Source organism: Polynucleobacter sp. 86C-FISCH (assembly GCF_018882415.1).
In the GTDB taxonomy this organism is placed as follows: Bacteria; Pseudomonadota; Gammaproteobacteria; order Burkholderiales; family Burkholderiaceae; genus Polynucleobacter.
In genome coordinates this window covers 453371-910135 of record NZ_JACVOL010000001.1, presented here as the reverse complement: position 1 = coordinate 910135, position 456765 = coordinate 453371, and the positions used below count along the sequence as shown (strand labels likewise).

The 456765-nt window shown below is 45.9% G+C and carries 457 protein-coding genes, 3 tRNA genes, 2 other RNA genes, 2 pseudogenes and 2 riboswitches (2 of these 466 only partly in view); of the genes and pseudogenes, 272 read left to right on the top strand and 192 right to left on the bottom strand.

Features of this window, described 5'->3' with window-relative positions; all coding sequences use genetic code 11:
• Positions 1–765, top strand: the 3' portion of a protein-coding gene (dcm, locus tag ICN10_RS04460) for a DNA (cytosine-5-)-methyltransferase (protein WP_216213131.1). It extends 474 nt beyond the left edge of the window; 765 of the gene's 1239 nt are visible here — the last part of the coding sequence; its start codon lies beyond the left edge, outside the window; its stop codon occupies positions 763–765.
• Here dcm and ICN10_RS04455 read toward each other — a convergent pair.
• Positions 704–1450, bottom strand: coding sequence for an Eco47II family restriction endonuclease (locus tag ICN10_RS04455; RefSeq protein WP_216213127.1), 747 nt, complete (start codon positions 1448–1450; stop codon positions 704–706). The two genes, dcm and ICN10_RS04455, sit on opposite strands and share 62 nt — an antisense overlap.
• Positions 1451–1563: 113 nt before the next feature.
• Between ICN10_RS04455 and ICN10_RS04450 the strand changes: the two genes are divergently transcribed.
• Entirely contained in the window at positions 1564–6303 is a 4740-nt protein-coding gene (locus ICN10_RS04450) for a DUF3320 domain-containing protein (protein ID WP_216213125.1), read from the top strand.
• Between the two features lie 76 nt (positions 6304–6379).
• Complete coding sequence (locus ICN10_RS04445; protein ID WP_216213123.1) at positions 6380–7654, top strand: tyrosine-type recombinase/integrase; 1275 nt, start codon at positions 6380–6382, stop codon at positions 7652–7654.
• A 7-nt stretch (positions 7655–7661) separates the two neighbouring features.
• Here the strand turns inward: ICN10_RS04445 and ICN10_RS04440 are convergent, their stop codons facing one another.
• Together ICN10_RS04440 and ICN10_RS04435 are read right to left on the bottom strand one after the other, a co-directional pair.
• A complete protein-coding gene (locus ICN10_RS04440; RefSeq protein ID WP_216213121.1) occupies positions 7662–8342 on the bottom strand; it encodes an AAA family ATPase in 681 nt (226 codons plus the stop codon).
• A 50-nt stretch (positions 8343–8392) separates the two neighbouring features.
• Positions 8393–9160 (bottom strand): hypothetical protein, encoded by a 768-nt coding sequence (locus ICN10_RS04435; RefSeq protein WP_216213118.1) that lies wholly within the window; start codon positions 9158–9160, stop codon positions 8393–8395.
• 140 nt (positions 9161–9300) lie between these two features.
• On the opposite strand from ICN10_RS04435, the gene ICN10_RS04430 reads away from it, so the two are divergent.
• The gene (locus ICN10_RS04430; RefSeq protein ID WP_216213116.1) at positions 9301–10191 is read left to right on the top strand and encodes a hypothetical protein; all 891 of its coding nucleotides are present in this window, start codon (positions 9301–9303) and stop codon (positions 10189–10191) included.
• Here the strand turns inward: ICN10_RS04430 and ICN10_RS04425 are convergent.
• Together ICN10_RS04425 and ICN10_RS04420 are read right to left on the bottom strand one after the other, a co-directional pair.
• Positions 10184–10750, bottom strand: a complete 567-nt coding sequence (locus ICN10_RS04425; RefSeq protein ID WP_216213112.1) for a site-specific integrase — start codon at positions 10748–10750, stop codon at positions 10184–10186. The two genes, ICN10_RS04430 and ICN10_RS04425, sit on opposite strands and share 8 nt — an antisense overlap.
• A 260-nt stretch (positions 10751–11010) precedes the next feature.
• Entirely contained in the window at positions 11011–11400 is a 390-nt protein-coding gene (locus ICN10_RS04420; RefSeq protein ID WP_216213109.1) for a hypothetical protein, read from the bottom strand.
• 697 nt (positions 11401–12097) lie between these two features.
• Here ICN10_RS04420 and ICN10_RS04415 point away from each other — a divergent pair.
• The 6 genes from ICN10_RS04415 to ICN10_RS04390 all read left to right on the top strand — a co-directional run bounded on the left by ICN10_RS04415 (position 12098) and on the right by ICN10_RS04390 (position 15846).
• Positions 12098–12565 carry a DUF6641 family protein gene (locus ICN10_RS04415; protein WP_370626193.1) on the top strand — a complete coding sequence of 156 codons (468 nt, stop codon included), beginning with the start codon at positions 12098–12100 and terminating at the stop codon, positions 12563–12565.
• 82 nt (positions 12566–12647) lie between these two features.
• Complete coding sequence (locus ICN10_RS04410) at positions 12648–12905, top strand: hypothetical protein (RefSeq protein ID WP_216213102.1); 258 nt, start codon at positions 12648–12650, stop codon at positions 12903–12905.
• 525 nt (positions 12906–13430) lie between these two features.
• On the top strand, positions 13431–13985 hold the full coding sequence (locus ICN10_RS04405) for a peroxiredoxin (protein ID WP_216213100.1): 555 nt from the start codon (positions 13431–13433) through the stop codon (positions 13983–13985).
• A gap of 143 nt (positions 13986–14128) precedes the next feature.
• A complete protein-coding gene (locus ICN10_RS04400; protein WP_216213097.1) occupies positions 14129–14812 on the top strand; it encodes a haloacid dehalogenase type II in 684 nt (227 codons plus the stop codon).
• A gap of 10 nt (positions 14813–14822) precedes the next feature.
• Complete coding sequence (locus ICN10_RS04395; protein ID WP_216213094.1) at positions 14823–15233, top strand: MAPEG family protein; 411 nt, start codon at positions 14823–14825, stop codon at positions 15231–15233.
• Positions 15234–15377: 144 nt separating this feature from the next.
• A riboswitch (glycine riboswitch) is annotated at positions 15378–15481 on the top strand.
• Positions 15482–15654: 173 nt separating this feature from the next.
• A complete protein-coding gene (locus ICN10_RS04390) occupies positions 15655–15846 on the top strand; it encodes a hypothetical protein (RefSeq protein WP_068319924.1) in 192 nt (63 codons plus the stop codon).
• 63 nt (positions 15847–15909) lie between these two features.
• Here ICN10_RS04390 and ICN10_RS04385 read toward each other — a convergent pair whose 3' ends face one another.
• The 3 genes from ICN10_RS04385 to ICN10_RS04375 are packed head-to-tail and all read right to left on the bottom strand — an operon-like array spanning position 15910 to position 17470.
• Positions 15910–16554 carry a histidine phosphatase family protein gene (locus ICN10_RS04385; RefSeq protein WP_216213089.1) on the bottom strand — a complete coding sequence of 215 codons (645 nt, stop codon included), beginning with the start codon at positions 16552–16554 and terminating at the stop codon, positions 15910–15912.
• 17 nt (positions 16555–16571) lie between these two features.
• Positions 16572–16970 carry a GNAT family N-acetyltransferase gene (locus tag ICN10_RS04380; RefSeq protein ID WP_216213087.1) on the bottom strand — a complete coding sequence of 133 codons (399 nt, stop codon included), beginning with the start codon at positions 16968–16970 and terminating at the stop codon, positions 16572–16574.
• Positions 16967–17470 carry an MOSC domain-containing protein gene (locus ICN10_RS04375; protein ID WP_255536805.1) on the bottom strand — a complete coding sequence of 168 codons (504 nt, stop codon included), beginning with the start codon at positions 17468–17470 and terminating at the stop codon, positions 16967–16969. Before ICN10_RS04375 ends, ICN10_RS04380 begins: the two co-directional genes overlap by 4 nt.
• Positions 17471–17544: 74 nt before the next feature.
• Between ICN10_RS04375 and ICN10_RS04370 the strand changes: the two genes are divergently transcribed.
• The 3 genes from ICN10_RS04370 to ICN10_RS04360 all read left to right on the top strand — a co-directional run bounded on the left by ICN10_RS04370 (position 17545) and on the right by ICN10_RS04360 (position 19271).
• Positions 17545–18420 (top strand): DMT family transporter, encoded by an 876-nt coding sequence (locus ICN10_RS04370; protein ID WP_216213084.1) that lies wholly within the window; start codon positions 17545–17547, stop codon positions 18418–18420.
• Positions 18421–18794: 374 nt separating this feature from the next.
• On the top strand, positions 18795–19025 hold the full coding sequence (locus ICN10_RS04365) for a DUF2798 domain-containing protein (RefSeq protein WP_216213081.1): 231 nt from the start codon (positions 18795–18797) through the stop codon (positions 19023–19025).
• A complete protein-coding gene (locus ICN10_RS04360) occupies positions 19026–19271 on the top strand; it encodes a hypothetical protein (protein ID WP_216213079.1) in 246 nt (81 codons plus the stop codon).
• Positions 19272–19293: 22 nt separating this feature from the next.
• On the opposite strand, the pseudogene ICN10_RS04355 reads toward ICN10_RS04360, so the two are convergent.
• The 6 genes and pseudogenes from ICN10_RS04355 to can form a co-directional block, all read right to left on the bottom strand.
• Positions 19294–20922: pseudogene (locus tag ICN10_RS04355) on the bottom strand (peptide chain release factor 3).
• Between the two features lie 57 nt (positions 20923–20979).
• Positions 20980–21717 carry a pseudouridine synthase gene (locus ICN10_RS04350; protein WP_215348117.1) on the bottom strand — a complete coding sequence of 246 codons (738 nt, stop codon included), beginning with the start codon at positions 21715–21717 and terminating at the stop codon, positions 20980–20982.
• 50 nt (positions 21718–21767) lie between these two features.
• Positions 21768–23186, bottom strand: a complete 1419-nt coding sequence (locus ICN10_RS04345) for a protein kinase (protein ID WP_216213076.1) — start codon at positions 23184–23186, stop codon at positions 21768–21770.
• A gap of 5 nt (positions 23187–23191) precedes the next feature.
• Positions 23192–23944, bottom strand: coding sequence for a metallophosphoesterase (locus tag ICN10_RS04340; protein ID WP_216213073.1), 753 nt, complete (start codon positions 23942–23944; stop codon positions 23192–23194).
• A 25-nt stretch (positions 23945–23969) separates the two neighbouring features.
• Entirely contained in the window at positions 23970–24869 is a 900-nt protein-coding gene (locus ICN10_RS04335) for a lipid A biosynthesis acyltransferase (protein WP_216213070.1), read from the bottom strand.
• Between the two features lies 1 nt (position 24870).
• On the bottom strand, positions 24871–25542 hold the full coding sequence (gene can, locus ICN10_RS04330) for a carbonate dehydratase (protein ID WP_068319872.1): 672 nt from the start codon (positions 25540–25542) through the stop codon (positions 24871–24873).
• A 22-nt stretch (positions 25543–25564) separates the two neighbouring features.
• Between can and ICN10_RS04325 the strand changes: the two genes are divergently transcribed.
• Positions 25565–25861, top strand: a complete 297-nt coding sequence (locus tag ICN10_RS04325; RefSeq protein WP_068319869.1) for a DUF167 domain-containing protein — start codon at positions 25565–25567, stop codon at positions 25859–25861.
• A 14-nt stretch (positions 25862–25875) separates the two neighbouring features.
• Here the strand turns inward: ICN10_RS04325 and ICN10_RS04320 are convergent, their stop codons facing one another.
• Positions 25876–26772 (bottom strand): aspartyl/asparaginyl beta-hydroxylase domain-containing protein, encoded by an 897-nt coding sequence (locus ICN10_RS04320; RefSeq protein WP_216215161.1) that lies wholly within the window; start codon positions 26770–26772, stop codon positions 25876–25878.
• A 157-nt stretch (positions 26773–26929) separates the two neighbouring features.
• On the opposite strand from ICN10_RS04320, the gene ICN10_RS04315 reads away from it, so the two are divergent.
• Both ICN10_RS04315 and ICN10_RS04310 read left to right on the top strand, forming a co-directional pair.
• Entirely contained in the window at positions 26930–27295 is a 366-nt protein-coding gene (locus ICN10_RS04315; protein WP_216213068.1) for a hypothetical protein, read from the top strand.
• Positions 27296–27372: 77 nt separating this feature from the next.
• Positions 27373–27693: an HU family DNA-binding protein gene (locus tag ICN10_RS04310; protein WP_011903860.1), complete on the top strand. Its 321-nt coding sequence runs from the start codon at positions 27373–27375 to the stop codon at positions 27691–27693.
• An 83-nt stretch (positions 27694–27776) separates the two neighbouring features.
• Here the strand turns inward: ICN10_RS04310 and rodA are convergent, their stop codons facing one another.
• Genes rodA through ICN10_RS04285 form a run of 5 tightly spaced genes read right to left on the bottom strand, consistent with a single transcriptional unit; the run spans position 27777 to position 33341 of the window.
• Positions 27777–28928 carry a rod shape-determining protein RodA gene (rodA, locus tag ICN10_RS04305; RefSeq protein WP_216213065.1) on the bottom strand — a complete coding sequence of 384 codons (1152 nt, stop codon included), beginning with the start codon at positions 28926–28928 and terminating at the stop codon, positions 27777–27779.
• A complete protein-coding gene (gene mrdA, locus ICN10_RS04300; protein ID WP_216213062.1) occupies positions 28910–30817 on the bottom strand; it encodes a penicillin-binding protein 2 in 1908 nt (635 codons plus the stop codon). Before mrdA ends, rodA begins: the two co-directional genes overlap by 19 nt.
• 8 nt (positions 30818–30825) lie before the next feature.
• Positions 30826–31350 (bottom strand): rod shape-determining protein MreD, encoded by a 525-nt coding sequence (gene mreD / locus ICN10_RS04295; protein ID WP_216213059.1) that lies wholly within the window; start codon positions 31348–31350, stop codon positions 30826–30828.
• Positions 31347–32273, bottom strand: coding sequence for a rod shape-determining protein MreC (gene mreC / locus ICN10_RS04290; protein ID WP_216213056.1), 927 nt, complete (start codon positions 32271–32273; stop codon positions 31347–31349). Before mreC ends, mreD begins: the two co-directional genes overlap by 4 nt.
• A gap of 24 nt (positions 32274–32297) precedes the next feature.
• Positions 32298–33341, bottom strand: coding sequence for a rod shape-determining protein (locus tag ICN10_RS04285; RefSeq protein ID WP_068319852.1), 1044 nt, complete (start codon positions 33339–33341; stop codon positions 32298–32300).
• A gap of 61 nt (positions 33342–33402) precedes the next feature.
• Between ICN10_RS04285 and gatC the strand changes: the two genes are divergently transcribed.
• The 13 genes from gatC to ICN10_RS04225 all read left to right on the top strand — a co-directional run bounded on the left by gatC (position 33403) and on the right by ICN10_RS04225 (position 44741).
• On the top strand, positions 33403–33696 hold the full coding sequence (gatC, locus tag ICN10_RS04280) for an Asp-tRNA(Asn)/Glu-tRNA(Gln) amidotransferase subunit GatC (protein ID WP_068319845.1): 294 nt from the start codon (positions 33403–33405) through the stop codon (positions 33694–33696).
• Positions 33693–35210 carry an Asp-tRNA(Asn)/Glu-tRNA(Gln) amidotransferase subunit GatA gene (gene gatA, locus ICN10_RS04275; RefSeq protein WP_216213053.1) on the top strand — a complete coding sequence of 506 codons (1518 nt, stop codon included), beginning with the start codon at positions 33693–33695 and terminating at the stop codon, positions 35208–35210. Before gatC ends, gatA begins: the two co-directional genes overlap by 4 nt.
• Positions 35207–36682, top strand: coding sequence for an Asp-tRNA(Asn)/Glu-tRNA(Gln) amidotransferase subunit GatB (gene gatB, locus ICN10_RS04270; RefSeq protein WP_216213051.1), 1476 nt, complete (start codon positions 35207–35209; stop codon positions 36680–36682). Before gatA ends, gatB begins: the two co-directional genes overlap by 4 nt.
• A gap of 24 nt (positions 36683–36706) precedes the next feature.
• Entirely contained in the window at positions 36707–37057 is a 351-nt protein-coding gene (locus ICN10_RS10130; protein WP_255536804.1) for a DUF484 family protein, read from the top strand.
• Positions 37058–37063: 6 nt separating this feature from the next.
• On the top strand, positions 37064–37381 hold the full coding sequence (locus tag ICN10_RS10125) for a DUF484 family protein (RefSeq protein WP_255536803.1): 318 nt from the start codon (positions 37064–37066) through the stop codon (positions 37379–37381).
• Entirely contained in the window at positions 37362–38363 is a 1002-nt protein-coding gene (locus tag ICN10_RS04260) for a tyrosine recombinase XerC (protein WP_216213049.1), read from the top strand. The genes ICN10_RS10125 and ICN10_RS04260 overlap by 20 nt, the downstream gene beginning before the upstream one ends.
• 69 nt (positions 38364–38432) lie before the next feature.
• Positions 38433–39494, top strand: coding sequence for a GTP-binding protein (locus ICN10_RS04255; protein ID WP_216213045.1), 1062 nt, complete (start codon positions 38433–38435; stop codon positions 39492–39494).
• A 120-nt stretch (positions 39495–39614) separates the two neighbouring features.
• On the top strand, positions 39615–40103 hold the full coding sequence (gene dksA, locus ICN10_RS04250; protein WP_216213042.1) for an RNA polymerase-binding protein DksA: 489 nt from the start codon (positions 39615–39617) through the stop codon (positions 40101–40103).
• Positions 40104–40116: 13 nt separating this feature from the next.
• Complete coding sequence (gene argB, locus ICN10_RS04245) at positions 40117–41019, top strand: acetylglutamate kinase (protein ID WP_216185208.1); 903 nt, start codon at positions 40117–40119, stop codon at positions 41017–41019.
• Between the two features lie 10 nt (positions 41020–41029).
• Positions 41030–41680, top strand: a complete 651-nt coding sequence (gene slmA, locus ICN10_RS04240; protein ID WP_216213039.1) for a nucleoid occlusion factor SlmA — start codon at positions 41030–41032, stop codon at positions 41678–41680.
• Positions 41677–42816, top strand: a complete 1140-nt coding sequence (locus ICN10_RS04235) for a homoserine O-acetyltransferase (RefSeq protein WP_216213036.1) — start codon at positions 41677–41679, stop codon at positions 42814–42816. The genes slmA and ICN10_RS04235 overlap by 4 nt, the downstream gene beginning before the upstream one ends.
• Entirely contained in the window at positions 42813–43406 is a 594-nt protein-coding gene (gene metW, locus ICN10_RS04230; RefSeq protein WP_216213033.1) for a methionine biosynthesis protein MetW, read from the top strand. The genes ICN10_RS04235 and metW overlap by 4 nt, the downstream gene beginning before the upstream one ends.
• A 15-nt stretch (positions 43407–43421) precedes the next feature.
• Positions 43422–44741: an MFS transporter gene (locus ICN10_RS04225; protein WP_370626192.1), complete on the top strand. Its 1320-nt coding sequence runs from the start codon at positions 43422–43424 to the stop codon at positions 44739–44741.
• Between the two features lie 37 nt (positions 44742–44778).
• Here the strand turns inward: ICN10_RS04225 and ICN10_RS04220 are convergent, their stop codons facing one another.
• Entirely contained in the window at positions 44779–45561 is a 783-nt protein-coding gene (locus ICN10_RS04220) for an exodeoxyribonuclease III (RefSeq protein WP_216213031.1), read from the bottom strand.
• Between the two features lie 8 nt (positions 45562–45569).
• Here ICN10_RS04220 and pyrE point away from each other — a divergent pair, with 8 nt between their 5' ends.
• Positions 45570–46238, top strand: a complete 669-nt coding sequence (pyrE, locus tag ICN10_RS04215; RefSeq protein ID WP_216213028.1) for an orotate phosphoribosyltransferase — start codon at positions 45570–45572, stop codon at positions 46236–46238.
• A gap of 12 nt (positions 46239–46250) precedes the next feature.
• On the opposite strand, the gene dapF is transcribed toward pyrE, so the two are convergent.
• The 3 genes from dapF to ICN10_RS04200 are packed head-to-tail and all read right to left on the bottom strand — an operon-like array spanning position 46251 to position 48948.
• Positions 46251–47105 (bottom strand): diaminopimelate epimerase, encoded by an 855-nt coding sequence (gene dapF, locus ICN10_RS04210; RefSeq protein WP_216215156.1) that lies wholly within the window; start codon positions 47103–47105, stop codon positions 46251–46253.
• 59 nt (positions 47106–47164) lie between these two features.
• Complete coding sequence (locus ICN10_RS04205; RefSeq protein WP_216213025.1) at positions 47165–48064, bottom strand: lipid A biosynthesis acyltransferase; 900 nt, start codon at positions 48062–48064, stop codon at positions 47165–47167.
• Positions 48065–48087: 23 nt separating this feature from the next.
• Positions 48088–48948: a lysophospholipid acyltransferase family protein gene (locus ICN10_RS04200; protein ID WP_216213022.1), complete on the bottom strand. Its 861-nt coding sequence runs from the start codon at positions 48946–48948 to the stop codon at positions 48088–48090.
• Positions 48949–49151: 203 nt separating this feature from the next.
• On the opposite strand from ICN10_RS04200, the gene metK reads away from it, so the two are divergent.
• From metK to metF, 3 genes are all read left to right on the top strand, one after another.
• Positions 49152–50318: a methionine adenosyltransferase gene (gene metK / locus ICN10_RS04195; protein ID WP_068319810.1), complete on the top strand. Its 1167-nt coding sequence runs from the start codon at positions 49152–49154 to the stop codon at positions 50316–50318.
• 67 nt (positions 50319–50385) lie between these two features.
• Positions 50386–50491, top strand: a riboswitch (S-adenosyl-L-homocysteine riboswitch).
• A 61-nt stretch (positions 50492–50552) separates the two neighbouring features.
• Complete coding sequence (gene ahcY, locus ICN10_RS04190) at positions 50553–51998, top strand: adenosylhomocysteinase (RefSeq protein ID WP_216215155.1); 1446 nt, start codon at positions 50553–50555, stop codon at positions 51996–51998.
• Between the two features lie 37 nt (positions 51999–52035).
• Positions 52036–52866: a methylenetetrahydrofolate reductase [NAD(P)H] gene (gene metF, locus ICN10_RS04185; RefSeq protein WP_068319806.1), complete on the top strand. Its 831-nt coding sequence runs from the start codon at positions 52036–52038 to the stop codon at positions 52864–52866.
• Here metF and ICN10_RS04180 read toward each other — a convergent pair.
• Complete coding sequence (locus ICN10_RS04180; protein ID WP_216213018.1) at positions 52855–53481, bottom strand: 5-formyltetrahydrofolate cyclo-ligase; 627 nt, start codon at positions 53479–53481, stop codon at positions 52855–52857. The genes metF and ICN10_RS04180 overlap by 12 nt on opposite strands.
• Positions 53482–53565: 84 nt before the next feature.
• Between ICN10_RS04180 and ICN10_RS04175 the strand changes: the two genes are divergently transcribed.
• The 3 genes from ICN10_RS04175 to ICN10_RS04165 are packed head-to-tail and all read left to right on the top strand — an operon-like array spanning position 53566 to position 57599.
• The gene (locus ICN10_RS04175; RefSeq protein WP_216215153.1) at positions 53566–55524 is read left to right on the top strand and encodes a lytic transglycosylase domain-containing protein; all 1959 of its coding nucleotides are present in this window, start codon (positions 53566–53568) and stop codon (positions 55522–55524) included.
• A 36-nt stretch (positions 55525–55560) separates the two neighbouring features.
• Positions 55561–56469: a complex I NDUFA9 subunit family protein gene (locus ICN10_RS04170; protein WP_216213013.1), complete on the top strand. Its 909-nt coding sequence runs from the start codon at positions 55561–55563 to the stop codon at positions 56467–56469.
• Positions 56469–57599, top strand: a complete 1131-nt coding sequence (locus tag ICN10_RS04165; RefSeq protein ID WP_216213011.1) for a polynucleotide adenylyltransferase — start codon at positions 56469–56471, stop codon at positions 57597–57599. Before ICN10_RS04170 ends, ICN10_RS04165 begins: the two co-directional genes overlap by 1 nt.
• A gap of 9 nt (positions 57600–57608) precedes the next feature.
• On the opposite strand, the gene ICN10_RS04160 is transcribed toward ICN10_RS04165, so the two are convergent.
• Positions 57609–58796, bottom strand: coding sequence for a class I SAM-dependent methyltransferase (locus ICN10_RS04160; protein ID WP_216213008.1), 1188 nt, complete (start codon positions 58794–58796; stop codon positions 57609–57611).
• 25 nt (positions 58797–58821) lie between these two features.
• Here ICN10_RS04160 and ICN10_RS04155 point away from each other — a divergent pair, with 25 nt between their 5' ends.
• From ICN10_RS04155 to ICN10_RS04115, 9 genes are all read left to right on the top strand, one after another.
• A complete protein-coding gene (locus ICN10_RS04155) occupies positions 58822–59631 on the top strand; it encodes an SDR family oxidoreductase (RefSeq protein ID WP_216213004.1) in 810 nt (269 codons plus the stop codon).
• Positions 59632–59654: 23 nt separating this feature from the next.
• Positions 59655–60050 carry a dihydroneopterin aldolase gene (locus ICN10_RS04150; protein ID WP_216213001.1) on the top strand — a complete coding sequence of 132 codons (396 nt, stop codon included), beginning with the start codon at positions 59655–59657 and terminating at the stop codon, positions 60048–60050.
• A gap of 30 nt (positions 60051–60080) precedes the next feature.
• Positions 60081–60989, top strand: coding sequence for a tRNA 2-thiocytidine(32) synthetase TtcA (gene ttcA / locus ICN10_RS04145; protein WP_216212998.1), 909 nt, complete (start codon positions 60081–60083; stop codon positions 60987–60989).
• Positions 60986–62524 carry a bifunctional UDP-N-acetylglucosamine diphosphorylase/glucosamine-1-phosphate N-acetyltransferase GlmU gene (gene glmU / locus ICN10_RS04140; RefSeq protein WP_216212992.1) on the top strand — a complete coding sequence of 513 codons (1539 nt, stop codon included), beginning with the start codon at positions 60986–60988 and terminating at the stop codon, positions 62522–62524. Before ttcA ends, glmU begins: the two co-directional genes overlap by 4 nt.
• A complete protein-coding gene (gene glmS, locus ICN10_RS04135) occupies positions 62524–64356 on the top strand; it encodes a glutamine--fructose-6-phosphate transaminase (isomerizing) (protein ID WP_216212989.1) in 1833 nt (610 codons plus the stop codon). Before glmU ends, glmS begins: the two co-directional genes overlap by 1 nt.
• Positions 64357–64465: 109 nt before the next feature.
• On the top strand, positions 64466–65332 hold the full coding sequence (locus ICN10_RS04130; protein WP_216212985.1) for a hypothetical protein: 867 nt from the start codon (positions 64466–64468) through the stop codon (positions 65330–65332).
• A 352-nt stretch (positions 65333–65684) separates the two neighbouring features.
• Positions 65685–67169, top strand: coding sequence for an efflux transporter outer membrane subunit (locus tag ICN10_RS04125; protein ID WP_370626191.1), 1485 nt, complete (start codon positions 65685–65687; stop codon positions 67167–67169).
• Positions 67147–68478 (top strand): efflux RND transporter periplasmic adaptor subunit, encoded by a 1332-nt coding sequence (locus ICN10_RS04120; protein WP_255536801.1) that lies wholly within the window; start codon positions 67147–67149, stop codon positions 68476–68478. Before ICN10_RS04125 ends, ICN10_RS04120 begins: the two co-directional genes overlap by 23 nt.
• A gap of 7 nt (positions 68479–68485) precedes the next feature.
• Entirely contained in the window at positions 68486–71521 is a 3036-nt protein-coding gene (locus ICN10_RS04115; RefSeq protein WP_216212980.1) for an efflux RND transporter permease subunit, read from the top strand.
• An 18-nt stretch (positions 71522–71539) separates the two neighbouring features.
• Here ICN10_RS04115 and ICN10_RS04110 read toward each other — a convergent pair whose 3' ends face one another.
• From ICN10_RS04110 to ICN10_RS04100, 3 genes are read right to left on the bottom strand one after another with little or no spacing between them, the layout of a single operon-like run.
• Entirely contained in the window at positions 71540–72202 is a 663-nt protein-coding gene (locus tag ICN10_RS04110; RefSeq protein WP_216212977.1) for a glutathione S-transferase family protein, read from the bottom strand.
• A 27-nt stretch (positions 72203–72229) separates the two neighbouring features.
• Positions 72230–72730 (bottom strand): flavin reductase family protein, encoded by a 501-nt coding sequence (locus ICN10_RS04105; protein WP_216212974.1) that lies wholly within the window; start codon positions 72728–72730, stop codon positions 72230–72232.
• A gap of 9 nt (positions 72731–72739) precedes the next feature.
• The gene (locus ICN10_RS04100) at positions 72740–73036 is read right to left on the bottom strand and encodes a hypothetical protein (protein ID WP_216212971.1); all 297 of its coding nucleotides are present in this window, start codon (positions 73034–73036) and stop codon (positions 72740–72742) included.
• 87 nt (positions 73037–73123) lie between these two features.
• On the opposite strand from ICN10_RS04100, the gene ICN10_RS04095 reads away from it, so the two are divergent.
• Complete coding sequence (locus tag ICN10_RS04095) at positions 73124–74107, top strand: MDR family oxidoreductase (protein WP_216212968.1); 984 nt, start codon at positions 73124–73126, stop codon at positions 74105–74107.
• Positions 74108–74136: 29 nt separating this feature from the next.
• On the opposite strand, the gene ICN10_RS04090 is transcribed toward ICN10_RS04095, so the two are convergent.
• Positions 74137–74313, bottom strand: coding sequence for a DUF1289 domain-containing protein (locus ICN10_RS04090; protein WP_082786336.1), 177 nt, complete (start codon positions 74311–74313; stop codon positions 74137–74139).
• Positions 74314–74355: 42 nt separating this feature from the next.
• Here ICN10_RS04090 and ICN10_RS04085 point away from each other — a divergent pair, with 42 nt between their 5' ends.
• The gene (locus ICN10_RS04085; RefSeq protein WP_216212965.1) at positions 74356–75441 is read left to right on the top strand and encodes an MBL fold metallo-hydrolase; all 1086 of its coding nucleotides are present in this window, start codon (positions 74356–74358) and stop codon (positions 75439–75441) included.
• On the opposite strand, the gene ICN10_RS04080 is transcribed toward ICN10_RS04085, so the two are convergent.
• On the bottom strand, positions 75353–75802 hold the full coding sequence (locus ICN10_RS04080) for a PhaM family polyhydroxyalkanoate granule multifunctional regulatory protein (RefSeq protein ID WP_216212962.1): 450 nt from the start codon (positions 75800–75802) through the stop codon (positions 75353–75355). The genes ICN10_RS04085 and ICN10_RS04080 overlap by 89 nt on opposite strands.
• A 75-nt stretch (positions 75803–75877) precedes the next feature.
• Here ICN10_RS04080 and ICN10_RS04075 point away from each other — a divergent pair, with 75 nt between their 5' ends.
• Positions 75878–76942: a homocysteine S-methyltransferase family protein gene (locus ICN10_RS04075; protein WP_216212958.1), complete on the top strand. Its 1065-nt coding sequence runs from the start codon at positions 75878–75880 to the stop codon at positions 76940–76942.
• Positions 76939–79689, top strand: coding sequence for a methionine synthase (gene metH / locus ICN10_RS04070; protein ID WP_216212953.1), 2751 nt, complete (start codon positions 76939–76941; stop codon positions 79687–79689). The genes ICN10_RS04075 and metH overlap by 4 nt, the downstream gene beginning before the upstream one ends.
• On the opposite strand, the gene ICN10_RS04065 is transcribed toward metH, so the two are convergent.
• The gene (locus ICN10_RS04065) at positions 79686–80003 is read right to left on the bottom strand and encodes a DUF1840 domain-containing protein (protein WP_216212950.1); all 318 of its coding nucleotides are present in this window, start codon (positions 80001–80003) and stop codon (positions 79686–79688) included. The two genes, metH and ICN10_RS04065, sit on opposite strands and share 4 nt — an antisense overlap.
• A 35-nt stretch (positions 80004–80038) precedes the next feature.
• On the opposite strand from ICN10_RS04065, the gene argS reads away from it, so the two are divergent.
• The 3 genes from argS to ICN10_RS04050 are packed head-to-tail and all read left to right on the top strand — an operon-like array spanning position 80039 to position 83063.
• Positions 80039–81766 carry an arginine--tRNA ligase gene (argS, locus tag ICN10_RS04060; RefSeq protein ID WP_216212947.1) on the top strand — a complete coding sequence of 576 codons (1728 nt, stop codon included), beginning with the start codon at positions 80039–80041 and terminating at the stop codon, positions 81764–81766.
• A gap of 35 nt (positions 81767–81801) precedes the next feature.
• On the top strand, positions 81802–82419 hold the full coding sequence (locus tag ICN10_RS04055) for an SPOR domain-containing protein (RefSeq protein WP_216212944.1): 618 nt from the start codon (positions 81802–81804) through the stop codon (positions 82417–82419).
• Positions 82416–83063 (top strand): thiol:disulfide interchange protein DsbA/DsbL, encoded by a 648-nt coding sequence (locus ICN10_RS04050; protein ID WP_216212941.1) that lies wholly within the window; start codon positions 82416–82418, stop codon positions 83061–83063. Before ICN10_RS04055 ends, ICN10_RS04050 begins: the two co-directional genes overlap by 4 nt.
• Before the next feature lie 28 nt (positions 83064–83091).
• On the opposite strand, the gene ICN10_RS04045 is transcribed toward ICN10_RS04050, so the two are convergent.
• The 5 genes from ICN10_RS04045 to ICN10_RS04025 all read right to left on the bottom strand — a co-directional run bounded on the left by ICN10_RS04045 (position 83092) and on the right by ICN10_RS04025 (position 87869).
• On the bottom strand, positions 83092–83868 hold the full coding sequence (locus ICN10_RS04045) for an SDR family oxidoreductase (RefSeq protein ID WP_216212938.1): 777 nt from the start codon (positions 83866–83868) through the stop codon (positions 83092–83094).
• Entirely contained in the window at positions 83865–85049 is a 1185-nt protein-coding gene (locus tag ICN10_RS04040; RefSeq protein WP_255536800.1) for a cyclopropane-fatty-acyl-phospholipid synthase family protein, read from the bottom strand. The genes ICN10_RS04045 and ICN10_RS04040 overlap by 4 nt, the downstream gene beginning before the upstream one ends.
• Before the next feature lie 107 nt (positions 85050–85156).
• Complete coding sequence (locus tag ICN10_RS04035) at positions 85157–85942, bottom strand: DUF1365 domain-containing protein (protein ID WP_216212933.1); 786 nt, start codon at positions 85940–85942, stop codon at positions 85157–85159.
• Positions 85942–87318 carry an FAD-dependent oxidoreductase gene (locus ICN10_RS04030; RefSeq protein WP_216212930.1) on the bottom strand — a complete coding sequence of 459 codons (1377 nt, stop codon included), beginning with the start codon at positions 87316–87318 and terminating at the stop codon, positions 85942–85944. The genes ICN10_RS04035 and ICN10_RS04030 overlap by 1 nt, the downstream gene beginning before the upstream one ends.
• Entirely contained in the window at positions 87315–87869 is a 555-nt protein-coding gene (locus ICN10_RS04025; protein WP_255536868.1) for a glutathione peroxidase, read from the bottom strand. Before ICN10_RS04025 ends, ICN10_RS04030 begins: the two co-directional genes overlap by 4 nt.
• A 107-nt stretch (positions 87870–87976) precedes the next feature.
• Between ICN10_RS04025 and rfaE2 the strand changes: the two genes are divergently transcribed.
• Positions 87977–88465 (top strand): D-glycero-beta-D-manno-heptose 1-phosphate adenylyltransferase, encoded by a 489-nt coding sequence (gene rfaE2 / locus ICN10_RS04020; protein WP_216212924.1) that lies wholly within the window; start codon positions 87977–87979, stop codon positions 88463–88465.
• On the opposite strand, the gene ICN10_RS04015 is transcribed toward rfaE2, so the two are convergent.
• Complete coding sequence (locus ICN10_RS04015) at positions 88462–89271, bottom strand: type III pantothenate kinase (protein WP_216212921.1); 810 nt, start codon at positions 89269–89271, stop codon at positions 88462–88464. The two genes, rfaE2 and ICN10_RS04015, sit on opposite strands and share 4 nt — an antisense overlap.
• Positions 89268–90053 (bottom strand): biotin--[acetyl-CoA-carboxylase] ligase, encoded by a 786-nt coding sequence (locus ICN10_RS04010; RefSeq protein ID WP_216212918.1) that lies wholly within the window; start codon positions 90051–90053, stop codon positions 89268–89270. The genes ICN10_RS04015 and ICN10_RS04010 overlap by 4 nt, the downstream gene beginning before the upstream one ends.
• A 37-nt stretch (positions 90054–90090) precedes the next feature.
• On the opposite strand from ICN10_RS04010, the gene ICN10_RS04005 reads away from it, so the two are divergent.
• The 7 genes from ICN10_RS04005 to ICN10_RS03975 are packed head-to-tail and all read left to right on the top strand — an operon-like array spanning position 90091 to position 94785.
• The gene (locus ICN10_RS04005; protein ID WP_216212915.1) at positions 90091–91185 is read left to right on the top strand and encodes a VanZ family protein; all 1095 of its coding nucleotides are present in this window, start codon (positions 90091–90093) and stop codon (positions 91183–91185) included.
• A gap of 16 nt (positions 91186–91201) precedes the next feature.
• Positions 91202–91510: a ferredoxin gene (locus tag ICN10_RS04000; RefSeq protein WP_216212912.1), complete on the top strand. Its 309-nt coding sequence runs from the start codon at positions 91202–91204 to the stop codon at positions 91508–91510.
• A gap of 25 nt (positions 91511–91535) precedes the next feature.
• Entirely contained in the window at positions 91536–92249 is a 714-nt protein-coding gene (locus ICN10_RS03995; RefSeq protein WP_216212910.1) for an alpha/beta hydrolase, read from the top strand.
• Positions 92250–92282: 33 nt separating this feature from the next.
• Positions 92283–92549 (top strand): DUF493 family protein, encoded by a 267-nt coding sequence (locus ICN10_RS03990; protein ID WP_216212907.1) that lies wholly within the window; start codon positions 92283–92285, stop codon positions 92547–92549.
• A gap of 7 nt (positions 92550–92556) precedes the next feature.
• Positions 92557–93201 (top strand): lipoyl(octanoyl) transferase LipB, encoded by a 645-nt coding sequence (lipB, locus tag ICN10_RS03985; RefSeq protein WP_216212904.1) that lies wholly within the window; start codon positions 92557–92559, stop codon positions 93199–93201.
• Positions 93198–94208, top strand: coding sequence for a lipoyl synthase (gene lipA, locus ICN10_RS03980; protein ID WP_216212902.1), 1011 nt, complete (start codon positions 93198–93200; stop codon positions 94206–94208). Before lipB ends, lipA begins: the two co-directional genes overlap by 4 nt.
• Entirely contained in the window at positions 94189–94785 is a 597-nt protein-coding gene (locus tag ICN10_RS03975) for a hypothetical protein (RefSeq protein ID WP_216212899.1), read from the top strand. Before lipA ends, ICN10_RS03975 begins: the two co-directional genes overlap by 20 nt.
• A 41-nt stretch (positions 94786–94826) precedes the next feature.
• Here ICN10_RS03975 and ICN10_RS03970 read toward each other — a convergent pair whose 3' ends face one another.
• Positions 94827–95081, bottom strand: coding sequence for an accessory factor UbiK family protein (locus tag ICN10_RS03970; RefSeq protein ID WP_216212895.1), 255 nt, complete (start codon positions 95079–95081; stop codon positions 94827–94829).
• Positions 95082–95341: 260 nt separating this feature from the next.
• Here ICN10_RS03970 and ICN10_RS03965 point away from each other — a divergent pair, with 260 nt between their 5' ends.
• The 8 genes from ICN10_RS03965 to ptsP all read left to right on the top strand — a co-directional run bounded on the left by ICN10_RS03965 (position 95342) and on the right by ptsP (position 102895).
• Positions 95342–96193, top strand: coding sequence for a TorF family putative porin (locus ICN10_RS03965; protein ID WP_216212892.1), 852 nt, complete (start codon positions 95342–95344; stop codon positions 96191–96193).
• 24 nt (positions 96194–96217) lie between these two features.
• Positions 96218–96556 (top strand): P-II family nitrogen regulator, encoded by a 339-nt coding sequence (locus tag ICN10_RS03960; protein WP_011903792.1) that lies wholly within the window; start codon positions 96218–96220, stop codon positions 96554–96556.
• A 13-nt stretch (positions 96557–96569) separates the two neighbouring features.
• Positions 96570–98054, top strand: coding sequence for an ammonium transporter (locus tag ICN10_RS03955; RefSeq protein ID WP_216212889.1), 1485 nt, complete (start codon positions 96570–96572; stop codon positions 98052–98054).
• Between the two features lie 103 nt (positions 98055–98157).
• Entirely contained in the window at positions 98158–99456 is a 1299-nt protein-coding gene (gene gshA / locus ICN10_RS03950; RefSeq protein WP_216185360.1) for a glutamate--cysteine ligase, read from the top strand.
• A gap of 28 nt (positions 99457–99484) precedes the next feature.
• Positions 99485–100426, top strand: a complete 942-nt coding sequence (gshB, locus tag ICN10_RS03945; RefSeq protein WP_216212886.1) for a glutathione synthase — start codon at positions 99485–99487, stop codon at positions 100424–100426.
• Between the two features lie 2 nt (positions 100427–100428).
• Positions 100429–100851 carry a PTS sugar transporter subunit IIA gene (locus ICN10_RS03940; protein WP_216212883.1) on the top strand — a complete coding sequence of 141 codons (423 nt, stop codon included), beginning with the start codon at positions 100429–100431 and terminating at the stop codon, positions 100849–100851.
• A 17-nt stretch (positions 100852–100868) separates the two neighbouring features.
• Positions 100869–101138, top strand: a complete 270-nt coding sequence (locus ICN10_RS03935) for an HPr family phosphocarrier protein (protein ID WP_216212880.1) — start codon at positions 100869–100871, stop codon at positions 101136–101138.
• Between the two features lie 5 nt (positions 101139–101143).
• Positions 101144–102895 carry a phosphoenolpyruvate--protein phosphotransferase gene (gene ptsP, locus ICN10_RS03930; protein ID WP_216212877.1) on the top strand — a complete coding sequence of 584 codons (1752 nt, stop codon included), beginning with the start codon at positions 101144–101146 and terminating at the stop codon, positions 102893–102895.
• A gap of 4 nt (positions 102896–102899) precedes the next feature.
• Here ptsP and ICN10_RS03925 read toward each other — a convergent pair whose 3' ends face one another.
• The 3 genes from ICN10_RS03925 to gpmA are packed head-to-tail and all read right to left on the bottom strand — an operon-like array spanning position 102900 to position 105809.
• Complete coding sequence (locus ICN10_RS03925) at positions 102900–103652, bottom strand: HesA/MoeB/ThiF family protein (protein WP_216212874.1); 753 nt, start codon at positions 103650–103652, stop codon at positions 102900–102902.
• Positions 103653–103673: 21 nt separating this feature from the next.
• Positions 103674–105107, bottom strand: a complete 1434-nt coding sequence (locus tag ICN10_RS03920; RefSeq protein WP_216212872.1) for a S41 family peptidase — start codon at positions 105105–105107, stop codon at positions 103674–103676.
• A gap of 12 nt (positions 105108–105119) precedes the next feature.
• A complete protein-coding gene (gene gpmA, locus ICN10_RS03915; protein WP_216212868.1) occupies positions 105120–105809 on the bottom strand; it encodes a 2,3-diphosphoglycerate-dependent phosphoglycerate mutase in 690 nt (229 codons plus the stop codon).
• A gap of 22 nt (positions 105810–105831) precedes the next feature.
• On the opposite strand from gpmA, the gene ICN10_RS03910 reads away from it, so the two are divergent.
• The 4 genes from ICN10_RS03910 to ICN10_RS03895 are packed head-to-tail and all read left to right on the top strand — an operon-like array spanning position 105832 to position 108097.
• On the top strand, positions 105832–106245 hold the full coding sequence (locus ICN10_RS03910; RefSeq protein WP_216212852.1) for a rhodanese-like domain-containing protein: 414 nt from the start codon (positions 105832–105834) through the stop codon (positions 106243–106245).
• 9 nt (positions 106246–106254) lie between these two features.
• Entirely contained in the window at positions 106255–106509 is a 255-nt protein-coding gene (gene grxC, locus ICN10_RS03905; RefSeq protein ID WP_068319680.1) for a glutaredoxin 3, read from the top strand.
• 29 nt (positions 106510–106538) lie between these two features.
• Entirely contained in the window at positions 106539–107051 is a 513-nt protein-coding gene (secB, locus tag ICN10_RS03900) for a protein-export chaperone SecB (protein WP_216212849.1), read from the top strand.
• Positions 107052–107074: 23 nt separating this feature from the next.
• Positions 107075–108097 (top strand): NAD(P)H-dependent glycerol-3-phosphate dehydrogenase, encoded by a 1023-nt coding sequence (locus ICN10_RS03895; protein WP_216215148.1) that lies wholly within the window; start codon positions 107075–107077, stop codon positions 108095–108097.
• 22 nt (positions 108098–108119) lie between these two features.
• Here the strand turns inward: ICN10_RS03895 and trmL are convergent, their stop codons facing one another.
• Together trmL and ICN10_RS03885 are read right to left on the bottom strand one after the other, a co-directional pair.
• Positions 108120–108590, bottom strand: a complete 471-nt coding sequence (trmL, locus tag ICN10_RS03890; RefSeq protein ID WP_216212847.1) for a tRNA (uridine(34)/cytosine(34)/5-carboxymethylaminomethyluridine(34)-2'-O)-methyltransferase TrmL — start codon at positions 108588–108590, stop codon at positions 108120–108122.
• Positions 108583–109344 (bottom strand): ComF family protein, encoded by a 762-nt coding sequence (locus ICN10_RS03885; protein WP_216212844.1) that lies wholly within the window; start codon positions 109342–109344, stop codon positions 108583–108585. Before ICN10_RS03885 ends, trmL begins: the two co-directional genes overlap by 8 nt.
• 23 nt (positions 109345–109367) lie before the next feature.
• Between ICN10_RS03885 and ICN10_RS03880 the strand changes: the two genes are divergently transcribed.
• From ICN10_RS03880 to ICN10_RS03850, 7 genes are all read left to right on the top strand, one after another.
• Positions 109368–110165, top strand: coding sequence for a methyltransferase domain-containing protein (locus tag ICN10_RS03880; protein ID WP_255536799.1), 798 nt, complete (start codon positions 109368–109370; stop codon positions 110163–110165).
• A 263-nt stretch (positions 110166–110428) separates the two neighbouring features.
• Positions 110429–111499, top strand: coding sequence for a cytochrome c oxidase subunit II (gene coxB, locus ICN10_RS03875; RefSeq protein ID WP_370626216.1), 1071 nt, complete (start codon positions 110429–110431; stop codon positions 111497–111499).
• A 43-nt stretch (positions 111500–111542) separates the two neighbouring features.
• Entirely contained in the window at positions 111543–113162 is a 1620-nt protein-coding gene (gene ctaD / locus ICN10_RS03870; protein ID WP_216212836.1) for a cytochrome c oxidase subunit I, read from the top strand.
• Positions 113062–113277, top strand: a complete 216-nt coding sequence (locus ICN10_RS03865; protein WP_216212833.1) for a cytochrome oxidase small assembly protein — start codon at positions 113062–113064, stop codon at positions 113275–113277. Before ctaD ends, ICN10_RS03865 begins: the two co-directional genes overlap by 101 nt.
• A gap of 14 nt (positions 113278–113291) precedes the next feature.
• Positions 113292–113876 (top strand): cytochrome c oxidase assembly protein, encoded by a 585-nt coding sequence (locus ICN10_RS03860; protein ID WP_068319666.1) that lies wholly within the window; start codon positions 113292–113294, stop codon positions 113874–113876.
• Positions 113873–114067, top strand: a complete 195-nt coding sequence (locus ICN10_RS03855) for a DUF2970 domain-containing protein (protein WP_068319664.1) — start codon at positions 113873–113875, stop codon at positions 114065–114067. The genes ICN10_RS03860 and ICN10_RS03855 overlap by 4 nt, the downstream gene beginning before the upstream one ends.
• 29 nt (positions 114068–114096) lie before the next feature.
• The gene (locus ICN10_RS03850; protein WP_216212830.1) at positions 114097–114951 is read left to right on the top strand and encodes a cytochrome c oxidase subunit 3; all 855 of its coding nucleotides are present in this window, start codon (positions 114097–114099) and stop codon (positions 114949–114951) included.
• Between the two features lie 61 nt (positions 114952–115012).
• Here the strand turns inward: ICN10_RS03850 and ICN10_RS03845 are convergent, their stop codons facing one another.
• Complete coding sequence (locus tag ICN10_RS03845) at positions 115013–115225, bottom strand: twin transmembrane helix small protein (RefSeq protein ID WP_215348025.1); 213 nt, start codon at positions 115223–115225, stop codon at positions 115013–115015.
• 24 nt (positions 115226–115249) lie between these two features.
• Between ICN10_RS03845 and ICN10_RS03840 the strand changes: the two genes are divergently transcribed.
• From ICN10_RS03840 to ICN10_RS03820, 5 genes are read left to right on the top strand one after another with little or no spacing between them, the layout of a single operon-like run.
• Positions 115250–116047, top strand: coding sequence for an SURF1 family protein (locus ICN10_RS03840; protein WP_255536798.1), 798 nt, complete (start codon positions 115250–115252; stop codon positions 116045–116047).
• Positions 116044–116700 (top strand): hypothetical protein, encoded by a 657-nt coding sequence (locus ICN10_RS03835; protein ID WP_216212827.1) that lies wholly within the window; start codon positions 116044–116046, stop codon positions 116698–116700. Before ICN10_RS03840 ends, ICN10_RS03835 begins: the two co-directional genes overlap by 4 nt.
• The gene (locus tag ICN10_RS03830; RefSeq protein ID WP_216212824.1) at positions 116700–117821 is read left to right on the top strand and encodes a heme A synthase; all 1122 of its coding nucleotides are present in this window, start codon (positions 116700–116702) and stop codon (positions 117819–117821) included. Before ICN10_RS03835 ends, ICN10_RS03830 begins: the two co-directional genes overlap by 1 nt.
• 2 nt (positions 117822–117823) lie before the next feature.
• Entirely contained in the window at positions 117824–118717 is an 894-nt protein-coding gene (gene cyoE / locus ICN10_RS03825) for a heme o synthase (RefSeq protein WP_216212821.1), read from the top strand.
• Positions 118718–118724: 7 nt separating this feature from the next.
• The gene (locus tag ICN10_RS03820) at positions 118725–119309 is read left to right on the top strand and encodes an SCO family protein (protein WP_216212818.1); all 585 of its coding nucleotides are present in this window, start codon (positions 118725–118727) and stop codon (positions 119307–119309) included.
• A gap of 35 nt (positions 119310–119344) precedes the next feature.
• On the opposite strand, the gene rpoH is transcribed toward ICN10_RS03820, so the two are convergent.
• Positions 119345–120268: an RNA polymerase sigma factor RpoH gene (gene rpoH / locus ICN10_RS03815; protein ID WP_216212816.1), complete on the bottom strand. Its 924-nt coding sequence runs from the start codon at positions 120266–120268 to the stop codon at positions 119345–119347.
• Positions 120269–120361: 93 nt separating this feature from the next.
• Entirely contained in the window at positions 120362–121252 is an 891-nt protein-coding gene (ftsY, locus tag ICN10_RS03810; protein ID WP_216212813.1) for a signal recognition particle-docking protein FtsY, read from the bottom strand.
• A gap of 63 nt (positions 121253–121315) precedes the next feature.
• Between ftsY and ICN10_RS03805 the strand changes: the two genes are divergently transcribed.
• Genes ICN10_RS03805 through ICN10_RS03785 form a run of 5 tightly spaced genes read left to right on the top strand, consistent with a single transcriptional unit; the run spans position 121316 to position 125462 of the window.
• Entirely contained in the window at positions 121316–122680 is a 1365-nt protein-coding gene (locus ICN10_RS03805; RefSeq protein WP_216212810.1) for a pitrilysin family protein, read from the top strand.
• Positions 122680–124017, top strand: a complete 1338-nt coding sequence (locus ICN10_RS03800; RefSeq protein ID WP_216212808.1) for a pitrilysin family protein — start codon at positions 122680–122682, stop codon at positions 124015–124017. The genes ICN10_RS03805 and ICN10_RS03800 overlap by 1 nt, the downstream gene beginning before the upstream one ends.
• Entirely contained in the window at positions 123992–124636 is a 645-nt protein-coding gene (gene rsmD, locus ICN10_RS03795) for a 16S rRNA (guanine(966)-N(2))-methyltransferase RsmD (protein ID WP_255536797.1), read from the top strand. The genes ICN10_RS03800 and rsmD overlap by 26 nt, the downstream gene beginning before the upstream one ends.
• A 36-nt stretch (positions 124637–124672) precedes the next feature.
• Complete coding sequence (gene coaD / locus ICN10_RS03790) at positions 124673–125170, top strand: pantetheine-phosphate adenylyltransferase (protein ID WP_216212804.1); 498 nt, start codon at positions 124673–124675, stop codon at positions 125168–125170.
• A 25-nt stretch (positions 125171–125195) separates the two neighbouring features.
• Positions 125196–125462: a YfhL family 4Fe-4S dicluster ferredoxin gene (locus ICN10_RS03785; protein WP_216212800.1), complete on the top strand. Its 267-nt coding sequence runs from the start codon at positions 125196–125198 to the stop codon at positions 125460–125462.
• Between the two features lie 17 nt (positions 125463–125479).
• On the opposite strand, the gene pth is transcribed toward ICN10_RS03785, so the two are convergent.
• The 6 genes from pth to ICN10_RS03755 all read right to left on the bottom strand — a co-directional run bounded on the left by pth (position 125480) and on the right by ICN10_RS03755 (position 130442).
• A complete protein-coding gene (gene pth / locus ICN10_RS03780; protein WP_216212798.1) occupies positions 125480–126070 on the bottom strand; it encodes an aminoacyl-tRNA hydrolase in 591 nt (196 codons plus the stop codon).
• A 111-nt stretch (positions 126071–126181) separates the two neighbouring features.
• Positions 126182–126826: a 50S ribosomal protein L25/general stress protein Ctc gene (locus ICN10_RS03775; protein WP_216212795.1), complete on the bottom strand. Its 645-nt coding sequence runs from the start codon at positions 126824–126826 to the stop codon at positions 126182–126184.
• 136 nt (positions 126827–126962) lie between these two features.
• A complete protein-coding gene (locus ICN10_RS03770) occupies positions 126963–127928 on the bottom strand; it encodes a ribose-phosphate pyrophosphokinase (RefSeq protein ID WP_216861051.1) in 966 nt (321 codons plus the stop codon).
• A 54-nt stretch (positions 127929–127982) separates the two neighbouring features.
• Positions 127983–128059 (bottom strand) — tRNA-Gln (locus ICN10_RS03765).
• Positions 128060–128064: 5 nt separating this feature from the next.
• Positions 128065–128943, bottom strand: a complete 879-nt coding sequence (gene ispE / locus ICN10_RS03760; RefSeq protein WP_216861050.1) for a 4-(cytidine 5'-diphospho)-2-C-methyl-D-erythritol kinase — start codon at positions 128941–128943, stop codon at positions 128065–128067.
• A gap of 11 nt (positions 128944–128954) precedes the next feature.
• Positions 128955–130442, bottom strand: a complete 1488-nt coding sequence (locus tag ICN10_RS03755) for a lipoprotein insertase outer membrane protein LolB (protein WP_216212792.1) — start codon at positions 130440–130442, stop codon at positions 128955–128957.
• 35 nt (positions 130443–130477) lie between these two features.
• On the opposite strand from ICN10_RS03755, the gene mutM reads away from it, so the two are divergent.
• Entirely contained in the window at positions 130478–131314 is an 837-nt protein-coding gene (gene mutM / locus ICN10_RS03750) for a bifunctional DNA-formamidopyrimidine glycosylase/DNA-(apurinic or apyrimidinic site) lyase (protein WP_216212789.1), read from the top strand.
• Complete coding sequence (gene mutY, locus ICN10_RS03745; protein WP_255536796.1) at positions 131314–132444, top strand: A/G-specific adenine glycosylase; 1131 nt, start codon at positions 131314–131316, stop codon at positions 132442–132444. The genes mutM and mutY overlap by 1 nt, the downstream gene beginning before the upstream one ends.
• On the opposite strand, the gene rapZ is transcribed toward mutY, so the two are convergent.
• From rapZ to ICN10_RS03700, 9 genes are all read right to left on the bottom strand, one after another.
• Entirely contained in the window at positions 132389–133279 is an 891-nt protein-coding gene (rapZ, locus tag ICN10_RS03740; protein ID WP_216212782.1) for an RNase adapter RapZ, read from the bottom strand. The genes mutY and rapZ overlap by 56 nt on opposite strands.
• Before the next feature lie 3 nt (positions 133280–133282).
• On the bottom strand, positions 133283–134269 hold the full coding sequence (gene hprK / locus ICN10_RS03735) for an HPr(Ser) kinase/phosphatase (RefSeq protein WP_068319631.1): 987 nt from the start codon (positions 134267–134269) through the stop codon (positions 133283–133285).
• Entirely contained in the window at positions 134266–134727 is a 462-nt protein-coding gene (locus ICN10_RS03730) for a PTS sugar transporter subunit IIA (protein ID WP_216212780.1), read from the bottom strand. The genes hprK and ICN10_RS03730 overlap by 4 nt, the downstream gene beginning before the upstream one ends.
• A gap of 33 nt (positions 134728–134760) precedes the next feature.
• Positions 134761–135084 (bottom strand): ribosome hibernation-promoting factor, HPF/YfiA family, encoded by a 324-nt coding sequence (hpf, locus tag ICN10_RS03725; protein ID WP_216185460.1) that lies wholly within the window; start codon positions 135082–135084, stop codon positions 134761–134763.
• A 193-nt stretch (positions 135085–135277) separates the two neighbouring features.
• A complete protein-coding gene (lptB, locus tag ICN10_RS03720) occupies positions 135278–136045 on the bottom strand; it encodes an LPS export ABC transporter ATP-binding protein (protein WP_216212777.1) in 768 nt (255 codons plus the stop codon).
• The gene (gene lptA / locus ICN10_RS03715) at positions 136042–136611 is read right to left on the bottom strand and encodes a lipopolysaccharide transport periplasmic protein LptA (RefSeq protein WP_216212774.1); all 570 of its coding nucleotides are present in this window, start codon (positions 136609–136611) and stop codon (positions 136042–136044) included. The genes lptB and lptA overlap by 4 nt, the downstream gene beginning before the upstream one ends.
• Positions 136611–137252 (bottom strand): LPS export ABC transporter periplasmic protein LptC, encoded by a 642-nt coding sequence (gene lptC, locus ICN10_RS03710; RefSeq protein ID WP_216212770.1) that lies wholly within the window; start codon positions 137250–137252, stop codon positions 136611–136613. Before lptC ends, lptA begins: the two co-directional genes overlap by 1 nt.
• Positions 137253–137255: 3 nt before the next feature.
• Positions 137256–137828, bottom strand: a complete 573-nt coding sequence (locus ICN10_RS03705) for an HAD family hydrolase (protein ID WP_216212768.1) — start codon at positions 137826–137828, stop codon at positions 137256–137258.
• A 23-nt stretch (positions 137829–137851) separates the two neighbouring features.
• A complete protein-coding gene (locus tag ICN10_RS03700) occupies positions 137852–138844 on the bottom strand; it encodes an SIS domain-containing protein (RefSeq protein ID WP_216212765.1) in 993 nt (330 codons plus the stop codon).
• An 11-nt stretch (positions 138845–138855) separates the two neighbouring features.
• On the opposite strand from ICN10_RS03700, the gene ICN10_RS03695 reads away from it, so the two are divergent.
• Positions 138856–140838: a monovalent cation:proton antiporter family protein gene (locus ICN10_RS03695; RefSeq protein ID WP_216212762.1), complete on the top strand. Its 1983-nt coding sequence runs from the start codon at positions 138856–138858 to the stop codon at positions 140836–140838.
• A gap of 14 nt (positions 140839–140852) precedes the next feature.
• Here the strand turns inward: ICN10_RS03695 and uvrA are convergent, their stop codons facing one another.
• Positions 140853–143750 (bottom strand): excinuclease ABC subunit UvrA, encoded by a 2898-nt coding sequence (gene uvrA, locus ICN10_RS03690; protein ID WP_216212759.1) that lies wholly within the window; start codon positions 143748–143750, stop codon positions 140853–140855.
• 37 nt (positions 143751–143787) lie between these two features.
• Here uvrA and ICN10_RS03685 point away from each other — a divergent pair, with 37 nt between their 5' ends.
• Both ICN10_RS03685 and ssb read left to right on the top strand, forming a co-directional pair.
• On the top strand, positions 143788–144972 hold the full coding sequence (locus tag ICN10_RS03685; RefSeq protein ID WP_216212756.1) for an MFS transporter: 1185 nt from the start codon (positions 143788–143790) through the stop codon (positions 144970–144972).
• A gap of 81 nt (positions 144973–145053) precedes the next feature.
• Positions 145054–145509, top strand: a complete 456-nt coding sequence (ssb, locus tag ICN10_RS03680; protein WP_068319607.1) for a single-stranded DNA-binding protein — start codon at positions 145054–145056, stop codon at positions 145507–145509.
• A gap of 78 nt (positions 145510–145587) precedes the next feature.
• On the opposite strand, the gene queF is transcribed toward ssb, so the two are convergent.
• The 3 genes from queF to ilvA are packed head-to-tail and all read right to left on the bottom strand — an operon-like array spanning position 145588 to position 148852.
• Positions 145588–146415 carry an NADPH-dependent 7-cyano-7-deazaguanine reductase QueF gene (gene queF / locus ICN10_RS03675; RefSeq protein WP_216212753.1) on the bottom strand — a complete coding sequence of 276 codons (828 nt, stop codon included), beginning with the start codon at positions 146413–146415 and terminating at the stop codon, positions 145588–145590.
• An 8-nt stretch (positions 146416–146423) separates the two neighbouring features.
• Positions 146424–147332: a 5'-nucleotidase gene (locus ICN10_RS03670; protein WP_068319603.1), complete on the bottom strand. Its 909-nt coding sequence runs from the start codon at positions 147330–147332 to the stop codon at positions 146424–146426.
• A complete protein-coding gene (gene ilvA / locus ICN10_RS03665; protein WP_216212750.1) occupies positions 147332–148852 on the bottom strand; it encodes a threonine ammonia-lyase, biosynthetic in 1521 nt (506 codons plus the stop codon). Before ilvA ends, ICN10_RS03670 begins: the two co-directional genes overlap by 1 nt.
• Before the next feature lie 134 nt (positions 148853–148986).
• On the opposite strand from ilvA, the gene ICN10_RS03660 reads away from it, so the two are divergent.
• From ICN10_RS03660 to rnpB, 13 genes are all read left to right on the top strand, one after another.
• On the top strand, positions 148987–152826 hold the full coding sequence (locus ICN10_RS03660) for an FAD/FMN-binding oxidoreductase (RefSeq protein ID WP_216212747.1): 3840 nt from the start codon (positions 148987–148989) through the stop codon (positions 152824–152826).
• Complete coding sequence (locus ICN10_RS03655; RefSeq protein WP_216212744.1) at positions 152826–153224, top strand: gamma-butyrobetaine hydroxylase-like domain-containing protein; 399 nt, start codon at positions 152826–152828, stop codon at positions 153222–153224. Before ICN10_RS03660 ends, ICN10_RS03655 begins: the two co-directional genes overlap by 1 nt.
• Positions 153224–153967, top strand: coding sequence for a bifunctional demethylmenaquinone methyltransferase/2-methoxy-6-polyprenyl-1,4-benzoquinol methylase UbiE (gene ubiE, locus ICN10_RS03650; RefSeq protein ID WP_216212741.1), 744 nt, complete (start codon positions 153224–153226; stop codon positions 153965–153967). The genes ICN10_RS03655 and ubiE overlap by 1 nt, the downstream gene beginning before the upstream one ends.
• 68 nt (positions 153968–154035) lie before the next feature.
• Positions 154036–154947, top strand: coding sequence for a Tim44 domain-containing protein (locus tag ICN10_RS03645; protein ID WP_216212738.1), 912 nt, complete (start codon positions 154036–154038; stop codon positions 154945–154947).
• A gap of 53 nt (positions 154948–155000) precedes the next feature.
• Positions 155001–155621 carry an SCP2 domain-containing protein gene (locus ICN10_RS03640; protein WP_216212734.1) on the top strand — a complete coding sequence of 207 codons (621 nt, stop codon included), beginning with the start codon at positions 155001–155003 and terminating at the stop codon, positions 155619–155621.
• Between the two features lie 2 nt (positions 155622–155623).
• Positions 155624–157210 carry a ubiquinone biosynthesis regulatory protein kinase UbiB gene (gene ubiB, locus ICN10_RS03635; protein WP_216212731.1) on the top strand — a complete coding sequence of 529 codons (1587 nt, stop codon included), beginning with the start codon at positions 155624–155626 and terminating at the stop codon, positions 157208–157210.
• Between the two features lie 52 nt (positions 157211–157262).
• Positions 157263–157916, top strand: coding sequence for a DUF502 domain-containing protein (locus tag ICN10_RS03630; RefSeq protein WP_216212726.1), 654 nt, complete (start codon positions 157263–157265; stop codon positions 157914–157916).
• A gap of 16 nt (positions 157917–157932) precedes the next feature.
• Positions 157933–159732, top strand: a complete 1800-nt coding sequence (gene aspS, locus ICN10_RS03625) for an aspartate--tRNA ligase (protein ID WP_216212724.1) — start codon at positions 157933–157935, stop codon at positions 159730–159732.
• A 29-nt stretch (positions 159733–159761) separates the two neighbouring features.
• Positions 159762–160220 carry a dihydroneopterin triphosphate diphosphatase gene (gene nudB / locus ICN10_RS03620; RefSeq protein WP_216212721.1) on the top strand — a complete coding sequence of 153 codons (459 nt, stop codon included), beginning with the start codon at positions 159762–159764 and terminating at the stop codon, positions 160218–160220.
• Between the two features lie 16 nt (positions 160221–160236).
• The gene (locus ICN10_RS03615; protein ID WP_216212719.1) at positions 160237–162060 is read left to right on the top strand and encodes an ABC transporter ATP-binding protein/permease; all 1824 of its coding nucleotides are present in this window, start codon (positions 160237–160239) and stop codon (positions 162058–162060) included.
• Between the two features lie 9 nt (positions 162061–162069).
• A complete protein-coding gene (locus ICN10_RS03610; protein WP_216212716.1) occupies positions 162070–163422 on the top strand; it encodes a glycerate kinase in 1353 nt (450 codons plus the stop codon).
• Between the two features lies 1 nt (position 163423).
• Entirely contained in the window at positions 163424–164482 is a 1059-nt protein-coding gene (gene pyrC / locus ICN10_RS03605; protein WP_216212713.1) for a dihydroorotase, read from the top strand.
• A gap of 59 nt (positions 164483–164541) precedes the next feature.
• Positions 164542–164848: RNase P RNA component class A (rnpB, locus tag ICN10_RS03600), an RNA gene on the top strand.
• Between the two features lie 3 nt (positions 164849–164851).
• Here the strand turns inward: rnpB and ICN10_RS03595 are convergent.
• Positions 164852–165274 (bottom strand): OsmC family protein, encoded by a 423-nt coding sequence (locus tag ICN10_RS03595; RefSeq protein ID WP_216212709.1) that lies wholly within the window; start codon positions 165272–165274, stop codon positions 164852–164854.
• A 420-nt stretch (positions 165275–165694) separates the two neighbouring features.
• Here ICN10_RS03595 and rplM point away from each other — a divergent pair, with 420 nt between their 5' ends.
• From rplM to erpA, 4 genes are all read left to right on the top strand, one after another.
• A complete protein-coding gene (gene rplM, locus ICN10_RS03590) occupies positions 165695–166123 on the top strand; it encodes a 50S ribosomal protein L13 (protein ID WP_011903721.1) in 429 nt (142 codons plus the stop codon).
• Positions 166124–166132: 9 nt separating this feature from the next.
• Positions 166133–166534 carry a 30S ribosomal protein S9 gene (gene rpsI, locus ICN10_RS03585; RefSeq protein ID WP_011903720.1) on the top strand — a complete coding sequence of 134 codons (402 nt, stop codon included), beginning with the start codon at positions 166133–166135 and terminating at the stop codon, positions 166532–166534.
• Positions 166535–166646: 112 nt separating this feature from the next.
• Positions 166647–167705 (top strand): N-acetyl-gamma-glutamyl-phosphate reductase, encoded by a 1059-nt coding sequence (gene argC / locus ICN10_RS03580; protein WP_216212706.1) that lies wholly within the window; start codon positions 166647–166649, stop codon positions 167703–167705.
• 68 nt (positions 167706–167773) lie between these two features.
• A complete protein-coding gene (gene erpA / locus ICN10_RS03575; RefSeq protein WP_088526457.1) occupies positions 167774–168148 on the top strand; it encodes an iron-sulfur cluster insertion protein ErpA in 375 nt (124 codons plus the stop codon).
• A gap of 17 nt (positions 168149–168165) precedes the next feature.
• On the opposite strand, the gene ICN10_RS03570 is transcribed toward erpA, so the two are convergent.
• On the bottom strand, positions 168166–169293 hold the full coding sequence (locus tag ICN10_RS03570; RefSeq protein WP_216212703.1) for an anhydro-N-acetylmuramic acid kinase: 1128 nt from the start codon (positions 169291–169293) through the stop codon (positions 168166–168168).
• A 76-nt stretch (positions 169294–169369) separates the two neighbouring features.
• Here ICN10_RS03570 and tyrS point away from each other — a divergent pair, with 76 nt between their 5' ends.
• Positions 169370–170602 (top strand): tyrosine--tRNA ligase, encoded by a 1233-nt coding sequence (gene tyrS / locus ICN10_RS03565; RefSeq protein ID WP_216212700.1) that lies wholly within the window; start codon positions 169370–169372, stop codon positions 170600–170602.
• Here the strand turns inward: tyrS and ruvB are convergent.
• From ruvB to ICN10_RS03515, 10 genes are all read right to left on the bottom strand, one after another.
• Positions 170599–171669: a Holliday junction branch migration DNA helicase RuvB gene (gene ruvB, locus ICN10_RS03560; protein ID WP_216212697.1), complete on the bottom strand. Its 1071-nt coding sequence runs from the start codon at positions 171667–171669 to the stop codon at positions 170599–170601. The genes tyrS and ruvB overlap by 4 nt on opposite strands.
• 25 nt (positions 171670–171694) lie before the next feature.
• Positions 171695–172276 carry a Holliday junction branch migration protein RuvA gene (gene ruvA / locus ICN10_RS03555; RefSeq protein ID WP_216212683.1) on the bottom strand — a complete coding sequence of 194 codons (582 nt, stop codon included), beginning with the start codon at positions 172274–172276 and terminating at the stop codon, positions 171695–171697.
• Between the two features lie 29 nt (positions 172277–172305).
• Entirely contained in the window at positions 172306–172833 is a 528-nt protein-coding gene (gene ruvC / locus ICN10_RS03550) for a crossover junction endodeoxyribonuclease RuvC (RefSeq protein WP_216212680.1), read from the bottom strand.
• A 26-nt stretch (positions 172834–172859) separates the two neighbouring features.
• Positions 172860–174440 (bottom strand): bifunctional phosphoribosylaminoimidazolecarboxamide formyltransferase/IMP cyclohydrolase, encoded by a 1581-nt coding sequence (purH, locus tag ICN10_RS03545; protein ID WP_216212678.1) that lies wholly within the window; start codon positions 174438–174440, stop codon positions 172860–172862.
• Positions 174441–174486: 46 nt separating this feature from the next.
• A complete protein-coding gene (locus ICN10_RS03540) occupies positions 174487–174726 on the bottom strand; it encodes a helix-turn-helix domain-containing protein (protein WP_068319558.1) in 240 nt (79 codons plus the stop codon).
• A gap of 60 nt (positions 174727–174786) precedes the next feature.
• Entirely contained in the window at positions 174787–175803 is a 1017-nt protein-coding gene (dusB, locus tag ICN10_RS03535; protein WP_216212675.1) for a tRNA dihydrouridine synthase DusB, read from the bottom strand.
• Between the two features lie 129 nt (positions 175804–175932).
• A complete protein-coding gene (locus ICN10_RS03530; RefSeq protein ID WP_216212671.1) occupies positions 175933–177090 on the bottom strand; it encodes an FAD-dependent monooxygenase in 1158 nt (385 codons plus the stop codon).
• Between the two features lie 16 nt (positions 177091–177106).
• Positions 177107–178474: an aminopeptidase P N-terminal domain-containing protein gene (locus ICN10_RS03525; RefSeq protein ID WP_255536795.1), complete on the bottom strand. Its 1368-nt coding sequence runs from the start codon at positions 178472–178474 to the stop codon at positions 177107–177109.
• Positions 178467–179183, bottom strand: a complete 717-nt coding sequence (murU, locus tag ICN10_RS03520) for an N-acetylmuramate alpha-1-phosphate uridylyltransferase MurU (protein ID WP_216215138.1) — start codon at positions 179181–179183, stop codon at positions 178467–178469. The genes ICN10_RS03525 and murU overlap by 8 nt, the downstream gene beginning before the upstream one ends.
• A gap of 13 nt (positions 179184–179196) precedes the next feature.
• Positions 179197–180198, bottom strand: a complete 1002-nt coding sequence (locus ICN10_RS03515) for an aminoglycoside phosphotransferase family protein (RefSeq protein ID WP_216212665.1) — start codon at positions 180196–180198, stop codon at positions 179197–179199.
• 32 nt (positions 180199–180230) lie between these two features.
• Between ICN10_RS03515 and ICN10_RS03510 the strand changes: the two genes are divergently transcribed.
• The 4 genes from ICN10_RS03510 to rsmA are packed head-to-tail and all read left to right on the top strand — an operon-like array spanning position 180231 to position 185966.
• Positions 180231–182750 carry an LPS-assembly protein LptD gene (locus ICN10_RS03510; RefSeq protein ID WP_216212662.1) on the top strand — a complete coding sequence of 840 codons (2520 nt, stop codon included), beginning with the start codon at positions 180231–180233 and terminating at the stop codon, positions 182748–182750.
• 8 nt (positions 182751–182758) lie between these two features.
• Positions 182759–184204: a peptidylprolyl isomerase gene (locus ICN10_RS03505; protein ID WP_255536794.1), complete on the top strand. Its 1446-nt coding sequence runs from the start codon at positions 182759–182761 to the stop codon at positions 184202–184204.
• A complete protein-coding gene (pdxA, locus tag ICN10_RS03500) occupies positions 184179–185186 on the top strand; it encodes a 4-hydroxythreonine-4-phosphate dehydrogenase PdxA (protein ID WP_216215136.1) in 1008 nt (335 codons plus the stop codon). The genes ICN10_RS03505 and pdxA overlap by 26 nt, the downstream gene beginning before the upstream one ends.
• Before the next feature lie 3 nt (positions 185187–185189).
• Entirely contained in the window at positions 185190–185966 is a 777-nt protein-coding gene (gene rsmA, locus ICN10_RS03495; RefSeq protein WP_216212656.1) for a 16S rRNA (adenine(1518)-N(6)/adenine(1519)-N(6))-dimethyltransferase RsmA, read from the top strand.
• A gap of 45 nt (positions 185967–186011) precedes the next feature.
• Here the strand turns inward: rsmA and ICN10_RS03490 are convergent, their stop codons facing one another.
• The 9 genes from ICN10_RS03490 to ICN10_RS03450 form a co-directional block, all read right to left on the bottom strand.
• Positions 186012–186746, bottom strand: a complete 735-nt coding sequence (locus ICN10_RS03490; RefSeq protein ID WP_216212653.1) for a 1-acyl-sn-glycerol-3-phosphate acyltransferase — start codon at positions 186744–186746, stop codon at positions 186012–186014.
• 7 nt (positions 186747–186753) lie between these two features.
• On the bottom strand, positions 186754–187326 hold the full coding sequence (gene gmhB, locus ICN10_RS03485) for a D-glycero-beta-D-manno-heptose 1,7-bisphosphate 7-phosphatase (protein ID WP_216212650.1): 573 nt from the start codon (positions 187324–187326) through the stop codon (positions 186754–186756).
• On the bottom strand, positions 187323–189461 hold the full coding sequence (gene glyS, locus ICN10_RS03480; RefSeq protein WP_216212648.1) for a glycine--tRNA ligase subunit beta: 2139 nt from the start codon (positions 189459–189461) through the stop codon (positions 187323–187325). The genes gmhB and glyS overlap by 4 nt, the downstream gene beginning before the upstream one ends.
• Positions 189462–189488: 27 nt before the next feature.
• Entirely contained in the window at positions 189489–190379 is an 891-nt protein-coding gene (gene glyQ / locus ICN10_RS03475; RefSeq protein WP_068319536.1) for a glycine--tRNA ligase subunit alpha, read from the bottom strand.
• A 60-nt stretch (positions 190380–190439) separates the two neighbouring features.
• Positions 190440–191972, bottom strand: coding sequence for an apolipoprotein N-acyltransferase (gene lnt, locus ICN10_RS03470; protein WP_216212645.1), 1533 nt, complete (start codon positions 191970–191972; stop codon positions 190440–190442).
• 8 nt (positions 191973–191980) lie between these two features.
• Entirely contained in the window at positions 191981–192820 is an 840-nt protein-coding gene (locus ICN10_RS03465) for an HlyC/CorC family transporter (protein WP_216212642.1), read from the bottom strand.
• A 30-nt stretch (positions 192821–192850) separates the two neighbouring features.
• Positions 192851–193324 carry an rRNA maturation RNase YbeY gene (gene ybeY / locus ICN10_RS03460; protein ID WP_216212640.1) on the bottom strand — a complete coding sequence of 158 codons (474 nt, stop codon included), beginning with the start codon at positions 193322–193324 and terminating at the stop codon, positions 192851–192853.
• Entirely contained in the window at positions 193314–194660 is a 1347-nt protein-coding gene (miaB, locus tag ICN10_RS03455) for a tRNA (N6-isopentenyl adenosine(37)-C2)-methylthiotransferase MiaB (protein ID WP_216212636.1), read from the bottom strand. Before miaB ends, ybeY begins: the two co-directional genes overlap by 11 nt.
• A gap of 66 nt (positions 194661–194726) precedes the next feature.
• Positions 194727–195989 (bottom strand): putative Na+/H+ antiporter, encoded by a 1263-nt coding sequence (locus tag ICN10_RS03450; RefSeq protein ID WP_216212634.1) that lies wholly within the window; start codon positions 195987–195989, stop codon positions 194727–194729.
• 58 nt (positions 195990–196047) lie between these two features.
• On the opposite strand from ICN10_RS03450, the gene ICN10_RS03445 reads away from it, so the two are divergent.
• Positions 196048–196458 carry a rhodanese-like domain-containing protein gene (locus ICN10_RS03445; protein ID WP_216212632.1) on the top strand — a complete coding sequence of 137 codons (411 nt, stop codon included), beginning with the start codon at positions 196048–196050 and terminating at the stop codon, positions 196456–196458.
• Positions 196459–196506: 48 nt separating this feature from the next.
• Positions 196507–196896, top strand: a complete 390-nt coding sequence (locus ICN10_RS03440) for an OsmC family protein (RefSeq protein ID WP_216212629.1) — start codon at positions 196507–196509, stop codon at positions 196894–196896.
• Between the two features lie 67 nt (positions 196897–196963).
• Here ICN10_RS03440 and ICN10_RS03435 read toward each other — a convergent pair whose 3' ends face one another.
• Positions 196964–197251, bottom strand: coding sequence for a glycine zipper domain-containing protein (locus ICN10_RS03435; protein ID WP_216212626.1), 288 nt, complete (start codon positions 197249–197251; stop codon positions 196964–196966).
• Positions 197252–197298: 47 nt separating this feature from the next.
• Positions 197299–197661 carry a Rap1a/Tai family immunity protein gene (locus ICN10_RS03430; RefSeq protein ID WP_215347957.1) on the bottom strand — a complete coding sequence of 121 codons (363 nt, stop codon included), beginning with the start codon at positions 197659–197661 and terminating at the stop codon, positions 197299–197301.
• A gap of 136 nt (positions 197662–197797) precedes the next feature.
• On the opposite strand from ICN10_RS03430, the gene ICN10_RS03425 reads away from it, so the two are divergent.
• Genes ICN10_RS03425 through ICN10_RS03415 form a run of 3 tightly spaced genes read left to right on the top strand, consistent with a single transcriptional unit; the run spans position 197798 to position 200526 of the window.
• Complete coding sequence (locus ICN10_RS03425) at positions 197798–199000, top strand: ammonium transporter (RefSeq protein WP_216212616.1); 1203 nt, start codon at positions 197798–197800, stop codon at positions 198998–199000.
• Positions 199001–199056: 56 nt separating this feature from the next.
• Positions 199057–199581 carry a gamma carbonic anhydrase family protein gene (locus ICN10_RS03420; RefSeq protein ID WP_216212613.1) on the top strand — a complete coding sequence of 175 codons (525 nt, stop codon included), beginning with the start codon at positions 199057–199059 and terminating at the stop codon, positions 199579–199581.
• A gap of 15 nt (positions 199582–199596) precedes the next feature.
• Positions 199597–200526: an AEC family transporter gene (locus tag ICN10_RS03415; protein WP_216212609.1), complete on the top strand. Its 930-nt coding sequence runs from the start codon at positions 199597–199599 to the stop codon at positions 200524–200526.
• Here the strand turns inward: ICN10_RS03415 and maiA are convergent.
• Complete coding sequence (gene maiA / locus ICN10_RS03410) at positions 200497–201177, bottom strand: maleylacetoacetate isomerase (protein ID WP_216212607.1); 681 nt, start codon at positions 201175–201177, stop codon at positions 200497–200499. The genes ICN10_RS03415 and maiA overlap by 30 nt on opposite strands.
• A gap of 21 nt (positions 201178–201198) precedes the next feature.
• Here maiA and ICN10_RS03405 point away from each other — a divergent pair, with 21 nt between their 5' ends.
• Complete coding sequence (locus ICN10_RS03405; protein WP_255536793.1) at positions 201199–201897, top strand: trimeric intracellular cation channel family protein; 699 nt, start codon at positions 201199–201201, stop codon at positions 201895–201897.
• Here ICN10_RS03405 and ggt read toward each other — a convergent pair.
• Positions 201884–203482, bottom strand: coding sequence for a gamma-glutamyltransferase (gene ggt / locus ICN10_RS03400; RefSeq protein WP_216212604.1), 1599 nt, complete (start codon positions 203480–203482; stop codon positions 201884–201886). The two genes, ICN10_RS03405 and ggt, sit on opposite strands and share 14 nt — an antisense overlap.
• 212 nt (positions 203483–203694) lie before the next feature.
• On the opposite strand from ggt, the gene ICN10_RS03395 reads away from it, so the two are divergent.
• Positions 203695–205365, top strand: coding sequence for an MFS transporter (locus ICN10_RS03395; protein WP_216212601.1), 1671 nt, complete (start codon positions 203695–203697; stop codon positions 205363–205365).
• Positions 205366–205418: 53 nt separating this feature from the next.
• Here ICN10_RS03395 and ICN10_RS03390 read toward each other — a convergent pair whose 3' ends face one another.
• A complete protein-coding gene (locus ICN10_RS03390; protein ID WP_216212598.1) occupies positions 205419–206030 on the bottom strand; it encodes an MOSC domain-containing protein in 612 nt (203 codons plus the stop codon).
• A gap of 46 nt (positions 206031–206076) precedes the next feature.
• Between ICN10_RS03390 and ICN10_RS03385 the strand changes: the two genes are divergently transcribed.
• From ICN10_RS03385 to ICN10_RS03335, 11 genes are all read left to right on the top strand, one after another.
• On the top strand, positions 206077–206487 hold the full coding sequence (locus tag ICN10_RS03385; protein ID WP_216212595.1) for a hypothetical protein: 411 nt from the start codon (positions 206077–206079) through the stop codon (positions 206485–206487).
• Positions 206488–206572: 85 nt separating this feature from the next.
• Positions 206573–207385 carry a fumarylacetoacetate hydrolase family protein gene (locus tag ICN10_RS03380; RefSeq protein WP_216212593.1) on the top strand — a complete coding sequence of 271 codons (813 nt, stop codon included), beginning with the start codon at positions 206573–206575 and terminating at the stop codon, positions 207383–207385.
• A 70-nt stretch (positions 207386–207455) separates the two neighbouring features.
• Positions 207456–207532 (top strand) — tRNA-Met (locus ICN10_RS03375).
• 52 nt (positions 207533–207584) lie between these two features.
• On the top strand, positions 207585–208127 hold the full coding sequence (locus ICN10_RS03370) for a DUF2878 domain-containing protein (RefSeq protein ID WP_216212589.1): 543 nt from the start codon (positions 207585–207587) through the stop codon (positions 208125–208127).
• 113 nt (positions 208128–208240) lie between these two features.
• Positions 208241–209326, top strand: coding sequence for a recombinase RecA (gene recA, locus ICN10_RS03365; protein WP_370626215.1), 1086 nt, complete (start codon positions 208241–208243; stop codon positions 209324–209326).
• Positions 209327–209343: 17 nt separating this feature from the next.
• Positions 209344–209865: a recombination regulator RecX gene (gene recX, locus ICN10_RS03360; RefSeq protein WP_216212582.1), complete on the top strand. Its 522-nt coding sequence runs from the start codon at positions 209344–209346 to the stop codon at positions 209863–209865.
• A 189-nt stretch (positions 209866–210054) separates the two neighbouring features.
• Positions 210055–211224: an ADP-forming succinate--CoA ligase subunit beta gene (gene sucC / locus ICN10_RS03355; protein WP_011903667.1), complete on the top strand. Its 1170-nt coding sequence runs from the start codon at positions 210055–210057 to the stop codon at positions 211222–211224.
• 15 nt (positions 211225–211239) lie between these two features.
• Positions 211240–212133 (top strand): succinate--CoA ligase subunit alpha, encoded by an 894-nt coding sequence (gene sucD, locus ICN10_RS03350; protein ID WP_072582760.1) that lies wholly within the window; start codon positions 211240–211242, stop codon positions 212131–212133.
• Between the two features lie 99 nt (positions 212134–212232).
• On the top strand, positions 212233–212937 hold the full coding sequence (locus ICN10_RS03345) for a TerC family protein (protein ID WP_216212579.1): 705 nt from the start codon (positions 212233–212235) through the stop codon (positions 212935–212937).
• Between the two features lie 120 nt (positions 212938–213057).
• Positions 213058–213591: a pilin gene (locus tag ICN10_RS03340; RefSeq protein WP_216212576.1), complete on the top strand. Its 534-nt coding sequence runs from the start codon at positions 213058–213060 to the stop codon at positions 213589–213591.
• 43 nt (positions 213592–213634) lie between these two features.
• Positions 213635–214531, top strand: a complete 897-nt coding sequence (locus ICN10_RS03335) for an alpha/beta fold hydrolase (RefSeq protein ID WP_216212572.1) — start codon at positions 213635–213637, stop codon at positions 214529–214531.
• 3 nt (positions 214532–214534) lie between these two features.
• Here ICN10_RS03335 and moaC read toward each other — a convergent pair whose 3' ends face one another.
• Positions 214535–215020 carry a cyclic pyranopterin monophosphate synthase MoaC gene (moaC, locus tag ICN10_RS03330; RefSeq protein WP_216212569.1) on the bottom strand — a complete coding sequence of 162 codons (486 nt, stop codon included), beginning with the start codon at positions 215018–215020 and terminating at the stop codon, positions 214535–214537.
• A gap of 23 nt (positions 215021–215043) precedes the next feature.
• Between moaC and ICN10_RS03325 the strand changes: the two genes are divergently transcribed.
• The gene (locus tag ICN10_RS03325; protein ID WP_216212566.1) at positions 215044–216744 is read left to right on the top strand and encodes a M48 family metalloprotease; all 1701 of its coding nucleotides are present in this window, start codon (positions 215044–215046) and stop codon (positions 216742–216744) included.
• Here the strand turns inward: ICN10_RS03325 and ICN10_RS03320 are convergent.
• From ICN10_RS03320 to ICN10_RS03300, 5 genes are read right to left on the bottom strand one after another with little or no spacing between them, the layout of a single operon-like run.
• The gene (locus ICN10_RS03320; RefSeq protein ID WP_216212563.1) at positions 216741–217367 is read right to left on the bottom strand and encodes a DUF2946 family protein; all 627 of its coding nucleotides are present in this window, start codon (positions 217365–217367) and stop codon (positions 216741–216743) included. The genes ICN10_RS03325 and ICN10_RS03320 overlap by 4 nt on opposite strands.
• A 5-nt stretch (positions 217368–217372) precedes the next feature.
• On the bottom strand, positions 217373–217807 hold the full coding sequence (locus ICN10_RS03315; RefSeq protein ID WP_068319445.1) for a nuclear transport factor 2 family protein: 435 nt from the start codon (positions 217805–217807) through the stop codon (positions 217373–217375).
• 17 nt (positions 217808–217824) lie between these two features.
• Positions 217825–218865, bottom strand: a complete 1041-nt coding sequence (gene waaF / locus ICN10_RS03310) for a lipopolysaccharide heptosyltransferase II (RefSeq protein ID WP_216212560.1) — start codon at positions 218863–218865, stop codon at positions 217825–217827.
• A 45-nt stretch (positions 218866–218910) separates the two neighbouring features.
• The gene (locus ICN10_RS03305; protein ID WP_216212558.1) at positions 218911–219099 is read right to left on the bottom strand and encodes a zinc-finger domain-containing protein; all 189 of its coding nucleotides are present in this window, start codon (positions 219097–219099) and stop codon (positions 218911–218913) included.
• Between the two features lie 22 nt (positions 219100–219121).
• Positions 219122–220045, bottom strand: a complete 924-nt coding sequence (locus ICN10_RS03300; RefSeq protein WP_216212556.1) for a branched-chain amino acid transaminase — start codon at positions 220043–220045, stop codon at positions 219122–219124.
• 208 nt (positions 220046–220253) lie between these two features.
• On the opposite strand from ICN10_RS03300, the gene ICN10_RS03295 reads away from it, so the two are divergent.
• From ICN10_RS03295 to ICN10_RS03265, 7 genes are all read left to right on the top strand, one after another.
• Complete coding sequence (locus tag ICN10_RS03295; protein ID WP_068319438.1) at positions 220254–221465, top strand: phosphoglycerate kinase; 1212 nt, start codon at positions 220254–220256, stop codon at positions 221463–221465.
• A gap of 2 nt (positions 221466–221467) precedes the next feature.
• Positions 221468–222904: a pyruvate kinase gene (gene pyk, locus ICN10_RS03290; protein WP_216212553.1), complete on the top strand. Its 1437-nt coding sequence runs from the start codon at positions 221468–221470 to the stop codon at positions 222902–222904.
• A gap of 61 nt (positions 222905–222965) precedes the next feature.
• Positions 222966–224030: a class II fructose-bisphosphate aldolase gene (fba, locus tag ICN10_RS03285; protein ID WP_215347708.1), complete on the top strand. Its 1065-nt coding sequence runs from the start codon at positions 222966–222968 to the stop codon at positions 224028–224030.
• A 7-nt stretch (positions 224031–224037) separates the two neighbouring features.
• Positions 224038–224937 (top strand): phosphoribosylaminoimidazolesuccinocarboxamide synthase, encoded by a 900-nt coding sequence (locus ICN10_RS03280; RefSeq protein WP_216212548.1) that lies wholly within the window; start codon positions 224038–224040, stop codon positions 224935–224937.
• Between the two features lie 51 nt (positions 224938–224988).
• Positions 224989–225483 carry a 5-(carboxyamino)imidazole ribonucleotide mutase gene (gene purE / locus ICN10_RS03275; protein WP_215391599.1) on the top strand — a complete coding sequence of 165 codons (495 nt, stop codon included), beginning with the start codon at positions 224989–224991 and terminating at the stop codon, positions 225481–225483.
• Positions 225484–225487: 4 nt separating this feature from the next.
• Positions 225488–226672 (top strand): 5-(carboxyamino)imidazole ribonucleotide synthase, encoded by a 1185-nt coding sequence (locus ICN10_RS03270; protein ID WP_216212542.1) that lies wholly within the window; start codon positions 225488–225490, stop codon positions 226670–226672.
• Between the two features lie 2 nt (positions 226673–226674).
• Positions 226675–227766: an L-threonylcarbamoyladenylate synthase gene (locus tag ICN10_RS03265; RefSeq protein WP_216212539.1), complete on the top strand. Its 1092-nt coding sequence runs from the start codon at positions 226675–226677 to the stop codon at positions 227764–227766.
• Here ICN10_RS03265 and dacB read toward each other — a convergent pair.
• Complete coding sequence (gene dacB, locus ICN10_RS03260) at positions 227712–229160, bottom strand: D-alanyl-D-alanine carboxypeptidase/D-alanyl-D-alanine-endopeptidase (protein ID WP_255536792.1); 1449 nt, start codon at positions 229158–229160, stop codon at positions 227712–227714. The genes ICN10_RS03265 and dacB overlap by 55 nt on opposite strands.
• 301 nt (positions 229161–229461) lie before the next feature.
• On the opposite strand from dacB, the gene ICN10_RS03255 reads away from it, so the two are divergent.
• A complete protein-coding gene (locus ICN10_RS03255; RefSeq protein WP_216212534.1) occupies positions 229462–231060 on the top strand; it encodes an autotransporter outer membrane beta-barrel domain-containing protein in 1599 nt (532 codons plus the stop codon).
• 61 nt (positions 231061–231121) lie between these two features.
• Here the strand turns inward: ICN10_RS03255 and ICN10_RS03250 are convergent, their stop codons facing one another.
• The 3 genes from ICN10_RS03250 to ICN10_RS03240 are packed head-to-tail and all read right to left on the bottom strand — an operon-like array spanning position 231122 to position 235023.
• Positions 231122–233551 (bottom strand): ATP-binding protein, encoded by a 2430-nt coding sequence (locus ICN10_RS03250; protein WP_216212532.1) that lies wholly within the window; start codon positions 233549–233551, stop codon positions 231122–231124.
• A gap of 6 nt (positions 233552–233557) precedes the next feature.
• Complete coding sequence (locus tag ICN10_RS03245) at positions 233558–234181, bottom strand: response regulator transcription factor (RefSeq protein ID WP_215347694.1); 624 nt, start codon at positions 234179–234181, stop codon at positions 233558–233560.
• Complete coding sequence (locus ICN10_RS03240; protein WP_216212529.1) at positions 234181–235023, bottom strand: diguanylate phosphodiesterase; 843 nt, start codon at positions 235021–235023, stop codon at positions 234181–234183. The genes ICN10_RS03245 and ICN10_RS03240 overlap by 1 nt, the downstream gene beginning before the upstream one ends.
• Positions 235024–235339: 316 nt before the next feature.
• Here ICN10_RS03240 and ICN10_RS03235 point away from each other — a divergent pair, with 316 nt between their 5' ends.
• The 3 genes from ICN10_RS03235 (at position 235340) to ICN10_RS03225 (ending at position 238112) form a co-directional block, all read left to right on the top strand.
• Positions 235340–235630 carry a co-chaperone GroES gene (locus ICN10_RS03235; RefSeq protein ID WP_068320934.1) on the top strand — a complete coding sequence of 97 codons (291 nt, stop codon included), beginning with the start codon at positions 235340–235342 and terminating at the stop codon, positions 235628–235630.
• 28 nt (positions 235631–235658) lie between these two features.
• Positions 235659–237311 (top strand): chaperonin GroEL, encoded by a 1653-nt coding sequence (gene groL / locus ICN10_RS03230; RefSeq protein WP_216212525.1) that lies wholly within the window; start codon positions 235659–235661, stop codon positions 237309–237311.
• Between the two features lie 87 nt (positions 237312–237398).
• Complete coding sequence (locus ICN10_RS03225; RefSeq protein ID WP_216212522.1) at positions 237399–238112, top strand: hypothetical protein; 714 nt, start codon at positions 237399–237401, stop codon at positions 238110–238112.
• Positions 238113–238136: 24 nt separating this feature from the next.
• On the opposite strand, the gene ICN10_RS03220 is transcribed toward ICN10_RS03225, so the two are convergent.
• From ICN10_RS03220 to ICN10_RS03205, 4 genes are all read right to left on the bottom strand, one after another.
• Positions 238137–238916 carry a hypothetical protein gene (locus ICN10_RS03220; RefSeq protein ID WP_216212520.1) on the bottom strand — a complete coding sequence of 260 codons (780 nt, stop codon included), beginning with the start codon at positions 238914–238916 and terminating at the stop codon, positions 238137–238139.
• Between the two features lie 111 nt (positions 238917–239027).
• Positions 239028–240395: an NAD(P)(+) transhydrogenase (Re/Si-specific) subunit beta gene (locus ICN10_RS03215; protein ID WP_215347686.1), complete on the bottom strand. Its 1368-nt coding sequence runs from the start codon at positions 240393–240395 to the stop codon at positions 239028–239030.
• A gap of 34 nt (positions 240396–240429) precedes the next feature.
• Positions 240430–240768: a proton-translocating transhydrogenase family protein gene (locus ICN10_RS03210; protein WP_011903634.1), complete on the bottom strand. Its 339-nt coding sequence runs from the start codon at positions 240766–240768 to the stop codon at positions 240430–240432.
• Between the two features lie 25 nt (positions 240769–240793).
• A complete protein-coding gene (locus tag ICN10_RS03205; protein ID WP_216212517.1) occupies positions 240794–241924 on the bottom strand; it encodes a Re/Si-specific NAD(P)(+) transhydrogenase subunit alpha in 1131 nt (376 codons plus the stop codon).
• 177 nt (positions 241925–242101) lie between these two features.
• Between ICN10_RS03205 and mnmA the strand changes: the two genes are divergently transcribed.
• Positions 242102–243214, top strand: coding sequence for a tRNA 2-thiouridine(34) synthase MnmA (mnmA, locus tag ICN10_RS03200; RefSeq protein WP_216212514.1), 1113 nt, complete (start codon positions 242102–242104; stop codon positions 243212–243214).
• A 66-nt stretch (positions 243215–243280) separates the two neighbouring features.
• Here the strand turns inward: mnmA and ICN10_RS03195 are convergent, their stop codons facing one another.
• Complete coding sequence (locus ICN10_RS03195) at positions 243281–243895, bottom strand: glutathione S-transferase N-terminal domain-containing protein (protein ID WP_216212511.1); 615 nt, start codon at positions 243893–243895, stop codon at positions 243281–243283.
• 95 nt (positions 243896–243990) lie between these two features.
• Here ICN10_RS03195 and purB point away from each other — a divergent pair, with 95 nt between their 5' ends.
• Together purB and ICN10_RS03185 are read left to right on the top strand one after the other, a co-directional pair.
• Entirely contained in the window at positions 243991–245370 is a 1380-nt protein-coding gene (purB, locus tag ICN10_RS03190) for an adenylosuccinate lyase (RefSeq protein ID WP_216212508.1), read from the top strand.
• A complete protein-coding gene (locus tag ICN10_RS03185) occupies positions 245367–246716 on the top strand; it encodes a 3-deoxy-D-manno-octulosonic acid transferase (RefSeq protein WP_370626190.1) in 1350 nt (449 codons plus the stop codon). The genes purB and ICN10_RS03185 overlap by 4 nt, the downstream gene beginning before the upstream one ends.
• Positions 246717–246725: 9 nt before the next feature.
• Here ICN10_RS03185 and secF read toward each other — a convergent pair whose 3' ends face one another.
• From secF to queA, 5 genes are all read right to left on the bottom strand, one after another.
• Positions 246726–247700: a protein translocase subunit SecF gene (gene secF, locus ICN10_RS03180; RefSeq protein ID WP_216212505.1), complete on the bottom strand. Its 975-nt coding sequence runs from the start codon at positions 247698–247700 to the stop codon at positions 246726–246728.
• A 3-nt stretch (positions 247701–247703) separates the two neighbouring features.
• Positions 247704–249563 carry a protein translocase subunit SecD gene (secD, locus tag ICN10_RS03175; protein ID WP_216212502.1) on the bottom strand — a complete coding sequence of 620 codons (1860 nt, stop codon included), beginning with the start codon at positions 249561–249563 and terminating at the stop codon, positions 247704–247706.
• Positions 249564–249601: 38 nt separating this feature from the next.
• The gene (yajC, locus tag ICN10_RS03170; protein WP_068320905.1) at positions 249602–249928 is read right to left on the bottom strand and encodes a preprotein translocase subunit YajC; all 327 of its coding nucleotides are present in this window, start codon (positions 249926–249928) and stop codon (positions 249602–249604) included.
• A 134-nt stretch (positions 249929–250062) separates the two neighbouring features.
• Positions 250063–251220, bottom strand: coding sequence for a tRNA guanosine(34) transglycosylase Tgt (tgt, locus tag ICN10_RS03165; protein WP_216212498.1), 1158 nt, complete (start codon positions 251218–251220; stop codon positions 250063–250065).
• Complete coding sequence (queA, locus tag ICN10_RS03160) at positions 251217–252263, bottom strand: tRNA preQ1(34) S-adenosylmethionine ribosyltransferase-isomerase QueA (protein WP_216212495.1); 1047 nt, start codon at positions 252261–252263, stop codon at positions 251217–251219. The genes tgt and queA overlap by 4 nt, the downstream gene beginning before the upstream one ends.
• A gap of 30 nt (positions 252264–252293) precedes the next feature.
• On the opposite strand from queA, the gene recG reads away from it, so the two are divergent.
• Both recG and ubiA read left to right on the top strand, forming a co-directional pair.
• The gene (gene recG, locus ICN10_RS03155) at positions 252294–254381 is read left to right on the top strand and encodes an ATP-dependent DNA helicase RecG (RefSeq protein WP_216212491.1); all 2088 of its coding nucleotides are present in this window, start codon (positions 252294–252296) and stop codon (positions 254379–254381) included.
• A gap of 10 nt (positions 254382–254391) precedes the next feature.
• Complete coding sequence (gene ubiA, locus ICN10_RS03150) at positions 254392–255255, top strand: 4-hydroxybenzoate octaprenyltransferase (protein WP_216212487.1); 864 nt, start codon at positions 254392–254394, stop codon at positions 255253–255255.
• Here ubiA and proC read toward each other — a convergent pair.
• From proC to ICN10_RS03125, 5 genes are read right to left on the bottom strand one after another with little or no spacing between them, the layout of a single operon-like run.
• Complete coding sequence (proC, locus tag ICN10_RS03145) at positions 255252–256121, bottom strand: pyrroline-5-carboxylate reductase (RefSeq protein ID WP_216212486.1); 870 nt, start codon at positions 256119–256121, stop codon at positions 255252–255254. The genes ubiA and proC overlap by 4 nt on opposite strands.
• The gene (locus ICN10_RS03140) at positions 256118–256843 is read right to left on the bottom strand and encodes a YggS family pyridoxal phosphate-dependent enzyme (RefSeq protein WP_216212483.1); all 726 of its coding nucleotides are present in this window, start codon (positions 256841–256843) and stop codon (positions 256118–256120) included. Before ICN10_RS03140 ends, proC begins: the two co-directional genes overlap by 4 nt.
• On the bottom strand, positions 256840–258117 hold the full coding sequence (glcF, locus tag ICN10_RS03135; RefSeq protein ID WP_216212482.1) for a glycolate oxidase subunit GlcF: 1278 nt from the start codon (positions 258115–258117) through the stop codon (positions 256840–256842). The genes ICN10_RS03140 and glcF overlap by 4 nt, the downstream gene beginning before the upstream one ends.
• A gap of 8 nt (positions 258118–258125) precedes the next feature.
• On the bottom strand, positions 258126–259271 hold the full coding sequence (gene glcE, locus ICN10_RS03130) for a glycolate oxidase subunit GlcE (RefSeq protein WP_216212478.1): 1146 nt from the start codon (positions 259269–259271) through the stop codon (positions 258126–258128).
• Positions 259271–260761, bottom strand: coding sequence for an FAD-linked oxidase C-terminal domain-containing protein (locus ICN10_RS03125; protein ID WP_068320957.1), 1491 nt, complete (start codon positions 260759–260761; stop codon positions 259271–259273). The genes glcE and ICN10_RS03125 overlap by 1 nt, the downstream gene beginning before the upstream one ends.
• A gap of 42 nt (positions 260762–260803) precedes the next feature.
• Here ICN10_RS03125 and ICN10_RS03120 point away from each other — a divergent pair, with 42 nt between their 5' ends.
• The gene (locus ICN10_RS03120) at positions 260804–261373 is read left to right on the top strand and encodes a cob(I)yrinic acid a,c-diamide adenosyltransferase (RefSeq protein ID WP_068320888.1); all 570 of its coding nucleotides are present in this window, start codon (positions 260804–260806) and stop codon (positions 261371–261373) included.
• A gap of 42 nt (positions 261374–261415) precedes the next feature.
• Here ICN10_RS03120 and ICN10_RS03115 read toward each other — a convergent pair whose 3' ends face one another.
• From ICN10_RS03115 to ICN10_RS03100, 4 genes are read right to left on the bottom strand one after another with little or no spacing between them, the layout of a single operon-like run.
• Positions 261416–262540, bottom strand: a complete 1125-nt coding sequence (locus tag ICN10_RS03115; protein ID WP_215347654.1) for a 3-deoxy-7-phosphoheptulonate synthase — start codon at positions 262538–262540, stop codon at positions 261416–261418.
• A 30-nt stretch (positions 262541–262570) separates the two neighbouring features.
• Entirely contained in the window at positions 262571–264061 is a 1491-nt protein-coding gene (gene tldD / locus ICN10_RS03110; protein WP_255536791.1) for a metalloprotease TldD, read from the bottom strand.
• Between the two features lie 20 nt (positions 264062–264081).
• A complete protein-coding gene (locus ICN10_RS03105) occupies positions 264082–264915 on the bottom strand; it encodes a carbon-nitrogen hydrolase family protein (RefSeq protein ID WP_216212476.1) in 834 nt (277 codons plus the stop codon).
• A 6-nt stretch (positions 264916–264921) separates the two neighbouring features.
• Positions 264922–269076, bottom strand: coding sequence for a YhdP family protein (locus tag ICN10_RS03100; protein WP_216861047.1), 4155 nt, complete (start codon positions 269074–269076; stop codon positions 264922–264924).
• 78 nt (positions 269077–269154) lie between these two features.
• On the opposite strand from ICN10_RS03100, the gene glnE reads away from it, so the two are divergent.
• Positions 269155–271968 (top strand): bifunctional [glutamate--ammonia ligase]-adenylyl-L-tyrosine phosphorylase/[glutamate--ammonia-ligase] adenylyltransferase, encoded by a 2814-nt coding sequence (gene glnE, locus ICN10_RS03095; RefSeq protein WP_216212472.1) that lies wholly within the window; start codon positions 269155–269157, stop codon positions 271966–271968.
• A gap of 27 nt (positions 271969–271995) precedes the next feature.
• Here glnE and recN read toward each other — a convergent pair whose 3' ends face one another.
• Both recN and ICN10_RS03085 read right to left on the bottom strand, forming a co-directional pair.
• Positions 271996–273666, bottom strand: a complete 1671-nt coding sequence (gene recN, locus ICN10_RS03090) for a DNA repair protein RecN (protein WP_216212467.1) — start codon at positions 273664–273666, stop codon at positions 271996–271998.
• A 26-nt stretch (positions 273667–273692) separates the two neighbouring features.
• Positions 273693–274598: an NAD kinase gene (locus ICN10_RS03085; RefSeq protein WP_216212464.1), complete on the bottom strand. Its 906-nt coding sequence runs from the start codon at positions 274596–274598 to the stop codon at positions 273693–273695.
• A gap of 37 nt (positions 274599–274635) precedes the next feature.
• On the opposite strand from ICN10_RS03085, the gene hrcA reads away from it, so the two are divergent.
• The 5 genes from hrcA to dnaJ all read left to right on the top strand — a co-directional run bounded on the left by hrcA (position 274636) and on the right by dnaJ (position 280728).
• Entirely contained in the window at positions 274636–275646 is a 1011-nt protein-coding gene (gene hrcA / locus ICN10_RS03080) for a heat-inducible transcriptional repressor HrcA (RefSeq protein ID WP_216212461.1), read from the top strand.
• Between the two features lie 41 nt (positions 275647–275687).
• Positions 275688–276782, top strand: a complete 1095-nt coding sequence (hemH, locus tag ICN10_RS03075; RefSeq protein ID WP_216212458.1) for a ferrochelatase — start codon at positions 275688–275690, stop codon at positions 276780–276782.
• A gap of 66 nt (positions 276783–276848) precedes the next feature.
• Complete coding sequence (grpE, locus tag ICN10_RS03070; RefSeq protein ID WP_068320874.1) at positions 276849–277397, top strand: nucleotide exchange factor GrpE; 549 nt, start codon at positions 276849–276851, stop codon at positions 277395–277397.
• 156 nt (positions 277398–277553) lie between these two features.
• A complete protein-coding gene (gene dnaK, locus ICN10_RS03065; RefSeq protein ID WP_216212455.1) occupies positions 277554–279491 on the top strand; it encodes a molecular chaperone DnaK in 1938 nt (645 codons plus the stop codon).
• Between the two features lie 100 nt (positions 279492–279591).
• On the top strand, positions 279592–280728 hold the full coding sequence (gene dnaJ, locus ICN10_RS03060) for a molecular chaperone DnaJ (protein WP_216212451.1): 1137 nt from the start codon (positions 279592–279594) through the stop codon (positions 280726–280728).
• Between the two features lie 26 nt (positions 280729–280754).
• Here the strand turns inward: dnaJ and panB are convergent, their stop codons facing one another.
• From panB to ICN10_RS03030, 6 genes are read right to left on the bottom strand one after another with little or no spacing between them, the layout of a single operon-like run.
• Positions 280755–281573: a 3-methyl-2-oxobutanoate hydroxymethyltransferase gene (panB, locus tag ICN10_RS03055; RefSeq protein ID WP_216212448.1), complete on the bottom strand. Its 819-nt coding sequence runs from the start codon at positions 281571–281573 to the stop codon at positions 280755–280757.
• Between the two features lie 17 nt (positions 281574–281590).
• Positions 281591–282118 carry a 2-amino-4-hydroxy-6-hydroxymethyldihydropteridine diphosphokinase gene (gene folK / locus ICN10_RS03050; RefSeq protein ID WP_068320865.1) on the bottom strand — a complete coding sequence of 176 codons (528 nt, stop codon included), beginning with the start codon at positions 282116–282118 and terminating at the stop codon, positions 281591–281593.
• Between the two features lie 52 nt (positions 282119–282170).
• Complete coding sequence (gene pcnB, locus ICN10_RS03045) at positions 282171–283571, bottom strand: polynucleotide adenylyltransferase PcnB (protein ID WP_216212444.1); 1401 nt, start codon at positions 283569–283571, stop codon at positions 282171–282173.
• Positions 283568–284248 (bottom strand): HAD-IB family hydrolase, encoded by a 681-nt coding sequence (locus ICN10_RS03040; RefSeq protein WP_216212441.1) that lies wholly within the window; start codon positions 284246–284248, stop codon positions 283568–283570. Before ICN10_RS03040 ends, pcnB begins: the two co-directional genes overlap by 4 nt.
• Positions 284249–284266: 18 nt before the next feature.
• On the bottom strand, positions 284267–285022 hold the full coding sequence (gene hda, locus ICN10_RS03035) for a DnaA regulatory inactivator Hda (RefSeq protein WP_216212438.1): 756 nt from the start codon (positions 285020–285022) through the stop codon (positions 284267–284269).
• An 11-nt stretch (positions 285023–285033) separates the two neighbouring features.
• Positions 285034–286023 (bottom strand): AI-2E family transporter, encoded by a 990-nt coding sequence (locus ICN10_RS03030; RefSeq protein WP_216212435.1) that lies wholly within the window; start codon positions 286021–286023, stop codon positions 285034–285036.
• Between the two features lie 73 nt (positions 286024–286096).
• Here ICN10_RS03030 and purM point away from each other — a divergent pair, with 73 nt between their 5' ends.
• A complete protein-coding gene (purM, locus tag ICN10_RS03025; RefSeq protein WP_216212432.1) occupies positions 286097–287149 on the top strand; it encodes a phosphoribosylformylglycinamidine cyclo-ligase in 1053 nt (350 codons plus the stop codon).
• 16 nt (positions 287150–287165) lie between these two features.
• Here purM and miaA read toward each other — a convergent pair whose 3' ends face one another.
• Positions 287166–288170 (bottom strand): tRNA (adenosine(37)-N6)-dimethylallyltransferase MiaA, encoded by a 1005-nt coding sequence (gene miaA / locus ICN10_RS03020; protein WP_216212428.1) that lies wholly within the window; start codon positions 288168–288170, stop codon positions 287166–287168.
• 58 nt (positions 288171–288228) lie between these two features.
• On the opposite strand from miaA, the gene ICN10_RS03015 reads away from it, so the two are divergent.
• The gene (locus tag ICN10_RS03015) at positions 288229–288873 is read left to right on the top strand and encodes a DedA family protein (protein ID WP_216212425.1); all 645 of its coding nucleotides are present in this window, start codon (positions 288229–288231) and stop codon (positions 288871–288873) included.
• 8 nt (positions 288874–288881) lie between these two features.
• On the opposite strand, the gene ICN10_RS03010 is transcribed toward ICN10_RS03015, so the two are convergent.
• Together ICN10_RS03010 and murJ are read right to left on the bottom strand one after the other, a co-directional pair.
• The gene (locus ICN10_RS03010; protein ID WP_068320847.1) at positions 288882–289724 is read right to left on the bottom strand and encodes a SirB1 family protein; all 843 of its coding nucleotides are present in this window, start codon (positions 289722–289724) and stop codon (positions 288882–288884) included.
• 5 nt (positions 289725–289729) lie between these two features.
• Positions 289730–291283: a murein biosynthesis integral membrane protein MurJ gene (gene murJ, locus ICN10_RS03005; RefSeq protein WP_216212421.1), complete on the bottom strand. Its 1554-nt coding sequence runs from the start codon at positions 291281–291283 to the stop codon at positions 289730–289732.
• A 151-nt stretch (positions 291284–291434) separates the two neighbouring features.
• Between murJ and rpsT the strand changes: the two genes are divergently transcribed.
• On the top strand, positions 291435–291701 hold the full coding sequence (gene rpsT / locus ICN10_RS03000; protein ID WP_068320845.1) for a 30S ribosomal protein S20: 267 nt from the start codon (positions 291435–291437) through the stop codon (positions 291699–291701).
• 73 nt (positions 291702–291774) lie between these two features.
• Here the strand turns inward: rpsT and ICN10_RS02995 are convergent, their stop codons facing one another.
• Positions 291775–292089 (bottom strand): DUF3579 domain-containing protein, encoded by a 315-nt coding sequence (locus tag ICN10_RS02995; RefSeq protein ID WP_068320842.1) that lies wholly within the window; start codon positions 292087–292089, stop codon positions 291775–291777.
• 152 nt (positions 292090–292241) lie between these two features.
• Here ICN10_RS02995 and argF point away from each other — a divergent pair, with 152 nt between their 5' ends.
• From argF to ICN10_RS02980, 3 genes are read left to right on the top strand one after another with little or no spacing between them, the layout of a single operon-like run.
• Positions 292242–293189, top strand: coding sequence for an ornithine carbamoyltransferase (gene argF, locus ICN10_RS02990; protein WP_216215126.1), 948 nt, complete (start codon positions 292242–292244; stop codon positions 293187–293189).
• A gap of 55 nt (positions 293190–293244) precedes the next feature.
• Positions 293245–294477, top strand: coding sequence for an argininosuccinate synthase (locus tag ICN10_RS02985; RefSeq protein WP_068320838.1), 1233 nt, complete (start codon positions 293245–293247; stop codon positions 294475–294477).
• Between the two features lie 54 nt (positions 294478–294531).
• Positions 294532–294837 (top strand): pyrimidine/purine nucleoside phosphorylase, encoded by a 306-nt coding sequence (locus ICN10_RS02980; RefSeq protein ID WP_216212417.1) that lies wholly within the window; start codon positions 294532–294534, stop codon positions 294835–294837.
• A 64-nt stretch (positions 294838–294901) separates the two neighbouring features.
• On the opposite strand, the gene ICN10_RS02975 is transcribed toward ICN10_RS02980, so the two are convergent.
• Positions 294902–295354: a DUF192 domain-containing protein gene (locus ICN10_RS02975; RefSeq protein WP_216212414.1), complete on the bottom strand. Its 453-nt coding sequence runs from the start codon at positions 295352–295354 to the stop codon at positions 294902–294904.
• A gap of 84 nt (positions 295355–295438) precedes the next feature.
• Entirely contained in the window at positions 295439–295642 is a 204-nt protein-coding gene (locus ICN10_RS02970) for a cold-shock protein (protein WP_011903586.1), read from the bottom strand.
• A gap of 276 nt (positions 295643–295918) precedes the next feature.
• On the opposite strand from ICN10_RS02970, the gene clpS reads away from it, so the two are divergent.
• The 3 genes from clpS to ICN10_RS02955 are packed head-to-tail and all read left to right on the top strand — an operon-like array spanning position 295919 to position 298855.
• Positions 295919–296275 (top strand): ATP-dependent Clp protease adapter ClpS, encoded by a 357-nt coding sequence (gene clpS / locus ICN10_RS02965; RefSeq protein ID WP_068320835.1) that lies wholly within the window; start codon positions 295919–295921, stop codon positions 296273–296275.
• On the top strand, positions 296272–298578 hold the full coding sequence (gene clpA / locus ICN10_RS02960) for an ATP-dependent Clp protease ATP-binding subunit ClpA (protein ID WP_216212412.1): 2307 nt from the start codon (positions 296272–296274) through the stop codon (positions 298576–298578). The genes clpS and clpA overlap by 4 nt, the downstream gene beginning before the upstream one ends.
• A 43-nt stretch (positions 298579–298621) precedes the next feature.
• Entirely contained in the window at positions 298622–298855 is a 234-nt protein-coding gene (locus ICN10_RS02955) for a hypothetical protein (protein WP_068320954.1), read from the top strand.
• Positions 298856–298934: 79 nt separating this feature from the next.
• Here ICN10_RS02955 and dut read toward each other — a convergent pair whose 3' ends face one another.
• From dut to ICN10_RS02930, 5 genes are read right to left on the bottom strand one after another with little or no spacing between them, the layout of a single operon-like run.
• Complete coding sequence (gene dut, locus ICN10_RS02950) at positions 298935–299384, bottom strand: dUTP diphosphatase (protein ID WP_216212409.1); 450 nt, start codon at positions 299382–299384, stop codon at positions 298935–298937.
• Between the two features lie 41 nt (positions 299385–299425).
• A complete protein-coding gene (gene coaBC, locus ICN10_RS02945) occupies positions 299426–300637 on the bottom strand; it encodes a bifunctional phosphopantothenoylcysteine decarboxylase/phosphopantothenate--cysteine ligase CoaBC (RefSeq protein ID WP_216212406.1) in 1212 nt (403 codons plus the stop codon).
• A 9-nt stretch (positions 300638–300646) separates the two neighbouring features.
• Positions 300647–301138, bottom strand: coding sequence for a signal peptidase II (gene lspA, locus ICN10_RS02940; RefSeq protein WP_068320828.1), 492 nt, complete (start codon positions 301136–301138; stop codon positions 300647–300649).
• 11 nt (positions 301139–301149) lie between these two features.
• A complete protein-coding gene (gene ileS / locus ICN10_RS02935; protein WP_370626214.1) occupies positions 301150–304029 on the bottom strand; it encodes an isoleucine--tRNA ligase in 2880 nt (959 codons plus the stop codon).
• Positions 304004–304954: a bifunctional riboflavin kinase/FAD synthetase gene (locus ICN10_RS02930; protein WP_216212400.1), complete on the bottom strand. Its 951-nt coding sequence runs from the start codon at positions 304952–304954 to the stop codon at positions 304004–304006. The genes ileS and ICN10_RS02930 overlap by 26 nt, the downstream gene beginning before the upstream one ends.
• Positions 304955–304993: 39 nt before the next feature.
• On the opposite strand from ICN10_RS02930, the gene purN reads away from it, so the two are divergent.
• Genes purN through ICN10_RS02915 form a run of 3 tightly spaced genes read left to right on the top strand, consistent with a single transcriptional unit; the run spans position 304994 to position 308401 of the window.
• Entirely contained in the window at positions 304994–305623 is a 630-nt protein-coding gene (gene purN, locus ICN10_RS02925; RefSeq protein ID WP_216212397.1) for a phosphoribosylglycinamide formyltransferase, read from the top strand.
• On the top strand, positions 305620–307179 hold the full coding sequence (locus ICN10_RS02920; protein ID WP_216212394.1) for an RsmB/NOP family class I SAM-dependent RNA methyltransferase: 1560 nt from the start codon (positions 305620–305622) through the stop codon (positions 307177–307179). The genes purN and ICN10_RS02920 overlap by 4 nt, the downstream gene beginning before the upstream one ends.
• A 28-nt stretch (positions 307180–307207) precedes the next feature.
• Positions 307208–308401, top strand: a complete 1194-nt coding sequence (locus ICN10_RS02915; RefSeq protein ID WP_216212391.1) for an acyl-CoA desaturase — start codon at positions 307208–307210, stop codon at positions 308399–308401.
• 64 nt (positions 308402–308465) lie between these two features.
• Here the strand turns inward: ICN10_RS02915 and rpmG are convergent, their stop codons facing one another.
• From rpmG to radC, 3 genes are all read right to left on the bottom strand, one after another.
• Positions 308466–308633 carry a 50S ribosomal protein L33 gene (rpmG, locus tag ICN10_RS02910; protein ID WP_015421876.1) on the bottom strand — a complete coding sequence of 56 codons (168 nt, stop codon included), beginning with the start codon at positions 308631–308633 and terminating at the stop codon, positions 308466–308468.
• Between the two features lie 11 nt (positions 308634–308644).
• Positions 308645–308878, bottom strand: a complete 234-nt coding sequence (gene rpmB, locus ICN10_RS02905) for a 50S ribosomal protein L28 (protein WP_011903570.1) — start codon at positions 308876–308878, stop codon at positions 308645–308647.
• A gap of 147 nt (positions 308879–309025) precedes the next feature.
• The gene (gene radC / locus ICN10_RS02900) at positions 309026–309745 is read right to left on the bottom strand and encodes a DNA repair protein RadC (RefSeq protein ID WP_216212388.1); all 720 of its coding nucleotides are present in this window, start codon (positions 309743–309745) and stop codon (positions 309026–309028) included.
• 3 nt (positions 309746–309748) lie between these two features.
• Between radC and ICN10_RS02895 the strand changes: the two genes are divergently transcribed.
• The 7 genes from ICN10_RS02895 to ICN10_RS02865 all read left to right on the top strand — a co-directional run bounded on the left by ICN10_RS02895 (position 309749) and on the right by ICN10_RS02865 (position 315926).
• Positions 309749–310195 (top strand): peptidylprolyl isomerase, encoded by a 447-nt coding sequence (locus ICN10_RS02895; protein WP_216212386.1) that lies wholly within the window; start codon positions 309749–309751, stop codon positions 310193–310195.
• A gap of 3 nt (positions 310196–310198) precedes the next feature.
• On the top strand, positions 310199–311140 hold the full coding sequence (gene ispH, locus ICN10_RS02890) for a 4-hydroxy-3-methylbut-2-enyl diphosphate reductase (protein WP_216212384.1): 942 nt from the start codon (positions 310199–310201) through the stop codon (positions 311138–311140).
• A 29-nt stretch (positions 311141–311169) separates the two neighbouring features.
• On the top strand, positions 311170–312342 hold the full coding sequence (locus ICN10_RS02885) for a branched-chain amino acid ABC transporter substrate-binding protein (RefSeq protein ID WP_216212382.1): 1173 nt from the start codon (positions 311170–311172) through the stop codon (positions 312340–312342).
• Positions 312343–312417: 75 nt separating this feature from the next.
• Positions 312418–313353, top strand: coding sequence for a branched-chain amino acid ABC transporter permease (locus tag ICN10_RS02880; RefSeq protein WP_068320808.1), 936 nt, complete (start codon positions 312418–312420; stop codon positions 313351–313353).
• Positions 313346–314434, top strand: a complete 1089-nt coding sequence (locus ICN10_RS02875; protein WP_216212380.1) for an ABC transporter ATP-binding protein — start codon at positions 313346–313348, stop codon at positions 314432–314434. Before ICN10_RS02880 ends, ICN10_RS02875 begins: the two co-directional genes overlap by 8 nt.
• Positions 314434–315213 (top strand): ABC transporter ATP-binding protein, encoded by a 780-nt coding sequence (locus ICN10_RS02870; protein WP_216212378.1) that lies wholly within the window; start codon positions 314434–314436, stop codon positions 315211–315213. Before ICN10_RS02875 ends, ICN10_RS02870 begins: the two co-directional genes overlap by 1 nt.
• Positions 315210–315926 carry an ABC transporter ATP-binding protein gene (locus tag ICN10_RS02865; protein ID WP_216212375.1) on the top strand — a complete coding sequence of 239 codons (717 nt, stop codon included), beginning with the start codon at positions 315210–315212 and terminating at the stop codon, positions 315924–315926. Before ICN10_RS02870 ends, ICN10_RS02865 begins: the two co-directional genes overlap by 4 nt.
• 24 nt (positions 315927–315950) lie before the next feature.
• Here the strand turns inward: ICN10_RS02865 and ICN10_RS02860 are convergent, their stop codons facing one another.
• Positions 315951–317144 (bottom strand): acetylornithine transaminase, encoded by a 1194-nt coding sequence (locus ICN10_RS02860; protein WP_216212371.1) that lies wholly within the window; start codon positions 317142–317144, stop codon positions 315951–315953.
• A gap of 69 nt (positions 317145–317213) precedes the next feature.
• A complete protein-coding gene (locus ICN10_RS02855) occupies positions 317214–318257 on the bottom strand; it encodes a 2Fe-2S iron-sulfur cluster-binding protein (RefSeq protein WP_216212369.1) in 1044 nt (347 codons plus the stop codon).
• A gap of 27 nt (positions 318258–318284) precedes the next feature.
• Between ICN10_RS02855 and ICN10_RS02850 the strand changes: the two genes are divergently transcribed.
• On the top strand, positions 318285–319181 hold the full coding sequence (locus ICN10_RS02850; protein WP_255536790.1) for an SDR family oxidoreductase: 897 nt from the start codon (positions 318285–318287) through the stop codon (positions 319179–319181).
• Here ICN10_RS02850 and ICN10_RS02845 read toward each other — a convergent pair.
• The 3 genes from ICN10_RS02845 to ICN10_RS02835 form a co-directional block, all read right to left on the bottom strand.
• Positions 319162–320934 carry a glutamine--tRNA ligase/YqeY domain fusion protein gene (locus ICN10_RS02845; protein WP_216212366.1) on the bottom strand — a complete coding sequence of 591 codons (1773 nt, stop codon included), beginning with the start codon at positions 320932–320934 and terminating at the stop codon, positions 319162–319164. The genes ICN10_RS02850 and ICN10_RS02845 overlap by 20 nt on opposite strands.
• An 84-nt stretch (positions 320935–321018) precedes the next feature.
• Positions 321019–322521 carry a tripartite tricarboxylate transporter permease gene (locus tag ICN10_RS02840; protein WP_216212362.1) on the bottom strand — a complete coding sequence of 501 codons (1503 nt, stop codon included), beginning with the start codon at positions 322519–322521 and terminating at the stop codon, positions 321019–321021.
• A 19-nt stretch (positions 322522–322540) separates the two neighbouring features.
• Entirely contained in the window at positions 322541–323002 is a 462-nt protein-coding gene (locus ICN10_RS02835; RefSeq protein WP_216212359.1) for a tripartite tricarboxylate transporter TctB family protein, read from the bottom strand.
• Between the two features lie 122 nt (positions 323003–323124).
• On the opposite strand from ICN10_RS02835, the gene alaS reads away from it, so the two are divergent.
• Positions 323125–325749, top strand: coding sequence for an alanine--tRNA ligase (gene alaS, locus ICN10_RS02830; protein ID WP_216212356.1), 2625 nt, complete (start codon positions 323125–323127; stop codon positions 325747–325749).
• Positions 325746–325991: a sulfurtransferase TusA family protein gene (locus ICN10_RS02825; RefSeq protein ID WP_216861045.1), complete on the top strand. Its 246-nt coding sequence runs from the start codon at positions 325746–325748 to the stop codon at positions 325989–325991. The genes alaS and ICN10_RS02825 overlap by 4 nt, the downstream gene beginning before the upstream one ends.
• A 65-nt stretch (positions 325992–326056) precedes the next feature.
• On the opposite strand, the gene galU is transcribed toward ICN10_RS02825, so the two are convergent.
• Both galU and ICN10_RS02815 read right to left on the bottom strand, forming a co-directional pair.
• The gene (gene galU / locus ICN10_RS02820; RefSeq protein WP_216212353.1) at positions 326057–326941 is read right to left on the bottom strand and encodes a UTP--glucose-1-phosphate uridylyltransferase GalU; all 885 of its coding nucleotides are present in this window, start codon (positions 326939–326941) and stop codon (positions 326057–326059) included.
• Positions 326942–326972: 31 nt separating this feature from the next.
• Entirely contained in the window at positions 326973–329864 is a 2892-nt protein-coding gene (locus ICN10_RS02815) for a valine--tRNA ligase (protein WP_216212350.1), read from the bottom strand.
• A gap of 24 nt (positions 329865–329888) precedes the next feature.
• Here ICN10_RS02815 and ICN10_RS02810 point away from each other — a divergent pair, with 24 nt between their 5' ends.
• Positions 329889–332255 (top strand): UvrD-helicase domain-containing protein, encoded by a 2367-nt coding sequence (locus tag ICN10_RS02810; RefSeq protein ID WP_216212347.1) that lies wholly within the window; start codon positions 329889–329891, stop codon positions 332253–332255.
• A gap of 9 nt (positions 332256–332264) precedes the next feature.
• Here the strand turns inward: ICN10_RS02810 and ICN10_RS02805 are convergent, their stop codons facing one another.
• The 3 genes from ICN10_RS02805 to ICN10_RS02795 are packed head-to-tail and all read right to left on the bottom strand — an operon-like array spanning position 332265 to position 334422.
• Positions 332265–333044, bottom strand: coding sequence for a BPSS1780 family membrane protein (locus ICN10_RS02805; RefSeq protein WP_216212344.1), 780 nt, complete (start codon positions 333042–333044; stop codon positions 332265–332267).
• Positions 333041–334015: a homoserine kinase gene (locus tag ICN10_RS02800; RefSeq protein WP_216212342.1), complete on the bottom strand. Its 975-nt coding sequence runs from the start codon at positions 334013–334015 to the stop codon at positions 333041–333043. The genes ICN10_RS02805 and ICN10_RS02800 overlap by 4 nt, the downstream gene beginning before the upstream one ends.
• Before the next feature lie 32 nt (positions 334016–334047).
• Positions 334048–334422, bottom strand: a complete 375-nt coding sequence (locus ICN10_RS02795) for a hypothetical protein (RefSeq protein ID WP_255536789.1) — start codon at positions 334420–334422, stop codon at positions 334048–334050.
• Positions 334423–334538: 116 nt separating this feature from the next.
• Between ICN10_RS02795 and polA the strand changes: the two genes are divergently transcribed.
• From polA to ICN10_RS02780, 3 genes are read left to right on the top strand one after another with little or no spacing between them, the layout of a single operon-like run.
• Positions 334539–337364 (top strand): DNA polymerase I, encoded by a 2826-nt coding sequence (polA, locus tag ICN10_RS02790; protein WP_216212337.1) that lies wholly within the window; start codon positions 334539–334541, stop codon positions 337362–337364.
• Between the two features lie 36 nt (positions 337365–337400).
• On the top strand, positions 337401–338276 hold the full coding sequence (locus tag ICN10_RS02785) for a dienelactone hydrolase family protein (RefSeq protein WP_216212336.1): 876 nt from the start codon (positions 337401–337403) through the stop codon (positions 338274–338276).
• Positions 338277–338281: 5 nt separating this feature from the next.
• On the top strand, positions 338282–339055 hold the full coding sequence (locus tag ICN10_RS02780; RefSeq protein ID WP_068320774.1) for a ZIP family metal transporter: 774 nt from the start codon (positions 338282–338284) through the stop codon (positions 339053–339055).
• 13 nt (positions 339056–339068) lie between these two features.
• Here ICN10_RS02780 and ICN10_RS02775 read toward each other — a convergent pair whose 3' ends face one another.
• Positions 339069–339899 (bottom strand): sulfurtransferase, encoded by an 831-nt coding sequence (locus ICN10_RS02775; protein ID WP_216212333.1) that lies wholly within the window; start codon positions 339897–339899, stop codon positions 339069–339071.
• Positions 339900–339956: 57 nt separating this feature from the next.
• Positions 339957–341063, bottom strand: a complete 1107-nt coding sequence (locus ICN10_RS02770; RefSeq protein WP_216212330.1) for an SRPBCC family protein — start codon at positions 341061–341063, stop codon at positions 339957–339959.
• A gap of 162 nt (positions 341064–341225) precedes the next feature.
• Here ICN10_RS02770 and xseB point away from each other — a divergent pair, with 162 nt between their 5' ends.
• The 4 genes from xseB to folE2 are packed head-to-tail and all read left to right on the top strand — an operon-like array spanning position 341226 to position 345160.
• Positions 341226–341459: an exodeoxyribonuclease VII small subunit gene (xseB, locus tag ICN10_RS02765; RefSeq protein ID WP_216212327.1), complete on the top strand. Its 234-nt coding sequence runs from the start codon at positions 341226–341228 to the stop codon at positions 341457–341459.
• Complete coding sequence (locus tag ICN10_RS02760) at positions 341459–342361, top strand: polyprenyl synthetase family protein (protein ID WP_216212324.1); 903 nt, start codon at positions 341459–341461, stop codon at positions 342359–342361. The genes xseB and ICN10_RS02760 overlap by 1 nt, the downstream gene beginning before the upstream one ends.
• Before the next feature lie 44 nt (positions 342362–342405).
• Positions 342406–344307 (top strand): 1-deoxy-D-xylulose-5-phosphate synthase, encoded by a 1902-nt coding sequence (gene dxs, locus ICN10_RS02755; RefSeq protein ID WP_216212320.1) that lies wholly within the window; start codon positions 342406–342408, stop codon positions 344305–344307.
• Positions 344308–344332: 25 nt separating this feature from the next.
• On the top strand, positions 344333–345160 hold the full coding sequence (gene folE2, locus ICN10_RS02750; RefSeq protein ID WP_068320757.1) for a GTP cyclohydrolase FolE2: 828 nt from the start codon (positions 344333–344335) through the stop codon (positions 345158–345160).
• Between the two features lie 37 nt (positions 345161–345197).
• Here folE2 and tsaD read toward each other — a convergent pair whose 3' ends face one another.
• The gene (gene tsaD, locus ICN10_RS02745; RefSeq protein WP_216212318.1) at positions 345198–346271 is read right to left on the bottom strand and encodes a tRNA (adenosine(37)-N6)-threonylcarbamoyltransferase complex transferase subunit TsaD; all 1074 of its coding nucleotides are present in this window, start codon (positions 346269–346271) and stop codon (positions 345198–345200) included.
• A gap of 77 nt (positions 346272–346348) precedes the next feature.
• Here tsaD and rpsU point away from each other — a divergent pair, with 77 nt between their 5' ends.
• From rpsU to ICN10_RS02715, 5 genes are all read left to right on the top strand, one after another.
• Complete coding sequence (gene rpsU / locus ICN10_RS02740; RefSeq protein WP_011903537.1) at positions 346349–346561, top strand: 30S ribosomal protein S21; 213 nt, start codon at positions 346349–346351, stop codon at positions 346559–346561.
• A gap of 110 nt (positions 346562–346671) precedes the next feature.
• Positions 346672–347118, top strand: a complete 447-nt coding sequence (locus ICN10_RS02735) for a GatB/YqeY domain-containing protein (protein ID WP_216212315.1) — start codon at positions 346672–346674, stop codon at positions 347116–347118.
• Between the two features lie 36 nt (positions 347119–347154).
• Complete coding sequence (dnaG, locus tag ICN10_RS02730; protein WP_255536788.1) at positions 347155–349122, top strand: DNA primase; 1968 nt, start codon at positions 347155–347157, stop codon at positions 349120–349122.
• Between the two features lie 233 nt (positions 349123–349355).
• On the top strand, positions 349356–351935 hold the full coding sequence (gene rpoD, locus ICN10_RS02720; protein ID WP_216212308.1) for an RNA polymerase sigma factor RpoD: 2580 nt from the start codon (positions 349356–349358) through the stop codon (positions 351933–351935).
• Positions 351936–351947: 12 nt separating this feature from the next.
• Positions 351948–352024 (top strand) — tRNA-Ile (locus ICN10_RS02715).
• A 52-nt stretch (positions 352025–352076) separates the two neighbouring features.
• On the opposite strand, the gene ICN10_RS02710 is transcribed toward ICN10_RS02715, so the two are convergent.
• Positions 352077–352649: a histidine phosphatase family protein gene (locus ICN10_RS02710; protein ID WP_216212306.1), complete on the bottom strand. Its 573-nt coding sequence runs from the start codon at positions 352647–352649 to the stop codon at positions 352077–352079.
• Positions 352650–352752: 103 nt separating this feature from the next.
• Positions 352753–353154 (bottom strand): dihydroneopterin aldolase, encoded by a 402-nt coding sequence (locus ICN10_RS02705; RefSeq protein WP_216861044.1) that lies wholly within the window; start codon positions 353152–353154, stop codon positions 352753–352755.
• Positions 353155–353207: 53 nt separating this feature from the next.
• On the opposite strand from ICN10_RS02705, the gene ICN10_RS02700 reads away from it, so the two are divergent.
• The gene (locus ICN10_RS02700) at positions 353208–353381 is read left to right on the top strand and encodes a hypothetical protein (RefSeq protein ID WP_216212301.1); all 174 of its coding nucleotides are present in this window, start codon (positions 353208–353210) and stop codon (positions 353379–353381) included.
• Between the two features lie 33 nt (positions 353382–353414).
• Here ICN10_RS02700 and ICN10_RS02695 read toward each other — a convergent pair whose 3' ends face one another.
• Positions 353415–354275 (bottom strand): oxygenase MpaB family protein, encoded by an 861-nt coding sequence (locus ICN10_RS02695; protein WP_216212300.1) that lies wholly within the window; start codon positions 354273–354275, stop codon positions 353415–353417.
• Positions 354276–354279: 4 nt separating this feature from the next.
• A complete protein-coding gene (locus tag ICN10_RS02690; RefSeq protein ID WP_216212297.1) occupies positions 354280–354924 on the bottom strand; it encodes an LON peptidase substrate-binding domain-containing protein in 645 nt (214 codons plus the stop codon).
• 135 nt (positions 354925–355059) lie between these two features.
• Here ICN10_RS02690 and ICN10_RS02685 point away from each other — a divergent pair, with 135 nt between their 5' ends.
• The 5 genes from ICN10_RS02685 to ICN10_RS02665 all read left to right on the top strand — a co-directional run bounded on the left by ICN10_RS02685 (position 355060) and on the right by ICN10_RS02665 (position 359518).
• Positions 355060–355206, top strand: a complete 147-nt coding sequence (locus tag ICN10_RS02685; protein ID WP_161484718.1) for a hypothetical protein — start codon at positions 355060–355062, stop codon at positions 355204–355206.
• Between the two features lie 25 nt (positions 355207–355231).
• Positions 355232–355660 (top strand): DUF2244 domain-containing protein, encoded by a 429-nt coding sequence (locus ICN10_RS02680; protein ID WP_216212295.1) that lies wholly within the window; start codon positions 355232–355234, stop codon positions 355658–355660.
• A 572-nt stretch (positions 355661–356232) separates the two neighbouring features.
• On the top strand, positions 356233–356802 hold the full coding sequence (locus ICN10_RS02675; RefSeq protein WP_216212292.1) for an Rrf2 family transcriptional regulator: 570 nt from the start codon (positions 356233–356235) through the stop codon (positions 356800–356802).
• 53 nt (positions 356803–356855) lie between these two features.
• Entirely contained in the window at positions 356856–358250 is a 1395-nt protein-coding gene (locus ICN10_RS02670) for a 3'-5' exonuclease family protein (protein ID WP_216212288.1), read from the top strand.
• A gap of 8 nt (positions 358251–358258) precedes the next feature.
• Positions 358259–359518: a DASH family cryptochrome gene (locus tag ICN10_RS02665; RefSeq protein ID WP_216212285.1), complete on the top strand. Its 1260-nt coding sequence runs from the start codon at positions 358259–358261 to the stop codon at positions 359516–359518.
• 27 nt (positions 359519–359545) lie between these two features.
• Here ICN10_RS02665 and ICN10_RS02660 read toward each other — a convergent pair whose 3' ends face one another.
• The gene (locus ICN10_RS02660; RefSeq protein WP_216212283.1) at positions 359546–360241 is read right to left on the bottom strand and encodes an SDR family NAD(P)-dependent oxidoreductase; all 696 of its coding nucleotides are present in this window, start codon (positions 360239–360241) and stop codon (positions 359546–359548) included.
• 151 nt (positions 360242–360392) lie between these two features.
• Between ICN10_RS02660 and ICN10_RS02655 the strand changes: the two genes are divergently transcribed.
• The 4 genes from ICN10_RS02655 to ICN10_RS02640 all read left to right on the top strand — a co-directional run bounded on the left by ICN10_RS02655 (position 360393) and on the right by ICN10_RS02640 (position 364873).
• Positions 360393–361046 (top strand): cupin domain-containing protein, encoded by a 654-nt coding sequence (locus tag ICN10_RS02655; protein WP_216212280.1) that lies wholly within the window; start codon positions 360393–360395, stop codon positions 361044–361046.
• A gap of 93 nt (positions 361047–361139) precedes the next feature.
• Positions 361140–363335, top strand: coding sequence for an OsmC domain/YcaO domain-containing protein (locus ICN10_RS02650; RefSeq protein ID WP_216212277.1), 2196 nt, complete (start codon positions 361140–361142; stop codon positions 363333–363335).
• A gap of 33 nt (positions 363336–363368) precedes the next feature.
• Complete coding sequence (locus tag ICN10_RS02645; RefSeq protein ID WP_216215123.1) at positions 363369–364064, top strand: nitroreductase; 696 nt, start codon at positions 363369–363371, stop codon at positions 364062–364064.
• 233 nt (positions 364065–364297) lie between these two features.
• Positions 364298–364873, top strand: a complete 576-nt coding sequence (locus tag ICN10_RS02640; protein WP_216212273.1) for a phasin family protein — start codon at positions 364298–364300, stop codon at positions 364871–364873.
• 72 nt (positions 364874–364945) lie between these two features.
• Here the strand turns inward: ICN10_RS02640 and ICN10_RS02635 are convergent, their stop codons facing one another.
• The 3 genes from ICN10_RS02635 to ahpC form a co-directional block, all read right to left on the bottom strand.
• Entirely contained in the window at positions 364946–365581 is a 636-nt protein-coding gene (locus ICN10_RS02635; protein WP_216212271.1) for an NAD(P)H-dependent oxidoreductase, read from the bottom strand.
• Positions 365582–365723: 142 nt separating this feature from the next.
• Complete coding sequence (ahpF, locus tag ICN10_RS02630) at positions 365724–367301, bottom strand: alkyl hydroperoxide reductase subunit F (RefSeq protein WP_216212266.1); 1578 nt, start codon at positions 367299–367301, stop codon at positions 365724–365726.
• 101 nt (positions 367302–367402) lie between these two features.
• The gene (ahpC, locus tag ICN10_RS02625) at positions 367403–367966 is read right to left on the bottom strand and encodes an alkyl hydroperoxide reductase subunit C (protein ID WP_215347302.1); all 564 of its coding nucleotides are present in this window, start codon (positions 367964–367966) and stop codon (positions 367403–367405) included.
• 266 nt (positions 367967–368232) lie between these two features.
• Here ahpC and ICN10_RS02620 point away from each other — a divergent pair, with 266 nt between their 5' ends.
• The 3 genes from ICN10_RS02620 (at position 368233) to ICN10_RS02610 (ending at position 371722) form a co-directional block, all read left to right on the top strand.
• Positions 368233–369036, top strand: coding sequence for a hypothetical protein (locus tag ICN10_RS02620; RefSeq protein WP_255536787.1), 804 nt, complete (start codon positions 368233–368235; stop codon positions 369034–369036).
• Positions 369037–369136: 100 nt separating this feature from the next.
• A complete protein-coding gene (locus tag ICN10_RS02615) occupies positions 369137–369964 on the top strand; it encodes a hypothetical protein (protein ID WP_216212263.1) in 828 nt (275 codons plus the stop codon).
• A gap of 51 nt (positions 369965–370015) precedes the next feature.
• On the top strand, positions 370016–371722 hold the full coding sequence (locus ICN10_RS02610; RefSeq protein ID WP_216212259.1) for an amidohydrolase: 1707 nt from the start codon (positions 370016–370018) through the stop codon (positions 371720–371722).
• Positions 371723–371814: 92 nt separating this feature from the next.
• Here the strand turns inward: ICN10_RS02610 and ICN10_RS02605 are convergent, their stop codons facing one another.
• Complete coding sequence (locus tag ICN10_RS02605; protein WP_216212256.1) at positions 371815–372492, bottom strand: DUF1345 domain-containing protein; 678 nt, start codon at positions 372490–372492, stop codon at positions 371815–371817.
• Between the two features lie 391 nt (positions 372493–372883).
• Between ICN10_RS02605 and ICN10_RS02600 the strand changes: the two genes are divergently transcribed.
• Positions 372884–373435 carry a phasin family protein gene (locus ICN10_RS02600; protein ID WP_255536786.1) on the top strand — a complete coding sequence of 184 codons (552 nt, stop codon included), beginning with the start codon at positions 372884–372886 and terminating at the stop codon, positions 373433–373435.
• Between the two features lie 17 nt (positions 373436–373452).
• Here ICN10_RS02600 and ICN10_RS02595 read toward each other — a convergent pair whose 3' ends face one another.
• Positions 373453–374352: a histone deacetylase gene (locus tag ICN10_RS02595; RefSeq protein ID WP_216212253.1), complete on the bottom strand. Its 900-nt coding sequence runs from the start codon at positions 374350–374352 to the stop codon at positions 373453–373455.
• Positions 374349–374723: a DUF2237 family protein gene (locus ICN10_RS02590; protein ID WP_068324675.1), complete on the bottom strand. Its 375-nt coding sequence runs from the start codon at positions 374721–374723 to the stop codon at positions 374349–374351. Before ICN10_RS02590 ends, ICN10_RS02595 begins: the two co-directional genes overlap by 4 nt.
• A gap of 61 nt (positions 374724–374784) precedes the next feature.
• Between ICN10_RS02590 and ICN10_RS02585 the strand changes: the two genes are divergently transcribed.
• The 18 genes from ICN10_RS02585 (at position 374785) to ccmI (ending at position 386874) form a co-directional block, all read left to right on the top strand.
• On the top strand, positions 374785–375195 hold the full coding sequence (locus ICN10_RS02585; RefSeq protein WP_216212250.1) for a thiol-disulfide oxidoreductase DCC family protein: 411 nt from the start codon (positions 374785–374787) through the stop codon (positions 375193–375195).
• Positions 375192–375740, top strand: a complete 549-nt coding sequence (locus ICN10_RS02580; RefSeq protein ID WP_216212247.1) for a chalcone isomerase family protein — start codon at positions 375192–375194, stop codon at positions 375738–375740. The genes ICN10_RS02585 and ICN10_RS02580 overlap by 4 nt, the downstream gene beginning before the upstream one ends.
• Before the next feature lie 3 nt (positions 375741–375743).
• Positions 375744–376292 carry a DUF3833 domain-containing protein gene (locus tag ICN10_RS02575; RefSeq protein WP_216212244.1) on the top strand — a complete coding sequence of 183 codons (549 nt, stop codon included), beginning with the start codon at positions 375744–375746 and terminating at the stop codon, positions 376290–376292.
• 70 nt (positions 376293–376362) lie between these two features.
• Entirely contained in the window at positions 376363–376797 is a 435-nt protein-coding gene (locus tag ICN10_RS02570) for a DUF2452 domain-containing protein (RefSeq protein WP_216212241.1), read from the top strand.
• Positions 376798–376831: 34 nt separating this feature from the next.
• Positions 376832–377812 (top strand): quinone oxidoreductase, encoded by a 981-nt coding sequence (locus ICN10_RS02565; RefSeq protein ID WP_370626189.1) that lies wholly within the window; start codon positions 376832–376834, stop codon positions 377810–377812.
• A gap of 75 nt (positions 377813–377887) precedes the next feature.
• Positions 377888–378301, top strand: a complete 414-nt coding sequence (locus ICN10_RS02560; protein ID WP_216212238.1) for a carboxypeptidase regulatory-like domain-containing protein — start codon at positions 377888–377890, stop codon at positions 378299–378301.
• Between the two features lie 112 nt (positions 378302–378413).
• Complete coding sequence (locus tag ICN10_RS02555; RefSeq protein WP_216212235.1) at positions 378414–378833, top strand: MarR family winged helix-turn-helix transcriptional regulator; 420 nt, start codon at positions 378414–378416, stop codon at positions 378831–378833.
• A gap of 22 nt (positions 378834–378855) precedes the next feature.
• Positions 378856–379266: a DoxX family protein gene (locus ICN10_RS02550; protein WP_216212232.1), complete on the top strand. Its 411-nt coding sequence runs from the start codon at positions 378856–378858 to the stop codon at positions 379264–379266.
• Positions 379267–379320: 54 nt separating this feature from the next.
• The gene (locus tag ICN10_RS02545; RefSeq protein WP_216212229.1) at positions 379321–379872 is read left to right on the top strand and encodes a flavodoxin family protein; all 552 of its coding nucleotides are present in this window, start codon (positions 379321–379323) and stop codon (positions 379870–379872) included.
• A 242-nt stretch (positions 379873–380114) separates the two neighbouring features.
• On the top strand, positions 380115–380720 hold the full coding sequence (gene ccmA / locus ICN10_RS02540; RefSeq protein WP_216212226.1) for a cytochrome c biogenesis heme-transporting ATPase CcmA: 606 nt from the start codon (positions 380115–380117) through the stop codon (positions 380718–380720).
• Positions 380717–381382, top strand: coding sequence for a heme exporter protein CcmB (ccmB, locus tag ICN10_RS02535; protein WP_216212223.1), 666 nt, complete (start codon positions 380717–380719; stop codon positions 381380–381382). The genes ccmA and ccmB overlap by 4 nt, the downstream gene beginning before the upstream one ends.
• On the top strand, positions 381379–382149 hold the full coding sequence (locus tag ICN10_RS02530; RefSeq protein WP_216212220.1) for a heme ABC transporter permease: 771 nt from the start codon (positions 381379–381381) through the stop codon (positions 382147–382149). Before ccmB ends, ICN10_RS02530 begins: the two co-directional genes overlap by 4 nt.
• Positions 382149–382337, top strand: a complete 189-nt coding sequence (ccmD, locus tag ICN10_RS02525) for a heme exporter protein CcmD (RefSeq protein WP_216212217.1) — start codon at positions 382149–382151, stop codon at positions 382335–382337. Before ICN10_RS02530 ends, ccmD begins: the two co-directional genes overlap by 1 nt.
• Positions 382334–382768, top strand: a complete 435-nt coding sequence (ccmE, locus tag ICN10_RS02520; RefSeq protein ID WP_068324485.1) for a cytochrome c maturation protein CcmE — start codon at positions 382334–382336, stop codon at positions 382766–382768. The genes ccmD and ccmE overlap by 4 nt, the downstream gene beginning before the upstream one ends.
• Positions 382765–384684: a heme lyase CcmF/NrfE family subunit gene (locus ICN10_RS02515; RefSeq protein ID WP_216212213.1), complete on the top strand. Its 1920-nt coding sequence runs from the start codon at positions 382765–382767 to the stop codon at positions 384682–384684. Before ccmE ends, ICN10_RS02515 begins: the two co-directional genes overlap by 4 nt.
• Complete coding sequence (locus ICN10_RS02510) at positions 384681–385208, top strand: DsbE family thiol:disulfide interchange protein (RefSeq protein ID WP_216212210.1); 528 nt, start codon at positions 384681–384683, stop codon at positions 385206–385208. The genes ICN10_RS02515 and ICN10_RS02510 overlap by 4 nt, the downstream gene beginning before the upstream one ends.
• Positions 385205–385678 (top strand): cytochrome c-type biogenesis protein, encoded by a 474-nt coding sequence (locus tag ICN10_RS02505; RefSeq protein ID WP_216212208.1) that lies wholly within the window; start codon positions 385205–385207, stop codon positions 385676–385678. The genes ICN10_RS02510 and ICN10_RS02505 overlap by 4 nt, the downstream gene beginning before the upstream one ends.
• Complete coding sequence (gene ccmI / locus ICN10_RS02500; protein ID WP_216212205.1) at positions 385675–386874, top strand: c-type cytochrome biogenesis protein CcmI; 1200 nt, start codon at positions 385675–385677, stop codon at positions 386872–386874. The genes ICN10_RS02505 and ccmI overlap by 4 nt, the downstream gene beginning before the upstream one ends.
• 14 nt (positions 386875–386888) lie before the next feature.
• Here ccmI and ICN10_RS02495 read toward each other — a convergent pair whose 3' ends face one another.
• Positions 386889–387650, bottom strand: a complete 762-nt coding sequence (locus ICN10_RS02495; RefSeq protein ID WP_216212203.1) for an SDR family oxidoreductase — start codon at positions 387648–387650, stop codon at positions 386889–386891.
• 116 nt (positions 387651–387766) lie between these two features.
• On the opposite strand from ICN10_RS02495, the gene ICN10_RS02490 reads away from it, so the two are divergent.
• Together ICN10_RS02490 and ICN10_RS02485 are read left to right on the top strand one after the other, a co-directional pair.
• Entirely contained in the window at positions 387767–389068 is a 1302-nt protein-coding gene (locus ICN10_RS02490) for a TAXI family TRAP transporter solute-binding subunit (RefSeq protein ID WP_216212202.1), read from the top strand.
• A 58-nt stretch (positions 389069–389126) separates the two neighbouring features.
• A complete protein-coding gene (locus ICN10_RS02485; RefSeq protein WP_216212200.1) occupies positions 389127–389882 on the top strand; it encodes a 2OG-Fe dioxygenase family protein in 756 nt (251 codons plus the stop codon).
• Between the two features lie 10 nt (positions 389883–389892).
• Here the strand turns inward: ICN10_RS02485 and ICN10_RS02480 are convergent, their stop codons facing one another.
• Positions 389893–390876: a tripartite tricarboxylate transporter substrate binding protein gene (locus ICN10_RS02480; protein ID WP_216212198.1), complete on the bottom strand. Its 984-nt coding sequence runs from the start codon at positions 390874–390876 to the stop codon at positions 389893–389895.
• 86 nt (positions 390877–390962) lie between these two features.
• On the opposite strand from ICN10_RS02480, the gene ICN10_RS02475 reads away from it, so the two are divergent.
• The 9 genes from ICN10_RS02475 to ICN10_RS02430 all read left to right on the top strand — a co-directional run bounded on the left by ICN10_RS02475 (position 390963) and on the right by ICN10_RS02430 (position 400159).
• Positions 390963–392198 (top strand): MFS transporter, encoded by a 1236-nt coding sequence (locus ICN10_RS02475; RefSeq protein ID WP_216212196.1) that lies wholly within the window; start codon positions 390963–390965, stop codon positions 392196–392198.
• A gap of 8 nt (positions 392199–392206) precedes the next feature.
• Positions 392207–394639, top strand: coding sequence for a heavy metal translocating P-type ATPase (locus tag ICN10_RS02470; RefSeq protein WP_216212192.1), 2433 nt, complete (start codon positions 392207–392209; stop codon positions 394637–394639).
• A 9-nt stretch (positions 394640–394648) separates the two neighbouring features.
• Positions 394649–394828 (top strand): cbb3-type cytochrome oxidase assembly protein CcoS, encoded by a 180-nt coding sequence (gene ccoS, locus ICN10_RS02465; protein WP_216212188.1) that lies wholly within the window; start codon positions 394649–394651, stop codon positions 394826–394828.
• A 165-nt stretch (positions 394829–394993) separates the two neighbouring features.
• Positions 394994–396436, top strand: a complete 1443-nt coding sequence (gene ccoN, locus ICN10_RS02460) for a cytochrome-c oxidase, cbb3-type subunit I (RefSeq protein WP_216212187.1) — start codon at positions 394994–394996, stop codon at positions 396434–396436.
• A gap of 10 nt (positions 396437–396446) precedes the next feature.
• On the top strand, positions 396447–397094 hold the full coding sequence (gene ccoO / locus ICN10_RS02455; protein WP_216212183.1) for a cytochrome-c oxidase, cbb3-type subunit II: 648 nt from the start codon (positions 396447–396449) through the stop codon (positions 397092–397094).
• Positions 397095–397276: 182 nt separating this feature from the next.
• Positions 397277–398203, top strand: a complete 927-nt coding sequence (ccoP, locus tag ICN10_RS02445; RefSeq protein WP_216212180.1) for a cytochrome-c oxidase, cbb3-type subunit III — start codon at positions 397277–397279, stop codon at positions 398201–398203.
• Between the two features lie 12 nt (positions 398204–398215).
• Complete coding sequence (gene ccoG / locus ICN10_RS02440; protein ID WP_216212178.1) at positions 398216–399673, top strand: cytochrome c oxidase accessory protein CcoG; 1458 nt, start codon at positions 398216–398218, stop codon at positions 399671–399673.
• 25 nt (positions 399674–399698) lie between these two features.
• The gene (locus ICN10_RS02435) at positions 399699–399902 is read left to right on the top strand and encodes a FixH family protein (protein ID WP_216212175.1); all 204 of its coding nucleotides are present in this window, start codon (positions 399699–399701) and stop codon (positions 399900–399902) included.
• Positions 399899–400159, top strand: a complete 261-nt coding sequence (locus tag ICN10_RS02430; RefSeq protein WP_215383890.1) for a hypothetical protein — start codon at positions 399899–399901, stop codon at positions 400157–400159. The genes ICN10_RS02435 and ICN10_RS02430 overlap by 4 nt, the downstream gene beginning before the upstream one ends.
• Here the strand turns inward: ICN10_RS02430 and fnr are convergent.
• Positions 400156–400926 carry a fumarate/nitrate reduction transcriptional regulator Fnr gene (gene fnr, locus ICN10_RS02425; RefSeq protein ID WP_216212172.1) on the bottom strand — a complete coding sequence of 257 codons (771 nt, stop codon included), beginning with the start codon at positions 400924–400926 and terminating at the stop codon, positions 400156–400158. The genes ICN10_RS02430 and fnr overlap by 4 nt on opposite strands.
• Positions 400927–401002: 76 nt before the next feature.
• Here fnr and ICN10_RS02420 point away from each other — a divergent pair, with 76 nt between their 5' ends.
• Entirely contained in the window at positions 401003–401722 is a 720-nt protein-coding gene (locus ICN10_RS02420) for a sulfite exporter TauE/SafE family protein (protein WP_216212169.1), read from the top strand.
• Positions 401723–401729: 7 nt separating this feature from the next.
• Here the strand turns inward: ICN10_RS02420 and ICN10_RS02415 are convergent, their stop codons facing one another.
• Complete coding sequence (locus ICN10_RS02415) at positions 401730–403355, bottom strand: SulP family inorganic anion transporter (RefSeq protein ID WP_216212166.1); 1626 nt, start codon at positions 403353–403355, stop codon at positions 401730–401732.
• Between the two features lie 19 nt (positions 403356–403374).
• Positions 403375–403776 (bottom strand): DUF2177 family protein, encoded by a 402-nt coding sequence (locus ICN10_RS02410; protein ID WP_216212162.1) that lies wholly within the window; start codon positions 403774–403776, stop codon positions 403375–403377.
• Between the two features lie 87 nt (positions 403777–403863).
• On the opposite strand from ICN10_RS02410, the gene ICN10_RS02405 reads away from it, so the two are divergent.
• Entirely contained in the window at positions 403864–404304 is a 441-nt protein-coding gene (locus tag ICN10_RS02405; protein ID WP_216212159.1) for a universal stress protein, read from the top strand.
• Positions 404305–404400: 96 nt separating this feature from the next.
• Here ICN10_RS02405 and ICN10_RS02400 read toward each other — a convergent pair whose 3' ends face one another.
• Together ICN10_RS02400 and ICN10_RS02395 are read right to left on the bottom strand one after the other, a co-directional pair.
• On the bottom strand, positions 404401–405855 hold the full coding sequence (locus tag ICN10_RS02400) for a M23 family metallopeptidase (protein WP_370626188.1): 1455 nt from the start codon (positions 405853–405855) through the stop codon (positions 404401–404403).
• Between the two features lie 65 nt (positions 405856–405920).
• On the bottom strand, positions 405921–406862 hold the full coding sequence (locus tag ICN10_RS02395) for a 3-hydroxyacyl-CoA dehydrogenase NAD-binding domain-containing protein (RefSeq protein WP_370626213.1): 942 nt from the start codon (positions 406860–406862) through the stop codon (positions 405921–405923).
• Positions 406863–406952: 90 nt separating this feature from the next.
• On the opposite strand from ICN10_RS02395, the gene ICN10_RS02390 reads away from it, so the two are divergent.
• Entirely contained in the window at positions 406953–408086 is a 1134-nt protein-coding gene (locus ICN10_RS02390) for a mandelate racemase/muconate lactonizing enzyme family protein (protein WP_216212154.1), read from the top strand.
• A gap of 71 nt (positions 408087–408157) precedes the next feature.
• Here ICN10_RS02390 and ICN10_RS02385 read toward each other — a convergent pair whose 3' ends face one another.
• The 4 genes from ICN10_RS02385 to ICN10_RS02370 form a co-directional block, all read right to left on the bottom strand.
• Entirely contained in the window at positions 408158–410170 is a 2013-nt protein-coding gene (locus tag ICN10_RS02385; protein ID WP_216212151.1) for a TRAP transporter fused permease subunit, read from the bottom strand.
• Positions 410171–410255: 85 nt separating this feature from the next.
• Complete coding sequence (locus ICN10_RS02380) at positions 410256–411206, bottom strand: TAXI family TRAP transporter solute-binding subunit (RefSeq protein ID WP_216212149.1); 951 nt, start codon at positions 411204–411206, stop codon at positions 410256–410258.
• Between the two features lie 32 nt (positions 411207–411238).
• Positions 411239–412165: a dihydrodipicolinate synthase family protein gene (locus ICN10_RS02375; protein WP_216212146.1), complete on the bottom strand. Its 927-nt coding sequence runs from the start codon at positions 412163–412165 to the stop codon at positions 411239–411241.
• 15 nt (positions 412166–412180) lie between these two features.
• Complete coding sequence (locus ICN10_RS02370) at positions 412181–413110, bottom strand: 2-hydroxyacid dehydrogenase (RefSeq protein WP_216212143.1); 930 nt, start codon at positions 413108–413110, stop codon at positions 412181–412183.
• 84 nt (positions 413111–413194) lie between these two features.
• On the opposite strand from ICN10_RS02370, the gene ICN10_RS02365 reads away from it, so the two are divergent.
• Complete coding sequence (locus ICN10_RS02365; RefSeq protein WP_216212140.1) at positions 413195–414136, top strand: 3-hydroxyacyl-CoA dehydrogenase family protein; 942 nt, start codon at positions 413195–413197, stop codon at positions 414134–414136.
• Between the two features lie 36 nt (positions 414137–414172).
• Here the strand turns inward: ICN10_RS02365 and ICN10_RS02360 are convergent, their stop codons facing one another.
• Complete coding sequence (locus ICN10_RS02360) at positions 414173–415378, bottom strand: MFS transporter (protein ID WP_216212137.1); 1206 nt, start codon at positions 415376–415378, stop codon at positions 414173–414175.
• A 43-nt stretch (positions 415379–415421) separates the two neighbouring features.
• Between ICN10_RS02360 and ICN10_RS02355 the strand changes: the two genes are divergently transcribed.
• Positions 415422–416102 (top strand): cytochrome b/b6 domain-containing protein, encoded by a 681-nt coding sequence (locus tag ICN10_RS02355; protein ID WP_216212134.1) that lies wholly within the window; start codon positions 415422–415424, stop codon positions 416100–416102.
• Positions 416103–416119: 17 nt separating this feature from the next.
• Here the strand turns inward: ICN10_RS02355 and ICN10_RS02350 are convergent, their stop codons facing one another.
• Together ICN10_RS02350 and ICN10_RS02345 are read right to left on the bottom strand one after the other, a co-directional pair.
• Entirely contained in the window at positions 416120–416572 is a 453-nt protein-coding gene (locus ICN10_RS02350; RefSeq protein ID WP_216212132.1) for a cytochrome c, read from the bottom strand.
• A 68-nt stretch (positions 416573–416640) separates the two neighbouring features.
• The gene (locus ICN10_RS02345) at positions 416641–417303 is read right to left on the bottom strand and encodes a site-2 protease family protein (RefSeq protein WP_216212129.1); all 663 of its coding nucleotides are present in this window, start codon (positions 417301–417303) and stop codon (positions 416641–416643) included.
• A gap of 28 nt (positions 417304–417331) precedes the next feature.
• Between ICN10_RS02345 and ICN10_RS02340 the strand changes: the two genes are divergently transcribed.
• From ICN10_RS02340 to crcB, 4 genes are read left to right on the top strand one after another with little or no spacing between them, the layout of a single operon-like run.
• A complete protein-coding gene (locus tag ICN10_RS02340) occupies positions 417332–417499 on the top strand; it encodes a hypothetical protein (protein ID WP_216212126.1) in 168 nt (55 codons plus the stop codon).
• Between the two features lie 44 nt (positions 417500–417543).
• Positions 417544–417681 carry a hypothetical protein gene (locus tag ICN10_RS02335; RefSeq protein WP_012358215.1) on the top strand — a complete coding sequence of 46 codons (138 nt, stop codon included), beginning with the start codon at positions 417544–417546 and terminating at the stop codon, positions 417679–417681.
• A 9-nt stretch (positions 417682–417690) separates the two neighbouring features.
• Positions 417691–418470 carry a 4,5-DOPA dioxygenase extradiol gene (gene ygiD, locus ICN10_RS02330; protein ID WP_216212122.1) on the top strand — a complete coding sequence of 260 codons (780 nt, stop codon included), beginning with the start codon at positions 417691–417693 and terminating at the stop codon, positions 418468–418470.
• A 10-nt stretch (positions 418471–418480) separates the two neighbouring features.
• Complete coding sequence (crcB, locus tag ICN10_RS02325) at positions 418481–418858, top strand: fluoride efflux transporter CrcB (protein ID WP_216212119.1); 378 nt, start codon at positions 418481–418483, stop codon at positions 418856–418858.
• 42 nt (positions 418859–418900) lie between these two features.
• On the opposite strand, the gene ICN10_RS02320 is transcribed toward crcB, so the two are convergent.
• From ICN10_RS02320 to ICN10_RS02300, 5 genes are read right to left on the bottom strand one after another with little or no spacing between them, the layout of a single operon-like run.
• Entirely contained in the window at positions 418901–419878 is a 978-nt protein-coding gene (locus ICN10_RS02320) for a tripartite tricarboxylate transporter substrate binding protein (RefSeq protein WP_216212116.1), read from the bottom strand.
• Positions 419879–419896: 18 nt separating this feature from the next.
• Positions 419897–420421, bottom strand: coding sequence for a chromate transporter (locus ICN10_RS02315; RefSeq protein ID WP_255536785.1), 525 nt, complete (start codon positions 420419–420421; stop codon positions 419897–419899).
• Positions 420418–420960, bottom strand: coding sequence for a chromate transporter (locus tag ICN10_RS02310; protein WP_216212114.1), 543 nt, complete (start codon positions 420958–420960; stop codon positions 420418–420420). The genes ICN10_RS02315 and ICN10_RS02310 overlap by 4 nt, the downstream gene beginning before the upstream one ends.
• A gap of 19 nt (positions 420961–420979) precedes the next feature.
• The gene (locus tag ICN10_RS02305; protein ID WP_216212112.1) at positions 420980–421957 is read right to left on the bottom strand and encodes a D-2-hydroxyacid dehydrogenase family protein; all 978 of its coding nucleotides are present in this window, start codon (positions 421955–421957) and stop codon (positions 420980–420982) included.
• Between the two features lie 23 nt (positions 421958–421980).
• The gene (locus tag ICN10_RS02300; RefSeq protein ID WP_216212109.1) at positions 421981–422763 is read right to left on the bottom strand and encodes a sulfurtransferase; all 783 of its coding nucleotides are present in this window, start codon (positions 422761–422763) and stop codon (positions 421981–421983) included.
• Positions 422764–422851: 88 nt separating this feature from the next.
• On the opposite strand from ICN10_RS02300, the gene ICN10_RS02295 reads away from it, so the two are divergent.
• The 7 genes from ICN10_RS02295 to ICN10_RS02265 all read left to right on the top strand — a co-directional run bounded on the left by ICN10_RS02295 (position 422852) and on the right by ICN10_RS02265 (position 429555).
• Positions 422852–423865 carry a tripartite tricarboxylate transporter substrate binding protein gene (locus ICN10_RS02295; RefSeq protein ID WP_216212106.1) on the top strand — a complete coding sequence of 338 codons (1014 nt, stop codon included), beginning with the start codon at positions 422852–422854 and terminating at the stop codon, positions 423863–423865.
• 22 nt (positions 423866–423887) lie between these two features.
• The gene (locus ICN10_RS02290; protein WP_216212105.1) at positions 423888–424439 is read left to right on the top strand and encodes a carboxymuconolactone decarboxylase family protein; all 552 of its coding nucleotides are present in this window, start codon (positions 423888–423890) and stop codon (positions 424437–424439) included.
• Positions 424440–424460: 21 nt separating this feature from the next.
• The gene (locus ICN10_RS02285) at positions 424461–425315 is read left to right on the top strand and encodes a pirin family protein (protein WP_216212102.1); all 855 of its coding nucleotides are present in this window, start codon (positions 424461–424463) and stop codon (positions 425313–425315) included.
• Complete coding sequence (locus ICN10_RS02280; RefSeq protein ID WP_216212099.1) at positions 425316–426488, top strand: methyltransferase; 1173 nt, start codon at positions 425316–425318, stop codon at positions 426486–426488.
• A 286-nt stretch (positions 426489–426774) separates the two neighbouring features.
• Complete coding sequence (locus ICN10_RS10200; RefSeq protein WP_370626187.1) at positions 426775–427209, top strand: energy transducer TonB; 435 nt, start codon at positions 426775–426777, stop codon at positions 427207–427209.
• A gap of 3 nt (positions 427210–427212) precedes the next feature.
• On the top strand, positions 427213–427392 hold the full coding sequence (gene hemP, locus ICN10_RS02270) for a hemin uptake protein HemP (protein WP_216212094.1): 180 nt from the start codon (positions 427213–427215) through the stop codon (positions 427390–427392).
• An 84-nt stretch (positions 427393–427476) separates the two neighbouring features.
• Positions 427477–429555, top strand: a complete 2079-nt coding sequence (locus ICN10_RS02265) for a TonB-dependent receptor domain-containing protein (protein WP_216212092.1) — start codon at positions 427477–427479, stop codon at positions 429553–429555.
• Between the two features lie 77 nt (positions 429556–429632).
• On the opposite strand, the gene ssrA is transcribed toward ICN10_RS02265, so the two are convergent.
• The 4 genes from ssrA to ompA all read right to left on the bottom strand — a co-directional run bounded on the left by ssrA (position 429633) and on the right by ompA (position 432093).
• Positions 429633–429991: a transfer-messenger RNA gene (ssrA, locus tag ICN10_RS02260) on the bottom strand.
• 60 nt (positions 429992–430051) lie between these two features.
• The gene (locus tag ICN10_RS02255) at positions 430052–430732 is read right to left on the bottom strand and encodes an HAD family hydrolase (RefSeq protein WP_216212089.1); all 681 of its coding nucleotides are present in this window, start codon (positions 430730–430732) and stop codon (positions 430052–430054) included.
• A gap of 8 nt (positions 430733–430740) precedes the next feature.
• Positions 430741–431430 carry a bifunctional 2-polyprenyl-6-hydroxyphenol methylase/3-demethylubiquinol 3-O-methyltransferase UbiG gene (gene ubiG, locus ICN10_RS02250; protein ID WP_216212088.1) on the bottom strand — a complete coding sequence of 230 codons (690 nt, stop codon included), beginning with the start codon at positions 431428–431430 and terminating at the stop codon, positions 430741–430743.
• 96 nt (positions 431431–431526) lie between these two features.
• The gene (ompA, locus tag ICN10_RS02245) at positions 431527–432093 is read right to left on the bottom strand and encodes an outer membrane protein OmpA (protein WP_216212084.1); all 567 of its coding nucleotides are present in this window, start codon (positions 432091–432093) and stop codon (positions 431527–431529) included.
• Positions 432094–432252: 159 nt separating this feature from the next.
• Between ompA and gyrA the strand changes: the two genes are divergently transcribed.
• The 19 genes and pseudogenes from gyrA to cysM all read left to right on the top strand — a co-directional run bounded on the left by gyrA (position 432253) and on the right by cysM (position 454878).
• On the top strand, positions 432253–434961 hold the full coding sequence (gyrA, locus tag ICN10_RS02240; RefSeq protein ID WP_216212083.1) for a DNA gyrase subunit A: 2709 nt from the start codon (positions 432253–432255) through the stop codon (positions 434959–434961).
• Between the two features lie 26 nt (positions 434962–434987).
• Positions 434988–436085, top strand: a complete 1098-nt coding sequence (gene serC, locus ICN10_RS02235) for a 3-phosphoserine/phosphohydroxythreonine transaminase (protein ID WP_216212080.1) — start codon at positions 434988–434990, stop codon at positions 436083–436085.
• Positions 436085–437164: a prephenate dehydratase gene (gene pheA / locus ICN10_RS02230; RefSeq protein ID WP_216212077.1), complete on the top strand. Its 1080-nt coding sequence runs from the start codon at positions 436085–436087 to the stop codon at positions 437162–437164. Before serC ends, pheA begins: the two co-directional genes overlap by 1 nt.
• A gap of 53 nt (positions 437165–437217) precedes the next feature.
• Positions 437218–438336: a histidinol-phosphate transaminase gene (gene hisC / locus ICN10_RS02225; RefSeq protein ID WP_216212074.1), complete on the top strand. Its 1119-nt coding sequence runs from the start codon at positions 437218–437220 to the stop codon at positions 438334–438336.
• Positions 438337–438351: 15 nt separating this feature from the next.
• Positions 438352–439233: a prephenate dehydrogenase/arogenate dehydrogenase family protein gene (locus ICN10_RS02220; protein ID WP_216212071.1), complete on the top strand. Its 882-nt coding sequence runs from the start codon at positions 438352–438354 to the stop codon at positions 439231–439233.
• 8 nt (positions 439234–439241) lie between these two features.
• Positions 439242–440561 carry a 3-phosphoshikimate 1-carboxyvinyltransferase gene (gene aroA / locus ICN10_RS02215; protein ID WP_216215111.1) on the top strand — a complete coding sequence of 440 codons (1320 nt, stop codon included), beginning with the start codon at positions 439242–439244 and terminating at the stop codon, positions 440559–440561.
• 14 nt (positions 440562–440575) lie between these two features.
• On the top strand, positions 440576–441238 hold the full coding sequence (gene cmk, locus ICN10_RS02210; RefSeq protein WP_216212069.1) for a (d)CMP kinase: 663 nt from the start codon (positions 440576–440578) through the stop codon (positions 441236–441238).
• A 143-nt stretch (positions 441239–441381) separates the two neighbouring features.
• Positions 441382–443055, top strand: a complete 1674-nt coding sequence (rpsA, locus tag ICN10_RS02205) for a 30S ribosomal protein S1 (RefSeq protein WP_068324328.1) — start codon at positions 441382–441384, stop codon at positions 443053–443055.
• Positions 443056–443107: 52 nt separating this feature from the next.
• Positions 443108–443446: pseudogene (locus ICN10_RS02200) on the top strand (integration host factor subunit beta); the annotation flags it as partial.
• Positions 443447–443512: 66 nt separating this feature from the next.
• Positions 443513–444724: a lipopolysaccharide assembly protein LapB gene (gene lapB / locus ICN10_RS02195; RefSeq protein ID WP_216212067.1), complete on the top strand. Its 1212-nt coding sequence runs from the start codon at positions 443513–443515 to the stop codon at positions 444722–444724.
• Positions 444725–444741: 17 nt separating this feature from the next.
• Positions 444742–446106 carry a UDP-glucose/GDP-mannose dehydrogenase family protein gene (locus ICN10_RS02190; protein ID WP_216212064.1) on the top strand — a complete coding sequence of 455 codons (1365 nt, stop codon included), beginning with the start codon at positions 444742–444744 and terminating at the stop codon, positions 446104–446106.
• Positions 446107–446147: 41 nt separating this feature from the next.
• Positions 446148–447077: a D-glycero-beta-D-manno-heptose-7-phosphate kinase gene (gene rfaE1 / locus ICN10_RS02185; protein WP_216212061.1), complete on the top strand. Its 930-nt coding sequence runs from the start codon at positions 446148–446150 to the stop codon at positions 447075–447077.
• The gene (rfaD, locus tag ICN10_RS02180) at positions 447074–448093 is read left to right on the top strand and encodes an ADP-glyceromanno-heptose 6-epimerase (protein ID WP_216212058.1); all 1020 of its coding nucleotides are present in this window, start codon (positions 447074–447076) and stop codon (positions 448091–448093) included. The genes rfaE1 and rfaD overlap by 4 nt, the downstream gene beginning before the upstream one ends.
• 113 nt (positions 448094–448206) lie before the next feature.
• Positions 448207–451359, top strand: a complete 3153-nt coding sequence (locus ICN10_RS10195) for a CHAT domain-containing tetratricopeptide repeat protein (protein WP_216212055.1) — start codon at positions 448207–448209, stop codon at positions 451357–451359.
• Between the two features lie 44 nt (positions 451360–451403).
• The gene (locus tag ICN10_RS02170) at positions 451404–451841 is read left to right on the top strand and encodes a hypothetical protein (RefSeq protein WP_216212051.1); all 438 of its coding nucleotides are present in this window, start codon (positions 451404–451406) and stop codon (positions 451839–451841) included.
• Complete coding sequence (locus ICN10_RS02165) at positions 451841–452629, top strand: hypothetical protein (RefSeq protein WP_216212050.1); 789 nt, start codon at positions 451841–451843, stop codon at positions 452627–452629. The genes ICN10_RS02170 and ICN10_RS02165 overlap by 1 nt, the downstream gene beginning before the upstream one ends.
• On the top strand, positions 452619–453362 hold the full coding sequence (locus ICN10_RS02160) for an alpha/beta hydrolase (protein WP_216212047.1): 744 nt from the start codon (positions 452619–452621) through the stop codon (positions 453360–453362). The genes ICN10_RS02165 and ICN10_RS02160 overlap by 11 nt, the downstream gene beginning before the upstream one ends.
• A 134-nt stretch (positions 453363–453496) precedes the next feature.
• Positions 453497–453925 carry a helix-hairpin-helix domain-containing protein gene (locus tag ICN10_RS02155; RefSeq protein ID WP_216212044.1) on the top strand — a complete coding sequence of 143 codons (429 nt, stop codon included), beginning with the start codon at positions 453497–453499 and terminating at the stop codon, positions 453923–453925.
• 41 nt (positions 453926–453966) lie between these two features.
• The gene (gene cysM / locus ICN10_RS02150) at positions 453967–454878 is read left to right on the top strand and encodes a cysteine synthase CysM (protein ID WP_216186269.1); all 912 of its coding nucleotides are present in this window, start codon (positions 453967–453969) and stop codon (positions 454876–454878) included.
• Here cysM and ICN10_RS02145 read toward each other — a convergent pair.
• Entirely contained in the window at positions 454875–456128 is a 1254-nt protein-coding gene (locus tag ICN10_RS02145) for a lytic transglycosylase domain-containing protein (protein WP_216212040.1), read from the bottom strand. The genes cysM and ICN10_RS02145 overlap by 4 nt on opposite strands.
• 83 nt (positions 456129–456211) lie before the next feature.
• On the opposite strand from ICN10_RS02145, the gene ICN10_RS02140 reads away from it, so the two are divergent.
• Positions 456212–456765, top strand: partial view of a histone deacetylase family protein gene (locus tag ICN10_RS02140; protein ID WP_216212037.1) — the 5' portion only. 367 nt of this gene lie beyond the right edge of the window; the window shows 554 of its 921 coding nt (coding positions 1–554); the start codon lies at positions 456212–456214; the stop codon falls past the right edge of the window.

Below are 456765 nucleotides of genomic sequence, written 5' to 3'. Positions count from 1 at the left end.
TTTGAGGATACAAGAGGCACTCTATTCTTTGAATATGCTCGAGCAGTAAAGGAAATAAAACCAAAAATAATTCTTGGTGAAAATGTTAAGGGTCTGGAAAAGCACGATAACGGACGAACATTAAAAACAATGTTAGAAGTCCTTGACGAGCTTGGCTATGACGTTGCTTATAGAATTTTAAGAGCCCAGTATTTTGACGTTGCTCAAAAAAGAGAGCGACTAGTAATATTTGGAATTAGAAAAGACTTAAAACGACAAATTGCTTTTCCAAGAGAGCAGAATTACACAGTGAGCATAAGAGAGGCTCTTCGTGATGCGCCAATGGCGGACGGGCAAAAATATACCGCTGACAAGAAGAAAATAATGGAATTAATTCCGCAGGGCGGGTACTGGCGTGATTTGCCAATTAATCTTCAAAAGAAATATATGGGCGCAAGCTTTCATCTCGGAGGGGGAAAGACTGGCATGGCTAGAAGGTTATCCTGGGATGAGCCTTCTTTAACGCTCACTTGTAACCCGGCACAAAAACAAACTGAACGCTGTCACCCAGAAGAAACTAGGCCATTAAATGTAAGAGAGTACGCTCGTATTCAGTCATTTCCAGATGAGTGGCAGTTTTCAGGGTCTACAGCTTCCCAGTACAAACAAATTGGAAATGCTGTGCCAGTCAATCTTGGATATCACATAGGCAAAGCAATAATAGCTATGCTTTCTGGGTTGTACGACGAGAAGTCCTTGGTGGTTTTGGAACGTAAGCCGACTTAAAGAATTGAACAGCTTCTTCAATGCCACTCATTGAGGCTGATTTTCTACAGTCTTTGATAACAGTTGGTAAGGCGTTGAAAACTTGTTCTAGCGCATCGTCTTGCCCTGTAACGAGTTTGTAAAATCTAAGCCCATCTATTTGAATAATATTTGGATTGGGCTCACATTGAGTGCCCGTTTTCTTATCGGATGGAGTAAAGGGTTTTTCATAGCCCTTTGCTGTGCTGGGAATAATTTCAACATAGTAGGCCTTGAAGTCTTTATAAATGCTTGTTTTGGGCATTATTAAGCTCTCAAGCTCCTTATAGGTGCCTACTTTATCGGAGCCTTTTACTGTGTTGTGCTTATTTTTAACCTCAGCAATAATTTGTAGGTCGGTATTAACTAAGTCGACAACATTGCCGGTTTTTAAGTCTTTCCAGCCATTAACAGAGCCAAGAATTTTTTGATGGAGAAGCCCAATATCATTAGAGAGTGACTTTTGGACTTGCCGACTTTTCTCGCTTTTAACCCAGTCTTCAAAATCCATATCGAAGCTAGCCATCTCCATTAGCATTGAAAATGGATCTATAACATTTCTATCAAATTCATCGGTAGCCTTAATTTTTGCCGCATCACCAATCGCAAGCAATTCATTCACAATTTCTTTAAATCTTTCATCTGTGATAAATGAGACATAAGGCATAAATTCTCCAGAATTAATAATTTCTATAAGAATACTAACTCAAGGCATTAATTGGTCGTAAATAACAGCAATAGATGCTATTATTTTTTGTAAGTTATTAATTAATAAAGTGAATGTCTGAACAAGTAAATTCCTCTAATGGACAAATAGACAATCAGCCTAATGAAGAAAGTAAATCTCATTTACCTCCTACATTGGTGGATAAACTATTGGCGCGATTATCAATAGCAAGAGATAGACTTGTTGATAGAAATTTAAGAAATAGATTAATTAGTACAAATCTAAATTCAAGTAGGACTAAAAATATACGCTTCACAAATGTGAACGGCGAATCAATTTTCATTTCGCTTCACAAAAATAAGAGTGACATGGGATTCAATGCCCTTGGTGAAGTTCAAGAAAGCCAATTAATTGAAGCTGAGGAAGCGCCAGAAGAGCTTGTAATTGAAGCAAATCAGCTCTATACGAGACTAGAAAAAGAAAGCCTTCAAAGGAAACTTAAATCTTTGTATTTTGAAGCTCAAGAATATGAAGAAGAACAGGGTGTAAATATCCTATTTGTCGCTCTTGGCTTTGTTAAATGGTACGAGGACGATACATCTGACATTGAAAGATACGCACCATTGGTACTGCTTCCTGTTGAGCTAGTCCGAGATGGAGCTAAAGATAAGTTCAGATTGAAGCCGCGTGATGAAGATTTATTTACGAATATCTCATTGAAGCTATGGCTAAAAGAGCAAAACTCAATTGAGCTACCTGATATTCCTGAAGATGATGATTGGTCTGTTAATGATTATTGTGAGCAAGTGCGGCAGGCAATTTCTAAAGAGAATCGGTGGGAAGTTCTAGTTAATGAGGCGGTAATTGGCTTTTTCTCATTTAACAAGTTTTTGTTGTGGCGAGACTTAGATCCTGAAAATTGGCCTCAAGGCAAAAGTTTGCTTGAACATCCAATTGTTCAGAGATTGTTAATGCCGCCAAATGGTAATGATGAACCTGATGCGCCAATAGTTCCGCCTGATGAATTAATTGATGATTACTTCACGCCAAAAGATTTGGTTTATGTTGTAGATGCTGACAGTTCGCAAACTGAGGCAATTCAAATGGTGCTGTCGGGCAAGGACATGGTTATTCAGGGTCCGCCGGGTACGGGTAAATCTCAAACAATCACCAATATCATTGCGGCCGCAGTGGCGCAAGGCAAGAAGGTTCTGTTTATTGCCGAAAAAATGGCAGCACTTAATGTTGTACACGAAAGATTGGCGAAAGTTGGTTTGGGCGTTACCTGCCTTGAGCTACATAGTAGGAAGGCGACAAAGAGTGGCGTTCTCAAGCAAATAAGAGATTCAGTTGAGTTGCCTGATCAATTACAAGTTTCAGGCAAAGCGTTTGAGGCATTAACAGAAAGTCAAAATTTTCTGAATAATCATGCCAAACGAGTAAATGATCGTAAAGAGCCTTGGGGGTTCACTCCTTATGAGGTACTTGGTGAAATTTCTAAACTTCATCGTTTGGGATTAAATGTTTTCTTCTTTGAAATTCCAAATGCCATAGGCTACACAAAAGATAAGCTGGATGATTTAACTAATCGTTTAAGTGATTTAAGTGAGCGATTAAAAAAATCAGGCATTCCTGAAAATCATCCTTGGCGAATGTCTACATCTAATTCATTAACCCCAATGGATATCGAGAGATTGGAAGGTGAATTTGAGAAATTAAGTTTATTAAATAATTCAGCTCAAACGCTATTCAATGGAGTGATTGCTGCCATTCAGTTGGAATTGAGTGATGTTGAAAAATTTACATTAGAAGATTTGAATTGGTTGTTTGAAATAACAGCAACAATCAAAGATGCGCCTGCGGTTTCATACGAAATACTTCTTTCAGAAAAGATTAAAGAAAATGCGAGCCAATTATCTGAGTTGGCTTTGAAAATTGAGGGATATCAAAAAGCTAAAAAGACTGTTGAAGAGAAGTTCATTGATGGATGGGAGTCTTACCCGATAGGTGAATTAAGGGTGAAGCTAGCGGGTAGTGGCGGTTCAATTTTTTCAATATTTAATGGTGTATATAGAAGCTCAATAGCAAGCCTAAAGGGTTTATTAAAAAGCGATTTACCTAAAGGGTTTAAAAATCGGCTCGCTCTTTTGGATGAGGCGCTGACACTTAAAAAGAATAGAGAAGATATTAAGGTCGCTGATGTTAAGTTGGTGAGCGCATTAGAAGAGCTTTGGAAGCAAGAGCAAAGTGATTATGAGCTTTTATTGAAAGTTGCTAACTGGCATTTGATATTTGCTGGTCTAGATGGCATTAGATTGCGCATTGCTAAAAATTTAGTTGGCAAACAAAGTGCTTGGGATTTGGTTGACGATCTTAAAAAAGCAAATAAAGAGTTTGAGGACAAGTTAACAACTTCTTGTCAGTCAGCAAAAATAAACATTGAGTTTTTAAAACCATTGCCATATTTGGATTTAGATAAACAAGTAAAGCAGTGGAGTGAAAATTTAGATAGATTTAACGAATGGCCGACAGTTCGCAACCATCTAAGTAATTTATTTGATGAGATTGGGTCGGAGTGTCACGACAAAATATTTAAGGGTCAAATTCAGGCTGATCATATTGAAGCTGTAATTCGCGTTTCAATCCTAGAAAAGATATGGCAGGCTATGGTTATTTCTGACACTTATTTGTCAGATATTGATGCGTTTAAATTAGATCGTGAATTGGACAAGTTCCGCAAGTCAGATAAAGACAGATTGAAAATAGCAGCCAAGGAAGTTTTAGGCAATTATTCAAAAAATTGTCCTCGGGGAACTAATGGCGAGATGGCAATTATTCGTCAAGAAATGTCCAAAAAGAGAAATAATTTCCCTGTAAGGAAACTGCTTTCCAAGGCAGGGCGAGCCATTCATGAGCTTAAGCCTGTATTTTTGATGAGCCCTATGTCAATAGCCCAGTTTGTGGCTCCAGGGTCAATGACATTTGATTTGATATTAATTGACGAGGCCAGTCAGGTTAAGCCGGAAGATGCTTTGGGAGCAATTGCGAGAGCTAAACAGGTTGTAGTTGTGGGTGATGCCAAGCAACTCCCGCCTACAAATTTCTTTAATAGACTCACTGATGATGTAGATCAAGAAGAGATGCTTGATGATGATGGCGCTTATTTCTTTAGTGATGTTGAAAGTATTTTAGGGTTGTGTGATGGAGTATTTCAAAATAATGCGATGCTCAGATGGCATTACCGAAGTCAACATCCCGGTTTAATTGCTGTATCCAATAGAAATTTTTATGACGATAAGCTTCTGCTTCCACCTTCTGTATTAAGAAGTAACTATGCTGATGGCTTAGGAGTTTCTTTTATTAAGTCTCCGCAGAATGGTTATAAAAGAGGTGGTTCTGATGGCGGTAGAAATCTTTTGGAGGCTGAGTTAATAGCCAAAGAAGTAATTGCGTTTGCTAAGGCTAATCCAAATAAATCTTTGGGTGTTGCGGCATTTTCGGTAACGCAACGGGATGCTATTCGTGATTTGGTTGATGAGCACAGAAGAAAAAATCCTGATACAGAAGCATTTTTCTCTGATGCGAAAAATGAACACTTCTTTGTTAAAAATCTAGAGTCTATTCAGGGCGACGAGAGAGATGTAATCTTCATTTCTGTTGGTTATGGAAGAAGCGAGGATGGCCGCTTAACTCAGACCTTCGGGCCCTTAGCGGCAGAAGGTGGAGAAAGAAGGCTGAATGTATTAATTTCTCGCGCCAAGGAAAGGTGTACCGTCTTTTCTTCCATAACGGCAGAAGATGTTAAGTCTGCTCCTGGGAAATTGGGTGTTAACGCATTTAAAGAATTTCTTCAGTTTGCTGAAAAAGGATACTTTGATGTTCCTATCAATACTAAAAAAGGGTTTGATAGTGATTTTGAAGAATCCGTTGCTATGTTTCTTGCTAAACATGGATATAAAGTTCAGCCTCAAGTTGGTATGGCAGGATTCTTTATCGACATAGGGGTAATTGATCCAAGCAATGAAAACAAGTTTTATTGCGGTATTGAGTGTGATGGCGCAACTTATCACTCTTCTAGATCTGCGCGGGATAGAGATAGACTTAGACAAGAGATTTTAGAGAGTCGTGGCTGGAAGATTTACAGAATATGGAGCACTGATTGGTTCCATAGGCGCCAAGACCAAGAAGCAAAATTATTGGACTATTTGGCTTCTCTACAGAACCCTAGCGAGATAGAAGAAGTTAACCCAGAGGTGGTTGAGCCAAGCGTCGATATTTTTGAGCCCCAAGCAATTGTGGATGAGCCAAGAGATGTAGTCGTTCCTTATGTTGAATCTAATGAGAAATTTTTCTCAAGAAACAAGGCTCCCCACGAAGTTTCTGTTTATGAGAGGTCAAAGCTAGTCAAAAAGATTGTTGAGATTGAGGCTCCAATTCATCAAGATGAAGTGGCAAGAAGGGTTGCCAAGGCATTTGACTTAGAGAAGGCTGGAGCAAGGATTGTTGCGGCTACGGTTGAGGGCTTAAGGCTAGCAAATGGACTTACAAATGAAGGTGGCTTTTGGTCTGTTGCTGGAGAGGTTAACAAAGTTGTGCGGAATAGATCATCTGTTGTTAATAAGAATCTTGAAAAGGCTGAATACATTCCTCCTGCTGAGATAGCTGTTGCGTTAGAGCATTTAGTTAAAAGTAGTGTACAAATAGAAGATGCTGAACTTGTACAGCAAGTATCTAGATTGTTTGGTTTCCAGAGATGCGGACCCGATTTAAAAATCGTTATTCAAAAGGTATTAGACAGGGAGGTGGGTAAATTGTTTCAGCGCAATGGAGCATACATCTCCCTGAATAAATAGCCTTATCGTAGGTTGCCCAATCCTAATCTCTGAAAATAAACTTGCTGTATGAGTTCAAAATTTTTACAGCAAGTCCATGCCTAAGGGCGTAGTAACTAAACTTATAAATCTAGAAGTTATACCCTCACCACCTCAGCATCACCAACCCACAACACTTAGCCAACTTAAATACGCAGAGCCCGCAGAGCTTTATCTGCGTGATGGTGAGGTTGTTATCTTCCGTAGACCAAATAGCCCTCTCTGGCAATGTCGTTTTAAACGACAAAACGGCACATGGGAGCGTGTTTCAACTAAGCAAGCTTCAATTGAGCATGCTGTCAGAGTGGCCTGTGACTTATACGATGAAGCCAGATTTCGCCAGCGTTTGGGGCTTGCGCAAAAAGCTCCTACGTTCGCAGAAATAGCGCACACCACTCTGTACGAAATGCGACGTGATTTGGATGAAGGCATTGGTAAGGTGGTTTACCTAAGTTACATCACTTGTATTGAGAAATACTTCTTGCCTTACTTTCAGGATAAGCGACTAGAAGAAATAACCTACACAGACGTTCATGAGTTTGAGATTTGGCGAAACAGACAAATGCGACTAGTGCCCAAAGCCAGCACCCTAATGAACTTTTCTAGTGCTTGGACAAAGTTACAGCAGACGGCTGTTAATAAGGGGTGGATTAGTGAGCGTGTGGCAATCCCTAAGTTAACTTCCCGAGGGCACAAGGGCAAAACTCGCCCAGCATTTAGCCGCGAAGAGATTACCAAGTTATTTGACTATATGGAGAGGTGGGCTAAAGAAGGTCGTCTAGAGATTGAGCGTGAGATTCGTCCATTAGTGCGAGATTACGTAGAGATGCTGTTATTGACTGGAATGCGGCATGGCACTGAGGCACTTAATATCTGTTGGAATAACATTGAGTGGCACACAAATGATGGCAAGAAGTACTTGCGTATATGGGTGGATGGCAAAACTGGTGGGCGTTGGTTAATTGCTAAACATAGGGCTATTGATGTTCTTAGACGATTACATAGTCGTCAAAAAGCCGTATATGACATTCCATTTGATAGATTATTTGAATCTCGTGCCCCGCAAAAGATATTTGTAATGGCAGACGGACATCAGCCTTTGCGTATAGATGGGACATTTAAGAAACTCATGCGTGATAGTGGATTGGGTAAGAGTCAAGATGGGCAAATGCGTACTTTGTATTCATTGCGTCATACATATGCGACTTTAGAGCTACTGGAGAATAAGACTGATATTCACACGCTGGCTAAGCAAATGGGAAATAGTGCCGCGATGATTGAGCGGCACTATTCCAAACTAACTCCTACTATGGCGGCAGAGCAATTGGCATAGACTCTTGTTAAAAGATGATGTTAGAAGGTATGTTTTGACGTTGTATTAACCGTCGTACATTGTGAGAAATATTCCTAAGCGAACCATTGGCCGCCCTAATTGTTGGCAATAATTCAGCATCAGAAATATCAACCCCAATATCTTTTAATAATTGATGAGCTATCGGTAATAGCTGGGCATCATTAGCCGCATTCATTTCTACCAAGACACATCTATCAAGCATGCCCCTGTCAAGTAATGAAATATTGTTTGTGGTTAAAACAAATATGCATCTTTGACAGTTAAGTGCGGATTTAAGGCTAGCTTGCGCCTGCTTAGTTAAGTTATCCACTTCATCAATAATGATGTAGTGAAGTCCACTAGTGTTGAATGAATTAGTTGATGTTATCTTTCCAATTAAATCCATCACTTGCGGACCATTAAGTCCTTGTTGGCAACCAATAAAGTCAGCAGGCATGTTTACTTCTAAACCTGTTTTACCTTTTTCGAGTGCGTCAGGCAGCATTTTTGCCATGGTTGTTTTGCCTGTGCCATAGACTCCATAGAGAAGAATGGCTGATTTGCCGCTTGAAGGTAATGGCTCGGCACCTGTGACAATGTCATAAATTCGCAATTTACTTTCGGGGTTACCGAAAATAATGTCATTAAGAGTTTGCGGTTCATAAACACCCCCTTGTTTGATTAACATTTTTATATCCTTTCTGAATGGGGAATGCTCATAACATTCCCGTTAATTGATTAAGCTTGTTTAGCAATATTGCCGACAGCATCATTAGCCGCTTCAACTTCTTTTTTGGCAGCTTCCATAACTTTGTTTTGGTGACCATAAAGAGCCACGTAAGCCGCATTCACAACTGAAGTAGAGCGAACAACAGCTTTAATATCAAAACTGCCATCGGCCATCTGCTCTGCTAGCAACACACAAGATGTGCCCATAAACTCGGCATCAGCTACATGTGATAGCAATTCAGATTTGGCATTGCCAAGGATTACTTTTCCATCAAAGTATTGTTTGCCAATTTGAGCTTTTGCTTTTGGGCTTACATAGGTTGCGCTATGACCAAGTTTGATTTCTTGAACGCCACCTTTATCTTCAATCCATGTTGGCAGATCAAGTGCTGTAACGCCCTCTTTAACTGCTTGTCGCAGGACTAAGGAATAGGTGCTAATACGTCGTCTATCAACGTTACCAAATACAGCCTTAACAACGCGAGTAACAAGAGGCATATCTGCGCTATGTTTATACCCGCGAGTCTTAAAGAACTCTTCTAATGCTTCAGCTCTCGCCCTCGCTTGTTTCGTACTTAAGGTGATTGATGCATACCCAAGACATTCGGCAAGAATTCCATACAACTCTTGGTTGCTGGTGCGATATGCTCCTTGCTCCCAATAGATGCGTTTAGCCTCTAAGTTAAGTAATGGCTTACTTGCATCAAAGTTGATGGTTGCTGTGTCGTTTGAAACGACGTTGTTTGCTACTGTTACTTCGTTAACTAATGTGTTCATGATTTACTACCTTTCTATGTGTGTTTAAAAGTATGGTTTGTGAATTAATTTGTTCTCACTTGCCATGTATTCACTGTAAAGATATTGACACTTTAAAAAAATGACTGTTAATAGTCACTCTTAAGTGTTAATATCTTTGTGTGCCTATTAAGAAAAAATCAGCCAACTTATTGCCTACAAAGGCCATGAAAGAGTGGTCTACGGTTGGAATTAAGGGCTACGTAATGCTGATGTTGGAATTTATGAAGTTAAGCCCAACATACGAGCTGGCTAGAAAGGCCAATAACGAAGGGTTAAGCAGGGCGGAGAAAAAGTCTTTGCCAAAAGACTTTGATCAAGTTCTATCCACCTACGAAGAATTTGGAGATCTTTCTACTATTACATTTAATGAGTGGTGGAAAGAGCGCGGCATTTATATCTACGGAACTGATTTTGAAAAGCCCAAAGTCAGACTTATTGCCAATGTTGAAAAAGGGGAGAAGGTTGATTCTGCCTTTCATCGTGCTTTAGATCATTACTTTAAAACGTCCCGGATGCAGGAGGGTGAAGTCCCATCGCTAATCCTTTCAGTGCCGCTGGGGATGAATAAGCGATATGTATTGAGTCAAGTAACTAAGTTAATTGATCAAGCAGGGGTGTCTGTACCGGTAAAGGCGCAGAAAGCTAAAAAATCGTTAGCGGCAAAAAGATTGAGATCTGCGCCCCTATTCACCATGATTCATTTATTGAGAAACAAGGCTGCCAATCCTAATTTAGAGCTATGGCGATTAGGTGTAATTGCAAACGTGAGCCCAGCCAATATGGAGGGACTAGATGCCAAGGCGGTAAAGGTAACCTCAAAAACTACTGATCAAAGAATCAACATGCAAATATTGACCAGTAGATTCTTACTAAAGGCTAAGCGAACTGTAGAGCATGCGGCGAGGGGCAATTTCCCATGCTCTACGCCAATTGACTTGCCTGACTTTAACTACGAAGAAATATATCAACGATATAAAAAGTCGCAATCAGCAAAGAAGGCTTCTAAATAAGTTCTACGGCCGCTTTTAGTTGGGTTGGGCTGGAGTATAGGTACGAAGCAGTAGTTGCGATGTTTCTGTGACCTGCTAGGCTTTTCAAAATATGTATGGCCGTACCCTTATTAGCTAGCCCCGTTAAAAAGCTACGGCGTCCACTATGGCTACTTGCCCCATCAACACCCGCCCTTCTGTAGAGAAAGAAAAAATACTGAGTCAAAGTGTTTGCTGAAAAGCCATCCCTCTTTTGTGTGTAGAACAGAGGTTTCTCTATATCTCTAATTTTCAAGCTTTTGATGTACTGAGCCAGCTCTTTTTGCATGCGGGCATTGATATAAACGGTGCGAGCGTGTTTCCCCTTAGTTTGGTCTGGCATGAGACGTATTTCTTCTTTAATTGTGCCGCTGTCGTTCAAAACGTCGCTAATTCGCAAACTAGACACCTCGCCAACACGCATTCCTGCATAGTGGGTAAGTAGCAGGGCGCAACGATTACGAGCAGAATGCTTGCGTGTGGATACGTGATCAAGCACGCGGCGTAGTTCAACGGGGTTTAAGATTTTTGCTTGTGACATAAGTAGCTCCTAAATGTAATAAATAAGCGTCTACAGTATGTTTTCTTTGGTTTGGTTTGAGCAACCGAAATATGCCTTCAGTATTTCCTTATTAATATCAAGTGGTTAGCTAGAAAATGTAATAGAACAGCAGTTCTATTACATTTTTAATGGGATTAAATTCAGAAAAATTCCAAGACTTTGCTAGAAGCCCTACAAGCAATTATTTATTAACATTGCATATACGCGTATTTGAAATGAAAAATTTAAGCGTATTGGGTTTATTTGAGCGTCAAATAAGAAGGAAGAGGGCATTGATAAAACTCTATCCATTCCTTGAGAGCCAGAATGCTATCAACATCATTTGATGAGATATAGTTTTCCCAGTTTATAGCGTAAGAAAGATCTTTCAATTCGAAATAGACAAATTGACTTGCTCTGGAGTGATTTTCTAAAAAATCAGAGCCTTCATTGGAGAGAAGCCAGTTATACATTTGCATCAATTTATTATTTTGGTCTGCAAAATTGAGAAGATGTGAAAGTGCACCTCTTGCTAATATGTATTCTTTTGAGGTACCCATTAAGTCATTATCGATCTCGTATATGTCGATAGACTCAAACCACTTGCCTAGTAAGTTATCTGGTGAATTTGGATTGATTTTCTTCGGCATATATTTCCTGTTTCATATAGAGAACGAGATTAATTATGACATTAATAAATGTATTAGAGCGAACTGGTTCGCTCGTTCTTCGCTTATCGCTCATCACACTTTTTTTCTTAAGACTACTGAGTATTGCTGTTGGGCATTTGCTAGATTCAACCTACACTGAGCCTTAAGCAACGGGCACAGTGTAGAAGTAGACTTTTGCTGAGTTCTTTTACTACACCACTTAGGGCACAACCACATTGGGTAAGGGCGGTTTCGCTTTCTCCTTTTATGTGCGGCTTTAAAACGCAACAATGACAAAAGCATAAGTGGCTACCTTTGTCTTGTTTGAAAGTTGCTGTGTAAGCAGGGCTTTCTCGTGTCACTGTAGCTTTAAAAGCTACTGACTTTATGCTGTACAAATATTCTCGTATCAATTAGCTAGCAATGCTAATGGCGTCCTGTAAAGGATGGTGATAACAAGTCTCTGCTACTGCTCAGAATTTCCATCCCTACGAACACGGTTGACTAGGTTTAGGGTGACATAACAACTGAGTGCCACTTCTCATTTCAGTAGTAATTGTTGACGAATAAAGCTTTCCTCTGCTTTATTAGTCATAGATATTTAGCTAAACCAAATAAAAGGATTAAGAAGCTGAGTTGAAATATTAGATTTGACATGATTTCGGTTGCTCTTCTTGGAAAACTGACATTAACTTAAGTGTGCCCATTAACTAATAGGAGAAATGAAATGAGCACATTAAATGGATTAAAACTTGTGAATGCCAAAAAACCAACAGCTATTCCACCAATCTTGCAACGAAGAAATAAGTTATCCACCAAAGTCTGGGAGCAGATTCAGTTAGCAAAGGCGCACAAGGAGGGCGGGACTTTTACTGTAAAAAGATTTAGAACAGTAAAAGATGTTGATGGATCTAGAAAATCGATTGAATTAGAAAAGCGTGTGCGACAGTGGTGGTTTGTTTCGGCGGATGGAAAAGTGTGCTTAAACGTGCGCTATGGTGCCAAATTAATCGAGTTAGCAAAAGGTAAAACAGCAGTTGAAGTTGCCTCAGGTGAAGAATTGATTAAAACATTAGAGATTATTAAGAGTGCTGTTGAAGCTGGAGAGCTTGATGCACAGATTGAGCAAGCCAGCGGAGCTGTACGTGCGGGATTTGGTAAGTAAAGTCGTTTATAGCGACAAATGGATGGGGTGCTTAGGCGCCCCATTTTTATGAGCCAGCTAAATATAAGAAAAGGAGTTGCTTATGTTGGTGGCAGAAATGATTAGTGACCAAGAAAGGGTTGAATTGTTGCAACTAATTAATCAATTTCTAATTAGTAAACAAGAGCAATCCCCAGCTCAACCTACTATTCAAGATAAATTGGAGCAAGCCCAGAAAAGTAAGATCGGTAAATTGGCAAAAAATTACTATGCTTCAGATATTGAAGCTAAATCACAGGTTACCGATGACGATAAGGTGATGGCAAGGCGAGCTTACCTTTCAGCAAAAAATGGCGACTAATCACCTATCACGTCAAAACCGCCATTTAGATGGGGTATTCAAGTTGAAATAATTAAATGCTGGTTGACAAATTGCATGGCTGACGGACATAGCAAAAATGAATTGTCGTTTAAAACGACATGACACGTAGCTGTGGCGTGTGGCTTCCGCAGGATTTCGAAAAAAGCTTGGTGGCACTGCTGAGATTCGATCCAAAGTTCGGCGCTACGAGTAGGGGCCGAACTAATTTTTGACTGACACATAAATGTTTTGAGCTTGTGCACAGTTTATGCACGCTATCGTAACTTTCTGATTACGCTCGAAATTTTGACCGACGCATTATGTAAATTTTGCGCACGAAATGTCTGGGGTGGCGTAACCAATTGATTTCATAGACGAAGCGGTCTATCGGAGGATATTTGAAAATCCTTGTGTCGGTGGTTCGATTCCGCCCCGGGCCACCAAGAAATACTAAAACCACCTCCGGGTGGTTTTTTATTTTGCCCTCGTCCTATGTGGGGCTTTTGTTTTGTATAGTATTTAAATATGACAAACCTAAATCAGCTTCCTACAGATCTACCTATTCCTCAAGATGATGGCTCAACCAACCATTTGAAGGGAATGAGGCTGCCCAATGTTTCTTTACATGCCACCAATGGTAAGTCCGTAAATTTTGGCGATATCAAAGGCAAGCTAGTTATTTACTGTTATCCAATGACGGGGCAACCTAATGTTGCTTTGCCTGATGGTTGGGATCAAATTCCTGGGGCAAGAGGCTGCACCCCTCAGAGTTGTTCATTTAGAGATCACTATCAAGAACTTCAAGCATTGGGCGCCGAGGTTGTAGGTTTGAGTGTTCAAACTACCGAATATCAAAAAGAGATGGCTGACAGACTTCATCTCCCATTCCCGGTGGTTAGTGATGTGAACCATCAATTTCAGAAGGCATTGAATATGCCAACTTTTGTTGCGGCCGGAATGACTTTATTAAAACGAGTCACACTCATTGCGAATAATGGCGTAATCGAAGCGGTTCACTATCCTATTTTCCCAAGTGATAGTGATCCGGCGTGGGTAATTGACTATTTGAAGAGTCATTAGGGCGCCATCATTGGCCTTGATTGGTTGCCCATAAGCTGCATGTAGTTGTACAACCACCTTCGGGTGGTTTTTCTTTTGCCCGAGATATTTGAAGATGGCTTTTAAGCGACAATAGAAACGCACAATAAAAAGTAGGAGACAGCATGTATAAGCTCATAGCCTTTGATGCCTATGGAACATTATTTGATGTGTATTCGATGGGCCAGTTGGCGGAAGAGTTATTTCCGGGCCATGGAGAGGCTTTTGCTTTAATGTGGCGCGATCGTCAAATTGAATATACCAGCCTAGTTACGATGAGCGATCCTAATCCGGGTGGAAGCAAACACTATCTGCCATTCTGGGAATTAACAATTCGTTCGCTTCGCTATGTTTGTAAGCGCATGGAACTAAATCTCACAGCAGAATATGAGAAGCAACTCATGGATCAGTATGCCAAGCTCACTGGCTTTAACGACAGCTTAAGCGTTCTTAAAACGATTAAGGATATGGGAATTTCCACCGCAATTTTGTCTAACGGTAGTAGAGAGATGTTGGCAACAGTGGTCGAAAGTAATGGCCTAGCGCCATACCTGGATAAGGTTGTCACGATAGAGGATGTGCGATTGTTTAAAACAGCGCCACAGGCCTACGAACTTTTATTAAAAGCTTTTCCAGTAAAGAAAGAAGAGACCTTGTTTGTCTCAAGCAATGCCTGGGATGCGCTAGCAGCGAAATGGTATGGATTTGATGTGTTTTGGGTCAATCGCCTTGGCCATCCATTTGAAGAGATTGGTGAAAAACCAAACTATGAAGGAATTTCTTTAAGCAAAGTTTTAGAAGTTATTTAAGGAGAAATGCATGTTGCTGATGACTTCAATTATTGCCGCAATCTTGACTATTATTTTCGTAAAGCTTTCTTTTGCAGTAATTGGACTTAGAAGAAAAAATAAGGTTGGTCTAGGAAGCGGAGGATATGACGATCTAGAAAGAGCTATTCGTGCTCAAGGTAACTTTGCTGAGTATGTGCCAATTGGACTCATTTTGATTGCTTGTCTTGAGTTAAATGGCGCCCCTTGGTGGCTCGTTATTCTTCCCGGCATCGCTTTAATCATTGGGCGCTTAATTCATGCCAAAGGCATTAATGAGCCGCCGCCCAATTTTAGTAGTCGTGTTTTAGGGATGAAATTTACTTTCGGGACACTCATTACTTTGGCGGCACTCAACCTGGGTTGGGCTCTCTGGGTCTGGGTTCTGGCGATGTCTTTTTAGTGCGTATTGGTACAAATCACTAGTTTGATAAAACTATCATTCGGTTATAATTTTCATAAGCAGGAGAGTGAGGGGTCTCCCTCCACCGAAGGCGCAAACTCCCATGAACGCTCAGGTATCCACCAGGAAGGTACTGCTTATCCTAAATAGCCGTCTGGAGAGCCACCATTTTTATGGTGCACCGAAGGAGCAAGCCCTAAGCTACGCTTAGGGTGAATCTCTCAGGTATCAAGGACAGGGGGAGCGGCATCCGTCAGCGCGGCAATAGTCCGTGAGCGATGGTCCGCTTTGGGAGAGTCTCTATGCACATTCTGATCGAATAGTTCGCCAATTATTTTGTGCCGCAAATGCGGTATTTAAATCATCGATATTTCCCAAAATCAATTTTTATTTTTGGGCGCTAACTTATTAAGGTAAATGTATGACAAACAAATTTGTTGAAGAGGCTCCATATCACCCTGGCTACGAAGATGCTGGCTTTAAAGGCGTTGCTTCGCCACTGGCTGCAGAAATCGATCGCTTCAGAAAAAGCAATTCTCGTTACTTAAGCTTTGCAGATGTAATCGTTGATTTTTGTGTATCAGATCAAAATAAATTACAGCACGCCAAGTAAGCGCAAAATTAATAAGCCACCCCAGGGTGGCTTATTAATTAAAAGGACCAGATTTTTTAGTCTTTATAGATCTAAATTGTCTAGTGCTAAATTTTCTAGATGGCTAGTATCGGCCCAGCCATCTACTTTCCATGAATACCCATCATGGCTGATCCAGTTGAGAGAGGCATTAGGTACGGCAACAGCTTTTTCAGCATCTAAGGCTTGATTACTTGCAATTCTGTACATCATGTCTAATGCGCCGCCATGGCTTACTAATAAAACTGTTTTTCCAAGATATTGTTCGCGGATTTTCTCGAGAGTAGTGTTGATGCGATCTGCAAATTGCTGAATGCTTTCTCCGCCGCGCAGTTCCTCAGTAACATTTCTGCTCAGGTGAGATCTCCAAAGTTCCGGTTCAAGCTGAGGCGCTTCATCGGTAGTAAGCCCCTGTAGCGCTCCAAGGTGTCGCTCCCTAAGCCCTGCGTTGGCAACGGCGGATGTAGCAAATAACTCTTCAATTGCTTTTGCAGTCTTGGCGGCCCGCTGGAGATCGCTTGTATATAAAACATCAAATGCAAGATTAATTCTTTTGATGGCGCGTGCCATTTGCTCAGCTTGCGCCAAGCCCCGAGCATTCAGATCTATATCTGTATGGCCTTGAAGGCGGCGCTCGGCATTCCAGTCTGTCTCGCCGTGGCGAACTAAACAAAATCGAGTAATGGTCATGCCGCAATGATAAAGACTTAATTGTTTTTTAGAGTCCAGGCGCGCGGATTATGTTCAAAGCCAATGTGCTCGTAGTATTCGTTTGCCTTGGGTGCAGCTAACAGAACAATCATGCATTCAGGGCCAAGTCGAGATTTGGTTTCTTCAATCAATTGCTTGCCAATTCCTGAGCGTTGATATTCTTGATCCACCGCTAAGTCTGCAAGGTATGCCACGTAAGCAAAGTCAGTTAAGGACCTAGAAATGCCTACTAAAGTTTCGCCATCCCATGCGGTAACTGTAAGGTTGGCATTTTTGAGCATGGCCTCAAAGGTTTGTACGTTGTGAATGGGGCGACGCTCTCCAAGAGTTGAGCGTTTGTAAAGATCTATCGCTTGCTCAGCAGTAACAGTAGCGTTGTCGCGGTATTCAATCATTTTTCTTTCTCTGTGGATAGCTGATCACCTATAGTTAAGATTCCAGAGCTCAAAACCTCAGCACGAATCCCTCCGCGTCCTTCAAATGCATCCATGAAGCTTGGTCTGCTGAGTAGTTGAGCGGGTCTTTCGCACGGAGTGCAAAGTTCAGTACCCAGCATTTGAATGCTCCCCAACTGAAATCGCTTTCCAACTAGGTTATTGAGCTCAGCTGCAGTGATGTCCTCAAGTGCGATATTTCGGCGTGTTTCTGCAGCATCAAAAGTGGGCTCATCGCCAGCTTTTAGCCACTCATTTGCTGTTTCAATGCCTGATAGGCTAATTAAGCTGATGTGGCGTACCTTAGCAGGCTCCGTTGCAGAATATGCGCCAGTACCCATGGCATAGCGGTCTCCTTCAATACCCATGCCGGCATTGAGTTTGGCGGAGTGAGCAGATTGCATCTTTACTCCAGCGGAGTTCGCAAGATAAATAGCTTGTATACGGGCGTTGAATTTCATAGGCAGTAGTTGAATATTACAGCCCACCTGCGGTCGATTGTTAATACAATTAATTCAATACAAGAAAAAGGGTGATGGTGAACAAAGAAACCAAAGGAATGTTGATTGGCTTTATTGGCATTCTGATTTTTAGCTTAACGCTGCCAGTTAGCAAAATTGCAGTTTTAAGCTTCAACCCTTATTTCATAGCCTTTGGTAGGGCGAGTTTGGCAGGGCTCGTCGCGCTCGCCTATCTTTCCTATAAAAAAGAGGAAATGCCTTCCAAGGTCGATTTTGTAAAGTTTGTAGTAATAGCTTTAGGAGTTGTATTTGGATTTCCCATATTTACTACTGTTGCAATGACCCAAGGCTCCTCCTCTCATGGCGCCGTTATTTTAGGAATGATGCCGCTTGCTACAACGGTGATTGGGGTTCTGCGTTTTAAGGAGAGACCCTCATTGGGTTTTTGGCTGGTGTCTCTGTTGGGGGCTGGCTTGGTTGTTTTATATGTCTTGCTCAAGAGTTCGGGAAGCTTTACCTATATTGATGGACTGTTAGTCTTGGGTGGCATCAGTGCATGCATTGGCTATGTAGAGGGCGGCGAGTTATCAAGAAAGATGAACCCACGCGCAGTAATTTCATGGGCATTGGTAATTTCATTGCCGCTAAATCTGGTGATGACATGGCTGACATATAACCCAGAATATATATACGCAGGCACAGTGGCTTGGACCAGCTTTGTTTATCTCAGCCTATTTCCCATGTTTCTTGGGTTCTTCTTTTGGTATGAAGGTCTTGCAATTGGCGGCATTGCAAGGGTCAGCCAAGTGCAGCTAATTCAACCGTTTTGTACTTTAGTGGCAGCCAGTATTTTGCTTGGAGATTCGCTCACAGTCATGAATTTAATCTTTGCAGTTTTGGTGGTCTCTACAGTCATACTGGGAAAGAGGATGTTGGTGAGAAGGGCGTAATGAATTTTGCGTTTAATTTTTAGATGATGATGAAATTAAAAAGCCCCGATTAGCGGGGCTTTTTAATTACGCAACTACAACTTTATGTTTGCTAAGAGCTCGCAATATTTTGCTTTTCTCTTTTGGTTTTGTGCTTGTTTCTAATAACTTAGTAAGCTGTGTTGAGTTAAGGGGCCCTAAGCGCGCTTTACCAGTTTTGGTAAGCATAGAGTCGTTTTTTCTGGTTCTTTGATTTTGGCCTACAGCCATAAATTTCCTAGAGTAATGGAATGATGAATCTCAAGGCTTGCTTCAGAGATTCCCCTATCTAGGGCGCACAATAGTGATCACAGTCCAGAATAACAGTTAACACCTGCAGAAGCTATGATGTATCCATGATGAATTTACCCAGTTTAGTTTTCGCCCTTGTAATGGGCTTCTTAATGTCTCTGAGCATTACGCTTGCCACTACTTTTGTGCGAGTTGGCCCAGCAGAAAATTTCTTTTGGCTATGGCTTGAGGTTTGGGTGGTGGCCTATCCGGTAGCGATTGTCTGTATTTTGATTTATAGACCAGCTGCCAGCAAAATTACTGGAAAGATTCTACAAAAGCTGAGCGAACTCTAAATGAACACATTACTAAAAAATTTCATCGTTGGCGTAAGCTGCATATTTATATTGAGCGCTTGTGCCGCGGTGTGTACCGATGCTTCTGACTCCAATCACGTTACTTTCTTAAATAGTAGCGGAGAATCGATTGAGCAGTTAACAAAAAAGGCAAATGCGTATTGTGCCCAATACGGCAAGACGGCTTCATTCAGAAGCAGTGATACTCAGTTGGTTGCTGTGTTTGATTGCAAGGCGCCGCGTTAATTTATTGAAGCGGTTGACTGGTTTAGCCTGCTAAATCTGATTGATAAATTAGACCGGCATGCTCTCTCAGTGCGTGGAATTGAATTGATTCCCAGCGTTGTTGAGCAACGTCTAATTCCGATTTATGCGATGCCAGGAAAACGGATGCACCTACAACATCTTCGGCCATACGATGAATGTTTTCTTGGGTAAATTTCTTTAGCGCAACAGGGTCGTCTGAGCTTACCCACCGCGCCAGGCTGTAGCGAGCTGGTAATAGACGCACCTATGCGCCATATTCAGTTTGGAGTCGGTGACTAACCACTTCAAACTGGAGCTGGCCAAATGCACCCAGCAGCATCGTGCCACCGGCCATTGGTCTAAAGACTTGAATAGCACCTTCTTCGCCTAATTGCATCAGTCCAGTTCGCAATTGTTTTGAACGCAGTGGATCTGCAGACTCAACCATGCGGAAAATTTCAGGCGCAAAAAATGGCAGGCCGGTGAACTGAAGCTGTTCGCCTTCGGTTAATGTGTCACCAAGACGAAGCAAGCCATGATTAGGTAAGCCAATAATGTCGCCAGGAAAAGCTTCATCCAAAATATCGCGTCGTTGTGACAAGAAGGAAAGCGCATTATTGGTACGCACCTCTTTGCCATTACGACATATCTTGAGCTTCATGCCGCGCTGAAAATGACCAGAGCAGATTCTTAAAAATGCCACTCGGTCGCGATGTGCCGGATCCATGTTGGCCTGAATCTTAAAGACCACTGCTGAGAATTTGTTTTCTGCGGGACTCACTTCGCGCTGCAATGCTTTGCGTGAACCTGGCGAAGGCGCTAATTCAACTAGTGTGTTCAGAATCTCGCGCACGCCGAAGTTATTGATTGCGGATCCAAAGAAGACTGGAGACTGACGCCCTGCCAAAAAGGCTTCCAAATCAAATGCAGGCATCGCTTCTTTAATAAGCGCGACTTCAGCCAAAGCATTCTCTAGATCAGCACCTAGGCGCTCTTTAAGGGCCGGATCATTCACATCAACCACCGCATGGGAGTCTTCGGTAACGCGATCTTCGCCCGCTTTGAACATGCGCATCCGCATATTGGCAATGTCAATCACACCAGCAAAAGATTTACCCATGCCAACTGGCCAAGTAAATGGAACCACTTCAATGCCGAGAGCAGTTTCGATCTCGTCCATGAGTTCCATTGGTGGTTTTACCTCACGGTCCATCTTGTTGATGAAGGTGACAATAGGCGTATTGCGTGCGCGGCATACTTCCAGCAAGCGTAATGTTTGTGATTCAACGCCATTAGCGGCATCAATCACCATGAGAGCAGAGTCAACTGCAGTTAATACTCGGTAAGTGTCTTCTGAGAAATCTTGGTGACCTGGAGTATCTAACAAGTTAATGATGCAATCACGATATTCCATCTGCATCACAGAACTTGCTACGGAAATACCCCGTTGCTTTTCAATCTCCATCCAGTCGGAGGTTGCATGTCGACTTGCTTTACGGGCTTTAACGCTGCCAGCAATTTGAATGGCACCCGCATAGAGCAGCAATTTTTCAGTAAGCGTAGTTTTACCCGCATCTGGGTGAGAGATGATGGCAAAGCTGCGGCGTCTAAGTACTTCTGCGCCTGGCGTGCTGGTGGTGGAGGTTTCGATGGTAATTTTGCGCCAGTTAATCTAAGTTTGGTCGCAATTATAAGCGGGCGCGGGGCTTTAGAATTGCTCTTCAGGCCTTACGTAGCGCCATTGGCCTGGAGGTAGGGGGCCTAACGAGATACGACCCATTCTGACGCGCTTAAGGCCTAACACCTTAAGACCTACCATCTCACACATCCTACGAATTTGGCGTTTACGACCTTCGCGCAAAACAAAGCGAAGCTGATCTTCGTTTTGCCAACTTACTTGTGCTGGCTTGAGCTCTACGCCATCTAGCGAGAGGCCATGTCTTAGGCGGTCTAAATCTTCGAAAGAAAGAAGGCCCTCAACACGCACTAAATATTCTTTTTCGATCGGGCTATTTTCACCGATCAATAATTTGGCAATGCGGCCATCTTGAGTCAAAACCAGCATGCCAGTAGAGTCAATATCCAATCTTCCGGCAGGCGCTAGCCCCTTTGTATTGAAGCGCGGACTTCTACCCTTGTCTAGCGGACTAGCAAAGTAATTTTCGGGAGTGATTAAAGAGGCTGCGGGTTGATATTCCTGTTCATCGTCGTAATGAGAGATATATCCAACAGGCTTATTTAAAATCACGGTGATGCGAGAGGCTTGTTGTGCCTTTGCACCAGATTGCAACTCAATTTTTTGATGGCGAAAAGCGCGAACCCCTAACTCATTAACCACTTCCCCATCTACCGTTACTAGACCTTGTTCAATATATGAGTCTGCTTCACGACGTGAGCATAGACCTAGCTCGGAGAGTAATTTTGAGACGCGTACTTTTTCTTCCATGCCTGCATTATCCGTCAATTACTGCCTACGGGGAGGCAATACAAATCATCTTAAGTTCTGACAATATGAACGCTGCAGGGAGCCTCTTCGACAATCTTGGTCATCGAGGTTCTCCAAGGCGTTACCTTGTTGGGTAGCTTATGTGATGCGCCAATCAGAATGAGCGATGCATCATTATCTTTAGCAAACTCAACAATCCGTGAGGCGGGATCAAGAGCTTCTAGCACGTGATAAGAGATTCTCTCTGGCGGTAGCTTCAGTGGTTTGGCCCAATCCATGAGTTGCACTAAATGGCCGCGCACAATTCCGCTGGCGGTTTCATTTTCTTGGTTGCCCTCAAATGTGGGGGTGCTACTAATGGTGCTCAAGCAAACTAATCGACTTTCGGGATAGGCATGCAGTAAGTTTTTTGCGGTAATTTGCATGCGCTCTCTTAAGTCTTCGTCTGATTGGCGTGTATCTATCGCAGCAATCATCAGAGGCGCATCAAAGTTGCCCATACTGGGGCGCGGACTGGGAGAGGGTTCATAGCCGGCGGCTTTGAACATGCCCTTGAGGTTTTGCCAAAAACTAGGCGGCTCAACGCGATCTGCCCGTTCGGTAAGTGTTACGCCCTCGGGGTCACGCAATACTTGTCGTAAGCGAGCAGCGCTCTGGTAGCGATCGGCTGCGCGAGGCTCTAGGCATCTCAACACTACCTCTTGAAGCCAGCGCGGAATCTCTCTACGAATTGCGCGTGGCGGAAACGGTTCAGCCCACATTCGTCTGCGTAGGCCGCTCATCGATTGCGGATTACCAAATGGCAGTTCGCCAGTCAGCAATTCATACATGATTGCGCCAATAGAAAAAATATCGCTACGCGAATCCGAACGAATTCCGGCTACTTGCTCAGGAGAGATATAAGGCGCGGATCCAACGCCTTTACGCATTTCTTCTGCAAGCAAATCTGGATAGCGAGCATGATGCGATAAGCCAAAATCTATGAGGGTTAGTTTCCCCTTATCATCAACCAAAATATTTTCAGGCTTGATGTCTAGATGTATTGCATCCTGAGAATGAAGTGATTGAACCGCTTGCGCAAGATCCGCTCCGATACGAACAACTTCATCGATTGTAAAAACTTTACCTTCTTTGATGTAGTCCTCGAGGGGTCGTCCCTCAACCCTCTCCATTGCGATATAAGGGCGTGTGGCCATATTGCCGGAGCCCAAATATTTAGGAACATAGGGGCTTTTAAGCGAACGCAGAATGGTCAGTTCGGTTTCAAAGCCGATCAAGCTCTCAACCGGCTGGTCTCTACCAACGCGCGGAATCTTTAGCAGAATGGGTACATCAACACCTTCTTTAGTTGCTGAAAAAAGGCTGGCCATTCCGCCGCGATGAACCTCTTTGCCCAGAGTAAATCCATCAACTACTTTGCCTTCTTGAAATATATCGTCTACTGCTTCAATGTCAGTATTAATTGCCATGAGATTTACTTGCCTGTAATGAGGCGATTAGCCAAATCTTCTGGCAGTCCAGCGCGACGCACTTTGTCGGCAGCAGTAAAGTGATCGTAGGGGGTGCGATGAAAGGTGAGCATTTCAGATTCGGGTTCAAAAACTGCAAAGCATGCCTCTGGATTGCCATCTCTGGGTTGACCGAGTGAGCCCACAACCCCAACCCACTGACGATGGTGCAGCACTGGAATTTCATCGCCAGGATGCGGCGCAAAACGTATGAGTTTGCCAACGGCGCTTTGATAAAACAAAGCTTGTTCGTGCGCATGACCAACAAAGGTGTAATTTTTCCCAGAGTTTTGTACGCAGCGCCAAGCGCTCATGCTATCGGTAATGTAATTCCAGTCAGCAGGATTATGTGCGGAGGCGTGGACAAAACAAATCTGATCTTCTTGAACCATGAGCGGAAGATTTTTAAGAAACTCTACATGGCCAGAATTAAGCTGAGACTTAGTCCATTCAATAGCAGCATTTGCGCTGGAGTTCATTTGACTGCGGCTGTCCTTAAATACAGCTTCATCATGATTGCCGAGAATGGCAATCGCTTTTTTGTTGTCTACGAGATCGGCAATGCGATCAACGAGCGCGACAGGGTCTGCGTTATAGCCCACTAGGTCGCCCAAGAAAACCATCCGGGTTACCCCAAGCCCTTCGGCGCGAGCCATACAAGCATCAAAAGCCTCTAAATTACTGTGGAGGTCGGCAAATAGCCCAATACGTTCAGTCATCCCTTAATGATAGGACAAAAGGCCTCTAGATAGAAGGGTTATAGGGGCTTGGACTGTTGTCGGGGCGGTTTTTGAAGCGCTTGTGAACCCAATAGTATTCCGCTGGGCGCAGTCGAATTTCATCTTCAAAGTATTGGTTAAGGCGGGCAGTATCTGATTTTGGATCTTCCCCGGGAAAATTCTCTAATGGTTTTCCAATTTCACATAGATATCCAGATTCATCTGCTTTCAAGGTGGTTGTCATTAGACACACGTCGGCGCCAGTAATTTTGGCTAAGCGAGAAATCGTGGTGATCGTATTAGTTTGAATGCCAAAAAATGGTACGAACTCAGAATCTTTGAGACCTAAATCAATATCCGGCGCAATGATGATGAAGTCACCGTTACGAATTTCTCGAATGATGGCTTTAACATTTCCCTGCCGATCAATAGAGTTGCCGCCAAAACGATTGCGCCATTCCACAATTTTTTTATTAAAAAATGGATTCTTCATTCTCTGAAAAAATCCGGAAGTACGTGGCCAGTGCTTTTCTTTGCTAAGCGCACTCAAAATAATGCTACCTTCAATTCCGGTGAAGTGCATATTCACTAAGATGCGAGGTTTTTTGCTGGAAAGATCTACGGCCGATTTCACTTCGATCATATTGCTCAATTGTTTTGAGCTACCGCACCAAATAATGCTTTTTTCTATAAGACTACGGCCGAGTAAGCGCCAATGTTGTTTGCTTAAGCTATCAATTTCAGCTGAGCTTAGTTTCGGAAAGCATAGTCGCAGATTGGTTTTTACAACCCGATTTCTATCGCCGGGAATGCGAGCGGCTATAAAGCCAAGCCCATAACCAATGGCAACTAATAATCTATAAGGTAGCAGCGCAAGAAGCTTGAGTAGTGCAACGACTACATGGTTAGAAAAAGATTTGAGCAAATTAATTTTGCGCTAGTTCGTAACGCTTTACTGACTTTGCATAACGCTCAGTCATTTCTTCGATAGAGCTGCTTGACATACCTAAATCATTAACAAGGCCAGTCTCAAGTCGATAAGCCCAACCATGAACCGTTAGATCTTGTCCACGCGCCCATGCATCTTGCACGATAGTAGTTTCGCAAACGTTCACTACTTGCTCAATGACGTTGAGCTCGCATAATCGATCTTGACGTTTTGGAGTTGGGATCATGTCACCCAGATAGCGCTCATGTTTTTGATGCACATCTTTAACGTGCCGTAACCAGTTATCGGCAAGACCAACGCGCTTATCAGTTAATGCTGCATGTACACCAGAGCAGCCGTAATGACCTACCACCAGTATGTGCTTTACCTTAAGTAAGTCGATGGCAAATTGAATAACCGATAAACAATTCAAATCAGTATGGACAACTACGTTTGCAACATTTCGATGAACAAATAATTCACCGGGCAATAAATTGACAATGTCATTTGCCGGCACTCGACTATCAGAGCAGCCAATCCAAAGATACTCCGGAGCTTGTTGAGAAACCAGGCGCTTAAAGAAGTTGGCATCCTTAGCCACCATACTTTCGGCCCAGGCGCGATTGTTTGAAAATAGTTGCTCTAAAGCTTGGGAATTCTTCATCGTCATGGTTTCAGTTTAAAGTACTTTGATGACACCTATTTGGTTAAAACAAACCCCCACTGGAATCATCCTAAATTTGCACTGCCAGCCAGGCGCAAAACAAACCAAGGTAGTTGGTCTGCATGATGGCTGTTTAAAAATTTCTCTACAGGCGCCTGCCCTTGAAAACAAGGCAAATGAACTTCTATTGGCCTGGCTTTCTAAGCAATTAAGAGTGCCTCAGAAGCAAATTCAATTTGTTTCTGGTCAAAATAGCCGCAAGAAAAGAGTGGAAATTTGGGGGCCCATTAGTCCAGAGCAAATTGCTCAGCTGTTGAGTCCCTAAGACCATGTTTCAGCCTACCAAAAAATAGCCCACAAAATTCCCAGAATGAGCACCCACTTGCCTACGTAATAAACAGTGCGATGTTTTGCTTTTAGCTTTTTGGCTTGCGCGCGAAGTTGGTAAAAATAGGTAAATAGAACATTAACAAACCCAACTTTTTCACCTTCTACGTTTTGAGAGGAGGCTGCACTCATTACGTATCGCCCAAACCAGCGATTGAATAATTCAACAACTTTGGTGTAAACAGGTCGCTCAACATCGCAAAACAAAATGATCCTCTGCTGATCGGTTTCATTGGCGGCAAAGTGAATGTAGGTTTCATCAAACATCACCGCTTCACCATCTTTCCAGTAATAGCGTTCGCCATCAACATCAATAAAGCACTTGGGGTTGTTCGGTGTAGATAAGCCAATGTGATAGCGCAAGGAGCCTGCATAGGGGTCTCGGTGCCGCACCAAAGTTGCTCCAGGTGGTAGCGACGCGAACATGGCCGCTTTGACGGAGGGGATTGATTTCAGTAGGGCGACTGTTTTCGGGCATTTAGCTTGGGCCGACGGCACCTCTTTTCCGTACCAGCAAAGGTGAAAACGCTTCCAGCCGGTGCGAAAGAATGAATTAAACCCAATGTCGTTATAACCGGTAGCCGCTGCAATTGACCCACCTTCCTGCAGAGAAAGCGCTTCCTGGCGAATGGTTTCCCAGTTTTCTTGAATGGGCTTCATCTCAGGAAATTGGCTAACTGGAATAAAGGCGCTGGCCTTCACTTTTGAAAAGAGATACAGCAGGGTATTTACCGGCGCTAGAAGCACCTGGTAGTCCGTAAGAGACCTTACTACGCCAAAACGCACCTTTCCCCTGAAATAGACATAAATAGCTGACGCTACAAAAATAAAAAAGATGACGTGGCGGATTTCCATATGTTTTGTCTATTTAAGGTAGTAATGGATATTTTAATTTGGATGCTGGCCTCAAATAGACTATTTCTCGCATCTAGATGCTCATATACTTCCTATAGAAGATATAAGTACCCGCTTAGGGTTTATGTGGTGATTTACCAAGGAAATTCTGATGAATAGCTTTATAAAGTGGCTCTTAAGCCTTGTTTTAATTGGGTTAGTGGGTATTTCGGCCTATACATGGGGGATGCTCACTTGGAGCTACGGAAGCGGTGAGCGCGCTGGATATGTGCAGAAATTCTCTAATCGCGGCTATGTATGCAAAACCTGGGAAGGTGAGTTGGCTATGGTTTCTATGCCAGGCACTATGTCAGAAAAATTCCTCTTTACGGTGCGTGAAGATGCTGTGGCGCAAAAAATAAATGCTAATTTAGGAAAAAAGGTTGCCCTAAAGTATGAGCAACACATCGGTTTGCCGACAACCTGTTTTGGCGATACGGAGTATTTTGTTTCTGATATCGTAGTTTTGGATGAGTAGTTTGTAGTCGTATTAAAAAATTGCTGTAACGCAACTTTATTTTTGTAATTTTTTGTGGTTAAAATCATGTAAGCGTAATGTGCGCTGACATCAATATCTATAAGGAGCTTCACTTGAACAAAGCCGAACTAATCGCAGCGATTGCTGACGACGCGGAGATTTCTAAAGCCAAAGCTGAATTCGCATTGAATTCTGCAATCGACACAATCATCAAAGCTGTTACTAAAGGTGACTCAGTACAACTGATCGGCTTTGGTACTTTTGCTTCTGGCAAGCGTGCTGCACGTATGGGTCGCAACCCAAAAACTGGCGAGCCACTCAAAATCGCTGCTGCAAAAACTGTTAAGTTTTCTGCTGGTAAAGCATTTAAAGATTCTGTTAACAAGCGTAAGAAGTAATTCTTTCTTTGTTGATAAAAAAGCCCGGCATGCCGGGCTTTTTTATTTCCTCAAGAATTGCGGACTTTTAAAACAATTTGTATTTAGCTTTGCACTAAGCGGCGATGGCGATGAATGCTCATCAATATGCCCGCACCAAATCCTAAGGTAACGAGCGCAGTACCACCGTAGCTAATAAATGGTAACGGTACCCCAACAACTGGCAATAGACCGCTCACCATGCCGATATTCACAAACGCATAGGTAAAGAAGATCAAAGTTACAGCAGCGCCCAGAAGTCTTGTAAATAAATTGGGTGCACTTGCAGAGATGGCGAGTCCTCTTTTAATCAGAGCGAAGAAAAGTGCAAGCAATACTAGGTTGCCTAATAGGCCAAACTCTTCGGAGAAAACGGCAAACACAAAGTCGGTATGTTTTTCTGGAATGAATTCCAAATGTGCCTGAGTTCCCTGAAACCAACCCTTACCAAAGAATCCACCTGAGCCAATCGCAATCATGGATTGAATGGTGTGAAAGCCTTTGCCTAATGGATCGCTAGTTGGATCTAGCAAAGTGCAAACACGATGCTTTTGATAATTATGTACAAGCGGCCAAACTACATCATGTGCGCAGATGGTGCTGCCGAAAATAATAATTAGCAGAATGCCAATAACGCCTAGAGCAACAAAAGGCAAAATCCATTTCCAGGGCAGGCCCGCCAAAATAATGACGTAAAGTCCCGCAGCAAAAACCAAGAGAGCGGTTCCTAGATCGGGCTGACGTGCAATTAAAAAAACAGGGATCGCTAAAATAATGGCGGCAACTGCATAGTCCCAGTTTTTTTGAATGCCCTCGCGCCTTTGAAAATACCAAGCAAGCATGAGTGGCATTGCAATTTTCATAATTTCAGATGGTTGAATCACAACTCCAATATTGAGCCAGCGACGCGCACCTTTTTTGATTAATCCAAATGCAGCTACTGCAATTAAAAGAGCAACACCAAACCCATAAATCCAAACTGCACCCATCTCTAACCATTTTGGCGGTATGCGTGAAACGATCCACATCACCACAAAGGAGAGCGCAAGATTGCGCAACTCTTCTGCAATTTGTACGGGAGTATTTTGACTTGCTGATAAAAAAGTAAAAAAGCCAATAGCCGCTAAGCCAAGCAGAATAAGGCCTAGCTGGCGGTCTAATCCAGCAAAGATGCTAAAGAAAAATCCTTGAACTTTAGTTAAGGGGCTCTTTTCCATTCAGGAATCTCCTTAGGCCACTTGCCCTCAATGTAAAAGTCCAACGCCTTGCGTGCAATCGGCGCTGCATGCTGTGCACCGAAGCCGGCATTCTCCACAACCATCGCAATTACGATAGTTGGCTTGTCTACGGGAGCAAATGCTATGTATAGAGCATGGTCACGTAAGAATTCTGCAGTAGCACTATGTTTATATTCTTTGGAATTCAAACTAAAGACTTGTGCAGTTCCTGTTTTTCCACCAACTTGATATCCGGTGCCTTTAAATGCAGCGGCAGAGGTGCCTGAAATGTTTACCTCAAGCATCGCTTTCTTAATGACTTCAATATTTTCTGCATTGAGATCGATGCGATAACTTTCTTTGGGCGTTGTGAGCACTCTGTTTCTCGTGAATGGATCTTCAATTGCTTTCACTAAGTGTGGCTTCATCACAATGCCGTTATTAGCCACGTTCGCCATGGCATGAGCTAACTGCAAAATAGTAAACGCGTTATAGCCCTGTCCGATGCCGAGAGAAATGGTTTCACCTTCGTACCATTTTTGCTGCTCTGGTTTTTTGAAAGTATTTTTCTTCCACTCAGTAGATGGTAGAACGCCTCTTGCTTCACCTTGCAAATCAATACCAGTAATTTGGCCAAAGCCAAGTGGCTTCATAAAGTCATGCATCATGTTGACGCCCATATCGCGGGCAAGCAAGTAGTAATAGGTGTCGCAAGATTCAACAATCGACTTTTGCATATCCACAATGCCATGGCCACCTTTTTTGTCATCACGGAAAGTGTGATTACCAAAGTCAAAGTAACCAGGATCGGAGATGGATTGGGATGGCGTGCGCTTTTTATTTTCTAGTGCCGCTAGTGCCATGAAAGGTTTATAAGTTGAACCTGGTGGGTAGATGCCTTTCAGCGGACGGTTATAGAGCGGCTTTTGAGGCGAGTCGTTTAGCTCTTTCCACGTTACTGAATCAATGCCCTCAACAAAGTCATTTGGATTGAAGTTGGGCTTAGAAACAAATGCCAAGACATCTCCAGTCTCGGGTTCAATCGCGACAAACGCGCCACGGAAATTTCCATAAAGCTGCTCAACCAAATATTGCAGTTTGATATCAACCGAAAGAACCACATTCTTTCCGGGAACTGAAGGTGAGCTAGAAAGTGTGCGCACGGGTTTTCCGCCGGCAGTAATTTCTACTTGGTCGTATCCAGGCACTCCACGCAAAACAGTTTCATAGCTTTGCTCTAAACCAATCTTTCCAACGTACTGAATACCCGGCAAGAAAGATGCCTGTAAAGCGTCTGGATCATCAGCCTTGGCGCCCTCGATTTCGGCCTGCATGCGCTCCTTATCTTTCTGCGAAACGCGGCCAATATAGCCAATTAAATGGGAGGCTAATTCGTTGTATGGGTACTCCCGGAAGCTCCTAGCCCGGATTTCTACCCCAGGAAAACGGTAGCGATTTGCCATAAAACGGGCAGTTTCAGTCTCGTTGAGCATAGAACGCAGGGGAAAAGTGCCCATATTCCGTGAATCTTCGAGGGATCGCTTGAAATTACGCTTATCTCTGGGTGAAATATCAATAATTTCGGAAAGATCGCTAATCAGTTGGTCTACGTTGCCTTTTACCTCTTCAGCATTCACATCCAGGGTGAGGGCGGAATAATTCCTGCCGATCACAATGCCATTGCGGTCAATTAGTAGGCCTCGGTTTGCAGGAGCAGGAACGAGAGCAATACGATTGCTTTCTGCCAATAGAGCATATTTTCCATGGCTGACTAGTTGTAGCCATACAAGACGAGTGACGAGCAGAAAAAAACAAACGGTGACAAACAGAGTCGCAATATGAATGCGCTCTTGAAATGAGTCTAGGTCAGGCTTTTTAAAAGAAACCATCTTGTTTCTTAGAGAGGTCGATTGTGATCAACATCTATAGGACGACGCTGTGGCGCAAGTAGGATGCGCGTCGCTATTGGCCAGAGCATTGCCTCTATCAGCGCTTGAATAGCACCTGTGAGAGCCCACCAATAAAGTTCGCCGCTTAGCAACCAATGTGCCAGCACGGGAAAGAGTGATACCAATAAGAAAATCGGGAGTAGATGCAGTGCTTGTGAAAGCACGGTGAGAGCCACGATGCGCCTGTGCCAGGAGATGGCAACGTAAGCAACAAGCGAGTAACTAAAGGCATGCAAGCCAAGTAGATCGGAGTTGTGAACATCCATCATCAAGCCCAGAATGAAGGCGGTGATCACGCTCACATAGCGATGCTGATGAATATTCCAAAACACGATGCACAGAATTAACCAATCTGGCACCCAACCATAATTACCAATCGGCAGCAGATTTAATAGCAGCGCACAAAATAAGCTGAAGTAAATAAAGACCGGATTTACCGGGCGCAGAATGTAGCCGCTTTGGAAATCAATCATTGCATTCCCCGCGCACGAGTTTGTCGACGTCCCGGTGTATTGGTTACACCAGTGGCTGACTTATTATTTGTTGGTGCTTTAGCATCAAATTGCGGATCATATAAAAGCGCGAGTGCTTGACGATAGCGATTGACTGCTGCAACTGGTACACAAAAAACGTTGGATGAATTCTTGTCAACATTGCGCTCAATTTTGCTAATGACAGCCACTGCAAAACCCGGGGGATAAACACCGTCAATCCCTGAGGTCAGCAAAATATCGCCGACTTCTAAATCACTGGCTACAGGTAAATATCGAAGTTCTAGGGGATTGCCGCGCCCAGCGCCAAAGACCGCTGCACGAAGGCCATTCCGTGCCACCTGTACTGGAACCGCAAAATCGCGGTCTTCCAGCAAGGAAACCTCTGCAGAGCGTTCATAGAGGCGGACTACCTGGCCCAAAATGCCAGAATCATTGGCGATGGGGTTGCCAAGCTTCAGACCATCATTACTGCCGCGATTGATCACAATGCGCTGAGAAATCGGATTAGGAGGATTAAATAGAATTTCGACCGGCAATGTTTTGAATGGAACCTGTTTTTGCAAAGCCATTAGCTCGCGCAGGTTTTGGTTTTCCACCATCAAGAATTCAGATTGATTTGCCAGTAGAGAAAGTTCTGCTTGGCGAACTTTCATGACTTGGTTTTCTTGATCAAGAGTTGATCTTGTTGTGAAATATTCTGATGTTGCTTCGAGCGCATTGCGCGGCATCATCATCACATATTCAAGTGGACGCAAAATCCAATTGACGTTGTTGCGGATGGGATCGAGTGCTTTGAAACGAAAATCGATCAGCATCAAAGCGATGCTGATCGACAGACAGACAATCAGTTTAAGTAAGGCCGGAATGCCCTGTCTGAAAAGTGGTGGAGCGCTATGTTGCAATTCCCTGATCGACGTGTATGTCGCTTACTCGTGCGAGAACACTCCGCCTAACTTATCCATGCGCTCAAGTGCGATACCGCAACCACGAGCCACGCAAGTTAAAGGATCTTCTGCAACATGAATTGGCAAGCCAGTCTCTTCAAGCAAGAGACGATCAAGGTCACGCAATAAAGCGCCGCCGCCTGTGAGCATCATGCCGCGCTCAGCAATATCGGACGCCAACTCAGGTGGAATCTGCTCTAGAGCAGCTTTTACCGCAGTCACGATTTGATTCAATGGATCAGTTAATGCTTCCAAAATTTCATTACTGGTAACCGTGAAGCTACGTGGAATGCCTTCGGAAAGATTGCGACCCTTTACTTCCATCTCGCGCACTTCAGCGCCAGGGAAAGCAGAACCAATTGTTTTCTTAATCAACTCAGCAGTTTGTTCACCGATCAACATGCCGTAGTTACGACGGATGTAATTTGTAATGGCTTCATCAAATTTGTCGCCACCAACACGAACGGAGCCTTTGTAAACCATACCGCCTAATGACATCACACCAACTTCAGTTGTACCGCCGCCGATGTCGACAACCATCGAGCCAGCTGCTTCAGAAACTGGCAAGCCAGAACCAATTGCTGCAGCCATTGGTTCTTCAATTAAAAATACTTGTGATGCACCAGCGCCCAATGCGGATTCACGAATCGCACGACGTTCAACTTGAGTAGATCCACAAGGAACGCAAATGATGATGCGTGGGCTTGGCTTTAATAATTTGCTCTCGTGCACAAGCTTGATAAATTGCTTGAGCATTTGTTCAGTAATTGTGAAGTCAGCGATAACGCCGTCTTTCATTGGGCGAATTGCCTCAATATTCCCCGGAACACGTCCCAACATCGCTTTTGCCTCTTTGCCGACGGCCAAAATGGTCTTTTTGCCGTTTGGACCACCTTCTTGGCGAATTGCCACAACAGAAGGTTCATCGAGGACAATACCCCGCTCACGCATATAAATTAAGGTGTTGGCGGTTCCTAGGTCGATGGCTAGGTCATTGGAAAAGTAGCTGCGGAAAAAACCAAACATGATGTAGTGGGAAAATAGAAAGTGTTAATGAAAATATATAGGAATGATACTCTAGCGCCCCATGAAACTTGATGATGTCCAGCGCATTGCGCACCTTTCTAGGCTTGAGTTAAATCAGGCAGAAGCCGAGGCAGTTTTGCCTCAATTGCAGGCTATTTTTTCCTTGGTTGAGGAAATGCAAGCAGTTGACACAACTGGTCTTGAGCCTTTGGCTCATCCAATCCTCTTTTTACGTGATTTGGCTCAGCCTATGCGTGCTGACCAGGTTACTGAGTCAGACCACCGCGCTGAAAACATGCAATCAGCCCCTGCACAGCAGGATGGCTACTTCTTGGTGCCAAAGGTGATCGAATGAGTTGGCACAACACCCCGATTGCCTTAATGGCAAAAGCACTGGCTGCAAAAGAGGTCTCCAGCACTGAGCTAACCCAGTACTTTTTGGACCGTATTGAGGCTGGAAAACAGTGGAATGCTTACCTTGATGTGAATGCTCACTTAAGCTTAGAGCAAGCAAATAAAGCAGATCAGCTAATTTCATCTGGCAAAGCTGGCAAGTTAACCGGCATCCCTGTTGCCCACAAAGATGTCTTCGTAACGCGTGGCTGGAAGTCGACCGCAGCATCCAAAATCTTGGCTGGATATCAGAGTCCCTTTGATGCCACGGTAGTTGCTAATCTGGGAATCCCAGACGAAAACAATCCCCATGGCGCTGGCATGGTTTGCTTGGGCAAGACCAATATGGATGAGTTCGCGATGGGCTCCTCCAACGAAAACTCTGCCTTTGGACCGGTTTTAAATCCTTGGAATGCCGCACACGTAGCCGGCGGCTCATCTGGCGGCTCTGCTGCAGCGGTTGCTGCTGGCTTGGCGCCGATTGCTACCGGCACCGATACTGGCGGCTCCATTCGTCAGCCAGCCGCCTTCTGTGGCCTAACCGGAATTAAGCCAAGTTATGGGCGCGTATCTCGTTACGGCATGATCGCCTACGCATCTTCACTCGATCAAGCGGGCCCGATGGGCAAGACCGCAGAAGATTGCGCTTTGCTGCTTTCAGCAATGTCTTCGCATGATCCGCGTGACTCCACTTCTTTAGCAGACTCTGGAGAAGATTACGGCCGTTACCTCAATCAAAATTGGAAAGAGGGAAACAACAATTCAGCAAAACCACTAGAAGGTTTGCGTGTTGGTTTGCCAAAAGAATTTTTTGCCGAAGGTTTGGCAAGCGATGTTGCTAAATCCGTTAATGAAGCCTCCAAGCTTTTGGAAAGCTTAGGCGCGACATTAGTTGAAGTTAGTTTGCCTAAAACCAAATTATCAATTCCTGTGTATTACGTTTTGGCACCAGCAGAAGCATCGAGTAATTTGAGTCGCTTCGATGGCGTACGTTATGGTTATCGTGCAAATGAATATCGTGACCTTGGTGACATGTATGCCAAGTCTCGTACTGAAGGTTTTGGTTCGGAAGTAAAGCGCCGCATCATGATTGGAACCTACGTTCTTTGTCATGGTTACTACGATGCCTACTATCTGCAGGCACAAAAAATTCGTCGCATTATTGCGGCCGATTTCCAAGCGGCTTTTAATCAATGTGATGTCATCTTGGGTCCCGTAGCCCCTGATGTAGCCTGGCGCTTAGGTGAAAAGTCAAAAGACCCTGTGCAAATGTACTTAGAAGATATTTATACGCTCTCAACGAACTTAGCGGGCCTGCCCGCAATGAGTGTCCCATGTGGATTTAATGCCAATAACTTGCCTATTGGTATGCAGCTCATTGGCAACTATTTTTCAGAAGCGCGCTTATTGCAAGTGGCTCATCAATATCAGCAAGCCAGTGATTGGCATTTGCGTCAAGCAAGTGAGGTGGCATGATGCAATGGGAAGTCGTTATTGGTCTAGAGACCCACGCACAATTACAAACACAGTCGAAGATTTTTAGTGGTGCGAGCACGCGCTTTGGTGCGCAGCCAAATACACAAGCATGTGCAGTTGATCTTGCATTGCCCGGTGTCTTGCCTGTCCTCAATCGTCAAGCCGTAGAGCATGCGATTCGTTTTGGTTTGGCAGTGAATGCAAAGATTTCACCGGCAAGCATTTTTGCTCGTAAAAACTATTTCTATCCCGACTTACCAAAGGGCTATCAAATTAGCCAGATGGAAATTCCAGTGGTAGTTGGTGGAAAAGTTGAAATTCTGGTTGGTGATGAGGTGAAGGTAGTTGAGCTCACCCGCGCCCACATGGAAGAGGACGCGGGTAAATCAGTCCATGAAGAGGGCTTTACTGGCCCCCATGGCGAAGCTTCTAGCGGCATTGATTTAAACCGTGCAGGGACGCCTTTATTGGAAATCGTGACCGAACCTGTGATGCGCAGCGCTGCTGAAGCGGTTGCCTATGCCAAAGCCCTACATGGACTGGTGGTTTGGCTTGGCGTTTGTGACGGCAATATGCAAGAAGGTTCGTTCCGTTGCGATGCGAACGTATCTGTTCGTCCTATGGGGCAAGCTGAGTTTGGTACCCGTTGCGAAATTAAGAATCTGAACTCCTTTCGCTTCTTGGAAGAGGCAATTCAATACGAAGTGCGTCGTCAAATTGAGTTAATTGAAGATGGCGGTACCGTTGTTCAAGAAACCCGTTTGTACGATCCTGATCGCGGCGAAACACGCAGCATGCGTAGTAAAGAAGATGCGAACGACTATCGCTATTTCCCAGATCCTGATTTATTGCCAGTAGTCATTGATGATGCATGGATTGCAGATGTGCGTAGCAAGATGCCTGCACTTCCTGCGCAGTTGCGTGATCAGTGGCAAAGCGAATTTGGTTTAAGTGCCTACGATGCGCAGTTGCTCACGCAAGATCGCGATACTGCAAAAGTATTTGAAGATCTATTGGCAATCGTTGGTAAGCCATTGGCAAAAGCGGCAGCTAATTTAATTGCTGGCGAACTTGCATCGTCATTAAATCGTGCTGGTATTGCAGCAGCAGAAGCGCCATTAAAGGCAGAGCATTTGGCGCCATTGCTGACTCGCGTAGCGGATGGCACCATCTCCAACAAAATTGCTAAAGACATCTTTGCGATTCTGTGGGAAGAGGCTATTGCAGGCAAAGCCATTAGCACTGTGGATCAAGTGATTGATGCCAAGGGCTTAAAGCAAATTAGCGACAGTGGCGCAATTGAAGCCATCATTGATCAAGTATTGGCAGCTAATCAGAAGTCCGTGGAAGAGTTCCGCTCAGGCAAAGAGAAGGCGTTTAATGCATTAGTGGGCCAGATCATGAAGGCCTCGCAAGGCAAGGCCAATCCTGGCCAGGTAAACGAACTCTTGCGTAAGAAGCTGGGTTCATAAAAGAACATATTTAGAAAGCAATTGATGAGCGCAATAGATCCAAAACAAGCCGAGCAAGAAGAGTTGGTTGCTGAGTGGTTGCGAGTAACCCCGGGCTTTTTTGAGCGCTACGCCGATCTCTTTAATGAGATCCGAATTAAGCATCCTCATGAAGACCGTGCGATTTCTTTGCAAGAGCGCCAGATGACGGTGTTGCGTACACAGAATCAAGAGCTCAATCGACGCTTAAGTGAGATGTTGCACTTTGGTAGTCGTAACGATAAAACTCAGCAAAGCTTAGTTGCTTGGTTGTTGCGTTTAATGAAAGCAAACAATAAAGCCGATGTAGAGGCTGCGATTACTTCTGGTTTGGCAGAAGTATTTGAAGTGGAATAGGCGCAATTGCTTTCACCAAATTCTGCTTTTGGTCCTTGGGTTGATACGCCCTTGTGTGGCTCGGCAAAAGAACTAGCAGCAGCCAGCGTTGACTTACTCGCCAGCCAAACGACTATCGATCCTGAGTGGCAAAGCATGGTCGCTATCGGCTTGCCGCTTGGTAAAAGCATTGGCGCCAGTCAATCCCCTGCAGTGTTATTGCTGGCAAGTAAAGACGAGTCACGCTTTACGGCTGATATGGGCGCGTTCTATTTACGTCAGATTGCTGAATTAACTGCTGCAGCTTTGGATCGCATCCAAGCTTATGAAATTAAAGGCGACTGACCTTCATCCCCTCATGCAAGAGTATTTGCATGAGTTGCATGTGTTGCGCCAACTCTCGCCACATACGCTCAAAGCGTATGGCATGGATTTGAGTGACCTCCAAAACTTTGCTCTTGAAGACAATATTGAATTATTGAAGGTAAGCAATGGCCATGTGCGTCGTTGGGCTGGCCGTTTGCATTCCAAAGGTAAATCTTCAAGAAGTATTGCGAGAGCCCTATCTGCATGGCGTGGTTGGTACGACTGGCTCAGCGAAAAGGATGCGCGACGTGATGTACGCGCAGGCAAGGTAACAAGCACGCTCGTTGCTAATCCCGTCGATGATGTCAAGGCACCAAAGCGCCTAAAGTCTTTACCTAAAGCCTTATCTGTTGAGCAGGCGCTTGCCTTGGTAAATCAAGCGGTCAAAGAGGCGGAAGAGAAAAAGGATTTGGAATCGATTCGGGATGCGGCAATTATTGATTTGCTCTATTCCTCCGGCTTGCGTCTTTCAGAGCTCCTCGGTATTGATGTGATGCAAAGTAAAGATCGTCAACATGAATCTGCGGGCTGGTTAGATTGGGACGCTGCGGAGGTAACGGTTTTGGGCAAGGGCGGCAAACGACGCTCTGTTCCGGTTGGTGTGCCCGCCATGAAATCTCTTGCGACATGGCGAGAGTTACGCGATGCTGGGGATTACTCAGAAGAGTCAATCGCACTATTTTTATCTGCCACAGGCAAGCGTTTATCGCCACGCACTGTGCAGGCGCGCTTACGAACTTTGGCTATGCGTGCAGGCTTACCAACGCATGTGCATCCCCATATGATGCGACATAGTTTTGCAAGTCATGTGCTGCAATCATCCCAAGATTTACGGGCTGTTCAGGAGATGTTGGGGCATGCCAGCATCGCCAGCACCCAGATTTACACCTCGCTAGATTTTCAACACCTTGCTCAGGCATACGATAAAGCGCATCCACGCGCAAAGGCTGGCAAAGGTTGAGGAACTCGGTAAGATAGAAGGTTTCCCGCTTTGGGAAACTTTGGCCTCTAGATTTTGATTGGATCATCCATGGCATTAATTCCAGTAACCATTTTAACTGGCTTCTTAGGAAGCGGCAAAACAACTTTGCTCAAACATATTCTCATTGAAGAGCATGGCAAAAAAATTGCTGTGATCGAGAATGAGTTCGGCGAAGAAAATATTGATAACGATATCTTGGTGCAAGACAACCAAGAGAATATTGTGCAAATGAGTAATGGTTGCATTTGCTGCACCATTCGTGGTGACCTCGTTGACGCACTAAATGAGCTTTGGGAACAGCGTAAGGACAAGAAGATTAGTTTTGATCGCGTTGTGATTGAAACCACGGGCGTTGCTAATCCCGGTCCTGTAGCCCAGACTTTCTTTATGGATGACGATGTTGCTGATCACTATGTCTTAGATGCTGTGGTTACCCTAGTGGATGCTAAGCACGGTCAGCAGCAACTCAATGAGCATGAAGAGGCGCAGCGCCAGGTTGGCTTTGCCGATCAAATCTTTATTACCAAGACGGATTTAGTTACTCCTGCAGAAGTAGATGCTTTACGCAATCGTCTGATGCATATGAACCCAAGAGCGCCTATTTCTGGCATTTCTAAGGGTGTGGTGCCGTTGAATGCTGTTTTGGATCTCAAGGGCTTTAATTTGAATGCCAAGCTAGATATTGATCCTCACTTCCTGGAGCAGGATGACCACGATCATGAGCATTGCGGCCATGACCATAGTCACGATCATGATCACAGCACCTGCGGCCATGATCATAGCCATGACCACCATCATGGTCATGCGGGCCATACAGACCGCATTCAATCCTTTGTTTTTCGTAGTGATAAACCCTTTGATCACAAAAAGTTGGAAGACTTCCTTGGCGGCATCTTGGAGGTCTTTGGAGAGAAGATGCTGCGCTATAAAGGTGTCCTCTACGTGAAGGGAAGTGCCCGAAAAGTGGTGTTCCAGGGGGTTCATCAGATGATGGGCAGCGATTTAGCCGGTCCTTGGGGTACAGAGCCTAAGCAAACCCGCATGGTGTTTATTGGCATCGACCTGCCTAAAGACACCCTACTGGCTGGGCTTGAGGGATGTTTGGCCTAGGAAGATTCGGGTACAATCCGCCGCCACGGTCAATATTATGAATATTGAGAAATAATGATTCGACGGTAATAAAAGTTTGGCAGAATGAGGCAATAATGCTTCAAACCAGGGAAGAATGAGATGACGGTAAAAACAGCAACAAAACCAGCAACTGCTGCAAAAGCAAGCAGTAAAGCTGCGAGCACAAAAGCTCCAAAAGGCGCGCCTTTAACGGAAGCTGAATTGCTCAAGATGTCCGAGAAGGACTACATGAGTGCTGCCCAGTTAGATTTTTTCCGTCAAAAATTACTTACTCTCAAAGATGACATTCTGAAGAATGCCTCCGAGACAACAGAACACCTGCGCGAAAATATTTTGGTTCCAGATCCTGCCGATCGCGCTACGATTGAAGAAGAGCATGCATTGGAATTGCGCACTCGTGATCGCGAACGTAAGCTCCTCAAAAAAGTAGAGCAAGCATTAGCGCGTATTGAATCTGGCGACTATGGTTGGTGTGAAGAAACTGGTGAGCCAATCGGCTTGAACCGTTTAATCGCAAGGCCTACAGCCAATTTATCTCTTGAGGCTCAAGAGCGTCGTGAACTCCGTCAAAAATTATTTGGCGAATAAATTTTAAGTAGCAATGACTAAGCATTTACCAACTATTAGCGATATCTCTCCTTTGTTGAAGGCGGAGATTCTGGCTGAGGCTTTGCCTTACATCCGTTCGTATCACGGCAAGACAATTGTGATCAAGTACGGCGGAAACGCTATGGTTGAAGAGCGCCTCAAAGAGAGTTTTGCGCGCGATGTTATTTTGCTCAAACTCGTTGGCATGAATCCTGTAGTGGTTCATGGCGGCGGACCACAAATTGATGAAGCCCTCAAGAAAATTGGAAAGACCGGTACCTTTATTCAAGGTATGCGCGTGACCGATGAAGAAACCATGGAAGTGGTGGAGTGGGTTTTGGGTGGTGAAGTGCAGCAAGATATTGTGATGTTGATTAACCACTTTGGTGGCCAAGCTGTAGGCTTGACTGGTAAAGACGGCGGACTCATCCGCGCCAAAAAAATGTTGGTTGCCGATGAAAAGAACGCTGGCGGAACAATTGATTTGGGATTTGTTGGTGAAATTGAGGCTATTAATCCTGCAGTTGTAAAAGCCTTACAAGACGATGCTTTTATCCCGGTGATTTCTCCGATTGGATTTAGCGAAGAAGGTCAGGCCTACAACATCAATGCAGACTTAGTTGCTGGCAAGATGGCTGAAATTTTGCACGCAGAGAAGTTGGTCATGATGACGAACATTCCAGGCGTGATGGATAAGAACGGCACTCTCTTAACTGACCTCACTGCCCGTGAAATCGATGGCTTGTTTGCTGACGGCACGATTTCTGGCGGCATGTTGCCCAAGATTTCTTCTGCATTAGACGCAGCAAAGAGCGGTGTTAATTCAGTGCACATTATTGATGGTCGTATTGAACATTCTTTATTGTTAGAAATTCTGACCGAGCAAGCGTTCGGTACGATGATCCGTTCTAGGTAAGTAAATAAGCATGCGCGAATCTTTAGAGCCGGCAGATATTAACGACAGCAGTGCTGATGCTGGTAAGTCGCGCAAGCGCCCCAAGCCGGGTGAGCGCCGCCTGCAGATCCTGCAGGTCCTCGCAGAAATGTTGCAAAACCCGAAGGGTGAGCGCGTTACTACTGCTGCCTTAGCAGCCAAAATTCAAGTTTCAGAAGCGGCCTTGTATCGCCATTTCGCAAGTAAAGCCCAGATGTTCGAGGGCCTCATTTCGTTTATTGAGCAAACGGTCTTTGGTTTGATTAATCAGATCAACCAAAAAGAAGAGTCTGGCCTTGCTCAAGCACGCGGTATTTTGCAAATGCTTTTGTTCTTTGCAGAAAAGAATCCTGGTATGACTCGCGTTTTATTGGGCGATGCTTTGTTACAGGAAGACGATCGTCTGCAAGAGCGTATCACTCAGGTCCTAGATCGCGTTGAAGCATCTCTTAAGCAGGCTTTGCGCATTGCCCAAACTCAAGGCGGCAATTGGGCGCAGCTTGGTCAAGAAGAAGTCAGCATTCGCGCTGCTATGTTGATGAGTTTTGTTTTGGGCCGTTGGCATCGCTTTGCCCGTAGCGGATTTAAGAAGTTGCCCACAGAAGCGTCCGATGTTAGTTTGCGCCTTCTCCTGTCAGAATGAGCGAGCTAAACCTCTCTAGAAATACTATTCATTTTGCCGAGCCCCTGCCTTTGCAGAGTGGCGCTGTGTTGTCTGGCTACGATTTAGTCATTGAAACCTACGGCAAGCTCAATGCAGATAAAAGTAATGCTGTTCTAGTTTGTCATGCACTCAATGCTTCCCATCATGTAGCTGGTCCAAGCCCAGAAGACCCAACAGATATCGGTTGGTGGGACAACATGATTGGCCCAGGCAAACCTGTTGATACCAATCACTTCTTCGTCATCGGTGTAAATAATTTAGGTTCATGCTTTGGTTCAACTGGGCCTATGAGCATTAATCCTGCAACTGGCAAGCCCTATGGCGCTGAGTTTCCAGTGATCACTGTTGAGGACTGGGTGAACACGCAGGCGCGCTTGGCTGATAAGTTGGGTATTCGTAAGTTCGCTGCTGTGATGGGCGGTAGCTTGGGCGGTATGCAGGCAATGGCTTGGGCTATTCAGTTCCCCAAGCGAATAGAGCATTGCGTTGTAGTCGCATCCACTCCAAAACTGAGTGCACAGAACATTGCATTTAATGAAGTGGCGCGCAATGCCATTTTGTCTGACCCCGACTTTCATGGCGGTAACTATTACGAGCATGGTGTAGTGCCTAAGCGCGGCTTACGTTTAGCCCGCATGGTTGGGCACATTACCTATTTGTCTGATGATGATATGGCCGAAAAATTTGGGCGCGAATTACAGCGCCCTAATGGCGAATCCAATGACTACCGCTTTAGTTTTGATGTTGAATTTGAAGTTGAAAGTTATCTCCGCCATCAAGGTGATAAGTTCTCAACCTATTTTGATGCCAACACTTACTTGCTAATTACCCGTGCGCTCGATTATTTTGATCCTGCACGTCGTTACGATGGCAGTCTTAATCGCGCCCTAGCTGAAGTGCAAGCCAAGTTTTTGGTGGTGAGCTTTTCAACAGACTGGCGCTTCCCACCGAATCGTAGTCGCGAAATTGTGGAATCTTTGCTGAGCAATAAGAGCGAAGTGACTTATGCGGAGATTGATGCGCCTCATGGGCATGATGCTTTCTTATTAGATGATGCTCGATATCACAATTTGGTACGAGCCTACTTCAAGCAAATGCGCGAGACCCAATCATGAGTAATCTCAATAAACGCGCCGACTTTGCCGCTATTTCCAATTGGATAGCGCCGAACGCTCAAGTGCTAGACCTTGGTTGTGGCGATGGTAGTTTCTTAGAGTTTCTACAGAAGCAAAAGCCAGTTCATTCCTATGGTGTTGAGATTGATGATTCACGTGTGCTGTCATGTGTGCAAAAAGGCTTGAATGTCATCCAGCAGGACTTAGAAGGTGGCCTGGCACTTTTTGAAGACAATAGTTTTGATACGGTTGTTCTGTCACAAACTTTGCAAACCATTCATCAAACTGAAAAGATTTTGCGTGAAGTTGTGCGTGTAGGAAAAGAATCGGTAATTTCGTTTCCTAACTTTGGTCATTGGTCGCACCGCCTTGCTGTGGGTTTGGGCCGTATGCCGGTCTCAAAGAGCCTGCCTTATCAGTGGTACAACACGCCAAACGTGCGCGTACTCACTGTTACTGACTTTGAGAAGCTAGCCTCCAATCTTGGGCTCAAGATTCTCGATCAATGTATCTTGCATGAAGGTCGCCAAGTCACTTTGATGCCGAACCTTTTTGGCAGTCTTGCCTTATTCCGCATTCGTCGCGCCTAGGATAAAAATACAAAGGTGTTAACTGCAGTCCAATCTTGGATAAAAGATTTTCGGGTTTATCTCGAATGGCCTTGCCTGCGCATGCTATTTCTGGGCTTCTCCGCAGGCCTACCTTTGCTCCTCATTTTGGGAACCCTTAGTTTTTGGTTGCGTGAAGCCGGCATTGATCGCAGCACTATTGGCTACTTAACCTGGGTCGGCTTGATCTATGCCTTTAAGTGGATGTGGGCACCTCTCGTAGATCGTTTGCAAATTCCCTTGCTAACGAGATTGTTTGGGCGCCGCCGCAGTTGGTTGCTTTTTGCGCAGGCACTCATCATTTTGGGTCTGGTTGGCATGTCGACTTTAGATCCGAAGCTCGCACTCAATTCGATTGTCTGGTGCGCCTTGTTGGTGGCCTTTGGTTCTGCTACTCAAGACATTGCTTTAGATGCATTTCGGATTGAATCTGCCAATAGTGATCATCAGGCAGCTTTAGCTGCAACCTATCAAACCGGATATCGACTGGCCTTGATTTGGGCTGGTGCTGGTGTTCTTTGGCTTGCTGCTCGTGCTGAAACGGGTAGTGGATACGATGCGAGTGCATGGCAATTTGCTTATCTCTGTATGGCTGCTTCCATTGGCGTTGGTGTGATTACAACCTTGCTAAGCAAAGAGCCAGTCAAGTATGAGTTGGCAAAAGTGCGTACCGCCAAAGCATGGCTATATCAAACGCTTGTTGAGCCTTTTGCAGAATTCATCACCCGCTATCGTTGGCATGCAGTATTGATTTTGTCTTTGATTGCCGTATATCGCATTAGTGATGTTGTGATGGGCATTATGGCCAATCCATTCTATGTGGATATGGGCTACACCAAAGATGAAGTTGCCGCCGTCAGCAAAGTATTTGGAGTGGTTATGACTTTAGTGGGCGCATTTCTTGGCGGCGTACTCACCTTGCGCTTTGGTGTTTTGAGAATCTTATTTGTAGGCGCTGTACTCTCTGCAGTCAGCAACTTATTGTTTGCCTGGTTGGCAACACAAGGCCATGACTTGCATGGCTTGATTTGGGTAATTTCTGCAGACAACCTTAGCTCAGGTATTGCGAGTGCAGCCTTTATAGCTTTTTTATCTTCGCTGACGAACATCCGCTATTCCGCTACTCAATACGCTTTGTTTAGCTCGATGATGTTGCTGCTACCTAAATGGTTGGCGGGTTTCTCAGGGGTGTTTGTTGATAATTTTGGTTACCAGACATTCTTCTTTGGTACCGCCATTATTGGGGCTCCGGTGCTGCTCTTAATTTGGGCCACGATTCATTTCAAGATCGTGCAGATCAAAAAAGAAGGGGAGTAATCTCCCCCGCCGTTTTTTTGCTGCAATTTACTACCGCTTAAATCTTCCAGTCGTAATCCACAGTGAGTGGTGCGTGGTCTGAAAATTTTTCATCTTTATATACGGCGGTTTTCTTAGCGCTTTGCGCAATACCTGGTGTGCTGATGTGATAGTCAATGCGCCACCCCACGTTTTTTGCATAAGCCTGTCCGCGATTACTCCACCAGGTGTAACAAGCCTCAGTCGCCTCAGGCTCGAGCTGACGAAAGACGTCGACGTAACCTACTTTACTAAATAGATTGGTTAGCCATGCGCGCTCTTCAGGTAAAAACCCAGAATTTTTGAGATTACCTTTCCAGTTCTTCAGGTCGATTTCTTGATGGGCAATGTTGACGTCTCCACAAAGCACAATCTCTCGACCTGATTTTTTGAGGGCTACGAGATGTGGCAAAAAGCTATCAAGATAGCGGTATTTAGCCTCTTGTCGCTCAGGCGAGCTGGAGCCAGAGGGCATGTAAACCGAAATAACAGAAAGCCCTTTAAAGCGCGCTTCTACATAACGCCCCTCAGCATCGAACTCTTCATTGCCGTACCCGTACAAGACCTCATCAGGCTTATGAGGGGTATAAATTCCGCAACCGCTATAGCCTTTCTTCTCGGCATGATGGAAATAGGCATGCATACCATCGGGATTGAGAATGGCGTCTTCCAAATCATCGCGCTGGGCTTTGAGCTCCTGCATGCAAATGAAGTCGGCCTTTTGCTTTACGGCCCATGGCAGAAAGCCTTTTTTGACTGCGGAACGGATACCGTTGAGGTTCGCGGAAATGATGCGTAACATGTAGGCCTATGAGCTCAAATAATTCAAATCAAGATAACTTTATACGTTTTGCCTTAGAGGCAAAGGTTTTGTCCTTTGGGGAGTTTAAAACCAAAGCCGGCAGACTCTCGCCTTATTTCTTTAATGCTGGCGAATTCAACGACGGCGCTCGTCTGAGTGCTCTAGGCCGCTACTATTCCAAAGCATTACAAGAGTCGAGGCTGCAATTCGACATGCTTTATGGCCCAGCCTATAAAGGAATCACGCTAGCAGCTGCTACAGCAATCGCTTTGGCTGATGACGGCATCAACGTTCCTTACGCCTATAACCGCAAAGAAGCAAAAGATCATGGCGAAGGCGGAGTCTTGGTGGGGGCTCCTGTTAAGGGGCGAGTAGTGATTATTGATGACGTGATTTCTGCTGGGACCTCTGTGAGAGAGTCGGTGGATCTGATTCGCAAGGCGGGCGCAGAGCCTGCTGCAGTATTGATTGCTTTGGATCGTATGGAGCGTTCAGGTAACGCTGTGGATATTGGCGATAAATCTGCTGTGCAAGCAGTGGAGCAAGAGTTTGGTTTGCCGGTGATTTCGATTGCGAACCTGACTGGCTTGATGTCATTCTTAACTGCATCAAGCGATACCCAGCTAACCAATTATTTGCCTGCAGTAAAAGCGTATCGTGAGAAGTACGGCATCTAAGAGCACTCGCTTTTAGATTTCTGTTTCACCTTCAAATACCGTGACTGCTGGACCCGTCATGATGACTGATTGAGTAACGCCATCAACAGTTCCGGCCCAAGCAATTTGTAGATCGCCGCCGCGTGTATGCACCTTTACAGGCGAATCTAATAAACCTCTGCGAATGCCAGAAACAACTGCCGCACATGCGCCGGTGCCGCAGGCCAATGTTTCACCTGCGCCACGCTCAAACACGCGCAATTTAATTTCATTGCGATTGATAACTTGTAGATAGCCTGCATTTACTTTTTTGGGGAACGCTGCAAACTCTTCAATCTCAGGGCCTTCTTCAAGCACAGGCGCGCTATCAACATCGCCAACCACTTGAACTGCATGTGGATTACCCATAGATAAAACACCAACCAAGCTGTCGTGTGTAGCTGGGTAGTTCAGCGGAAGTGCATATAGCGTCTCTTGAAACTCTTGCACGCTAGCTAAACCAGTTGCATTAAATGGAATGTGGCTATGTTCAAAAATAGGCGCACCCATATCCACCTCTACTTGCCCATCGGGATGAGATTTGAGGGTAAGCACGGTGTGCGCTACTTCAACGCGCAAGGGATTCTTATTGGAAAGGCCTTGATCCAATACAAAACGTACAAAGCAACGAGAGCCATTGCCACATTGCTCCACTTCACCGCCATCAGAATTAAAAATGCGATATCGAAAATCGGCATCTGCGCGCGTCGCTTTTTCAACCAGCAGAATTTGATCTGCGCCAATACCAAATTGGCGGTGTGCCAATGCTTGCCACTGTTCACGCGTAATGCCGCTAAGGTCTTGATTGATGCCATTGAGCACAATGAAATCATTGCCAGCACCATGCATTTTGGTGAAGCGTAACTTGCGCACTGGATTGTTTGTATTGGTGCTCAAAATATTTCCATTTAATCGTAAAGACTCGGCTCGCCTGGCGGCCGATGTTTAAAGCGTTTATGTACCCAATAGTACTCCGCTGGTCTTTCACGAACAAGCTCTTCAATATATTGGTTGAGGCGCGCAGTATCTTGTTCCACATCATCGCTTGGAAAGTTAGGCAAGGGCGCACTGATGTGGCAGGTATAGCCCTTGCGATCTTTGTTTAACGTCGTTGTCATGAGACAAACTTCAGCCCCGCTGAGCCTTGCTAGGCGGGATACAGAGGTAATGGTATTGGTTTGGATGCCGAAGAAGGGAACAAAGACTGAATCCCGCGGCCCTAAATCAATATCTGGCGCAATAAAAATAAAATTACCCGTTTGAATTTCGCGAATGAGATCCCGTAAGCGACTTTGTCTTTCAATCGACTTGCCACCAAAACGATTTCTCCATTCAATCATTTTTTGATTGAAGAAAGGATTCTTCATGTTTTGATAAAGACCAGCACCTCGTGGCCAGTCGTGTTGATTGGCCAATACGGAAAGTGCCATAAAGCCACCTTCAAGGCCAACAAAGTGTGGATTAATGAGAAGTCGTGGTTTGCGATCTCCTAAGGTGATCGCTGATTCAATGGTGACGATATCGGTAATTTGTTTGCCGCTACCAAGCCAGATGCGACTTCTCTCTAGTACGCTGCGACCAAATAATTTCCAGTGCTCAATTGCAAGCTTGTCTATTTCTTCTTCGCTCAGATTCGGAAAGCACAAGCGCAAATTGGTTTTGACTACCTTGCTACGCCCATTCGGAATATGGGCCGCAAGCCAACCCAGGCCATAGCCCACATGAACAGTAATCGTATAGGGTAAAAAAGCAAAGAGGCGCAGAAGGCTGAGCGCCAAGAAATTGAGAAGGTTTTGTAACCAGGTCATTCCAGAAATGATAACGAATTAATTTAATTGCTTGGAGGCAATTCTGCACCAGCGGGATGCTTGTAGCGGTTGTAAGACCAAATAAATTGTTCAGGTGCGACAAGAACTGCATTTTCAATGGCAATGTTTAGTTCTGCGGCGGCAGTGTTGGCATCTTCGGACAAAGGCGCAAGGCGAGTTGCTTGCATTAGCCAGCCTTGGCCGGTACCTTTTCGCTTGGCGGTAAACATCACTACTGGTGTGTTATTTCGATTGGCGAGACGAGCCGGTAATGGCGTTGTGTAGGCTGGGCGTCCAAAGAATGGAACCCACACACCTTCACCACCGCTAGGCACTTGATCTGGAAGAATGCCAATGGCCTCGCCTCTAGTGAGTGCTCTAGTCATTTGACGCACGCCATTAAGGTTGGTTGGAACAAAATGCATATTGGGGTAGGCGCGACCTTCTTCCACCACTTCATTAAGCCATTCTTGGCGCGAGGGTCGATACAGAATGGTTGCGGGGAAATGTTGCGCCAAGACGCGGGGAATGATTTCAAAGCCGCCTAGATGGGGTGTAAGCATAACCAGACCATGCCCTTCGCCAATCGCCGCCTCAACGACATCCCAGTTTTCCACTTCAACTAATTTCAGTGCTTTTTGTGGGTTGCGCCAAATCCACAGGCTGTCTGAAAAAAGCATGCCAGATGCTCTGATGGCCTCCCAAAGCTGCAATGGCAATTTGCGAGCTTGGACTACGGCTTCATATTGAGGTCGAAAGAGTGAGCGGTATTGCTTTGAGCCAACATAAGCGAGCATGCCTAAAGAAGCCCCAATTGCCTGAACTAAGGCAAGAGGAAGCACGGCAATCGTATTGAGACAGAGCTTAAGCAGGATTTTTCGCACCCCCTAATGATATTCAATGCCGCTCTTACTGTGTGGATTTCGGCCCGCCTTGCCCAATTAGCGGCTTTTCGGATAAAATTCTGTCATCGCTGAGTTAAGGCAACTTGCAGGGCGATTCATAAATTCTGCTAAAGCGTCGCCGTTGTAGTTCCTGGCACGTCGAGTTGTCCCAATGATCGTGTTAATTACTAAAGGAATATGCAATGGCAAACGATTACTTCTTTACCTCAGAATCTGTTTCTGAAGGTCACCCCGATAAAGTAGCAGACCAAATTTCTGATTCGATTCTCGATGCCATCTTGGCTCAAGACCCAACTGCACGCGTTGCAGCAGAAACATTGTGCAACACCGGCTTAGTAGTTTTGGCTGGTGAAATCACTACTAATGCAAACGTTGATTACATCCAGGTTGCTCGCAATACATTGCGTGAAATTGGTTACGACAATACTGATTACGGTATCGACTACAAAGGCTGTGCAGTATTGGTTGCCTATGACAAGCAAAGTCCTGATATCGCTCAAGGCGTTGATAAAGCTCATGATGATGGCTTAGATCAAGGTGCTGGTGACCAAGGTTTGATGTTTGGTTACGCTTGTGATGAGACTGCAGAGCTCATGCCTTTGCCAATTCACTTGTCACATCGTTTAGTTGAGCGTCAATCCCAATTGCGCCGTGATGGCCGTTTGAACTGGTTGCGCCCTGATGCAAAGTCACAAGTGACATTGCGTTATGTGGATGGCAAGCCTGACTCTATCGATACAGTTGTGTTGTCTACTCAGCATGATGAAGATATTTCTCTCGAAAAATTGCGCGAAGCGGTAATCGAAGAAATCATCAAACCAGTATTGCCTAAGCATTTGATCAAAGGTGCGATTAACTTCTTGGTTAACCCAACAGGTCGTTTTGTTATCGGCGGTCCACAAGGCGATTGCGGTTTAACTGGTCGCAAAATTATTGTGGATACCTACGGTGGCGCAGCTCCTCACGGCGGTGGCGCTTTCTCTGGTAAAGATCCGTCTAAGGTTGACCGCTCTGCCGCGTACGCTGGTCGTTATGTTGCGAAGAACGTAGTTGCTGCTGGTTTGGCAAGCAAGTGCTTGATTCAGATTTCTTACGCGATTGGTGTTGCTAAACCAACTTCAGTGATGGTGAGCACATTTGGCACAGGCAAGATTTCCGATGAGAAGATTGCTCAATTAGTTTCCGAGCATTTTGACTTGCGTCCAAAGGGCATCGTGAAGATGCTCAACCTCTTGCGCCCAATTTATAAGAAGACTGCTGCTTATGGCCACTTTGGTCGTGAGGAGCCAGAATTTACTTGGGAGCAAACAGACAAGGCGGCTGCATTACGTGCCGCAGCAGGTCTATAAGTAGAAAATACGCAGTTTGTAGGTGTATTGAGGTGAAATATGCCGTAATTGTTTACAATTACGGCATACCTTCAAGGAGCGTTGCAAGGAATACTGAGACCCAGTACTTCCCCAGGCTTGAAGGGAGTGGATTCCTAAACGGAGTTTGCTAATTGCAACCGCGCTCGCTAACCCATGATTCAATGGCTAGCGAGTTTCTACTCCAGCATTGGATCGTATTTAGCTGGAGCATTAATGAATACCGTTTCTGATTTAAATAACTTTGTTGCAACTCGTTGCGCGATTGCTGATATCACTTTGGCTGACTTTGGTCGCAAAGAAATCGCGATTGCTGAAACTGAGATGCCTGGCTTGATCGCTATTCGCGACGAGTTTGCTGCACAACAGCCATTACGCGGTGCACGCATCACTGGTTCATTACATATGACCATTCAAACTGCAGTATTGATCGAGACACTCGAGGCACTTGGTGCTGAAGTGCAATGGGCATCTTGCAATATTTTCTCTACACAAGATCATGCTGCTGCGGCAATCGCTGCTAATGGCACTCCTGTATTTGCGATTAAGGGCGAGACCCTCGAGCAATACTGGGACTTTACCCATCGTATTTTTGAGTGGGCTGACGGCGGCTACACAAACATGATTTTGGATGACGGTGGCGACGCTACTTTGTTGTTGCACCTTGGTGCACGCGCTGAAAAAGATCAAGCTTGCTTGAATCACCCAACTAGCGAAGAAGAAACCATTTTGTTCGCAGCCATTAAGAAGAAATTGGCGCAAGACCCGACTTGGTATTCAACACGCTTGGAAAAAGTAAAAGGCGTTACAGAAGAAACCACTACAGGCGTACATCGCTTGTATCAAATGTTTGCCAAGGGCGATTTGAAGTTCCCAGCAATCAACGTAAACGACTCCGTTACTAAGAGCAAGTTCGACAACCTCTACGGTTGCCGCGAATCTTTAGTTGATGCGATTAAGCGCGCTACTGACGTGATGGTTGCCGGTAAGGTTGCAGTAGTTTGCGGCTACGGCGACGTGGGCAAAGGTTCTGCACAAGCATTGCGTGCTTTGTCTGCTCAAGTATGGGTTACTGAAGTAGACCCAATTTGCGCATTGCAAGCTGCGATGGAAGGTTACCGTGTTGTAACTATGGATTACGCTGCTGACAAAGCAGACATCTTTGTTTCTGCAACAGGAAACTACCATGTGATTACGCATGACCATATGGCTAAGATGAAGAATCAAGCCATCGTTTGTAACATCGGCCACTTTGATAATGAGATCGATGTTGCTGGTATTGAAAAATACAAGTGGGAAGAAATTAAGCCACAAGTTGATCATGTGATTTTCCCAGCAGCCAATGGCAAGCCTGAGAAGCGCATCATCATTTTGGCTAAAGGCCGTTTGGTTAACCTCGGTTGCGGTACAGGACATCCTTCTTACGTAATGAGCTCTTCATTTGCAAATCAAGTGATTGCGCAAATTGAATTGTGGAATGCAGTAGGTACAGATAAATACCCAGTCGGTGTTTACACATTGCCTAAGCATTTGGATGAGAAGGTTGCTCGTTTACAGCTCAAGACTCTCAATGCAGAGTTGACTGTGTTGTCAGATCAGCAAGCTTCTTACATTGGCGTAACAAAGGAAGGCCCATATAAGGCTGACCACTACCGTTATTAATCCAATCACTGTTCAATAGATATCTAGGCCCAAAATCATGGAATTAAGCGTCGAATTCTTTCCTCCAAAAACACCTGAAGGTGAGAGTAAGTTGCATCTTGTGCGTGAGCGTTTTTCTGAAACGCTTAAGCCTACGTTTTATTCCGTGACCTTTGGTGCCGGTGGTTCTACTCAGTCTGGCACATTAAAAGTAGTGAGCGATATTCATGCTGCCGGTGCAGCAGTTGCTCCCCACTTATCTTGTGTTGGTAGCTCACGTGAAAGCGTGCGCGAGATGCTCAAGCAATATCAAGCGTTAGGCGTAAAGCGTATTGTGGCCTTGCGCGGTGACTTACCATCTGGCATGGGCCAGTATGGCGAGTTTCATCATGCCAATGAATTAGTTGAATTTATTCGCGCAGAAACAGGCGATTGGTTTCATATCGATGTAGCTGCATATCCAGAGACGCATCCACAGGCAAAGTCCCCTGCGAGTGATGTGGATTTCTTTGTGCAAAAAATGAAAGCGGGCGCGAACTCTGCGGTCACCCAGTATTTTTATAACAGTGACGCCTACTTCCGTTTTGTTGATGAGGCATATGACCAGGGCGTAACTCAGCCGATCATCGCGGGCATTATGCCGATCACCAATAGCAGCCAGTTATTGCGATTCTCAGATGCATGCGGCGCAGAAATTCCGCGCTGGATTCGTTTGCGTCTTCAATCTTATGGCGATGACATTGCCTCTATTCGTGCATTTGGCGAAGAGGTGGTGACTGACTTGTGTGACCAGTTATTGACGGCTGGCGCACCTGGAATTCATTTCTACTCGCTCAATCAGGCTGATGCAGTTTTGGCTATTGCAGATAACTTAGATTTAACGAAGTAATCCAGACTCCGTCAGGAGCATATCCAATGGCTCATCGTGCGTTTGAGCAGCCCATTGAGAATCATCTAATTTTTGCCAATTAAACCCAATCCCCATGCAAATGAGGTTTGGGTTATTTTTTCGTAGCTGTGCCAGAGTGCGATCGAAGTATCCGCCACCGTAACCTAGGCGCCAGTAATGTGTTTTGCCGTTAACTACAGAGCAAGACCAGCCAACACAGGGGATGAGGATGCAGTCAGGCGTCAGTTGCGGGCGTGCAGGATTTTCTGGGTTGGGCTCTGGTACGCCATGCTTGCTTTGAATTAATTGATCCCCTTGGCGCCATTCATAAAAATCCAGATGTTTATCGGGGCGCGCAAATGGCAGTGAAAGAGTCCTATTGGGGGCTTTTTTAGCCCAAGCCACCAAGGCAGAGCGCAAATCGATCTCATCCTGAATAGGCCAATATAGAGCGATAGATTGCCAGGAATCGCCTTGTTCCGATAGCAGTTCATTTAAGTGATCGATGAGGCGCGCTTGAATTTGAGCGTAATCGTGCTCGGCAGCAAACATAGTCCGCTGGTTCAATAAATTTTGACGAAGAGTTTTTGCTGAATTACCGTGCATATCGATCATTATCAGGCGAAAATTAAAGGATATAGTAATCAAGTTGTTGCCTGGCCACAGTCAGGTAAATAGATATAGGGTTAGATGGCAAGAATGAAGTCCGCAATTTTCAGTAGCAAGCACCTTTTGATGGCTAAGATTTTGATCTTGGGCCTAGCGCTTGGCACGTCTAGTAGCTTTGCAGAAAAAGCCAAAAAGCCAAGCCTACCTAAGTCATATGAGAGCAAAGCTGCTCCCGCAGAAATTACCGATACCGATCGGATGTTTATTGATCTGCGTGAGGCTGCAAAAAAGAACGATGTATTTCGGACTCAGCAACTCTCTTCAAATTTAGCCAACTATCCATTTGATGATTACGTAACTTATTTCCGCATCAAGCCACAGTTGTTTGATAGCGCTGGAGGTGCACGTAATGACTATGGCGCGGATGCTCAAGTCGTTGCGTTCTTAAATCAATATCAAGGCACAGCCCTGGCAGATCGTATGCGCAATGATTGGCTTTTGGTTTTGGGTAAGCGCAGAGATTGGGCGCGCTTTGATGCTGAGTACGCTAAATTTGTATTGGATGACGATACGCAAGTGAAGTGCTACTCCTTGCTATCTAAGCTATCTCAGGGCGAGAACCCAACTAAGCTAGCAATTGATTCGCGCTCAGTCTTATTGGACCCGGGTTACTTTGGGCAGGCTTGCCAAGAGTTAGTGCCCTCACTAGTTGCTGCTGGCGGCATGTCTCCTAGCGAAGCAAAGGCGATTGGCCGCGCTGCCAGTGAAAGGGGTTATGACACCATGGCGCGCCGCCTTGGTGGCGAAGATCCGATAGGAGATATTGTGAAATCTGCTAAGGCAGATCCAGCAAAAGCGTATCGTGACTTTTCTCAAAATGCATCGCGCTACAGTAAAGAGAACCAAGCAGTTGCATGGGGTGTGATCGGGCAGTTTTTGGCTAAGAAGTTGGATCCCAATGCGGATGATGCTTATCGTTTACAGCAGGAGCTTGGCTACAACGAGCTGCTTTCAGTTGAATCTCAAGAGTGGAAAGTGCGAGCTGGATTACGTGCCAAAGACTGGTCCCTAGTAAAGAACGCGATTGATGGCATGAATCCAGCGGTGCGCGCTAAAGATCCCGCATGGACTTATTGGTATGGTCGCGCATTAAAAGCGGAAGGCCAGGACGCTAAAGCCAAAGACAGTTTTGAGTTGATTGCTGATCAATACAACTTTTACGGTCAACTGGCGCGTGAAGAGTTAGGTAAATCAAATCATGCGCCCGCTAAGACTAAGGTGACTGAGCAAGAGATTGATGCAATGGCAAGTCGTAAAGGCTTTATTCGTGGTGAGCGCTTATACGCCATGAACTTGCGCTTTGAGGGTAATCGCGAGTGGAACTGGGAATTGCGCAACATGACTGATAAGCAGTTATTGGCTGCCGCTGAGTATGCGAAGCGTATTCATCTATATGACCGTGTTGTGAATACCGCTGATCGTACAAAGCAAGAACATGACTTTAGTTTGCGTTACCCAACACCATTTAAAGAAGAGCTATCCCCCATTGCGCGCCAAATCGATTTGAATCTTGCTTGGGCATATGGTTTGATTCGTCAGGAGTCGCGCTTCATCATGAATGCCTCCTCTTCTGTTGGTGCTTCCGGGTTAATGCAAGTGATGCCCAATACTGCTAAGTACGTAGCCAAAAAAATTGGCATGACGAATTACACCAATGACAAGCTGAGCGACACTAATACCAACCTGACATTGGGTAGTAATTATTTAAATATGGTTCTCGTGGATCTGGATGGTTCTTGGGTTTTGGCTTCAGCAGCCTATAACGCAGGGCCTTCTCGATCAAAAGCTTGGCGTGAAAAATTATCAGGCCCAACCGAAGGCGCTATCTTTGCAGAAACCATTCCATTCACTGAGACACGTGTGTATGTGAAGAATGTTCTCTCCAATGCGAATTACTATTCATCTGTAATGAATGGCCAAACACAATCTTTAAAGCAACGATTGGGTGTAATTGCGCCGAAGGCTGCAACTCAATCTGAACTTCCTTAAACAATTAATTGCCCCTCCAGGCAAAGAGAGCCTCATATGAAATACGACATCCTTCTGATTGGCGGCAATGGATTTGTAGGGCGAGTGATTGCGGCGCAACTCCAGCTTGCAGGCTATTCTGTATTGATCCCAACAGGCCACTTGGCTGCCGCACGTGAATTACGAATGCTGCCTAAGGTCCACGTTGAAGATGCTGATATTCATGATTTTGATGAACTGCAAAGTCTTTGTGGGCGTATTGATAAAAATGGAGCAGTGATCAATTTGGTAGGTGTCTTGCATGACAAGCCAGCTCAGCCTTATGGAAAAGTATTTAAGGCGGCTCACGTAGATTTGCCAAAAAATATTATTACTGCGATGCAGTTACATGGCTTAAAGCGCTATTTGCACATGAGTGCACTGGGCGCAGATTCTAATGGCCCTTCTATGTATCAGCGCAGCAAAGGCGATGGTGAGGCTGCAGTCAAGGCAAGTAATTTAGATTGGACCATCTTTAGACCATCAGTCATCTTTGGCTCACAAGATCAATTTATTAATTTATTTTCTAAATTGACCAAGCTATTCCCTGCTATGCCTTTAGCTAACCATCAGGCTAAGTTTCAGCCGGTGAGTGTGGATGATGTTGCATCTGCTTTTGTGAAATCCTTATCAATGCCACAAACAATTCATCAATCTTATGATTTGGTGGGCCCAACGATTTATACGATGAAAGAAATCGTTGAATTTGCCGCTCGTAGAGCAAAAACAAGTTGCGCCATTATTCCGGTACCCGCTTTTGTGGGTTATTTGCAGGCGCTCGCATTTGAGTTCTTGCCCGGACCCACTTTAATGTCTCGCGACAATATTGCCTCTATGCAGTTGCCCAATACCTTGCCCGCAAACGGTGTCGATGCACTGACGGCAGTATTCAAAATGAGTCGTCGTAGCCTAGAGGGCATGCAGTAATGAAAGTCTATGCAGTAGGCGGCGCTATCAGGGACACCCTGATGGGTTTGCCTGTGCACGACATTGATTATGTTGTGGTGGGTTCCAGCGTAGAAGAAATGATTGCGAAGGGCTACCGCCCTGTAGGAAAAGATTTCCCAGTCTTCTTGCATCCAGAGACCCAGGCTGAATACGCACTTGCGCGCACTGAGCGCAAGACGGGCCAAGGCTATAAAGGCTTTCATTTCTATGCCGATCCTTCCGTTACCTTGGAGCAAGATTTAGAGCGTCGTGATTTAACAATTAATGCAATGGCGCAAGAGGTAGGCGCAGACGGAAAACAGTTTGGACCAATTATTGATCCTTATAACGGTCAAGAAGATTTAGCCGCCAAAATATTTCGGCATGTGTCCGATGCATTTGCAGAAGATCCACTACGTCTATTGCGTATCGCTCGATTCTCTGCGCGTTTCCCAGAGTTTAGGATTGCCGATGAAACGCTCATAGCGTTAAAGGCAATTGTTCAGTCGGGTGAGTTAAAGACTTTGTCGGCCGAGCGTATTTGGCAGGAGCTAGCTAGGGGCTTGGTTGCTGCGAAGCCCATGCATTTGTTTCAGGTCCTATTAAATACGGGCGCTGCTAGTACGTTATTACCGACGACATTGGTTGCCAAGTTATCTGAAGAGTCTTTTCGCGAGGCGTTAATTACGCACTTCTCATGCGCCAGCAATGGCTTGGATGAGCGTTGCGCAATTACCCTGATGGATTTGCCTGCTGGTGAAATTCGCTCTTGGGCTGATTGTGTTCGTATGCCAATCGAAGTGCGTGATTACTCTGAAATCTTTAGCGACCTAAGAGTTTTAGTGAATAAATACCTCAATCATCCTTATCAAGCTACAGATATTTTGGCTTGGTTTAATCGTGCAGATCTGTGGCGCAAGCCAGATCGCGCTCAAGCGACTTTGAATCTTGCTGATAAGTTGGGGATGAATGCATTGCCTATAGCAGATGCAATGAAGAACGCCCAAGCAATCAATACCGCAGAAATTATTGCAAGCATTGCAGCAGAGGACCGATCTAATGGTGAGCGTATTGGCAGCGCTTTTGAGTCCGCAAGATTAGCTGCAATTACTGCAGCGCTAAATTCTTAAAACAAGTTACTAGAGCCTATTTCTGCCGCGTAGACCAGGCAGATCTTCAAGGACATGGCCGGGCAACAAACTTTCTAAGTTCTTAGAAAATGCAAAGGCCTTAAAGAGTTCACCCATCTCCGCCTCGGACAATAGTTTTTGTAGAGAGTTCGAGATAGGAAGAAATGTTTCTGGGTCACTAGGATCGCCAATCTCAAGTGCGATATCGCCAATGCCTGCATCTAGCAGGTATGCAGCCTGATTAGTGAGATACACATCATCTACATTTTCTGTCAATGCACTACGTGCAATCTGTGACCAATCAACGTGCGTTGTTAGGTCACAAAGACCTGGGAGATAAAAGGGGTCTTGAATCGCATGATGACGATGATGAGCCATCAGCGTACCCTCAAGTCTTTGAGGGTGATAGTACTCACTCTCTGGAAAGCCATAATCGAATGTCAGAAACAAGCCAACTTCTAAATGCTTTGCGACTTGCTGCATCCAAGCGTTTGCCGGTGTGTGTAGTTCAGTGACATAACCCTCAGAGAAGTTGCCGCTTAATAAACTCTCGGGAAGCAACTTTTGTTCAATGGGTGAACCCGCTTTCCAAGTGAGGGCCTCATTCTCGAGAGCAACTCCATGCCAATACCAAAAGCCATCTTTAAAAATGATGGCATCACACGGAATGGCATCGATCACTTCATTAGCAAGAATGATGCCTTTGAAATTTTTAGGTAATTCACTCAGCCAATGACATTGCGTTGTTAGACTAAGTTGTTTAACCGTTGCATTAATTCTTTCCTGTTGACGCTGCGCTAAATCTGGCGAAATTTCAATAATGTCGTAACGGTCTAATTGAAATCCAAGGTCATTTAGCCGTGTGAGTATGGATGTGGTTAGCTTTCCAGTGCCTGCGCCAAACTCTAAAATTTGTGTGGGCAAACCTTTGTCTTTTAGGCCCTCAAGTACCGGTAGGAGGGTTGAGCAAATAGCCGCGCCAAATAAGGGGCTCAACTCAGGGGCGGTAGTGAAATCACCCCCAGCACCTAGCTTATGGGCCCCCGCGCTGTAATAGCCCATACCGGGCTCATATAAGGCCATCTCCATGTAGCGAGAAAAGGGTAGCCAGCCGCCCTGGGAGGCGATTTGAGAGGATATTTTGGCCTTTAGAAGAGCACTATGCTCCGTTTCAAGGCTGGTCAAGGTAATATCCATAGCTCGCTAGTCTAAGAGAATTTAATTGAACCCTAGTTCAACATCCCCATCCCAGCAACCAAAGGCAGTTTTAGTGACTGGCGCCGCAAAGCGTCTCGGTCGAGAAATTGCCTTGCAGTTTGCCCGTCAGGGCTGGGATGTTGCTGTTCATTATGGGCGATCAGGCCAAGAGGCTGTCCAAACCGTTGAAGAAATTCAGGGATTCGGAGTTAAAGCACAGGCTTTTCAGGCAGATTTAGCTGATGAAGTCTCAACGACCAATCTTTTTAAAGCAGTCAGCAATGCTTTTCCGCATCTGAGCTGCTTAGTCAATAGTGCCTCTATTTTTGAATATGATCGCGCCAGTTCAGATACTCCTTTAAGCGGAAAAAGCTTACAAGAGCATATGCAGGTTAATTTGACGGCACCAATTTTGTTATCTCAACTGATGTTTGAATGTCAAAAAAGCAAGTCAAACAGATCAGAGGTTGTTCCATCGGTAATTCAATTGCTAGATCAAAAACTCATTAATCTCAATCCAGATTATTTATCTTATACGCTATCAAAAGCTGCGCTACTTTCTTCAGTTGAATTATTGGCAATGGATTTTGCGCCGCATCTACGAGTGGTTGGATTGGCGCCTGGAATCTCGCTCCCATCTGGCGATCAAACGAATGATGGTTTTTCTAAGGCGCATCAAATGACGCCATTAGGAAAATCTTCAACACCTGCGGATATTGCAAAAGCAGCAGTATTTTTAGCGGAATCCAACGCTATTACTGGGACCACTTTATATGTAGATGGTGGACAGCATTTATTGCCCTCTACTCGCGATGTGATGTTCAAAACCAATTAAGTATTTTTATAAAGCAAATATTCATGCACGCTATTCTTTCTCATCCTGCTCTTGTTGACTGCCGTCGCTTATTTTTGCGTGACTATGAAATCTATATCAACATCGGCGTTCATGACTTTGAGAAAAAAGCAGAGCAACGCGTTATCTTGAATGTAGACCTCTACATTCCTCTCGGAATGAATACGCCAACGAACGATCAACTGGATGAAGTGGTGGACTACGACTTTATGCGTGAAACCATTAAGGCTAGGGCCTCTCAGGGGCATATCCACTTGCAGGAAACCTTCTGTGATGACATCGTGACAGCCATGCTGTTACACCCTAAGGTATTGGCTGCACGAGTGAGCACGGCTAAGCCTGATGTGTATCCAGATTGCCACTCAGTGGGTGTTGAAGTATTTCGTATTAAAACGTCTTAGAGCAACAGTGTAGAAAAGAACGTAATAGTTATGGGCGATATTCGTAAAGCTGTCTTCGAAGAAAACAAGTTAGAGAAAAAACTCTGTCGCTTGGTTGGCCAAGCCATTGGCGACTTTGGCATGATTGAAGATGGCGATAAGGTGATGGTGTGCGTATCTGGCGGTAAAGATAGTTACGCCATGCTCGATATTTTGATGAAGTTGCGTGAGCGTGCGCCAATCAATTTAGAAATCGTCGCGGTGAATTTAGATCAAAAGCAACCCAACTTCCCTGCAGAAATATTGCCTAATTACTTAAAGGGTTTGGGCGTTCAATATCACATTGAAGAGCAAGATACTTACAGCATTGTGAAGCGTGTGATCCCTGAAGGCAAAACTACTTGTGGATTGTGCTCACGTTTGCGTCGTGGAATTTTGTATCGCGTGGCAGATGAATTGGGTGCAACAAAGATTGCATTAGGACATCATCGTGATGACATCCTAGAAACCTTGATGCTCAATATGTTTTATGCAGGCAAGCTCAAGGGTATGCCACCAAAACTAAGGTCTGATGATGGCAAGCACATTGTGATTCGCCCATTGGCTTATGTCCCGGAGAAGTTGCTAGAGCGTTATGCGACAGATATGAACTTCCCAATCATTCCATGTGATCTCTGTGGCAGCCAGCCCAATCTGCAGCGCCAAGTGATGAAAGAAATGCTGCGCGACTGGGAGAAAAAGCACCCAGGTCGAGTCGAGAACTTATTTCGCTCCATGCACCATATCGTCCCATCCCATTTGATGGATGGGGAGGCTTTTGATTTCAAAAACCTGGAGATTTCTACCGAACTCACTGGAATTGCCGCTAGATCTGCTGGCGACAAGGCGATTGATGAGGCGGAATTAGACGAATTAGCCTGTGGAACCATGATTCCGGGGACTTATAATCCCCCTTTATGAATATCGTCATTTTGGCTGCTGGGCAAGGAAAGCGGATGAAATCCGCTCTGCCCAAGGTCCTGCAAAATCTAGCAGGCAAACCCCTCCTTCAGCATGTTCTCAGTACCGCACTTTCGCTGCAGGATAAGAAGGCAAAAACAGGCCCCGTTGTCGTTGTTGGGCATGGAGCGGCAGACGTTAAATCATTTCTATTAAATTCCAGCAAAGAAAATCCAAGCTTTAGCAAAGTGGTGACTGCACTTCAGGCCGAGCAAAAGGGTACCGGTCACGCTTTATTACAAGCGTTACCAAAATTAGATGTTCAAGAGCCCACACTAGTTTTGTACGGTGACGTTCCACTGACAACAAAAAAGACTCTCGCTAAATTAGCAAAATTAGCGGATGGCGTGCGAGGTCAAGATAGTGCGCTTGCACTCCTGACGCAAAACTTAAGCAATCCCACTGGTTATGGCCGTATCGTGCGCGATGCCGATGGCTCAGTAAAAGAGATTGTTGAAGAGAAAGATGCAACTCCAGCGCAAAAACAGATTCAAGAAATCAACACCGGCATCATGGTGCTGCCAACGAACTCATTAAAAAAATGGTTAAAGGCTTTGCGTGCAAGCAATGCACAGGGCGAATATTACTTAACCGATGTGATCGCCATGGCAGTCAAAGATGGCGTGCCAATTCGGACAACACAGGCCGATGATGAGTTTGAGACTGTTGGCGTTAATAGTCGCGATCAACTGGCTACACTTGAGCGCGTTCACCAACTTAATATCGCCAATCAATTAATGGATGCAGGCGTATCTCTTGCTGATCCGGCGCGCATTGATGTGCGCGGTACTTTGGAGTGCGGTACAGACGTAGCAATTGACGTGGGATGTGTATTTGAAGGCTGCGTTACTTTAGATGCTGGTACAAAGATTGGTCCTTACTGTGTGATTCGCAATAGCGTTATTGGTAAGGGCGTAGTGATTCATGCATACAGCCATGTAGATGGTGCAAAAGTTGGCAATCAATCTCTGATTGGCCCATATGCTCGCTTACGCCCAGGCGCAGATTTAGCAAACGATGTTCATATTGGTAACTTTGTTGAAGTGAAGAACAGCAAAATTGCTGCCAATAGCAAGGCTAACCATTTGGCTTATGTTGGCGACTCTATTGTTGGTTCACGCGTCAATATTGGTGCCGGTACGATTACTTGCAACTACGATGGCGTTAACAAGCATCAAACGATTATTGAAGATGATGTTTTTATTGGCTCAGATACGCAACTCGTTGCGCCAGTGCGTGTAGGCCGTGGCGCCACATTGGGTGCCGGTACGACACTCACCAAAGATGCGCCAGCAAATCAGTTGACTGTATCGAGAGCAAAGCAAATTTCATTGCAGTGGCAGCGCCCTGTAAAGCAAGAAAAAAAGAGCACTATTAAAAAGCCGGCCGCAAAAAAAGTGGTAGCTAAAAAGGCAGTAATAAAAAAATCAGCAAAGAAGACCACGAATAAAGTGGTTAAAAAAGTAGTTAAGAAAACTATAAAAGGTAAAAAATAATGTGCGGTATTGTTGGCGCAGCCTCCCATAAAAATATTGTTGATGTTTTGGTTGAGGGCTTACGCCGCTTAGAGTACCGCGGTTACGACTCTTGTGGTTTTGCGGTCATCAATGGCAATGATGCTAAACACCCAATTGAACGGGCGCGTACTACGGCACGCGTTTCGGAGTTAGCTGAGCAAGGCAAGGATTTTATTGGCACCCTCGGTATTGCGCATACACGCTGGGCAACTCACGGCAAGCCAGACACACAAAATGCTCACCCACATATTTCCAATGGATTAATCGCGGTTGTTCATAACGGCATTATTGAGAACTACGAATCACTTCGCGCAGAATTAAAAGCTGCTGGATATGTGTTTACTTCTGAAACTGATACTGAAGTGATCGCGCATTTAGTTCATCAGCAATATGTTGCTAGCGGACAAAAAGATATTGCACAGTCGGTTAGAGCAGTGCTCCCAAAATTGCATGGCGCCTATGCTATCGGCGTAATTGCCCAAGACAACCCAAGCACCCTGGTGGGCGCACGCGTCGGATCACCTCTAGTGGTTGCAATAGGGGACCATGAGCACTTCTTAGCGTCTGATGCCCTAGCTTTGGCTGGCCGTGCTCATTCCATGCTGTATTTGGAAGAGGGTGATGTTGCAGTTCTCAAGGCAGATAGTGTTGAGGTGATTGATCAAGCGGGCAAGCCTGCCCAAAGAGAGTTGAAGCCTATGCCGGCGCAAGCCGACTCGGTTGATTTGGGGCCGTATCAGCACTACATGCAAAAAGAAATTTTTGAGCAACCTCGTGCGATTGGCGATACGCTTGCCAACATTGCTGAATTTGGTCCCGGATTATTTAATGCAAGTCCTGAAGACTGGAAAGCCTTCGATCAAATTTTGATTTTGGCTTGTGGTACTAGCTACTACTCCGCTTGTGTTGCTAAGTATTGGTTAGAGGACATCGCTGGTATTCCGACGCAAGTAGAAATTGCGAGTGAGTACCGCTATCGGACTACCGTCCCCAATCCAAAAACGTTGATTGTTGTTGTTTCGCAATCTGGCGAGACAGCTGATACCTTGGCTGCTTTACGTCATGCCAAAAGCTTGGGACATAAATTCACTTTAGCAATTTGCAATGTGGCTAGTAGTGCCATGGTTCGTGAAACGGATTGGCATTTTTTAACTAAGGCTGGCGCTGAAATTGGTGTTGCTTCAACGAAAGCATTTACTACGCAACTCTTGGCCTTGTATCTCTTGGCAGTTTCATTAGCGAAACGTGCCGGCAGAATCTCTGCTGAAAAAGAAAAAGAATTACTTCGCGAATTACGTCACCTTCCTAAAGCCTTGCATGCAGTGTTGGCTCTTGAGCCGCAAATTATTGCGTGGAGCGACGCATTTGCTAAGTGTGAAAATGCGCTCTTCTTAGGTCGCGGCCTGCATTACCCAATCGCACTAGAGGGCGCCTTAAAGCTGAAAGAAATTTCTTATATCCATGCAGAGGCATATCCTGCTGGGGAGTTAAAGCATGGACCGCTTGCGTTGGTGACAGATAAGATGCCAGTTGTGACAGTTGCTCCAAAAGATGAGTTGCTAGAAAAACTCAAATCCAATATGCAAGAAGTGAAAGCGCGTGGCGGCAAACTCTATGTTTTTGCTGATCATGACACCGAGATTGTTAATAGTGATGGCATTAATGTCATCCGCTTGCCAGAGCACTATGGCAATCTTTCACCTATCCTGCACGTAGTACCTCTACAGCTGTTGGCATATCACACAGCCTGTGCACGCGGTACTGATGTGGATAAGCCTAGAAATTTGGCTAAGAGCGTTACTGTCGAATAGACTGCCTTCACTGATTTTGTGAAAGAATGAACCTTTTCAAAAATCTAAAACAATTTACAAATTTTTGCATTACTATTTCATCCATAACTTTATTTATTAGGGATCTGTCATGAAGATGAAGCGTATTGCTGTTTATTTAGTTGGCTTATTTACTGGGGCTGGTATTGCTGTGGGAGTTGTAAGCCATGCAACAGATAGCGCTATTCCGTATACATTTCAGGATGGGCAAGTTATTTCAGCTGACACTATGAACGACTTGTTTTCTCGATTACAAAATGTGGTGGTGGGCTTCAGTAGCGAGTCAGAGTTAAATGGGGCATGGACCTGTACTACCTATGATGCAGATTCAACTGCAGTGGGAACAATTTCCAATTCTGCTGTTGGTTCTGGGGCGCGAAGTTTTGTATTGGATAGCGCAACTGGCCTTTATAAGCTAGTTCAAACATGGACCTTCACAAATAGCGGCACCAGCCTTAACACTACAACTAATGCGAGGTTTGGCGGTACAAGCCAGAATCATACCGGCGGATGTTCTGGAACTACGAGCATAAATTACTCGGCCAAGGTTATTCAGTCAACCCTTTTGCTTACTGGCGTTGGTGGATGTACGGGCGGAAATGGTCAAGCTCTTCAGTTAATTAAAAATTCTCCTTATGAATTTCATACCGTGTCTGGTCAGACATTCATTTCTTGTATTGCTGTTAATCAACCGCCAAATATTCCAACAGGTTTAACAGCAACTGCAGGTAGTGGTGGAGTTGCTCTGAGTTGGAGGGATGTATCAAATGGATCGGCTACAGGATTCACTGTTCTAAAGAAAGTGAGTGGAGCTTACACAAGTATCGGAACTGTTAGCTCAGGCACAACATCATTCACAGACAGTTCTGGCGCAGTTGGAGCAATGTATCGGGTACAAGCCAATAATTCTTCTAATGGTTTGAACAGTATTCCATCTATGGCGGCAATGGCGCAATAAGATGAAGACACTTATTACTATCCTGGCGAGCGTTGCATTGCTTGCTGCTTGTGGAGGAGGTGGAGGCAGCAGTTCTAGCTCCAGTGGTGGCAATTCTGCCGCCGCCGCTTCCTGCAATCAAACCCCAACTCTCGGTTCAACGACATTCGGAAATGGTTGTTTCAAGTAGGCGTTTCGAAATTTGACATTGACCTAAAGTTGTGAACAAAATTCAGTAGATAAATCAGGGCTTTACGGAGCCCTGATTGCATTTTTGTGTTCAAATAACTCTTGTAAAAGAGGATATTTGTTGCAACTCATGTTTTCGTTGATAAGCCCAAGCCCAAGTTTGAAGTTAATCCCACTAATTTGTGTGGCGGTTCTCTCTGCGTGCGCGGTTGGCCCAGACTTTAAGCAACCTGAGGCGCCGAAGACCTCTTCATATACTGAAACCCCTCTTACTAAAAAACTCACACCTGCTCCTGGTGTACCTGGTGGTAGTGATCAAGAGTTTGTTGAGGGGGCTGATATTGAAGCGCAATGGTGGGAGCTTTATAAATCTCCTGAGCTTGATGCCCTTATTAAAAAAGCGCTTGAGCAAAATCCAAATTTGGGTGCAGCTGATGCGGCACTCCGCGCAGCCCAAGAAAACGTCAATGCACAAATTGGCGGACAGTACTTCCCGGCAATTGGTGTTGGTGCAAATGCTTTAAGACAGAAGCAGCCATCAGCTGTTTACGGTTTGAACTATGGCACCGATACTTATAACCTTTACAACACCTCAGTCAATGTGACCTATAAGTTAGATGTCTTTGGTGGCGCTCGTAGAGCGGTTGAGGGTGCGCGTGCACAAGCAGAAGTGGCGCAGTTTCAGTTAGAAGGCGCCTATCTTTCTTTAACAGCCAATGTGGTAACTAGTGCCGTGAGGGAAGCAGCTCTTCGCGCACAGATGCAGGCCACAGAAGAAATTTTGAAAGCTCAAACTAATCTTGCTGAAGTAACCGAGAAGCAATTAGTGATTGGTACGGTTTCAAAAGTTGACGTCACATCCCAGCGCACATTGGTTTCAAGCTCTCAAGTAGATCTGTTCAACTACGAAAGAAATCTAGCATTTGCACGCAACCAGTTGGCTGTGTTGGTGGGTGAGATTCCAAGCAATGCAAATATTGCTAAATTTGATTTGGCAAATTTAAAATTACCAGAGAAGTTACCTCTCTCTGTGCCCTCCAGTCTGGTGCGCCAGCGCCCTGATGTGCGTGCTGCAGAGGCACAACTAAAAGCACAGAACGCTTTTGTGGGTGTTGCAACAGCCAACCTATTGCCGCAATTTAATATCACCGGATCGATTGGCGCTGCAGCGCTGACATCAAGTAGTTTATTTGGGCCCAACTCATCTTTATGGACTCTCGGCGGCGGTATCTTGCAGCCGCTTTTCCAGGGTGGCCAGTTATTGGCGCAACGTCGAGGCGCAATTGCTAATTACGAGCAAGCTGCTTTTCAATACCAGGCAACTGTCTTAAATGCATTTCAAGAAGTGGCTAATGCACTGCGAGCTCTAGAGACTGGTGCTCAGGCGCTCAAGGCAGCATCAGACGCAGAGCGTTATGCCTATGAAACTTTAGATTTAGTACAGCAGCAATACAAGTTAGGCACAGCAAGTTATTTAGCAGTGCTCTATTACCAAAATCAGTATCAACAAGCAAAAGTGAAATCTGTTTCTGCACAAGCAACTCGTTTCTCAGATACAGCAGCATTATTTGCAGCGCTGGGTGGTGGCTGGTGGAATCGTGAAGGCCCCGCTTTTAAACCAAAAGACATAGCGAACAAAGATCAAAATGAAACTTCTGGAAAAAATTAAGAACAAGCTCATTGCTTTAGTTCTTGCCTTATGGGCATGGACAAAACACAAGGCAATTGAGTGGAAATTGCGCGAGAGAGCCATTGCTCTTTGGGAAAAAGCAAAGGCATTTTGGGCTCGCATGGGGCAAAAATGGCGCGGTACTAAAGCACATGAAAAATTAATGGCTATGGAGCCACTACCTCGCCGTATGACCATCATGCTTTGTGGCGTGTTTCTGTTGCTAGGTTTAATTTTTGCTTTTAATCAGTTAAAGACTTTTTTAATTAAGAATTTCATTGCTGGTATGGGCTTACCTCCAGCAACGGTATCCACCATGGTGATTGAGTCTGCTGAGTGGCAACCTAAATTAACGAGCGTGGGTAATGTGCGTGCATTTAGGGGCGTTGAGCTCAGCACTGAATTGGGCGGCCTTGTGCAAACGGTACCTATTAAGTCTGGGCAGGATGTCAAAGAGGGTGATTTACTGATTAAGTTAAATGACACTTCTGATGTCGCACAGTTAAATTCATTAAAGGCCATGGCAGATTTGGCCAAGGTGATTAATGAGCGCGATAGGCAGCAGTTGGCAATTCAGGCAATTAGCAAAAACGTATTTGATACGAGTGCTGCAGATGCTAAATCGAAGCAAGCTCAGGTTGAGCAGCAGACTGCATTAGTTGCCAAGAAGAATCTGAAAGCGCCATTTAGTGGGCGCATCGGTATTGTCGCTATCAATCCAGGTCAGTATGTGAACCCTGGAGATAAGTTGCTAACACTACAAACTTTGGATCCAATTTTTGTAGATTTCAATTTGCCGCAAAATAATGCTGAGCAAATTCAGGTTGGCCAAGAGGTGGTGGTGACAACTGATGCATTTAAAGATGCGAGCTTCACAGGCAAGATCACGGCCGTTAGTCCAAAAGTGGACACTAATACCCGCAATATTCAGGTTGAAGCTCAACTAGCCAATCCAGATAAGAAAATTCTGCCGGGCATGTTTGCTAACGTCAACATCAAGCTTGGCGATCAGGTGAAGTACTTAACGCTTCCTCAAACAGCAGTTACTTATAACCCTTATGGTTCGACAGTCTTTATTGCCAAACCAACTGGCAAGAAGGATAAGAAAGGCAATCCTGCTCTTGAGGCGCAACAAGTATTTGTCACAACTGGATTAACGCGTGGCGATCAAGTGGCTATTCTCAAAGGCGTTGATGAGGGAGCAACCGTTGTTACCAGTGGGCAGCTGAAGTTAAAGAATGGCACACCACTAATTATTAACAATAAGGTGCTGCCAGCGAACTCACCAGATCCAAAGCCACAGGAATAATTAGCAGATGAATTGGACTGATATATTCATCCGTAGGCCGGTGCTCTCCATGGTGGTGAGCGCGCTGGTATTGATATTTGGCTTGAAAGCAATTGGCTCTTTGCCAGTAAATCAATATCCGCAAACACAAAACGCGATTGTGACCATTACCACCGCTTACTATGGAGCGGATCCTGAGACTATCGCAGGCTTTATTACACAGCCGCTAGAAGCCTCAATAGCGCAGGCACAAGGTATTGATTACCTGTCTTCAGCCAGTGTGAGTGGTGTCTCCACCATTATTGCCACTTTAAAGTTGAATTACGATTCAAACGCAGCATTAACGCAAATACAAACACAAATTAGTGCGGTTAAGAATCAGCTGCCACCCCAAGCACAGCAGCCAATTTTGACAGTGCAGGTTGGTCAATCTACCGCTGCAATGTACATGGGTTTCTATAGCGATGAAATCCCCAATAATGCAATTACCGATTACTTATTGCGTGTTGTAAAGCCAAAGTTGGATTCTGTTGAGGGTGTTCAAAACGCAGAAATTACTGGCGGTCGTAAGTTCGCCTTACGTGCTTGGCTTGATCGTGAAAAGATGGCTGGCTTGGGTGTTGGCGCGGATGATGTCTATAGCGCCTTGTCAGCAAATAACTACTTATCAGCCGTGGGCAGCACTAAAGGCGATATGGTGGCAGTTGATTTAGTTGCTGGTACTGATTTACATACGCTCGACGAGTTTCGTAGACTGGTTATCAAAAAAGACGGCGTCAATATCGTTTATTTGGAGCAGGTGGCCACTGTTACATTGGGTTCTGAGGATTACAACACTAACGTAGCCTTTAGCGGAAAGCGCTCAGTCTTTATTGCGATTAAGGTAGCGCCACAAGCCAACCTATTGGATGTAGCACAACGAGTCCGAGATGTAGTTCCTGATATTCAGAAGCAACTGCCAATTGGTATGACTGGCAAGATTGTTTACGACTCAACCAAATTTATTACTAGCTCTATTGATGAAGTGGTCTCCACTTTGTTGGAGGCTTTGGTCATTGTGACCGTAGTGATTTACCTCTTCTTGGGTAGTGCACGTGCTGTTGCAGTGCCAGTCATTGCAATGCCTTTGTCTCTTATTGGTACATTCTTCTTAATGCAGGTGTTGGGTTATTCCATTAACTTGCTCACTCTCTTGGCCTTAGTGCTGGCAATTGGGCTTGTGGTTGATGACGCCATCATCGTGGTGGAAAACGTTGACCGTCATATGAAAGAAGGTAAGTCGCCCTTAGAGGCTTCATTAATTGCTGCGCGCGAATTAGGCGGCCCTATTTTGGCGATGACGGTCGTGCTGATTGCGGTGTACATCCCAATTGGCTTCCAGGGCGGCTTAACCGGCGCCTTGTTTACGGAATTTGCGTTTACTTTGGCTAGCGCAGTGGCGGTTTCGGGATTGATTGCGTTAACGCTATCGCCGATGATGTGCTCTCGTATTTTCACTGAAGAACAAGAGGCCTCATCATTTGTGCAAAAGATTGATCGCATCTTTGATAAGGTGCATCACAGCTATCAAAGCACTTTGCGTGAATTATTGAGCACTTGGCAAGTCATCATTGTGATGGGCGTCATTTTGCTAGGTGGTGTTGCCTATCTGTATGCAACTGCACGTGCTGAATTAGCGCCAACAGAAGACCAAGGCATTGTTTTGATGCAAGCGTCCGGACCGCCCAATAGTACGGTTAATCAAATGCAGACTTATGCGGATCAAATTTACGCAATTGCTGCTGAAGAACCAGAGTATGAGCAGGCCTTTCAGATCACAAGTCCAACTTCTAGCTTTGGCGGTATTTTGCTCAAGGACTGGGGTGAGCGTAAGCGCAATGCCACTAAGTTTCAAGAAGATATGCAACAGAAGTGGAATACGATTGCAGGCGCACGTGTAGCAGCTTTCCAGTTTCCAGCATTGCCTGGTGCGCAGGGCTTGCCAGTTCAGGTGGTGATCAACACTACAGAATCGTATGCACAGCTGAATGAAGTGTCGCAAGCGGTTCTAGATAAGGCGCGTCGAAGCGGTAACTTCTTCTTCGTCGATTCAGATTTAAAGATTGATAAACCGCAGGATGTCTTGGAAATTGATCGAGAAAAAGTGGCGGCTTTGGGGATGACTCAACAGCAAGTCGGCGCATCACTCTCCGCCGCTTTAGGTGGTGGCTTTGTGAATTACTTTTCGGTAGCCGGACGCTCTTATCGAGTAATTCCACAAGTGAAGCAAGTTGATCGCTTAAATCCAGATCAAATCTTGGATTACTACATCCGTACTCCAAGTGGCGCTATGGTTCAGGCGCGCACGATTGCAACCATTAAGCAAAGAGTAGTGCCTCAATCAATTAATCACTTCCAACAGTTGAACTCTGCAACGATTTCAGGCGTAAGCACACCATTTATCTCACAGGCGGATTTGCTAGAGTTCATGCGTCAGACTTTGAAAGAAGTTGCGCCTAATGGTTACAGCATGGACTACGCTGGCCCATCACGTCAATTTATGGCTGAGTCTGGTGGCTTCTTAGTCACCATGTTCTTTGCAATCTTGATTGTGTTCTTAGTGCTTGCGGCTCAGTTTGAAAGCTTCCGTGATCCGATTGTGATTTTGGTTTCTGTGCCGTTAGCTTTATTTGGTGCCTTGATCTTTATTAATCTAGGATTCACCACCTTAAACGTGTATACCCAGGTGGGCTTAGTCACACTGATGGGCTTGATTAGTAAGCACGGTATCTTGATTGTGGAATTTGCTAATGAATTACAAGAAGCTGGACGCAGTAAGCTTGATGCCATCGTAGAGGCTAGTAGTGTTCGATTGCGCCCTATTTTGATGACAACTGCTGCGATGGTCTTGGGTGTGTTGCCATTGGTGATCGCCTCAGGTGCTGGCGCTGCTGGTCGACAGTCTATGGGTATTGTGATCTTTACCGGCTTATCGATTGGCACATTGTTCACACTCTTTGTAGTGCCAGCAATGTATCTATTTATTGGTGCCGATCACCACGCTAAGAAATTTAAGCAGCAGTAAAAATACAGATCAAAAAAACTACTTAACGATATTGAGTTCTTTCTCAGCAATATCGTTAAGGCAAGTTTCTTCTTCGAGGCGTTTTAGCCATACATCAATATTCTTGAGATCTGCACGCTCTCCAGTTTGCTGTGGGAAGGTTTTGTTTAACAGAATCCAGCGGCTGACACAAAGGGCGAGAACGATATCGCCGATCTGAAATTGATTGCCTGAGCAGTAATTTTGTTTGGCTAGCACTTGATCGAGCATGCCTAGTAGTCGATTGGTTTCTTGGTAGCCCTTCAGAATAGCTTGGTGATTACGTTCAGCTTCTGGGGTTCTGGTTAGCCCCAAAAATGCAATACGTAGCGCTGGCCACATCGTACCCAATTGCCAATCCATCCATTTCTCGGATTCATATTGGGTTTTGATATCTGCAGTAAAGCGTCCAGCTTTGTCATGTTGACGTGCCAAGTAACGCATGATGGTATTGGACTCCCAGAGCACAACATCACCATCTTCGAGTGTTGGTACCAGACCATTTGGATTGAGTTTTAAAAACTCAGGCGTGTTGTTGACCCCAAAGTGCAGGCCAGCATCAATACGCTCAAAATCTTTGCCTTCTTTAAGACCCAACTCTGCAAGACACCACAATACTTTTTGTACGTTAATAGAACTTTTACGACCCCATAAACGCATCATGGTATTTCCTTGCGAAGGTAGCTGTTATTAGCTAGATTTGATTTCTGTGAAATCGAGACCAACAAATTTACTGCGCGCAAAGATGAGAGGCTCTCGTTCCGGATGATTTTTTAAGTTAATGACTTTGGCAACGATGATGTTGTGATCACCGCCAATATGAACGCAAACAGTTTCGCATTCGTAATAGGCTACGCAATGATCAATTTGAGTAAGCCCGCTAGCTGCTAGCTTATGGTCAATACCATTAAATTGATCCACTTTCACTGTAGCAAAATGCATTGCTAGGCTTTCCTGAGAGCGTTCCAGAACGTGAATCAGGTGCTTTTTGCCAAGCTCAACCCAAGGCATGAGGCGTGAATGTTTTTTCAGACTCCAGAGAATGAGTGGTGGCTCGAGCGAGACCGTATTAAATGAGCTAATGGTGATGCCGTGGGAATTATTTTCTTCATCCAGGCAGGTGATGACAGTGACCCCAGTTGCAAATGATGAAAAACCTTTGCGCAGCTCTTGTGAGGTAAATGGGGTCATTAGTCTTGTTTACTTTGCTTCAGTTTTTGCAGCAGCTGCAATGGTTGTGCCGGGAATAGGAATCAAGATTTCGTTTTCTTCAGCTTTTACGCACTTAAAGCGATACTCTTTACCCGCTTTAGATAAAAAGCTGGCGCCTTCATAGAAATCACTTCTACAGGTCTTGGTCGCGAAATCCATGACATCCTGTGGCGCTGCGCTAGAGCTAATGAGGCGCATGTTGCCCATCGACATGTTGACCTGGGTTGAATAGCACCCAGACAGCAACAAGCCAGAAATCGTAGTTAATAGTAGAATTTTTTTCATGGAAACCTCCATAATCAGCAATGCTCGTTAGGATAAACCTATTAAGCAATTGCTGCGGGGAAATACCTCGCTCTAAAAGGATGAGACATGTTTAAAGCAATATTGGTAAATAAAGACGATCAAGGCTATCGCGCAGAATTGGCCCAGGTAGATGAGGCTAGCCTCCCAGAAGGCGATGTTCGTGTAAAGGTGCTGTATTCCACGCTGAACTATAAGGATGGCCTAGCCATTACCGGCAAAGGTCCAGTAGTGCGTAGCTTTCCGATGGTGCCTGGGATTGATTTTGCGGGTGAGGTGATAGAAAGCACTAGCCCCGACTTTAAGGCTGGCGATATGGTGCTTCTCAATGGCTGGGGAGTGGGCGAAGGACATTGGGGCGGCCTGGGGCAGCAGGCTCGTGTGAAGGCTGATTGGTTGATTCCGTTACCAAAAGGATTTACCGCCAAACAGGCATTGGCAATTGGTACGGCTGGCTATACCGCGATGCTCTGTGTCATGGCACTACAAAAGCATGGACTTAAGCCAAGTGATGGTGAAGTGTTGGTAACAGGAGCTGCTGGAGGCGTCGGCAGCTTTGCAATTACGCTACTCAGTAAGTTGGGTTTCACTGTTGTAGCTAGTACTGGTCGCATGGCTGAAGCGGACTACCTTAAAAAATTAGGTGCAGCCGAAGTAATTGATCGTGCCGCTCTATCTGCACCCGGTAAGCCGCTGGCAAAAGAGCGTTGGGCTGCTGTTGTCGATAGCGTCGGTAGTCATACTTTGGCAAATGCTTGTGCACAAACCAAGAGTGATGGTGCCGTAGCAGCCTGTGGATTAGCGCAAGGCATGGATTTTCCATCTACTGTTGCGCCATTTATTTTGCGAGGCGTTACTCTTTACGGCATCAATAGCGTGACCGTGCCACGTGCAAAAAGAATTGCTGCCTATGAGCAACTAAGCAAGTTAGTAGATTTGAAAACTTTGGATGAAATCTCACATGAAATTTCGCTTGAAGAATCCATTAAATATGCGCAAGAATTAATGGCAGGCAATGTACGTGGACGCTTGATTGTCGACGTTAATAAATAAAGAAAGAAGTAGAGTTATATAAAGAAGTTTTACTGCGGTGCTTGGGGTTTGCGAATAGATAGTTGCGCCCAAACCTCAAGCTTCTCGGGATTGGTCATATCCGACCAATCGGCAATCTCATTCAGGGTACGATAGCAGCCACGACAGTAACCATTTTCAGGATTAATGTCACACCAATTAATGCAAGGCGATGGAACTGTTGTCAAAGCAAACCTAGAAGTAAAAGAAAAAAGAAATTACGTTAAATCATGAACACTCAAAACAAAGCAAGTGCTGAAGCTGAGATCCATTATCCATTAGGAGATGCACTTCCGGAAGTGGGTAGCAGTATTGAGGTCGCGCCAGGTGTTCGTTGGATTCGTATGCGCCTACCTTTTGCCTTAGACCATATCAATCTATGGCTACTGCGCGATGAAATCGACGGCGTTTCAGGCTGGACGATGGTGGATTGCGGTATTGCCAATGATGAGACAAAAGCCTCATGGGAGAAGGTCTTTGCTACCCAGCTTGAAGGCTTGCCAGTCTTGCGTGTCATCGTGACTCATATGCATCCCGATCATGTGGGCTTATCGCAATGGCTATGTGAAAAATGGAATGTGCCTTTGTGGATCTCCATGACCGATTACTTAACTGCTCAATGGTTAAGTTGCAAAGAGGGTGGCGCTGCAGTGGGCGCGCGTGCTGGTAGCGGAGGTTCTGCAGATCATTTCCAAAGACATGGATTAACGACACCAGAGGATTTAGAAAAAATTCGAGCGCGCTCTAATTACTACAGCAATATGGTTCCTGGAGTACCACGTCAATATCGTCGGATTATTGATGGTGAGAGTATTTTAATTGGCGAACATTCTTGGCAAGTCATGATGGGTTATGGGCACGCACCTGAACATGCTTCTCTGTTTTGCAAAGAGCTTGGTGTGCTCATCTCTGGAGATATGCTGTTACCTCGCATCTCCACCAACGTCAGTGTTTATGACGCCGATCCAGATGCCGATCCTCTGGGGCTGTATTTAGACTCTATTGAAAAATACTTAGCCTTGCCAGAAGATACTTTGGTGTTGCCTTCTCATGGAAAGCCATTTACAGGAATCAGACCGCGTATTGCGCAACTAAAAGCTCATCATGATGATCGCTTAGCTGATGCCTTAAGCGCATGTAAAAAACCGTCACATGCTCGAGAGATTGTGCCGGTCTTGTTTAAGCGTGAATTAGATATTCATCAGCTTACTTTTGCGATGGGTGAGGCTATTGCTCATCTGAATTACCTACTTCGTCGAGGTAAGTTGCGTCGCCAGCTTTGCGACGACGGCGTGTTGCGGTTTTCCGTGGTTTAGCGCTAGTCGTTTTTGTCTCTGACTCTTCTTTAGGGGCTGTTGCAGCAGCTCCTGCAGCAGATACGGCATCACCAAAGGATTTGAGCGCCATCATGGTGGCGTGCTGAACTTCTAAGCCTTGGATGGTCGACTTGAGGATATTGAGGTTCAAATTGAGCCAGTTTTCAACACTTTTAAGGTCCTTAATACGCTTTTCTAGCTCATCCACATCTAGGCCAGGGAAAGCGGCTCCAAAGCCGCCAGCGGCCTTAGACGCATCTGCTGTGAAGGGGAATTGCCCGGCCTGAGCTGCCGCACCTTGTCCCCACATGGTTTTAAACATATCTAGGCTTTGATTAAATTCTGGAATGGTTCCAAACATAGTGGGCTCCGGGGTAAATGAAAAGTGGCTTTTCCAATAGAATAAGGGATTCTAGAGATTAATCCCGGTTTAACAATGCAATCTAATGGTTTGTCCCAGCCTTATACCCGCGGTCAAAAGCTTCCTGAGCTTTTAAAGCAGCGCATCCTCATTTTGGATGGTGCTATGGGCACCATGATTCAGCAATACAAGTTAACTGAGGCTGATTACCGTGGCTTGCCAGGTAATACCCGTTTCGCCGATCATCCTGGCGACATTAAAGGTAATAACGAGTTGCTCGTACTGACTCAGCCAGAAATTATCAGCAAGATTCATGAGCAGTATTTAGATGCGGGCGCAGACATTATTGAGACCAACACTTTTGGTGCAACTTCAGTTGCGCAAGAGGACTACAAAATGGCTGGCCTGGCACGTGAGATGAATGAAGTCTCTGCCAGATTGGCGCGCGCTGCTTGTGAAAAATACAGCACCCCCGATAAGCCACGATTTGCTGCGGGCGCGATTGGGCCAACACCAAAGACTGCAAGTATTTCACCTGACGTGAATGATCCAGGCGCACGCAATGTGACTTTTGATGCTTTGCGCGCCTCCTACCGTGAACAGATTGAAGGTTTATTTGCTGGTGGCGTGGATTTATTTTTAGTCGAAACTATTTTCGATACGCTCAACGCTAAGGCTGCACTCTTTGCGCTTGATGAATTTTTTGAAGAGACTGGCGAGCGTTTGCCAGTGATGATTTCGGGTACGGTGACTGATGCGTCTGGACGTATTTTGTCAGGGCAAACCGTTGAAGCATTTTGGAACAGCTTGCGTCACATTAAGCCACTGACGTTTGGTTTGAACTGTGCGCTAGGTGCCGCCTTGATGCGTCCTTACATTGCAGAGTTAGCTCGTATATGTGATGCTGCGGTGTCTTGCTACCCCAATGCTGGCTTGCCTAACCCAATGAGCGACACTGGCTTTGATGAGACGCCTGAAATTACATCTAGCTTGGTTGATGGTTTTGCAAAAGATGGTTTAGTCAATTTGGTTGGGGGTTGTTGCGGCACTACACCTGATCACATTCGTGCCATTGCTAATGCAGTTGCGAAACGTAAGCCCCGTGCTTTCTATAAAGAGAATACGGAGACGGCAGCATGAGCAAAATTGAGAAAAAAGTAATGCCAGCAATGAAGCTTTCTGGTCTTGAGCCATTTAACGTTACAGCCGATGTTGGTTTTGTGAACATTGGTGAGCGTACCAATGTCACTGGTTCAAAAGCATTTTCTCGGATGATTTTGAATAACCAATTTGATGAAGCGCTCGTAGTAGCCCGTCAGCAGGTTGAGAATGGCGCCCAAGTTATTGACATCAATATGGATGAGGCGATGCTGGATTCTGAAGCGGCAATGACTCGCTTCTTAAACCTCATCGCATCTGAGCCTGATATTGCCCGCGTACCAATCATGATCGACTCCTCTAAGTGGAGTGTGATTGAAGCCGGTTTGAAGTGCATTCAAGGCAAGCCAATTGTGAATTCGATTTCCTTGAAAGAGGGCGAGGAGCCATTTAGAAAACAAGCGCGCTTAATTCGTCGTTATGGCGCCGCTTCAGTGGTGATGGCTTTTGATGAGGTAGGTCAAGCCGATACATTTAAGCGCAAGACTGAAATTTGTCAGCGTTGCTATGAGATCTTAGTAAATGAAATCGGCTTTCCAGCTGAAGACATTATTTTTGATCCAAATATTTTTGCAATTGCTACTGGTATTGAAGAGCATGACAACTATGCCGTTGACTTTATTAACGCTACCCGTTGGATTAAAGAAAATCTGCCTGGTGCCAAGGTAAGCGGTGGCGTTTCTAATGTGAGCTTCTCCTTCCGCGGTAATGACCGTGTGCGTGAGGCAATTCATACGGTGTTCCTGTACCACGCCATTCAGGCGGGTATGGATATGGGCATTGTGAATGCTGGTCAACTGGGCGTATACGCCGACCTGGATCCTGAGTTGCGTGAGCGCGTAGAAGATGTTGTTCTCAATCGCTTTAAAGAGAAAGATGGCAAAACTCCAACAGAGCGATTACTTGATATTGCCGATCAATTTAAAGGTGGTGGCGCAAAGCAAGTTGAAAACTTGGTGTGGCGCGAAGCCCCAGTTCGTGAGCGCTTAACGCACGCCTTAGTGCATGGCATTACGACATTTATTGAAGAAGATACAGAAGAACTGCGCGCAGAAATTATGGGCGCTGGTGGTAGGCCTATTGAAGTGATTGAAGGCCCACTCATGGATGGTATGAATGTCGTCGGTGACCTATTTGGTGCCGGCAAGATGTTCTTGCCACAAGTAGTGAAGAGTGCCCGCGTGATGAAGCAAGCCGTTGCTATTTTGATTCCGTATATCGAAGAAGAGAAGCGTCAACATATTGCGGCTGGTGGCGAAGCCAAAGCTAAAGGCAAGATTGTGATGGCGACTGTGAAGGGTGACGTACACGATATTGGTAAAAATATTGTGACCGTTGTCCTGCAATGTAATAACTTTGAAGTTGCCAATATGGGCGTGATGGTTCCTTGCGCTGAAATTCTGAAGCGCGCCAAGGAAGAGAATGCCGATATCGTTGGTTTATCTGGCTTGATTACCCCATCGCTCGAAGAGATGACTTATGTTGCACAAGAGATGCAGCGTGATGATTATTTCCGTGAGCGTCAAATTCCACTCATGATTGGTGGCGCTACGACTTCTCGCGTACATACTGCGGTGAAGATTGCTCCGCATTACGATGGTCCAGTGGTCTATGTGCCTGATGCATCCCGCTCGGTATCTGTGGCTTCTAGCTTGTTGTCCGATGAAAGCGCCAAGAAATTCATCCAAGATTTGCGTGATGACTATGTGCGTATTCGTGAGCAACATGCCAATAAGAAAGCTGCGCCAACAATTTCTCTAGAGGCAGCTCGCAAGAATCGCGAGATGATTGATTGGGCTTCATACACTCCAGAGAAGCCTAAATTTATCGGCCGCCGTGTATTTAAAAACTTTGCACTAAGCGACATTGCAAAATACATTGACTGGACACCGTTCTTTCAGACTTGGGACTTAGCAGGTAAGTTCCCCGCCATTCTCGATGACGAAGTTGTAGGAGTTGAGGCTCGCAAGGTGTTTGCTGATGCCCAGGCTTTGCTCGATAAACTCATTAAAGGTCAGTGGCTACAAGCTGATGCTGTAGTTGCCTTCTATCCTGCCAATACGGTTGGTGATGACATTGTTCTCTATAGCGATGAAGCACGCGAGCACCCATTGTTTGTTTGGCATAACTTACGTCAACAATCTGAACGTCCGGTTGTAGATGGCGTGCGTAGACCGAATCGTTGTTTGGCTGATTACGTTGCACCAAAAGATTCTGGTGTTGCGGATTACCTCGGTTGTTTTGCAGTCACAACTGGTCATGGTGTTGAAAAGAAAGTAGCCGAGTTTCAAGCAAAGCATGATGACTACAGCGCCATTATGTTGAAGGCCTTGGCAGATCGTCTCGCAGAAGCATTTGCTGAGTTAATGCACCATCGTGTACGCACTGATCTTTGGGGTTATGCAACCGATGAGATTTTGACTAACGATCAAATGATTAATGAAGAGTACCGCGGTATTCGTCCGGCACCTGGTTACCCAGCCTGTCCTGCCCATGAGGTCAAAGAAGATTTATTGCGAGTTATTGGTTCAGAAGATATTGGCATGACCCTGACTGAGTCTATGGCGATGAATCCTGCTTCTAGTGTGAGTGGTTTTTATCTAGCTCACCCAGATGCGCGCTACTTTAATGTGGGCAAACTTTCTGATGATCAGGTTGAGGATTTGGCAAAACGTCGTGGCCAGAGTGTTGAAGATACCCGCCGCCAGCTAGCAAGCTTGTTGGACTAAACGCCCCACATGACGGGTTCGTCTTTGGACCTTGCTTGCTTCATCAGTTCTAGAAATGGATAGGCTCGTTGCCCAAGGCGATCAGCCAGCTTAGGCTTCTCGGCACCATTTTCAGAGTCTTCATTCACTTTTGCTCGTTCCTCAAGATCTTTAAGAATGGCGGTTTCTAGCGCGGTGATCAGATCAGGGAGCTGCTCAACCGTCAGGATCCCGCGAGGATCCAGGGGGCGCCCCAAAATATCAAAAATTCGTTTGGTCAGATCCGCCAGCATGATGACGTCTGGACCAGCTTTTGAGCGAAATTGATAGATCATTTCGATAGCTTACCACCTGATAAACTCACTTATCTATGTTGTCTACTAATAAAAATCGCTTAATTGAAATGCTGAGTACTGCACTGGCAGGCTTGGCTCAGGAACGCGGCCTAGAGGCGCCTCCTACACCCCGTTTAGAGCGCCCTAAGGCCGTTGATCATGGTGATGTCGCATGCAATATCGCCCTCCAGCTCTCGAAGGCTTGGAAGCTCAATCCGCGTGAACTCGCTCAAGCCTTGGTTGAGCGTTTACAGCAACAGAATGGCTTTAATGAGCTGATTGCATCTTGCGAAATCGCTGGCCCGGGTTTTATTAATTTCCGTCTGAGCAATGCCGCTAAAACTGCCGTAGTGCAGGAGATACTCTCCTCCGGTACCCATTTTGGTGAGTCCCCCTTAGAAGGTGGGTCTGCTCCAAGCGCCATGATTGAGTTTGTCTCTGCCAATCCAACTGGTCCCTTGCATGTTGGCCACGGACGTCAAGCAGCCCTTGGTGACGCCTTAGCGAATTTATTGGCAACCCAGGGCATTAAAGTTCACCGGGAGTTTTATTACAACGATGCCGGTGTGCAGATTGCGAATTTAGCGCTATCAGTTCAGGCTCGTTTACAAGGTTTAAAGCCAGGTGATGCAAAGTGGCCCGAGCAAGCTTATAACGGCGAATATATTGCAGAGATTGCAACTGCTTTTAAAGCTTCACCAGAATATAAAGATGATATTGAAGCGATCCGTCAGTTTGCAGTTGCATATCTTCGCAATGAACAAGACATTGATTTAAAAACCTTCGGCGTTAAATTTGATTGTTACTACCTCGAATCTTCTTTGTACACCGATGGAAGTGTTGCTCAAATCGTTGGCGATCTACAAAACATAGGTAAGACCTATGAGGCTGAAGGCGCGCTGTGGTTAAAGACTACAGATGATGGTGATGATAAAGATCGTGTGATGCGTAAGTCAGACGGTAGCTTTACCTATTTTGTGCCAGATGTCGCGTACCACACCAGCAAGTGGAATCGTGGTTTTCAGAAGGTGATTAATGTGCAGGGTAGCGATCATCATGGAACGATTGCTCGTGTACGTTCAGGCTTGCAGGGTGTAGCGCAGAAGCGCGGTTGGGATATCCCTAAAACCTACCCAGATTATGTCTTGCATAAGATGGTGACTGTGATGCGTCATGGCGAAGAAGTCAAAATTTCTAAGCGTGCTGGCTCTTACGTAACAGTTAGAGATTTGGTTGAGTGGTCTGGTGGCGTCAATCCAGAGATGGCGCCTGAAGAAAGAGAATTGGCATTGCAGCGTGGTCGTGATGCTGTGCGATTTTTCTTGATCTCGCGTAAAGCGGATACCGAATTTGTTTTTGATATTGATTTAGCCTTGCAGCAAAATGATGAGAATCCAGTGTTCTATGTTCAGTATGCACATGCGCGCATCAGTTCAATCTTGCAGCAATGGGGCGGACAAACAGCGGATTTAGCTGGAGCAGATCTATCGCTATTGCAAAGCAAGGCATCGGATCATTTACTGCGTCGCTTGGCGGAGTATCCAGAAGTGCTGACAACTGCTGCGGAAGAATTAGCTCCTCATGCATTGGCTTTTTATCTACGTGATTTGGCAGGCGATTTCCATACTTTCTACAATGCCGATCGCGTATTGGTGGATGATCAGAATTTAAAGTTAGCACGTCTTGCGCTGTTGTCTGCAACACGTCAGGTGTTACAAAATGGCTTAAAAGTACTCGGAGTATCCGCGCCAGCAAAGATGTAATGGCGAGGTACGGGGTGTGGATGTAAGATGGGGAAATGATGAAAACACCGAATCAGAAAACTGGCTTCATAAAGCGCATTGATAGCAAAAACACCCAATATGGCGGCACCATCCTTGGCTTTATTTTGGGTTTGGGCGCCGGCCTTGGAATTGCGTTTGTCATTGCCTTTTATCTTTCTAAAAATACCCCTCAAGAAAGACCGGGCATGCGTGCCCCCAGCCTTCCATTAACTATCAAGCCTTCTCCTGCGCCTGCTGAAGGCGAGACAGCTACTCCTGCTGAGCCTGTAGATCTAAATAAGCCGCTTCAAGGTAAATCGCCTGCGCCCACATCAGCCGATCCGATTGGCGATTTGGTGAACGGCAAGAAATCTGCTGACAAGCCTGCCGACGTAGCTCCGGCAGCAAAATCAGACTCGATTTATTTCTTGCAAGTAGGCGCATTTAATAAGCGCGCAGATGCAGATGCGCAAAAAGCCAATTTAGCTATTCAGGGAATTCAGGCGCAGTTAAGTGAGGTAACGGCTGATGGTAATACTCTCTGGCGTGTTCGTGTAGGTCCATATAACAGCGTTGAAGACAGTAATCCTGTTCGCGATAAATTGAATGGCATGGGCATTAAACCAACCTTAATCAAATCCAGTAAATCATGATTTCATTTAGCAAAAGATTCATTACAGTATTTGCACTTCTTTCTTTGAGTGGCCTTGCTGCTGCTCAAGGACAAAAAATTGAAGAAGGTTTTGATTACCGCATATTGCCTATTGCTCAGCCGGTAGAGACCAAAGGGAAGGTGGAGGTCATCGAATTCTTTTGGTATGGTTGTCCACATTGTTACGACTTTGAGCCTGAGCTAAGCAGCTGGGTAAAGCGTCAGCCTAAGGATGTTGTTTTCAAAAGAGTTCCCGTAGCTTTCCGTGATGACTTCATGCCGCACAGCCAATTGTTTTATGCCCTTGAGGCGATGGGCAAAGGTGATGCTCTCAATGAAAAAGTCATGTACGCAATGCATAAAGAAAATAAGCGTCTTTTAACTGAGCCAGAGATTGCTGATTGGGTTGCATCCCAGGGAATAGACCGTAATACGTTCTTAGCTACTTACCGTTCATTTGCGGTGATTTCTAAAGCGCGTGCTGCAAAGCAAATGGCAGAAGCCTATCGAATTGATGGCGTACCTACTATTGTGATGCAGGGCAAGTATGTGACATCACCATCCATTGCCGGCACTAAAGCTAAGGCAATCTTGGTTATGGATTACTTGGAAGAAAAAATTCGTAAGAATAAGTACAAGCAATAACTTTGAGAAAGTAATGCTCTGGCGTTGCTTAGATTTTTACGAAGCGACGCACAATCCAAAAGTAGATTGGATACGGCAAGATTCTGAGAAACTTTAAAAATCTTGAGAATCGTTTTGGGAAGTGAATGTCAAATTCCCCTTTATGAATGCCATCCAAAATTTCTTTTGCTGCCTCTTCGGCGCTAATTAAAGCTGGCATTTCAAAGTCATTTTGTGCTGTTGCTTCTGTAGCAACGAAGCCTGGTGAAATCATATGTACGCTGACACCCGTAGGCAGTAAGTCGTAATATAAATTCTCGCAAAAATTGATGATCGCAGCTTTACTAGGACCATAGGCTAATGCTTTTGGCAGGCCGCTGTATCCTGCCACGCTGCCAACGATGGCAATGTGCCCTGAGTGGGCTTTTAGCATGTCGGGGGCGACCAATGCAACGGCCCTCATTGGTCCTAAAAGGTTGGCATCAATTGTCTTCTCAGCAATCTGGATATCAAAGTTATCTGCACGAAGGGGTACATACATGCCAGATACGAAAAGTAGAAGATCAACGCCACCCCAGGCATTGAGGATAGCTTTATATCCTTCCTGTAGCTGTTCATCATTCGTAACATCTAGTTGAATAACGAGCGTTTGATTTGCATCCCCATTGAGAGCAATTTGATTTAAGCGCTCTACTCTGCGGCTGGAGAGTGCAACCTTGGCACCTTGAAGTAGCAAAGCCTTCGCACAGGCTTCGCCGATACCGCTGGATGCGCCAATGACCCAGACCCTTTTTCCTGAGAAATGATCTATGCCGGATTGTTTCATGCGTTTAGCGCATCGGTGGATGCTGTTGATGGTTGGTGGCTAAGGGTAAATTGCACTACATCAATGTTGCGCTCTGTAAAGCCAGCTGCACAGTACATTAAGTAGAAGTTCCAGAGACGAATAAAGGCTTCGTCAAATCCCAGTTGGCGCACTTCCTGAAGTTTGTGATTAAAACTGTCTCTCCATAAGCAAAGTGTTTTTGCATAGTCAGAGCCAAAAGCAAATTCTTGCTCGATTCGTAAGCCGGCCTTTGCAGCGCTCGCCTTAAAGCTTTCCCGAGATGGCAACATTCCACCTGGAAAGACATATTGCTGAATGAAATCAGTATTGCGTCGATACCGCTCAAAAAGATCTTCAGCAATAACGATAGTTTGAATACAAGCTTTGCCACCAGCCTTTAAGCATTGGGCAATAGTTTCAAAGTATTCTGGCCAATGCTTTTCACCGACTGCTTCAAACATTTCTACTGAAGCAATACCATCAAATTTTTCTTGGCAATCCCGATAGTCTTGTAGTCGCACCTCAAATGAAGGTGCGCTTGCCATTTCATTTTGTACTGCTAGAAGACGATTTTCAGCAAAAGCTTTTTGTTCTGTAGATAAGGTGAGGCCAGTAATTGCCCTGTTAGTGCGCAGTGATTCTTCCATCACCCCACCCCAGCCACAACCAATCTCTAAGACATGATCTCCGGGTTTAGTTTGAAGGGATTCCAGAATGCGTCTAATTTTTGCGCGTTGAGCATCGGCCAATCCTTGCTTGTCTCCCTCGGAGAACCAGGCGCTGGAGTAGCTCATTGTTGGGTCGAGCCATAGGGTATAGAAGGCATTACCTAGATCATAGTGAGCATGAATGTTTTTACGACTACCTGTTTTGCTGTTATCCCTTAACCAATGCTTAAGGCGGTAGAAAATAGATCCATACCAATTGCCATAGATAGCTTTTTCTAATATTGTTCGATTGCGAATGGCTAGCTCAAGTAATGCCTTGAGATCAGGAGTATTCCATTTGCCCTGAATATAGCTCTCTGCAAAACCAATGTCTCCATGGGACATGATTTCTTTAAATACCGACCATTCCTGAATATGAATTTCAGCATGCAGTTGATCGTTGCGATTGCCAAATTCTTTTTTGTCCCCATCCGGTAGGATCAACTTCAAGTAGCCGCTACTAAGTTGGGTCAAGAGCGTTAAAAGTGCCTTCGCGCTAATTTGATGCTTATGTGAAGAGCAAGCTCGCTCTTGGGGGCGAGAAAAATTGAGTCTCGAGAGAAGGGATTGTCCTGGGCGATTCATCTGCTAACTTCAAGTTCTGGTGGTTTGGGCTTTGAATGAAAGGGTACACCTTTTATCCATAATTTCAATGCTTGCCAATGAATGCGGAAAATGACACCTAAACTCATCAAAGGGTAACGGAGCATTGCCGCAATGATATTAGCTCGACTAAGTGGGCGGCTAGTGCCGCTAATGCTGGTATTGATGAGGGGTAGGCCGTCCTCATGGAGTTCAATGCGATAAACACTGTTTTTCCTGCTACTGCTATCCTGAGGAAACAAGAAGCGGAAATGGTATTCACCCCTTACCTCGCAAAATGGAGAAACATGAAATACTTTCTTGCTAGTAAGCGTTTCGCCTGAGTGCAACTCCTCGCCTGAATCTTTGTGCAGTAAGTAGCAATGACGTTCGCCAAAAGTATTATTTACTTCTGCAAGTACCGCTTGTACTTTGCCATCGGCTCGAGTGCAGATCCAGAAACTCACTGGATTGAAGACATACCCCAAGACCCTTGGAAAGGTTTGCAACCAGATTTCACCGTTTATATGTGGGACTTGGTTATCAGCAAGAATTTTTTCGATCCAGGCAAGGCTATCCGCCTCTCCTAGGCCATGGTCTTTATCAAAAAATGCACATAACCCCCAGCGGTTATCGCTAAGGCCGCCATCTTCGAGTAAATTTGGATTGGCCTTACGAGCGCGCATTGGAATAGATACAGTGAACACTCCATAGCCAAACGCATTTCTAGCTGGCCGCATGCGCTGGTGCTTAACTACCCCAAAGTTGATCTTTGCTTTCGACATTAACTATCTTGTTTGACCTTAATAGGCTGACGAACACTTTCAATGAGAGCCTCTGCAACTAGTTCACCGGAGCGCAAGCCATCCTCATGAAAACCAAAGCCCGTCCAAGCACCGCAATACCAAATGGATGATGAGCCTTGAATCAAAGGGAGCTCCTTCTGAGCTTGGATTGCACTCATATCAAAGACAGGATGCGAATAGTGAATCTCTTGATGCACTAGTTTCGGATCCGGCTCTTCGGAAGGATTTAGGCTGACAATAATTTGTACATCTTTGAGTTGGTCTGGAAGCGGTTGCAAGCGATTAATTAAATAATTTACGCTGACGTGTTGCCTTGCATTTGGCTGATCACCAGATTTAGCGGTGTAGTTCCAGGCAGCCCAACAACGTTTTGCCTCTGGCAAGAAGTGGGTGTCTGTATGTAAGATGGCGCGATTTTTTTGATAGGGAATAGCTGCCAAAATATTTCTGGCTTGCTGATCAATGCCATGAACTAGGTCTAGCGTTTGATCGCTGTGACAAGCCATGATGACTTCATCAAAGTAGGCTGAGCCGGCCTGAGTGATAACTTCCACTTGACCACTATCATGACCTGCATTAACTCGCAGAACACATTCGCGCTTGATGATTGCGCCATGTTTTTCTATCGCAGCAACAATTCGTTTTACGTACTCGCGCGAACCGCCCTTGATGGTTAGCCATTGTGGGCGATTTTGAATTTGCAAAAGACCATGGTTATGACAAAAACGCACCATGGTTTGAATGGGGAATTCAAGCATCTGCTCGACTGAGCATGACCAGATTGCGCCAATCATCGGCAGGAAATAATTTTCTTTAAAGCTTTGACTGAAACGGTGACGTTTTAAAAAATCTGCAATTTTTTCATCTGGTTCTTTGTACTGGTGGCCGGCATCAATTTGCTCTTGGGCTAGCTGAGTTGCTAAACGGTTAAAGCGCAAGATGTCATAAGCCATGTGCCAAAAAGAGGGGGACAGAAGGTTGGAGCGCTGACCAAAAAAAGAATTGATGTCGTTGCCTGCCCACTCAATCTTTTTATTTGAGCCTGACTTTAAAGAGGCATCAATTGAAACAGAAAAAGACATCTCTGAAGGGGCTACAGGGGCTTTAATTTCCTCGAATAGTCGAACTAGGCGGGGATATGTTTTGCGATTGAAAACTAGAAAGCCAGTATCCACACCGTGGGTTACTTTGTCCCCATTGATGTTGTAAGTGAAATCTACTGTATTGCTATGACCGCCAATATGATCACCCGATTCATATAGGGTAATTTCAAATTCAGGATGTTGTCTTAAAGCGTATGCACAACCCAGTCCAGAGATACCTGCGCCAATGATGGCAATTCGTTTTTGACTCACTGGGCCTTTTCTCCTAAAAGCTTTTCAATTTGATTGGTGATACTACTGCTAGTTGGCTTGGTCATGCTGCCGTAAGAGTCAATCACATTACCATTGCGATCTATCAAGTACTTATAAAAGTTCCATTTAGGTGTTGTACCAGTTTTGGCAATCAACATCTTAAATAAAGGATTTGGGTTGCTGCCTGAGACTGCGCTTTTAGAAAACATTGGGAACTTCACGTCATAGGTGTTTTTACAAAAATCGGCAATGTCTTTATTGCTACCCGGCTCTTGTTGTCCAAAATCATTAGAAGGAAAGCCAAGCACTACAAAACCTTGGTCTTTATATTTGGCGTAAATCTTCTCAAGACCCTCGTATTGACTTGTAAACCCGCAGAAGCTGGCTGTATTTACTACCAGAATGACTTTGCCTTGGTATTGGCAAAGGTTTTGTGGTGCCTCATCCTGTAAACGGGGGAAGGTATGAGAGAGGAGTGGGCTGCAGCTGCTTGCGGCATTGGCAATTTGCAGGCCGGATAGGAGGGCGCATAAGCCAAAGAGCCAATTCATTAGATTGCGGTGCATATTGCGCCTTTAAATTTCACTAGGTAGAGGCCAAGTCTAAGACATTCTGGCTAATATCGCTGGCATTACAAAATTGCCATTAATATTGAGTTATGAGCCAGTTACTGCCACCCTCTTTCGAAGCCAAAGTTTGTCCACCGGATGAGCTTGCGGTTCGCTTAGCAAGTCTACCAAGGCCACTAGTATTTACTAATGGAGTCTTTGATATTTTGCATCGCGGACATGCCAGTTATTTAGCTCAGGCACGTGCTTTGGGTGCTAGTTTGGTAGTGGGCGTAAATTCAGATGCTTCGGTCAAGATGCTGGGCAAAGGAGATGACAGGCCTATTAATACAGAGGCCGATCGTCAGGCTTTGTTGGCAGCGCTGGAAAGTGTGGATATGGCTGTGTTGTTTACCGAACAAACTCCAGTCAACTTAATTGAAAAAATTCGTCCTGATATTTATGTCAAGGGCGGAGATTATGAAATCGATACCTTAGCAGAGACTCATCTAGTAAAAAGCTGGGGCGGTAAGGCGGTTGCCATACCGTTTTTGTATGAGCGCTCCACCACAAGTCTATTGGGTAAGATTCGCTCTTAAATATTTTGCAGTAGCCACGCCCAAACGCCGCGAAGTACTAAGCCCTCAGTTTGTTCAATCGGCCAACTCTGCAAGTCAGATTTTTTTATTTGAGCAAGAAGAACTTTTGCATTGCCACCATCAAGCCAAATTCTTTCAACTGGATGATTTAATTTTTTTGCCTGTAACAACGCGTAGTGAATGGCGCCAATCTGAGCTGCATCACATCCACCAATAATGGCTTCATTAGTTGTAGTTCCAAATTCTTGCTGAGATTCTTCACGAATTGCTAAAGGAAGTTGTGCGGTTTTGCTTTGCAGGCTTTCTTGCATTAGCCCAAGGCCAGGCAAAATCCACCCGCCGTAATGCACGCCATTAGATCCAAGCAAGTCAATCGTAGTCGCGGTACCGGCATTCACAACCAGGGTGTTATTAGTGGATAAGGCACGGGCGCCAATGAGGGCTGCCCAGCGATCGGCACCGAGCTTACTAGTATCTTGATAAAGGCTACGCATCCCCGAGAATGTGCCGTCACCTTTTAATTGCTGCCAATTCAAATCACTCCATTGCGGAAATAATGACTTGAGATTGCTGATAGCCTCTTCCCCTGCTACACAGCTAAAGCCAATAGCATCCGGCTTTGGAAGCGTCTTCGCAATATAGTCGGCTAATTCATTTCGATGCTCTGCTGATTGCAAAGACTTACTACTAATAGAGCCCGAGTAAGCCCACAACTTCTTTTGTTGAGCGTTTGGATTTTGATTGGATTCCACAGCCGCCCATTTGAGGCGTGTATTGCCAACATCAAAGAATAAATAAAGGCTCATGATTGAATCCGTAATGAGACATCACCCGCATGAATGGCGATCGTTTTGTTTTCTTGTTGCAATAGTAATGCTCCGGATTCATCAATACCTTTTGTGATGCCGTATATAGCATCTTTACCAGCGCCTGAAATGCAAACAGCTTGATCTCGATATGCATCCCACTTCATCCATGACTCCATGTATGGTTTAAATCCATATAGATCGAATTCAATGAGATGTTGCTCAAGCGAGGCTATTAATTTCAACCAAAGGTATTCGATATCCGGTAGCGAGTCTGTAATCTGGCTAAGAGAGCTCGCTCTGAATCCACCATCTAGACTAGCCTCAATTTTTTCTGCATTACGTAAGTTGATACCAACCCCAATAATCATCCAGGTTGAATCACCAGCTTTTGCTTGGCCACCTTCAATCAGAACGCCAGCGAGTTTGGCGTTATTGAGCAATAAATCATTTGGCCACTTTAGGCGAAGACCTAATTCGTGAAGTTTTGATTCGCTGAGGTCGCATGCTTGTGCAATCCCGGAGATGACAGCTAGGCCAACTAGCAAACTCAAACCGCTCAGCTCTGCAGGGGTTCTTTTAAAAGGAAACGCTAAAGAAAAGCAAAGGGAGTCTTCAGGATTGGCTAGCCATGATCGACCGGCCCTTCCTTTGCCTGCTGTTTGTTTGTGGGCAATGCGCGCCACTGGATCGATTAACTCTCCGGCGCGCCAACGCTCCAAAAGATCATCATTGGTCGATCTGGTCTCGATAACGCGCTCAAGTATGCAATTTGCAGTCATTCCGCCATTGTAGAAAGGTCTGACCTAGAATTGTGGGATGGATCAAAAAGATCAACGACCGCGGAAGTTGGTATGGCCTTTACAGGCTATGCCATTAGCTAGGGCTATGAGCCTAAGTTACGCGCTCCTGATTGTCTATGTGAGTCTTAATCCCTTTGATTTTGATTTCCGCAACGGTATATCTGCCTGGGCATGGTTGGATGCCCCTTTGCCTCGTTTTATTACTTTGTTTGATGTGGCAGTCAATATCCTTGCTTATATCCCCTTTGGGTTTTTGGTGATGTTTGCTGCCTACCCACGTTGGCGTAACTTTGTAGCCCTGGCTATCGCTCTTGGCTTGAGTGCTGCGCTTGCCCTAGGTGTAGAGACCCTGCAATCTTGGTTGCCTACACGCATCCCCAGTCAGATGGATTGGTGGGCGAATGTCTTGGGGGGTTTATTGGGTGGCTTATTGGCCATTCCATTAGGTCCGCAGTGGCTCTCTGGTAGCGCTATTCGCCGTCGTTTTGACCAATGGTTTGGCTTGAATTGGGCAGCGTGCGCATTATTTTTATTGTTTCCATGGTCGCAAATTTATCCTCAAAGCTCTTGGCTCGGAACAGGCGTTTGGGGGCATGCCATATTTGGCTCAGTAGATTGGGGTACTTGGGTGATTAATCATGTAGCTCAGGAGGCGGTGATTACTTCGCTATGTTGGCTCGGCGTTGCTTTGTTGCTGTCGCTCGGGTTGCGGGCTAAGGCGCCTCAGTGGCGCATCCTCAATGGGCTATTGGGTTTGACGGTGCTCATCAAGATTTTGTTTACAGCACTTCAGTTTGGCGCTGAATTTAGTTTGAATTGGTTAACTGCAGGGGCCCTATGGGGAATGGTGCTGGGTAGTATCTTATTAAGGTGGGCACTAAAGTTGGAGCCAGAGCTTAAATTTTGGCTAGCTTTGACCTGTTTAGTGGGCACTACATTAGCGGTCAACATATTGCCTGACAATCCCTACTTCATTCTGACGCTAAGACATTGGTATCAGGGGCGCTTATTGCACTTTAATGAGCTCATGCAGTGGGTTTCAGTAGTATGGTTACCTCTAGCGCTAATTTGGATGCTTCGCAGTGCTAGGGAATTTAAATCGAAACATTGATGAATATAATTTTTCTATGAGTTTTTCACACCACCTATTTTTTTGCTTAAATCAACGCAGTAATGGCGAAGACTGCTGTGATCAGCACAATGCTTTTGCGCTATTTGATTACGCTAAAAAAAGAGTTAAAGAGCTTGGACTTGCAGGCCCAGGAAAGATTCGCGTTAACAAGGCTGGGTGCTTAGATCGCTGTGCTGATGGTCCTGTCATGGTCGTTTATCCACAGGGTGTTTGGTACACCATGGTTGACGTAGATGATGTTGAAGAAATTATCCAATCACATTTAATTGCAGGTCGCCCGGTTGAGCGCTTGCAGTTGGCTTAGTGATTTAAATGATTGAAAGTGTTTTATGAATAGCCGTACAAAAGTAATTCATATTGAAGGTATTGTTGGATCAATGGAGATGTCGATTGATCTTCCTGATGAATTAAAAAATGATCCTAACTTTGCAGTCCGTGGCCTAGCGATCGTTGCTCATCCACACCCTCTAATGGGTGGAACGATGGATAACAAGGTTGCACAAACCATGGCGCGTGCATTTAACCAATTGGGTTATGTTAGCGTGCGTCCAAACTTTCGTGGTGTGGGCGGAACTCAAGGTGTGCATGACGATGGCGTTGGCGAGCTAGAAGATTTACTACACGTGACTGACTGGATGCGTACTCCATCAAGCTGGGGCGAATTTGAGGCGACTGCAAATCAAGCTTGGGCAGCGAGCGCGAATACTTTGCCATTGGTTGTTTCTGGTTTTTCTTTTGGAAGTTTTGTTGGCAGTCATTTAGTACAAAGGCTTTCAGAGCTGGGGCGCCCGGCTGAACGGCTTGTGATGGTAGGTAGCGCTGCTGGCAAGTGGACGCTGTCTCAAGTTCCTGCGGATACGATATTGATTCACGGCGAACTAGATGAAACGATCCCACTGATTGACGTCTTGGATTGGGCGCGCCCACAAGAATTAACAGTGCAGGTAGTTCCTGGCGCTGATCATTTTTTCCACCGTCGCTTACATTGCATTCGCAACATCATTACAGGTGCTTGGCTGGGCATGCCAGATCACCGCAAATAATTACAAATCAAATTAGATATAGAGAGTCAAAGCATGGCTGAAGAAAAGTCTTTAATTGAGTACCCCTCAATGTTTCCAATCAAGGTGATGGGTAAAGCAAACCCTGAATATCTCCCTGCGATCATTCATATTGCCAAGCAATTTGATCCTACGTTTGATGAAAGCAAGGTAGAGCAACGTCCATCTAAAGATGGAAATTACTTGGGAATTACTTTGCCAATTACTGCGACTAGTCGTGAGCAGTTGGATGAGCTCTATAGAACTTTATCTACCCATCCATTAGTTAGCGTCGTTCTCTAATTTATTGATGACGGCTTTGGTAAAACAACTTGGATTGGCGGATTACGCATCGACGTATGAGGCAATGCAAGCATTTACAAAGGCGCGTACTGGCGACACGCCGGATGAGATTTGGGTCTTAGAGCATTCCCCCGTGTTTACTTTAGGCTTAGCTGGTGATGCGGGGAATTTGCATTCGCCGAGTAATCAAATTCCTCTGGTGCAGGTTGATCGCGGTGGCGAGATTACTTATCACGGGCCAGGCCAAATTGTTGTTTATCTTCTGCTGGATCTCAGGCGCCTTGGAATTTTCGTCAAGGAGCTGGTCTCTCGAATAGAACAAGCGGTGATTGATACCCTGGCCGATTTCGGCATTCAGGCTGAAAGACATCCAGGTGCCCCAGGAATTTACGTCTCTGAGCAGCCAGGAGTGCCCCCGGAGTGGATTGGCGCCAAGATCGCTGCATTGGGTCTCAAGGTCTCCAAAAGCTGCTCCTATCATGGTCTTGCCTTGAATGTGGCAACCGATTTGGAAGCTTTCAAGCGTATCCACCCTTGTGGTTATGAGGGTTTAAAGACGGTTGATATGCAAACCCTTGGGATCAAGGACAATATAGACACTATTAGCCAAAGGCTTTTGCAGCATTTACAAAAGCAACTCATGCCATCATGACAACGAATAAGCCTGACACCAACACTCCAATTGAGGGTCGCCAAGATCTCAATTACGACGCATCACGTAAGCAAAAATCAAGCGAGAAGACTGCGCGTATTCCAATCAAGATTGTTCCGCTAGAACAGGTGCTCAAAAAGCCAGATTGGATCAGGGTTAAGGCCGCGTCTAATAATTCACGCTTTTCTGAAATTAAAAAGATTTTGCGCGAGAACGAGTTGGTCACCGTTTGTGAAGAAGCGAGCTGCCCAAATATAGGTGAATGCTTTGGTAAAGGCACAGCAACTTTCATGATCATGGGTGATAAGTGCACGCGTCGTTGTCCATTTTGCGACGTAGGTCATGGAAGGCCGGATCCTCTCGATGTGAAAGAGCCTGCTAATTTGGCCCGCACTGTTGCCGCGCTAAAGTTGAACTACGTCGTTATCACTAGCGTTGATCGTGATGATCTTCGTGATGGTGGTGCAATGCATTATGTGGATTGCATTTCTCAATCGCGTGCTCTTTCGCCCAATACCCGCATTGAAGTATTGGTGCCAGATTTTCGCGGTCGCCTTGATAAGGCCTTAGATATTTTTGCTGAGCACGCTCCAAGTGGTTTACCGGACGTGATGAATCACAATCTAGAAACAGTACCTCGTTTGTATAAGCAAGCTAGACCTGGTGCTGATTACCTCCACTCTTTAAAGCTTCTGAAAGACTTCAAAGAGCGTTTCCCGCACGTACCAACCAAGAGTGGTTTGATGGTGGGTCTAGGCGAAACGGATGATGAGATTTTGGAGGTCATGCGCGATATGCGTGAGCACAATATCGATATGCTCACGATTGGTCAGTACCTCGCTCCTTCCGGACATCATTTGCCGGTGACGCGTTATGTTCACCCCGACGTCTTTAAGATGTTTGAGGAAAAGGCTTATGAAATGGGCTTCTCCCATGCGGCAGTAGGCGCTATGGTGCGCTCAAGCTATCACGCAGATCAACAGGCGCATGGAGCTGGGGTTGTTTAGAGGGATTACAAAAGCCGCTACTTTATTGGCGGCTTTAGTTTTTCTTATTGCATGCAGTCCAAAGTTAGATTGGCGAACAGTCCAGTCTCCACAAGAGCGATATACCGCTTTATTCCCTGGTAAGCCGGATAAATTAGACCGACGCATTCCCTATCTTGATCAAGAGTTTTTGCAGGTTCTTGAAGCGGTAAAAATTGATGATGATATTTATTCGGTTAGTACTATTCAGTTACCAGCAAATCAAAGTGCATCACTAAGTAAGCTTCTTTCGCAATTGCAGGCAAATTTAATTGATAGGGCAAAAGCATCCGGCGGAGATGTCGCTGTTGAAGATGCATTTTATAAAACTGCTGATAAACAGCGTTTATCAACCAAAGATTATTTTATTGATTTGAAATCCAACGGAAAATCACAGCAACTCATGCGTGTTCGTTGGATTAATCGAGTTGCACCAAATGGAGATAGTTGGATTTATCAGATCTCAGTGCTGCATACGAGTGCAGCGACAGAAAATGCAAAAACATTTTTTGCCAAAGAAGAGTATGAAAATTTCTTTACTGACTTCGTGCCAGAATAATCCGAAGACTTTAAGATTGAATCTACTGCAGCAACTTACTATTACTGTTTTTCTAGTGCCGCTACCTTAGCTTCTAGTACTTCTAATTTCTCACGTGTCTTAGCAAGTACCTTGCTTTGTAGTTCAAACTCTTCGCGCGTGACCAAGTCCATTTTCTGAAATCCTTGATTCATCATGGCGCGTACATTCTTTTCAATCTCTTGAGCTGGTGAATTGCGGATCGCATCGCCAACTTTATTCTGCATATCGCTAGCGATACGTTGGATTTGTTCGAGGATTTCGCCTGGTTTTTGCATTATGGGGATTCGCAGTTCTATTGAGAGTTGCAGAAAAGATACACATTGGTATTTTAAGTTGTATGGGTAAAAATGCCTAAAAAGGGGTTAAAACCTGAAAAATGACCCGAATTCACCTATAGGGTGCAGTCTGAAGCACCAAAAAAGTGCATAAGCATTAAATAGGGGAATTGGGCCAAAGTCAAAAAAGCCCATCCCTTCATGATCACTCCATGCAATAAGCATTTATCCCTTTTTTCATGACCACTTAGGAGTTTTAAATGAAAACAATTCAAAAGACAGCCATTGCTCTAGCAGCATCTGGTTTATTTGCAACCGCAGCATTTGCACAAACAGCCCCAGCGGCTGCTGAAGCTCCTGAAGCTAGTCCAGTTACAGCAAACGTTACGATTACTAATGATTATCGCTATCGTGGTATCACCCAAACAAATTACCAACCAGCGATTCAAGGTGGCTTTGACTACGCTCATGAGAGCGGTCTCTATATTGGTAACTGGAACAGCACAATTAACTGGGTTTCCAATACCACTAACAACGGTATCAAAGCACCAATTGAAATGGATTTCTATGGCGGCTTCAAGAAAGAGTTAATTGCTGAAGGTTTTGCCTCCGACTTTGGTGTGTTGCAGTACTACTATCCACAAACTGGTGGTAACTACAACAATCTTTTGCTTAACCCAAATACAACTGAACTTTATGTTGCTCAAAATTTCACATTTGGTCCGGTAACTGGTTTTGGTAAGGTTAACTATGGCCTCACCAATATCTTTGGTATTCCTAACAGTACAGGGTCATATTATTTAGATTTAACTTCAAATTTGGACACAGGAATTTGGGGTCTTAGTTTGAATGGCCATATTGGTTACCAACATGTTGCTGGGCAGCCAGGCGTATCTAATGGTGTTAGCACTGCTGGTTTAGGAACTCTGAGCTACACCGATTGGAAATTGGGTGTTACTAAAGATTTTGGCGCAGGATTATCTGCTTCTGCGTCATACGTCAGCACCAATGCAAATCCGTACTGGTGGAATACATGGACAGCTCCTAATGCCGGCTTTCAAAGTTCTGCCGGTCGTGGCGGTGCTGTAGTAGCCCTCACAAAAACTTTCTAATTTCCACTCTGAACGGAGAAACGTATGAAATTAATTACCGCAATCATCAAGCCATTCAAGCTTGACGAAGTGCGCGAAGCTCTCTCGGAAGTGGGAGTTTCGGGCATTACCGTCACTGAAGTCAAAGGCTTTGGTCGTCAAAAAGGTCACACTGAGTTGTATCGCGGTGCTGAGTATGTTGTCGACTTCTTGCCTAAAGTAAAAATTGAAGCTGCTGTTGAAGATGGCATCTTGGAGCGTGCGATTGAAGCAATTGAAAAATCTGCACGTACAGGCAAGATTGGTGATGGCAAGATTTTTGTCTCACCAGTTGAGCACGTCATTCGTATTCGTACCGGTGAAACCGGCGCGTCAGCACTTTAAAGAGAGGTTCAAAATGTTAACTTGGATGAAACGACTCGTTGCTGGTGGTGCTATGGCCTTGGCCATTGGTACTACTGGTGTAATGGTTACTTCACCAGCGCATGCTGATGAAGTTAAGAAGCCAGCTGTAACAGCGCCTGCTGCGACTCCTGCTGCTGCAGAGCCTGCTCCAGTTCTTTGCTCTGAAAAGTGCAATAAGGCTGATACAGCTTGGTTGCTAGTATGTACCGCATTAGTAATCCTAATGACTTTGCCTGGTTTGGCTTTGTTCTACGGTGGCTTAACAAGAAGTAAGAACATTCTTTCTGTACTCGTACAGTGCATGTTTATCTTTTCATTGGTAACGGTCTTGTGGTCACTATATGGCTATAGCTTTGCATTTAGCGAAGGCGGGGCATTTATTGGTGGATTGGATCGCTTGTTCTTGCAAGGCATGAACCCAGATTCAGTAGCGGCTACCTTTAGTAAAGGTGTTGTTATTCCTGAGTTTGTATTTATGGCTTTCCAAGCTGCGTTTGCAACGATTACTTGCTGCTTGATCGTTGGTGCGTTTGCAGAGCGTGCAAAGTTCTCCGCGATCATTTTGTTTGTGATTCTCTGGTTTACTTTCAGCTACTTACCAATCGCTCACATGGTTTGGTTCTGGCCAGGTCCTGATGACATCAAAGATGCAGCTTCACTTGAAGCAATTACAGCACGTGCTGGTTGGTTGTGGCAGAAGGGTGTTCTCGACTTTGCTGGCGGTACCGTTGTTCATATCAATGCTGCGATCGCAGGTTTGGTTGGCTCATACGTAGTTGGTAAGCGTTTGGGTTACGGCAAAGAAGCTATGAAGCCACACAACTTGGTGTTCGTCATGATTGGCGCTTCACTCTTGTGGTTTGGTTGGTTTGGTTTCAATGCTGGTTCAGCCCTCGAAGCAAACGGCAGTGCAGTACTAGCTTTCGTAAATACATTATTGGCAACGGCTGCTGCAGTATTGGGCTGGTCATTTGCTGAGTGGATTACAAAAGGCAAGCCATCCATGTTGGGTGCTGCTTCTGGATGCGTAGCTGGTTTGGTTGCTGTTACTCCTGCCGCTGGCTTTGTTGGTCCAATGGGTGCGCTCGCTATCGGTGCTGCTGCTGGCGTAGTTTGCTTGTGGGGTGTTTCTGGTCTCAAGAAGATTTTGGGTTCAGACGACAGCTTGGACGTATTCGGCGTGCATGGCGTTGGCGGTATCTTAGGTGCATTGTTGACAGGCGTATTTGCTGATCCAGCACTCGGCGGAACAGGTATCTGGGACTATGTAGCAAATGCTGTTGCCCCTGATTACTCTATCGTTAGTCAGCTTTGGATCCAAAGCCAAGGCGTGATTGTGACTTTAATTTGGTCTGGCGTGGTTTCTTTCATTGCCTTCAAATTGGTCGATATCGTGATTGGTTTGCGTGTCAAGGAAGATCAAGAGCGCGAAGGCCTCGATATCAGCTCACATGGTGAGTCTGCCTACGAGTCTTAATCTGTAATTTACCCCTCACTGGGCGGCTGTGGTTAGCTGCCTAGTTTTAAGCGCGGGATCCTCGGATCCCGCGTCTTTCTTTTAATAATCTTACAATGGTGGAATGGTTCCACATCTCATTACTGCACTCAGCGGCCCTTTGCTCGAATTAGAGTCAAAGGTTCTAGAAGCGACCCCAACCATTGAGCGTTGGTTCAGGTTGGAATGGCAAGAGCACACACCGCCTTTTTATTGTTCAGTTGATCTGCGCAATTCTGGGTTTAAGTTGGCGCCAGTAGATACCAATCTATTTCCTGGTGGGTTTAATAATCTATCTCCGCAGATGTTGCCTTTAGCTGTGCAAGCTGCAATGGCTGCTATTGAGAAGATTTGTCCGGAAGCAAAAAACTTATTGTTAATTCCGGAGCGTCACACTCGAAATACTTTTTATTTACAAAATATTGCCCGCTTGTCTTCGATTTTGCGTCAAGCAGGTTTGAATGTTCGCCTCGGAACTTTCTCCGAAGAAATTAAGAAGCCAACTTGGATTGAATTGCCTGATGGCAATCGCCTGTTGATGGAGCCTCTTTCCCGGCTTGGGCTAAAGAAGCAACGTTTAGGTTTAAAAGATTTTGATCCCTGCTCGATCTTGTTGAATAACGATTTATCTGCAGGCATTCCTCCGATTCTGGAAAATATTTACGAACAATATCTATTGCCAGGCCTGCATGCTGGCTGGCACGTTCGTCGGAAATCGAATCACTTTGCCGCTTATGAAGAGGTCGCAAAGAAATTTGCCAAAGTGGTTGATATCGATCCTTGGATGATTAACCCCTATTTTTCAAGTTGCTCAAATATTAATTTTCATGAGCGTAAGGGTGAAGATGAGCTGCAGACTGCAGTTGAACAAGTGCTGAAGAAGACTGCCAAAAAATATCGTGAATACGGTATTAAAGAGAAGCCATATGTCGTTGTGAAAGCGGATGCAGGAACCTATGGCATGGGCATCATGGTGGTAAACGATCCCGCACAGCTAAAGGGTTTGAACCGCAAAGATCGCAATAAGATGAGTGTGGTTAAAGAGGGTCTTGAGGTCAGTGACGTGCTGATTCAGGAGGGTGTCTATACCTTCGAAAAGGTTAACGAGGCAGTTGCTGAGCCAGTGGTGTACATGATTGACCGCTACGTCATTGGCGGCTTCTATCGCGTTCATACTGATCGTGGTCCAGATGAAAATCTCAATGCACCTGGCATGCACTTTGTGCCGCTGGCATTTGAGCAAAACTCTATGCCTGATTTAGGCGCTAAGCCAGGTAGTGCGGCACCTAATCGCTTCTATTTATATGGCGTGGTTGCCCGTTTAGCCCTTCTTGCTGCATCATTGGAGCTAGAGCGCACCGATCCCAACGCCGAAGCTGCATAAATGAAACGCTAATCTCTCAATAGAAAAAATGGACTTTCTTTTTATTGCAGACCCTCTTGAGTCTTTCAAGATTCACAAAGATTCCACGCTGGCAATGATGCGCGTTGCGCAAGAAGCTGGACATCGTTTATGGTTTTGTCAAAGTAGAAATGTTTTATGGCGAGATGATTTTGTTGTTGCTGATTGCCATGCCTTAGCAATTAAACCAAGCTCTACGAATTGGTATGAGTTGGGTGATATAGAGTCGCGATCACTTAAATCTTTTTCTGCTGTTCTCATGCGCACAGATCCACCATTTGATATTGAGTATCTCAATACAACTTGGTTGTTATCGGCTGCAGTTCGTCAAGGCGCAAAAGTATTTAATGAGCCGAGCGCGGTGCGTGATCACTCTGAAAAACTGTCTATTACTGAATTTCCTGAGCTTATTCCGCCTACCTTGGTAACGCGTGAATTGGATGCTGTAGAGCGCTTTCACCAAACTCACCGAGATATTGTGATTAAGCCCTTGGATGGTATGGGGGGCATGGGCGTATTTAGGGTTGGTGCCGACGGTCTTAATCTCGCTAGCATTGTCGAAACGCTTGGGGAAAATGGTGCTAGGACGCTCATGGTTCAGCGCTTTCTTCCAGAGATTGCCCAGGGCGATAAGCGAGTGCTATTAATTGGTGGCAAGGTAGTGCCGTTTGCATTGGCACGTATTCCACAGGGCAATGAAATTCGCGGCAATTTAGCGGCTGGTGGTAAAGGGGTTGCCATGCCTTTAACTGAGGGTGAAAAAAGGGTTGCCGAAAAATTGGCCCCAATACTCAATCGGCGTGGATTATTCTTAGTTGGACTGGATTTAATTGGAGGCTATCTCACTGAAATTAATGTGACTAGCCCCACTTGTTTTGTTGAAATTACCGACCAAAGTGATTTTAATGTCCCGCAATTTTGGTTGGCAACACTAGAGAAAGCATTGGCATAAATATGGCTGGAATTGTCATCGTTGCTCATACACCTGTTGCGAGCGCAATGTTGGGCTTTGCAGAGCATGCTTTTGGCGTAGTGCCAGAACGCGTGCGGGCGGTTGATATTCCTCCCTATGAAGATACCAAGGTGAGCTTCGATCGCGTGCTGAAAGCGGCTTATGGCGTAAATACCGGTAACGGCGTCCTTATCTTGACTGATGTCATGGGCGCCACTCCTGCGAATGTCGCATCTAAGCTTGAGGCGCTGGGCCCCTTATCGGGATTAAATGCGCCCGTGGTTGTGTTGGCCGGACTTAATCTCCCTATGTTGATGCGTTGCATCTCTCACCGTGGTGAGGGTTTAGAAGAGCTCGCGCAAAAAGCGCTTGCTGGTGGGCAGCATGGAATTTTGCGCCTCGGTTCAAAAGTAAATCAAGAGTAAAGAGGGCTCATCTCACAATGCCTACCGCAGAAATTGAAATCATTAATAAGTTGGGTTTGCACGCACGCGCTTCTGCAAAGCTTTCTCAATTAGCCGCACAGTTTCCCTGTGAAATACTCTTGTCACGTAACGGGCGTCAAATTAATGCCAAGAGCATTATGGGTGTCATGATGTTGGCAGCTGGAATTGGTAGCACCATCACTCTTGAGACTGTAGGCGAGAAAGAAGATGAAGCCATGCAGGCTCTGACAGCTTTGATTAATGATCGCTTTGGCGAAGGTGAGTAATTAGCATGACATTTGCTTTGCACGGAATTCCAGTATCAAAGGGCATTGCTATAGGCAAGGCCGTACTGATATCTCGTGCAGCATTAGAAGTGAGTCATCATCTGGTTGAGGCCGGTAAAGAAGAGGCTGAAGCTCAAAAGTTGTTGGATGCGTTTGATCAGGTACGTTTAGAGCTCGAGCAATTACGTCAAGGCTTACCTAAAGATGCACCTCAAGAGATGGCGGCATTCTTAGATGTGCACGGCATGATATTGGCTGACCCTGCGTTGGCTGAGAAGCCGATTAAGTTAATTCGTACCCAGAGATTGAATGCAGCTTGGGCTTTAACAACTGAGCTCAATGATCTATTGGAGCAATTTGCAGATATTGAGGATGCATATCTAAAAGAGCGCGCAAATGATATTCGGCAGGTTGCTGAGCGCGTGATTAAGGCATTAAATGCCCAGAAAAAAGATTCCTTAAATGATTCAGATTTCTTGCCTGGAAGTGATATTGGGGTTGAATCGATCATTGTTGCCCATGATATTGCTCCGCACGACATGTTGCGTTTTAAAGAGCATGCTTTTACAGGTTTTGTAACGGACCTTGGTGGTAAGACCTCCCATACCGCTATTGTGGCTCGAAGCATGGAGATTCCTGCGGTAGTCGGCGTGCGTCATGCGAGTGAAATGATTCGTCACGGCGACTGGCTCGTATTGGATGGCGAGCGAGGTGTTGTGGTTGTCGCTCCTGATGAGCAACTGCTAGCCGAATATCGAAAATTACAAACTCAGGTTTTAAAAGAAGCTCGCAAGCTCCAGCAGTTAAAACATGCCAAAACTGAAACGGCTGATCGCGTTCAGATTGAGTTGTTCGCTAATATTGAGTTGCCAGAAGATGCTATTCAAGCGGTGAAGTTGGGTGCAGTAGGTGTTGGCTTGTTCCGCTCCGAATTTTTATTCATGGATCGCAAACAGGCTTTGCCAGACGAAGAGCAGCAATATCAAGAATACCGCCGAGTAGTAGATTTGATGCATGGCTTGCCGGTGAATATTAGAACGATTGATGTGGGTGCTGATAAGGCTTTAGGCGGCGGCGGAGACGTTTCGCAGACAGGCACTTCACCACTAGGTTTGCGGGCGATTCGCTGGTCTTTAACAGAGCCTGAAATTTTCTTAACGCAGTTAAGGGCAATCTTGCGTGCGTCGGCGCATGGTCAAGCGCGCATCATGATTCCAATGTTGGCGCACGCTAAAGAAATTGATGAAACATTTAGGTTGATTGAAAAAGCAAAGCAGCAATTGCATCAGCGTGGCAAAGCATTTAATCCGAATATTCAAGTCGGCGCCATGATTGAGATTCCGGCTGCCGCTTTAGTGCTACCTTTGTTTATTAATCGCTTTGATTTCCTATCTATTGGTACTAACGATTTAATTCAGTACACCTTGGCGATTGATCGGGCAGACCATTCAGTTGCACATCTATATGATCCACTGCATCCGGCCATATTGAACCTATTGGCAAATATCATTGAGCAAGCTAAACGCGCAAATGTGCCTGTGGCTGTTTGTGGTGAGATGGCTGGTGATCCTGCATTAACCAGGTTATTACTGGCGCTGGGCCTGACCGATTTTTCAATGCACTTTAGTCAGTTGCTATTGGTAAAGCGTGAGATCCTACAGGCTAATGTAGGCTTATTAAAGGCTCGTGTAGCAAGAGTATTAAGGGCTTATGAGCCCGAAGAACAAGCGAAAGCTTTGGAGCGCTTACTTTCTTAGTGTCTTAGTGCGCTGAGCCGCACACTGAACACTCACCATTGCGGCTAATGCGGATTTCATCAATCTGAGTTGTCCGCCCATTCCAAAGCAGCATACGCCCCACTAAGGTTTCACCAAAACCAATTAAAACTTGTAGAGCCTGTGCTGCCTGCATGGCGCCAATAATTCCCACCAAGGGCGAGAAGATACCCATGCTAGAGCAGCTGACTTCTTCAAATTGCTCATCTGGAGAAAAGATGCAGGCATAGCATGGGGACTTTGAGTTGCGTGGATCAAAAACGCTGACTTGACCATCAAATTTGAGGGCCGATCCAGACACCAGTGGAGTTTTGTTTTTAACGCAGGCAGCATTAATCAGATGCCTGGTTGAGAAATTATCTGTGCAATCTAAAACTACATCCACGCTCGGCAATAACTCATCCAGCAGTGAGTTAGTTGCTTTAGCTTGAATGGTTTCGATTTGTATCGAGGAATTAAGTCGCTCTAGAAATTCTTTTCCGGAGGCAACTTTGCTTTTACCAATACTGCTTTCAGCATGCATGATTTGGCGCTGTAAATTTGTCAGCTCTACTGCATCATGATCCATCAGGGTGATGTGACCTACTCCTGCTGCTGCCAAGTAAGGCGCGGCCGCACTGCCCAGGCCGCCAGCTCCAATTACTAATACGTGTGCATTAAGCAGTTTTTCTTGGCCAACAACATCAATTTCTTCCAGCAATAAATGCCTAGAGTAGCGAAGTAACTGCTCGTCATTCATTTGCTGGCCGTAAGCTAAAAATTATTCAAGCTTAGATGATGAGCGCTTCACAGGCTGGCCATTAATAAAGGCCACTGCTTGAGAAAGCATGAAATCATCTGCGCTGCCAAGCTCTGGAGGCTTCTTATTTTTATCTTTCTCTTTTTCCTCAGGAGTTTTCTTCGCATTTTTTTCTTCAATGCGTTGCAACTCTTCGAGGCGACGTTGCTCACGATCCTTAATGAGCTTGTCTTCAGCAGATTGTTTGTTGCGCAGATGCTTCTCGCTATCAATCTCGCGAGTGATCAAAACATCATCAGGATCACCATCTTTATTTTGGTCTACTGGAATGTCTGGTTTAACGCCAAAAGCCTGAATCGATTTACCGCTAGGGGTGTAGTAGTAAGCGGTAGTAATTTTGAGCGCTGAATCATTGGTCAGAGGGCGAACGGTTTGTACGGAGCCCTTACCAAAGGTCGTTTTGCCGATAATGGTTGCGCGTTTGTAATCCTGAAGTGCGCCAGCCACAATCTCAGAGGCTGAGGCGGAATAAGCATTTACCAACACCACCATAGGCAACTTCTTGAAGATGGCTGGTACGCCCGCTAGTGGGTCGCCAGACTCATTCAAGCGGTACATGGCCGGAGTGGCATTGAATACTTGCTTCGAATCTGGGGATTGGCCTTTGGTGGAGACAATAATGGCATCTGATGGCAAGAATGCGGCCGCAACCCCTACAGCGCCTTGCAATAAACCGCCGCCATTGTTACGAAGGTCAAGAATGATGCCTTTAAGTTTTGGGTCTTGGTTGGCAATATCAGTTAATTTTTTAGCAAGATCAGGAACGGTGCGCTCCTGAAAGCTAGTGATACGTACCCAAGCAATATCGTTGTCAAGAATTTTAGTTTTGACTGATTGAACTTTAATTTCTGCACGAGTGATTGTTACTGGAAAGCTACGCTCTTCACTCTTACGAAATACTGTCAAAGTAATTTTGGTGCCCGGTGTGCCACGCATAGTGCGGACAGCTTTGTCGAGAGACATACCGCGTACTGGCTTGTCGTCTAAACGTGTAATTAAATCTCCTGCCTGCAGACCTGCACGGGCAGCTGGGCTATCTTCAATTGGATTTAATACCTTCACCACACCATCTTCAGATGTAATTTCAATACCGAGACCAGCAAATTTTCCAGACGTTTGTTCCTGCATTTCTGAAAAATCTTTTTTGTCCAAGAAGGTGGAATGCGGATCAAGACTGCTTACCATTCCTTTGACAGCATCTGTCAATAATTGTTTATCTTCAATCGGCTCCACATACTCGCGTTTAATCTGTGCAAAGACATTGGACAGTGTGCGCAGTTCATCCAGTGGGAGCTGGGCGCCTTGCTGGGCGGTCGCGGAGAGCTGGATCGTAGCTGCAACTCCAGCAATAAGACCAACTGCGATCAGTGCAAAATTCTTCAGAAATTGGCGCATAGCTCTTTTGTTTTAATCCAAATAAAAGTGTTGAATAGGCTTAAGGTCATCGTCTAATTCGTAAACCAGTGGGATGCCATTTGGAACGTTGACTTCCATAATGTCTTCATCAGACATTTGATCTAAATACTTAATGAGAGAGCGAATGCTATTGCCGTGAGCAACTAATAAAACGCGCTTACCAGCTTTGAGTGCTGGAGCAATCGATTCATTCCACAATGGCAAGACACGCTCAACGTTATCTTTCAGACACTCGCCCAATGGAATATCAGTTGTATTGAGTTTGGAGTAGCGCGGATCATTTTTGGGGTTGCGCTCATCTTCATTTTCTAGCAATGGTGGACGCACATCATATGAGCGTCGCCAAATATGGACTTGCTCGTCCCCATATTTTTGAGCAGTCTCTGCTTTGTTGAGTCCGGTGAGGGCGCCATAGTGACGCTCATTCAGTCGCCAGCTATGAACAACCGGCAACCACATGAGGTCCATGGTGTCTTGAACATTCCAGAGGGTGCGAATAGCGCGCCTTAAAACAGAGGTATAGGCAATATCGAATTCATAGCCTGCTTTTTTGAGGTTTGCACCTGCTGCTAGGGCCTGCTCTGCGCCTTTTGGGGTTAAGTCAACGTCCGCCCAGCCAGTGAAGCGGTTTTCAAGGTTCCAGGCGGATTCGCCATGACGAATAAGGACAAGTTGTTTCATAGAGCCATTCTATAATCCGGTGATGAACTTTCTCACGCAAATTGATAATTTAGCGCTAATCGCCCTCCTACTGGTTTCGGGCGCAGCGCTTTTCCTACCGACATTATCTACGCTTATTGGCGGAAAAGGCTTGTCGCCTACAGAGGCAACAATTTGGATTAATCGTCGCAAAGCGTATGTGCTTGATCTGCGTTCCGAGGAGGAGTACAAAACTGGGCACCTCCCTGGCGCTAAATTTGCCAATTCTTCCGCCTTGACCGCCGCAATTGAAAAGCTGAAGTTAGACCGTAAGCTGCCTGTTGTCCTAGTTTGTGACACTGGCAATCAATCCCGCAAACTACTTGCTGAAGCTCAAAAGTTGGGTTTTGTAGAGGTGGGTGTACTGGATGGTGGTGTACAGGCTTGGAAAGCAGCAGCCCTTCCTTTGGTGAAGTAAGGAGAAATAATGCCTCCAGTAACGATGTACAGCACCCAGGTTTGCCCATATTGCGTCATGGCAGAAAAGCTATTGCACAAAAAAGGCGTCGCGAACTTAGAGAAGATTTTGATTGATCGTGATCCATCTCAGCGAGAGATCATGATGACCCGCACTGGTCGCCGCACAGTCCCGCAAATTTATATTGGCGACACCCATGTAGGTGGCTATGACGACTTAGTTGCATTGGATCGCGCCGGCAAGCTCGATCCTTTGTTGGCTTAATAGATTAAACATACAAAAGAAAGTTAGTAATGACTGAACAATCCTCAGCACCCCAAGAGAGCATCGAACAATCTAAAGAGCCTGGATTTCGTATTCAGCGTATTTATCTAAAAGATTTATCGCTTGAGCAGCCAAATGCACCACAGATTTTGTTGGTTGCATCTGAGCCACAAGTGCAAGTAGAGATTGATATTTCCGTTGCTCCTTTAAGCGAAGGAATCTTTGAGGTGGCTTTGAGCTCTACTGTGACTGCTAAGGTGGATACGAAAGTATTGTTCTTGGTTGAAGCTAAACAAGCAGGTATTTTTGAGTTCAGCAACATCCCTGTTGAACAAATTGATCCAATGCTCGGCATTGCTTGCCCAACTATTTTGTATCCATACTTGCGTTCAAATATCGCTGACATTATTAGTCGCGCAGGTTTCCAGCCAATTCATTTGAATGAAATTAACTTCCATGGCATGTATGAGCATCGTTTGATGCAGGCTCAACAAGAAGCCGCCACAAAAGATGGCGCAGCAACTGAAAGCAAGCCTCACTAAGTTTTTAAGTGAGCCCACAGATCATGAAAGTGACACTGCTTGGTGCTGGCGCTTGGGGAACGGCGATGGCCGCACAGGCTACTCGCCATCTCAATGAAGGTGATGTCTGTTTGTGGTCTCGTAGCCAGCAGCAATTACAAGATATTCAAAAGAGCGGTGAAAACCGAGCCTATCTTTCAGGTATTCAATTACCCGAGGGATTAAAACTCGAGAGCGATTTTGCTGCTGCGATTAAAAGACTTTCGAGCGATGATCTTTTAGTCATTGCTACGCCAATGTCTGGGCTTTCTGAAACGATTGCTCAAGTCTTAAAAGTTGCCGAACACCCCCTCAATATTATTTGGTTATGCAAAGGCTTAGAGCCTGATACTGCTTTGTTGCCGCATCAAGTGGTAGAGCGTGAAAGCAAAATTCACTCACATGGCATAACGCATTCGTATGGCGCCTTGTCTGGCCCTAGCTTTGCACGTGAGGTTGGCGCGGGCATGCCTTGTGCCTTAACTGTCGCAAGTAAATCTGCAAAACTTTGCGAAGTTGTTCAAGCCGCCTTCCATCACGGCAATATGCGCGTTTACTCAAGTGATGATTTGATCGGCGTTGAATTGGGTGGCGCTATTAAGAACGTCTTGGCTATCGCCGCAGGTATTGGTGATGGTTTAGATTTAGGTCTGAATGCCCGCGCCGCAGTCTTGACACGTGGTTTGGCAGAAATGATGCGCCTAGTAAAGGCTGCTGGTGGCAAGTCTGAAACTTGTATGGGTCTAACTGGAGTCGGCGATTTAATTTTGACCGCAACAGGAGATCTATCTCGTAATCGTCGCGTTGGTCTTGAGCTTGCCGCTGGAAAATCATTGTCCGAAATACTTGCTAGTCTTGGTCACGTTGCTGAGGGCGTACTGTGCGCTCAAGCTGTTGGAGACTTAGCCAAACGTCTTGGTGTAGAGATGCCTATTACCGCCATGATGGGCGAAGTACTATCTGGAAAATTAAAGCCACATGATGCCGTTAAGAAGCTCATGGGGCGCGATCCCAAAATCGAATCCTAAGCGCAGTTCTCAGGTCAGCTTGTTATTGACCACCAGCAAGGCCATTTTGGCGCCATGCTTCATACACAACGATTGCCACTGTATTGGATAGATTTAAGCTGCGACTACTATCTTGCATTGCAAGACGCATGCGATTAGTAGCTGGGATGGAATCTCTTACTTCATCTGTAATGCCTTTGGTTTCAGAACCAAATACAAAGTAATCATTAGGCGAATATTTGCCCTCATGAAATTTTCCTGACCCCTTGGTGGTTAATGCAAAAAGATGTTCAGGGTCGGGATTTTCATCTTTTAAAAACTGCGCCCAATTTTGATGAACTTTTACTCTTGCAAATTCGTGATAGTCCAAGCCAGCTCTGCGAAGCTTTGCATCCTCCATCGGGAATCCAAGAGGCTCTATTAGATGTAATTTGGCACCAGTGTTTGCACAGAGGCGAATGATGTTCCCGGTATTGGGGGGAATTTCTGGTTCGAATAAGACGATATTAAACATGTTGCACTCTTTCGATTGGTCGCGCAGCCCTGAGAAGTACCCAATTGACTACGCGAGATACGCCATTGTCCTTCAGAACGCGGGCAATTTCATTTAGGGTTGCTCCGCTAGTCATGACATCATCAAATACGATGACCGTTTTATCTTGAATTTGCTCGATGTATTTTGCTTCAATATAGAACATTCCTTTAATGGATAGATGTCGGTCTTCAAGATTGCTTCCAGCCTGGTGTTCTGAATAATGGTGACGCTTCAGTATGTAGGGTGATTTCTGAATATGCCGCCCACATTGAATTCGTTTAGTAATTTCCCAGCTTTGATTAAAGCCACGTTGCGCCAACTTTTGGATGCTTAATGGAACAGGTAGCAAATAACTTGAGTCAATGTGTTCAAGTTGCGAAGAGATAAGTATGTTCCAGGCGCTGCTGAGTGCATGGCCATAAGCAATGCGTTTTTGGTATTTAAACTCATGCAATGCTGATTGAAGAATGCCTGTGTAACGATCTAAGCAATAGGTTTCATCAAAGTAGAGTTCAGATATTTGGCAGAGTGCGCAATATTGCTGGGCAATTTCTTCGGCCTGAAGTGTGATGCCACATTGATAACAGCACTGATAGTTAAACAAGCCTTCATCTCGCAAAGCGTCTAAACAGTTATTGCAAATAGAGCGCTGCTGAAACTGCTGACAAGCAATACAAGCCGTTGGTAAAAGCCGGTCACAAATCGCTTCAAAAATGTTCTCTGGAAATTGCATGGGGCGCTGAGTATACTGAGCCAATGACCCAGCCCATCAGATGGTTACAAGACGAAATTGCAGATCGCATGCTGCAAAAGTTAGACATCGTTAAGCTCGATGTAAAAGATATTTTGATAGTGCCGGACTTTCCCGGAAAGCATTTGAATACATTTGCTAAGCGCTACCCAAGGGCGCGCCTAATTAGCCTCGTAGATGAGAGTGTTTCAGGTTTTGCAATGTGGCGCGCTAAAGCAGTCACACATTGGCGTTCACTATTTGGGGCTCGCACTAGTTCTTTAGCCAGTTACACATCGTCGGGAAAATTTGATCTTTCTGATAATTCTGTTGATTTGATTTTTAGTGATCTTCTATTGCACGATCTGGCAGAGCCTAAGCAATTTCTACACGAGTGCTGGCGCGTCCTGCGTGAGGGTGGATTAATTGCGTTTAGCTATCTGGGCCCCGATACCGGGAAAGAGTTGCGTTCAATATCCCTTGTAGAGTTAAAGCTGAAAAATCTATTAAGCCCTTGGGACATGCACGATATGGGTGATGCATTGCTTGCAGAGCGATTTTCGGATCCGGTAATGGACATGGAGTACCTAACCTTAGACTATGAAAACAGTGCCTTATTGTTGGTGGATATCAACGCCCTCAAATTGATCCATTCCACCCCCTTAGAAGCTTCAGAATTGAGTGTTTTGCCGCAAAAACTCACTTTAGAGGTGGTTTATGGGCATGCCTGGGCGATTGGAAAACATCTGGCGAAGGCCAAAGACAGCGTGGCCTATATTGATCTAAATCAAATTGGACGCAAGACTAGGCCAGATTCTGCTTAAGTGTAAGTACTCACTATCATTTTAACCTTCGTCAAGATTGGATCAGGCTGGGTTATCCCTGTTTGTTGTTACGCCTAATTAACCCTATAATCACGGCAGGATGTATTGGCTTGAGACCGTTTTTTGGGCAATTCGCGGCATTTTTGTCGCTTTGCTCACGACAATAAACAGAGAATAAGATGAATTTATTTGGAAAAGTCACTAGGGCTTCGCTCTATTTCGTAGCTGCTTTTGGCGCTGCATTTGCACATGCAGCAGAGAACATGCCTGGTGGCCCAGCTGTTAATCAGCTGAATTTCACAGCTCCTGCTACCAAAATCATGCAAGAGATCCATTGGTTGCATTGGATGATGTTGGTAATTTGCGCTTTAATTTTTATTGGTGTTTTTGGAGTGATGTTCTATTCCATTTTGAAGCACCGCAAATCATTGGGTCACAAATCAGCGTCTTTCCACGAGAGCACCACTGTTGAAATTATTTGGACAGTCATTCCATTGCTCATCGTGATCGGTATGGCGTTGCCTGCAACAAAAACAGTTGTAGCAATGAAAGACACTACTAACTCTGACATCACTATTAAAACTACTGGTTATCAGTGGAAGTGGGGTTACGACTACATCAAAGGTGAAGGTGAAGGCATTAGCTTCCTATCCACTTTGTCTACTTCACGCGAAGCAATTAATAACTTGGCACCAAAATCAAATACCTACTTGATGGAAGTAGATAATGAAATGGTTGTGCCAGTTGGCAAAAAGATTCGTTTGATCACTACAGCAAATGACGTTATTCACGCTTGGACAATCCCAGCCTTTGGCGTAAAGCAAGATGCGATTCCAGGCTTCGTTCGTGATACCTGGTTCAGGGCTGAAACTATCGGCACTTTCCGCGGTCAGTGCTCTGAGCTTTGCGGTGCTGAGCATGCATTTATGCCTATCGTTGTGCGTGTAGTTTCACAAGATGACTACACCGCTTGGGTTGCTCAGAAGAAAAAAGAAATGGGCGCTGCTGGCGATGATCCATCAAAGGTTTACACCTTGGATGAGCAAAAAGAGCGTGGTGCAAAAGTTTACGCAGCAAACTGCGCAGCTTGTCATCAGCCTAACGGTAAAGGTGCAGGCGCTTTCCCTGCATTGGATGGTAGCAAGATGGTATTGGGCCCTAAAGCTGCTCAGTACAACATCTTGATTAACGGTAAAGGCGCAATGCCGAAATGGGCTGGCGTGATCTCTGATGGCGATATCGCTGCAGTGATGACTTATACACGTAACGCATGGGGTAATAAGACGGGTGAAGTGATTCAGACCCAAGACATTATTACTGCGCGCGGCAATTAATTCAGATTAACAAATACAGATAAAAACGAAACCGGAGTAATTCATGAGCACAGTCTCTACTACCCACGATCACGCACACGACCACGCGCACGACGATCACACGCCACATGGTTGGCGTCGTTGGTTGTTCGCAACCAACCACAAAGACATCGGCACGATGTATTTGATCTTCTCATTCGTTAGCTTGCTAGCTGGCGGTGTGATGGCTTTGGGAATTCGTTTGGAATTGTTCCAACCTGGTTTGCAGTTCCTGCGTCCAGAGTTCTTTAATCAACTGACAACCATGCACGGTTTGGTGATGGTGTTCGGCGCGATTATGCCGGCCTTCGTTGGCTTTGCTAACTGGATGGTGCCTTTGCAAATCGGTGCATCTGATATGGCATTTGCCCGTATGAACAACTTTAGCTTCTGGATTCTTCCAGTGGCAGCAACATTGTTGTTGAGCTCATTCTTGGTTCCTGGTGGCGCTCCATCAGGTGGCTGGACTATCTATGCTCCATTGACTTCACAAATGGGCCCTGGCATGGACATGGCGATTTTTGCACTTCACTTGTTGGGTGCTTCATCGATCATGGGTTCGATCAACATCATCGTAACTATTTTGAACATGCGCGCTCCTGGCATGACATTAATGAAGATGCCAATGTTCTGCTGGACATGGTTGATCACTGCTTACTTGTTGATCGCTGTGATGCCTGTATTGGCTGGCGCAATTACGATGGTTCTGACTGACCGTCATTTCGGTACTTCATTCTTCTCCGCAGTTGGCGGTGGCGACCCAATCATGTTCCAGCATATTTTCTGGTTCTTCGGTCATCCAGAGGTTTACATCATGATTCTTCCAGCATTCGGAATCGTGAGTGAAATCGTTCCTGCTTTCTCCAGAAAGACATTGTTTGGTTACAGCTCAATGGTTTATGCAACTGCATCGATCGCGATCTTGTCTTTCATCGTTTGGGCTCACCACATGTTTGCAACTGGTATGCCAGTAACTGGTCAGTTGTTCTTTATGTACGCAACCATGTTGATTGCAGTTCCAACTGGTGTGAAGATTTTCAACTGGGTAGCAACAATGTGGAAAGGTTCAATGACCTTTGAAACTCCAATGTTGTGGGCTATTGGCTTTATCTTCGTTTTCACCATGGGTGGCTTTACTGGTTTGATCTTGGCAATGGCGCCAATTGATATCGGCGTACAAGATACTTACTACGTTGTTGCTCACTTCCACTATGTTTTGGTTGCAGGTTCATTGTTCGCAATGTTTGCTGGCTTCTACTACTGGTGTCCAAAGTGGACTGGCTACATGGCTAATGAAACTCGCGGCAAGATCCATTTTTGGGCTTCCATGATTTTCTTCAACATCACCTTCTTCCCAATGCACTTCTTGGGCTTGGCAGGTATGCCACGTCGCTATGCTGACTATCCAACTCAGTTTGCTGACTTCAATGCGATTGCATCGATCGGTGCATTGGGCTTTGGTTTAGCGCAGGTTTATTTCTTGCTCTTCGTTGTAATGCCAGCGTATCGTGGCCAAGGCGAAAAAGCTCCAATGAAGCCATGGGATGGCGCTAAGGGTCTTGAGTGGACAGTACCGTCACCAGCACCACATCACACTTTTGAAACTCCGCCTAGCGCAGAGCAGATGCGTGAAGCAGGAATTTAATTCATCAGGTAAGCAAGCCCTTGCTGCGAATAATCGCAGGATGGGCTTCATTCTGTTGAGCGTAGTAGCAGTTTTTTTTATTGGCATTGTGATTAAACGGAGCTTGTTGGGTTAAGCCCGCTGATGACGATGGTTATAGATCAAGCACTCAACCGCCAAATTTTGTTGAAGCTCTTAATTGCAGCTGTGATGATGTTTGGTTTTGGCTATGCCTTAGTTCCGATGTACAAGGCCTTGTGTGAGGTCACCGGAATTAACGTAGTAACAAGCAAGAATGATTATGGTGTCAGAGCCTTCAGCCCTAATAAGGTTGGCAATACCCAAGTTAACTATGCTCGTACAGTAACTATTGAGTTTGATTCAAATAGCCGCGGCCCGTTTACCTTCAAACCAGTAAAGAACTTTTTAGAAGTACACCCTGGTGAAATGACAGAGATTGTTTATGAAGTGACTAACAATCAAAATCGCCCAGTGCGTGCTCAAGCAATACCGAGTTATGCGCCTAAAAGTGCAACGGAGTTTTTTACTAAATTAGAGTGCTTTTGCTTTCAGGAGCAAACGCTAGCAGCAAAAGAAACAAAAAAGATGCCGGTAGTCTTTGTGATCGATGCAGGTTTACCGGATGATGTAAAAACAATTACTTTGTCATATACCTTCTTTGAGTTGGGTTTAGGCGGTACGCCGCCAGCCCCTAAATCAAGGTTGGCTTCATGAAAAAGAAAAGTAGTTTTATGCAGTCTATGAAAGCCGTGATGTGGGGCTTTTTGGGGGTGCGTAAGAAGTCTGGTTTGCAGGAAGATGTTGCTTCATTGAGTTTTGTGCACATTATCATTGCAGGTGTTATTGGCGCCTTGATTTTTATGGGCGTCCTCCTGTTGATAGTGAAAGTAGTTGTGTCCCATTGATTATTTTTTGATTGAATAGAGAGAATAAGATGTCATCCAATTCAACCCCATACTATTTCGTCCCTGGACTATCTAGACATCCAGCAATGGCCGCTTTTGGCTTAATTGCTTTTGGCTTTGGTATTTCTGGATGGGTAAATCATGCCTCTTGGGGCGGACCTTTGACCCTCGCGGGCGTTGCGTTTGTTCTCTACGTTCTCTATAACTGGTTCGGTGACACGATTGCAGAATCTAATGCTGGCAAGAACGGTGTCAACGTTGACATCTCCTATCGCTGGTCGATGGCTTGGTTCATCTTCTCTGAAATCATGTTCTTCGGCGCATTCTTTGCAGCTTTGTTCTATGCGCGCAATATTGCGATGCCTTGGATGGGCGATGTAGAAAGCAAATTGCTTTGGCCTAATTTCCAAGCTGTTTGGCCAAATGATGGTCCTGCTGGTTTGGTTGAGAAATTCACCACCATGGGTCCTTGGCCAATTCCAACAATCAACACATTGTTGCTCTTGAGCTCTGGTGTAACGATCACTATCGCTCACCATGCGTTAGTAGAGAACCATATGAAGAAAGCAATCATTGGCTTGGCTGCAACGGTTGGTTTGGGTATTGTTTTCTTGGGCTTCCAGGTTTATGAGTACTACCATGCATATCATGAGCTGAACTTGAAGCTGACTTCAGGCATTTATGGCTCTACATTCTTCATGTTGACTGGTTTCCACGGCTTCCACGTTTTCCTTGGCGGCACAATGTTAGCGATTGTCTTGCGTCGTATGATTCGTGGCGACTTCACTTCTCAGCATCATTTTGCATTTGAAGGGGCTGCTTGGTACTGGCACTTCGTTGACGTAGTCTGGCTCGGCCTGTACATCGCTGTTTACTGGATGTAATCTAATAAAAATCGGGGCCTAAAGCCCCGATTTGTTTTTAAGCCTTCAAGAAAGGCACCGTTTAATTGGTGCCTACTTTAATTCCAGTGGCCTCAATGAGTCCAAAGTAGTGGGCCAGTAGAATTCCGGCAAACAGTGCGATAGAGAGTCCGATACGCAGCATGAGTGAGTGGACCATGCGTGAGCTATTGCCCCTATCTTTCATCATGTAATACAAAGCCGATCCTAAGCTAAAAACAATCATTAGTAGGACAATTGGAATAATCCACTTCATCACAAATCCTTATTAATAAATCTCTTGAATAGTCTTTTTACCGCTCTCATTACAAAGCGCATAGTTGCTACTGTATCAGCCTTGATCGTGATTGCGATTGGCTGTGGAGCAGGTATTTGGCAGCTGAGTAGGGCGGATACCAAAATTGCCTTGGCTGCTAATTTGTTGGTCCGCCAACAAATGCCTATCTTGAGTGCGAATGCCGGTCCCTGGTCTTTAGAGGAGGCTCGTGAGCGCCGCATGATTGCAAGGGGGCAATACCTTCCCGAAGCGGCCATTTGGCTGGATAACCGGCCTAGACCCATTCCGCCTGCCGGCAGCACTACTTCGCAATCGGGTTTCTATCTGATGATGCCTTTAAGGCTAGAGGGCAAGGATGAGGTTCTTTGGGTTAATAGGGGTTGGGCGCCACGCAACAATGAAAATCGTGAGACCTTGCCGCCAGTACAAACGCCAAATCGGATGGTCAATGTAGAAGGCATCGTTTTTGCGCAGCCTGGTAAGGTTTATGAGTTGGGTAGCGGCAAGAATGCCATTGATCCTAGTAAGCCTAGGATTGAGCAAAATTTTGACTTGGTGTCTGAAGGTAGGTTGCATAGCTGGACGCAAGCTCCATTTATTTTGCGTGAGATTGAGGTCGGTTCGGATGATGGTTTGCTACGTGAGTGGCCGCCTCTGACAAGTGGAGTCGATCGCCATTATGCTTATGCATTCCAGTGGTTTGCTTTAGCTTTTGCTGGTTTCGTATTTTGGTTGGCTACAGGTTTGCGGCAATATAAACGTCAGGGTTTTGGTCATGGGCATCGAGGGGATCAAGGGTGAGTGATAAAGAGTTATTAATTCCGGCATCACAGGTAGATTCAGCTGCTATTAATGCGCGTACCCGTCGTGGTCGCATTCAGATGCTGTTGTTACTGTTGGCTTGCGCCTCTCCAGTGATCGCGTCCTATTTTACGTATTACGTAATTAAGCCTACAGGGGGTAAAACCAATTTAGGTACCCTTGTTTATCCAGCTCAAGATTTCAATACGGCATGGCTTGATACGCCCACAAAAGGTAAATGGAGTCTTTTAATTGCTCGCCCTGCTGGTGAATGCAAGGTTAAGGATGAGAAATGTATTGAAGCTTTATTTTTGATGCGTCAAGTAAAGGTTGCCATGGGAAGAGAGGGTGGCCGACTGCAACTTTTATGGATCAATACAGATGGTCAGCCTGTTGATTCAGAAGTCATCAAAGCGTATGACGAAAAGGCTGCGGGCTTCAAAATTGTTTCCCTTCCGTCAGATCCTAAACTTCGTTCTGACTTTGAGGCATGGCTAAATAAAGAGGGTGCGGGTCAGCAGATTCAATTAGTAGACCCGAGTCCCGCAAAGATGATGTACTTCCCGGTGACAAACTCTCCTAAGGAGTTCGCTGGTATGAAGAAAGATCTAGAAAAGCTCTTAAAGTTAAATCACAAGGGCGAGAACTTGTAATGCCAAGTTTGATTTTGTTTCTGGAGTTGGCGGCTATTGCAATCATTTTTGCCGGCTTGCCGCTAATGTATCTTTGGAGAAAGCCGGGCTATAGCTTTTTCCAAAAACTCAATTGGGTATTAGTCTTTATGACTTTTGATCTCATTGTGTTTGGAGCATTTACACGCCTCACCGACTCAGGCTTAGGTTGTCCTGACTGGCCTGGGTGCTATGGCACTTCGAACCCCTTTCATGCACTCAATGAAATTCAGCAGGCTGAGAGCGCCATGCCTACTGGGCCTGTTACGGTTATCAAAGCTTGGATCGAGATGATTCATCGCTATTTGGCGATGACTGTAGGCGCGCTCATTTTGGTGCAAGTAGGAATCGCTTTTAGTAAGCTCAAGTCTTTAGGAAAAAATCCCTTATTGGGTAGCCTCGGTTTACTTGTATTAGTTTGTGTGCAAGGCGCCTTTGGTGCTTGGACTGTGACCCTCAAGTTACAGCCCATTATTGTTACCATTCATTTGATGTTGGCCTTGGTTTTATTGTCCTGCTTAACTTTGTATGCGCAACAATCTTGGGAGCAAAAGCTTTCTGCAGTTCGCGCTCTTCGTATTCGACCTCTTTCAGCGCAGCTTCTCACCCTTTCTTTTGTGGTTCTATTTATCCAGGTTTTCTTGGGTGCTTGGGTGAGTACGAATTACGCCGTCCTAGCGTGCCCAGATTTCCCGACCTGTATGGGCAGCGTATGGCCAGAAACCAATTGGAGCGAAGGCTTTACCCTTTGGCGCCAATTGGGTTTAAATGCCCAAGGTGAATTTATCTCTCCCGTAGCCTTGCAAACCATTCATTGGGCGCATCGCCTCTTTGCGATATTGGTGTTAGTGGTGTTGGGCGCATTGGGCTTTAAAGCACTTCAGTTGGCAACCCCCGTCTTATCTGGTCTGTGTTTAGTGGCTAAGCTGTTGCTGGCTGTACTTCTGCTGCAGATCGTGACTGGTATCTCGAATGTGATATTTCAGTGGCCTTTATTAGCCGCTCTATTACATACCGCTGGCTCGGCTGCTTTGGTATTCTGTTTAGTCAGAATGAGTTATTGGGCCTCTTGGAAGCCTTTCATTCAAAAGAAGATGGCATAAATATGACTGACTCTAAAACAAGCGCGCCAGTGGTAATGCCACGTTGGCGTCAATATTGGGTTTTAACCAAACCCAGAGTGACTCAGCTCGCCGTATTTTGCGCTGTGATTGGTATGTTCTTGGCGACGCCTGGTATGGTTCCTTACCCAGTGCTCTTTGGCGGCATTGTGGGCATTTGGCTTTTGGCCGGCGCAGCGTTTGCGGTGAATTGTTTAATTGAGCAAGCTGTTGATGCCAAGATGAAGCGTACTTCTTGGCGTCCATCTGCCACGGGTGAAGTAACACCATTTCACATCATTATTTTTTCCATCATTTTGGGCTCGCTCGGAATGGTTATTTTGTGGACCTTCTGCAACCCTTTAACAATGTGGCTAACGCTTGCCACGTTCGTTGGATATGCAGTGATCTATACCTGGCTGCTGAAGCCCGCTACACCGCAAAATATTGTGATTGGGGGCTTGTCCGGTGCAATGCCGCCAGCATTGGGCTGGGCGGCGGTAACCAATACCCTTTCAGCAGAAGCGTGGCTCCTAGTTCTGATTATCTTTGTATGGACGCCCCCACATTTCTGGGCTTTGGCTTTGTATCGCCGTGATGACTATGTGCAGTCAGGCTTGCCAATGCTGCCGGTGACTCATGGTGAGCGCTTTACGCTTTTGAATATCGTTCTCTATACCTTGATTCTGATTGCCGCCACGATGTTGCCTTATATCTATGGCATGAGCGGTATGGTGTATTTGATATCAGCCATTATTCTCGGTTTATTGTTCTTGGCTTATGTAGTTGCGCTATTTATTTCTTATAGCGATGCTTTGGCTAAGAAAACATTCCGTTTTTCCATTACCTATCTATCGCTACTCTTTGCAGCGCTTTTAATAGACCACTATTTCCTTTGAGATCCCTATGAATTTTCTACGTGTTTGCTTTCTGGCAATACTGTGTTTTGTATTAACTGCTTGTAGTCCAAAGCCAGAGTTCAAAAACATTGATATCACCGGCAGCACAGCCTTTGGGAAAGACTTTAGTTTGTTGGATCCAGATGGGAAGGTGAGAACCTTGGCTGACTTTAAGGGCAAAGTAGTTGTGATGTTCTTTGGTTATACCCAGTGTCCTGATGTCTGCCCAACGACCTTGACCGAGATGCAGCAAGTCATGACTCTGCTGGGACCCCAGTCAGATAAGGTTCAAGTGCTTTTTGTGACGGTGGATCCTGAGCGAGATACGGCGGAGATTTTGAAGCAGTACGTGCCTGCATTTGATCCGCGTTTCTTAGGCTTGCGTCCAGCGGATGAGGCTGCATTAGAGAAGGTCACCAAAGACTTTAAGATTTATTACAAGAAGGTGCCAGGCACCAAGCCAGGCTCCTACACCATGGATCACACAGCAGGTAGCTATGCATTTGATCCAGAGGGTCGCTTACGTTTATATATCAAACACGCACAAGGCCCCGAGACCTTGGCGCATGATTTGAAAGAACTGCTGAAGTAAAAATGAAAAGGGTTCTTAATCGAACCCTTTTTTATTTAGGCTGCCTGGAGTAATCCACGCATCTTTTTGAGCGCTGCAGTTTCGATTTGGCGCACGCGTTCAGCAGAGATGCCGTACTCATCAGCAAGATCATGCAATGTCTTGGTGCCATTGCCTTCAGCATCCATCGCTAACCAACGAGATTGCACAATATTGCGACTACGCTCATCTAAAGCCATCAATGCTTGATCTAATTTAGGGCCCTGCAAGGCATCCGCTTCAGCGCTGGCAATGCGAGCGGTAGGCTCTTGCGAGCTATCTGCCAGCCACTGAATAGGTGCATATGCAGACTCATCATCACTGTCATCGCCCTCAAGCGCAACATCTCCGCCAGCAAGACGCATTTCCATTTCTTTGACGTCAGAACCTTTGACATCAAGCGCTTTAGCCAAAGCATCCACTTCACTTGGAGTCAGAGCGCTTAAGGTAGGTTTATTGCTGCGCAAATTAAAGAATAATTTACGTTGTGCTTTAGTGGTCGCAGTTTTAACCAGGCGCCAGTTCTTGAGAATGTACTCATGAATTTCTGCTTTGATCCAATGAATCGCGTAAGACACTAAGCGAGCACCATTGTTTGGGTCGTAGCGTTTTACTGCTTTCATCAAGCCGATATTGCCTTCTTGGATTAAGTCTGCGTGTGGAATGCCATAGCCAAGATATTGGCGAGCAACAGAAACCACTAAACGCAAATGTGACAGCACTAAAGTTTTAGCGGCATCGACATTTTCTGTGCGACGAAATTCCTGCGCAAGATGCAATTCTTCCGCAGCGCTGAGCATCGGTACGCGATTAACGTACGCAATGTATGAATCGAGAGTGCCAACCCCAAGAGTTGGCAGCATTGGAAATGCAGACGCCGCCGCAGTCTGCGCGACTGGCAGCGCTTGCAAATTCGGTTTGTCAGATTTCTTTTGAACCATTTTTTCTTATAAATATGAGGTGTTAATAGAGTTCTATTTTAGCACTCTTGTCAAGAGAGTGCTAATCGTTTTTAACCGCTATAAGTTGCTGATTTAATTGAATAATTCGGAAGAATATTGCCCTGCTGTAAAGGGGGCTAAATCATCAATTCCCTCGCCTTTGCCTAGGGCTAGAACAGCGGGTTTTGGACCATCTTGTAGGGTGTGGGCAAGGGCGCATATCACGCCACCTTTGGCGGTGCCATCAAGCTTGGTCACAATGATTCCAGTCAGTCCCAAGGCGGCATGAAATGCCTTTACCTGGCTTAGACCGTTCTGCCCGGTATTACCGTCCAAAACAAGAAGTGTGTGGTGAGGTGCTCCAGGGAGTGCCTTGCCAATGACACGTTTCACCTTCTTGAGTTCTTCCATCAGATTGTCCTGGGTTGCCAGACGACCTGCGGTATCAATAATAAGGATGTCATTCTTGCGTGAGATGGCAGCATGAATTGCGTCATGCGCAACGGCGGCAGCGTCACCACCTTCCTGAGTGATGACATCCACTTGATTGCGTCCACCCCACTCTTGAAGCTGGTTACGTGCGGCGGCTCTGAAGGTGTCTCCAGCAGCCAGGAGAACTGATTTACCTTGAGACTGAAAGAGTCTGCAGAGTTTGCCAATAGTTGTAGTCTTGCCAGCACCGTTTACCCCTACAACTAACCATACCTCTGGAGTGTTAGGCTTATCACTAGTAAAGAGTGGGTTTGGTGAAGGCTCAATAGCAGTGAGTAATGAGCTGACTTCTTGAATAAGTAGCGCTTGTAACTCTTCGGGGCTGGAGGCTTTCTCTGATTTTGCTGCTTTACGTAGTTTGCTGATGAGTTGTTCGGTCGTAGGAAGGCCCACATCACTTTGTATTAGCGATTCTTCCAAAGTATCAAACCAAGATTCATCAATCTTGCTTGATTTGAAAAGGGATCCGAGGGTTTTACGTAAGCCGAACATAATCGATACAATTTAAAACATGCATCTTATCAATTTAATTCTTAAGGTATGATGATTTAGCAGATGCTTTCTAATTTACTTCGAATTTCCTTTGTATTCATCCTATTTACTCAAATTAGTTGGGCTGCTGGTGCTCAACCTGCTGATACGCATGAATATCAACTAAGCAATGGCCTGAAATTGATTGTCAGAGAAGATCATCGCGCGCCAACAGTCGCGCATATGGTCTGGTATCGAGCTGGCTCTATGGATGAGGTCAACGGCAAGACTGGTGTTGCCCACGTGCTTGAACACATGATGTTTAAAGGCACTCATAAGGTGAAGTCTGGAGAGTTTTCACGTTTAGTGGCGGCTGTTGGTGGGCGCGAAAATGCATTTACATCACGTGACTACACCGCATACTTTCAGCAAGTTGAAAAATCAAAGTTAGAGAATGTGATCAAGCTTGAGGCTGATCGTATGTCCAATCTCAATTTTGACGACGCAGAGTTTTTAAAAGAAATTCAAGTTGTCATGGAAGAGCGCCGCTTACGTACTGAAGATAATCCAAGTAGTTTGCTCAATGAATCTCTGATGGCAACTGCTTACATGAGCTCTCCCTATCGTCATCCTGTGATTGGCTGGATGAATGATTTGCAAAATATGAAGCCAGTGGATGCACGAGATTGGTATCGGAGTTGGTACGCGCCAAATAATGCAACCGTGGTAGTAGCTGGAGATGTGGACGCAAAACAAGTTCTAGCCATGGTGGAAAAATATTACGGCGCAGCTGCTGCTCACGAACTGCCAGTTCGTAAACCTCAAATTGAGCCGCCACAAAAAGGGATTAAGCAGGTTCAGGTAAAAGCACCGGCAGATAATGCTCAGTTAGCTATGGCCTGGAAGGCGCCCCGCCTTGAGCCTGGGAAGCTTGATGATGTTGAGCCATATGCATTAGAGCTGCTGACAGCTGTTCTGGATGGTTATGACAATGCTCGCCTAAACCGCACTCTAGTTAAGCAACAAAAAGTAGTGAATGATGTTGGCGTGGGTTACGACATGATCTCTCGCGGACCAGAGTTATTTTTAATTGGCGCAACGATGGCCAAGGGTAAGACGGTAGAGCAGGCTCAGGCAAGCATTCGGAAGGCGCTTGAAGAAGTAAAGAAAAAAGGAATATTAGAGTCTGAGCTCAAAAGAATTAAGGTGCGAATTTTGTCTGACCAAATTTATAAGCGTGATTCCATCTTTGGTCAGGCAATGGAAATCGGCTCTACCGAGATGGCGGGTTTTTCTTGGAAAGACATCAACTATATGTTGGAGAAAATGCAGACCATTACTCCAGAACAAGTCCAAGCAGTTGCAAAAAAATATTTGGTTGATGAGGGTTTGACGATTGCTATTTTGGATCCGCAGACTCGTAAATCTGCTGACAAGGAGGTTAAATAATGAATGCCTTCTTAAGAATAATTTCAGCTTGTCTATTAGGTTTGGGTGTGCTGGGTAATGCTTACGCAATCTTGCCGATTGAGAAATTGGATTCCTTTAAGGGTGCCCAAGCCTATTTAGTGCAGACCAAGGCATTGCCCATGGTCGATATTGAGGTCAGTATTGATGCAGGTGACCGCTATGACCCTTCTGGCAAAAGCGGTGTGGCTGATATGGTTGCAGGCCTTATGAATTATGGCGCTAGAGGCGACAAGGGCTTACTAACAGAAGCTCAAATAGCTGATGAAATTGCTGATTTAGGTGCCAATATTGGTTTATCGGTGGGTGGCGAGAGAGCAATTCTGCGTATTCGCAGTCTCAGCAGAAAAGATTTGCGCGACAGGGCGGTGCAATTGGCTGCAGCCATGTTGAGTGCGCCAAGTTATGATCCGAAAATAGTTGAGCGTGAGAAGCAAAGAACAATCACGAGTTTGCGTGAAGCCGAAACAAAGCCAGAATTTGTTTTAGAGCGACGTTTTAAAAAATCAGTTTATGGAAACTATCCTTTAGCAGACTCACCATCGGTGCAGTCAGTTGGTTCTGTAAACGTGAATGACCTCAAGCAATTTCATAAGCAGTTTTATCGCGGTGATCGGATGATTGTGAGCATTGTGGGAGACGTGGATCGTTCTCAAGCTGCCGAAATCGTACAGACTTTGTTAAAGCAGATTCCTCAATCTGGCCAAGCTATTGCGAAGTTGCCCGATCTGCAGCGTTCCCCAGTAGAGGCCTTGGCTCAACGAGAGATTCAAATTCCGTTTGATTCCCAGCAAGCCCATATAGCCATGGGAATGACTGCTGTAGCGCGTAACAATCCTGATTATTTCCCGTTGCTCGTCGGTAACTACATTTTGGGCGGCGGCGGTTTTGTATCTCGTCTAATGTCTGAGGTGCGTGAGAAGCGTGGCTTGGCATATAGCGTGTTTAGCTACTTTGCCCCTGGAAAAGAAAACGGTATTTTTCAAGCGGGTCTACAAACCAAGAATGATCAAGCTGCTCTTGCTTTGGATGTGATGAGCACAACGATTGCTCAATTTATTGCCGATGGCCCCACCCCATCAGAACTCGAAGCAGCTAAATCAAACTTAATCAATGGCTATCCACTACGGATTGATAACAACCGTAAATTATTGGATAACGTTTCTTCCATTGCCTGGAATGATTTACCTCTCGACACTATGGATGTTTGGACCAAGCAAGTTGAGGCAGTGACATTAGAGCAAGTTAAAGCTTCGTTCCAAAAATATCTGGCAATGGATCGTATGAAGATCGTTGTATTGGGAGCAAAAAATAAATAAGCTCAATAAAGCGAATAAGCCTCTGAATACTGAACCCCCCAAGAAGGTTCGGATTATTGGGGGTAACTGGAGGAGTCGTTTGCTAACGGTTTTAGATTTGCCGGGTCTTCGTCCCACAACTGACCGAATCCGAGAGACGCTATTTAATTGGTTGGGGCAGGATTTATCAGGCTTACGCTGCTTAGATCTTTTTGCCGGTACTGGCGCCCTAGGTTTTGAGGCAGCTTCGAGAGGGGCGCAATTAGTGATCTTGCTGGAGAAGGATAAGAAGGCTCACGCAAACTTAAACACTAACTTTGCTTTATTGCAGTCATCTCCCGCTGATGGGGTTGTAGAAATATTGCAACGAGATAGCTTAGAGTTTTTGAAGCAACAAGCAGATCGCTCCAGTAACTTAATTTTTATTGATCCCCCATTTCAGGATTCGAGCCTATTAGACCGAGCCGTCATTGAGGCGGGAAGAGTGTGTGATGACGCTTCTGGAGGTGGTATTTATGTCGAATTCCCATCTACCCGTCCTCGCGAAGAGATAGAGGCCCTACTGCCGGACTGGCATTGTGGAAAATACTTAGAGGCAGGACAGGTAAAAGCTTGTCTATTTCGGGGTGGAAGAGGCTAAACTCTTGCCTGTAGCTGATAAAGCCTTAGGAATATTATGACTGTTGCTGTATACCCTGGAACATTTGATCCATTTACTCGTGGTCACGAGGACTTGGTGCGTCGTGCATCTAGCATTTTCACAGAGCTAATTGTGGGTGTCGCCGATAGCCGTAGCAAGCGCCCATTCTTTACATTGCAAGAGCGTATTGATATCGCCAAGGAAGTGCTGGGACATTATCCCAATGTCAAAGTTGTGGGCTTTACTGGTCTGTTAAAAGATTTTGCGCGTGAGCATAATGCGCGCGTGATTGTGCGTGGTTTACGAGCCGTCTCTGACTTCGAATACGAGTTCCAAATGGCAGGTATGAATCGCTATTTATTGCCTGATGTTGAAACACTGTTTTTAACTCCATCAGATCAATATCAATTCATCTCCGGAACCTTCGTGCGTGAAATTGCATCGATGGGTGGTGATGTGAGCAAGTTTGTTTTCCCATCAGTGGAAAAATGGCTTGTTCAAAAAATTGCTTCTGGTGCTCAAAACAAAGAATAATCAAATGAAATTTGGCGACTAAATCATGGCTTTAATGATTACGGACGAATGCATCAACTGTGATGTGTGCGAGCCAGAATGTCCGAATGATGCGATTTATATGGGTCTTGAGATTTATGAAATCGATCCCAATAAATGCACGGAATGTGTGGGGCATTACGATGCACCTCAGTGCCGCCAAGTTTGCCCCGTAGACTGTATTCCGTTTAATCCTGAGGTTGTTGAATCTCAAGAGCAGTTGATGGTGAAGTTCAAGCTATTAACTGCCAATAAGAAAGCCAACCCAGCCTAACTAGGCGGCTTATTGGGTCAGCCCTTCGAGTGCAGCTCCATCATGGCGGTTTGGGTATCGCCCTTCAAAAAGAGTGACAAAATTTGTAAGCCATTTTCAATGCTGGCATCGATAAGTTTTTGCTCGGCTAATTGCGGTCTGCGCAATACATAATCTGCAACGTCCATAGGGCGGCCATCGCCTGCTACATCTCTGGGGTGACCAATGCCTAGGCGCAAGCGCCAATACTCTGGGGTACTTAAATGCGCCTGAATATCTTTTAAGCCGTTGTGACCACCTGTGCCCCCACCTAGTTTCAGTCGTGCAGTTCCCGGCTTGAGATCCAGTTCGTCTTGCACCACCAAAATATCTGCAGGTGTCATTTTATGAAAACGACATAGCGCGCCAACAGACTGACCACTCAGATTCATGTAAGTGCTCGGCTTTAGTAGAAAGAGATCTTCACCTTCCCATTTTGCTTTTGCCACTTTTCCATGAAAGCGTTTCTCTGATTCAAAACGAACGCCCAATTGTTTTGCTAAGGCATCGACAAACCAGAAGCCAGCGTTATGCCGATCTTCTTCATGTTCATCTCCAGGGTTGCCTAAGCCAACAATTAATTTAGTCATGTTGAGAGTTTAAAGATATAAAAGTATTTCGCCAAAAAAGAATGAAAACTTGGGGCAATAAAAAAGGCCCGCTTGCGCAGGCCTTCTAGTGCAAGTGATTTAGCTAATGAATTAAGCTTTATCCTTTGCCGCATCGGCAGCCGGAGCTGCTGCAGCTGGTGCTGCAGGCGCATCGGTAGGCTCAGCAGCTTTAACTGCTGGGATACGTGCGTTAGCAAGCACTGGGTTCTCTTGCTCAACATGCAATACCAAGGTAACGCCTTTTGGCAATGCGATGTCTTTAGCATGAATACCGTGACCAACTTCAATCTTAGCCAAGTCCACTTCGATGAATTCTGGCAAGTCTGCTGGTAAGCAAGAAACTTCAAGCTCAGTCATGATGTGGCTGATAACAGCGCCTTGCAATTTCACGGCAGCTGAAGTGTCAGCATTTGTGAAGTGCAATGGAACGCGCATATGAACTTTCTCAGTCGCGGATACGCGCTGGAAGTCAATGTGCAATACCAATGGCTTAAATGGATGCATTTGGTAATCGCGCAACAACACTTTTTGTGTCTTGCCACCAATTTCCAAATCCAAAATGGATGAGTGAAATGCTTCTTTACGGAGAGCATGGAACAACGCGTTGTGGTCTAACTCAATGACCAAGGCTGGATCTTTACTACCGTAAACGATTCCCGGAGTTTTTCCGGAATTGCGCAGACGGCGGCTCGCACCCGTTCCCTGTACGCTTCTTTCAAAGGCTACAACTTTCATATTAAATTCCCTAGTTAAGGTTAATTTCCGTTCGCGACCAAACAGAAAAGCATTCGATTATATCGTGGGAAAGGACGTTTTTGTCTACAAAAGGCTTAAAACTGCCAAAAACCGGGGTAAAACAGTGATTTTTGGCTTATTCGGCAAACATCGACATCACTGAATCACCTTTACTAATGCGGGAAAGGGTTTCAGCGAGGATGGGGGCAACGCTTAATTGGCGAATTTTTGCTACTTTCATGGCCTCAGGAGTGAGGGGAATGGTGTCAGTAACAACCAATTCATCTAGTTCAGAAGCTGCAATACGGGCCACAGCACCGCCTGAGAGCACGGCGTGAGTACAGTAGGCGGTAACGCCCTTAGCACCACGCTCTTTAAGCGCCTCAGCGGCTTTACAGAGGGTTCCACCGGTATCAATGATGTCGTCCATGATTACGCAGTGGCGGCCTTCTACTTCGCCGATTAGGTGAATTACTTCAGATACGTTCGCTTTAGGACGGCGTTTATCAATAATCGCCAAATCAGTGCCTAATTGCTTAGCCATCGCGCGGGCGCGAACTACGCCGCCAATGTCTGGAGACACAATGATGAGATCTTTTTTGGTTTTCTGCGCTTCTAAGTCGGCTAAAAGGACTGGAGAGGCGTAGATGTTATCTACTGGGATATCAAAAAAGCCTTGAATCTGGTCGGCATGCAAGTCCATTGTCAAAACGCGCTCAATGCCAGCAACAGACTGGAGCATGTTAGCCACGATGCGTGCAGAGATCGCAACACGCGCTGAACGGGGGCGGCGGTCCTGACGGGCATAGCCGAAGTAAGGAATCACTGCGGTTATACGGCTTGCAGATGCTCGCTTCAGGGCATCAATCATGATCATGAGCTCCATCAAGCTGTCGTTTGTAGGAGCACAGGTTGATTGGATCACTACGACATTTTTGCCGCGAACGTTTTCTTGAATTTCTACTTGGATCTCGCCGTCGGAGAATCGGCCAACAAAGGCTTTCCCCATCGGGAGATTGAGTTCTTTGGCTACAGCCTCAGCCAAAACGGGATTTGCGTTGCCTGTGAAAAGAGTCAATAAATCTGCGTTTATGGAGGACATAGTCTTAAGGGTTTTGTGGGGTCAAAAGGTTTTCTTTGTCGTTTCTACAGTCTTTGGCAGGGGAAGAAGGATTCGAACCTTCGCATGCTGGAATCAAAATCCAGTGCCTTAACCAGCTTGGCGATTCCCCTACAGGTCAATCTGAAGAAATCAAATTGTAAGCGGGATTTTTATTTAGCCCCCGAACAACCCGACCTACCCACCCTTTAGGAAGATTTTGAAGTAGATTTTCTAGTTTTGCGACGTCAGTCTTAGGGTCTAAGACTGCAAAAACGCTACTTCCAGATCCGGACATACGGGGCTGAGAGCCCGGTACTGCCTGGGTAATCCAATCCAAAGCTTGCTTCACTTCTGGGCAAATCCGCATCGCTACCGCCTGACAATCATTTGATTGAAACAGCAATGGCGATGCAAGAAAGCCATCAATTGTAATCTGAGCGTGATCTCGGGTCAATTCCGGGTCTTGAAAAATGCTAGCGGTTGCAATTGCCTGATTGGGGAAGATGACCAAAAAATGAGGGGTATCCAGGGAAATTTCTTGAATTTTCTCCCCGATACCTTCAACAAAGGCATTTTTGCCAAAAATAAAGAATGGGACATCAGCCCCTAGCTTTAAGCCCAAGTCACAAAGAGTTTCATTGGGTAGATTGAGATTCCAAAGATTGTTGAGGCCAATCAATGTGCTTGCCGCATCAGACGATCCGCCACCCATTCCTGCGCCCATCGGAATTTCTTTTTGCAGATCAATCTCAACCCCAGCCTCAAGCTTGCAAAAATCTTTCAACAAGTTTGCAGCGCGTACTACTAAATCTTGTTCAGGTGCAACTCCAGGAATAGGGTTTACTCGGCGTACTTCATTTTCAGGAATGCGTTTTAAGTGGAGCGTGTCACACCAGTCGATGAGTTGAAAAACGGATTGAAGTAGGTGATAACCATCTTCTCTGCGCCCAACAATATGCAAAAAAAGATTGAGCTTAGCTGGCGAGCGAAGAGATAAAGAATCGAGACTCACCATATTCTTCTTGCTTAATCATTCGGTCTATCAAACACAAGACGAATATCAATTGAGCCAATATTCGAACTGCGTGTCATAGTGAGTTTCTCTAGACGACCGGTATTACTCCACGTATAGAGTAGATCCCAACCATCTTGACTAATTTTGTTCACCTGGCCATTAGCATTTCTATCAACGCTCGCTTCACTGCCGGCACGAACCTCGCCTCTTAACCAGTTAGAAAGACCTCTTGCTGGCAGAGGTAGCCCTAAAGCGTTTTGTACTAAGGTGTCAGCATCTACTGCTGTCACTACTTTGCCATCGCTCTCCAAGGTTGCTTCACCCGGCATGATGGTAATTTTTGCAATTGATCCGCCCATGGGATTACGTATCTCTAGTACATCTTTTAACGATTCTTGCGTTAAGGTAAATCCGCCTGAGCCACCTTGATTTTGTGTTTCAGTTAAGCCAATAACTTTGACTGCGAAACGACCATCCCATGAGCCTTTAGCTGTTTGATCATCTCTAGTCCAGTCAGGCTTAAAGCGTTTGAGTGTTTCCTTAAGAGTCGGGTTATTGGCATCCAACTTCTGGCCTTGGCGCCAGATATTTTCTGCTTCGCTCTGACGATTCATGACCCACAAAACCTCTCCAACATGCGCAGCGATATCTGCTTCTGGTTTCATAGCAAATGCTTGTTGCAGTTGCTCTAAGGCGAGAGCATTTTTTCCTAAACGAAAATTCACCCAACCCAAGCTATCCAATATGAAACTGTCTTTTGGTGATAGTTGATGCGCTTTGGTGATTAGTGCAAATGCTTCTGGTAGCTGTACATTTCGATCGGCCAGGGAGTAGCCGAGAGCATTTAAAGAATTCACATCATTTGGGTATTTGCGCAAAATATCGCGCAAGGTTTTTTCCATGACATCGATGCGGCCGACTTTTTCAGCAGACATTGCATAGGTGTAGAGCAAGCCAGGATCTTTGGGTGCAATTTTGACGGTCGACGCGATTTCGTAAAACGCACGCAGTGCATCCGATTCATCTTTTGCTTTGGCAAGCAGTGCTTGTAATTGCAAAAGAGTGTTTTCTTGTTGTGCCGGAGTTTGTTGTCGCAGCAAGGCGATGGCTGGCTTAATTGCATCAGACCAGCGATTGCTCAGAATCAACAGGGTCACTAAGACTTCTTTCGGCTTTGAATCTGAGGCTGGAGATAGTTCATCCCAAGTCTTGGCGGCTTGCATGGCTAGGTCTGGTGAGCCGCCCGCAATCGCTATTTCCATCGCTCTTTGGGCCAACCTAGGATCTTTGTATTGACGCGCCATCTCCAGGTAGGTGTTGTAGGCCAAGCCAGCCTCGCCACGTTGGAGTGCGATTTCGGAGGCAAGCACCTCAAAGATGGCTTCGCCGGTTTGCAATCCATTTGCCTGTGGCTGTGCTTGGGCGTGTGAAATGACTCCACCAGCCAAGGTCACTAGGAATAAAGCCTGTATTAGAGGTTTTAGTGCGAATTTACTCATAAGCACATTCTAATCCGCGAATCTACAATCCATTTATGCCAGAACTTCCAGAAGTAGAGGTCACACGATTAGGAATTGCGCCCCACCTTGTGGGACGCAAAGTCACCGCCTTCAAGATCATTGATGGGCGCTTGCGTTGGCCTGTCCCCGCGAGTCTGAGTAAATCCTTGCCTGGGCAAAAGGTCGGCACGATAGAGCGTCGCGGCAAGTACCTCTTATTGGAAATGGATACGGGTTATTTGCTCATTCATTTAGGGATGACGGGAACCTTGCGGGTATTGCCAAGTTCTGATCCGCTGAAGACCCATGATCGAGTAACGCTGGAATTTGGGAAGTTGAGTTTGCGTTTGCACGACCCCAGAAAATTTGGCGCCGTTTTGTGGCACCCTAAATCTAAGGGCCCCGTGGAAAAATTTACACTTTTGCAAAAACTGGGAGTAGAGCCATTCTCTCCAGAGTTTTCGGGAGAATTAGGTGCAGAGGTTTTGTATCAATCTTCGCGCAAGCGTAGTGTTGCAGTTAAGCAATTTCTTTTGGCGGGCCAAGCAGTTGTCGGTGTTGGCAATATTTATTGTTCTGAAAGCTTATTTGAGGCCGGCATTCATCCTGCTAAGGCAGCCGGAAAGTTAACTCGACCACAATGTTCGCGCCTTGCACAAGCTGTCAGGTTGATACTGAAAAAAGCAATTGATGCTGGTGGTAGCTCGCTAAAAGATTTTGTGAATAGTGATGGCGATCCTGGGCATTTCATGGTTCAAACTAAGGTCTATGATCGCAAGGGCTTGCCATGCAAAGTATGTAAAACGCCCATCAGCCAGATAGTGCAGGGTCAGCGCTCCACCTACTTTTGTTCACAATGTCAAAAGCGCTGATGAACACCTTTGCGCCAAAGTTAATTGCTTGGCATGGCGTCAGCGGGCGATCTGGCTTGCCCTGGCAAGGCAATCGAGATCCTTACGCGGTGTGGGTGTCTGAAATCATGCTGCAACAAACTCAGGTTGCTACAGTGCTTGAGCGCTACCCACGTTTTATGAAACGCTTTCCAACGGTTAAAAAATTAGCCGCTGCAGATATTGATGAAGTATTGGCAGAGTGGGCTGGCTTGGGCTACTACTCTCGCGCCAGAAATTTGCATTCATGTGCCAAGCAGGTAATGACAGAATTTGCGGGGAAGTTTCCAAGTGATCCCGTTTTGCTAGAGCAATTAAAAGGTATTGGTCGCTCTACTGCGGGTGCAGTCGCTGCCTTTGCATTTCATGAGCGTGCACCCATTTTGGATGCTAATGTGAAGCGCATCTTGGCGCGTTTATTTGCGGTTGAGGGTAGCATTCAAGACAAGGCTGTGAATGATCAACTTTGGAATCTGGCAACAGATTTGCTGCCCAAAAAATCGGTTGATATGCCGGTTTATACGCAAGCCTTGATGGACTTTGGTGCAACCTGGTGCACATCACGCAAGCCAGTTTGTTTGGGTTCTGAAAAAAAGTGCCCCTTTGCAAAAGACTGCCAGGCTAATTTGAGCGATCAAGTACTCCTGCTGCCGCAAAAAACTAAGAAAACGAAATCTCCTGAATTCGACTGCAATATGTTGTTGATTCGTTCAGGCAATTCTGTTCTGCTGCAAAAGCGCCCCAGCAAGGCGATTTGGGGTGGCCTCTGGTCTTTGCCTGAATCAGTCTGGAAGCCTAGGGTACCAGGCTCTAAAGAAGCTGATTTGAGCCCACAGGAATTGTTTGAAGCTGCGATGCCACAAGAAAAGACGTTAGCCCTTGCAAAGGCTTGTAAGTCCTTCCAGAAGGCAAATGAAATTAAGCATGTCTTTACTCATAGACGTCTATGGATGCATATATGGCAAGCAAATTGCTCAAAGGAGTTGACGCTTGCAAACCCGGATTTAAAGTGGGTGCCCTTGAATCAGTTGGGGCGCTACGGCCTACCGCAACCGATTAAGATTTTGCTGCAGGGATTGAGTCTAGTTCGCGGTGACGATCTAAAAAATTAAGCTGTAAGTTGCTGAAGTCTTTTTGGCCGCGAAAGTATTCACTTAAGCGATTGACTAAATAAACCGAGCGATGTTGACCTCCGGTGCAGCCGATAGCCACCGTCAGATAACTACGTCCATCGGCAATGTAATGCGGCAGCCAGCGATGAATGAATTGCGTAATATCCGCCTCCATATTCACTACCTCTGGAATTTTTTCCAAGAACTCTTTGACGGGTTTGTCGTTGCCGGTAAGCGGTCTTAGGACTTTGTCGTAGTGAGGGTTGGGTAGACAGCGCACATCAAAAACGAGATCTGCTTCGCTGGGCACACCTTTTTTAAAGCCAAACGATTCAAACACCACAGTCAAGCCAACGGGCTTGTCTTTGAGGAGATCCTGAATCCAGGAGCGCAGCGCATGAGCAGGAATGTTGCTGGTATCAATGCTGTGTGCTTGGGCGCGTAAGGGCTCTAGCAGGTTACGTTCTTTATCAATAGCCTCAATGAGCGTTGCTGATTGGGACTGCTTGGCATTAGTAGATAAGGGGTGGCGACGACGTGTTTCTGAAAAGCGTTGCACCAAAGTATTGGTATCGGCATTTAAGAATACAACTCGGACCTGATGATTTTTGCGTAAGTTCTCAAGAATAGATGGCAGCTCTGCAATAGATTGTCCTCGACGAGCATCTATGGCAACCGCAACTCGCTCGCACTGCTCTTGTTCTAGAGTGGAGATGAGATTTTCTAAAAGAGAAACAGGAAGGTTATCGACGCAGTCATAGCCTGCATCTTCAAAAGCCCTCAGGGCTACTGATTTACCTGAGCCTGAGATTCCGGTAATCAGATTAATTTGCATAACTTAAAGTAAGCGACCCTGTGACTTAATGGAGTCTGCCTCTGCATTCATCTGCAGACGTTGGCGCTCAATGAACTCCTTCAGCGTATCAATGCCACGCAATTGCAAAATCGTATTACGGACGGCTGCCTCTACCAGAACGGCTAAGTTGCGACCTGCAGCAACCTGAATTTTGACCGTACGGATTGGAATGCCCAATACATCAATGTGCTGCGCTTCAAGCGGCAAGCGCTCAAATTCACCATCAGTTCTGCGTACAAGCTGAACAATCAGGCGCAGTTTTAATTTGCGACGAACAGCTGTTTCACCGAAGATCGTACGGATATCCAATAAACCCAATCCACGAACTTCGAGTAAGTTACGCAAGATAACAGGGCAGCGACCCTCAATGTAATCGGGTCCAAGTCGCGCAAAGTCCACTGCATCATCCGCAACCAGGCCGTGGCCACGTGAGATTAATTCAAGACCCAATTCACTCTTGCCAAGACCAGATTCGCCAGTCAGCAGGACGCCCAGACCCAAGATGTCCATAAAGACACCATGCATTGTGATTTGAGGCGCACCAATTTTGGTTAGGTAGGTGCGTAAATGATCAATTACCTCTGCAGCAGAAATCGCAGTAGTAAATAAAGGTGTTGAAGAACGTTGGCAGAAAAGTTGTAAATCAGGGTCTGCGCTCTTGCCGTCGGCCACGATCACGCATGGTGGAGTTTTAGAAATTAAACTCGCAATTTGTTCTTGTTTTTGTTTTGGCTCTAGAGCAGCGTGATAGTCGACCTCTTGCTCGCCAAAGATCTGTATACGGCTCGGGTGGATGAGATTTAAGTGCCCCACCAAGTCAGAGCTGGCGGCAGCCGCTTTTACAGCCTCAGGTGGAAAAGTGCGATCAGCGCCTTCGAGGCCACCAATCCAAGAAAGCTTTAACTCTGAAACATTGTCATCAAAAATCTGCTGAGCAGTTACTCCATCTAGGAGTAATGGCTGAGTCATTTTGCTGTACCCCAGCGTTGTAGGAGGTCGCAAACTTTTGAGGAGTCTGTAGATGAGAGCAAAGTTTGGCGCGCATCAGCGTCTGATAGCAGTTGCGCAATTGAAGAGAGGATTTCTAAATGCTGTTGTGTAGCTTTTTCAGGTACCAATAAGAAAATCAGAATTGATACCGGTTCACCGTCGGGGGCCGCAAACTCAATAGGACTCTGAAGTCGCATAAAGGCAGCGCTTGGCTGCTTCAAGCCTTTAACTCGGCCGTGAGGAATAGCTACCCCAGCACCAAGGGCGGTAGAGCCTAAATCTTCGCGTGCATTAAGGAACTCGACTACAGAATTTTTGTCGATCCCAGTTTGTTTGGCAAACAGCTCTCCAGCGGCTGCAAATGCATCGGCCCTACTTTTGGCAGGTACGTCCAATGCAATGCAGTCGGGAGTAAAAAGATGGGTCAGGGCATTCATGTGAATTGATTATAGGTGTCCTGACGCAAGAGATCACTCAAAATGCTTTTCGTGATGATGATCTTGGACCTTTTCTTTGTGTTTGACAACTTGACGCTCTAGTTTATCCACTACCGCATCCATCGCATGATAGAGATCGGCGTTATGTGCTTCAGCGAACAAATCCTTCCCCTTAAGGTGAATAGTGATCTCAGCGCTTTGGCGAAGATCCTTTTCCTTGGCCTTATCAACTATCAGGAAGGCGGACGCATCAATCACGTGGTCAAAGTGCTTACGAATTTTGGCTAGCCCAGCCTCAAGGTGTGAACGCATTGCGGGCGTAACTTCTACATGACGGCTATTAATTTTTAAATTCATTAGCAACTCCTTGTATAGATACTATTGATGCGTGCGCATAGTGATGCCTGGGGTGCGCAGCAGGCCCCTGAAATTTTTTGAGCTGTTTTTTTTGGAAAATAAACCATGAGCCTCCAGCGTATCAGCGAATTTGCTGAAAACCAAGAGGGTGAAGCGATTTTTATTGCTAAAAAGGTCGGAAGCCTTGCTGGGCTTACATCCGGAAGTTTTCACCCAGATAGACTCTTCTAACAGCATCGTTTTGAATAATCTGATCTGGTTTCCCTTCAGCTAATACGCTGCCTTCGCTGATGATGTAAGCGTGGTCGCAGATACCCAGGGTTTCGCGGACATTGTGGTCGGTAATGAGAACCCCAATTTGACGGTCTCGCAAAAAGCGCACGATCCGCTGAATTTCCCCAACGGCAATAGGGTCAACACCTGCAAAGGGTTCGTCAAGCAGAATAAATTTAGGTTGGGAAGCGAGGGCCCTCGCAATCTCAACGCGTCTACGCTCACCGCCAGATAAGGAGAGGGCTGGATTGTTGCGCAGGTGGCTAATCTGGAGTTCGCCCAAGAGCTCATCTAAGCGATTGGCAATCTCAGCCTTGCTGAGAGGTTTGCCACCCTGAACTTGGAGCTCAAGTACGGCTTGGATGTTTTCAGCTACGTTGAGCTTTCGGAATACAGATGCTTCTTGCGGCAAATAAGAAAGACCCATGCGAGCTCTCTCGTGAATTGGCAAATGCGTAATATCTGCGCCGTCTAAAACAATGTTTCCACCATCGAGAGGAACGAGGCCAACAATCATGTAGAAGGAGGTTGTTTTACCCGCTCCATTGGGGCCCAACAAACCCACTACCTCTCCACATCGCACTTGAACGGATACGTCACGAACCACAGTTCTTGAGCCATAACGTTTTTGTAGGTGATGGGCGCTGAGTGTGGGCGCATCGCTGGCTTGAGTTAAATCCGCTGTCATTTCTCTAATGTTGCTTTTCGTCTTGGTGAAAGGATGGCTCTTGCTAATGGTGGATCTTCTGGCTTTGCATCTTTTGGAGGGATGACACGATAGTACTGCTTTACATCATCGTACTCAATTTTCCAGCCCTTTAATTGATCGAGCATTTGCATATTGAGCAAGCGTTTCAGGCTGGCGTCGCCAGTGATTGTTAGAAACTCTGTTTTGGCATCATAAGTAACCTGTGCGCCACGCCCTTGCATAAATTCATCTGCCGGTCCTTCGCGACGTTGTCTGAAGCTGGCTACCTCATTGGGGTTGCCGATGACATCAACAAATTCATAGCCTTGAGGATCGACTGTAATGTGTCCATCTTCGCCGGTAACAATAATGCTGCCTTTGATGAGAAGGACTTGGCCGTTGAGGTCATAAATTTGTTTAACGTCGTTTACGGAAACTTTCTCTGCTTCCAAAATAACGGGCTTATCTTGATCTGCTTTTTCAGCGCGCGCTGGACTCGCTATAGAGAGCCCTAATACAAAGAAGCCAAGAAGGATGCGAGCCTGCTGCCAATGAATGATGGTCATTATGGATTTCTCCGGGGAGCACGTTCAATGCGTCCCTTGACTTGACCACTGAGCACCATACTTTGTTCAACATTATTAAATATCCCACCATCTGTGGAGTTCATGATCGACATTCCCTGTTCGAGGGTAATAGGTCGATTCGTTTCAATAATGTCGTCATTAATTAAAACTTTGAAATAACTAGAACTAGCTAACATTCTTAAAGTGGCTGGCTGGGTTGCTGTGGCTTCTTGAGCAGGTCGGAAAATGCTGGCGTTATCGTATAAATCCAAAATGGTGAGATCACCATCGAGATGTCCGGTATCGGACTTAACTGTTACCGGTGCCTTATCAGCTTGGAACAAGCGCATGCGGGGTGTCAGAATATCGATGGATGCGTCATCATCATAGTGAGTTACCTTCACACCCAGAATTCGATATTTAGTGTTTCCTAATTCATTTAATGCGGATAGCGCACCATCTTTGATGGTGTAATCGGGCTCATGAAGGCGTACTCGCTCTAGGGGGGATTTTTCCGGCGGAGTATTTTTTTGCACTAACCAAAAAGTGGATAAAGTCAGGATGCCCATCAAAATCAATGGCATGAGGCGCAACAGCGTGCGACCAATACCAAGCTTAATTTGTTGGGGATTCAACTGCATTGCTTAGCTACGAGCCTTAGCCAGTAATTCTTCATAGCGATTCTGCGCTTTGAGAATGAGATCACACACTTCGCGTACAGCACTATTGCCGCCATTACGGGTGGTAACTAGGTGAGCAAATTCTTTAACAGCTTCATGACCTTGTGCTGGACAAATTCTTAAACCTGCCTGTTTCATCATTTGCATGTCTGGCCAGTCGTCACCCATAACAGCACAATCTGCTGAAGTAAGTCCTAATGATTTGATAACTTCTGCCAATGCAATAGCTTTGTTTTCAACACCCATGTGGACATGTTTAATTCCAAGCTCTTCACAGCGTGCCAAAACCATTTTGGAATTTCTGCCAGTGATGATTGCAGTAGGAATGCCACATTGTTCTAATAACTTGATTCCCAGACCGTCTTGAATATCAAAAGCTTTTAAAGATTCTTTACCATCGGCACCAATCCACACTTGACCATTCGTTAAGACGCCATCTACGTCTAGAACTAAGAGCTTTACCTTGCCTGCGCGCTCCCAGGCTTGGGGATATTGGGCTAATGGGTTGGTGTTATGAGTGCTAAAGGCGCTAGGCATGAATAGATCGATTACTAAGGAAATTAAATAACTTTGGCTGCAAATAAATCATGCAGATTTAGGGCGCCTAACAAGTGGCCTTTGTCATCAGTCACCACTAGATGATTGATGCGATGCTTCTCCATCATCTCAATTGCTTCTTCAGCTAGTAGTTCTGCCGGGATGGTGCGAGGATCAGCAGTAGTTGCACTCCCGAGTTTGATGCCATCTAGGTTAGTGGTTTTTTCTAGAAGGCGACGTAAGTCACCATCGGTCAATATGCCAAAAACTTTTTTGTTGGCATCCAGAATTACCACCATACCCATACGTTTTGATGTCATCTCTAATAAGGCGTCTTGTAGAGATGCATCGATCGAGATCTTTGGGGTGTCTGCAAAACTGCGCATCACTTCGCTGACGTGCATGAGTTGCTTGCGACCTAGTCTGCCACCGGGATGAGACCGAATAAAGTCTTCAGCTTTAAATCCTCTGGCGTCAAGTAATGCAACAGCCAAGGCATCACCCATTGCTAATGCAGCAGTAGTGCTGGTGGTGGGTGCGAGATTTAATGGACAAGCTTCTTTTTCTACGCTGGTATCCAGATGGGCATCTGCCAATTGGGCAAGAGAAGAATTTGGTGCGCCAGTGAGTGCAATAAGTTTGGCGCCAGTGCGCTTCACAATAGGTACGATGGTCAAAAGCTCGTCTGTTTCACCGGAATTAGATAGCGCAACAAAAACATCATCTCTAGTAACCATGCCTAAATCACCATGGCTAGCCTCAGCAGGGTGAACAAAAAAGGCGGGGGAGCCGGTAGAAGCAAAGGTGGCGGCAATTTTGCGAGCAATATGGCCAGACTTGCCTATTCCGGAAACCACGATGCGGCCTTTGCAGCCATGCAGAAGTTCAACCGCCAGCACAAGGGCGTCAGCATTGACGCCTTCTAGGCGATCACGCATTGTTTGCAGTGCAGCAGCCTCAATAGTGAGGGTGTCGCGCGCAAGCTTTAGGGTACGTTCACGAGTCTTAGCTATCATCGAGTAAGTATATGCCGTCAGTCCTTCAATTAACCCTCATTCTCCTGGCCTCGGGTGTGGCCGGAGTAGTTATTTTCCGCTATTTTGGCTTGCCCCCTATTTTGGGCTATTTGGCCATCGGCGTGCTGATTGGCCCCCATGCCTTGGGTTTGGCCAATGACTCAGCCACGGTTAAGTATTTAGCTGAATTTGGCGTAGTTTTCTTGATGTTCTCGATCGGTCTGGAATTTAACCTCCACAAGCTGCGGGCAATGCGATCTATCGTATTTGGCCTGGGCGGTAGTCAAGTCATTCTGACAATGCTCTTGGCGATTCCCGCTAGCTTATTAATGAATTGGATTTACCCCATCTCATGGCATGCCGCCATTGCTTTAGGTGGCGCATTGGCAATGTCATCTACGGCAATTGTGACGAAATTGATTTCGGATCGTGCTGAATTAGAAACCGAACATGGTCGTAACGTTGTGGGTATTTTGTTATTCCAGGATTTGGCAGTTGTATTCCTTTTGATCTTATTGCCATCTCTCGGAAAAAATCCTTCTGACTTATTTGTTGCATTGACTGCAGCATCAATCAAAATCACGATTGCCTTGGTATTGATTTTCTTTATTGGCCAAAGCTTGATGAGTCATTGGTTTAGGTTGGTTGCTAAGTTGCGCTCACAAGAGTTGTTCATGCTGAACCTTTTGTTGATTGTGCTCGGCATGGCGGGGCTAACAGAGCATTTTGGTTTGTCGCTAGCACTTGGTGCTTTCTTGGCCGGTATGTTGATTTCTGAAACCCCTTATCGCCATCAGGTGGAAGAAGACGTCAAACCATTCCGCGATGTCTTGCTGGGCCTCTTCTTTATTACGATTGGCATGTTGCTTGATTTCAATGTCATTCGCGAGCAGTGGGTGCTTGTTCTAGCGTTGTTAATCGGGCCACTTGTCTTTAAGTTTGGCCTTATCGCTTTGTTGTCTAGAGTCTTTGGCTCAAGCCCCGGCATCTCCATTAGAACGGGCTTGTGTCTGGCTCAGGCAGGCGAATTCGGCTTTGTATTGCTCAATCAGATTGATGGTTTAGATTTGATTGATCCCACTTTGAGTCAAGCGGTATTAGCAGCCATGTTGATCTCCATGTTCTGCGCACCATTCCTAATTGAATATAGCGATCGTATTGCAATGCGTTTCTCAAGCAATGAATGGCTATTGCAATCTCTTGCATTGACACGTGTTGCTGCCAAGAGTGTGCGCAATGAAAACCATGTCGTCATTTGTGGCTTTGGTCGTTCAGGCCAAAGTTTGGCACGCATGCTGGATCAAGAAAAAATTCCGTACATTGCCTTGGATTTAGATCCAGATCGCGTCAAAGAAGCTGCGGCTGCAGGTGACCATGTGGTTTATGGCGATGCAAGTCGTGAAAACTATTTAGTTGCTGCCGGCCTCTCTAGGGCAAAGGCGGTAGTAATTACCTATGCTGATACCGCTGCAAGCATGCGTGTTCTCCGTCAAGTTGAGCATTTGCGTCCAGGCATGACTGTATTAGTTCGCACCAGAGATGATGCGGATATTGCGAAGTTACAGGCTGCGGGTGCTACCGAGGTTGTCCCTGAGCTAATCGAAGGCAGTTTGATGATTGCCTCACACGTTTTGTTAATTATGGGCGTGCCGATGCGCAAGGTGGTCCGCCGCATTACTACTGCACGGGAAGAGCGCTATAGCTTGTTGAGGGGTTACTTCCGCGGATCTGCGGATGATGACTTTGGCTCCAATGAATCTTGGCGCTTGCATGCCATCACGCTTTTACCTAATTCACAGGCAATTGGTAAAACGCTAGCTGAGCTTGACCTAGAGAAAGAGGGCGTCAACGTTCAGGCGGTTCGTCGTAAGGGTCGTAACGCTGATTATGTGAAGTTGGACCCCACTCCAGACCTGCAGCTAGAAGCTAACGATATTTTGGTGATCTCAGGCAATTCAGAAGCAACCGATTTGGCTGAAGCTAAATTACTCTGAGATCTGAGAGCGTCTTACTTTTTCTTTTTGCTCGCTACAGGGGTCGGCGCTTTGCGAGTTAGTAATGGCGCTAAGTAGTGACCTGTAAAACTCACTTCATTCTTAGCTACATCTTCTGGTGTACCGGTTGCAATGATTTGACCGCCACCAGCACCGCCTTTAGGGCCTAGATCAATAATCCAATCCGCTGTCTTAATGACATCGAGATTGTGCTCAATGATGACAATCGTGTTGCCTTGCTTCTTGAGTGTCTGAATGACTGTCAGCAACAACTGAATGTCATGGAAATGTAAGCCAGTAGTGGGTTCATCGAGGATGTATAAGGTTCTGCCGGTGTCGCGCTTGGAAAGTTCTAAGGAGAGTTTTACGCGTTGCGCTTCGCCGCCAGATAAAGTGGTTGCGCTTTGTCCAAGCTTCACATAACCCAAGCCAACATCAAGCAGTGTTTTGAGTTTGCGCTTTACTACAGGAACTGCTTCAAAGAATTCATGGGCTTGTTCGATGGTCATCGATAGCACTTCATGAATATTCTTACCTTTGTAACGAATATCTAAAGTCTCGCGGTTATAGCGTTTACCGTGACAAACATCGCAAGGAACATAGACGTCTGGCAAGAAATGCATTTCTACCTTGAGAACGCCGTCGCCTTCACAAGAATCGCAGCGACCGCCTTTAACGTTAAAGGAGAAGCGACCCGCCTCATAGCCACGTTCGCGTGAAGCAGGAACACCTGCAAAGAGTTCTCTGATTGGAGTAAAGAGCCCTGTATAAGTAGCTGGGTTGGAGCGTGGTGTTCTGCCAATCGGTGACTGGTCAACACTAATGACTTTGTCAAAATGCTCTAAACCTTTAATTGCATCATGTGCTGCGGGTTCTGCATTAGAGCCATATAAATGCTGGGCTACAGCATGATGCAGGGTATCGTTAATTAGGGTCGATTTACCGGAGCCTGATACGCCAGTAACGCAGGTTAACAATCCAACTGGAATCTTGGCATGCACTGATTGCAAATTATTGCCGCGTGCACCAATGATTTCTAAGAAACGATCGTTTACTGGAATGCGATTTTCTGGAACAGCGATCGCCTCGCGTCCAGCAAGGTAAGCGCCAGTTAAAGAGTTCGGATTGGCTTCTACTTCTGCTGGGGTGCCTTGAGCAACCACCTCACCACCATGCACGCCTGCTCCAGGGCCAATATCAATCACCCAGTCAGAGGCGCGAATCATATCTTCATCATGCTCAACGACTAAAACGCTATTACCCAAATCACGTAAGTGTTTTAGCGTGCCAATGAGCCGATCGTTATCGCGCTGATGTAGACCAATTGAGGGTTCATCAAGAACGTACATAACGCCCGTTAAACCAGAGCCAATCTGGCTTGCCAGGCGGATGCGCTGTGCTTCACCACCTGAAAGAGTGTCTGCACTACGCTCGAGAGAAAGGTAATCAAGGCCTACGTCATTTAAAAAGCGTAGACGTGCACCAATCTCTTTGACGATCTTGTCGGCGATTTCTCGTTTAGCCCCTTTGAGCTCAAGCGTTTCAAAATATTCTTTTGCCTCTTTTAGAGGTAGGGCACTGATTTCATAAATAGCGCGCGATTGTTTTTTCTCACCCACTTTGACAAAGCGAGCTTCTTTACGTAAACGACTGCCGTTGCATTCAGGACATGTTTGTACGTTTTGATAACGCGACAATTCTTCACGCACTGTCATTGAGTCAGTTTCGCGATAGCGTCTTTCAAAGTTTGCAACAATGCCTTCAAAAGCATGCTCACGAATACTATTCTTGCCACGCTCGTTGATGTACTCAAACGGAATAGTGACATCGCCAGAGCCCAATAGAATCAGATCCTGCTGTTTCTTATTGAGCGTTTCAAAGGGCTTTTCCACATCAAAACCGCCATGCTTAGCCAACGTCTGCAGTAACTTGAAATAGAACTGATTACGACGATCCCAACCTTTAATAGCTCCTGATGCCAGCGATAAATCTGGATGAGCAACAATTCGTTTTGGATCAAAGAAGGACTGGTGGCCTAGACCATCACAGGATGGGCAAGCGCCCATTGGATTATTGAAGGAGAAGAGACGAGGCTCTAATTCTTGTAAGGAGTATGAGCACACTGGGAAAGCAAACTTGCTTGAGAAGATCATCTCTTTGCCAGTATCCATATCCACGATCATGGCTTTGCCATCAGCGAGGCGCAAAGCAGTCTCAAAAGATTCTGCTAAACGTTGCTGAATATCAGGTCGAACTTTAATGCGATCGACAACCACTTCGATCGAGTGCTTATCGTTTTTCTTTAGTGTTGGTAGTTGATCAACTTCAAAGATCTCCGCCTTAGCAGCATTAGCTGTGCCGCCGCCAGAGCGTACCCGGAAGCGCACAAAGCCTTGTGCCTGCAGGTCTTGGAAGAGGTCAACGAATTCGCCTTTACGCTCGCTTACAACAGGAGCCAAAATCATCAACTTCGTATCTTCGGGCATCGACAAGACGGTGTCGACCATTTGAGAAACGCTTTGCGCCTCTAATGGAAGATCGTGATCTGGACAATGCGGCGTTCCGGCACGTGCAAATAGCAAACGCAAGTAATCATGAATTTCAGTAACGGTACCAACGGTAGAACGTGGATTATGGCTAGTTGCTTTTTGCTCAATCGAAATCGCTGGCGATAACCCTTCAATCGTGTCAACGTCTGGCTTTTCCATGAGTTGTAAAAACTGACGTGCGTATGCAGAGAGGGACTCAACATATCGGCGTTGGCCTTCTGCATAGAGGGTGTCGAAAGCCAATGAGCTTTTGCCTGAACCGGATAAACCAGTGAGGACGACTAATTTCTCTCTAGGGATGTCTAGATTGATGTTTTTGAGGTTGTGGGTGCGGGCACCGCGGATCTTGATTTCGTTATTCATGATTTTTTAGCGTAACTTGTTAATATAGCTCTTTCCCATGAATTCTTCTGAACTTCGCTCCACTCTGGCCTTAGCAGGCATCTTTGGCCTCCGCATGTTGGGCTTATTTCTGCTATTGCCCATCTTCAGCATTCATGCACGAGGCTTGCCGGGTGGTGAGCATGCCCTTTGGGTGGGTTTGACGCTTGGGATATTCAATATTGTTCAGGCCTGTTTTTATATCCCTTTAGGTCGTTTATCGGATCGAATTGGGCGTAAACCAGTCGTTTTATGGGGGCTGTCCTTATTTGTTGCTGGTGCGCTAATTTGTGCCGCCAAAGATGATTTGTTGTGGATTGCGATTGGCCGCGGAATTATGGGTGCCGGAGCGGTTTCAGCTGCTATTTCAGCCTGGGTGGCTGATTTAACTCGTGAGCAAGTTCGCACCCGAGCTATGGCCTTGGTTGGCGGCAGTATTGCCCTCTCATTTGCCCTTTCTTTGGTGATCGCTGCTCCGATTTATCGCGCGATTAGCCTCAGCGGAATTTTTATTGTTCTGGCGGTGTTGGGTGTCATTGCGATGTTTGTCACTTACTACATCTTGCCAACAAGTAAACCAGAAGCAAAAGTTCAACAAGCTTCATTGAAAGAAGTTTTCTTTCGCCCGGAGTTGATGCGTTTGAACCTCGGCGTATTTGTATTGCATGCAACTCAAGTAGCCATGTTCTTGGTGGTACCCCGTTTACTAGTGCAGGCAGGGTTGCCACTTTCTTCGCATTGGGAAATTTATCTTCCTGTAGTGCTGCTCTCATTTGTCTTCATGGCGCCTGCAATTATTTATGGCGAGAAGAAGCAGAAATTAAGAACGGTATTGTTAGTAGCGATTGTTTTGTTATTGATTGCTGAAACAGTATTCACCCAAGCTAATTCAGTCACGTCTATCGCGACTGCGCTACTAATTTATTTTATTGGCTTTAATTTGCTGGAGGCTTTACAGCCATCCTTAGTGTCACGTTTTGCAAAAGAATCTAAGGGCACTGCCCTGGGTGTTTACAACACTACGCAATCGATCGGCCTGTTCTCTGGAGCTGTAATTGGGGGTTATTTAATGGATAGCCATGGCGATTTATCGGTCTTTGCCATGGGGGCTGCGCTCTTGGTTTGCTGGCTTATAATTGCTTGGTCGATGGGTGAAATGCCAACGAGAGCAACAGAATCAAAGGATGTAGCCACAAAGACATAACCGCAGCTTCATAAATTAAATTAAAGCGAGCAGTTTATTTTTTAGCAGTAATAACAGTAGTATTTTTCTTCGGGAGACAACATGGCTTCGGTAAATAAGGTCATCATCGTAGGTAACGTAGGACGCGATCCAGAAACTCGTTACATGCCAAGCGGCGACGCCGTTACAAACATTTCAGTAGCAACATCTGATCGCTACAAAGACAAACAAACTGGCGAAATGAAAGAAACCACAGAATGGCACCGTGTTGCATTCTTCGGTAAGCTTGCAGAAATCGCTGGTCAGTACCTCAAAAAAGGTTCACAGGTTTATGTTGAAGGTCGTTTGCGTACTCGCAAGTGGACTGACGCAAGTGGACAAGAAAAGTATTCCACAGAGATCGTTGCAGAAACAATGCAAATGCTCGGTGGCAAGCCAGTTGGTGGCAGTGGTGATGGTGGCGAAAGCTACAGCCGCTCAAAGCCGGCTGAGCAGTCTGCTCCAGCAGCTTCAAATGCTGCATCATTAGGCGCAATGGACGACGATATTCCGTTTTAAGCAACATCAACTAATGCGGTGAATGCCGCAATAGCAAAAAACCCCTTCTAGGATTTCCTACAAGGGGTTTTTATTTATCTACTGTCTTGCGTGACGAATATTTTCAGGCCACGGAGAGTTGTGGTCGGTGCGGAAAGGATTGATATCTAAGCCGCCGCGTCGTGTGTAACGCGCATACACAGACAACTTCTCTGGTTTACATTGGCGCTTGATATCCGTAAAGATAGTTTCTACGCAATGCTCATGGAACTCACCCAATTGCCTAAAGCCAATGAGATAGCGTAATAAACCTTCTTCCAGAATTGGTCTGCCTTGATAGCGAATTTGTACGCTTGCCCAATCTGGTTGACCCGTCACGGGGCAGTTAGATTTGAGTAAATGGGAAACTAGACACTGCTCAATTGGGCCAAAGGACTCATTCACGCCCAGCAGGCATGGGTCTGCGGGTAGATTTGGATCAATTTCAATATCGAGGCGATCCATCAAGATGCCACCCATTTCTTGCATCCCTTTTTTAGAGATAGCTTCCGTAGGGTTGATGCGCGTAGTAATTTTGCTGCCAGCAACTGCTGATAGGTCGGTAATCAATCTGTCTTTAACTTCACTCTCATCTTCAAAGCGTGCGCTGTTGAGGCTGTTGAGATACAACTTAAAGGATTTGGACTCAATCATGTTGGGTGAATCAGCCGGAATTTGAAACTCCGCCAAGGCAATTTGCGGCTTTCCTTTTTTGTTGAGCCAGCTCAGCTCAAAGGCATTCCAAATATCCACCCCAACAAACGGCAGCGCCTGATTTTCTTTGATGCCAAGTTTCTTGCGATTTTCTATTCTTGGAATGGGAAATAACAAGCTTGGATCGTATTGATCTGGATATTGCGTGGATTGTCCGAGTGGAAGTGTTGCCATGAATTGTTTTATTTCTTAGGCTTGTTAGATACGCCTGATACTACATGCCCTGTTGGCGCAACAGATGCAGCGGATTGGCAGTGACCAGTTTGATCGTCAAAGAAGAAGTCCGGCTCAAACTCTCTTAAGAACTCACTCTTCGAGAGGCCACCTAAGAACATTGCTTCATCAACATCAATGCCCCATGCCATCAAAGTGCGAATGGCACGCTCGTGTGCAGGCGCAGAACGCGCTGTCACTAGTGCGGTACGAATACGCATACCATTTTCACTAGTGGAACGCTGTAGTCTGTGGAGCGCTTCGAGCAAGGGCTTAAATGGGCCTGGAGGCAAGGGAATATCCACCTTTTTGCTCTCATGATCAACAAAGGCCTCAAGCCCTTTTTTCTGAAACACTTGTTCAGCTTCATCTGAAAAGAGGACCGCGTCACCGTCAAAGGCAATGCGGATTTCATTCGGGTGAGACTCCGCTGTTTTGCTAGATTCCGGAAAGACACGCGCCGCAGGAAATCCAGCATCAATCGTTGCACGTACATCATCTTCATTTGCAGATAAGAAGAGGTTGGCATGCAGTGAGCGTAGGTAATGGTACGGTGGGCGACCTCTTGTGAATACGCCACGCTCAAGATGCAAGCCGTGATGCTCTGCAGAGCGGAAGACTCGCAGGCCGCTTACCGGATCGTTGCGAGAAAGAATTACCACTTCAACGCGCTGCTCACCCTCTTCATTAAAGGCGAGTAGTTTCTTGACCAATGGAAAGGCCACCCCTTTTTGCGCTGCTTCACTCAAACGTTCAAGCTGCAATTTCATATACGCACTGTCATCGGTTGATTCGAAGATGCGGTTTTCTTCTTCGAAATCAAACAGGGCGCGCGAGGAGATCGCGACGACGAGTTTTCCGGTGAGCGTGTATGACATTATTTAAGAAACAAGCGATAAGCAGGGTTATTGCTCTCGTCCCAGTGTGGGTAGCCTAAGCCAGCCAAAAAGCTTTGGAATTTCTTCTGCTCATTCTTGGGGACCTGTAAGCCTACCAAAATACGTCCATAGTCAGCGCCATGATTGCGATAGTGGAACAAGCTGATGTTCCAGTTTGGCGCCATGCTGGTGAGAAACTTCATCAGAGCGCCTGGACGTTCTGGAAATTCAAAGCGATAGAGCAATTCATCTTTAGCGAGAGCAGAATGTCCGCCTACCATGTGGCGTAAATGTGATTTCGCTAATTCATCGTGAGTGAGGTCAATCGTTGCAAATTTGGCTTTGCGGAAATGCTTTGCAATAGCTTCGCTATCCCCCGATTTTTGTGTGCTGATGCCTACAAAAATATGGGCTTCGCTTTGATCACCAATGCGATAGTTAAATTCAGTTACATTGCGTTTGCCAAGCAATTCGCAGAAGCGTTTGAAGGAGCCGCGCTCCTCAGGAATTGTCACTGCAAATACTGCTTCGCGGAACTCGCCAACATCTGCGCGTTCAGCTACAAAGCGCAGGCGGCTAAAGTTCATATTAGCCCCGCAAGCCACAGCCACTAAGGTTTTTTTCTTGATCCGCTTTTTCTCGACGTACTTCTTCATCCCAGCAATGGCAAGTGCGCCAGCGGGCTCAAGAATGCTGCGAGTATCAGTGAAGACATCATTAATCGCTGCACAGATTTCATCTGTATCGACGGTGATAATTTCGTCGACTACTTTTTTGCAAATGCGGAATGTTTCTTTGCCGACGAGTTTCACAGCAGTGCCGTCTGAGAACAAGCCAACATCTTTCATCTCAATGCGCTTATTCGCCTTGAGTGATTGATTCATGGCATCTGAGTCTGACGCTTGAACGCCAATTACTTTTGTCTTTGGACTAACTGCTTTGATGTATTCGCCAATACCTGCAATTAGGCCACCGCCACCAATAGCTACAAATACTGCATCGATTGGTTTTTCATATTGGGTAAAAATTTCATGGGCGATAGTTCCCTGGCCTGCAATGACATCCGGATCGTCGAATGGATGAACAAAAGTGAGGCCCCGTTTTTTGCCTAAAACTTCAGAATGCTTGAAGGCATCACTATAGGATTCGCCATGAAGGATGATTTCGACCCAAGATCCGCCTCGAGCCTTAACTGCATCAATTTTGACGCTAGGAGTGGTTACCGGCATCACGATTACGGCTTTGCACTTCATTTTGGCTGCCGATAGGGCAACGCCTTGGGCATGATTGCCGGCGGAGGCTGCAATAACCCCGCGTTTTAAGGCTTCCGGGGGTAAATGGGCCATTTTGTTATAGGCGCCACGCAGTTTGAAGGAGAAAACCGGCTGGTTATCTTCCCTTTTTAGGAGAACCTGGTTGCCCAAACGCTTTGTCAGCTCGGGGGCGGGCTGAAGCTCGGTTTCCCTGGCTACGTCATAGACGCGAGCCGATAAAATTTTCTTTAAATAGTTCGTTGCCATCCGATGAGCGTACCACGGATGGCTCCTAAGCCCTTAGATTTGCAAGGGTTTATCTATTTTGGGAGCAGCTTTCTCGGAATACTGCCAGTATCAAGATTGCTCTATTAAAATGCTTATTTATCAAATATGTCGCTATGAACGCCCCACTAGCTTTGAACCAGTTGTTGGACGCTGAGGCGGGTTCCCCCCGTCTGCGTGAAATTCCCTACAACTACACCTCCTTTTCCGATCGAGAGATTGTTATTCGCCTATTGGGTGAGGAGTCATGGCGCGTTTTAAATAACTTACGTGGCGTTCGCCGTACTGGCCGTTCTGCGCGGATGTTGTTTGAGATTCTCGGTGATATCTGGGTTGTTCAGCGTAACCCATTCTTGCAAGATGACTTGCTCGATAGTCCAAATCGTCGCAAGCAATTAATCGATGCTCTCTGGCATCGCTTGGGCGAAGTCAAGAAGCGTAATAGCGGCGACTCTGCAGATCAAGTCGAAATTTTATTAAGCGCTGCCTATCGCGCAATTGAAAATTTTGAAAATGGATTTAAAGAAGTTGAAGTCATTCGTAAGCGCGCCAAAAAAGAGTTGGGCCGTCATACCGCTTCTGACAATATTTGTTTTGATGGTGTGTCTCGTGCTGCGCACGTTACTGATGCAACAGACTGGCGTGTTGAGTTTCCACTCGTCGTTCTCAAGCCTGACTATGAATCTGAGATTCCGGGTTTAGTTAAAGCTTGTGTTGAATTAGGTTTGACCATTATTCCTCGTGGAGGCGGTACTGGTTATACCGGTGGTGCAATTCCGCTCTATGCAATGTCTGCAGTTATTAACACTGAGAAGTTGCAAGATATTGGTGGTGTTAAAGCTAAAAAACTTCCTGGCCTGGACCGCGAAGTGTCAACTATCTTCACGGGCGCCGGTGTTGTGACTCGCTGCGTATCAGATGCTGCGGAGCATGCTGGACTTGTGTTTGCAGTTGATCCGACCTCTGCTGATGCCAGCTGTATTGGCGGCAATATTGCGATGAATGCAGGTGGTAAAAAAGCGGTTCTTTGGGGAACAGCTTTAGACAACCTCGCTAGCTGGCGCATGGTTGATCCAGAAGGTAATTGGTTGGATGTTGAACGTCTTGATCACAACATGGGCAAGATTCATGATGTGGCAATGGTACGTTTTCAGTTAACTTGGTCTGATGGAAATAGTGAACCTGGTCAGCGCATTCTCAAAACAGAATTATTAGAAGTCGAAGGCAAGCGTTTCCGTAAAGAAGGTTTAGGAAAAGACGTTACTGATAAGTTTTTATCGGGATTACCTGGTGTGCAAAAAGAAGGTTGCGATGGTTTGATTACCAGTGCAACTTGGGTTTTGCATCGGATGCCTAAATTCATGCGCACAGTTTGTTTGGAGTTTTTTGGTCAAGCACGCGAAGCTATTCCGAGCATTGTAGAAATCAAGGCTTACCTAGACGGATTAAGTAAGCAAGGCGGCCCAATCTTGGCAGGCCTTGAGCATTTAGATGATCGTTACTTAAGAGCGGTTGGTTACTCAACAAAATCTAAGCGCAATAGCTTGCCTAAGATGGTGTTGATTGGCGATATTGCAGGTGATGATGAAGAGGCCGTTGCCGCTGCAACTAGTGAAGTAGTGCGTATGGCCAACTTACGGGTTGGCGAAGGTTTTGTTGCCGTTAGCGCGGAAGCGCGTAAGAAGTTTTGGCTAGATCGCGCTCGTACAGCTGCGATTGCCCGTCATACCAACGCATTTAAGATCAATGAAGACGTCGTAATTCCTTTGCCACGTATGGGCGAGTACACCGATGGCATTGATCGTATCAATATTGAGCTTTCTCTCAAAAATAAGCTGCAAGTGCTCGATGGTCTAGAAGCTTTCTTGAAGAAGAGTGCTTTACCGCTTGGTAAGAGTGATGCTGAGTATGAGATTCCAACAGCAGAAATCTTGGGCGATCGTGTTCAGCAAGCGCTAGATTTAATTGCTAAGGTTCGCGGAAAGTGGGCTGAGTGGCTTACTGAGATGGACTCTTATTTCCCCCGTCTGCAGGATTACAGCTTGCGCGCTTCCTGGAAAGAGGAAGTACGTTCAGAGTTGCGCATCATCTTTGGTGGTCTAGCGTTTGAGCCTATTCTCACTGAGTTGGAAGCCATTCATAAAAATATTTTGCGTAAGCGTGTGTTCGTGGCTTTGCATATGCATGCGGGTGACGGTAACGTTCACACTAATATCCCTGTCAACTCTGATGACTATGAGATGTTGCAAGATGCCCATCGTGCCGTAGATCGCATCATGAAGTTAGCGCGCTCATTAGACGGAGTAATCTCTGGTGAGCATGGTATTGGCATCACCAAGTTAGAGTATTTAACTGAAGCCGAGTTAAAAGACTTCCGTAGTTATAAGAATCGCGTTGATCCAGAAGGCCGCTTTAACAAAGGCAAATTAATGCCGCATGCAGATCTGAGTATGGCTTACACACCAAGCTTTGGCTTGATGGGTCATGAGTCAATCATCATGCAGCAAAGTGATATTGGCGCGATTGCTGATAGCGTGAAAGATTGCTTGCGTTGCGGTAAATGTAAGCCAGTGTGTTCTACACACGTGCCACGTGCAAACTTGCTTTACAGCCCACGCGATAAGATTCTGGCAACCTCATTATTGATTGAAGCCTTCTTGTACGAAGAGCAGACACGTCGTGGCGTTTCGATTCGTCATTGGGAAATGTTTGACGATGTAGCCGCACATTGCACCGTATGTCACAAGTGTTTGACGCCTTGTCCTGTCAAGATCGACTTTGGTGACGTCACTATGAACATGCGTAATTTATTGCGTAAGATGGGTCAGCAACGTTTTAATCCTGGTACTGCTGCGTCAATGTTCTTCCTTAATGCGACTAGCCCAGAAAGCATCCATCTTGCCCGCAAGACGATGATTGGTTGGGGTTACAAGCTACAGCGCTTGGGTAATGATGTTCTGCGCAAGTTTGCCAAACAACAAACAGCCCACCCTCCTGCAACTGTGGGTAAGCCGAGCGTTAAAGAGCAGGTGATCTTCTTTGTTAACAAGAAGATGCCAGGCAATTTACCTAAGAAAACCGCTCGCGCTTTATTGGATATTGAAGACGCTAACTATGTACCAATTATTCGGGACCCTAAAACGACTTCTGCTGATACTGAAGCAGTGTTTTATTTCCCGGGCTGTGGCTCTGAGCGTTTGTTCTCACAGGTAGGCTTAGCTACTCAGGCTATGTTGTGGAATGTAGGTGTGCAAACGGTATTACCTCCAGGCTACCTTTGCTGTGGCTATCCACAGCGCGGTAATGGCGACTTTGATAAAGCTGAGAAGATGATCACGGATAACCGTGTCTTATTCCACCGTGTTGCCAATACTCTGAATTACTTGGATATCAAGACCGTCGTAGTTTCATGTGGCACTTGTTATGACCAGTTGGCCGGCTATCAGTTTGAGCAGATTTTCCCTGGTTGCCGAATTATTGATATTCATGAGTTCTTGGCTGAAAAGGGTGTGAAGCTCTCTGGCGTCACTGGCGTGAAATATATGTATCACGATCCTTGTCACTCACCAATGAAGTTGCAGGATCCCTTGAAGACGGTCAATGAGTTAATTCAACTCGAAGATGGCAAAGCCATTACTAAAAATGATCGTTGTTGTGGCGAGTCTGGAACTCTGGCTGTAACTCGTCCTGATATCTCTACGCAAGTTCGTTTCCGTAAGCAGATTGAAATGGAAAAAGCTGCCAATGAATTGCGTCAAGGTGATTTCACTGGCGATGTCAAAGTGCTGACTAGCTGCCCATCCTGCTTACAGGGTCTGACACGTTTTGATGCTGATAGCGATACGACAGCGGATTACATTGTGGTGGAGATGGCGCAGAAGTTGTTAGGCAAAGACTGGATGCAGGACTACGTTGCTAAAGCAAACCAAGGCGGTATTGAGAGGGTTCTCGTTTAATGATTCCAAGCAACATCGTTGTGCATCAACAGTCCAAGGTTCTAGAGCTCTCATACGAGAATGGCCAGACTTATAAATTGCCCTTTGAGTTTTTAAGAGTTCTATCTCCCTCTGCGGAAGTTCAAGGTCATGGACCTGGACAAGAAACATTGCAAACTGGTAAGCGCGATGTCTTGATCGCAAACATTGAGCCTGTTGGCCACTATGCCCTCAAGCCAAGTTTTTCTGATGGACACGATTCAGGTTTGTACTCTTGGGATTTTTTATATTTCTTGTGCGAAAACCAAGAGCAGTTATGGAAAGAGCATTTAGATAAATTGGCTGCTGCTGGTCTTGATCGTGATGCGCCTATGGCGCAGCCAGGACAGTCGGGCGGTCATTCTTGTGGAAGTCACTAATGAGTAAAACGCACTTTGGTTATCAAAGCGTTGATGAGGCCGAGAAGGCCGGTAAGGTTGCTGAAGTATTTCACTCGGTAGCTAGTAAATATGACGTGATGAATGACCTTATGTCATTTGGTTTACACCGTGTTTGGAAAAAAATTACGATTGCGCGCGCAAATGTTCGCCCAGGTCAAAAGGTTTTAGATATTGCCGGTGGAACTGGCGACTTAGCTGCAGCATTTGCAAAAGCAGCCGACTGGGGTCGCAACCCCGACGCTCAAGTTTGGCTAAGCGACATTAATGCCTCTATGCTGGGAGTTGGTCGTGATCGACTCTTAGATCGCGGAATGGCTTTGCCTTGTGTGCAGTTTGATGCAGAAAAGATTCCATTTCCTAATAATCATTTTGACGTAGTTACGGTTGCCTTTGGTTTGCGCAATATGACGCACAAAGAGCTAGCTTTAGGTGAAATGCGTCGGGTAATAAAGCCGGGTGGCCGTGTATTGGTATTGGAGTTTTCGAAGCCAGATGCCTTTTTGCAGCCGGTATATGACACCTATTCTTTTAAGGTTTTGCCATGGTTGGGTGAGAAGATTGCTCAAGATTCAGAGAGCTATCGCTATTTGGCGGAATCCATTCGTATGCATCCAGATGCACAAACCCTCAAAGAAATGATGTTAGGAGTGGGTTTTGATGAAGTGGAAACCCATAGGATGACTGGGGGTATCGTTGCCCTACATATTGGTATTAAATACTGATAGTTGTATAGTTTTTAAAGTCTTAAAAACTAAAGAAATTGAGCAGTTATAAGAAGGGGTACAGGTTTATGAATAAACATTTTTTTAAAGCAACACTCTTGAGTCTTACTTTAATTTTTGCAACAGTGGGTCATGTTGATGCCGCTCGTTTAGGTGGTGGTAAGAGCGTAGGCAGAGCCCCAAGTGCGCCAATTCAAAAGCAAGCTGCGCCAGTACAAAAACCTGCACAGCAAGCACAGCCTGCTGCACCTGCTCCAGCTCCACAAGCTCCTGCGCCTAGTCGTTTTGGCGGCATGGGTGGCATTTTGGGTGGCTTAGCTGCAGGCTTGGGTATTGGTTACCTCTTGTCCCATTTTGGTTTGGGTGAGGCAGCCTCTTCTTTGATCACTGGTTTGTTGATTGCTGTTTTGGCAGGCTTTGCGATTATGTTTGTAATGCGCAAGCTCATGCCAAAAATGTCTAGTGCAGGTCAAAGCCCTAATCTTTCCTCAAATGGAATGCAGCGCACTGGCTTGGATCAGACACCAAGACAGGAGCCGGCTTTTACTCCTGCTGCAAACGCATTTGGCGGAGTCAGTGCAGAGCCTGAGCCATTTCAATCAACCTTGCCTCCTGGTTTTGATCAGCAGACATTCCTTGAGAATGCAAAACAATATTTTGCAACCTTGCAAAAAGCATGGGATCAGGGTGATCTTGCTTCTTTGCGAGAATTTACAACTCCAGAAATGTTTGCCACAATCCAACAGGATCTAGCCGGTCGTACTGATGCAAGCAATCAAACCGATGTTGTCACTATCAATGCTCAACTCTTGGGAATTGAGACGGCTGATGGTCATTATTTCTGTAGCGTTCAGTTCAGCGGCATGATTCGTGAGCAACAGGGCGCACCAGCGAGCGACTTCTCAGAAATTTGGAATCTAAGTAAGCCAGTAGAGGGCCCTGGCGGCTGGGTACTGGCGGGTATCACCCAGTTGGTTTAAGCTTTAGGTACTTGCCGTCGGAAAACCCGCACTTGTGCGGGTTTTTTACACTTATGAACACACATTTCTCAACCACCCATACGATTGCCTCCAGCGCTGCCTGCCGGGGGATCAACCATGTTTTAGCTAGTGAGCCATGGGCATGTACTGAGTTGGCTCGCCATGCTAATAAAACCATTTTGTTACAGCTTCCGCTGGGCGACCTGTGCTTTGAGATAAAGCCCGATGGTTTATTGGCTAGCCTAAAAGAGATCGAGGCTCCTGCACTTACTTTAGAGGTTTCTTCAAAAGCGCTAAGTGATTTGGCTGGCAGCACTGGTTCATTGCGCGAGCAAGCCTTCAAGGCGGTAAAAATTACTGGTGATGCAGATTTGGCTCAACTATTGGGTCGTCTTGCTGGACAGCTGCGTTGGGAGTACGAGGAAGATTTAGCACGTTTAGTGGGTGATGCACCAGCAAACTTTGCGGTAAGACAAGGGAAAAAGTTTGTCTCCGCCACTCGCTCTGCTGCTGGTGATTTGCTGGACAATGTAGTGGAGTATGTCAGCGAAGAGAGAAAAGTGCTTTTAAATAAACGAGATTTTATGATTCGTAAATCTGAATTAAGCGAATTGCGCGAATCGGTAGATCGCATGGAAAAGCGCATTCAACTTCTAGAGCAAAAGGCTAAATAATCGTGCGTCGCATTGCTCGTCTTTACTTCATCTTTTTTACTGCTTGGCGTTATGGCTTATTGCCTTTGCTTCGCGATCTTTTAAGACCAGGCATTCGCCGTGGTTTCTTAACGATGCTTTGTTGGGTTTCTCCTGGCACACATTTGCCTAGAGGTGAACGCATTCGATTAACACTAGAAGCGCTAGGCCCGATATTTGTAAAGTTTGGACAGGTTCTTTCTACCCGTCGCGACTTATTGCCAGAAGACATCGCCAATGAGTTGGCTAAGCTGCAGGATCAAGTACCACCATTCTCAAATGAAGAATCTCGTCGCTTAATTGAGAAAGATCTAGGGCAACCAATTGAGGAAGTGTTTATTAGCTTTGATGCAACTCCAGTTGCTAGCGCCTCAGTGGCGCAGGTGCACTTTGGTGTATTGCGTGGAACAGATAAACGTCCTGAGTGGGAAGGTCGTGCAGTAGCTATCAAAGTTCTACGCCCCGGTATTTTGCCGGTGATTAATGGTGATCTGGCATTGATGTATGACCTTGCCAAGGTGATTGAAAAAAGTTCCGAAGATGGTCGACGTTTAAAGCCGCGTGAGAACGTAGCAGAGTTTGATACGTATTTGCATGATGAGTTGGATCTCATGCGCGAGGCTGCTAATGCAAGCCAATTACGTAGGCAGTTTGCGGACTCCGAGAAACTCATGATTCCGGAAATGTATTGGGATCTTTGTCATACCAATGTGATTGTGATGGAGAGAATGTATGGCATCTCAATTGGAAAAACTGATGCACTACGAGAGGCTGGAGTTGACTTTAAAAAGCTGGCTGCTGATGGCGTAGAGATATTCTTTACTCAAGTATTTGAGTATGGGTTCTTCCATGCAGATATGCATCCTGGCAACATCATGATTAGCTTAGAGCCAGAAACATTTGGCCGCTTCATTTCGCTTGATTTTGGAATCGTTGGCGCATTAAGTGAGACTGATAAAAACTATTTAGCACTGAATTTCTTGGCATTCTTTAATCGTGATTACCGACGCGTTGCTGAGTTGCATATCGAGTCAGGCTGGGTGCCTGCCAATACTCGTGTTGAAGAATTGGAGGGTGCAGTACGCTCTGTTTGTGAACCCTACTTTGATCGCCCGCTAAAAGAAATTTCTCTGGGTATCGTGTTGATGCGTTTATTCCAGACATCACGCCGCTTTAAAGTAGAAATTCAGCCACAACTGACCTTATTGCAAAAAACTCTCTTGAATGTAGAGGGTCTGGCCCGTCAACTTGATCCCGATCTGGATCTTTGGAAAACAGCCAAGCCGATTTTGGAGAGATGGGTAAGTAAGCAATTAGGATGGCGTGGATTATTAGATGGCTTAAAGGAAGAGGCGCCTACTTGGGCCAAGATTCTGCCCACATTGCCTCGTTTGATAGCGGATAGCTTGGCTAAAGGCAGAAATCCCGTAAAAGACCAAAACGGCGAAATTGAGGTCCTAAAGGCCCTTTTGCTCGAAGAAAGACGTACTCACCGCCTACTGGCCGGCGCTTTGCTCTTTGCAGGCGGGTTTTTGGCGGGAATTTTGATCATCAGCCTGGGCTTTTATTAGTCTCTCCCTGATTGGCTGCTAACCCGCTAAAATAGCGGGTTAGGCAGAACACATGAAAAAATACTTTATCGCTGGCATCCTCGTATGGGCACCATTGTCGATCACCATCTGGGTGATTGCCTGGGGCTTGGGTCTGCTCGATGGCGTATTCGGTTCTGTAATGCACGCCATCATTACAGTCTTCCCACGTCAATTTGCCGGAGATTTGCAGCATTTCCGTGAATTGCCTGGCGTTGGCATTTTGATTGTGATCGGCGTGATCATGGCCACTGGTTTGTTAGCAATCAGTTTTGCTGGTCAGTGGTGGATCCGGATGTGGAATAAGCAGATCAATCGTATTCCAATCGTTCGCTCTATTTATTCAAGTGTTCAGCAGGTTTCTTCCACTTTATTTTCCGGAAGTGGCCAAGCCTTTAGTAAGGCGCTCTTAATTCGTTATCCCCATGCTGACTCATGGGTGATTGCATTTCAAACAGGCACCCCTGCAAAAGAAGTGACTGCCAAATTAGGTGAAGATTACGTTAACGTATTTTTACCAACAACCCCAAACCCTACCTCTGGTTTTTTCATGATTGTGCCCCGTGCACAAACGATTGAATTAGAGATGAGTGTGGAAGAGGCTTTGAAACATATTGTTTCCATGGGTTCTGTTCCTCCCAATAGTTCTAGTGGCATAACTGCAACGCAGTTACCACACCATTTTTGATTTATAGGAAATTGTTATGTCGATGCGAAGCCATACCTGCGGCCAGGTAACCGATTCACTGATTGGTCAAGAAGTCACTCTTTCTGGTTGGGTGAATCGTCGCCGTGACCACGGAGGCGTTATCTTTATTGACTTGCGTGACCGCGAAGGTTTCGTGCAAGTAGTTTGCGATCCAGATCGCCCAGAGATGTTCGCCCTTGCTGAGCAAGTGCGTAGTGAGTTCTGCATACAGATTAAAGGTCTCGTGCGTGCGCGTCCTGCTGGTACTGAGAATGTAGATTTAGTTAGTGGAAAAGTAGAAATTCTTTGCCATAGCTTGGTGATCTTGAATGCATCTGTAACACCACCATTCCAAATCGACGATGAGAATTTATCCGAGACTACTCGTTTGACTCATCGCGTATTAGATTTGCGTCGTCCACAAATGCAAAAGAATTTGCGCTTGCGTTACAACGTTGCGATGGAGTGCCGTCGTTATTTGGATGACGCAGGATTTATCGATATCGAAACACCAATGCTCACTAAGAGCACACCAGAAGGCGCGCGTGATTATTTAGTTCCATCACGTGTACATGATGGTCAGTTCTTTGCATTGCCACAGTCTCCTCAATTGTTTAAGCAGTTGTTAATGGTGGCTGGCTTTGATCGTTACTATCAAATTACAAAGTGCTTCCGTGATGAAGACTTACGCGCAGATCGTCAGCCTGAATTTACGCAGATCGACTGTGAAACTGCTTTCTTGAGCGAGTTGGAAATTCGTGATTTATTTGAAAACATGATTCGTCATATTTTCAAGAAAACTATGAATGTGGAGTTGCCAAACCCATTCCCAACAATGCCTTACTCAGAAGGTATGGCGCGTTTTGGCTCTGATAAGCCAGATTTGCGTGTGAACTTTGAGTTCACTGAATTGACGGATTTGATGAAAGACGTTGATTTCAAAGTGTTCTCAGGCGCAGCGAACCAGGTTGGCGGCCGCGTAGTGGGCTTGTGTGTGCCTGGTGGTGCTGAAATTAGCCGTAGCGAAATCGATGACTACACCCAGTTCGTGAGCATCTATGGCGCTAAAGGTTTGGCGTGGATTAAGGTCAACTCTGTGGCTGAAGGCCGCAATGGTTTGCAGTCACCAATCGTGAAGAATTTGCATGACGCTGCGATTGAAGGCATCTTGAAGCGCACTGGCGCAAAAGATGGCGACATCATTTTCTTTGGTGCTGATAAAGAAAAAGTAGTGAACGACGCAATCGGAAATTTACGTCTGCGTATTGGTCAGTCTGCTTGGGGTAAAGAGCATGGACTGTTTACAGAAGGCTGGAAGCCATTGTGGGTAGTTGACTTCCCAATGTTTGATTACGATGAAGGTGAAGCGCGCTGGGTTGCTTGCCATCATCCGTTCACCAGCCCTAAAGATGAGCATATGAAGTACTTGGAGTCTGATCCAGGCAAGTGTTTAGCTAAGGCTTATGACATGGTGTTGAACGGCAGTGAAATTGGTGGTGGTTCTGTACGTATTCACCAAGAAGCAGTTCAAAGCCAAGTATTCCGTGCATTGAAGATTGATGCGGAAGAGGCGCAAGCCAAGTTTGGATTCTTGTTAGATGCACTCCAATATGGCGCGCCTCCACACGGTGGTATTGCGTTTGGTTTGGATCGTATCGTGACGATGATGACTGGTGCTGAGTCAATCCGTGACGTTATTGCCTTCCCTAAAACACAACGTGCACAGTGCTTATTAACTCAGGCTCCTAGTCCGGTTGATGAGCGTCAGTTGCGTGAGTTACACATTCGTTTGCGTCAAGCTGCACCTGCTGCTTAAAACAACTTAAGTAGCGTTTTAGATCCACCTTGAAAATCCCTATTTCGGTTTTAGTAGTTATCTATAAATCGAATAGGGATGTTTTATTGATAGAGCGTGCAGATCGCGCGAGCTTTTGGCAGTCCGTCACTGGTAGCCTTGATGCTATTGATGAGGATCTTGCTTTAGCAGCAGCCCGTGAAGTATTTGAAGAGACGGGTATTGCGGTAGAGGGGTTGCCAAAAGATGCCTTGCAAAATATGCACCACCAGATCGAATATGAAATCTATCCTGAATGGCGTTCTCGTTATGCGCCTGGCGTCACTCGCAATACTGAGCACTGGTTCTCATTAGAAGTTCCCAATAACACCCCTATTACGCTAGCGCCTAGGGAGCATGTGGCCTATGAATGGCTCCCATACCAAGAGGCCGCTAAAAAATGTTTTTCTCCTAGCAATGGAGAGGCCATCCTCAAATTATTTTCAGCAGCCCAAAGCCATCCTGAATAAGGAATAAGATAGAGCGATGAGACATTCATCGGGACATCATCACGGTAGCGCAGATTCAAAAACAGCGGGGCGCGGTGACTGGCGCGTTATTCGCGACCTACTCCCTTATCTTTTGGAGTATCGCTTTAGGGTCTTGATTGCCCTTAGCTGTTTGATTGCCGCCAAGGTTACCAATCTTGGTATACCAATTGTGTTGAAAGACTTAATTGATTCTTTAAATATCAATGTCAATTCACCGCAAGCACTTTTGGTCGTTCCCTTGGGAATTATTGTTGCCTATGGCCTTTTAAGAATTTGTGCATCCGTATTTACAGAACTTCGCGAAGCATTGTTTGCTAAGGTCACCCAGAACGCAGTTCGTAAAGTAGCACTTCAAGTTTTTGAGCACTTGCACTCCTTAGCGCTGAGCTTTCATCTTGCCCGTCAGACTGGCGGCGTAAGTCGAGATATTGAGCGCGGCACACGTGGCATACAGTCACTGATTTCTTATTCTCTCTATAGCATTCTGCCCACACTGATCGAATTTTGTTTGGTCTTAGGCTACCTTGCTTACTCCTACGATATTTGGTTTGCTGCGATCACTTTAGTTGCCTTAGTTCTTTACATCGTTTTCACAGTCGTAGTTACTGAGTGGCGCACGCATTTCCGCCGTACCATGAATGATATGGATTCGAAAGCCAATCAAAAGGCGATTGATTCCTTATTAAATTTCGAGACAGTGAAGTACTTTGGTAACGAGGCCTTTGAAGCCAGTCGTTACGATGAGAATCTTCTGCGCTATCAATCGGCTGCGGTGAAGTCACAAAAGACTTTGGCCGTATTGAATCTAGGTCAGCAAATCATTATTGCAGTTGGCTTAATGCTGATTCTTTGGCGCGCTACGGTTGGCGTGGTCAATGGCACCATGACTTTGGGCGATTTGGTCTTGGTTAATACCTTAATGATTCAGCTCTATATTCCCTTGAATTTCTTGGGTGTGATTTATCGAGAGATTAAGCAATCATTGACTGACATGGATCGCATGTTTTCTTTACTCAATACTGATAAAGAGATAGCGGATTCACCGGATGCTAAGACACTCCAAATTGAAAATCATGATCGTGGCCCAGACGTGCGGTTTGAGCACGTATCGTTTCACTATGATGCTAAGCGTGAAATTCTCCGCGATGTGAGCTTCAATATTCCTGCTGGGACGATTACAGCGGTGGTTGGTCAAAGTGGCGCTGGTAAAAGTACCCTCGCAAGATTGTTGTTCCGTTTTTATGATGTTCAATCAGGAAAGATTTTGATTGATGGTCAAAATATTCAGGATGTCACTCAGGCTAGTTTGCGCAAAGCTATTGGTATCGTGCCGCAAGATACAGTCTTATTTAATGACACGATTGGATACAACATAGCCTATGGCAATCCCTCTGCAACTATAGAAGAGGTGCAAGAGGCGGCCAGAGCTGCGCAAATTGATGGCTTTATTAAGCGTTTGCCCGAGGGTTATGACACTCAAGTTGGCGAGCGGGGTCTCAAGTTATCGGGGGGTGAGAAGCAAAGGGTTGCTATTGCTAGAACACTCCTTAAGAAACCTGCCATGCTCATATTTGATGAAGCTACTTCAGCGCTTGACTCTAAAACCGAACGTGCGTTTCAAGAAGAGCTTCTCAGCTTAGCCAAGAACCGAACAACACTCATCATTGCCCATCGCCTTTCAACCATCATTCATGCAGATCAAATTTTGGTAATGGATCATGGACAAATTGTGGAGTATGGCACCCATGAGGAGTTGCTTGCAGTAAAAGGTAAATATGCTGAGATGTGGCAGATGCAAGAGCGCGCCACTCTTGATTAGAATAGCTTTATGACTCAAAACAAATCTTCGACACCAATCGCCAAAAGCACCGAAGCAGTCTTAAAAAATGCATTTGCTGCTGCTGTGGCAGTGGCTGATCCACAAGTGATTGTTCCGCAGTATTTAGCGCAGATATTTCCAAAGGGTCAAGAACCTAAAGGGCGCTGTTTAGTTGTGGGTGCCGGTAAGGCTAGTGCATCTATGGCTAGCGCATTTGAAGCTTACGCAAAAGCGAATTGGCCGCAGGCGAAATTAGAAGGCGTTGTGCTGACGCGTTATGGGCATAACTCACCAACAAGCCATATTAAGATTATTGAGGCTGGGCATCCGGTACCTGACCAAGCTGGCATGGATGGGGCCAAGGAAGTATTGGCATTAGCAAAGCAATTGGAGCAAGGTGATGTATTGATCGCTTTGGTATCTGGTGGAGGCTCAAGCCTTCTGACTTTGCCTCAAGAAGGCATTTCTATTGATGACATGCGCAAGACCACAGAAGCGCTATTGCGAAGTGGCGCCCCCATTGAAGAAATGAATGTGGTGCGCAAACACCTATCTGCAATTTTGGGTGGTAACTTAGCCAGAGTTGCGATTGCACGTTGTGCAAGAGTGGAAGCTTTATTGATTTCTGACGTCACAGGTGACTCACCTGCAGATATTGCTAGTGGTCCTTGTGCCGCTGATTACTCTACGTATTTAGATGCGCTCAATATTTTGCAAAAATACGATTTAGTTACACCTGCTGTTCCGGCATCTGTTCTTGATCATCTCAAGCGAGGTTTAGCAGGAGAGATCCCTGAGACCTTAAAAGATATTGATTTGGTTGATAGCCAAGTTTCGAATCATGTCATTGCAACTGCCTATAAAAGCCTGGAAGCTGCTGCTGAGTATGTTCGTCACCAAGGCTATGAGCCAATTATTTTGGGTGACACAATTACCGGCGAGGCACAGGTGGTTGGTTTAGAGCAGGCCGCTTTAGTACGCGACTATGTGTCCAAGGGGTTTGATAAACCAATGGCTCTTATTTCTGGCGGTGAATGCACTGTGACTATCCCAGCTGGAGTCAAAGGCCGTGGTGGTCGTTGCAGCGAGTATTTGCTCTCACTCTTTGCGGCATCAAGCGATTTACCTCAATTGGCTGCCTTGGCTGCTGATACTGATGGGATTGATGGTAGCGAGAAGAATGCTGGAGCATGGTTTGATGCCGGCATTCGTCAAACTAGCCTGATCTCAAGCCTTGCGCCAGAAAAGTTCTTAGCTGCACATGATTGCTACGGCTTCTTTGCAGAAATGGATGCTTTAGTGGAAACTGGCCCTACACTTACGAATGTGAATGACTTCCGCATCATCTTGCTTAATAAATAATATGTCCAATAGCCCTACAAAAATTGAATTAACTCAGCCGGACGATTGGCATTTGCATATTCGCGATGGCGAAGTAATGAAAGATGTATTGGCAGATACTGCGCGTCAATTTGCACGTGCCATTATCATGCCGAACTTAAAGCCACCAGTCACCACTGTGGATTTGGCAAAAGCTTATCAGTCACGTATTGAATCGAATTTGAAATTACTGGGCGTCACTGAATTTACGCCTTTGATGACCCTTTATCTTACTGATAACACTTCTGCAGATGAAGTTCGCAAGGCTAAGGATGCAGGTATTGCTGCATTCAAGTTGTATCCCGCAGGAGCAACCACCAATAGCGACGCTGGTGTGAGTGACCTTAAACATTGCCATGCTGCTTTAGAGGCAATGCAGGCTGTTGGCATGCCCTTGCTTGTGCACGGCGAAGTAACGCATGCAGATATTGATATCTTTGATCGTGAGGCGGTATTTATTGATACGGTATTAGAGCCTTTACGCAAAAAATTACCTGAGCTCAAGATTGTGTTTGAACACATCACTACCAAGCAAGCCGCTCACTATGTTCGTGATGCAGTGACTGGTGGAAAAAATACGATTGCAGCAACCATTACCCCTCAGCATTTGCTTATGAATCGTAATGCGATTTTTGCCGGTGGGATTCGTCCACACAATTATTGCTTGCCGGTTCTGAAGCGTGAAGAGCATCGAGTTGCGCTTTTGGAGGCTGCTACAAGTGGTAACTCTCGCTTCTTCTTGGGAACTGATAGTGCGCCGCATGCCAAGGGTGCTAAGGAGGCGGCCTGTGGTTGTGCGGGATGCTACAGCACATTTAACGCACTAGGTTTATATGCCGAAGCATTTGAGAGTGTTGGTAAGCTGGATAAATTAGAAGGCTTTGCTAGTTTCTTTGGCCCTGATTTTTATTCTTTGCCGCGCAATAGTAAAAAAATTACCTTGGCAAAACAAGCGCAAAGTATTCCTATGGAATTGCCTTTGGGTGATGCCACCATCGTTCCGCTGCGCGCCGGCGAAACGATTGCTTGGTCACTCGTTTAAAAAACTCAAATCATTAGTTTCTTAGCCAAATTGCTCTGACTGCGTTAGACTGCAGGCGCAGAGTCAATTGGGCAATCGCCGCCTCTTTATTGAGGGGGAGGAAAGTCCGGACTCCATAGGGAAGGGTGATGGCTAACGGCCATCCACGGCGACGTGAGGAATAGGGCCACAGAGACGAGCGTATTTAGTTACGGTGAAACGCGGTAACCTCCACCTGGAGCAATCCCAAGTAAGCAGGCGATGAGGCGTCCCGCTGAGTCTGCGGGTAGGGAGCTTGAGCCGTTAGGTAACTAACGGCCTAGAGGAATGATTGCCCCTAGATGCGAATCTAGGCGACAGAATCCGGCTTATCGATTGACTCTGCACTTATTATTCTGAAACGATTTCCACGCTGTAAGTTAGTTCTGCAGTTTTAGCCAACATGGTGGTTGCAGAGCAGTACTTCTCGTGAGAAAGTTTTACGGCGCGTTCCACTTTAGCCTGATCCAGATCTTTTCCTTTGACCGTAAAGTGCAGGTTGATCTTGGTAAAGACTTTGGGGTCTTCTGTGGCGCGTTCTGCTTGGAGGTTCACTTCACAGCCACTAATGGCCTGACGGGCCCTTTGTAGGATTAAAACCACATCAAATGCAGAGCAGCCGCCCGCACCAGCCAAAAGGAGCTCCATTGGCCTTGGGGCTAGGTTTCTGCCGCCTGCTTCAGGGGCTCCATCCATGTTGACGAGGTGGCCACTGCCAGTTTCGGCTGAAAAAGCCATACCGCCATTACCCAACCAAGATACTCGACAATCCATCGTAGTGACCCCTAACTTACTAAATTAATCAATATTATCAATAGTTTACCAATTTTTAAGGCATGCTGTTTTCCAGCGAAAATAGCCAAAAACCATCAAAAACTTGATTTTGGTCAATATTCTTGCATTGCACCATATTGTTTGTGTAGAATAACCATATTGGTAGTCAGTCTTGTATAAGACTGCGACTTACCTCCCAGTGTCTCCTCCACCCAAACATAGGTGGATTCCAACCCAGGACTCGTTCCTGGGTTTTTTTTAGGTTACAATTCAAGGCTTTACTGAATTACCGAGCCGGTCAGCGGTAATTTGTTGTACCAGTTAAATTGCAGAATCTGCGAGCTTGCAAACATAAGCAGGGCCAAGGTGGACGTAGTTTGGTTGGGGTAATTTTTTTTGACCATAACAATTTGAGAAATCATGAAAACTTTTTCTGCAAAATCCCATGAGGTAGTGCATGAATGGTTCGTGATTGACGCTACGGACAAAGTCCTCGGTCGTGTCGCCAGTGAAGTGGCACTCCGTCTACGCGGCAAGCACAAGCCTGAATACACCCCACACGTTGATACTGGCGACTTTATTGTCGTTATCAATTCTTCTAAGCTCCGTGTCACAGGCACAAAAGGCTTGAACAAAATTTATTACCGTCACAGCGGATACCCAGGTGGTATTAGCTCGACTAACTTCGACAAGATGCAAGACCGTTTCCCAGGTCGCGCTTTGGAGAAGGCTGTGAAGGGTATGTTGCCAAAAGGCCCACTAGGCTATGCCATGATCAAGAAATTAAAAGTCTACGGCGACGCCAATCATCCGCATGCGGCTCAACAGCCAAAAGCGTTAGAGATTTAAGGAAACCAAATGGCTATTAATTACGGAAATTGGAATTACGGTACTGGTCGCCGCAAGAGTTCTGTTGCGCGCGTATTCATTAAATCTGGCAAAGGCGACATCATTGTTAATGGTAAGCCTATCGATGCATATTTTGCTCGTGAAACATCACGCATGATCGCTCGTCAGCCTTTGGCTCTCACAGCTCACTTAACGACCTTTGATATCAAAGTAAACGTTTCTGGTGGCGGTGAAACTGGCCAAGCTGGTGCAGTTCGTCACGGTGTTACTCGTGCATTGATCGACTACGACAACGCTTTGAAGCCAACTCTGTCTAAAGCAGGTTTGGTAACTCGCGATGCTCGTGAAGTTGAGCGTAAAAAAGTTGGTCTGCACGGCGCGCGTCGTCGTAAGCAGTTCAGCAAGCGCTAATTCTTTCAGTCGCTCAAGTTTTATCGAAAGGGTCGCGCAAGCGGCCCTTTTTGTTTCTACAATCTAGGTATTAAAGAAATAAAATTCATCAGTCGGTATTTTGGAGAATGGCATGATTAAAGTTGGCATCGTAGGTGGCACTGGTTATACCGGAGTGGAGTTGTTGCGTTTATTGGCGCAGCATCCTGAGGTACAACTTACTGCAATTACTTCTCGTACAGAAGCGGGCATGCCTGTATCTGAGATGTTCCCATCTTTACGTGGCCGTGTTGATCTGAAATTCACAACACCTGATGAAGCTAAATTAAACGAATGCGATGCAGTGTTCTTTGCAACTCCACATGGTGTTGCGATGGCACAGGCAAAAGAATTACTTGCCAACAATGTCAAGGTTTTGGATCTTGCTGCAGACTTCCGTTTAAAGGACGTTAAAGAATTTTCTAAGTGGTACGGCATGGAGCATGGCTGCCCAGAAATTTTGGCAGAGGCTGTTTATGGTTTGCCAGAGATTAATCGCGAAGCAATTAAAAAAGCGCGCGTAGTGGGTTTGGCAGGTTGCTACCCAACATCTGTCCAGCTTGGCCTTGCGCCTCTCCTGTCACCAAAATCGACTGGCGGTAAGCACTTGATCGATGGTACGCACATCATCTCGGATTCCAAGTCAGGCACCTCTGGCGCTGGCCGTAAAGCAGAGATCGGCACTTTATTGTCTGAGGCAAGCGATAACTTTAAGGCGTATAGCGTTAAAGGGCATCGTCATTTGCCGGAAATTGAGCAAGGCTTAAAAGCGATTGCTGGTCACGATCAAATTGGTCTGACCTTTGTGCCACATTTAACCCCGATGATTAGAGGTATTCATTCAACGCTATATGTACGTTTGACTGATGCTGGTAAAGATGTCGATTATCAAAAACTGTATGAGACTTTCTATAAAGACGAGCCATTTGTTGATGTGATGCCTGCAGGAAGTCATCCAGAAACACGTTCGGTACGTGGCAGCAATGGCATTCGGATTGCAATCCATCGTCCAGGCGGCGGTGATACTTTGGTCATTTTGGTGGTTGAGGACAATTTAGTAAAAGGGGCCTCAGGACAAGGGGTTCAGTGTTTAAACCTCATGTTTGGCTTGCCAGAGACTACGGGGCTCACCCAGATAGCTGTATCCCCGTAATGACCCTTCAGCAAGCTGGGCATTAAAAGCCTAAAATAGGACATACCCTTTTGAATTAGGAGTGAATCATGACCGAATTAGCTACGCAAACTGCACAAGATTTAGCTGAACCACCAACCCCTTTGGTGTTCACGGATAGCGCCGCTGCAAAAGTGGCTGACTTGATTGCAGAAGAAGGCAATCCAGAGCTGAAGCTCCGCGTATTCGTACAAGGTGGTGGTTGCTCAGGCTTTCAGTATGGCTTCACATTTGATGATGCTGTGAACGAAGACGACACACTCTTTGAAAAGAATGGCGTTACTTTGTTGGTGGATTCAATGAGCTTCCAATATTTGGTTGGTGCTGAGATCGACTACAAAGAAGACATCAACGGATCACAGTTTGTGATTAAGAATCCAAATGCGCAAACAACTTGTGGCTGCGGATCTTCTTTCTCTGCTTAAGAAAAAAGTTTAATTATTTAAGCAGGGTAGCAAGCACCTAGAATTCTAGGACCCTTCGCTCCCGTAACGGCTGGCAAATTTGCTGGCCGTTTTTCTTTATAGGCCCAGGCGAGCCATGCAAATGCAAGACCTTCAACTAGTTGCGGATCGATTCCGGCAGAATCGCTAGTTGTAATCTCTAAGGGTTGTTTAAAGAAATGTTGCGACTTCACTTTGAATAAATTCATCAGCGCATGATTTCTGGCGCCACCTCCGCAGATAATCAGCTTCTGGGTCTGCGGGGCATAACGCGCTAGAGCCTCTAGGGCTGAGTGAGCTGTTAGATGAAGCAAGGTTGCTTGCACGTCTTCGCAAAGAAAATTTTCACCATCCAATTTTTCTTGTAACCAATCGAGATGAAAGTCATCTCTGCCTGTACTCTTAGGCGGCGCTTTTGTAAAAAATGGATCTACCAACATCTTTGCAAGCAATGCTTCATTAACCTTGCCTTGCAGTGCCCAGTTGCCATTCTCATCAAATGCATTGCCTTGATGTTCATGTATCCAGGCATCCATCAACATATTTCCTGGACCGCAATCAAAACCGGTCACTTGCCCATCCTTAGGAAGTAGCGTGAAGTTAGCAATGCCGCCAATATTGAGGATTGCTAAATTTTTATCTTCTACAAATTGCTGCGCATGAAACGCAGGGACTAAAGGGGCGCCATGCCCACCAGCAGCTAAATCTCGGCTTCTAAAATCAGCAATGACATCGATGCCTGTTTTTTCTGCCAAGAGGGCAGGATTGAGTGTTTGGTGGGTATATGCCATATCGCCAAGATGCGGTTGGTGACGAATGGTCTGCCCATGAGAGCCAATAGCAGTGATATCTGAGGCCTGCAAATTTGTCTTTTGAAGCAATTGATTCACTGCTTCTGCGTAAGCTAAGGCCAGGGCATTTCCAGCCTGTTTCTCCCGGTGCAGCTCATTAGGCCCAGGGCTTTGAAGCTCAAATAGGGCTTTGCGTAGTTCAGGGCTAAAGGAGGTGCTCACCGCATCTAGGGCACTTGCTTCCCCGTTGGACCCAATCTTTGCCAGGACGGCATCTATCCCATCCAGGCTGGTGCCAGACATTAGTCCGATATAGAGGGAATGGGGTTTGTTCATAGTGCTCTCAGGAATGCGACAATTATGCTTTAGCAATTTAACTACTAATTTAACTGAATCAGCAATCCGAATCAGCATGACGGCTAAACCAGAACAAAAATACCCTTTGACTCCTGAAGTCTTCGCAGCACTCGAAGTCACTAAGCGTGGCTGTGATGAGTTATTGGTTGAGGCTGATTGGGTTCAGAAGCTGGCGCGCAGTCAGGCTACCAAGACTCCGCTCAGAATCAAATTAGGCTTAGATCCAACGGCGCCTGATATTCATTTGGGGCATACGGTTGTTTTAAACAAATTACGTCAACTGCAAGACCTGGGCCATACCGTTATTTTCTTGATTGGTGACTTCACCAGCATGATTGGTGACCCATCTGGACGTAACGCCACTCGTCCACCATTAACCGCAGAAGAAATTGCGGTTAATGCCGAGACTTACTATCGTCAAGCGAGCATGGTGCTCGATCCAGCTAAAACTGAAGTACGTTACAACAGCGAATGGTGTGATCCATTGGGTGCGCGTGGCATGATTCAGTTAGCAGCGCGATATACCGTTGCACAGATGTTAGAGCGCGATGACTTTACAAAGCGCTACCGTAGTGGCGTACCTATCTCTGTACATGAGTTCCTGTATCCATTGATGCAAGGCTACGACTCTGTTGCCTTGAAGAGCGACTTAGAGCTCGGTGGTACAGATCAGAAATTTAATCTCCTGGTTGGGCGCGAGCTTCAACGTGAGTATGGCCAAGAGCCACAATGTATTTTGACAATGCCACTCCTGGTTGGTTTGGATGGCGCGGACAAGATGAGTAAGTCCAAAGGCAATTACATCGGCATTAGCGAGCCTGCGGGCGAGATGTTTGGCAAGCTGTTGAGCATCTCCGATGAATTGATGTGGGATTACTTCACATTGCTTTCTTTCCGCCCAATGGCTGAAATTGATTTGATGAAGCAAGAAGTTGCTGCCGGTCGAAATCCGAAAGACTGCAAAGTGCTGCTAGCACAAGAAATCGTTGCACGTTTTCATTCGCAAGCCGCTGCAGAAAAAGCGCTAGAAGACTTTAATCACCGCGCTAAAGGTGGTGTACCGGATGACATTCCAGAGGTCAATCTCTCTGGCGCCCCAATGCAAATCGCCAATCTGTTGAAGGCTGCTGGTTTAGCCCCATCAACATCAGAGGCCAATCGCAATATCGAGCAAAACGGTGTGAAGATTGATGGCGCAACGATTGCTGATAAGCAGCTAAAAGTTGAAGCGGGAACTTATGTTGTGCAAGTAGGCAAACGTAAATTTGCGAAAGTGACGCTAGCTTAAATATCTAGACTAGCGCTGCCGCTAGGCGGCGTTAATCCAAAGTGCTCATAGGCCTGGCGCGTTGCTACTCGGCCACGTGAGGTTCTCTGTAAGTAACCTTGCTGAATCAAATATGGCTCAAGCACATCTTCAATCGTGTCGCGTTCTTCGCCAATAGCTGCTGCCAAGTTATCAATACCCACTGGGCCACCATCAAACTTGTGCAAAATGGCTTCTAGTAATTTTCTATCCATTACATCAAAGCCACTCGGATCAACATCAAGCATCTTGAGCGCTGCATCGGCCATAGCTTTAGTAATCGTGCCTGTGCCTTTGACTTCTGCGTAGTCACGTACACGACGTAGCAATCGGTTTGCAATACGTGGAGTGCCGCGTGCACGCTTAGCAATTTCTACCGATCCTTCTGGATCTATGTCAGCCTTGAGCAGACTGGCTGAGCGATTAATAATTTTGGTCAGTTCTTCGGTGGTGTAGAACTCAAGTCTTGCCACAATGCCAAAGCGATCACGTAATGGATTGGTCAGCATGCCGGCACGGGTAGTTGCACCAATCAATGTGAATGGCTTGAGATCAATCTTCACACTGCGTGCTGCAGGACCTTCACCAATCATGATGTCAAGACTGTAATCTTCTAGTGCTGGGTACAGGATTTCTTCAACCACAGGAGAGAGGCGATGAATCTCATCAATAAAGAGAACATCGTTTTCTTCTAGATTGGTTAGTAGGGCAGCAAGATCACCGGGCCTATCTAGTACGGGGCCGCTGGTTTGGCGCAAGTTAACGCCAAGCTCCCTGGCAATGATGTGGGCCAATGTGGTTTTACCAAGGCCAGGAGGTCCGAATAAGAGGACGTGATCTAAAGCTTCTTGACGTGCTCTTGTGGCGCTGATGAAAATCTCTAATTGGGCGCGTGCTTTAGTTTGACCAACATACTCATCGAGTTGTTTTGGGCGTAGCGCTCTCTCAAAGACGGCTTCAGCATTGCCGGCTGAGCCGCTGACAATGCGGTCATTTCCTTCCGGTAAATCTTCGGGAATTGAGCTGAGGTCGTCTGTATGAATTGCCATGTTTAGAGTTTAGTTCCGTTTGGCACTAGGCTTTGGATAAATACTTCAAGCCCATACGGATGCCATCTGAAACATTTGTCTCTGGTGGGATTTGCTTGAGCGCTAAAAGTGCTTCTTTTTCTGAGTAGCCTAATGCCAAGAGTGCTTGCAAGACTTCGCTGCTAGCTTCAATCGCCTGTGGTTTGCCGCCTGTAATACCCAGGTCTGGGGCTAACTTTCCTTTGAGTTCTAGGCAAAGACGTTCGGCAGTTTTCTTGCCAATGCCTGGTACTTGAGTGAGGCGTCCGGCTTCTTGAAGAGCAATTGCTTGGGCTAACTCATTGACACTCATGCCAGAGAGAACTGCTAGTGCGGTACGGGAGCCAACGCCACTAATCTTAATCAGCTGTCTAAATGCTTCACGCTCTGTCTCAGTGGCAAAGCCAAAAAGTTGCTGCGCATCTTCTCGAACTTGAAAGTGCGTAAGAAGCGTAATTTTTTGACCTGCCTGGGGAAGCTGATACAGGGTGCTCATAGGTACATCAACCTCATAACCAATGCCTTGGCAATCTACCAAGAGGCGGGGTGGATGAACTGAAACGAGAGTACCTTGAATGCGACCAATCATGTAGAGATCTTAACCTGTGATGTGTATTTTTACTTGCTACGTTTCTTAGGCGCTAATGCGGCGGTAGCTGCAGTTATGGCTTTTGGTATTTGCGCATGATGAGCGGCGCAGATAGCAACACCCAATGCATCAGATGCGTCAGTACCTGGGGCACGATTTAGTCTTAAAAGGCGCTTAACCATCTCCTGCACTTGCGGCTTGGCTGCACGACCCGTGCCAACAATAGCTTGCTTCACGCGTAGAGCGCTGTACTCAGCTACAGGAAGCTTTTCAGATACGAGGGCAGCGATCACGGCACCCCTTGCTTGACCTAGCATCAGCGTTGAACGAGGATTCACATTTAAGAAAACCTCTTCAATCGCAGCAGACTCAGGTTGGTAGGTTTCTAAAACTTCTTTAAGACCCGCATAGAGAGCGCCCAGCCGTTCCGGCAAGCCTTTGGCTGGATCACCACTTTCGATCGTCCCAGAGGCTACGTAGGTCAGTTTTTGGCCGTCGACATCAATGACACCAAAACCGGTAGTCCGTAAACCTGGGTCAATTCCTATCCAGCGCATAAGTTAGTTTCGTGCTTCCTATTTTCTTAATGACGGAAGTGACGTGTGCCAGTAAAGATCATGGCAATACCATGTTCATTTGCAGCTGCAATGATTTCATCGTCACGCATACTGCCACCCGGCTGAATGGCGCAACTTGCACCGCCATTGACGACTACATCCAAGCCATCACGGAACGGGAAGAAGGCATCGCTTGCAACAGCAGAACCTTTAAGGCTTAAGCCAGCGTTCTCAGCTTTAATGCTGGCCATACGTGCAGAGTCAACACGACTCATTTGGCCTGCACCAATACCGAGAGTCATACCATTTGCGCAATAGACGATGGCATTGGACTTCACAAATTTAGCAACGCGCCATGCAAACATCATGTCGTGCATTTCGCTTGGAGTTGGCAGACGTTTGCTAACAACACGCATTTCATTTTCGAGAACGTTTTTGGCATCAGGCGATTGCACGAGCAAGCCACCACCAACGCGTTTGAAATCAAACGTATTAAATGCAGTGCCCAATGGAATCTCTAAAAGACGCACATTTTGTTTTGCAGCAAAGATTGCCTTTGCTTCATCGCTAAAGCTAGGGGCAATTAATACTTCTACGAATTGCTTGGAGATCGCTTCTGCCGCTGCACCATCACAAGGAACGTTAAAAGCAATGATGCCGCCAAAGGCTGAGCTTGGATCGGTCTTAAATGCTTTTTGATAGGCTTCAAGAGCGCTAGCTCCAACAGCTACGCCACAAGGATTGGCGTGTTTGATAATGACGCAAGCAGCCGCGCCACCAGCGTTGCCGGTAAAGCTCTTCACGCATTCCCAGGCAGAGTCAGCATCCGCAATGTTGTTGTACGAAAGCTCTTTGCCTTGAAGTTGTTTGTAATTGGCTAGCGCGCCATCAACAGGGTAAATATCTTTATAAAAGGCGGCAGATTGGTGTGGGTTCTCACCGTAACGCATCTCTTGTACTTTTTCAAAAGCAAGATGCAAAGTTTCTGGGTAAGCAGAACGCGCTTTGTGATCCAAGTCATCGCCCAAAGCAGAGAGGTAATTGGCAATAGCGCCGTCATACTGAGCAGTATGCGCAAATACTTTTTTGGCTAAAGCTAAATTTGTCTTATAAGAAACGGTATTCTTGTTAGCCTTCATTTCTGCCAATACTGGGGCGTAATCTTCTGGTGAGATTAAGACGGTAACGTCTTGATGGTTCTTTGCAGCAGCTCGCAACATAGCAGGACCGCCAATATCAATATTCTCTACAGCATCCTCAAATGAACAGCTGTCTTTAGCTACTGTCTCATTAAATGGGTATAGGTTAATGACGAGCATATCGATGGTGTCGATTCCATGCTCTTTTAAGGCGGCCATATGTTCTGGGAAGTCTCTACGAGCTAACAAGCCGCCGTGCACCATAGGGTGAAGGGTTTTTACGCGACCATCGAGCATCTCTGGGAATTTAGTTAAGGAAGAAACTTCAACCACTGGGAGATTATTTTCAGCTAGAAGTTTTGCGGTGCCGCCAGTAGAAATAAGCTTAATACCTTGCTCATGGAGGGCTTTAGCAAAAGGCACGATGCCATTTTTATCGGATACGGAGAGAAGGGCTGTACGGATCATAGTTTTCGGAGGGTTTAATTAAAAGAAATGACTTTGTGATGAATGTTTACTTCAGCAGCTGATGTTCAACGAGCTTCTTATGAAGTGTGTTGCGGTTAATACCAAGATATTGTGCTGCCAGTGATTGATTTTGTTTAGCGTGCTGCATAACTAATTCCAGCATAGGCTTTTCTACAACAGCCAAGACCATTTGATAGATATCAGTTGGTGCTGTTCCTTTGAGGTCATTTAGGTAACCCTGTAATTGGGTTTCAATACATTCGGTAATTGGGTGCTTATTGGTCATAACAGTCTATCAATACAAAAAACAAGAAAATAAAAAAATACAGCAGGGATTGGGCAGGAATTAAGCTGCCTCTAAAAATAGTAAGCGTTCAGAATGCAATTTCATCTCATCAAAATAATCATTCACCATTTGCAATTGGGTTTTGCAATCATCAGCAGTATTCATGCGCTGACGGAATGCATGTGAGTCTCGTAAACCTTTGCAATACCAACCGATATGCTTGCGAGCTGTGCGAAGGCCGATATGTTCGCCATAGAACTCATAGTGATCTAAGAGGTGGGTATTCATAATCGCCTGAATCTCATTGATCTCAGGGGTTGGTAACTTACCGCCAGTTTCAAGGTAATGATTGATCTCGCGGAAGATCCAAGGGCGACCTTGTGCCGCACGTCCGATCATGATGGCATCAGCCCCAGTGATCTTTAAAACTTGCTCTGCTTTCTCGGGGCTAGTAATGTCACCATTTGCAACCACCGGAATGCCTACGTTACTTTTGACTGCAGTAATAGTTTCGTACTCTGCTTCACCGTGATATAGGTCAGCTCTAGTGCGACCATGAACTGTCAACATGGAGATGCCAGACTTTTCTGCGAGACGCGCAATCTCGATTGCATTTTTATGTTCGCGATCCCAACCAGTACGTATCTTTAAGGTAACTGGCACTGCATCTGGTCCAACACCGACAGCATTCACAACAGCTTCTAAAATTTGCTGCACTAAAGGCTCATCGCGCAATAGTGCAGAGCCAGCAGCAACGTTGCAAACCTTCTTCGCAGGGCAGCCCATATTGAGATCAATAATTTGAGCGCCATGATCTACGTTAATTTTTGCCGCAGCTGCCATCATTGCTGGATCGGCCCCAGCGATTTGCACCGCGATGGGTTTGAATTCACCGACATGATTGGCGCGACGTTGTGTTTTCTCGCTTTTCCAGAGCAAGGCATTTGATGCCACCATTTCAGAAACCGCATAACCTGCACCCAATTTCTTGCAAAGCTGTCTAAACGGGCGATCCGTTACCCCAGCCATAGGGGCTACAAATAGCTTATTTGCGAGGGTGTGAGGGCCAATGTTCATCTAAAAGGGGGCTTGGGCGGAAAGCATGACACTTTAGCACAGTTGACCCCAAATCTGCCTATTTTTTAGGCAGATTGCTTGTTACAGATCAAATCAGGAATACTTATATTTAGGGGCGATTTAAGCCCTTTAGCGCCTACCAAACATCATCTGGCGGGCTAAGGCTGTCTTTACTGGTGGAAGCCACTGAAGGGCGCTTAAAGCCAGTCCTCTGGCTACCACTACTGGGGCAAGATTGGAGGTAAATACCCTGGCCATAAAGTCCGTTAGGCCAATCGTAGTTGTTCTGTCAATTTTGCGGCTTTGAGCATAGCTTTGGAGTGCGTTTTGGATATCTGCTGGAGATTGATCTTCTGCTGACCCAGAAAATACGCCAACTAATTTTTCCGCCAACAAGAAGGCATCTCTTAAGCCTAGATTTAAACCTTGGCCCGCTACCGGGTGCAAAGTTTGAGCGGCGTTACCAATCCACACTTCATTGTGTTTGGTAATTTCTTTGCGATAGTTCAAACCAAGTTCATATAAACGACGATCCTGAATTTTCAGAAAGCGACCAATGCGTGAACCAAATTCTTTTTCTAGTTCGTTTAAGAAATCGGCATCACTGAGTTGCAGGCGATGTCCTGACGACTCTGGTGAACCACACCAAACCAGATTCAAAATATTGGGACCGTAATGACTTGGCAAAACAGCTAATGGACCTTCAGCAGTAAAACGTTCCCAAGCATGATGGGGTGCCGCATTTTCTACCTCAACCAACCCTACCAAGGCTGATTGACCATAGTCGCGACCAGATTCAACCCAATCTTGTTTTTTAAATAAGCCGCCTTCAGCATGCACGATACATTTGGCGTGGATATTATTTTCTTCAGCATCTTTATCGATATGTCGCCAAACAAAGTTGGGGCACTTTACTTGAAGAGTCCTCAATGCCTGGCGAAGTGTGATGTGGATATCGCGATAGCGAATGATGTGCCCTAGCGCATCTTGATTGAGTTCTTCGCGGGTCATCAGGGCTCTGCCAAAGCGTCCAGCTTGTGAAACATGTACGCGATGAATTTGTGCGGATTCCTTTGGCCAAGCGTTGATCGTATCTAGTAATAGCTTGCTGCCATGTGATAGCGCAATGCCGCGACTATCGGCATTCGCTAAATCGTCATCATTAATTGGATTGCGATCTAGTAGTGTGATTTTTGCATCTGGAAATTTCTGCAGGGTCCACGCGGCACAAGCAAGTCCAACCGGGCCACCGCCTTGAATCAAAATATCGCAATTAGATGAGCTCATTGGCAATGAAATGTGTTCAAGAGTTTTTCATGAGAGCTTCAATCTCATCTGCTTTGACGGGTACACCACGAGAAATCAATTCACATCCAGAGTTGTTAAGGACGGCATCATCTTCAATGCGAATACCAATATTCCAAAATTTCTCATCCACATCATCGGCTGGTCTGACATAGAGGCCAGGCTCAATCGTAATGACCATGCCGCTCTTAAGGACGCGCCATGGCTTATCTTCACTAGATGAATCATGGCAGGCTTCGCGATAGGAGCCTACGTCATGAACATCCATGCCTAACCAATGTGAGGTGCGGTGCATGTAGAAGCGGCGATAAGCGCCTGTTTCTATGGCATTTTCAAGTGAGCCTAGATCGGTAAGCTTGAGTAACTTCTCATCAAGTAAGCCCTGGGTTAGTACTTTCAGTGCCGCTTCATGTGGCTGCATAAAAGTATTGCCCGGTTTAGTCATGGCAATTGCGGCTTCTTGCGCTGCTAATGTAATGTCGTATAGAGCACGTTGCGGGCCAGTAAATTTTCCATTTACTGGAAATGTCCGAGTGATATCGGATGCATAACCATCTAGTTCGCAACCAGCATCAATTAAGCAAAGCTCGCCGCTACGTAATTCAGTTGAGCCTGCGCGATAGTGCAGGATGCAAGAGTTAGCGCCACCAGCAACAATACTGTTATAGGCAACACTTTGCGCACCGCTATTGCGGAACTCATGAAGCAATTCAGCTTCGAGTTGATATTCACGCACACCAGGCTTGCAGATTTGCATGGCGCGGATATGTGCGCGAGCAGAGATGGCGGCAGCACGGCGCATGATGTCAATTTCATGCGCATCTTTAAATAGACGCATTTCATGAATAAGTGCCTCGATATCATGAAACTCTGATGGCGGATTCACGCCTGAGCGAGCTTGCCCGCGAACTTGCTTCATCCAATGACGCAAGCGTCTATCAGACTCAGCGCTTTCCGCAAGGCGAATATAGACTGCGTCTTGATCTGCTAATAGCTCACCTAGTTTTCGATCGAGATCCTGGTTGCTATGCGCATATTCAACACCCAAAACTTCAGGCGCTGCTTCAGGGCCAAGACGAATACCATCCCAAATTTCTCTCTCGGGATCTTTGGGTCTACAAAATAAATGGGATTGAAGTTGAAAGTTTTTTCCATCACCATCAATTTTCATCACAAGGGTTGAGCCCGGCTCTTCAAATCCCGTCAAATAGTAAAAGTCGCTGTCGTGACGATATGGAAATTCACTATCGCGATTGCGGGCAATTTCAGGTGCTGTAGAAACGACTGCAATTCCGCCACCAGTCTTAGCAAATATTTGTTTTGCTAATTCATTTCGACGAAGCTGATAAATATCTGGTTTATTCATATGCTGCATTAAGCTCTTGTAAGCGTTGTGGCGTACCTACATCGTGCCATGGACCGGTATATTTTTCACCGGACACTTTATTTTGCTCCATCGCGGTTCTCAGCAAGGGGGCTAGCTTGGCAGGCGATCCGAATTCCAGGTCCTTAAAGAGGTCTTTGTGATAAATCCCAATCCCTGAGAAGGTTAGCTTTTCGCTCTCTACGGATTCAGTGTCTCCTACAGTGGAACCTTGCAGGTAAAAATCCCCTTCAGGGTGCTGCACTGGGTTGGGAACCATGAATAAGTGGGCTAATGGCTTACTAGGGTCAGTGCGCATTCTGGAGGCTGTTTCCAATAGCCTACCTACAGGTAAGTTCGGGCTAAATACATCTCCATTGATGACTAGAAAGTAATCATCGGGTGCAATGATGGGTAATGCCTTACAAATACCGCCCGCGGTCTCTAGAGCGCTACCTTCAGGGGAGTAGTGGATGTTGAGACCAAATTGCTGACCGTTCCCGAGAGCTGCCTCAATTTTTTCACCCAACCAAGCATGGTTAATGACGACATGCTGAATTCCTGCCTTAGCTAAAGCTTCTAAATGCCAAGCTAGTAAAGATTTGTTCTGAATGGTTAATAAGGGTTTGGGTAAGACGTCTGTGAGAGGGCGCATACGCTCACCTCTGCCGGCAGCCAGTAAAAAACAAGGAATGAGATTGCTCTTATTCATCATGTATATCTAACTAGTCTTTATGAGTGCGAGTCGATTCCAGAATGCGAGCCAAAGGCTTTAATTCAATATAACGATTGGCTGTTGCAATGGCATATTCAAGTACAAGAGGAATATCTTTGAGATAACCGTCCTTGCCATCCCGGTGATATAGCCTTGCAAAGATACCAAGTACCTTAAGGTGACGTTGCAAACCCATCCATTCAAAATCACGATAGAAGTGACCAAAATCATCTGGCATTGGCAACCCCGCCTTACGGCCTGCCTCCCAGAATTTAATAACCCAATCAATCACCCTCTCTTCTGGCCATGCGATATAGGCATCGCGCCAAAGAGAGGCAGCGTCATAAGTGATGGGGCCATAAACCGCATCCTGAAAGTCAATTACTCCAGGATTATTTTTTTCAGTCAACATCAAATTTCGTGAATGGTAATCGCGATGAACGTAGACTTTAGCTTGCGCTAAATTATTTTCAATAATGAGCTCAAAAGATTTTTTTAATTGTTCTGTTTGTTGTTCATTCAACTCAATATTAAGATGTTTCTTTAAATACCATTCCGGAAATAAATCTAGCTCACGCTGCAAAAGTGCTTCATCATAATTTGGCAATACGTTAGGCTTGCTAGCCAATTGCATTAAAACTAGCGCATGCGTTGCATCTTTATAGAGATGGTCAGCTGTTTCGGTATTCAGCTCAGCAAGGAAAGTTTTTGTTCCTAAATCATTTAATAGCAAGAAGCCTTCAGCAAGATTTTGCTCGAGGATTTTTGGTACGTTTAAACCAGCTTCAGCAAGCAATAAATCGACCTTAATAAAGTCATCCAAAGGCTCATGTTGGGGAGGGGCATCCATTACGATCAAAGTCGCAAAATTGGGGTTTTTAGAGGTAATTCGGAAATAGCGTCTAAAGCTGGCATCAGCCGAGGCTGGCGCTAAAGAGTCAAGATCTAATTGCCAGCTAGCTTCTAGGGCTTTTAGCCAGTTGCGGAGGGTGTTTAAGCGTGCGTCAGTCATGGTCGATTCGTATAATAAGGCGGTCTGGATCTATGAGTCATTATCGCCTTCGCGCCGGCCTTCGCGCCCCTCTTTTTTTGCATGTAACCCTGCGCGTAATGACCGGGGTGGTATTGCTGCAATTTACGCTCCAGGGATATGCTCAGGCTCCTGCTCCTTTACCCGCAAATGCACAGGCTAACTCGAACACTGTTTTATTGCCTGATCGTGGAAATGTCACCGTTTTAAAGTTGGATGATCAGTTACGTACCGGTGTACCAATAGACGATAGTCAAGCGCTTACGTTTACATCCAGCGATGTCATTGAAGGTGTCGTTGACCGCAAGATGAAACTCAAAGGTCGCGCACAAATGCGTCGTAACGGCGGAGTCATTAAAGCCGATGAAATTATTTATGACCCTGATACTGATATCGCAGATTTGGTAGGAAATGCAGAGTTAATAAAAGGCAACACTACTTTTAAGGGCCCAACAGCTCAATTTAAAGTGGATGCGCGCGAAGGTGAGATGGAGACACCTACATATGAGCTGCGCGACACCCGCGGTAACGGCTCCGCTAAAAAACTGACGATTGAAAACTCAGATATTTTTGTTTTTGATAAAGCCACTTACACCACATGTACGCCGCAAAATATGGATTGGTATTTTTCGGCTAGTACTTTAGAGATTGATAACGAACAAAAAGAAATGGTTGGCACACATGGTGTGATGCGCTTCTTCGATGTGCCAATTGCATATGTTCCGTATTTCACTGCGCCTACATCTAATCAGAGACGCACCGGCATTCTGGCTCCGGTTGTTGGCTATAACTCTAATAATGGTTTTGACGCCACCCAGCCGTACTACGTCAATATTGCGCCAAATAGAGATTTGTTGATTCTGCCGCGTTATATGAGTGAGCGTGGTTTGCAGATAGGCGCAAATTATCGTTTTCTAGATACCAAGTACAGCGGCACTTTGGCTGGTGATTACTTGGCGCATGACAATAAAACAGGAACAGATCGCTGGCGTTATGACTGGCAGCAGCGACAGGTATTTAGTGGCGGTCTCGCTCCAGGCGGTGTACCTCTCCCAGGCTCATGGACCGGTTACGCCAATATGTCGCGTGTTTCAGATAACTTTTATCCAACTGATTTTTCTCAAAGCATTGCTGGAGCAGTGACTAGTCAGTTCCGCCAAGAGGTGGGGACGACCAAAGGATTAACGGGCAGCCTGAGTAACTGGAATGTGTCGGCAAGAGCATTAACCTTCCAAACTTTACAACCAGATCCAACCCCAATTCAGGCGCCTTACAACGTACTGCCAAACATTACTGCGGCTTACAACAATCGACTAACTCCTGCAGTAGCGGATACAAGCGGGAAGTATGTAACTTTGCCGACTGGACCAGCAACTACTTTTTCTACTGACTACACACGCTTCTCTTACAACATCGGTGGCAACTTAGCAGCTACTGCGCCAGGTGTTTATAGTCAGGCAGATAGAACGGTAATCAAGGGTGCTATGGCTCTGCCACAAATAACACCAGGCTACTACATCACTCCAAAAGTGAGTTTTCAGTCAAACATGTATAACGCCACACCGTTTACAACAACGGGCGCGCCAGTAGCCCAAGGCTTCACGATTCCAACCTTTAGCTTAGATTCTGGATTGGCTTTTGAAAGAGATGCTGCGGAATTAAAAGGTTTTTATGGGCGCGATATGTTGTTGACTATGGAGCCTCGTGCTTTGTATGTATACACGCCATATCAAAGTCAAGCACAGACGCCTTTATTTGATACCGCCGATGCTGGCTTTGGGGTATCCCAAATTTTTAGTGAAAATACTTTTATTGGTAATGACCGTATAGCTGATAACAATGCGGCTACTCTTGGTCTCACGAGTCGCATGATTGAAGCAAATACTGGAGCAGAGCGTGCCAATGTCACATTAGCTCAAAAGCAACAATTTACAGGTCAGAAAGTTGGCTTGAATGGCAATATCGCTAATCCCACAACTTATTCCGATACATTAGGCTCTGGTTCAGTTCGATTATTAGGCAATTTCAGTGCGGACTTGTTTGGGCAATACAACACCCAATTAAACCGCTTTGTACAAACTACGGTCGGCGGTAGCTGGCGCCCGACTCAAGGTAGAAGTTTAAATTTTGGGTACCGTAATGTTTGGTCTCCACCAGTGCAGGCATCCATTCAGAATAACCAATCGTTTGTGCCCGCATCAACTACTACAGATCAATACAACATCTCCGGGCAATGGCCTATCACTAGGGAAGTGTCTGTCTTAGGTCGCTGGGGTTATGACGCGTTGACTACTAAGACGTTAAATAGCCTATTAGCTCTAGAGTGGAGTAGAGATTGCTGGACTTTCCGCGGCGCCTACTCTCAAGTTTTGAATACCTCCCAAATAACCACCACTCAGGTGCTATTTCAAATCGAATTTAGGGGCTTTGGTAGCGCCGGCAGCAATCCAGTTGATATCATGAGGTTAAATGTTCCTGGATATATGCCTACCTCTAAGCCTATACCACCTTCAACATACGAGAACTATCAATAATGCTTTGTATGAATCGTTTTAAAAAGATTAGCGTTCACGCCATGTTTATTGGCTTGGCATTGTTTGCGAATGTCACATTTGCTCAGGATGCAGCAAAATCAAATGCTGTTGCTGAGAGCAAGATTCGTAATATTGATGGTGTGGCTGCCGTAGTCAATACGGGTTTTGTCACTCGCAAAGAAATTGATGATCGAATTGCAGCGCTTAAAAAGCAGGGCGTGAAACTGCCTGAAGACGGGTCTTTGCGAAAAACAATTTTGGATCGTCTTATTCTTGAAAAAATTCAATTGCAAAATGCTGAGCAAGAGGGTGTATCGGTCAGTAATAAAGAGCTGGATAAAATCATTGGCGATATAGCAGCAAAAAATAAATTAACAGTTGCGGAATTTAAAGCAAAGGTGACCGCTTCAGGAACAACCTTTGAGCGTTATAAACAATTGTTGCGTGAAGATGTCATGATCACAAGGTACCGAGAGCGTGAAGTTGAGGCTAAGCTCAAAATATCTGATGCTGAAATCGATAACTTTATTGCCGAGCGGACCAGGGCAATGACCTCTGGTGGGGCGCAGCGATCAGCGCCAGCTGCTAAGGGTGAGCCAGAAGAAATTGACGTTGCTCAAATCTTTATTCCTGTGGATGCTGGTGCTGGAGCTGGAGCTCAGGCTGAGGCCAAAAAGAAAGCTGATGCACTATTGCGGGATGCACGCGGTGATGTTGATTTCTTGCAGTTGGGTGCTATGGCTGCAAAAGAGAATCCCAAGATTAAGTTTCAGGATTTAGGTTACCGTACCCCCGATCGTTTACCGCAATTGTTTTATGAGGCTATTCGAAATACTGGTGGGGGGCAATTGGCAAATACAGTTGTAAAGAGTCCTGCCGGTTACCACGTTCTTAAGGTTTTGGATCGCCGGGCAGCAGGAGCGAGTGCCCCTACCCAGCAAGTAGCTCCCCCAGATGCTGGCTCAACCACTCCACAAAATATCCCCATTACACAAACCCTTTCTCGTCATATTTTGCTGCGCAATCGTCCTGGTTTAAGCGACCAAGATGCTGAGAGACGTTTGCAGGGATATCGCGATCAGGTGCGCGCTAAAACGGCAGATTTTGCTGAGCTGGCAAAAAAATACTCTGAAGATGGTTCAGCGCCAAACGGTGGCGATCTAGGGTGGATGAGTCCTGGCGACTTAGTTCCAGAGTTTGAACAGGCCATGAATCGTTTGCAAATTGGTGAAGTCAGCAATCCAGTTAAATCTGAATTCGGTTGGCATTTGATTCAAGTGATGGATCGTCGTGAAGGTCAGCTGACTGTTGAGAAACAACGTCAATTTGCGCGCGCAGCTATCCGTGAAAGAAAGTTTGATCAAGCCTATCAAGAGTGGATGCGCGAATTACGTGATAACGCTACTGTCAAAATTCTGAACGTGAATGATGAAGCAAGTAGCCCCTCACGTTAATTTGGTTGTGACTACCGGCGAGCCAGCCGGTATTGGACCTGAGGTGTCTCTTGCTGCCGCTCTCAATTTCTTGCGTGAACAGAGTAATGTTGCTATTACCTTGCTGGGTGATGACCAGTTACTAACGCTGCCAAAAAATATTGATCCAGCATTAGCTAGTCGATTGCAGGTTGAGTCCATTAAGCTTGAGGCGCCTGTTGTTTCAGGCGTCTTGAATCCCCAAAATGCTCGATATGTCATCGCCCTATTAGATGAAGCAATCAATGGTTGTCAGCAGGGTCGTTTTGATGCGATGGTAACTGCACCACTTCAAAAAAGCATCATTAACGATGCCGGCAATTTTTTTACGGGGCATACCGAACACCTTGCACAGCGATGCAATATTTCTCATGTGGTCATGATGTTGTGCGCGCCGTTGCCTGCTGGATTTTTGGGGCTTCAATCCCCTAGAGATTTAAGAGTGGCCCTAGTGACCACCCATGTACCGTTGAAAGATGTGCCACAGGCTCTCAGTTATGACTTGATATTAGAAACAATTCAAATTGTTAATCGAGATTTGCAGAAAAAATTTGGCATAGCAAACCCAGTTATTCGCATGGCTGGTTTAAATCCTCATGCTGGGGAGTCTGGCTACTTGGGGCACGAGGAAATTGAAATCATTGCACCTGCAATTGAAGCAGCTAAGGTAATGGGTATTCAGGTATCTGGACCTTATCCAGGTGACACAATGTTTGATCCTGAATCAGTTGCAACAGTAGATGCCTTTATAGCGATGTATCACGACCAAGGTTTGGCGCCTTTTAAGTTTGTCACTTTTGGCAATGGTGTAAATGTAACCTTGGGATTGCCAATTATCCGTACCTCAGTAGATCATGGCACCGCATTGGATATTGCTGGCAAGGGTCTTGCCGATTCCGGCAGCATGCTTGAAGCTTTACGCTTGGCTTATCAATTGGCCATAAACAAAAGAAAGCAACCCTAATACATGCATCGTGCACGTAAACGATTTGGTCAGAACTTTTTACAGGACAACGGAATTATTTATTCCATTGTTGCCCTCATTAATCCCGGTGCTGATGCGCATGTGATTGAGATTGGTCCTGGTCTCGGGGCGCTAACACTCCCTTTATTAGAGAATCTTGATCATTTGGATCTTTTAGAGATTGATCGTGATTTGGTCGCTTTCTGGAATGAGAAAAATCTCAAAGGCTTAACAGTAATTGAGGGAGATGCCCTGAAGTTTGATTTCTTGGCATGGGCGCAGAATCGCGCTGGTAAGAAAGGTTTATGTAAGGTGGTTGGCAATCTGCCTTACAACATCTCTTCGCCACTTCTATTTCATTTGGTGACTGCTGCAAATTCAATTGATGAACAAGTCTTTATGTTGCAAGCAGAGGTTGTGGAGCGAATGGTTGCCAAGGAAGGAAGTTCAGATTTCAGTCGTCTTTCCGTCATGCTGCAAGCTCGTTACGATATGGACTTGGTACTGGAAGTTCCGCCTGAGGCTTTTGATCCGCAGCCTAAGGTGAATTCAGCTGTAGTGCGAATGATCCCCAGAAGAGATTTCACCTTGAGTGATATCCAGTGGAGCGCTTTGGAAAAAGTAGTTGCTGCAGCCTTTTCCCAAAGAAGAAAAATGCTTCGAACCAATTTACAAGCATTTGCTGATAGGCTTAATCTAACTGAAATTGAGCTCAAAGCAAGAGCACAAGATATTTCAGTAGATCGTTATATTGAGTGGGCTAAGGTTTTAGCTTCTTAAGTCAGCACCAGGGGTGACTGACGTACTAATCGTTTAGAAACAATTCTATTTGTACGCGCTTGGATCAATAACGCGCATTTCAGATTCAATCCAACCTTCAACTTCTTTCTGAAGCTGTTCTGCTGACTTGTTGGCTGAGCTGATCGCAGGCCCTATTGAAAAAATGACTGTGCCTGGACTCTTGATAAAGCTATTTTTTGGCCAGCAACGCCCAGCGTTGTGTGCAATTGGGATAACAAGTGCATCGGTAGCGCTGGCTAGGCGTGCGCCGCCTTTGCGGTAGGGCTTGGTTGAGCCGGTAGCTGTTCTGGTGCCCTCCGGAAAGAGCATGATCCATTTGCCTTCACTTAAGCGTTTGCGCCCTTGAGTGGCTACAGAATGGGCTGCAGTCTGTTTGTTAGAGCGATTAATGTGAATCATTTTGAGCAAGGCTAATGCCCAACCAAAAAAAGGAATCCAGAGTAGCTCACGCTTAAACACAAAACAAAGCTGTTTTGGTAGCAAGGCAATATAAGCGATTGTCTCGTAAGCAGACTGGTGTTTGCTAAGGATGATGACACGCTCATTGAGCACCGCTTGCATGTTTTCCATGCCGCGGATTTCATAATGAATTCCGCATAGCGGCTTCAGTAGTGCAATAACGATTTTGTTCCAGAGCCCAATAAAGGTATAGCGATTTTCGGGGCTTAAGAAAGGAAATGCCAACATGCACAACACAGACCAAATGGGTGTGAACACGACTAAAAATAAGGCAAAGAGAATCGAGCGAATGAATTGCATGATGAATTTAGGCCTTATCTTCTAAAAGTGCATTAGCAAAAGCCAAGAGATCGGCATGTATTTGGGTGCCATCCGGTAGGTTGCCTTTAGCCAGCGTCTTTTCGCCCTTGCCGGTAAGAACCAAGTGGGGCGTTGCCCCTAAAGCAACTCCTGCTTGAAGATCGCGCAAAGAGTCACCCACAATAGGGGTGCCGGTAAGCGGCTTGATGCTGTCAGTTTTTTTATAGCGCAAAGCAATTTCTTTCATCAGGCCAGGCGCAGGCTTACGACAATCACATTGATGCGCATCCTGATGGGGGCAAAAGAAGATGCTATCGATACGACCACCCAATGGCTTAAGTAAGCTATCCATCTTGCTATGCATTGCATGCAAATCATTAATAGTGAAGTAGCCTCTGGAGAGGCCTGATTGATTTGTTGCTATTGCAATTTGGTAGCCTGCTTGATTTAGCAGGGCAATTGCTTCAAGACTGCCTGGGAGTGGAATCCACTCATCCACCGACTTGACGTAATCATCACTGTCTTCATTGATCACGCCATCGCGATCGAGAATGATAAGTTTAGAAGAGCCGGTGCTCATGCTAATTTGCCGAGATCGGCAACGAGATTCATTTTCTGGTGAAGTTGTTGCAGAAGGGCTAAGCGGTTATCGCGCAGCTCAGGATTCGGGTCCATGACCATCACATCAGCAAAGAATTGATCAATTGGACCGCTTAAGGCTACAAGAGATCTCAATAGCTCTACAAATTGACGTTTTTCATAAGCCGCATTGATTGCGGGTGTAACCGCTTCCAATGCTTGATGTAATGAAGCTTCTGCTGGAATTTGCAGTAATTTTGCTGAACAAGTCGCAGGGATAGCGGTAGTCGTTTTCTTTAGGATGTTGCTAATGCGCTTATTGGCGGCTGCAAGCTGAGCAGCTTCTGCAAGGGCGTTAAATTCACGCAATGCAGTTAAGCGTTCGATCAGATCATTAATTTGGGCTGGATCTTGACTTAAAACAGCATCAATTTCTGCGCTAGTAAATGCTTTGCCAGCAACAGATTGGTCGCGTAGATAGGCGCGTAAGCGATCGATGATGAAAGCGTAGATATCGGCAGCCTTTGCCTTTTCTTGCACATCAGTCTGTGGAAACTGCGCGCGAGCCAATTCAATGAGTTCAGGCAAATTGAGTGAAAGATTTTTTTCTAAGAGCAAACGGCAAATACCGAGAGCATGACGGCGCAATGCATATGGGTCTTTATCACCCGTTGGAGCAAGGCCTACACCCCAAATACCAACGAGAGTTTCTAATTTGTCGGCAATTGCCAGAATGGTTCCAGTTTGGGTTTGCGGCAATGCATCGCCCGCAAAGCGTGGCATATAGTGTTCGCTGCAGGCGCTAGCAACATCAGCATTCTCACCATCATGATTGGCGTAGTAGCGACCCATGATGCCTTGAAGCTCTGGAAACTCGCCAACCATATCGGTCAATAAGTCTGTTTTAGCAATTTCAGCAGCACGTGAAGCAAGTTTTTCATCGGCATTCAGTTTTTTGGCGATGCCTACAGCAAGGCCTTGAACGCGCTTGGTGCGGTCTAACTGGTTGCCTAATTGATTGTGATAAACCACTTTGCCAAGATCGACTACACGTGAAGCTAGCGGGCGTTTTTGATCTTGCTGAAAGAAGAAGCGGGCATCTGATAAACGAGGACGCACAACACGTTCGTTACCAGAAATAATCGCATGAGGGTTATTCGTTTCAATATTGGAAACAATGAGGAAGCGATTGCGTAACTTGCCTTGCTTATCGGTTAATGCAAAGTACTTTTGATTGGTTTGCATTGTCAAAATCAAGCATTCTTGTGGAACTTCCAAGAACTCTTGATCGAAGTGGCACTCATAGATAGCTGGCCATTCGACGAGGGCAGTTACTTCATCCAAAAGGCTATCTGGCATCAAAACTAAATCATCGCCAGCTGCCTTTAAAAGTGCAGCTTCAATTTGTGTTCGACGCTGGTTAAAGCTAGGAATAATCTTTGCTTTAGATTGCAAATCAGTTTCGTATTGATCTGCGCTAGAAACCGTTACATTGCCAGGCGCCAAGAAGCGATGCCCTTCGGTTTGATTGGCGGCGTCAATACCTAAAGCGCTGATATTGAGAATGGTGTTGCCGTGGAGGGCAATGATGCGATGGGCAGGACGAGCAAATTGCACATCAGCTAATTGACCATTTTTCTGCAGCACTTGGTAGTGCATCATTTTTGCAATGGGTAGCTTATTTAATGTTTGCTCAAGAGCGGTTTGAGCCGTTTGCTCAAGTGCAGCGCCTTTGGCAATGACATTAAGGTAGAGAGCTTCATTTTTACCTTCACCAGCTTTTTCTAAAGTGGCGAGATCAATATCCGCATATCCAAGAGCGCCTAATTTTTTAAGTAAGGGTGGAGTTGCTTTACCTTCAGCATCAAATGCAATGCTTGTGGGCAGTAATTTTTCACGTACGGGATAGTCCGGCGCTTGATCTAAAACATCCGTAATTTGAACCGCTAAGCGACGGGGTGTTGCAAAGCCAGTAACTTTTGAGCCTTCTGTTGCAAGGCCAGCAGACTTGAGTGCTGTGAAAATGCCTTCACTAAAAGCGTCACCTAGACGACGTAATGACTTTGGAGGTAGTTCTTCGGTAAATACCTCAATCAATAAAGTGGCTGATTGTGGTTTTGAATTAGATGTGCTCATAGATGGAATGCAGAAATCTCGATGCGCTTAAGCCTGAGCTTTAGCTTGACGTTGACACATTGGGAAGCCTAGCTTTTCTCTGGACTCAAAGTAAGCCTGGGCAACAGCACGAGAGAGATTGCGGATGCGTCCAATATAGGCCGCGCGCTCAGTAACAGAGATGGCGCCACGAGCATCCAGCAAGTTAAATGTATGCGCTGCTTTTAAAACCATTTCGTAAGCAGGCAGTGCTAATGGAACTTCCATCAAACGCTTTGCTTCACTTTCATAGTTTGTGAAGTTGGCAAAGAGTAAATCAGTATTGGAGTGTTCAAAGTTGTAGCAAGATTGTTCAACTTCATTTTGGTGATACACATCACCATAGGAGATGCCATCTGCCCAAACTAAGTCATATACGTTAGAGCAGTTTTGGATGTACATTGCCAAACGTTCGATGCCGTAAGTAATTTCGCCAAGTACAGGCTTGCAATCTAAGCCACCAACTTGTTGGAAGTAGGTGAACTGTGTCACTTCCATCCCGTTAAGCCAAACTTCCCAGCCGAGACCCCAAGCGCCAAGCGTTGGGTTTTCCCAGTCGTCTTCCACGAAGCGGACATCATTTTCTTTAAGGTCTAAGCCTAGTGCAGCAAGAGATCCTAGATAAAGATCGAGAATATTTTCTGGAGCTGGCTTAAGTACTACCTGGTATTGATAGTAGTGCTGTAAGCGATTTGGGTTTTCACCATAACGACCATCTTTTGGTCTACGCGATGGCTGAACGTAGGCAGCTTTCCAAGGCTCTGGGCCAATGGCGCGTAAGAAGGTGGCGGTATGAGATGTACCGGCGCCTACCTCGAGGTCGATAGGTTGCAATAGGGCACAACCTTGTTGGTCCCAATAATCTTGAAGTTTGAGAATGATTTGCTGAAAAGTAAGCATGATTAACCTGGCTAAGCCATTGATTTTACATGGCTAGGGCACCCAAGAGTTAAAAAATGCCTAAAAACGTCTATGGCGAATGAGACCCCAGAGCAAGAGAAGGCAAGAAAGGCCCAGAATCGGTAAATTGCCCCAAATGACATAAGGTGTTTTTCCAGAATAGGCTTGGACTTGGGTGCTCAGGGTGCCTTGGGTAAATTCAGGAAGGGCTTGTAATACTTTGCCATCAGGGCCTAAGACGGCTGTAATGCCTGTGTTGGTGGCGCGCAAAGCAGGCAGCCCAGTTTCTAAAGAGCGTAGCTGAGACAGTCTGAGTTGTTGGGTAGAGGCCTGAGATTCACCAAACCATGCAAGATTGGTCATATTGATAAGTAAATTCACTGGCTGGGCGCTGTGCCGAATCCGAGAAGCCAACTCACCACCAAAGACATCCTCATAGCAAATCGTGATAGCCGCATGAATATCTGCTTGACCCTTGCGCACAATCGCAAACGGAGGTTGATCTAATTTTCCTCTAGCAAAGTCACTCATTGGTACGTGAAATGCTTTGACGAACCATTGGAATCCGGGCGGAATAAATTCTCCGAAAGGAACGAGGTGCGCTTTATCGTATTGATAAGCTAGTGCATTTGGCGAGAGTCCAGTAGCGCGATTGGAATACTGCATGCCAAGCTCTCCAGGTACTTCGCCAATTAAACCGACAAGAACATTGCTATCACTGCCGTTAGAGAAATCTTGTAGGTAATTTAGTAGGCTGATTGGTAAATTCGGAATAGGCCATGGGAATGCGGTCTCAGGAATGATGATGAGATTGGCCGCTTGCTTGGTAATTTCACCGGCATAAAAATCAATCTGTTGACCAATCGCTTGAGGATTAAATTTCAGACTTTGTTCAAAGTTGCCCTGAATGAGTCGAACGCTAATAGGTTCTCCAATGGGCTTGGTAAAAGTAAATAGGCCGGCAAATTGAGCCAGACTAATGGCTCCAACAATCAGGAGCACACTGGAAGTGGGGTGTTTGCGAGCTTGATAAAGTTCCCAGGAGGCCCAGACTGCCAGGAAGGTGCAAGCCAGCCCACCAAAGAAGGGTGCAATGAGGGCGAATGGTCCAGTAAATTGGGTTTCAGCAAAACCCATCCAAGGAAATCCCGTGAAGATATAGCCACGCAAAAATTCTGCAACAACCCAGCTTGCCGCTAGAAACAAGCCGATGAATCGATTCTTTTTAAATAAAGGAATTGCTAGTGTGGCTATCGAGAAGTAGATGGCAACGTAAGCCGAGAGTAAAAATACTCCCATGCAAGCAAGTAGTGCATTCATGCCACCAACGTCATGCAAGCTAATGTATAGCCACCATAGACCTACGACAAAATAGCCAATGCCAAATGTGAGACCTAATGCAAATTGTTTTTTGACTGAGGGTGAAGGGTGGGAATCAAAGCGCCACCAGAGAATACTTAAAAGAGGAATCTGAATCCAGCCGCCGTAAGGGAGCTCCGCAGCTAGTGCAAGTGCTGCCCCCAATAACAGGAAGATAAACACTGAAAATATTGTGACGCTCTTGTGCTGCTGATAGGGGCGCTGATCAAACAAGGTAAATCTCAGTCAGATTTTTTATTGGTTTGTCGCGCAAGCAGGATATGAATTTGTCTTGGGTCGGCTCGCTGCACCTCAAATTCAATACCGTCGATTTCAATAAGCTCGCCCATCTTAGGTACGCGGCCAAGATGTTGAATAACTAAACCAGCCACTGTCTCGATATCTTCAAGCTCGAAGTGGGTGCCTAGTGCTTTATTAAATTGCTCAAGCTCCGTAATGCCTTTGACGCGAATGTCGCCGTTATCTAGGGCGATGAGATTATCTGCCTCTTCATCAACATCATGCTCATCTTCAATATCACCGACGATTTGCTCAAGGACGTCCTCGATCGTAATAATTCCTGCTACGCCGCTATATTCATCAACCACAATCGCTAAGTGATTGCGATTATCTTTAAAGTCGCGCAATAAAACGCTAAGACGTTTTGATTCTGGAATAAAGACAGCGGGACGCAACCAGTCTCGCACTTGAAAATCTTTTTCTGTGGCGTGACGCAATAAATCTTTAGCTAGCAAAATGCCGATGACATTATCTCGACTACCTTCAAATACTGGAAAGCGGGAGTGTGCTGCTTCGATCACATTCTTAATAATCTCAGGAAGCGCCTGACCGATATCGATCCAATCAATCTGGGCGCGCGGTACAAGAATGTCGCGTGCGGATAATTGACCTACTTGAAAGACGCCTTCAATCATTGAGAGGGCGTCTGCATCTATTAGGCCCTCAGCTTGTGCCTCGCGAAGGGTTTCAATCAGTTCTTGACGGCGTTCGCCAGGCTCCGTTGGCTGAGGGGTTAAAAAATCAGCTAAACGATCTAAAAGGGATTTATTGGGGTCAGGCATATAGCAAGAATAGCGTAGAAATAAGTCAAATTACTGATAAGGGTTGGCAAAGCCCATTTTTTGGAGAGTCTGGATTTCCAGCGTTTCCATTTTCTTAGCATCTTTTGCGGCCTCGTGATCGTAGCCTTGGGCATGAAGGCAGCCGTGCACAATTAAATGCGCCAAATGGGCCTTCAGTAATTTATCTTGCTCTTTTGCTTCCTTCTGTAATACGGGGAGACAGAAAATGATATCTGCTACCAATTCATTTTTTGAAAGCTCGTAAGGAAAAGTGAGCACATTGGTTGCGTAATCTTTTTGGCGATAAGCTAGGTTTAACTTTTTGCCTTCAGTGGCATTGACAAATCGAAGTGTCATCAGGCCGCCAAGAGGCGTTGCACTTTTAACCCATTTTTTTATTAAAGCGGGCGAAGCGATTTTGCTAAGAGTAGATTCAATTGCAGTACTAGCGTATTGCAAGTCAATTTTCAGCTTTGGCGGATTGACTATGTTCTTAGCTGACATTTACTTCTACCAATTCGCCCCTAAGGGTGTAGTTAAGGACTTCGGTGATGCGTATGTCTACGATCTGACCAATGAGGCTCTCAATATCTTGATCTGGTGCTGCGAAATGAATGACACGATTATTTTCGGCACGTCCTTGTAAGTTAATACCGTCTTTGGCAAGACCTTCGATCAGCACTCGCTCAGTATTACCCAACATTTTTTGGCTAATTTGATTTGCCTGACCTTCAACAAGAGCTAATAATGTTTGAAGGCGCTTCAGCTTGACTTCGTAAGGCGTGTCATCGTGTAAATTCGCGGCTGGTGTGCCTGGACGCGGGCTGAAGATAAAACAAAAACTATTATCAAAATTTAATTCTTTGACCATCTTGAGTAACTTCTCAAAGTCCGCTTCAGTCTCACCCGGAAAGCCCACAATGAAGTCACTCGATAGAGTGAGGTCAGGACGAACTGCACGCATTTTGCGAATGATGCTTTTGAACTCTAATGCTGTGTAGCCACGTTTCATGGCTGACAACATAGCATCAGATCCATGTTGGACAGGGAGGTGTAAGTGGCTTACAAGCTTAGGAACTTTTGCGTAGACGTCAATAAGACGCTGTGTAAATTCTTTAGGGTGGCTAGTAGTAAATCGAATTCGTTCAACCCCGGGAATTTCAGCGATGTATTCTATGAGAAGAGCAAAGTCAGCGATCTCTTCGGTATCACCCATCTTGCCTAAATAGGCATTCACATTTTGACCTAGCAGGACGATTTCTTTCACGCCCTTACTGGCAAGACCCGCTACTTCCGTGAGTACATCGTCAAAAGGCCTAGAAACTTCTTCGCCGCGTGTGTAAGGTACAACGCAATAACTGCAGTATTTAGAGCAGCCTTCCATGATGGATACATAGGCTGAGCCACGAGTTTGTCGTGATGCCGGAAGATGATCAAACTTTTCAATTTCTGGAAATGAAATATCTACTTGAGAGATACCTGTTTTACGTCTTTCTGCAATGAGATCAGATAAGCGATGCAATGTTTGCGGGCCAAAGACCACGTCAACATATGGTGCGCGACTGACAATTTGCTGACCTTCTTGACTTGCTACGCAGCCACCAACACCAATCAATAGATTGGGTTTTGTTTTCTTAAGTTCGCGAAGTCGGCCTAAGTCCGAAAAGACTTTGTCTTCAGCTTTTTCTCGAATAGAACAAGTATTGAGTAGGAAAACATCGGCATCTTCCGGCCGATCTGTCATGACCATGCCTTCATCGGCATGCAATAGGTCGGCCATCTTGCCCGAGTCATACTCGTTCATTTGACAGCCGAAGGTTTTGATGTAGAGCTTTTTCATATGCCGTTCTCAGGTTTATAGCTGGGGGCGAAGCTCAGATTTTACTGCCTAAGTCTTGTCGAGGCCTCAGATGAGTCGATAAGCCAAGATGGCCACAATTGTGGGTGGAATGGCGGCGATCAACAAATAGAGCGCCGAAACCGCGCCATTTGGGAAGTGCTGTCGCAGGATAGCAATGCCGGCTGGGTTGGGTGCATTGGCAATTACGGTTAGACCTCCACCCGCCACTGCACCTCCTACCAAAGCAAGCTTGAATTCTGGCGATGTTCCGGTGACCAATGAGCCTAAATAGGTGAGCGCTGCATTATCAGTAAAGGCAGTGAGAACTAGGCTGCCATAGAACACCGCAGTAGGGCTCATCATTTCAAGAATGGGTTGTAGCCACCAGCCTTGTAGTGAGCCTAGCACGACTAAGCCGCCCAAGAAGAAGCCGACCAGCAAAGCTTCTTTCAGAATTAATGGGCTTTGATGTTTTGGATAAGCAGTGGTGTAGCCGATAAAGAACAACAGAATCCAAGTAAAAATAATCGGGTCATGTGCAAATATCACCACACCACACAAGAAGAGTAGGTGCATCAAAATTACGGCCAATGGAATTTTGACTTCTTTCTTATCTGCATCTGGCTCAATCAGTTGGCGATGAAATAAAAGCGTGACTGCTAGAGCGTTAATAAAAATGGCTATACAGGACTCAATGCCAAAGTTGGCAAACATAAATGCTGAGCTCCACCCCCAAGTTGAGGCCACCATCAGTACTGGTGGCGCAGCAAAGTTGGTGAGTGTCCCACCGATGGAGATGTTGACGAAGAGAACTCCAAGCGTTCCAAACAGGAGGGCTGTTGAGCATTTATGGCGATAGACCAAATCACGCAGCAGAAAGGCTGCCAGGGTCATCGCGGCTGGCTCGGTGATGACTGAGCCTAGAAGAGGGGTAATCGCCAGAGTTAGAAAATATAAAGCGGGAGCACTTCTGATGCGTAAGAGATATTGCAATGCCGTAGCTAAAGTATGCAAAATTTTCGTCGCAAAATACAAAATAGGTTTTGTGCCAGCGACAATCATGATGGCAAATACAAAGAGTGGTTCAGTGAAATTACGTTTGTTTAAAAACTCTTTAGCAGTAGCTAGACCATCATTCAAAGAGATAAAGATAACCAAGATGGCGGCCCAAAAGCCAAAAACGATTTCTACTTCACCAAGAAGGTGCCAAAGCCCTGCGTGCCGCGGAGATTTTTTGGCGATAGATTCAAAATAACCAGTACAAAAAGTATGCAAAACTGCAATTGTAAAAATAATGCTTGCGCCAAGTTCTGTCGGGGTAAAGTTCATAGCAGAATGGTAGCAGGTACTTAATAAAAATGAGGCATTGTTAATTTAGGAGATTTTGGTGAAATTAAAGATTGGATATCAAGAGCTCATTCAGAGTGCGATGACTGAAATCGAGACTCTGCCTCTGGAAAAAGCGCAGCAACTATTAACAGACCCCAATGTGGTGTTTGTGGATATTCGTGATGTTCGTGAATTGGAGCGAGAAGGCATGATTCCTAATGCTTTTCATGCCCCCAGAGGAATGTTGGAGTTCTGGGTTGATCCCGATAGCCCTTATTACAAGCCAATTTTCGGTGAAGGTAAGCAGCTTGTTTTGTACTGCGCCTCCGCTTGGCGTTCAGCTCTATCCACTCAAACGCTAAAGAGAATGGGCGTGCCAAATATTTGTCATTTGGAGGGCGGTTTTAGTGCGTGGAAGAAAGCACAATTACCAACGGTGGAAAAAGCAAGCAAACCCCATTCCGGTTAAAGTCATCTTTAATCGTGTTCAGGTATCAATTATTTTTTTAGGATATTTATGAGAAAAGTCGTGTCACAGTTTGGCGATGGTCCACTTCAGCAAAAATTGACTGCTGGTGATTTACATTTCTTATCAGATGCGGAAGTCTCTAAAGGTGGCGAGGGAACTGGACCTAGTCCTCATGAGTATCTTGGTGCTGCATTGGCTGCTTGCACATCAATGACTTTGAAAATGTATTCCGGTCGCAAAGCAATGAATTTAGAGAACGCCATTGTGACTGTAGATATCGAGCGAATAGATGATGTTGAAATCTTTTCTCGCGAAATTCAATTGCAGGGAAATTTAAGTCCAGAAGAAAAAGAGCGCTTGCTAGAGATCGCTGATAAGTGCCCAATTCATAAAGCGCTGGCTGGGCAGATCCAAATAAAAACCCAGCTAGTAAATTAATACAAGCTGGGTTGTTTTGCTGCATCCAGGCCGCAACGGCTCTGGATATAAAGCTTAGTTGGACGACTTAATTAGGCGCCTTAGCTGGCTGGTTATTTTTTCCAGCGTTATAGCCAGAGTTGTATTCAGCTGCTTGATCTTTCTTGTAAGCGTCGTATACATAACCAGAAGCTGCGCCAACAGCTGCACCACCAACTGCGCCCCAGATAGGGTTGCCGTGGAAGATTGCAGTGCCAACAGCGCCAGCTGCTGCGCCAATGCCTGCGCCTGAGAGTGTGCGTTGTTCAGTATTGCTCATGTTTGAGCAACCAACGATTGCTAAAGTTGCTGCGGTAATTGCGATAATTTTTTTCATCTCAACTGATCCTTTAAAAATGTATTAGTTTGGCTAAGTCGCTGGAATTATTTTCTGGCGCAAGGGAAGCGTGAAGCTAAGAAGCCTAAGAAAACACCTGCTGCTGGTTTGTCGCCAACTTGCGGGTTGCTTTGTGCAAACTTTACAAAATCACCAATCACTTCATCGCGTGCTGGAGCTGGTTGCTTAACGCAAATAAATGGCTTTGCACGTTGTGGATGACGAGTGGCTAAATAGGTTTCATAAACAGAAGTTGTGAAGCCAATGCAAAAACTACGTGATTCTGGGCTTGCAGGGAGTTTGCAAACATTAGCGAGTTCTTGTGTGCTTAAAACTTTGATGGTTTCTTGTGCTTGTGCAAAGCCTGAAAAAGAGGCTAAAGCAGCCAATGCAATGAGGAATTTCTTCATGGGTTCTCCCTTAGGTGTATGTAAAAACGATAATAAACCATAAATACCGCAATTCATGCACTAATAGGGTGCAACTCGCACTTCTTTGGACTTTTTTATTCCCCATAATGATGCAAAAAATAAGAGGGGAAATTTCATGGAAACTTTGAAAACAGGTAGTGATGCTTTATTCATCTTGCTTGGTGCAATCATGGTTCTTGCCATGCATGCAGGCTTTGCATTCTTAGAGCTGGGAACCGTACGCAAGAAGAACCAGGTAAATGCTTTGGTCAAAATCTTGGTGGACTTTGCAGTCTCAACCATCGCGTATTTCTTCATTGGTTACAGCATCGCTTATGGTGTGAACTTTTTCTCTGGTGCAGAGTTGCTCGCTGAGAAGAATGGTTATGAGTTAGTGAAGTTTTTCTTCTTGCTTACCTTTGCTGCAGCTATTCCAGCAATCATTTCAGGTGGTATTGCAGAGCGCGCTAAATTTAATCCTCAGCTGATTGCTACTTTTGTCTTGGTGGGTTTTATTTACCCCTTCTTCGAAGGTATTGCCTGGAATCAACATTACGGTATTCAGGCTTGGATTAAAGGTTTAACAGGTGAAGAGTTCCATGACTTTGCTGGTTCAGTTGTAGTGCATGCCGTTGGTGGTTGGATTGCTTTACCAGCCGTTATTCTTTTAGGCGCTCGCCGTGGCCGCTATACAAAAGAAGGTCAAATTTCTGCTCATCCCCCATCAAGCATTCCTTTCTTGGCTTTAGGCGCTTGGATTTTGGCGGTAGGTTGGTTTGGCTTTAACGTGATGAGCGCGCAAACAATCGACAAGATCAGTGGCTTGGTTGCAATGAACTCCTTAATGGCGATGGTTGGTGGCACATTGGCCGCTTGGGTAGTTGGTCGTAATGATCCAGGCTTTACCTATAACGGTCCTCTCGCTGGCTTGGTAGCAGTTTGTGCAGGCTCAGATTTAATGCATCCCCTTGGCGCTTTATTTGTTGGTTTGGTTGCTGGTGGACTGTTTGTATATATGTTTACCTTGGTACAAAACCGCTGGAAGTTGGATGATGTTCTCGGTGTTTGGCCATTACACGGCTTGTGCGGTTTGTGGGGAGGTCTAGCCGCAGGTATTTTTGGTACCAAAGCTTTTGGTGGTCTCGGCGGTATCACTTTTACCGGGCAGCTGATTGGTAGCGCCTTAGGTGTAGGTATCGCTCTGATCGGTGGTTTTGTTGTGTACGGAGCCCTGAAGGCGACCTTAGGTATTCGCATGTCTCAAGAAGAGGAATTTGAAGGTGCTGATTTAAGTGTGCATCGCATTTCTTCATCACCAGATCGTGAACCTAACTGGTAATTGATTTTTAGTGCAAGGCTGTTCATCTATAGCCTGATTCATACCTATAATGAGTCATGGCTATATTTGAACTAGACGGAAATGCCCCTCATTTAGCTGAGGGCGCTTGGGTTGCTGAGAGTGCAGAAGTGATCGGCAAAGTAGAGCTTCATCAAGATGCAAGCATCTGGCCCAAAGTCGTGATCCGAGGCGATAACGACCTCATTCAAATTGGCGCAGGTAGTAATGTGCAAGACGCATCTGTATTGCATACCGATCCTGGCTATCCACTCATTATTGGTAAGGGTGTCACCGTTGGACATCAAGTGATGCTGCACGGTTGTCAGATTGGCGACGGCAGTTTGATTGGCATTGGCGCAGTAATTTTGAATGGCGCCAAGATTGGTAAAAATTGCTTAGTGGGTGCTGGTGCTCTCGTTACCGAAGGAAAAGAATTTCCGGATGGCTCTATGATTTTAGGAACGCCAGCAAAAGCGGTGAGAGAGCTAACTACGGAGCAAATAGCGGGGATTCACGACATCGCTGGACGTTACGTGAAAAATGCACAGCGTTATATCAAGACGCTGAAAAAGATTGCCTAACCCCCTCAATAAATTTTGCTCTACGTATTTAATGTAGTTCTACCTGTTTTCTTACTCATACTGATTGGGTATGTTGGTGGGCGCGCTGGTAAGTTAGGCATCAATGCCTCTACTGAGTTAAACCGGTTTGTTGTTTGGCTGGCTTTGCCTGCGCAACTCTTTAACTTCGCCGCCAATAGCGGATGGCAAACACTGTGGCAGCCTGGCTTTATCACTGCATTTTTCCTGAGTTGCTTAATTGTTTTTGCCTTAGTGCTTTTAGTGAGCTGGATACGTCATCGAGACTTAGCTGCCGCCAGCTTTGATGGGCTCAGTGCTTCTTATTCAAATACTGGATACATGGGCATTCCATTGTGCGCACTTGCTCTTGGTCAAGATGGGCTGGCTCCGGCCATTATTTCAACTTTTATTGTGTTCGTGATGTTTGCCCTGGCAACAGTATTGATTGAGGTTGGCATCTTGTCACATAAGAAGTCGCATGAGATTGTCTTAAGCGTTATTAAATCCTTGTGCACCAATCCATTACTTATAGCTCCAGTCGCCGGTTTGATATGGGCTTCTAGTGAATGGACTTTGTATGATCCGGTTGCCCAAGTGATTTCATTTTTAGCTGCCGCTTCTACGCCATGCGCTTTAGTTTCAATTGGTTTGTTTCTCATCCAAAAAAGTACTGCTGCTCGAGGAAGAGCATGGGGTATTAGTTTGGCAAAGTTAATTCTGCAACCCTTAATTGCGTGGACTATTGCGAGTCCGATTTTGGGCTTGCCTGATTTATGGGCAAGCGCAATTGTGATTTTGAGCGCCTTGCCCACTGGCACCGGGCCTTTTATGTTGGCTCAGTATTACAAAGCTGATGGCAGCATTATTTCTAGAGTGGTATTGATTACTACGGTGAGCTCTTTGCTGACGCTCTCATTATTTCTGTGGTGGAGCAACGGGGTTTGACCCTTCAGCATCGATTTGCTTTTCCCAGGATGCATCAATAAAAGCGGGCAACTTCATACACTCATGAAAAATCCTCATGAGTGTGGGGTAGGGTTCCACATCTACTTTTGCACTGAGTGCATTAAATAGCTGAGGCACTAAGCAGATATCAATTAAGCCCGGATTATCGCCGTAGGCAAACCTTCCAACCCTAGAGTCATTGCTCAATTGTTTTTCAATGCTCTCTAGCCCAACTTTGACCCAGTGCTGGTACCACTCATCTTTAGCTTCATTATTAATGCCGAGTTTTTTGATGAGGTAGCGGAGTACGCGAACGTTATTAATTGGGTGAATATCGCTGGTGATATCCATTGCAATAGATCGCACCCAAGCTCGATCAATAGCAAGTTTGGGGAGAAGAGTTGGCTCAGGCTGAACTTCTTCAAGGTACTCAATAATTGCTAAGGATTGGTGAATACTTTTCTGCCCATCTTCAAATAAAGGTACTAAGCGATTGGGATTTTTGCTGCTATATACCTCCCCCATTTGCTCGCCACCATTTTTACTGAGGTGGATTGGAATAATTTCGTAGTCCATACCCTTAAGATTGAGGGCGATACGTACCCGATAGGCTGCAGAGCTACGCCAAAAGCTGTATAGCTTGGGGGTCATATCGATGCCTTATCGGAGTTCATGGCTAACAGTATATTCAGAAAGGTCATTCAAGTTAGCGCGCAAGCAAAGTGCTTTAGACTCTTTGTTATGGAAGAGATTAATTTCTGGATCGGCATTATTGCAACCATGGCCTTTGCGGTCACGGGGGTTTTGGCCATTGCAGATCGTGGTGTCGACCTCTTTGGTGTATTAGTGTTGGGTTTAATTACTGCCATCGGTGGAGGCACTATTCGCGACATTATTTTGGAAGTTCCCACTTTCTGGTCGGACAATCAAATATATGTATGGCTTGCCTTAGGCGCAAGCGTACTGACATTTTTCGCAGAATCGTTTTTTACCCAACCGCAAATTTATCGTTGGATGTTGTACATCGATGGTTTTGGTGCCGCGCTATTTGCAATTCAGGGTGCGGATAAAGCGTGGAATATGAATTTTGGTTTGCCAGTTGCGCCTGTCATCTTAGGGGTAATCACCGCGATCGGTGGTGGCCTATTGCGTGATGTGCTTGCCGGCAGAAAAACGCTAATCATGTCGCATGAGCTTTATGCAATTCCGGTGACCTTGGGTTGCGTTGCTTATGTTTTGGTGCTGAACTTCTTGCCACAGTATGTGGTTGAAGGTTCTGTGATTTGTATGCTCGGAATTTTTGGGCTACGCGCAGCCGCTATTTATTGGGATCTGCGCGTGCCTAAAATGTTTATTACTAAAACGCGCTAACCGCACCATCGCTGCGAGGATCCCATCCCCCTCGCAAAGTACCTGATGGGTCACGAATAATGCAACCCGCATGCCCCACGGTTTCATCAAACGCATCGAGCATTTCTATCTCATGACCTAGGGCATGCAGTTCTTTTGCAACCCAAGGACTAAAGCGAGACTCGAGTTTTAAGCTATCGCTCGTTTGGCCCCAAGTGCGACCAAGCAACCAGCGTGGACGACTAATGGCATCTTGTGGGTCTAAGCCGTAAGTGGCAGTGCGAGTAAAGACTGCGCATTGAGTTTGCGGTTGACCATCACCACCCATCGTTCCATAAACCATCGAACGACCATCTTTGAATAAAGCCATCGCCGGGTTCAAAGTATGGAAAGGTTTTCTGTAGGGCTCAAGGTGATTCAGTGTATTGGGATCAAGCGAAAAACTGCAGCCACGGTTTTGCCAGTTCACACCAGATTTAGGTAGCACAATGCCTGCGCCAAACTCGTGATAAATGCTTTGAATGAATGAGACGCAATTGCCATCACCATCAATCACGCCCATCCAAATCGTATCGGCCGGTCCTTTGCCTTGGCCCCAAGGTAAAGCTTTGTTGGGATCAATATTCTTAGCAAGTTTTTTTAAGAATGCAGGCGATAAGAAAGACTGTGCATTTTTTGTCATGTACGCAGGATCAGTGACAAATTGATCGCGAATCTTAAACGCCTGTTTAGTAGCCTCAACACAGTGATGCACATACTCAGCACTGTCGACCTTAAAGCGTTTTAAGTTCAGCTGATCCAAGATCCCGATGATCATTAATGACACAACACCTTGAGTAGGTGGAATCATGTTGTACACCTTGCCCAGGCTATGTTTGAGTTCAAGGGGATCAATGAGTTTGGCGTGATGACGATGCAAGTCATCGAGACGCAATGGACTGCCAACGTCGGTTAACTCTTTTGCAAGAAGTTCAGCAAGATCACCGCGGTAATAATCGTCCGTTCCCTTAGTGGCAATTTGACGCAAGGTTTTAGCTAGACGTTCTTGTTTAAAGATGCTGCCAACTGCTGGTGCTTTGCCATCTACTAAGAAAGTTTTAGCAAACCCAGGAATGGAACTGAGTTCTTCCCGCTTCTTTGCAGTCAAGCTTGATTGACTATAAGTAACGGGTACACCTGCTTCTGCGTAATGAATGGCATCAGCCAATAAGCGAGACAGGGGAATCTTCCCGCCCAATCCTTGTTTGGAGAGTTTGTGAGCAGCACCCCAGCCAGAGATAGTTCCGGCAACCGTATTTGCAGCAACGGGCCCTCTAAAAGGAATGGCTTTAGTAATACCTCGCTCCGCATACCATTGCTTGGTAGCTAAACCAGCTGCAGCACCGCAAGCATCGATGCCACCCATAGCCTTGCCAGGTGAGTGAACGACCCAAAATGAGTCGCCACCTATTGAGTTCATATGGGGATAGACAACTGCAATCGTTGCGGCTGCAGCCACCATGGCTTCTAGTGCGTTGCCGCCTTCCCGAAGGACTGCTAAAGCTGATTCAGATGCAAGGGAATGTGGCGCTACCGCCATTCCTCGAATTCCCCATTTTTGTTGCATGGTTATTGTGTCTCCAATATATAAACTTCTGCCTTTGCATTAGACGCTAGGCTAGTACATGTTGTGAAATTGCCTCTAGTTTCCTGATTTCTCGGGAAAACCCCGATCCTATTTGATGGGGAATTACCCTAACTAGTGGATTTCTTTGAATTTTTTCAAAGCATAATCGACCCGTTGTTTTTTTATTTAATAAAAATAGTTAGGAGCTACTGATGTCAACATCAACTAAAGCAGCCCCAATGACCCCTGAAGAGCGCAAAGTTATTTTTGCATCCTCATTAGGTACAGTCTTTGAGTGGTACGACTTTTATCTTTACGGTTCTTTGGCTGCCGTTATCGCCAAGCAGTTCTTCTCAGGCTTAGATGCTGGCTCTGCCTTCATTTTCGCTTTGTTAGCGTTTGCTGCTGGTTTCATCGTGCGTCCATTCGGCGCGTTGGTGTTCGGTCGCTTAGGCGATTTGATCGGACGTAAATATACGTTCTTGGTCACCATCCTGTTAATGGGTGGCGCAACCTTCATCGTAGGTATTCTGCCTAACTACGCAACTATCGGTGTTGCTGCTCCAGTTATCTTGATCGCATTGCGTATGCTTCAAGGTTTGGCTTTGGGCGGTGAGTACGGTGGTGCTGCTACTTATGTTGCAGAACATGCTCCTCACGGTCGTCGTGGTGCATACACAGCTTGGATTCAAACAACTGCTACTTTAGGTTTGTTCCTCTCCTTGCTCGTGATTTTGTTCACACGTGAATTCACTGGTCCAGACTTTGATGTTTGGGGCTGGCGTATTCCTTTCATCGCTTCTATCGCATTGTTGGCGATCTCTGTATGGATTCGTTTGTCCATGAATGAGTCTCCAGCTTTCAAGAAGATGAAAGAAGAAGGCAAATTATCAAAAGCTCCTTTGTCCGAGTCTTTCGGTCAATGGAAGAACTTGAAGATTGTTATCTTGGCATTGTTTGGTCTGGTTGCAGGTCAAGCGGTGGTTTGGTACACAGGTCAGTTCTACGCTTTGTTCTACCTCACACAAGTGTTGAAGGTAGATGCTAAGACTGCGAACTTGTTGATTGCTGCTTCATTGGTAATCGGCACACCGTTCTTCGTAGTATTTGGTGCATGGTCTGACAAGATCGGCCGTAAAGTGATCATCATGGGCGGCTTGCTCTTGGCAATCATTACTTACATCCCAAATACACCAGTTTCCGTATTTAATGCTTTGACCCACTTTGCTAACCCAGCGTTGGAAAAGGCAATGGCAACTTCACCAGCAACTATTACTGCTGACGTGAACGAATGTACATTCCAGTTCAACCCAACAGGTACAGCGAAGTTCACAAGTTCTTGCGATATCGCAAAACAAGTGATGGCGTCTAACTCTGCAAGCTATACAACTATCCCTGGCCCAGCCGGTGGTACAGCTGTTGTGAAGATCGGTGATACAGAAATCACTGGTTACTCAGCTAAAGGTATGGCTCCAGCAGATTTGAAAGCTAAAGATGCTGAGTTCAAGAAGCAAATTCGTGATGCGTTGAATGCTGCTGGCTACCCAGCTAAAGCTGATTCCTCACAAATTAACTACGTAGCTGTATTGGCTTTGTTGGTGTTCTTGGTGATCTTGGTAACCATGGTTTATGGCCCAATCGCTGCGATGCTTGTTGAGATGTTCCCAACTCGCATTCGTTACACCTCTATGTCATTGCCATACCATATCGGTAACGGTTGGTTCGGTGGCTTGTTGCCAACGATCTCCTTCGCCTTGGTTGCGCAAAACGGTAACATTTACTACGGTCTCTGGTACCCAATCATCATCGCTGCGATGACATTGGTAATCGGTACACTGTTTGTTAAAGAAACCAAAGACGTAGATATCTACGCACGTGACTAAGCTTCTTTAGTCTGTAACAAATAAAAAACCCGATCAGAAATGGTCGGGTTTTTTTATTCCCACAAATCTTTTTGATTGCGATTGTTTAAGAGCTTTTGATTTTGTTGGGCGATAGAGGTTTCTCTTGGACCTGGGATGAGTTCAATGTGAGCGCCAGCAGCAAGCGCCCCGGTTTTGATCACCCGCAAATACCAGCCACTAAAGCCTGATTGCAGCATTGCCTTTGCGGCGCCTTTATAGCGCATGGCAGCATTAAATTTAAAGCAGGGTTCACGTAGTTTGACGACTGCAAATTCCAATTCCCCAATCTGCAGTCGATCACCAACAAACACCTCTGTTTCTAACAGGCCTTCTATTGTGAAATTTTCGCCAATAGCCCCGTGCTCCAAATAAACAGGCTGTTTAGTCTCACGAGTCAGTAGTTCGTTCCAAAACGCGTAGTGTTCTGCCGGATAAACATAGATGACTTTTTCAATACCACCGTGTACTGATAAGTCTGCCTGCTCATCACCTTTAACGCCAAGGGCAGTAATGTCGACGGTAGCGGGATTGTCTAAAGCGCTCACCGCTTTCTTGCGAATTGCCGAGGCAACGGATTTGTAGTCGGGGTGATGGTTGCCAAATAGAGGCATGACTTTGCCGGCGGAGATCGTGAGAAGGCGCATAAGTAAGAATGACTGATAAGATCAAGTTATCTATTGAAGAAGGTAAATGATGCACTTTTATAAGCTTGTTGCCACTCTATTTCTGAGTCTACTCATCAGTCAAGCAGCTTTTGCTAAATGGGATGAAGAACGCGATACGACTACCAACGGCAAGGAAGAGCTGGTCTATTACTACAAGACGAACGAGCAAGGACAAAAGCTCGTATTAGATAAGTATGTGAAACGCCTCATTTTTATACGCCCTGATAGGTTATATAAACGCTCTATCAAACAAATCAAGATCGATGGGGTGGTGGTGGATGTTACTAGCGATCCTTTTTCTCGCTACCCAGAGCAAACGGCAATTGTTTTTGACAATAAGGATGAAGTGCTAAAAAAGCTCTTTTTAGCAAAGAAAATTGAATTTAATGTCTTGTATGGTCGCGACCAAGCTGAGAGCGTTTTCCTCATTAAATAATTCGCTAATGCCTTTTCTAGGTGTAATGTTGCTGTAATGTATCAATTAAAAGATGGTGAAGTCTGTTTATTTAGGGAGCTAGGTAATGTCAGTTAAAAATGATGATCTGTTAAATCGCCGCAATGCAATCAAGCTTGGCGTTGCTTCACTTTCGTTGACGGGTATTGCAGTAGGCGCTCAAGCTCATAAAGGGGCGGATGCAATAGCAACCCCATTTTCTGTACCTCAAACATTGATACCGATTGCAGGCGGTAATGCAGAATTTCCGGTGCGTCGCATTTATTGCATCGGAAGAAATTATGCGGCGCATGCTCGCGAGATGGGGTCAGACCCAACGCGTGAACCACCATTCTTTTTTCAAAAACCGACAGATGCTATTCAGTTTGTGGCGCCAAACAAGATAATTGATCATCCTTATCCATCACTAACTAAAAACTATCACTATGAGGTTGAGTTGGTTGCAGCCCTAAACAAGGGTGGTAAAAATATCCCTGTTGAAAAAGCGCTTGAGCGTGTGTTCGGTTATGCCTTAGGTCTTGATATGACGCGTCGCGATTTGCAGCGCTTCATGGGCGACCAGAAGAAGCCTTGGGAAATTGGTAAATCATTTGATCACTCTGCACCGATTGGACCAATTTTCCCAGTGAATCAAGTGGGGCATTTCACCAAGGGAACAATTTCACTTTCGGTCAATGGCGTTACAAAGCAAAGAGCCAACTTAGATCAAATGATTTGGTCTGTTGCAGAGCAGATTTCGAAGCTTTCAGAAGCAAATGAATTATTCCCCGGGGATATTATTTACTCGGGAACGCCTGAGAATGTCGGCCCAGTTGTGCGCGGGGACATCGTTCGTTGCAGTATCGATAATTTGCCGGATTTGGTGATAAAGATCGTCTGATTTGCCTAAATATTGAGTCCAAGGTGAGTTCATTGAGCATTTTGGTCAAATAAGCTAAAATCTCACCTTCGGCGAATTAGCTCAGCTGGTTAGAGCGACGGAATCATAATCCGCAGGTCCGGGGTTCAAATCCCTGATTCGCCACCAAATCTAAAGGCCATTGCCCCTCGGCAGTGGCCTTTTTCTTAGGGTGCTGGATATGGCTAAATTTTGGAACTTTGTTATTTTCCAGCTTGGTTGGTTTGCCTGCGTGCTGGGCGCGGCCAATAAACAGGTGCTTTGGGCGGTTGTTGGCACTCTGGCCTATATTGTTTTCCACGCCTGGCGCTCACCTTCCCCAAAAACAGAAATTAACCTTTTATTCAAAGCTTTTGTCTTTGGGTTGGTGGCGGACACCCTCATCATGCATTTAGGTTATCTGGATTTTCAGGATGATTGGCCATCGCCTTTCTTATCACCCCTATGGATGTGGGTTTTGTGGGTTTTGGTGGCAACCACCATCAATGGTTCCTTGACTTGGTTGCGAGGCAGACCTGTTTTAGGGGCTGTATTAGGCGGTATTGCAGGCCCAATGTCCTATGAGGCTGGTATCCGGATGGGTGCTGGAGGATGGGGTTCAGGCGGTCAAATCACTGGATTTATCCTCGTTGGGGTGGTCTGGGCTATAGCTATTCCCCTCTTTTTCTACTGGGATCGAGCCAATCAAACCCAGCTTAGTAAAAAATCCGTAAATTCGCTTTAAAAGTCGCTTGCAAATACTACTGTTTTTATATACAGTAACTCCTAAGTTGTTACACAGTAGATAAACTTCGGGAAAAAGCCCAGTACATAGTGAAAAGGGAATAAAAAATGGCCTTGGATAACAAAAAACAATCAGCCTCTTCAGAATTTGAAGGAATGAGCGGGGACAAACAGAAAGCATTAACTGCAGCGCTGGCACAAATTGAGAAACAGTTTGGCAAAGGTTCAATCATGAGATTGGGCGATGCCGAAATTAGTCAAGATATTCAGGTAGTTTCTAGCGGTTCACTCGGATTAGATATCGCTCTTGGAGTTGGTGGTCTTGCGCGTGGGCGCGTAATTGAAATTTACGGTCCAGAATCTTCAGGCAAAACAACACTCACATTGCATGCAATTGCAGAAATGCAAAAGCTTGGCGGCACTTGTGCATTTATTGATGCGGAACATGCTCTTGATGTGCAGTACGCATCACGCCTCGGTGTTGATGTAAATAATTTGTTGATCTCTCAACCAGATACTGGCGAGCAAGCTTTAGAAATTGCTGATGCATTAGTCCGTTCAGGTTCGATTGATCTAATCGTGATCGACTCAGTTGCTGCCTTAGTTCCAAGGGCTGAGATCGAAGGCGATATGGGCGATTCCTTGCCGGGTTTGCAGGCACGCTTGATGAGCCAAGCTTTGCGTAAGTTGACTGGTGCGATCAAGCGTACCAACACCACTGTGATCTTCATTAACCAGATTCGTATGAAGATTGGTGTGATGTTTGGTTCACCAGAAACAACTACTGGCGGTAACGCTTTGAAGTTCTATGCCTCTATGCGTTTAGATATTCGCCGCATCGGTAGCATCAAAAAAGGCGATGAGGTTGTTGGTAACGAAACTCGCGTTAAGGTTGTGAAGAACAAAGTTTCTCCTCCATTCCGTGAAGCCATTTTTGACATCATGTACGGCGCTGGTATTTCTAGAGAAGGCGAAATCATTGATATGGGTGTTGAGGCTGACCTCGTTGAAAAGTCAGGTTCTTGGTATAGCTACAACGGTGATCGTATTGGTCAAGGTAAGGACAATGTGCGCGAGTTCTTAAAAGAGAACCCAGCCATTGCTCAAGATATTGAGAAAAAGATTCGTGAGAAGCTTGGCGTGAAAGCTGGTTCAGCAGTAGTGACTGATGTGCTGGCTGAGGAAGAAGAAGTCGAATAATCGCGTTGAATAACTCAATGTCAGAGTCAAGTAGCAATAAAAAGCCTAAACAAAGCCCGAGTCTCAAAGCTCGGGCTTTGCGCCTTTTATCGCAGCGAGAATACAGCCGCAAGGGTTTAGCCGCCAAATTGGCTGAATCTGAGGCTAGGTGGGGTAAGTTAGGTGGAGATCAGGTAGAACAAACCCCGGAATCTAGAAATACCCAGATTGAAGCGGTTTTGGATGATTTTGAGGCTCGCGGCTGGTTGTCTGACGAGCGTTTTGCTGAGGCCTTGGTTCGCCGCCGCAGTGAGCGGTACGGCATGAGAAAGATTGCCGACGAGCTCGAAAGGGCGGGGGTAGATTCTAAGCAGTCAGCCAAATTACTGGGAGTCTTAAAAGAGACCGAATTCCAGCGCGCTTATGACCTTTGGATGCGCAAATATGGCCAGCGTGCGACTGAACAAAAGGAACGCGCCAGACAGTACCGATTCCTAGCTTCCAAGGGGTTTGGGTCCGATATTGTGGCCAAGGTCATAGGCGGTCAAACCCCTGATTAGGGCAATTACGGATCGAAAAACGCTATTTGCGGCGTTGCAGCATGATAGACTTATGGAGTCGGTCAAGCCGTTCGCATTTATTCAAATTTGGCAAATATAGCCAGCTTCTAGAGTAAGTATGAGATTGTGGCGACATCGGTTTTACTAATCCTCATCGCTTGCTAAAAAAGATACCGTTTCGGAGTAATTATGAAAATTCACGAGTACCAAGGCAAAGAACTTCTTCGCCAATTTAATGTGCCTGTTCCTAATGGCATTCCTGCATTTAGTGTTGATGAGGCAGTGAAAGCTGCTGAAAAATTAGGTGGCCCAGTATGGGTTGTAAAAGCACAGATTCATGCTGGTGGTCGCGGTAAAGGCGGCGGCGTGAAATTGGCTAGAAGCATGGACGAAGTAAAGAAATATGCTTCTGAAATTTTGGGCATGCAGCTCAAGACGCATCAAACTGGACCAGAAGGTCAAAAAGTAAATCGTCTCTTAATCGAAGATGGCGCTGATATTAAAAAAGAGTACTACTTCAGTATCGTTACAGACCGCGGCACGCAAAAGAATGTGATCATGGCTTCTAGCGAAGGCGGTATGGATATTGAGGAAGTTGCAGAATCTCATCCAGAAAAAATTATTAAAGTATTTGTTGATCCGATGGTTGGTTTGACAGATGCTGATTGCGATATCGTTGCTAAAGGTATTGGCGTTCCTGAAGCGTCTATTCCAATGGCACGCGACGTATTCAAAAACCTTTACAAGACTTACTGGGATACGGATGCATCATTGGTTGAAATCAACCCATTAATCCTTGAGGGCAACGGCAAAATCAAGGCTTTGGATGCCAAGTTCAACTTTGATCCAAACGCATTGTTCCGTCATCCAGAGATCGTTGCTTATCGCGATATCGATGAAGAAGATGCTGCTGAAATTGAAGCTTCAAAATTTGACCTTGCTTACATTTCTTTAGATGGCAATATCGGCTGTTTAGTGAACGGTGCAGGCTTGGCGATGGCCACAATGGATACCATTAAATTGTTCGGTGGCGAGCCAGCGAACTTCTTGGACGTTGGCGGCGGTGCTACAGCAGAAAAAGTAACTGAAGCATTCAAGATCATGTTGAAGAACAAGAGTGTTGAAGCTATTTTGGTAAACATCTTCGGCGGCATTATGCGTTGTGACGTGATCGCTGACGGTGTTGTTACTGCATGTAAAGCAGTAAACCTCACAGTACCTTTGGTTGTGCGTATGAAGGGCACTAACGAAGAGTTGGGCAAGAAGATTCTTGCAGACTCTGGTTTGCCAATTATTAGCGCCGATTCAATGGCTGAAGCTGCTACTAAGGTAGTTGCTGCTGTTGCCAAAAACAAATAATCCAGGAATTTCAATATGTCTATTTTGATCAATAAAAACACCAAAGTCATTACACAAGGTATTACTGGTAAGACAGGTCAGTTCCATACTGAAAAATGTCAGGAATACGCAAACGGTAAAAACTGTTTTGTTGCCGGTGTAAATCCTAAAAAAGCTGGCGAGTCCATTTTTAATATTCCTATTTATGGGACTGTTAAAGAGGCTGCACAGCAAACTGGTGCAACTACTTCTGTTATCTATGTTCCGCCTCCTGGCGCGGCTGCTGCGATTTGGGAAGCGGTTGAGGCTGACCTCGACTTCGTTATCTGTATTACTGAAGGCATTCCAGTGCGTGACATGCTTGAAGTGCGTAACAAGATGCATGCAAAAGAAGCTGCTGGCGGCAAGAAGACTTTGTTGCTCGGCCCTAACTGCCCAGGCATTATCACTCCAGATGAACTCAAGATCGGCATCATGCCTGGTCATATTCATAAGAAAGGCCGCATTGGTGTTGTTAGCCGTTCCGGTACATTGACTTATGAAGCAGTTGGTCAGTTGACAGCAATTGGTTTAGGCCAGTCCACAGCAGTAGGTATTGGTGGCGACCCAATTAATGGCTTGAAGCACATCGACATCATGAGAATGTTCAATGAGGATCCAGAGACTGATGCTGTGATCATGATTGGTGAAATCGGCGGTCCAGATGAAGCTGAAGCAGCCCGCTGGTGCAAAGACAATATGAAGAAGCCAGTAGTTGGCTTTATTGCCGGCGTTACAGCGCCTCCAGGCAAGCGTATGGGTCACGCAGGCGCGTTGATTTCTGGCGGTGCTGATACTGCAGATGCCAAGCTTGCCGTTATGGAAGAGTGTGGCTTCAAAGTAACAAAGAACCCATCAGAAATGGCTGCTTTATTGAAAGCCATGTTGTAATTAGTGTTTAGGAAAAGGGTGCTGCTAAAACAGCATCCTTTTTTGTAGTACCCAGTAGTTAAAAATAAAATAAAACATAAGAGAAACGTAGGAGACACCATGGATTTATCAGCATTTTCTGACGCTACCTTTTGGGCGGCGCTTTTATCAATCGTTGTTGCAAATATTTTGTTATCTGGCGATAACGCAGTTGTGATCGCTTTAGCATCACGTAATTTGCCACCAGCACAACAAAAGAAAGCAATTTTCTGGGGTAGTGCTGCCGCAATTATTTTGCGTGTCGTGCTTACCATTACAGCAGTAGCATTGCTTACTTTGCCGTACTTAAAAATTGTTGGTGGCTTGTTATTGCTTTACATCGGTATTCAGCTTTTATCTGATAGCGGTGGTGAAGAGCATATGGAAGCCAAGACCAGCATCTGGGCCGCTATTCGCACGATCTTGATCGCCGACTTAGTAATGAGCTTGGATAACGTATTGGCAGTTGCAGCAGCAGCACAAAAAGGTCCAGAAGAGACTCGTCTCCTCTTGTTGATCATTGGCTTGGGAATGTCTATTCCATTGATCATTTTTGGTAGCGCTATGTTGCTGAAGGTGATGGAGCGTTTCCCAATCATCATTACTTTGGGCGCCGGACTTTTGGGTCTGTTGGCTGGTGGAATGTTGGTTGATGATCCCGCTATCAAAGACAGCATTCAGGCTGCTTTAGGTGATGCCAAACTTGCATTTGAAGTAATTGGCGTCGTTATCGTGATTTTAGTAGGCACTTATCTGAAGAAAAGGAATGCTGCAAAAGCGCATTGATTTTCTTACAGTTGAATCAGAAAAGCCGGCCTTCAAAGCCGGCTTTTTTATTAGTAGCTTCCTTGTGAGCATGGGGCGTAGACTGGATCATGAGGTATTTCACCTCGGGAGCAGGAAAATATGCAGAGTCTCAGCAATCAATTTGAAAATATACAAACCCATCAAGATCAACTATCAGAGTCTGGATTTACCTTGATTGAAGTGATGGTGGTTGTGGCCATCATTGGCATCTTAGTTGCCGTAGCAGTGCCGCAATATCAAGATTACATTGCTCGAAGTCGTGTTGTGGAAGGTATGAATTTATCTTCAAGCGCGAAGTTAGCAGTAACCGAAGCGTTTGCAAGTCGTGGCACTGTAGTAATGGATGAAGCAACCCATGGATCTTTTACGTTTACACCAACTCGCAGCGTGAAGTTAATTGAAGTCACTCCGTCAGGAGCAATCGCAATCGACTACCAGGTGAGTGTTGCGCCAGAAGGTAAAAATACCCTGCATTTAGTCCCTACTAATGAGCCTGATGCCAATTCTCCTAAGCCATTGGATCTGTCAAAGCCAGAAGGCTCAACTTGGGCTGGTGGATGGTCATGTAGATCAACGGAGACTAATTTGATTCCCCAATTGCTGCCGTCGGAGTGCAGAATCACAAATAAATAAGTTAAATAGCCGCCCTTGGGCGGCTTATTTGTATAGTAGAGATATGAATCGTATATTTCTGAAATTTTTCTACTTATTTGCTGCCATATTTTTATTCATCGGCGGCGTTGGTGCTCAGACTGTGTCTGGCACATGCAATATCGAAGTGAAAACTATTCCCATCGGCGGCGGCACTGTTGAATACCTTAAAGCCGGTAAGGGTGCCCCCATTCTTTTATTGCATGGTCTTTTTGCGCAAAAGGAGCAATGGTCAGAGCTTGTTTGCTATATATCTGCTGCTGGTTATTTGGTGATTGCGCCTGACTTGCCTGGATATGGAAAAAGCGCTCCCTTTCCTATCGTTGATTACAAATTAGAAAATCAAGTTAGGCTACTGCATGAATTTACAAATGCATTAAATATTCAGAAATTAGATCTTGCCGGAAGTTCTATGGGTGGCGCAATCGCAAGTATGTATGCGCGAGCCTATCCGATGCAAGTAAGGTCGCTTGCCTTCATTGGATCGCCATTAGGCATTAGCGGCTGGAGTACGCAAGTTAAGAGTGCTCTTTATCAGGGCATTAATCCCCTTATCCCTATTTCTGTGGATCAACTCAATCTAGAAATGCAGCTTTTGTTTTATAAGCCGCCTGTAGTGCCGGAATCTCTTCAACAGAGTCTAATCGCTGATTATCAAAAGTCTAACCGCCACTATCAGCAGGTATGGGATATCGTTAATCTGTATTTATACGAGATTGAAAAAAATCCAGCATCGCCTATCCCTGCTCTTATTATGTGGGGAAAACAAGATGGGATTTTTGATGTTGTAGACATTCAAAAGATACGGCAAAAGTATCCAAAAAATCGATACTTGGTTGTCAACGAAGCCGGCCACCTATTGATGCTTGAGACCCCTAAAGAGGTTGCTACCAATTACATTGAATTTTTAAAGTCAAAGTAATTGTTAGGCTGGGTTGCTGGATTTCCACTCACCACTTTTGCCGCCACTCTTCTCTAGTAGTTTCACATCACCCATGACCATGCCACGGTCTACTGCTTTGCACATATCGTAGATTGTGAGAAGGGCTACCTGGACTGCGGTGAGAGCTTCCATTTCCACACCAGTAGGCCCTGTAGTTTCGGCTCTTACTTGGCAGGTAATGCTGCTGTCTTGGGGGTTGGTTTGAAGCTCCAAGCTAACGTGGGTTAGGGCTAACGGGTGGCAAAGGGGAATCAAGTCTGACGTTCTCTTGGATGCCTGAATACCTGCAATTCTGGCGATACCTAGGACATCCCCCTTTTTATGGGTGCCAGCTTCGACCATTTTGAAGGTTTCGGGAAGCATAGTGATCTTGCCGGTAGCTATGGCGATACGATGGGTGTTAGGCTTATCACCAACGTTTACCATGTGGGCTTGCCCGCTGGCATCAAAATGAGTTAGTTTGTTCATGGGATAAGTTTTACCATATAGAGATGCAAGACATAAAGTCAGATCCAAAAACCATATTTTTGCGCCGTACTTTGGCCGTTTGGCTAATGTTGGGGCTAACTTTCTCTGGTTTTCCTGCTTATGCTGCAACTCCTGCAGGGGACGTCTCCGTAGAAGGTAATTCTGCTGCTATTCAGAATATTGGCAGGGCCATGCAGTCACCCGATGCGCGTCCGGCTAACGCTCCAACACGAAGCGCTTTGCGCAGTCAGCCAGCTATTGTTTTGCCGGATATGGGCGATCCAGGAGGCGACGCATTAAGTCGAGTGGATGAGCGTAAATATGGCGAAATGATCATGCGCCAGATTCGTCCTGATCCTGATTACTCAAATGACTTGCCTCTTTATGATTTTCTGAATCAGATGGAGCGCCGCTTGCTACAGGCTGCAAAAAAACTGCAGCTTGGTGGCGCAAACGAGCAGGGTAGCGGAGCGTATAACTTCGAAGTGTTTGCTGTTAAAGACAGCAGTATTAATGCGTTTGCTTTACCCGGAGGATTTATTGGTTTTCATACGGGCTTGATTGTGAGTGCAGAATCTGATTCTGAGGTTGCTTCAGTCATGGGGCATGAAACGGGCCACGTATTACAGCGTCACCTAGCTCGTCAGATGGATAAGCAGGCCACCAATACGATGATTGCGATTGCCGGTATGGTGCTTGGAGCCTTGGCAATGTCGCGCAATCCGCAGGCAGCAGCTGGACTTATGCAGGGCGGTCAAGCGGCAGCGATTGATAATCAGCTGTCCTATTCCAGGGATGCAGAGCGTGAAGCTGATCGTGTTGGCTTTCAGATTTTGGAGGCCAGTGGATACGATGTAAATGGTGCGCCGGGCTTTTTCCAGCGCTTACAAAAGGCCACCGGCATTATGGATAAAGGTGTGCCTGCCTACGTACGCACCCACCCCTTAACAACAGATCGTATTGCTGATATGCAAGATCGGGCGCGGACTGTGGCAACGCGCAACGTGCCAAGTTCCGTTGAGTTTTATTTCATCAAGGCAAGGGCACGCATGGAGCAAGCAGGCAGCTCAAGCGGACTCTACGACTTAAAAAATACTTTTGATAGCTTGAGTAAGCAGCCTCAAATTGGAAAACAGTTAGAAGGTTTCTATGGCTTAGCTCTCATTGCTCAGCGTCAAGGAAAAATTGATCAAGCTGAAGCTAATTTGCAGCAGGCCCGTAATTTAGCCCAGAAGGCCAGCGCGCCAGGCTCGCCGATCCAAAGGCAGAGTCTGTCTTTGGATATCACCGCTTCTGAATTAGCTTTGGCCAAAGGCAAGGGTGAAGAAGCCCTGCAAATTGCTCAGGCAACGTTACGTGCATATCCACAATCTTATGCAGCTGGTGCGGCAATGATTAATGCTGAGCTAAAACTCGGCCGTACCAATGATGCGATCACTTGGTTAAAGGCGCGAACTAGATCTCAGCCTAATGAAATTGTGTGGTGGAATTTATTGTCCAAGTCTTATGATCAGGCTGGTAATGTCCCTATGCGTCATTACGCGCTTGGTGAAAAATATGCCCTTGAGGGGGCTTGGCCTTCAGCAATTGAACAACTTCGTATTGCTCGCTCAGCTGGTGGGGCCGATTTTTACCAGGGCTCCAGTATTGATGCTCGTTTGCGTGAAATGCAGAGGCAATATCAAGATGAGCTCAAGGAGCAAGGTAAGCAAGCTCCTGGTTAAGGTTGCGGCGTAGCTTGGTAACGAAAGCGCGTAGCAAACTCTTGGGAATGTATGGGGTCTAGTGGAAGTTGCTTTCCTTGCCAAGACCAGGATCCCCCAAAGCTACAGGCTTCTTCGCGGAGTTTGGCTAGCTCAGAAAAATGATCTAGATCGTGATCATGCAACAGGGCAATTGCTTGAGTTTCTCTTTTAAGAAATTGGCTTTTTTCATTACCAATGTTGCTGCTGTCATAGATTGTTTGATCTACTTTGCCAACAATGTAAATATTGCCGTTTTCATCGCTTAGAGCTGAATCTGGATCAATGACGTTATGGCATTGAGTAAGAAATTGGTCGCCTTGATCATTGGGGATGATGCGTGCAATCCAGGGGGTAGCATCTAGCGTAATAAAGACACGCTGCGGACCATTTTGAAAAAAATACCTTCCGAGTTCATCACATGCGTAGTTGCGAGCAATAAAATCATTGAGAGCAACATGTTGAATAGCTTGTCCTGGAAGACGATTTTGTTGAGCAAATTCATCGCGCATCCGCCATTGGCCACGACGATCTAGAGCAAGCCAACCAAAGCAATCAGGCACATTTGGCCACTTCATCAGTGACCGAAGTACTTGATCATCCATAGTGTTTAGTGCAAGCCGTGTGGTGTAGAGGGTGCGTCGAAAGTATCTTCGGTGGAATGACTTGCATGTAAGTGCGCAATACGCCATCCCTGACTATCTTGCAGCAGCACCAGTGTGATGTTGAGGAAAAATTCTGCTTCAACTTGATCTGCTCGTAAATGAACAGCTTCAGTCGTGTCATATACAGCAGCACCAAGTACAGAGTGACTAATGCATGCGATAGGCTCTAGGAATAGTGGTTGTTTTGCAAGCAGTCGTTCCAAGCCCTCGCGAATTTCTGCATGTCCAGTTAGGCGATGCCCCTCAGGGAGAACGCAAGTAATGGAATCATCATCCAGCCAAATATCTAAAGCACTTTGTACGTCACGATGGCTCAGTGCATCACGCCATGCTTCGACAACATCATCTGCATTTTGAAAGAGTCTGGCAAGTTTAGGCATGGCTTACTTTTCCTGAGTTAGGTCTGCAATGTATTCAGTGTAGCGAATACCTGCGCCGGCGAAATGTCATTTAAGCACTTGAGATGGCCTAGAGGGCACTCCCGCTTATGACATGGGCTGCAAGGTAGATTCAGCCAAATGACTTTAGCTTTATCAGACAGTGGTGGCGTATGAGCGGGATCGCTTGACCCAAAAATTGCAACTTGTGGTGTTTTGAGAGCTGCCGCAATATGCATTAAGCCGGAGTCATTGCTGATAACTGCTTTACTTATGCCGATTAGGGCAATGGCTTCATCAAGAGAGGTATCGCCACACCAGTTATGGATATGACCATCATATTTGGCTTTGGCTTGGATTTCTTGGGCGAGAGAGTGGTCACCTTTGCTGCCTAAAAGGATGATTTGATTATTTGGGTTATTGGTAACAATGCTTTGCGCCAATTCCGCAAAGTGGCCAGTTGGCCAACGTTTAGTTGGACCATACTCTGCGCCAGGGCACATTACGTAAATATGTGACTCATCAATGTGGGCAGCTTTTAATTTAGCTTGTACCGAGTGATGAGCTGGACTAGATACATTTAACTTTGGCGTGAGATTGCCCGTTGTTGGTGAAGCCTGCCCGCCATTTAAGAGCTGCCCCAATGCAAGATAGTGCTCAACCATCGGCGGCCGATTTACTTTGCTTGGATTATTTAGTGCTACGTTAATTAAGCCAAAGCGCAATTCACCGCGATAGCCAATTCGAAAAGGAATATTAGTAAGCCATGGAATCAGTGCTGACTTCAAGCTATTAGGCAATACAAAACACGCCTGATATTTTTTTAGCGCAAGCTTACTGGCTAATTCTTTACGTAAGCTCCATTGCAATTGTTTGTGCTCAAACTTTGCTTCGATGACTTCGTGTACTTCAGAACAAGCGCGATAGATAGGAGCAACCCAGGTGCTGGCTAGTACATCAATTTTTGATTCTGGGTATTGTGCTTTGAGAGACGCCAGCAAGGGCTGTGTCATTACTGCATCCCCAATCCAATTTGGGGCGATGATCAGAATACTGTGCATGAATGTATCCCGACTCAGCGCCTCACTGGGAGGCGCTGATAAGGCTTAGTGACCGTGTGGCTCAGTGCCGGGAATGATCTTGTACTCTGCGCCGCAATAAGGACACTTCGCTTCACCGGTTTTAGTAATGTCTAAGAAAACGCGTGGATGTGAGTTCCATGCTGGTGTTTTATTGGTGGGGCAATGTAACGGCAAGTCTTTGCCATCCACCATCACAACTTGAGCTTGAGTCATATGCTGTTCCTAATTACCGAAGTTACTTTACGTAGGTGAGCCAAGATTTGTATTTATCGTTTCTGCCGTAAACCGCATCAAAATACGTCTTCTGAATTTTTTCAGTGATCGGACCACGTTTGCCATCACCAATAGTGCGATCGTCTAATTCACGAATTGGAGTTACTTCAGCAGCAGTGCCGGTGAAGAATGCTTCGTCAGCAGAATAAACTTCGTCGCGAGTGATACGCTTTTCACGAACTTCATAACCGAGGTCTTTAGCGATCTGAATAATGGAATCACGTGTGATGCCATCCAAGCAAGAAGCTAAGTCTGGTGTGTATACGATGCCATTGCGAACCATGAAGAGGTTTTCGCCAGAGCCTTCAGATACATAACCTTCGGTATCGAGCAATAAAGCTTCGTCATATCCATTGGCGGTCACTTCTTGATTGGCCAAAATGGAGTTGATGTAGTAGCCAGAGGCCTTAGCGCGCACCAGGGAGGAATTTACAAAGTGGCGGGTAAAAGAGGAGGTTTTGACGCGAATACCCTTGTTTAGGCCATCTTCACCCAAATAGGCACCCCATTCCCAGGCGGCGATTGAGGTATGAATACTGTTCCCTTTTGGGGAGATTCCCAGCTTTTGGGAGCCAATAAAGATGATCGGGCGGATATAGCAGGCTTCTAGCTTATTGCTATTTACCGTATCGATAATGCCCTTGGTGACCTCTTCGGGGCTATAAGGCATGTTCATTTGGAAGATCTTAGTTCCGTTAAACAGGCGTTTTACGTGCTCTGGAAGGCGGAAAATGGCAGTTCCCTGGGGGGTTTTGTAGGCTCGAATGCCCTCAAATACGCCCATGCCGTAGTGTAGGCTGTGTGTTAACACGTGAACATTGGCCTCACGCCAAGGAATTAGCTTCCCATCAGTCCAAATAAAGCCATCGCGGTCGGACATCGACATTTTCTTTACCTTTTGTGTCTATTAAGTATCTATAAAAGCGGTTTTAGTAAGGCATCAGGCCGGTAGATATTGGTCTTTCAGCCCAGAATGCATTTAAGTCCTTATTGTAGAGCAGGCAGGGCAGTCTGTCGGCTTGGATCCTTAGGGTAAATGGGTCGGAGCCTTTAGAATGGAACATTCCCCATAAACCACAAATTTACCCAAACTCATGCCGGAATCCTTATTTAAAGTTAAGCGTTTAAGCGAATTAGCCCAATCAGGTCAATTAAAGGGTAAGCGGGTTCTTATCCGTGCTGATCTGAATGTCCCCCAGGACGAGGCTGGAAATATTACTGAAGACACTCGAATTCGGGCATCAATGCCTGCTGTGCAGATGTGTTTGGATGCTGGGGCAGCAGTCATGGTGACTTCTCATTTAGGCCGTCCAACCGAAGGTGAATTTAAACCGGAAGATAGTTTGGCTCCTGTTGCTGACCGAATTGCAAGTCTGCTGAATCGCAAAGTTCCTTTAATTAGCGATTGGGTGAATGGCGGCTTCGAGGTAAATCCAGGTGAGCTGGTATTGCTAGAGAACTGTCGTCTTAATGTTGGCGAAAAAAAGAACAACGACGAATTGGCAAAAAAGATTGCTGCATTGTGTGATGTTTATGTAAACGATGCATTTGGAACTGCTCATCGCGCCGAAGCAACTACTCATGGTGTGGCGAAGTTTGCTCCTATAGCTTGCGCTGGTCCTTTGATGGCTGCTGAGTTAGATGCCTTGAGTCGTGCATTAGCAAGTCCGAAACGTCCTTTAGTAGCAATCGTAGCGGGCTCCAAGGTTTCTTCTAAGCTCACTATCCTTAAGGCTTTGTCAGAAAAAGTGGATGAGTTGATTGTTGGCGGCGGTATCGCTAATACCTTCATGTTGGCCAAAGGCTTACCTATTGGTAAATCTCTTGCTGAACCTGATTTGGTTGATGAGGCCAGAGAAATCATGGAGATCATGGAAAAGCGTGGCGCTCACGTTCCTATTCCAGAAGACGTTGTTGTCGCAAATGAACTGTCTCCATTGGCCCGTGCAAACCGCGTGCCTGCAGATCAAGTTGCAGAAGACGACATGATTTTGGACATTGGTCCAAAGACTGCGGCGCGTTTATCAATCATGCTTGCTCATGCTGGCACGATTGTTTGGAATGGCCCATTAGGCGTTTTTGAAATCGATCAGTTTGGTGGTGGCACCAAAATGTTGGCAGCAGCTATCGCACATTCACCAGCTTTCTCTATTGCTGGCGGTGGCGATACTTTGGCAGCTATCGCGAAGTACGGTATTGAGAATCAAGTGGATTACATCTCTACTGGCGGCGGCGCCTTCTTGGAGTTCCTTGAAGGCAAAACCTTGCCAGCCTTTGCAGTACTTGCTGAAAGAGCGAAAGACTAAATATGTTGAGAGCAACAAAGATCATTGCAACCCTAGGGCCTGCCTCAGAAAAGCCTGAAGTGTTGCGTGACATGATTCGTGCCGGCGTCGATGTGGTGCGGATGAATTTCTCTCACGGTACTGTAGCTGACCATAAAGCACGCCATGATCTAGTGCGAAGCATCTCTGCAGAAGCTGGCAAAGAAGTCGGCATCATGGCTGACTTACAAGGCCCAAAAATCCGTGTTGGAAAGTTTGCAGAAAATAAAATTTTACTCAAAGAGGGCGACAAATTTACTCTCGATGTAGCTTGTGAGCTTGGTGACCAAACCAAGGTTGGCCTTGATTACAAAGAATTACCAGGCGATGTAAAGCCAGGTGATCGCCTTTTGTTGAATGACGGCTTAGTCGTTCTTACTGTTGAGAGTGTTAAAGGCGGAGAGATTTTTACCGTTGTTGAACAAGGTGGACCGCTCTCGAACAATAAGGGTATCAATCGTGCTGGCGGTGGTTTAACCGCTCCTGCTCTGACTGAAAAGGATATCGCTGACTTAGATGCAGCTATCGCGATGGGCGTAGATTTCTTGGCAATCAGTTTTCCAAAAGATGGTGCCGATATGGCCTATGCCCGTAAGCTGGCAGACGCTGCTAGCGCCAAGTATGGCGTTGGTAAGGTCAGAACAATTGCTAAGGTGGAGCGTGCCGAAGCTATTGAACCAGAGGCACTCAAAAGCATCATTGCTGAAAGCGATGGAATCATGGTTGCGCGCGGTGATTTAGCCATTGAAGTCGGCAATGCTGCTGTCCCTGCTCTTCAAAAACGCATGATTTCTTGGGCGCGTGAGGCGGATAAATTTACGATTACCGCTACGCAGATGATGGAGTCCATGATTAACGCCCCAGTACCAACACGCGCAGAGGTAAGCGACGTTGCGAATGCAGTGTTGGATGGTACTGATGCAGTGATGTTATCTGCTGAATCAGCTGCAGGCATGTATCCAGTGCAGACCATTAAAGCAATGGCAGAAATTTGTGTAGAAGCCGAGAAGTCAGATCGCGTGAAACTCGATACCGACTTTTTGGATCAAACCTTCACCCGCATTGATCAAACCATTGCTCTTGGAGCTCTGTTCACGGCCCATCATTTAAATGCAAACGCCATTGCAGCTTTGACTGATTCAGGATCAACAGCGATTTGGATGAGTCGTCACAATATTCATGTGCCTATTTTTGCGTTGACCTCCAAGATTGCTACACAGCGTGCATTAAGCACTTATCGCAATGTGACACCAATTGGCTTGGACTACACCAAGGATCGTGATACTGCATTGCAAGAAGTAGAGGCATGCCTGAAAAAAATAGGCGCGGTCAAAAAGGGCGATACCGTTGTACTGACCTCTGGTGAGCCAATGGGCGAGCCTGGTGGAACCAATACTCTCAAAATTATTCATGTGAAGTAACTCACATCTTTAACTAAACGATTTATTTTTAAACCTAATTACTATTTATTAAGAGAACATCATGGCTTTAGTATCTTTAAGACAACTCTTGGATCACGCTGCTGAAAATGGTTATGGCCTACCAGCATTTAACGTCAACAACTTAGAGCAAGTGACGGCGATTATGGAGGCGGCAAATGAGGCTGATTCTCCAGTCATCATGCAAGCATCTGCAGGTGCGCGTAAATATGCTGGTGAAGCGTTCTTGCGTCACTTGATTTCTGCCGCGGTTGAGGCTTATCCACATATTCCAGTAGTAATGCACCAAGACCATGGTCAAAGCCCTGCAGTTTGTATGGCAGCAATTAAAAGTGGGTTTACAAGTGTGATGATGGATGGTTCATTAGAGGCTGACGGCAAAACAGTTGCTAGCTATGAATACAACGTAGACGTCTCCAAAGAGGTGGTGAAGTTCTCGCACTCCATTGGAGTTACTGTCGAGGCAGAGTTGGGTGTATTGGGCTCACTCGAGACAATGCAGGGCGACAAAGAAGATGGCCATGGTGCTGACGGCAAAATGACTCGTGAACAGTTGCTGACTGACGTTGAACAAGCAGCAGATTTTGTGAAGGCAACTCAGTGTGATGCTTTGGCAATTGCGATTGGCACCAGCCATGGCGCATACAAGTTCAGCAAGAAGCCCACAGGCGATATTTTGGCAATCGACCGCATTAAAGAAATTCATGCACGTATTCCGAATACTCACTTGGTGATGCACGGTTCTTCTAGCGTTCCCCAAGAATTGCTCGCTGAGATTCGTGAGTTTGGTGGCGACATGAAAGAAACTTACGGCGTTCCTGTTGAAGAGATTCAAGAGGGCATTAAGAATGGTGTTCGTAAGATCAATATTGATACGGATATTCGTTTGGCAATGACTGGCGCAATCCGCCGTTACTTTATTGAGAACCCATCTAAGTTTGATCCGCGTGATTATTTGAAGCCAGCCCGTGAAGCCGCTAAGAAAGTATGTATTGCACGCTTCCAAGCCTTTGGTTCTGCTGGTCAAGCTTCCAAAATTAAACCGATATCTTTAGAGAAGATGGCTGAGCTATACAAGAGCGGCAAATTAACTCAAATTGTGAAGTGATTTAAATATGGCCGCTTTGTACGCAACCTCTATTAAGTCATTGCCTTTGCTTTCCAAGGGCAAGGTACGCGATGTCTATGCTTTGGATGACGACAAGTTGTTAATGATTACCACTGACCGTCTTTCTGCATTTGATGTAGTGATGGGTGAGCCCATCCCCGAGAAGGGCGTGGTTCTCAATCAAATGGCTAATTTTTGGTTTGATAAGTTAGCTTCTGTGATCCCAAATCACTTAACAGGTATTGATCCAGCTACTGTTGTGGCTGCCGATGAAGTCAGTCAAGTTAAGGGCCGCGCAGTTGTTGCTAAACGCCTGAAACCTATTTTGGTTGAAGCAGTGGTGCGTGGCTATTTGGCTGGTAGCGGTTGGAAAGACTATAAAGAAACTGGCAAGGTGTGCGGAATTGCATTGCCAGCTGGTTTAGAAAATGCTCAAAAATTACCTGAGCCTATTTTTACTCCAGCAGCTAAAGCTGAAGTCGGTGAGCACGATGAAAATATTTCATTTGAGAAAGTGGTTGAGCTTATTGGTGAGAAATTAGCCAATCAAATTCGCGAAGTGAGTATTCGTTTGTATAAAGAAGCTTCTGAATACGCGGCTACTCGCGGCATCATCATTGCCGATACTAAGTTTGAGTTTGGCTTAGATGTTAACGATCAATTAGTGTTGATGGATGAGATCCTGACTGCTGATTCTTCCAGATTCTGGCCGGCTGAGACCTACTATGTAGGCTCCAACCCGCCTTCGTATGACAAGCAGTTTGTCCGAGATTGGCTAGAAACTGCAATGGTGGACGGCAAGTTATGGCCTAAAACAGCCCCTGCACCGCAATTGCCGGCTGATGTCATTGAAAAGACTGCGCAAAAGTATCGTGAAGCCTTAACCAGGCTAACTGAGCAAGGTTAACTCGGGGATAATGAGATCCTTAGGAAAAATTGAAGGTATTTGGAGAGGTAAATGAGCAAGAAGCCAATTGTCGGAATAGTAATGGGATCCAACTCAGATTGGGACACCATGCAGCACGCCGCTCAAATGCTTGAGCAATTTGGTATCGCTCATGAAGCTAAAGTGCTCTCCGCACACCGCATGCCAGACGATATGTTCCAGTATGCTGAGAAAGCACAAGCCAATGGCTTGCAAGCTATTATTGCTGGCGCAGGTGGTGCAGCTCATCTGCCGGGCATGCTTGCTTCCAAAACAATTGTTCCCGTTTATGGCGTGCCAGTAGCAAGCAAATATTTACGTGGCGAAGATTCTTTATATTCAATCGTGCAGATGCCTAAAGGCATTCCGGTTGCTACTTTTGCAATTGGTGAAGCTGGTGCAGCCAATGCCGCCTTGCATGTCATTGCTGGTTTAGCTTTGCACGATGCAGATTTGGCTAAGCGTTTAGAAGATTTCCGTGCGAAGCAGTCTGATACCGCACGTTCAATGAATTTGCCGGGATATTAATTACATGGCAGATCGTATGGAACCCATTTTGCCGGGTTCGTATTTGGGAATTTTAGGTGGCGGTCAATTGGGGCGTATGTTTACCCAGGCTGCACAAGCTATGGGCTATAAGGTTTGCGTTTTAGATCCTGGCTCTGATAGTCCCGCAGGCTCTATAGCCGAAAAGTTTATTCAAGCCGACTACACAAACTCTGCTGCTTTAAAAGAGATGGCTGCTCTTTGCCCATCAGTAAGCACTGAGTTTGAGAATGTCCCTGCGCAGGCATTAGATGAGTTGGAAGCCCTTGGCGTATTTGTTGCGCCACGAAGTAGCTGTGTCTCTTTGGCGCAGAACAGGGTAGCTGAGAAAAAATTTCTGGCTACCTGGAAATCCGAAACCAATATTGGTCCAGCACCATACGCCGTTGTTGAGCATGATGCTGATATTGCCCATATTCCGGCTGACTTATTTCCCGGGATATTAAAGACGGCTCGCATGGGTTATGACGGTAAAGGTCAAATTACTGTTTACACGGCTGCGAATTTGCCGGCGGCCTGGGCAGAATTAAGCAAAGTTCCTTGTGTATTAGAAAAGCGCATGGATTTAGATTTTGAGGTATCTGCTTTGGTTGTGCGCGGATACGATGATGCAGTTGTTGCTTACCCAGTTTCACAAAATATTCACCGCGATGGTATTTTGCACACCTCTACTGTGCCAGCACCATCACTAAAGCCAGCACAAGAGAAAAAGATTGTGGAAGCAGCAAAGGCACTCATACGAAAGATTGATTACGTAGGCGTACTTTGCGTTGAGTTCTTTGTTCTTAAGAATGGCGATATCGTTGCTAATGAAATCGCTCCTCGCCCACATAACTCCGGCCACTACACGATGGACGCTTGTGTTAGCAGTCAGTTTGAGCAGCAAGTAAGAGCAATGGCTCGTCTGCCTTTAGGTGATACGCGTCAGTTAGCGCCAGTATCAATGCTGAACTTATTGGGTGATCTTTGGTTTGAAGGTAGCGAAGATCAACCAAAAGAACCTGCTTGGAATCAAGTGCTGGCTCATCCTGATGCTAAATTGCATTTGTATGGAAAGTCTGAGCCTCGCATGGGTAGAAAAATGGGTCACATCAATTGCCTGGGCGAAGCTCTCAATGAAGCGCGCCAAAATTGCGCAGCCGTTGCTACTGAATTAGGGATCGAGCCCTAGAAATGTCCAGCGACAGTAGCCTGCAATCTTCTGCAGTAATTAACGAAGCAGTACAAACATTGCGGGATGGTGGTTTGGTCGCCTTTCCGACTGAGACCGTTTATGGGTTGGGCGCAGATGCTAAAAATGCTGAAGCCATTAAGAAAATCTTTACTGCCAAGGGTCGTCCTTCGAACCATCCATTAATTGTTCACCTAGCTGCACCGGATAGGTTTGATCAGACTCAAGTGGATTGGGTGCCGATACTAGCTAATTGGGCAAGAGATGTATCGGAAGAGGCCTTAAAGCTAATCAATGCATTTTGGCCAGGACCACTAACGCTGGTCTTCAAGAAAGATAAAAGCGTATTGACGGATTTGACTGGCGGTCAAGATACGGTAGCGATTCGTGCGCCGTCACATCCTATTGCTCAAGAGCTATTGCGTAAATTTAAAGGTGGCGTTGTAGCGCCATCAGCCAATCGTTTCGGCAAGGTTTCACCGACCAGCGCTTCAGATGTTCGTCATGAATTTGAAGGCATGCTCGATTTGATGATCTTGGATGGAGGCGATTGCGAGGTAGGAATTGAGTCAACCATTATTGATTTGTCCTCGGGCGATAAAGCGATACTTCTCAGGCCAGGTGCGATCACACCAAGCGAGATTTTTGCTAAGACAGGTGTCAAGGTGTATCTGCCTGGTGATGTAAAAGCAAATGAATTGACAGAAGATCTTCCTAAAGTATCTGGAAGTCTCAAGGCTCATTACGCCCCAACTACACCTTTGCGTTTGTATGCCCCAGGGCGCGTCTTAGATGCCTTAAGTGAATTTCCGGATATTAAATCTCGTGTTGCAGTAGCTGTTTGGGATTCGGATTCTTACCTGGGGGACGACGGTCACCCATCTGCTCACTTTGAAGAAGTCGAAGTGCCAAGTGATAGCACCGCATTTGCCAGTCGCCTATATCGCTCCCTGCGAGATTTGGATCAGCAAGGCTGGGATCTTATTTTGTTTCCGGAGCCACCAGCGGGTGAGGAGTGGGACGGCGTGAGAGACAGACTTCAGCGGGCATGCTTTGGTTCTGGACCATCCTCTAGTAGCCACGTCAGTAGCTGATCGTGTGCTTCAAGGCCTCTCCAGGCATTGGGGTGGTTAATAAAAGAAGTCACGGCGTACATCTTTCCTGATTTACTCAGAACGTAACCTGATATTGCGCGCACATCTACCAGTGAGCCAGTCTTGATTCTGGCCTCAGGCTTTTTCTTGAGATGTAAAAACTTACGAAGTTGACCTAATAAACGATTGCGCATGGTGCCATCAGTTCCTGCTATCGGAAGGCTGTTATAGAACACTTCTGCTACGGGAAGGTTGCGAGCGGTCAAGAGAAGTTGATTCATTTGCTCTGCAGAGATGGCCTCATTGCGAGATAGCCCAGATCCATTTTCAATGACTAAGTCCGTAAAATTCAAACCGTTTTGCTTGAGCCAACTCTGAATTACTAAGTCACCATTGGCAGTCGTTGCGGGCTTACCCATTTTTTCTAAGGCAAGCGTTAATAGAACTTGACGAGCCATGACATTGTTAGAGTATTTGTTGATATCTAAAACATCATCAGCTAGCTTGATGCCCTCAAATTGCAGCAAGAGGCGAGCCGCAAGCGGAACGCTGCCATCCTTACCAATAGGCGGTTTGGTCCAAGTGCCACCAGCCAATTCCCAGGCAGCTGCAAAGCCTTGGGTTAAGAAGGTATTAGCATCTAAAGCAACGATGTTGAAGTTCACACCCTTGCAAGAGCTTGGAAAAGCCCCTGAGAACTGGGCTGTTAAGGCTTGATCGGTATTGCCGATTTCTTCTGGGTCTAATTTAAAACCAATATTGCTTTTCCAGTTATCGCAAGGACGATCTACCAACTGCATTTGATTCGATACCTTCAGTTGCGATAGCGCAGGTGTATAGCTGATGTCAATAAAGTCGGCAGTACGTGACTTACCCAATTGAAAGGAAAGAGTGCGAAAAGCATATAACAATGGATCGGGCGGAACGTTATAAGCACGTAAAGATTCGCCATCAATCGTGTTATGTTCCATTACGCTCGGAGCATAGGCACTGCGATCAAAAAATAAATTACCGTCAATTTTTTGAATACCAAGATTCTGTAGTTCTTTCATCATCTTGGCGAGCTCTTCAGGGATGAGTTTTGGATCGCCTGTGCCTTGTAAATACAAATTACCCTTTAAGACTCCCTGACGAATAATGCCGTCGGTATAAATATTGGTACGCCAACGATATTGCGGCCCCAAAATATCCAAACCGCTCAAAGTGGTTAGCAGCTTCATTGTTGAGGCGGGGTTCATGACTATCTCAGGACGCCAACCCAGTATATTTTTGGCAATATGCTTTCCTGGGCGCCCAGGCTCAATCTCTATTACCGAGATGCTGATGGCATCTTTAGGTATTTGATTTCGTTCAAGACTGTTAGAAACTGACGGGGGAATAGTCTTGCTGCTCAATGTTGAATCTGAACCCCCTGAAGCAAAAGCATGCCCAAAAAGGGGTCCAAGAAAAGCTCCAACTAAAGCATTAACTAAATACCTAGATATTCGGAGTGCGGGATAGGGGCGAGATAGCATTTGGAGAAGAATAAACCCCTGGAATTACAAAGGCCCCAAAGGCATCAATCTAATCCTATAAGAATCCAATAATGCATTGATTTTTATAGGATTTTTTATATATGGTGCGTAGGTTTGGTATCATTGCGGTTGCAAAAAATTCGCCCTAGAGCGAATTCATGAAACCAACTAGTAAATAATTATGAAATTCTCAAAAATCGTTTTTGTATTTGCAGCACTCAACATAGTCACAGTCATAGCCAATGCTCAAACTAATTATTTGGATGGGCTCAATTATTCTACTACTGTGAATAATGCAATTCCCGGCCCTTTAGTGCCGCCTGGTACTGGTGTCATTAACTCAAGTACATCAATTGCATTGACGACTGGAACCCTCAATGGCTCTATTGCATTGCCAGAAAGGGTCAATAATGCTGCAACGTACACGCCATCTCTAGCAGCAGGTAATTACACCTTCTCTTTTAACTATTCAGGCCCTGCAATAAACTTCATTGGCCTTTCAAGTTCAGGTTGTTCTACTGGCGGCGGCGGCGGAATGCCGGCCTGTCCAACTAGTGGGCTAGGTGTTTTTTACAGGGTTCAAGGTGCGTCAACGAGCACATATTTAAATGTGGGTAATGCGGTAATTATTGGTAAAAACGCACTTACTTTTTCACTTTCGGCTGCCTCTCCAATTTACCTAGGCATGAGTTTGTGGAATCCTAGTACTTCATTCACTATCACCGGTATTTACTTGGCGGATGGTACTTTTGTTCCATCTTCAGGCTTAACCGCTCAAGAAATCGCTGCCGCCGAGGCTGCAGCTGCAGCAGCTCTTGCTGCTGCACAGGCTGCTGCATTAAGAACTTCAACCCAACAATCTGTAGCTAATACTGCCCAAGCATTGCAAGGCACTTATGCTTTACAAAACTCAGTATTGGCTAATAGCTTTACTTATGACTGTACTTTGTTTGATAAGAACAATATTTGCGTATCTGGTGGCGCTCGTAATACTGCAGTACAAGCGGTTAATGGTCTAAATAGCACTAGCGCATTGTTAATTGCTGCTTACCGTCCGACAGCTTCAGTGCGTATCGGTGCTTATGCTGACCAGAACTTGTCAGTTAATAACGGTGGCTCTACTGTGAACTTGAGCAACAACACACCATTGATTGGTTTGTTTGCTGCTTGGAATCAAAGACAAGATGACACTGGTACTGAAGTACGTGGTTCGATTGCCTATGGTCAAAAGGACACTACGATTAATCGTCAAGTAGTGGGTACTTCACAAGCTGGTACTGGTTCTTCCACCTTAACTAGCCAAGGCGCTCAGTTAACTGCTAAATATGGCTTTGGTTTAGGCCAAGCTTTTGTAGTGTCCCCATACGCTGGTGTACGTTATAGCCAAAACAATATGGGCGGCTATACAGAAGGCGCTTCAGCTGGCGTAACTGCTCCTTTGACCTTTGGCGCAGTGAATACCAACGCAACGACATTGTTGGCTGGTGTTGGTGGTTCTTTCAGAGGCATTCCAAAGACTAACTTGTTCGCAAGTGCTGGTATTGAATCCGATACCAATACTGCTGCCGGTACAGTGAACGGGACTAGCACCACAATTACTGGCTTAACTCCAGTGAACTTCAATGCTAACCCGGTGAAGAATCGCCCAACAGCTACTGTTGGCGCTACTTACGATGTTGAGAAGAACCAGCGCTTAGGTGTGACTGGTATCTATCGTCAAGAAGCTTACCAAGCAGTATCAACCACTACTGTAATGGCAACATATACAGTTGGTTTCTAATTAGCTAGCTACTTAGATAAAAACCCGCCTCAGCAATGTGGCGGGTTTTTTGTTGCTCTACTTATTGTTGAGTGTAATTTTCTCGATACCTCTCAATGACTTGATTTTGCTCAAGAAGTACTTGAGTGAACGTAGCAATACGATTGGACAAAGGGGTGTCTCCATTCAATCCATCGCATGAAAGAACAAATGATCTGGCTTTTAGTAGTTGGGCGCCGCCTTTTACCTTATGAACCAGGCTGCTGAAAGTGTCCTCATCACATTGTTTGCTTTCTAGTATCTCAAGAGCCTCATCATGGACTTTCTTGATCTCATCCAATATCACCAAGACATGATTTGGGTTATCTCTTAGCAGACCTGCAAATGCATCAAATGAATATTCATCGGCGCCAACTTCCGAGATCATTTTTTCAGTCACTTCCTGAGTCGAGAAATAGCGAGTCAATTCGTTTTCTAGGGTCATGAGACTGAGTGGTTTGATGAGAACGCTATTCATACCGGCAGCAAAAAACTGGTGGCGTGAATCCAGCGCATAAATATCTGCGGTGACACCAATGATGATGAGATCACGATGACCTAGATCTCGAATTCGCTTAGCCAGTTCTGAGCCTTGCATTCCCGGAATGGATTGATCGGTCAACAAGAGATCGAAATTGGTCTGGGTAATCAAATCTAGAGCGGTATGCGCGTTATCGCAAACTGCTACCTCAATCCCAAGCGCCTCTAATTGCAAGGAAATAATTTGCCTGCTAGCTGGGTGGTCCTCGACTACTAAGGCTCGTAAGGTGCGATTTGATTTGTTGTGACCTTTAGAAACTAGTCTTCTTGACTGAGGGGCTTTGCCATTAGTTGGTGCTTGTCCAGGCGCAGCAATGCTAGTGCGAGGAAATGCCACGCAAAAGTGAATATTGCTGCCAAATCCTGGGGCACTATCAAAATAAAGCTGACTGCCCATTGAGGTGACTAGGTGATTGGTAATGGTGAGTCCAAGACCAGTCCCCTTGTGTTGCTCGCTCGTACCTGGAATTTGCTCGAATGCTTGTAATGCAATCTCAATATCCTCAGCTCCCATGCCTACGCCAGTATCAATCACTCGAAACTCAATCAACTGTCCCGCATGGTCATTTGCCAACACGCTAATTGAGAAATAAATCTCACCATGCTCAGTAAATTTGATGGCATTACTAATGAGGTTTTGTAGGATTTGCCGCAGTCGAAGTGCATCAATCATCAACACTTGGGCGACCCGAGGGTCTTTAGTGGTGTGAAGGGTGAGATTTTGGATTTGGGCAACTGTTGAAAATGCGGAATCGATATCGTCGATGAGGGTATTGAGGCAGCAAGGCTCTAAATTGAGAGTGAGCTTACCCGCCTCAATTTTGGAAAGATCTAAAACTTGATTAAGGATGCCTAGTAGTGACTCTGCTGATGAGTGGGCACTTTTGAGCAATGCTTTTTCATTATTCGGGAGTGGGCTGTTTAGCAACAGCTCCTGCACTCCCAAGATAGCATTCATTGGAGTACGAATTTCATGGCTCATCGTAGCCAGAAATGAAGACTTCGCAGCATTCGCTTTTTCGGCAAGCTCTTTAGAATTCATGAGTCTCTCAGTTTGATGAGTATGCAGTTGATTTTTTCTTTTTATGTACCAAAGCAACAAGGTTCCGCCCAGCAACGCTGCCAATGCTGAAATCCAGTTAAGTTGCGGGTTATTAGACTTGCTACTGTCTCCCCATGCCTCGTTTGAATGAAGAGCAAATAGATTACGTGATTCCATGGGGTCTAAGTTCTCCAGAAAGCCACCAAGCACAGCATGCAAAGCCTCGCTCTGATGGGCAATTAGCCAGCGGTATTCAAAGGGCTCTCTGCTATATAAGCCATTTAATTGCAATTTCTGGCCGTTCACTTTCTGAATGATTTGTTGCGCAAGGCGAACAGGTAAGACTAGTGCTTCGATATCATTTTTGAGTAGATCAAAGATTAATTTCTCGGTGTGACTAGAAAGCCTAGATTGCGGATGGGATGGCGATGGAGGATTTTCATAACCACGATCGAAGTAGGCAATATTGATTGGTTCGATGTGCGCATTACTTTCTGAGCGCTTTGTCAGAATTGCATCGTGACCCCAAAAAATTGCTTCTGATAGGGAGCCAAACCTTAGGTATTCATCATCTAGTGAAGGTGGATCAATAATGAAGTCTACTTCCCCGCTGGCGAGTTGTTGCAATCCTTCTTGATCGCTCTTGCGCCATCTAGGCAGAAATTCCTGCTTGGTAAATTCACTAAGCTTGCTCAAGATGCTGTGAAAAACGCCGGCCTCACCATTCTCATTTAATTCTAGATAAGGCGCGTACTTTTCGTGAATGCTAAAACGGACTACAGGATGGGCATCGACCCATCTTTGCTCGCCTGGGCTCAGCAAAGTGGCATAAGAATTGCTTATGACTCCATTGAATAGGATAAAAGCAATGCGAGTAATGGATCGACGCATATTGCTTTAGCTTTCGATGATGTTGTTCATGCGGCAGAACAAGATCAGGTCAGCAATATTATTAATTCCGAGTTTATCAAAGACTCTGGTCTTGTAAGTGGCGACCGTCTTATTGCTGATATGCAACATGTCAGATATCTGTTGATTAGTATTACCTTTGCCCAGATATTTCATGACCTGTAATTCTCGATCAGAAATCAATGCAAGCTTATCGTTGTCGCTTAATGAGCTATTGCCATTCTTGCCATGAGTGAAAAAGTTATAACCTTGAGATATAGCTACGCAGGCGGCCAAAATGACATCCGCTCCCGCAGTTTTATTGACAAAGCCATGGCCACCTAATGAGCGCACTCTCCCGCCATAGACGGCTTCATCCATGCTTGAGAGAACCAGCATGCGTACATCGGGGTACATGAGGCCGATACGGCGGATCACATCAAACCCATCGGTCTTGGGCATATCTAAATCTAGAATGACCATATTGGGATTTACTTCTTTCATGGACCTGAGGCACTCCTCTCCATTTTGGGCTTGCCCTGCAATCTCAAATAACAACTGGTCCTGCAACATACTTTTAAGAGCCATCAGCATTGCTGGATGGTCATCTACCAACATCACGCGTTTTCTCATTACTTGTCTCCGTTTTGGTTTGGGTGTTGATGAGGGTGCAGCGAAAAAATGGCTTTAGCGATACGGCTATCGTTTATTTGAAGCATTTGATGGCGACTGACCGGCGCCATCATCAGTCCCCCATATGCATGATCTGCAATGAGAGTTGATGCATTTTTTAAATCTTGTACTAAGCTAATGTTGGCCGCATAAATTTGTGTAGGTGAGTAAGGTGATTGCCTTAACTGGGATAGCGCATCACTGGCTAGATCGTGCTCACGAAGTGTGCTCATATCAATGTGTACGCCTTCCAATTGCATATCAGTGATCCAATGCAACTCTTCAGCACTGCCGCAGAAATTCAAGAAATGCAACAAGATGCCCAATCTTCGCAAACGAAGCAAGCCCTCTTTACAAGCATCAACAGTTGCAGGGTCTGGGACGGATTGAATTCCAATCGCTACTAAGCCAACTGGAAGACGTGAATTCAAAATCAATTCACTCATTGCGTCCACGTAGCTACTAGAGGCTAGGGCGTGGGTTGGCATTGGTAAGATTCCAGGAATAAAGCGACCGCTGCGATACCAGTACGAAATGGTATCTAGACCTTCCATAAAGAGGCGCAGTAGTTGCATATCCGATGCGACCAGCAATGGTCTAAATAAGGATCCTGTCAGTTTTGTTCCCTTGCAGTTAAAAATGGGTTCATGGCTAATCGCTTGTCGCTTGGACCAGGATTGGTGTTCTTCGAGAGCTTGGCTACTAAGGCCAAGCCAGGGGTCGCCACAGGCGTCTCGTACTTCGTGGAAGGGTTTGTTCTTCCATGCCTTTACAAGCGTGTACAGCCGGGATTTCGGGCTCATCAGCATTCTCCAATCGGTGACTGTCCAGTCTAGGCAGGACGGATTGGAGCTGTAAGGGCTTTAGGCTGATTTATCTGTAGGAATCGCCCTACCAGCCTGTCCCCATTATAAAAAGAGGTCAAATCCTTAAAGAATTTATGGTGATCCGCCCTTGAAATACAGGGAATGGGACCTATATAATCAGCACTCCCTACACGCGAGTGCTAAAAAGGTGATTTATTAGTAAATTACCCCAAAACTCCGTGTAATGAGATTGTAAAGCATTGATTTATATAGTTTATTTAAATAGTTAACACTTACTAACATAGGAGAAGAGATGAATTTGCGTCCCTTACATGATCGCGTAATCATCAAGCGTTTAGATCAAGAATCAAAAACTGCTTCCGGAATCATCATTCCTGACGCTGCTGCAGAAAAACCTGATCAAGGTGAAGTATTGGCAGTAGGCCCAGGCAAACGTGATGACAGCGGCAAATTAAACGCACTTGACGTCAAAGTTGGCGATCGCGTTTTGTTTGGCAAATATGCAGGTCAAACAGTAAAAGTTGACAGCGAAGAACTCATCGTGATGCGTGAAGACGACATCATGGCTGTTGTACAGAAGTAATTTCGGTATTTAAGAGAGGAATTTAATCATGGCAGCAAAAGACGTTGTATTTGGAGATAGCGCCCGCACCAAGATGGTCGAAGGCGTAAACATTCTTGCTAATGCAGTGAAAACAACTTTGGGACCAAAAGGTCGCAACGTGGTGATTGAGCGTTCATTCGGTGGACCAACAATCACTAAAGACGGTGTATCTGTTGCAAAAGAAATCGAACTCAAAGACAAGCTCCAGAACATGGGTGCTCAGATGGTTAAGGAAGTAGCTTCCAAAACTGCTGACATCGCTGGTGACGGTACAACTACTGCTACTGTTTTGGCTCAGTCAATCGTTCGCGAAGGTATGAAATACGTAGTTTCAGGCCACAACCCAATGGACTTGAAGCGCGGTATCGACAAGGCTGTAACAGCTGCAATCGAAGAACTCGCAAAAATCAGCAAGCCTTGCACAACCACTAAAGAAATCGCTCAAGTAGGCTCTATCTCTGCAAACAGCGACCACAGCATTGGTCAGCGCATTGCAGAAGCGATGGAAAAAGTAGGTAAAGAAGGCGTTATCACTGTTGAAGATGGCAAGTCTTTGGAAGACGAGCTTGAAGTAGTTGAAGGTATGCAGTTTGACCGCGGCTACCTGTCTCCATACTTCATCAATCAACCAGAAAAACAAGTTGCCGTATTGGAAAGCCCATACGTTCTCTTGTTTGACAAGAAGATTGCCAACATCCGTGATTTGCTCCCAGTACTCGAACAAGTAGCAAAATCTGGTCGTCCATTGTTGATCATTGCAGAAGATGTTGAAGGTGAAGCCTTGGCAACTTTGGTTGTGAACAACATCCGCGGCATTATCAAAACTTGTGCTGTTAAAGCTCCTGGTTTCGGTGATCGTCGTAAAGCAATGTTGGAAGACATCGCGATTTTGACTGGCGGCACAGTTATCGCTGAAGAAATCGGCCTCACACTCGAGAAAACAACTCTTGAGCACTTAGGTCAAGCTAAGCGTATTGAAGTAGGCAAAGAAAACACCATCATCATTGACGGTGCTGGCGATGCTAAAGCTATTGAAGCTCGCGTGAAGAACATTCGCGTTCAGATCGAAGAAGCGACTAGCGATTACGACAAAGAAAAATTGCAAGAGCGCGTAGCTAAGTTGGCTGGCGGTGTTGCGGTGATTCGTGTTGGCGCTGCTACTGAAGTAGAAATGAAAGAGAAGAAGGCTCGTGTTGACGACGCATTGCATGCAACTCGTGCTGCCGTTGAAGAAGGTATTGTTCCTGGCGGTGGCGTAGCGTTGATTCGTGCAATGCAAGGTATCAAGGGATTGAAAGGCGACAACGCTGATCAAGACGCTGGTATCAGTATCGTGTTGCGCGCTATGCAAGAGCCATTGCGTACTATCGTTAGCAATGCTGGCGAAGACGCAGGCGTGGTTGTTAATGCTGTTCAAGCAAGCAAAGGCAATAACGGCTACAACGCAGCTACCGGTGAATACGGTGACCTCGTTGCACAAGGCGTTATCGATCCAACTAAGGTAACTAAAACTGCGTTGGTAAATGCGGCTTCTGTTGCTGGCCTCTTGTTGACTACCGATTGCGCAATCTCCGAAGCACCAAAAGATGAATCTGGTGCTGGTGGTATGCCTGATATGGGTGGCATGGGCGGTATGGGTGGTATGGGCGGCATGATGTAATAGCTCTACCTCTCCAGCTAGCTTGCTGTAGAAACTAAAACGCCTGGTTCAAAAGACCGGGCGTTTTTTATTTGGTACAGTGAAACCATGAATAAATCATTTACATTTCTGGCGATCTCTCTTGTGCTGGCAATAGGCGAGGCTTGCGCTCAAACTCCTACCCAACAAACCCCAATCTTTGAAAAAAGCATATCGAACCTGCGTAATCAGCGCTATTGCGAAGTCTTGATTGGCAAGCGCGATTGGCTCAAGCTTGAAGTGAGGGTATTTAACACTCAAGGCCTTAATCTTTGCCCAGAAGCACAATGGAGCGCGTTAACCAAAGAGTCGATTGTCAAAGATTATGACGCTTCAATTGCCATTTTAAATGGCCCGCGCTATTGGATGATGGATGAAATACAAGCAGCCGGGAATACCGTCAATGACGTAAAAGAGACTTTTGGTGGCATTGAGATGAATTTGCGGGCAACAGTAAAGTTGAGTTTGCTGAAGCAGTTGATGGGTAGCAAGAATTACACCGCCAATGAAGTTGCTCGTACTACCAACTTTGTCTATAGAACTGGTAGAACTGTTTATGAACTTACATCTCCAGCAGGTGATGTCTATGTAATGCAATCGTATTCACAAATTGTGAATCCTGCACTCAACATCAAAGATCTTCCAGGATTGAGCGAGCAGCTGAAATTACCAGCTGGCTGGACTTACCGTAGTCGGGTGCTTGATCAAGACCTCTCCTTGGTCGCTAATGGCGTTGCGTATGTACTGCAAGACAATTTATCCAATAGCTATCAAAGAAGGTGATTTCTACAACGGCTGTGAAAAGGTTTATTGCAATAGTTTTTGAGTTCGCAATAAGTCAGCATTAAAGGCATCGTAAGGAAATAGCTGATTTGGAAACTCTAGGGCGAAAATGACATATAGCGCAAAGCCCATTAGTCCGAGGTAAATTGCGGTTAAAAACCAATCCTCTTCATTTTTAACGGCCATGGCATAGCCACTTAAAAGTGCACCAATCGTTAGCAGAGTAAATAAAAAGCGCTCAAGAATTGCAGGGGGGTGATGTCTGGCATTCAGCATGCCATCCTTGAAAATCTCCATGAGGTGATCTGTTTGAGGTCTCAAGATCTTATCAGCCAACTCTTTGGTGCTAGCTGGTGCGCGAGGAATGCTTAGCATCATTAATTCATTGAAGTCATTTACCTTGTGGCCCAGGCGCCCTAAATTTTCATTTAAGGCTGTAAATGAATGTACCCCTTGGTAAATTTCGAGACGATCCGTAAGAATTTCTTTTAGATTATTTCGCACTGCATTTTGGTCTGCTGTATTTAGATACTTGCTGGACTGGTAGATTTGGGTAATAGCATCTGCTTGAGCGCGATTGATGCTAACGCGTTTATCAAAATGCTCATTAGCGCTCGAAAATGTAAAGCCTAGAACCAGTGCGGACAAGCCAAAGATGGCTGCTGCTAAAGAGTCGCGAACAACTACCTTGTCTGAGGTGCGTAGGCGATATTTACCAATGAGCCAGCCTATGCCTAAGAAAATCAGAATGGATACCAAGAATATGTAGGGGGCATATTTCACTACATTGAGGTGATTCTCCATGAAATAATGCATAGCAAGCTCTCGTAAGATAGGGTAATAAGATTAAGAAGTGTATTTAGTGTAATAAAAAACCGCCCGAAGGCGGTCATTTATTTGATGTTCAGCGTTGAATTACTCAACAGCCTTAACCATCTCTTCTACAACCTTCTTCGCATCACCGAAGACCATCATGGTTTTATCCATATAGAAGAGTTCGTTATCTAAGCCGGCATAACCAGCCGCCATTGATCGTTTATTAACGATGATGGTTTTAGCTTTAAACGCTTCCAAGATTGGCATGCCAAAAATTGGGCTTCCTGGAGTACGTGCTGCCGGGTTAACAACGTCGTTAGCGCCAAGCACCAAGACCACGTCAGCTTGACCAAAGTCACTGTTGATATCTTCCATCTCGAATACTTGATCGTATGGAACTTCAGCTTCGGCCAAAAGAACGTTCATATGACCAGGCATACGACCGGCAACTGGGTGAATAGCGTATTTCACAGTCACACCATGGTGAGTTAACTTTTCAGTCAATTCTTTCAGGGCGTGTTGAGCGCGAGCAACTGCTAAGCCATAACCTGGAACAATGATCACAGTGTCAGCGTTTTCCATCAAGAAAGCAGCATCTTCAGGTGAGCCTGTTTTGTAATTCTTAGGACCGCCGTCATCGCCACCACCTGCAGCAGCTTCGGCACCAAAGCCGCCGAGCAATACAGCCAAGATAGAGCGGTTCATCGCCTTACACATGATGTAGGACAGAATGGCGCCAGATGAACCTACGCAAGCACCCGCAATAATCAACACGGGGTTATTCAAGGTAAAGCCAATACCTGCTGCAGCCCAACCAGAATAACTATTGAGCATCGATACAACCACTGGCATATCGGCACCACCGATAGGGATGATCAAAGTTACACCCAACACTAGAGCGACCGCACACATTACTAGGAACGCTTCATGACTACCAGTCATGAAGTACATTACGCCGCCGCCAACCATAGTGATGGCTAGGAGAAGGTTGAGTAAATGTTGACCAGCAAAAGTCACTGGCTTGCCGCTGACCTTGCCGGATAACTTGCCGAATGCAATAACCGATGCAGTAAAGGTAATAGCACCAATAAACGCGCCAATAAAGAGTTCAATCTTTTGTGCGCCAGTATGGTCGTGTGCTGGATTGAATACGGCTGCAATCGCGATTAGTACAGCTGACAAACCTACGAAGGAGTGCATCAAAGCTACCAACTCAGGCATCTTGGTCATTTGCACGCGCTTAGCAGCAATGGTTCCAATAACAGCACCACCAACGATTGCAGCAATGATTAATGAAAATACAGGTTTGAAGTCTGGGATCATGAATGTCGTGATCACAGCAAGCAACATACCAATCATGCCGAAGGTATTGCCTTGGCGTGAAGTGGTTGGTGAAGACAGGCCACGCAAAGCGAGGATGAACAACACCGATGAAATGAGATAAGAAATAGCGGTTATGTTTGACATAGTTTTTGGTCTCTATATAGGTCTTGTTCTAGGTTTATTTAGTTCCAGCCGCATCAGCCTTAGGGGCTTTCTTCTTGAACATCTCAAGCATGCGACGGGTGACCATAAAGCCACCAAAAATATTAATTGAGGCGAGGAATACGGCAACGGCACCAATAATGCTGGTCAGAGTAATTTCATCACCACCAATTACTTCAGTTTGAAGTAATGCGCCAACAATGATGATGCCGGAGATGGCATTAGTTACCGCCATTAAAGGTGTATGCAATGCTGGGGTAACGTTCCAAACTACGTGATAGCCGACAAAAATGGCCAATACAAACACAGTAATGTTTTGAACGGTGAGGATGCTTTGAAAGGCAGCGAGATCCATAATGTTTCCTTAGTATTTTTTACTGTTAGTTTTTGCGAATGGCTTGGCCATCACGACACATTAAACAAGCGGTGACGATATCGTCATCAGTTGGGATCACCAACTTCGCGTCTTTGTCCACAATCAGCTTCATGAAATCGAGCAAGTTGCGTGAGTAGAGTGCAGATGCATCAGCTGCAACCATGCTGGCTAAATTTGTATAGCCCACAATCTTCACGCCATTCACATCAATTACTTTATCTGCTTGAGTTAAAGGGCAGTTACCAGAACCGTTATCACCTTTACCAGCGGCTATGTCGATGACGATTGAGCCCGGTTTCATATTAGCAACGGTGTCGCTATGTAGGAGGACCGGAGGTTTACGTCCAGGGATCAATGCGGTAGCAATGACGATGTCTGCTTGTTGAGCGCGTTCAGCAACTAAGGCTGCCTGACGCTTCATCCAAGCCTCTGGCATTGGGCGGGCATAGCCACCAACGCCTTGAGCAATTTCACGCTCTTCATCAGTCTCATAAGGAACGTCAACAAACTTAGCACCTAGAGATTCAATTTGTTCTTTAGCTGCAGGACGAACATCAGATGCTTCAATCACAGCACCAAGGCGTTTTGCAGTAGCAATAGCTTGCAAGCCAGCAACACCGGCACCCAAGATTAGAACGCGAGCTGCTTTAACAGTTCCCGCAGCAGTCATGAGCATTGGCATGAAGCGTTGATATTCATTGGCAGCAACCATGACGGCCTTATATCCAGCAATGTTTGCTTGAGAAGATAAGACGTCCATGCTTTGTGCGCGTGTTGTACGCGGCGCAGCTTCTAATGAGAATGCAGTAACGCCTTGAGCAGCCATTGCAGCAATCATGTCGTTATCAAATGGATCGAGCATGCCTAGGAGAACGGCGCCAGATTTAATTTGCTTAAGTTCAGCTGCCTCAGGAGCACGAACTTTTAGAACAATCTCCGCTCCAAACGCATCCGCTGCGCTGCCAACAGTTGCGCCGACAGCTTCATACGCAGAGTCAGGTTGACTGGCTTTTACACCAGCGTCTTTCTGAATAACGACGGTATGACCTTGACCGATGAGTTTTTTAACGGTTTCTGGTGTGGCGGCTACTCGAGTTTCCCCAGGCCTTGTTTCCAGTGGCACTCCTATGCGCATGGCATGTCTCCAAAAGCAAAATTTTTCAAAAAATCTATTTTAGTTAAATGGGCCTTATTGCACCTATTTACTTACCCCTAAGTCCGCTTGCTTGGTTTTTGCCCAAAATTCTGTGAGACCGGGCTAAGACTTCTACAATATGGTCTGTCAGCTTATATTGAATTCTCGCATTTTTTGATGATCCCGCTCAATTCTTCCGCAATCCCATCGCCCCAGACCAAGAAAGTCGTTATTGGCATGTCTGGAGGGGTAGATTCGTCGGTTGCCGCCTGGATGCTCAAGGAACAAGGCTTTGAAGTTATTGGCCTTTTTATGAAGAATTGGGAGGATGATGACGACGACGAGTACTGTTCGGCTCGCCAGGACTGGCTAGACGTGGTTTCTGTGGCCGATATGATCGGTATAGACGTTGAGGCTGTCAATTTCGCTGCTGAATACCGTGAACGTGTATTTGCCGATTTTTTGCGCGAATACGCTGCAGGGCGAACACCTAATCCCGATGTTTTATGTAATGCCGAAATTAAGTTCAAAGCATTCTTGGATCACGCCATGAGTTTGGGTGCGGATGCGATTGCTACTGGACACTATGCACGCGTGCGTCATGAGGGTGGAAAAGTCCAGCTACTAAAAGCGGTCGATGCGAGCAAAGACCAAAGTTATTTCTTGCATCGCTTAACGCAGCAGCAATTGGCAAACGTCATGTTTCCGCTGGGAGAAATTCCTAAAACGGAAGTGAGAAAAATTGCTGAGCAAATTGGTTTGCACAATGCAAAGAAAAAAGACTCCACTGGAATTTGTTTTATTGGCGAACGTCCTTTTAGAGAATTCTTAAACCGTTATTTACCACGTGTGCCGGGACCAATTAAAACCCCAGAAGGTAAGACCGTTGGTGAGCATATGGGCCTAGCATTCTTTACCTTGGGTCAGCGCAAAGGCATTGGTTTGGGCGGTAGTCAGGATGGTAATGGTGATGCTTGGTATGTGGCGCGTAAAGATATTCCGAATAACACTCTATATGTAGCACAGGGCCATGAGCACCCATGGCTATTAGCTCACAAGCTTTCTGCAATGGACGCTAGCTGGGTATCTGGTGCAGCTCCAGTGCCTGGAAGCTATTCTGCTAAAACGCGTTACCGTCAAGCCGATTCAGCTTGCACTTTAATTGCCGGTAATGATGCGCAAAGTTTTGAATTAAGCTTTCCGGATGCACAGTGGGCAGTAACACCTGGACAATCAGCTGTTCTCTATGACGGAGAAATTTGTTTGGGTGGCGGAATTATCTCCGCATAAATTTTCTCATCAGATACAAAAAAGCCAATCAGTTTTGATTGGCTTTTTATTTAAGTGATAAGTTGATTAAGCAGCAGGCGGTACAGTTTCCATAAACGAAGGTCGCTGCAATAATTTCTGGTACAAGCGATCTAAGTTTGGATATTGTGTTTGCCATTTCACTTCAGGAAAGCGAAACAATAGATAACCAATGGCGCAACCAACGGCGATATCTGCCAAAGTCATTTGATTGCCATGACACCATGCGTTTTCACCGAGTTGCTCGGACATCTCGCTAAGTGCGGCATCAATCTTGCCCATTTGGCGGTCGTACCAAGTTTGGCTTTGCTGCTCTGCTGGGCGCAAGGTACGCTCTAAACGAGCCAAAATACCGGCATCCATAATTCCGTCAGCCAGGGCTTCCCAGGTTTTAACGGCGGCACGCTCCCGGTTGTCGGCAGGAATAAGCTTGCTGACAGGGCTTAGGCCATCCGCATACTCGGCGATGACGCGGGAGTCGTAGATAGCATCCCCATCGTCAGAAATAAGGCAAGGAACCTTCCCCAGGGGGTTTGTGGCGCCTATTTTGGTGTCTGCGGCCCAAACATTCTCTAATTCGAGGTCAACATCGACCTTTTTCTCGTTAAAAACAATGCGTACTTTACGTACATAGGGGCTGGTGAGGGATCCGATAAGTTTCATGGGATCAAGTATAGCCATCCTAATTGGGGTTTGCTGGACTCTCAAACGCATTAAAATTAGCTTTTATTGACATCTTCAATGCAAAGGCAATATTCGTGAGTCAGCCGCTTTCTACCCTTAATGCTCTTTCCCCTCTAGACGGTCGTTATGCCGGAAAACTAGATGCTTTGCGTCCTTGGCTTTCTGAGGCGGCTTTTATGCGCCAGCGTGTGTTTGTGGAAATTCATTGGCTTTTGGCTTTGGCTGCAGCTGGTTTGCCTGATGTGCCAAAAATTAATGCTGCTGACGAAGCTTTCTTGCTATCTCTTCCTGAGAATTTTTCGGATGAGGATGCTCAACGCATTAAAGATATTGAAGCGGTTACCAACCATGACGTCAAAGCAGTTGAGTATTTCTTAAAAGAAAAAGTTGCCGGTCGTCCTGATTTGCTTAAAGCTAGTGAGTTCATTCATTTTGCTTGCACCTCTGAAGATATCAATAACACTTCGCATGGTTTAATGTTGCGTGGCGCGCGCGATGAAGTGCTTTTGCCGCAACTTCGCAAAGTACTTTCTGTTCTGACTGACTTAGCTCTCGAGCACGCTAAGGTTCCACTTCTTTCGCGTACCCATGGCCAACCTGCTTCACCAAGTACTCTTGGAAAAGAAATTGCAAATATTGCTAAGCGTTTAGAGCGTGCGATCGATGCAATTGCAGCAGTGCCTTTGCTAGGCAAGATGAATGGCGCAGTTGGTAACTACAACGCCCACTTATCTGCTTACCCTGATTTTGATTGGGAAAATTTCTCTAAGAACGTAGTGGAGAAGCGTTTAGGTTTGACCTTCAATCCATACACCATTCAAATTGAGCCACATGACGGTATGGCCCAACTCTTTGATGCGATCGCTCGCGCTAATACGATTCTCTTGGATATGGACCGTGACTTCTGGGCTTACATCTCTGTTGGGTATTTCAAGCAGCGTACTAAAGCAGGCGAGATTGGTTCATCCACGATGCCACATAAGGTCAACCCGATTGACTTTGAAAATTCTGAAGGTAACTTGGGTGTTGCCAATGCATTGCTGCGTCATCTTGCTGAAAAATTACCAATCTCTCGTTGGCAGCGTGACCTTACTGATTCCACCGTGTTGCGTAATTTGGGTCCAGCCTTTGGTCATAGCGTATTGGCTTATGACAGCGCCCTGCGTGGACTTGGTAAGCTGGAAGTCAATCTTGCAGCAATTGCCGCTGACTTAGATGCATGTTGGGAAGTATTGGCTGAGCCAGTACAAACTGTCATGCGCCGTTATGGTATCGAGAATCCCTACGAGCAGTTAAAAGAATTGACTCGTGGCAAAGGCATTAATCAAGCCGATTTGCAAACCTTTATTCGTGGCTTGAAGATTCCTGAGGATGCAAAAGCGCGTCTATTAGAGATGACTCCATCTTCTTATCTAGGTAAGGCGGTCGAGTTGACCGAACGTCTGAAAAAGTGAGTTTGACTACCAATTCAGAATACGGGGCACGTCCTCGGATCTGGTTTGCTGTTTATCAATTGTTATGGCATCTCTTATTGCCATTAGCATTTGTTCGATTGGCTTGGCGCGCACGTCATGCCTTTTCTTACCTTCATCACATCCCAGAGCGTCTGGGTTTTGGCTATAGCAAGCCCATTACTCAAAGGTCTATTTGGATTCATGCGGTATCGGTTGGAGAGACTCGTGCTGCTCAACCATTGATTGAGGCTTATTTGGCTAGAGGTGAATCAATTCTCCTTACCCACATGACGTTGAATGGACGCCGCACCGGTAAGCAGTTATTTGCCAAAGAGATTGCCTCTGGACAAATTCGACAAGTCTATTTGCCATATGACATTTGTTGGGCTGTAGAACATTTCTTGAAGACCTTTAAGCCAAAGCTTGGTCTATTTATGGAAACCGAAGCATGGCCAACCGTTGTCTTTCGCTGTAAAGAAATTGGCTTGCCTCTATTTCTGGTTAATGCCCGTTTATCAGAGCGTAGTGCACGTCGCGTGAATCGTTTTGGCAAAGCGGGGCGCGCTTTATTTCAAGCATTCGCAGGTATCTTGGCTCAGACTGAATTTGATGCACAGCGTTATCGCGGCTTGGGCGTTCAAAATGTGAAGATTGTGGGTAATCTCAAGTTTGATGTTCCATTGGATCCTGGTCTCGTAGAGCAAGGTAAGGTTTGGCAACAGGGCATACACGCAGATAATCGCTTAATGGTATGCGCCGCAAGTACCCGTGATGGCGAGGAGGCCATCATTCTTAAAGCTTGGAATGATTTGCTGTTAAGCAACGCCTTCCCTATAACTCCCTTGTTATGTCTAGTGCCACGCCATCCGGAACGCTTTACTGAAGTAGCTAATCAGATTAATAGCGCTGGCTTAAAGTTCCGTAAACGTAGCGAGTGGTCAGGTATTCCGAGTGAGTGTGATGTTTTAGATGTTGTTCTGGGCGACTCCATGGGTGAGATGCCGATGTATTACAGTGCCTCGGACTTGGTATTGATGGGCGGAAGCCTACTTCCTTTTGGAGGTCAAAACCTTATTGAAGCCTGTGCGGCTGGGTGTCCTGTTTTATTGGGTGAGCACACTTATAACTTTCAGCAGGCCGCCTTAGATGCGATTGACAGTGGCGCAGCTAAAAGAATTAAGGGAGAGCTTCTCTTAACTGAGCCAATTGCTTTAATGGAATCTTTGAAAGAATTACTCTTAAATACTGCTGAGCTGAAGAAAATGAGCGAGGCAGCGAAGGCCTACTCAGTGAAACATCAAGGTGCGACTAAAAGAATCTTAGCCGCCCTTGATCAAACAAACTAAATTACTGACTTAAACCCGCGCCCCGTAGTTAGGGTCGTCTTTGCGCGCTTCGTCATCAGGCTTTTTATCGCCCTTCACCAAATCTTCTCGTGTAACACCAAGCCACATGGCCAGCGCTGCAGCAACGAAGACTGAAGAGTAAATACCAAACAAAATACCAATGGTCAGCGCCAAAGCAAAGTAGAAGAGCGTTGGGCCGCCGAAGATCAGCATAGCCAAAACCATCATCTCTGTACTGCCGTGAGTAATAACAGTTCGGCTGATAGTGCTGGTGATTGCGTTATCGATGATTTCACGGGTATTCATCTTGCGGTATTTGCGGAAGTTTTCGCGAATACGGTCAAAGATCACCACGGATTCGTTTACTGAGTAGCCTAGAACCGCTAGCACTGCTGCCAATACTGAAAGTGAGAACTCCCATTGGAAGAAGGCAAAGAAACCCAAGATGATGACGATGTCATGCAAGTTCGCGATGATGCCGGCAACCGCAAATTTCCACTCAAAGCGGAATGAGAGGTAAACCACAATGCCAATAATTACAAATAGCAATGCCATTAATCCATCTATTGCTAGCTCACGACCAACTTGTGGACCAACAAATTCAACACGCTGGAGCTTTACACCAGTTGCTGCTGGATCTAGCACTTGCATTACTGCTGTACTTTGATCGGCTGAGGAGATGAGTTTGCCTTCAGCATCTTTTTGTAAAGGCAGGCGAATCATCACATCGCGTGAGCTACCAAAGTTTTGAATTTGGGTATCTGCGTAACCAAGCTTCTCAACTTTTGAGCGAATGGAGTCTAGTGGCGCAGTTTGTGGATAGCTAACTTCCATAACCGTGCCACCAGTAAATTCGATGGAGAGGTGCAGGCCGTTATGCCAAAGGAAAAAGACAGCTGCTAAAAAAGTAATTAAAGAAATCGCATTGAGCACCAATGCATGGCGCATAAAGGGAATATCTTTTTTGATCCGGAAAAATTCCATGGCTTATTTCTCCTGTGGGCGCCAAACTTGGCCGATAGCGAGTTTTTGAATCTTCTTATGTCTGCCGTACCAGAGGTTGACAAGGCCACGTGAGAAGAAGACAGCCGAGAACATTGAAGTCAGAATACCTAAGCAGTGAACTACTGCGAATCCTTTAATAGGGCCAGAGCCAAATGCTAACAAGGCTAGGCCAGCAATTAAAGTAGTGACGTTTGAGTCCAGAATGGTTGCCCATGCTTTGTCGAAGCCTACGGCAATGGCTGTTTGTGGGGCCGCGCCATTACGCAACTCTTCGCGAATACGTTCGTTGATCAACACGTTAGAGTCAATCGCCATACCGAGCGCTAAAGCCATCGCGGCAATACCAGGCAAGGTGAGCGTGGCTTGCAACATGGAAAGTACTGAAATGAGTAAGAGCAGGTTGACTGCTAACGCCACAACTGAGAATGTGCCAAACAAGAGGTAGTAAGCCATCATAAAGATAGCAATAGCACCAAAACCGATTAAGAGAGACTTAAAGCCCTTCTCAATGTTTTCTGCACCCAAGCTTGGTCCGATAGTACGTTCTTCAATGATTTCCATTGGCGCTGCTAATGAGCCTGCACGTAACAAGAGGGCTAAGTCATTGGCGCTCTCAGTAGTAGGTTGACCAGTGATCTGGAACTTAGAGCCAAATTCACTTTGAATGGTAGCTATCGTGAGCACTTCACCTTTGCCTTTTTCAAATAAGATCATGCCCATTGGTTTGCCAATGTTTTCACGAGTCACTTCTTGCATCACACGACCACCAGCCGCATCTAAGGAGATGTTGACGGCAGGGCGTTGATTTTGATCAAAGCCAGCGCTTGCATCAGTAATGCGGTCACCACTAAAGATCACTGATTTTTTGAATACACCCAAACGGTTTTCGCCAAAGCGGAAAGTATCCATGCCTGGAGGAGGAGTTTCGCCTAGGGCGATAGTGGATACGAGTGGATCAGCTAAGCGTGATTCGAGAGTGGCTGTACGGCCAATAATATCTTTAGCACGCGCTGTATCTTGCACGCCTGGCAGTTGCACCACAATACGCTCAGCACCTTGTTGCTGAATGACGGGCTCTTTAACCGCGAGTTCATTCACGCGTTTATTCAATGTAATGATGTTTTGCTTAACAGCGTTATCTTGAATTTCTTTTAAGGCAGTAGGCTTAAATTCACCGATCACTTTTGGTGATAGCCCGGTAGGTTTGACCTGCCAAATCAATTCTGGTTGTGCTGTCATTAATACAGAGCGAGCCGCTTCAGCATCAGCAGTGCTGCCAAAGCTAATGGAAATGAAGTCGGCACCACGTTCGATGCCTTGATGACGAATATTTTTGTCGCGCAATTGACTGCGAATATCCGTTGCTAAAGAAGTAACCTTCTTCTGAACTGCACCCTTCATGTCTACCTGTAGAAGGAAGTACACGCCACCACGTAAGTCAAGTCCTAATGGCATTGGCAAAGCATTGATTGCATTAAGCCATCCTGGGGTGTTGGATAGTAAATTTAATGCAACGGTGTAGTTGGGATCATTTTGATCGGTATTTAACTTCTGCTGTAAGAGATCGCGAGCGCGCAATTGAATATCGGTGTTATTAAAGCGAACCTTGATTGAGCCTACATTGCCAGCGACTTCAAAGAAGATGCCTGTGTTGCCAATGTTTGCTTCAGTCAGGATTTTTTCTACACGAGCCTGTGTTGCCAAATCAACCTTGATGGTTGGTTTGGCAGACGAGACTTGAACCGCTGGAGCCTCACCATAGAAATTGGGTAATGAATATAGTCCGCCAATCAGTAATGCGATGGCGATAACTAGATATTTCCAGAGAGGGTAGCGATTCATATTGAGATACTTTTAAACAAACAAATTAAGCGGATGCATTAAGCAGACTTCAGCGTGCCTTTTGGCAATACTGTAGTGATGGCACCTTTTTGCATTTGCACTTCAGTACCAGCAGAAATTTCAACAGTCACTACTTGGTCCTTGAGCGCTGTTACTTTGCCCATAATGCCGCCAACAGTAACTACTTCATCGCCAACGCCCAATGACTCAAGCATTGCCTTAGTTTCTTTTTGACGCTTCATTTGTGGGCGAATCATGATGAAGTACAAAACTGCAAACATCAAAATCAAAGGGAGGAAGCTCATCAAGCCACCGGAATCTGCGCCCGCTGCAGGAGCTTGGGCAAAAGCGTTACTAATCCACATACAAAACCTCCATTAATTACCAATTAAAAACTGCTGAGTTTTTCGACCTTTAAACCTGAGGCCGTAACCCGCAATTCTAAACTGTGTGGGGCTTTGGAGGTGATTTGAAGGGTGTTGAGCCCCCTGTAGGGCTATTAGTCCTGTCCAGGCTCTACGCCGCGCTGGCGATTACTGTGAAATTCCTCACGATAGGCGCTAAAGCGGTCCTTGCTAAGCGCCTCGCGGACATCAGACATAAGCTGGAGGTAGTAGGACAGGTTGTGAATGGTATTGAGTTGGGACCCCAGGATCTCATTCGCCTTTTGGAGGTGATTTAAGTAGGATCTAGTGAAGTTTTGACAGGTATAGCAGGCACAGGTTGGGTCTACAGGGCGATCATCGTCCTTGTACCCAGAATTACGTAGTTTTAGGTCTCCAAAACGGGTGAAAAGCCAGCCATTACGAGCATTACGGGTAGGCATCACACAATCAAACATATCAATGCCCAAGCTGACACCCAAAATCAGGTCTTCTGGTGTGCCCACGCCCATTAAATAGTGAGGCATATGCTCTGGAAGCTTTGGGGCTGTGAAATTGAGAATGCGCTCAAACTCAGGTTTTGGCTCACCAACGGAGAGTCCACCAATTGCAATTCCATCAAACCCTTGCTGGCTAACGGCGTCCAGAGAAAATTCACGCAGATTCTCAAACATGCCGCCTTGGACAATTCCAAAGAGACCGTTGCCAGTCTCTAGTTCGCGAAAGCGTTTGAGCGAGCGGTCACCCCAACGAAGTGACATTTCTAGTGAGGCACGTGCAGTTTTTTCAGAAGTAGGTTGACCCTTAATCTCATAAGGAGTGCATTCATCAAACTGCATAGCGATATCGCTATTTAGCACCGCTTGAATTTCCATCGATACTTCTGGGGACATAAATAATTTGTCACCATTAATCGGTGAAGCAAAAGTCACGCCCTCTTCAGAAATCTTGCGCAATGCACCCAAGCTAAATACCTGAAAGCCGCCAGAGTCAGTCAGGATTGGTTTTTCCCATCCCATGAAGCGATGAAGGCCGCCATGTTTTTTGATGACATCTAACCCCGGTCTTAACCAAAGGTGAAAAGTGTTTCCCAAAATGATTTGCGCTTTAGCTTCATTCAAATCACGAGGCGTCATGGCCTTCACCGTACCGTACGTACCAACAGGCATGAAGATCGGCGTTTGCACGCTACCGTGCGGAAGATCAAGCTGACCAAGTCGCGCTGGGCTCTGGGAGTCACGCGCCAAGATATTGAAGTGAACTGGTTTGGTCATATTTTTGTATTCTCGAGTCGGCAAAGAAACATCGCATCTCCATAACTAAAGAAACGATACTTCTGTGAAATAGCATGTTGATAGGCGGCGCGAATGTTATCCACTCCCGCTAAAGCACTAACTAACATTAATAAAGTAGATTTTGGCAGATGAAAGTTAGTGAGCAAACAATCCACTGTTTTAAATTGATAGCCTGGGGTAATAAAGAGATTGGTTTCCCCGCTGCTTTGTCCGCTTGCTGCTTGACTCTCTAGGGCTCGAAGGCTAGTGGTGCCTACAGCGATCACTCGGCCACCATTGCTCTTGGTGGTCTCAATTACCTCTAAAGTTTCCTTTGGAATGGAGTACCACTCATGGTGCATCTTGTGTTTTGAGAGATCTTCTTCGCGCACCGGAGTAAATGTTCCTGCGCCAACATGCAATGTAACGGTTGCTTGATTTACACCCAAATCTTTGATCTTTTGCAAAATCGCTTCATCAAAATGTAGGCCTGCTGTTGGAGCTGCAACTGCGCCTGGGTTTTTAGCTACTACCGTTTGATAGCGCTGCGCATCCTCACCATCTGGTTGATGTTCGATGTAAGGGGGCAGAGGAAGCTCGCCAAAGCGCTCAAGCAAAGAAAAAACATTCTCAGGAAAGCGGACTTCATAGAAGCGCCCGTCATATCCAATCATCTCCACTGGAAATGTTTCGCCTGCTTTATTGTGAATATGAACAATGCTGCCAGTCTTTGGCACCTTAGAAGCTCTAATTTGAACCCAAGCCTGCATTTCGCCGCTAATGCGCTCAATCAGGAGCTCAACATTGCCACCAGTCTCCTTTTTGCCATGCAATCGAGCAGGAATGACCTTGGTGTCATTGAAGACTAATAAGTCCCCAGGCTGAACAAGGCTAAGAATGTCCTTAAACTGTCGATCTACCAATTGAACGTGATTTGGCCCATCAGCCCTGACCTCTAAGAGGCGGCTATCGGTTCTATTCGCCAAGGGATGTTGGGCGATTAGTTCGGCGGGAAGTTCGTAATTGAAGTCGGAAAGTTGCATAGCATTACCATCAGGTATTAGATTTTAACGATGACTACTAAACAAGCGCCAAGCACACTCCAAAAAATGGGTTTAGACAGCCCTATGGCCCTTGCTTTGCACTTGCCATCCCGTTATGAGGATGAGACAGAGTTGCTCACCATTGAAGAGGCCATTGTCCAGGGTAGGTTTGCCTCGGCCCAGACCCAGGGTGTCGTGATTCGCAACCAGGTCTTATTTCGGCCCAGAAGACAGATGATTGTCACTATTGAGGATGAGACCGAGACTCTGAATCTGCGCTTTCTCAATTTCTACCCCAGCCAGCAAAAACAGATGGCGGTCGGCGTCCATGTTCGAGTGCGTGGCGAGGTGCGAGATGGTTTCCAAGGCTCGGAGATGGTTCATCCGACTGTACGCGCTGTTGCTCCAGATGCGCCGTTACCAAATAGCCTTACTCCAGTCTATCCAGCAAGTGTTGGCGTTTCACAGACTGTTATTCGTAAAGCAGTTGCACAAGCTTTGCGTGACCCCAGTTTGCAAGAGAGCTTGGCAGAGTTCTTGCCTAAAAAACTGATGGCAGAGCTATTGCCCAGTAATGATTGGCCCAATTTGCAATCTGCAATTACCTATTTGCATCAGCCTCCAGCTGACGCAAATACCCAATCATTGTTAGAGCGTACGCATCCCGCCTGGCGCAGGGTGCAGTTTGAAGAGTTACTGGCTCAGCAAATTTCTTTAAAGCGAGCGCATGCGATTCGTCGCGAACGAAATGCACCAAGCTTTGCAAAAGTTCAGGATGAAGGGAAAGATAAAGCTAGAGAGCAATCTTTTGAAGAGGGCTTGCTGAAAGTATTGCCTTTTAAATTGACGAATGCGCAAGATCGCGTTTGGTCGGAAATTAGCAAGGATCTCTCTAAGTCTTTTCCTATGAATCGCTTACTCCAAGGCGATGTCGGTAGTGGTAAAACGGTAGTCGCTGCCTTGGCTGCAGCGCGGGTCATGGATCATGGCTATCAAGCCGCCATCATGGCGCCTACAGAGATTTTGGCTGAGCAACATTATTTAAAGATGAAGGAATGGTTTGAGCCTTTAGGGGTAAAAATCGCTTGGTTATCAGGCAGTCTAAAAGTTAAAGAGAAACGACTGGCGCAAGAGGTGATTGAGAATGGGCAAGCCCAGCTCATTATTGGTACACATGCCCTTATTCAAGAAAGTGTGAGCTTTGCCAAACTTGGCTTAGCAGTCATTGATGAGCAGCATCGCTTTGGGGTAAGACAACGTTTAGAGATTCAGCAACGTGTTGGATCAGAGTTGTTTTACTGTCATCAGTTAATGATGTCTGCCACTCCCATACCTAGAACATTAGCAATGACGTATTACGCCGACCTGGATGTTTCTGTCATTGATGAGTTGCCTCCTGGCCGCAAACCGATTGCCACCAAAGTCGTCAAAGCTAGTCGCCGTGATGAAGTAATCGGTGGTTTGCAAAGTTGGTTATCAAAAGGGCTTCAGGCCTACTGGGTCTGCCCGCTCATCGAAGAGTCCGAAGCGCTCCAATTACAAACAGCAACAGAAAGCTTTGAACAGTTGACTCAAGCTTTACCTGACTTTAAGGTGGGCTTAGTGCACGGCAGATTAAAGGCAGAAGAAAAAGCGGCTGTCATGGCTGCCTTTAAAGCGAATGAAATTCAACTTCTGGTCGCCACTACGGTGATTGAGGTGGGGGTCGATGTACCTAACGCCGCATTAATGGTCATTGAGCATGCAGAGCGTTTTGGTTACGCACAGATTCATCAATTACGCGGGCGTGTTGGTAGGGGGTCCGCAGATTCAGTCTGCATCTTGATGTATGCAGAGCCGCTTTCAATGGCTGCCAAAGAGCGTTTGCAAACTTTGCGCGAGACCTCAGATGGATTTGTGATTGCCGAACGTGATTTATCGCTACGTGGTCCCGGCGAGTTGCTCGGCGCCAAGCAGTCAGGCGATGCCATGTTGCGCTTTGTAGACCTCCAGCGCGACGCCTGGTTAATTGAGCTTGCGCAGCAGGCGGCTGACCGATTGCTTGCCGAGCACGCAGATCTGGTGGAGCGCCACCTAGAGCGCTGGCTTGGATCGCGTGCAGAGTTTCTAAAAGCTTGATAATTACTTCATGGGCTTAAAAGAGCGTTTCATTTCTTATGGGTATTTAATTAGGTTAGATAAACCTATTGGCACGCTATTGCTATTGTGGCCTACGCTCTGGGCTCTCTGGTTGGCCAGTAGCGGTACTCCTGATTTATCTATCTTGTTGATCTTTACTCTAGGTACGTTTCTCATGCGTAGCGCAGGTTGTGCTATTAACGACTATGCGGATCGTGACTTTGATCGTCACGTTAAAAGAACCCAGGGACGCCCTGTCACAAGTGGAAAAATTTCTGGGAAAGAGGCGGTGGCTGTAGCAGGTGCGCTAGCCTTCATTGCTTTTTTATTGATCCAGTCTCTTAATACATTTACAAGGCAACTGTCAGTTCTTGCGCTACTGGTTGCCTTTATTTACCCTTTCACCAAGCGCTTCTTTGCGATGCCTCAAGCAGTCTTGGGAATCGCTTTTGGCTTTGGGATTCCGATGGCATATGCAGCGATTCTGGATTTCATTCCGCTAGAGGCTTGGATCTTGTTTGTGGGGAATATATTCTGGGCCATTGCTTATGACACAGCCTATGCCATGGTCGATCGCGACGATGATTTGCGTCTGGGCTTAAGAACTTCAGCCATCACTTTTGGTCGCTACGATGTTATCGCCATTGCTATGAGCTATGGAGTGCTATTTATCAGCCAAGTGTGGGTAGCGCAATTAGCCAACCTCAGTAATTATTTTTTATTAGGCTGGTTCGCAGCCTTGGCTTGTGCAATCTATCATCTAAAACTAGTTTCTACTCGCAATAGAGAAGATTGTTTTAAGGCGTTCCGCCATAACAACTGGCTTGGTGGATTTTTATTTCTTGGAATTGTGCTGGGTTTGGCTTTTAACTAGCTCTGACCCAACTCGTCACCCATAGCTTTGCCACGTTGACTTGCTGCATCAATTGCTTTTTCCAAAATCTCGTGCCAGCCTTGTTGCTTCATCACATCTAAGGCTGCTGCAGTGGTGCCACCCTTAGAGGTAACTCTCTCGCGCAAAACACCGGCATGCTCATCAGAGTTATGAGCCAACTGTGTGGCGCCCTCAAGGGTTGCATAGGCTAGCTTGCGTGCTGTTGCCGTATCAAGACCAAGCTTCTCGCCAGCAGATTGCATCGCTTCAAGAAATGCAAAAACATAGGCAGGGCCACTTCCGGATACGGCGGTGACTGCATCCATTAGCTTTTCTTCAGATACCCATACCGCTTGACCTACCGCATTGCAAATAGTTTCAGCTAAAGCACGATCAGATTGATCAACGGCAGTATCTGCAAATAGTCCAGTAATACCTTTGCCAATTAATGCAGGGGTATTGGGCATAGCACGAACACAGCGTGTGTGATCCAGCCAACGACTCATGTCTTTTAGGCGAATGCCCGCAGCGATACTAAGGATCAGTGGGCCAGGCGCGCTTGCATGCTTCAGTTTTGCAGCCAACCCCTTTGCAACAACATTAAAGTCCTGGGGCTTGATTGCCATAACAACGACATTATTTTTAGAGAAGTCAAAAGCAATTTGCTCTAAAGCCCCAATACCTTGAACGCCATAGTCTTCATGCAACTTTAAAGCCGTTACGGCGTTCGCTTCAACAACGGAAATTTGATTAGGCTCAAATCCGTTCGCAAGGAGGCCGCTAATGAGGGCACGCCCCATATTGCCGCCACCAATAAATGTGATGTGGGCGTTGCTATTGTTTTGTGCAGTTTTATTTGTGCTCATTTGTTAATCTTATCGCGCTTCCCAAAAATGGCTGTGCCAACACGAACCATCGTACTTCCCTCTAGGATTGCCGCTTCTAAATCATCGGACATGCCCATAGAGAGGGTGTCAAAAAACTGGTATCCCAGTTCACCAGCGTGGGCTGCCTGAATCTGCGTAAAACAATCGCGCACAGCGGCAAACGCTTGACGTTGCTGCTCTATGTTTGGACTGGGCGCTGGAATGGCCATTAGGCCCCTGAGGACTAAATTAGGTAGCGAGGTGATGGCATTGCAAAGTGCCTCAACTTCCGCCAGTGAGACGCCACTTTTGCTGTCTTCTTCACTTACATTGATTTGTGCGCAAACTTGTAATGGGGCTAGATCAGGAAACTCGCCGCGCTGGGCAGAAAGGCGTTCTGCGATTTTGAGGCGATCAACACTATGAACCCAGTCAAAATGCTCTGCAACCTCTCGAGTTTTATTGCTCTGTAGTGGCCCAATGAAATGCCATACCAACCAAGGACGTAATTTGGCAAGCTTCTGAATTTTTTCAACAGCCTCTTGGACATAGTTTTCTCCAAAGGCAGATTGACCAGCATGCATTGCTTCTTCTACTGCTGAAGCCGGAAATGTTTTGCTGACAGCTAAGAGTTCAATTTCTTCGGGCTCACGTTTTGCTGCTAGAGCGGCAAGTTCAATCCGCTCTCTAACTTGCATCAAATTAACAACAATGGAATTCATGAGGCCTTAGAAGATTTAGCAACCAGTTGATCAACGATCTCGATCCAATGCAGCACCGGAGTGTCATCTTGCTGGAGATGGGTAATGCAGCCAATATTTCCGGAAACAATCACCTCTGCTCCAGACTCTTCGCATGCAGCATTGAGATGGGTGAGCTTGTTTTTACGTAGCTGCTCAGAAAGTTCTGGCTGGGTCACGGAGTAGGTGCCTGCAGATCCACAGCAAAGATGGCTATCCGCGCATAAACGCACACCAATACCAATATTAGAAAGCAGCCCCTCAACCTTGCCACGGATTTGTTGGCCATGTTGCAAGGTGCAGGGTGGGTGATACACCACGCCAGATTTGGGATCGGTGCCTACCAGCTGCACAAGCTCATTTTGTAAAGCAGGAAGAATCTCGGAAATATCCTTAGTTAAATCAGAGATCTTTTTAGCTTTGGTAGCATAAGTAGGGTCATTTGCAAACAGATGTCCATAGTCTTTTACCATTACGCCACAACCGGATGCTGTCATCACAATCGCTTCTACGCCGCTCTCTACTAAAGGCCACCAGGCATCAATATTTTGCTTGGCATTATCGAGACCGCCAGCTTGATCATTGAGGTGGTAACGCAAAGCTCCGCAACAAGTAGCGCTTGGCGCGCTAACCAACTGGATCTTCAGTGCATTCAGTACACGTGCTGTTGCTGAATTAATATTTGGCAACATGCCTGGCTGAACGCAGCCTTCTAGCAAAACCATTTTGCGCTGATGCGTAGTTGCAGGTCTTGCGTATGGATCAGTCGAGCTCACCAATGCCTTATTGAGGGTCAATGGGATCTTGCGTTTAATACCGCTAGGCATTAATGGGCGCACCAAGCGACCCAAGGTCATTGCGGTATTGAATAAAGCTGGATTGGTTAAGCCTTCTTTTAGGGCCCAACGAGTTAGGCGCTGAGCAATTGGACGCTCAGGCGTATTTTCTTCTGCCCATTTGCGGCCAATATCAACCAAGTTGCCGTATTGCACACCACTAGGGCAAGTGCTTTCGCAATTGCGACAGGTTAAGCAACGATCTAAATGCAGTCGTGTCTTTTCTGTTGGTGCTTGGCCCTCAGCGATTTGCTTGATGAGATAGATGCGTCCGCGTGGACCATCTAATTCATCGCCAAGGATTTGATAGGTTGGACAGGTAGCGGTACAAAAACCGCAGTGAACGCATTTGCCCAGAATGCGGGCTGCCTCGATACCTTCCGGTGTGTTGGCAAATTTAGGGGCGAGTTGAGTTTGCATAGAAATACTTATGGAAGACGTTTAGTGGCAAATACGCCAGCAGGATCAAAGGCGGATCTCAAGCGCTCTTGCACGGCTTCAAGGGCCTTGGAATGGGCTTGCTCTGTGAGTAAGGTAAAGCGCTGATAGGAAGGGTCTACGTTTGCACCCTGTCTAAAGCGAGTCGTATGACCACCATGAGAATTGGCAATGGCTTTGATGGCTGCAAAGGTAGCTTCATCACCGGGTGCCTTTATCCAGCGTTGTTGTCCATGCCACTCAAGAATAATTTTATCGTTAGCACCAGAAATTGCAATTGGTCCACAAGCAGCAGGCAGCGCTAGACGATACAAAGTTTGATCTGCGCCAAGGTTGCCAAAAGCAGAAAGTTTTTGCTCGCGCAAATTATTCCAAAAGTCTTCGGCAACTTGTTCATTGAGTTCAGTCGCATTAACTAAAGAACTCATGAGTGGGATTGCAGCCTTAACTGCAGCTGCTGCGCCCGCGAGACGGAAGGTTAGCTCTCCATCTCCACCTTTAGCTGACCCAATCCAGCAGCTAGCAGAAAGTGGTAGTGGCTGACCCGCCCATTCATTTAATGCTTTTAGTGCTTTCTCTTGAGAGAGTTGGCAGCGGAGGGTTGCAGTTGCAGCAGGTTTTGGCAATACTTTTACTGAAGCCTCCAATAGGAGGGATAGGGTGCCCAAGGAGCCTGGTAGTAAGCGAGAAACGTCATAGCCTGCAACGTTCTTCATGACCTTACCGCCAAAGGAAAGATCTTGTCCCTTGCCGTCTAAGATGCGAGCACCCAATACAAAGTCGCGGAAATTGCCAACGGTGATGCGGCCAGGGCCAGCTAGACCAGCTGCAATGGCACCACCAAAGGTTGCATTCTCACCAAAGTGTGGAGGCTCAAACGCAAGCACCTGATTTTTTTCTTTGAGGACTGCTTCAATTTCTTTTAGTGGCGTGCCTGCACAAGCGGTAATCACTAGCTCTTCTGGTTGGTACTCCAAAATGCCCGAGTAAGGGCGAGTATCTAGCTTGGCATAGTTATTGGTATTGCCATACCAGGACTTTGTGCCTCCGCCTTCAATGGAGAGAGAGGTTTTATTCTTGGCTGCATTCAGAATTTGTTCACGAAATGCGTCAACTTGTAGATTGGAGTGACTCATTAGAAGCGCTCCAACTCTGGATGAGGTAGCTGACCACCGCTAATACGCATACGGCCATATTCAGCGCAGCGGTTGAGCGTCGGAATTGCTTTATCTGGATTGAGAAGTTTCTCAGGATCGAAGGCGCTCTTCACGCCCCAGAAAGATTCACGCTCACCTTCACCAAATTGCACGCACATTGAATTAATTTTTTCAATGCCAACACCGTGCTCACCAGTAATAGTGCCGCCAAGCTCAACGCAAGCTTCTAAAATTTCAGTACCGAATTCTTCTGCGCGATGCCACTCTTCCTGATCGGCGCCATTAAACAAAATTAGAGGGTGCATATTGCCATCGCCAGCATGAAAAACGTTTAAGCAACCAAGTCCGTATTTTTCTTCCATGCCTTGGATACGCTTGAGTAAGGTGGCGATATGACGGCGGGGAATAGTGCCGTCCATGCAGTAGTAATCAGGGGCTAGGCGGCCTGCAGCAGGGAATGCATTCTTGCGACCGCTCCAGAATTTCAAGCGCTCACTTTCATCTTTAGATATCTGAATGCCGCTCGCGCCTGCTTGTTCGAGTACTTTAGTCATGCGCTCAATTTCTTCAGCAACTTCTTCTGGAGTGCCATCGGATTCGCATAACAAAATAGCTGCTGCATCTAAGTCATAGCCTGCGTGGACAAATTCCTCTACAGCACGAGTGGTGGCTTTATCCATCATCTCCAAGCCAGCAGGAATAATGCCTGCAGCAATGATGGCAGCTACTGCGTTACCACCTTTTTCGATGTCATCAAAACTTGCCATGATCACGCGAGCCAACTTTGGTTTGGCAACCAATTTAACTGTCACTTCAGTCACAACCGCGAGCATACCTTCGCTGCCCATCATGATTGCTAGCAAATCAAGGCCGGGTGCATCTGGGGCTAAGCCGCCAAATTCTACGATCTCACCATTCATTAGTATTCCGCGGACGCGCAGAACGTTATGTAAGGTGAGGCCATATTTGAGACAGTGCACACCGCCGGAGTTTTCATTCACGTTGCCGCCAATAGAGCAGGCAATTTGCGAAGAAGGGTCTGGTGCGTAATACAAACCAAGATGTGCAACTGCTTCAGAAATTGCAAGATTGCGAACACCAGGCTGAACAACTGCAGTGCGAGTAAAAGGATCAATACTGATAATTTTCTTAAGCTTGGCTAATGACAGCACCAATCCTTGAGAAAGGGGCATTGCACCTCCCGAGAGGCCAGTTCCAGATCCACGAGGCACAACAGGAATTTGCATTGCATAGCAAATCTTCAAAATCTGGGCTACTTGCTCCTCGGTTTCTGGCAAAGCTACTGCCAAAGGCATCCTTCTATAGGCGGCCAGACCATCACATTCGTAAGGAATAGTGTCTTCTGGTTCCCATAGAAGGGCATGTTCCGGAAGGATTGGGCGCAAAGCCGAAACCAATTTGGACTGAAGGGCGCTAATAGCGGCTAGTTCGGGGGGTGGGGTCACCATATTCATAAGAATCATTTTAGCCATTTACCTATAATTAAGCTTATGGGAAATCGACTATCAAAAATCGCCACCAGAACAGGTGACGCCGGGATGACCGGCTTGGGTGACGGCAGTCGCGTGGAGAAGGATCATCTGCGTATCTGCGCTATGGGTGATATTGATGAATTGAACTCAGAAATCGGAGTTTTGATGACTGAGCAGATTCCTGAAGGCATTTCTGCTGAATTGCATGAGCTTTTCCTGCAGGTGCAACATGATTTATTTGATTTGGGGGGTGAGCTTTGCATCCCCAACTACAAGCTACTCAATCCTGAGCATGTAGCTCAGTTAGATGTTTGGCTTGAAAAATACAATCAACAGCTGCCGCCTTTGACCGAATTCATTTTGCCAGGCGGTACTCGAGCTGCTGCACAGGCGCATGTGTGCCGTACGGTTTGCCGTAGAGCAGAGCGTTCGATTGTCCGCTTAGGCTGGGAAGAGCCTTTGTATGATTCCCCTAGACAATATGTGAATCGTTTATCAGATTTGCTCTTTGTGTTGGCTCGCATCTTAAATCGTGCAGCCGGTGGATCTGATGTTCTTTGGAAGCACGAAAAAAAAGAGACTAAGTAATTTAGTCTCTTTGGTGTTGTTTCTTGCAAAATTACTTCTGCATCATTTTTTCTTGCTTCTACGTGTTTTAACAGCAGTAGCAAGACGCTCTAATACTTGCACTGAATCATCCCAGTTAATACAAGCATCGGTAATACTGCGACCGTACTCTAATTTACTTGGGTCATCTTTGCCTGGTGTAAATTTCTGAGCGCCATCATTTAAATGGCTTTCTACCATCACACCAAAAATCTGATGTGAGCCAGATTCAATTTGCTGTGCAACATCATCAGCAACAACGATTTGACGCTCATGCTTCTTGCTTGAGTTGGCATGAGACAAGTCAACCATCAAACTAGCTGGAAGCTTGGCCGCTTCTAGCTCGGAGCAGGCAGCCTGTACAAACTTTGCTTCGTAGTTCGGCTCTTTACCACCGCGCAAAATGACGTGGCAATCTTTATTGCCTTTGGTTTCCACAACAGAAACTTGACCATTTTTATGAACAGACAAGAAGTGATGTGGGCGACCTGCTGCTTGAATAGCATCGGTAGCAATCTTGATGTTGCCATCAGTGCCATTCTTAAAGCCGATCGGTGCAGAGAGTCCTGAGGCAAGTTCGCGATGAACTTGGCTTTCAGTTGTACGTGCGCCAATTGCTCCCCATGAAATCAGATCGGCAATATATTGAGGAGAGATGACATCCAGGAATTCGCTACCTGCTGGCATGCCGAGGCGATTAATTTCCATGAGCACTTGGCGGGCAAGACGTAGTCCCTCTTCGATGCGATAGCTTTCATCAAGGTACGGGTCATTGATCAAACCTTTCCAGCCAACAGTAGTGCGTGGCTTTTCAAAATACACACGCATCACAATTTCTAGTTCGCCAGCAAAACGTTCGCGTTCACTTAAAAGACGTTGGCAGTATTCGAGTGCTGCACGTGGATCATGAATAGAGCATGGGCCAATAATTACCAATAAGCGGTCATCTTTACCGTGAATAATGTCGCGAATCTTTTTGCGAGTTTTGCTGATCAGCGCTTCTGTTGGTGTTCCAGAAATTGGAAAGAAACGGATTAAATGCTCTGGCGGAGGCAGAACAGAAATCTTGTCGATGCGTTGATCGTCGGTATCGGAGGTCTTGTCGACCGCGGAGTACCAATTAGCGGGATTTGTATTTTGTTGGCTCATCCGGCTATTTTAAGCCGTAATTTGCCAATATCAGGCAGTCCCGCCCACGGTAAGGCTGTCAATTCGGAGGGTAGGTTGCCCAACTCCAACAGGAACGCTTTGCCCTTCCTTGCCGCAAACCCCTACGCCGCCATCGAGTTTGAGGTCATTTCCGATCATTGAGACCTGTTTTAGGGACTCTGGACCGCTGCCAATAATGGTGGCACCTTTAACGGGGTATTGGATTTTGCCGTTTTCAACCCAGTAGGCTTCTGAAGCAGAAAAAACAAATTTGCCGCTGGTGATATCCACTTGGCCACCGCCAAAATTGACCGCATACAAACCACGTTTAATGCTGGCCACGATTTCTTGAGGATCGTCTTTGCCAGCCAGCATGTAGGTATTTGTCATGCGCGGCATTGGAAGCGAGGCAAAGCTTTCTCGTCGACCATTTCCGGTGAGGGGCATATTCATTAAGCGTGCATTGAGGCTGTCCTGAATGTAACCCTTCAAAATGCCGTCCTCAATTAATGTGGTGCATTGCGTAGGTGTGCCTTCATCATCGATGTTTAAAGAGCCTCTACGTCCAGATAGGGTGCCATCATCCACTACAGTGACACCTTTTGCGGCAACACGTTGTCCAATTCGACCGGCAAATGCAGAAGAGCCCTTGCGATTAAAGTCGCCCTCAAGACCATGGCCAACTGCTTCATGCAAAAGGACACCAGGCCATCCTGGCCCCATCACTACAGTCATTGGGCCTGCTGGGGCAGGACGTGATTCTAGGTTTACTAAAGCGCCATCAACCGCTTCATCAACATAGCGATTGATAAGTTCTTGATCGAAGTACAGGTAGTCATGGCGCGCGCCACCACCGGAAGATCCAGATTCTCGGCGACCATTTTGTTCTGCAATGACATGAACGGAAACGCGCACCAAGGGGCGGACATCGGCAGCCAACAAGCCATCAGCCCTAACTACTAAAACTACATCAAACTCTCCAGCAAGACTTGCCATCACCTGAATGATGCGTGGATCACGCGCCTTAGCTCTGCGTTCAATGCTTTCTAGTAGCGCGATTTTTTCCTTGGGCTGTAGTGAGTCAAGGGGGTTGATATCTGAGTAAAGCTTATTGGATACGGGATTAAATAATTTGCTTGCAACTGCTTGCTTGCCACCTGCTGGCCCGATTACTCGAGTTGCCTTTGCTGCCTTGCTTAAAGCTTCTAAATTAATTTCATCTGAATAGGCAAAGGCAGTCTTATCACCATAGATAGCGCGCACCCCAACACCTTGATCAATATTGAAGCTGCCAGATTTAACGATGCCCTCTTCAAGACTCCAGCTCTCGCTGCGAGTATGTTGAAAGTAAAGGTCCGCATCATCAAGACGATGGGTAAACAGATGGCCAAAGGTGTGATGCAAATCTTGTTCTGATAATCCTGTTGGCTCAAGCAGAATAGATTTGGCTAATTTAATGAGGTCTGCTTGCTTTTTGGCTTTAGTCCAATTTGCAGGAAATAGTGCTTCTGGTGCATTCATGTGATTGGGCGAATCTTTCTTTAAAGCTTGCGATGTGCAAGTGCAGGTAGCTTAGAGCGTACCTCGTTTAATTTATCTTTGCACAAGACCCCAGAAATAAAGCCTTCTCCTTCAGGGAGATTGGCCAAGACCTCGCCCCAAGGGTCAATCAACATACTATTGCCCCAAGTGCGACGCTGGTTTTGATGTTTGCCACCTTGGGCTGAAGCTAGTACATAACTTTGGTTTTCAATGGCTCGGGCGCGCAACAGAATTTCCCAATGGTCTTTTCCGGTGGTGTAGGTAAATGCAGCGGGGATGATGTGGCAATCTACCTGACCTAGCGCGCGATAGAGTTCTGGAAAACGCAGGTCGTAACAAATACTTAAACCAAAAGCCCAATTATTGCCATCAACAGAAATATTTAGGATCCCCGGCTCATTTCCAGCTTCAATCGTTTCTGATTCTTGATAGCGCTCGGTTGCCGTTTGAAAGCCAAATAAATGAATTTTGTCGTAACGAGTAATTTGTTGGCCTGCAGGATCAAATACAAGAGTTGTATTGAGTACTTTATTTGGATCTCTTGCCTCAAGCGGAATAGTGCCAGCAACCAAATGCAGTTTGTTCTGTTTGGCAATCTGTGAGAGTTGCTCTTGGATAGGGCCGCTACCAATGCTTTCTCGTGCAGAGACTTTATCGGTGTCCTTAAGACCCATTAAGCAAAAGTATTCTGGCAGAACGGCTAATTGCGCCCCATCTGCTGCTGCCGCTGCTATGAGTCTGCTTGCTGTAGAAAGGTTCTCTTGCAAATTCGGAGTGGAGACCATCTGAATAGAGGCGACCTTGAGATTTGAGGAATTTACAGGTGTACTCATAGCAATCTAGTTTGTAGTCTTATTTGGAGCGCTTGAATTGTTTGGGTTGGTTTGTGGCCCCGTAGTGTTGTCCGGTTTGCTTTGCTCTTTAAGCAAGTCCTTGCTACGAATCGTATCTAATGTTTTTGTATCAATCGGCTGACCTTTTTGATCAAGCGGAATGACTTCTGGGTTATCCCATGATCCTTGTACTAAGTAGTCAGACTGTAGGTTGCGATTAATTTGGCTGGTAATGAGGTACTGCCCAACAAGGGCGCCAAGACCTACGATTGGGTTGATGGCAAATGCGGCTAAAGAGCCTGCGGTAGCATCAATTGTTGGAAAAATAGTGACACGTAAATCTTGAGTTTGCTTAGGGATATTAATTTGCCCAGTCATGGCAACGCGCGCCTGATCTAAGCCCATTGTGAATTGCTTGGTTTGAGCGACGCCTGCATTCAAATCAAACGAGGCATCAATCGTATTGAATGGCGTACCTTTGGTAACAATATTTCCTAGGCTACCTTTTAGGTCTAACGTGGCAAACCTAAACAAACTTTGCAAACTCAGAACATCTAGTAACTTTGCGCCACTGGTATTAACTTCTAAGAGGCGACCTTTTTCCAGATTTAAATTTGCCTTGCCTGCCAGGGTCTCATATTGAGGGTTAAAAGGAGAACCGTCCCAATCCGCATTTATTGTCAGCTTGCCTTGCCCGCCCTCTACTGACTTTTGATTGGTCCAGTGACCAATAATCTGGCCCGCATCCTTAATATCTAAATCAATATTTAAGTTGGTGTGTGCAGGGGTATTTTGCGTAGCGCCAACCCAACGACCAGTTGTGGTTGAGCTACCTTGTGGATTGTTAAATTGAACAGATTCGAAATTAATAGTATTGCCTATGGTCTTGGTTTTAATTTTTACCTGACCAAGCTGTGCTTTGTTCCAATCAAAATCGTCAATGGTTAATTCAATACTAGGTATCAATCCTGGGCCAACTTTATTTTTAGTCGGCGGGGTTTTTGAAGTTTGCTTTGTAGGGATTGCTACGCTAACAACCTCTTCAGGAATTTTTAAGCGCACAAGTCGTCCGCTAATTAAGTCACTACCATCAGATGTTGTAGCTGGTTGATATTGGATATTGCCAGCAACTTGAGGGGATCCTCTCAGGCGCAGTTGCCAGGCAGCGCCTTTATTGCTTGCAGCCAAATTAATATCCTGCCAGACGCGGTCAAACAAAGTTAATTGTTTTACTTGTGCCGAAACTTGGACATTGCTTGTAGTGTTTGGGTTAGCGCTTGCCCCAGATTTTTTTCTGCTTTGATTACTCAAAAATTCTTGCCAAGCATCTGCGTTCAACTCATTGCTAACAATATTTAGTGCAATGCCCTGTTGAGGAAGGGTGGCGGGTGCGCCAATGCCTACAGCCTGACGAGGGAGGTCATCGCCAGCAATTTCGCCTTGAATAAAGTAGGCGTCACCAATCTTTCCATCCCAAGTGAGGCGGCTGGAATTACTTTTTGTTTTGGCAAAGGTTTTAAGGTTCAGCTGACCAGACATCAAGGTGCCCGCCTGTTTTTTCAGGGGTGCGGGTGCAGCACTTCCCCAGTCACGCATGTCGATTTTTAGGCTAGTTTCGCTATTACCCTTGTTGAAATTAATAACGCCGTCATACCTAGCCACACCACTAAGGGATTGCAAAATAGGGGATGCTTGTACTGCTGCATCGTTTGCAAAGTAATTCTTGATAAAGTTCGCAGAAATATTTCCTGCGATGCTGTAGCTTTGGCTGCTTTGGTTAGGTGTTGTGCTCGAAATTTTAATGGAGCCACCAAGAAACTCAGCTGTAATATCTTCGAATTCTGGATTGACTTCGGTAATGCGGATTTTGCCTTTGAGATTTTCAAAAGGAGGTATGTCGGCCCACTGAACTCTATTGCCAGGGAAGTTAATTTGAATATCCGTATTGGTATCACGAGTACCGGATAGTGGAATTTTTAAGCCAAGACTTAAGTTGGTAGGCCCTGTAATCTTTAAATTTTTCTCAAGCTCAGCCTGTTTCTTGCCGACAGGTGAGGTAAATAAATAATCCAGGAGTTGTGGCGCATCGCCTTGTGCTTCGCCATTTACCGTCAGGATTAATTGCTTTGCACTAACACTTGGTATCTCAGCATGGAATTTGCTTAGGGCAACCTGTTTGTAGCTTGCCTGATCAATGTCTACCGTAAAGTTGGCATTCTGCATATTAATAACGCCATTCACGTTATTAAAGGCGGGCCATACACCTTGTGCGGGTGATGTGGAGGGCGCCGGGCTAAAGGTTGCGCCAATGATTGGTAGATTGAGCGTGAATTCTCCGGAGCCTGCTTTTGGGAAAGGCACCTCATTAGGGTCACCTTTAATATGGAGATTCCCCTTTTTAATTACTCCTGCATCAAAGGCTTTTCTTAAATAGGTTTTGACTTCGCTTCCCATACCAACTGGCAAATATCTATAAGCAGTTTTTAGATCAGCTTGTGCAAAGTCTATATCCAGCGTCATGAAGTCAGGCTTTTTAACATCGCCAATGATGTAGTTCAGATTGAGTGTTGTAGAAATCTCAGGATTACTTAGCGCTAACTGCTTTGCATTAATAACCCAGTTACCTTTTTGTTTTGACCAGGAAATTTGACCATTAGCTTTGTCTAGTTTTATTTTTGGATCCACTAATAGATCATTTATCTCCACTCCTAAATTATTGGATTGGATGGTGAAGCTTCCTTTGGCTTGATCTGCAGCGAGAAATCCTGACAGGTTCGATACGGAGGGCATGGATTTATTGATGCCGACAAAACTAACGTCAATCAGTTTTGCACTCACATTAAAGCCTAGTTTGCTTGATTTAAACCAGCCGCCGGGGATATTCAATGCTGATAAAGGGGATTTGCTCTCAGACCATGAGATATCCAGATCTTGCAGCTCTCCATCGGCTTTAGAAGCTTTAATCCATTGTTGGACTTTTTTAGAGAGTGGAAGATTAAGGGCAAATAAAGCAATATCCTCTACCGAAATCTTAGGCGATGAAAAGCCAAACTCTTTAATTTCTTCATCGCCTGCCGGTGGTCTCCAGCGGAAAGTCATGGGGCTTAAATGCTCCAAAGGAGTTGATTTTGGGCTTTCGGTATCACGCCATGCAAATGTCTTAGTAGTGATAGAGATCATTCCGTTATCAGTTTCCTGAGACAGGTTTGTTTCTAATCGCCCAAGAGCAATTGCATCTTCATTCTTAGATAGTTGAATTGTTAAATCATCGGCTGCAAGATAAATTTCTCCACCATCAGGCTTGCCGTTATCAATTTTTAACTTTCCCTTTGAGCTGAGTGCGCCCTCTAAAGTATTTAGTGGGAGGGAAAATTCATTCGCAATCTGACCAAGTTGAAGAGTATTTAAATTCCATGAGATAGTTCCAATCCAATCGCGCCAATTGCCTGCTTGGCCGCCGATGTGGTGGACTAAATCAATATCAAGTTGGAGTGGGCCCTTGGTCCAGGGGGTTGTTGCGCTGATTGAGCCTATGTGGCTGCGAATGCCGTTACTGAGAGTAAGACTTTGTATCTCTATCGCAGTAGACGGCTTCTTCTTGAGTTGATCTTCCCAAAATAATTTGACGTCATTTACTCGAATTTCGTTTTGAGAAAAAAGCCAATTCTCTGCAGAGTAATCATTAGACTTTCCATCAATCGAGATGCCTGCAACACTAATAGTGCCCTTGCTATTGCGTTGCGCATAAATTTCAGCGCCTTCAAAAGTGAGTTCTTGAAAAAATGGTGCGAGATGATAAAAGGAAGCCCAACTTAACTGTCCGTTTATCTTTTGTATGAATAAAAGAGGTTTTGTTTTTTCTGGGGCGTTAAAACGCAAGCCTTCGATTTCAAAATCGGGTCTAATTCCAGTCCATGAAACATGGAGTGAGTCCATCGATACATCAGCGCCAATTCGCGCGCTGATGAGTTTTTCAACTGAGGCTTTGGATTTCTCGATTTGAGGCCAAAGAACAAAACGCACCCCCACATGCACCAGCACAGAAAGGGTCAAAACTGCGCCCGCCAAAATCAAGGCACGCTTACGCCAAGTTCGACTCGAACCTTGAGGACGTTTAGCAAGCGCGCTCTTAAGGCGAGGCGGAATAATGTTTTGCAGCATGACCTCTATTATCCGTCAGCCTTAGCTTGATCGCCAAGCTTATGGCGGGGGATTTCAAGGTCGGATTAAGATGGGGGGATGGATGATTTTTCCCAACAAATCGATTTTTTGGAGCGGCACTCGACGTATGCGCGACGTTGGCTAAGTGCGCGCCCCGAATGGGTCGAGTGGCTTGCCATTCAGGGGCAAAAACAGGTTGATTTGCAAGGTATTAGGAATTTACTGGACGAGTGCCAAGTAATTCCTGCATCCAACGAGCAGGATGAGGCCGAGTGGATGGCCAATTTGCGCTTGGCAAGACAGCGCTTGATGTTATGGGTGGCATTTCGGGATCTAAATGGTTTGGCTGACTTGAATGAGGTCACCCACGCACTAAGTAATTTTGCTGAATTGGCGGTTTCTGCTTCGATTGCATTTATTCGAGAAGATCTCAAAAATCGTTTTGGTTTGCCTTGGAGTAATACGACCCAATCTGAAATGCCTCTCATGGTTGTTGGTATGGGTAAATTGGGTGGTCTTGAGTTAAACCTCTCTTCAGACATCGACCTCATATTTTTGTATGAGCATGAGGGTGAGACTACTGGCGGCCCTAAGAGTTTGTCTAACCACGAGTGGTTTACTCGAATGGGTAAGCGCTTAATCAAGTTACTTGCTGAGCATGATGCCAACGGCTTTGTATTCCGTGTAGATATGCGCCTTCGCCCTAATGGCGATTCAGGGCCTTTGGTATGCAGCTTAGACATGTTAGAGGAATACCTTATGGTGCAAGGTAGAGAGTGGGAGCGCTATGCCTGGATTAAAGGTAGGTTGATTGCGCCACTTCCAGGATCCCCAGACTTTGCTCATTGTCAAAAGGAGCTTGATCAACTGATTCGCCCCTTTGTATATCGCAGGCATTTGGACTACGGCGTTATTGCCTCTATTCGTGATCTGCATGCACAAATACAGGCCGAAGCAGAAAAGAGATCTTCGGGTCATCAAGGGCGTTCGCGTGACATTAAGCTAGGTCGCGGCGGCATACGAGAGATTGAGTTTTTAGCGCAAATGTTCCAGTTGATGAGGGGCGGCACAGATCCTCGCTTTAGAGTGCGCCCTAGCTTAGAAGTGTTAGAGCTCATTAAGCATTGCAATATTCTGCCTGCTCATGAGGTGGAGTCATTACAAGCTGCTTATATCTTCCTAAGACGTTTAGAGCATCGCATTCAGGTTTGGGATGATCAGCAAACACATTACCTGCCAGATGATCAAAGTGCGCGTGCGCGCTTGGCGGTTTCGATGCAAGGTCGAGATTCCAAAGCGGGTGATCTTATGGCCGAATTGGAACAACATCAAAATCATGTTGCGCACTTATTCGAAAAAGCCTTCTTGTTGGACGATGGTGCGCGCCTTGAAATAGCCCCCTTAGCTATTGGCTGGGTTCCTGATCAAGCATTCTTCCCTGGCTCTTGTGCGCGCTGGCAGGCTTGGGTAGATAGCCCAAAGCAAAAGTTATTACCTGAAAAAAGCCGTTTAATTTTCGATAACTTAATGTGTAAAGCCGCAGAAAGTTTGCAAAATGATGGCTCTACTTCAGCCCATGCAGATCAAACGCTATTACGTTTCTTTGATTTGCTTGAGGCGATTGCTAGGCGCAGTGCGTATCTTTCTATTTTGGCCGAGTACCCTAGAGCGCTATCGAATGTATTGGATTTACTCAAGGCATCTCAATGGGGCGCTCAATATTTAACGCGTCATCCTCATTTGTTAGATTACTTATTAAATTCTCAAGCTGAAAGAGCGCTGATTGAGGACCCGGCAAAGTATTGGGGTGAGGTGAGATCCAATCTCAATATGCAGCTTGATGATGTGATGTCTGATGGTGATGGCTCTGAGCAGGCAATGGATATTTTGCGAGTGACTCATCACAATGAAACGTTCATTACGCTATTGACGGATCTAGGAATTGGCGTGCAACAAGCGTTGCCGGTAGAGCAGGTAAGCGATCATTTATCAGCACTGGCAGACTTGATTCTGCAAACTACCTTTGAGCGAGTATGGCCAAGCGTGCTTAAGAAGTTTGAGTTACCTGCCGATACAAATCCACCTTTTGCTGTTATTTCTTATGGCAAGTTGGGCGGTAAAGAGTTGGGCTATGCATCTGATTTAGACATTATCTTTTTATATCAGGCAGATGAGGCTGATTACGCAGCCCAAGAAATTTATGCTTTGTTAGCAAAGCGAATGATTAACTGGCTTACAGCGTTTACTTCTACCGGCAGTCTATTTGAAATTGATACCCGCTTACGCCCCAATGGATCAGCTGGATTCTTGGTGACCAATGCGGAGGCTTTTAGGAAGTATCAGCTTCGTGAGGGTGACAATGCTGCTTGGGTTTGGGAGCATCAGGCTCTCACGCGTGCACGCTTCTCAGCGGGTAATTCGCTGGTGGGCTCATTCTTTGATTCGGTTCGCTCTGAAGTGTTAAGCCAACAAAGAAATATTGAGCAACTCCGCTCTGAAATCTTAGAGATGCGTCGCAAAGTCCATGCGGGCCACCCTAACGCTAATCCAGAATTTGACTTAAAGCACGACGCTGGCGGCATGGTGGATATTGAATTCATGGTCCAATTCTTAGTGCTTGCTTATGCTCATCAGCATCCAAAATTGATCGGCAATCTCGGTAATATTGCTTTGTTACAGATTGCTGGTGAGATTGGTTTGATTGCTCCTGAGGCAGCAAAATCTGTTGGCGATGCTTATCGCTTATTAAGGGCGCGCCAACATCGATTACGTTTAGACGGAGCTGAAAAAACTCGTGTCGATTTAGATCAAGAGCCTGAGTTCATTGCTGCTAGGGATGCAGTTCAAGCACTTTGGCTAGAAATATTTAAAGCGCCCTCTAATTTGAGCTAGAGCACCTTGTTGCTTAAGATGGTTACTTTAGTTTTGCTCTAATAATTCACGAGCATGGCGACGAGTGGTATCAGTAATGGTGGCTCCACCAAGCATTCTGGCTACTTCTTCGACTCGCTCAGTTCTGCCAAGGACTTGCACTTGCGAAACGGTCTTCTCGCCACTTTGCGATTTACTAATCTTGAAGTGATGATTGCCTTGAGCGGCTACCTGAGGTAAATGGGTTACGCATAAGATCTGATGGGACTGGCCTAATTGATGTAACAGCTTGCCAACTGTTTCGGCAACTGCTCCGCCAATGCCAGCATCGACTTCGTCAAATATGAGAGTCGGTGTAAATGAGGCCTTACTGGTAATGACGCTGATAGCTAAGCTGATGCGCGCTAATTCACCACCAGAAGCCACTTTTGCGAGCGAGCGAGGGGTACTACCAGCATGGCCGGCTACTAGGAATTCAATTTGCTCCAAGCCATGCGATCCACCTTCGTTTAGCGGCACCAGAGCAATCTCCAGGCGACCGCCTGCCATAGATAAATCTTGCATAGCGCTAGTTACTAAATCACCCAGCTCTTTTGCGGCCTTGCTACGTTTTTGTGTAAGTTGTTTTGCTAGCTTTAAGTAAGCCGCCTCTTCCAGCTTGACCTGCTCGCGAAGCGCTTCAATATTTTGGGAGGCTGTTAAGGCATCCAGCCGTTCCCCTGTCTCGAGCAGAAGCTTTGGTAGATCATCAGTTTCAGTGCGGTATTTACGAGCAGCACTATGCAATGCTTGCATGCGTTCTTCAACTTGCGCAAGGCGAGCCGGGTCCAGATCTATTTTTTGTAAGTAGCGATTGAGTCCATGAATCGCTTCGTCCAGCTGAATACTTGCTGACTCTAGTGATTGGCTGATGTCACTAAGGCTGGGGTCATGTTCAGCAAGTGCACTGATATTTCCACATACTTTAGACAGAGTGGATTCCAGTGAATTATCTGCGTCACTCAAAATGTCGATCGCCTCTTGGCAGCCGCCAATCAGCTTTGCGCCATTGGCTAAACGAGCATGTTCACTTTGAATGGTTGCCCATTCTCCTTCTTGTGGGGAAAGCTCAGTGAGTTCATCCAATTGCCACTGAAGGCGCTCGCGTTCACGCTCCACATCTTGACCAGCGTTTTCTGCTTGTTCAAGGCGACGACGTGAATCTGCAAGTGTTTTGAATGTTGTTGCTACCTCACTGGCCAGCGGCAGTAATCCAGCATGACTATCAAGGAGTTCTCGTTGAGCGCCTCCCTTTAGTAAAAGTTGGTGCGCATGTTGACCATGAATATCTACTAATTGATCGCCTGCTTCACGCAATTGCGTCAAGGTGGCAACGCTGCCATTAATAAAAGCACGGCTGCGACCATTGGCCTCCACCGTTCTTTTGAGTACTAGGCTTTGACCGTCATCCTCTTGTGGAAAACCTTGCTCATCAAGCCATTTACTCAACTCTTTAGACTGATCTGGCTCAATGCGAAAGAGGGCGGAGATTTCTGCTCGGTTGCAGCCTTCGCGAATTTGACTGCTATCAGCGCGCTCCCCCAGAGCTAGGCTAAGGGCATCTAGGAGGATGGATTTACCAGCGCCAGTCTCGCCTGTCAGAACGGTAAACCCGCTAGTGAGATCTAACTCTAGTTGATCAACAATGACAAAGTCACGAAGTGAGATGGTTTGAAGCATGTATTAGCGTAGCAAAAAACTCGACATCAGAATGTCGATGGGTACTCATTCCAGTGCAACTTCTCACGCAAAGTTTTGTAGTCGCTATGACTGCGCGGGTGCAATAGGGTAATTGTTTTGTCGGATTGACGAACTTCAATCTTGTCACCCGATTGCAAATCAGTTTGGGATTGCATATCAAAATTGACAATGACTTCGCGACCGTCAACCACCTCAATACTGGTTACACAGTCTTGCGGCAGCACGATTGGACGATTCGAAAGTGAGTGAGGCGCAATTGGCGCTAGCAAGATGCCGGCAACACGTGGATGCAAGATGGGTCCGCCTGCTGAGAGGGCATAAGCCGTTGAGCCAGTTGGGGTCGACACGATCAAACCGTCAGATCGTTGGTTGTACATGAATGAACCATTAACGTGAACCGCTAATTCCACCATCCCAGAAATTCCTGAACGATTTACGACCACATCGTTTAGCGCTAATGCGCGATTAATTTCTTTGCCCTTACGTAAAACAACGGCATCAAGCAATGTACGGGTATCCGCTTCGTATTCACCAGCAATAATTTTTGGAAGGATGTCTTTTACCGACTGAATGGGAATATCGGTCATATAGCCCAGACGTCCCATATTGATCCCAACCAGCGGCACATTGCTTCCTGCCAGTTGACGACCAATTCCTAGCATCGTGCCGTCGCCCCCAAGGACTACGACCAAATCAATTGCGCCGGCAAAGTCTTCTGCGGTCTTGGTGGGGAATTCTTTTAAACCCAAGTGTTGGGCTGTGGCCGCCTCTAAAAACACCTCGCAACCGAGGCTCTTGACCAGCTTAGCTAGGTCCTTTAGGTGCTCATCGATGCCGTCAGCATGGAATTTGCCGACAAGCGCAACCCGGCTAAATGCCTTCTTGGTGGAATTTGGGGATGGGCTTAACATATAACGATTAAACCATAGGCATAAAATCCCTTCCACCATGGATGAACGTTCCCGCGCCCTACTTAAAACCCTCATCGAGCGCTATATCGAGGAGGGTCAGCCTATAGGCTCCCGCACTCTGTCTAGATACTCGGGTTTAGACCTGTCGGCAGCCACCATCCGCAATGTCATGGCGGATTTGGAGGATATGGGCTTAGTGACTAGTCCCCATACTTCTGCTGGCCGAATCCCTACGCCACGAGGTTATCGCTTGTTCGTTGACACCATGGTGACAGTCCGTCCTTTAGAGGAGATGGCAGCCCGAGAGGTGGAAAAAGGCCTTTTGCCGGACTCCCCGCAACGCGTTTTGACCTCTGCTGCTCAGATTTTGTCGAACTTGACTCATTTCGCTGGGGTGGTGATGACGCCGAAGCGTGCCCAGGTTTTTAAGCACATTGAGTTTTTGCGCTTAGGTGAAGGCAAGATCTTATTAATTATGGTGACGCCAGAAGGAGATGTGCAAAACCGCATCTTGCCGACGACTCAAGATTACACGCCAAGTCAACTCATTGAGGCAGGCAACTTTATCAACACCCATTTTGCGGGTAAAAGTTTTGATCAAGTGCGCCTCCATCTGAAATCCGACTTAGACAATTTACGTACAGATATTTCTGGGTTGATGGCTTTGGCTTTGCAAAGCGGTGTTGCCGATTACGACATGAGTCGTGGCGACATGGTTTTATCTGGTGAACGTCGCTTGCTGAATGTTGGCGATTTAAGTTCTAACTTGGATAAGTTGCGCAAAATGTTTGACATGTTGGAGCAAAAATCAGTCCTAATGCAATTGCTTGATGTATCGAGTCATGCTGATGGCATTCAAATTTTTATTGGCGGCGAGAGTGACTTATTGCCTTATGAGGATCTGGCTGTGATCAGTGCCCCATATAGCGTTGATGGGCAGATAGTAGGCACGCTTGGCGTCATTGGACCGACACGTATGGCCTATGACAGAGTGATTCCAATTGTCGACATCACTTCAAAATTATTGTCCGGAGCACTGAGCTCCTGATCATCAATCTACACACATTTAACAACTAGAGACAAACTATCTTGAATCCGAACCCACATCTACGTGCCTCCAAAACAGCAGTCTTAGTACTGAACTTGGGCACGCCCTCAGCGCCAACATCAAAAGCAGTACGTGCTTATTTAAAAGAATTTCTTTCTGATCCGCGAGTCGTAGAAATTCCACGCATTATTTGGTGGTGCATTTTGAATGGCATCATTTTGCCAATTCGCAGTAGTGCCTCTGCAAAAAAATATGCCTCTATCTGGTTGCCAAAATTAGGCTCTCCTTTAATGCACTACTCACGTCTTCAGGCGAAAGAGCTTGGTGATAAATTTGCGAATGAGGGCCATACAGTGTTGGTGGATTTGGCGATGCGTTATGGACAACCCTCCACCCAGTCTGCCCTCGAGGGCCTGAAGGCGCAGGGCATGGAGCGCTTATTGGTGCTACCTTTGTATCCTCAGTACTCTGCCACCACTACAGCATCCAGCTTTGATGAAGTTTTTCGTGTTTTGAGTACTTGGCGTGATCAGCCTGAATTGCGCTTGGTAAAGCACTATCACGATAACCCTGCTTATATTGCGGCACTACGTGATCAAGTTTTAAGTAGCTGGGATAAAGATGGGCGACCTGACTTTGCTAAGGGCGACCGCTTTGTGATGTCGTTTCATGGATTGCCAAAACGCAATTTGATGAAAGGCGACCCCTACCACTGTGAGTGTTTAAAAACAGGACGTTTGCTTGGCGAGTCTCTTGGCTTGGAGCCGGGTCAATATCTTGTTACCTTCCAGTCACGCTTTGGTAAAGCCGAGTGGTTAAAGCCTTATACGGCCCCAACGATTGAAAAGCTGGCTAAAGAAGGTTGTCAACGGATTGATATTTTTTGCCCAGGATTTCCGGCTGACTGCTTAGAAACACTGGAAGAAATTGCTATGGAAGCTCGCGAAATCTTCTTGGAACATGGCGGCAAAGACTATCGCTATATTCCCTGCTTGAACAGCAACCCTAAGTGGATTGAGGCTTTGAGCGATATTGCTCATCATCATTTACAGGGTTGGTCTTTGGGGACGGAGTCTGAGGCTGAATTAGCTCAGCGCGCTGAAAGAGCTGAGTTGGCTGAAAAAGCAAAGACTTGAAATTGAATTGATTGACCCCACATTACAAAGTAATAGCCATCTTTAGAGAAAAGTAAAATAGCGTCTATGACACAAGAAAATCAAAACCCATCCCCAGAGCAAGAGAATCTTGCGGCAGATCCGGCCACTGAAGCTGCAGCAGAAACGCCAGCTGTAAAAACGCCAGAACAAGAAATTGCTGAGCTCAATCAAAAGATTGGCGAGTTACAAGATAATTTTTTACGCGCAAAAGCTGAGGGTGAAAACATTCGCCGCCGCGCTGTTGAAGATATTGCTAAAGCGCATAAATTTGCGATTGAAAGTTTTGCCGAGCATTTGGTGCCAGTGACAGATAGTCTCTATGCAGCATTGAGTACTGATGCGGTGGATGCCAAAGCATTTAAAGAGGGCTTAGAAATCACCCTCAAGCAATTGCTCTCCGCATTTGAGAAGGGCCGTATGACGGAAATTAACCCTGCGGTTGGGGATAAATTTGACCCCCATCATCACCAGGCGATTGCTTCGGTGCCATCAGAGCAAGAACCCAATACCGTGGTTTCAGTGCTGCAGCGTGGCTATACCGTGGCAGATCGGGTCCTCAGACCTGCTTTGGTGACGGTTAGCGCCCCTAAATAAAGAGAAAATCGGGGTAAAACCCCAAAAAAGGCATAAAAAAGGCAGATTTCTGCCTTTTTTGCTATTTAGCCCCTTGAAATCCCTTTTTTAGACCCCATTTACTGGGTATCGAAATATTCATTAGTACAACAAATAATTTAATTTTTTGGAGCAATTATGGGAAAGATTATCGGTATTGACTTAGGAACCACGAATTCATGTGTTTCAGTCGTTGAAAACAATGCACCTAAAGTTGTCGAGAACGCCGAGGGCGGTCGTACAACTCCATCAATCATCGCTTACGTTGAAGATGGCGAAGTATTGGTTGGTGCGCCAGCAAAACGTCAATCAGTGACGAATCCTAAAAACACTATCTATGCAGTGAAGCGTTTGATGGGTCGTAAATTTACAGATCCTGAAGTGCAAAAAGATATTAGCCTCATGCCGTACGAAATTGTTCAAGCAGACAATGGCGACGCTTGGGTATCAGCACGCGACAAGAAAATGGCGCCACAGCAAGTGTCCGCTGAAATTTTGCGTAAGATGAAAAAAACTGCCGAAGACTATCTCGGTGAAGAAGTGACAGAAGCGGTTATTACTGTTCCTGCATACTTCAATGACAGCCAACGTCAAGCAACTAAAGATGCTGGCCGTATTGCTGGCTTGGATGTAAAGCGCATCATTAACGAACCAACTGCAGCCGCTTTGGCATTTGGCTTGGACAAGCAAGACAAAGTAGATCGCAAGATCGCTGTGTATGACTTGGGTGGCGGTACATTCGACGTTTCTATCATTGAGATTGCTAACGTTGATGGTGAGAAGCAGTTTGAAGTGCTTTCAACTAACGGCGACACCTTCTTAGGTGGTGAAGACTTTGACCAACGCATCATTGACTGGATCATTGCTGAGTTCAAGAAAGAACAAGGCGTTGATTTGAGCAAAGACGTATTGGCATTGCAGCGCTTAAAAGATGCTGCTGAAAAAGCCAAGATTGAATTGTCATCCGCTCAACAAACAGAGATCAATTTGCCATACGTGACAGCTGACGCTAGCGGTCCTAAGCATTTGAACTTGAAGTTGACTCGTGCCAAGCTGGAGTCTTTGGTGGAAGAGTTGATCAAGCGTACTGCTGGTCCTTGCTTAACTGCCATTAAAGATGCTGGCGTAAACGTAGCAGATATCGACGACGTCATTTTGGTCGGTGGTCAAACACGTATGCCTGCGGTTCAGGACAAAGTAAAAGAAATCTTTGGCAAAGAGCCACGTAAAGACGTTAACCCAGATGAAGCTGTTGCTGTTGGTGCTGCGATTCAAGGTTCTGTATTGTCTGGCGACCGTAAAGACGTATTGCTCTTGGACGTTACCCCATTGTCATTGGGTATCGAAACTCTTGGCGGCGTAATGACCAAGATGATTCCTAAGAACACAACGATTCCTACTAAGCATTCACAGGTTTACTCCACTGCGGAAGACAACCAGCCTGCTGTAACTATTAAGTGCTTCCAAGGTGAGCGCGAGATGGCTGCGGCTAACAAATTGCTTGGTGAATTTAACCTCGAGGGTATTGCTCCTGCTCAGCGCGGTATGCCACAAATTGAAGTGACCTTTGACATCGATGCCAACGGTATTTTGCACGTAACTGCAAAAGATAAAACGACTGGTAAAGAAAACAAGATCACCATCAAGGCAAACTCTGGCCTGACCGAAGAAGAAATTCAACGCATGGTTAAAGACGCTGAGGCGAATGCTGCTGAAGATAAGAAAGCATTAGAGCTGGTTACTGCCCGCAATACTGCTGATGCTTTGGCTCACTCAACCAAGAAGGCTTTGGAAGAGCATGGTGCTAGCTTAGAAGCCTCTGAAAAAGAAGCGATTGAAGCGGCCCTCAAGGACTTGGATGAAGCTATTAAAGGTAGCGACAAAGAAGCGATTGAAGCAAAAACAGAAGCATTGGGTAAGGCAAGTCAGAAGCTGGGCGAAAAAGTCATGGCTGCTGAGCAAGCTAAAGCTGGTGGCGCTGCTGCTGGTGCGGCTCCAGGCGGCGCAGCTCCTGGCCAAGCCCCTGATGCAGACGTTGTTGACGCTGATTTCAAAGAGGTTGATGACAAGAAGTAATTCTGAAATCAGACATTCATTGACGTAGTTTTGATGTACTTAAATAACAAGTCGGCCTCGTGCCGACTTGTGTCATTCAGGTTGTTGAGAGGAATAGGCCGTGCCTAAAAGTAAACGCGATTTTTATGAAGTGCTGGGTGTATCAAAAGGCGCCAGCGACGAAGAGCTAAAAAAGGCTTATCGCAAGATGGCGATGAAACATCATCCAGATCGCAATCCAGATAGCAAAACGGCTGAAGCTCAATTTAAAGAAGTTAAGGAAGCCTACGAAACCTTAACTGACCCTAATAAGCGAGCTGCCTACGATCAGTACGGTCATGCTGGCGTAGATCCTTCGATGGGTGGCGGATTTGGCGGTGGCGGTTTCGGTGGCGGTGGATTTGCCGATGCATTCGGCGACATCTTTGGTGATATTTTTGGTCAAGGCGGCGGTCGCCAATCCGGCCCACAGGTCTATAAAGGCGCAGACTTGCGCTACAACATGGACATTACGCTGGAGCAAGCTGCTGAGGGATATACAACCCAAATTCGCGTGCCAAGTTGGAGTAATTGCAAGCCCTGCCATGGCACAGGTGCAGAACCGGGATCCAAAGCTGAGACCTGTACCACTTGTAATGGTCATGGTCAGGTACGTGTGCAACAAGGCTTTTTCTCCATGCAGCAAACTTGCCCTAAGTGCCGCGGCACTGGTGAGTACATTCCAAAGCCCTGCAAAACTTGTCACGGCACTGGAAAACATAAAGAACAAAAAACACTCGAAATCAAAATACCAGCAGGTATCGATGATGGCATGCGCGTGCGTTCTGTTGGTAACGGCGAACCCGGCATCAATGGTGGACCATCTGGCGATCTCTATGTTGAGGTTCGCGTAAAGCCGCATAAAGTATTTGAACGTGATGGTAGCGATTTGCATGTGCAAATGCCAATCTCTTTTGCCACTGCAACGATCGGTGGTGAAATTGAAGTGCCAACACTCTCTGGCCGCGTTGAGTTTCCGATTCCAGAAGGTACGCAGACTGGTAAGACTTTCCGTTTGCGCAATAAAGGTATTAAAGCCTTACGCTCAACCTTGGTAGGCGATCTTTTCGTTCACGTCTTGGTGGAGACTCCAGTCAAGCTGACCGATGAGCAGAAGAAATTGCTGCAGAAGTTTGATGACAGCCTCAAATCTGGTGGCGACAAACATAGCCCTCAGCAAAAGGGCTGGTTTGATGGTGTGAAGAGTTTCTTTAGTTAGAAATTGTTGAGTCGGCTAGCTGGCAATTAGCCAGCAAAGCCGTGCTCTGGTCCTGGGAATTTCCCAGACTTCACTTCTCGTACGTAAGCCTTAATGGCCGCCTCTACAGAGTGGTGACCATCTATAAAGTTTTTGACAAACTTTGGCGGCTTGCCTGGGCTAATGCCCAACATATCCTGAAGCACTAATACCTGACCAGAGCAATCTGGTCCAGCACCAATACCAATCGTTGGAATATGCAGTTCGGCAGTAATTCTTTCGCCTAGTGATGAGGGGATGGCTTCGAGCACAACCATTTGCGCACCAGCTTCCTGACAAGCAAGTGCTTGTTCGAGCATAACGCTGGCAGCATCTTTAGATTTGCCTTGTACCTTGTAACCACCTAGGACGTGAACGGATTGCGGCAGTAGGCCCAAGTGTGCGCATACGGGAACACTGCGCTCTACCAAGTGACGAATGACATCTACTTGCCAATCGCCACCACCCTCAAGTTTGACCATGTCTGCACCAGCTCGCATCAGTTGAGCAGATGACTCCAATGCTTGAACTGGATCTCCATAGCTTGCGAAAGGAAGATCAGCAATCAAAAAAGCATGTGTATTGGCGCGGGCCACACACTCGGTGTGATAAGCGACTTGCTCTACTGTCACCGGCGTTGTACTGGAATGTCCTTGAATCACATTACCAAGAGAGTCACCAACCAAAATTGTTTCAACTCCGCAGCGATTCAGCAGTGCGGACATAGTTGAATCATATGCTGTGAGCATAGAAATTTTTTCACCCTCAGCATGCATTGCGAGGAGCTTGGTAATTGTGATTGGCTTATCGCCTTGTAAGTAACCCATGGCGAGAGTTTAATGAATTAATGTGCCGATTGGCTATAAACGTCTTTTTCCCCGCAATTGCAGTTCCTGCAGGGGAGTTTTTCAATTCTTTGGTGGGCAACGTTCGGTAAATAGGCTTTGAGCTCACCCCATTGCGGCAAGAAGATTTCGGGGGCTATTTCCAGGAGAGGCAGGAGTACAAATGAGCGCTCAATGATTTTGGGATGAGGAAGCATGAGCTCCGTCTCATTTTGAGTCACCCCTTCAAATGAGAGGATATCGAGATCAAGGGTGCGTGGAGCATTTGCATAAGGGCGCTCACGACCGAACTCTTGTTCAATCGTTTGGCAAACATGCAACAGGCCGTAAGGAGATAGTTCGGTTTCTACTTCAATAACGGCGTTGATGTAATCGCCACCAGTGGCTTCAACGGGCGCGCTTTGATAAAAGCAGCTTTTTGCCAGAATTTGGAGTTCAGAACGTAATGCTAAGCAAACAATGGCATCAGTAATGAGCTGACGCGTGTCGCCAATATTGCCGCCAAATCCGATATATGCCCGTGCCATAGAGTTCCAAACTAGAGATGGAACTACTTTACTGAAATTTCTCTAAGTCTGCTTAGCTCCCTGCACCCTCTGGAGGGATGGCAGATTTTGGCTTTCTACGACGTCGTCTTTTGGCTGGGCTGGCAGTATTTCCGGATTCATTTTTAGCGCTAGCCATGAGCTCTTCTTGCCCGGCTGGGTCTGCCGCAATGAAGTCTGTCCACCATTGACCAATTGCTGGATTTAGCTCCCCGGTAGCGCAGCGAAGCAGCATAAAGTCATAACCCGCACGAAAACGTGGGGATTCGATGAGGCGGAAGGGATAGCGGCCTACGCGTCTCTCAAAGCGCGGCTGCATTGACCAAATCTCACGCATATCGCTTTCAAAGCGTCTTTGAATGGTCATGCCACTACTTTGGGTGGTGATCGTATCATCCATAGCATCATGAAGAGCAGGGATATTGGCCATGCCTTTGCTGGAGTTGGTTTTCCAGTTCTTCAATAGATCAGGCCAAAGCAATGTGGCGAATAAAAAGCCAGCTGAAACACTTTTTCCTGATTGAATGCGTTCATCCGTATTCGCCAATGCAAGCTTTACAAAATCATTGGCACCTTTGGAATCCTCACCATCATCCAGAATGTGATCGAGCAACGGCAGCAGTCCATGATGCAGCCCTGCTTCTTTTAAACCTTGAATTGCTCGCCAAGAGTAGCCCGACATCAAAAGCTTAAGAATTTCATCAAACAGTCTGGCCGAAGGAACATCGTTTAGTAATTTGCCGAGTTTTGCAATTGGTGCGCGTGTAGCGCTATCCAATTCAAAACCAGTCTTGGCAGCAAATCGGACTGCTCTGAGCATGCGTACGGGATCTTCGCGATAACGTTTTGCTGGGTCACCAATCATGCGCAAAGTTTTCTTTTGCATATCCGCCATACCGCCGTGATAGTCGAGCACGGTCTCGGAGGATGGGTCGTAATACATGGCATTAATTGTGAAATCTCGTCTTGCCGCATCTTCGCCCTGCGATCCCCAGACGTTATCGCGCAGAATGCGACCGCTCTCTGCGACATGGTCTCCGGCGTTATCCAGTAAGGCTCTGAAGGTCGATACTTCAATGATTTCAGGGTGACCTTTGCCAAAAAAAGTCACATGTACAATCTGAAAGCGACGCCCAATAAGACGAGCTTTGCGAAATAGTCTTTGTACTTGGTCTGGTGTCGCATTAGTAGCAACGTCAAAATCTTTAGGGCTAATTCCAAGAGCAAGATCGCGTACAGCACCGCCAACAATAAATGCCTCGTAACCTGCTTGCTGCAAAGTATGAGTTACCTTGACTGCATTCTTAGAAAGTAAGTGAGGGTCAATGCGATGTGATTTTTTAGGGATGCGTTTTGGCGCTCCAGTATTGCTTGCGTGTGTGTGCTTGACCATTGGGTCACGCCGCAAAATACGTTTGATAAATTTAGTGATCATGCAAACAATTCAAGAATAGGCCAGTTACGCTGCTTGGCTTCGTTGCGAAGGCGATCGTCTGGATTGGTGGCGACAGGATGGCTGACCTTTTCAAGTAAGGGTAGGTCATTCATCGAGTCAGAATAAAAATAACTGTAAGGCAGGGTGTCCAGTGACAGCTTTTGAGAAGCTAGCCAATCATGCAGGTTCTGAATCTTGCCTTCCCGAAAATTAGGAATGCCGCTGACTTCGCCGGTGTAGTTAGCCAAAGGCTCATTGCCCTTGGTCGCTGGCTCTGTAGCAATCAGATGTTCAATGCCAAAGCTTTCTACGATTGGACGCGTTACAAAACTATTGGTGGCTGTAATTACACAGCAGAGATCACCAGCATCTTGGTGACGTTTAACGAGATCTAGCGCTTCTTGTCGGAGTTGTCCGTTAATCACTTCTTGCATGAAGGCGTCATGCCATTCTTTGAGTTGCGCGCGCGAGTGCTCAGAAAGCGGCTTTAGAGCAAAGCGCAGAAATTCATGAATGTCGAGCTTGCCTTCTTTGTAGTCTTGATAAAAACGTTCATTCTGCCTTGCGTAGTATTCGCTATCAACAACGCCAATGCGAGCCAAAAATTGGCCCCATTCATAATCGCTATCGCAGGGCAACAGGGTGTGGTCTAAATCAAAAAGGGCTAACTGAGTCACGAATGAATATCTAATTAATTATTTGGGCTGCAAGAGCTCGCGTACAAGTGGCAAGGTTACAGCACGTTTTGTTTCTAAAGAGTAAGCATCTAAAGCATCGATTAAGGCCATTAAGCTCGGCATATCTCGATAGAAGCGGCTTAATAACCAAGGCAACACATCGGGCGACAAAACTAGCCCACGGGCTTTGGCTGCTTCGCCTAATGCCTGTATTTTCTCATCATCATCCAAAAGCTGGGTTTGAAACACCAAACCCCAGCCCAGCCTGGTTCGCAAGTCTTCACGAAGCTTCAAATTTGCTGGGGCAGCTGCGCCAGCCATAAAAATATGGATTGCCTTGCTAGCTTGCACAGTATTCAGAATCCGAAATAAGGACCCCACCAGGCGATCATCCAATTGGTCTACATCATCCACGGTAATGACTGATGGAGTGCTAGTTTGCGCAAGCGCGCTAATGTTTTCTTCTAATCGAACCCAGGATGCGGGTTCTGATGCTGTCAGGGCAATGTGTTCTAAGTTTGCATGCTCTGCTGCATTACCAATGGCATTTAGTAAATGTGTGCGTCCAGATCCTTCCGGTCCCCACCAATAAATCCAGCGCTGATTTAATGGGTTATCGGAGCCTTCGTTTGCAGAACTCTTCCATGATCCTTCGATATTTTGTAAAGCAGATATCAGTGCGAGATCTTTTCCTGGGAGATAGTTTTCTAGGCTCGCTTTGGGTGAGTGGCTAATATCTAACGCAAATTGTTTTGGAAGCGGAGGTGTATTCATTACTGCCAAATTTATTTTTGATACCAAGCGCTTTGCGTATAGATAGACCAGAGGTACTTAACTAGTACTAGGCTGACAGCGCTGATAGGCAATGCCAGTAGGACGCCAAAGAAGCCAAATAATTTGCCGAATAAAAGCAAGGCAAACAAGACTGCTACTGGATGCAAGCCAATGCGCTCGCCAACCAAGCGGGGCGTTAGGAAGAAGCCTTCTAAGAATTGCCCAATGCCAAACAAAATTAGCACTCCAACAATTTCAGTGCCTGGACCAAATTGGAGAAGCGCTGATAACACTGCGAGCGTAAGACCTATGGTGATACCGATATACGGGATCACAATCATGAGTGCGGTAAATACGCCAAGCGCTGCCGCACCTTTGACGCCAATGAAACTCAAGCCTGCACTGTAATAAATTGCCATGATAGAAATAACAATCAACATACCGCGCAAGTATTGCGAAAGTAATCCATCGGTATGCATGGCGAGGTGATGCACAGTTTCTTGCGCACGAACAGGAACGAGACCTTTTATAAGTCCAAAAAAATGATTCCAGTCCATTAACAAATAAAACATCACAAAAATGATGAGCACTGCATTTACAAAGCCTGCAATGACTGAGCTACCCGACATCAACACAGTGTTGATAGTGGAGGTCATTAAGCTGTCCGCATTGTCATTAATGTGCTCGGTAATTTTTTGGGTAGCGCTGGCCTTAAGGGTTCCCCAGTCGAGGTTGATGTGCAGTTCACTGAGTTTTGGACCAAGCCAGGCTTGAGTATTGGCAATCCAATCAGGCAATTGGGCCTTAATTAGGGGAATTTCATACTTGAGGAGGCTTACAAGCAGGCTCAGGATGAAGAAAACGAGGCATAGCCCTATCAACATGCTGACTAAAGCGGCTAGCGCTCGAGGCAAACGATGCTGCTCAAGCCACAGGCAAAAAGGGCGTAGGGCATACGCCAGAATGAATGCGGTGAGAAAAGGGGTAAAAATTTCGGCCATCTTGCTTCAATCCTCTAGAATTCAATGATTCTACTGACGAAGTAGCATTTTTTACTAATATTCCGGCTCCAATATGACTTCATCTACTAATTCCTCCTCAAATGGCCTTTCCTACCGTGACGCTGGTGTCGATATTGACGCCGGAGACGCCTTAGTTGATCGCATTAAGCCGCTTGCCAAAAAGACCATGCGCGAGGGCGTTTTGGCAGGAATTGGCGGCTTTGGAGCCCTTTTTGAGGTGCCTAAGCGCTATAAAGAGCCGGTATTGGTGTCTGGTACGGATGGCGTAGGAACTAAGCTCAGGTTGGCTTTTGAGTGGAATCGTCATGAAACCATTGGTCAAGACTTGGTAGCCATGAGCGTGAACGACATTCTGGTCCAAGGCGCTGAACCCCTCTTTTTCTTGGATTACTTTGCTTGCGGCAAGTTGACTGTTGATACTGCAGCAACGGTTGTGGGTGGTATTGCCAAAGGCTGCGAACTATCTGGTTGCGCATTGATTGGTGGCGAGACTGCAGAAATGCCTGGCATGTATCCACCTGGTGAATATGACCTCGCTGGATTTGCAGTGGGCGCAGTTGAGAAATCCAAAATCATTACTGGTGCGACGATTGTTCCGGGTGACGTTGTATTAGCAATTGGATCTAGTGGTGCTCACTCCAATGGTTACTCATTGGTACGCAAAATTATTGAACGCGCTGGCGCAAAGCCAAGCGATGATTTAGGTGGTCGCCCATTGGGTGATGTGGTTATGGCGCCAACAGAAATTTATGTGAAGCCACTTCTCAAATTGATTGCTGAAATCAATGTAAAAGGGATGGCACACATCACTGGTGGTGGTTTAGTGGATAACGTGCCACGCGTACTTCCAGAAAATACTCAGGCTGTTTTGCATCGTGACAGTTGGCAAATGCCAGAACTCTTCCGTTGGTTGCAAATGAAGGGTGGTGTAGCTGATGCAGAAATGGTGCGCGTATTTAACTGTGGTATTGGCATGGTTGTCATTGTCTCGCCAGATCAAGCAGACACTGCGATTAAGTCATTGACAGCACAAGGCCTTAAGGCCTGGACAGTAGGTGAAGTGGTTGAGCGTCCAAAAGATGCGCCACAAACTATCGTTATCTAAGACGGTAGCTACCAGCTTATTTTTTTAAGTTGCTTTTGCAGTATTCCAATGCATCCTTCAACCCTTCGGGGTTGAAGGGATCAAACGTTTTTCTTCCATCTATTGCACGAAGCCATGTGAGCTGACGCTTGCCAAGCTGTCTGGTTGCTGCCAATGCTTTGTAGCGCATTTCTTCGGCATCAATTTCCCCATTGAGAAATTCCCAAGCTTGGCGATAGCCGACTGAGCGAATCGCTGGTAAGTCGGCATGTAATCCGGTGTTAGCACGCAATACTTTCACTTCATCCATGAATCCTGCTGCAAGCATTTCATCAAAGCGCTTTTCTAAGTTGAGATGCAAGCGTTTGCGATCGCTGGGTTCAAGTGACACTAAATCAATCCACGATGGAATGGCGGAACCTTCTCTGCCATCTTCACTCGGCGAATCAGCCAGCAACACTGACATGGGTTTACCGGTAATTTCAAAAACTTCTAGTGCGCGCTGTACTCGTTGAGAGTCATTGGGCTTCAAGCGAGCCGCAGTATCAGGGTCTACTTTGGCCAGTTTGTCATGCATAGCAGGCCAGCCAATCTTTTTGCCTTCCTCATCCAAGCGGGCGCGAATGTCTGGATTAGCTGGTGGCAGCGAGGATAGGCCATGTGCCCAGGCGCGCCAATACAACATCGTGCCACCAACAACTACTGGAATATTTCCGCGCTCACGAATCTCAATACAGAGACGTTTTGCATCCTTGGCAAAGCGAGCCGCTGAATACACTTCAGTCGGGTCGATGATGTCAATCAGGTGATGAATGACCGCTACTTGTTCGGACTTGGTAGGTTTGGCGCTACCAATATCTAAACCGCGATAAACCAGCGCAGAATCCATGCTGATGAGTTCAATTGTTAAACCAATGGATTTTGCATACTCAGCCAAGGACATGGCGAGATGGGTTTTGCCTGCACCAGTAGGCCCAACAATACAAAGAATGGGGGCTTCATTTAGAGCATGCATAGGCTGAATGTAGGGTTCAGTTGGCATACCTGATTATAAGAGCCTGTTAATATCCGCAACAACCCATAAATTAGAGAGCGAGTGAATGGATACCCTTTTGCAATTAGGCGATTTATTACTGCATATTGATAAACATCTCGATGTAGTGATTCAGCAATACGGCCCTTGGGCTTACGGCCTCTTGTTTGCAATTGTTTTTGCGGAAACGGGTTTAGTTGTTGCGCCGTTTTTGCCTGGTGACTCACTCTTGTTTATTGCAGGCGCTTATTGCGCTACTGAGCATTTCAATATTTGGACTTTATGTATCGGTTTATTGGTTGCAGCTATCTCAGGTAACACGGTGAACTATTTCATTGGCCGCTGGATCGGTAAGAGAGTCTTTAGTAGTAAGTCGCGCTGGATTGATCAGGGCGCATTATTAAAAACCCATGCCTTCTATGAAAAGCATGGCGGCAAGACCATCATTGTTGCGCGCTTCTTGCCCATCATTAGAACTTTTGCACCGTTTGTTGCTGGCGTTTCAGAAATGAACTTCTCACGCTTTCAGCTATTCAATGTCACTGGTGCTCTGCTCTGGGTGTTCAGTTTAGTTATTGCAGGCTATTTCTTTGGCAATATTCCAGTGATCCGTCAAAACCTCAATGTGATCGTCTTGATTGGTATTGGTGCAGCAGCGATACCAGTAGTGCTAGCAGCGCTCTATAAAATTTTTCAGCGTAAGAAAAACTAAATTAGTTTTTAATGTAATTTAGTTTGGCTTTCGAGCGTGGCAATATGCTCACGAATATCGCCGGCATCTTCAGCTTCTGGCATTTCGCTGAGGTAGCGATGCATGTCTTCTAGAGCAGGACGTAAATACTCAAGCTGCGCAAAGATCAGGCCACGGTCTCTGACCTCTTCAATGGAGTCAGGCAGCAGAATCACTAAGCGTTCCTGAATCCCCAAAAGACGTTCCCAGCGCTCATGCTCTGAATAAATCATTTTGAGGTTTCTTAGGAAGCGCGACAGGATTTCCCGTGAGCTTGAGGCGCGAAGGAAGATATTGAGTGGCAGACTGAGCTCACCTCGATAGCCTTTGGCATCCAAATAAGGGTCGAGCATTTCTTGTAGCTGCGTCTTGGAGAGTGATTCTCCAGTTAAGGGGTCCATGATCACTTCGCCTTGTTGCAAAGAGATGCGCATCATGAAGTGATTGGGAAAAGAAACCCCGCGAATTTTTAAACCAATTTGATTGCCTAATTCAATCATCAAAATTGCTAATGAGATGGGTATGCCTCGGCGATTCTCTAGAACGTAGTGCAAGTATGAATTTTCTGGGGCATAAAAATCATTCTGGTTAGGACCAAAGCCCAACTCTGTATAAAAGAAATGCTTCAGAATTTGCAGGCGCTGAACCGGTGATGTATCTGGCGTTACGCGCGACTTTAATTTATTACCCAACTGATCAAGCTTATCTAGCACTCCCTGGACGTCTAAATCCGGATAGGCATGTTGTGCGACAGCGATCGCAGCTTCAGTTAGAGGGAAGTGTTCGTCTTCAGCAACTAAGGAGGTGAAGTAGTCGAGTTGTTGTGTTGGCATAAGAGCTATTTTGCATGACGCAAGAATTTTTGCCAGCGAATTCCAACTAAGCCTAGGGATGCAAAGTAAACAATTGCGGCAACAGCTAACCAGGCGGCCAATAATCCAACTCGCAACCATGGTTCAGCTTGTAAGGCGATCCAATTATGTGCGCTTGCGGCGTAAAAAAGTACTGCCGCGAAGGGGATGAGGGCAAACAGTAGCTGTCCTAAGTATTTGATCCAGGCTGAGCTAGGCAATGCTCCGCGGCGATGCAGGCCGACCCAAAGGAGGGCGGCGTTCAGGCAGGCACCCGCTCCTACAGAGAGGGCAAGGCCAGCATGACCAAGCCAGGGGACAAAAACTAGGTTAGCCAGTTGGGTTGCCACCAAAACAAGTAAACCAATTTTTACTGGGGTGCGGATATCTTGGCGAGAGTAAAAGCCCGGCGCTAGAATTTTTACGAGAATTAATCCAATGAGGCCTACACCGTAAGCCGCTAGTGCACGTTGGGTCATCAACACATCCAGTGCATTGAATTTTCCATAGTGATACAGCACGGCTGCAAGAGGCTCTCCAAAAATAAAGAGCGCCAGCGCACATGGTGCAGCCAGCAAGAATGTCAGTTGTAAACCCCAGATGAGTAATTCACCGGCGTGAACTAAATCTTTTTTCGCATTCGCTTTGCTGAGGCTTGGCAAAAGAACGGTGCCAAGGGCAACACCTAGTAGTGCGGTTGGAAACTCCATTAAGCGGTCCGCATACGATAGCCATGACACGCTGCCAGCCTGCAAGCGTGAAGCGATATTGGTGTTGATGATGAGAGAGATTTGCGCAACCGATACAGCAAATACTGCGGGCCCCATCAACTTGAGTACGCGTCTTGCATCGGGATTGGAGGCGGCTGCTTTAATTGCTCCTGGCAATAAACCAATGCGAGGCAAAAGGCCGAGACGAGAGAGCGCTGGCACCTGAATAGCCAATTGCAAAACACCGCCCAGTAAAACACCAATACTTAGGGCATAAATGGGTTGCTCTAAGTGGGGTGCCAAAAATAGGGCGCTACCGATCAGGGCTAAATTCAGTAAAACTGGGGTAAAGGCAGGAATTGCAAAACGCTGGAATGTATTGAGAATCCCTGCTGATAGTGAAACTAGGGAAATAAGGCCAATGTAGGGAAACATGATCCGAGTCATGACCACGCTGGCCTCATAAGCCGGACCACCCTTAAATCCGGTAGCAATGGCCAAAATGAGCACTGGGGCGCCAATGACGCCCACGAATACCGTGAGCAGCAAAGCCCAAAATAAGAGGGTGGCGACCGCATTTACGAGGATTTGGGCCTGTTTTTGGTCCCCATTGCTGGAGATTTCCCCCAAAATCGGCACAAAAGCCTGGGAAAAGGCCCCTTCGGCAAATAACCGGCGCAGCAAATTAGGTAGCCTAAAAGCCACATTAAAGGCATCTGTCCACTCCGAAGCCCCGAAACTACGGGCAATCAGAGTCTCCCGGAGCAGGCCCGTAATACGGGACAGCATGGTCAGGGAGCTGACCTTGGCGGCGGCAGAAAGCAGATTCATGAGCCGATTTTCACCTATTTATCGGTCGGCTGGGCTTTTTTGCCCCTTTAAGGTAAAATCTTGGGTTTTGGCGAGCTTGCTTATGAATCTGGCAAGTCCGCAAGATTTTTAACTAATCGCATTTTGCAATTTATAGAGGCAAGGTTTAAAGATGGCCAATACAGCACAAGCGCGCAAGCGTGCACGCCAAGCAGTAAAACAAAACGAACACAACTCCAGTTTGCGTTCAAAGCTCCGCACTTCCATCAAGGCAGTTCGTAAAGCGATTGAAACTGGTGATAAAGCAGCTGCTGCAAAAGTATTCGCAGCGACTCAAGCAACAATCGACAAGATTGCTGACAAAAAGATTGCTCACAAAAATACTGCTGCTCGTCAGAAGTCACGTTTGTCCGCAGCTATCAAGGCGATGGCAGCGTAATACAGTTTTAGTTTTAGGCTGGTCGAAGTAGTTTCGACCTAAGCCCGCTCCTCATCAGAGCGGGTTTTTGTTTTTAAGGCTGGGTTGGGGCTGCTGGGTTGAACTCACATGCCTCTTCGATTGGTAGGCTGTTGTCTTTGGCAAAGTTCATGACAAAGTCTAGCGCTCTGGGATCTAGGTCCCCTAGTCTGGTATCAATAACAACGCATTTCACTTTTGCAATCAGTACGGGTCTGACGTAGGGCGAATAAGTGAAGCGAGGGTCCCCGGAGTCACCGGGTGGGCGAAAAGTAGCCATCACCCCGCACAGACGCTCCGCCCAATCGCTGGGCCGAAATGGTTTGCCAGAAGTGGTAATGCCTTGAATGAAAAGCTTTTTGTGGTTCAAGTTCGCGTAATGATGGTTGAAGAAAATAGTATTACTAAGCCCTCTAGCTTAACAGCCTGAGATGGCCGTAAGATGACTTTAGGGTCCATTTTCGTGCAGCCGAATGTTTGAAGAAAAAAATGCAAGCCAAAACTTTAGTAGAAAGCTCAACTATGACATCCTTGGCAAAGCCGCAAGTGCCCGGTCAGGTAAAGCACTACCTGCAGTTTTCTGACCTCGCCCGCGAGGAATATGACTATTTGCTCAAGCGTTCTGCATGGCTAAAGGCTAAGTTCAAGAGTTATGAAACTTGGCATCCACTGCATGACCGAACTTTGGCGATGATTTTTGAGAAGCATTCCACTCGTACGCGTCTGTCGTTTGAGGCAGGCATTCACCAGCTTGGTGGCCATGCCGTATACCTAAACACCCGCGATACTCAGTTAGGCCGTGGTGAGCCTGTAGAGGACGCTGCGCAGGTCATTTCAAGGATGACTGACATCATCATGATCCGTACCTTTGGTCAGGAAATTATTGAGCGCTTTGCGTCGAATTCGCGCGTTCCAGTAATCAATGGTCTGACCAATGAATTCCATCCTTGCCAAGTTTTGGCTGACATCTTCACTTATGTTGAGGCGCGTGGCCCAATTCAAGGCAAGACCGTGGCTTGGGTAGGTGATGCAAACAATATGGCGTACACCTGGCTACAAGCTGCTGAATGCTTAGACTTTCAGTTGCGATTCTCCGCACCAGAAGGTTATCAATTAGATCCAGCGCGTTTGACGTCAAATGCGGCAAAGCATTTGACGATTTGCGCCGATCCTAAAGATGCCTGTAAAGGCGCTGACTTGGTGACCACCGATGTTTGGACCAGTATGGGCTATGAAGATGAAAATACATCCCGTATGAATGCCTTCCAAGACTGGATGGTGGATGAAGAATTAATGGCTTTGGCAAAACCAGATGCTTTATTTATGCACTGCTTGCCAGCTCATCGTGGTGAAGAAGTTTCTGCTGGAGTGATCGATGGTCCGCAAAGCATTGTTTGGGAAGAGGCGGAAAATCGTTTACATGTCCAAAAGGCCTTGATGGAGTATTTGCTGTGTGGTCGTTTGGATTAATTGAGTAAAAATTTTTGTAATTCGTTTTAATTTATTTTTGATTGAATAAGAAAACATGTCAGATATTAAAAAAGCAGTCTTAGCCTATTCCGGTGGTCTTGATACAAGCGTGATCTTGAAGTGGCTTCAAGATACCTATGGCTGTGAGATCGTGACCTTTACCGCTGACCTGGGTCAAGGCGAAGAGCTCGAGCCGGCACGCGCTAAGGCTTTGCAGTTTGGTATCAAACCAGAAAACATTTTTATCGATGACCTGCGTGAAGAGTTCGTACGCGACTTCGTGTTTCCGATGTTCCGTGCAAATACGATTTACGAAGGCGAATACTTGTTAGGCACATCTATTGCCCGCCCTTTAATTGCTAAGCGTCAAATTGAAATCGCTCGCTTAACTGGCGCTGACGCTGTATCTCATGGCGCCACTGGTAAAGGTAATGACCAGGTGCGTTTTGAGTTGGGTTACTACGCATTAGAGCCAGGAATCAAAGTCATTGCTCCTTGGCGCGAATGGGATCTCCTCTCGCGTGAGAAATTGATGGCCTACGCAGAAAAGCATGGCATTCCAGTTGAGATGAAGCATAAGCAAGGCGGCTCACCTTATTCCATGGATGCCAACTTATTGCACATTAGCTATGAAGGCCGTCATTTGGAAAACCCAAATGCTGAGGCTGAAGAGTCTATGTGGCGTTGGACTGTATCTCCTGAGAAGGCTCCAGATGCTCCAGAAATTATCGAAATTGAATTTAAAGCGGGTGATCCTGTAGCAATTAATGGCAAAGCTTATAAGCCACATGAGTTGCTTGCTGAATTAAACCGTATTGGTGGTATGCACGGCATCGGTCGTTTGGATTTGGTAGAGAACCGTTTTGTTGGCATGAAGAGCCGTGGTTGCTATGAAACCCCTGGCGGCACCATCCTGCTCAAGGCTCACCGCGGTATCGAAAGCATTACTCTGGATCGCGAAGTAGCCCACTTGAAAGATGATTTGATGCCACGCTATGCAAGCTTGATCTACAACGGCTTGTGGTGGGCGCCAGAGCGCTTAGCTTTGCAAACATTGATTGATCACACTCAACAAGCTGTCAATGGCGTTGTCCGTTTGAAGCTCTACAAGGGTTCTGTATCAGTGATTTCACGTGATTCAGCTAATACTTTGTTTGATCAGAACATTGCGACCTTTGATGATGATGGCGGCGCTTATAACCAGGCAGATGCTGGTGGCTTCATTAAGCTCAACGCATTGCGTATGCGTATTGCTGAAACAGCAAAGCGTAAGCGCGCTAAGAAATAACGAAAAGAAATTTCAAATAAACGATTAGAACCAAGCAGAATAGAAAGAGTCAGCATGCAATTTGATCAAGTTTCCGTAGATAAAAAAGCCAATGTATTTTTCGATGGCAAATGTGTTTCTCATACCGTGACATTGCCAAATGGCGTGCGTAAGTCAGTTGGCGTTGTATTGCCAAGCACTTTGCGCTTTGACTTAAGCACCAGAGAAGTTATGGAAGTGGTTGATGGCACTGCTTATGTCAGTATCAATGGTGCTCCTGAGCAAGAATTCAAAGCAGGTCAAAGCTGGGAAGTGGAAAAGGGCGGTTATTTCATTATTCGTGCTGAGCAGCCTGTGCACTATGTTTGCCACTTTGAATAAATAGGCATTCCTACAAAGCAAAACGCAGACCGAGGTCTGCGTTTTTTATTGCCTTTAACTTTTCTTATCTCTTCGGTAGACCGGTGACTACAGTGCCAGGCACGATCACCCTTTCTGAGAACCACTGTCTATTCATTTCTAATGCGTAACGCACAGCTGCTTTAGGGCAGTGGTTATTGGTTGTTTCTGCCTGCATCTCTTCGATGTTCACAATCTTGCCATCATCTGCAATGAATGCAATCGATAGTGGGATCTTGGTGTTGTTCATCCAGAAACAATGACCTGCCTTTTGCTCGAATACAAACAACATTCCAGAATTGGTTGGCATGCTAGTGCGGTTCATGAGGCCAACCTCTCTTGCTTTGGGTGTATCCGCTAGCTCAGCCTGAATACGGTAGATGCCCGCTTTGAGTTCAATGGTGGGCAGGCCAGTATTGACTTGGGCTAGCGAAAGGCTGGAGCCAAAGAGAAAGAGGGGTGCGAATAGTTTGATGAAATTGTTTTTTGAAATAAGCATGTTGTGCATTTTAAGTGAGGCAAATTGCAGACGAAAAAAAACCCAGGAACGAATCCTGGGTTTTTAATAATGATCTAAGGACTATTAAGCCGCTTGGATATTGGTAGCTTGCTTGCCTTTAGGACCTTGGGTAATGTCAAACGTTACCTTTTGGTTTTCCTTAAGGGTTTTGAACCCAGGCATAGTAATTGCGCTGAAATGCGCGAACAACTCTTCTTCACCATCATCAGGTTTGATAAAGCCAAAACCTTTTGCATCATTGAACCACTTAACAATTCCGGTCGCCATGCGAACTCCATTACATAAACTTAAAACAACCGTGATGAGGGTAAATACTTTTTAATCAGTCTCAATCCACAACACGCCTAAATAGAACCTCTCTTGAAGCCTACCCCCTGATTGTTTGCCCTTTTTGGAGGGGTGTCAAGGAGTTATATGCCCCTACCCCCTAGTAAATACCCCTTTTTTTATCGAAAAATGCCCCAATATGGGTTTAAGAGGGGTTTTTGCGTGGTTTTCGCAACAAGACCCTATGAAATTAAAGTTTCGATATCTGTGTTTAGAATGTTTCTCATGAGTCGCGCACCAAAAAATCCCACTACTGGCAACCCCGGTAATCCATATATTGAAGACACCATTCTTCTCGAAAAGCAGGTCGAGCAAGTTAAGGCGCCTTCGATGTATAAAGTTTTACTATTGAATGACGATTACACACCAATGGAATTTGTGGTGATGGTGATTCAGGAGTATTTTAATAAAGATCATGAAACAGCTACACGCATCATGTTGCAAGTGCATTTGGTAGGTAAGGGCGTTTGCGGAATTTTTACTCGCGATGTTGCTGCCACAAAAGTGCATCAAGTTATAGAACTCTCCCGTGAAGCGGGTCATCCACTACAGTGCACTATGGAGGAAGCATGATTGCCCAAGAATTAGAAGTAAGTTTGCACATGGCGTTTGTTGACGCAAGGGCATCGCGACATGAGTTCATTACGGTCGAGCATTTGCTTGCGGCCTTGCTTGATAACGCTACTGCTGTCGAGGTTTTAAAAGCCTGCGCAGTCAATATTGCAGAGCTGCGCGCGCAGCTCAAAAATTTTATTAATGACAACACGCCGGTAGTGCCGGGTAACGACGAAGTCGATACACAACCGACATTAGGTTTTCAGCGTGTTATTCAGCGCGCCATCATGCATGTGCAATCTACATCGAATGGCAAGAAAGAAGTGACGGGCGCAAATGTTTTAGTTGCTATCTTTGGCGAAAAAGATTCACACGCAGTCTATTTCTTGCAACAGCAAGGCGTTACACGACTAGATGTGGTGAACTTCATCAGTCATGGCGTTCGCAAAGATCAGTCTGAGAATGTGAAGCCTGCTGAGCCTACTCAAGAGACTGAGGAAGCTGGTTCTTCTGGTAAAGAGAGTCCTCTTGAGCAGTACACGCAGAACCTTAATGTGATGGCCCGTCAAGGCAAGATTGACCCATTGATTGGGCGCGAGAGCGAGGTTGAGCGTGTTATTCAAGTCTTGTGTCGCCGTCGTAAGAACAACCCATTGTTGGTTGGTGAGGCTGGCGTAGGTAAAACAGCGATTGCTGAGGGCTTAGCCTGGAGAATTGTTAAAGGCGATGTTCCTGATATTTTGGCCAATGCTACGGTTTACTCATTAGATATGGGTGCGCTCTTGGCGGGCACTAAATATCGCGGTGATTTTGAGCAGCGCTTGAAGAGTGTTCTCAAGTCCCTTAAAGATCATGCCCATGGTGTTTTATTTATCGATGAGATTCACACATTGATTGGCGCTGGTGCAGCATCAGGCGGAACTCTTGATGCTAGTAATTTATTAAAGCCTGCGTTGTCCAATGGTCAGCTCAAATGTATCGGCGCAACAACCTTTACAGAGTACCGCGGCATTTTTGAAAAAGATGCCGCCCTATCTCGTCGTTTCCAAAAGGTTGATGTAGTAGAGCCAACAGTGGATCAAACAGTACAAATTCTGCGTGGCTTGAAGTCCCGTTTCGAAGAGCATCACAGCGTGAAGTATGCTGCTGGCGCTTTGGTTGCAGCTGCAGAACTCTCAGCTCGCTACATTAATGACCGTCACCTGCCTGATAAGGCGATTGACGTGATCGATGAGGCTGGTGCTGCACAACGCATCCTGCCTAAGTCTAAGCAGAAGAAAACCATTGGTCGTCCAGAGATCGAAGAGATCGTGGCCAAGATTGCGCGTATACCGCCACAGTCTGTCACCGTCGATGATCGCAGCAAGTTGCAGACTTTGGATCGCGATATTAAGAGCGTAGTGTTTGGTCAAGATCCTGCAATTGAGGCCTTGGCTAGTGCCATTAAGATGACGCGCGCCGGTCTTGGCAAGATTGACCGTCCGATCGGTTCTTTCTTGTTCTCCGGCCCAACTGGTGTTGGTAAGACTGAGGTGGCTAAACAACTCGCTTACATCCTTGGTATTGAGTTGTTGCGTTTTGATATGTCTGAGTACATGGAGCGCCATGCAGTTAGTCGTTTAATTGGCGCGCCTCCAGGTTATGTTGGCTTCGATCAAGGCGGCTTACTAACTGAGGCTGTCAACAAGAAACCACATTGCGTACTCTTGCTTGATGAGATTGAGAAGGCGCATCCAGATATCTTCAATATTCTCTTGCAGGTAATGGATCATGGAACCCTGACGGATAACAATGGTCGCAAGACTGACTTCCGTAACGTGATCATCATCATGACTACCAATGCTGGTGCAGAAGCGATGCAGAAATCTACCATCGGCTTTACCAATGCCCGCGAGTCTGGTGATGAGATGGCCGATATCAAGAAGTTCTTTACGCCAGAGTTCCGTAATCGTTTGGATGCCATCGTCTCCTTCAAGGCGCTCGATGAGTCCATCATCATGCGCGTGGTTGATAAGTTCTTGATGCAGCTTGAAGAGCAATTACATGAGAAGAAAGTGGATGCTACTTTTAGCGCTGCCTTGCGTGCACACCTTGCTAAGCATGGCTTTGATCCTTTAATGGGTGCTCGTCCAATGCAGCGCATCATTCAGGACACTGTGCGCAAAGCGCTGGCTGACGAGCTTTTATTTGGTAAGCTAGCCCAAGGCGGTCATGTGGATGTTGATATTGATGCGGATGGCAAAGTGCTCTTGAACTTTGATGCACCGGTATTGCCAGGAAAGCGTACTAAGGCTGATGTGGCACCAGCTGAAGAGATTTAATGAACCCATTTATTTAAATAAATACAAACCAAAAAAGGAAAATATGTCTCATCACGATAAATTACTCGAAGCTTTTGAAACCTACAAAGCTGAAAATGAAAAGTTTCAAGGCAAAGGCATTAAAGCTTCTGCTGCTCGTGCTCGTAAAGCGTTGCAAGAGATTGCTGGTTCATGCAAAGAGCGCCGCAAAGAAATTACTGCTGAAAAAGAGTCTCGTGAAGGCGCTGGTGCTGGCATGTCACAAGATGCTGCTCGTAAAGCGCATATTCGTAAATAAGCAATTTGTGCTCAAAAGAAAAGCCACCTACGGGTGGCTTTTTTGTTTCAATGATGCAGGCGTGAAAAATTAGTATGACTTAAGCTCTGCCTGTACTGCCAAAACCACCTGCACCACGACTACTTTCGGTGAACTCTTCCACTACTTTAAGTTCCACCTGTTGCACTGGCATCACCACCAATTGAGCTAAGCGCTCCATCGGCTCCAGTTTGAATGGGGTAGATCCGCGATTCCAGGTGCTCACCATCAGTTGACCCTGGTAGTCAGAATCGATTAGGCCTACCAGGTTGCCCAGCACGATGCCATGTTTATGACCTAAGCCTGAGCGCGGGAGAATAAAAGCTGCATAGCGAGGGTCTTCAACATAAATAGCCAAGCCAGTTGGCACAAGAACAGTTTGACCTGGGGCAATTTCGATCGCCTCATCAATACAGGCACGCAGATCGAGTCCAGCGCTGCCAGGCGTGCCATAGGTTGGCAATTGGTCGCGCATACGTTCATCGAGAATTTTGACTTGGAGAGATTGCATGGAATTTCCTAAAACGGGGAATGTAAATAAAGAGGTGCTACTTAAATTTTCTTGGCAACTAATTGAATCAGTTGGCGTGCTAATTGCAGTTTTTCTGCTTTGGCAATTTTCTTGCTGCCGCTAGCGTCAATAACAATTAATTGATTGAGGTCGCTACCAAAAGTATCTGGGCCGATGTTACCGACAATCATTGGAATGCCTTTGCGCTTACGCTTTTCATCGGCATGCTTCTCTAGGTCATTAGATTCAGCCGCAAAACCAACGCAATAAGGGTAAGGCTTGCCACCCTTGGTCTTCACGGACTTGGCAATATCTAACAAGATATCTGGGTTGGCGACAAAATCCAGATTTGGCGCTTGATTGCCTTGGCGCTTTAATTTCTCTTTCGCTGGCTTCGCGATTCCCCAGTCAGCAACAGCAGCAACCGCAAAAAAAACATCGCTGTCAGCTGAACTTAGTGTGGCTGCATGCATTTCTTTAGCGCTAACTACGTTAGTGCGAGTAATTTGGCCTGTTGCCAAAAGTGGTGTATCAAGATCGCAGGGGCCAGCAATGAGGTGGACTTGAGCGCCGGCTTCAACAGCGGCCCTTGCGATTGCAAAACCCATCTTGCCTGAGCTGTGGTTGGTAATACCTCGCACTGGATCGATTGCTTCAAAAGTAGGGCCAGCAGTAATCAGTACTTTTTTGCCAGCTAAGGATTTTTTCTGGAAGAAGGCAATCACTTGCTCGGTAATTTCAGCAGGTTCGAGCATTCTGCCCATGCCTACTTCGCCGCACGCCTGAAAGCCGCTCGCAGGCCCTAGTAGGGTAACGCCATCTGCTGCCAGTCTTTGCGCACTTCTCTGGGTAGCCGCGTGCTCCCACATTTGTTTATTCATTGCTGGAGTCAGCAGAAGAGGGCAATCTCTTGCTAGGCAAAGAGTAGTCAACAAGTCGTCAGCTAAGCCCAATGAAAGTTTGGCCATCAGATCGGCACTTGCGGGCGCAATCAAAATCGCATCTGCTGAGCGAGATAGCTCGATGTGCGCCATATTGTTTGGAATGCTGCTATCCCATTGGCTTAAGTAAACCGGGTTGCCCGTGAGGGCTTGCATGGTTACTGGTGTTACAAATTGCTGAGCGGCTTCAGTCATAACTACTTGTACCGAAGCGCCTTCTTGCATTAACTGGCGCGCAAGTTCTGGAGCTTTATAGGCTGCAATGCCGCCAGAGATTCCGAGAACGATCTTCTTATTTAAAAGTGATTGCATGGCGCCAGCTTAATGGGATTGGGCAGATTTGCCAAATGACTTGCGTAATTCGCCCCAAATGATGAGGGCGGCGCCAATGCAGATGGCGCTATCGGCAATATTGAATGCCGGCCAATGCCAATTGGCGTAATACAGGTCGATAAAGTCGACTACAGCACCATACATGACTCGATCCAGGACATTGCCCAGGGCTCCACCCAAGATGAGGCTCAGAGCTATGCAGAGTAGTTTGTCGCTTTGGCTTTTATACAGCAGCCAAATAATATAAATCGACGCTCCTAGACCAAGGATAGTAAAGAACCAGCGCTGCCAACCAGAACCTTCTGCTAAAAATGAAAATGCTGCGCCTGGATTAAAGAGGAGCAACCAGTTCATAAAAGGTAATACCGGCACAGGCACACCCATTTGCAAATTACTCAGCGCTGACCACTTGCTAAGTTGATCTAGCAAGAGCACGATGATCGCAATTGCGAGGTAACGAAGCAGAGTGAGACTTTTCATATAAAGGTATCTTAGGCAAACAGGCGGTGGTCGCCGTCGCCAAATAAGTTGCTGATACAGCGACCACATAACTCTGGGTGATCAGTATTGCTACCTACATCTTGGGTGTGATGCCAGCAGCGACCACACTTTTTATATTGGCTGCCACGTACCAATACTTCTAAGCCTGCGTTGCTCAACTCAATATTGGCACTAGAGGTGATGGTGACAAAGCGTAAGTCATCTTCAAGCGAATGCAAAATCGCAAAGTCGATATCACCCACTTTGATTGTCAGTTCGGCTTGCAAGGATGAGCCCACATTGCCGGCCTCACGCTCGACTTCAATTGCCTTGGTAACTTCAGAGCGAATTTCACGAATGCGACTCCATTTGGCGAGTAATTCATCGGCATGAGCAATTTCTGGGAACTGGCCAAACTCTTCCATAAAGATGGATTCAGCAGGCTTACTTCCTGAGCCATGTGGGAAGTCTTTCCAGGCTTCTTCTGCAGTGAAGGAGAGGAATGGAGATAGCCACTTCAAGAGATTGCGGGTGATGTGGAATAGAGCGTTCTGCGCTGCACGGCGATCAGGGGAGTCAGGTGCGCTGGTGTAGAGGCGATCCTTCAGAATATCGAGGTAGAAGCCGCCTAAATCTTCAGAGCAGAAAGTCAACATGCGTGCGACTGCAGGTTGGAATTCATAAGCCTTGTAGTGCGCTTCCACATCATTCTGTAATGCATTGGCAAGCGCAACAGCATAGCGATCAATCTCAAGCCACTGGTCTGCAGGCATAGAGTGCTTGCTAGGATCAAAATCTGACAGGTTGGCCAACAAGAAGCGCAATGTATTGCGAATACGGCGATAACTCTCCGTCACACGCTTGAGAATCTCGTCCGAGATCGTCATTTCGCCTGAGTAGTCGGTAGAGGCAACCCAGAGGCGAATAATTTCTGCGCCAAGCTTGTCTGCTACTTGTTGAGGGGCAATCACATTACCCACCGACTTACTCATCTTGCGTCCTTGACCATCCACGGTGAAGCCGTGAGTCAAGAGTGCTTTGTATGGCGGCTTGCCATCGAGCATGGCGCCTGTTAGCAAGGAAGAGTGGAACCAGCCGCGATGTTGGTCCGAGCCCTCAAGGTATAAATCAGCCAAGCGACCGTTTGGCGTCTCTGCTTCGGCGGTTAACAACTCATCGCGATGTGATCCACGAATCACGTGCCAGTGCGTTGTGCCGGAGTCAAACCAAACGTCTAAAGTATCTTTGTTCTTTTCGTATTGGGCAGCTTCTTCGCCCAGCAGTTCGGCAACTTCTAATTTTTGCCAGGCTTCAATACCTTCTTTTTCTACGCGCTTGGCAATTTCTTCAAGGAGTTCAACGGTGCGTGGGTGTGGCTCACCACTTTCTTTATGAACAAAGAAAGCCATAGGCACACCCCATTGGCGCTGACGTGACAAAGTCCAGTCAGGACGGTTTGCAATCATGCTGTTTAAGCGCTGCTTACCCCAGGCAGGGAAGAACTCAGTGTTCTCAATGCCGGCTAGCGCAGTCTCACGCAAGCTAGCTTTGCCATCAGATGGTTTCTTATCCATGCTCGCAAACCATTGTGAGGTAGCGCGGTAAATTATCGGCGACTTATGGCGCCAGCAATGCATGTATGAGTGTGTATAGGTTTTATCGCGTAAGAGGCTGCCCGCTTCACGCATTGCTTCAACAATCTTGGGGTTTGCTTTCCAGATGTACTCATTGGCGAAGAGTGGTAACCAAGATGCGTACACACCATTGCCCATGACTGGATTGAGAATGTCCTTGTCAGCAAGTTTGTTGGCTTTGCAGGATTTAAAGTCTTCCTCACCATAAGCAGGTGCTGAGTGAACAATGCCCGTACCTGTATCGAGCGTGACATATTCAGCCGGATAAATTGGTGAGAGGCGTTTATAGCCCTCGTGTAATGGCGCCAATGGATGCCAGAAAGAAATATTTGCCAACTGTGCACCTTGGCAAGTGGCAATCACTTTGCCTTCAAGACCATAGTCCTGCAAGCAAGTTTCAACGCGATCTTTTGCGAGGATTAATAATTTATCGCCAACATCTACCAGTGCATAAGTAAGCTCTGGATGAACGTTCATCGCTTGGTTAGCAGGAATAGTCCAAGGCGTTGTTGTCCAGATCACAATTTGACCTGGCTTATTGGGCAACTCAGAAAGTCCAAATACTTTTGCTAGCTGTGGACGCTGAGCATCATCAAATGCAAAACCAACATCTACGGTTGGATCAGTTTTATCTTGATACTCCACTTCAGCTTCTGCAAGTGCAGAGCCACAATCAAAACACCAGTTCACCGGCTTTAAGCCGCGGAAGACATAGCCTTTTTCCCAGATCTTGCCCAGAGCACGGATTTCATCAGCTTCGTTACGAAAGTTCATGGTGAGATAGGGGTTATTCCAATCTCCCAGAACGCCTAAGCGCTCAAAATCTTTCTTTTGTTTCTCAACCTGGACATGCGCGTAGGCGCGTGCCTTAGATTGAACCTCAGCAGTTGGTAAATTTTTACCAAATTCTTTTTCAATCTGAATTTCAATTGGCATGCCATGACAATCCCAGCCTGGCACATATACAGAATCAAAACCCATGAGCCAGCGGGACTTCACAATCATGTCTTTCAAAATCTTATTGACTGCATGCCCAATATGAATATCGCCGTTTGCATATGGAGGGCCATCATGCAAGATGAACTTTGGTTGGTTAGCATGTGCTGCACGAATCTTTTCGTAGAGCTTATTTTTTTGCCAGCCAGCAACCCACTGTGGTTCGCGTTTGGCTAAATCACCTCGCATCGGAAAGGAGGTATCTAGCAAATTAACGGGATAAGAGTTTTCTTTTTCAGACATAAGCTTTTTTCTGGAAATAATTTCTGGCATGCGCTGCATCAGATGCAATCGCTTGTGTAAGGGTTTCGAGGTCTGGGTACTTCGCCTCATCACGGATTTTTTCTAAGAGTTCTACGGTGATAATTTTTCCGTATACATCCGCGTTGTAATCAAAGATATGGGTCTCTAGCAATACTCTGCCTTCATCTTCCACGGTGGGTCTGACGCCCAGGCTAGCCACTGCTGGTAGAGGTTTATCACTCAGTCCTAAAACTTGTGCGGTGAAGATTCCGGTAGTCGCTGGTTTGCGATGATGCAAGTGATTGGCAACCGCCAAGTTCAAGGTCGGAAAACCCAATTGACGACCGAGCTGTTGACCATGAATAACGTGCCCAGAAATTCCGTAAGGACGACCCAATAATTTTTCAGCAAACTGCATGTCTCCACTTGCAAGTGCTGTGCGCAGTGCAGAGCTTGAAATGCGTTCGCCGCCTTCTTGGATCGTTTGAATACTTGACACCTCAAAACCATATTTTTCGCCAGCAGCTTTTAAGCTAGCAAAGTTACCTGCGCGTTTAGCACCGTAGCAAAAATCATCGCCAATCAAAATCCATTTAGCGTTTAATCGCTTGACGATAATTTCTGAAACAAATTCTTCTGGGGTGAGTTTTGCAAAAGCGGAGTTGAAATGCTCCACAACAACACGGTCAATTCCTAGATCGGCAAGCGCAGCTAATTTATCGCGCAAATTCAGAATGCGGGGTGGTGCTTGTTCTGGGGAGAAGAATTCTTTTGGGTGTGGCTCAAAGGTCATGACACAGCTGACCAAGCCTCGATTCTTGGCGCCATCGACAAGTTCCTTGAGCAGGGCGCGATGACCCCTGTGCACGCCATCGAAATTACCGATGGTTAGGGCACAAGCTGGTCCTGCAGAAAACTGGGTGGGGCCACGGAATACGTTCACAAAATCGCTTTCAGGGTAGCCATCAATTATATTGTGGGCATGCCTTCTATCGTCACCTTAATCTCAGGCCGCGGATCTAATTTCGAGGCCATATACAAAACAGCTCAAAAAGAGCAATGGCCAGTCACATTTGCTGGGGTGATAGCGAATCACTCAGCGGCTAAGGGCCTTGATTTTGCTCGCTCGCAGGGTATTCCGGCTTTTGCAATTGAGCATAAAGAGCACCCCAACCGAGAGTCCTTTGACGCTGCCTTAATTCAGCAGATAGACGCTTTAGGGGCTGATTTGGTGGTTCTTGCTGGATTTATGAGAATTTTGACCCCTGGATTTATTCGTCATTTCGAGGGTCGTTTAATCAATATCCACCCAGCGCTATTGCCCGCCTTCCCTGGTTTACATACCCATGAGCGGGCTTTAGAGGCTGGAGTCAAAGAGCATGGCGCTACAGTCCATTTTGTGAATGAGGGTGTGGATGAGGGCCCAATTATTTGTCAGGCCTCAGTTCCAGTGTTGGAAGGGGATGATGCGGATACCCTGGCGGCCCGTGTTTTGACGGCTGAGCATCAAATTTACCCGCGGGCCGTAAAATGGTTCCTCGATGGACGATTGCGAATAGAAGGTAATCAAGTGAAGTTACAACCCCCGGAGTCGCAATTTTTTAAATTATGAGTGCAGAACGTCCACCCCGCAAATCTGGCAGCAGATTAGCCCCCCACAAAAGTTACGCAGCGAAATCGAAAGATCCATTGCGTCGACCTGAGCGTCGCAATGCCAGCGGTAATCTCATTGCGCCTGAAGGTCAAAAGAATTTCTCCAATGCAAAAGCATTGCCACAGCATGCAATTCATCTCGAGCGCTTGCTACCAGAGTTGCTCAGCTTTGAGCAGCCAGCAGACCGAGTGGTCAGTCGTTACTTCAGAGAAGAGAAGCAACTTGGAAATCGTGATCGCGCTTTGATTGCAGAGAGTGCATTTGCGATCTTGCGTCGTAAAAACGAGTTCTCACAATTTGCTTCTAGCGGTGAGGGCTCTCAAGCTAGACGCTTAGCCCTATTGGGTTTGCTGTCTGCTTTGTCTGAAGGTGGTTTGGGTTCTGCCAACCGTGCTGAGAGTGCTATCGCCGACTTAGCCCATGTCTTAAAAGCGGGTGAGTATGAATGGTTGCAACGTTTTGCAACAGTTGATCCTGCCGCTTTAAATCCTCTCGTTCGCAATAATTTGCCTGAGTGGTTGTGGGATGCATTTGGAAAATATCCTGGTGAAGAATCTCGTGAAGAGTTGGCTAAATCTTTAATGCATCCAGCATTATTAGATTTGCGTGCGAACACCATGAAAACCAACCGCGAAGAATTGCTCGCGCAGATGAATGCATTAGGTGGACGCTATCAAGCAATCCCAACTCCATATGCGCCTGATGGTGTGCGCATTATGGGTAAACCAGCATTACAAAATACGCCAGGCTTTAAAGCGGGCATGTTTGAAGTGCAAGATGAAGGTAGTCAGCTCTTAGCTTATTTGCTTGCGCCAAAGCGCGGTGAAATGGTCGTGGACTTTTGCGCTGGTGCTGGCGGCAAGACTCTAGCGATTGGAGCCATCATGCGCTCCACGGGGCGTCTATATGCTTTGGATACATCAGAGCGTCGTTTGGCTAATTTGAAGCCAAGACAAGCCCGTAGCGGCCTTTCTAACGTTCATCCTGTGTGGATTGATAGTGAGAACGATGCCAAGATCAAACGCCTTGCCGGCAAGATTGATCGTGTGCTGGTAGATGCCCCTTGTAGTGGCATGGGTACTTTGCGACGCAATCCTGACTTGAAGTGGCGCCAGACTCCAGAGGGAGTATTGGAGTTAAACCAGAAGCAAATGAACATCCTGCACTCGGCTGCGCGGCTATTAAAACCAGATGGCCGCCTGGTTTATGCGACCTGCAGCCTATTGCCTCAAGAGAACCAGGCAATTGCCGAGGATTTTCTGGCAAAACACCCCCAATTTGAGGTTGTTCCAGCCGCCGAAGTTCTTAAGCCATTGTTTCCAAAGGAAAAATTACCATTAGGATGCAGTCCTGATAATCCATGGTGGCAGTTATGGCCTCATATTCATGGAACGGATGGTTTCTTTGGAGCAGTTTTCCAAAAGAAGGCAGCCACCCCAGCCCTTGAATCTGAAAAAGACGATCAAAAAGAGACCAAGGTCAAAAACAAGAAGGCCCCTAAAGAACTAAAATAGAGGTTTAGATCTCTTTAGGGAATCCCTTTTGAATACAGCTTCAGGTTTTGATTTGTTTCTCCACTGGCTTGCCAATGGATATTTAGATTGGTCTTGGTGGCAGATTACCGTTTTTACCCTGGTCGCCACCCACATCACAATTGCCGCAGTCACCATTTTCTTGCACCGTTGCCAAGCGCATCGTGCTTTAGACCTACATCCAATCGTTTCCCATTTCTTCCGTTTTTGGCTTTGGTTAACTACAGGCATGGTGACCAAGGAGTGGGCCGCCATTCACCGCAAGCATCACGCTAAGTGTGAGACTGTAGATGACCCGCATAGCCCGCAAGTTTTGGGAATTAATACCGTGCTTTCTCGCGGTGCTGAGCTTTACAAAAAAGAAGCTGCCAATCAAGAGACTCTCGATAAGTTTGGCCATGGCACTCCCGATGATTGGGTTGAGCACAACATTTACTCCAAGTTCTCTTGGCAGGGCGTTGCCATGATGCTCATCATTGATGTGTTTTTATTTGGTGCGATTGGCCTAACAGTTTGGGCAGTGCAAATGTTATGGATCCCAATTACAGCCGCTGGCGTGATTAACGGTATTGGCCACTTTTGGGGATATCGCAATTTTGATTGCGAAGATGCTTCCAGAAATATTGTGCCTTGGGGAATTTTGATTGGCGGTGAAGAGCTGCATAACAATCATCACACGTTTGCAACAAGTGCGAAGCTATCGAATAAATGGTACGAGTTTGATATTGGTTGGATGTACATCCAGATCATGAGCGCTGTTGGTTTAGCGACTGTGAAAAAAACACCTCCTAAACCAGTGCTGAGCGACTTACGTCCTGCAGATCAAAATACATTAGAAGCCATCATTGCAAATCGCTATGAAATCATGGCCCGCTATAGCAAGACATTGCGTAGCTTTTTTAGTAATGAAGTGCAGCACATGCAGGTCTTAGCAGCGCATCTGGGCGATGCTCGCACTTGGTTGGCTAAGGACGAGTCACGCTTGACTGAACAAGAGAAGTTAAAGCTTGAAGAGTTGATGGCAAGCAATGCTCAGCTGCGAAAGATGATTGAAATGCGTCGTGATTTACAAGCCATCTGGAGTCGCTCTTCAGCCACCAAAGAACAATTGCTATCGCAGTTGCATACTTGGTGTCAGCATGCAGAAGAGAGTGGTTTAACTAGCTTGCGTGAATTCTCTTTGAGATTGCGTCGTTACGCTTAAGTAAATTTCTAGACAATAAAAAACCCGCTGATGTAGCGGGTTTTTTATTTGCTGAAAGAAGTGATTACTTCAGCTTTGTTTCTTTGTAAGCAACGTGCTTGCGAATGGTTGGATCAAACTTCATGATCTCCATTTTCTCAGGCTTTGTACGCTTGTTTTTTGAAGTTGTGTAGAAGTGACCAGTACCTGCTGATGACTCTAACTTGATTTTTTCTCTGCCGCCTTTAGCCATTTGTGCGCTCCTTAAATTTCGCCACGTGCACGGAGATCAGACAACACAGCATCGATGCCGTTCTTGTCGATAACGCGCAAACCAGCATTGGTTAAGCGCAAGCTAATCCAACGGTTTTCAGATTCAACCCAGAAACGACGGTTTTGCAAATTCGGCAAAAAGCGACGCTTCGTTTTATTGTTTGCATGGGATACATTGTTGCCAACCATCGGCTTCTTCCCAGTGACTTGGCAAACTTTTGCCATGACATAACTCCATTAATTGCGAAAAAAGAAGATTGTATCAGTCCCAGCCTATTTTGGGCTAGCCCTAATTGTGTTTAGTTTGGGGGATTGGGTTTGAAAAGGGGATTCCACCCCTAAAATCACCCTATAAGTTAGTGATTACTATCATTAATTACCATTTTTCATAAGGCCTGCATCAGAAAAAGAGAAAAAACCGCTGCCACTCACAATGCAGTGGTCCAGCAGTTGAATATCTACCAATTGGAGTGCATTTAGGAGCACCTTTGTCAGCTCTTGGTCAGCATCGCTGGGAAGTGGATTGCCACTGGGATGGTTATGCGCGACGATGAGAGCACTGGCATTTTTCGCCAGAGCCTCTTTGAGGATCTCCCGGGGGTAAATAGCCGTCTGTGTGATGGAGCCCCTAAAAAGCTCCTCACATTCAATTAAGTGAAGCCTGGAGTCTAGGTAAAGGCAAAGGAAGACCTCATGGGGAAGGCGGCCAATTTTGGCCTGCAAGAACTCCCTGACATGGTTCGGTGATGAAAAGATGGGATCCTGGGTAAGGCCGTCCTCCAAGCTTCGCTTCACCAACTCATAAGCTGCTTGAATTTGCGCCCACTTAGATAGGCCCATGCCGTGAATCTGGGTTAATTCTTGGGGGCTGCAGGCTAGCAGTCGTGGGAGGCTTCCAAAGTGATGCAGTAGATCCTTGGCTAGAGCCACAGCGCTTTTCCCTTTGACCCCCACTCTGAGAAAAATAGCCAGCAATTCTGCGTCGGAAAGTGCGGCAGCTCCGTTTATGCGCAGCTTCTCTCTAGGTTGCTCATTTTTGGGCCAATCGGTAATTGGAGAATGCACAGCTAGCGCTGGCCTAGATACAATCACCTTATGACTAAGCTTACCGTTTTGCCTAATTCCTATTTGACTCTCAACTATCGGCTCACCTTGCCGAGCGGGGAGGATTACATCAATACTTTTGTCGATCGTCCTGCGACGGTTTTGATGGGGTCTGGACAATTTGCTCCTTGCTTTGAAAAGGTCTTGCTGGGTTTAGGTGTTGGCGAGAAAAAAAGTGCACTGCTTGCACCCGAAGAAAGTTTTGGTGAGCGTAAAGAAGATTTAGTGCAATGGGTATCTCTTAAAGCTTTGAAAGAAGGCAGAGATGACGATGTGGAATTTAATCCTGGAGATGTGATTGAGTTCAACGCTCCAGGCGGCGCTCAGTATGCAGGTGTTTTGCAATCGATTAATGAAGAGGGCGCATGGTTTGATTTCAATCATCCTCTTGCAGGTAGGCCAGTAACTTTTGAAGCAGAGATTGTGGCGATTCTGTAAATAATGAGTGATTCCAATAACGCAGAAATTTTGATGGCGCAACCGCGTGGTTTTTGTGCGGGTGTTGATCGTGCAATCAATATCGTGAATGAAGCGTTGAATCGCTTTGGTGCGCCGATTTATGTGCGCCATGAAATTGTGCATAACGCATATGTGGTGAATGAGCTGCGCGATAAGGGTGCGGTGTTTGTGGATGAATTGCATGAAGTCCCTAAGGGTGGCATTGTTGTATTTAGTGCTCACGGGGTTTCTCAAGAAGTGCGTAAAGACGCCGAAGCAAGAGGTTTGCAGGTGTATGACGCTACATGTCCTTTGGTTACCAAGGTTCATCTTGAGGTCGTCAAAATGTGCAAAGAGGGTTTCACAGTATTGATGATTGGTCATGCCGGCCACCCTGAAGTTGAGGGGACTATGGGCCAGGTTAAAGAGGGTGTGTTCTTAATTGAGAAGCTCGGCGATGTAAGTGCTTTGCCGTTCTCAGCCGAAGAGAAGATTGCATTTGTTACGCAAACAACACTCTCAGTAGATGAGACGAAAGAAATTGTTGAAGCGTTAACCCAAAAGTTTCCCAATATTGTTCAGCCTCGCAAACAAGATATTTGTTATGCCACTCAGAATCGTCAAGATGCTGTGAAATTTATGGCCCCTCAAGTTGAGGTGGTTATTGTGGTGGGAAGTGCTACGAGCTCTAACTCTAATCGCTTGCGCGAACTTGCTGAAAAGCTTGGTGTACCTGCTTACATGGTCGATGCACCAGAGCAATTAAAGCCGGAATGGTTTGCTGGCAAAAAGCGAGTTGGCTTGACTGCAGGGGCTTCTGCTCCAGAGAGTTTGGCCCAGTCTATCGTTGGTCGCATTCAGGAATTTGGTCCAAGACACGTTCGAGCGCTTGATGGTGTGGTTGAAGACGTCACCTTTTCTTTACCAAAAAATTTAGTTGATTGAAGTATCTATTCATAACAGAGGAGCTGTACATGAACAAATCACACATTACAAAAAGCGCTCTTGCTTTAGCGGCTTCAGCTTTACTGCTGGCAGCCTGTGGCAAGGGTGGAGATAAATCAGCTGCAATTCCATCGGATGCTGTTGAAGTAAAAATTGGCCACGTTGCTCCACTCACAGGCCCCATTGCCCACTTGGGTAAAGACAATGAGAATGGCGCACGCTTAGCGCTCGAAGAGATCAATAAAGCAGGCTTAACTATTGATGGAAAAAAGGTGGTGCTGACTTTGGTACCAGAGGATGACGCAGAAGATCCAAAGACAGCCACGCAAGTAGCTCAAAAGTTAGTAGATGCCAAAGTAGTTGGCGTAGTGGGGCACTTAAATTCTGGAACAAGTATTCCAGCCTCACGTATTTATAGTGATGCAGGTATTACACAAGTATCACCATCCGCTACCAATCCTGATTACACCAAGCAAGGTTTTAAAACGACTTATCGTTTGGTGGCAACTGACGCACAACAAGGTCCAGCCTTAGCTAACTATGTTGCTAATACCTTGAAGGCAAAAACGGTAGCCATCATCGATGACTCTACTCAGTACGGCAAAGGCCTGGCTGATGAGTTTGAGAAAACGGTTAAAGCTGCTGGAGTAAAAGTGGTTACTCGTGAAGCGAGCAATAACAAAGCTACTGATTTCAAGGCTATCTTGACGAAGATTAAAGGTAGCAAACCAGACGTCATCATGTACGGCGGCATGGACGCCACCGGTGGCCCATTAACTAAGCAGGCAGCTGAACTTGGTATTAAAGCGAAAGTAGTTGGTGGTGACGGTATGTGTACTGAGAAGCTTGCTGAATTGGCTGGTGAGGCTGTAGTGAACGTAACTTGCTCTGAAGCTGGTATGGCTTTATCCAAGATGGCACAAGGTGCTGACTTCCAGAAACGCTATAAAGAGCGCTTTAACTCTGATGTTCAAATTTATGCACCTTTCACCTATGATGCCGTCTATGTTTTAGTGGACTCTATGAAGCGTTCAAACTCAACTGATCCTGCAAAGATTTTGGCTGCCATGCCAGATACGAAAATGCAAGGTTTAGTGGGTAATATTGCTTTTGATAACAAAGGCGATATGAAAGAAGGTGTAATCACCTTGTACGACTTCAAAGATAAAAAGAAAACAGTGCTTGATGTCATTAAGATGTAATGACACCTCAATAAAAAATGGCGCCGCTACTGCGGTGCTATTTTTTTATCAAGACTAAATAAATCCTAAAACTTCATGGACATTCTTCTTCAGCAGATCATTAACGGCTTAGTGCTAGGTAGCATCTATGCCTTGATCGCGCTGGGCTACACCATGGTGTATGGCGTGCTGGGGATCATCAATTTTGCACACGGCGAAGTCTTGATGATTGGCGCAATGGTTTCACTTTCATTGCTGCGCTTGATCTTGAGCTTAACAAGTGACTTACCTGGTTGGCTCACCCTCCTGATAGTCTTGCCGGTTACGATGGCAGTCTGTGCGGGATTGAGTTACTGGATTGAGCGGATTGCTTATCGCCCCCTTCGTAATGCGCCTCGTTTGGCGCCACTGATATCCGCTATTGGTATGTCCATTTTGCTGCAAACTATTGCGATGATGATTTGGTCACGTAATCCGATGACCTACCCACAATTACTGCCGTCAACTCCAATTGATTTATGGGGTAGTGGTGCGACGATTACCGGCAAAGAAATTGTGATCATCATAGTAGCCTTGGTAGTGATGGCTGGCTTATTGTTTTTGGTTGAGAAAACAAAGCTTGGCAGAGCAATGCGCGCTACCGCTGAGCAAACTCAAATTGCTGCATTGATGGGTGTTAATCCCAATCGTGTCATCTCCATTACCTTTATGTTGGGCGGCGCATTAGCAGGTCTTGCGGGCGTCATGATTGCTAGTAACTATGGCAACGTTCATTTTTATATGGGTTTCATTCCGGGTCTGAAAGCATTTACTGCTGCCGTTCTGGGTGGCATCGGTAATTTGCAGGGCGCGATGTTGGGCGGCCTGCTATTGGGCTTGATTGAATCTCTAGGTGCTGGATATATCGGTGAGCTCACTGGTGGAGTCTTTGGATCCAACTATCAAGATATCTTTGCCTTCTTGGTATTAATCTTAGTCTTGGTATTGCGACCGACTGGTTTGTTGGGTGAGAAGGTTTCTGATCGTGCTTAAAAGCCTTTTTACCAATCGTTTGAGTCGCTCTGCCTACCTGTGGCTTGGAGCCATTGCTTTAGTGCTGCTACCTTGGGTGGTGGGGGCTGGTGGTGGTAACTATTGGGTACGAGTGCTCGATTTTGCTTTGCTCTATATCGTGCTTGCTTTAGGCTTAAACGTGGTTGTTGGCTTTGCGGGCCTTTTGGATTTGGGTTACATCGCTTTTTATGCGTTAGGCGCTTATAGCTTTGCATTATTGGCTTCTCCCCATTTGCCGACTCAGTTTGAAAGCATTGCGGCGACCTTTCCGGAGGGCATGCACTTTTCGCCCTGGATGGTTGCAGTGTTTTCGATTATTTTGGCGGCTCTCTTTGGATTGATCTTGGGTCTACCTACCTTGCAATTGCGCGGAGATTACCTAGCAATTGTGACTTTGGGTTTCGGTGAAATTATTCGTATCTTTATGAATAACCTGGATCGCCCCCTCAATCTCACTAATGGCCCCAAAGGAATCTCCGGAATTGATCCTATCCAGCTATTTGGCATCCCCTTTACCAAGCCTTTGGATCTGGGGTTCGTGCAAATTCCTGGTTTGTATTTGGTTTTTTATTTATTCCTTTTGCTGGCAATCGCAGTGGCCATCGTTTGCTTGCATTTGCAAGACTCGCGCATTGGACGTGCTTGGATCGCAATTCGTGAGGACGAGATTGCTGCTAAAGCGATGGGTATCAATACCCGTAATATGAAATTACTGGCCTTTGCAATTGGCGCCTCTTTTGCTGGAGTCGCAGGAGTGCTGTTCTCCGCTTTCCAGGGCTTTGTTTCTCCAGAGTCATTCACCCTCTGGGAGTCCATCGTTGTCTTGGCTATGGTAGTTCTAGGGGGCATAGGACACATTCCAGGAGTGATTTTGGGCGCTGTACTTTTGGCGGTATTTCCGGAAGTATTGCGCGGCATTGCACAGCCAGTCCAGCAGTTTTTATTTGGCCATGTCATCGTTGATGTCGAGATCATCCGCCAATTAATTTATGGTTTGGCTTTAATTTTGATCATGCTCTATCGTCCAGGCGGTATTTGGCAAAAGAGTGGGGCAAGGTAATGACAAGATCAGATCACTTGCTTCTAGATGTCACTGACGTTTCAAAACGCTTTGGCGGTGTTCAGGCCCTAGACTCTGTTGGCCTGCAAGTGGCGCATGGTGCAATCGTTGGATTGATTGGTCCCAATGGCGCTGGTAAGACCACCTTCTTTAACGTCATCACTGGTTTGTACCCAGCTGACACCGGAATCTTTTTATTTGACGGTCAATCTTATTTTCCAGAGTCTGTATCTGAAGTAACTAAATCTGGCCTTGCTAGAACATTTCAAAACATTCGTCTTTTTGGTGAAATGTCTGTGTTGGAAAATGTGATGGTAGGTTGTCATTGCCGCACTAAGGCTGGATTGCTAGGCGCAATCTTTCGCTTTCCATCTGCTAAGCGCGAAGAGCGTGCCATCAAAGAAAAGGCCCAACAGCTCTTAGCTTATGTTGGTCTTGGTGAGTTTGCCAATATGCAGGCGCGCAATCTTTCATACGGACATCAGCGCCGCCTAGAGATTGCAAGAGCATTGGCGACTGAGCCTAAGCTCTTGGCTCTTGATGAGCCAGCTGCTGGTATGAATGCCACCGAGAAGCTGGAGCTTCGCGAGTTATTGCTGCGTATTCGTGCTGACGGTAAAACGATTTTATTAATTGAGCATGACGTGAGCTTGGTGATGGGGATTTGCGACAGCCTAACTGTGCTTGATTACGGCAAGGTGATTGCCTCTGGGAAGCCTGCAGATGTGCGTACGCATCCAGAGGTCATCAGAGCCTATCTCGGACAAGGGGCTGCATGATGAGTGCCTTGCTTAATGTAAAAGATCTCAAGGTCTCCTATGGTGGCATTAACGCTGTCAAAGGGATAGATTTACATGTCAATCAAGGTGAGCTTGTTGCCTTGATTGGGGCAAATGGCGCTGGCAAGAGTTCTAGTATGAAAGCCATAGCCGGTTTGCTGGCACCTTCAGCTGGCGAGATTCATTTTGTGAATCAGGAAACTAGGAAGTTGCCTGCATATGAATTGGTACGCCTAGGGCTGGGTATGGTGCCCGAAGGGCGCGGTGTATTTAAGCGTATGACGATTTTGGAGAATCTCCAGATGGGCGCTTACTTAAAAACCAATCCCAAAGATATCGAGCGTAAGCTTGAAGAAGTGTATTCGTATTTCCCAAGACTTAAAGAGCGCTTATCTCAGCTGGCAGGCACGCTGTCTGGTGGTGAACAGCAGATGGTGGCAATGGGCAGGGCGATGATGGCTGAGCCTAAGTTATTGCTGTTAGATGAGCCCTCAATGGGCTTATCTCCGATCATGGTTGAGACCATTTTTGATGTTGTTCGTAGTCTGTCCTCGAGTGGGATGACTATTTTGCTCGTAGAGCAGAATGCACGACTAGCTTTGCAGATGGCAGATCGCGCTTATGTGATGGAGAGTGGCTTAATTACTCTCAGTGGCTCTGGCAAAGATTTGCTGGAAGACTCAAGAGTGAGAGCTGCCTACCTCGGAGAATAAGTAGGCAGTTAGCGGCGGCAAGTCTTACGCTACTTCCTTGAGTAACTCACGCAGCATATTACACATCTGACGAATTTCATCATCAGAGACATTCAAAGCGGGCATAAAGCGCAGCAGGTTTGGTCTTGGTGAATTAATCAACAAACCTTCAGGGCTGCGATCACGCGCCAGCTCAACCAGTTTTGGGCCAATGTCTTTTCCGAGCATTAAAGCGCGCAGCAAGCCTTCACCGCGTTCACCCTCAAGATTAAATTCAGCGCAAAGCTTGAGCAATTCTGATTTGAGTAGCTCGCCTTTTGCTTTAACGCTATCTAAAAATCCTGGCGCCAAGAGTTGCTCAATAACACTAATACCTACTGCAGTCATCAAAGGATTGCCGTTGTATGTGCCGCCTTGATCGCCAGGCACAAAGCAAGCTACTGCATCGGTAGCTAATAAGGCCGCCAATGGAACGCCACCACCGATGCCTTTACCCAAGGTCATGATGTCTGGCTCAATGCCATAGTTTTGGTACGCAAAGAGAGCGCCAGTGCGGCCACAGCCTGCTTGTACTTCATCAGCAATCAAAAGAATATTGTTTTCTTTTGTGAACTTGCGTAGTTCACGCATAAATTCAGGAGTTGCTGGAATCACGCCGCCTTCGCCTTGAACTGGCTCGAGCATCACCGCAACCGTTTTATCGGTCACCAGTTTTTTTACGGACTCTAAATCGTTTAGATCTGCCTTAGGAAAACCAGCGACTTGCGGGGCAAACATGGTGTCCCAGTTTGGTTTTCCGGAGGCGCTCATCGTTGCTAATGTACGACCGTGAAAACTGTGATCAAAGGTGATGATTTCAAAGGCGCCAGATTGATTGAGCTGACCCCATTTGCGCGCCAATTTAATAGCGCCTTCATTAGCTTCAGCGCCGCTGTTTGCGAAGAACACTTTGTTAAAGCAGCTGTTTTCTGTAAGCAGATTAGACAAGCCAATCATCGGTTCGTTGTAGAACGCAGGGCTTGGATTAATCAGCTTCTTTGCTTGCGCATTGAGTGCCTCAATCATCCCTGGGTTGCCGTGACCTAAGCAATTCACGGCCCATCCTTGTAGGAAGTCTAAATAGCGCTTGCCATTGTTATCTGTTAGCCATGAGCCCTTGCCTTCAACCATCACCACTTCTGGACGCGGAGTAATAAACATGACTGAATGGGTGTCAATAGTCTGGAGTGGCTTATTCATGCTGGTATGGGTTGATAAGTTAATAAGGGCAAATAAGGCTTCTATTATCTCGCTGATTTGATTTCGCGGTTACTGGGCTGTTGCTAAATCCGCAGCGCTGGTAAAGGAATCGGCAAAGAATTCTTCCTCGGGTAGCTGGCATTTGCCTGAGAAGTCATTTCTGGCTGCATTAACCATGACTGGGGCGCCACAGGCATAGACTTGAAAGTCTTGCATGTCAGGATGGTCTGCCATTACAGCTTGGTGCACAAAGCCAGTGCGTCCCTGCCAGCCATCTTCTGCCAGTGCATCTGAGATCACCGGGATGTACTTAAAGTCAGAAATTTCTTTTTCCCAGGATTGGCACAGGTCATTCAAGTACAAATCGCTAGGGCGACGACCGCCCCAGTAAAGATGGATTGGTCGTTGAATCTTTTTGGCCTGCATTTGTTCGATGATCGATTTGATGGGAGCAAAGCCTGTGCCAGCGGCCACAAAGATAATCGGTTTTTTAGAATCTTCTCTTAAGAAGAAGCTGCCTAGCGGGCCTTCAAAGCGCAAGATATCTTTTTCTTTCAGCGCTGGTGTAACAGCACCAAATACGAAGTCGGTAAATAAGCCGCCAGGCAAATGGCGAATATGTAATTCGAGAGGACCTTCTTGCTCTGGGGCATTAGCAATCGAGTAGGCACGACGTTGGCCGTCCTTCAGAAGAAACTCTAAATACTGTCCGGCTAAAAACTGAAAGCGTTCAGCCGCGGGCAACTGCAGCTTCAGAATGACAACATCACTGCTTGGTTTGTTAATACTATTGACGCGGCAAGGGACTTTGCGAATAGCGATATCACCAGCACCTTGGACTTCACGCGCTTCAATGAGGAGGTCTGATTGAGGGTGGGAGCGGCAAAATAAAATACCGCCAGCAATTTCATCCGCTTTAGAAAGGGCGCTTTCACTATGCTGCCCGTGGGTAACTTGACCTTCTAAGACCTTGCCTTTGCAGGAGCCACAGGCACCATTTTTGCAGCCATAAGGAAGATTGATTCCTTGACGTAGCGCGGCCTCCAGGACATTCTCATCTGGATTGACGGTAAATTGTTTGCCGCTCGTTTTGAGCGTGACTTGATAAGACACTCTCATTCCTTTCAATAAATCGTTACGATGTCACTTATGCAATCTTTTGGTAAACCTTCAATCCTGATTATTGGCTGCGGAGATATTGGTCTTCGGGTGGCCAAGCAGCTCTCGCGAAGTCATCGTGTTTTTGCACTTACTTCTCAGCAGAATCGCTTTCAGGAGTTGAGGGAGGTTGGCGCGATTCCCATTTTGGGTAACCTGGATCAACCAGAGTCTTTATGGCGCCTGGCCGGTTTAGCGCAAACCGTGATTCATTTGGCACCACCTCAAAATAGTGGAAATCGCGATTGCCGAACCCGCAACCTAGTTCGAATTTTAGCCCAAGGCTCTAATGCCGTCAGACGTCTAATCTACATCAGCACTACAGGTGTCTATGGGGATCATCGGGGCGCCAAAGTGAGTGAAATTACCCCAGTAAACCCCCAAAGTGAACGCGCCAAAAGAAGGGTGGATGCCGAGCGAGTACTACGCTTATGGGGTCCTGCTAATGGCGTGGCCGTAACCATTTTGCGTGTCCCAGGAATTTACGCCGCTGACCGTTTGCCAATAGAGCGTCTAGAGTCCAAAACACCAGCACTAGTAGCTGAAGAGGACGCCTACTCTAACCATATCCAAAGTGATGATTTAGCAAGGTTGGTATGTGCGGCGGTGTATCACGGCAAACCTCAGCGCATCATTAATGCCTGCGATGGTGGTGAAACGAAGATGGGTGATTACTTTGATGAAGTGGCTGATGCCTTTGGGCTACAAAGACCGGCTAGATTGCCTGGCAAAGAGTTGCAGAAAATTGTCAGCCCGATGCTGTGGTCATTTATGCGCGAATCTCGTAGAGTGACTAATGCGCGCTTACATGAACTTAAAACACCGCTACGCTATCCAAGCGTAGGGCATTTTCTAAAAACTATTTCCAAGAATCCTTAAGGCCAACAGTACGGTTAAATACTGGCTTGCCAGGCTGACAATCTTTTTGGTCAGCAACAAAGTAACCGTGGCGCTCAAACTGAAAGCGGTCTTCAGGCTTAGCATCTTTCATGCAGGGCTCTAAATAAGCGGCAATCGTTTGCTTGGAGTTGGAGTTAATTGCATCTAGGAAATTCTTATCACCGCTGTCTGGATGAGGGTCGCTAAAAAGGTGGTCATAAAGACGCACTTCAGTGGGAATGGCCTCAGCGGCGCTAATCCAATGAATATTGCCCTTGACCTTGTAGTTATTGGAGCCTGGGGTCCCGCTCTTGCTATCAGGGAAGTGAGTCACATTAACTTGCGTGACATTGCCTTGTGCATCTGTTTCAAAGCCGGTGCACTCGACTACAAAGCCATGGCGTAAGCGAACGCGACTACCGGGTTGATCGCCAATTGGCGGATACAGTCTGAAGAACCCTTTGATTGGCTCTTGCATAAAGTCATCTGCTTCAATCCATAGTTCGCGGGTGAAATTAAACTCACGATTACCCCATTCTGGATGATTGGGGTGACGTGGTGCTGAGCAAGCCTCTTTTGCTGAAGCATCAAAGTTTTCTACTACGAGCTTGAGTGGTTTCAGTACTGCGGTAGCGCGTGGTGCCCTGACTTCAAGATCATCGCGTAGCGCCTGATCAAGAGTGCTCATATCAATCCAGCTGTCTGCCTTTGAAACGCCAATGCGTTCACAGAACAAACGAATGCTTTCTGGGGTGTAGCCGCGACGGCGGATACCCACAATAGTTGGCATGCGTGGATCATCCCAGCCTTCAACATGCTTTTCTTCAACCAGTTGCAATAACTTGCGTTTGCTGGTGATCGTATAAGTCAGATTGAGGCGAGCGAATTCATACTGATGCGGTACTGGATCTTTAAATACGCCCAATTCTTTTAGAGAATTCACAATCCAGTCGTAGAGCGGGCGGTTGTTCTCAAACTCCAGTGTGCATATGGAATGGGAGACATTCTCTAAGGCATCGGAGATGCAGTGGGTAAAGTCATATAGGGGATAAATACACCACTTGCTGCCGGTACGATGGTGATCGGTATGGCGGATGCGATAAACCACAGGATCACGCATCACGATGTTCGGATGTGCCATATCAATCTTCAAGCGCAGTACATGCTCACCATCTTTGAATTTGCCATCACGCATCTCGCGGAATAGCTGCAGATTTTCTTCTGGGCTGCGATCGCGATAAGGACTGTTTTTTCCTACTTGCCCAAAGTTGCCGCGATTGGTATGGATGTCATCAGCACTCTGGCTATCTACATACGCTTTGCCATTTTGAATCAATATCTCAGCAAACTCATAGAGGCGATCAAAGTAATCGCTTGCATGATAAAGATGGGTTCCCCAATCAAAGCCTAACCACTTCACTGCATCCAAAATACTATCGGCGTACTCAACATCTTCTTTGACTGGATTGGTATCGTCCAGACGCATATTGCAGCGAGCACCACCTGCTTGATTGTTGTAATCAGCAGCCAAGCCAAAGTTCAAGCAAATACTTTTGGCGTGACCAATATGCAAGTAGCCATTCGGCTCAGGCGGAAAGCGGGTGATGATTGATGGGATAGCCTCGCCAGCTAAATTAGTACGCTGTGAAAAAGCGCCGCTTGCCAAGTCATGATCAATGATCTGACGTAAGAAGTTAGACGGTTCGGCTACAGCGCCGGCATTTGCTTTGGAGGGTTTGCTATCTTGGGACATAGCCACATTGTAGAGAAAACCCTTGGCCCATAAAGAAAAAGCCCGCAAACTGCTGCGGGCTTGTTTCTGGAGAGGTGGCGGGAATTAATCTTCCACAAACGCCTCTTCGCGAGTCTTCTTCACTGCTGGCAGAGCCACGATCACTACCAAAAGGGCTGCTGCAATCAGCAAGCCTAAGGAAAGTGGGCGGGTTACAAAAGTGGAGAAGTCACCACGAGATAACAATAGGGCGCGACGGAAGTTTTCTTCCATCATTGGTCCGAGCACGAAGCCCAACAACAATGGAGGTGGTTCGCAACCCAGTTTGAAGAATAGGTAACCAATCAAGCCAAAGCCTGCGGTTACATAAACATCAAACACAGTGTTATTTACGGTGTACACGCCGATACAGCAGAACACCAAAATTGCTGGGTAGAGGAAGCGATAAGGAATCTTCAAGAGCTTTACCCAGATACCAATCAAAGGCAAGTTCAAGAGAATCAACATCACGTTACCAATCCACATGGAAGCAATCAGACCCCAGAACAAAGCTGGGTTGCTGGTCATTACCTGTGGACCTGGTTGGATGTTATGAATAGTCATCGCGCCAACCATCAAAGCCATCACGGCATTTGGTGGGATACCCAATGTGAGCAATGGAATGAATGAGGTTTGAGCAGCAGCGTTATTTGCTGCCTCAGGACCAGCAACACCTTCAATCGCACCTTTGCCGAACTCACTGCTGTACTTGGATGTTTTCTTTTCAACAGAGTAGGCGCCAAATGCGGCCAATGCAGCGCCACCGCCTGGCAGAATTCCCAAAACAGAGCCGATGGTTGTGCCACGCAAAATTGATGGAACCATACGCTTCACATCATTCTTGCTAGGTACCATGCTGGTGAGCTTATTGAGGAAGCCCTCATCGTCACCGGTCTTTTCAAGGTTACCCATGATTTCTGCAAAGCCGAATACACCCATGGCAACCGCAACGAAGCCGATACCATCGCTGAGCTCAGGAATATCAAATGCGTAGCGTGACACACCGGAGTTCACGTCGGTACCAATCAAGCCCATCAAGAGACCCAAGATGATCATGCCAATCGCTTTGATCAAGGAGCCGGATGCCAAAACAACGGCACCGATCAAGCCTAAGACCATCAGCGAGAAGTACTCGGCGGGACCAAACTTAAATGCGAGTTGAGAAAGCGGCGCTGCAAAAGCTGCCAATACCAAAGTTGCTACGCAACCTGCGAAGAAAGAGGCGGTACCTGCAGTGAAGAGGGCAACACCAGCTCGACCATTGCGGGCCATTTGGTAGCCATCAATCGCGGTTACCACCGACGACGTCTCCCCCGGAATGTTGAGCAAAATCGCTGTAGTAGATCCACCATATTGTGAGCCGTAATAAATACCAGCCAACATAATCAAAGCAGCGATTGGAGGCAGGGCATAGGTTGCTGGCAACAACATCGCAATCGTTGCGATAGGGCCAAGACCTGGCAGAACACCAATCAATGTCCCTAAGATACAGCCGATAAGGCAGTACAGAAGATTTTGTAATGTGAACGCGGTATCAAAACCGAGAGCTAAGTTAGCAAATAAATCCATTTTTCAGAGTCCCGGTTCGTTATTGTTGTAGGAATACAGGCAGGAGTGGGAACTGAAGTTTCAGGCCCAACACAAACACTGAATAAGTAAATGTCACTAAGAAGGCTGCATTAATAGCAGTGCCCTTCCAAGTAAATTCTCTGCTGGCGCTAGCAGCAACAAAAACCAATACCACGATGGCAACCAAGAATCCCATACGTGGAAGCAATAGACCATAAAGCACTACTGCACCAGTAATTTGCGCCATGATGCGCCAATTAAATTTAGGGATAGATTCAATCGCTGCTTTGGCACCAAAGGCCTTAACCGCTACTAAAAGGCCTAATAGGAACATTAAGATGCCCAAGTAGAACGGGAAATAGCCAGGACCCATTTTGGCGGCAGTTCCCATTGGGTAATTTGTGGCCATGATGGCGAAGAAGAGGCCAATGACCATATACATGATCCCGGCCCCAAAATCCCGTTGATTGCGAATTTTCAAGTTGCTCTCCTTATTGTCGACTTAACTGCCGATTTTTATTGATGTTGTGGGATTGTAAGGCAGGTTTAGCGCTTCTAGCCTAGCGTTTGCCCTAGGCTAGTGCCAATGCGATAATTATCGGCATGAAAGTCTCCCAAATTCGCCAGGCTTACCTGGATTTCTTCGCCCAAAAAGGCCACCAAATCGTCCCGTCCAGCCCGGTAGTTCCGGGGGATGACCCAACCCTACTATTTACCAATGCGGGTATGAACCAGTTCAAGGACGTGTTTTTAGGGTTCGATAAGCGCCCTTACAACCGTGCTACGACTGCCCAAAAGTGCATCAGGGCAGGTGGTAAACACAATGACTTGGATAACGTGGGTTATACCGCTCGCCATCACACCTTTTTTGAAATGTTGGGAAATTTCTCGTTTGGGGACTATTTCAAGAAGGAAGCCATCCAATTTGCCTGGGACTTATTGACCCAGACATTTAAATTACCTAAAGAAAAGCTCTTGGTAACGGTGTACGCCGAAGATGATGAGGCTTTTGAGATTTGGAATAAACAGATTGGCATTCCAGTTGATCGCATTATTCGCATTGGCGATAACAAGGGCGCACGCTACGCATCAGACAACTTTTGGATGATGGGCGACACAGGTCCATGTGGACCATGCACTGAGATTTTTTACGATCACGGTGACCACATTGCTGGTGGTCCTCCTGGAAGCCCGGATGAAGATGGCGATCGTTATATCGAAATTTGGAATAACGTTTTCATGCAGTTCAACCGAGATGAAGCTGGTGTGATGCATCCACTGCCCAAGCCGAGCGTTGATACCGGTATGGGTCTTGAGCGAATTGCTGCAGTGTTGCAGCACGTTCACTCCAATTATGAAATTGACCTCTTCGTCAATCTCCTCAAGGCTTCGAAGGAAGCGGTAGATGCTGCTGGCGGTGAAAATTGCGATGCAGATAGCCCTTCACTCAAAGTGATTGCTGACCATATTCGTGCATGTAGTTTCATCGTGGTGGACGGTGTGATTCCCGGTAATGCAGGTCGTGGGTATGTCTTGCGTCGTATTGCACGTCGGGCTATTCGTCATGGATATAAGTTGGGCGCACGCAAACCATTCTTTTATCAATTAGTTCCTGCGCTTGTTAAAGAGATGGGTGATGCCTATCCAGAGTTGCGTGCTGCGCAAGATAAAGTGAGTGAAGTTATTAAGCAAGAAGAAGAGCGCTTCTTCCAAACTATTGCTAACGGCATGGAAATTCTGGATGGCGCTTTAGCTGGTGGCGCAAAAGTGGTTGATGGTGAGACTGCCTTCCGTTTGCATGACACTTTTGGATTCCCATTGGATTTAACGGCAGACGTTTGTCGTGAGCGTGGCGTGACGGTGGATGGCGAGGGCTTTGAAGTAGCGATGCAAAAGCAACGCGATCAAGCTAGGGCGGCTGGTAAGTTCAAGGTTGCTCAAGGCTTGGACTACAAGGGCGCGCCTACCCAGTTTCATGGCTATGACACCTTAAAGCATGAGGGCGCTAAAGTAACCGCCCTTTACGTAGATGGTTCAGCAGTGCCATCCGTCAAAGCGGGTGATGCAGCCGTGATTGTTTTGGATAACACTCCTTTTTATGCTGAATCTGGCGGCCAGGTTGGCGATAAGGGTGAGCTACGCAATGAGAGTATCCGTTTTGCAGTCGAAGATACCTTCAAGATTCAGGCGGATGTATTTGGCCATCAAGGAGAAGTGCTTGAGGGCGAACTCAAGGTGGGCGACTCAATTAATGCATTGGTTGATACCCAGCAAAGAGCCGACACAATGCGTAACCATAGTGCAACGCATATTCTGCATAAAGCATTGCGTGAAGTGCTGGGCGATCATGTACAGCAAAAAGGTTCTTTGGTAGACGCTACTAAGACCCGTTTTGACTTTACGCACAATGCACCGATTACCGCAGAACAGATTCGTCGCATCGAAGATATTGTTAACCAAGAGATTTTGGAAAATACAGCGACTTCAGGCAAGGTGATGTCTTTAGATGATGCGCAAAAGACTGGTGCCATGATGCTCTTTGGTGAGAAGTATGGTGATGAAGTACGTGTGCTCGAGATTGGTAGCTCTAAAGAGCTCTGTGGTGGCACGCACGTATCCCGCACTGGTGACATTGGCAGCTTAAAGATTGTTTCTGAAGGCGGCGTTGCTGCTGGCATTCGCCGTGTTGAAGCCGTGACCGGTAATAACGCATTGCAATTCTTACAAGGCTTGGAAGATAAGATTAATGAAGCTGCAGCAATTCTGAAAACTCACCCTGGTGATTTGGTGAATCGTGTTGCGCAACTTCAAGAAAGTCTGCGTCAAGCAGAGCGTGACTTAGAAAAAGTGAATTCCAAATTGGCTGCAAGCCAAGGTGATGAACTGGCTGGTCAAGCAATTGATGTCAATGGCATCAAGGTATTGGCTGCTCGTTTGGATGGCGCTGATGCAGGTGTGCTCCGTGAAACGATGGATGCCCTTAAAGCTAAGCTCAAAACTGCAGCTATTGTGTTGGCATCAGTTCAGGGCGATAAAGTTAGCTTGATTGCCGGTGTAACAGCTGATTCGATTGGCAAAGTGAAAGCAGGCGACCTTGTGAACTTTGTGGCCCAGCAAGTGGGCGGAAAAGGTGGCGGCAAACCTGAGATGGCAATGGCTGGGGGCACAGATCCAAGTAAGTTAGGTGCTGCTTTGGCAGGCGTCAAAGACTGGGTGGCAAGTAAATGAGTGATGCGGTGAATATTGCTTTTAATGCTGAGGTTGATGCCATTGGTATGAACTGCCCATTACCAATCTTGCGCACCAAAAAAGCTTTGGCAACTATGCAGTCTGGCGAGGTCTTAAAGATTAAGGCGACCGATGCTGGCGCGGCTCATGACTTTCCGGCATTTGCCAAGCAAACTGGTAACGAGTTGCTAGCCAGTACCACCGAAGGTGATGTGCTGGTGTTTTTTATGAAGCGCAGGTAGTGGACCTCAATGACAATAAAAAAGGCAGAGATCTCTCTGCCTTTTTTATTTCGGCCAAAAGCAAATTAAGTCAATGAGCGGCTCTTGAGGTAAGCAGCAAAGTCAGCAGAGACTTCAGGGTGGCGCAGAGCAAACTCTACTGAAGCCTTGAGGTAGCCCAACTTACTGCCACAGTCATAACGCACGCCATCGTACTCATAAGCAAATACCGGCTCTTCCTTGAGTAAAGAGGCAATGGCATCAGTCAGCTGAATCTCGCCACCTGCACCAGGCTTGAGATTGCGAATATGGGTAAAGATATCGGATGAGAGAACATAACGCCCTACCACCGCTAAATTAGACGGCGCATCCTTTGGTTGTGGCTTTTCTACAATGCCGTTAAGGCGATAAATACCTTTGGCAACTTCGGCGCCAGAAACAATTCCATAAGAGCTGCTCTTGGCAGGATCAATCTTTTCAACCGCAACTACAGAGCCATTTTGCTCTTCAAAAACTTTTAGCATTTGCTTGAGAACTGGAGGCTGGCCATCCAACAAGTCGTCGGCCAAGATGATGGCAAATGGCTCATCGCGCACTAACTTCTCCGCACATAAAACTGCGTGACCTAGGCCAAGCGCTTCTGGTTGGCGCACATATACACAATCTACATGGCTAGGCTTAACGTTGCGAACGATATCGAGAAGAGCCTGTTTGTTTTTAGCCTCTAATTCAGCCTCGAGCTCATATGCTTTGTCAAAGTGATCTTCAATAGCGCGTTTGCTGCGACCAGTAACAAAAATCATTTCAGTAATACCGGCGGCGATTGCCTCTTCAACGGCGTATTGAATGAGCGGCTTATCCACCACATTCAACATTTCCTTTGGGCTAGCTTTCGTTGCGGGCAAAAAGCGTGTACCCAAGCCCGCAACAGGAAAGACTGCTTTGGTGACGGCTTTAGTGCTTAACGGCATATGGGTTCCAATCGCTTTATTTGGCTGCTATTTACTTCAGACGCTCTAATTGTGCAACAAGCTTCTCATGGTTTTGCTCAAAACCAGCAAGACGTTGTTTTTCTTGGGCAACCACTTCGGCTGGGGCGCGAGCCACAAAGCTTTCATTGGTTAGCTTGCCCTTAGCTTTGTTGATTTCATTCGCTAAGCGCTCGATCTCTTTACCAAGACGAATACGTTCAGCAGCAACATCCACCTCAATCTTGAGTAGGAGTTTGATATCGCCCACCAAGGCAATTGGTGCTCCAGGCGCATCTTTTTCCAGGGCAGATTCATCGCTGTAAATCTTAACCTCGGTGAGTTTGGCAAGTGCCATCAAATAAGGTGTGGCTTTTGCCAGGAATTCCTCTGGACCATAAATCCAAAGTGGTACTTTTTGACCTGGGGGAACTTGCATTTCACCACGTAGATTTCTGCAAGCATCCACAATCGCTTTCACCTGAGCTACCCAAGCTTCGCTTTGCTCGTCGATCTTCTCAGGCTGAGCAACAGGATAAGGTTGGAGTGCAATCGTTTGTTTGGTTTGCTTGGCCAATTCTTTGCCGGACTTCGGACCAACTGTTTGCCAAAGCGTTTCGGTAATGAATGGAATCAATGGATGCGCCATGCGCAAGATTGTTTCTAGAACGCGCAACAGGGTGCGACGGGTAGCGCGTTGCTGTGCAGGAGTGCCTGTTTGAAGTTGTACCTTAGCAAGCTCCAAATACCAATCACAGTACTCATCCCAAACAAATTGGTAGATGCTGCTCGCAATGTTGTCAAAGCGATAGTTCTCAAAACCTTTGGCTACATCAGCTTCAGTTCTTTGGAGCTGAGAGACGATCCATTTGTCAGCAGGCGAAAAGTCTAAATAGCCGTCAGGACCACATTGGTTGTCGCATGGTGCTAGACCATTGTCTTCATCGCTGCCTGAGCAGTTCATCAACACAAAGCGAGTAGCGTTCCAAAGCTTGTTGCAGAAATTGCGATAGCCTTCGCAACGCTTTTGATCAAAATTAATGTTGCGACCAAGTGATGCTAAAGAGGCAAAGGTAAAGCGCAAGGCATCCGTACCAAATGCTGGGATGCCATCTGGAAACTCTTTTTTGGTTTTCTTAGAAATGCTCTCGGCTTGCTTTGGATTCATGAGACCGGTAGTTCTCTTGCCTACGAGCTCTTCAATCTGAATGCCGTCAATCAAATCAATTGGGTCCAAAGTGTTGCCTTTGGACTTGCTCATTTTCTGACCTTCGGCATCGCGTACTAGTCCATGAACATAGACAGTATGGAATGGCACTTTTCCAGTGAAGTGGCAGGTCATCATGACCATGCGCGCTACCCAGAAGAAGATGATGTCAAAGCCGGTAACTAGTACAGACGAAGGTAAGAAGTGATTTAAAGCGGGCGTTTCATCTGGCCAGCCTAAGGAGCTAAATGGCACCAGAGCCGAGCTAAACCAGGTATCCAGAACATCAGGATCGCGATTGAGTTTGCCGGTGTAGCCCGCTGCCGCTGCTTTGGCCTTCGCCTCTTCTTCTGAGCGTCCTACAAAAATTTGCCCATCATCGCCATACCAAGCGGGTATTTGATGACCCCACCAGAGTTGGCGGGAGATGCACCAGTCCTGAATATTTTCTAACCACTGGGTATAGGTGTTGATCCAATTTTCTGGAACAAGTTTGATGTCACCTTTAGTGACAGCATCTAAGGCTGCTCCAGCAATGGATGAACCGGGTTGGTATTTGTTGTCCGGACTTGGTTTGGACATTGCCACAAACCACTGGTCAGTCAACATTGGCTCAATGATGGTTTGGGTGCGGTCACCACGTGGCACCATCAATTTATGCGGCTGAACTTTTTCTAATAAGCCAGCAGACTCCAAATCAGCAACTACTTGTTTGCGTGCTGCAAAACGTTCCATGCCTTGATAGGCAGCAGGAGCATTCTCATTAATCTTCGCATCCAAAGTGAGGATGTTGATCATCGGCAATTGATGACGTTGGCCTACTGCATAGTCATTGAAGTCATGCGCAGGAGTCACCTTAACAACGCCAGTACCAAAGTTCAAATCAACGTAGTCATCTGCAATGATCGGAATTTCACGATCACACAAAGGTAAGTTAACGGACTTGCCAATGAGGTGTTTATAACGTTCGTCTTCAGGGTTCACCATCACGGCAACGTCGCCCAGCAAGGTTTCAGGACGGGTAGTCGCGACTGTGAGGTGACCAGAGCCGTCAGTCAATGGATAGCGAATGTGCCACATCGAGCCATCTTCTTCTTCGCTCACTACTTCTAAGTCGGAAACTGCGGTTCCTAAAACGGGATCCCAGTTCACTAAACGTTTGCCGCGATAGATCAAACCTTGTTCGTGTAAGCGTACAAATACTTCCACCACCGCTTTGGACATCTTGCTGTCCATTGTGAAATATTCTTTGCCCCAATCAATCGATGCGCCTAAGCGACGAATTTGTCTAGTAATCGTGTTGCCAGAAGTTTCCTTCCACTCCCACACTTTTTCTAAAAACTTCTCACGACCTAAATCATGACGAGATACTTTTTGCGCATCAAGTTGGCGTTCAACAACAATTTGAGTGGCAATACCTGCATGATCAGTGCCTGGTACCCATAAAGTATTTTTGCCAGACATGCGTGCGTGGCGTACCAAGCCATCCATGATGGTTTGGTTAAAAGCGTGACCCATGTGCAGGGTGCCGGTAACGTTTGGCGGGGGTAGTTGAATCGAAAAATCACCCTTACCCTCATCCATGGTGGCATCGGCAATTCCACGACGCTCCCACTCTGGACCCCAGTAGGCCTCTATCGGGGCAGGTTCATAGGATTTGGCGAGCTCGTCTGCAGAGCTGGCCGCTGGTGAATTAGGGGTATTTGAGGCATTTGGCATAAGAGGCAAATTATAATTGGGCTGATGTACTCAGACTTGCTCGCGAACCTCAATCCAGAACAGCGCGAGGCAGTGACCCTCCCGCCCGTAAATGAAAATGGCCAAGCCCAATCAGCCTTGATTTTGGCTGGGGCAGGGAGTGGCAAGACCCGCGTCCTCACCACCCGTATAGCGTGGTTGATTCAGACCGGCCAGGTATCCCCTATTGGCGTCCTAGCGGTGACCTTTACCAATAAGGCCGCCAAAGAGATGATGTTGCGCTTAAGTGCCATGCTGCCGATTAACACCCGTGGCATGTGGATTGGCACCTTTCACGGCTTATGTAACCGATTATTGAGGGCTCACCACAAAGAAGCGGGTTTGCCATCAACTTTCCAGATTTTGGATACCCAGGATCAACTCTCTGCGATTAAGCGTCTTTTAAAGGGCTTAAAAGTCGATGATGAGAAATATCCCGCCAAGCAGCTGCAATACTTTATTGCACACGCCAAAGAGCGCGGTCAGCGTGCAAAAGATTTATCCCTCGGCGATGACTTTCAGGCCAAGATGGCGCAACTCTATGCTGCTTACGATGAGCAATGCCAACGTGAAGGCGTAGTAGATTTTGCTGAGCTCTTATTGCGTAGTTATGAATTGCTCAAACACAGCGAAGCAATTCGCACACATTACCAAGAGCGCTTCCGTCATATTTTGATTGATGAGTTTCAGGATACGAATGCCTTGCAATATGCATGGCTCAAATTATTGTCAGGCCATGATGCAAGTCGCATCAATGTGAGTGGCATGGGCAGTAGTTCCGTTTTTGCTGTTGGTGATGATGACCAAAGTATTTATGCGTTCCGTGGCGCTGATGTAGAAAACATGCGCCTCTACGAAAAGCAATATCACCCGCTCATGGTGAAGCTAGAGCAGAACTATCGTTCCCATGGCCATATTCTGGATACTGCAAATCATCTGATTGCTAATAATTCAGAACGTCTTGGTAAAAACCTACGCACCGATGCTGGTCATGGCGAGCCGGTCCGAATTTATGAGGCCCCTAGCGATCATGCTGAGGCTGCTTGGTTGGTAGATGAGATCAAGGCTTTAGTAAATAGCGGCATTAAACGTACTGAAGTAGCTTTGCTTTATCGCAGCAATGCACAGTCACGCATCATTGAGCATGCTTTATTTTCTGCGGGCATTCCGTATCGTGTGTATGGAGGTTTACGCTTCTTCGAGCGTGCCGAAATTAAACATGCGCTAGCGTATTTACGCTTGCTTGAGAATCCGAATGACGACACTTCTTTCTCTCGAGTGGTGAATTTCCCGACTCGCGGAATTGGTGCGCGCTCAATTGAAGCATTGCAAGATGCTGCCAGAGCGCAGCAATGTTCTTTGTATCTGGCGGCCTCCACATTAGAAGGTAAAGCTGGTGCAGCTTTGAGTGGGTTTGTTCGCTTAGTGGATCACATGCGTGAGGCCACTCGTCATAACACGTTGCCGGAAACGGTTGAATTTGTGATTCAGAATAGCGGCCTGATCCAGCACTATCTTTCTGAGCGTGAAGGGCAAGATCGCGTAGAGAACTTACAAGAATTGATTAACGCAGCAACTGCATTCATTGCCGAAGAAGGTTATGGCCAAGATGCTGCTGCAGCTATGTTGCCAGGTGAGAATGCCCCTGGCGTTGTAGAAGTTTCTCCACTAGCTGCATTCCTGTCGCACGCTTCCTTGGAGGCTGGCGATAACCAGGCTCAGGCTGGCCAAGATGCCGTGCAGCTGATGACCGTCCACTCAGCTAAGGGCTTAGAGTTCACCTCTGTCTTTATTACCGGTCTTGAGGAGGGTTTATTTCCCCATGAGAACAGTGTGAACGAACAGAATGGGCTGGAGGAAGAGCGTCGCCTAATGTATGTGGCGATTACTCGCGCCAAAGAGCGACTCTATTTATCGCATACCCAATCACGTATGTTGCATGGTCAGGTGCGCTACAACATGCCTTCTCGTTTCCTTGAAGAGCTTCCCTCTGATTCATTGAAGTGGCTTACGCCCAAAGCAAGAGATGCACGTTGGGGTGGCGGCAATTCAAGATCTGGATCTACCTGGCAAGACGGCTATACCCGTCAACGTGAATACGAATCAAATGATTTTTTTGATTCAGGTTCTGAGCGTCAAAGGCCTGCTAAGCGAGTAGGCTCTGCTTCTATGGAAGTGAAAAGACTGGCTTCACCTCCACGTGGAAATTATCCATTCACTATCGGGCAAAATGTTTTCCATACCAAGTTTGGTGAGGGGCGCGTGACTGGTCTAGAGGGTGTTGATGCAGATGCAAGAGCGCAAGTGAATTTCAAGCGTCACGGCATTAAATGGCTACAGTTGAGTATTGCGAAGCTTGCTGCTATTGACTGAAGAATTTAGTTAAACAGGCATCACCACTTCGTTATCTGTGAAGCAAGCTTTCCAGGTCGCATAAAAAGAGCAGTGCATCACAGTGAGACCAGCCATAGAGATGGGAGCAATGATGTACGAGGCTACTTGCCCCAAATTAATGACATCAAAGATCATGCCAATAGTTAAGGGGATGGCAATCAGAATTGCGCTCCAAATCGACAGGTACAAAAAGAATGCGGCTTTGTTGGACCAGCACGCTAGGGCGCTTGAGAATAGGGCTTGAGGCACTGACATATCTTCCCACGCAACTAGCACTGGCGAAAACCACATCAACATCGCCACCGGCACATACAACATCGCACCAAAGAAAAGTACTAGATAGATCTGGCGAATAGCCTCCGGGGTGATGGGTTTGTCACTCGTCATTAAGGGGAGGAGTAATTCAAAGTCAACCAAGAGACTTAAGATAAAGCTTAGCAACACAATCATTGCGGCATATACCAAACCTAATTGCAAAATTCTTTTGCGCACAATCGGGCTAGACTTTAATGCTGCTATGTAGACTGAAGGTTTAATGCGCTCTTTTTGAATTGCTTGGCGACAAGCCGTCATAAATCCTACCGATAAGGTAGGCGTCAAGAGTAATACTGCAAAAACACCGATGACTGGGATGATGACTGCCAGTTGCGCTGCAAATACATACATAAAGACCAGCATTAAGAACCCCAAAGGATTCTGTTTGAATAGCCAAATACCCTGTCTAATCCAGGTATAGCCTTCTTTTGGAGCTACGTAATTGAGTTTCATAGGGATCGACGACTTAAGAGGATGCGTTCAAAGTGCGTGGGATCATGTGGCGTCAGCATTTGTGCGTCACGTGGTAAATAGAAATCCCACAATCTAGAGACCCAGAAGCGCAAAGCCGCTGCACGCAACATTAAAGTCCAGCTTGCCTGTTCTTCTTTGGTGAGTGGGCGAACTGATTGGTAGGCCTTCATAAATGCATCCAAGCGTGCTGGATCAAGATCTTGTTTGTTGTCGGCAAGACACCAATCGTTAGCGGTTACGGCAATATCGAACAACCATTTATCGGTACCTGCAAAATAAAAGTCAAAGAAGCCGCCCAATTGGTCTTGAGATGCATCCGGCCCCTTTGGGTCAAATAAGACATTGTCACGAAACAAATCGCAATGGCTCGCGCCTTGTGGCAAAACATCATACGTGCTTGATGAAAAGAATTCTTCTTGAGTTTTGAGCTCATGGGTAATGAGTTCTTTTTGCGAAGTATTTAAATGCGGCAATACTGAAGGAATCGTTTTTTGCCACCAATCAAGGCTACGAAGATTCTCTTGGTACTTTGAGAAATCTTTTCCAGCCAAATGCATCTTTGCTAGCATCTCGCCAACCAGTGCGCAGTGATTGGATTCAGGTTGTAATCTAGAAAGACCAGGAAGCTTGGTAACAATGGCTGCCGGCTTGCCCTTAAGGGTGAAAAGAATGTCACCCTGTTTATTTTCAATTGGCTTAGGAACTGGGACGCCTTTGTTTGCAAGGTGGCGCATCAGCTCTAAATAAAAAGGAAGCTGCTGTGCAGTCAGCCTTTCAAAGATGGTTAAAACATATTCCTGCTTCTTGCCATCCTTGGCAGTGTCCAAGAAAAAATTCGAGTTCTCAATACCGCCATGTATACCGCGTATTTCACTAGCATGACCAATATTAAAGTCTTGATCAATCCATTGAGCAATATCCTCAAGTTCGATCGGAGTAAATACGGCCATAAACTAAATTAACTAAATGATTTAAACGATTTTTATCTGAGGGGGATGCTGATGCTTGGAACGCTAATCAGATCGGTTTCTTTTGGTGGCCCTGGCATTACTGATGTAGGCGGCGCCATTTCATAGCTGGTGTAAGGTGTTTTTACGTCAACTTGAGTTGGTGAATTCACGTCTTTATATTCAGTAATGGTAGTTCCGTTTTTATCCTTGTACTGAAAATTGGGTTTGCGTTGCTCTGGAGTATTCATGGCACCAGTGGCACTCACCGTTGGCGCGATTGGTTGGTTATTGATGCGGTTTAGTTCTGATGGGCTCAGCGCCTGGCTGTTATTCTGAGCTTGGGCTGAAGTGGCACCCAAAAATCCAAAAACCACTAAAAAGCTAGTTATAGCTAGGGTTTGGCTCATGGAGTGAGTAATTAAGTTCGTTAAATAATGCATTTTTTCACCTTTTTAAGCCTACTCTCGGGCGGTTCCTTAACCAGACCTGTAGGCAATTCACAACTAGATTGTACGATTGCGGTATGACTAAACATAGACTCTTGTTGGTAGACGGCTCTAGCTACCTCTATCGTGCCTTCCACGCCATGCCAGACCTCAGAAATGGGGCTGGAGAGCCCACTGGGGCTATCTACGGCATGGTTAATATGATGCGCAGGGCCCGTTCTGAGCTCAAGGCTGACCATATTGCCTGTGTTTTTGATGCCAAGGGCAAAACTTTTCGCGATGAAATGTACTCTGAGTACAAGGCCCATCGCTCCCCCATGCCGGAAGACCTGGTTAAGCAGATTGAGCCTATTCATGCCATGGTCAAAGCATTAGGTTGGCCTGTGCTCATGGTGAGCGGTGTCGAGGCGGATGACGTGATTGGCACTTTGGCTTGCCAAGCTACTCAAGCTGGATGGGAAACCATAATTTCCACTGGAGATAAAGATTTAGCGCAACTAGTAAACCCTTCTGTCACTCTGATTAATACGATGACAAATGAAAAGTTGGATATTGCTGGCGTTAAAGAAAAGTTTGGCGTGCCTCCTGAATTGATTGTCGATTATTTATCTATCATCGGCGATACCGTTGATAACGTACCGGGTGTTCCTAAAGCAGGACCGAAGACAGCAAATAAATGGCTAGCAGAATTTGGCAATCTCGATAACTTAATGGCTAACGCCGATCAAGTTAAGGGTGTAGTTGGCGAAAATCTTCGCGCCTCACTCGATTGGTTGCCGCAAGCTCGTCAGCTGATTACCGTAAAAACAGATTGCGATTTATCTCCTCATCTGCCTGGGCTAGATGATTTGCATGCGAAGTCAGAAGATGCACCTTTACTGCGGGAGTTATTTGAGCGCTATGCATTTAAAACTTGGTTGCGTGATGTAGAAAAACAGCTCACAAGCCCAGAGAATAAGGGTGAAGCCCCTACATTTGATTTGGCGGGCAGCCCAATTGCTGCTTCCGAAAATGTTTCAGGTGAAGAAAAAAAGACTCGCGTGATCGCGAGCGCACCAACTAAAGATTTATCACAAGAAACTCGCGACTCTCAAGATGCTATAGAGCGTAACTATGAGTGTGTGGTCGATGAAGTTGGATTGGAGAAGTGGTTAAAAAAGATTGAGTCTTCTGAATTGACAGCAGTTGACACGGAAACTACTAGTCTCGATGCGCTTGCAGCAGAGCTTGTTGGAATTTCTTTATCGGTGAAGCCAGGGGAGGCTTGTTACATTCCGGTTGCACATCGCAATGGTGAGGTGCAACTCGATCGTGATTTGGTGTTAGCGCGTATGAAGTCTTGGTTAGAAAGTGAGACTCATTTAAAGGTCGGGCAAAACCTCAAGTACGACGCTCATATCTTCGCTAATTACGGCATTACATTAAAAGGTGTTGCATTCGATACCTTGCTCGAATCATATGTACTCGAGTCCCATCTGCCACACAATATGGACAGCTTGGCTGAGCGCCATCTGGGTATGAAGACTATTCGCTATGAAGAGGTATGTGGCAAAGGGGTTCATCAGATTGGCTTTGATCAGGTCGATCTGAAGATTGCAACCGATTACGCGGCTGAAGATGCGGACATTACATTGCGTCTCCACCTAGAGCTCTGGCCTCAAATTCAGGAGAGCCAAGGCCTGCTCTACATTTATGAGAAGGTAGAGATGCCTGCCATGAGAGTGCTGGGCATCATGGAGCGGAATGGCATTCGGATTGATTCTGCATTACTCGCGAAACAGGGCCAGCAGGTAGGTAAGCGCCTTTTAGAGCTTGAAGGGGAAATCCACAAGCTCGCAGGCCAGCCTTTTAATATTCAGTCACCTAAGCAAATTGCTGAAATTTTGTTTGGTCAGCTTGAGTTGCCAGTGATTAAAAAGACCCCATCAGGCGCGCCATCTACCGATGAAGAGGTTTTGCAAAAGCTCGCAGAAGATTACCCGCTGCCAGCACGCATCTTGGACTATCGCAGTTTGGCAAAGCTGATGTCGACCTATATTGAGAAACTGCCTCGTATGGCTGATCCCAAGACAGGGCGTGTGCATACGAATTTTTCTCAAGCTACGGCCGTTACTGGCCGCCTGGCTTCGAGTGATCCAAACTTACAAAACATTCCTGTACGTACCGAAGAGGGCAGGCGTATACGGGAGGCATTTATTCCGGCAGAAGGTTGTAAATTATTGTCAGCCGATTACTCTCAAATTGAGCTGCGCATCATGGCGCACATTGCTGAGGATGAAAATCTCTTGGCAGCTTTTAGAGATGGCAAGGATGTTCACCAAGCTACCGCTGCAGAGATCTTTGGCGTTCCTTTGGACGATGTGAATTCTGAGCAACGCCGCTACGCTAAGGTGATTAACTTTGGTTTGATCTATGGCATGAGTGCATTTGGTTTAGCGGGCAACTTAGGTATCGAACGATCGGCTGCGCAAAACTACATTGCCAAATACTTTGATCGCTATCCAGGGGTTGCCCAATATATGGAGCGCACTCGTCTTGAAGCCAGAGAGAATGGTTATGTCGAAACGGTTTTTGGGCGCCGCCTTTGGCTGCCAGAGATTAAGGGCTCCAATGGACCCCGTCGCCAGGGTGCCGAACGCGCAGCTATTAATGCCCCAATGCAAGGCACTGCTGCAGACCTCATCAAGTTAGCCATGATTGCTGTAGAAGATTGGCTTGAAAAAGAGCAGTTAAAAACGAAAATGCTGCTTCAGGTACATGATGAATTGGTGTTTGACGTACCTTTGGATGAGATTGACCTGCTGCAGGCTAAGTTACCCGATTTAATGTGTCATGTGGCCCAATTGAAGGTGCCTTTGGTGGTGAGCATCGGGATTGGCGATAATTGGGAAGAAGCGCATTAAGAATCGTAATAAACATTCAAGCGAGGAGACAAAAAAATGAGTAAAGAAATTCAAAATAGTCGACGCAATTTTATGAAGACATCAGCCATTGGCGCTACGGCTCTTGGCGTAGGATTTGTAGCGGCATCTGAGCCAGTTATGGCTGCAGCTATTGAAACTGATTTCAAGGGTCTTAAAGTAGGCGAGCAGATGATTCCAGTAGGCAGGTTTCAAATGCCTGCCTATGTATCCTGTCCTGAAAAAGCAAAGGGTGCTCTACCTATCGTGATCGTGGTGAGTGAGATTTTTGGCGTACATGAATATATTGCTGACGTCACAAGACGTTTTGCAAAACTGGGTTACCTTGCGATTGCCCCAGAATTTTTTACTCGTGCTGGCGATCCTAATACCTATGGAACAGTAGCGGAAATTCAGCAAAATATTGTTGCCAAAACTCCGGACTCGCAGATTTTGAATGACTTGCAGGCCGCATTAGTTTGGGCCGGCAAAAATGGTGGCGATCTGAAAAAAGTTGGTGTGACTGGTTTCTGTTGGGGTGGCCGTATCACCTGGTTATCTGCAACCTTGCCGCAAGTTCGCGCTGGTGTAGCCTGGTATGGTCGCGTGATTGGTGAGAAGACTGAAAATAGTCCACGTCATCCCGTAGATATTGCTGCAGACTTAAAGGCGCCCGTACTTGGTTTATATGGCGCGGCAGATACCGGTATCTCTTTGGAGAGTGTGGAGCAAATGCGTGCCGCATTGGCACAAGCAGCTCCAAAAAATCCGGCTGCTAAAGCATCGATGATTGAAGTGTATCCAGATGCTCCACACGCCTTCCATGCAGATTACCGCGCCACTTATCGTGAGGGTCCTGCAAAAGATGGTTGGGAAAAGTGCCTGGCTTGGTTTAAGAAAAACGGAGTAGCTTAACTAGTATGTCAGTTTTACAAACCATTCTTCTGGTGACCGCACTAGCGGGTACTGCAAGCGCCCTGGTTGCCGCAAGCTGCTCGTTGGCCGTGCTTTCAAAGATGGTAAACAATATGGTGAGCTTGTCGGTCGGAATCTTGCTGGCGACTGCTTTGCTTCACTCGTTGCCAGAGGCATTCAGCATGGAAGGTGTAAACCCTCAGCTTCTGTTTGCTACCTTGCTTGCAGGATTGTTGGGCTTCTTCTTACTCGAAAAAATTGCTTTGTTGCGTCACGACCATCATCACGAAGGTGATGGTCACCATCATCACCATGGGCATGATGCAGAAAATGCAGGTCGTAGTGGCTGGATGATTTTGGTTGGCGATGGTATTCACAATTTCGTTGATGGCATCTTGATTGCTGCAGCTTTTATGGCTGATTATCAAGTGGGCATCTTCACTGCTATTGCGATCATTGCCCATGAGATTCCTCAAGAGATCGGTGACTTCATTGTGTTGCTCAATGCGGGATTCTCACGCGCACGCGCCTTGCTCTATAACTTCATCTGCGGCTTAGCAGCGGTTGTTGGCGGGGTATTGGCGTACTTCTTTTTGGAACGAGCCCATGCAGCAATGCCGTATCTTCTAGTCATTGCTTCTAGCAGCTTTATTTATATTGCAGTGAGTGATCTGATTCCGCAAATGCACCGTCGTCCACATTGGGTTGAGTCATTACGTCAAACCATTTTGATTGCTTGCGGCGTAGGGTTTGTCGTCTTACTTTCTCTGCTGCATTAACTCAAAAATACGCTTAGAGCTCAACTGGCCTCTTGGGGTTAGCACACCATTCGCTCCAGCTGCCTGCATATAGGCGTGATCCTTTAAATCCCGCTAGTTCCATTGCCAGAAGATTGTGGCAAGCAGTCACGCCGGATCCACATTGGTGAATCACTTCAGAAGCTTTTGTTGTGCCAAGACTTTCTGAAAACTCCTTAAATAATTGTTCTGGAGTTTTAAAAGCGGTGGCATTGAGGTTGTTTTTAAAGAAGCGATTCATCGCCCCTGGGATATGCCCACCTACAGGATCTAGTGTTTCGTTCTGACCGCGGAAGCGATCTTCACCTCTTGCGTCAATAATTTTGTTTTTCTTAGTCTCCAGATTGGCAACAACCTCATCGACTAAAACGAGCCCTGCATAGGGCATGGGTGCAATAGGTTGATTGCAAGGGGTTGGTGCTCTGGGTATCGATCCCATAGGGCCATTCCAGGCGTCTAAGCCACCATCCAAGACGCGAACATTAGCGTGACCGGTTGCTTTCAGCATCCACCATAGGCGGCTAGCGTATACGGAGCCTTGCTTGTCATAGGCAACTACTAATGTGTTTGGGCTGATGCCCAGACGGGCTTTTGTTTTGGCCCAAGCTTCTGGGCTTGGAAGAGGGTGGCGACCGTTGGCACCAGTTTTACTGCCAGATAGATCTTTATCCAAATCGACATAAATCGCGCCGGGGATATGGCTTTCTTCGTAGGATTTTCTGCCAATCAAAGGATCAACTAAATCAAAACGGCAATCACAGAGTAAGACATTCTCGCCACTGTTAATGATTTCTTCTAACTGGTTAGCTGAGATCAGAGGAGTCATGATGCTTCCTATCTTTAGTGATGAGATTGTTGGGTAAAACGATAAAACTTTATCTAATTATGCGCCTTCAAAGTTCATGACGCGGCGATACCATTCGTGAAAATGTTGCATGCCATCTTCCATTGGACTTTGATATGGGCCTACCTCATTAACACCGCGAGCTAAAAGAGCTGCGCGTCCTTGATCCATACGCTCTGCGATTTCATCATCTTCGATGCATGTTTCCATGTAGGCAGCACGTTCTGCTTCAACAAACTCGCGCTCAAAAAGAGCAATTTCTTCAGGATAGTAAAACTCAACAATGTTGCGAGTTTTGCCTGGCCCCATTGGATGGAGTGTCGACACGCAGAGGACTCCTGGATACCACTCCACCATCACATTAGGGTAGTAGGTGAGCCAGATGGCACCGTGGCGCGGGGCTTTGCCGTCAAATTGACGCAGAACTGCTTCGTGCCAATTGCGATAGGTTGGTGAACCTGGTGTCTGTAGATCTTTATGAATACCAACTGTTTGTACGCTATGCCAATCGCCAAATTCCCAATGCAGATCTTCACAAGAAACAAACTTGCCTAGGCCTGGATGAAATGGCACAACGTGATAGTCCTCGAGATACACCTCGATGAATGTTTTCCAGTTGTAATTGCACTCATGTACTTCAACATGATCTAAAACATAACCATCAAACTTGAGATCGTCTGCTACACCGAGTTTTGCAAGGTCAGTGCGCACATCGCGTGGACCTTCAAACAACAAGCCTTGCCAATTTTGCAAAGGGGATTTGCCAAGATTCAAACAAGGCTTATCTTCAAAGTGTGGGGCGCCTAATAGATTGCCACCTAAATCATAGGTCCAGCGATGCAATGGACACACAATATTGTCTGCTTTGCCGCGACCATTGAGCATGAGTGCTTGGCGATGACGGCAAACATTAGAAAGGAGTTCAACACCAGATTCATTGCGAACGAGGATGCGACCTTCGTTTTCTGCGCTTAAAGTTTGATAGGTGCCAACTTCAGGCACCATGAGTTCGTGGCCAACATAGCCAGGACCCTGCTTAAAAAGCAGTTCAATTTCCCGCTGATACAAGTCAGCGTCAAAATATGCCGAAACCGGCAGTTGTAGATTGGACGGCGCAAGCTGCTGCGCGGTAGCCAGATTAGTCATTCTCCCCACCCCCGAAAACGTCAGCCGAAGCTAAGCGGAATAACCAATCCAACCATCGACGGATCGATATTGGAAAGGAAGGGGTGGATTATACCCATCCAAAGGGCTTCTCGCTTTAATATGTAGGGCTATCCGTGTGGGAAATACGAAGGAAATAAGCTTATGGCAACCAAGAAGTCTGAGAGTTCAAAATCCGGTCTAGAGGTTCAAATTGACCCAGATTTGCGCTATGAACAAGCCGTTAAGGAATTGGAAAAGCTCATTTCTGACATGGAATCCGGAAAATTTTCTCTAGAAGAAACTCTGCTGGCCTATCAACGTGGTGCAGCTTTGTTAAAACACTGTCAGGGCATGTTGGCTCAAGTTGAGCAGCAAGTTCGCGTATTCGAGGCTTAATGAATACTGTTTTTCAATTCCAAGAGTGGGTTGGTTCGCAATCCAAGCGAACTGAGTTGGCCTTAGATCGCTTGCTTGATTCTGCTCAAACCATTCCTCATCGTTTGCATGAGGCAATGCGTTATGCGGCGCAGGGTGGCGGCAAGCGTATACGACCACTGCTGGTTTATGCGGCAGGTCAACTCGGCAATCAGTCGGATGTAGCGCAGACCGAGTCTTTGGATGCAGCGGCTGTTGCGATTGAATGTATTCATGCTTACTCCTTGGTGCATGATGATTTGCCTTGTATGGATGACGATGATTTGCGTCGTGGTCGTCCAACAGTGCACAAAGCGTTTGATGAGGCAACTGCTCTATTGGTTGGAGATGCATTACAAACCCGCGCTTTTGAAATTCTGGCTAATGCCAACTGCGATGCACAGATAAAAATTAAAATGATTGCTGCTTTAGCGGCTGCCTCGGGATCGCGCGGCATGGCTGGTGGCCAGGCAATTGATTTAGAGAGTGTTGGTAAAAAGCTAGATCTTCCAGGTTTAAAGCAAATGCATGCCATGAAGACAGGTGCCTTGTTGTCATGTGCAGTGGAATTGGGGGGTATTTGTGCATACTTAAGCCCCGCGCAAATGGCTCATCTCGCAAGCTATGCAAAAGCCCTCGGGTTGGCATTTCAGATTGTGGATGATGTGTTGGATGCCACCGCAGATAGTCAAACATTGGGCAAGACTGCCGGCAAGGACGCTGCTGCCAATAAGCCTACCTATGTGACCTTGATGGGTTTAGACTATGCGCAGAAGCAGGCTAAAGAGCTACAAGAGGTAGCGATCGCCAGCTTAGATAGTTTTGGCGCATCAGCGCAGGCATTAAAAGATTTGGCCCTCTTGGTTGTCAATCGCGGCAAATAAGAGAGCAGCAAAAGAAATACATTGGTACGGATTACTTAGATTCAATGACTTTACATTCCATTAACTCACCTGACGATCTCAAAAAACTCTCGCGCGAAGAGCTTCCTGCTTTGGCGGATGAGTTGCGCGAGTTTGTATTGGATTCTGTTTCTAAAACGGGTGGGCATCTATCCTCCAATTTGGGAACGGTAGAGTTATCAATCGCTTTGCATTACGTCTTTGATACGCCTGAAGATCGTATTGTCTGGGATGTAGGTCATCAAAGTTATCCACACAAGATTTTGACGGGCCGCCGTGAGCGTATGAATACCTTGCGTCAGTACAAAGGCCTTTCTGGATTCCCGCATCGCGCTGAAAGTGAGTTTGATGCATTTGGTACCGGACACTCATCCACCAGTATCTCGGCAGCGATGGGCATGGCTCGTGCATTTCAAACTAAAGGCGAGCGACATGTTGCTGTAGCTGTGATTGGCGATAGCGCGATGACTGGCGGCATGGCATTTGAAGCGATGAACAATGCTGGTGTGTATGACGACTTACCGCTCGTGGTGATTTTGAACGACAACGATATGTCGATCTCTCCAGCAGTGGGCGCGCTCAATCGCCACCTAGCTAGATTACTGAGTGGCAATATTTATTCGGCAACTAAAAAAGGTATTGATAGCGTTTTATCTATTGCACCACCTTTGCGTGAATTCGCTAAACGCCTTGAGGATCATGCCAAAGGCATGGTGTCTCCATCGACGATCTTTCAAGAGTTTGGCTTCAATTACTTTGGTCCGATTGACGGTCATGATTTAGATGCCTTGATTCCAATGCTGCAGAACGTGCGTCGTTTGGCGCTTGAAGGGCGTGGCCCACAGTTCCTGCATGTAGTGACTAAAAAAGGTCAGGGTTACGAGTTAGCTGAAGCGGACCCAGTGCTATATCACGGCCCAAGCAAATTCAATCCGCAAGAGGGTGTTAAAAAACCTGCCGCTAGCAAGAAAACCTTCACACAAGTATTCGGTGAATGGTTATGCGATATGGCACACGCTGACCCATTGTTAGTTGGTATTACTCCAGCGATGCGCGAAGGCTCTGGCTTAGTTGAATTTGAAAAGAATTTTCCCAAGCGTTATTACGATGTTGGTATTGCTGAGCAGCATGCGGTGACTTTTGCGGCCGGTATGGCTTGCGAAGGCATGAAGCCGGTGGTGGCAATTTATTCCACTTTCCTGCAGCGCGCATATGATCAACTTATTCACGATGTCGCATTGCAAGATTTGCCAGTACTGTTTGCGCTGGATCGCGCAGGCTTGGTAGGCGCCGATGGCGCCACCCATGCTGGTGCATACGACATCCCATTCTTGCGTTGCATTCCTAATATGTTGGTTTTGACCCCTGCAGATGAAGCGGAATGCCGTGATTTGTTAACCACTGCATTTCATCAGCCGCATCCAAGTGCAGTTCGCTACCCACGTGGTGCAGGTGTTGGCACAGTGCCTTCAAAAGAATTGCGCACCTTGCCATTAGGTAAGGGTGAGATTCGTCGCAAATCGACTGCTCCATCCGGTCAGCGTGTAGCGATCTTGGCGTTTGGTACTTTGCTTTACTCTGCGCTTGAAGTTGCTGAAGGTATTAATGCCACTGTTGCCAATATGCGTTTTGTGAAACCGCTGGACGTGGATTTGATTCAATCCCTGGCTGCTGATCACGATTATTTTGTGACCATTGAAGACGGTGCGATTGCTGGTGGTGCTGGCAGCGCTTGTTTGGAAGCACTATCAAATCTCGGAATAAATAAGCCCCTCTTGCAATTAGGTCTTCCCGACGAATTTATTGAGCATGGCGACTACGGCTTGCTAATGACCAAGTGCGGCCTAGATGTAGAGGGTATTGCCAACTCCATCAAACAACGTTTTCCAGCGATATTGACCCAAAATTCTGTGCTTGTAGGCAAATAAGCCTGTTTTGCCTGAAAATAGAGCCATGAATGACATGAACCCCGCTTTTTTGAAGCCTAGCGCAATGCCTGATGTGCAATCCACTTTGGATGAGCGCGCTTTGCCAATTGAGCAGGTGGGAATTCGTGGCGTGCGTCATCCGCTGACGATTCGTAGCAAGACCGGTAACTTTCCATCTGTTGGTACTTTTGAAATGGATGTTGCTTTGCCTGCGCATGTGAAGGGCACACATATGTCGCGCTTCATGGCTTTGTTGCAAAAACAAGATATAGCAGTTGATAGCACTTCAGTAGTGGCGATGGTTCGTGAGATGTTGCCGTTGCTTGATGCCAAAGAAGGGCATGTGCAATTTACATACACCCACTTTGTAAAAAAAGCAGCGCCAGTATCTGGCGTCGAAAGCTTGATGGATTACGAAGTGACCTGGATGGCTACAGCTAAACAAAATGCCAATGGCAATGCGGATGTGGAATTAGGTTTGCGTGCGCAAGTTCCAGTCATGAGCTTGTGCCCTTGTTCAAAAGAGATTTCTGATTTTGGTGCCCATAATCAGCGTTCACATGTGACGATGTCTGTAGTGCTCGACACTGAAACAAAAATGACGGTAGAGGATTTAGTCACCGCGGCAGAGAGTGAAGCATCTAGTGAATTGTGGGGTTTGCTAAAGCGCCCTGACGAGAAGTGGGTAACAGAGCGTTCTTACAGCAACCCTAAATTCGTAGAAGACTTAGTACGTGATGTGGCTGGCAACCTCAAGGCAGATCAGCGTATCCAGTCGTTTGTAGTTGAGGCAGAGAACTTTGAGTCTATCCACAATCACAGTGCATTTGCCCGTATCAGCCATCAGAAATAAGTGGTCACGCAGTAAGTTAAATACTCAAATACTGTTCTTAAATTAAGTTATTACTTTGCAAATCCCAACGGGGTTTGATATCAAAGGCTCCAGATGTTGTGGAGCCATTATTTTTGGCTAGCATTCGTAGTGCTCCAGCAAATGCAATCATCACACCGTTATCAGTACATAGCTCTAGTGGTGGGTAGTGCACTTCAAAACCATTTCGCGCAGCTTTTTCATTTAATGCGCTACGCAGTTGCAAATTGGCGCCGACTCCACCAGCAAGCACTAGATGTTTGCAGCCTGTTTGCTTGAGTGCTTTTTCAGATTTACTCACCAGTACTGCAACAATTGCGTCGACAAAAGATCTAGCAAGATCTGCATGAAACTGCGCCACTTCAGATGTGTCGACAATCTTTTTATCCTCAAACTTTTTCACTTGATTGAGAACGGCAGTTTTTAGTCCTGAAAAAGAAAAATCTAAATCACCTGAATGCAACATCGGTTTTGGTAAGTCAAAAATACCGGAGCGTCCTTGCTCAGCTAATTTAGAAATTGCAGCGCCACCTGGATAGTCGAGTCCGAGTAATTTGGCGGTCTTATCAAAGGCTTCGCCTGCTGCGTCATCTAAGGTTTCACCCAGAAGCTCATATTGCCCAATGCCCGAGACTTTCATGAGTTGGGTATGTCCGCCAGATACCAGAAGGGCAATAAACGGAAATTGAGGGGCTGTTTGACCCAAAAGCGGGGAAAGCAGGTGTCCCTCGAGGTGATGAACCCCAATTGAGGGCAAATTCAGCCCTTGAGCAAGGGATTTGGCAAATGCACTGCCAACCAGGAGGGCGCCAGCCAGTCCTGGGCCTTGGGTGAAGGCCACGGCATCAATATCGGTCAATTTGAGCCCAGATTGGGCTAAAGATTGGTCTAAAAGGGGTAAAACACGGCGAATATGGTCTCGGGAGGCTAATTCCGGGACAACGCCCCCATAGTCCCGGTGCATGGCGATCTGAGAGTGCAAACCCTGACCCAGTATGCCCTGGAAGGCCGGTTTACCCTCTTCCCAAGGAGTGGTGTTGTATAAAGCCACCCCGGTCTCGTCACAAGAAGTTTCTATTCCTAAAACAATCATTTTTTCGCTTGGTCGTGCTAGAATCGCAATTCAGTTAATTTTTCGATATTTTTCGAGCATATACGAGTTAAACAAGTATGACTACAGTCCGCCTCCGCGAAAACGAACCATTTGAAGTGGCATTGCGCCGTTTCAAGCGCACCATTGAAAAGAATGGCCTTTTGACAGACTTGCGTGCACGCGAGTTCTACGAGAAGCCAACGGCTGAGCGTAAGCGTAAGAAGGCTGCAGCTGCTAAGCGCCATTACAAGCGCATTCGCAGCCAAATGTTGCCAAAGAAGCTTTACTAATAGAATTTAAAAGCTCTCTTCACCGAGAAGCTTTGAAACCCGCTGACGGTGAAACGCAGCGGGTTTTTGCTTTTTAATCGCTAGATACATTCAACATCAGGAATAAAGCCATGAGTCTAAAAGATCAAATTACTGAAGATATGAAAAACGCTATGCGCGCAAAAGAAACTGAGCGCTTAGGAACTATTCGTCTCTTGTTGGCGGCGATTAAGCAACGCGAAGTTGATGAGCGCATCGTAGTGGATGATGCCGGTGTGATTGCTACTGTTGAAAAAATGATTAAGCAACGCAAAGACTCTATCTCTCAATTTGAAAAAGCTGGACGCGATGATTTGGTTGCGATTGAAGCAGCCGAGATGGTGATCTTGCAAACGTACCTGCCAGCGCAGTTATCTGATGCTGAAGTGGAGGCTGCAGTAGCGGCTGCTGTTGCTTCTACTGGCGCTGCTGGTCCACAGGATATGGGCAAGGTGATTGGCGTTCTGAAAGGCCAATTGGCTGGTAAAGCAGATATGGGCAAAGTTTCTGGTTTGGTAAAAGCCGCACTCGCCAAGTAAGTATCCAAATAAGCGAAACAGTTTCATACTCGCCTTATGGCACTCATCCCACAATCCTTTATTGCCGATCTATTAAATCGGGTAGACATCGTTGATGTGGTTGGTCAGCACGTAAAGCTAAAAAAAGCGGGCGCGAACTTTCAGGGTTTGTGCCCCTTTCATTCTGAGAAGTCTCCTTCGTTTTCAGTATCACCCACCAAACAGTTTTATCACTGCTTTGGTTGTGGCGCGCACGGATCTGCCATTAGCTTTTTAATGGAGTATTCCGGTCTTGGTTATGTGGATGCCATTGAAGACTTGGCACGCTCTGCTGGTTTAGACGTGCCTCGAGAAGAGCGCACTGCAAATGATGTCGCGCGCCAGCAGCAAGCTATGGCACTGAGTGAGGTAATGAGTTCTGCGGCGGATTGGTATCGCCAGCAACTCAAGGGCAACACCCGAGCTGTCGAATACCTCAAAGGTCGTGGTCTTACTGGTGAGATCGCCAAGCGCTATGCCTTGGGTTATGCACCTGATGGCTGGCAGGGCCTAGAAGCGGTCTTTGGAACTTATTCCAATGATGAGGTTGCCAAGACATTATTAGAGGGCGGTCTACTCATTCAGGGCGAGCAGTCTGAAGGCGCAAATGTAAAGCGATATGACCGTTTCCGCGATCGCATCATGTTCCCAATTCGCAATCCTAAAGGTCAAACGATTGGCTTTGGTGGGCGCATCTTGGATCAGGGCGAGCCTAAATATTTAAATTCTCCAGAGACGCCGCTCTTTTCTAAGGGCAATACGCTCTATGGTTTGTTTGAAGCAAGACAAGCGATTCGTTCACAAGAATATGTTCTCGTCTGCGAAGGTTATATGGATGTCGTGGCATTAGCGCAATTGGGATTTCCAAATGCGGTTGCTACTTTAGGTACCGCGTGCACTGCAAACCACGTTCGTATGCTGCTCCGTCAAACCGATAAGGTGGTGTTCTCATTTGATGGCGACTCTGCTGGACAGCGTGCTGCACAGCGCGCGCTGGAAGCATGCTTGCCTCTCATGTCGGACGATAAAGAAATTCGTTTCTTATTTTTACCGACTGAGCATGATCCGGATAGTTATGTACGTGCTTATGGCGCACCGGCATTTGAAAAAGTCATCAAAGAGGCAATGTCTATTTCTAGCTTCTTCTTCAAGGTTGTTAGCGAGGGGCATGAGCAAACTACACCTGAAGGCAGAGCCCATACGCATCATGCTGCTAAACCCCTTCTGCTTTCCATGCCGCCAATTGCACTGCGCACACAAATCTTGCGTGAGTTAGCTATTCGCACAAATACCACTCCAGCCGAGCTTGAAGCATTTTGTGGTTTAACAGTGGCGCCTGCACCTGTGCGTCAAACTACTTATCAGCCGATGCAAGTCAGAACTCCAGGTGCTCAAGGCAATCAAAATAATCAGAATTCGTTTTCAGGCAATGGCAATCGTCAAGGCGCACCTTGGCAAGCATCCAAAGGTTCTGCAAAGCGCGTTGCTAGTCAAAACATTGAACCACCTAAAGCACCAACCGATTTGGCGGAGCAGATGTTGCGAGTCATCATTCAGTTTCCGCATTTAGGAAAGGCGCTAGATGAGAATAAGCGAGCGCTTGCATTGAAAGCTGCGGAACAAAGATCTGAAAAAGCCCATGCTTTGATGAAAGATCTTTTAGCGCAGTGTGACTTGGTTGAGTTGATTCCAGGCGAAGCTAATAAACCGGCTACCGCAGGTGCTGGAGCATTCGCAATGTTCCAAGATCAGCTGTCTCGAAGCGAGCTGGCTCCTTTGTATGAAGTCCTCAGAAATCGTGTGATGGGCTCTGATTTGGAGCTTGATGGTGCTGCCGCCGACCTGGATGGGGCATTCAAAAAACTTGAATTAACCCACCTCAAGCAAGAAATGACGGAAATTGCCCAAAAGATCGCTGGAAGCACTGCCACCGAGCAGGACCGGGCTCGATATCGGGAATTGGGTGAAAAGCTGAAATTCTCCTAAGAATTTCTGAAAACACCCCTAGAAATCCCCTGAAATTACCCCATATTTTTAGGTAAGAAGGGGGTCAAAAAGTCGCAATCGACTATAATCCTCTGTTCCCAAGAAAAAACCGATTTAATTCAGCCACTTGCGCTTTATTTTGATGAAATTTGGGGTAAGTGGGTAAGTGAGTAACGCGGGGCTGTGTTTCATCAGTCGATATCAACAACAGTAATGTGAGTAAGTGCTAATAAATGCCTAATACCAAGACCAAAAAACCAGCTCCAAAAGCAAAAACACCTGCTAAGCCAGTAAAGGCTGCTACAAAACCTGCTGCTAAAGCAAAGGCGCCAGCTAAACCAGCTCCAAAAGCAAAAACACCTGCTAAGCCAGTAAAAACCGCTGCTAAACCAGCCGCAAAACCTGCAGCTAAAGCAAAGGCTCCAGCTAAACCAGCTCCAAAAGTAAAAGCTCCAGCTAAGCCAGTAAAAGCTGCTGCAAAACCAGCTCCAAAAGCAAAAACACCTGCTAAGCCAGTAAAAGCAGTTGTTAAGGCGCCAGCCAAACCAGTTAAGGCTGTTGCAAAAGCACCAGCTAAACCAGTAAAGGCTGCAGCAAAACCAGTTGTAAAAGCTCCCGCGAAATCTGCCAAAGCAGAAGTCAAGGTTGAACCAGTTAAAAAAGGTAAAGCTGTAGCAGCACCTAAGGCTGAGCCAGTTAAAGAAACAAAGGCAGCAAAAGAAACCAAAGATGCAAAAGAAGTCAAAGGCAAAAAAGCTAAGACTGCAGAACTAGAGGCGCCTGTAGTTGTTGAGGAAGAGAAGAAGCGCGGTCGCAAAGCGAAAGCAGATGCACCTGCTGAAGCTGCTGAACCAGTATTAACGGATCGCCAAAAAGCGCGTGAGCGTAAGGCGAAAGAGAAGGCGCTCTTAAAAGAATTTGCAGCACAACAGTTAGGAACTGAAGAACAACAAGAGTTGCGCCGTGCTCGCTTGAAGACTTTGATCAAGATGGGTATGTCCAAGGGTTACTTAACCCATGGCGAGATGAATGACGTGATGTCTGACGAGTTGTCCGATGCGGATGCATTGGAAACTTTGATCAGCTTGCTCAATGACATCGGCATTACTGTTTACGAACAAGCCCCTGATGCAGAAACATTAATCCTTTCTGACAATACAGCTGCCGCAGCTTCTGAAGAAGAAGCTGAAGAAGAGGCTGAGGCTGCTTTATCTACTGTTGATTCAGAATTCGGACGCACTACTGATCCAGTACGTATGTATATGCGTGAAATGGGTACGGTTGACTTGCTGACTCGCGAAGGCGAGATCGTGATTGCGAAGAAGATCGAAGCTGGTCTCAAAGACATGGTGATGGCTTTGGCTGCTTGCCCTGTAACGATTGCCGAGATTCTGAGCAACGTTGACAAGATCGCTAGTGGCGAGATGGAGATCGACCAGTTTGTGGATGGTTTGGTTGATCCAAATGCAGAAGATATTAAGCTCGGACCTGAAGAGCCAGAGGTCGATCCGGACGCTGAAGAAGGTGAAGAAGGCGGCGAAGAAGATGAAGGCGGCGGTGGCGGTGGCGGTGCTGCAACAGCAAACGCTAAGCAATTGGAAGAATTAAAGCAAATCTCTTTAGAGAAGTTTGCAATCGTTCGTACACAAGCTGACAAGATGCGCCGTGCATTTGATAAAGATGGTTACAACTGCCCAGCATACGTGAAGGCGCAAGATGCAATTCGTGCTGAATTGCTTGGTTTCCGCTTAACAGCGAAAAGTGTTGAGAAGTTATGCGACACCATGCGCTCACAAGTAGACCAGGTATGGAAGCTTGAGCGCGGTATTGTGAGTTTGTTGGTGGACAAAGTAGGTGTTAATCGTGGTGAAGTATTAAAAGACTTCCCTAAGATGTCTATGAATTTGACTTGGACTGAGAAGTTGCTCAAAGAGAACAAGCCATACAGTGCACTCTTGCAACGTAACGTTCCAGCTATTCAAGAGCTACAACAGAAGTTGATCGATATTCAGAAGAATGTCGTTATTCCGTTGCCAGAATTAAAAGAAGTTAACAAGCAAATGATCGCTGGCGAGAAGCGTGCCCGCGAAGCAAAACGTGAGATGACTGTAGCTAACTTACGTTTGGTAATCTCGATTGCTAAGAAATACACCAACCGTGGCTTGCAGTTCTTGGATTTGATTCAAGAAGGCAACATCGGTTTGATGAAGGCGGTAGATAAGTTTGAATACCGTCGTGGTTATAAGTTCTCTACTTATGCAACATGGTGGATTCGTCAGGCGATTACTCGCTCTATTGCTGACCAAGCACGTACGATCCGTATCCCAGTTCACATGATTGAGACGATCAACAAGATGAACCGTATCAGCCGTCAAATTTTGCAAGAGACTGGTCATGAACCAGATGCTGCAACCTTGGCGCTGAAGATGGAGATTCCTGAAGACAAGATCCGTAAGATCATGAAGATTGCTAAAGAGCCTATCTCTATGGAGACACCAATTGGTGACGATGAAGATTCTCATTTGGGTGATTTCATTGAAGACGGCAATACCTTGGCTCCAGCTGAAGCGGCATTGCATGACTCTATGCGCGATGTTGTGAAAGATGTTCTGGATTCATTGACACCACGCGAAGCAAAAGTATTGCGTATGCGCTTTGGTGTTGAGATGAGTACTGATCACACTCTTGAAGAGGTTGGCAAACAGTTTGACGTTACTCGTGAGCGTATCCGTCAAATTGAAGCTAAGGCCCTCCGCAAAATGCGTCATCCGAGCCGTAGCGACAAACTCAAGACCTTCCTCGAAGAAGATTGATCCAAGACTAACGGGCCCATAGCTCAGTTGGTTAGAGCAGAGGACTCATAATCCTTTGGTCCCAGGTTCAAGTCCTGGTGGGCCCACCAGAAGTAAAAAAACCACCTTCGGGTGGTTTTCTTTTATACGCAAAGAAAAGCGTTAAAAACTTGGGCTTGGATAGATTTGTTGGGAGAGGAACTTACCATTCTTATCTACTTTAGCTAGAACCATCTCTCCAACGTTAACTACTTTCCCAGTGAAGGCTTGGATATTCACATGATGTGTGACCAAGATGATGGGCATCTTGGGATTTTCAGTTAGCTGAGCTTGAATAAGTTTTTCTAGGTTTCGGGTTTGCTCTTTTTCCATGCTCATATCGTCAAAGAAGGAGCCGAGAGCGGGGGCGATGTTAACTTGTCCCTTGTTCAGTAGTTTTGCAGTTTCAATACAGCGACACCAGGGGCTGCTCAACACTTTTGCAGAAGTAATCCCTTGATTGCTCAACCACTGGCCTATCAGTATTGCCTGCCTCTTGCCTCGATCACCCAGGTTTCTTTGGGTAGAGCATTTATCTAGTTGATAGCCCACAGGATCTCCATAGCCAGGTGCATCAGCATGGCGCATCAGCAAAACATGCTGTCCATCGCTAAGGCTACTTGCAAGGTTTGCGCTTACTGGCATGGCGACGATAGCAAGTAATGTACTTATAAAGAAGGAACGGATAATTTTCATGATATTTACTTTAAAGAGAATCGCTTAAGATGATGGGCATATGAAATTGATTCGAAAAATTAGAGAGCTTTATGATGAAATTCTCAGTTTCATACGAGCCAATTTACGATAGTAAGTTTTTATCCCTCATGTTGCTGAGAGCGGCGTTATCTATCGAGAGCCGAACGCCTAGTGAGCCCGATCCTGCACTAACAGGCAGTTTTCTGAGGCCAATTTCAAGAGACTCAATTTCGGGGTACTTAGAGCAGGCCTGAACGATCCTAGTCATGAGTCTTTCTTGGGTTTCATAATGACCATCGCCTGCTAATCGATCAATCTCAATGACTAAAGGGTCATAGTCAAATACATTTTCCATGGCATCTTCCGCGATAAGGACCAGTTTTGGGTCTATCCAAAGAGTTAATTCGAGAAGATGCTGTTTTGGAACAATAGCTCCCGGGCCATAGGTCCCGATTTGCGTTTGCAACTTAAGATCTTTTAATTCAATGCAGGCATTAGTTGTCATAATGTTCTCAAGATATTCTTTTATTGGCGTAAATCGGAAAGAAGGTTGCAATTATGAAAGCCCCAGATAAGCGTTGCTGTGGATCAGGAGTTTGCATCATCAATGATGCTGGAGAGTGTTGGTGCGGCCAGGTTTGGGATGGTGAAAAAATGTCGGCACCGAGTTTGAATCTGCAAGTAAAAGATAAGAACCAAGAGCCCAATCCTGATAAGCCCAAGTCCGAGTAGTGGCCTAAGGTTAATGCAGTCTTTTCTAAAAAGTTAACCATAAATTCTGCGCATAGAGTGGGCAGCCACTCCATCCTTTAGGGCTTCACGCACAGGGTATGCGATGAGATCGATACTCTTCTGAACTGCAAGGCGCTCTAAATAAGTGGGCGTTGGTCTTTTGATGATCGGGTACACCCAGTCAGGAAGATTCAGAAACCCTGCACGACTAATGAGTTTGATAAAGGGTTTGGCGGTCAGATTACTTGGGAAGTGATCAAGTAAATCAATAATGCTCTTAGCTCGGTCGCCAAAATAGAGCTCTGGTACGTAGGCTTTAATGGCGCCCTCAGTCTCCGCATAAGTATTTGGAATGCCGGTAGCGCCCATTCTTTCGCCAAGAGATTTCATTTCTAAAAAATATTGGTCTTTTTCTTTTGGACTTAATTTTTCTTTACGATAAACCTCAAAAGAACTCATGAAACTGCGCGTTTCTGTGAGATGCACCCAAGCTAGTAAATGTGGATCGGTGGCTGAGTATGGTTTGCCAAATTCATCGAGGCCAGTAATTTTGGTATGAATCTGATTAACCTTATGAATAATGTTATCTACCATATCGGTAGGACCGTATGTAGTAGCTGCAATAAAAAATGCTGTTCTACCAAGGCGACCCTTTAAGTCTTCTCTGAAAGAGGAGTGATCCCAAACTCCGGCTAAGGCTTGTGGGTGCAGTGCTTGCATAATCAATGAGCTGATGCCGCCAATCATCATAGAAATAAAGTCTGCATGCACCTTCCAGGCTATTGATTCAGGACCAAATAAACCGCGATCACCCTTGGGGACCAAGAACGCTACTGGTGGGCCGCTACCGCCCACCATTTCTCGAATCGTTTTCCGAATCAGCTCATCCAGCATGGGCTTAGTGCATCTTCAGATTTCTTAAATCATCATCCTCAATGATTTCAGTAATGAGATCGAGTCTAATCCGTGGATTGGTTTGGGCTAAGAGGTGATTTTTCTGCGCAAGAGAGATTGGCAAGAGTTCGGCAAGGCGATTGGAGACCCAGCCGCAATCATCGGTCTTAAATGGTTTTTTGAAAGGTGCGTCACCTAACAAGTCTTCACTTTGAATGACGGAAATAATCTCATTGAGCAATTTAGCGACACCCTGATGTTCTTGAGGAATAGGCATGAGTGGATCTTTATCTAGCAGCTCCACTTCACCAACCCAAAGACCATTGTTTTGTTGAGTGCTATTTAGTAACTTAAAGCGCTGTGTACCGCATGATTTAGTCATGTACAGGGCGGGCTGCACGGGATCAAAGTCTTCGATCAACGCTAGGGTCCCAATGCTGGCAAAAGTAGGAGGTTGGCTGTCATTGTCGTTATTGGCATTTTTGATGATGCTAACCACGCCAAACTCTGTCTTCTCGCGCAAGCATTGTTTAATCATGTCCAGATAGCGAGCTTCAAAAATTTTGAGGGCGATAACGCCATCCGGGAAAAGTACTGTACCGAGAGGGAATAATGGGATTTTTCGTGGGGTGGAGTTAGATTCAGTCATGTAATCAATGTAATGGATTTGAATACTTTTTGCTGATGGCTACCGAACCTCTGAAATCCCCTCATGTTTGTATCCACGGCCAGCAATAAACGCAATTTCCGTTTACATTAGACGTTCAATTCTTGGAGATCCAAAATGGTACAAAAACTACGCATCAAGCTTGCCCGCTGGATATTAGGGAAGCATTGCCCGTGCTATCAAATGGGTTACCACAGCATGGTCGACTTTCAGCAAAGAAGTGCTGACCAGTTGGCAAAAGCACAAGAGCGAAAAAACAAGTAACTCATCTCTTGCAATTGGACTTGGTATGAAGATTTGGCAAATGCGAAGAAACTGTGCGCTGACTCCAAAGCAGCTGCTGCAGTTTTATATCGCTTTGGTATGCCTCTCCTTTGTAGTCGCAATCGGCTTTCTTCTGGCGGGAGTTTGGGTTATTCCGATTTTTACGATTGTTGAAATTGGTGCGGTAACGATCGGATTTTTGATTTATTGCCGGCATGCACTTGATAGCGAAACTATTGAGATCGATGGCAAACGCCTGATTGTTAAAAAATTTATTGGCTACAAAGAAAAGGTTTATGAATTCAACACTCAGTGGGCAAAAATAGAAGCTCCTCTTGAAGATGCAAAAACCTTCTTTATTAGCCAATCAAACTTACGTGTGGAGATCGGTCAATTCATCAGGCAAGAACAGCAGTTGCCGCTCATTGCCGCAGTAAGGCGCCACCTAGGTTGATCGTGGTTTGCTAAGGCGCCACGCCATTAATCCACTGCAAATTATCTGAGTGATTACCAGGGCAAAGGTCAGCCCATTCAAAATCGCAAAATAACTAGCAAACGGAGAGAGTGCTACCGGCATGCCATCCAGTAGTGCGGTCTCTCGCAAGTAATCCATACGGGGTATCAGTAGAAAGCTGCTGATTGTGGTAACTAAGATCAGCAAAAGAGCGGGAATACGAATTACCCTGAGGCCATGCTGCCCTCTTTTGATAAGAACATTGGCAAGGCTTAAGGTTATAAAAGTGCAGCCTAATAAGTAATAAGACAAATGCTGTATCAGTATGTGCGCTAGCATGCCTGCTGCTTGCGCATCACCAATGAACAAATAGGCGCTTAAGCAGCTAAAAAATTGCGCAATGCTTGCTCCAAACAATAGGTGGGAGATGAATCGCAAAAATCGATTAGCAAATTGGTATTGGTCTTTAGTGCTTTCAACCATGGGACAAATAGGGTTAAGAAGTGCGCTGCAGCAAAAAGTTGGAATCAGTCTGATACTAGACCCAATCTAACATCTTTGCTAAGTTCAACATGGACCTCACTAAAGCAGCAAAAGCGGCTCTAAATACTCTGGTAGACATAGCCAGCCATTCAGTTAATGGCCAACCAGTGCCTGTTCCTGAGCTTGCAAAAAGGCAAAAACTATCAATTAGCCGTATTGAACTTTTATTGCGACCCTTAAGGGAGTCGGGGTTTGTAAAGGGCACCAAGGGCCGAAGAGGCGGATATGTACTTTCTCAAGATCCTGGCTTGATTACGATAAAAGATATCGTGCTTGCCATGAATCTAATTAAAAAGCGTAAGGTAGAGTTATCCGATATTGCCAAAGAGCTTTACCAATCCTTAGAGGCCTACATGCTTGGTTGTATGGCCAACGTCACCTTGGCATCTACCATCAAAGATTATGTGCCCAGCTTTAGTGATATAAAAAAAGCACCTGAGAGAACTGTTTATGCTCCTCTTGATTCTAAGAAAGAAAAAAGACAAAAGGGTGAGGTTCAAAAAGTGGTGAAGGCGCAGTTTAAAAAAGTGGAAGAGGTCCCGCGTGGGCCTAATTCTGTATTTGACTTTGCAAACTTTCTGGATCGCAGCCCAAGTTAAAGCTTGGGTTGAAGGGGGCCTAGTACCCTCTCATTGCCTGATTCTCTAATGTTATGAATAAGCAATCGATCGACTATCCAACACTTGCTTTTGTTGATATCGAGACAACAGGTTCGAATTTTGACAGAGATCGCATTACAGAAATAGGCATTAAAACGCTTTCTAATAACGGAGTTGCTGTCTGGGAGAGCTTAATCAACCCCCATGTCTATATTCCGCAAAATATTCAAAGACTCACTGGTATCTCCCCACAAATGGTGTCTGACAAACCTGGCTTTGAAGAAATAGCCAGAGACCTAAAGGCAGAGCTCGAAGGTAAGATATTTGTTGCCCACAATGCGCGCTTTGATTATGGATTTATTAAGGCCTCTTTTAAAAGAATAGGCTTGGATTTCAAGCCCAAGGTCCTATGTACCGTCAAACTCTCAAGACTCCTATTTCCTAACCAAGCTCGTCACAACCTAGATACCATCATTCGTGAGCATGGTTTGACTGTCAGTGCTAGACATAGGGCGCTTGGCGACGCAGACTTACTTTTTCAGTTTTGGCAAATTTGTGAGAGAGCAGTTGGTAAGGAGCGTTTGCTGGAGGCTCTGAATCAGTTAGTGGGAAATGCAAGTCTGCCACCGAATATCGATCAGGAATTAATTGACTCAATACCTGATGCGCCTGGGTGTTATATCTTTTATGGAGAAAATAGAACCCCTTTATATATTGGCAAGAGTATTTCCCTGCGAAGTAGAGTGATGGGGCACTTTCAAGGCTCGTTAACGCAGCGCAAGGAAATGAAATTATCTTTGCAGGTAAGAGATATTGACTGGATTGAAACTAGTGGAGAGCTAGGAGCTTTAATCTTGGAGTCTAAGCTTATTAAAGAGCGCATGCCCAGTATGAATATAAAGCTTCGTCGATCAAGAGATCTTTGCGCATGGAGCCTTGATAAAGATGCCAATGGGGCGCTAAAGCCAACGCTTGTGAACCACAAAGATCTCATGCCTGGTCTTCAAGACAATCTTTTTGGTTTGTTTTACAACAAAAGAGAGGCCAACTCCTATCTAAAGGCGATTGCAAAAAAATACCGCTTATGCGAAGTATTGCTGGGGCTTGAAAAAGCGGTTGATGGAAAAGCCTGCTTTGGATATCAAGTAAAGCAATGCGGTGGCGCATGCATTGGCATCATGCCTACCGAAATGCATAATCTGCAATTAAGGACGGCAATGGAGTTGTATAGGGTGCAGGTTTGGCCTTACAAGGGCCCAATAGCCATCAAAGACAACGGAGAAATGATTGTTTTGGATAAATGGTGCTACTTGGGTACCGCTATCAATGAGGATGAGTTGACTGAACTCAAAAGTGCTGGCGATGCTGAATTCGATCTTGATATTTATAAGATCGTTAAAAAAGCACTAGCCGGACAATATCAAAACCAAGTGATTCATCTTAGTTAAGAAGCGCCATGTCTACCATCGTCTATTGGTTTAGAAATGATCTTCGATTGGAAGATAACCCCGGCTTTAAGGAAGCATGCGCATCAGCCAAGCATCTTTTACCAATCTATATTCATCCAGATAGCAATGATGGTTTAACCAGCTGGGGATTTCCTCGACTTGCCAAGCACTCTAGAGAATTTTTACAGCAATCGTTAGATGAAATACGTCATCAATTAATTGCCAGGGGCTCTAATTTGCTAGAGCTCAGTGGTGAGCCATCAAAGGTTTTTCAATCACTAAGAGAGCAAGTGTCATTTGACTCTATATATTGCGAGCAAATCCAAGCTCCAGAGGAACTTGCAGAGGTAGATGTAATTAAGAATCTGGGTTTCAATATCAGGCAATTTTGGCAATCAAGCATGCTTGATCCCAAGGACTTGCCATTTGATTTGCAGGAGATGCCGGATGTATTTACTAAATTCCGACAGGAGGTTGAGCGTAGAAATCTTTCCTATGCAGAGCCGATTTCTGCTCCAGCTCACATTCCTCCATTGCCACTGATGAATATTCCGACTAATCCAAAGGAAGATTTATTACCCAAGCAAGTCGAATCTCTTTTTAATGGTGGAGAGCTGAGTGCTTTAGCCCATCTAGATCAGTACTTTGAGCGTCGCTTGCCAGATACCTACAAGCAAACTCGTAATCAATTAATCGGTATGGACTATTCCAGTAAGTTTTCTCCATGGTTGGCTTTTGGCAGTTGCTCGGCAAGAACAATCGTGCAGAAGCTAAAAAATTATGAGTCAACATACGGCGCTAATGACGGAACTTATTGGCTGTGGTTTGAATTATTGTGGAGAGACTATTTCCGTTTTCTGCACTTTAAGTATGGGAGCAAGCTTTATCGACCTCAAGGTTTGATTGATAAAGAGCTCAATAGTTTTAATGAAAAGAAATTTCAACAATGGAGTTCTGGTTCTACGGGAGATGACTTTATTGATGCTGGCATGCGCGAGCTCCAACAAACCGGATTTTTATCCAATCGTATGCGTCAAGTAGTGGCGAGCTACTGGATTTATGACATGAAAGGCGATTGGCGCGCTGGCGCTGCTTGGTTTGAATCTCAGTTGGTTGACTATGATGTGTATAGCAACCAGGGTAATTGGCTATACATAGCAGGGCGAGGCACAGATCCGCGCGGAGGGCGCCCATTTAATGTGAAGAAGCAAGCTCAGGATCATGATCCTGATGGCACTTATCGATCAAAGTGGTTAAATGCGCCCTAAAGTTTAAAGGGGGGGGCGTTTATTCCTTTACCAAGGCAGCTTTTCACCCGAATAAGTCAGAAAGCTTCCGGTGTCTTCTTTTTGAAGACGTTCAATCACATTAAACATCTCAGCTGCAGCTTGATCTGCAGGCCTGCCAATCTGCTCGCCACGAAATGGCTTTGAGAGTCTAGAATTCACAGTGCCGGGATGCATTGCGATTAATGCGGTATTCGGTTTTGTGCGTCCCCATTCGATCGATGTTGTCTTCACCAACATATTGAGTGCAGCCTTAGAGGCGCGATAGCTATACCAACCACCAAGACGGTTATCTTCAATGCTGCCTACTTTTGCTGACAGAGTCACCATGATGCTATTTTTGGGATCCAGTAATTTTGAAAAGTGACGAATCGTTAGTGCCGGACCAATCGCATTGACTGTCATGAGTTCCATGAGCTGTTCTGAATTGAGATCATCCAGTCTTTTTTCAGGCATCCACTTATTCGTATGCAAAACCCCGATGGTATTAATGATGAGTTGAAAAGGTGCCAACTGGGAAAGTGCGGCTGCACAGGATTCAATAGATTCCAGATTTTGATAATCAATTGGAAACTCAGAATGGCGATGAATGCCAACAACCTCTGTGCATGCGGGGTTAGCTTTTAAGAGATCCATGAAGGCAGAGCCTATGGTTCCAGAAGAGCCAATAACTAATGCACGAAAGGGGTTAGGAAGTAAGCTCATGTTGCTCTGTTGAGGAAATTCAATAAATGGGATGGATTGAAGAGACTTTAGCGCAGATCGCGTCTGAGCGTGCGCGGCAAAATTTTCTTTCAAGCAAACCCTTCATTTGCTTGCTATTCTTACTCCTGTTTATAGATCAGAAATGCAATAAGTGAATATCCACTCCGATTACAGTAAGAGAGTTGTCATTAACCACCATGACCTACCTTGGGTTTCTAGCCCAGAGGCAGGGGTAGAGAGACGTATGCTTGATCGCATGGGTGATGAGGTAGCAAAGGCAACCTCAATTGTTCGCTATCAACCGGGATCCAAATTTCAAACGCATACCCATGAATTTGGTGAAGAGATCTTCGTTTTAGACGGCGTCTTTAGTGACGAGACAGGCGATTATCCTGCTGGCACTTATATGATGAACCCGCCTGGATCTTCACATGCACCATTCAGCCAGTCTGGCTGCACTCTTTTTGTTAAGTTGCGACACCTTGGCCCAGATCAAGTCGAGCAAGAGATAGTCAATACGAAAACTGCCCCTTGGTTTCAGGGGATGGTTCCCGGCCTCAATGTCATGCCCTTAATGACACAGGGTAGCGGATCGACTTTAGTGCGATGGGCGCCTCAAACCTATTTCAATCCCCACAAGCATTATGGTGGCGAGGAAATTTTTGTAGTGGATGGCGTATTTGAAGATGAGCATGGGCGCTACCCGGCTGGCTCCTGGATTAGAAGTCCTCATATGAGCCTGCATCAGCCCTTTAGTAAAGAAGGCTGCACTATTTTTGTAAAGACTGGTCATTTGCTGGACTGATTTAGGTAACTTGATCTAGCGCCAGTGCCTGAATGACATTGCGATGGATAATGGTGCTCACATCATTATTTGCACTATTTTGGAATCATTCCCATGGAAATTAAGGTCAATTTTCTCGACAAGCTGCGTCTTGAAGCTAAGTTCGATGACTTTACGGTAATTGCCGATCAACCTATTCGATACAAGGGTGATGGTTCTGCGCCAGGACCGTTTGATTATTTCTTGGCTTCATCAGCGTTGTGCGCTGCCTACTTTGTGAAGCTGTACTGCGAGACTCGTAATTTATCTACAGAGAATATTCGCCTCTCGCAAAATAATATTGTTGACCCAGAAAATCGTTACAAACAGATCTTTAAGATTCAAGTTGAATTGCCGGCAGATATTTCTGCTGCAGACCGCCAAGGTATATTACGTTCTATCGAGCGCTGCACAGTTAAGAAAGTAGTGCAGGAAGGACCTGATTTTGTTATTGAAGAGGTCGCAAATCTAGACGCCGATGCACAGAGTCTGCTGACCCTAAAACCAAATGCAGGCGCTAGTACACATATTGTTGGTAAAGATCTTCCTTTGGAAGAAACGATTGCCAATATGTCGGCATTGCTCGCAAACCTCGGCATCAAGATTGAAATCGCCTCATGGCGCAATCTCATTCCCAATGTCTGGTCCCTGCATATACGTGATGCACATTCACCAATGTGCTTTACCAATGGCAAAGGCTCAACCAAGGAGAGTGCGCTGGCATCTGCTTTGGGCGAATACATTGAGCGTCTGAGTAATAACCATTTTTATGCGGGCGCTTACTGGGGTGAGGATATTGCGAATGCGGAATTTGTGCATTACCCCAATGAGCAATGGTTTAAGCCTGGCAAGAAGGATGCGTTGCCGACAGAAGTTCTAGATGAGTACTGCCTAAACATCTATAACCCAGACGGCGAGTTGCGCGCATCTAATTTGGTGGATACCAATTCTGGAAATGCGCAGCGTGGTATCTGTTCATTGCCTTATGTGCGTCAATCTGATGGTAAGACAGTCTATTTTCCGTCGAACTTGATTGAAAATCTCTTCGTGAGTAATGGTATGAGTGCAGGTAATGCGCTTGCCGAAGCCCAAGTTCAGTGTCTATCAGAAATCTTTGAGAGAGCAGTTAAGCGAGAAATTCTGGAAAGTGAAATAGCGCTTCCAGATGTGCCGCAGGAAGTCTTGGCTAGATATCCTGGCATTTTGGCGGGTATACAAAGTCTAGAAGATCAGGGCTTTCCGGTTTTGGTAAAGGATGCATCGCTTGGCGGTATCTACCCAGTGATGTGTGTCACTTTGATGAACCCGCGCACGGGTGGTGTGTTTGCCTCTTTTGGTGCGCACCCTAGTTTAGAGGTTGCTCTAGAGCGAAGTCTGACGGAGTTATTGCAGGGACGTAGCTTGGAGGGTTTGAATGATTTGCCTCCACCTACATTTTCAAGTGAAGCAGTAACTGAGCCTAATAACTTTGTAGAACACTTTATTGACTCCAGTGGCATCGTTTCTTGGCGCTTCTTCAGCGCAAAATCCGATTATGAATTTGTTGATTGGGATTTCTCGAGCAAGGGTGAGGATTTCAATGCTAAAGAAGCCGAAACTTTATTTGACATTCTCAAAGAGCTTGGTAAAGAAGTCTATGTAGCTGAATATGACGAGTTAGGGGCAACTGCCTGCAGAATTTTGGTGCCAGGATATTCTGAGGTCTACCCAATCGAAGATCTTGTCTGGGATAACACCAACAAAGCATTGTTATTCCGTGAAGATATTCTGAATTTATCTCGCTTGGATGACGCTTGCTTAACATCGCTACTCGAGCGCTTAGAAAATAATGAGCTTGATGAATACGGTGATATCGCTACGCTCATCGGAATCGAGTTTGATGAGAATACCGTTTGGGGTCAGTTAACAGTGCTTGAATTAAAGCTGCTGATTCAACTCGCTTTAAAACAGTATGAAGAGGCGCATGACTTAGTAGGCGCCTTTCTGCAGTACAACGACAATACGGTCGAACGCAAATTGTTTTACCAAGCAATGGATGCGGCCTTGAAAGTCTTACTAGATGATGAGCTTGAAATGGCTGATTACGAAGTGAACTTCCGCCGGATGTATGGTGATGTTCGTATGGATGCCGTGCTTGGCTCTATCGATGGCAGCGTTCGCTTCTTCGGATTAACGCCAACTAGCATGCGGTTAGAGGGACTTGATAGGCACCATCGCCTAATTGACAGCTATAGAAAGCTGCATCAGGCTCGGACCAAGAAGAGTCTTTAAGCAATCAATATATTTAACCTTCAAAGGTCAATGATGAAAGCATTAACTCCAGCTGAAGCAATTACATCGCGCATGTCAGTGCGAGCATTCACAAAAGAGGGGGTTTCAAAAGAAGTCATTCTCAAGCTACTCAATATCTCTGCGCGCGCACCTTCTGGCACCAATACTCAACCATGGAAAGCTTATGTCATAGAGGGAGCTGCTCTCAATGATCTATGTGAAAAAGTATGTGCAGCGTATGACAGTATTGCTGCCAATCCAGAATTAGCAAAAGAATATCAACCTGCTTATGAGTATTACCCTGCTAAATGGTTTAGCCCCTACATCGATAGGCGTCGTGAAAATGGTTGGGGCTTATATGGATTGCTAGGAATTACTAAAGGCGACAAAGACAAGATGCATGCTCAACACCGTAAAAACTTTGAAGCATTTGGTGCTCCCGTATGTCTATTTTTCACAATCGACAAGGAGCTTGGCAAAGGCTCAATGCTTGACTACGGCATGTTCTTACAAAACATCATGGTCGCCGCAAGAGGCGAGGGTTTGGATACATGCCCGCAGGCGGCCTGGAATGATTACGCAAAGATCATCTTGCCCGCTATTGGTGCCCAGGAGAATGAGATGCTGGTGTGCGGTATGGCACTCGGGTATGCCGATAAAAATGCCTTGGTGAATACCTTTCACACCCCCAGAGTAGCCGCTGAAGAATTCACTACCTGGGTTAAATAGAGGTATTTGGCCCAGGAATTACCGCCACTGCTGGCAAGTTCTGCCTAATTATTAGGCATTTAAATCTAAAGGGCTTATATCTAAGTTATTGATATACCTCATTTAAAGCCTTGAAATGCAGCTTGGTAAAAAATATGTTGCTTTGCAACAAAAATATCTTGCTTTTGGAAAATGTGGCTCTTAAAATGGTGCATCGCAATAAAAAACACAATTAACTAAAGTTAGGATAAATCATGTTTCAAACTCAATTAAACGATCAATTTGCTAATGCACAAGCTAAAGCAATCGAAAACGCTAAGCATTTGGCACAAGTTGCTGTTGAAAGCGCTCAAGAATTAGCTGAAATCAACCAAGCTGCTGCTAAAGATGCTTTAGTTGTTGCTCAAGATGCAAGCTCACAATTGTTAGCAATCAAAGATCCACAACAATTGGCTAAATTGGCTCAGCCAGAAGCTGCTCAAGAAGCTGCTAAATACGCTGCTGCTTACCAAGCTAAAGTAAACCAAGTAGTTCGTAACGGTAACAAAGAAGTTGCTCAAGTAGTTGACGCTTCTATTGATGACGCACGTGCTGATTTGGTTAAGTTTGTTAAAGAAGCTACTAAGACAGCTCCTGCTGGTTCTGAGGCATTTGTTTCTGCATTCAAAACTGCATTTGAGTCTTCACTCCAACAGTTCGACCAAGTTCGCGCATCTGCAACTGACGCATTTGCTAACTTTGAGAAGAGTGTTGATGCTGCTATGGCAAACATTCAAGGTCAATACGCTGTTGCTAAGCCAGCTGCTAAAAGCCGTAAAGCTTCTGCTTAATTAGCTGATTAGTTTTAGTGTTAAAAAAAGCCACCTTCGGGTGGCTTTTTGTTTTTCCAGGAATGAGATTGCTTATTCGATCCAAGTGATAAAACTTTCCTTGGGTTTTCTGACTTTTTTCAGATTCATCAACCAATCCTCATCCGCTTTTCTATAACCTAATGGCATCATAACCACGCTACGTAGGCCTTTTTCTTTGAGGTTAAGGATTTCATCTAGAGCTGCAGCATCAAATCCCTCCATTGGCGTGGAGTCTACTTGCTCGTAGGCGGCTGCAATGAGTGCCGTCCCCAATCCTATATAGGCTTGTTTTGCTGCATGGGTGTAGTTAGTTTCAGCATCTCGAGCGGTATAGCCGCTGAGTAACTTTTGACGATAGATATCTCCAGCTTCACTTTTGAAGTTGCGAATCTTCTCGGTCATATCAAATGATTGATTAATGCGATCTGCTGTGTAGGTATCCCAGGCTGCAAAAACCAGCAAATGAGAAGAGTCGACTATTTGAGATTGATCCCATGCAATCGCCTTAATCTTTTCGCGAATAGCTTTATTGGTAATGACAAGTACCTCATATGGCTGTAATCCGCTGGAGCTAGCAGTGAGGCGAATGGCTTCTAGAATTTGCTCAACCTTCTCCGGAGGTACGGATTTTGTAGAGTCCATTTTTTTGGTTGCGTAACGCCACTGCAGTTTCTCAATTAAGCTCATTCTGATTCCTTCGGGATTGGTGAATATGTATGGATGGTTCAGTGTAATTTATATCTTGATAGTCTGAATAACCGGTAATTCATTTGCATGTAAAAAGGGGTCCTAAGACCCCTTTGTTTTACTGCGGATTCTCTCGATCCTATTAAGCAGCTACCGCCTCTTCTGGCTCGGCAACTGATGAGCGGATCAAGTAATCAAATGCTCCTAGAGAGGCTTTGGCACCTTCGCCCATGGCGATGATGATTTGCTTGTAAGGAACAGTCGTGCAATCACCCGCTGCAAATACGCCAGGTAAAGAAGTTTCACCTTTTGCATCCACAATGACTTCGCCATGTTTTGACAACTCAAGAGTACCTTTGAGCCAATCCGTATTTGGCAATAAGCCAATTTGCACAAAGATGCCTTCAAGCTCAAGCGTATGCTCAGAATTATTGGTGCGATCTTGGTAGCGCAAGCCATTGACTTTGCCACCTGCGCCCAATACCTCTTTGGTAAGAGCGCTCATGATGACGGTTACATTTGGCAGGCTAGCCATTTTCTTCTGAAGAACTGCATCAGCACGTAATTTGCCATCAAATTCAATTAAGGTGACGTGGCTCACAATGCCAGCCAAATCAATTGCAGCCTCAACGCCAGAGTTACCACCGCCAATGACGGCAACACGCTTGCCTTTGAATAAAGGGCCGTCGCAGTGAGGGCAGTAGGCTACACCTTTGCCGCGGTACTCTTGCTCGCCAGGGACATTCATTTCTCTCCAGCGGGCGCCAGTGCTCAAGATAACGGATTTGCTTTTCAGTACCGCACCATTAACTAATTCCACTTCAAGACCATTGGCAGTTTTGCGCAATGCGTTAGCACGCTGCAAATTCATAATGTCGACTTCATAGCTCTTTACGTGTTGCTCAAGCGCTTGAACCAATTTAGGCCCCTCAGTCTCTTTAACAGAGATGAAGTTTTCAATGCCCATGGTATCCATGACCTGACCACCAAAGCGCTCTGCCACGATGCCGGTACGGATGCCTTTACGTGCTGCGTAGATTGCCGCCGCTGAACCAGCAGGTCCACCGCCGATAACTAAAACGTCATATGGATCTTTGGCGGAGAGCTTTGCAGCTTCTTCTTTAGGGCTTGCGGTATCAAGCTTAGCCACAATCTCTTCCACACTCATGCGACCCTGTCCAAACACTTCACCATTCAAGATCACAGTTGGTACAGCCATGATTTGGAATTGATCTACCAATTCTTGATAGAGGGCGCCGTCAACCATTTCATGGGTGACATTCGGGTTCAGGGCTGCCATGAGATTGAGTGCTTGTACAACATCAGGACAGTTATGGCATGACAAAGAAATAAATGTCTGAAAGCTAAGCTTGCTGTCAAGCTTGATGATGCGATCAATGATCTCTTGCTCTACTTTTGCAGGGTAGCCGCTAGCTTGCAAAATGGCCAAAATGAAAGAGGTCATTTCATGGCCCATTGGCAGTCCTGCAAAGGTAATGCGCGCTTCTTGATCGAGCTTGCTTACTGTAAAGCTAGGGATATGCGCAGCTTTACCATCGGTTTTAACGGTAATCTTGTCTGATTGCTCCGCCACTTCATTTAAGAGTTCAAGCATCTGCTTTGAACTGTCGCTGTCGTCTAGGCTGGCCACGAGAACGATAGGGCTAACAATTTTTTCAAAATACACTTTTAACTGAGACTTGATATTGGTATCGAGCATGGTAATTTCCTTGGGTAATTTTTTTTAGGTGAGTCTATTGGGCAGGATCTTGTCCTCTCCAATAGACTCTCCGAAGAGAGTCTATGGATTAGAGCTTCAGCTTAGATCTTGCCTACGAGATCCAAAGAAGGAGTCAATGTTGCTGCGCCTTCTTTCCACTTAGCTGGGCAAACTTCGCCTGGGTGTGCAGCTGTGTACTGTGCAGCTTTTAGCTTGCGTAATGTTTCAGAAACGTCACGTGCGATTTCGTTAGAGTGAATTTCTGCAGTCTTGATCACACCTTCTGGATTGATGATGAATGTGCCGCGCAATGCCAAACCTGCTTCAGGAATGTGAACGCCAAATGCATTTGTCAATGTGTGTGTTGGATCGCCAACGAGTGGGAACTTTGCTTTACCAACAGCAGGAGATGTCTCATGCCAAACTTTGTGTGAGAAATGTGTATCAGTTGTCACGATATACACTTCAGCACCCATCTTTTGGAATTCTGGATAGTTCTCAGCTGCGTCTTCAATTTCTGTTGGGCAGTTGAATGTAAATGCTGCTGGCATAAAAATCAAAACAGACCAATGACCTTTGAGGCTTTCGTCAGTGATAGTTACAAACTTACCGTTGTGGAAAGCTTCAGTCTTGAATGGTTGAACTGCGGTATTAATGATGGACATACTGTGCTCCTTGTTTTGGTTAATCAATTCTTTGGTTGTTAATACAACTGGATGAATTTTGAACCTCAGTTGTTTATTTGTCTAATGAATAAATTTGATATTTATGATCGGATTTATAGATAACTAGCAATTGAGGTGATTTGGGGCGATAAACGCCTACAAAATTGGTTGCAGTCGGCTTATAGAGAATCTGTAACTCCTTGGGATATAGTGCTGCTATCAAAAACAAACGTAATAAATCCCGCTTTAGGACGGCATGGCTTTTCATGAAAATATTGCTAATACTCTTGATCAGTCTTTTTGTATCGGCAAGCTATGCCGAGGATTTGCTAGTCCCGCTTTCGCAGTTCGACAATGATTCTCAGCGCTTAACTAAAAATAAAGTTCTGGAGTTTTGGGGTTATCACAATTACGACAATAACGATAACTATCAAAATGTTTTGAAGTTGCGTTACTACAATCCTCTTGAAGCGGGCGATTGGCAGGGGCGTATCCGTTTAGATACTTCCTATGCCTCCAGTTACAACTCAATTTCCTCTGCCAATAATGCGGGACAGTACAGCGCTGGCAACACTATGGTCACTATCTGGGGGCAAGACAAAACCTTTTTGAAGCCTTTGGGCGCTTTGGTCGGTGGGCGCGTCATATTTCCATTTGGCAACAATGGACAGTGGGCAGTGGGGCCGCAATTGAACTGGTCGTTTGTGCCTACAGTTAACAGTCTTTTGGGTCTGACAGATTTCTCACCCCTGATTCGTTATATGTATGGCTTTGACACTAAAAATAATAGCCTTATTGTGAATCCAACTCAGCCAGCATTAATGCGGAGCCTGCAGCTTTATCCAACTGTTGGCTTCCAGCTATCTCCAAATACCATGCTGCGTTTTTGGGACGAAAATGGCGCTGTTTATAACTCTGCTGGCGGAGGCTGGTTTGTACCAATTGATGCCATGGTGACACATCGCCTTGCGAAAAACTGGGTGGTTGCTATTGGTGGAAGCAAGCAGGTGGTGCAAACCTATCGCCAGTATGACTGGTCATCCTATGCAAAGATTTCTTATAACTTTTAAGAGCTAACACTCTCTTGGATATTAGCTCTGCAGTCTATAATCCCTCTCAAAATTAGCAGCAAATATTCCCCAATCAACATCGATCCCCAATAGAGCTTTTATGAAGAAAAAAATTCTGGCGTCAATCCTCTCAGTTTCAGCAATTTTGACTACCGCGAGCGTTGCTCATGCTGATCAAGGTTTATCACCACTCCCCAAAATTTCAGAAGAGTGGCGCTTTGAAGTGACGCCGTATATTTGGGGCTCTGGTGTTTCGTCCACACTTTTTTATAACGATCGTTACCTCAATACAGCTAAGCTTTCTACAAGCAACGTCCTGGGTGATTTCAAATCTGGAGGCATGATTGCTGCGGAGGCGCATTACGGCAGCTGGGGCATCATGGGCGATCTCGTTTCTGCAACTTTGCAAACGACTAGTAATTCAAATGTTTCTGTGAAGCCACCTTCATTGGGTGGCGCAGCAGTACCGGTTAACGTCGCAGATAAAGTCACGCTGCAACAAAATATTATTACTGGAGCGGTAACCTACACCGCTCTCAATAATCAGAATGTTTACCTGGATGGGTTATTGGGCGCGCGCGGCATCATGGCCACTGCTACTGTCTCAGCAGATTTATCTGCACTCGGATATTCCAAAAGTTTTGTTGACTCAAAATCTATCTCGACTATTGATCCTGTTGTTGGTTTTAAAGGTCGCTATCGTATTGCTGACTCCACTTGGTATATCCCTTTCTATGCGGATATCGGCGGCGGCGGTGGCACTACCAATATGACTTGGCAGGGTGTTCTAGGTGTGGGTAAAACATTTGAAAAATGGGTGGACGTGTCGCTTGCCTATCGTACCTTGTACTACGACATGAAGGGTGATGGGCTTTTGCAGAAAACTACCTTTAAGGGTCCGCAGTTAGCTGCAACATTTAAGTTTTAAATACGCAGCCAACTCATTCTGAGTTCATCAATAAAACACTGGAACAAGTATATGAAACTCGCACCAAAATTACTTTCTGTACTGTTAATGGCGCAATGCGCGGTCACCTTTGCTAAAGGCAATGCGGATACGATTTTTTATGGCGGTCCCATTGTTACAGTGAATGCTAAGAATGAAGAAGTTCAGGCGCTCGCAGTACAAAATGGCAAGATTGTTGCAGTCGGCGCTAAAGATGCAGTTACTAAAGAATGGCAGACTGAATCAACCAAGGTAGTTGATCTAAAAGGTCAAACTTTGATGCCAGGTTTTGTGGAGCCTCATGTGCATATCTTAGTGACCTCAGTGTTCGAAGGTTTGGGCTTAAATTTAAGCAACTTTACTTTGCCTTATGACACCAAAGAAACATTAATTAAGAAAATGAAGGCCGCTCTCAAAGACGTGCCTGCTGGCGGATGGCTTTTTGGTTTTGGTGTTGACCCATCACGCACCACACCTTTTATGGCCGAGCTCACTGCCGATGATTTGGATACGGTTTCTAAAGACGTTCCGATCTTTATCGTGAATCAATCTGGTCATATTGGTTATGTAAACCACAAGGCTTTGGAGTTGGCTGGTGTTACAGATAAAACACCAAACCCTCCTGGTGGCGGTGTTTATGTGAAGGATGCTAAAGGCAGGCTGACAGGCAAATTAGTAGAGCCACCTTCTTACTTGCCATTTATGGCAAAGATGCCAGCCCCTACTGAGACCCAATTATTTAGCGCTATTCAAGGCACTATGAAAAAAATTGCCTCAACCGGTGTAACCACTGCTTCTGAAATGAGTGTTGGTGGCAATTTTGGAGTTGATAAAGAAGTGGCGATTTACAAAGCAATTTTTGCCAAAGATGCTGCGCCTATTCGAATGCGTGGGTATTTGTTTAGCCAGGCTTTGCCTACAGGAAAAACCTCCCTTAAGCCAAATGAGGGTGATGACAAATTACGCTTTATTGGGATTAAATATATTTCGGATGGCTCTACTCAAGGCTTAACGGCTGCTCTAAATGCGCCTTATGCCTACCCAAAAAACTCCCAATGGAGCGGGGCGCTGAACTATAAGGATGCTGATATTTATGCTTCCATGAAAGCCTTCTTTGATCAGGGTTGGCAAATTTCCACCCACTCGAATGGTGATAAGGCGATTGATCAAACTTTAGCTAGCTATTCAAAATTACTTGCTGGCAATCCTAAGCCTCAAGATCGTCGTTTGCGTATGGAACATTTCACTGTCAATACTGAAGCCCAAGTAAAGCAGGCAGCCAAGTTAGGAGTAGTGCCTAGCTTCACTATTGGACACGTAGATTATTGGGGCGCCGCATTTAATGATCATATTATTGGACCAGAGCGCGCTAAGCGCATAGATCCAGCGGGCGACTTCAAACGTGCAGGCGGTAAATTTACATTGCACAGTGATTCACCTGTTTCGAATGTCGGTCCTTTAAATTACGTTAGCGAAGAAGTAACGCGCTTATGGCAGTTGCCACCCCAAAAGGTATTAGGGCCTGATCAAGCGGTTTCGGTTGACGATGCAATCCGTGCTATCACCATCGACGCTGCTTATCAAATCTTTGCAGACAATATCGTTGGCAGCTTAGAGGTTGGCAAGCAAGCCGACTTAGTCATTTTGGAAAAGAATCCCCGCCAAACTGCGCCGGCTGATATTCGTAACATTAAGGTAAAAGGCACGTGGATTGATGGCAAGCCAGTTAGCTTGCAATAAATATCTCTTAATTGTTGTCGGTATTTATTAAAAACACTCGCTGATGCGGGTGTTTTTATTTGCCCACAACAACTTAGAAAAATAAACTGAGTTTAAGTAAACGCCACAACACCTGCGATGAGGTTAATTGCTAACGCAAGCAGGGAAGCATTAAAAACAAAAGCAGTCATTCCCTGGATCATCACTAAAAACCGGATTCGTGAGCTGGCAATGTTCACGTCAGCAGTCTGGCAGGTCATGCCAATCACCATGGAAAAGTAAAGAAAGTCCACATAGGTAGGCCTTTGCTTGCCGGCAAATAGCAGAGGAGCTTCTTTGGTTTTCTCGAATTCTTGGTAGTAGGCATGAGCGTAATGCAGGGCAAAGGCTGTATGTACAAATAACCAAGAGATTGCATACGTCCCTAGAACTAGGCAAACATGACGAATGGCCAAATCAATAGGAAGGGTTTTAATACCCGAGAGAATAATCACGATAGTGATCAAGCTTGCAGCTGCCGCCAAAATAATGATGAGCAGGATGATTGCAGCGCCATCATCTTCTTTCTTTGAAAGCCACAAGATATTTTCTTGGGTTGAAAAGAACATCATGATGTAAGTAAGGGCTAGGTAAAGACTTCCTGCTAGCGCCCAAGAGAGGGCCAGGATAATGGTGGGGGAAGACTCGGAGGAGAGTAGAAAAAATGCCCCAATGCCAGCAATTGCAACAATAATCAGTCTTGAAATGGCGCTGATGTGATGCCAGTGTTGTGTCCAGTGTGTCGCTTTCATAGTGATACTAGTATGCACTTAAAATAAAGCCTGACATCTCCAGGATTGCACTTCTTTATGATTGAATAGTGATGGACAATACAAACAAGCTTAATTAAGTAGAGGGCTGCAAAGTGCGTTCAAACATTAGAAGTTGGAGCTTAGTGGCGGGCGCACTCATTATTTTGGCTGCCTGCATTTTGCCTATTTGTCGACAAGGCCGGCTGAGGCTGATGTCGCAAGTTTGATTAACGTGCTTACCCCCTTTGTTCCCTAGGCTGCATAAGGTGGTTTATTCAAATATCTAGGGCCTATCTTTCTGCAGGGAGCTCTATCTACTGGTATTTCTCTATAGAAACCCATCCGCAGGGGAGTAGATTGGTAACTGACATTACCCATCTGAAAGGTTGATATGAGCAAGAAACCATTTGATATGAAAGCTATGCCGGGACAACAAAGTGCTGTTGATGCAACTAGGGCCGCCGGACGTGTGGCGATGGAAAGTGCTCAGGCGATTGCGCAGATCAATCAGCAGGCTACGCAAGAGTTAGCTGAGATGATTCAAAAGCGGGTGTCTGAGCTAATGAAAACTCAAGATCCTAGATCTGCTTTCGAGTTTGTTCATGCTGAGGTATTGCAGGATGCGGCTAAAGAGATTACTCAATATCACAATCAGTTATTACAGGTATTGAAGAGTGGCAATCAAGAGTTGACTGATATTGCCGAAACAATGATTCAAGAATCTAAAGCAGATCTCATCCACTTTGTAAATGAAGCTACCGATAACGCACCAGTTGGTAGCGAGGCTTACGTATCCGTATTTAAAACATCTTTCAATAATGCGTTGCAGAATTTTGAATTGATTCGTGCCGCAATGGCTGACTCATTCACCAATTTTGAGAAGAGTGTTGAGAACGTCAGTAATCTTTCAGGCCAAAAAGGTTCTTCAATAAAGAAGGGCTGAGCCTTTAAGGCCGCAGTTCAATATTGATTCTGAAATTGCAGGGCGGTTTTGATAGTCTGAAAATGAATATCCACGGTAGATTCAATTTCTTTACCGTAGCCGCCCGCCATTGAGAATGCGATAGGCAGCTGCCGATCTAGTCCGTATTGAAATACCATTTCATCTCGCAGACGCATCCCATCCTTGCTGATATTCAGTCTTCCGAGTCGATCACCCTCATGTGGGTCGGCGCCAGCCAAGAAAACGAGGCAATCTGCCTTAAAGCGTGAATCTAATTGATCAAGAGCCTTACTCAATGAGTGCAAGTAGATTTCATCGTTGCAGCCATCAGCCAGGCCCACATCCAGATCACTTTGCTCTTTCCTAAAGGGAAAATTATTTTCCCCGTGAATAGATAGAGTGAAGATGGAATCATCATTTTGCAAAATGGCTGCAGTGCCGTTTCCCTGATGAACATCCAAATCAATCACAGCAACTTTTAGGGATGGGTTAATTTCTTTTTGCAGAGTCCGGGCTGCGATAGCGGAATCATTAAATACACAAAATCCACTTCCGGTATCGCGATAGGCATGATGAGTGCCTCCAGCTAGATTGGCGGCGATACCTTCTTGCAAAGCCGTTTTGGCTGCAGCTACAGTGGCGCCTGCTGAACGTCGTGAGCGCTCAACCATTTGAGTGCTCCAGGGAAAACCGATTTCTCTTTGCTCTTGCGCAGAAAGTGTCCCATCTATGACTTTGATGAGGTAGCTCGGATCATGCGCATATAAAATTTGTGTATCTGTTGCTGACGGCGCTTCAACCAACTCAATACCTGCTTGCGATCCCACTAAATCTCGTAAGCGTGAGTACTTCTCCATTGGGAAGCGATGTCCTGCCGGTAGCGGCAATACAAAATGGTCGGTATAAAAAGCCTTCAAACTTCTCTCGCATATTCCTTAAGGATATTCATTGGAACTGTTTCCAGTGCCTTAATATGTGTACTTTCTAGCTTGATATATGGAGCGCAGTTGGCGTTTAATGCCTCAACCCAGCGATTGATACACAAGCACCATTGGTCACCCGCAAGTAAGCCAGGGAATCGATATTCTGGTCTGGGGGTAATGAGATCGTTCCCCTTTTGCAGGCTAAATTGCAAAAAAGCATCTGTCACGATGGCGCATACCAAATGACTGCCTACATCTTCTTCGTTAGTTTTGCAGCAACCATCTCTAAAAAACCCTGTTAGAGGATCAAAGGAGCAGGGAATTAGTGGCTCTCCAAATACATTCAGTGCAATCTCATTTTGCATAACAACCTTAATAGTATTAGTGCCAACCAGTTTATTGAATAAGCCGTAAACTTGCTTAACCATGACTCAACTAGAGAAACTCACTTTGTTCTACGATGGCGCTTGCCCACTTTGTCAGGCGGAGATTCTTTTTTTGTCAGGACGCAATCAAGCTAACTTATTGGGTTTTGTCGACATTAATTCTGAGCGGTTTGACCCTCAACAAGTGGGTGTCTCATGTGAAGCTGCACTAGCAGCTATGTATGGCCAATTTGCTAGTGGCAAATTAATACAAGGCGTTGCTGTATTTCCTGAGGCTTATCGCCGAGCGGATTTACCGCGCCTTGCCTGGTTCTTTTCAAGAAAGTCTTTGCAGCCATTCTTAAAATTAGGATATCTATTTTTTGCTAAAAATAGACATGCAATCTCTAGTCTATTTGGGCCGGCCGCACTTCGTTTAGTGAAGTCCAAATCAGGAGCGATCTCTTCATGAAGAAAATACCACTATTTCTGGTGCTGACTTTGTTGACCGTGTTCTTATCAAATGGCTTTGCTCGCGAGCCAATTGAATTACCTTCGAATATCAGTTCTGCAAAATTGCAGGGTAGTGGTCGACTTACTTGGTTTGGTCTCCATGTGTATGATGCCGCGTTTTATCGGGTTGGCTCACTTTCCTCGCCCGATTTCGCATTGAATTTACGCTACCAAAAATCTTTTTCAGGAGCTTCCATTGCTAATCGCAGCGCTGAAGAGATGAAGCGTATTGGGGTGCCAGAGGCTCAGGCAGTGCTTTGGGGGAAAGAGTTAACTACTTTCTTGCCGAATGTTGAGTCTGGACAAACCTTAACAGCAATATATTCCCCCAAGCAAGGGACAACTTTTTATCACGATGGCAAGCAGATCGCTCAAGTACCGGGGGCTGAATTTTCAAAGGCGTTTTTTGGGATTTGGCTTGACCCAAAAACAAGTGCCCCTAAGTTGCGTACCGAGTTACTTGGACAATCCTGTCCTCCACCCATTTTTAGTGAGGCTTGTTAATCCATGAAATCTCTTCTTTCCCGAATCATCGCATTAGTATTCTTTGGCTTATGTTTAGTGTCATGCTCAACGCCACAAGTTTCTCAATACGCCAATGAAAAACCTGTCCTCGATTTGAGTGAATATTTTTCCGGAACGATCGATGCCTATGGCATCTTTACTGACCGTGGTGGTGAAGTAAAGAAACGTTTTACGGTATTAATTAAAGCAAACTGGACCATGGTTGATGGAAAAAAAGTAGGCACTCTGGACGAAAGCTTTGAATATTCTGATGGCACTAAGCAAAAGCGTATTTGGACACTTACAGAGCAGTCCCCGGGAAATTACATTGGTAGGGCGGATGACGTAGTGGGAGATGCGCAGGGTCAATTGTCTGGCAATGCCCTAAATTGGACTTATACCCTTGCTTTGCCAGTTGATGGCACTATTTACAACGTTCAATTTAATGATTGGATGTATCTAGTTACGCCTAAAGTAATGCTCAATAAGGCCAAAATGAGTAAGTTTGGCATTGAGCTCGGCGAAGTAACCTTGAGCTTCTACAAGCGCTAAGCAAAAGCACGGGATTTGTGTCACACTTTCTGCGAACATCATTTATTAACTTTGAAATACAGGGCATTTCATGAGAATCGAAGATACCGATCCAGCGCGTCATGCAGGGATTGAATATCCAATGGAAGTGGGTGCCCCTGTATTTGCGCCTATCAAGGTCACCGAAGAAAAAGACAAGGCTGTTAACGTAGCGCGCCAGAATGCGAAGTTAGAATACGACCGCATCATGGAGCAAGCTGAAGTCTTGATGAAGCAAGCAAAAGCCTTGCAAGCAAGGCTGGATGCTACTGAGATGGTGCACGGCGCCAAATTTAGCTTTAATCCAATCCACGGAAAAATTTACCACCTCTATTACGACAGCAGAAATAGCGTCAATGTCTTAATTCATAACGGTCCAAGAGAATGGAGCTGCGGCATTCCAGATGGTTGGACCTATTCGATGGCGGTGAAGAAGTTAGGTGACAGTACCTGGGCGGTAATTGAAGAAGATGCCCTTACTGTATGATTATTTTCTCTCTATAAAAACAATAAGGTGACACGTGACAAAAGCTCGAGTTGTTAGTCTGACTGAACTAGGTAGCGCAGACGTAATTAAAGTAATGGATAAAGAACTGCCTCCACCAGCAAAAGGTGAAGTGCAAATTCGTCAAACCGCGATTGGTTTTAATTTCATTGACGTTTATCAGCGCTCTGGCGTATACCCTCTAGAGATGCCTACTGGTCTGGGTCATGAGGCTGCAGGCGTTGTTGAAGCTTTGGGCGATGGTGTCACTGACTTTAAGGTTGGTGATCACGTGGTTTATATGAATGCTGGTATCGGTGCATACGCAAGCGCACGTAATGTTGCGGCGGATAAGTTGGTGTTAATACCAAATGGTATTTCTGATGAAGTAGCTGCAGCCGTTTTTTTTAAGGCGATGACTGCGCAATATCTGGTCCAGAAAACATACAAAGTAAAAGCAGGCGATGTGGTGCTTGTGCACGCAGCTGCAGGTGGTGTTGGTCAGATTTTGGCAGGCTGGGCGAAAGCCTTAGGCGCCTTTGTTGTTGGCACAGTTGGCTCTCCAGCAAAGTTTGCTGCCGCTAAAGAGGCAGGTTGTGATGCGGTTGTTGACTACTCTCAGCCCAATTGGGTTGAGGAAGTCATTAAGGCGACTGGTGGCAAAAAAGCCAATGTGGTTTATGACTCTGTTGCAAAGACTACTTTCTTGGGCTCATTGGATTGTGCCGCTCCATTTGGCACAGTTGCTTTATTCGGCGCTGCATCTGGACCGGCTCCAGAGATTCAGCCGGAAATCTTAAACAAGAAAGGCTGCCTGTTTTTAACAAGACCTTCTGTGTTTCCACACAATGCAACTGCAGCCTTATTAAAAGAAAATGCTAAGGCAGTATTTGATGCAATTGCTAAAGGGCAGGTCAAAGTACAAATTGGTGCTAAGTTTTCTTTAGAGCAAGCAGCAGATGCACATCGCGCTGCTGAAGGTAGAAAAGTTTCTGGTGCAATTGTGATGACGCCATAGACTAAAGTGTTCTAGCGTACTAAAGCCCCGCCATCGGGGCTTTTTTTATGACTCAATCAGGCGTAGGATAGAAGTATGAAAACACTTTTAAAAATAATCCTATCCGCCCATTTGGTTTTAATGAGCTCTCTATCTCTGGCGCAAATTCCGGAGACGCAGTATTCACAAGGAATTTCCTATATCACCGGCGGTGTTGGTGAGGGTGAGACGGTAGCTATTCTTGCTGAGGCTAAGCAATGGCCATTGCTTTTGGAGATGTCTCAAATTGAGAATGGCAGGGGCGTCTGGATATTTGGTGCAACCATCAAAATCATGAGTTCAGCTAAAAAGCAGATAGTCTTTGAAGCTCAAGCAGATGGACCTTACATGCTAGTTAACTTAGTGCCTGGCGATTACATGATTGATGCCGTTTATGGAGGTGTAACTCAAAAGCGACCCGTCTCCATAAAGGCTGACTCAACCCAAAAGATCTCGCTCTTCTGGAAATGAAAACCTTCAATTCAGCTTAGACCCACTTAAAAGTGGGTTTTTTATTACCTCCTCTTGCATTTAGTTCGTATTAGTACTAAACTAGTTCTAATTAGTACTTTATAAAAGACAAATGAACTTTTTACCAACCCTGCGCAATCTGGTTTCGGCCTACCAATCCTTTGAGAGGTATTCAGCTCCTGATGTCAAAGCAATGGGGTTGACTACTACTCAGTTTGATGTGATTGCAACATTGGGTAATCAGCCGCCGATGACATGCAAGGATTTGGGTGAAAAGACTTTAGTAACCAAAGGGACCCTTACTGGCGTCCTTGAGCGTCTAGAGGCCAAGGGAATCTTGGAGCGCAACCTCAATCCAGAAGATGCCCGCAGTCAAATGATTGGTCTAACAAAAGAGGGGCAAGCTTTATTTGAGAGGGTTTTTCCAGTGCACCTTCAGCATTTAGAAAAAGCATTTTCAAAATTATCCGAAAAAGAGTTGGCAGAAGTGACCAAGTCTTTGCAAGTGATTAACCTTATTTTTACAAATTAATTTATTTAAAAACGGAGAGAGTATGAATTCAGCATCTAAACCTTTAGCCTTGGTTGCCAGAATATTAATGGCATCTATTTTTATTTCAGCTGGGTTTTCCAAGGTATTGGGATTTGATGGGGTTACTGCTTATATTGCATCCAAAGGATTACCAATGCCAATGATCATTGCCGGACTTACAGTCGCCTTAGAAATTCTTGGCGGCCTTGCGATCATTGTTGGCTATAAAGCCCGTATTGCCGGCCTACTTCTAGGTTTATTTTCTATCCTTGCAGCCTTTATATTCCATAACTTCTGGGCATTTCCTCCAGAACAGGTTTATTTGCAGAATATTATGTTTATGAAGAATCTGAGTATGGCAGGCGGTTTATTTTTATTAACTGTATTTGGCGCTGGCGGATACTCTATTGATGCCAGACTCGAAATTAAGTAATAACGTTTTTTAAGAAAAAATGATTGAGAAGTTAAATATCAAAAGGAGATTAGCATGACAAAAATTGCAGTGGTATTTCATAGTGGCTATGGTCACACAGTAAAACAGGCGGAGGCAGTTGCAAAAGGCGCGAATGCTACATTGGTGGCAATTGATGCTGAAGGTAATTTGACGGATGCACAGTGGGCAACTTTGAATGAAGCTGATGCCATTGTTTTTGGTTCGCCAACTTATATGGGAACTGTTAGTTGGCAATTTAAAAAGTTTGCTGATGCAAGTTCTAAGCAATGGTTTTCGCAGCAATGGAAAGATAAAATATTTGGTGGCTTCACCAATTCAGCCACGATGAATGGTGATAAGCATTCCACCTTGCATTACTTCTTTACTCTAGCAATGCAGCACAATGGCATATGGGTTGGAACTGGATTGATGCCTTCCAACTCTAAAGCGGCCAAGCGTGATGACATTAACTACGTTGGCTCATCTGCTGGAGCGATGATGCAGACCCCATCTGACGCAAGTGCGGATGAGGTGAATGCGGGTGACTTAGAGACGGCTAGACTCTATGGCCAGCGTATTGCAGAAATTACTAAGCGTCTGAAGTGACCTGAGTGTGAGCTAAGTAATTGATTTAATAGAGAAAACCACCTGCGGGTGGTTTTTTTGCTCTTGGTCGACTCAGTTTATAATTTCATAAGTAATTGAATTGAAAGGGATTATTCCCTTAATTCCACTTTTCTGGTTTGTCAGTACCAATGGGTTCTCAGACAATGCCTGGGGTGGTTTGAATCAAGCCATTGCCCTACATGACAGTCAATATATCTCCCTCCTCCAGCAATCCAGCTTTGATGCTTGAAGCGCGAGCTCTTGCATGCGTGCGTGGTGAGAGAAGATTATTTGAGGGACTCAACTTAACAGTCTCTAGTGGAGAGTGTCTGCATGTACGTGGTGAGAATGGCGTTGGAAAAACCAGCCTACTAAGATTGTTGACAGGTTTATCTAAGCCGGAGGCAGGTGAGATTTTATGGGGTGGACTATCCATTAATAAGGATGTCTCTACCTATCATCGTGAGCTTTTATTTCTGGGGCATCGTGATGCCTTAAAGGAAGACCTCACTGCGCTAGAAAATTTACAACTCTATGCGGCTCTAGATGATATTCATTTGTCGGATGAGAAAGCTTTGTCTGCTCTCTGGCGTTTTGGTTTGCGCGGGCGCGAACATTTGCCAGTCAGTTGCTTGTCGGCCGGTCAAAAGCGACGCGTCTTGATGGCGCGTATGTTGACACGTCAAGCAAGGCTGTGGATTCTGGACGAGCCATTCAATGCTTTAGATGTTCATGCGGTGCAAGCTTTGCAAGACCTTATTGCTGAGCATGTGGAGTTTGGCGGCTTGGTGGTGTTGACTAGCCATCAAGAGGTAACGCTTCCTCATGTCAGGGTGCTGGATCTATGAAGGCTTTACTGGCAATCATTCACCGCGATTTGTTGTTGGTTATGCGCCGCAAGAGTGAGGTGCTGACAGCCCTATTCTTTTTTGTTGTTGTGACTAGCTTATTTCCTTTGGGGATAGGCGCTGATGCCGCCTTGTTGCGAAAAATTGCGCCGGGAGTTCTGTGGGTGGCGGCCTTGCTGTCTACCTTATTGGGCTTGCATCGAATGTTTGCAGCTGACTATCAAGATGGTTCTTTAGAGCAGCTAGTTTTGGCACCTCAACCTTTGGCGTTGCTCGTGACTGGAAAAATTATTGCTCACTGGATTGTGTGTGGTCTACCGCTAGTGCTCTTAGCTCCAATTATTGGTATTCAGTTTGATTTGGATGCTGGCTCTTTGTATGTGCTGATGGGTACTCTACTATTGGGTACGCCAGTGCTATCCTTGCTTGGCTCAATAGGTGCTGCATTGACCTTGGGAGTGAGGGGTGGCAGCGTGTTACTAAGCTTATTGATACTGCCTTTATTTATCCCGGTTCTTATTTTTGGTGCTGGCGCTGTATATGCTCATAGCGTTGGTTTAGATACATCAGGTCATTTTTCATTGCTAGGCGCATTATTGATTTTGGCTTTAGCATTTGTCCCTTGGGTGAGTACAGCTGCTGTAAAGATTGCAATCGAATGAGTCAAATAAATCACTTTTCTAACCACCGCTTGATTAACTGGTTTAAGTTATCGAGCCCCAGCACCTTTTATCCGGTGGCAGGTAAGCTCATCCCGTTTTTCTGGGTTTTAACGTTCCTGTTTGGTGCCGTCGGTTTATGGGTTAGTTTTTTTGTTGCACCAGTCGACGCTGTTCAAGGGCAGGGCTATCGAATAATCTTTATTCATGTGCCAGCCTCATGGATGTCGATGTTTATCTATTTAGTGATGGCTGCCTGGGCAGGGCTCGGGCTTGTTTTTAATACCCGCTTGTCTGCCATGATGGCACAGGCGCTTGCGCCAATAGGCGCCTGGATGGCATTTCTGTCTTTATGGACTGGTGCGTTTTGGGGGAAGCCAATGTGGGGTACATGGTGGGTATGGGATGCACGACTCACATCAGAGCTGATTCTATTGTTTCTCTATTTGGGCTTTATTGCCCTGCGAGCCTCTATCGATGATCCGCGCCGCGCTGATAAAGCCAGCGCTATCTTGGCTTTGGTAGGCGTAGTAAACGTGCCGATTATTTATTTTTCAGTGAAATGGTGGAATACCTTGCATCAAGGAGCATCCGTTTCATTGACCAAATCGCCAGCTATGGCCCAAACCATGCTCTGGGGAATGTTATTAATGGCCCTATGTTTCTGGATGTACACCATTGCAGTTACCTTAATGCGAGTGAGGGCAATCATTTTGGAGCGTGAAGCCCATGCGGATTGGGTGAGACAATCAATTGAGGTGAAAAGCTGATGTGGAATAGTCCTTCCGAGTTTTTTGCTATGGGCGGTTACGCACTTTATGTGTGGAGCAGTTTTGGCATTTGTGCCCTGGTTTTGATATTGGAGCCTCTATTTGTGCGTGCCCGCTTTAGGGCAATAATCCGCAGATTGAAGCAACAACAACTAGCAGAGCAGTTTGATAAAGAGATTGGTAAGTGAAGCCTAGACATAAACGCGCATTGATTATTGTTGCCGCACTCCTAGCGATTGGAGTTGCTGCGATGTTGATCTTGAATGCACTCAACAGCAATATAGCTTTATATGTCACACCAAGCGAGGTTGCGGCAGGTAAGGCACCTCAGGGTCAAGCTTTTAGGATCGGTGGCATGGTGAAAGAGGGCTCTGTAAAGCGTGATGGCCTCACTGTGCACTTTGAGATCACCGATCTTGTGAAAGACATTCCAGTCGCATATACCGGCATTCTTCCTGATTTATTTAAAGAAGGTAAAGGTGCAGTGATTCAAGGTCGCATGAATGCGAATGGTGAATTTATTGCCAGCGAAGTACTCGCGAAACACGATGAGAATTACATGCCTCCTGAAGCTAAACATGCTTTAGACCAGGCGCAAAAAAACGGAAGTGCTAAATGATTCCAGAGTTTGGGCATTACGCATTAGTTCTGGCGCTGTGTATTTCTCTCGTACAAGGGGTTTTGCCTTTGGTAGGCGCACACTTTGGCCGCCGAGACTGGTTGGTTCTGGCAAGACCTACCGCTCAGACTGTTTTCTTATTGCTGGCGATCGCCTTTGGAATATTGGCTTGGAGTTTTTATAGCAACGATTTTTCTGTGCTCTATGTTGCTGAGCATTCCAATTCACAAATGCCGGTGATCTATCGATTAGGTGCGGTATGGGGTGGTCATGAAGGATCGCTGTTGTTGTGGATTTTCTTGCTAGCTACATGGACCATCTTGGTAGCGCAACTTTCAAAAGCTTTAGATGACTTCATGGTAGCCAGAGTAATTGGTGTTTTAGGATTGGTCACTAGTGGTTTACTGTTATTTGTATTAACAACCTCAAATCCTTTTGAGCGTTTATTACCGGCCGCCCAAGACGGTCGATCTTTAAATCCACTTTTACAAGATCCTGGTTTGGTATTTCATCCGCCAATGTTGTACATGGGTTATGTTGGTTTTTCAGTAGCTTTTGCTTTTGCAATTGCTTCTTTGTTGTCAGGCAGATTAGATGCAGCATGGGCGCGTTGGTCGCGTCCTTGGACAACAGCTGCCTGGGTTTTCTTGACCCTCGGTATTGCGCTGGGCTCTTGGTGGGCTTATTACGAGTTAGGTTGGGGTGGTTGGTGGTTCTGGGACCCCGTTGAGAATGCTTCATTTATTCCTTGGCTCGTAGGTACTGCCTTATTGCACTCATTAGCTGTTACTGAAAAGCGTGGTGGCTTTAAAAGCTGGACCGTACTATTAGCGATCACCGCATTCTCCTTATCCTTGCTTGGTACCTTCTTAGTCCGCTCTGGTGTGCTGACCTCAGTGCACGCATTTGCAACCGATCCAAGACGCGGCATTTTCATTCTGATCTTTTTATCGCTGGTAGTAGGATCGTCTCTAGCGCTTTACGCTTGGCGCGCACCAAAGAGCACAATGGGCGGTAAATTTAATTTAAGCTCCAGAGAAACATTCATCTTGCTCGGAAATGTGTTCTTAGTAGTCTCTGCCGGATCCGTTTTGTTGGGCACTCTCTATCCTTTATTGATCGATGCTTTGCATCTCGGCAAGATTTCTGTAGGTCCTCCTTATTTCAATAGCGTCTTTGTTCCCATCATGGTTCCTTTATTGGTATTGATGGGTATAGGCCCTTGGTCAAGTTGGAAGCAAAGCAACTTACTCAGCATCATTAAGCGCTTATGGCTTGCGGGCGCGGTTGCTTTGGTTGCGGGAGTTGCAATTCCGTTAATCATGGGGCAATTTACATGGCTTGCTGGCATGGGCTTCATGTTGGCTTTTTGGGTGATTGCATCAGGCTGTATGCAAATTGTTCGCCAGGCAAAGGCAGGCAAACCAACTCGCTCTTTCATTGGCATGCAGGTAGCCCATCTAGGTATTGCGGTATTTGTCATTGGTGTCACGATGGTGGGTGCTTACCAAGAAGAAAAAGATGTGCGCATGTCAGCTGGCGATACGGTGACGGTTGGTGGTTATCAAATTCAATTGCAGGGTGTTAACGCTGCTCGTGGTCCAAATTACCAAGCAATGCGCGGTACATTCTTATTGTCAAAAGATGGTGGCTCTCAAACCAGTCTTTATCCTGAAAAGAGAAGCTATTTCTCATCCACAATGCCAATGACTGAAGCAGCCATTGATGCTGGACTTACCCGAGATATTTATGTGTCTTTAGGTGAGGAGTTGGGTGACCAGTCATGGGCCGTGCGTGTTTACTACAAACCTTTTGTTGATTGGATCTGGGGCGGTTGCTTGCTAATGGCCCTAGGTGGTGTATTGGCGATGTCGGATAAGCGTTATCGAATGAAATTAAAGAACAAGCTCGCATGAAAGCAAAATTTTTAATTCCACTCGTTTTATTTGTAGGCCTAGTAATTTTTTTAGCTATTGGCCTCAATCGTGATCCTCATGAAGTGCCATCACCATTAATCAATAAGACCGCCCCAGCATTTGAGGTTCCTCAATTGGCTGAGCCTAATAAAACATTTTCACCGGAAAGTATGAAGGGCCAAGTGTGGGTCCTCAACGTTTGGGCATCGTGGTGCGTAGCCTGTCGTGAAGAGCACCCAGTATTGGTGGAGTTGGCCAAATCTCAAATGGCCCCAGTGATTGGCTTGGACTACAAAGACAAGCGAGAAGATGCTTTGGCAATGTTGGCAAAGCAAGGCAATCCCTATGTGCTTTCAGCTTTTGATGGCAATGGACGCGTTGGTATTGATTACGGAGTCTATGGGGTTCCCGAGACCTACATTATTGATAAAGCGGGCGTAATTCGCTTTAAGCATATCGGTCCGTTGACTATGAATTTATTGAATCAAAAAATTTACCCAAAGCTGAACGAGCTTAAAAAATGATGAAGCAGATTTTTCTAGCTACATTGATCGCGTTAAGCCTTGGCAGTGTATTTGCCAGAGACGCTGCGCCTCTTGCGGATGACCCTGTAACAGAGCAGCGCTTGATTAGTATTTCCGAAGAAATGCGCTGCTTAGTATGTCAAAACGAATCTTTAGCGGGCTCGCGCTCAGATTTGGCAAATGATTTGCGCCGTGAAATTCGAATTCTGATTAGCGAAGGTAAATCGGACGATCAAATTCGCTCATTCATGGTAGAGCGTTACGGCGATTTTGTACTCTATCGCCCGCCAGTTAAACCAGTGACCTGGTTGCTTTGGATTGGCCCATTCGTCATCCTGGGTATTGGTATTGCGGGCCTCTTAATGTATTTGCGCCGTCGTAACAGCAGCGTTCCTAATGTTGTCCTGACTGATGCAGATAATCAAAAAATTGATGCATTGCTCAATGCAGCCGATAAGAAAGAAGGATGAATTTAGTGACTAGCTTTTTGATTCCCGCCTTTCTGCTCTTGGTTCTAGTGTTGGTGCTAGTGTTGCGACCTTTTATATTTCCTGCAAAGAGTGCAGCAACATCTCGTCGCCAGATGAATGCCGCCATATATCGAGAAGAGCTTGATAAATTAGAAGCGGAACATCAGGCTGGTGTAATCAATTCTGTTGACTATGAAATTGCCCATGCTGAAATGCGGCAACGTCTTTTCCAGGATACGATCGTAGAGGATGATCGTGAGGTAGCGGGTTCTACAAAAAAGACCGCTATTGGCTTATGTATTTTTATTGTCGTGCTTTCATCGGGGCTCTATTTTTCATTGGGAGATGTAGTCCGTGTAGCGCAAAAAAATTCTGAGACACCGGTTACCCAAGAAGGCGTTGAAAAAATGGTGGCTGAATTTGCCATCAAGATGGAAAAAGATCCTAGTAACTTGAAGGGTTGGGCGATGTTAGCTCGCTCTTATCGCATCTTAGGTCGCAATGAGGACGCCGCTAAAGCATATGCACGTGCTGGCGACTTTATTAATTCTGATCCTCAATTGTTGGCTGATTACGCAGATGTGCTGGCTACCAACGCTGATGGTAACTTTGCTGGTAAGCCTTTGCAGTTAATCAATCAGGCATTAAAGCTTGATCCGGATAATTTGATGGCGCTATGGCTTTCGGGCACGGCAGCGTATAGCTCTGGTAATTACAAAGCGGCCGTACAGACTTGGGAGAAGCTAGCAAAACAGATACCAGCAGATACCGATGAAGCGCGTGCTATCCAGGGTTCGATTGCTGAGGCTCGCTCTAAGGGTGGACTTTCTTCGCAAGCACCTGCTTCAGTGGCGGGTAAATCGATTAGCGGCAAGATTGAATTAGCACCAGATCTGAAATCTAAGATTAAACAGGGTGATATTGTGATGGTCATTGCCCGCAAGCCTGGTGAGCGTATGCCGGTAGCCGTCTTAAAGGTTGCTGCTAGTGATTTCCCAATGAGCTTTACCTTGAATGATTCTTTGGCAATGAATCCCAGCGCACCACTCTCTCAATTGCCTGAAGCAACTATCGAAGTACGTATCTCCAAAACCGGAATGGCTAAACCAGAGGCAGGAGATTTAATCTCATCAGCCCAGACAGTTAAAGTTGGTGCAAGTAATGTTCGCCTGCTGATCGATCAAGTGCGCCAATAGTCCAAAAGACTGCTTTAGCCTCTGCCTACAAATGGCATATTAGTGGCCATAATTGTCATCGATAGAATATTGCTTTCCAGTGGGAGTTGAGCCATATGAAGTACGGCTTCTCCGACGTGATCAACGTCCATGCGTGGCTCTACTTTGATGGATTGATCAGCTTGCATAATGCCAGCAGCCATACGTTCAGTCATTTCAGTTGCGGCATTGCCGATATCAATTTGACCGCAGGCAATATTAAATGGACGTCCATCCAATGCAATCGTTTTAGTTAATCCGCTGATCGCATGTTTTGTTGCGGTATACGGTGCAGACATGGGTCGTGGTGCATGAGCAGAGATAGAGCCGTTGTTAATAATTCTGCCGCCTTGAGGGGATTGCGCTTTCATCATGCGAATCGCTTCCTGTGAACATAGGAATGCACCACAAAGATTGGCATTCACGACATTCATCCACTGCTCATAGCTAAGCTCTTCCATGGGAATGGCGGGAGCGCCCATGCCGGCGTTATTAAATAAAACATCTATGCGCCCAAACCGATTGCTTAGTGCGGCAAATAACTTTTTGACCTCATCTGGTTTGCCAACATCACAAGATACGGCAAGGCAGTTGCTCTGATCTCCGCCAATATCAGCAATAGCTTTTTCTAATTTATCAAGATTGCGCCCTGTTAGTACCACTTGATAGCCACCTTTGAGTAGGGCCTTGGCAGCAGCCTTCCCGATCCCAGTTCCTGCGCCCGTCACTAGGGCTACCTTGGTTTTTGCTGAATTCATAATGGTCTTTAGGGCTCTTAAAAAGCATCATCTTATCTTGATTTAGGTGATTGGATTTGAAAGCTTTTCCTTATGCCATGGTCGGGGCATAATGCAAAAAACATGAAGAGACTTTAATGAATTTCATCAAAAGACAGATCTATAACCCCTTAGCTCTTGCAGCTGCCTTTTTTGCGCTTTTAATTATCCTTTTTGGTGTGCTTTGGATCTTAATTCCGCCGCCGCCTAAATCGATTGAAATGGCTACAGGATTTCCGACGGGGCTGTATTACCAGTTTGGGGAGCGCTTAAAGGCAGACCTATCTAAAGAAGGTGTCAATCTCAAGGTTCGCTCAACTGGTGGGACATTGGATAACCTCGCGCTGCTAAAGGATCCCAAATCAGGTGTAGATTTTGCGATGGTTCAGGGTGGCGTTGCCAATGTTGGCGATTATCCTAATTTGGTTTCTATAGCAGGCATGTTTTATGAGCCTATTTGGGTTTGGTATCGCGAGGGTGCATTTAAAAGCGATGGCGGCCAACTCAAGATATTGAGTCAGTTAAAAGGAAAAAAAGTTTCCATTGGAAATGAAGGCAGTGGTACTTTAGCTCTCACTAAAGATTTATTGCAGGCCAGCGGCATTACCGATAAAGAAATTGGCGCACAGAGACTTAAACCAGATGAAGCCATTGCTAAATTAAGTAGTGGTGAATTGGATGCAGTATTTATCGTCGCCGCAGCAGAGGCTCCAATCCTGAGAAAGTTTTACTCTATTCCTGGGATTCGTTTGATGAACTTTGATCAGGCAGATGCCTATACCCGCAATCTCACGTATTTATCTAAAGTGACAGTACCCAGAGGGTTATTGAGCATTCAGCATGATCAGCCACGTCAAGACATTCAAGTCATGGCTGCTACAGCCACATTAGTTGCGCATGAGGATATCAATCCAGCATTGGTTTCTCTGGTGCTTGGAGCTTCATACGATATTTTGAAATCGTATTCGCGCTTACAAAAAGTAGGTGAATTTCCATCCAGTGCTGGATTGGATTTTCCCTTGCATGTAGATGCAGAAATTTATTTGAAAGATGGACCTTCATTCCTGCATCGTCACCTGCCGTTTTGGACTGCAGTTTGGGCAGGTCGCTTTGTCAAAATTGTTATTCCATTATTGGTAATTTTGATTCCGTTATTTACTTACATTCCATCAGCCAAGAATTTCTTCTTGCGACTGAAGTTAGCTCAGGTATACGAAGAGCTTAAGGTGATTGAGAGAAATGCTCAAAACCCCGAGCTTAAGGAAAAGAACTTTAAAGATCTCGAGGCTATCGAAAGACGGGTTGGCAATATCAAGGTTTCTATGTTGGATGCCAAAGAGCTATATGACCTAAAAGGGCATGTGGGTGAAGTACGCGGGCGCTTAAATCTAGTGCATTGAGATGAAATACTGGAATACAGACCAAACCCGATTCTGCCATCTGCCCTAAAATAAGCAGATGATTATTGCCGGCCTTGCGCCTTCGCTGACCCCTCTTAAGCAGATTGACCAGGCTTTGCGTGAAGATGGTTTCGCAGTTATTTCTGCCGAGACCGTTGCTCAATTTAGTCATGTAGATCTGGCCAATCTTCAAAGCCTCGTCAAGTTCTGGGGGGATTTGCCGCGTGACCCATACTTAAAGGACGGTGGCCGATATCGTTTCCGTCGTCACGCTAGTTATGAAATTAAGGGTGATGAATTAACCCTGGTGCCACATCGAGCGCATTGGCAATCACTTGACTACAACGCGCTTCACGGCGGCATTGAACGTTGGTTTGAGCCCATTCAGAAAGAGTTAATAAGTAATCCTGAATGGCAAGCTGTCTTACTCGGACTTGCACATATTTTGAATGGCTTAAAACAAGTCAATACTTGGTTTGTTGAGGCACATCAATTTCGGATTGATACAACTGACGGTATTGGGCGTCCTACGCCTGAGGGCGCTCATCGTGATGGCGTAGATTTTGTAGCGGTCTTCTTGTTGGATCGTTCAGGTATCAAAGGTGGTGAGACGAGAATATTTGATGCCTCTGGTTCTGCAGGTCTACGCTTTACTCTCACACAGCCTTGGTCTTTGCTATTAATGAATGATCAACGCATGATCCATGAATCAACACCTATTCAGCCATTGGCGGATTACGGATACCGAGATACATTGGTCTTAACTTACCGCTCTAACGGTTTCCAAGACTCTCCTAATCGTAGCCAGCAATAAATCCAAGGACTTACTCTGGTTGCATGCCTGCTTCTTTAATGGCCTTAGCCCATTTAGCGGTTTCAAGTTTAATTTTTTGACCGAGTGCCTCAGGCGTGCCAGGTTGTGTTTCAAAACCATTGGCAGAAAGTCTTTCAACTAAATCTTTTGATTTAGCGGCATTGTTTATGGCCTGATTGAGTTTGAGGACGGCATCTTTGGGCATGCCAGCTGGTCCAAATGCTGCAAAGAAGGCGATAAGCTCATAGCCTTTAATGCCCAGCGCTTCATTTACAGTAGGTAATTCGGGAATCACGGGTGAGCGTTTCAGAGAGGTCACAGCGAGACCACGAATTTTTCCTGACTGTACTTGAGGTAAGGAGACCCCAAAGTCAGATGTAAACATATTGACCTGGCCACCGATTAAATCTGTCATGGCATTGGGTCCGCTCTTGTATGACACCCCAGTCATTTGGATGTCGGCAAAGCTTGCAAGCATTTCTGAGGAAACGCGCTGCGATGTACTTGCGTAAGCAAAAGTCATTTTTCCAGGGTTTGCTTTGGCAAGCGAGACAAATCCATTCAGTGATTTTGCGGGCACATCATTGTTGATTGCAACAATCAGTGGAGCCGAGCCAAAATATCCAATCGGAGTGAATGCCGTATCTTGTATGTACGGTAAATTTTTGACTAAGCTTTTAAGTGCAGCATTAGTGCTATTGGTCCCAATCAGGATGGTGTAACCATCTGCAGGCGCTTTGGCTACAAAATCGGCACCAATTAAGCCGTTGGCTCCAGGCTTATTTTCAATGACAATCGGTTGACCCAGGGTCTCCGACATCTTTGCGGCAAATGCACGCCCAATTTGATCTGTTGTGCTTCCTGGGGCAAAGGGAACAATTGCTTTAATGGGTTTGGATGGGTAGGTATCGGCAATTGCCAAGGAGCTATTCAGCCCGACAAAGAGGCTGGCGCCAATTTGCAGGAGTCTGACGGTTAGTGACTTGGTATTCATATTGCCTCCATCTTGTTTTTTATTAGTGTAGCGGGTCAATTTTTATCTGGGCGAGTAGAATGAGTTCACGTTTCTACTGACTATTTATGCGCTTTCGTTCAGCTGGCTATACCCCTCTTATGCTCTTGGCACAAACCTGTGCCTTATTGGGCTTTGCTTGCTACGCAGTAGTGCTAACCGCCCTTCAAGAAGAGTGGCACCTCAGTAATTTGCAATCGGGCTTAATTGCCAGTGCTTTTTTCTTTGGCTACATGCTAGCGGTTCCATTAGCAACCGCACTGACGGATCGGGTTGATGCGCGCAAGGTTTACCTGGTTGGCGGTCTTATTGCTACTTGCGGACTTCTTGGCATGGGTCTGTTGGCATATAACTTTTGGACAGCACTATTGTTTATGGCATTAAATGGGGCTGGCCTTGCTGGCACCTATATGCCGGGCCTCAAAATTTTGTCCGATCGGATTCAGTCTGGCGAGCTAACGCGACACATTGCTTTTTACACAGCCTTCTTTGGGATTGGTACAGGGTTTTCTTACTTATGTTCCGGTTGGATTTTGAGTGCGTTAGGTTGGCATTATGTATTTAGTCTGATTGCATTAGGCCCATTGACTGCATTTTTGATTGTCTTGATTTTTATTCCGGCATTGCAGCATGACAAGTGGAAGGGGCCAATCAATATACGCCTGCACGACATCTTCCCAGTGGGTAAATGGAAGCTGGTTTTGCAAGATAAAAATGCCTCTGGATTTATTTTTGGCTATACCGCTCATACATTAGAACTTTTTGCCTCTAGAAGTTGGATTGTTGCCTTCTTCGCTTTTTGTGCAGTGGCATCAGGAGAATCCTTTTTTCTGGCGGCAACGACCTTGGCTGGAGTGATTAATTTCTTTGGCGTACCTGCCTCAATATTGGGTAATGAGATTGCTTTAAGAGTGGGGCGCCAGAAGTGGGTTTGTATTGTGATGCTGACTAGCGCTGTATTGGGCATTGCATTTGCTTGTTCAACGGGGCAATCATGGTGGTTGATTGTTGCTCTTGCTATTGGACATGCTATTTTCATCATGGCGGATTCATCAACACTTACCGCAGGCTTGGTCATTAGTGCTCAGGAAAATATTAAGGGCGCAGCGATGGGTTTGCACTCGCTAATGGGATTTGGCGGCGGTTTATTGGGCCCCGCAATATTTGGTTTCGTATTGGATATATCGGGTTCGCGCTCTTCTCAAGTCGCTTGGGTTTGGGCATATGTTGCCGTGGTGATATGGGGCGTTTTGTTCGTAATTTACGAGCGTCGAAGAGGTTGGGGTAGCGCAGCGAGTGCATGAGTAATTGAATGAATAAATCAAATTCTTTAGTTTGCTATCACTGCTCAAGCCAGATCCTTCCAAGTGATTTAATTGAAGCAGAATTGGGCGGTGAGATTAGATCATTTTGCTGTCCAGGTTGCATGGCTATTGCCCAAACCATCCACGGTGAGGGCTTAGAGGTTTTTTATGCCAGGCGTTCGCAGTCTGGCGACAAACCAGCGGCCTATCTTGCAAGCAATGAAATTCCAGAAAAACTCAAGCCTTACGATGATCCATCTTTGCGTGGTCGCTTTACTCGACCATCTGGAGATGAAGGTAGTCTAGAGACCACTCTACGTTTAGAAAAAATTCGTTGCGCAGCTTGTGTATGGCTATGTGAACAGCATTTGCGTCGTAATGCGGGCGTGCAGGACGTACAAATTAATTACGTCACCCAAAAGGTGATGGTGCGTTTTTCCCCAGTCAAAACAAGCTTAGCGCGATTGCTATTTGAAATTGAACGCATTGGGTACGAGGCTTGGCCATTCGAGCCATCTCAATCTTTGGATAGGGCAAAAGTTGAGAGACGTAAATTGCTGATGCGCCTGGGCGTTGCAATGCTTGGCATGATGCAGGTCATGATGTATGCATGGCCAACCTATACTGGCGCTGACATTACACCAGAGTTTGAGTTATTGATGGGTTGGGCAAGTTGGGCTCTAACTGTCCCCGTAATTGTTTACTCAGCTGGACCCATATTCCAGGCATCTTGGCGCAGTATTCAGTCGGTCAAGCAGACGCATATGCTTGGGATGGATGTTCCTATAGCCTTGGCTTTAGCCTTAGCCTTTATTGCGGGTACTATAAATTTAGTAACAGGGTCTGGAAAAAGCTATTTTGATTCCATCACGATGTTCGTGGCGTTTATATTGGCCGCAAGATATGTTGAGTTATTGGCAAGGCAAGATGCGCAGGGTGGTGCAGAGGCTTTGGCAAAGCAATTGCCTGCTACCTGTGAGCGCGCATTTAATTACCCTGCAACACAAGAGATCGAAGTTGTGCCAGTAGTCAACTGTAATCCTGGTGAAGTGTTGCGAGTATCCCCTGGCGAAGTAGTTCCTGCCGATGGTGTCTTAATTGAAAATGCAAGTGCATTAGACGAGTCATTACTAACCGGTGAATCAAAACCGGTCGAGAAAAAAATTGGCGATCGCGTATATGCAGGAACGCACAATATTCTTAACCCATTGTTTATACGTATTGAAGCTGTGGGGCAATCTACTCGTATTGCTGGAATTGCATCCCTCCTAGATCAAGCATTGCTTGCAAAGCCGGTAATGGTGAGTCTTGCAGAAAAATGGACGGCATACTTTGTTACTTTTTTATTACTAAGTGCATTTGTTTCCTCAGCAATTTGGTTTTACTTTGATCCTAGTCGCGCATGGACAGTTTTAGTTTCAGTTCTTGTTGCTAGTTGTCCTTGTGCCTTATCGCTAGCTGTGCCTACTGCCATGGCAGCAGCTCAAGGCGCTGTAACTAAATTAGGTTTGCTGATCGTGCGTGGACACGTGATGGAGGGCCTGGTAAAAGCAACTGATTTAGTGCTAGATAAAACCGGCACCTTAACAATGGGCCAGCCAGAGCTGCAAGAAGTTATCAATTTGCGCTCCGGTTATCGCCGTGAGGATGCCTTAGCATTGGCAGCAGCATTAGAGATTGGGCAGAGACATCCACTAGCACTTTCATTGTTACGTGCTGCAGAAAGTGAAAAACTCACACTGCCTTTGTTAAGCGAACCCGTTATTAATCTTTTGGGTAGAGGTTTAAGTTCCGGACCCTATCGATTGGGAAGCGCGCTATGGTTGGGTGTAAATCAAGGCGCTCAACAGGGGCAATATGGTCAGGTGCATTTAGCTGATGAACAGGGGTTAATAGCTAGCTTTGTTTTCTTGGATACACCAAGAGTAGGGCTGGAGCAATTCTTAAAAGTAGTGAAGTCTAGAAATATTGCCGTTCATTTGGTTTCTGGTGACGATCGTGAGACGGTTGCTTGGTGGGCCCATCATGTTGGTATAGAGCACTATCAAGGTGGCTGTACACCCGAAGATAAATATGATTACATTGAGCGCTTGCAAAAAGAAGGGCGCTTTATATGGGCTATTGGCGATGGCGTAAACGATGCGCCTTTACTTGCGCGTGCAGATATCTCAATAGCTGTTGGAGCGGGTGCGCCGTTAGCTGCAGCTGGAGCTGATGCCATTCTCACCGCTGCCTCATTAGAGCCCTTGGCAAAAACATTGCTATTAGCGGATAAAACGCAGGCAATTATTAAAGAGAATTTATTATGGGCTCTGATCTATAACCTACTTGCCATTCCGGCTGCGATGATGGGCTGGGTCAATCCATGGGTTGCTGGAATCGGCATGTCACTTTCCTCGCTTGCAGTGACCTTAAATGCCTGGCGTTTGCGAAAGGCTTAGACTATAGGGATGGAAAGTCTCTATCTCCTCATCCCTTTGTCGCTAGTCCTCATTGGTCTTTTGGTCTGGATTTTGAACTGGTCAATTAAGAGTGGTCAGTTTGATGATTTGGATGGTCCAGGTGAGGCCATTTTGATGGATGATGATGCGCCTAGACCCAAAGAAGTTAGTAAGCACTCTCAAAAATAGCCAGATAATTAAAGAGATCTAGAAAATAATCTATTTTCTTTCTCCGCTTCCTGAATTTGCCCCACCCTTTTTGATATAGATCAAACCCCCTTGGGGGCCTTACTTTGATAATCGATCCAGTCTATTTGGATTATGTCGCTGTTTGGTCACAAAAAAGGAGAAACCATGGGACTTACCGTGGGGAGTAATCAAGATAACTTCAATTACAAGGTTATCAGCCAATTTGCCATCGTTACCGTACTTTGGGGAATCGTTGGCATGCTTGTGGGGGTTATCCTCGCAGCTCAGTTAATCTGGCCTGAAATCACTTTTAATATTCCTTGGTTGAGTTACGGTCGTTTGCGTCCGCTTCATACCAATGCCGTGATTTTTGCGTTCGGTGGATCAGCGTTATTCGCAACGTCTTATTACATCGTTCAGCGCACGTGCCAAGTACGACTCTTCTGTGACAAATTAGCTGCATTTACCTTCTGGGGTTGGCAAGCGGTGATTGTTTCCGCTGCTATTACCTTGCCACTAGGGATCACCACTTCAAAAGAGTACGCAGAACTAGAGTGGCCAATTGATTTATTGATCACTGTGGTTTGGGTAGCTTATGCGGTTGTGTTTTTCGGTACCGTGATTAAGCGTAAAACAAAACATATTTATGTATCGAACTGGTTCTTCGGCGCTTATATTTTGACGATTGCTGTATTGCATATCGTGAATAACGTTGAGATGCCAGCAAGCCTCTTTAAGTCTTACTCAGCATATGCCGGTGCGCAAGATGCCATGATTCAGTGGTGGTATGGACATAACGCAGTGGGCTTCTTCTTGACTACTAGCTTCTTGGGCATGATGTACTACTTCATTCCAAAACAGGCTGAGCGTCCAATCTACTCATATCGCTTATCAATTGTTCACTTCTGGGCCTTGAACTTTACTTATATGTGGGCTGGCCCTCACCATTTGCAACACACTTCTTTGCCAGATTGGACTCAGTCTTTAGGTATGGTGTTCTCTTTGATCTTGTTGGCGCCATCTTGGGGCGGCATGATTAACGGCATCATGACTTTGTCTGGCGCTTGGTACAAACTCCGTCGTGACCCTATCCTGAAATTCTTAGTTGTAGCCCTGTCCTTTTACGGTATGTCTACCTTTGAAGGGTCCATGATGTCGATTAAGACTGTGAATAGTTTGTCTCACTACACGGACTGGACCATCGGACACGTTCACTCAGGCGCTTTAGGTTGGGTTGCCATGATTACTATCGGCTCCCTGTACTACCTAATCCCACGTTTAGTTGGTCAAAAGGATATGTACAGCACGAAGTTAATTGAGGTGCATTTCTGGATTGCAACTATTGGTGTGGTGATTTATATCGCAGCAATGTGGATTGCCGGTGTAATGCAAGGTTTGATGTGGAGAGCATTTGAACCAGATGGCACTTTGACTTATAGCTTTGTTGAGTCTGTAAAAGCTACTTATCCATTCTATGTAATTCGTTTGTTGGGCGGCTTGTGCTACCTAAGCGGCATGTTTGTTATGGCCTATAACGTGTACAAGACTGTGATTGGTAAAAAATTCATCGACGCTGCGATTCCACAAGCATCTGTAGCAGCTCATTAAGGATAAGAACATGTCAGAACAACGTCGATTTTTCTCCCACGAAACGCTTGAGCGTAATGTTGGTTGGCTGATCATTGCTACTATCGCCGCAATCTCGATTGCAGGCTTAGTGCAGATCGTGCCATTATTTTTCCAACACTCAACCACTGAGCCTAGCCCAGGTGTTGAGCCATACTCTGCATTGCGTTTAGCTGGTCGCGATATCTATCAGCGTGAGGGTTGCTTGGGTTGCCATTCACAACAGATTCGCACTTTGCGCTCTGAAGTAGAGCGTTATGGTCCTTACTCTTTGGCTGGTGAGTCAGTATTTGATCACCCATTCCTATGGGGTAGTAAGCGTACTGGTCCAGATTTGGCTCGCGTAGGTGGTCGCTATTCCGATGACTGGCATCGTATTCACTTGCGTAATCCACGCGATGTGGTTCCTGAGTCCAATATGCCTGCTTATCCATATCTACAAAAACCAGCAGCTGCAGACACCATTTCTTCTCATATGGTTGCTATGCGTCGCTTAGGTGTTCCTTACACCGATGAGCAAATCGCAAATGCACCTAAAGAGTTGGAAGGTAAAACTGAAGAAGATGCGTTGATTGCATATCTTCAGGGTCTTGGCGTGAATCGTAGATACATCATTGTTGATGAGGTGGTTGCTAAGTAATTCTTGGCGATGAGAACTATGCAAACTATTGCACCTTACCTCTCAGCAATATCTACCGTGCTTGGCTTGGTATTTTTTATAGGAATCGTTTGGTGGGCTTGGTCTTCAAAAAGACAGTCTGCCAATCAAGAATCCGCCGAACTTCCGTTCGATCTACCCGATGAATTCAGTAAGGATAAATCATGAGTGACTTTCTTGGTGCCGGTTGGAGTGCCTATATCGCCCTAGTAACATTGGTCGGTATCTTTTGGTGCATCTGGTTATTATTTTCTCAACGTAAGACCAAGGTAACGCTGAAGCCGGACGGTCAAGTGGATGACACTGGTCACGTTTGGGATGGCGATTTACGTGAACTGAATAATCCATTACCGCGTTGGTGGATGTGGATGTTCTTAATTTCCTGCATCTTTGCTTTGGTTTACTTAGTTCTGTATCCAGGTCTCGGTTCCTATCCTGGTGTATTGGGTTACAGCACTGACGGTGCCTTAATGCAGTCTATGACCAATGCTAATGATGAGCTTAAGCCTGTCTATGCCAAATACGTGAAGATGGATATTGAACAAGTAGCGGCCGATCCAAAAGCGCGTGAAATGGGTCAACGTTTATTCTTAAATTCTTGTGCGCAGTGTCATGGTTCAGATGCAGGCGGAGCTAAAGGTTTCCCGAATTTAACTGATGGTGATTGGCTATATGGTGGTTCGCCAGAGAATATCAAGGCATCTATTGTGAATGGTCGTGCTGGTGTCATGCCTCCATTCCCACAGCTAGATAGCAAACAAATTGTTGATGTTGCTAATTATGTTCGTAGCCTTTCCGGTTTGCCTGCAGATGATTTGAAGGCGGCTCGTGGTGCTGATGTATTTAAGTCGAATTGCGCTGCATGTCATGGTGCTGACGGCAAAGGCAACATCGCCCTGGGCGCGCCTAACTTAACTGATAAAACATGGTTATATGGTGCCTCAGAAGCAACAATTGTTGAGACTGTGACTAAAGGTCGTATGGCACAAATGCCTGCTCAAGACAAAGTATTGAGTCCTGAGAAAATCCAGTTGTTAACAGCTTATGTTTGGGGCTTATCTAATAATAAGCAGCCAGCAGCAGCCAAGTAAGAAAAGTACTTAGTGTCAGATCTTCCGCCGGGTGGGAAACCTGTTCCGATAGAAGTAATTGAGGAATCTCTTTATGAGGTTCGGCGAAAGATCTACCCACGTTCCGTATCGGGCCTCTTTGCCCGCTGGCGTTTCATCCTTGTTTTTGCAACGCAATTACTGTTTTATGGTTTGCCGTGGTTGAGTTGGAATGACCGTCAAGCAGTTCTCTTCGATTTAATTCAGCGTAAGTTTTATATCTTTGGTCTAGTACTTTGGCCACAGGATGTGATTTACCTCACACTCTTATTAATCTTATCCGCCTTAGCTTTATTTCTGTTTACAGCAGTTGCCGGACGTCTTTTCTGTGGCTATGCTTGCCCTCAAACGGTATATACCGAAATTTTTATGTGGATCGAGCGTAAGGTCGAAGGTGATCGCTTTGCCCGTATTCGTTTGGATGGTGAAGAGTGGCCATGGGGTTTCCGCAAATGGCGCTTGAAGATCACCAAGCATTTTTTATGGTTGTTGATCGCATTCTGGACTGGCTTTACTTTTATTGGTTATTTCACGCCGATTGAAACTTTAGGCGCGTCATTGCTTCACCTCTCGCTCGGACCTTGGCAGACCTTCTGGTTATGTTTCTATGCCTTTGCTACTTGGGGCAACGCAGGCTTTATGCGTGAGCAAGTCTGCAAATATATGTGCCCATATGCACGCTTCCAGAGCGTGATGGTAGATAAGGATACCTTCTTGGTAACGTATGACAAAGTACGTGGTGAGCCAAGAGGTAGTCGCAGCAAGTCTGCTGATCATAGCTCTCTAGGCTTGGGTGATTGTGTTGACTGCAGTATTTGTGTTCAAGTTTGTCCTACCGGTATTGATATTCGCGATGGTCTGCAATACATGTGCATTGGTTGTGGCGCCTGTATTGATGCCTGCAACCAGGTGATGGAGAAGGTGAACTATCCCAAAGGCTTGATACGTTATACAACTGAGCGTGCTATTGAGGATAAAGAATCGAATCAAAGTGCTATTCGTCATATCTTGCGACCACGGGTCTTAATTTACACAGCTTTTATTACAGTCCTTGCCTCGGCTTTTCTATTTTCTTTAGTAACGCGTAATCCATTAAGGGTCGATGTCATGCGTGATCGTGGTGCCTTGGCGCGCGAGGTTGATGGCGTTCGTATAGAGAATATTTATCGTATTCAGATTATGAATGCCTCTGAACATCCAATGAAGGTACGAGTTAAGGCTACAGGCTTGGATGACTTGAAGATTTTGAATTCGCAGGGCAAAGAAATTCAAGAAATCGACGTGGCACCGGCAAGTAATCAGTTGATGCCAATTAAAGTAAGCACTAGTATTGGTCAGAATAATTCTGGAAACTATCCAATACATTTTGATGTAACGGCGCAAGAGGTAATGGGCGATAAGGAAGTCACTAGAACCCGCGAAGAAAAATCTACTTTTATTATTCCCCGTTAAGCTAAAAGCAATGGAGAGGATGTATATGACAGAACAGCAAACTACTAAACCTTGGTTTAAACAATTGTGGCCATGGTTATTGATCAGTGGGCCGGCAGTTGCGATGATCGGTTGCATCATTACCATTTACCTGGCAATCAATTATCAGGCCGATAAACCTTTGCGCGATGGCGTAATGAAGCAGGGTTTAAAGGTTGAGCAGCTTAAAGAGACGCAGGTACAAAAATGAAGTACCGCCTACTGATCTGGATTTTGTGGCCTTCCTTTTTGGTGGCTGGCATGGCAGAAGGCTTGTTATTCACCATAGTGCATCCACAGGATTTGCTATTTTTTGGTCATCACCCAGATATCTCGGATGAGGGTATCTATACAATTGGATTTTTTGCTATTTGGATCTTTTGCGCTGCATCTAGTGCGCTTACAGCTTATATCTTGCCAGGTATTGATGCACCAGATAGCAAGGAAGTAGATCGCGGCTTAATTTAAGCCTGTTTGATTGGGATTTCTGGGGTAGAGCAGCCCTGGCGGTCAGGGTTTGGAATGCCTGCCAATTCATATAGACCGTTCATATCGATCAGTTTGATATGACGTTGCTTAATTTGAATCAGACCTGATTCAGCAAAGCGCGAGAGCATGCGGCTAACAGTTTCAATTTGAATGCCAAGGTAACTGCCGATGTCATTACGACTCATGCGTAAATCAAATTCGTTATTCAGATATCCGCGCGCTGCTAAGCGTTGAGAGAGACTTAATAAAAATGCAGCCAATCTTTCTTCAGCGCGCATTGTGCCAAGAGAAAGTAAGTGGCGTTGATCTTGAGTCAGCTCACGACTCATGATCTTATGAAACTGATTTTGCAATACTGGAATTTGACGCGCTAAATCTTCAAATGCTTCGTAGCGAATAATGCAAACTTCACTCTCTTCTAACGCAATTGCATCCGATTGGTAATGACCTTCACCAATTCCATCTAAACCTAAGATTTCACCAGGAAGGTGAAAACCAATGACTTGTTGGCGACCATCTTGGAGGCAAAATTCAGTTTTGAGTGTGCCAAAGCGGACGCTGTATACAGAGCTGAGTAGATCGCCATGGCGATATAAGCTTTCCCCTTTTTGCAGGTGGACGCGTTCTTTAACCAGGCTGTCAATTTTTGAGACTTCGCTACTGTTTAGACCAACCGGCAGGCAAAACTGACCCAGTACACATACTGAGCATTTGCTGGTTGGGGTATCGGTAGGTTTGTAATTCATATTGGAACTAATTATGCAGTCAGTTTATTCTATACGGGTAGTGAATCCCGTTTTTTAACCTTTATTTCGATAGCGGATGCTAACTTCTAGCCTACTGATTGCCGTATTTTTGGGCGCTCTTGTGAGCGGCTGGCACTGCGCCCTGATGTGCGGGGGTATAGCGGCAGCCATCGAGAGACCCATCGCTTTGGAGGCCCCATTAAGGCCCAAATCCGAGCTTTTTTACCTGCAGTTAATCATGCATTTGGGGCGCGTAACTACTTATGTTCTTTTGGGTGCTCTTGCCGCTGCTGTAGGTGTGGTGGTTTGGCAGCAAAATCTGATTCCCATTCAGCGACCCTTGTTTGCTCTAACCTCCCTTATTTTGATACTGATGGGCATTCGTCTTTTAAAAGCGGGCTCATCAGAAGGTTTGCTGGGAGGTAAGTGGATCAGCTCCAAAATTGCCGCTTACTGGGCTAAATACTTGGGGCGTATGGCGAGTGGTCCATCGCGTTGGTTTAGCGGCATGCTCTGGGGTTTAGTACCCTGCGGATTGGTCTACAGCGTTTTGCCGCTGGCGTTTTTATCAGGCGATGTGCTCACTGGTGCTGGGCTAATGCTAGCCTTTGGATTGGGGACCTTGCCCAACCTATTGTTGATCTCTAAATTTTCTGCAGCACTCACCCAGTTTGGACAATATCGTTGGGTGCGTTATTTAGCTGCTTCGCTTTTGCTCATTGCAGGAGGCTTTGGTTTATACCGCGCTTGGGTTTTGCCGGAAGCTTTATTAAAAGGCGGCTTCTGTATTTCTTAAGTCGCCTTTAAGTTGTCGCTGCTTCAATTCCAGAAATCAGGTCAGGGTAGAAAGAGTTTGGCGGAAGCATAGCAATGAAGTTGCTACGTTCAGCCATCTCCAGTGGTTGATGTGCCAAGCCACAAATTAGCAAGCGAATATTACGAATCTTGCAAAGGTGTGCAAGCTCCATGATCGTATCCATGCCTGAAGTATCAATGTAGATTACATTTTTTAAATCAAGTAAGAGAGTGTGAGATGGTAAGTTTGTCTCAATCTTTTCTAGCAGTTTGACGGCACCAAAAAAGATTGCCCCATGAATGCGGTAAGCATCAATGCGGCCTTGCTGGTTGCTTAGTCCAGGGAAGTCACTCGCTAAAGCAATCTCACAGCGCGATAGGCTAGAGATTCGGTAAATGAAAGTGATAAAAGCCAGCAGTAAACCCACCTGAACTGCGATGGTGAGATCTAGTACAACCGTAAGAATAAAGACGCTGAGAATGGTGATTCGGTATGGCAGGCGGAACTGCTTGAGATCGATAAACTTTCTCCATTCACCCATATTCCAGGCGACATACATCAAGATGGCGGCAAGGCTAGCTAGTGGAATATTTTTAGCGAGTGGTGCAGCAAACAAGACGATGATCAGTAAGGTTGCGGCATGAATAAGACCGGCAATCGGGGTGGTGGCACCACTTTCAACATTGGTAACGGTGCGCGCAATCGTTCCAGTTGCTGGCATGCCACCAAAGAATGGAATAGTGAAATTGGCAATACCTTGTGCCATTAATTCTTGATTTGATTCATGGCGATCATGAATCAGGCTATCAGCAATACGGGCGCAAAGCAAAGATTCAATTGCTCCTAGTAGCGCCAGTGTTAAGGCTGGTGCAACCATGTACTGCGCGTTATCCCAGCTGACCGGTAGCCATTCAAAAGAAGGAAGTCCAGAGGGAATACCTCCAAAGCGACTGCCGATGGTATCGACTGGCAAGTTAAAGGCGCTGGTAATAATAGTTGCCACAACCATTGCCACTACTGTGCCGGGAAGATGCGATAGCCATCCCAGGCGATTCTGAAATATCTTCCAAAATATTAATAGAGCAAGACTGCCACAAGCCAAGCCAAGAGCTACAGGATTAAAAGTATCCGCAGCTAAATAGAGTGTATGAATGGATTGGAAAAATTGGGCAGGCATTTTTTCAATCTGGAGCCCAAAGAAATCTTTGATTTGAGATAAGCCAATCAAGAAAGCAATGCCATTCGTAAAGCCAATAATGACTGCTATGGGAATAAAGCGCACTAGCGTTCCAAGACGAAACACGCCCATCAGAAATAAAAATACTCCTGACATAGCAGTAGCTAGCAATAAATTCGGCACACCGTAGCGTTCGACGATGCCATAAACAATAACAATGAAGGCGCCTGCTGGACCGCCGATTTGAACGCGACTGCCACCCAAAAGTGATATGAGGCCGCCAGCAATAATGGCAGTAAAAATACCCGCCTCCGGCTTGAGTCCGCTGGCGATTGCAAAGGCCATGGCCAATGGCAGCGCAACAATACCAACCGTCAGACCAGCCAATACATCCTTTGTGAAAAGGGTGCGGTTATATCCGTTAAATGCGTCTAGTAGTCGTGGGCGAAAAAACATAAGCTCAATATTAAATACGCTATGAGAAGCGGTTGCCAACCCAGTAGGCGATGCCTGAACATGCGGCGGTAACAAAACTGCCCCATGCAATATCAATCAATGCTAGTTGTGTTGGAAAGTTTCTAATGACTGCAAGATTGGTGAGGTCGTACGTCATGTAGCAGAACAACCCAAAAAGAGCGCCATATTGCAGTGCATATATCCAGGACTGTTTTGATAGCGCTGGAACAATGACAAAAATACAGACCCCGAGGGCATAGAGAAGGTAGAAAGCAAGTCCAGCTATAAGCTTGGGTTCGCTAGCCATTAAGTCACCCATTTGATCTCGATAGAGATTCTTTGCGATACCCAAAAGCCATACCAAATCAATTGCGATTAGGGTGACTAAAAATGTGGCGTAGATAGCAAAATTCTTGAGCAATTAAGTTACCTTTATTCTTTTATAGGCTAATAATAAGCATTATGATGGAAAGAGTAGGTTAGTAGTCCAATTTAGGGAGAGGTAAACATGTTTAAGCATTTATTAGTACCTGTAGATGGTTCGGATGTCAGCAAAAAATCCTTGAAGAAGGTTGCTGCACTTGCTAAGGCAGATGGCGCCGCTGTAACTCTGGTTTATGTTTCTGACCCCCTGCCTCCAATGGTCTACTCAGATAGCACCATGGGCTATGGAATTTCACAAAAAGAGCATGCTAAGGTTTGCGAGGCTTATGCAAAAGATATATTTAAGAAGGCAACGACTGCACTTGGTGCTGGTATCAAGGTAAAGAGTCTTCATATTGCAAATAGCAACTTATCTGAAGGCATTTTGGATGGGGCAAAAAGGGCGAAGGCAGATGTCATTGTGATGGCCTCCCATAAGCGCACGGGTATCAAGAGTGTCTTGTTGGGTAGCGAGACTCATGAAGTCATTGTTCACTCAAAACTACCGGTATTGGTTTTGGGTTAATTCACTTAGCACTCAGCATTCAGTAAAAAGGGTCCGTAAGGACCCTTTTTGTTTAGCTGAAGTAAGTAAATTCAAATCACTCGCTAGCAATATTGCTTAGTTATTTTTAATGGGGCTGCCAAGTAATAATATTTCTCTGGTCAGTTGTCCGCTTTCGTTATCGCGCATAGACCATAAATCAAGTTGAGTCTTTGGTGCATAAGGATCAACGTAAATACCATTTTTTCTCAGTTCGAAATGAAGATGCGGTCCAGTTGATCTGCCGGTAGATCCAACATAACCAATCTCTAATCCGCGACGCACTTCATTGCCTAATTCGAGCTCGACGTTGTAGTTGCTTAAGTGAGCATAGTAGGTATGGTAATTGCCTGGATGCTCCAAAATAATCAAGTTACCAAATGCGCCGCTGTAGCCAATGTGAGCAACTCTGCCATTGGCGACACTAAAGATAGGTGTGCCAGTTGGCGCAGAGTAATCAATGCCCATATGGGCGCGATAACGTTGCTTAGGAGCGGGTGCGGGGGTTGCAGGTGCAGATTTGGTTGCCGCCGCAGGTGCTTTGCTACGCTTGCCTGAGGACGCCCTTACCATGCCAACACCGCGAGAGATGCGGCGATAGCTTAAGGGGTTGGTCCAGAAAGAGCGCTCAAGAGATTCGCCTGAGCCAGTAAAAAAGCCACCAGGGATGTCGTTACGTTCTACCCAAAACGCATTTGCATAAACTTCTTTAGTAGTTGGATCAATGATTTCTGCAGCCCAAATTTGAGCCCATTTTTCACGATCACCAAAATCTACAATTAAGCGCACAACGCTATTGGTATTTTCGAGAGAATTATTTTCTTCTGGATAAATTTGCTTGATCAGGGAGTTCAATTCCCAAACCAGTTCAACTGGTAGTTGATCGCTTACTTTGCGGGGGTCATACAAAACATCTCTTAGCGGAATGCGAATCTCCGTTAAACGCTTAGATTCATCTTTAAGTAAGTCTTGTTGAATTAAAAAGCCACCAACTGCTGATGGTGTAAATGTCCATACTTCAGTTTTGCTATCTTGAATTGGGCCATTCATGATGCTGAGCGAGTCAAAGCGATTGCGACTACCGAAAGCAACCGCATAAGGGATGCAGTCCCCACGCATGTGATCAAAAAATGTTTTGGTCTGATTCTTAAAGAATTCGGCAAATTGGCTGTTGTTGATGCCAATACTTGCGGGAAGACTATCTTCGGTAAAGCTTCGTCGTAAACATCCTTGTACCACGCGATAGTCAAGATTGGCGTCGCTATCAAGCATGAGCTCATCAGGTGCTTTGCGCTGAAAGAGGGCTGGGTTCAAGCTCATGCTGCTAGTCTTTGAGTTAGAACCTGCAGATTTATCTTTAAAGCCAACTTGCTTAGTGGTTTGGACGGTAATTTTGTTGCGCGCTTGGCTGGTGCTTTGAGTTTGCTTGCTCTGTGCGTATGCAAAGCCCGGTGTTGAGCTTAGAAAGGCGCAGCCAGACAAAATAATGACAGCCCTACTGAACAGGGAGCTAAAAGATGCTTTTGTATTCACCCCTCAATTATCTAATAATGTGAAAGCGTGGGCGAATAAATATGCTGTGCTGCAACAAATTAGATTTAATCTTGGTCTGGTGCGATCTTCAGAACTTCAAAGGCAGCTTTTAGCCTTTGTTCGTACTTCTGCTTCATGAGGGTTGCCTCATGAGTCGGCCAGTCTTTGAATCCTGCGCCCTTAGCAATGCCAGTTTTGCCACTTTTAACTAAATTGGTCACACAACTTGGTGGATGGGTGATATTGGACAGTGAGGGGTATATCAATTCTGCAGCTAAGGTCATGCCTTCCCAGCCGGAGATTTCTTTTTGAGTCATAGGCCCAACTGCAGCGTAGCGAAATCCAAAGCTATAGCGAACAGCGGTATCTATATCGTCAGGAGTGGCGACACCTTCCTCTACAAGCGAAAGTGCTTCACGCATTAATGCATGCTGAATGCGATTTGCTAAAAACCCCGGGATATCTTTTTTAACTAGCACCGGCTTCTTGCCGTGGGCGCGATAAAACTGACAGAGCTTTTCTGCCAAGACTAAATCAGAACGTTTCCCCGTAACAATTTCTACGAGTGGCACGATGTGCGCAGGCATAAAGTAGTGGGCATTAAACATGCGATGTGCTGTTGGCAGATCCTTTGCAATATCGCTGATAGGAAAGCCAGAACTATTGCTACCAATGGGAATGTGAGGCGGAACACGTTGGTCTAGCAGGGCAAAGATGTCCTGCTTCAATTGCAGTTGCTCGGATACTGTTTCAATCACAAAGTCCACATCATCCCAGTCTTGCCAGGTTTCAATGCTGCCGCTTTGTAACGAGGGGTTTGCCTTTGGCCATTCGGTATTAATTGAATCTGCACATGACCTAATGGAGTCGAGGCATGCTAAAGCCTTCTCTGGGGTGCGACCTAGCATGACAATGTTGGCGCCACTGGCTAAAAATCCAGCAGCAATGCCAACACCCATAGTTCCCGTTCCGATGACAACCACTTTGCTCATTTTTAGCCTGCGTATTCTGTTAGGAATGAGTCGATTATTCCTTATTTAGACTCCTGCCGGCAATTTAAATTCTGGATACAATCATTTTTTGATTAAGGAGTTTAGATGCCGATTATTGAATCCATCCAAGTTGCTTCTGTAGCAGTACCTTTAGACAAGGTCACCTCATTTTCTACTCGCACTGTTTCTGAACGTCATTATTGTCTAGTGAAAGTTCGTGGCAAGGATGGGAACGAAGGCATTGGCTTTTGTTATGTTGGTAGCGCTGGTGGAGATATCGCCAAGGTTGCCGTGGAGCAATTATTGGCCCCCAAACTGATTGGTCAAAATAGTCACCGCAGTGAAGGTTTGTGGATGGATATGTATAACGAGTCCATATTGCAGGGGCGGACTGGTGCCGTGATGCGTGGAATCTCTATTTTGGATACAGCTCTGTGGGATTTAAATGCACGATCAGTTGGCTTGCCCTTGCATCAATACCTCGGCTCAGTGGTGGATGATCGCGTGCCAGCTTATGCCAGTGGCGGCTACTACCTTGAAGGAAAGACCCCGGCCAAGCTTGGCAAAGAGATGGAGTCTTACGTTAAGCAAGGCTTTAAGGCGGTGAAGATGAAGGTGGGTCGCCTATCTCCATCAGAAGAAGAGGCTCGAGTTAAAGCGGCTCGTAAAGCGGTGGGTGATGATGTTTTACTCACTTTAGATGCGAACAATGCATGGCGTGACTTACCAACCGCTCTTGAGTACGTGCGTCGCTTTGAAGCTTACAACCCTTACTGGATAGAAGAGCCTTTTTCGCCAGATGCGATCGATTTGCATGCTGCATTAGCACGTCAAACTAAGATCAATGTTGCTACTGGAGAAATGGAAGCGGGACGTTGGCGTTTTAGAGAATTAATTGATGCTGGTGGCGCCGCCATTTTGCAATCTGATGCCGCAGTGTGTGGCGGCATTACTGAGTGGAGAAGAATCTCTGCATATGCGGATTTAAAGGGTGTCATTGTTTGTCCGCACTGGATGCATGATTTACATGCACCCTTGGTAGCCGCCACCCCTAATGCGCGTTTTGTTGAGTTCTTCTTGGATGACCAAGTGCTCAACTTCCGTAGATTAATTAACAAGCAGCTCACCTTTAAGAATGGTGATCTGATATTACATAAAACCCCGGGACTAGGATTTGAGTTTGATGAAGCAGCTGTAAAGAAGTACGCAGGCAAGGCTGCTTGGACTAAGATCTCATAAGCTAGAGTTTTCCGTTCTCGCCTAAAAATAAAGCCCGCTAGTGCGGGCTTTATTGTTTTTAAGAGAGCTTCTTAAGATGATCGCGGATTGAGTTTGAAATGCGTAATGGTTTGAGTAACCAGAACCAAACCAAATCCGATGAAGCCAATCAAGTCTGCTTCAGTAGAAGGGTAGGCAAGAGCAACTCCAGAGATCACCATAATCACGCGTTCAAAGATTTTGGTTTTCTCGATGAACCAGCCTTGCAGTCCTCCAGCCAGGCAGATGATTCCAACCACTGCTGTAAATGAGACCCAGGCGATTTGCATCCAGTCAGCCTGCTCAAGTGCAGTAGTAGATCCCATCAGCAATAAGCTCACACCAGACTTATCTAATACAAACATGAATGGCACTAGGATGGCTGGAGCAACATACTTCCAAGTTTGCAAGGTGGTCTTATAGGGATTACCTTTGCATATCGCCGCAGCTGCAAATGGGGAGAGCGCAGTCGGTGGCGATACTTCAGAAAGCACGGCGTAATAGAAGATAAACATATGAGCAGCAAATGCAGGTACGCCCAAATTAATGAGAGCAGGCGCTGCAATCACGGCGCAAATAATGTAAGAGGCTGTCACTGGAACAGCCAGACCAACCACCCAAACCACTAAAGCGGTAAAGATCGTTGTTAGCAGAAGAGATCCGCCAGCGTATTGAATCACAATCGAGCTAAATTTCAGACCAAGACCTGTCAGGGTGACGGTGCCGACGATCAAGCCAGCACCAGCACAGGTAGCCGCAATTGCCAATACACCGGTTGATCCAGAGGCAAGCGCCTTCGTGAGGCCCGAGTTATAGAGTCCTTTAAGAATAGGCTCTTTTCCCTTAAACCATGCCCAAGGAATAATTGCAGTATCTTCGCGCAACATGCTAGATAGTGCAGAAACTACGGTTGCCCAAAATACTGACATGACAGGAGAAAAGCCCATCAACATAAAGACGACGATGGAGATGAGTGAGAAAAAGTGAAACCAATACTTTTTAGTAAGCTGCCACGCAGTTTCAGCTGATGAAAACTGAATGCTCTTCATGCCATATTTACGAACATCAATCTCTACCATGACAAACAAGCCAAGATAAAAGAGGATCGTTGGGATAGTTGCCATCAACAACACATCTAAATACGAAATTTTTAGGAAGTCAGCAATCAAGAAGGCTGCCGCTCCGAGTACCGGAGGTGAAATAATCGCGCCAAGACCACCTGCTGCCAAAAGGCCACCAGCTGCATTCTTCTCGTAACCTACCTTATCTAACATCGGGGCTGCAACTGAGCCAACGGTAACAGTTGTAGCAACGCCTGAACCTGATGGACCACCCAATAAAAATGATGACATCACGATGGTTCTGCCTACGCCAGAAGATTTACCGCCCATTGCCGCAAATGAGAAATCAATAAAGAATTTACCTGCGCCTGTGAATTGCAAGAAGGCGCCAAAAATGGTGAACAGAATAATGAGGGTTGCAGAGACGTCTACAGCGGTGCCGTAAATGCCTTCGAGCGTCATGTACATATAACCTACTAGGCGATCAAGTTCATAACCTTTATGTGTCCATGGGGCAGGCAGGTAGTTGCCAAATAGTGCATACAGCAAAAATAAAACAGTTACTGTCACTAGAACCATGCCATTCGTTCTTCGGACACTCTCAAGGATTAGCAATATCAATCCAATACCAATCATTACATCTGTAGAGTTTGGTGCAGTGTTTCGATCCATGAAATCATCGCCGCCACTGAGAATGTGATATGCGATGGCTATCGATCCTATGGCGAATAGAACGTCCCAAATCATGAGGCGATTTTTAAAGCGCGCAGCAATTGGAAAACTAAGGAATACTAAAAATAGCACAAGCGCTACGTGAATAACGCGTAGCTGATGTGTTGGGACGATAGAGTAGGCCGCATAAAGATGAAATAAAGACATGCCTACTGCAACCAGGGTGATGAACTTGGCTAGTAGACCCTTGTAGTCGTTAGAGTCGCCTTCCTCTTGCTTGATGAAGGCATCTAATTTTTCCTGGGTTTCGTTATCGATAACGTTTTGATTCATGTCTCAACCTATATTTTTTATATTTATGCGCTACTTTAAAACAAAAAGGGGTGAGTTTGACTCACCCCTGACTACAAATGCTGGCTTAGTTTACTTTGACACCCTTTTCCTTAAAGTACTTTAAGGCGCCTGGATGGTATGGAACTGGTGTTGCGTTTGCTTTTTGAGCATCCAGTTTGACATTGCGGTATTCGGCATGTGAGCGAACTAACTCGAGCTGGTTGTCAAAGACAGCCTTCACGATTTTGTAAGCTTCAGCATCAGACATGGAGGCATTCACAACCAATAAGTTAGCAACTGCAGCAACATTGTTGTCTTTAGCCATACCGCTATAGGTTTGTTTGGTAATGAGGGATGGGAAATACAAGTTACCGTATTTCTTATTCATTGCCGGGACTTCAGCCGATGTGTCGACCATGACAATTTTCATGCCAGGGCTATTGGCTAAATCAGTTACCGCTGCAGTAGGTAAGCCACCAACCCAGAAGAATGCATCAATCTTGCGGTCCTTTACTGCATTCACAGATTCAGCAACACTTAAGCGCTCGCGCTTGATGTCTTTAGTTGGGTCGATGCCTGCTGCTTCAAGAAGACGGAACGCCATGACTTCTGTAGCGCTACCAGGAGATCCAGTGCTTACGCGTTTGCCTTTGAGATCAGCCATAGTTTTGATGCCAGTCGATTCAACTGTTGCAACGTGCATCAAGTTTGGATAAAGAATTAGCAAAGTGCGTACTTCAATTGGCTTATCTTTGAACTTATCAACACCGCTAGTTGCATCTTTAGCAGCATCAGCCATTGAGAAACCAACATAAGGCTTGCCCGTGCCAATGAGTTTCAGGTTGTCAACAGAACCACCGGTGACTTCTGCTGTAGCAGACATTCCGGGAACTTTGCTAGAGAGTACTGAAGCAAGTCCGCCACCCATTGGGTAGTAAACACCGCCTGTACCGCCTGTTGCAATAGAGATGTTCTGAGCACTCACGCTTGCGCATAAAAAGCTCAGTGATAAAGCAATTATCTTAAGTAGTTTCATTGTTGTCTCCTAATTGGTTTTATATTTTTAAATTACAGGCCCGGCATACTGAAATTAATTTTCTGCAACTCACTTAACAATTGAGCTTGTTGCTCAGCGGTTAATTGCATGAGTGGCGGACGAACTCTGAGCCACTCAGGATCTTTGCTGTAATGAGCAACAGCAGTCTTCATGCCAGCAATCATTTGATATTTAGCAAAAATTCCACGCACCTGGTCAAGGCTGGCCTGACGTTGGTCGGCATCAGACTCTCTCCAGTGCGCAGCTAAATCGGCAATTGCTTTTGGGTTCACGTTAGCGGTAGCGGAGATGCAGCCTACACCGCCAGCACGTAAAGCGCGCATTAAGAATACTTCGCTACCCGCATATACGCGGAAGCCATGAGGCGCCAATAATTTAATGACGGATTCTGTATAAGCCCAATCACCGGAGCTATCTTTCATGCCAACAATGGTTTTTGGATACTCTTTTGTTAAGCGCTCTAACAAAGAGAGGCTTAAATTAATTTTGGTAACTGGTGGAATGTTGTAGATGTAGATCTGTAGTGCAGCACTGCCAACTTTTTGAATTACTTCAGAGAAGTAAGCAAATAGGCCATCGTCAGAAACATCTTTGTAATAGAAGGGTGGCAACATTAATACGCCGGCACATTTGTGGTTCACTGCGTGACGTGTCATGTTGACAGTGGCATCAATTGATGTAGCACCGGTGCCTGGCATAAGGTGTTCTGGGTTTAAGCCACCCTCAATGAGTGTTGTCAGGGTGCTCATCTTCTGTGGGGCTGACATTGAGTTAGCTTCAGAGTTTGTGCCAAAGATGGCTTGGCCAACGCCATTAGCTTCTAGCCATTTGCATTGCTTTAATAACTTAGGAGCATCCGGGGTGCCGTCTGCATTAAATGGTGTCAGAACAGGGGAAAGCACCGCAGGTAAGGTTGATGGGTGCAGAGAAATCGTCATGCTGGCTCCGTTTTTCTAGTTATTTACTTCCGATGGAAGTGGTTGTTGTTTAAAGAAAGCTTCTAAATTATCTACAGCTAATTGGGTCATTGCTATCCGTGTTTCCGAGGTGGCGCTACCAATATGTGGTGTTAACAATACATTATCAAGATTTAAGAAATCTTTGTTTGGGTTGGGCTCGTTTTCAAAAACATCTAAAGCGGCGCCGGCAATCTTTTTATGTTGCAGTGCATATAAAAGAGCATCCTCATCCACCACGCTGCCACGAGCGATATTAACTAAATAGCCGGTGGAACCCAGAGCCTCAAGAACTTCGGCGTTGACCATCTTGTTGGTTTCAGGTGTGGCAGGACAAGCTAAAAATAGGATGTCGCAGTCTTTCGCTAAATCCTTGATATCTCGATGGTAAGTGTAAGGAAGCGTTTTTTTGTTTGGCCCTGAATAGGCAATTTCTACCTTAAAAGGCTTTAACCGTTCGGCTAAATCTTGGCCAATCCGGCCCATGCCTGCAATGCCTACGCGCTTGCCAGCCAGGGTAGTGGTGATTCTGAAGGGTGCCTTTGACCAAGCAGTGCTTTTGACGTATTCCTGAGCCTCTGGAAGTTGGCGCAAAAGTGCAAGCATTATGCCGACTGCTAGCTCGCAAACTGCGTCGTTTAAGACGCCCGGCGTATTGCTTGCCTTAATGCCATTTGCTTTTAAATAGTCTAGAGGAAGGTTGTCGTAACCAACACCACAGGTTGCAACCATGCGGATACCAGGGATTTGTTTAACCAGCGCTTCCGGAAGCTTCGTATTGGAGCGAATCAAAATCGCTTGAAAGTTTCCAGCAGGAGCGGGAGCTTGCGGATCGGGATGATGAATGGGGATAAAGCGCCGATCTATCTCAGCCTGCATAATTTCAGGGAAATGGCCGACCTGCAGCACCGAATTGACGGGGATCATGTCTCGCTAGCTTTTTTATTGAAATAATGACCCCATTGTAAGAGTAATTTTCAGAAAAAGTCGGCACCCTTTAGGAGAGCATTCATGTTATTTACACCAGCTGAAACCAAAGTGGTGATAGTCGGTGGCGGCACTATGGGTGCAGACGTTGCAGCGGTATGCGCACGCGGTGGTTGTGCTGTGCAGGTAGTCGAGCCAACAACCGAACGACGCGCGCTGTTGCCTGACTACTTCGCCAACACGATGGCTGATTTGGGATACGAGCATCGTACCCATTTACTCACTGTTGCCGGAACTCTAGAAGAAGTCGATTGGACCGACATCGATCTAGTGATTGAATGTGTGCCAGAGCGCTTGGATATTAAGCGCGAGCTATTTGCCAAACTAGAAAAATATGCAAAGCCAGAGGCAGTATTGGCTAGCAATAGTACAAGTTTCCCTATTAGCGAAATTGCGAGTGGTTTGAGAACATCTGCCCGAATGATTGGCTTACATTTTTTTATGCCCGCGCATTTAGTGCCATGTGTAGAAGTAGTTTATGGTCAAAAGACTTCCCCAATGGTTGGCGAAAGTCTTTCGCGATTAATGACTGCTTGCGGCATGGTGCCAGTGACTGTGAAAAAAGATCTCCCTGGCTTTTTGGCAAATCGCTTGCAACACGCTTTATCGCGCGAGGCCTTTGCTATGGTTGATGAGGGAATATGTACACCTGAGGATATTGATAAGGCTGTGCGCTTTGGATTTGGCTTTCGTTATATTGCAGCCGGTCCAGCTATGCAAAGAGATCATGCTGGCCTTGAGGTGCATGGTGCTGGCGGAGCAACCATTTACCCCACTCTAAATAATTCACCAACGATTGCGAAGTGTTTGAGTGATCGTATCGCTAGCGGTAAGTTTGGTATGAAAACCGGTGAAGGCTTTTTCACTTGGACCGCTGAAACGATTAAAGCGGAGCGTGAGCGCTATCAAGATGCTCTGCGTGCTGGCCTGAAGATTATTCAGAAAGATTTGCCAGAAATTAAATAGTGGCAAGTTAGCAATTCAGTAATGCAGCCAATTGCTTTAAGAGATATCTTTTAAATGCAACTTGCTAAGGTGTGGAGCAAGGCGATGTGTAATCAATACGATTGCAATCGTCGCCACCCCACCAAATACGATAGACGGTACTAAGCCCATCATGCTGGCGGCGATGCCAGATTCAAGTGCGCCTAATTCATTGGATGAACCAATAAAGATTCCATTGATGGCACTAATTCTGCCGCGCATATGATCCGGTGTCGTAAGCTGCATGATGCTTCCTCGGATCACTACTGACACAGAATCAAAGCATCCAGAAATAAATAAGAAGAGGGCGCACAGCCATAAATTACTGGAGATACCAAAGGCAATGATGGCTGCACCAAATCCAGCAACTGAGATAAGAAGGTGTTTTCCTGAATCCGTCAGAACCGGGCGTCGAGCTAAGTAGATGCCGGTAATCACAGCGCCTGCTGCGGGCGCGGCACGCAAGATTCCCAAGGTCTCTGGGCCCGCGTTCAAGACCTCTTTAACAAAGGCAGGCAGGATAGAAACGGCGCCACCAAAGAGAACGGCAAACATGTCGAGTGCCATGATGCCCAAAATGAGCTCATGTTTTCTGACGTAATGAAAGCCCTCCAAAAAACTTTTTAAGAAGTGACCAGATAAGTTGCTCGACTTTTCTTGTACGGCGGTAATAAAAGTGATTCCGTATAAACCGACTGCTCCACAAAATGCAGCAAGTAAGTAAGTCCATTCGAGGCCTGCAAAGCCAATCATGAGGCCACCCAGTCCTGGGCCGGCCACTACACAAATCTGAAAAGCGGAAGATGCATAAGCTGTGTATCGGGGTAGTTGATCTCTTGGAATAATCTGACCAAACAGCGCTTGATAGGATGGTCTTAAGAGAGCTCGTCCAACACCAATAAATGCAACGGCGGTGTAAATCAATGGGACTGGTGGAGAAAGCCAGCCCAGTGCAATGCAAGTTAAAAATAAGCCTACTGCAATATGAATCAGGCATGCGATGGCTGCAATCCATTTGCGGGAATAGTGATCTACTGCATGTCCTGAATAAAGGGCAAGTGCAAAGTAGGGTACAAGCTCTGCAAGGCCAATGAGCCCGAGTGACACCACGCTATTGGTGATTTCATAAAGATGCCAGCCTACCGCAACCATCGTAATTTGGTAGCTGAGTGTTGCACCGATACGGTACAGCAGTAAGGTTCTAAAGGCTTTGCCGGGATTCATGAATTCTCAGCATTTTAAGGGAGAAGCGAGTTATCCTTTAAACATGAAGAAAATCATTCGCGTCTGGGATTTGCCGATCCGTTTATTTCACTGGTTGTTAGTGCTTTGCATTGTGGGGAGTTTCATTAGCGTCAATATAGGTGGCAATGCCATTCAATGGCACGCCTATTTTGGCTACAGCATTTTGTGCTTATTGATCTTCAGAATAATCTGGGGATTCATTGGCTCTACTCACGCGCGTTTTGTTTCCTTCTTTCCGAGTAAAAAGGCGATTCTTGCTTATTTGCAAGGTAGTTCACCTCGCGTGCTTGGTCATAATCCAGTTGGCGCATTATCTGTGTTTGCATTACTTTTTGTATTGTGCGTACAGGTTGCAACGGGTTTGTTTGTGGATGATGAGATTGCCTTTCAGGGGCCGCTAGCAAAATATGTATCGAGCTCGGTAAGCTCATTTCTGTCCCAGATTCATGAGGGTAATCAGGTGGTGATCTATACGCTGATTACAATTCATATTGCGGCGATCTGGTTCTACAAAAAATTTAAAGGTGAAAATCTTATTAAACCAATGATCAGTGGTGACAAAGAAATTGACCCAAGTGAAGAGGCTAAATACTTGCCTACTGACTTGGGTCGAGCCTCCAAGGATGGAGGGCTACAGCGAGGACTGGCTTTAGTAATCTTGAGTGTGATCGCTGTAGTGGTGGGCTACTTTATTACAAAGTAACAGCCAATAAAGTTGGATTATTTCTTTTTGAAATCGTCATGGCAACCTTTGCAAGTTGCACCTGCTGCACCAAAAGCTTTCTTAATACTTTCGAGATCGCCAGACTGAGCGGCCTTATTAAGATCCACTACCGCTAATTGCATCTTGTCACCAGCGGCTTTGAATTTTGCGTTGTCTGACCAGACAGCTGGTTGTGCTTTGCCGCCTTCAGTGCCTGGACCAAAGGCTTGCCATGGCAAAGTAGACAGCATTGCAACGATTGCAGCATTCTTGGCAACTTCATCTTTGTTGTAAGGTGCTTCGCCTTTAACAACTGCGCCAATTTTTCCAAAAGAGTTTGCCATGACCGTAAATGCGCTCTGACGATATTTAATGGCATCTTCTGGTTTTTGGAATTGCGCAAATGCTACTCCTGCGCCAATCGCTAAAACAGTTGCGGTGCCTGCTAAAACCAATTTTTGTAGTTTCATGATTGTTCTCCTGATGTGAGGTGCGCTACGTGGATTCAGAATATCCCAGAAAATGCTTTTCCGCTTGCTTAAAAGATCATTCTGAGAGGGCTAGTGAGCAAAAGGATCAGCCATTCAAAGAAGCTCATCAGTGGAGTCATCCATAAGGCGCTAATGACCCCAGTAAATACGAGTCCCAGCACAATAAAAAAGCCCCAAGGCTCTAACTTGCCAAGGGCAATCGACTGACGTGCAGGAAGTAGGCTTGCTAGAACGCGGCCCCCATCCAGAGGGGGCAGGGGAAATAGATTAAATACCAATAAACCTAAATTCCAGGTAATGCCCGCTTGAGACATGGAGATCAGGAATTTTTCATTGACCCCAAAGCCTACTAAGCAAATTAAGAGGATGAGCCAAATCAGTGCTTGGATGAAATTTGATCCCGGTCCTGCCAAGGCAACCCAGATCGAGTCAATTCTGGGGTTTCTGAGGCGTCCAAAATTCACCGGAACAGGCTTGGCGTAGCCCACTAAAAATGGCGACCCAGTTAGAAGTAAGACCAGCGGGATCAAGATGGTTCCAACGGGGTCTATATGTTTAGCGGGGTTAAGGCTGACTCGTCCCAGCATATACGCTGTGTTGTCGCCAAATCGACGGGCGGCATAACCATGGGCTGCTTCGTGGATGGTGATGGCAAAAATCAGGGGAATCGCATTAATTGCGACAGCTTGGATAGAATAGTCAGTAATCATGGCAATATGATATCCATAGGAGCTCAAAGTGACTGACGAAAAGAAACCCGATTCAAAGACCCCGGCTAAGGCTGTAATTGCTAAGCCGCCAGCACGCCCACCTGTCCCAAAAGGCCCATCTGGACCTGCTGGAAGGCCTCAGGCAGGCTTTGGCGGGGGAAAAGGCATGATGCGCAAGGCTGGTCGCGGTCGATAGTGGATAATTACTCCACTCATTAATGTGTTTACAGAGGATTTAGCATGAACGAATGGCATAACGAATCAAAAGAAGAAATCAACAAAAAGATCATTACATTGATCGTGATGTTGGGCGCCGCTACTAGCTTGGCTATTTTGTTTGCTTTGGTTGCAGCTCACACAGGTTACGTATTCGGTTAATCTGCATTAATGACTAGCCATCGCCAACCTGCAGTATTTGCTGGCCATGGCAGTCCGATGTACGCCATAGAGCCCAACCGCTTTACAGCGGCCTGGTCTGCTCTAGGAAAAACATTCAAACGACCAGACGCCATATTGGTGATCTCAGCTCATTGGGTAACTCGTGGAGTATGGGTTACCGCAATGTCTAAGCCTAAAACAATTCACGACTTTGGCGGATTCCCGCAAGCCCTTTTCGATATTCAATACCCTGCGACAGGCAGTCCTGCACTAGCAGACCGCGTGCAAGAGTTATTGAGTGTTCCGGTAGTGCTTGAAGAAAATGAATGGGGCATTGATCATGGTGCATGGTCAGTTCTCAAATATCTTTACCCGGAAGCTGATGTCCCAGTAGTGCAGTTGAGCCTAGACGGATCTATGTCAGCGCGCGAGCATTATGAATTGGCTAAGCAGTTGCGCCCATTACGTGATGAAAATATTCTCATTTTGTCGAGCGGCAATGTGGTGCATAACTTGCGTACTATTCATTGGCAAGAAGATGCACAGCCTTATCCTTGGGCAAAAGACTTCAATGATTTTTTCATCTCAGAGATGCACGCCAAGCATCATGGTCCTTTAATTGATTGGGAGAGTTATGGTGATGCAGCTCATATGTCGATACCGACCGCAGAACATTATTGGCCCGCTCTATATACCTTAGCTTTACAAGAAGAGGGTGAGCAAGTAAAAATCTATACTGATGGCATCGAAATGAGTTCAATTAGCATGCTAGGTTTCTCCATTCAATAAAGAACAGATTATGTGGCTTTCAATTTTCGCAATTTTCTTTGGCGCCGGTCTAGGTGCTCTATTAAGAGCAGCCTTTAATTTTCTGACTGTTGGTGCTGGAGCTGTGCTGCCTTTAGGGACCTTTATCTCTAATATGGTTGGCGGTTATTTGATAGGGGTTGCAGTAGCTTTTTTTGGCAATAACCCACACCTGTCTCCTGAGTGGAAGCTTTTAGTTGTAACAGGCTTCTTGGGAGGTCTGACTACTTTCTCCAGTTTTTCTGCTGACGTAGTTGGATTTATGCAGCGCGGTGAATTTACTTGGGCCCTACTTACTGCTCTTCTGAACTTGGTTGGCTCGCTCGTCCTTACCTTCTTGGGTATCCTTACTTACCAGGCGCTTAAATAAATAAAGGGGCCTCAAGCCCCTTTATTGTTTGCACATCTTTTTTTACTCTGGTTTGATGTTTGCGCTTTTCACTACTGCGCTCCATTTGCTTGCTTCAGATTTAACGAGAGCAGCAAATTCTGCAGGGCTTCCCCCGCCAATCTCATTACCTTGTGCGAGCATTAGTTCACGTAGCTGAGGATCTTTGAGTGCTTCATTTGCAGCAGCATTGAGCTTATCAATAATGGCTTTGGGTGTTCCTTTGGGTGCGATGAGCCCTTGCCAATTTAAAACCTCTACCTTGGGATAGCCTAACTCAACAAAACTAGGAACATTTGGAAGTAAGGGTGAGCGCTTTTTGCTAGTAATGGCAAGTGGTCGAATCTTGTCCGCTTTAATACTTGGTACCGCCGAATACATTTGATCAAACATGAGGTCAACATTACCAGCCATTAGATCGGTCAATGCGGCAGATCCACTCTTATAAGGTACGTGAATCATTTGAATGTCAGCGCTCAGTTCAAAAAGCTCTGCGGAGAGTTGGTGGCTGCCGCCAATCCCGCCTGAGGAAAACGTGAGAACGCCGGGCTTTGCTTTTGCTGCAACAACAATATCTTGGACTGTTTTAAAGGGGGAGTTCGGATTAACCACCAAAACCAAGGGACCCTTTTCCACTAGGATGATGGGAGTTAAGTCGGTTTCAGGGTCATAACGTAAATTGCCGAAGAGGGTTTTGTTCACAGCCATTGGTGCAAAGTTACCCATGCCGATGGTGTATCCGTCAGGGGCTGCACGCACGATAGCCTCTGTGCCAATATTTCCACCGGCGCCTGGTTTGTTATCAATCACGATAGGCTGCTTGAGAATAAGGCTCATCTTTTGACCTAGCTGACGACTCCTCGAATCTGCGCTTCCGCCTGCGCCATAGGGAACAATCAGGTTAATTGGCTTGTTGGGGTAATTGCTTTGAGCAAATACAGAGCTTGAGAAAACAGCAAATAAACAAAGCAGGGAAGCAGAAATATTTCGAATGATTCTCATATTTTTTTCTCGAAGTTATTAAATAAATCCTACTACGCCTAAAACTCCACCTATAGCAATTAAGTAGAGAGGATGCCAGCGAGTAAATAAAGTTATAGCTATTGTGCCAAAGGTCAATAAATGGGCGGCAGTGCTGTTATTGATTTGAAGTGCGATACCCCAAGCAGCAGATAGAACTAAGCCAACTGCCAGTACGCCAGCCGCTGCTTGAATTACCCTCTGCTTTTGAATGTCGCGCATACCTAAAATAGAACGCTGCAAGAAGTAGATCATGATTGAGGATGGCCAAGCAATTGCTAGGGTAGCAACCAATGCGCCAATGACACCTCCTACATTCCAGCCAATGAGTGTGACGGTCATGAGGTTGGGCCCAGGCGCTGCTTGAGCTATTGCAAAGTAGTCTGCAAAAGTTTGACCATTAATCCAATGCTCTTGATTGACGGAAAGATCGTAAAGGGTAGGAAGAAGAGCGTTGATACCGCCAAAGGCTACCAGGGAAAAGGCGGAGAGTTTGAGGAAGAGGCCAACGAGGGTGCTGATCATTGCTTCACTTTCTTCCAGGCTAGAAAAAAAGCTAATGGTGAAGCGATTAAGACCACCCACCCAAGTCCTAAATGAAAATACGTTGCCGCCAAGATTGTTAGAAAGATGACCAACAGCATGGGAGGGTATTTCATTTCGGTGCGCATCATCTTAAAGCCGGTGCTTGCTATTAGGCCGACCCCAACTGCGGAGATGCCTCGTAATAAACCCTGAACAATTGGCATATAACTGTAATGCTCGTAAAGAATGCCTAGCAGTATTACTAAGGCCACGGGTCCAAGCATCAAGCCCATGACTGCTGCGAATGCGCCGCGCACTCCAGCAAAGCGACTCCCTACACAAACGCCCAGATTGACAATATTGGGGCCGGGAACAATTTGGCAAATACCCAGCATTGCACTGAATTCTTCTGGGGTTAACCATTTCTCTTGTTCAACAATTGTTCGGCGAGCCCAGGGAAGAACGCCTCCAAACCCAGACATGCCGATCTTGCTAAACCCAATAAATAGCTGTTTCGGGGTCAGAGTTTTTTGCTGCATGATTGTTGGCTGGTAAAGCCTACTGTGGCTTAAATGGATGCGGCACAGGCTTATTTTCTAACCACGCTTCCAGAGTCTCAGTGATTCCTTTTGAGAAGGTGGCAAAAATAGGCTCAGCAATAAATCCAAGATGAGGCGTGACTAGTAAATTTGGGGTGTTACGCAACACATCTTTTTCTGGGAGGGGTTCAATATCAAAAACATCTACCGCAGCTTGACCTGGCCTACCTGCTGTTAACGCTGTTTGTAAGTCCGACATGTTGATCAGCGCTGAGCGTGAGGTATTTACCAAAATGGAATCTGGACGCATGAGTGCTAATTGATCAGCGCTAATGAGACCCTTGGTTCCTGGACCCGCAACTAAATGCATGGACACCACTTTGGAGGTTTTCAGAAGCTCATCAAGACTCACTGCTTTTGCATTTTCAGCCGCCGCACGTTCCGGAGTCATACGCGGACTCCAAGCTACCACTTCCATGCCAAATGCGGCTCCAACGCGAGCTACTCGGCCGCCAATGGCACCCAAACCCATGATGCCTAAACGTTCACCTGAGAGCATGGGTAAAACAGACATGGCATCACGCCAGCCGCCAGACGCAATCAATTTATTTTCTTCAATCAAGCGCTTGGATGCGCCCAAAATTAATGCCCAAGTCAGCTCAGCTGTAGTTTCTTTGGAAGGGCCGCCAGGAGTGCATGCCATAGGGATATTTCTGGAAACTAGAGCGGATGCTTCTAGGGTGCCATTGCGTTCGCCGGTAAACATTAAAAACTTGAGCTTTGGCAGGCGCGCAATCATGGCTTCATTAAAAGGAGATCGATCCCTGACGATAGCAATCGCATCTGCATCTTTAACGGCTTCATAGAGCGCTTCATCTCTTAAAGGCTCGTGATGAATAGTGAGCTTAGCTTGTTGATCTAACTTGTCCCAATTAGAAAAGCGGCGCAGTGCTCGCTCATAGTCTCCGAGAACAACGATATTAGGTAATGAGGTCATGAATGAATAATGCTTTCGGTGGGTTAATCTGTGGAAGAGTTCATGCGCAGTTTTTTACGAATGGAATGCTCTACAGGAATGGAGTCTAAATTAGGTTCAAGTGCTTCGCGCTCATCAAAAACAAAGCAGCTGCCTTGGTAGTGGGCGGAGCCCACCTCTTCAAAGTACTTCAGTATTCCACCTTCTAATTGGTAGCTATGTTGCATACCAATTTCTCGCATATAGAGACCGGATTTTTCGCAGCGAATCCCACCAGTGCAAAAGCTAACCAATGTTTTATCTGCAAGCTCATCTTTATGAGCGGAAATAGCCGCAGGAAATTCTGTAAATTTTTCGATATTGAAATGCAGAGCATTTTCAAAAGTGCCGTAGTCGACTTCAAAGGCATTACGTGTATCTACCATGACGACTGAGCGACCCAGATCATCGGTGCCGCGATCTAACCACTCTTGTAATTTTTTGGGGCTAATAAAGTTAGCGCGACCTTCTTCTGGGCGAATAGCTGGATGGTTCATGCGAATAATTTCATTTTTCAGCTTGATCAACATCTTTTTGAAAGGTTGATCTTCAGACCAGCTTTCTTTTGCTTGCAGGGGAGTAAAGCGGGGATCAAGACGCAACCAGTCTAAAAATCCGCGAAGTGCATCGGCTTTACCAGCAAGGAACATATTGATCCCCTCGCCAGTTAATAAGATGGTGCCTTTCAGTTGGCGTGCATTGCATTCTTCGAGCATCTTGGCGCGAAGCTCAGGTAAGCCATCTAGGCTGACAAATAAATAGGCGGCAATATTTAAAATCGACTTCATTTTTCTCTCACTTGGCTACGTCGCCATTATCGAGCAAATAGACCTCAGGGGTGTTAACCTTGAGGTCTTATTTACAGGAGACAAATCCATGCTGGATTTAGCAAAAACGGCCAAAAGAGCCTTTAAAAACATCTTTTTAAGCACATTAATGACTTTAGGCTTTAGTGGTTTTGTATGTGCCCAATCTGCGGGAGTAGGCGCTTGGCCTACCCAAAAGCCAATTCGTTTAATTGCCGTATTCCCTCCAGGCGGCTCGGTTGATCAGGTTGCCCGTGTACTAGCACCCGCTTTGCAGGCAGAGCTCAAGCAAAACGTCATTGTTGAGAATATTGGTGGCGCCTCTGGAGTAATTGGTACGTCCGCAATGACTCGTTCTGATGCAGACGGCTATACCTTTGCGGTGGTGTTCGATACGCACGGCGTGAACCCCAGTCTCAAAGACAAGCTTCCCTACGACACGATTAAAGATATTGCACCTGTAGTATTGATTGGTACGTCACCAATGGTGTTAGTAGCCAGTAAAAAATCTGGCATTACTAGCTTCAAGCAATTAGTGGATCTTTCTAAGTCAGGTAAGCAATTTAGCTATGGCTCTATCGGCATTGGTAGCTTGGGTCATTTAGCAATGGCTCGTTTAGCAAAACAGGCTGGCTTTGATTGGAACCACATTCCGTATCGTGGCGGCGGTCCGTTGATGCAAGATGCTTTAGGTGGTCAGGTAGAGCTAGCAGTAGGCTCAGAATTTTTAGTGAAGCCACACGTCGACAGCGGTGGTGTTATTCCTTTGGTTATCACTACTGCCAAGAGATCGCCTTCCTTGCCTAATGTGCCAACGATTTCTGAGAGTGGCTTCCCTGGATTTAGTGCGCCTGCATGGTGGGCAGTATTAGCCCCTGGTAAAACTCCACCAGCAGTAGTGGATGCGATGAATAAGGCTTTAAACAAGGCGTTGAAAACTCCTGCTGTTGCTGAGAAATTCAAGGCTCAAGGCATTCAAATTGTTGGTGGCACACCTGAAGCTGCGCAAGAGTTTATTGGCAAGCAAATTGGTATTTGGGGTAAGTTCGTCATTGAAAACAATATTAAAGAAACTGCTCAGTAAGCAGTATTCATAAGAGGGATTTATGTCAGAACGTTTAATTCCGTATCAGCCAATGGATTTGGCTGAACCAGCTGAGTTGGTAGATGCTATACGCAAAAGACGTGGTGGTCAGTTTATTAATCTAGACCGCATGCTTTTGCATAGCATTCCGATTGCAGAAGGCTGGAATCATTTTATTGGTGAGATTCGGAATAATTTATCTTTAGATCCCAAGTTGCGTGAATTAGCTATGTGTGGCGTGGCGGTGCTCAATGGTGCCGAGTATGAATTCTTTCACCATGCACCACCTTTCAAAAAGGCGGGTGGTACGGAGGAGCAGGTACAAGGCTTGCGCCTCATTGGGCAATCCAATTTCCCAAAAGAGTTGTATTCGCCAGTAGAAAACGATGCTGCTGAACTCACTTTTCAAATGACGCGCAACATCAAGGTAGATCCTGAATTGATGAAGCGTTTACAAAAGGCGTTAGGAAGTACCGATACGGTAGAGTTGGTAACGGTCATCGCCGCTTACAACATGGTGTCCCGCTTCTTAATCGCGCTAGACGTCAATCCTGAAGATCATCCACCTGCTTAAAAGAAATATAAGCCTTAGAACATGATCCGCAATATTCAAACCATTATTCCTGGCATTGCTACTTCTGATGGCGCGGGTGTGAAATTGCGCCGTAGTCTTGGTGGGCAGAATCAAGTGAGGCTAGACCCTTTTTTGATGCTCGATGAATTTTCTTCAAACGATCCGAACGATTACGTAGCAGGCTTTCCGGCCCATCCGCATCGTGGATTTGAGACGGTGACATATATGCTTGAAGGTCATATGCTGCATGAAGATCATTTGGGAAATCAAGGCCATCTTAAGACTGGTGGAGTTCAGTGGATGACAGCAGGGCGCGGCATCATTCATTCTGAGATGCCACAACAGGTTAGCGGTGCCATGCGTGGCTTTCAGCTGTGGATCAACTTGCCCGCCAAAGAAAAGATGAAGCCGGCAGGGTACAAAGATATTCAGGTTGAAGATATCCCTAAGGTTGTTTTAGAAAGTGGTGGCTCAGTGAAGGTCATTGCTGGCGCCTACAGCCACGAAGGAAATGAAATTCAAGGTCCGATTCAGGGAATTACTACGGCCCCATTATTTTTGGATGTGCATTTGCCGTCTAATGCTGAATTTGAGCACCGCATTCCTAAAGAGCTAAATGCATTTGTTTATGTTTACGAAGGCGATCTAGAAATTGGTGGCCCCATGAGATCCGTTCCAAAGCAGGCTGCTATTGTTCTCGGAGATGGTGATCGTTTAAAGGCGAAGGCAGGAGCAGCTGGCGCGCAATTTATTGTCTTGGCTGCCTTGCCACTTCATGAGCCCATCGTTCAATACGGTCCCTTTGTTATGAATACCCGTGCCGAGATTGAGCAGGCTATTGATGATTATCAAAATAACCGTTTTGTGGTTTCCTAGGTGACCTCATCAACAACTCTTCAGTGGGAAGATGGCGGACAAGTCCATAGCGCCAAGTGGCACTCTGAAAATGGTATTGCTCCCCATAAAAAGATTCAGATCGCAGACGACACTCTGACTGCTGATATTGCTTATCGTTTGGCTTGTGAAGGCACGGCAATGCTATACAAGGGCGACTTTCAGAATGCCCGACAGCTTTTGCAGGCTTTGGTGCGCAGAGTGGACAAGCCTTCCAAGAAATCCTCTAGAGCTGATCGAGTTGCAAAAGAGAAAACCAAAGGCCCCTTAGATACGTTTAATCTTCACCGCCTTGCTCAATCACAGCGTGCCCGTATTTTGGGGATGGTATTGATTCCAGTAAATGCAGATCACAGCATCTCTTTAAGACGTGCTCCAGATGTCACCCAAGCTTGTCTTGAAGCATATGGTGAGCAGACTGAGCCTTATGTCATTTCCCTTCGTGAACTGCTCGGCGTCATTAGCGCCCATGAATGGCGCAAAACGGGCGTGCAAGTTCTTACTAGAGATGATGAAGAAGTTCGCATTCATCCGCACTATGGCGTGTTCTCGCCTGTACGCGGTGAGTACATTGAGTTGGTATTAAAGACTCCGCTACCAGCCGCCATCAAGAAAAATTCAACTGCTTTCGATATTGGCGCGGGCACTGGTGTGCTTGCGGTTGTATTGGCTTTGCGAGGAATTCAGAAGATTGTTTCAACGGATTTAGACGACAGAGCGATCGCATGCGCACAAGAAAACATTGAGCGTCTAGATTTGCAATCTCAAATTGATGTTCTCAAGACTGATTTATTTCCATCGGGCAAGGCGGCGCTCATTGTTTGCAATCCGCCATGGCTGCCAGCTAGGCCAAGCTCTTCTCTCGAGCACGCGGTATATGACCCCGAGAGCCAAATGTTAAAAGGCTTTTTGTGTAATTTAAAGAATCATTTGCTTGATGACGGTGAGAGTTGGTTAATTCTGTCTGACTTGGCTGAGCATTTGGGTTTGAGATCGAGAGATGAACTTCTTCAATGGATTGAGCAGGCAAACTTAAAAGTTCTCGCACGCATTGATACCAAGCCAACGCATCATAAGGCGTTTGATCAAACAGATGCATTACATGCAGCGCGCTCTAAAGAAGTAACTTCACTTTGGCGTTTAGCGCTGAAGTAGTAACACAACAATAGCCCTACGAACCCCGTCCCCATTGGGATTGTGGTTGTTTATCAAATGCATCATCCTTAAAATGTTTGTAAAGAGTCCGTAGTTACTGAAAGTTATGTCAGTTCAGCTACCCACTGTTTTCTTGTTTAACTTTTAAGGAAGTCATTTTCTCTGTAGTTTTCCACCTAGAAATACTTTGATTATTTCAGGTGTAGTCACAATCCATCTTTTGGCTTTCCTATTCTTTTCACCTTCATCTCTTGAGGGTGAAAGATCGCACACTTCAGAATCCATAATGGTGAATTTAGTCAATCTACGCACACATCAACCCAGTCAGCGTAAAGAAACGTCAATGGCTAAAACAACCGCAATTACTTCCACAGAAAATCTCAACCCCAGGCCCTCTGAGGAATCTTCTGTAAGCAGTAGCGAAAGAGGGGGTGGTCACTCCTTGAGCTTAATTCCTAGACACGTTCTACATAACCCCAAGCCCATATATCCCTTGTTAAGTAGAAAACTCAGGGAGCAGGGTTTGGTGATGATTAAGTTGTGCGTTAACCAGGGTGGTTTTGTAGATGAGGCCAGTGTCTCCAGGAGTTCAGGATTTCAGAGCTTAGATAGGTCGGCGCTCGCTACTTTGTCGCAATGGAGATTTCTGCCGCTTTCTTCAGCTTTCAATCAATCTTCGCAGTGTTTTCAGGCCCCAGTTCACTTTAGCCTGGAGGGATAGCGCTTGACCAATTACAAAACCGTAGATTTAGACTTGAAATACATTCGTTCAGCCGAGATTTCCCCAAAGACTGTTTCAAGTGAAGCTCTGCTTGGTCAAGGCAAGCAAATGTTTATTACGCATGACGGACACACTTATCAATTGCGCATTACTAAATTGGGAAAACTCATTCTGACGAAGTAAAAATGAAATAGCTTACTAGCCAGCAAGAGCATCTTCATATGCATATAGCCAGCGATTTTTTGTTGTTATCACTGGAGATGGTATATGAAGCATCAAGATGTTTTGCGTTATCAAAACAGGCTCGCCTGGTTTTCATCAATAGCATTGTTGTGTGGGAGCGCTTTTTCAAGCTGGGTAAAAGCTCAAGATATTGAATTACCCAGAATAGATATTGTTGGTCGTGAGCAAAATGCCTCTAGCAAAATTCCTGGGACAGTCGATGTGATTGATCAAAAGAGGATGGAGGAGTTGCAGCCTCAATCATTACAGGATGTATTGAGGACGGTTCCTGGCGTTAATATTCGCGGGGATGAGGGTGGGTTTGGCGCCATTCCGAATATTGGTATACGAGGCTTGAATCCCAGTCGCAGCTCTAAAGTGCTGCTACTAGAGGACGGCGCACCAATTCAACCTAGCCTATTTATTTCCAATGCTTCTTATTACAGCCCTCCAGTTGAGCGCATTGGTGGGATTGAGGTATTAAAGGGGGCATCAGGTCTTCAGTATGGCCCCTCAAATATTGGTGGGGTAATTAACTACCTTACCAAAACACCATCACAAGGTTTTAAGTTAACCGGTAAGGTTGGTAACTATGGGTATCGTTTGGCGGAGATAGAGGCCGGAGGTAAATCATCCACAAATGGTGCAATTGGCGGAATTAACTTGATTCAGTCAGAGTCCAGCGGGTATCAAGTAAATGGTTTTAAGATGTACGACATCTTAATGAAGGGCGGCATTGAGATTGCGCAGAATCAGTGGCTAAGCGTCAAGTACACCCATTACGATAACAACATCAATACGTCCTATGTGGGTCTGCGCCCCACCCAATACATCAATCGCACTAAAGATAACCCAGCGCCAAACGATCGTTTTATTACCCAAAGAAATGCTGTGGATATCAACCACTCTTTAGAAATTGATTCAGATACCAAAATCAATACATTGATGTATTGGAGCAAGTTATCTCGAGACTATTGGCGACAAAGTATTGTGAAACGCACTCAAGATGCCACGATTTTTAAGGCTTGTAATGTGGGCGCCGACTGTTTAGTTGGTCGTAATCGAGAGTTTCAAATGTTGGGTATAGATTCTCGAATAAATCATGCGTATAAGGCTTTGGGAATTGCCAATGAGGCAGAGTTTGGAGTGCGTTTGCACACTGAATCTCAAATTAATCAGTTGGTGAGCTCAAAAGCATTAGCGTATTCAGGGCGAGTTTCGCTTCATGAGGACAATAAGGCTAACTCGATTGCCTTGTATGGCCAGAATCGATTTCTGTTGACGGATAACTTCGCTTTAATTCCAGGGGTGCGCGTTGAAAGCTATAACCAAACCCGCGCAAATGTGATCACTGGTAAATCGGGTGCCGCCAAGAATGTGGAAACCATTCCGCAAATTGGAGCAACCTGGCAGCTCATACCGCAAGCGCAAGCCTACGGCAGTATTTACAAAGGATTTGCACCAGCTCAATTGGCTACGGCGATTGACGATAAGGGGGTTGATCAGCAGCTGGCACCAGAGCGCTCCACTAATATGGAATTAGGACTGCGTGGACGATCGGGCGCGTTTTCTTATGACTCTGCCATCTTTAGCATGAACTTTAGCAATCAAATTGTGAACCAAAGTTTGGCTGCGGGAATTTCTAAAGCTAACGGGGGCAAGAGTTTGCATCAAGGTGCTGAGGCATCCCTGGGTTATGAGTTGGGTCATGGTTGGGCTATCAACGCTAACGCTACCTACATACCGGTTGCAAAGTTTGTTGGGACGAATTCTTTGGGGCGTGATGGTAATCGCATTCCTTATACCCCCAAGCTCACATCCAACTTTGGCGTGAGTTATGAAAAGAATGGTTTCAATACTTTGGTTAGCCTGAACTATGTTTCCAATCAATACGCTGACTCAGCAAATACTGTTGTTCCAAATGCTATTGGAACTTTAGGCGAGGTGCCTGCCTTTACGACAGTCAATTGGAGTGCTAACTATGTCATTAATAAAGATTGGAAAGTATTTGGAGTAATCAATAACGTATTTGATAAGCGCTACATTTCTAGTCGCAGTCCGGATGGCATTTTTGCTGGAGCACCACTCAACTTTCAGGCTGGCATGAGTTATCAGTTTAATTAATGCATCCCATTAATTCATTTTGAGGAAAGCAAAACGCCACCTTGGTAGGTGGCGTTTGTTTGTTACAGACTTCAAATTGGTGGAACCGGCGGGAATCGAACCCGCGTCCGCAAATCCTCCACAACAAGTTCTACATACTTAGTCATATCATTTGATTTAATCAGTTAAGCACGGATTGACACGTTCTTTGCTGACGATTCACTAAATTTTCGAATCATTCCCCGTGACATGAAATGACCTTATCTCTTGTATATGACCCTGATCTAGCTTGCGCTAGCTGACCCAAGAGAGAATCAGTTCAGGGGCAACCGCAATTAAGCGGCTAGTGCGAAACGTTCGTCGTTTGCAGTTAAAACATTCCCATTGATTTACGAGATAACGGGTCCTCGGTATGCCCTTGATGCTTTGTAATCCACGTCGAAACCATGTCGGTCCCAGATTGCATGCATTGGAACTTCCTATTTTAAAGCCGCTAGCTTTAAATTGTTGAATATCTTTAGTCCCTGTTGGGAAAGATGATTTGCAACAAATCGAGGGGGTTGTTGGCGATGTAATCCGCCCCCCAGGCCTCTGGAGGTTCTTTACAGCCGCAGTAGCCATAAGCGGCAGCCACGGTCTTCATTCCAGCAGCTTTGCCTGCCAAAACGTCTCTAATATCGTCCCCAACATAAATTGATTTGCTTGGATCGATGTTGCTAATTCTGGCTGCGTGGAGAATCGGCTCTGGATGCGGCTTTGAGTAAGGGGTGGTGTCCCCAGAAACAGTAGAAACAGCTCTCTGACGTAGACCCATGAGATCGGTTAGCGGGTTAGTAAAGCGCTCACTTTTGTTGGTGATGATTCCCCAGGGCAGGCTCACAGCATCCATTTGATCCAATAAATGATCAATTCCATCAAATAGCTTGCTATCAACCAGCAGGGCTTTTTCATAATTACTGAAAAACTCATCACGAAGTGCAACAAAATCCTCGTGATCTGGGCTGATCCCAAAGGCGCCCTCAAGTAAGCCACGAGCTCCGGCTGAGGCATAGGGACGCAGAAACTCATATGGTTTAGGAGTGAGGTTACGGGCAACTAACAATTTGTTGGTTGCTGCAACCAAATCTGGGGCGGTATCCGCTAGCGTGCCATCTAGATCAAAAAAGATGCCTTCATAGGGGCTGAAAAGCTTGCTCATCTATCGGATTACTTTCTAACGGCGATCATATAGTTCACATCTACGTCATCACCTAGGCTATAAACCTGAGTCAGCGGGTTGTAGCTCAATCCTTTGATGCCAGCCATCTCCAGGCCTGCATGACGGGTAAACGCAACCAACTCAGAAGGCTTGATGAATTTAGCGTATTCGTGAGTGCCTTTAGGAAGTAGTTTAAGAATATATTCAGCGCCAATAATCGCAAATAAGTAGGACTTAGGGCTGCGATTGAGGGTGCTAAAAAATAATGTGCCCCCAGGTTTGCAGAGTTTGGCGCAAGCACGGACTACAGATGCTGGATCAGGTACGTGCTCAAGCATTTCCATGCAGGTCACTACGTCGTATTGTTCCGGTTGCTCTTCTGCAAGTGCTTCTGCAGAGATAGAGCGATATGTGAGGTTTGCACCCACTTCAAGTGCATGTAACTCGGCTACTTTGAGAGCCTTTTCAGATAAATCAATGCCTGTTGTATCTGCACCTGATTGTGAAATCGACTCTGCCAATATGCCGCCGCCGCAACCAATATCAACCACTTTTTTGCCGTCCAAATCAACAAATGACTTAATCCAATTCAATCGCAAAGGATTAATAGCATGCAGGGGTTTGAATTCGCTATTAGGATCCCACCAGCGATGGGCTAGGGCGCTAAATTTGGCGATTTCTGACTGGTCGACGTTCATATGGATTGCTTATCTGTAAGGCTATAGGAGAAGTTCATGAATATAGCGGAAATAAAAAAGCCCGCTATAAGCGGGCTTTTTTACAAGTAAAGTGAATTACTTAGCTGCTGTACCAACAACTTCGATGTCAGTACGGCGGTTCTTAGCGCGGCCTTCAGCAGTTGCATTTGATGCAACTGGATTGCTCTTGCCTTTAGATTCTGTGTAGATACGGCTACCGTCAACACCCTTGCTTACCAAGTATGTCTTAACGGATTGCGCACGACGCTGACCGAGGGCCATGTTGTATGCATCTGTACCAACGCTATCAGTGTTACCAACAGCAATAATTACTTCTAACTTGATCTTGCTCAAATCTTTAGCGATCTTGTCCAAAGTAGCTTTACCTTCTGGCTTCAAGTCAGACTTGTTGAAGTCATAAAGTGTGTCAGCTTGCAAAGTGATTTTGCTTTGGCTAACGCCAGAAGCGGCTTTAGGAGCCAATGCACCGTCACAACCTTTAGCTGCAGTAGCAGGTGTCCAGTTGTTATCGCGCCAGCACAATGTGCCATCGCCGTTTTTCCAATTCAAGCCAGAGCTGTTTTCCCAGTTATCAGATGCAATTGCTGCAGAAGCAGAAACAGTGATAACAGAAGCCAGCAACACTTTTAGGGTTTTGTTCATTTTTAGTCCTCAAAAATCTCTTTTTTAATTAAAGTCAAACTTAAATGTAATTCGCCCTACCTTGATGCAAAAACTGCAAAGCGACACATCTCAATTTCGTACAAACTGACAGAATCTTAGCATAGGGCCTACCTGTCATCAAAATGATATTATTTCCAGATGGAACAAGCCGCTAAAGAAACACTACCAATATCCCTCGAAGACGAAATGCGGCGGTCCTATTTGGACTACGCAATGAGTGTCATCGTCGGCAGAGCCCTGCCAGACGTGCGTGATGGCCTCAAACCGGTTCACCGCCGGGTCTTATTCGCGATGTATGAATTAAACAACGATTGGAACCGAGCTTACAAAAAATCTGCCCGTATAGTTGGCGATGTAATCGGTAAATACCATCCGCACGGTGATTCTGCGGTGTATGACACGATCGTTCGAATGGCCCAGGACTTCTCTCTGCGCTATATGCTGGTTGACGGGCAGGGTAACTTTGGCTCCGTAGACGGCGATAACGCTGCTGCGATGCGGTATACCGAGATTCGCCTCCGCAAGATCGCCCATGAGCTTTTGGCCGATTTGGACAAGGAAACGGTCGATTTTGGGCCAAATTACGACGGTAGCGAGAAAGAACCCCTGATTCTGCCTGCCAAAGTACCTAATTTGCTCATAAATGGCAGTTCTGGCATTGCAGTGGGTATGGCGACCAATATCCCTCCCCATAACCTGGATGAGGTGGTTACAGCCTGTCTGCACGTGCTTCACAACCCAGAATGCACGATTGATGAGCTCATTGAGATCATTCCAGCCCCCGATTTCCCTACTGCCGGCATCATTTATGGCGTTCAAGGGGTGCGCGAGGGCTATCGCACTGGCCGTGGCCGTGTGGTTATGCGTGCAAAGACTCACTTCGAAGATTTGGATAAGGGCGCGCGTCAAGCCATCATCGTTGACGAATTGCCATACCAAGTTAATAAAAAGAACTTGCTCGAGCGCATTGCCGAGTTAGTGAACGAGAAAAAAGTTGAAGGCATTTCTGATTTGCGTGATGAATCAGATAAATCAGGTATGCGTGTTGTGATTGAGTTGAAGCGCGGCGAAGTGCCTGAGGTCGTTCTCAATAATTTGTATAAGAGCACTCAACTGCAAGATAACTTCGGTATGAACATGGTGGCATTGGTAGATAACCAACCACGCTTGTTGAACTTGAAGCAAATGCTTGAGTACTTCTTGCAGCATCGTCGTGAAGTAGTTACACGTCGTACGATTTTTGAATTACGCAAAGCGCGCGATCGCGGTCACGTCTTAGAAGGTTTGGCAGTTGCATTAGCAAACATCGATGAGTTCATCGCGATCATCAAAGCTGCTGCGAACCCAGTGATTGCTAAGCAAGAGTTGATGGGCAAAGCATGGGATTCATCGATGGTGCGTGAGATGTTGGCACGTGCTGAGACTGATACGCCAGGCGGCCGCAACGCTTATCGCCCAGAAGGATTGTTGCCTGAGTACGGTATGCAAACTACGGGCTTATATCGTTTATCAGATAGCCAAGCGCAAGAAATTTTGCAGATGCGTTTGCAACGTTTGACTGGTCTTGAGCAAGATAAGATTGTTAACGAATACAAAGAAGTGATGGCAGAGATTTCTGACTTGCTCGATTTGTTAGCGAAGCCAGAGCGTGTAACTCAAGTGATTGAAACTGAATTAAAAGAAGTTCAATCTGAGTTTGGTATTGCTGGTGGCGATACTGGTCGTCGTTCATTTATTGAAATGAATGCAACCGAACTCTTCACTGAAGATTTGATTACACCGCAAGATTTGGTAGTGACACTTTCAAATACTGGTTATATGAAGAGTCAGCCGCTGAGTGAATACCGTGCGCAAAAACGTGGTGGACGCGGTAAGCAAGCTGCAGCTACAAAGAACGAAGATTGGATCGAAACACTCTTCGTGGCGAATACGCACGATACGATCTTGTGCTTCTCCGATCGTGGCCGCATGTATTGGCTCAAGGTCTGGGAAGTTCCGCAAGGAAGTCGCACTTCCCGCGGCAAGCCTATCGTCAATATGTTCCCGCTGATTGAAGGCGAGAAGATTACGGTGATTCTGCCAATTAAGGGCTACCAAGACGATCAGTATGTATTTATGGCTACTAGCCTGGGTACTGTGAAGAAGACGCGCTTGTCTGACTTCTCCAACCCACGTAAGGCCGGCATTATTGCTGTCGACTTGAATGAGAACGACTTCTTAGTTGGCGCTGCCATTACAGATGGTCAACACGACGTGATGTTGTTCTCTGACGCTGGTAAAGCAGTGCGCTTTGATGAGAATGATGTTCGTCCAATGGGTCGTACTGCACGCGGTGTGCGTGGTATGAACCTTGGTGAAGGACATCAAGTGATTGCGATGTTAGTTGCTCCAGCGGAGGCTGCAGAAGGTGTTGAAGCGGCCGTAGTTGATGCAAACGGCATTGCGATTCCAAGCAGCGTGTTGACGGCTACAGAGAATGGTTACGGCAAACGTACACCAATCGCTGAATACACCCGTCATGGTCGTGGCACTAAAGGCATGATTGCCATTCAGACTTCGGAGCGTAACGGCAAAGTTGTAGCAGCCGCACTGGTTTCTCCAGAAGATCAAATCATGTTGATCACTACTGGCGGTGTCTTGGTGCGTACACGTGTTTCCGAAATCCGTGAGATGGGTCGCGCTACACAAGGCGTGACTTTGATTAACGTGGATGAAGGTACTCGTTTGTCTGGCTTGCAACGCATTGCTGAAAGCGACACTGATGATGACGCTGATGATGCAGAAGAAGGCGATGCCACTGCGGATCCAGCAACCGACTCTACTGACGACACGGCAGGTGACGCTTAAGCGTCACCTTTAGGCTCGACCACATCATGACTTTTGACCGCCGCATTTTTAATTTCGCTGCGGGGCCTGCTACTTTGCCTGAAGAGGTGTTGAAGCAGGCTGCCGATGAAATGCTGAACTGGCGTGGACTCGGAACGAGCGTGATGGAAATTAGCCATCGCAGCAAAGAGTTCATGGAGGTGTATGAAGAAGTCATTCAAGACCTTCGTACGCTCATGAATATCCCTGACTCTTATGAGATCTTGCTCTTGCAGGGCGGTGGTCTTGGTCAAAATGCAGCGATTCCCATGAACCTCATGCCATTGGCTAAGAATGGCCCTAAAGCAGATTTCTTGGTAACCGGTGTTTGGTCAGAAAAATCCTATAAAGAAGCGCAAAAATATGGCACAGCAAATTTAGCTGCGTCCTCTGCTGCAGAAAAATTTAATACGATTCCTGCCAGATCTACTTGGCAACTATCAAGTGATGCAGCTTATGTGCATTACTGCGCGAATGAAACTATTGGCGGCGTAGAGTTTCCAGATGTGCCGGATGTCGGCGATATCCCACTGGTTGCCGATATCTCTAGCAACATTCTGTCTAAAGAGATGGATGTGAATAAGTGCGCCGTTTGGTTTGGTGGAGCACAAAAGAATATTGGCCCCTCTGGTGTCACGATTGTGATTGTGCGCAAAGATTTAATTGGTCACAGCATGGGCATCACCCCAACGATTTGGGATTGGGCAGTGCAAACCAATACACAGTCCATGATTAACACCCCGCCTACATTCTCCATCTACATGGCTGGCTTAGGCTTTAAGTGGTTGCTCAAGCAAGGCGGCGTGAAGGCAATTGAAAAACGCAATCAAGAAAAAGCGGAATTGCTCTATAACTTTTTAGATCAAAGCAGTCTGTATGAAAATCGCGTCACAAAAGAATATCGCTCACGCATGAACGTGACTTTCTTCTTAAAAGATGAGAATCTAAACGCAGAGTTTTTAGCCCAATCAAATGCAGCTGGTTTAGTTGCCTTGCGTGGTCATAAAGCTGCGGGCGGCATGCGTGCAAGCATTTATAACGCTATGCCTATTGAAGGTGTAAAAGCCTTGGTTGAATTTATGCGTGATTTTGAAAGGCGGGCTTAATGAGTACTGAAGAGCAGCGTTTAGCTCCCTTGCGCGAAAAAATTGACGCACTCGATGCGCAGATATTAGATTTACTGACTCAGCGTGCAAAAGCTGCGCAAGAAGTTGGTCATGTCAAAGGTGGATTCGCTTCACCAGTCTTCCGTCCTGAGCGTGAGCGCCAAGTGGTAGCGCGTTTACAAGAAATCAATAAGGGTCCTTTACTTCCAGATGGCATCGCTGCTATTTGGCGTGAGGTGATGTCAGCTTGTAGGGCTTTAGAAGCCCGCCAAACAATTGCTTACCTTGGTCCAGTCGGAACATTTTCTGAACAGGCTGCACAAACGTATTTCGGTCACTCCATTGCTGGTTTGCCATGCGCAAGTTTGGATGAAGTATTTAAGTCAGTAGAGAAGGGCGCGGCGCAATTTGGTGTTGTCCCTGTAGAAAACTCTAGCGAAGGTGCGATTTCTCGCACATTAGATTTGTTGCTTGATTCATCAATGCGCATTAGCGGGGAAGTTGTTTTGCCAATTCGCCATCATCTTTTAACGAAGAGTGGCAATTTAGATGGCGTAACAACAGTGTGTGCGCATGCTCAGGCTTTGGCCCAATGCCAACAGTGGTTAAGTGTTCATGCCCCACAACTTAAGCGTCAGGCGGTAAGTAGCAATGCCGAGGCAGCGCGCATGGCAGCTGCAGATCCAACGTTAGCTGCCATTGCAGGTGATCCTGCGCAAGAAGCTTATGGTCTTCAAGCTGTGGCTGCGCAAATTCAGGATGATCCTCATAACCGTACCCGTTTCGTTGTGGTGGGTAACTATGCATGTCAATCAACCGGCAAAGATCAAACTTCCTTGGTTCTTTCTGTAGATAACCAGCCTGGCGCAGTACATCGTCTATTAGCGCCTTTGGCCAAGCATGGTGTTTCGATGAATCGCTTTGAATCACGCCCTGCACGCAAAGGCACTTGGGAATATCACTTCTACATTGATATTGCTGGTCATGCTGATGATGACAAGGTAGTGAAGGCGCTCGAAGAGTTGAAAGGTGTTGCTGCTTTCTATAAGAATCTCGGTTCTTATCCACACTCTGCGTGATTCACCTCAACAATAGATAAAACAATTAGCAATTAAAAATTAGCAAAACTCGAATGACATCTAAGATTGGCTTAAAACATATTCATGCGATTGCCCCTTACGTTGGCGGGCGGCCAATTAGTGAAGTTGCACGTGAATATGGTCTGGATGAAAGCAAGATTGTGAAATTAGCCTCCAATGAAAATCCATTGGGTATGCCTAAATCAGCACAAGATGCCATGCTTAAAGCAGCTAGTGATTTAGGGCGCTATCCGGATTCCAATGGCTTTGAGCTTAAGAATGTTCTTGCCGCACGCCTTGGTGTTCCAACAGATTGGATTACGTTAGGAAATGGCAGTAACGACATTTTGGAATTAGCTGCGCGTGCAGTGGCTCAAGCTGGTGATGAGGTTATTTTTTCTAAACATGCTTTTGCTGTTTACCCTCTTGCCACTCAAGCTGTTGGCGCAAAGGCTGTTGAAGTTGCAGCTACTGCTATTTATGGACATGACTTGCCGGCAATGTTGGCTGCTATTAAGTCATCTGGCGATAAAGCAAAACTTGTTTTTGTAGCCAATCCAAATAATCCTACAGGCAGCTATTTGCCTGCCAAGGAGATTGAAGACTTTTTAGCGGCAGTGTCATCCAATGTGGTGGTGGTGCTTGATGAGGCCTATAACGAGTATCTCAGTCCAGAGCAGCGCTACGATGCGATTGCTTGGGTAAAGCGTTTCCCAAATATGATTTTGTCGCGCAGTTTTTCAAAAGCCTATGGCTTGGCCGGCTTACGGATTGGTTATGGGGTTGCTCAACCGCATTTGACTGATCTGCTTAATCGTATTCGTCAACCATTTAACGTGAATAGCCTGGCTCAAGCTGCAGCGATTGCCGCTTTTCAAGATAAAGAATTCTTGCAACAAGGTTTTGAGTTAAACCGTGCTGGCTATGCTCAACTGACTTCGGCATTTGATGGATTGGGTCTGAAGTATTTGCCATCCGCTGGGAATTTTGTCCTGGTGAAGGTGGGTGATGATGATCAAGCGGGTGCGCGCATCAATTTAGCCTTACTCAAACGCGGCATCATTGTTCGTCCAGTGGGTAACTATGGATTGCCGCAGTGGTTGAGAATCTCGATTGGCTTGCCTGAAGAGAATGCTGCCTTCATCGATGCCTTAAAAGCAATCTTGGCTTAAGAATAAAAAATACTCATGACCATCATTAATCCAGCTAGCAATTACGGCACTGTCACCATTGTTGGTGTTGGTTTAATTGGCGCTTCATTAGGTTTGGCTTTAAAAAAAGCGGGTGTTGTTACTAAAGTGCTTGGTGTTGGTCGCAGCAAAGAAAACTTAGATCAAGCGCAAAAGATGGGTGCGATTGATGGTGTGGTGGACTTGGTTGAGGCCGCCAAGCAATCTGATGTGATTGTGCTTTGTGTACCGGTAGCGCAAATGCGTGCTGCCTTTGAGGTGCTTGAGCCACATCTTGAGCCACGCACGATGATTACCGATGCTGGTAGCACTAAAGGTGATGTGATTTTGGCTGCCAAAGAAGTGTTGGGTAAAAAGGCGTGCCAATTTGTGCCGGCGCATCCGATTGCCGGTGGCGCACAGCATGGTGCTGCAGCAGCTAAGGCTGATTTATTTCAGGGTAAGCAAACTATTATTTGTCCGCTGCAAGAAAACTCACCTGAAGATTCAGCTTTAATTACTGGCTTCTGGGAGTCCGTCGGCTCCGAAGTGAAGAAGATTGGCGTTGTACAGCACGATGCGATTTATGCGGCTGTATCTCACCTCCCGCATATTCTGTCTTATGCATTGATGGCTAGCGTTGTGAACTCTGAAGATGCCGATCAAAAATTAAGTCATGTTGGCGCCGGCTTTAAAGACTTCACTCGTATTGCAGCTTCAAGCCCAGAAATGTGGCGTGATATTTGCTTGGGCAATCGCACTGCAATCCTAAAAGAGCTGGATCAGTATTTACTCATCGTGAACCATTTACGTAAACTCGTTGCAGAAAATGATGGCGCTGGTTTAGAGAAATTATTCAACAAGGCGAGCAAAGCACGTCAAGACTTGGACGCACTTTAATGAGCGGTTTGCCAGACATTACTATTGGGCCATTTAAGCGAGCGCAAGGTTCGATTGTGTTGCCGGGCTCAAAGAGCATCTCAAATCGAGCGCTCTTGTTGGCCGCTCTCTCATCCGGAACTACCACTCTCAAGAATTTATTGGATGCTGATGACACGCAGGTGATGCGTAATGCCTTGCGCCAGCTCGGCCTCTCTGTGATCGATAAGGAGAATAAGGTTTGTGTGGTTGAGGGTTGTGGTGGTCAGTTTCCTGTGCGCGAAGCAGACCTCTTTATGGGCAATGCAGGCACTGCGATACGTCCACTGACTGCTGCTTTAGCAATGCAAGGCGGTAACTACCGTTTATCAGGTGTTGCACGTATGCATGAGAGGCCGATTCGTGATTTAGTAGATGGTTTGCGCCAAGTAGGCGCGAAGATCGAATACGAATTACAAGAAGGTTATCCACCGATTCAGATATCTGCAGCAGATATTCAGATTAAAGATGTCGTCAAAGTACGTGGTGATGTATCGAGTCAATTCTTAACCGCATTACTAATGGCTTTGCCGTTAGTGGCGAATGAACCGGTACGCATTGAAGTGATTGGCGAGTTAATTTCTCGTCCTTATATTGATATCACTCTGAAGTTAATGGCGCGCTTTGGCGTGATTGTTGCTTGCCCTGATATGCAATCTTTTGTTATTCCAGCAAAAACTTCAGACTCTGTTTACAAGAGCCCCGGCCAGCTATCCGTTGAGGGCGACGCATCTTCAGCCTCCTATTTCTTAGCCCTAGGCGCTATTGGTGGTGGGCCTGTAAAGGTCTTGGGCGTTGGCAAGGACAGTATCCAGGGTGATGTGGCTTTTGCCGATGCACTCGCTTTAATGGGTGCAAACATTAACGCTGGTGAAGACTGGATTGAAGTTGCTGGCGTGAAAAATGCCAATGGCAAACTCAATGGCATCACGATTGACTGCACAGAAATTCCAGATGCTGCAATGACATTAGCAGTAGCGGGATTGTTTGCAGAAGGACCAACGCGTTTAAACAACATTGCTAGCTGGCGCGTTAAAGAAACAGATCGTATTGCAGCAATGGCAAAAGAATTGAAAAAAGTTGGCGCTATTATTGAAGAGGGTGCTGACTATATTGTTGTGCAGGCACCACCCTCACAAAGTGATTGGAAGTCACCAAGCGAAGGTATTGATACCTACGATGACCATCGCATGGCGATGTGTTTCTCGTTGGCTGCGTTTGGCCCAAATGCACTCAAGATCAACGATCCAAATTGCGTAGCAAAAACTTTCCCAACGTATTTCGCAGAGTTTGCGAAAGTCGTGAGCTAACTCAAACCCTATTCATGAATCTTCCCCCTGTTATTGCAATTGATGGACCTACCGCCTCAGGCAAAGGTACGGTTGCCTCTCTTGTGGCGGAGCAGTTGGGATTTCATTATTTGGATAGTGGCGCACTTTATCGCTTGGTTGCCCTTGCCAGCGAAAAACAGGGAATTGATGTCAAAAATGGCCCAGAATTAGGCCTTTTAGTCTCTAAGTTATTGATTTCATTCAAAAATAGTCAAATATTCCTCAATGGTGAGGATGTAACGGACGCTATCCGCACAGAAACAATTGGCTTAAGAGCCTCTGCTTTAGCTGTTCATCCAGAGGTCAGATCAGCTTTAGTGGGTCTGCAACGCAGTTTTCGCCAATCTCCAGGTTTAGTGGCTGACGGCAGGGATATGGCAAGTGTCATATTCCCAGATGCAGTTTTGAAGGTTTTCTTGACTGCGACAGCTGCCGCCAGAGCCGAGCGTCGCTATAAGCAATTGATAGCTAAGGGAATTTCTGCTAAACTTGAGGACTTGCTGCAAGATTTGCAAGAGCGCGATGCCAGAGACAGTAGTCGAGGTGCCGCACCCTTGTTGGTTGCGGATGGTGCAAAAGTGCTTGAAACCTCAGATTTATCGATAGATCAAGCAGTTAAGGCGGTTTTGGATTGGTATCAATCTGCAATCGTCTAGTTTTGTAAGTAGTTGTAGTGAGCTGTAAGTAGTAGTTTTGGCGTCTGAAGAAACTCCACAACGCGACCTTTTCATTAGCGTGTTTCTTTGAGACTTTTTTAACCTAACCCGTCAGGCCTTCTGGCGGCACAAAGTGAATACACATGTCTGAATCATTTGCAGAACTATTTGAAGAATCATTAACCCGATCGAATATGAAGACCGGCCAAGTTATTTCGGCTGAAGTTCTTCGCATCGACCATAACTTCGTCGTTGTTAACGCTGGCTTAAAGTCTGAAGCGTTTATTCCTGTTGAAGAATTCCATAACGACGCTGGCGAGATTGAAGTAGCTCCTGGCGATTTCGTTTCTGTTGCTATTGACGCTCTAGAGAACGGCTATGGCGACACAATCCTTTCCCGTGATAAAGCTAAGCGCTTGGCATCATGGATGAACTTGGAAAAAGCTCTCGAGCAAGCTGAGATCGTTACCGGTACTGTTACAGGTAAGGTTAAAGGCGGCTTGACTGTAATGGTTAACGGTATCCGCGCATTCTTGCCTGGATCACTCGTTGATACACGTCCAATCAAAGACACCAGCCCTTACGAAGGTAAGACGATGGAGTTCAAGGTTATCAAGCTCGACCGTAAACGTAACAACGTAGTGTTGTCACGTCGTGCTGTTGTTGAAGCTAGCCAAGGTGAAGAGCGTGCTAAGTTGATGTCTAACCTTAAAGAAGGCGCAGTGGTTACTGGCCTCGTTAAGAACATCACTGATTACGGCGCATTCGTTGACCTCGGTGGTATCGATGGCCTCTTGCACATCACTGACTTGGCATGGCGTCGTGTGCGTCACCCAAGCGAGATGTTGACTGTTGGTCAAGAAGTTACCGCTAAGATTTTGAAGTTCGATCAAGAGAAGAACCGTGTTTCACTCGGCGTGAAGCAACTTGGTGATGATCCATGGGTGGGTATCGCTCGTCGTTACCCACCAAACACCCGTTTATTCGGTAAGGTAACTAACCTGACTGACTACGGCGCATTCGTTGAAATCGAATCTGGTATCGAAGGTTTGGTACACGTTTCTGAAATGGACTGGACTAACAAGAACGTTGCTCCAAGCAAAGCTACTGCATTAGGAACCGAAGTAGAAGTAATGGTTCTGGATATTGATGAAGACAAGCGTCGTATTAGCTTAGGCATCAAGCAGTGCAAAGCTAATCCATGGGAAGAGTTCTCACGTGCCCAACAAAAAGGCGATAAGTTAACTGGCGCAATCAAGTCTATTACTGACTTTGGTGTGTTCATTGGCTTGCCTGGCGGTATCGACGGTTTAGTTCACCTCTCAGACCTCTCATGGAATGAGCCAGGCGAAGAAGCTGTTAAGAAATACAAAAAAGGTGATGAAGTTGAAGCCACTGTATTGGCAATTGATGTTGAGAAAGAGCGTATCTCTCTCGGTATCAAGCAATTGTCTGGCGACCCATTCAACAACTACACATCTGTCAGCGACAAGGGTAGCCTCGTTACTGGTACTGTGAAAGCAGTTGATGCTAAGGGTGCAACTATTCACTTGGCTGATGAAGTTGAAGCTTACTTACGTGCTTCCGAGATCTCAACAGATCGCGTTGAAGATGCACGTAATGTATTGAAAGAAGGCGACAGCGTTACTGCAATGATCATCAACATTGATCGTAAGTCACGCGTTATCAATCTTTCAATCAAAGCAAAAGACAGCTCTGATCAACAAGATGCAATGAGCAAGCTCCAAGGTGATGCGCAGTCTGGCACAACCAATTTGGGTGCTTTGTTAAAAGCAAAATTGGATAATCAAGGCTAAATCAATATCGCCGCTTTCCACTAGGAGGGCGGCGATTTTTTATTGATAGATCATGACGGATCAAGAGCAACAAGCAATTACCCGCTCCGAACTAGTGGAGAGCCTTGCGGAACAGTTTCCGCAGCTTCTGCCTAGGGACGTGGAGTTGGCGGTAAAAACTTTGCTGGACACAATGACTCATGCTTTGGCTGAGGGCAAGCGTATCGAGCTGCGTGGCGTTGGGAGTTTTGTGCTTCATCATCGTCCCGCGCGCACTGGTCGCAATCCTAAGTCTGGTGAGAAAGTATTGATTCCAGAAAAACGCGTTCCACACTTTAAGCCTGGCAAAGAGTTGCGTGAACGAGTAGATTACAAGCCTTTGAAGCAGGCGGGCCCCAAAGAGGGTTCTGGTGCCTAAGATTCAGGCTAAACCTCAGTGGTCCATTCGGGCCATTTTTTTATTTAAATTCTGTACATCATGATTCAGATAGCTACCGCTTGGTTATTGCTTCTGCCGGTCATGTTTGGTATCGGTTGGTTGGCTGCACGCTGGGACTTGCGCCTTGAGAACCGTATGGACGAGCGTGAGCGTATGCGTCAGCAGCGCTCTACATTTAAAGGCTTAAGTCTTTTGCTCAATGAGCAGCCTGATCAAGCAATTGAAACGCTGGTCAAAATTGCACAATTAGATCCGGAAACAATTGAACTCCATTTTTCCTTAGGTAATTTATTCCGCCGCCGCGGTGAAACTGAGCGTGCGATCAAGGTCCACCAACATTTAGCCAATCGCGACGATCTAAAGCCGCGTGATCGTGATCATGCTGCCTATGAATTGGGCCGTGACTTTTTGCGCGCTGGCTTGCTTGATCGTGCCGAGGCATCGCTCAATCGTGTGGGTGCAGGTAAATATGCCGAGCCAGCAAAAGAGAGCTTGCTCGAGATGTATCAAATTGAGCATGATTGGAAAAAAGCCATCATCGCTGCAAGTGAGCTTGAAGGTCTGCAGGGTAAATCACACCATACTGAGATTGCGCAATTCCATTGCGAGCTAGGTCAAGAAGCATTGCGTCGTAAAGATTTGGTTGAGGCTGAGCAATCAATACAGCGTGCATTACAGGCTGTACCTAATCATGCTCGCGCTTTAATTTTGCAAGGCGATTATTTAATGGCCATGGATCGACCCACTCAAGCTATTGAGGCCTGGAGCATAGTCGCCAATTCTCACCCTGCGTACATGCATTTATTGGCGGACCGCTGGATGTTGGCGCATGCAGCCATTAATAAAGAGGGTGAAGGTTTAGATCGTCTTTGCGAGTTACTTAAAACTCAGGCAACTGGTGAGTTGCTCGACATTGTGCATAAGCACCTGATGAAAATTCGTGGTCCTCAAGCTGCAAATGCCATGTTGTCAGAAGTGATGCAGCATTCCCCAACTTTAATTGCTTTGTCAAAGTTAGCTGAAACCCGTCTTGCATTAGAAGAGGGCAGCGCTAATCCCGAGAGATTGTTAGAGCTTCAGTCAATTCTGAATCTATTGCGTCAGCGTACGACCAGTTTGGCTCGTTATACATGCGGTAACTGTGGCTTTAGAGCAAGAAGATTTTATTGGCAGTGTCCTGGATGCAATCATTGGGAAGCCTATTCCCCAAGACGTAGTGAAGGTGCTGCGCCAAGCGGTCCCTCGATGTAAAGAACTTTGGAGAGCAATTGAAAGTCACCATCATCGGTAGCGGTTACGTAGGTCTTGTCACTGGCGCCTGTTTAGCCGAGCAAGGCAATAACGTATTTTGCGTAGACGTCGATCCTAAGAAGATTGAGATCCTCAATTCTGGTGGCGTGCCGATTTATGAGCCAGGCCTTAAAGAAATGATTGAGCGCAATCGCGCTGCAGGTCGTTTGCAGTTCTCTACTGATATTGCTGCTTCAGTAGCACATGGTGATATTCAGTTCATCGCGGTAGGCACGCCTCCGGATGAAGATGGATCAGCTGATTTGCAATACGTTGTAGCAGCCGCGCGCAATATTGGTCGTCATATGACCACCCCTAAAGTCATTGTTGATAAATCGACTGTGCCAGTGGGTACGGCTGATAAGGTGCAAACCGCCATTACTGAAGAATTAGAAAAAAGAGGTTTATCTCCAGAGCTTTGTTCTGTAGTTTCTAATCCAGAGTTTCTCAAAGAAGGCGCTGCCGTAGAAGACTTCATGCGCCCAGACCGTATTGTGATCGGCACTGAATCGACTCCAGCTGGGATGCGCGCTAAAGAGCAGATGCGCAAGCTCTATGCCCCCTTTAATCGCCACCATGAGCGCACCTACTACATGGATGTCAAAAGTGCTGAGCTCACCAAATACGCCGCTAATGCAATGTTAGCAACCCGTATCTCCTTTATGAATGAGTTGGCTAACTTAGCAGACTTAGTGGGCGCCGATATCGAAGCAGTGCGTCAAGGTATTGGTTCAGACTCGCGCATTGGTTATGGCTTCCTATATTCAGGTACCGGCTATGGTGGATCCTGTTTCCCTAAAGACGTATCTGCCTTATCGAAAACTGCTAAAGAGCATGGCCGCGATCTCAAGATCTTGGATGCCGTAGAAGCGGTTAATGAATTGCAAAAATACATCTTGGTTGAGAAGATTGAAAAGCGCTTTGGCAAAGACCTTAAGGGTATGAAATTTGCACTCTGGGGCTTAGCTTTTAAACCCAATACCGACGATATGCGCGAAGCACCTAGTCGTGTAATTATTCAAGAACTAGTAAAGCGTGGCGCCCAAGTAGTGGCGCACGATCCTGTTGCAATGCCTGAAGCTAAGCATGCCCTGGAGGTTGACTTTATTAACAACCCAGAGGGTTGCAAGCAGGTATCGATGACTGAGAATCCTATGGCAGCCCTGGATGGTGCTGATGCCTTGATTATTGTCACTGAGTGGAAAGCCTTTAGAAGCCCAGACTTTGAGCAAGTGATGCAAAAGCTTAAGCGTCCGGTCATTTTTGATGGCCGTAATTTATATGAGCCAGCATCTATGCAAGAATTAGGTATTGAGTACTATGGTATCGGGCGACATAATTAAGTAGATTTAAAAATAAAGATAAAAGCATATAAAGTATCTAAATGGAAAAAGCTAATCGAGAACAGTTTTCTAAAGCCCGCCTACTGGTTGTAGGTGATGTGATGCTCGATCGTTATTGGTTTGGTGACACCAATCGCATCTCTCCAGAAGCTCCTGTACCGGTGGTCCAGGTAGGCAAGATTGATGAGCGCTTGGGTGGCGCTGCTAACGTAGCTCGTAACGTGGCTGCGCTTGATGCGAATGCAACGATTCTTGGAATCGTCGGCAATGATGAGCCTGGCAAGCGTGTAGTGGAATTATTAAAAGCAGGCGGTGTTGATAGTCAATTAGAGATTGATGCTGAAGTCCCAACGATTGTGAAGTTGCGCGTGATTGCTCGCCAACAACAATTGATCCGTTTGGATTTTGAAGAAACCCCCAGTGCAAAAGCGTTGGCTCACAAGTTAGAGCGTTTTGAAAAATTGGTTGGCGATGCTGATGTTGTGATTCTGTCGGATTACGGTAAAGGGGCATTAGGTCAAGTGGCTCATATGATTGAGCAAGCTAGAGCGCAAAACAAAGTGATTTTGGTTGATCCCAAGGGCGAAGACTACGAAAAGTATCGTGGCGCTACTGTTTTAACGCCCAATCGTAGTGAGTTACGCCAAGTAGTTGGCAAGTGGAGTAGTGAAGAAGAGTTAACTAAGAAAGCCCAGGAACTGAGAAAGTCTCTCGACTTGCAAGCATTGCTTTTGACTCGTTCTGAAGAGGGAATGAGTTTGTATACAGATGCAGGCGTAAGTCATGTAAAAGCTCAGGCGCGTGAGGTATTTGACGTATCTGGTGCTGGCGATACCGTGATTGCAACATTGGCCGTGGCCTTGGCTGCTAAATGGCCTTTGGAAAAAGCCATGGCTCTTGCAAACCGTGCGGGCAGCATCGTAGTTGGCAAGCTAGGTACTGCAACCGTTACTTCAGAGGAATTACAGTGACTATTATCGTAACCGGCGCGGCTGGGTTTATTGGCGCAAACATTGTCCAGGCGCTTAATGCGCGTGGCGAGAAAAACATCATTGCAGTTGATGACCTTCGTCCTGCAGATAAATACCGCAACCTTGCGGATTTGGACATCATTGATTACCTCGATAAAGATGAATTTCTGGAGGCATTTAGAAGTGGTCGCTTTGGCAAGGTAAAAGCAGTCTTTCATGAGGGTGCTTGTTCAGACACCATGGAGACCGATGGTATTTTCATGATGGCGAATAACTACCGCTACACCATGGATTTGCTAGACATCTGTACTGAGCAAAAGGTACAGTTGCTTTACGCCTCTTCAGCTGCAACTTACGGCGGCTCAGACGTTTTTGTAGAAAGCCGCGAGCATGAGAAGCCTCTCAATATTTACGGCTACTCCAAGTTCTTGTTTGATCAAGTGATGCGTAAGCGCTTTGCTGAGAAAGCTAATACAGCCCAAGTGGTGGGTTTTCGCTACTTCAACGTATATGGTCCCCGCGAGTCACACAAAGGTCGCATGGCATCTGTTGCGTTTCACCAATACCACCAGTACAAAGCAAATGGCCATGTAAAACTCTTTGGTGAATATGGTGGTTATGGTGCTGGTGAACAAAGTCGTGACTTTGTATCAGTTGAAGATGTAGTGAAGGTAAACCTCTTCTTCCTAGATCATCCAGAAATCAGCGGCATCTTTAATTTGGGTAGCGGTCGCGCTCAACCCTTTAATGATGTTGCTCATGCAGTTGCAAATGCGATGCGTAAGCTTGATAAAGCAGCTCCAGCATCACTGCAAGAGCTAGTAAAAGAAAAAGCGATTGAATACATCCCATTTCCGGATGCGCTCAAAGGAAAATATCAGTGCTTCACTCAGGCTGATCTCACCAAACTCAGGGCTGCCGGCTACTCCGAGCCCTTCCTCAATGTCGAGCAGGGCGTAGGCAGATATATTGAGTGGCTAGAAGCCAATTCTGGTTTCTTGGCTAATCCCTTATAAGCTAAGTTCCAGCATTCTTTTAGCCGCTACATCCTTATAACTAGGTAGTCCCACCTACTACATCCATTGCATTAATGGACTACCATATTGCTTATAAAAACTAGGAGATTCCTGTGCGTAAGCTCTCACTAATTCAATCATTATTATTGTGCTGCACCATAGCGGTGGTGTCGAATCCTTTAATTGCAGCGCCTACTAAAGATGAAGTGGATGTCGAGAATGTAAAGGCTCCTCCCAGAGATGTAAAAGATATATTGCAGATATTGAGCCATACTCGGCAAGATCAAAGCCTTATAGATAAGGCCAAAAAAGTTCTTGCCAAATCTCCGCCATCGACAAATGACTCAAATGCTCTGAATCACTACTACTATCAGCGAGCCGTTGCCGAAACCGCTCTGGAAAACAGCAAAGAAGCTTTAGAGAATTATAGAAAAGCTGCACTCGATTATCCCAGTAGTGATATGGCCATGCAGCTTGATGAAAGAGCGAATTATGCCCAGCAGGAGGCATTAAGGGGCAACCTTGTTCTTGCCAAGAAAACTCTGGAAGATACAAGAGCAATGGTTCCCAATAACCTTGCTGGCTGGAGAATAAGTATTGGGCAAACAATCGTAAACATCTGTTTGCGGATGGGTGACTTTGAGTGCGCTAATAAAGCATTGGCCACCCTTGAAAATGATTACTCAAACTTAATAAGCGTGGCTAGAAATCCGAATTTTATATATAAAACTAACTGGCAGTTGGGTTATGAACGTGCTCGTGGCCGAGTATTTATGTCGGAAGGCAAGTTTATTGAAGCGGAAAGAAGTTTCAAAACCGCTCTTGGCTTAAATAAAACGATCCTTGATAACGTTAAAGATAGTAATAAAGACGCGTTAGATAATGAAGTTAGGGTGTTGCAGGATATTTCAAGTACGCCAAGATACGCTTACGCACAAAGAATTCATTTGTATAACGAAATGGCAAATGCATTTCTGGGACAGCGACGCTTAATGGATGCTGAATATTGGGCCAGGGAGTCTGTTGTATTGGCCATTAATCGTGAGGGGGTAAATTCTGCAAGCACCTGCTTTGCTTTGCTAACCCTCTCAAAAATTATTAGCGAACAAGGTCGCCAAGCCGAGGCGGTTTTATTGTCTCAAGCAGCTCTTAAGGTGGCGCAGCAATCTACAAATTATTCCGCATCACCCTTAATAGCTGCTACCAGAAAGGCATTAGCCACTGCACTGGCTGCAGATGGTAAGTATTTGCCGGCTGATAAGGTCTTTACTGAAATGGTAGAAGGTCTTAAGGGCGATCCAGAAATTGCCTCTCGTTATCAATCTGGTGACCTAGACTGGGCCATCGCTTTGATTAAAACGGGTAAAGCATCTCAAGCTGAAAAAATGACTGCGGACATGCTTTCTAAGGCGGGCGCACGAATGGAAAAGAGCTCTCCGCGTCTTGCAATGATCAGGGCATTTAATGCATCAGCTCTCCAAGTGTCTGGGCAGGGCTCTAGTGCGCTGACTGAATTTAAGCAGTCGATTCCAATTTTGATTGATCAGGCGCGCAATGATTCAGAGAATGCAACCTCAACAATACGTCAAACCCAAAGAATGACTTTTGTTTTGGAGGAGTACTTAGCTTCACTTGCTCAGCAAGCTAAGGCAGACCCCTCCAGCGCTGCTGCTGCTGAAGCCTTTCAAATTGCAGATCTTGCGCGTGGCAGTGGGGTGCAGCGCGCTTTGACTTCTAGCGCAGCACGGGCAAACATTTCTGATCCGCAGCTAGCCTCATTGGCGAGGCGCGAGCAGGATTTACAGCAACGCATTAATACACTCTCTGAGCTTTTAACTGGACTATTGTCTGCACCCTCAGAACAACAACTTCCAGCCGTTCAGGCAAAGATTCGTACAGATATTGCCAGCTTTAAATCTCAACGAGAAGATATTAAAAAAGAGATTGAGCGTAAGTTTCCGGATTATGCTGAGTTGGTTGAACCTAAGCCTGCTTCAGTAGAGCGGGCTCAAAAAGCGCTTAAGCCTGATGAGGTTTTAATCTCTTGGTATTTTGCCGATAACGTGGGGTATGTATGGGCGATCACTAAAGATAAGCCAGTGCAATTTGCTCAGCTATCAGTCGGTCGCAATCAAGTTGCTAAAGAGGTAACTCAGCTTCGTAAATCGCTAGATCCTGGCGTGGCTACGATTGATGAGATTCCGCCATTTGATGTTGCCTTAGCAAATCAGCTTTACCAGCAAGTATTAGCGCCGGTGCAAAGTTCCTTTATGGGTAAAAAGGTCATGCTTACAGTGCCGCATGCTGAGCTTGGGCAGTTACCTTTATCGTTGTTAGTAACTAAGCCAACAGCGCAGCCTGCTAAAGGTGGTGCTACACCATTTAGCGGCTATAAGACTGTGCCATGGCTGACAAGGGATATTGCGGTTGCTCAGGTTCCATCTGTGACAGCATTGACTGCCTTGCGTGCCTTACCAGCTGGTAACCCTAATCGTAAGAACTTTATTGGCTTTGGTGATCCTTACTTCAGTAGCGAGCAAGAGAAGACTGCGCAAAAGCAAGCAAAAGCGACGCAATTGGCAACACGTGGTATTCCGCTGTCTTTACGGAGTGCGCCGAAGACTTCGGGTGTGAGCTCTGCCGAGTTGGCGCTCTTACCCCGCTTGCCTGATACCAGTCTTGAGTTAGAGGAGATTGGTAAAGCGATCGGCGCAGGAGACGGGGATATCTTCTTGCATCAACAGGCTTCCGTGAAGCAAGTGATGTCAACCGACTTATCGAATCGTAAGGTGGTGATGTTTGCTACTCATGGCCTAGTCCCAGGAGAGCTGAATGGCCTCACTCAGCCAGCGCTTGCTTTGTCATCCCCTGATGTCACTGGCGATAAAGATGATGGCTTGCTCACTATGGATAAAGTTATTACCTTGAAATTGGATGCAGACTGGGTAGTGCTGTCAGCATGTAATACCGCTGCTGGTGAGGGTGCTGGCTCAGAGGCGGTATCAGGTTTGGGTAGAGCCTTCTTCTTTGCGGGCGCCAAAGCGCTTTTGGTTTCTAACTGGCCAGTAGACTCAGTAGCCTCGAGAACGATGATGACGGACTTGTTTAGAAATCAACAAAAAGCTCAAGGCACCAGCAAGGCTGAGCTTTTGAGACAGGCTATGTTGAACCAAATTGATCAAGGCGGTATGAAGGAGGGTGGCAGTATGAAGTATGCCTATGCCCACCCCTTGTTCTGGGCTCCGTTCGTGGTGGTTGGAGATTGATTTAAGATCTACCCATTGAGTAACTTTAATTATTAAAGGCTTTTATGAAATTCACTAAAGTATTGTTCGCCTCACTCGTATTAACTGCTTCCCAATTAGCCATCTCTGCACCTTTGATCAGCGCAAAAGAGGCAGCTTTGCCTCCAGCCTCAGGAGCTTTGGCAACTCGAGGAATTTCTCGTGGCCCAGCAATTAAATTAGCGTCTCCTGAAGCTGACACCCCAGTAGTTGCTCCATTTGATTTCAAAGTGAATTTTGAGGCACGTGGTGATGCAAAGATTGATCCCAGTTCAGTAAAAGTCGTATATATGAAGTCACCCTTTGTTGATCTCACCCCTCGTCTTAAAAGTGCGATCTCCGCTAATGGCATTGATTTTGCAAAAGCGGATGTGCCTCCAGGAACGCATACCATCCGCGTGACTGTAAAAGATTCCGAAGGTCGTGAAACAAATTCTGTAATGAATCTAGTAGTAAATAAATAATGAATTGCCCATACTGCCTGTCGGAGGTTTCTGAGGAGGCTCACGTCTGCAAAACCTGTAGTCGTGACCTCTACTTATTTAAGCCGATGATGGCAAAAGTTGCAGATTTGGAGGGCAAGCTTGCAGCAGTTATCAATACTGAGTTTTATGAGCTGCGAATAGCTGAGTTAGAACAGCAACTTGAAGATCAAAATGAGCGGCTTGAGAAAATATCTGCTTTCCAGTGGATGGCGGATATCGCGATATATCTCATTATTCCTCTGGTTTTATTGCTTGTGGCGCACTGGTTAATTGCGGTTGTTTATGACACCAAAATGATTTATTTGCGGATTATTTCAATGGTGTTGCCGCTTCCATTTGCTTATGCTTTATTTAACAAGCATTCACATAAAGTAATGCCCTGGTTTGCGGGCGTTATTTTCTTGGCAATTGCCTCGGTTATTGGTATGAGCTGGATTACCAGCCTAGTTGATCGCTCACCAGTTTGGCCTCAGAATCTTTTTGAATGGAAAGAGGTTTTAGAGTATTCAGCCAGCATTGCATTTAGCTTCTTAACCGGTATGTTGCTTGGTGGTGTTGCATATGCCGCAAAGCAACGTGCTCGTAGGGCTGGCTTAGTGAGTTCAATGATGAAAGTCGCCTCGCTAAATTTTAAAGACGGCGGAGCCTCACTGAAAAATGTCCATGGCTTAATGAAGGCATTGCAGGAATACGGCGGCACCGTCGTGGCTCTAGGAACTACAGCCGTGTCGATTTACACCGGTCTAAAGGGAATCATTGGTAGCTAAGTCTTTATTGGCTGTTTGCTTGTGCTTTGCGGCTGTCACTTCGCAGGCACAAGTATTAGATGTCCCGCATCAGCAAGATGTGCCGACGAGAACATTGCTCGTACCCACACCAAATGCAAAAGCAGTTGTGTTGTTATTTTCTGGGGGCGGCGGTATGTTGCGTCTCAAAGAGGATGGTTTAACCAAAAACCATCACACGTTTGTTCGATCGGCAGATCAGTGGTCTCAATATCAAATTGATGCTGTTCTGGTGGATACTCCATATGACTTAGGAGATATTAAGCGGGGCGATCGTAGAGATGGGGGCGAGCACTTAAGTCGAGTTGGTGAAGTAGTGCAGTTTTATAAAAATAAATTAGGGCTGCCCATTTGGATATTTGGGCATAGTATGGGCACCTCAACTGCTACGCATTTCGTCAATCAACTCAATCAACAATCTAAGTTATTAACTGGCATCATTATTGCTGGAACTGTCAGAACTGCTAGTTTGAGTGATGATGTGAAATTACCGGTATTAGCAATTCATCATGCAAATGACCAGTGCGTAAGTACTCCACCATCCGTTTCTGAAAATATTATTTCATCAAGACCTAAAAATACTGTTTCGCGTCTAGAGATTATTGAGGGTGGTGCCAGCGACGGTAACGTTTGTGAGTCCTTTGCTTATCATGGGTTTAACCAGACTGAGCCTGAGTTTATTAAACGGGCCGCCCAATTTATCTTGAGTCAATAGATGAGGTCATCGTCAGTAATTACTGATTGGTTTGACCGCTCGAGAAGCTAGTCAACCCCTAGTAACCTGAGTCGTTGTACATGATCCACGCACACTTTGTGTCCGTGGATTTTTTATTTTCTAGAGGAGAAAAAATGACTCAATATTTAAAATTAGAAAAACTACAAGGTTTTGTTAGGGCCGTAGCAGTGGCATTAACTTTCTTAACTTCAAGCACAGGCGTGAGCCATGCTTCACCGATTAACGTCAACACTGCCACCCAGTCTGAGTTAGAAAGCATCAAAGGTATTGGCCCGGCTAAAGCGAAGACGATTATTGCTGAGCGTTTAGATGGTGGACATTTTCAGGATGCCAATGACTTGCAAAAACGCGTTCGCGGCATCGGTATGAAATCAGTTGAAAAAATGGTGGATAACGGCTTAACCATTGAAGCCCCAAGCTCTTTTCGGGAGCCCAATGGCCGCACAAAAAAGGAGGGCGGGGCTTCTAGCAGACGCAATTCTCGTAATCAAGCTAGCGGTCGCAATCAGCCGGAGCGTGCGGGAGCAGGTCGCCGAAATTAAACCCTATCGCGTGTAAGGCAGCTTGTGGCTAAAATGGCCTTATGAGCAAACCTTCCTACCTTACTATTTCGCAGACAGTGGGCAATACGCCTTTAGTTCGTTTACAGCGCATCCCTGGTCTGGAAAACGAGAATCGTAACAATGTGATTCTGGGTAAGTTGGAAGGTAATAATCCAGCGGGGTCGGTGAAGGACCGACCTGCGCTGTCGATGATTTCTCGCGCACAAGAGCGTGGCGAAATTAAACCTGGCGACACATTAATTGAGGCAACTAGCGGTAACACTGGTATTGCGCTAGCAATGACTGCAGCGATGCTGGGTTACAAAATGATTTTAGTGATGCCAGAAAATCAAAGCATTGAACGTCGTCAAAGTATGGCTGCCTATGGTGCCGAACTCATTTTGACGGCAGCATCTGGTGGCATGGAGTTTGCGAGGGATTACGCTCTGCAATTGCAGCGAGAAGGTCGAGGCAGATTGCTTGATCAGTTTGCTAATCCAGATAACCCCAGAGCGCATATCGAAACTACTGGCCCAGAAATTTGGCGTGATACCGATGGACAAGTTACTCACTTTGTTTCGGCGATGGGAACTACCGGCACTATTACTGGAGTGTCGACTTATCTGAAGTCTATGAATCCTGCGATTCAGATTATCGGAGCACAACCTGAGGATGGATCGCAAATTCCGGGGATTCGTAAATGGGCTCCTGAGTATTTACCCAAGATCTATCAAGGCGATAAAGTTGATCTTATTGAATACGTATCTCAAGCTGATGCTGAAGAGATGGCGCGTCGTTTGGCTGTTGAAGAGGGTATCTTCTGTGGTATATCTGCCGGCGGCGCCCTAGTGGTCGCCTTGCGCATTGCGCGTCAAGTTGAAAATGCCACGATCGTATTTATTGTCTGCGACCGCGGTGACCGCTACCTATCTACTGGGGTGTTTCCTGCTTAAGTAGATTTAGCCTTTTTCTTTTGGCTTGATTTCTTAGTCTTGGATTTTTCGGTAGCAGCTTTAGCCCCTCCATTTTTGCTTGGGCTTTCTGCTGGAACCACACTTTGATTCTTGTATCCCAGGGCTTCAGAAAATTCAGCAACGCTTTGCGCATAGAAGTAACTGCGGTTGTACTGAACAATCGTCAGAAAATTATTTAAGCCAACAAAATATTGCACTTGATCAGCGCCATCTTTATCAGGGTAGGGCAAGTCAATAATGAAGGCTTTGCTTTGCGGTTCTACGCCACCACTTTGTAGGTCGCCTTGTTGTTTGGTTAGGATGCCCTTATCAATTAATTCCTGCACAGTGAATTTCAATTGCGGCTCGCCATCAGCCAACTGCTTGGCAGCTTCAATTCCATTGACTTGAACTGGAAATGAAATCGGCATGCCTGGTTGCCAGCCATGTTTCTTCATAAAACTGGCTACGCTAGCAATGGCATCTTTCGGACTATTTTTAAGATCGATGCGCCCATCGCCATCGCCATCTACTGCAAAGTTACGTATGCTTCCAGGCATGAACTGCGGCAGACCAATGGCTCCAGCATAAGAACTGTTTTGATTTAAGCAGGAGCTAAAGATTGCACTATTGACACCTTGGCTACTACTTTTGGATGGCAGCTTGCCACCTGCCTCGGTCCAGCAGAGCAAAATCAGTTCTTTGAGTTGATCCTTAAAGAGCTGTTCACGTGCGGGTTTGTTAGGCGTCTCAGGGTAGCTAAAGGCGAGAGTGGAAAGTACGTCTTTCACTCTGAAGTTGCCGGTTTGGCGTCCATAGATGGTTTCGATCCCGATAATGGCCACAATAATTTCGGCAGGAACCCCTGATTCTTGTTCGGTTTGGCTCAAAAAGTCCTGGTTTTGCTCCCAAAATGCCTTGCCAGCCTTGAGGCGGACCGGCTCAATAAAGCGCTTCCGGTATGCCAACCAATTTTTCTTAAAAGTTCCCGATGGGGGTAATACCAGTTTTCGAATCGAAGGAATCGTTTTAACATCAAGAAAGCCCATTTCTAGCGCTGGAAGCGGTATTTCTTGGGTTTGGGAGACTTGTCCGAGTAGTTCGTTGAGGTTTTGGCTAAAACGCGCCTCTGAGGCTGCATCCTCAGTCTGGTTTACGATGGCTTGTTGGGACTTTGTAGGCTGTGTGGGGGCGCTAGAACACGCCGCTAGCGCAAGAGTCAAAAGCAAGAGGGGAATGCGAAAGTTCATGCTGAAGGTATTGGATTTTCGAATATTGAACACGTTTTATCGGATTATAAAAATTATAAATTTGTGATTAAGGATTTTGAGTAATGACAACAGGATACATAACTCATCCAGACTTTCTGAAACATGAGATGGGAAGCCATCACCCAGAGTGTCCAGAACGAATTCAAGCGATTAATGACCAGTTAATTCGTAGCGGCGTTGATCGCCTCCTGCATCACCTAGATGCGCCATTGGCAACCGAAGATCAACTTGAGTTGGTGCATAGCCCTGATCACGTTTCTTTTGTGAGAGAGCGCTCTCCTGAGAGTGGGTATTTCATGCTTGATGGCGACACCATCATGAATCCCCATACCTACAGAGTAGCGCTGAGAGCTGCTGGCGCTGCCATTGCTGGAGTGGATGCCGTAATGAAGGGTGAGGTTGAGAATGTCTTTTGTGCGGTGAGACCTCCAGGACATCACGCAGAACCAACTCGCTCGATGGGATTTTGTTTATTCGACAACGTGGCGATTGCCGCACGATATGCCATGGAAACCTATGGCATAGAGCGTGTAGCGATTATTGATTTTGATGTGCATCATGGGAATGGTACGGAAGCTGCTTTTTTCAATGACCCTAATGTCTTGATGTGCAGCTT

Coding starts and splice junctions, on each gene's coding strand:
- ICN10_RS04455 (WP_216213127.1), bottom strand. CDS start 1,450: ATGCCTTATGTCTCATTTATCACAGATGAAAGATTTAAAGAAATTGTG.
- ICN10_RS04450 (WP_216213125.1), top strand. CDS start 1,564: ATGTCTGAACAAGTAAATTCCTCTAATGGACAAATAGACAATCAGCCT.
- ICN10_RS04445 (WP_216213123.1), top strand. CDS start 6,380: ATGCCTAAGGGCGTAGTAACTAAACTTATAAATCTAGAAGTTATACCC.
- ICN10_RS04440 (WP_216213121.1), bottom strand. CDS start 8,342: ATGTTAATCAAACAAGGGGGTGTTTATGAACCGCAAACTCTTAATGAC.
- ICN10_RS04435 (WP_216213118.1), bottom strand. CDS start 9,160: ATGAACACATTAGTTAACGAAGTAACAGTAGCAAACAACGTCGTTTCA.
- ICN10_RS04425 (WP_216213112.1), bottom strand. CDS start 10,750: ATGTCACAAGCAAAAATCTTAAACCCCGTTGAACTACGCCGCGTGCTT.
- ICN10_RS04420 (WP_216213109.1), bottom strand. CDS start 11,400: ATGCCGAAGAAAATCAATCCAAATTCACCAGATAACTTACTAGGCAAG.
- ICN10_RS04410 (WP_216213102.1), top strand. CDS start 12,648: ATGTTGGTGGCAGAAATGATTAGTGACCAAGAAAGGGTTGAATTGTTG.
- ICN10_RS04405 (WP_216213100.1), top strand. CDS start 13,431: ATGACAAACCTAAATCAGCTTCCTACAGATCTACCTATTCCTCAAGAT.
- ICN10_RS04400 (WP_216213097.1), top strand. CDS start 14,129: ATGTATAAGCTCATAGCCTTTGATGCCTATGGAACATTATTTGATGTG.
- ICN10_RS04395 (WP_216213094.1), top strand. CDS start 14,823: ATGTTGCTGATGACTTCAATTATTGCCGCAATCTTGACTATTATTTTC.
- ICN10_RS04390 (WP_068319924.1), top strand. CDS start 15,655: ATGACAAACAAATTTGTTGAAGAGGCTCCATATCACCCTGGCTACGAA.
- ICN10_RS04385 (WP_216213089.1), bottom strand. CDS start 16,554: ATGACCATTACTCGATTTTGTTTAGTTCGCCACGGCGAGACAGACTGG.
- ICN10_RS04380 (WP_216213087.1), bottom strand. CDS start 16,970: ATGATTGAATACCGCGACAACGCTACTGTTACTGCTGAGCAAGCGATA.
- ICN10_RS04375 (WP_255536805.1), bottom strand. CDS start 17,470: ATGAAATTCAACGCCCGTATACAAGCTATTTATCTTGCGAACTCCGCT.
- ICN10_RS04370 (WP_216213084.1), top strand. CDS start 17,545: ATGGTGAACAAAGAAACCAAAGGAATGTTGATTGGCTTTATTGGCATT.
- ICN10_RS04365 (WP_216213081.1), top strand. CDS start 18,795: ATGATGAATTTACCCAGTTTAGTTTTCGCCCTTGTAATGGGCTTCTTA.
- ICN10_RS04360 (WP_216213079.1), top strand. CDS start 19,026: ATGAACACATTACTAAAAAATTTCATCGTTGGCGTAAGCTGCATATTT.
- ICN10_RS04350 (WP_215348117.1), bottom strand. CDS start 21,717: ATGGAAGAAAAAGTACGCGTCTCAAAATTACTCTCCGAGCTAGGTCTA.
- ICN10_RS04345 (WP_216213076.1), bottom strand. CDS start 23,186: ATGGCAATTAATACTGACATTGAAGCAGTAGACGATATATTTCAAGAA.
- ICN10_RS04340 (WP_216213073.1), bottom strand. CDS start 23,944: ATGACTGAACGTATTGGGCTATTTGCCGACCTCCACAGTAATTTAGAG.
- can (WP_068319872.1), bottom strand. CDS start 25,542: ATGACGATGAAGAATTCCCAAGCTTTAGAGCAACTATTTTCAAACAAT.
- ICN10_RS04325 (WP_068319869.1), top strand. CDS start 25,565: ATGACACCTATTTGGTTAAAACAAACCCCCACTGGAATCATCCTAAAT.
- ICN10_RS04315 (WP_216213068.1), top strand. CDS start 26,930: ATGAATAGCTTTATAAAGTGGCTCTTAAGCCTTGTTTTAATTGGGTTA.
- ICN10_RS04310 (WP_011903860.1), top strand. CDS start 27,373: ATGTGCGCTGACATCAATATCTATAAGGAGCTTCACTTGAACAAAGCC.
- rodA (WP_216213065.1), bottom strand. CDS start 28,928: ATGGAAAAGAGCCCCTTAACTAAAGTTCAAGGATTTTTCTTTAGCATC.
- mrdA (WP_216213062.1), bottom strand. CDS start 30,817: ATGGTTTCTTTTAAAAAGCCTGACCTAGACTCATTTCAAGAGCGCATT.
- mreD (WP_216213059.1), bottom strand. CDS start 31,350: ATGATTGATTTCCAAAGCGGCTACATTCTGCGCCCGGTAAATCCGGTC.
- ICN10_RS04285 (WP_068319852.1), bottom strand. CDS start 33,341: ATGTTTGGTTTTTTCCGCAGCTACTTTTCCAATGACCTAGCCATCGAC.
- gatC (WP_068319845.1), top strand. CDS start 33,403: ATGAAACTTGATGATGTCCAGCGCATTGCGCACCTTTCTAGGCTTGAG.
- gatA (WP_216213053.1), top strand. CDS start 33,693: ATGAGTTGGCACAACACCCCGATTGCCTTAATGGCAAAAGCACTGGCT.
- gatB (WP_216213051.1), top strand. CDS start 35,207: ATGATGCAATGGGAAGTCGTTATTGGTCTAGAGACCCACGCACAATTA.
- ICN10_RS10130 (WP_255536804.1), top strand. CDS start 36,707: ATGAGCGCAATAGATCCAAAACAAGCCGAGCAAGAAGAGTTGGTTGCT.
- ICN10_RS04260 (WP_216213049.1), top strand. CDS start 37,362: ATGAAATTAAAGGCGACTGACCTTCATCCCCTCATGCAAGAGTATTTG.
- ICN10_RS04255 (WP_216213045.1), top strand. CDS start 38,433: ATGGCATTAATTCCAGTAACCATTTTAACTGGCTTCTTAGGAAGCGGC.
- dksA (WP_216213042.1), top strand. CDS start 39,615: ATGACGGTAAAAACAGCAACAAAACCAGCAACTGCTGCAAAAGCAAGC.
- argB (WP_216185208.1), top strand. CDS start 40,117: ATGACTAAGCATTTACCAACTATTAGCGATATCTCTCCTTTGTTGAAG.
- slmA (WP_216213039.1), top strand. CDS start 41,030: ATGCGCGAATCTTTAGAGCCGGCAGATATTAACGACAGCAGTGCTGAT.
- ICN10_RS04235 (WP_216213036.1), top strand. CDS start 41,677: ATGAGCGAGCTAAACCTCTCTAGAAATACTATTCATTTTGCCGAGCCC.
- metW (WP_216213033.1), top strand. CDS start 42,813: ATGAGTAATCTCAATAAACGCGCCGACTTTGCCGCTATTTCCAATTGG.
- ICN10_RS04220 (WP_216213031.1), bottom strand. CDS start 45,561: ATGTTACGCATCATTTCCGCGAACCTCAACGGTATCCGTTCCGCAGTC.
- pyrE (WP_216213028.1), top strand. CDS start 45,570: ATGAGCTCAAATAATTCAAATCAAGATAACTTTATACGTTTTGCCTTA.
- dapF (WP_216215156.1), bottom strand. CDS start 47,105: ATGCATGGTGCTGGCAATGATTTCATTGTGCTCAATGGCATCAATCAA.
- ICN10_RS04205 (WP_216213025.1), bottom strand. CDS start 48,064: ATGACCTGGTTACAAAACCTTCTCAATTTCTTGGCGCTCAGCCTTCTG.
- metK (WP_068319810.1), top strand. CDS start 49,152: ATGGCAAACGATTACTTCTTTACCTCAGAATCTGTTTCTGAAGGTCAC.
- ahcY (WP_216215155.1), top strand. CDS start 50,553: ATGAATACCGTTTCTGATTTAAATAACTTTGTTGCAACTCGTTGCGCG.
- metF (WP_068319806.1), top strand. CDS start 52,036: ATGGAATTAAGCGTCGAATTCTTTCCTCCAAAAACACCTGAAGGTGAG.
- ICN10_RS04180 (WP_216213018.1), bottom strand. CDS start 53,481: ATGATCGATATGCACGGTAATTCAGCAAAAACTCTTCGTCAAAATTTA.
- ICN10_RS04175 (WP_216215153.1), top strand. CDS start 53,566: ATGAAGTCCGCAATTTTCAGTAGCAAGCACCTTTTGATGGCTAAGATT.
- ICN10_RS04170 (WP_216213013.1), top strand. CDS start 55,561: ATGAAATACGACATCCTTCTGATTGGCGGCAATGGATTTGTAGGGCGA.
- ICN10_RS04165 (WP_216213011.1), top strand. CDS start 56,469: ATGAAAGTCTATGCAGTAGGCGGCGCTATCAGGGACACCCTGATGGGT.
- ICN10_RS04160 (WP_216213008.1), bottom strand. CDS start 58,796: ATGGATATTACCTTGACCAGCCTTGAAACGGAGCATAGTGCTCTTCTA.
- ICN10_RS04150 (WP_216213001.1), top strand. CDS start 59,655: ATGCACGCTATTCTTTCTCATCCTGCTCTTGTTGACTGCCGTCGCTTA.
- ttcA (WP_216212998.1), top strand. CDS start 60,081: ATGGGCGATATTCGTAAAGCTGTCTTCGAAGAAAACAAGTTAGAGAAA.
- glmU (WP_216212992.1), top strand. CDS start 60,986: ATGAATATCGTCATTTTGGCTGCTGGGCAAGGAAAGCGGATGAAATCC.
- glmS (WP_216212989.1), top strand. CDS start 62,524: ATGTGCGGTATTGTTGGCGCAGCCTCCCATAAAAATATTGTTGATGTT.
- ICN10_RS04130 (WP_216212985.1), top strand. CDS start 64,466: ATGAAGATGAAGCGTATTGCTGTTTATTTAGTTGGCTTATTTACTGGG.
- ICN10_RS04120 (WP_255536801.1), top strand. CDS start 67,147: ATGAAACTTCTGGAAAAAATTAAGAACAAGCTCATTGCTTTAGTTCTT.
- ICN10_RS04115 (WP_216212980.1), top strand. CDS start 68,486: ATGAATTGGACTGATATATTCATCCGTAGGCCGGTGCTCTCCATGGTG.
- ICN10_RS04110 (WP_216212977.1), bottom strand. CDS start 72,202: ATGATGCGTTTATGGGGTCGTAAAAGTTCTATTAACGTACAAAAAGTA.
- ICN10_RS04105 (WP_216212974.1), bottom strand. CDS start 72,730: ATGACCCCATTTACCTCACAAGAGCTGCGCAAAGGTTTTTCATCATTT.
- ICN10_RS04100 (WP_216212971.1), bottom strand. CDS start 73,036: ATGAAAAAAATTCTACTATTAACTACGATTTCTGGCTTGTTGCTGTCT.
- ICN10_RS04095 (WP_216212968.1), top strand. CDS start 73,124: ATGTTTAAAGCAATATTGGTAAATAAAGACGATCAAGGCTATCGCGCA.
- ICN10_RS04085 (WP_216212965.1), top strand. CDS start 74,356: ATGAACACTCAAAACAAAGCAAGTGCTGAAGCTGAGATCCATTATCCA.
- ICN10_RS04080 (WP_216212962.1), bottom strand. CDS start 75,802: ATGTTTGGAACCATTCCAGAATTTAATCAAAGCCTAGATATGTTTAAA.
- ICN10_RS04075 (WP_216212958.1), top strand. CDS start 75,878: ATGCAATCTAATGGTTTGTCCCAGCCTTATACCCGCGGTCAAAAGCTT.
- metH (WP_216212953.1), top strand. CDS start 76,939: ATGAGCAAAATTGAGAAAAAAGTAATGCCAGCAATGAAGCTTTCTGGT.
- ICN10_RS04065 (WP_216212950.1), bottom strand. CDS start 80,003: ATGATCTATCAATTTCGCTCAAAAGCTGGTCCAGACGTCATCATGCTG.
- argS (WP_216212947.1), top strand. CDS start 80,039: ATGTTGTCTACTAATAAAAATCGCTTAATTGAAATGCTGAGTACTGCA.
- ICN10_RS04055 (WP_216212944.1), top strand. CDS start 81,802: ATGATGAAAACACCGAATCAGAAAACTGGCTTCATAAAGCGCATTGAT.
- ICN10_RS04050 (WP_216212941.1), top strand. CDS start 82,416: ATGATTTCATTTAGCAAAAGATTCATTACAGTATTTGCACTTCTTTCT.
- ICN10_RS04045 (WP_216212938.1), bottom strand. CDS start 83,868: ATGAAACAATCCGGCATAGATCATTTCTCAGGAAAAAGGGTCTGGGTC.
- ICN10_RS04035 (WP_216212933.1), bottom strand. CDS start 85,942: ATGTCGAAAGCAAAGATCAACTTTGGGGTAGTTAAGCACCAGCGCATG.
- ICN10_RS04025 (WP_255536868.1), bottom strand. CDS start 87,869: ATGAATTGGCTCTTTGGCTTATGCGCCCTCCTATCCGGCCTGCAAATT.
- rfaE2 (WP_216212924.1), top strand. CDS start 87,977: ATGAGCCAGTTACTGCCACCCTCTTTCGAAGCCAAAGTTTGTCCACCG.
- ICN10_RS04015 (WP_216212921.1), bottom strand. CDS start 89,271: ATGAGCCTTTATTTATTCTTTGATGTTGGCAATACACGCCTCAAATGG.
- ICN10_RS04010 (WP_216212918.1), bottom strand. CDS start 90,053: ATGACTGCAAATTGCATACTTGAGCGCGTTATCGAGACCAGATCGACC.
- ICN10_RS04005 (WP_216212915.1), top strand. CDS start 90,091: ATGGATCAAAAAGATCAACGACCGCGGAAGTTGGTATGGCCTTTACAG.
- ICN10_RS04000 (WP_216212912.1), top strand. CDS start 91,202: ATGAGTTTTTCACACCACCTATTTTTTTGCTTAAATCAACGCAGTAAT.
- ICN10_RS03995 (WP_216212910.1), top strand. CDS start 91,536: ATGAATAGCCGTACAAAAGTAATTCATATTGAAGGTATTGTTGGATCA.
- ICN10_RS03990 (WP_216212907.1), top strand. CDS start 92,283: ATGGCTGAAGAAAAGTCTTTAATTGAGTACCCCTCAATGTTTCCAATC.
- lipB (WP_216212904.1), top strand. CDS start 92,557: ATGACGGCTTTGGTAAAACAACTTGGATTGGCGGATTACGCATCGACG.
- lipA (WP_216212902.1), top strand. CDS start 93,198: ATGACAACGAATAAGCCTGACACCAACACTCCAATTGAGGGTCGCCAA.
- ICN10_RS03975 (WP_216212899.1), top strand. CDS start 94,189: ATGGAGCTGGGGTTGTTTAGAGGGATTACAAAAGCCGCTACTTTATTG.
- ICN10_RS03970 (WP_216212895.1), bottom strand. CDS start 95,081: ATGCAAAAACCAGGCGAAATCCTCGAACAAATCCAACGTATCGCTAGC.
- ICN10_RS03965 (WP_216212892.1), top strand. CDS start 95,342: ATGAAAACAATTCAAAAGACAGCCATTGCTCTAGCAGCATCTGGTTTA.
- ICN10_RS03960 (WP_011903792.1), top strand. CDS start 96,218: ATGAAATTAATTACCGCAATCATCAAGCCATTCAAGCTTGACGAAGTG.
- ICN10_RS03955 (WP_216212889.1), top strand. CDS start 96,570: ATGTTAACTTGGATGAAACGACTCGTTGCTGGTGGTGCTATGGCCTTG.
- gshA (WP_216185360.1), top strand. CDS start 98,158: ATGGTTCCACATCTCATTACTGCACTCAGCGGCCCTTTGCTCGAATTA.
- gshB (WP_216212886.1), top strand. CDS start 99,485: ATGGACTTTCTTTTTATTGCAGACCCTCTTGAGTCTTTCAAGATTCAC.
- ICN10_RS03940 (WP_216212883.1), top strand. CDS start 100,429: ATGGCTGGAATTGTCATCGTTGCTCATACACCTGTTGCGAGCGCAATG.
- ICN10_RS03935 (WP_216212880.1), top strand. CDS start 100,869: ATGCCTACCGCAGAAATTGAAATCATTAATAAGTTGGGTTTGCACGCA.
- ptsP (WP_216212877.1), top strand. CDS start 101,144: ATGACATTTGCTTTGCACGGAATTCCAGTATCAAAGGGCATTGCTATA.
- ICN10_RS03925 (WP_216212874.1), bottom strand. CDS start 103,652: ATGAATGACGAGCAGTTACTTCGCTACTCTAGGCATTTATTGCTGGAA.
- ICN10_RS03920 (WP_216212872.1), bottom strand. CDS start 105,107: ATGCGCCAATTTCTGAAGAATTTTGCACTGATCGCAGTTGGTCTTATT.
- gpmA (WP_216212868.1), bottom strand. CDS start 105,809: ATGAAACAACTTGTCCTTATTCGTCATGGCGAATCCGCCTGGAACCTT.
- ICN10_RS03910 (WP_216212852.1), top strand. CDS start 105,832: ATGAACTTTCTCACGCAAATTGATAATTTAGCGCTAATCGCCCTCCTA.
- grxC (WP_068319680.1), top strand. CDS start 106,255: ATGCCTCCAGTAACGATGTACAGCACCCAGGTTTGCCCATATTGCGTC.
- secB (WP_216212849.1), top strand. CDS start 106,539: ATGACTGAACAATCCTCAGCACCCCAAGAGAGCATCGAACAATCTAAA.
- ICN10_RS03895 (WP_216215148.1), top strand. CDS start 107,075: ATGAAAGTGACACTGCTTGGTGCTGGCGCTTGGGGAACGGCGATGGCC.
- trmL (WP_216212847.1), bottom strand. CDS start 108,590: ATGTTTAATATCGTCTTATTCGAACCAGAAATTCCCCCCAATACCGGG.
- ICN10_RS03885 (WP_216212844.1), bottom strand. CDS start 109,344: ATGCAATTTCCAGAGAACATTTTTGAAGCGATTTGTGACCGGCTTTTA.
- ICN10_RS03880 (WP_255536799.1), top strand. CDS start 109,368: ATGACCCAGCCCATCAGATGGTTACAAGACGAAATTGCAGATCGCATG.
- coxB (WP_370626216.1), top strand. CDS start 110,429: ATGCCTGGTGGCCCAGCTGTTAATCAGCTGAATTTCACAGCTCCTGCT.
- ctaD (WP_216212836.1), top strand. CDS start 111,543: ATGAGCACAGTCTCTACTACCCACGATCACGCACACGACCACGCGCAC.
- ICN10_RS03865 (WP_216212833.1), top strand. CDS start 113,062: ATGGCGCTAAGGGTCTTGAGTGGACAGTACCGTCACCAGCACCACATC.
- ICN10_RS03860 (WP_068319666.1), top strand. CDS start 113,292: ATGGTTATAGATCAAGCACTCAACCGCCAAATTTTGTTGAAGCTCTTA.
- ICN10_RS03855 (WP_068319664.1), top strand. CDS start 113,873: ATGAAAAAGAAAAGTAGTTTTATGCAGTCTATGAAAGCCGTGATGTGG.
- ICN10_RS03850 (WP_216212830.1), top strand. CDS start 114,097: ATGTCATCCAATTCAACCCCATACTATTTCGTCCCTGGACTATCTAGA.
- ICN10_RS03845 (WP_215348025.1), bottom strand. CDS start 115,225: ATGAAGTGGATTATTCCAATTGTCCTACTAATGATTGTTTTTAGCTTA.
- ICN10_RS03830 (WP_216212824.1), top strand. CDS start 116,700: ATGCCAAGTTTGATTTTGTTTCTGGAGTTGGCGGCTATTGCAATCATT.
- cyoE (WP_216212821.1), top strand. CDS start 117,824: ATGACTGACTCTAAAACAAGCGCGCCAGTGGTAATGCCACGTTGGCGT.
- ICN10_RS03820 (WP_216212818.1), top strand. CDS start 118,725: ATGAATTTTCTACGTGTTTGCTTTCTGGCAATACTGTGTTTTGTATTA.
- rpoH (WP_216212816.1), bottom strand. CDS start 120,268: ATGGTTCAAAAGAAATCTGACAAACCGAATTTGCAAGCGCTGCCAGTC.
- ftsY (WP_216212813.1), bottom strand. CDS start 121,252: ATGTTCGGCTTACGTAAAACCCTCGGATCCCTTTTCAAATCAAGCAAG.
- ICN10_RS03805 (WP_216212810.1), top strand. CDS start 121,316: ATGCTTTCTAATTTACTTCGAATTTCCTTTGTATTCATCCTATTTACT.
- ICN10_RS03800 (WP_216212808.1), top strand. CDS start 122,680: ATGAATGCCTTCTTAAGAATAATTTCAGCTTGTCTATTAGGTTTGGGT.
- coaD (WP_216212804.1), top strand. CDS start 124,673: ATGACTGTTGCTGTATACCCTGGAACATTTGATCCATTTACTCGTGGT.
- ICN10_RS03785 (WP_216212800.1), top strand. CDS start 125,196: ATGGCTTTAATGATTACGGACGAATGCATCAACTGTGATGTGTGCGAG.
- pth (WP_216212798.1), bottom strand. CDS start 126,070: ATGACTAAATTAATTGTTGGCTTAGGCAACCCTGGAGATGAACATGAA.
- ICN10_RS03775 (WP_216212795.1), bottom strand. CDS start 126,826: ATGAAAGTTGTAGCCTTTGAAAGAAGCGTACAGGGAACGGGTGCGAGC.
- ICN10_RS03770 (WP_216861051.1), bottom strand. CDS start 127,928: ATGTCCTCCATAAACGCAGATTTATTGACTCTTTTCACAGGCAACGCA.
- ispE (WP_216861050.1), bottom strand. CDS start 128,943: ATGGTGAGTCTCGATTCTTTATCTCTTCGCTCGCCAGCTAAGCTCAAT.
- ICN10_RS03755 (WP_216212792.1), bottom strand. CDS start 130,442: ATGAGTAAATTCGCACTAAAACCTCTAATACAGGCTTTATTCCTAGTG.
- mutM (WP_216212789.1), top strand. CDS start 130,478: ATGCCAGAACTTCCAGAAGTAGAGGTCACACGATTAGGAATTGCGCCC.
- mutY (WP_255536796.1), top strand. CDS start 131,314: ATGAACACCTTTGCGCCAAAGTTAATTGCTTGGCATGGCGTCAGCGGG.
- rapZ (WP_216212782.1), bottom strand. CDS start 133,279: ATGCAAATTAATCTGATTACCGGAATCTCAGGCTCAGGTAAATCAGTA.
- hprK (WP_068319631.1), bottom strand. CDS start 134,269: ATGACTCAGCCATTACTCCTAGATGGAGTAACTGCTCAGCAGATTTTT.
- ICN10_RS03730 (WP_216212780.1), bottom strand. CDS start 134,727: ATGAATGCCCTGACCCATCTTTTTACTCCCGACTGCATTGCATTGGAC.
- hpf (WP_216185460.1), bottom strand. CDS start 135,084: ATGAATTTAAAAATTAATAGCCGTCATGTAGAAGTTACGCCCGCAATG.
- lptB (WP_216212777.1), bottom strand. CDS start 136,045: ATGACAGCGGATTTAACTCAAGCCAGCGATGCGCCCACACTCAGCGCC.
- lptA (WP_216212774.1), bottom strand. CDS start 136,611: ATGACCATCATTCATTGGCAGCAGGCTCGCATCCTTCTTGGCTTCTTT.
- lptC (WP_216212770.1), bottom strand. CDS start 137,252: ATGCAGTTGAATCCCCAACAAATTAAGCTTGGTATTGGTCGCACGCTG.
- ICN10_RS03705 (WP_216212768.1), bottom strand. CDS start 137,828: ATGCCTAGCGCCTTTAGCACTCATAACACCAACCCATTAGCCCAATAT.
- ICN10_RS03700 (WP_216212765.1), bottom strand. CDS start 138,844: ATGATAGCTAAGACTCGTGAACGTACCCTAAAGCTTGCGCGCGACACC.
- ICN10_RS03695 (WP_216212762.1), top strand. CDS start 138,856: ATGCCGTCAGTCCTTCAATTAACCCTCATTCTCCTGGCCTCGGGTGTG.
- uvrA (WP_216212759.1), bottom strand. CDS start 143,750: ATGAATAACGAAATCAAGATCCGCGGTGCCCGCACCCACAACCTCAAA.
- ICN10_RS03685 (WP_216212756.1), top strand. CDS start 143,788: ATGAATTCTTCTGAACTTCGCTCCACTCTGGCCTTAGCAGGCATCTTT.
- ssb (WP_068319607.1), top strand. CDS start 145,054: ATGGCTTCGGTAAATAAGGTCATCATCGTAGGTAACGTAGGACGCGAT.
- queF (WP_216212753.1), bottom strand. CDS start 146,415: ATGGCAACACTTCCACTCGGACAATCCACGCAATATCCAGATCAATAC.
- ICN10_RS03670 (WP_068319603.1), bottom strand. CDS start 147,332: ATGTCATACACGCTCACCGGAAAACTCGTCGTCGCGATCTCCTCGCGC.
- ilvA (WP_216212750.1), bottom strand. CDS start 148,852: ATGGCAACGAACTATTTAAAGAAAATTTTATCGGCTCGCGTCTATGAC.
- ICN10_RS03660 (WP_216212747.1), top strand. CDS start 148,987: ATGAACGCCCCACTAGCTTTGAACCAGTTGTTGGACGCTGAGGCGGGT.
- ICN10_RS03655 (WP_216212744.1), top strand. CDS start 152,826: ATGATTCCAAGCAACATCGTTGTGCATCAACAGTCCAAGGTTCTAGAG.
- ubiE (WP_216212741.1), top strand. CDS start 153,224: ATGAGTAAAACGCACTTTGGTTATCAAAGCGTTGATGAGGCCGAGAAG.
- ICN10_RS03645 (WP_216212738.1), top strand. CDS start 154,036: ATGAATAAACATTTTTTTAAAGCAACACTCTTGAGTCTTACTTTAATT.
- ICN10_RS03640 (WP_216212734.1), top strand. CDS start 155,001: ATGAACACACATTTCTCAACCACCCATACGATTGCCTCCAGCGCTGCC.
- ICN10_RS03630 (WP_216212726.1), top strand. CDS start 157,263: ATGAAAAAATACTTTATCGCTGGCATCCTCGTATGGGCACCATTGTCG.
- aspS (WP_216212724.1), top strand. CDS start 157,933: ATGTCGATGCGAAGCCATACCTGCGGCCAGGTAACCGATTCACTGATT.
- ICN10_RS03615 (WP_216212719.1), top strand. CDS start 160,237: ATGAGACATTCATCGGGACATCATCACGGTAGCGCAGATTCAAAAACA.
- ICN10_RS03610 (WP_216212716.1), top strand. CDS start 162,070: ATGACTCAAAACAAATCTTCGACACCAATCGCCAAAAGCACCGAAGCA.
- pyrC (WP_216212713.1), top strand. CDS start 163,424: ATGTCCAATAGCCCTACAAAAATTGAATTAACTCAGCCGGACGATTGG.
- ICN10_RS03595 (WP_216212709.1), bottom strand. CDS start 165,274: ATGGATTGTCGAGTATCTTGGTTGGGTAATGGCGGTATGGCTTTTTCA.
- rplM (WP_011903721.1), top strand. CDS start 165,695: ATGAAAACTTTTTCTGCAAAATCCCATGAGGTAGTGCATGAATGGTTC.
- rpsI (WP_011903720.1), top strand. CDS start 166,133: ATGGCTATTAATTACGGAAATTGGAATTACGGTACTGGTCGCCGCAAG.
- argC (WP_216212706.1), top strand. CDS start 166,647: ATGATTAAAGTTGGCATCGTAGGTGGCACTGGTTATACCGGAGTGGAG.
- erpA (WP_088526457.1), top strand. CDS start 167,774: ATGACCGAATTAGCTACGCAAACTGCACAAGATTTAGCTGAACCACCA.
- ICN10_RS03570 (WP_216212703.1), bottom strand. CDS start 169,293: ATGAACAAACCCCATTCCCTCTATATCGGACTAATGTCTGGCACCAGC.
- tyrS (WP_216212700.1), top strand. CDS start 169,370: ATGACGGCTAAACCAGAACAAAAATACCCTTTGACTCCTGAAGTCTTC.
- ruvB (WP_216212697.1), bottom strand. CDS start 171,669: ATGGCAATTCATACAGACGACCTCAGCTCAATTCCCGAAGATTTACCG.
- ruvA (WP_216212683.1), bottom strand. CDS start 172,276: ATGATTGGTCGCATTCAAGGTACTCTCGTTTCAGTTCATCCACCCCGC.
- ruvC (WP_216212680.1), bottom strand. CDS start 172,833: ATGCGCTGGATAGGAATTGACCCAGGTTTACGGACTACCGGTTTTGGT.
- purH (WP_216212678.1), bottom strand. CDS start 174,440: ATGATCCGTACAGCCCTTCTCTCCGTATCCGATAAAAATGGCATCGTG.
- ICN10_RS03540 (WP_068319558.1), bottom strand. CDS start 174,726: ATGACCAATAAGCACCCAATTACCGAATGTATTGAAACCCAATTACAG.
- dusB (WP_216212675.1), bottom strand. CDS start 175,803: ATGAACATTGGCCCTCACACCCTCGCAAATAAGCTATTTGTAGCCCCT.
- ICN10_RS03530 (WP_216212671.1), bottom strand. CDS start 177,090: ATGAGCTCATCTAATTGCGATATTTTGATTCAAGGCGGTGGCCCGGTT.
- ICN10_RS03525 (WP_255536795.1), bottom strand. CDS start 178,474: ATGAATAAACCAGATATTTATCAGCTTCGTCGAAATGAATTAGCAAAA.
- murU (WP_216215138.1), bottom strand. CDS start 179,183: ATGAATAAGAGCAATCTCATTCCTTGTTTTTTACTGGCTGCCGGCAGA.
- ICN10_RS03515 (WP_216212665.1), bottom strand. CDS start 180,198: ATGACTGACGCACGCTTAAACACCCTCCGCAACTGGCTAAAAGCCCTA.
- ICN10_RS03510 (WP_216212662.1), top strand. CDS start 180,231: ATGAGTCATTATCGCCTTCGCGCCGGCCTTCGCGCCCCTCTTTTTTTG.
- ICN10_RS03505 (WP_255536794.1), top strand. CDS start 182,759: ATGAATCGTTTTAAAAAGATTAGCGTTCACGCCATGTTTATTGGCTTG.
- pdxA (WP_216215136.1), top strand. CDS start 184,179: ATGAAGCAAGTAGCCCCTCACGTTAATTTGGTTGTGACTACCGGCGAG.
- rsmA (WP_216212656.1), top strand. CDS start 185,190: ATGCATCGTGCACGTAAACGATTTGGTCAGAACTTTTTACAGGACAAC.
- ICN10_RS03490 (WP_216212653.1), bottom strand. CDS start 186,746: ATGCAATTCATTCGCTCGATTCTCTTTGCCTTATTTTTAGTCGTGTTC.
- gmhB (WP_216212650.1), bottom strand. CDS start 187,326: ATGAGCACCGGCTCTTCTAAACTTATCATTCTCGATCGCGATGGCGTG.
- glyS (WP_216212648.1), bottom strand. CDS start 189,461: ATGAGCACATCTAATTCAAAACCACAATCAGCCACTTTATTGATTGAG.
- glyQ (WP_068319536.1), bottom strand. CDS start 190,379: ATGCTTACTTTTCAGCAAATCATTCTCAAACTTCAAGATTATTGGGAC.
- ICN10_RS03465 (WP_216212642.1), bottom strand. CDS start 192,820: ATGCCTGACCCCAATAAATCCCTTTTAGATCGTTTAGCTGATTTTTTA.
- ybeY (WP_216212640.1), bottom strand. CDS start 193,324: ATGTCAGCTAAGAACATAGTCAATCCGCCAAAGCTGAAAATTGACTTG.
- miaB (WP_216212636.1), bottom strand. CDS start 194,660: ATGAAAAAGCTCTACATCAAAACCTTCGGCTGTCAAATGAACGAGTAT.
- ICN10_RS03450 (WP_216212634.1), bottom strand. CDS start 195,989: ATGAACTTTACCCCGACAGAACTTGGCGCAAGCATTATTTTTACAATT.
- ICN10_RS03440 (WP_216212629.1), top strand. CDS start 196,507: ATGAGAAAAGTCGTGTCACAGTTTGGCGATGGTCCACTTCAGCAAAAA.
- ICN10_RS03435 (WP_216212626.1), bottom strand. CDS start 197,251: ATGAAAAAAATTATCGCAATTACCGCAGCAACTTTAGCAATCGTTGGT.
- ICN10_RS03430 (WP_215347957.1), bottom strand. CDS start 197,661: ATGAAGAAATTCCTCATTGCATTGGCTGCTTTAGCCTCTTTTTCAGGC.
- ICN10_RS03425 (WP_216212616.1), top strand. CDS start 197,798: ATGGAAACTTTGAAAACAGGTAGTGATGCTTTATTCATCTTGCTTGGT.
- ICN10_RS03420 (WP_216212613.1), top strand. CDS start 199,057: ATGGCTATATTTGAACTAGACGGAAATGCCCCTCATTTAGCTGAGGGC.
- maiA (WP_216212607.1), bottom strand. CDS start 201,177: ATGACCCCCAAGCTATACAGCTTTTGGCGTAGCTCTGCAGCCTATCGG.
- ICN10_RS03405 (WP_255536793.1), top strand. CDS start 201,199: ATGGCTAACAGTATATTCAGAAAGGTCATTCAAGTTAGCGCGCAAGCA.
- ggt (WP_216212604.1), bottom strand. CDS start 203,482: ATGCAACAAAAATGGGGAATTCGAGGAATGGCGGTAGCGCCACATTCC.
- ICN10_RS03395 (WP_216212601.1), top strand. CDS start 203,695: ATGTCAACATCAACTAAAGCAGCCCCAATGACCCCTGAAGAGCGCAAA.
- ICN10_RS03390 (WP_216212598.1), bottom strand. CDS start 206,030: ATGCGCCTTCTCACGATCTCCGCCGGCAAAGTCATGCCTCTATTTGGC.
- ICN10_RS03385 (WP_216212595.1), top strand. CDS start 206,077: ATGATGCACTTTTATAAGCTTGTTGCCACTCTATTTCTGAGTCTACTC.
- ICN10_RS03380 (WP_216212593.1), top strand. CDS start 206,573: ATGTCAGTTAAAAATGATGATCTGTTAAATCGCCGCAATGCAATCAAG.
- ICN10_RS03370 (WP_216212589.1), top strand. CDS start 207,585: ATGGCTAAATTTTGGAACTTTGTTATTTTCCAGCTTGGTTGGTTTGCC.
- recX (WP_216212582.1), top strand. CDS start 209,344: ATGTCAGAGTCAAGTAGCAATAAAAAGCCTAAACAAAGCCCGAGTCTC.
- sucC (WP_011903667.1), top strand. CDS start 210,055: ATGAAAATTCACGAGTACCAAGGCAAAGAACTTCTTCGCCAATTTAAT.
- sucD (WP_072582760.1), top strand. CDS start 211,240: ATGTCTATTTTGATCAATAAAAACACCAAAGTCATTACACAAGGTATT.
- ICN10_RS03345 (WP_216212579.1), top strand. CDS start 212,233: ATGGATTTATCAGCATTTTCTGACGCTACCTTTTGGGCGGCGCTTTTA.
- ICN10_RS03340 (WP_216212576.1), top strand. CDS start 213,058: ATGCAGAGTCTCAGCAATCAATTTGAAAATATACAAACCCATCAAGAT.
- ICN10_RS03335 (WP_216212572.1), top strand. CDS start 213,635: ATGAATCGTATATTTCTGAAATTTTTCTACTTATTTGCTGCCATATTT.
- moaC (WP_216212569.1), bottom strand. CDS start 215,020: ATGAACAAACTAACTCATTTTGATGCCAGCGGGCAAGCCCACATGGTA.
- ICN10_RS03325 (WP_216212566.1), top strand. CDS start 215,044: ATGCAAGACATAAAGTCAGATCCAAAAACCATATTTTTGCGCCGTACT.
- ICN10_RS03320 (WP_216212563.1), bottom strand. CDS start 217,367: ATGGATGATCAAGTACTTCGGTCACTGATGAAGTGGCCAAATGTGCCT.
- ICN10_RS03315 (WP_068319445.1), bottom strand. CDS start 217,807: ATGCCTAAACTTGCCAGACTCTTTCAAAATGCAGATGATGTTGTCGAA.
- waaF (WP_216212560.1), bottom strand. CDS start 218,865: ATGCACAGTATTCTGATCATCGCCCCAAATTGGATTGGGGATGCAGTA.
- ICN10_RS03305 (WP_216212558.1), bottom strand. CDS start 219,099: ATGACTCAAGCTCAAGTTGTGATGGTGGATGGCAAAGACTTGCCGTTA.
- ICN10_RS03300 (WP_216212556.1), bottom strand. CDS start 220,045: ATGTCGATGTCCGACCGCGATGGCTTTATTTGGACTGATGGGAAGCTA.
- ICN10_RS03295 (WP_068319438.1), top strand. CDS start 220,254: ATGCCGGAATCCTTATTTAAAGTTAAGCGTTTAAGCGAATTAGCCCAA.
- pyk (WP_216212553.1), top strand. CDS start 221,468: ATGTTGAGAGCAACAAAGATCATTGCAACCCTAGGGCCTGCCTCAGAA.
- fba (WP_215347708.1), top strand. CDS start 222,966: ATGGCTTTAGTATCTTTAAGACAACTCTTGGATCACGCTGCTGAAAAT.
- ICN10_RS03280 (WP_216212548.1), top strand. CDS start 224,038: ATGGCCGCTTTGTACGCAACCTCTATTAAGTCATTGCCTTTGCTTTCC.
- purE (WP_215391599.1), top strand. CDS start 224,989: ATGAGCAAGAAGCCAATTGTCGGAATAGTAATGGGATCCAACTCAGAT.
- ICN10_RS03270 (WP_216212542.1), top strand. CDS start 225,488: ATGGCAGATCGTATGGAACCCATTTTGCCGGGTTCGTATTTGGGAATT.
- ICN10_RS03265 (WP_216212539.1), top strand. CDS start 226,675: ATGTCCAGCGACAGTAGCCTGCAATCTTCTGCAGTAATTAACGAAGCA.
- ICN10_RS03255 (WP_216212534.1), top strand. CDS start 229,462: ATGAAATTCTCAAAAATCGTTTTTGTATTTGCAGCACTCAACATAGTC.
- ICN10_RS03250 (WP_216212532.1), bottom strand. CDS start 233,551: ATGCGTCGATCCATTACTCGCATTGCTTTTATCCTATTCAATGGAGTC.
- ICN10_RS03245 (WP_215347694.1), bottom strand. CDS start 234,181: ATGAGAAAACGCGTGATGTTGGTAGATGACCATCCAGCAATGCTGATG.
- ICN10_RS03240 (WP_216212529.1), bottom strand. CDS start 235,023: ATGAGCCCGAAATCCCGGCTGTACACGCTTGTAAAGGCATGGAAGAAC.
- ICN10_RS03235 (WP_068320934.1), top strand. CDS start 235,340: ATGAATTTGCGTCCCTTACATGATCGCGTAATCATCAAGCGTTTAGAT.
- groL (WP_216212525.1), top strand. CDS start 235,659: ATGGCAGCAAAAGACGTTGTATTTGGAGATAGCGCCCGCACCAAGATG.
- ICN10_RS03225 (WP_216212522.1), top strand. CDS start 237,399: ATGAATAAATCATTTACATTTCTGGCGATCTCTCTTGTGCTGGCAATA.
- ICN10_RS03220 (WP_216212520.1), bottom strand. CDS start 238,916: ATGGAGAATCACCTCAATGTAGTGAAATATGCCCCCTACATATTCTTG.
- ICN10_RS03215 (WP_215347686.1), bottom strand. CDS start 240,395: ATGTCAAACATAACCGCTATTTCTTATCTCATTTCATCGGTGTTGTTC.
- ICN10_RS03210 (WP_011903634.1), bottom strand. CDS start 240,768: ATGGATCTCGCTGCCTTTCAAAGCATCCTCACCGTTCAAAACATTACT.
- ICN10_RS03205 (WP_216212517.1), bottom strand. CDS start 241,924: ATGCGCATAGGAGTGCCACTGGAAACAAGGCCTGGGGAAACTCGAGTA.
- mnmA (WP_216212514.1), top strand. CDS start 242,102: ATGATCCCGCTCAATTCTTCCGCAATCCCATCGCCCCAGACCAAGAAA.
- ICN10_RS03195 (WP_216212511.1), bottom strand. CDS start 243,895: ATGAAACTTATCGGATCCCTCACCAGCCCCTATGTACGTAAAGTACGC.
- secF (WP_216212505.1), bottom strand. CDS start 247,700: ATGGAATTTTTCCGGATCAAAAAAGATATTCCCTTTATGCGCCATGCA.
- secD (WP_216212502.1), bottom strand. CDS start 249,563: ATGAATCGCTACCCTCTCTGGAAATATCTAGTTATCGCCATCGCATTA.
- yajC (WP_068320905.1), bottom strand. CDS start 249,928: ATGTGGATTAGTAACGCTTTTGCCCAAGCTCCTGCAGCGGGCGCAGAT.
- tgt (WP_216212498.1), bottom strand. CDS start 251,220: ATGACCAAACCAGTTCACTTCAATATCTTGGCGCGTGACTCCCAGAGC.
- queA (WP_216212495.1), bottom strand. CDS start 252,263: ATGCAACTTTCCGACTTCAATTACGAACTTCCCGCCGAACTAATCGCC.
- recG (WP_216212491.1), top strand. CDS start 252,294: ATGACTACTAAACAAGCGCCAAGCACACTCCAAAAAATGGGTTTAGAC.
- ubiA (WP_216212487.1), top strand. CDS start 254,392: ATGGGCTTAAAAGAGCGTTTCATTTCTTATGGGTATTTAATTAGGTTA.
- proC (WP_216212486.1), bottom strand. CDS start 256,121: ATGAGCACAAATAAAACTGCACAAAACAATAGCAACGCCCACATCACA.
- ICN10_RS03140 (WP_216212483.1), bottom strand. CDS start 256,843: ATGAATTCCATTGTTGTTAATTTGATGCAAGTTAGAGAGCGGATTGAA.
- glcF (WP_216212482.1), bottom strand. CDS start 258,117: ATGCAAACTCAACTCGCCCCTAAATTTGCCAACACACCGGAAGGTATC.
- glcE (WP_216212478.1), bottom strand. CDS start 259,271: ATGAGTCACTCCAATCTACAAGTTGACGCATTTCGTGAACAAATTCTG.
- ICN10_RS03125 (WP_068320957.1), bottom strand. CDS start 260,761: ATGGTGACCCCACCCCCCGAACTAGCCGCTATTAGCGCCCTTCAGTCC.
- ICN10_RS03120 (WP_068320888.1), top strand. CDS start 260,804: ATGGGAAATCGACTATCAAAAATCGCCACCAGAACAGGTGACGCCGGG.
- ICN10_RS03115 (WP_215347654.1), bottom strand. CDS start 262,540: ATGAGCCAACAAAATACAAATCCCGCTAATTGGTACTCCGCGGTCGAC.
- tldD (WP_255536791.1), bottom strand. CDS start 264,061: ATGAATGCACCAGAAGCACTATTTCCTGCAAATTGGACTAAAGCCAAA.
- ICN10_RS03105 (WP_216212476.1), bottom strand. CDS start 264,915: ATGAGTACACCTGTAAATTCCTCAAATCTCAAGGTCGCCTCTATTCAG.
- ICN10_RS03100 (WP_216861047.1), bottom strand. CDS start 269,076: ATGCTGCAAAACATTATTCCGCCTCGCCTTAAGAGCGCGCTTGCTAAA.
- glnE (WP_216212472.1), top strand. CDS start 269,155: ATGGATGATTTTTCCCAACAAATCGATTTTTTGGAGCGGCACTCGACG.
- recN (WP_216212467.1), bottom strand. CDS start 273,666: ATGCTTCAAACCATCTCACTTCGTGACTTTGTCATTGTTGATCAACTA.
- ICN10_RS03085 (WP_216212464.1), bottom strand. CDS start 274,598: ATGTTAAGCCCATCCCCAAATTCCACCAAGAAGGCATTTAGCCGGGTT.
- hrcA (WP_216212461.1), top strand. CDS start 274,636: ATGGATGAACGTTCCCGCGCCCTACTTAAAACCCTCATCGAGCGCTAT.
- grpE (WP_068320874.1), top strand. CDS start 276,849: ATGACACAAGAAAATCAAAACCCATCCCCAGAGCAAGAGAATCTTGCG.
- dnaK (WP_216212455.1), top strand. CDS start 277,554: ATGGGAAAGATTATCGGTATTGACTTAGGAACCACGAATTCATGTGTT.
- panB (WP_216212448.1), bottom strand. CDS start 281,573: ATGGGTTACTTACAAGGCGATAAGCCAATCACAATTACCAAGCTCCTC.
- folK (WP_068320865.1), bottom strand. CDS start 282,118: ATGGCACGGGCATATATCGGATTTGGCGGCAATATTGGCGACACGCGT.
- pcnB (WP_216212444.1), bottom strand. CDS start 283,571: ATGATCACTAAATTTATCAAACGTATTTTGCGGCGTGACCCAATGGTC.
- hda (WP_216212438.1), bottom strand. CDS start 285,022: ATGAATACACCTCCGCTTCCAAAACAATTTGCGTTAGATATTAGCCAC.
- ICN10_RS03030 (WP_216212435.1), bottom strand. CDS start 286,023: ATGGCCGAAATTTTTACCCCTTTTCTCACCGCATTCATTCTGGCGTAT.
- purM (WP_216212432.1), top strand. CDS start 286,097: ATGACTTCATCTACTAATTCCTCCTCAAATGGCCTTTCCTACCGTGAC.
- miaA (WP_216212428.1), bottom strand. CDS start 288,170: ATGCCAACTGAACCCTACATTCAGCCTATGCATGCTCTAAATGAAGCC.
- ICN10_RS03015 (WP_216212425.1), top strand. CDS start 288,229: ATGGATACCCTTTTGCAATTAGGCGATTTATTACTGCATATTGATAAA.
- ICN10_RS03010 (WP_068320847.1), bottom strand. CDS start 289,724: ATGCCAACACAACAACTCGACTACTTCACCTCCTTAGTTGCTGAAGAC.
- murJ (WP_216212421.1), bottom strand. CDS start 291,283: ATGAATCTGCTTTCTGCCGCCGCCAAGGTCAGCTCCCTGACCATGCTG.
- rpsT (WP_068320845.1), top strand. CDS start 291,435: ATGGCCAATACAGCACAAGCGCGCAAGCGTGCACGCCAAGCAGTAAAA.
- argF (WP_216215126.1), top strand. CDS start 292,242: ATGACATCCTTGGCAAAGCCGCAAGTGCCCGGTCAGGTAAAGCACTAC.
- ICN10_RS02985 (WP_068320838.1), top strand. CDS start 293,245: ATGTCAGATATTAAAAAAGCAGTCTTAGCCTATTCCGGTGGTCTTGAT.
- ICN10_RS02980 (WP_216212417.1), top strand. CDS start 294,532: ATGCAATTTGATCAAGTTTCCGTAGATAAAAAAGCCAATGTATTTTTC.
- ICN10_RS02975 (WP_216212414.1), bottom strand. CDS start 295,354: ATGCTTATTTCAAAAAACAATTTCATCAAACTATTCGCACCCCTCTTT.
- ICN10_RS02970 (WP_011903586.1), bottom strand. CDS start 295,642: ATGGCGACCGGAATTGTTAAGTGGTTCAATGATGCAAAAGGTTTTGGC.
- clpS (WP_068320835.1), top strand. CDS start 295,919: ATGTTTCTCATGAGTCGCGCACCAAAAAATCCCACTACTGGCAACCCC.
- clpA (WP_216212412.1), top strand. CDS start 296,272: ATGATTGCCCAAGAATTAGAAGTAAGTTTGCACATGGCGTTTGTTGAC.
- ICN10_RS02955 (WP_068320954.1), top strand. CDS start 298,622: ATGTCTCATCACGATAAATTACTCGAAGCTTTTGAAACCTACAAAGCT.
- dut (WP_216212409.1), bottom strand. CDS start 299,384: ATGCAATCTCTCCAAGTCAAAATTCTCGATGAACGTATGCGCGACCAA.
- coaBC (WP_216212406.1), bottom strand. CDS start 300,637: ATGCAATCACTTTTAAATAAGAAGATCGTTCTCGGAATCTCTGGCGGC.
- lspA (WP_068320828.1), bottom strand. CDS start 301,138: ATGAAAAGTCTCACTCTGCTTCGTTACCTCGCAATTGCGATCATCGTG.
- purN (WP_216212397.1), top strand. CDS start 304,994: ATGCCTTCTATCGTCACCTTAATCTCAGGCCGCGGATCTAATTTCGAG.
- ICN10_RS02920 (WP_216212394.1), top strand. CDS start 305,620: ATGAGTGCAGAACGTCCACCCCGCAAATCTGGCAGCAGATTAGCCCCC.
- rpmG (WP_015421876.1), bottom strand. CDS start 308,633: ATGGCTAAAGGCGGCAGAGAAAAAATCAAGTTAGAGTCATCAGCAGGT.
- rpmB (WP_011903570.1), bottom strand. CDS start 308,878: ATGGCAAAAGTTTGCCAAGTCACTGGGAAGAAGCCGATGGTTGGCAAC.
- ICN10_RS02895 (WP_216212386.1), top strand. CDS start 309,749: ATGACTAAGCTTACCGTTTTGCCTAATTCCTATTTGACTCTCAACTAT.
- ispH (WP_216212384.1), top strand. CDS start 310,199: ATGAGTGATTCCAATAACGCAGAAATTTTGATGGCGCAACCGCGTGGT.
- ICN10_RS02885 (WP_216212382.1), top strand. CDS start 311,170: ATGAACAAATCACACATTACAAAAAGCGCTCTTGCTTTAGCGGCTTCA.
- ICN10_RS02880 (WP_068320808.1), top strand. CDS start 312,418: ATGGACATTCTTCTTCAGCAGATCATTAACGGCTTAGTGCTAGGTAGC.
- ICN10_RS02870 (WP_216212378.1), top strand. CDS start 314,434: ATGACAAGATCAGATCACTTGCTTCTAGATGTCACTGACGTTTCAAAA.
- ICN10_RS02865 (WP_216212375.1), top strand. CDS start 315,210: ATGATGAGTGCCTTGCTTAATGTAAAAGATCTCAAGGTCTCCTATGGT.
- ICN10_RS02860 (WP_216212371.1), bottom strand. CDS start 317,144: ATGAATAAGCCACTCCAGACTATTGACACCCATTCAGTCATGTTTATT.
- ICN10_RS02850 (WP_255536790.1), top strand. CDS start 318,285: ATGTCACTTATGCAATCTTTTGGTAAACCTTCAATCCTGATTATTGGC.
- ICN10_RS02845 (WP_216212366.1), bottom strand. CDS start 320,934: ATGTCCCAAGATAGCAAACCCTCCAAAGCAAATGCCGGCGCTGTAGCC.
- ICN10_RS02840 (WP_216212362.1), bottom strand. CDS start 322,521: ATGGATTTATTTGCTAACTTAGCTCTCGGTTTTGATACCGCGTTCACA.
- alaS (WP_216212356.1), top strand. CDS start 323,125: ATGAAAGTCTCCCAAATTCGCCAGGCTTACCTGGATTTCTTCGCCCAA.
- ICN10_RS02825 (WP_216861045.1), top strand. CDS start 325,746: ATGAGTGATGCGGTGAATATTGCTTTTAATGCTGAGGTTGATGCCATT.
- galU (WP_216212353.1), bottom strand. CDS start 326,941: ATGCCGTTAAGCACTAAAGCCGTCACCAAAGCAGTCTTTCCTGTTGCG.
- ICN10_RS02815 (WP_216212350.1), bottom strand. CDS start 329,864: ATGCCAAATGCCTCAAATACCCCTAATTCACCAGCGGCCAGCTCTGCA.
- ICN10_RS02810 (WP_216212347.1), top strand. CDS start 329,889: ATGTACTCAGACTTGCTCGCGAACCTCAATCCAGAACAGCGCGAGGCA.
- ICN10_RS02805 (WP_216212344.1), bottom strand. CDS start 333,044: ATGAAACTCAATTACGTAGCTCCAAAAGAAGGCTATACCTGGATTAGA.
- ICN10_RS02800 (WP_216212342.1), bottom strand. CDS start 334,015: ATGGCCGTATTTACTCCGATCGAACTTGAGGATATTGCTCAATGGATT.
- ICN10_RS02795 (WP_255536789.1), bottom strand. CDS start 334,422: ATGAGCCAAACCCTAGCTATAACTAGCTTTTTAGTGGTTTTTGGATTT.
- polA (WP_216212337.1), top strand. CDS start 334,539: ATGACTAAACATAGACTCTTGTTGGTAGACGGCTCTAGCTACCTCTAT.
- ICN10_RS02785 (WP_216212336.1), top strand. CDS start 337,401: ATGAGTAAAGAAATTCAAAATAGTCGACGCAATTTTATGAAGACATCA.
- ICN10_RS02780 (WP_068320774.1), top strand. CDS start 338,282: ATGTCAGTTTTACAAACCATTCTTCTGGTGACCGCACTAGCGGGTACT.
- ICN10_RS02775 (WP_216212333.1), bottom strand. CDS start 339,899: ATGACTCCTCTGATCTCAGCTAACCAGTTAGAAGAAATCATTAACAGT.
- ICN10_RS02770 (WP_216212330.1), bottom strand. CDS start 341,063: ATGACTAATCTGGCTACCGCGCAGCAGCTTGCGCCGTCCAATCTACAA.
- xseB (WP_216212327.1), top strand. CDS start 341,226: ATGGCAACCAAGAAGTCTGAGAGTTCAAAATCCGGTCTAGAGGTTCAA.
- ICN10_RS02760 (WP_216212324.1), top strand. CDS start 341,459: ATGAATACTGTTTTTCAATTCCAAGAGTGGGTTGGTTCGCAATCCAAG.
- dxs (WP_216212320.1), top strand. CDS start 342,406: ATGACTTTACATTCCATTAACTCACCTGACGATCTCAAAAAACTCTCG.
- folE2 (WP_068320757.1), top strand. CDS start 344,333: ATGAATGACATGAACCCCGCTTTTTTGAAGCCTAGCGCAATGCCTGAT.
- tsaD (WP_216212318.1), bottom strand. CDS start 346,271: ATGATTGTTTTAGGAATAGAAACTTCTTGTGACGAGACCGGGGTGGCT.
- rpsU (WP_011903537.1), top strand. CDS start 346,349: ATGACTACAGTCCGCCTCCGCGAAAACGAACCATTTGAAGTGGCATTG.
- ICN10_RS02735 (WP_216212315.1), top strand. CDS start 346,672: ATGAGTCTAAAAGATCAAATTACTGAAGATATGAAAAACGCTATGCGC.
- dnaG (WP_255536788.1), top strand. CDS start 347,155: ATGGCACTCATCCCACAATCCTTTATTGCCGATCTATTAAATCGGGTA.
- rpoD (WP_216212308.1), top strand. CDS start 349,356: ATGCCTAATACCAAGACCAAAAAACCAGCTCCAAAAGCAAAAACACCT.
- ICN10_RS02710 (WP_216212306.1), bottom strand. CDS start 352,649: ATGAAAATTATCCGTTCCTTCTTTATAAGTACATTACTTGCTATCGTC.
- ICN10_RS02705 (WP_216861044.1), bottom strand. CDS start 353,154: ATGACAACTAATGCCTGCATTGAATTAAAAGATCTTAAGTTGCAAACG.
- ICN10_RS02700 (WP_216212301.1), top strand. CDS start 353,208: ATGAAAGCCCCAGATAAGCGTTGCTGTGGATCAGGAGTTTGCATCATC.
- ICN10_RS02695 (WP_216212300.1), bottom strand. CDS start 354,275: ATGCTGGATGAGCTGATTCGGAAAACGATTCGAGAAATGGTGGGCGGT.
- ICN10_RS02690 (WP_216212297.1), bottom strand. CDS start 354,924: ATGACTGAATCTAACTCCACCCCACGAAAAATCCCATTATTCCCTCTC.
- ICN10_RS02685 (WP_161484718.1), top strand. CDS start 355,060: ATGGTACAAAAACTACGCATCAAGCTTGCCCGCTGGATATTAGGGAAG.
- ICN10_RS02680 (WP_216212295.1), top strand. CDS start 355,232: ATGAAGATTTGGCAAATGCGAAGAAACTGTGCGCTGACTCCAAAGCAG.
- ICN10_RS02675 (WP_216212292.1), top strand. CDS start 356,233: ATGGACCTCACTAAAGCAGCAAAAGCGGCTCTAAATACTCTGGTAGAC.
- ICN10_RS02670 (WP_216212288.1), top strand. CDS start 356,856: ATGAATAAGCAATCGATCGACTATCCAACACTTGCTTTTGTTGATATC.
- ICN10_RS02665 (WP_216212285.1), top strand. CDS start 358,259: ATGTCTACCATCGTCTATTGGTTTAGAAATGATCTTCGATTGGAAGAT.
- ICN10_RS02660 (WP_216212283.1), bottom strand. CDS start 360,241: ATGAGCTTACTTCCTAACCCCTTTCGTGCATTAGTTATTGGCTCTTCT.
- ICN10_RS02650 (WP_216212277.1), top strand. CDS start 361,140: ATGGAAATTAAGGTCAATTTTCTCGACAAGCTGCGTCTTGAAGCTAAG.
- ICN10_RS02645 (WP_216215123.1), top strand. CDS start 363,369: ATGAAAGCATTAACTCCAGCTGAAGCAATTACATCGCGCATGTCAGTG.
- ICN10_RS02640 (WP_216212273.1), top strand. CDS start 364,298: ATGTTTCAAACTCAATTAAACGATCAATTTGCTAATGCACAAGCTAAA.
- ICN10_RS02635 (WP_216212271.1), bottom strand. CDS start 365,581: ATGAGCTTAATTGAGAAACTGCAGTGGCGTTACGCAACCAAAAAAATG.
- ahpF (WP_216212266.1), bottom strand. CDS start 367,301: ATGCTCGATACCAATATCAAGTCTCAGTTAAAAGTGTATTTTGAAAAA.
- ahpC (WP_215347302.1), bottom strand. CDS start 367,966: ATGTCCATCATTAATACCGCAGTTCAACCATTCAAGACTGAAGCTTTC.
- ICN10_RS02620 (WP_255536787.1), top strand. CDS start 368,233: ATGAAAATATTGCTAATACTCTTGATCAGTCTTTTTGTATCGGCAAGC.
- ICN10_RS02615 (WP_216212263.1), top strand. CDS start 369,137: ATGAAGAAAAAAATTCTGGCGTCAATCCTCTCAGTTTCAGCAATTTTG.
- ICN10_RS02610 (WP_216212259.1), top strand. CDS start 370,016: ATGAAACTCGCACCAAAATTACTTTCTGTACTGTTAATGGCGCAATGC.
- ICN10_RS02605 (WP_216212256.1), bottom strand. CDS start 372,492: ATGAAAGCGACACACTGGACACAACACTGGCATCACATCAGCGCCATT.
- ICN10_RS02600 (WP_255536786.1), top strand. CDS start 372,884: ATGAGCAAGAAACCATTTGATATGAAAGCTATGCCGGGACAACAAAGT.
- ICN10_RS02590 (WP_068324675.1), bottom strand. CDS start 374,723: ATGCAAAATGAGATTGCACTGAATGTATTTGGAGAGCCACTAATTCCC.
- ICN10_RS02585 (WP_216212250.1), top strand. CDS start 374,785: ATGACTCAACTAGAGAAACTCACTTTGTTCTACGATGGCGCTTGCCCA.
- ICN10_RS02580 (WP_216212247.1), top strand. CDS start 375,192: ATGAAGAAAATACCACTATTTCTGGTGCTGACTTTGTTGACCGTGTTC.
- ICN10_RS02575 (WP_216212244.1), top strand. CDS start 375,744: ATGAAATCTCTTCTTTCCCGAATCATCGCATTAGTATTCTTTGGCTTA.
- ICN10_RS02570 (WP_216212241.1), top strand. CDS start 376,363: ATGAGAATCGAAGATACCGATCCAGCGCGTCATGCAGGGATTGAATAT.
- ICN10_RS02560 (WP_216212238.1), top strand. CDS start 377,888: ATGAAAACACTTTTAAAAATAATCCTATCCGCCCATTTGGTTTTAATG.
- ICN10_RS02555 (WP_216212235.1), top strand. CDS start 378,414: ATGAACTTTTTACCAACCCTGCGCAATCTGGTTTCGGCCTACCAATCC.
- ICN10_RS02550 (WP_216212232.1), top strand. CDS start 378,856: ATGAATTCAGCATCTAAACCTTTAGCCTTGGTTGCCAGAATATTAATG.
- ICN10_RS02545 (WP_216212229.1), top strand. CDS start 379,321: ATGACAAAAATTGCAGTGGTATTTCATAGTGGCTATGGTCACACAGTA.
- ccmA (WP_216212226.1), top strand. CDS start 380,115: ATGCTTGAAGCGCGAGCTCTTGCATGCGTGCGTGGTGAGAGAAGATTA.
- ccmB (WP_216212223.1), top strand. CDS start 380,717: ATGAAGGCTTTACTGGCAATCATTCACCGCGATTTGTTGTTGGTTATG.
- ICN10_RS02530 (WP_216212220.1), top strand. CDS start 381,379: ATGAGTCAAATAAATCACTTTTCTAACCACCGCTTGATTAACTGGTTT.
- ccmD (WP_216212217.1), top strand. CDS start 382,149: ATGTGGAATAGTCCTTCCGAGTTTTTTGCTATGGGCGGTTACGCACTT.
- ICN10_RS02515 (WP_216212213.1), top strand. CDS start 382,765: ATGATTCCAGAGTTTGGGCATTACGCATTAGTTCTGGCGCTGTGTATT.
- ICN10_RS02510 (WP_216212210.1), top strand. CDS start 384,681: ATGAAAGCAAAATTTTTAATTCCACTCGTTTTATTTGTAGGCCTAGTA.
- ICN10_RS02505 (WP_216212208.1), top strand. CDS start 385,205: ATGATGAAGCAGATTTTTCTAGCTACATTGATCGCGTTAAGCCTTGGC.
- ccmI (WP_216212205.1), top strand. CDS start 385,675: ATGAATTTAGTGACTAGCTTTTTGATTCCCGCCTTTCTGCTCTTGGTT.
- ICN10_RS02495 (WP_216212203.1), bottom strand. CDS start 387,650: ATGAATTCAGCAAAAACCAAGGTAGCCCTAGTGACGGGCGCAGGAACT.
- ICN10_RS02490 (WP_216212202.1), top strand. CDS start 387,767: ATGAATTTCATCAAAAGACAGATCTATAACCCCTTAGCTCTTGCAGCT.
- ICN10_RS02485 (WP_216212200.1), top strand. CDS start 389,127: ATGATTATTGCCGGCCTTGCGCCTTCGCTGACCCCTCTTAAGCAGATT.
- ICN10_RS02480 (WP_216212198.1), bottom strand. CDS start 390,876: ATGAATACCAAGTCACTAACCGTCAGACTCCTGCAAATTGGCGCCAGC.
- ICN10_RS02475 (WP_216212196.1), top strand. CDS start 390,963: ATGCGCTTTCGTTCAGCTGGCTATACCCCTCTTATGCTCTTGGCACAA.
- ICN10_RS02470 (WP_216212192.1), top strand. CDS start 392,207: ATGAATAAATCAAATTCTTTAGTTTGCTATCACTGCTCAAGCCAGATC.
- ccoS (WP_216212188.1), top strand. CDS start 394,649: ATGGAAAGTCTCTATCTCCTCATCCCTTTGTCGCTAGTCCTCATTGGT.
- ccoN (WP_216212187.1), top strand. CDS start 394,994: ATGGGACTTACCGTGGGGAGTAATCAAGATAACTTCAATTACAAGGTT.
- ccoO (WP_216212183.1), top strand. CDS start 396,447: ATGTCAGAACAACGTCGATTTTTCTCCCACGAAACGCTTGAGCGTAAT.
- ccoP (WP_216212180.1), top strand. CDS start 397,277: ATGAGTGACTTTCTTGGTGCCGGTTGGAGTGCCTATATCGCCCTAGTA.
- ICN10_RS02435 (WP_216212175.1), top strand. CDS start 399,699: ATGACAGAACAGCAAACTACTAAACCTTGGTTTAAACAATTGTGGCCA.
- ICN10_RS02430 (WP_215383890.1), top strand. CDS start 399,899: ATGAAGTACCGCCTACTGATCTGGATTTTGTGGCCTTCCTTTTTGGTG.
- fnr (WP_216212172.1), bottom strand. CDS start 400,926: ATGAATTACAAACCTACCGATACCCCAACCAGCAAATGCTCAGTATGT.
- ICN10_RS02420 (WP_216212169.1), top strand. CDS start 401,003: ATGCTAACTTCTAGCCTACTGATTGCCGTATTTTTGGGCGCTCTTGTG.
- ICN10_RS02415 (WP_216212166.1), bottom strand. CDS start 403,355: ATGTTTTTTCGCCCACGACTACTAGACGCATTTAACGGATATAACCGC.
- ICN10_RS02405 (WP_216212159.1), top strand. CDS start 403,864: ATGTTTAAGCATTTATTAGTACCTGTAGATGGTTCGGATGTCAGCAAA.
- ICN10_RS02390 (WP_216212154.1), top strand. CDS start 406,953: ATGCCGATTATTGAATCCATCCAAGTTGCTTCTGTAGCAGTACCTTTA.
- ICN10_RS02385 (WP_216212151.1), bottom strand. CDS start 410,170: ATGAATCAAAACGTTATCGATAACGAAACCCAGGAAAAATTAGATGCC.
- ICN10_RS02380 (WP_216212149.1), bottom strand. CDS start 411,206: ATGAAACTACTTAAGATAATTGCTTTATCACTGAGCTTTTTATGCGCA.
- ICN10_RS02375 (WP_216212146.1), bottom strand. CDS start 412,165: ATGACGATTTCTCTGCACCCATCAACCTTACCTGCGGTGCTTTCCCCT.
- ICN10_RS02370 (WP_216212143.1), bottom strand. CDS start 413,110: ATGATCCCCGTCAATTCGGTGCTGCAGGTCGGCCATTTCCCTGAAATT.
- ICN10_RS02365 (WP_216212140.1), top strand. CDS start 413,195: ATGTTATTTACACCAGCTGAAACCAAAGTGGTGATAGTCGGTGGCGGC.
- ICN10_RS02360 (WP_216212137.1), bottom strand. CDS start 415,378: ATGAATCCCGGCAAAGCCTTTAGAACCTTACTGCTGTACCGTATCGGT.
- ICN10_RS02355 (WP_216212134.1), top strand. CDS start 415,422: ATGAAGAAAATCATTCGCGTCTGGGATTTGCCGATCCGTTTATTTCAC.
- ICN10_RS02350 (WP_216212132.1), bottom strand. CDS start 416,572: ATGAAACTACAAAAATTGGTTTTAGCAGGCACCGCAACTGTTTTAGCG.
- ICN10_RS02345 (WP_216212129.1), bottom strand. CDS start 417,303: ATGATTACTGACTATTCTATCCAAGCTGTCGCAATTAATGCGATTCCC.
- ICN10_RS02335 (WP_012358215.1), top strand. CDS start 417,544: ATGAACGAATGGCATAACGAATCAAAAGAAGAAATCAACAAAAAGATC.
- ygiD (WP_216212122.1), top strand. CDS start 417,691: ATGACTAGCCATCGCCAACCTGCAGTATTTGCTGGCCATGGCAGTCCG.
- crcB (WP_216212119.1), top strand. CDS start 418,481: ATGTGGCTTTCAATTTTCGCAATTTTCTTTGGCGCCGGTCTAGGTGCT.
- ICN10_RS02320 (WP_216212116.1), bottom strand. CDS start 419,878: ATGAGAATCATTCGAAATATTTCTGCTTCCCTGCTTTGTTTATTTGCT.
- ICN10_RS02315 (WP_255536785.1), bottom strand. CDS start 420,421: ATGATCAGCACCCTCGTTGGCCTCTTCCTCAAACTCTCCGCCTTTTCC.
- ICN10_RS02310 (WP_216212114.1), bottom strand. CDS start 420,960: ATGCAGCAAAAAACTCTGACCCCGAAACAGCTATTTATTGGGTTTAGC.
- ICN10_RS02305 (WP_216212112.1), bottom strand. CDS start 421,957: ATGACCTCATTACCTAATATCGTTGTTCTCGGAGACTATGAGCGAGCA.
- ICN10_RS02300 (WP_216212109.1), bottom strand. CDS start 422,763: ATGAAGTCGATTTTAAATATTGCCGCCTATTTATTTGTCAGCCTAGAT.
- ICN10_RS02295 (WP_216212106.1), top strand. CDS start 422,852: ATGCTGGATTTAGCAAAAACGGCCAAAAGAGCCTTTAAAAACATCTTT.
- ICN10_RS02290 (WP_216212105.1), top strand. CDS start 423,888: ATGTCAGAACGTTTAATTCCGTATCAGCCAATGGATTTGGCTGAACCA.
- ICN10_RS02285 (WP_216212102.1), top strand. CDS start 424,461: ATGATCCGCAATATTCAAACCATTATTCCTGGCATTGCTACTTCTGAT.
- ICN10_RS10200 (WP_370626187.1), top strand. CDS start 426,775: ATGGTGAATTTAGTCAATCTACGCACACATCAACCCAGTCAGCGTAAA.
- ICN10_RS02265 (WP_216212092.1), top strand. CDS start 427,477: ATGAAGCATCAAGATGTTTTGCGTTATCAAAACAGGCTCGCCTGGTTT.
- ICN10_RS02255 (WP_216212089.1), bottom strand. CDS start 430,732: ATGAGCAAGCTTTTCAGCCCCTATGAAGGCATCTTTTTTGATCTAGAT.
- ubiG (WP_216212088.1), bottom strand. CDS start 431,430: ATGAACGTCGACCAGTCAGAAATCGCCAAATTTAGCGCCCTAGCCCAT.
- ompA (WP_216212084.1), bottom strand. CDS start 432,093: ATGAACAAAACCCTAAAAGTGTTGCTGGCTTCTGTTATCACTGTTTCT.
- gyrA (WP_216212083.1), top strand. CDS start 432,253: ATGGAACAAGCCGCTAAAGAAACACTACCAATATCCCTCGAAGACGAA.
- serC (WP_216212080.1), top strand. CDS start 434,988: ATGACTTTTGACCGCCGCATTTTTAATTTCGCTGCGGGGCCTGCTACT.
- pheA (WP_216212077.1), top strand. CDS start 436,085: ATGAGTACTGAAGAGCAGCGTTTAGCTCCCTTGCGCGAAAAAATTGAC.
- hisC (WP_216212074.1), top strand. CDS start 437,218: ATGACATCTAAGATTGGCTTAAAACATATTCATGCGATTGCCCCTTAC.
- ICN10_RS02220 (WP_216212071.1), top strand. CDS start 438,352: ATGACCATCATTAATCCAGCTAGCAATTACGGCACTGTCACCATTGTT.
- cmk (WP_216212069.1), top strand. CDS start 440,576: ATGAATCTTCCCCCTGTTATTGCAATTGATGGACCTACCGCCTCAGGC.
- rpsA (WP_068324328.1), top strand. CDS start 441,382: ATGTCTGAATCATTTGCAGAACTATTTGAAGAATCATTAACCCGATCG.
- lapB (WP_216212067.1), top strand. CDS start 443,513: ATGATTCAGATAGCTACCGCTTGGTTATTGCTTCTGCCGGTCATGTTT.
- rfaE1 (WP_216212061.1), top strand. CDS start 446,148: ATGGAAAAAGCTAATCGAGAACAGTTTTCTAAAGCCCGCCTACTGGTT.
- ICN10_RS02170 (WP_216212051.1), top strand. CDS start 451,404: ATGAAATTCACTAAAGTATTGTTCGCCTCACTCGTATTAACTGCTTCC.
- ICN10_RS02165 (WP_216212050.1), top strand. CDS start 451,841: ATGAATTGCCCATACTGCCTGTCGGAGGTTTCTGAGGAGGCTCACGTC.
- ICN10_RS02155 (WP_216212044.1), top strand. CDS start 453,497: ATGACTCAATATTTAAAATTAGAAAAACTACAAGGTTTTGTTAGGGCC.
- cysM (WP_216186269.1), top strand. CDS start 453,967: ATGAGCAAACCTTCCTACCTTACTATTTCGCAGACAGTGGGCAATACG.
- ICN10_RS02145 (WP_216212040.1), bottom strand. CDS start 456,128: ATGAACTTTCGCATTCCCCTCTTGCTTTTGACTCTTGCGCTAGCGGCG.